The following is a 461,373-nucleotide window of genomic DNA, read 5'->3' as shown; positions in this document are numbered from 1 at the left end:
GGATGTTGGCTTTAATGACACCTGTAATGACATCGACAGAAGGTCTTTGTGTGGCAATAATTAAATGAATCCCGGCTGCTCGAGCCATTTGCGAAAGTCTTGTAATAGAATCTTCCACATCTGAGGAAGCGACCATCATTAAATCTGCAAGCTCGTCTACAATGACGACAATATAAGGAAGTTCTGGCTGTTTCGCCTCTTCTGATTGATTCATTCGTTTAATGTAATCATTGTACCCTTCAATATTTCTTGTCCCTGTATGAGAAAATAATTCATAGCGGCGTTCCATTTCACTGACGACTTTTTTCAGTGCCTGTGAGGCTTTCTTAGGGTCCGTTACAACGGGAGCGAGCAGATGCGGAATGCCATTATACACATTTAGTTCAACCATTTTCGGATCAATCATCATCATTTTCACTTCATGAGGTTTCGCTCTCATGAGAATACTTGTGATAATGCCATTGATACACACACTTTTTCCGCTTCCTGTCGATCCTGCTACAAGTAAATGCGGCATTTTGTTCATTTCAGCGAGCACGGCTTCACCCGAAATATTGCGGCCTAGTCCAATCAGCAGCTTGGCATTTGGACGGTCATTTTGCTTCGATTCTAATACCTCTTTTAAAGAAACCATCGCAATTTCTGCATTCGGAACCTCAATACCGATGGCTGATTTCCCAGGAATCGGCGCCTCAATCCGAATATCTTTTGCGGCGAGAGCAAGAGCTAAGTCATCACTTAGATTGACGATCTTACTTACCTTCACGCCAACATCTGGATAGACCTCATATTTGGTAACAGCCGGTCCTAAGTGAACCTGTGTAACTTTCGCTTTGACGCCGAAGCTTTGAAACGTTTTTTCAAGCTTTCTTGCATTTTCATATATATTCTTCTTGTCTGTTTGCTGTCCTGAGTGCTGCGGCTCTGCCAAAATATCCAGTGACGGCAATTCGTAATCTTTGTTTTCAAGTTCAGTAAACGTCATCGGCGGCGCCTCTTTTGGTTCATCAGCTGAATCTGATCGAGCCGGCGTACTTTGCACAGATTCTTGAAGAGGCGAAGTCTCTTTTGCCGCCTGCTCTTTTTGAACGAGCGGGGTGAGAATGTCATCTCTGTCAGCAAAGCTTGAGATAATCGGCTGACTATTGTCAGGCACTGGCGATTCCTCTTCAACTAAGATCTGATCATCTTCGTCCTCTTCCTGAATACGAGACCGTTTTTTCTTTTGGGCCGTATTCTGAGAGGGCGCGCTCTTTTTCGCCTGCCTGATTCCTTTCATATCTTCAACAAATGCTTTCCACTGCTTCACCATAAATTGCGAGACAGGCAGCGTCACTTTTTTCACCATTTCTTGAAGAGATCGATTTGTAATCAGCACAATTCCAATCAGCATCAGAACGATTGCCATGATTTGAGAGCCTGCTTGTGCAAATAAGAAATAAGAAGCAGCAAATAATACGGCACCGATCATGCCGCCTCCTAAATCAGGCGACCCCGTCTCACCTTTCATGTCCATCAAGAAAAGCTCAAATGTATTTCTGATCACACTTTGAGAGCCTATCGCACCCGCAGATGAGAGGTGCTGAAAAAGCTTCACATGAGACAAAAGCAAGATACTCGCAATGATGCAGTATAGCCCTGCCTTTCTCCTTGTCAACATATCTGGGATTTGTTTTTTCCAGAAGATGGTCACGCCAAAAAGAAATAATCCGATAAGGCAGAGAATGAACCACTCACCTGCAAAAAATCGAAATAAATGTACGAAGGTTTGTCCAACGACGCCTAGCTGTAAAATGGCGATGATCGCTATGGCAATACAGACTAACCCATTTAATTCATATTTCAGTTTTAGCTGTTTATTTTGTTTTTTTCTCGTTTTCCGTTTTCTCTTTTTAGCCATACTCATCACCTTACTACGAAAGAAAATATAACCTACCGAAAGATCAGAAAGAAAGCAGCCTGGTTTTGGCTGCATCTTGTTGTAAGTTTTCCCTTTATTATAGCATAGAATCATTCATATGAGTCGGTTTGATTGGAGCCTAATTGTAACTTCAATCGCTTGCCTGGTGCAAGCTCTTGATTCAAAAAGTCCATTGGATTGGTGCTCATGACCTGAACGATTTCTGCTTCATCCTCTTTCATTTCAACCATAACTGGCACGCCTTGGATGTTTACCTGCTGAAGTTTGCGGTCTCCTTGTTCCTCTGCGTAAATGGCTTCATATGGCATAGGTGTGTATAAAATCATTGGATCAGCCCCTCGTTTTGAGATGCCCTTTCTCCAATCAGCTCGTTCAACTTTTTAATCGCTTGTCCTACACCGCCTACTTCATTCATGAGTCCGTATTCTGCCGCTTCATGACCAACAACATTTGTTCCAATGTCTCTTGTCAAATTGCCTTTTGAGAACATGAGCTCTTTGAACTTCTCTTCTGTAATATTGGAGTGGCTTGTCACAAAGTTAATGACTCTTTCCTGCATTTTATCTAAGTATTCAAAGGTTTGCGGGACACCGATCACAAGACCAGTTAAACGCACAGGATGAATGGTCATCGTGGCTGTTTCCGCAATATAGGAATAGTCACACGATACAGCAATCGGGACACCAATGGAGTGGCCGCCGCCAAGTACAATCGATACAGTCGGTTTTGATAAAGACGCAAGCATTTCTGCAATCGCTAGTCCCGCTTCAACATCGCCGCCTACTGTATTTAAGATGATCAAAAGCCCTTCAATCTTTGGGTTTTGCTCTACTGCTACGATTTGCGGTATGACATGCTCGTATTTGGTTGTTTTATTTTGTGGTGGAAGCTGCATGTGCCCTTCAATTTGTCCAATAATGGTGAGGCAATGGATATTTGTATCTTGCGGCAGCTGTGGTATGGCTGTTTCACCAAGCTGCTGTATTTTGCTCATAATGCTGTCTTTTTCTTCTGGCTTTCGCTCAGGCTGCTGTTCATTTTTTTCGTCCATTTGTCTCCATCCTTTCCTCAAACTCTCCTCCTATTATGAACAAGAAGGCCGTATTCAATCCGCATTCCTCGCACCACATCAAAAAAGCCCAAAGAGCTTATGCTCCTTGGGCTTTCTCATTATACTTCCATAATAATTGGAATGATCATCGGCTTACGTTTTGTTTTTTCATATAGGAATTGATTGAGTACGTCACGCATGGATTGTTTCAATGTTGACCATTCAACAATTGAGTTTTCCGTTTGCTCTTTGACAATCCCTTTGACCATTTCTGTCGCTTTCACAATCAGCTCTTCAGATTCTCTGACATACACAAATCCTCTTGTGATGATTTCAGGTCCAGAAATTAATTGTTTCTTTTGTTTATCGAGCGTAATGACGACAATTAAGATACCATCTTGAGACAATAGGCGTCTATCGCGTAACACAATGTTCCCGATATCACCAACGCCAAGACCATCGATCAAAATATTGCCTTGGTGAACTTTTTCACCAATCTTGACGTTCTGTCCTCTAAACTCCACAACATCCCCTTTATCAATCAAGAAAATGTCACTTCGTTTCATTCCCACTTCTTCAGCAACACGAGAATGTGCTTTTTGCATACGATATTCGCCATTCACCGGAATTAAATACTTCGGCTTTAGTAAGTTCAGCATGAGCTTTAACTCTTCTTGGCAGCCATGTCCAGAAACATGCACACGTTTTTGTGCAAAAATGACTTGTGCGCCGCTTCTTGTAAGGAAATCCACTGTTTTTGAATAGGTGAGTTCTTGTCCAGGAAGAGGTGTAGATGCAATCACAACCGTGTCATCTTTTTCAATATGAAGCTGTTTGTGATTTTGTTTCGCCATTTTTGTTAACGCAGCTAAAGGCTCTCCGTGGCTTCCAGCTGTCAGGACGACCACATCGTTTTTCGCCATTTTCTTCACTTCTTGAACTGGTACAAATAATTCTTCGTCTGCTGTGACATAACCAAGTTTGATCGCCAGCTGAAGAGTCGTCATCATATTCTTTCCTGCTACGGCAAGCTTACGGCCATTTTGATTTGTTGCATTAATGATCTGCTGCACTCGGTTAATGTTAGATGAAGATACAGCCACAATGACACGATTTTCAGCATTGTACATCGCATTTGAGATTTCGTCTTGGACGAGCGCCTCAGAAGGTGTATAGCCTGGTTTTTCAGCATTGGCACTGTCTGAAAGAAGTGCTAAAACGCCATTGTTTCCAATTTTCGCAATCTCTCCGATGTCACAGGCTTGGTTAAGCGCTGGGGTTTGATCAAATTTAAAATCACCTGTGCATACGATTGAACCAAGAGAGGTTTTGAAGCTGATCCCAACTGAATCAGGGATGCTGTGATTCGTTCTAAAGAATGATACCTTTGTTGTTTCAAACGTAATGACTGATTTTGCATGTACCTCACGCAAATCAGCTTTTTGATTGAAGCCATACTGTTTTAATTTTTCTCGAAGTAACGCAAGGGTCAGCTTCGTTCCGTAAACTGGTACAGACAATTTGCTTAAGCAATGGAATACGCCTCCGATTGCTTCATCATGTCCGTGGGTAAGAAAAATTGCTTTCACCCGATCAGCACGTTCTGTTAAATAAGAGATATCAGGAATGACAACGTCAATGCCTAGCATTTCGTTTTCTGGATGCATCAAGCCTGCATCTACCACATATATGTCCGAATCAATTTCAATGACATATAAGTTTTTCCCGATTTCTCCAACGCCTCCAAGTGCAATAATTCTTACGTTCTCTGTATTTTTCTTTTTCAAAATTCTTATCCTCCTAGTCTCAAGCCCGTCCATCATCGCTTAATGCTATTATAACTGAATCTAATTTTAGAAAACAAGATGAAGTCACATTTTAAGAAAGTGTTTATGTATAAAAAACGGTCATACTCAGGGACATCTGAGAATGACCGCTTACGAAATCTTTTGTTTTGATCAGCTGTTTAAGACGCTGCTTAAATCCAGTCTCTCTTCTTCTGACAAAGGTAGAAGCGGAAGACGAACCGATCCGACATCTAGTCCTTTCAGCTGAAGAGCTGTTTTGACAGGCGTTGGATTTGGCGCTGAGAATAGCTGTTTCATGATTGGGAGCAGCTTTTGATGGATCAATGCGGCATTGGCCGTTTGACCTGAAGCATAGCTTTTCAGCATTTGCTGCATATCAAGCCCTACGATATGAGACGCCACAGAGACTACTCCTTTTGCACCAACAGATACAGCTGGAAGTGTTAAGCTGTCGTCACCTGAATAGACATCGAAATCCTCTGGTGTCTCTGCAATGATTTTTGTCATGGCATCAAGATCACCACTTGCTTCTTTGATTGCGACAATGTTAGGTATTTGCGCAAGCTTAATGGTTGTTTCTGGGGCTAATGACGCAGCCGTTCTCCCTGGTACATTGTAAAGCATGACAGGAAGAGATGTAGACTCGGCAATGGCTTTAAAGTGTGCATACATGCCTTCCTGTGATGGCTTGTTGTAGTAAGGTACGACAAGCATCACTGCATCAACGCCCGCTTCTTCTGCTTTTTTCGTTAGTTTGATAGACGCATTTGTATTATTACTGCCTGTTCCTGCAATGATTTTACAACGACCATTTGCTAATTTTACCGATTGCTGAAAAAGAGCGACTTTTTCCTCAGTCGATAAAGTTGGCGATTCGCCTGTTGTCCCTGCAACGACTAATGAGTCACTGCCGTTTTTTAACAAGTAATCAATGAGAATTGATAGCTTTTGGAAATCAATGTTGCCCTTTTTATCAAAAGGTGTAATCATAGCTGTTGCGATATTTCCGAAATTCATTTTTTTCACCTCATCATGATTCAATCACATTTATCTTGAAAGTTCAAACACTTCGTGCAGGGCATTGACAGCCGCTCTCATGTTTTCTTCGTTCACTAGCACCCAAATGGTCGTATGGCTGTCAGCCGATTGTAAAATCGGAATGTTTTGCTCGGATAGAGCCGATACAATTTTTGATGTGACACCTGGTACACCCATGATGCCTGCGCCAACAGCTGATACTTTCGCACAATTTGTTGTGACAATTGGCGTATAACCAAGATCTTTTAGGATCGAGGTTGCCTTTTCAGTCATTGCACCTGTCACGGTATACACAATCTCACTCGGTGTAATATTGAAGAAATCGACACTGATTTGTGCATTAGCCATTGCTTTAAAGACCTCTGTTTGGACGCTGTATTGCCCTTCTTTTGCCGGGACTTTGATTTGCGTCACATCATTGACATGTGCAATACCCGTAATGAGGCGGTCGTACACATCATGGCTCATTTTATCTGAGTAGTGTGACGTGACGAGTGTGCCCTCTTCATCAGAGTATGTTGAACGGACCCTCATTGGTACTTTTGCTTGCATCGCAATTTCGACAGCTCTCGGGTGAATGACTTTTGCTCCTTGATATGCAAGGTTGCAAATTTCTGTATATGTCACGACTCTGAGCGGCTTTGCATTTTCAACAATGCGGGGATCTGCCGTCATGACGCCTTCTACATCTGTAAAAATATCAATAAAATCTGCCTGTAATGCGGCACCTAAAGCAGCTGCGGACGTATCACTGCCGCCTCGTCCAATTGTGGTCACGTCTCCATTTTTCGCGGCTCCTTGGAACCCAGCAACAACGACAACATCATGTTCAGATAGTGCCGCCTCGAGACGTTCGCACTTCATATCAATAATTTTCGCACTCGTATGTTCCTTATCTGTCACAAAGCCAGCCTGTGCACCTGTCATCGCTACAGCTTTTAGCCCGTTTTCATTCAGCATGCTTGAAAACACAACAGCTGAAATATTCTCTCCGCAGGAAACGAGCAAGTCTTTTTCTCGATTTGTCATATGCTGCGCGCTGCCGTAAAGCAGACCAAGCAGCGTATCTGTCGCATAAGGATCGCCTTTTCGTCCCATTGCGGATACGACGACAACAGATTTATAGCCTTTCTCTTTTGCCGATAAGATATGTGCAAGTGCCCTTTGTCTACCTTGATCATCTTTGACAGATGTACCGCCAAATTTTTGGACAATTATTTTCACTGTTTTCACTCCAAGTTCATTCTGACGTAACAGAAGAGAGCAGGCGAAAGATGCCTAACTCTCTTCTGTTCGTCCTCATCATCCATTGAATGTTAAACTAATTTTAATGCTTTTAAGCTTTCTGCAATTTGAACGGAGTTCCATGCAGCGCCTTTTAGCAGGTTATCAGATACAATCCACATATGGAACCCGTTTGGACGGTCCAAATCTTTCCGAATGCGGCCGACAAATACGTCGTTTTTCCCAACAGCATCTGCAGGCATTGGATAAATTTGCTGAGACGGATCATCTTGCAGTGTAATGCCTGGAGCATCTTTTAGAATGGACTTGACGTCTTCAACTGTTGCGTCGTTTGATTCTAGTTCGACGTAAACAGATTCTGAATGTCCTGTTTCAATTGGAAGTCTCACACATGTTGCCGCTACTTCCAGCTCTGGCATATGCATGATTTTTTTCGTTTCGTTGATCATTTTCATTTCTTCAAATGTATAGCCATTGTCTTGGAATTTATCAATTTGCGGAATCGCATTAAATGCAATTTGATAAGGCATGACTTCCGGCTTCACATCTTCTTTATTTAAAATGGCTTGTGATTGGCTATATAGCTCGTCAATGGCTTCATGTCCTGCACCTGATACGGCTTGGTAAGTGGACACGATGACTTTTTTCATGCCATACGCCTGACGAAGCGGTTCTAATGCCGCTACCATTTGAATCGTTGAACAGTTAGGGTTTGCAATGATTCCTTTATGGTCATGCAAGTCTTTTTCGTTTACCTCTGGTACGACAAGAGGGATGTTTTCGTCCATACGGAAAGCACTTGTGTTGTCTACAACAATCGCACCTCGTTTGACTGCTTCAGGAGCTAGCGCCTTGGAAACATTTCCTCCAGCACTGAATAATGCAATACTTACTCCTTCAAAGCTTTCAGGTGTTGCTTCCTGTACAGTATACTCTTGACCTCTGAATGTCACTTTTGTTCCAGCAGAACGTTTTGAGGATAGTAGAGTCAGTGTATCCATTTCAAAATCTCTGTCAGCTAGTGTTTTTAACATTTGTTGACCGACAGCTCCAGTCGCTCCAACTACAGCTACATGCAATCCTCTTCCCATCAGTAAAACTCCTTCCGACCCATCCATGATTCTTTTCTTTCGGATGGCCATCCTATGACTTTTTACATTTTATTTTACCATAGAAAAGCAAGGCTTGAAGCATCTTTTTTGAATCTTTCATGATTTTCTAGTGAATCTATTATTCGCTTGGTCCAATTAAAATTGGCTGAATTTGTCTATGCTGAAGTGCCTCTTCTACTGTTTGAGAAAGCAAATCCATGTTCGCGACCATGGAGGTCGGTTTTTTAAATGGATCATCCTGGCCAAATGGAATAAAGAAAATATTTTTTGTCGACATCAGCCTCATCAGATTTGTACCATTTAAGCCTAGCGCATCATTTGTTGAAATTCCTAAAACGACAGGACGATGATTTCGAATGGTTGCTTTTGCAGCCATTAAAACAGGGCTGTCTGTCATGGCATTTGCGAATTTCGCCATCGAGTTCCCTGTTAATGGAGCAATGACCATACAATCAAGTGGTAGCTTAGGCCCGAGCGGCTCTGCTTTCACGATTGAGTCAATCGCCTTAAAGCCAGTCAGCTTCTCGATCCGCTCAATCCAGTCCGCCCCATCTCCGAATCTTGTATTCGTGTTCTGGACCGTATATGACACCACTGGACGCACTTCTGCTCCTTCTTTTACAAGTGCTTCGATCTGCGGATAAACAGCTTCGTACGTACAGTGGGAACCAGTTAAGCCAAAGCCGATTCTTTTCCCTTTTAATGTTGTCATGATTCCATCCCCCTTTTTTCCTCTGCAAGTTCACATAAGAGCCCAGAAAGCACTTTTGCAATGATTTGTCCTGCTGTCTTTGGTGCGACAATCCCCGGGAGTCCAGGTGCAAGAAGCGCCTTCACTCCGTGTTTTTGTGCAAAATCAAAGTCTGTTCCTCCTGGGCGGGAGGCGATATCCAAAATGAGTGTCTTTGGTGTCATGCTGACGATGACAGATGAATCTAATACAAGGCTTGGAATGGTATTGATGATGATATCTACATCTGTTACTTCTTCTTTTAACCGGTCCATTGAAAATGGATCGAGTCCCATTTCAAATGCCCGCGCTAAATGCGCTGTATCTGCTGCCCCTACTTTTACATCCGCACCGAGTGCCCGAAATGTGCGGGCAATGGTGAGTCCTGTTCTTCCGAGTCCAAGAACAGCGACACGTGATCCATGAATCGTATAATCCGTTTGCTGAATAGCCATCATGATAATCCCTTCAACTGTTGGAATAGAGTTATATATGGCAATATCATCTCGCTCAAACAGCTTCACAAGTTTTCGGTTCACCTGCTTTGCCAGATTGTCTAAGTACGTATTAGAAATACCTGAGTACAAGGTACAATGGGCAGGGGTTCTTTCTAAATATGTTGCTTCTAGTAACACCTGTTCATTTGAGAAAACTGTCGCGACAACACCTTCATCCGTTGCCCCTGATACTGGCAGGATCATACTGTCTACCTGTTCGAATGGAAGTTCTGACATTTTTAGCTTTTCAGCCCCAATAAATCCGTGATCCAGCTGATCAAATCCAACCAAAAACACTTTGGCATGCTGCTGTGACAGCTTGCGAATAATTTCAAGCTGCCTTGCATCTCCCCCGATCACCGCAACCGTTAAACCGCTCAACATACTGACCGTTCACCTTCTTTATTTAAAAAAGTCTGTAATATTTTCTGAATCTCCCTTTTAGCATATGAGGAGAGGATTCAGCCTGTGAACAAATCGAAGAGAGAAAAGAAAAAGAGCACCCATTTATGATGGATGCTCTTTTTCCCCGGGCGGCTGAAGTGCTTTAGGCACATCGAGAATGATCATATCTGATCCTATTTTTTGAATGTGATTCCACGGGACGCGGATGTCATTTCCTTGCTTTCGAAAGCCAAACCACTTCACAGAAGGTATGATGAGTGCTGTGATTTGACCGTCCTGTTCATTGATTTCAAGGTCGGTTTGTCCAAGCACGCCAAGCCGCTCCGCTCTTTTGATATCAACGATCTCTTTTCCTGACAGCTCGCTTAGCCTCAAAATCGCATCACTTCCCTTCCGTATCATATATGCAGCCACAAGAAGAAATAGACCGTCCCGCTTTTGCAAGTTATGCATGATGCCAATTTGAATACCAAGCTGGTTTCAGTTGATGAAAGTGATCATGGTCTGCCAGCATTCTCTCCACTCGGTTCACCATATCTTGTACATGTTCAGTGTCATAAGAAAGCGTCCAGACAATAGAAGAAAAGCAGCTCATTGCTGTATAGATAGAAAAAAGAAGCCAAAAATCGTCTGTGACCTGCGTATTTACATAGTGATCCAGTTGCCCTGCTGAAAACGGAATACTATTTTCTCGGCTAAATAAGGACAATTTATAAAAATCATGAACCGGGTCACCCCAGTCAGATTGATCAAAATCAATGACGCCGGCATACTCACCTTCTTGTATGATGATATTCCCCAAATGAAAATCATCATGCTGGAATTGATTAGGTCTCGCCTTTACCGCATCAGCATGTGATTTGATAAAATCTAATACGAATTGCTCTTTCGTAAAGGTCACTCCACTTGATTGATAGGCATGTACATACCGTTCATGTTTCGCCATGACTCTCTCATCCCATGGCGCGACATGAGAAGGTGCGGGACATGTATGCATGAAATTCAGCTCTCTGCCTGCCCGTCTTCCGATTTCATACTGCTCTTCATTTGTAAGCAGATGGATGGATGCTCTAGCGTTCTCTCCTTCAATAAAAGAGAAAATACGATAGGTACAGTTAAGTTCAGGATTCATTCCAACCTCCATGACTTCAGAACATAGAAGCCCTCGATTTTTAAACTTTTGCTGAACTGAAGCTTTTCTTTTAAAATTAGTATACGTTTTGAGATTTGATAGCTTGAGCACCAGCTTTTCACTTGAGGATGTTGTGACGAGGTAAGTACGGTTTCCAGAAAAGCCAGATGTCATCGGCTGAAAGGAGATGGCTTGTGTCAGAAGCGGAGAGAGGAGTTTCAGTTTTTCACGTTCCATGTAAGTAGTGCCCCTTTCTACTTGATATACAATAAACGGCAGACCTCTTAAGAAGCCTGCCGTGTTGTTTACATTATGATGGCTGATCACCCGTAGGACTAATAAGCGAGAGTGCATAATCCTCTGTAAAGATTCGTTTTGATAAGTTATTCACACCGTCTAATGTGACTTTGTTGATTTCTTCAATAATTTCATCAAGTGTACGATGTTTGCCAAGGAGCAGTTCATTTTTACCGTTTCGGCTCATCTTGCTGTTTGTGCTTTCAAGGCTGAGCATCAGGTTCCCTTTCATTTGCTCCTTAGAGTTTTCAAGCTCTTTTTGCGTAATTCCCTCACGCTTTAAGACGTCCAGCGTTTGTAAGATGGTTTCAGAGAGCAGGTTTAACTGCTTCGCTCCAGTCCCGCCATAAATCGTCAGCATGCCGTTATCTGCAAATGAACTGTGATAGCTGAAAACAGAATAGGCGAGGCCTTTGTCTTCTCTTACATCCTGGAACAAGCGGCTGCTCATGCTTCCTCCAAGAACATTATTTAAGACGATTAAGTCATAGATGCCTTTGTCTCCAGCTGGGAGGCCATTAAAGCCCATGCATAGATGCGCTTGCTCTGTTTCCTTTTTGCGTGTGAGCTTGTCATAGTGAAATTGCGGCGCTTCTACAGACTGTTTTTTTCCTTTCGTTTCATACGAACCGAACAACTTTTCAACTTCACTAATGAATGTGTCATCCACATTCCCTGCAACAGAGATAACGACGCGGTCCGGCGTGTAGAATTCATCCATATAAGCTCTAAGAGAGTCCCCGTTAAAGGTAGAAAGTGTTTCTTCGGTTCCTAAAATCGGGAACCCTAAAGAATGATCACCATAAATCGCTTTGCTCAACAGATCGTGAACGATATCATCAGGTGTATCCTCATACATTTTGATTTCTTCATATACTACATTTTTTTCTTTTTTCAGCTCTTCTTCATCAAAAGCAGAGTGGAAGAACATGTCGCTTAATACATCGAGGGCGTAGCCGGCATGTGAATCAAGCACCTTTGCATAGTAGCAAGTGTATTCTTTTGACGTAAAGGCATTTACTTGACCACCGATGCGGTCAAAGGATTCTGCGATATCACGTGCAGATCTCGTCTTTGTCCCTTTAAAGAACATATGCTCTAAAAAGTGTGAGATTCCGTTAATTTCTGGTGTCTCATGTCTAGAACCCGTTCCAATCCAGACGCCAATTGCGACAGATCTTACAGTGGGATTGTTTTCAAGTACAATTCTTACTCCGTTTTGGCATGTATACGTTTTGACCAAGTTTTGCTCCTCCTATTCAACAAACAGATCGGATCACGGATGTCTTTTTTCACTTAGGAGGTCAGAAACCGTTCCTAATTCATATCCTCTTTCCTTGATTTGAATGATAAGTGCGTCAAGACTTTTCGCCGTCGAATCTGTTGGATGCATTAATATCATCGCCCCATTGTGAATTTTCCCAAGCACCCGTTTTTGTAGTATGTTTGGTGACGGTTTTTGCCAGTCAATGGTGTCTACCGTCCACATAATGGTTTCCATTCCTTCTTCTGCGGCAAGCTTCACTGTTTCTTCTTTAAAGCTACCGCTTGGAGGGGCGAACCACTTCGGTTTTTTTCCAAGGGATTCTTCAATTTGACGATTTGTTTTGGTAATCTGCTCTAATGCTCGTTCTCTTGTCAGTGTGCGCATATCTGGGTGATTGTATGAATGGTTTCCAATTTCATGACCATCTGCCACGATCTTTTTAGCAAGATCCGTGCTTTTTTTCACCCATTTGCCCTCTAAGAAAAAGGTCGCCTTGACCTGATGCTTTTCCAGTGTCTTTAACATCTTGATTAAATGCTCGTCGCCCCAAGCCACGTTGATGAGGAAAGCATTCATTTTTTTATCTGGATGTCCCTTGTAAATGGGTTCAGCACCAAGTTCATGTAAATGAATAGAAGGTTTTGTTTCATTGAAAACAAGCAGCTTTTCATCAAATGACCCTTGTTTTTTCATTTTTTCATAAGAGGCATCGATATTGACCGTCTGTCCATTTAGACCAGGCATCTTTTTCCACACTTTATCAATCTTAGCATTTTGCGCCTTCACTTCATAGTCAGAAGACTTCGATTCAATCTCTTGATATAAAATATCTTTTGAAACAGATGCAACCTCAGCATGCTCTTTCATTGATTCAATATATGTAACAGCAGCCGGCTGCTTCATCGTTTGATATGACACGAGCAGTAAAAATACAAACACAATGAATGGTAACGTTTTTTTCAATGGTTGTCCCTCCCCTTTACCACAAATTATGATGGGGAGAAACAAGCTAGAACTATTGTTAGCGCAAGAAAAGAAAGAAGCCTGGTACGGATACCTGGCTTCTAACATATTTCATTAAGTCTGTTTTTCTTCTTTTTCCTTTTCTTCACGTAAAACAGCTTTGCGAGAAAGGTTCACACGGCCTTGTTTATCGATTTCAGTGACTTTGACAAGTAATTCATCGCCAATCTTCACGACATCTTCTACTTTGCCTACACGATCAAGCGCAAGCTCAGAAATATGAACAAGTCCATCTTTGCCGCTGAAGATTTCAAGGAAAGCACCGAATTTTTCAATGCGTTTTACTTTACCTAAGTAAAGTTGTCCTACTTCAACTTCTCTCACAAGATCTTCAATGATTTTCTTCGCTTTTTGGTTCATGTCTTCTTCTGTAGAAGAGATAAAGATTGTACCATCTTGTTCAATATCGATTTTCACACCGGTATCTTCGATGATTTTATTGATTTGTTTACCGCTTGGTCCAATGACATCGCGAATTTTATCAGGATTGATTTTCATCGTTAAGATTTTTGGTGCATAACGAGACAACTCTCCTCTAGAAGCAGGAATCGTTGACAGCATGCTATCTAAGATTTCCATTCTTCCTTTTTTCGCTTGTTGGAGCGCTTCTTCCAAAATGTCTTTTGATAGACCATCGATTTTGATATCCATTTGAAGTGCTGTTACACCTTTTGATGTACCTGCAACTTTAAAGTCCATATCACCAAGTGCATCTTCCATTCCTTGAATGTCTGTCAGCACTGTGTAGTATTCACCGGATTTCACAAGTCCCATTGCAATCCCTGCAACTGGTGCTTTAATTGGAACACCCGCATCCATCATCGCAAGTGTGCTTGCGCAAATACTTGCTTGTGAAGTAGATCCGTTTGATTCTAGTACCTCAGACACAAGGCGAACCGTATAAGGGAAATCTTTTTCAGATGGGATCACTGGTTCTAATGCCCGTTCACCTAGCGCTCCATGTCCAATTTCACGGCGGCCTGGGCCACGCATTGGACCTGTCTCACCAACACTGAATTGAGGGAAGTTGTAATGGTGCATGAAGCGTTTTGATTCTTCAACGCCTAGACCATCAAGAATTTGCACATCGCCAAGTGCACCTAATGTACAAATACTGAGCGCCTGTGTTTGTCCTCTTGTAAATAGACCTGAACCGTGCGTTCTTGGTAGAAGTCCTACTTCTGAAGAAAGTGGACGGATTTGATCTACACCACGTCCATCTGGACGTACTTTCTCTTCAGTGATCAGACGACGAACTTCATTTTTGACAAGCTTGTTTAATACGTCTTTCGCTTGTTTAATTGTCGCTTCGTCGCGATCTTCTTCTTCAAATTTCTCAACCACAGCTTTTTTCACTGCACTGATTGCATCTTCACGTGCATGCTTCTCATGTACTTGAATCGCTTTCAGCAGGTCTGTTTCAGCAAGTGCTTTTACTTCGTCTGCTAACGTTTGATCTACTTCATATAGAGGAATATCGATTTTTGCTTTACCGACTGCTTTGACAATTTCCTCTTGGAATCCGATTAAACGTTTGATCTCTTGGTGACCATACATGATAGCTTCAAGCATTGTTTCTTCTGGTACTTCATCAGCACCAGCTTCGACCATGTTGATCGCATCTTTTGTTCCAGCGACTACAAGGTTGATGTCACTTTGTTCAAGCTGTTCTACATTGGGATTGATGATAAACTTTCCATCAACTCGTCCTACTGTAACGCCAGCGATTGGTCCCTCAAATGGAATGTCAGACACACATAATGCTAAAGATGAGCCAAACATTGCAGCCATTTCAGATGAACAATCTTGATCCACACTCATGACGATACTAATAACTTGTACTTCGTTTCTAAATCCATCAGCAAATAATGGACGGATTGGTCTATCAATTAAGCGGCTCGCAAGGATCGCTTTTTCACTTGGACGGCCTTCTCTTTTAATGAAGCCACCAGGAATTTTACCTACTGCGTATAATCTTTCTTCATAGTTCACAGTGAGCGGGAAGAAATCAAGTGGTTTTGGTTCTTTAGAAGCTGTTGCTGAGCTAAGCACAGCTGTATCTCCGTAGCGTACGAGGACCGCTCCGTTTGCTTGCTTTGCAAGCTGGCCAGTTTCAACTGTCAGTTGACGTCCAGCCCAGTCTATGGTGAAGACATGTTTCTCTTGTCCCATTCTGAGAAAAACTCCTCTCTTATCTTGAAATTTTAGTTAATTCTTATTATGAACAAAATGATTTTCACATATCAATGTGAAAGGTGTATGTAGAAGGGTTTTTGCCATTCTTTCAACATTTTAACCATAAAATATTAGTGATTATACGATAAAAAAGCGGGAATCCTCCCGCTTTTTACGATTATCGACGTAAGCCTAGTTTGTTAATTAACTCACGGTAACGAGTTACGTCTTTATTACGTAGATACGTAAGAAGATTACGACGTCTACCTACCATTTTCAAAAGACCGCGACGTGAGTGGTGATCTTTCTTATGAGTACGTAAATGCTCGTTCAAGTTGTTAATTGATTCTGTTAGGACAGCGATCTGAACTTCTGGAGATCCAGTATCAGATTCGTGTGTTTTGAACTCACTAATTAATTGAGTTTTACGCTCTTGAGTAATAGCCATCCTGTTTCACCTCCAAATCATGTTAGCCCCATCTACCTCGCAACCGTCGGTGAAGTCGGCCTGCCAAGTAAGTGGTTTTAAAGCTACAGGAATAATCATACTAAAAATATGCTGAATTTGCAAATGGTAGAGCTGTTTTTCTATGAATTTTTTGTTTGCTTTCGCTGATGTTGAAAAAACTGAATCGCTTCTTCTTTATCTTGACTGATTTGAGCCGTTAACTCCTGGATTCCGTTAAATTTTTGCTCACTGCGAATGCGCTTGAACCACTGTAATTTAATCGGTTCACCATATATTTCTTCGTTAAAACCAAAGAGGTTTACTTCAATGGCAGGTTGATCAGGACGTTTTTCATAAAAGGTTGGTTTATAGCCAACATTACAAACACCTTCATACACTTTGCCTTTCACTTCTGCTCTTACTGCATAAACCCCTGTTGGCGGAATGATATACTCAGCAGATAAACCAACATTCGCAGTCGGAAAGCCGATCGTCCGTCCTCGTTTATCACCATGAATGACAATACCGCGCAGCTGATACGGTTTTCCTAAAAGCTCACTCACATATTCAACATCCCCATTTTTCAATGCAGAGCGTATGAGTGTTGAGCTGACTTTTCGGTCTTGATTGGACAACTTAGGAACGATGGTGGCCGTGATACGCCCTTTTCCGTACTCATCGAAGGTTTCCATTGTACCTGCACCAAAACGGCCAAACGTAAAATCAAAACCAGCTACTGCGTGCTTCACATTCAGCTCATCTAAATATTGATCGACAAACTCTTGAGGAGATAGCGCTGCAAAGCTTTCGCTGAACTGCACAATGTATAAATAGTCAGCGCCCAGTTGTTCGATGAAATCAATTTTATCCTCAAGCGGTGTAATTAAGTCCTTGGGTTCACGTGCTTTTTGCAAAACATGTGATGGGTGCGGATGAAAGGTCATGACCGCTAAAGCCAATCCTTCTTTTCTCGCAATGCTTTTTGCTGCGTCAATCACTTTTTGATGTCCGAGGTGAACACCGTCAAAATACCCTAAAGCCATAACAGACGGGTCTTGATCCTTTTGATTCAATGTATGTGGGTGTGAAATATGTATAGTCTTCACGAGATGGTCACCTTTTCTTTAAGATTGCTTGTCCTGAGATAAGATCTTCGCCGGCTTCATCAGATTCTGTTTGGTCGGGTGCTTCATATATATCGCCATACACCGGCCTGAAGGAGCAAAGACAGCGACACGATCTTCCTCTGCGAAATGAGCGAATTCATCAGGCATGGGCAGGACTGCACCGTTTTCCACTTTACTTGCTAATGTATCATTTATCTCCCATTTCGGCAAATGATTGAGCGCACGCTCGATCGGGACAAGGTGCTTATCTACTGTGCCTTCTTCGCTTATATCTCGCAGCTCATCAAGGGTGATGCACTCATCTAGTGTAAAATCACCTGATCCTGTGCGAATGAGATGTGACATATGAGCTGGAAATCCTAGTTTCTTTCCAATATCAACTGCTAAGGTTCTGACATACGTTCCTTTTGAACATAAAACGGTGAATCTGAATGATACTTTTCCATTTTCAAATAAAGCAGGTGTTGTCCGCTCGATACGGTGAATCGTAATCTTGCGGCTCGGCCGCTCAATTTCAATGCCTTCTCTTGCATATTCGTAGAGTTTTTTTCCGCCAATTTTCACAGCCGAAAACATAGGAGGAATTTGTTTAATGGTTCCTTGAAACTGTTTCAGCACAGCATCAATGTCTTCTTCTGAGATGGGGTTTTGCACCTTTTTTTCTTCTACGATCTCACCTGTTTGGTCTTCTGTTGTTGTAGAAAATCCAATCGTGATTTCTGCATCATACGTTTTCGATTTATCTGTTAAGTATTCGACAATCTTCGTTGCTCTTCCAATACAAATGGGCAGAACACCTGATACCTCGGGGTCGAGGGTGCCTGTATGTCCGACTTTTTTTGTATGTAAGATCTTTCTCACTTTGAACACACAGTCGTGAGAGGTCATCCCTCTTTCTTTATGTAATAAAAGAACACCATTTACCATCTGCGCTCTCTCCTTTCGTAAACGATGAAAAAGGACAGACGATCATCGCCTATCCTTATTTCAACGTCTTATTCGTGATCTTTTGTGTTTAGTTCAGCAATTAGGCTTTCAATTCGGTTTCCGTAATCCACGGATTCATCGAATTCAAAGTGCAGTTCTGGTGTTTTGCGAAGTCTAATTCGATTGCCAATTTCAGAGCGGATATACCCTTTAGCCTTAGCAAGGCCTTTTAAGGTTTCCTCTCTTTTCTTCTCGTCACCGAGAACAGAAATGTAAACTTTCGCAATTTGCAAATCACCGGTTACTTCGACATCGGTTACAGTCAAAAAGCCGATTCTTGGATCTTTTAGCTTTCTGCCTAGGATGTCGCCTAATTCTTTTTTCATCTGCTCACCCACGCGGGTTGCTCTCATACTCATGATCATATCACCTCTAATTAAAACCACTCAGTTTTCGTGATCGTTCGTTCAATTTCAGGAAAAGAATCAATAAAGCTTAAAACACGCTGCAATTCCTTTTCCACTTGAACCCGAGATGAGGAAATCACGGCGATTCCAATTGATGTACGCTGCCATGTGTCCTGGTAATCCATTTCAGCCATGGTTACATTGAATTTATGGCGCGTTCTTGTCAATATACGCTGAAGAACCGCACGTTTTTCCTTCAGTGAGGAGGCATCATAAATGATGCACTCACATTCGGTATAACCGATCATTTTCTTTCGATTTCTTGCATAACAAATGATTCCAGAACATCGCCTTCACGGATATCATTGTATTTCTTAATGGTAATACCACATTCATAACCTTGTGAAACTTCTTTCACGTCATCTTTGAATCGTTTTAATACGTCGACTTCGCCTTCAAAAATAACGACGCCGTCACGAATTAAGCGGATACCACTATCTCTTGTGATGGTTCCTTCAGTGACATAACCACCAGCAATTGTACCGATTTTAGATACTTTGAACGTTTGACGAACTTCAACTTGACCGATGACTTTTTCTTCATATTCAGGGTCAAGCATTCCTTTCATCGCCGCTTCAATTTCATCGATGACTTTATAAATAATGCGGTGTAAGCGGATATCTACGTTTTCTGTTTCAGCTGTGCTCTTCGCGTTTCCATCAGGACGTACGTTAAATCCGATCACGATCGCATTAGAAGCACTTGCTAAAATAATATCAGATTCTGTAATCGCTCCTACACCCGTATGGATGATTTTCACTTTTACGCCTTCTACTTCAATTTTTTGAAGAGCGGCCGTCAGTGCTTCAGCAGAACCTTGTACGTCTGCTTTCACGATCAAGTTGATATCTTTCACTTCACCTTGTTTGATTTGCTCAAATAGGTCATCTAGAGATAATTTCGCTTTGTCTGAACGCTGTTCATCAAGCTGTTTCGAAGCACGCGCCTCACCTACTTGACGAGCTGTTTTTTCATCTTTGAATACGAGGAACTGATCCCCTGCATTTGGTACATCGTTTAAACCAGTGATTTCAACAGGTGTAGATGGTCCTGCTGTTTTCACGCGGCGCCCGATGTCATTGACCATTGCACGAACGCGCCCAAATGTATTTCCGACAACGATTGGGTCACCTACTTGAAGCGTACCAGTTTGAACAAGAAGGGTTGCAACTGACCCTCTTCCTTTATCAAGCTCAGCCTCGATAACAGTCCCTTTTGCCGCACGATTTGGGTTGGCTTTCAGTTCTCCAACTTCGCTGACAAGAAGGATCATTTCGATCAATTCGTCAATGCCTTCACCTGTTTTTGCAGATAGAGGAACGAAGATCGTTTCGCCGCCCCAAGCTTCTGGTACTAGACCATGCTCCGTTAATTCCTGCATCACACGGTCAGGGTTCGCTGTTGGTTTGTCAATTTTGTTGACAGCAACAATGATTGGCACTTCTGCTGCTTTCGCATGGTTAATAGCTTCTACCGTTTGCGGCATCACACCATCATCTGCTGCCACGACTAGAATGGTTGTATCCGTTACCTCGGCACCACGTGCACGCATCATTGTAAAGGCTGCGTGTCCAGGTGTATCAAGGAACGTGATTTTCTTGCCGTTTTCTTCAATTTGGTATGCACCGATATGCTGCGTGATTCCACCAGCTTCGCCTTCAACGACTTTCGTCTTACGAATGCTGTCAAGAAGCGTTGTTTTCCCGTGGTCAACGTGTCCCATGATCGTCACAACTGGAGGGCGTACTTGCATATCTTCTTCTTTATCTTCCACTTCATACTTTTCAAGTTCAGTTTCTTCTAAAATAATGACTTCCTCTACTGGAACGCCATATTCAGAAGCGATTAGTTCAACTGTATCTTTATCCAGCTCTTGGTTAATGGTTGCCATTACACCAAGCATCATCAGCTTTTTGATAATTTCAGCTGTTTCTTTTCCAAGCTCTTCAGCCAGCTGGCCGACTGTCATTGAATTTGTAAATTCAATTTTTTCAGGAAGCTCTTTCTTAGGCTTCACAGGTCTAGCTTGTTGATGCTGCGATTTGTTATTCCCACCGCGTTTATTTTTGTTTTTGTTTTGGTTGTTGTTTTTTTTGTTTTTATTAAATTGATTATTCTGCACGTCATTCTTCTTTCTATCATTGTTTTTGTTAGATGATTGTTTTTTTTGTTCTGCGGGTTTCTCGTTAGTTGTCTCTTTTGCTTTGGCTTTTTTATAGATAGCGTCTAGCTTTTTCACAGTGTCGTCTTCAAGCGTCGCCATGTGGTTGTTCACTTCCACATTCATATCCTTAAGCGCTGCTATAATATCTTTACTTGAAACATCTATGGCTTTTGCGTATTCATATACTCTCACTTTAGCCATTCGTTCACCCCCAAATAAATTAATCGAGCAAGCTTATAAGCTTCTTAGCGAAGCCTTGGTCAGTGACAGCGACAACTACGCGAGCTTCTTTCCCAATAGAACGTCCGAGAACGGAACGGTCTTCAATTTTTCTAACCGGAACATTATAAAATTTGCATTTGTCAGATACCTTTTTCTCTGTGTTCGGTGAGGCATCTGCTGCAAGAAGAACCAGCTTAGCACGCGCATGTCTAACTTCTTTGATCACAAGATCTTCTCCTGACACGACTTTACGAGCTCGATTTGCTAGACCAAGCAAAGGATACCACTTAGAATCAGTCATTTGGTTTTTTCACCTTTTCAGCTAGTTCTAGTAATTCTTCAAATATGTGTTCGTCAATCTGTGTCTGAAATTGCTGCTGTAAACTGCGTTTGTTCTTTGCCGCAAGAATGGTTTCTTTATCGAGAGAAAGGTAAGCTCCGCGTCCGTTCTTTTTTCCAGTTGCGTCAACAGACACTTCACCTTCTTTAGAACGAACAACACGGATCAGTTCTTTCTTTGGTTTCATTTCTCCCGTCACGACACATTTTCTAAGCGGGATTTTTTTTCGGCTATTCACCTTTTACATCACCTCTTATTCGTCAGATTCCTCAGCTACTGGTTCAGCCTCTAAGAAAAGAGATTCAGAGTCTTCAGTTCTTGGGAAAATACCGAGTTCCCTTGCATCTGTTTCGCTTTTAATGTCAATTTTCCAGCTAGTCAGCTTTGCTGCAAGACGAGCATTTTGACCTCTTTTACCAATGGCTAACGACAGCTGATAATCAGGGACAATGACTGTTGTCGCCTTATCTTCTTCATTCACAATAACATCAAGTACTTTTGATGGACTTAATGCATTGGCAACAAATTCAACTGGGTCATTAGACCAATGGACAATGTCAATTTTTTCGCCTTTTAGCTCGTTGACAATTGCTTGTACACGCTGGCCTTTTGGTCCAACACAAGAACCAACTGGGTCAACATCAGGATCATCCGTACGAACAGAGATTTTAGAACGGTCCCCAGCTTCTCTAGCAACCGATTTAAGCTCTACAGTACCATCATAAATTTCTGGCACTTCAATTTCAAATAAACGCTTTAAAAGACCTGGATGTGTTCTAGACACATAAATTTGTGGTCCTTTTGTTGTTTTTTCGACTTTTGTAATAAACACCTTAATGCGGTCATGTGGTTTGTAGTCCTCATTTGGCATTTGTTCGTTGACCGGAAGAAGGGCTTCGATTTTGCCAAGTGACACGTAAATGAATTTACTGTCAATTCGCTGAACGATTCCCGTCATAATGTCTTCCTCGCGATCGATAAACTCAGTGTAGATCACACCTCGCTCTGCTTCTCTCACTCGCTGCGTCACCACTTGTTTCGCAGTCTGAGCTGCAATGCGTCCGAAATCTTTTGGCGTGACTTCAATTTCAACGACGTCACCTACCATGTAATTCGGGTTCATATTGGCTGCATCATCTACAGAGATTTCAAGGCGAGAATCATACACTTCATCTACAACATCTTTTCTTGCAAATACGCGAATTGTTCCCGTTTCGCGGTTTAAATCAACACGAACATTTTGCGCTTGATTAAAGTTACGCTTATATGCAGAAATGAGTGCAGCTTCTATCGCTTCAATAATAATTTCTTTACTAATACCCTTCTCTTTCTCGAGAACAGTCAGGGCATCTAACAACTCACTACTCATTTTTATGGTTCCCCCTTATATCAATGAAAAGGTTAATTGAACGAAACTGCTAATCTTGCGTTAGCTATTTTTTCGTATGGAATATTGATCTCTTTCTTTCTTGTCTTGATCTTCACTGTCACTGTTGCAATCTCACCATCAAAGCTTGTAAGCTCACCTTCAAATGCTTTTTCACCATCAATTGGTTCATATGTTTTCATGAAAACATTTTTTCCAAGTGCTTTTTCAAAATCAGCTTTTTTCTTTAATGGGCGCTCCGCTCCAGGAGAGGACACTTCAAGAAAGTAGTTTTGGCTAATCGGATCTGCCTCATCAAGCTTTTCGCTCAAGGCTTCGCTCACTTTGGCACATTCTTCGATATCGACGCCTTTATCAGAGTCAATAAACACGCGAAGGAACCAGTTTTGACCCTCTTTGACAAATTCAACATCAACGAGTTCAAGCTGTAAGCCATCTAAAATTGGCTGTACCATTTCGCTTACGACATCCACTACTTTTTTGCTCATTCTCTTCCTCCTTGTGCTTTCGATAAACGCTCTTATCAATCATTCTGCATAAAAACCCTGCTTTATGTGAGCAGGGGGAGCAGAAAACGGATGAATAATGTCGAGACAAAAATTGCCTGTTCAATACAAAAGAGCGGGTTTCCCCACTCTTGTCTCGGTAATCGTTAGCATTTCCATAAAAACTATACCATATCCAATTTTTTTATGCAAATGAAGTTCTTCCTTATAACAGGTACTCGTAAATCGTTTACTTTAAACCAATCATACCTCTCTCTTCCTTTACTATATATGCCAATATGAACAGAACGGGCTGATGATAATCGCAGCTGTATACTATGGGCGAAGAACAGAACTCCCTATGAAAGATGATCTCCATCTGCACTAAATCATTTTTATGTCGAAAAAGCATTTTGTATTAAACAGAATGGTTGATATTTAATATAGAAGAAAAGAGTGTAAATGTTAAAGAAATAAGCAGGCTTCCATTTTAATCGCTTTGCCTTTGCTCCCTCATTTCAAAGAAAACCCTTCCAACTTGTTTCTAGCGAATAAAATTGAGAAAAAATTCACATCGAACTCCATGGAGAGTAGGCGGAATACTGTACTGATAACCTTAACATTACACATAAAGAAAGGACCATGTTTAGATGGAGTTATTTAGCCAGAATTTTTAATAAGCCACGCATGTAAAAGTACAGGTACTTTCTGCGTTGAACTGCTATATTTATCTGGAGCCTGTCTTAACGTTTGTTGTAAATTTCCATTTCCTATTAACGATAAAAATTCCATACTAAATGGGCTAAATCCTCCAATTATAGAAGTACCAATCTTATACATCATATCTTCTCTCGGTTTGGTAATATAGGTGAGTAACTGTTCAAACTCAGATAATGTCAACGAGGCATGATATTGATCATATATATACAGTTCTTCTTCTTTGCTCTGAACTGAACTCAATCCACTTTCTATACTATCTCGATTTAAATCAACAATATAAATCATAGATTCATTTGATAAATAAGGAAGTAACTGTTCTAATAATTCGATCGGATTTTCAAATAGCCCAAAACACAGATGTATTAAAATCACATCATAAATTTTAGCATGTGATGAAAAATTTTTTATATCTGTACAAATAAAATTGGCTTTTATATTTAATTTATTTGCACAATGTATGGCTTCTTCAGATGAATCAATCCCAGTCAAATCAGCTAGAGGTAATTGCTTAGATATATACTCAAGCATCTGACCTTGTCCACACCCTATATCTAAAATAGAAACAGGTGTTTTTTTGAATGTTAGTTGATAATAAGAAATGAAAGTTTCAGCTGATAGAAATCGAGTAAATGGTGTTTCTCTATTATCATAATTTGAACTTATTTTTCTTTTATCTGGATCCAAAAACCATGACTGAGCCAGAGCTCTTTTTACTTCAAGCTCTTTGATTTTTTCTTGTATCATCACAGGGTTTACCACCTTTATAAAAGCCTCACCAGTCAGTTTCAGATAATACGGGAGGTTTCGTTTTGAATTCCTTTACTTTGAGAGGGTGAAAAAAATGAATGAACAAATTATGAGAAATATGAAATGCTATCGCTGCTAAAATCCCAAATGCAAAATATGAAATAACTGTAATTAATGTAAAAAGAGACATATAAGCAGTTGACTTAGCACCGCCTAATGGTATATGCAGCAATATAAATCCTATCGAACTTACACAGATTGATATTGCAATAGATTCCCATAAATTCATTAATAAAGCCGGAAGAATAAAGCGCCAAATTACTTCTTCTGATAGAGCAGTCAATGGAAGAAAAACGATTGAATCAACATTGACAGCATATCTACCTTTAAATACAATCACTTTGTTTTTTATTTTCCATAGCACTGATGGTAAAAGTACTCCTAACAAAAAGAAAAATAAAATGCCAAATACATTTTTACTATTGGAGACTTCAACAAAGAGTTCTTGAGAAAGCGCCCCACAGCATATAGAAGCTCCGATAATGGTGAGTCCATCATAGCTCCTCTGAGGTGTGATATATGTTGTTAGCCTTCGATTGGCTGTTGATTTATCTCTCATGATTTTGACAACCATTTTAGAACTTAAGGGACCCAAAAAGTGAATGAGGATCCCTAAAGCTGCTATCATTGAAATCATTTATTTAAGTACCCGCAATCAATGTATAAATTGGGGCATCATCTACCCCATTAAATCCACCGATCAATTCCATCAACTCATCATCGATAAACCCTCCGAACGGTCGACTATTAATCTTCTGTGCAGTAGATAGCATGATCATATTTTGCATGACATGTCCTGCCTCCATAAAAACAAAGCGATAAGAACGATGTCCATACTTAAATCGAGAACGCCAAAAATTAGCTGAAATGACTATAGCAAATGCAAAATCTTGAACTGATTCTTCTTGTAACATTATTTTCTCAAATTCTTTTTCGGAGTAATCACCCATTTTAGTCAATCCTCTTCTATACGGATCGAAATGATAAACACCTTTGTCTAAAGTATCCACTTTATTGGCTACAATATATAGATCTAGAGGATAGAGCGCACCACCAGATGGTATAGGACGTCTAGGTCCTTCTTTACGCTCTACCAATCCATAACTCTTCTGTAAAACTGTTGAGAGTTGTTCTAATGAAACACTCCCCCCGCTAAAATAATCTGCACTTCTTCGTCCCTTAATGACATCGTCTAAAGATATATTAGTATTTAATGGTTTAGGTAGTGAAATTAATGGTAGGTCATCAAATCTTTTACTTGCATGTGTAGCAATCTTTTGCAAAGTTTGAGATCGAAGCAGTCCTGCAACACCAGGTGCGTCCCATGCCATTGAACCTCTATAGATTTTTGTTGCTTCAAACCAATTTTCAGAAGGATCATCAAACCGTAATGCTTCGTTTCCATACACAACATCAGCCAAATTAGTAGCATGTCTTTCAATACTATTCATATATTTAATCACCTTTCTACGATATTAAGGAAATGGATGCGGAATTGGATTCAGTTCTTCTAATTTAAAAGGTTTATCTACTAAACCTAATTGATAAGAATGTTTTAAAATTCGTTCTCCACCCAACATTCTACCTCTATATAGAACGTCAATCGGTTTATATCCAGGAATAATTGATTTTACGACATATGCACCAGCATCTTTTATATCAGGACTGGTTAAATCAAAAGTTGCTACATGATATCCTTGTTTTGATAAATGACTGACGAGACTAGTCCATAAGATGTCTGGAGAACCATCATCAAACGGTGTATAATCATTAACGTCCACTAATTTCTTACTCGCAGTTAAAAAATCAGCTTCTTTCACAATAGCTGTTCCAGCATAGAGTTTAATATGATCTTCAAAACTATTTATATCACGATGATAATCTACATCTACTAGCGCATTCCCTAATCGTTGTTCTGTTTTTACCCAAGTTCTTGTATACATTCCCTCTATTGCAGCTTTCTCACATGCTCTTTCAATTGAATGAGCAGAGGCAGCGCCAATAGCAAATGGAGCTAAATCTGTATGAGGATTTCTTATCACTGCCAAAATAGTAGGTACACCAGAAAAAACGGTCATGTCTACTAAATGCAAATCAAGAGATGTAGGTTTAATATATCGTTCATAGAAATGTTTTAATCTAGGTGAAGTATTAATATCGATCTGCGGTAAACTTAACTTATTGTACCAAGTAAGCATAAATGCATCTCTTTCAATTGTTTCAAATAAACCTGAGATTGCCGCTTCTTGATATGTAATACCACATGCTAGTCCATTACTAGTTGCATGACCAATATTTGGGTCTCCTGGCCACTCAGTATAGTTTGCAATATGAATTAATTGAGCAGGCGTCCAAACCTCTTCATTATTTTCAGTAATATGACCTTTTCTCCACCATAATTTTGTATCTTCATTCCATACATTATGAGGAAAATTCGGATCTTCATATTGGGTGACAGCATACATTTCCCACTTATCAAAGCCAATTACTGATTTGTTTTCATTGATTAAGTCCTTTTGTGTTCCAAAACAAACTACATCAGAGTTTAAAGGTAAATAAGCTGCACTATATCTTTCTACCGTTTCACCTATAGCTGCTAATCTGGCTGCTGCTGGATTAGCAGACCCTCCCCCATTATAAGAATTAGATGGTACTCCAAATAAAATATTGCTGTCTGTACCATGCGCTCCATATGAATGACCCCATATATCATCAACGTCTCTGAGTTTTCTATACTCTCTACGGACTATCCCAACATAAGGATCCGCCAATTGGTCAAGTATCTCCCATGACTCTTCTAATGTTGTCCATTTATTAACCATAATTAATTTTTCACCTCACCATGAAACCAAACTTGAGGAAAACCGGTATCTGCAGCTGGAGAACACTTAGGGCATCTTGGTACTCTATAAACACGATGATTATGAACAGATACTCCCTTATCATCTAAATTAATTGTTGTAAATCCACCTGGTGTTGCACTTGGTGCGTAATCTTTTAAAGTGAGCCATTCTAGAATTAAATTACTTGCAATCCCGATTTGAACTAAATTAATCGGCATATGATAAACCGGCTTCTTTTCAGGATTTACAGGTTTGATTTTCATTAAGTCTGAACGCAGTACTTCGTCAGAAAAGTTCGCTGATTTTCGAAGGTTATAACAATGTAAACAAGCTGATTGATGTGGTATGAAAAATGGACCTACCCAAGATGTCTGTCCATCATATGGCACAATGCTTAACCAAGGTATATGGTCTTCTAATGCTAGGTCATTTATTTCTTCCAAAATCGGATCTAAATGAGATTTACCAATAGCAACCCTGATATTTGGTTGCTTAGTTATTTCTCCCTTAAGCGCTACATGTAGCCCTGCCTCTTGCAAATGACGAATGAATTCTACAGCAACTGGATTGTGATCCTGCGCAATCACTTCAACTATCCCTGTTTTTAAACGATCTAGTATATCTTCAACCAATACTTGGCCACCGGCTCTTTCATAAGACAAAAGCGCAGTCAAATCAAAGTTCATATCAGTCTTAACACATATTCCATTCGCAACTAAAAATTCGAGGACATGTTTTAATTGATCACTCTCAATTTCAAAATTCTCCTCTAGCTCTTTAATTGAAACCCCATTATCTTTCGTGAGATGATTAGAAATTTCTTGAATAAATTCAATAATTCCTTCACCTTCAATTTTGGTGACAGTTTGCGCTTTTAAACCAATCAAACTGTCTTCTAATTTACCCAGCGTAACGTGTGGTGCTAATTTATATCTCGTGCTTTCTTGTTCTTTAACAAACATACATTATTCCTCCTTTAAGAATAACTAATTTGTATTTTTAAATAATTGTGCACTTGTTGGGGGATGACCAATTATTTGTTCTAGCGTTTTCGTAAATGGCTGTAATTGTTTTGAAGAAGAATATTCCTGAAATCCGCCTAACCATTCTAATACGTCTAAAGGCATATTATTTTGGGATAAAATTGTTATAACCTCTTCTTTACTTTTACAATATAATTCAATTTTCATGTCTAAATCCTTTTCAAAGATATCCTTAAGCCTACTCATATTTACTAACTCTGGCCCTGTTAAATCATATGCTTTTCCAGCGCGACTTCTAACATCTTTTTTAGGGATCAAACATGCCTTTATAACATCTATTGTATTAATCCAATTAACTCCCTCGGGAGAAAATGCAGTTATTAATTTTCCAGTAGCACCTGCCCATCCTCTATAAAGTTCTATATTGATATCAAGCGGTGAAGTCCTATAAAGTATACTATTCTGATAAATTTTCAATAATTCACTTTCAAGAGAACCTAGTTCATCCTCGACATTATGCCTTCTATTAGATAAAAGAATTGTTTCCGTTTGAAAATCAGTATTATTTATAAAAAATTCTTTGTCATAATTGACCGCTCCGCCCAAATCAATAACTTGAACAGGGTAGTCGTCATAATCAACTTTCATCTTCTCTAAATAGACTTTTATTGGTTCTCTAATACCGACATAATGAATACTCATAAACAGCACTTCCCTCTTTTCTCTTTCTTATCTCTCAGTTAGATAAAATGATTAAACTTTTAACAGAAATAGTAATCTTCTTTTTGAGTTCTTCATAACATAGTTAACCTCGACTTTTTTCATACATTTACTTAACTTAATATCTAAATACCCAAAATAATTGATCCAAATTAACATCATCCCTCAATTAAAAAATAACATCTAGACCATATAATGACTTTAAATACATAAAATTTTAATTATAGTATTATTTTCCATGGTCATATTAAACCACACTTTTTTGGTGTTATCAATGTACTTTTCAGAAAATATAAAACTTTCACACTTAATTATTGACAAATAAAGACTTATGAACCATCATATGTAATATATCAACTACATAATCTATGTTGATAAATTTTATTTAAGGAGGTTTAAAGATGACTAAAATTACAATTCCAACTGCTTTGTCTGCTAAGGTACATGGGGAAGGTCAACATTTATTTGAACCAATGGCTGCGCGCTGCACTTGCACAACAATCATCTCAAGTTCTTCAACTTTCTAATCAACTTTAGGTTTTTTCGTAATATATATGATTGAAAAAACCTCCCACACACTTAGCGAAGCAGATTAGTTAGGTGTGTGGTCATCTTTTATTTGGAAAAATAGAAATTTTCCACACTCCTTAACGAAAACCTTGCATTTAACTCGCTTTTGTAAAGCTCCCTCTTATAATTAAACTAATTCTTGTACTTCAATTTAAATTCTCAACACAACTATTTCTCTTACATATATTTGAATTTCAACCCAAAGACACGGTGATCATGATACTAATGGGGTAATCTAGAGATAGAGGATAAAACAAAAAAGGCTATTGAGATTTTTCTCAACAGCCTACTACATTAACTATCGATTACTTTCACACCGCTTAAATCAGCCCCTTCTCCTTCTAAGATATGATAGGTCATTTTATCCATTGTCGCTCCAATAAAATTTAATTTTTTAAACGTACATGATTTGAAATTAACATTTATTAATTTAGAATTCTCAAAAGAGATGTTTTTAAAATAACAATTTTCAAATGAAACATTTATTAAAGTTGATTCATCAATACGAACATTGGGTAAATGACAGCCATATAAAGATGAATTCGTTATCTCACAATGTTCAAAATGAGATTGAGTCAAATCACTCTTTTCAAAAGTTGATGTGGAAATTTTAGAATTGCTAACATTCATTTTTCTCAGATAACACCCATTAAATTCTGAATGGTTCATCACTTTTTGTACGATCAATAGCCCTTTAAAATCGCACAACTTATACTTAACATTTATAAAAGTCAACCAATCTAAATCAGCATTAACAAATATTTTTTTCACATGCTCTACTCGGTTATGATCATCAATATCTAATGTATTGACATCAATGCTTATTTCACCTGATTTCAGCTTTTCAATAAGCATATCCTGAACTTCTTCATCTTTTGTTCCAGCATTTTTCAGTTTTAATTTAACTTTTTCAAGCATCTCTAATAATTCTTTTTTCTTTTCTTCATATGTTTTGTCTTTTTTATATGGCCGAAAACAGCTTTCAACATATAATTCTAACTTTTCACTTAACATTGCCCCACTCCTTTTATATAAAAAGACGGCTTACAAGTATTGATTTTTCGGTCAACGTTCTAGAAATAGACTAATTGAAGTTTAGATAAATCATTGAAATTTAAGTTAGTTTATGTGCATAACATTCAGCTGAAATTTTATAGCCTAGCCTCTGGCTCTCTTTATATATTTTTTATAACCAACCAACGAAAGAATAAATCCTAACAGTGTATAACCTATAAGGACTACTGTTACTAAGATCAAATTCTCCCCCCCGGGTAGTGTTGATACTGATTGCACTAAGCCTTGATGTGCCCAATACTGTGGGAAGAGCATTCCAATTATTTTTAAATAACTAGGTAATTGATCAAATGGAGTCCATAAACCACAAGCAACCGCTGTCCCTAAAGCAATCATGTTCGTCATCACTAAACCTGTATTCTCAGTTTTAGCAAATGCGGCGATGGCTACTCCCCATGAAGTGACTTGCATTGATAATAGGACAACTACTAAGAAATACGAGCTGTATTGTGTGATTTCAATACCATATAAGTAAACACCCAAAATGGTTAACAACAAAACTTGAAATAAAATGATGACAAAGAACGGAACACACTTTCCAAGAAAAAAATTATACGGCTGTAAGGGAGTACTTGCCAGCCTTGCCACAATTCCTTTCTCTCGATCTTTTACAAAGCTAATTACAATTGAAATAATAACAAATGTGGAAAAAAACACACTCATTCCTGTAACCGATTGAGAAGCAACTAATGTTTTTTGTGCTTGTGAACTACCTGATGTAAATAATTCTATTAAAAGAATAATTGAAGCAACTGGCAACAAAATGGTCCAGAACAACAAAGATCGATCTTTCACTTGTTTTATGGATTCGATGCGGACTAATGGCCACATAAAAATCACTCCCGTTATATTAATTTAATTCGCTTTCTTATATCACTTTTAAAATAATCACATTTTTTAATTATTTTACCATTTATAGATGTATTTAATTATAATTAGTCAAATAATCTTAACTAACCTACTTATTATTTTAAATTGAAGGTTCACACAAGGTAATTCTGTTCGTTTGATGTATGCCTCTTAACTATGTCAATCACTCTTATAAGTTATATGAATTAAAATACGAGAGTGGTTTTCATTCATAAAGACATTTTTATTGGAATTGATCACGTAAATCTGTTCCTGTTAATTGAAAAAATACATCTTCGAGTCTAGGTCTGTACAAAGATAATTGTTGGGGAACCAATGATTCTTTTTTACTCAGTTTAGCCAAATCTTCTAAAGTTTCTAAGGGTTTTGTTGTTTTAACTAACACACCGCCTTGATAAGTTACAAAATCATACCCGAGACTAGTTAATGTTTTATTAGGAATCATAGAATCAAAAAAGACAGATGTTTCTGCATAACGATTCAAAAGTTCACCTATTTTTCCTTCTTCAACAATTTTTCCTTTATCAATGAAAGCCACATAATCACATAAACTCTCTATTTCCTCCATATAATGACTAACATAGATAATAGTTCTTCCCTCTTCCTTCAATTTGTTGATTATGTCAAAAATATAGCGTCTTGATTGAGGATCTACCCCCACTGTCGGTTCATCTAAAAGAATTAACTCAGGGGCGTGCATGAGAGCGCAGCCAATATTCAAACGGCGTTTCATTCCTCCTGAAAAATGTTCAACTATATCATTTGCTCTTTCCCACAACCCTACATCTTTTAGTGTTTTTTCTACTCTTTCATCTAATTTCTTCCCTTTTAAACCATAAATCTGTCCAAAAAACTCCATATTTACTTTAGCTGTTAATTTTTCCTCCAAGCTGATGTCTTGGGGGATGTAGCCTAGCGCACTTTTAGACTCACCAACATGCTCAACTTTGCCTTCATAAGATTTAATTATATGAGATATAATTTTCATTAAGGTTGATTTACCAGAGCCATTTGGACCTATTAATCCATAACAAACTCCTTCTGGAATCGTTAATGTAATACTTCTTAACGCTTGGGAAGCTCCGTATTTTTTACTGACGTTCTCTATTTTCAACATTCGGCACCCTTTCCTTTCATCTCATTTATTTTTTAAAATGGCTTCAATAACACTCAAATATTCTTTGTAAGCGTGCTCTCCTAAATCTGTTATACTAACTATTGTTTTTGGTTTTTTATCCACAAAGGTCTTTGTAATTAGCACATAGCCAGCTTCTTCTAATTTTTTTAAATGCGAGCCCAAATTCCCGTCTGTTACAGATAAAGAACCTTTTAAGAAGGTAAAATCACATGTTTCATAAATCATTAATAAACTCATAATCCCTAACCGGACTTTTGGATGGATTAAATCATTTAAACTATTGACATTACTCATTTCCTTGTCCTTTTCTTTTTAAAATCACACCAGTTAATAACAAACTTCCTCCACCAATAAAAGCAAAAATAATGTTCATTAAACTAGGAAATAATAAAAATGTAGTTACACCTAAAACACTTAACCAGAACCCCATAATAAAAATCTCTTTAGCTAGAACAATACCTAAAAGTAAATACATTATGGATACCAATAAAACAATATAAAAGGGTAAATTATCTACTGTATATGGTAATAAACCAACACATATTAAAAAAATAAAGATACCTAAAATGATTCCAAGGCCAAGCCATGTGTATTGCAATTGAGTTCTTAAAAACAAGGGCATTGGTATAATTTTCCTTTGTTTAAAATATGTAGTTAAAGTGATAACCCAGCCCACAATACCTAAAACAAGCCAAAAGACACCTATAGTTATTGGATTAGCAAAAAGTAAAGGTATTGAATACCCCATTATCCAAATAAGGCCCCAAATGATAAAATAAATACTTGTTTGTTTACAATACTCTGTTTTATAGTTTGTAATCGTCTTGATATGAGATAAATTCTCTAATATTTCTGAATTATTCGATTTTTCATTCGGCATAAATAAACTCCTCTTCCACAAAGAACTCTGTACTACAGAGTATAGAATTAAATTTCCATTTAGTCAAGTTATTGGAAATGTTTTTTACAAATTAAGATAAAAAATAAAAATAACCACCTCCTTTTTTATGGGGAACGAAATCTCATAAATACCTTCTGTCGCTTGATCCTTTCTGAAAACTTGGTTTAAGCAATATAAACTGCAAATGAAGTTCCTTATTCAGCAGGCATTCGCCATCAGTTCTTTTCGTTCATTCTTTTCGCATGTTCACTGATAAGGGCTGCCTCCCTGCTCCCTTTTATGATGCGGAAACCGTCATAATCGGGATAGAGCGAATCATCGTCTTGAATGCTTGTTAAAATCCAAAATTGACTACCAGCCCCTCCGAGCCGCTCAACCGCTGACAGCCAGCTTTGGTATACGTCAGGACGTGCTGATTGATTTTGATAGCCAAACTCTTCTAACACAACTGGTTTTCCGATTGACTTCCCGCGGATGATATGGTCTTCGATCCATTTCACTCCCCAAGCAGCAGACTTGTTCCAATGATCTGGGTACAGATGGTAGGTTCCATAATCGATATTAGAGAGAGCTGTCAAACGGTCCCAATCGACGCCTTCTCCGCCTCTGTAAAACCAATCTTCATGGCCTGGTATGCGAAAAAACCCTTCATCTCCTACTGCAACAAGATGGTGACGATCCAGCGATTTGATCCATGTACTCATTTCATCTGCCCATTTGACTAGTATATTACCCGTTGAATCTGACTGCACACGCGGCTCATTGGCTAGTTCCCAAGTCATAATAGCTGGATCGTCCTTATATTGAACACCTGTGTACGTATTCGTTCTTTCTAAAACATAACGCACATAATTTTTGTAAGCATGTTGAATACGAGGATCTGTATAAAAGGCATCATGTGATCCTGCATTGAACCACTTTACGTATTGATTCATCCCGCCAAAGTCATCCCAATTGTTCACTAGTAGGATGACAAGTTTTATTCCTTCCTGCCCCGCTTTATAAATCGCATAATCTAGTTTTTGAAAACCCGATTCTTCATAGACCCCTGGACTAGATTGTAAAACGGAGTTTTCTTGAGGGGCTCCGTCGTGAAATCCCCAAATACGTAAGACCTTTAAATTCATTGCTTTCATATCATCGAACACTGCATCTACCATCTTTTTAGATTTGTAATGGAAATAGTAATTATTTGTACCAGCAAAGTAAAATGGTTGATTGTTCAGCGTAAATTGTGTGCCAGACGTCTGTACATAAGCGGCGGCTTTAATCGTCAGTGAAAACCATCCGGCCCATATAGCGACCACAAGTATGAAGAAGGACACTCTTTGAGTCCACTTTTTCATTTACATTCTCCTCACAATCTATCCTTCTTCAGGTATGATCACATCTAGCCGAAGTGGTGTTTGTTCATTTGAATCAAGTTCAATTGTCTGCTGTTTCAACAGTTTACTTTCTTTACCGATTCGAATCTCATATGTCCCGTGAAATGCTCGACATGTCACATTGCCATTAGCATCTGTTATTTCAACTCTTTGTGTCGTCCACTCATTTAGAAGCTTTTCGTAACGTCTACCTGCTTCATTTAAAGACCAATCGTAATTCACGATGGCCGCATGCTCACCTCTCCAATGGGCACCTGCCCAAAATCCCCACATTAGCACTCCTTTTACGGCTGGATGACTAAATGCGACACGGTATAAAGCCTCTAGGTTATCCGCTCTTCTATTAGCGTCAGGGTGAACAGAGTCGTACTCTGTAACCCATATAGGAAGTCCAAGCTCAGCAAGCACATCGAGCCTCTCTTTTACAACGGCTGGATCGACCCGTTCTTCAAAATGTCCTTGTACACCAATCGCCTCAATAGGTGCGCCTAACTGACGAAGTTCATTGATATGTGCTTTATAAGCATGGTGCTCACCATATGAGATCACATTATAATCATTCACAAACAATCGTGCTTGAGGGTCAATTTTTTTCGTTTCTTCATACATCCATTTCCAAATATTTTTCCCGAAGCGGTCTTTAAAAAATGAACCATGCATCATTTCATTGTTTACATCCCAGTGACGGAATCTTCCTTTAAAGTGATTGCCCGCATGCTCAAGCCGGTTTTTCATGGCTTCATACACTTCGTGATTCGGTAGTGACCTCAGCCAGCTTGGATTGGCATCCTCTACCTCCCAAAATAAAGCGTGCCCCCTTACTGGAAGTTGATGTTTATCTGCAAAATTCAGCATCGCATCTGCTTTTTCGTAGGTGATTCTCCCTCTTTCCGGCTCATTTGCATACCATTTTGCCTCATTTTCAAAAACAGCCCAATTAAAATGCTTCACAAAAAAATCGGCATATTGTTGATTAAATAACACTTGGTCATTCATCGCTGAACCAAATGCGAATTCATGCCTGATTTGCTTAATCTCAACCTCTATACCTGCTATTGGCTTTTTATCGTGATTTGTGACGTTTATTTCAAGATCTCTTTGTCTATGCTCTGAGATTCGATCATTCGCCTCTTTTTTCCACATCAGATTGATCTGCTCATTTTCGCCCTTGTTTATTGATTGATGAAGAAAACTTCTTTCTTTGACCATGTAAAAACACCCTTATCTTCACTGTATTTATATTTCTTAAACAAACTGCCGGCTCAAGAAACCGGCAGCTTAAATTTCACCTGCTAGTTGATTAGACGATGATATTCTGCGTAGGCAGTGGCCATATCCACTTGTGACCAAAAACGGTGATAGGTGAAAACCGGTGCCCCATTCTCCCATTTGCCTGTTGCTTCATTAAATGAAGACTGATATTTACTCTCGAGTGAAGACCATGCTGGATCTTGTTTAATGTTTGGACGAAGATCAGCAAAACTCGTATAGACCCCATTACCTCCTCGCTGCGGATCAGAAGGAATAGTGCTTGATCCAGGAATCTGATTCCCTTGACCAAAGGTCCCGCTCCAACCATTTGGGAAATACACTTCTTTTTTAAAGAAGCGGTCATAGTCCTCTCTGTCTTCCTCTGTCACAATGCCCACGCCATCATTGTAATTCCACGCCACCTCAAGGAGCTGTGCGGCTGCATCTTTCGCTTTTACGCCAAGCGCTGTATAATCCCCTGTTTCTAGCTTAGTAGCAGCAGCAAAGAATGTTAAAGCCTTGACGAGACTCCCTAGTACGCCCGTATCCTGAGTTGGATCTTTTGTGACAGCTGTTAGGTTTGGATTTCCTGTTGCAGACTGGAATCCATTCCACGTGTCAGGCTGTCCGCTCCAAGCAATATTTCCAGGAAGCCAAAACTCGCCAGGTGCACTCGTTGTAGCAACAGCAGCATTTGTTCCTCCTAGAATTCTTTGTCCTTGGTCATCTAAGAAATACCCCTCTTCATCCGACACAGGACGGCTGCCGATAAAAATGTAATCTAATGCATAGTCGACCCATTTTGTGATACAAGATTTCGCCATTTGGACATTTTCAGAAGTTTTGTCTCCATCTTTCACAAAAATATAATAAAGCTCTGCTACGCGCTCCATCGGCCATGCCTGCATCCCAAACCAGTTATTAGAAGGTGGATCATGGTAAACAGGTGCATCCTCGTATGCCATATCGTAAAAAGTACTTCTTCCCGCCGGATATGCACTATAGTCTCCATTCCAGCTATTGGTTGCGCCTCCTGCTATCGCTCCCTCTTTTGATTGCAGCCATACATAAAATTCAAGCTGCCTTTTTAATGTTTTTTCCCAATCGCTTGCACCGGTAGCGGAAGATGGCTTTAAACCACCTTTGTCTGAGGACAAAGCATAAGCGGCGACAGGGTTTTGATACCCTTGGTGGCAGTGGCTCGCTCCGATACGCCATGACCAGTTTGCATAGTCGCCAAGTCCTCCGCCCCAAGAGGTATACCACGCCATTAAGTAATGACAGGCACCCTTTCCGTTTCCAGGGTACGGATTCCCTTGCTTGCCGCTTCCAATCGTTTGAAAATACTTATCGTACATACCGTAACGGAGAAAATCACCCATTTTTTTTGCTTTATCAAGATAGGTTGAATTATTGTAGCCGAGTTCCTTTGCCCAATACATCGCTTGTATTGCACGCGCATCAGCATCCGTCGCATTGGTATAGCGCCACTGAGCAGCTGGTGCTTGGTTTTCTTTTGTGAACAAGCTCATAAAGCCTTCATTTGGCTTCCCAAAAGATTGATCATCTTGTGATGGATGTGGGATCGCCTCCCATACAGATTCCTGCGGCCCACGTTGGAACGTGTTCACATATGCGGCTGTATGTGATGGATTGAGTAAGTTCCCATATTTATACCAGTTATCGACATCAAGCAGCCAGTGCATTAAATACGTTTCATTCGTTCCATAGGTTGATTTCAATTCACCATCAATCGGATCTTGACCAGCAGGACGAGCTCCGCTCAGCTGACTAGGATATTGATCTGGATATGGTTTTTCCGCTGCGTATGTGGCTGGGCTAGAAGGATTGTAGGCGCTCATATGCGGCTGCTCATCATTTCCATCTTCATTTACTGGGATGATGTACTTCTCCATATTGTCCCAGGCTGCCTCTAATTTGCTCCAATCCCCTGTGTAATGTCCGTACAACACCTCTAGCCACAGCCAATAGCTATACGCTTCTGACGTTGTCATATGCCCATAATCAGGCGCTTCGCAAATAAGCGTCTCAATTGAATGATACGGAATTCCTTCTGATGAAAAATATCCATTCCCATCACTTTTAATTTGATGATAAAGCGTTAAAAACCGTTCTTTGTTTGACAAATCCTTCACCCTTTCAAAAAATCTTGATTTTTATTTGTCTGGAAGTGTACCAAATACTAAAGCACCATCATCAAAAACAGGAATTCTCGGTGTTTTTTGCATATTGGATGTTAAGCCTTGAAAGGAATAATCATTTGAGGCATCCCATATATTCGACCCATTTGGTGCAGATAATCGAAATTGTATTTCCTTCTTATGCTCTGATTCTCCTCCAGGAAAAATCGCTACGCCCGTAAAATCAATTTCTGCATAATACACGTGAGCTGATGCGTCATATACCTTGAGCGGAGATAAGGAAGCGCCTTCATTGTAGGCGGCTGTCACTTGAATATCTTTTTCAGTGAATCCCTTTGCAAAGACCTCACTCAGATTGACGTAATATCTAAAGGAGAGCGTTTGACTACGTCTAGCCGGCCATCCGGACCGGTTGTATAGAACCGCCTTTACTTGAGTAGATGTTGCATCGTTATTCATCACTGCTGCCTCTACAAAAAACTCATCCTCTGGTTGTTCTTGAGGCGGGAAATTGGGCAGCTTTGATTGCCCTTTTCCAAACAGCTGCACCATTTTGGCTATATTTCCTGTAAAAGCGGCATTATAGTCCGTCGCCACCTCGTTTGATACATAATCAGAGATGTCATCGTCATATTGATCCTGTGCATTTGGTCCGCCAACGAGCGCCCCATAAAGAGTGTGACGATGATTCGAAGGATTTGTCAGCTGATTAGACCATGAACCGTGTGCAGTTCGGTGGTGTGGATGCTTCGGCGGGTTCTGGCCAAACCCAACGACATAGCTTCTATTAAGCGGATTATCACCAAGCATATAGTGAGTTTGGTTGATCGCAAACGTTTGGTATCGATTCTTTTTTTCTTCATCTGACACCCAATCAGCGTAAACAAAGGCTAAAAATGCTGCATTTGCTGTATAACGAAGCGAGCCCCATTGATCAAGCCATGCCAAACCGCCAGGCGTATAAGTGATTCTTTCGACTTTTCCATTTTGAACAAAACCTGTGGTCCAGTAATCAAGATTACGCTCTGTCGATTCTATAAATCGATTCTCTTTCGTGATTCTGGCGAGTAAGATTTGCGAAGCAAAAAAAGTATTGTCCCAGGACATGGTAAACGTATAATCCCAATCCTTCGGCCATTCCTCTACTGCTTTTAATGCTTGATTTAAATAGGTTTCTTCATTTGTTGCCAAGTACAGCCAGATTCCGCCCCAAATGAGTTCATCAATATAGCCGCTCCATGAGTTGTAAAACGGCTGAGCGTTTGTGACACAATCTGTATACTCGCCGCGATACCTGTCCGCAAATGCATACAGCTGTTTCGCGTGCGTCAGAAGCTTTGCTGCATAAGGGGCATCTGTCTCTTTAAAAATGATAGAGCCCGCTGCTAAAGCTGCCGCAGTTTGTGCGGCCACTTCTGTTCCTGGACAATTTTCATCAATTTTAAAAGCTGGCCGGCTCATCGGCATCACTTCTGCCGGTCCCCACCAAGCATGATCAGCGTTCCCATCACCTACCTGCGCCCAAAACTCGTTCGGACCTGTATGAGCTTTCAAAAAATAATCTGTTGCCCACCTGATTTGATCGAGGATGTCATCAAGCAGTTCTGCCTCTTCATAGGCTTCTCGGTATTCATATACTGTCCATGCAAGCACAGCTGCTGAGTACGCCATTGGAAGTCCAAATTTCACATGATCACCTGCGTCATACCAGCCGCCAGTTAAGTCATGCCCTACATCCTTCCCGTCCTCTAGTCCAGAATCTCCCCGCCAGTTGAGACGGCTGCTTTTAGGCAGTTTTCCAGACCGCTGCGCTTCATAAAACAACAAGGATTTTTGAAGAACCTCTACATAGTTATACGATGCCATTTCTGTATGACTCACCCCTTCTATTTAGTCAAACATGAATAGACAAGCCACCTCCTTTGATTCAGAACGTGATTTGAACAGCTTTGAAAAGAATCAAATATGTTTCAAAAATAAGCATAGTAAACAGCAATCAGCTTTGCGCTCATCGAAGTTTTTTTCTCTTGATTCTTTCTGTGACTGTACCCAGAATGATCATATGTCGATTGAGAACATTTCAGACGGCGAAATTCTCTTTTTTGCTCTATTTGGGTAGAAAGAATGACATACAATCTCTTCTTTTAAAACATCACGCTAAATCAAGGTATATGAATGAATTAGAAAATGATTCCATTTGGTGGAAATTCTTTATTAGTTAACATAATAATATTATTGTATATATAAAAAAGAAACGCCCCTTTAAGGGCGCTCTTCATTGATCGCATTAAAACAAAGAAAGCTGGTTTTGATCAGGAAGTGCTTCTAAGCAGCCTTGACGATCTAAATATTCTAGAATCGTTTTCGACACTTTTCCGCGTTTTTGTAAATCCTCTTTTGAAAGGAATTCCCCATCTTGACGTGCGCGAACAATATTTAACGCAACGTTCGTTCCGAGTCCAGGGATTGAGTTGAATGGCGGAATTAATCCATCTCCATCAATGATAAACTCTGTTGCACTTGATCGATAGAGATCCACTTTTTTGAAATGGTAGCCTCTTTCACACATTTCAAGGGCAAGCTCTAGTACAGTTAATAGGTTCTTTTCTTTCGGTGAAGCATCTAAACCTTTTGAGTTAATATCGTCCATGACCGCTCGAATCGCATTCGATCCTTTTGTCATTGTTTCAATATCAAAGTCATCTGCACGAACGGTAAAATAAGCCGCATAGTATAAAAGTGCATGATGCACCTTAAAGTAGGCAATCCGTACAGCCATTAATACGTAAGCAGCTGCGTGGGCCTTAGGGAACATGTATTTGATCTTTTTACAAGAATCAATATACCAGTTCGGTACATTATTATTCTTCATTTCTTCTTCCCATTCAGGGGGAAGTCCTTTTCCTTTACGAACAGACTCCATGATTTTAAAGGCAAGTGACGGCTCTAAGCCCTGATAGATGAGATAGACCATAATATCGTCACGGCACCCAATCACTTCACTTAGTTCACACGTTTTATTGTGAATGAGCTCTTGCGCGTTCCCTAGCCATACATCCGTCCCGTGTGATAATCCAGAGATCTGAACAAGCTCTGAGAAGGTTGTTGGTTTTGTATCCTCAAGCATTTGCCGAACAAACCTTGTCCCAAACTCTGGAATACCGAGTGTACCTGTTTTACAGCCAATTTGCTCCTCTGTTACACCAAGAGGCTCTGTTCCTTGGAAAATTTTCATCACTTCTGGATCATCTGTTGGAATCGTCTTTGGATCAATTCCGCTTAAATCTTGAAGCATACGAATAACCGTAGGATCATCGTGCCCTAATATATCAAGTTTGAGCAAGTTGTCATGGATTGAGTGGAAATCAAAATGCGTCGTTTTCCAATCAGAACCTGTCGCATCTGCTGGAAATTGAATAGGTGAGAAATCGTAAATGTCCATATAATCCGGCACTACAATAATACCGCCTGGATGCTGGCCCGTTGTCCGTTTTACCCCTGTACAGCCTTGTACAAGCCGGTCGATTTCTGCGCCCCTCATATGAAGATTATGATCTCCAGCGTAGCCTTTCACGTAACCATATGCTGTTTTTTCTGCAACAGTACCAATCGTACCTGCTCGGTATACATACTCTTCACCGAACAGCTCTTTCGTATAGTTATGGGCAATCGGCTGATATTCACCTGAGAAGTTCAAGTCGATATCAGGGACTTTGTCTCCTTTAAAACCTAAGAACGTTTCAAACGGAATATCATGCCCGTCTTTTTTGTACGGCGTGCCACATTCCGGGCAGTCCTTGTCAGGAAGGTCAAAGCCTGAACCAACAGATCCGTCGTTAAAGAACTCGGAATGCTTACAGCTTGGACATACATAATGCGGCGCAAGCGGGTTCACTTCGGTAATCTCTGTTAAAGTTGCAACAAGAGATGAGCCGACAGATCCCCTTGAACCAACAAGATATCCGTCATCAAGTGATTTCTTTACAAGCTTATGAGAGATTAAGTAAATAACGGCGAATCCATGCCCGATAATACTTTTTAATTCTTTCTCAATACGGTCTTCTACGATTTTCGGCAAATCATCTCCATAGATGCTGCGCGCCATTTGATAGCTCATTTCCCGTACTTCTTCATCTGCACCTTCAATTTTTGGTGTGTATAGGTCATCTTTGATTGGTTTAATGCTTTCGACCATCTCAGAGACTTTTTTCGTATTCGTCACGACGATCTCTTTCGCTTTTTCCTCTCCTAGAAAGGAGAATGCTTCAAGCATTTCATCTGTCGTTCTAAAATGAACTTTTGGCAGTTCATGACGATTCAGCGGATTTGCTCCACCTTGTGATGAAATTAAGATTTTACGATAAATTTTGTCTTCTGGATGCAGATAATGCACATTTCCGGTTGCTACGACTGGTTTATTCAGCTTTTCGCCAAGCTTCACAATGTTTGTGATGATTTCTTTTAACGCACGTTCATCTCGAACAAGCTCCAGCTGCAGCAGATGCTGATACACTTCTGGCGGATGAACTTCTAAATAGTCATAAAATGCTGCAATGTCTTCCACCTCATCAGGTGATTTTTGCATCATCCCTTCAAACACTTCACCCTTATCACAGGCAGACCCAATAATTAAACCTTCTCGATATTTCTCAAGCTGTGAGCGCGGAATGCGCGGCACTCGGTAGAAATAATGAATATGAGAAAGAGAAACAAGCTTGAATAAATTTTTCAGCCCTGTCTCATTTTGTGCGATCAGAATGGCATGGTAAGGACGTGAGCGCTGGTAAGCATTAGACTGACCCATGTTTTCATTCAATTGATCGTGATAGGCAATATCCTTTTCAGCCGCATCTTTTAGCATTTTCAGCATGAGGTAGCCTGTCGCCTCTGCATCGTAAATGGCCCGGTGATGCTGCGTCAGTTCTATATCGAACTTTTTACAAAGTGTGTTCAGCCGGTGATTCTTAAATTCAGGGTAAAGGAATCGGCCAAGTTCCAGTGTATCAATCACAGGGTTTGACGCTTTATCTGTTTTTAACAGGCGTTTGTACGCTGTATTTAAAAAGCCCATATCAAAGCTTGCATTGTGCGCAACAAGGATATCTTGTCCAATCCATTCTTTGAAATCCCGTACGACATCGACGACATCTGGAGCATCTCTGACCATATCATCCGTGATACCTGTTAATTCGATCGTTGTCGCTGATAGTGGGTGATGAGGATTTGCAAATGCCTCAAAACGGTCAATGATTTCTCCGCCCTTTATTTTCACTGCTGCCAGCTCAATAATCGTGTCATACACAGCTGAAAGTCCAGTTGTCTCTACGTCAAATACAACATATGTTGCATCCTCTAACAAACGGTGCTCTGGATTATAGGCAATAGGTACTCCGTCGTCAACCAAGTTGATTTCCACACCATACATCATTTTGATGTCATGCTTTTTACTTGCTGCATACGCATCTGGGAAGGATTGTACAACCGCATGATCCGTCAGAGCAATCGCTTCATGTCCCCATTTTTTTGCTTGTTCCACCAACTTGCCGATGCCAGTAACAGCATCCATTTGACTCATTGGGGAATGCAAATGAAGCTCGACACGCTTTTCACCCTCAGGTGCCGTATCCTCTTTCAGCTGAGGTTTCATTTCATTGACGTCATTGGCAATCATGACAAGGTCTCTAACAAACGTATCGTTTTGAATGCTTCCTCTTGCTTTGACCCACATGCCTTTTTTCAATGATTTCATCAGCTGGGCATCTTCTTTTTCTCTTGCAAACATTTTAATTAAAATACTGTTTGTATAATCTGTAATTTTAAAGATACAAAGCGTTCTGCCGCTTTTCAGCTCACGCGTTTCTGCATCGAATACATAGCCCTGAACGGTGATTCTTCTTTCCTCATCCATAATACTATCAAGCGTACGAATTTCTTCATTGTCTTTAATTTGATAGCCAATCATGAGTGGGCCAGACGGACCTTCTTCCTGCTCCTCACTTTCCTTCTTCTCCATCTCAGTGAGGGCTTGCATCGCTCTTTCTTGATCTTCAGCAAGCTTTTGTTCTCTGAACTTCTGAATCTCTTGATCTGATACAAAAATTTCTGTATCAAATTGCAATTCTGGAAAGCCTACTTGTTTAAAAGCAGCCTGGAGCATTGGACTGTACTTCTTCTTGATGGCCAAAGCCTCTGTTTCGCTTTTCGTTTTGATGATGATTTTATGTCCAGACAGCGATGGTTTTTGCTGCTGAAGCAAGCTGATAATTGGAGGAGAAATTCCTTGAAGCTCTTCCACACAATGTGACCAATACGATTGAACGAGCTCTTCAGAGATGCTCGAATCATTGACTTCAATCGTGCAAGTGACTTGTGCAATATGAGAAAATGCATTTGTCAGCCTGCTGAGAAACATGGCATATACCTTGTAAGGCAAAAGCGCCTTAAATTTAAAAAGGAAATGCCACGTTTTCGCCGCCTTATGCACCGTCAATTTGACGATTTCTCCTTCTTCAAAGTAACGACTGAGGTCATCATCTGTCATTTGAATCTGATTGAGTAATATATGAAATTGCCGCCGTGTGATCGGTAATTGTTCATCCAAGACAGGACCCTCCTTTTGTCAATCAGAAAGGTACCTCTTTTCTACAGGAGGTACCTTCATTTTTTTGTTCGTTTTTTATGCTTGGCGTATAAATGAAATCAGCTCATCAACAGATACTTCGTGTGATTCCCCTGATTTTCTAAACTTCACTTCAACAATGCCTTCTTCTGAACGTTTTCCGCAGCTAATGCGAATTGGCAGTCCAATTAAATCACTGTCTGCAAATTTCACGCCTGCTCGCTCCTGACGGTCATCGAAAAGTACGTCAAAGCCCTCATCTTCTAAGCGCTCGTATAACGTTTCAGCTAGCTCTTTTTGAGCATCGTTTTTCATATTTAATGCAAGGAGATGAAGGTCATATGGCGCAACAGCTTCCGGCCAAATGATTCCTTTCTCATCGTGATGCTGTTCAACAATCGCTGAAAGCGTTCTAGAGATACCGATACCATAGCAGCCCATAATCATTGGCTGCGCTCGACCATTCTCATCAAGGTACGTCGCATCCATTGACTCAGAATAACGAGTGCCTAGTTTAAAGACTTGTCCTACTTCAATCCCTTTAGCAAACTGGATTGTGCCTTCTCCATCTGGAGAAACGTCGCCTTCTTGAATCAAACGGAGATCTGTGAATTCTTTCACTGACACATCACGCGCAGGATTGACATTGATATAGTGATAATCCGCTTCGTTTGCACCTGCAACAGCATTTGTCATGCCTTTAACCGCAAGGTCTGCATAAATATCGACTTCTGCTTCCAGCTTCACTGGACCAACAAATCCAGGCTCTGTTCCAATGACTTCTAGTACTTCTTCGCGAGTAGCAAGCTCTACAAGCTGTGCTCCTACCAAGTTTTTCACTTTCACATCATTTACTTCATGGTCGCCTCTCGTCAGGATGAGAACATACGCATCATCTGCTTTAAACAAAACAGACTTGATACAAAGAGAAGGATCAACTTCTAAAAATCCAGCGATGTCTTGAATCGTTTTTGCTTGCGGTGTATGGACTTTTTCAAGTTCTTTGAAGTCCGCAGGATTTGCTTCTTCTCCTTGATATACAGCTTCAGCCATTTCAATGTTCGCAGCATAGGAAGATGTATCAGAGTATGCGATTGTATCTTCTCCTACTTCTGACAGTGCCATAAACTCATGTGTATCTTTTCCTCCCATTGCACCAGAATCTGCAATAACTGGTCTAAAATTAAGACCTACTTTTGAGAATACATTGGAGTATGCTGTAAACATCTTGTTGTAAGTGTCATCAAGGCTTTCTGGTGAAGAATGGAATGAGTACGCATCCTTCATAATAAATTCACGTCCCCGCAGTAGCCCAAAACGCGGTCTCTGTTCGTCGCGGAATTTTGATTGAATTTGATAAAGAGTTAAAGGAAGCTTCTTATACGATTTCACTTCGCTGCGTACGAGTGATGTAATCACTTCTTCGTGCGTTGGGCCAAGTGCAAACTCACGGCCATGACGATCTTTCATACGCATCAATTCTGGACCGTATGTATACCATCTTCCTGACTCTTGCCACATTTCTGCCTGCTGCAGCACTGGCATTAACAGCTCAGCTGCTCCCGCCTTTTCCATCTCCTTGCGAACGATGGATTGAATATGCTGGATGACTTTATGAGCAAGCGGCAGATAATGATAGATTCCGCTTGTGTTTTGTCTAATGAACCCAGCTCTTACTAAGAGCTGGTGACTTTTTGCCTCAGCATCTGCTGGCACCTCTCGAAGAGTTGGTATGAAAGTCAGGGATTGTCTCATGTCGTTACACCTCATTTATGAAATAGGACTTCTCACAAAAACTCTTGTTTCCCGTAATGAGAAACAAGAGACATTGGTTTTATAAAAATAATCGCTGGATGTCATTCCACGTAACCACTAGCATTAACAGCATGAGGAATGCAACACCGATAAAGACAACAAGTGCTTCTTTCTCACGATTAATTGGTTTACCGCGAATGGCTTCAACAAACAAGAATAGTAAACGTCCTCCGTCTAGTGCAGGAATCGGCAATAAATTCACGATACCTAAGTTAATACTAAGGAACGCCGCAAACTGCATTAATGTTAACACACCTTGCTTAGCTACTTCTCCTGTCATGTCATAGATCCCAACAGGACCTGCTAACATATCTAGTGAAAATTGCCCTGTGACAATCTTTTGTAAGTTCGTTAAAATCAGACCTGCAGTTGAAATCACAGTCGTTCCTGAGGAAGAAATAACCTTCAGAAATCCATTTTCCGTTGGCGGATAAGATCCGAAACGGCCAATGTTTTTTCCGTCTGCTTTCACAGCTTCTGGTACAACCTGCACAGTGCTTTCTTTGCCGTCTCGGTCAATGACGACATTCATTTTTTTCTCAGGGTTCTTTTGAACGGTTTGAACGACGTCTGTCCAAGAATTCATTTTATCCCCGTTAATGGACACGATGTGGTCTCCCTGCATGAGTCCAGCTTCTGCCGCTCGGCCATCTTTCGTCAGCTTGCCGAGTACAGGATCATCAACGGTGACCCCTTGAATAAACCCTAAAGCAACTAATATCACATACGCCAAGATAAAGTTCATAATCGGTCCAGCTGCGATCGCTTTAATACGCTGCCATACCGTTTTTGATCCAAATTGACGATTGTACGGTGCGATTTGAATCTCTTCACCATCTGCAATATAAAAGCTTGTTTGACTTACATTGTAGCCAGTCAAAATATCTTCATTTCCAGCTTCATATCCTGAGATTCTCATGGCATGATCTAAATCAATCTGCTCAACTTCGATGACAAGTGCATCAGGATATTTTTCTTTATCATTTAAAATGATTTTTTCTACTTCATTTTGCTCATTGAATAAGAGCCCCACTGTATGACCTGGTTTAATTTCAATGACTTCAGGGTCCTCTCCTGCCATTTTAACAAATCCGCCAATAGGGAGAAGTCTAATGGTATAAACGGTTTCTTTTCGTTTAAAGGAGAAAATCTTCGGCCCAAAACCAATTGCGAACTCACGGCATAAAATCCCCGCTCGCTGCGCCATAATTAAATGGCCAAGCTCGTGGAAAAAAACGAGCGTTCCAAAAATAATAATAAACGCAATCACTGTATTCACGAACATACCACCTTATGTGAGGATTGATTGAACAAAGTCTCGTGTATCTTTGTCCACTTCATGGATATCTTGCAAACTAGGCGTTGAAATCACATGATGTCTGTTTAGTGCCTTTTCAATCAATTCTTCAATTTGCAGGAATGTTACTTTGCCTTTCAGAAAAGCATCGACTGCCATTTCATTTGCTGCATTGAGCACAGCAGGCATTGTCCCTCCTATTTTACCTGATTCATAAGCAAAATGTAAGCAGCGATACCTGTCAAAATCCGCTTTTTGGAAATTCAATTGTCCAATCTCCCAAAGGTTCAATGATTTTGCTTCTGGTAATGGCGCCCTGTCAGGGTATGTGAGTGCATATTGAATGGGCACTCTCATGTCAGGTGTCCCTAACTGAGCCATGACGCTTTTGTCGTGAAATTCCACCATCGAATGGATAATGCTCTCTTTATGTAACAGCACATCAATTTGTTCATACGGTATATCAAACAACCAATGTGCCTCAATCACCTCGAGCCCTTTATTCATCATCGTCGCTGAATCAATGGTAATTTTCGCTCCCATCGACCAGTTTGGGTGGTTCAGCGCTTCTTCAACCGTAACACCTTCAAGTTCAGTTCGTTTTTTATCTCGGAAACTACCACCTGAGGCTGTCACGATTAAGCGTTCAATGTTTTTAGCTTGTTCACCTTGCAGGCATTGAAAAATAGCGGAATGCTCACTATCGACAGGAAGTAAAGGTACATCATATCTTTTCGCGTACTCTTTTACTATATGACCAGCTGTCACAAGTGTTTCCTTATTTGCGAGTGCAATCGTCTTTTTTTGTTCAATGGCCTTTAATGTTGGAACAAGCCCGACACTTCCGACAAGGGCATTGACCACAACGTCCACTGCATCATAGGTCGCTGCTTCGATGTTGGTTTCATCACCAGCAGCCATTTTGACATCGTATTCAAATGAATGACCTTTTAGCGTGTGATAGGCCTCTTCACTTAAGCAACCGACAAATTCAGGCTGAAACTGTTCAATGATTGGTATGGCCTTGTCTACATTTCGGCCAAACGTCATGGCTTTTAGCTTAAATTTGTCTGGGTGCTGCCTCATCACATCTAATGTTTGTTCTCCAATTGATCCTGTTGCGCCTAATAGCGAAATATATCTCAAATTGCCACTCCTTCTCTCGTTCAATAAGTTTCTATGAGGTTAGCTGGCAAACGTTGCAAGCAATAAATATAAAAACGGCAGAACGAATAAAAAGCTGTCAAACCTGTCCAAAATCCCGCCATGTCCAGGGAGAATTGTCCCTGAATCCTTCACGTGATAATGACGCTTTAAAGCAGATTCCACAAGGTCGCCAAGCTGTCCAAAGATACTGAGCAAAAGCGTAATAAACATAACGAGCAGATATGATGGCAAAAATCCTGTAACCGCCTGAAACACAAATGACAACACGACCGCTGTGACGATTCCGCCGATAAATCCTTCTACTGTTTTGTTTGGGCTGATCTCTGGCCAGAGCTTTCGTTTCCCCATCGATTTCCCAATAAAATAGGCACCTGAGTCAGTGGACCAAATAATCACTGCTGCGAAGAAGATCGCACTCATGCCATATAAGCCTCTAATTTGAATAAAATAATAGAAACTGACGCCAATATATAATGTCGCTAATATTACAAAAGCAACCTCATCGAATGTGAAAGAGTTTTTACTCAACACTGTATAAGTTAAAAGAATTAAGACTGCAAATAAAGCAATCTGCATTTTTGATGCGTCTACGTTCGGGAAGAAGCTGTTCTCTCCGCCCATTAAAAGCCAAAGTAATATTAAGCTGACAATACCAGGAAAGCTAAAAATCGATATCTTTTTCATTCTTAGAAGCTCAAAGAGAGCGACACTTCCCATTAAGTAAATCAGCAGGGTAAATGGCATCTGTCCATATATAACTGCAAGTAAAAAGACTGCAGCTGCCAAAACACCCGTCAAAATTCTTTGTTTCATCTGCACCACCCTCTAAATTCCACCGAACCTCCGGCCGCGGCGCTGGTATTCTCCGATAGCGCCTATAAGATGCTCATCAGAAAAGTCAGGCCAAAGCACATCCGTAAAGACAAATTCGCTGTACGCAATTTGCCAAAGCATAAAGTTGCTTAATCTAATTTCTCCACTTGTGCGAATAAGCAAATCCGGATCTTGAAGAGATTCTGTCATTAAATAAGCTGAAAACATCTCTTCTGTGATGTCTTCTGCTTGAAGCTTACCTTCTTTGACTTTTTCAGAAATTTGTCTGCATGCGGAGACGATTTCTGTGCGCCCTCCATAGTTGAGCGCAAAATTCAAAATGAGCCCGTCGTTATTCGTCGTACTCTTTACTGCGTTCTCCACCGCTCTTTTCGTATGCTGCGGGAGGCCGTCTGGATCACCTGTTAAGCGAACACGGACATTTTCCTCGATGAGCTCGGGCAGGTAGATGTTTAAAAATTCTTCAGGAAGTTTCATTAAAAAGTCTACTTCTAGTTTTGGACGCTTCCAATTTTCTGTAGAGAAAGCATACAAAGTCAGCACTTTGACATTCAGCTCATTTGCAAGCTTTGTCATGCGCTTGACGACTTTCATTCCTTCATGATGTCCTGCTACCCGCGGAAGAGCACGTTTTTTTGCCCATCTTCCGTTCCCATCCATGATAATGGCGATATGTTCAGGAATTTCTCCATTTAATATGTCTTCTTTTGTCAGACTTTCTAAGTTGGAAGCTGCAGTTTGCTGATTCTTCCAATTTTTGAGTATATTGAGCATGAGATTCCTCCATCACCCAAAAAGGTTGCGTTTCCGCTAATAATATAGTCACCAACAGTATTAACAAAAAAACCCCCTGTAAACATGAAGAGGGTCTTTTCACTATTATCTATTGTACATAGTTTTTTCTTAAACTTCCATGATTTCTTTTTCTTTATCTTTCGTCACGTCATCAATTTTAGCGACATATTCATCTGTCAATTTTTGAACATCCTCTGTTGATGATCTTAATTCATCTTCAGTGATCTCACCATTTTTCTCGAGCTTTTTCAACTCATCGTTTGCATCACGACGAACATTACGAACAGCTACTTTTGCTTCTTCTGAATATTTTCTTACCACTTTCACAAGCTCTTTACGTCTTTCTTCTGTTAGTGCAGGAATCGCAATACGGATCACATTTCCGTCACTTGTTGGCGTGATGCCAAGATCAGACTTTTGGATCGATTTTTCGATATCACCGATAGCTGTTTTATCATAAGGTGTGATAATCAGCATACGTGCTTCTGGCACTGTGATTGACGCGATTTGGTTAAGTGGTGTTTGTGCACCGTAATAATCAACCGTCACTTTATCAAGCAATGAAGCATTTGCTCTGCCCGCACGAACAGTTGCAAGTTCACGTCCGTATGCTTGAACGGCTTTTTCCATTTTTTCTTTCGTTTGGTTCAATACTTCTTTTGACACGTTATTTCCCCCTCACAATCGTTCCAATTGATTCGCCATTTACAGCACGTTTAATATTTCCTTCTTCCATAATAGAGAATACGATTAATGGAATGTCATTGTCCATACATAATGAGGACGCAGTAGAATCCATTACTGCAAGCCCTTCTTTTAGCACATCAAGATATGAAAGCTTGTCATATTTTACTGCATCCGCATCTGTACGAGGATCAGCACTGTAGACACCGTCTACATTATTTTTCGCCATTAAAATGACATCTGCTTCAATTTCTGCTGCACGAAGTGCTGCCGTTGTATCTGTAGAGAAATAAGGGTTACCAGTACCTGCAGCAAAAATTACGACACGTTTCTTCTCAAGATGACGGATCGCTTTTCTTCTTATGTATGGTTCTGCAACCTGTCTCATTTCGATAGAGGTTTGTACCCTAGACTGAATGCCAAGCGTTTCTAGGCTGTCTTGTAGCGCGAGTGAATTCATCACTGTTGCCAGCATGCCCATGTAGTCTGCTGTTGCACGGTCCATTCCTAAGTCACTACCTGTCTTACCGCGCCAAAGGTTTCCTCCGCCTACAACAACTGCAACCTCAACATCTAGCTCTGCAATTTCTTTTACTTGCTTTGCAATTGAATGAATGACAGTTGGGTTAATTCCATTTCCAGCATCACCTGCTAGTGCTTCGCCACTTAGCTTCAGTACAATGCGATTATATTTCGGTTTGCTCATGATAACCTCCAAGTGTAAACTATACCGTCTCTTATTATGCGTAAGAAACTGCCTTTTGTAAATCAATATCCTCTAAAAAATAGGGAACACAGTGCTTGTGCTCCCTAAAAAAGCCCCAGAGAGCTTTTCAAACATTATTTTTTCACTTGGCTCATAACTTCTTCAGCAAAGTTGTCTTGACGCTTCTCGATGCCTTCGCCCACTTCATAGCGAACATAAGTTTGAACACTTGCGTTTTTCGCAGCTACTACTTGTTTCACTTTTTCATCTGGGTTTTTAACGAAAGCTTGGTCAAGTAAGCAAATTTCTTCGAAGAATTTGTTTAGACGGCCTTCTACCATTTTAGCTACGATGTTTTCAGGTTTTCCTTCTTGAAGCGCTTGCTGCGTTAATACTTCGCGCTCACGGTTTGCTTCTTCTTCTGACACTTGGTCACGAGAAATGTATTTAGGGTTTACAGCAGCAACGTGCATTGCGATGTCTCTTGCAAGCTCTTCGTCAGTTGTTCCGTTAAGAACAGCTAACACACCGATGCGTCCGCCCATGTGTAAGTAAGAACCGAATGCTGCGTTATCTTCTTTCGTGATAACAGAGAAACGACGTAGAGTGATTTTCTCTCCGATTTTCGCAATCGCAGATGTGATATGCTCTTCAACTGTTGAACCGTTTTCCATTTTAGAAGCATGAGCTTCTTCAATTGTTGCAGGTTTAGCAGCAAGCAAATGATCAGCAAGTTCGTTAAGAAGTGATTGGAACCCTTCGTTTTTCGAAACGAAATCAGTCTCAGAGTTCACTTCTAGGATCACGCCTGTGTTGCCGTCAGTTTTGATAAGAGTTAATCCTTCTGCAGCAATACGGTCTGCTTTTTTCGCAGCTTTTGCAATTCCTTTTTCTCTTAGAAGATCGATTGCTTTGTCGATGTCACCATCAGTTTCTGTTAACGCTTTTTTACAGTCCATCATACCTGCACCAGTTTTTTGACGCAGTTCTTTAACTAATTGAGCAGTAATAGCCATTTTACATTTCCTCCTTCTATGTTAAAACACGGATTACTAGGTGAAAAAAAGGTGATAAAAGGCATTTCCCTCTTATCACCTTTTGAATAGGTTACGCAGTTGTTGTTTCAGTTTCTGTCGTTTCTTCTACAACAGCTTCTTCTTCGCCTTGTTTAGACTCAAGAATCGCATCTGCCATTTTAGCAGTTAGAAGTTTTACAGCACGGATTGCATCATCGTTTGCAGGGATCACAACATCAATTTCGTCTGGATCACAGTTTGTGTCAACGATACCGATGATTGGGATATTCAATTTACGAGCTTCTGCAACTGCAATACGCTCTTTACGAGGGTCGATAATGAAAAGTGCATCCGGAAGACCTTTCATGTCTTTGATTCCGCCTAGGAATTTTTCAAGACGTTCTAATTCTTTTTTCAGTTGAACGACTTCTTTCTTAGGAAGAACATCGAATGTACCGTTTTCTTGCATTTTTTCAATATCTTTTAAACGTTTGATACGTTTTTGGATTGTTTCAAAGTTTGTTAAAGTTCCACCAAGCCAGCGTTGGTTCACATAGAACATACCAGAACGGATTGCTTCTTCTTTCACTGAATCTTGTGCTTGCTTTTTCGTACCAACGAAAAGGATTTTTCCTCCGTCAGCAGCAAGGTTTTTCGTGAAGTTGTAAGCTTCCTCTACTTTTTTCACCGTTTTTTGAAGATCGATGATGTAGATACCGTTACGTTCTGTAAAGATGTAACGCTTCATTTTTGGGTTCCAGCGGCGCGTTTGGTGACCGAAGTGAACACCAGCTTCTAGCAATTGTTTCATAGAAATAACTGACATGTTGTTGCCTCCTAATATAATGGTTTTTTTTCCTCCGCTCAAGTCATGTTCACATAAAACTGCGCCACGGCAGCACCTTCATATGAATCATTAAGCGTGTGTATTTAACACCAAGAAATAATATAACACATGATGGACTGACAATCAAGAATCCTTTACAGCTTTCCGCTAAATTTTAATAAAAGCTCGATTTCTGTCTTGCCCGTTTTCAGTTCTTTCGCTATTTCTTCTAGCGAATGCCCTTGGTCATATAAGGTCTTCACTTGGTCCTCGAATGTTTCTTCTACTTCACTTTCAGAAGACGCAGAAGCGTCTGATTCAAGATGTGGAACGGGTTCGTTTACCTTCTCTTCCTGCACTTCGACTTCGCTAAGGAGAGCCGACAAGTGCTCTGGTACTGGATCTTCACTTTCTACCGATTGCTGGGATTCAATTGGTGTTTGTGGCTGCTTTGGTGTCTGAAAATCTGTTTTCAGCTCTTCAGCAGAAAAATCAGGGGAAGCGGCTGCCACTTTTGATAGTTTGTCATTCTCTTCTTTGACTTCCATCAAAAATGCAGCCAGGGTATTTTCCGTTTCTTCTAGAAGTTCTCGATGCTTTTGTTCAGTTGCCTTCAGCGAATTCATTCTCGTATATAAAATGATCACAAAATAAATAAGTGCAGCATGAAGCATGAAGCTAATCAGCCATAACATATTTTTTCACTCACTAACTCTTTAAGATTGAATGGCTTTATCAAGCAGATGCTTAAGCTTGAACAATGCCTTTGAATGAATTTGCGAAATGCGTGAGGTCGATAAATTGAGCACGTGACCGATTTCCGTTAACGTCAGTTCCTCTTTATAGAAAAGACTGATCACGAGCTTTTCTTTTTCAGATAGCTCGGTCATTTTTTCAGCAAGCTGTTCTATTAATTCATCTTTCAGCATCTTCTCTTCAGGTGTCACAGTTTTCTCGTCGCGAATCATGACTTGGACGTTTTCACCGTCTTCTTGATCATGCAGCTTCTCGTCGATTGAAAGCAGATTTGCAAAGAAACCTTCATTCATTGTTGTGACAACATCCTGTTCACTCATGCCAAGTTCCTCTGCCACTTCTGTCGGCGTCACATTTCGTAAATAGCGTTGTTCAAGCTTTTCAATAGCCGCTTCTACTTTTTTTGTTTTTTCTCTTGATGTACGAGGCAGCCAGTCCTCTTTACGAAGACCGTCGATGATGGCCCCGCGGATTCTGAAGGATGCATATGTATCAAACTTCAGATCTCTTCCAGGGTCGAATTTTTCAAGGGCATCATATAAACCGAGCATCCCTAGACTGATCAAGTCTTCTTTATGCACTGACTTCGGGAGACCGATGGAAATTCTTCCAACATGATATGTGACGAGCGGCATATAGCGGCGCATAAGATCATCTCCAGCAGCTGGGTCCTTCCACTCTTTCCATCTAGCCCATAGCGCCTGATCTTCGTAATTTAAGGATTGCATCTTTCTCCCCCTATACTTCCTTAGTTATATCTTCATAATGCCTTGCTTCACAGTGCGGATCTCAAGCTCTGTCGTAAGCGGATCAAATTCAATCGTACGGCCATTGTTCCCGCCCGTATCCTCACTAATGATCGGGATGCGATAAAGAGACAGATGTTCTTTAACAGCTGATACGTTTCTAGGTCCAATTCTCATCAGATCATTGGTTGACTTAAACTTAAACATTTCTGCGCCACCAGCAAGTTTTGCCTTTAGCGCATGTTTGCGCGCTCCTTCTTTAAGGAGCAGATCAATTGTATGCTTGACACCTGTATCTGCATATTTAGCCAAGTTCTCCACTGCCCCTTTTGCAAGGGATGAGTCTGGAAGCATGACATGGACAAGACCTGCCAGTTTTTTTTCTTGATCAAACAGAACAAGCCCTACACAAGAACCAAGTCCGGATGTCCGAATGCGGTCCGGTGTTTTCACAAGCTGAACATCCGCTATACCAACCTTTACAACTGCCGGAATCTGAACGTTCATTAAAGGTTACCTAATGCTTTGAATAGTTTTTCAAACGATTCAAAGTCTGGTAATAGAAACATATTTCCTTTCAGCTCTTGCTTATTTTGATCATCAAAAATTGATGTATCAATCACAATTGCCTGATCACCTAGAGGACTGAATTGCATTAACCCTTCGCTAATGACAGCCCCGAACATATCGAGCGTAACATCTGGAACACTTGGGTGAAGCTGCAATTTTGTTAAATCGGCAAGGGCTGATAAATAAGAGCCTGCTAAAATATTTCCCAGCTCGTGTAGTGCTGACGTCCCCATCACATGCTCGTGAATGGTATCAATATCAAATGCTGGATCTCGTACAAGCTCTCTTACAAATTGCTCAGCTTGCTCAAAGGGCATAATGAAAAAGATAGAGCCAGATAAATCTCCTTCCATTCGCAGGAAAATGCTTGCAACTGGGAGGTCTGCACCGCCAAAGAAATCCATTAATTCTTCAAACGAGAGAACCTTGACAAACGGAACAGCCATATCTATTTTGCGATCCAAAAGGCTGGCAAGAGCAGACGCGGCGTGGCCTGCTCCAATATTCCCTACCTCTCTTAATACATCCAGCTGTTCATCTTTTATTTCATTGAAAATGCTCATTTCACATCCTCCTTAATGAACAGGTGCATCTTGAACGCTCTTGTCGAGGACAGCACCAGGGTGAATGATATTAAATAGACGCTGATCATGCTTAATGATACCTGTTACCCATGATTGTCCTTCTTTTTCAGCTGACTCAGGAGAAGATTCTACTTCTTCTTGATGGACTGTAATGACATCATTCGCTTCATCAACAATCCAGCCGACTTCAATGTCACCAACTTGTACAATAATCATTCTTGTTTCATCTGTAATTTCGTTGTCACTTGATCCAAGTCTCACTCTAAGATCGATGACAGGCGTCACGACACCGCGCAGATTAATAACACCGCATATATAAGGTGCAACGCCAGGGACTCTTGTCGGCTGCTGCCATTTTTCAATGGACTTTACTTCTGATACTGAAATGGCGTATTCTTTTTTGTTTACGATAAACACAATCATCTTTTCGCCAGTTTTGATATCTGTACTCATTTCAGACCGCTCCTCTATTGTTTTTTACTTGATCAGTGCATTACAGTCAACGATGAGTGCAACTTGACCGTCGCCTAGGATTGTTGCGCCTGAGATCGCAAACACGTTTGGCAGGTAATCTCCTAGTGATTTCAATACAACCTCTTGCTGACCAATAAATGAATCGACCACAAATGCTGTCAGCTTATCTCCTTTACGAACAACGATGATGTGCAGTTCTTCCTCTAATTCATTCGCATTTGGTACGTGGAATTGTTTCTTCAAGTACACGACCGGTACGATAAATCCGCGGAAATCAATTACTTCGCGATCATGTGTTTGAAGGATGTCGCTTTTCTTAATGACAGCCGTTTCAATAATAGAAGAAATCGGAATCGCAAATGTTTCCTCTTCCAGTTTTACAAGAAGTACAGAAATAATCGATAATGTAAGCGGAAGCTGGATCGAGAATAGTGAGCCCTGTCCTTCTGTTGAGTTGATGCTTACAGATCCGCCTAGTGATTCCAGCTTGTTTTTCACGACGTCAAGACCTACACCGCGGCCTGAGATGTCAGATATCTCATCAGCTGTAGAGAATCCTGCTGCAAAGATCAATGAATCAATTTGATGATCTTCAATGGTTTCCGCTTCTCTATCTGTAATAACCCCGCGCTCTAATGCTTTTTCAAGCACTTTCTTACGGTTAATTCCGCCGCCATCATCTTCTACTTCAATGAAGACGTGGTTTCCGCTATGATACGCCTTTAATAGAACGGTTCCTTTTTCTGGCTTGCCTTTTTTCACACGTTCTTCTGGCGATTCAATTCCGTGATCTAGACTGTTTCTAAGTAAGTGTAGGAGCGGATCTCCAATCTCGTCGATGACTGTTCGATCAAGCTCAGTATCAGCACCTTCAATGATCAGTTCAATTTTTTTATTGAGCTCTTTCGTCAATTGACGGATCATACGTGGGAACCTGTTAAACACCGTTTCTACAGGAACCATTCTCATGTTCAGGATGATCGATTGCAGATCGCCTGAAATACGTGTCATTCTTTCGACCGTATCAGTGAGTTCGTTATTTTCAAGCTCTTTGGCAATCTGTTCTAAACGGCCTCTGTCAATCACCAGTTCTTCAAATAGATTCATAAGAGAGTCTAGACGATCGATGTTGACACGAATCGTTTTTGTTCCTCCTGCGGCTGAACCGTTATTGCCATTTGCTTTTGGTGCATCGTTTGCTGGTGCTTTCGCAGCAGGCACGGAGACTTCTTCTTTTTTCTGTTCAGGTTTTGCTTCTTGTTTTTCAGCTGGAGTCACTTCTTCAAATGCAGAAACTTCCGAGATCTCAACTTGTTCAACTTCTGAGATCGTCATCACGATTTTTTTCACTTCGTCCATCGGTTGTTTAGATAAATAAGAAATACTGAATTCAGATTCGAAATCTTCTGATTCTAAAAGTTCTGCATTTGGAACTGTTTTGACGACCTCGCCTGCTTCGTTCAGTCTTTCAAAGATCATATAGACACGAACGGCTTTTAATAGGCATGCGTCACTTAATGTTACATTGAGTTCATAGCATTTAAAGCCTTGTTCCCTCGCTTCATCAAGCACTGTTCGTTCAAATTCGTTATAGTCTAAGTCATTAGCAGCAGCCGCTGATACAGCCGCTGTTTCAACACTAGGAGCTGCCTCAGCATGGCTTCCTGTCACATCTAGCTTTTTACTAATCTCTGTGACATCGCGTTTCCCATCTCCACCTTCTGCAATTGATTGAACCATTGCTTCAAGGTGATCAAGTGCTTCAAACATTGTGTCCATTGACTCAGGTGTGACAATCATTTGTTCATTTCGAATGGCATCAAACATGTTTTCTAAATGATGTGTTAGCTGAGCCATATCAGCGTAGCCCATCGTTGCACTCATGCCTTTCAATGTGTGAGCCGCTCTGAATATATCATTCACTAGCTGCAAGTCGGTTGGGTTCTTTTCTAAATCAAGAAGTTTTTCATTACAAGTTTGTAAGTGTTCTCTGCTTTCATCTAAAAAGATATCTAAGTATTGGTTTACATCCAACGTGTTCACGCCCTCTCTTTTTTCATGGAGCTTATAATTGCATGTGCGATGTCATCCACATGCCTTGTTTCATGTGCAAGGCCTGCTTTAATGACTGATTTAGGCATTCCGAAAACAACACATGATTCTTCTTTTTCTGCAATGACTTTTGTATGACCGCTTGCGACCATTTTTTTGACACCTTCTGTGCCGTCACTACCCATGCCTGTCATAATGACAGCAATTTTCTCGTAACCCTTTATATGACTGATGGATTCAAATAAATAGTTAACAGAAGGTTTGTGCCGGCTTTCCGTGTCCTCTGGAGATAGCCTGATGACTAAGGATGCCCCTTGTTCATGAAGTGACATATTCATTCCACCAGGCGCTATGTAAGCCACTCCATTTTTAGCGATGTCTCCATCTTGTGCTTCTTTAATCGAAATTTGAGATAAATGGTCTAACCTAGTAGCAAGTGATGCTGTAAATCCTGCCGGCATATGCTGCACAATCAAAATAGGTGCTTCTATGTCCTTAGGCAGCTTCGTGACAACTCGTTGAAGTGCCCTTGGCCCTCCCGTTGATGTTCCGATTGAAATAATCTTTCGGAGTGAACCACTTTTTACGGCTTGCGGGCGAGGTGTAGCCACTGGAATTGGCGGCTTCATCACCGGCTTTGGAGAAACCTGTACTTCAGTGCGTTTCCTTGACAGCCCTGCCGCAAGCACCCGCTCTACAATTTGGCCTCTTACTTTGTGTAAATCGAGCGAAATACTTCCTGAAGGCTTTGTCACAAAGTCAAAAGCACCAAGTTCTAAGCAATGGATGGTTAAATCTTTCCCTTGCTTTGTCTGGCTTGACACCATAATCACGGCAAGGTCGTGTTCAGCCAGAATTTGTTTTAATGCTTCTGTTCCATTTAAAACAGGCATTTCCACATCTAATGTGACGACATCTGGATTCAGTTCCTTGATCCGTTTTAAGGCATCTTCCCCATTTCGCGCCGTTCCGACGACTTCTATTTCTTGCTCGGCACTTAGGAAATCACTAATGAGCTTTCGCATAAAGGCCGAGTCATCTACTACAAGCACTCTAATCATGAGTCCACCTTCCTCCTTTTAAAAAAAGAGGACAACTTATCTATAAACGTATGCTGCTCTCTCTGTGCCTCTCTTATCTGCTGTTGATAAAGTGTTTCTGCCAGCATCTTGATCGTTTTACTCAGCCGTGAATGAGGCTGCTTCATATAAAATGGAATTTGTTCAGCCACCGCTTTTGGAACCGCAGGATCATCCGGCACAGCACCAGCAAATACTAGTTTTCTGTGTAAAAATGATGTGACCACTCCTGCTAACTTCCGGTAGGTTTCTGACCCTTCTGACGGGGTTTTACACCGGTTGACAATGATTTGCACAGATTGTTCGAACTGATGAATCGCTAAGTGTTTAATTGCGCTGTAGGCATCCATGATTGATGTTGGTTCTGGCGTTGTCACAACCACAACTTCTCCTGCTGATAAAACAAAAGGCAGTTGATCTTTAGACAAGCCAGCCCCCATATCAAAGAAGATACAATCAAAGTCGTGCATCATTCTTTCCATTTCCTCTAGAAAGAACGACCATTGATCTTTATCTAAAGAAAACAGCTGTTCAAGTCCGCTTCCACCAGAAATGTAATAAAGGTTGTTCGTTCCTTGGGTCATAGCTGCTTGGAAGGATTTCTTCCTGACAAGAACATCTAATATAGAGCTAGTCGAAGTTTTCCCTAGTAAAATATCAATATTGCCCATACCAAAATCAAGGTCGATGACTAACACTCGCTTCCCTGCATTTGCGATAGACAGTGCCATATTCAGCGTCAAATTCGATTTTCCAACCCCACCTTTACCGCTCATGACAGCAATGGTTTTTGCCTGTCCGCTTATACCAAGAGGAGCTGGTGCGATCGTTTGATTCTGCTGAACGAGCTTTCTTAAACCTTCTGCTTGGTCGGGCTTCATCATTGTAAGACCATCCTTGTTAATTCAAGAGGAGAGCCCTCAAGAATATCCTCAGGAACATTTTGACCATTTGTTAAAAAGCCAAGTCCAATTTGAGAGTCTGCAATGATTTGAAAGATGGTTCCCATCGTGTCTGTTTCATCTACCTTTGTAAAAATGAATTGATCGATTGGAACGTGTTCAAAGCGTTTAACCATGGCTTTCATGTCCTGATACTTCGAGGTCGCACTCATCACTAGGAAACTTTGAATGCTTTCATTAAATGGAATGATGTCTGTCAGCTCTTTGATATACGCTTCTTCTTTAAAGTTACGACCCGCTGTGTCTACGAAAATATGATCATACTCTTTAAACGTCTCTTGAGCTTTTACAAAATCCTCTCTCGAATAACAAACCTCAAGCGGTGCATTGAGCAGTTCCGCATATGTTTTCAGTTGTTCGATCGCTGCAATTCGGTACGTATCTGTTGTAATAAAAGCGATTTTCTTTTGCTTCTGAATGGCCGTTTTGGCAGCGAGCTTTGCAATCGTTGTTGTTTTACCAGCTCCAGTTGAACCAAACAGCACAATGTATTTTGAACGAATCATCGGCTCATCAGAGGTGTGAGCCGGCAGCATATCTGTCAGCTGTTGTTCAAGTTCTTTTTGAATTTGATCTTCCTTGACAGCACCCTTCGTTAAAAGACCTTTGAGGCATTCGTCTCGAATGACATCATCAAGACCTTGATCCTTCAGTTTTTGATCGATTGCCATGAGAGGATCAGGCAGAATACCAGCATGCCGCTCATTCCTCGCATATTCTAAAGGCTGAGCTTGAGAAGGTACTGGTTTCACTGCCTCAGGAGCAAGAGACGGCTCTTCAGGCCGGTGTTGAATCTGCTCCTTTTTCGGAAATACTGGAAGAGGAGGCGCAGGGTGTCCACCTTTACCCGCTCTTTCTTCAAAATCTTGATCCAGCACTGCAATCACTTCAACCATTTGCTGTTTCTTTAAACCGAACAGCTTTCGTTTCACAACGGTTTTGGAATTTAAAATGACGGCATCCTTTCCAAGCTGCTGCCTAATTTGAATCGTTGCCTCCTGCATTGAATTCGCTGTGATTTTTTTCATTTTCATTAGATATCCACCACTCCGATGCTCTGTACTTCCACATTTGCTTCTAGTTCGTTATAAGATAGTACCGGTAAATCCGGGAAATATCTTTCTAACAGCTGCTTGACGTACATTCTTATAGGAGGTGAGCACAATAGAACCGGCGTTTCCTGACGAAGCGAAAGCTGTTCAATTTCTCTCGCCACTGATTGAATCACACTTTCAGAGGATTCTGGATCTAACGATAAGTAGTTGCCATGCTCTGTCTGCTGTACGCTGTCAGCAATCACCTTTTCCACTCGGCCTGAGCATGTCACGACTTTGAGCGATTCATTTTCTCTCGCATATTGTGCAGTAATCTGTCTTCCCAGCGCCTGTCTGACATACTCTGTTAACAAATCTGTATCCGTCGTTAATTTTCCGTAGTCTGCAAGCGTCTCAAAAATGGTGACAAGATTTCGAATAGAAACCTTTTCTTTCAGCAGTTTTGCCAACACTTTTTGAATATCACCAACTGCTAGTGGGTTTGGCGTCACCTCATCCACTAAGACAGGATAACTTTCTTTTAGATGATCGATTAATTGCTTCGTTTCTTGGCGCCCGAGCAGTTCGTGTGTGTTTTGTCTAATTTTCTCTGTGATGTGAGTAGACACAACCGATGCAGGATCTACAACCGTATAGCCAAGCATCTCAGCCTGATCTTTTTCTGCTTCTGAGATCCATTTAGCCGGAAGACCAAAGGATGGCTCAATTGTTTCAATTCCTTCAATCGGATCATCATCAGGCGTTGGAGACATCGCTAAGTAATGATCAAGCAGCAGCTCCCCTTTTGCCACTTCGTTCCCTTTTATTTTAAGTCGATACTCATTTGGGTTCAGTGCAATATTGTCCCGGATCCGTACGACTGGAATGACAAGACCAAGTTCGAGGGCAAGCTGCCTTCGGATCATCACAATTCGGTCTAACAGGTCCCCGCCTTGATTTGCATCAGCGAGCGGGATGAGGCCGTAGCCAAATTCAAATTCAATGGCATCCATTTGCAGGAGATGAATAACGCTTTCTGGACTTTTCATCTCTTCTACCTCTGCCTGTTCCTCCAGTACCTCTTCAATTTCTTCTTGGTCTTGTTTGTTTTTCGACATCATGTATGCGCCAAGTGCAATTAAACCTGCGATCGGTCCTGTCAAAAGTATGCCGATTGGTGTAAACAGCCCAAGAAGGAAGATCGTGCCTGCTGTGACATAAAGCATGGCTGGGAATGCAAAGAGCTGACCTGTAATGTCTGATCCAAGGTTTCCGTTAGAAGCTGCTCTCGTAACAACAATCCCTGTCGCCGTTGAAATGAGGAGTGCCGGAATTTGAGAAACAATTCCGTCCCCTACTGTTAACAGGGTAAAGTGGGAAGCTGATTCTTGAATCGACATGCCTTGCTGAAGCATCCCAATAATAATTCCAAATATAATATTGATGATAACGATGATAATACCAGCGATGGCGTCCCCTTTAACGAACTTACTGGCACCGTCCATCGCTCCATAAAAGTCTGCTTCCCTCGCTACTTTTTCACGGCGGTTTCTTGCTTCACTTTCTGTCAGCATCCCTGCATTTAAATCAGCGTCAATACTCATTTGTTTACCTGGCATCGCATCAAGTGTAAATCTTGCCGCAACCTCTGATACACGCTCAGCCCCTTTAGTAATAACAATAAACTGAATGATGATCAGAATAAGGAAAACAACGAGACCAACGATGATATTTCCTCCAACAACAAATGAACCAAACGTTTCTACAACCTTTCCAGCATCTCCTGTTGAAAGAATAGAACGTGTTGTAGAGATGTTAAGCCCTAAACGAAACAGTGTTAAGAGCAAAAGCAATGATGGAAAAATTGAAAATTCCAGTGGTTCTTGCATGTTCATAGTGGTGAGAAGCACGATAAGCGCAAGAGAAATATTAATAATGATTAAAATACTTAATAGCATTGGCGGAAACGGTATGACCAGCATCGCCACAATTAAAATAACACTGAATATAACAGATAAATCTCTTGCTGACATGCCTGTTCTCTCCTTTTAAAACCAAAAATTCATAAAATCTTTTGTTTCGTTTTATAGACGTAAGCTAAAATTTCTGCGATCGCCTTAAAGTATTCCTCTGGGACCGCTTGGTCGATGTCGACCTGATCATATAGTGCCCGAGCGAGCGGCCGGTTTTCTACGGTCATGATATCGTGCTCTTTCGCAATCGTTCTAATTTTCAAGGCTAAAATATCTGTTCCCTTTGCCACAACAAAGGGCGCGTCCATCTTTTCTTCGTCATATTTCAAAGCAATTGCATAGTGGGTTGGGTTTGTAATGATGACGTCCGCTTTTGGGACTTCCTGCATCATCCGTCTCATGGCCATTTCCCGCTGGCGCTGTTTAATCTTAGATTTTATGAGCGGGTCACCCTCTGATTTTTTATACTCATCTTTGATGTCTTGTTTGGACATCCGTAAGTTTTTTTCATAATCAAATTTCTGATACATATAATCAAGCCCTGCTAAGATCATGAGAGCACCTGCTGCATATAGCCCCATAATCAAGGTCATATTTGCGACGAAATGAAGGGTTTCCTCTGCTGTTAATAAAGGAAGCCTCAGGATTTCGTCAAAGTGCATCCAAAGTGCAATAAATGTCGCAAAACCAATTAAACCAATTTTCAAAATGGATTTTAATAGCTCTACGAGGGCTCGAATACTGTATATCCGTTTAAACCCTTTGATTGGATCGAGTTTTTCTAATTTTGGTTTGATTACTTCTGTCGAAAAGAGAAAACCAACTTGCAAATAGTTACTGATGATCCCTGCCAGCATACCAACACCAAGGATTGGCATGAGGAGGATTCCTGTTTCCTGAAGCAATTGCACAAATAGTTGATGAATATTAGATGTGCTAACCTTCATTAGCATCGTTGTTGAATAAAAACGTTCAATGAGCGCAATAATACGCTCTTTCATAAAAGGCCCAATAAAAAAGAATGATAAAAAGATTAATAGAAATGAGATGGCTGTATTGACGTCGGTACTTTTGGCAACCTGACCTTTTTTACGTGAATCTTGTCTCTTTTTCGGCGTTGCTTTTTCTGTTTTTTCACCTGCGAAAAATTGCAAGTCTAGTCTAAGTCTTGTCATCATGACGAACCACCGACCAATGCTAAGAAATTCCTCATGGTGAGTACAATCGTATCAAATGTATTTTGGACAACCCCGAAGATGACGCCCATACAGATGATGATCATAATAAAACTCACACCCATTTTAATAGGAAGTCCGACAACAAAAACGTTCATCTGCGGAACTGTTCGTGCCACAATGCCCAGTGCCAAATCGACCAAAAACAAGCTGGCAACGACCGGTGCTGAGATTTGAAAGGCAATGATGAACATTTGGTTGAAGCTCTTTGCAATAAAATAAGCAAAGGATTCACTGCCGAAATTCAGTGCGTACTGATCAACTGCAATATATTGAAAGCTGTAATAGATTCCATCAAGCAGCAGGTGGTGTGCATTGGTTGCCAGCATCAATAGCAATGTGACCGTATAAAAAAACTGCCCCATCAGCGGCGTTTGCGCCCCTGTTTGTGGATCAATCACATTGGCGATCGCAAAGCCCATTTGAAAATCAATAAATGAGCCGGCAATTTGAACAGCGGACACCATGATATATGCAATCAAACCAAGCAGAAGTCCGACCATTGCTTCTTTCACCGCAAGCATCATATAAAGACCGTCTATGTCGAGTGCTGGCGGTTCCTTAATCGTGCTAAAACTAATCACGGCTAAAAACAGAGAGAATCCAACTCTGTGTACAGCTGGGATCGTTCTATGCGCTAAAAGCGGTACTGTCACAAAAAAAGCGGTGATCCGAATAAAAACTAATAGAAAAGCAGGGAATAATTCTATGATTGACATCGCTCGTTAACCTGCAAATCGATCTAAATTCGAGAACAGCTCTGTCGTAAAGGACACAATGGTTGACAGCATCCATGGACCAAACACAACAAGCCCGATAAGAACTGCAACAATTTTAGGAATGAACGCAAGCGTCTGTTCTTGAATTTGGGTTGTCGCCTGAAACACACTGACAATCAGTCCCACAATAAGAGCGAGCGCTAGAAGCGGCCCACTGACAAGCAATACCACATACACTGATCTTTCAGCCATCGTAATGACAAATTCTGAACTCATGTTTTAAGCACCTACTCTAAAAGCTTTGCAGCAAAGATTTAACAATCAAATACCATCCATCGACTAAAACAAATAACAATATTTTAAAAGGGAGCGATATCATAACCGGCGGAAGCATCATCATCCCCATTGACATCAGAACACTTGCGACCACCATGTCAATAATTAAAAAGGGAATAAAGATCATGAAACCAATTTGAAATGCCGTCTTTAATTCTGAAATCGCAAAAGCGGGTACCATCGCCGTTAACGGAATATCTTTTATCGATTCAGGTGTATCGATTTTTGCGTAACTAAGAAATAAAGCCAAATCCTTCTGTCTCGTATGTTTACTCATAAATTCTTTAATGGGCACTTCGGCTTTTTCATATGCCTGATTGAGCGTAATGTCATCATTTAAAAGCGGCGTGAGTGCCTCTTTATTAATCTCTGAGAACGTGGGTGCCATGATAAAAAATGTGAGAAACAATGCAAGCCCTACAAGCACTTGGTTTGGCGGCATTGAGTTGGTTGCAAGTGACGTTCTAACGAATGAAAGTACAATCACAATTCGTGTAAAACACGTCATTAAAATGAGAATGCCTGGTGCAACCGAAAATACGGTTAAAAGTAAAAGAAGACGGACAGACGTGCTAATATTCCCTGCACCGCTGGAATTAAATAAATCGATAAACTCATTCATTTTGTTTCGGGCCTTTCTTTCTGACTTCTGATTGGGTCTTTTTCAATTCGGCTAGCTGCGCCTTCAAATTGGCTGAAAAAGAAGAAGTGGTTGGCTGATCCTGTTTCTTTATCTGAGATGTGAATTTTTGAACGATTTTTGGTAAATCTGTTTTGCTTTCCATCGCTTCTTCATATTGTTTCACGATCGCTTCACATTCTTGTTCATCATCAATTTCTTTTAGCAGCTGGATTGAGTCCGCTACTCCGACAACTAATACTCGTTTGCCCACTTTGATAAGCTGGACTGAACGGTTTTGGCCAACCGTCGTTCCGCCAATATTTTCAACATAGCGAAATGGTTTAAGTAAGCGGTTTTGCTTACCAACAAATCTCACCAATCCATATATGAGCAGGATGACAAAAAGTAAGGCACCAATCATTTTGACAAAATCCATAATGGAGACAGAAGAAGAGGGAACTTCTTCTGCCGGATTCGTTTGATTGTCAGTGGTTGTCTTTTCTGTATCCTTTTTGCTGCCTTTCTCTTCTTTGAGCCAGTCATTCACTGTGCCATTTTCAGGATCTTTCGTTTCAGCAAACAGTGAGGCAGGCTGTATCGTTAAGAAAAGCATAAAACTGATCATTGCTATACATATCAAACGTTTTTTCAACAAGTCTTACACCCTTTTTTAGCCTAACGTTTTATTAATTGCTTCAAGTACACGGTCTGCCTGGAACGGCTTCACGATAAAGTCTTTTGCACCTGCTTGGATCGCGTCAATAACCATTGACTGCTGGCCCATTGCTGAACACATGATGATTTTTGCAGAAGCGTCGATTTGTTTAATTTCTTTTAATGCTGTGATCCCGTCCATTTCTGGCATTGTGATATCCATTGTGACAAGATCAGGAGATGTTTCTTTAAATTTTTCAACTGCTTGAGCGCCGTTTTCTGCTTCTCCTACTACATCAAATCCGTTTTTTACAAGAATATCCTTTATCATCATTCTCATGAATGCTGCATCATCTACGATTAATACCTTAGTAGCCATTTACTTATTCTCTCCCTGTATGTTTGTTTATTTTAAATTAGAAAGTCTTTCTGACTGACTTAAAATATCAGTCACACGAACACCAAAGTTCTCATCAATGACAACGACTTCCCCTTTGGCGACGATTCGTTTGTTCACTAGAATGTCTACTGGCTCTCCAGCAAGTTTGTCCAGTTCAATGATACTTCCTGCTGAAAGCTCAAGGACTTCTTTGACACTTCGCTGAGTTCTTCCAAGTTCCACCGTAATGGAAAGCGGAATGTCCATCAGCATATCAAGATTTCCAAGCTGGCTTGTTGTATGCTGAGGCTCACTGAACGCTTCAAATTCAACTGGTGCCACATTTACAGGTGCTGCCGGCTTTGGCTTCGCCTGTCTTTTCGGCGGAGCAGCTTGCTGCGCTGGTGCAGACTGCGTTTGAGGTGCTGCCTGCTGAGGTTCGGGTGTGCTCACTTGCGTGTCTTGAACCGGCTCTTCCTCCTGCGCTGGGTCTGTTAATTCTGCGATTAAATCTTTCGCAAATGTAATAGGATAAAGCTGCATAATATTTGAATCAATGAGCTCTCCTATTTTTAATCTGAAGGACACTTTGACAAGCATTTCTTCAGCTGGGATCCGGTCTGTTCCTTCTCCTTCTTTCACATCAAGTAATTCGACGCGAGGCGGAGAAATATCAATCTTTTTATTAAAGACCGTCGACATGGATGTCGCAGCAGAACCCATCATTTGGTTCATCGCTTCTTGCACTGCACTTAAGTGAATCTCGCTTAAAGAAGGGTCAGCATTTGTCCCGTCTCCGCCCATCATTAAGTCCGCAATGACTGCTGCATCTGTTTGCTGGACGACAAGCAGGTTACTTGCGCTGAAGCCTTCCGTATAATTCACTTCAATCGCGACATACGGATGAGGAAATTCCTCATTCAGCATACTTTTTTGAATCACTGTAACAGTTGGAGTGGTAATCTCCACTTTTTGATTTAATAGGGTTGAAAGTGCTGTAGCAGAACTGCCGAATGAAATATTTCCGATTTCTCCAATGGCATCTTGCTCCATTGCAGAAAGGATTGTTTCAGGCTCTATATCGTCATTGCTGCCTCCTTTAAGGAGCGCATCGATTTCGTCTTGTGATAATTTACTTCCGTTATTCTCCATCTTCTTCACCTCTTATGTCGTGATCTAGAATTTGAATCGCCTGTTTCCGATTCACGCGGCCGGCCTGTCCCAAGAATTTCGGTTTATTTCCGACCATAACAGTAAGAGGCGCATTTACTGGTTTGTCCAAGGCAATACAATCACCAATTTCCAAATTCAAAAACTCTTCCACCGTCATTTCCGATTCCCCTAGCTCTGCGACTACCGGTATCTTTGCCGTCATAATCCGTTTTTCAATAGCCTTTGTTTCTTGTTGTTTTGGTTCATTTCGTTCAGACTGCATCCAGTAGTGTACAGACAGCTTTGGAATAATAGGCTCTAATACAACATGAGGAATACATAGGTTAATAACCCCGCTTACCTCACCAATTTGTGTATTAAGAGAAATGACGACAACTGTTTCGTTTGGTGACACCATTTGAACAAACTGGGGATTTACCTCGAAATCTGCCATTTCAGGCTCGATGTCGGTTATGGACTGCCACGCTTCTCTGTAATTTTCCAAAGCTCCCTCAAACATGTTTGAGATAATCTTTGTTTCGATTTCTGTAAGTGATTCTGTCTTATTATGACTAATGCCTATCCCGCCCATCAGCCTGTCCATCATGGCATAGCCGATTGTTGGGTTCACTTCAAGCATAATTCTTCCTTCAAGCGGGCTGACATAAAATAAGTTTAATAATGTCATATTAGGAATCGAACGAATAAATTCTTCGTATGGTACTTGGTCAACCGAGCTGACAGTAATTTGAATATATGATCTTAGCTGAGCTGAAAAGTGTGTGGTGAGCAGTCTAGCGAAGTTATCGTGAATCCTTGTTAAACTTCGAATCTGGTCTTTCGAAAAGCGAAGTGCACGTTTAAAATCATACACCTTTACTTTTTTCGTCGTTTCTTCTTTTTTCAGCTCTTCTGCATCCATTTCGCCTGTAGATATGGCGGATAATAATGCATCGATCTCATTCTGGGAAAGCACTTCTCCTGACATTTCTTCACCTCCATCGTGTCAATTAATCGCCTCTATTGCAGATTAAAGGAGGTTATATATACTTCTTTCACCTTGCCATCTTGCAAATAGTTATTCACTTTGTTTTTAACTAGTGCTTTAAAATGTTCTCTGCCTTTTTTGCCATCAAGTTCATCTGCATTTGTGTCTGATAAAATGTCAATTACGGCGTCTTTCACTTGAAAACTTCTTTTCTCGAGCTCTTCTTTTGCTTTTTCAGAGTCTGTTTCAATATTCAATACAAGTTTGACCGCATTTCCTTCAGACTTTAAATTGGTGATAATCTCAGGAATTTCAACAGAAGCTTTTACGACTTCATCTGCTGTTGGCTCTTTTTCAGCTTTTGCTTCTTCTGAACCATTCAACAGAAAAATGATGCCTGCTCCTATTCCGCCGATGGCAATAATCATGATTAGCATTACTACGACTAATTTCTTCTTCATTCAAATTCCTCTATTCCTTGATTCAATGAAATGACTTGGATTTTTCTGTAGAAAGAAATGATTTTCTCTTGAAGCTGCTCTTCATTTTCTTTCACAACGAATTTCTTTCCATTGGCTAATGTAATGGTCGTGTCTGGAAAGCTTTCGATTTGCTCGATATGGAGAGCGTTCAGCATAAATCCTTTGCCATTCAATCTTGTCACTTCGATCATATTAAGCAGAGAAGCGATCATCCGCTCCCCCTACCTCCTATCGTTTCAGATTCACAAGCTCTTGCAGGATTTCATCAGATGTTGTGATCGTCTTTGCATTCGATTGGAATCCACGCTGCGCGATAATCATTTCGGTAAACTCGTCTGTTAAATCAACGTTTGACATTTCAAGTCGACCTGTTTGAATGATGCCCGTTCCTTGTTCACCAGGAACGATAGGATTACTTGGTGCACCTGAGCTTAACGTTTGGCGGTATAGGTTCTCACCAACTTTGTCTAATCCTGCTGCGTTACTGAAAGATACGAGTGAAACCTGTCCAACATTTCTAGATACGTTGTTTTCAACAACAGATATTGTTCCATCTGGACCAACACTTACACTTGAAATGCCATCTGGAATCGTTATCTTTTGTCCATTCATTCCAAGCACGTAATTTCCGTCAGAAGTGGTTAAACTTCCCTCTGAATCCCGAGTAAAGTTCCCTGCTCTGGTATAAAGAACTTCTCCTTGTTTTTCAATACGGAAAAATCCATCTCCATTGATGTAGAAATCATAATCTCTATCCGTATTTTGAGAAGCTCCTGCTGACATGATTTTATCAATAGAAGATAAAGATGATCCTAAACCAACTTGTTTTGAGTTGATTGAACCAGAGTTGTTCGTCGGTCCACCAGAACTTGAAATGGTTTGGCTGACCATATCTTTAAAAGTGATACGGCTTTTTTTGTATCCGTGTGTATTGACGTTGGCTACGTTATTGGCTACAACATCTAATTTTGTTTGGAAGTTTTTCATTCCACTAATTCCTGAGTAAAGTGAGCGTAACATTTATTTTCCTCCTCGAATTACTTCGTTTTTTCTCCAACTGCTGTAACATCCCAAGGGCTGATTTTCGTTCCATCTTCTAAATATAGGAAGTATTCATTGTTTATGTTTTTAACAGATTTCACAGTGCCTGATATCTCTTTATCATCCAATTTGCCCGATACTTCTTTACCGATCCACCCTACATACGTCGTAAACGGATCTTGGTGTGCAACAAATGTAGACATGAGCTGATTCAGCTTGGTGATAGAATCGTTCATATTGGTTTGCTGTTCTAAAGATGAAAATGTTGCAAGCTGTGTGACAAACTCACGGTCATCTAGTGGGTTTGTCGGATCTTGGTTTTGAAGCTGCGTGAGCAAAATTTTCAAGAATTGATCTTTGCCAAGCGTATCTGTTTTCTTTTCTGCTTTTGAAGAAGTGTCTGTTTGTGCGGCTATTCTATTTGTAGCATCAACTGTTGCCATTAGATCTCCTCCTCTTCTTCATCTGACCCAACAAGAGCATCCAGTACATCTTGGAATTCTGCTTCCTGTTCATCAGGCTTTTGGAAATTCTGCCCTTTTGACTGTTGCTGCTTGTTTTCTTCGTTAAATTGTCCAAATAACGGCTGCTCATTTGATTGAAGCGGTATATGGAAACGGTCCACTTGAACCGACATATTCGGAAGCGCCTGCTTGAGCTGCGGAAGGTGATGCTCTAGCAGTTCTTTTGCTGCCTGTGTCGAAGCTGTAATTTTACTCGCATACATACCATTTTGCTTCGTCAGCTGAATCGTGATAAATCCGAGATTTTCTGGATTTAACCGAACTGTAAAGCGCCCACTTGAGTTGCCAAATGGCGTGAATTTCATTTGCTTCCACGTATTTAGAATTTGCTGATCAACCGTTCCCGGCTTTTCATCAGTTGTTTGTGTCTGCTGAACAGGAGCTGCTGATTGCAGTTGAAAAAACTGCTTATGACCTGGCAACAGCGTATGAGTGATTGTTTTTTCAGAAGCAGGTGCAGCAGCGCTTTGTCCTTTGACAACTTCCTTTTTGATGAGCCATTCAAGAGAGTTAGCCCCTTTTGCAGGAGTAGCAAGAGTAGATTCTTGTCTTGGAGAGACCAATTCTTTTAACTCTCCTAAAGCAATCTTCAACTCTTTGTCTGACCCTTTTGCATTTGCCATCATATGGTCGATTAACTGATTAAAGTGTTTCAGCTCACTTTGAGACATCGAATTCAGCTTTGGTGCTGAACCCTGCGAGAAAAACTGCTCTTTTACTTGCTGAATCAGTTTCTCATCTACTCCATTTTTTGAAAGAAAGTGAATGAAGTCTTGACCCTTTGCTTCAATATCTTGCACTAGCTTTGCATCAAAGCTGAGCGGCTGTTGATTGAGTAGTTGATATATGAAAAAGTGGACTTGTATGAGCTGCTCACTATGTTCAGAAGCTGACTTATCCGTTTGATCACCGTAAATGGATGATTCCATTTTTTGAAATAGCTCTTCTAGTGACTTGAGATCAGACGAATCAAGCGTTTGACCTTGAAGTGTTTGAAGCGCGCTAAGAAGGTCTCCGTTGATGCCTTCTTCAGGCGATTGCATCCATTTTTCAATGATTTGCATCGCATCATTGATGGAAAGAGTGGCACCCGCTGTCTCAGCATTCACAAGGCCGCTTTGTGCGCCTGCCCCGCTAAGTAATTGTTTAAACAACCCGCTTGCAGATGCCGCGCCGCTCCCCTTTGGTCCCGAGAGACCTTGAGACGATTGCTGTAAGGCTCCAATATCCAATAGCTTCACTTATTGTCCACCCCCATTTTCACTTTCTTTTTTAGAAAGCTCTTTCGTAAACGTAGCTGCCTTCTGAGGTGTTAGTTTTGCTAATATGTCTGTTAGTTTATTTTTGCTTAGCTCTTCGAGGATCTTCAATGCCTCTTTATCACTTAATTCTGATAAAATTTTGGCGGATTTCCCTGCGTCCATGCTTTCATAGATACTGGCAATCTTCCCTTTCGGTTTCTGGTTAGAGGCTGCTGCCCCATCAGAAGTTGTCCCTGATGCATTATTACCTGATGTATCGCTTGATGAGCTGCTATTTGATGAACTGTCATCCGCTGACTTATCATTCGCATCATTTTCAGATGTTTTTTCAAGTGAACTGATTTTTTGATTCAGTCTTTTAATCTCTTCATCACTTGTTTTTAAGTCTTTTTGTGCAATTTCAAGTTCATTCTTTTGCTCTTTAATGGTCTTTTTCAGTTCCTTCAATTCTGCATCGCTTTGATTATTATGTGAAGATGACGTTTTTGAGGTGTCATCTGAACCAACCAAACTACTGACGCCCGGAATGTTTTGGAGCGGTTTCTTTAGATCAAAACCTGCCATATAAAGGATTGTGCCAGTCACTAACACAAGCACAATCAATGGGATGATGACAATAAACAAGATCCATTGAAATTTACCGCCGCTTGATTCTTTCGTTTTTTCCTTCTTAGGCATTCATCTCGACTCCTAATGTCCTTGAAACATGAATTGGCTGATAGAGATATCATCCATTTCTTTCATTTCAATGGCCTTATGTTCAAGGGAAAACTTTTCGTACTGCTTTTCTTTCATTTTTTCAAACTTTTTAAACTCGATGTTTTTTTCAGTTAAATCAGATTGTTTTTCATTCATTTGATGGCGTTTCATGATCACAAGCTGCTGATAATGCTGAATGGTGTTATCTAAATTGGTCACAAATTGCTGATAATGACGCATTTCTTGAACACTCATACCACTTCTCAGCTTTTCTTCTTTGCTTTTTTCCATTAATTCTTTTTTACTCATATTTTCATAGAGCTTTTCAGCGACTTGCTCAAATGCCGAAACGGATTGTTGGTACGCTGCGAGTGACTTGTCTTTTTCACTTTCTTTCAGTTCTAAGAGCTTTTGAAATTTGTATTGATATCTCACTGTTTTTGTCAATCCTCTCTATTCATCAAACCGAGCAATACATTCACACTGTCGTCAATAGATACAGCCTCTTCTACATCCTGCTTCAAAAATGAAATCAGATGAGGATAAGCCTGCATGGCATCATCAATGTCTTTCGAGGAGCCTTTTTTATATGCTCCAATGTTAATGAGGTCTTCAGCGTTTTGATAAGTGGATAAAAGCTGGCGGAACCGGTTGGCCGCCTCCTTGTGATCATGACTTGCGATATTGCTCATAACACGGCTGATACTTTTCAGAATATTGACAGCAGGAAATTGTCCTTTGTTGGCTAAAGCACGATCAAGTACAATGTGGCCATCTAAGATTCCCCTGACTGTATCAGCGATTGGCTCATTCATATCGTCACCATCAACAAGCACTGTGTAAAACGCTGTGATGGAACCAAGCTGATTCGTTCCAGTTCGTTCAAGTAATTTTGGCAGTATAGCGAACACCGAAGGCGTATATCCTTTTGTCGTTGGCGGTTCACCAGTTGCAAGACCGATTTCCCTTTGTGCCATAGCGACCCGTGTAACAGAGTCCATCATGAACATGACGTTTTTGCCTCTGTCTCTAAAATATTCTGCAATAGCTGTTGCTGTATAAGCAGCCTTCATTCTCGTCAGTGCAGGCTGGTCAGAAGTTGCGACGACAACAATCGATCGCTTTAGTCCCTCGGTACCTAAATCCTTTTCAATAAACTCACGAACTTCCCGGCCACGCTCTCCAACAAGGGCAATGACATTGAGGTCTGCTTCTGTCTGCTTAGCAATCATCCCCATTAAGGTACTTTTTCCAACACCACTTCCGGCAAAAATACCGATCCTCTGACCAGTGCCGACTGTAAGCAGACTGTCGATCACTCTGACACCAACGCCCATTTTTTCACGAATAGGTGGCCTGTCCATCGGGTTTGGAGGTGACTGATCTGTCGAAACAGGTGCAAGTCCCTTTGGAAGCATACTGCCGTCCAGCGGTTCACCGAAGGCATCAACAACTTCGCCAACTAACCCAGTCCCAACTTTGACCTTCAGCGACTCACCTGTCGCTTCAACTAGACTTCCTGGTGAAATATTGGATGCTTCTACATAAGGCATGAGCAGAATATTTTCATCTCTAAACCCTACGACCTCTGCTTTTATTGGATCGTGCTTACGCCCCTTTTTATGAATGAGACACACGTCTCCGATAGAACTTTCCGGCCCCTTAGATTCAATCATCAGTCCAACAACTCGATTGACTTTACCAAATCGTTTATAAGGATCTGCGGTTTCAATCGTTTCTTTTAACACATCGATGTTCATTTGTGATCACCTGAATCAATGACTTCTAGTAGCTTTTCTTTCAACTGATTCATTTGTGTATCAACACTCGCTTCCACTTTTCCAAAGCTTGTTTCTACGTAACAAGTCCCTTTTGGCGCTTTTTCATCCGAGTAAATGGCAAGGTGTGTATCCTTTTGAAGGATTCTGATTAATTCGTCTTTATACTCCATCACATGATCGTAATGTTCAGGGTCAACATAGATGGAAATATCGTCATATTCTTTCACTTCAGAAATGACCTGTTTCACGAGAGCCAAAAATTGATCTTTCGTGTCCTCAGCCGAGTACCAAACACGTTTGGCGAGTTCAAAAGCCAGTTCCACAATTTTTTCTGCGGAGCTTTCAATTTTTTCTTCGTAATCCTGCTTGGCAAGACTGACAATGTCATTTGCTTGATCAAGAATTGATCGGTACTGACTCATCGCATCTGCTTCACCCTTTTGGAAGCCATCTTGGTAACCTGCTTGTTTCGCTTCTTCAATAAGCTGCATTCTTTCTTCTTCAAAATCAGCGCGGCGCTGATTGATTTCAGCCATTGTTTTTTCAAGCTCACTATTTGCTTGTTCTACTATACGGCTTGCTTGATCTTCAGCATCACTTAGTACAAGCTGCGACACTTCTGTTTCATTGACAAGCTCTTCTTCATGATGTTCTTTTTTGAACTCCACTTGCTGCAAAGGAATCGTTTGCCGGCCTTGCTCAGGAATAACAGATGTTTCATGTTTGATAATCCTAGACAATGATATCGTCTCCTCCGCCTCGAGCTATGACGATTTCTCCAGCTTCCTCGAGTCGTCTTACGATGCTGACAATACGGGTTTGTGCTTCCTCGACATCTCTAAGCCGGACAGGTCCCATAAACTCCATTTCTTCTTTGAACGTTTCGACCATTCTCTGTGACATGTTGCGGAAGACAATTTCTTTGACCTCTTCGCTTGCCACTTTGAGTGCAAGCAATAAGTCATCATTTTCAACATCTCTGATCACGCGCTGAATCGCTCTGCTGTCAAGAGTGACAATATCCTCAAAGACAAACATACGTTTCTTAATTTCATCAGCAAGCTCAGGATCTTGAATTTCAAGAGTGTCTAAAATGGTCTTCTCGGTCGCACGGTCTACACCATTTAGTACTTCTACAACCGCTTCGACTCCGCCCGTTTGCGTATAGTCTTGCGTAAAGGTTGAAGAAAGTTTTTGTTCAAGAATGCGTTCCACTTCATTGATGATCTCTGGAGATGTGCGATCCATTAAAGCAATACGTCTCGCAACCTCTGTTTGTACTTCCTCACCTAATTCAGATAAAATCTGCCCTGCTTGAACTGGATCTAAGTAGGAAAGGATGAGCGCAATGGTTTGTGGATGCTCATGCTGGATAAAGTTTAAGATTTGTTCTGGGTCAGCCTTTCGAGCAAAATCAAACGGTTTCACTTGAAGTGAGGATGTTAATCGGTTTAAGATACTATCCGCTTTGTCCTCACCAAGCGCTTTTTCAAGCACTTGTCTTGCGTACATAAGACCGCCTTGTGATATGTAGTCCTGCGCGATGGCGATGCTGTGAAATTCTTCAATGATTTCATCTTTTTTAGCAGTATCTACACTTCGCACATTGGAAATTTCCAATGTTAATTTTTCTATTTCGTCTTCAGACAGATGTTTGTATACAGATGCTGACACCTCTAGCCCTAAGGAAATCATTAGGATTGCTGCTTTTTGTCTGCCTGTTAGTCGATTTGAATCTTTTCTCGACATGTGTATTCCTCCTAATCCTCGGACAGCCAGCTGCGTAGCAATTTAGCAAAGTCTTCTGGTTTATCTTTTGCCATTTTTTCAAGCTGATTTTTCCTCACCATTTCTTCTGTTTCTGGTTCAGTGTCGATATCAGGAACATGAATTGGTGTATGTTCATCAAACTCAAACTCTTCTTCCTCTTCTTTTCTGCGTTTACGCACAAGAAGAATAATGAGAGCGATAATTGCAAGTAGTAGCACACCGCCTACAATATAAACCCAAATTGGAATATTGTTTGATGGGTTTTCTGCTGCAGTTTGCTGTTTACCGTCTAATTTTGATACAGATAAAACAATTTTGTTATCTAAGTCCGCTTGAGTGAGCGCTTGACCATTTGTGTATTCTTTATCAATTGACGTGCTAATGATCGTTGAAAGAATCTTTTTAATATCATCTTGTCTTTCAGCTGTTAAAGAGTTCACATCGTTTGCAGTTGGTGGTTCGACCAGTGCTTGAATGCCAACATCTCTAATTTTATAAGGGCTCTCTTTGATATCTTTATGAATGCGGTTGACTTCATAGTTGATACGATCTTCGCTCTTTTCGTAATCTCCGCTACCGTTCGCTCCATCGGCGCCTTGATAGTTTGTGACATCATCGTCGCCTGTTCCAGCGGTTCCACCAGCTGCTGCACCATTTCCTGAATAAGTTTCAGCAATCTTTTCAGCGCTGACAGCGATGCCTTGCATGTTTTCTTTATCAACTGGTTCTACAAGGTCTTCTTTTCTTTTCTCTTCAGTAAAATCAATGTCTGTTGTGACCGATACAGCGACTTTTTCTTGACCCATCATTGTTCCGAGCAGCTGTTGAATTTTTCTTTGAAGGTTCTTTTCGATTTCTTCTTTTTTCTGCTGCTGTGCATCCATTCCACTTGCATAGGAATCGGAACTGCTGTTTAAGTCGTAGTAGTTGGAATCTTGGTCCATAATGACAATGTTTTCTGTCTTTAAATTCGGTACACTTTTTGAAATAAGATGATAAAGGCCTTTTACTTGCTGCGGCGCGAGCGTGTAGCCACGTTCAACTTGCAGCACAATGGATGCTGATGCATTACTTTGCTCTTCTCCAACAAAAACGGAATCTTTTGGCAGGTTAATCATAACTTTTGAATCTTTGATCCCATCAATCGTGTTGATTAGATTGGATAGTTCTGTCTGTGTTGCGTCTACTTTCAGAACATCAAATTCATTATCTGTTAAACCGAAGCCGGAATTATTCGCAAAGAAGGAGTAATCAATATTCCCTGTCTTAGGGAGACCCTCAGATGCGAGTGTTACTTTTAAAGAGTCGGCCTGCTTTTCTGGAACGAGAATCGTTGTTCCATTATTCGCAAGTTCCGATTTAACGTTTTTGCCATCTAGTTCCTGTTTGATTTGCCCAGCTTCTGCCTCAGACAAATCTCTAAACAATGGAACCATTTTTTCAGAAGAAGCAAAGATGCTAACAACCGTAATAATGATTGCTAGGGCAGCAACGCCGCCAATCATAAGTATTTTTTGTAATTTTGATCGATTTCGCCAAAACTCAACTGTTTTTGTTCTTAATTGCATTAAAGTACGATTCATCTTAACCCCCGGTCATTCCATTCAGTCTTTTTTTGTCCGTCAGCACCTCCTACATCTGCATTCTCATAATCTCTTGGTACGCTTCGACCGCTTTATTTCGAAACTCCGTTGCAGCTGTGAGTGTCACACTCGCTTTTTGCGAGGCAATCATGACTTCATCGAGATTGACATCTTTTCCTTGTGCAAGTGCATTTGTATACTGGTCTGATTTAAGCTGTGATTGATTTAATGCCTCAATGGAATTCTTCAGCACATCAGAGAAATTCGTTTGACTTTTAGGTGCAGCCGCATGAACGGACGATGCATTTGTCAATTCACTTGCTTGCTGAGCAGCTTGAAGCTGGAAAGGAGATATTGCGTTAACCAATTCTTTTCACCTTACTTTCCTATTTCTAAAGCTTTCATCAACATGCTTTTATTCGCATTTAGCGCGGTCACGTTTGCTTCATATGACCTTGAGCTGCTGATGAGGTCAACCATTTCCTTTAATGGATCAACATTAGGTGTTTGAACATATCCATTTTCATTGGCATCGGGATTTGTAGGATCATATTGAAGGTTGAATGGAGTTTCGTCTTCTGTAATCTTCGTTGCTTTCACGCCGTTTCCTAATTTACCGCTCGAATTCATGCTTGAGTTTAATATAGATGAAAACGATTCACCTGACGGCTGTAATGTGACGAGCTTACGTCTATAAGGCTCCCAGTTGCCATCAACCTGTTTCGCTCTTGTTGTATCCATATTTGCAAGGTTAGAGGATACAACGTCCATTCTGAGCCTCTGTGCTGTTAATGCAGAGGCCGAAGCGTTAACGCCTGAAAAAATTGACATCACTTACCTCCTGTCAAAACTGTTTTAAGAGAATTGAATTTTCCACTCATTCTTTCAACCAACGCATTATACTGAATTTGGTTTTTAGCGAGTTCACTCATCTCTTGATCAATATCGACATTATTTCCGTTTTCTTGATATGAAGTACGGTTGCTCGAAACAACTGAATAATTAGACCCTGTTTTAGAAAAATCAATGTGACCTTGGTATGTTTTTTTAGCATCTAACTTGATCGACGCATCGTTTAGCATATCATGAAATGCGACGTTTTTCGACTTGTAGTTCGGTGTGTCTATATTCGCGATATTATTGCTTATGACTTTTTGCTTAACATTCGCTCTGCCCAAGGCATTCTCAAGGTTGCTTATCGTTCCAGAAAATATATCCAAAACCATATACCTCCAATCATATGTATTTCATTCCATTTAATCATGTCGAGATTTGTAAAACCATATGTTCATTGTAAGAAATAATAGGATTAAAGTCTATGATGTATATGTAAAAAAAACTCGTAATATATATCTATTTTACGAATAGGTATAAAGACCTAGATTCAAAGAACTAAGAATTGTAAGGGTTTTCTTGGAAAAAAGAGTGTCATTTTTCGGACAAATCCTCTTTTTTTATAAAAAAAAACCCTTTTCAGCTTGTATTTCTGCTGAAAAGGGTTTTTGATTAATGAGATTTTAAATTTTCAAGTTCAATTAAAAATTTGTTGTTTAACACTTTGATATACGTTCCCTTCATTCCAAGAGAACGAGATTCGATGACGCCTGCACTTTCTAACTTACGTAAGGCGTTCACGATCACTGAACGAGTGATTCCTACACGGTCAGCAATTTTACTTGCCACTAGAAGCCCTTCGTTGCCATCAAGTTCTTCAAAGATGTGCTCAATGGCTTCAAGCTCACTATATGAAAGAGAACTAATCGCCATTTGGACAACAGCTTTACTTCTTGCTTCTTCTTCGATTTCCTCTGATTTCTCACGAAGGATCTCCATTCCAACAACTGTTGCACCGTATTCAGCAAGAATTAAATCATCATCTTTGAATGTATCTTGCAAACGAGACAGGATTAACGTCCCTAAACGATCTCCTCCTCCGATAATTGGAACAATGGTTGTCAAACCTGATTCAAATAAATCACGGTTCTCAATCGGGAAAGCTGTATACTCACTGTTAATGTCAAGATTTGAAGATGTTTCAGGGATGTTAAATAGACTCTTTGTATATTCTTCAGGGAACTGACGGTCTTCAAGCATTTTCTTCATACGCGGATTTTCAATCTGCTGGTTGATCGAGTAGCCTAGAAGCTTCCCTCTTCTGCTTAATACGAAAATGTTTGAATCAATGACATCTCTCAACGTTTCTGCCATTTCCTTAAAATTAACTGGTTTCCCCGCTGCATCTTGCAGCATTGAGTTAATAATCCTTGTTTTTTGTAGTAACGCCATATTAATGATCCTCCTAGATTACTTTATTCATTTGTTAAAGTATAAATTGACTTAAGTCTTTGTTATTCGCAATCTTTCCTAGCTTCTCTTCTACATACTGAGGGGTAATGGTCACTGTCCCTAGTGTAATATCAGGCGCCTCAAATGAAAGCTCTTCAAGCAGCTTTTCAAGTATGGTATGAAGCCTTCTTGCACCGATGTTATCTGTCTCCTGATTGACATGATAAGCCACTTCGGCAATCTTATGAATAGCATCGTCAGAAAATTCAAGAGATATACCTTCTGTTTCAAGTAAAGCTTTATATTGCTTTAATAATGCATTATCTGGTTCCGTTAAGATTTTCACAAAGTCTTCGATACTTAATTTATCTAATTCTACACGAATTGGGAAGCGCCCTTGAAGCTCTGGAATCAAATCTGATGGTTTTGCCATATGAAATGCACCTGCTGCTACAAAAAGCACATGGTCTGTTTTCACTGCCCCATATTTCGTCATCACAGTTGAACCTTCTACAATCGGTAAAATATCACGTTGAACCCCTTCACGAGAAACATCTGCAGATGATGCACCACCGCTTTTAGCGATTTTATCGATTTCGTCGATAAAAATAATTCCTTGCTGCTCTGCTTTATAGACAGCTTCTTGACTGACTTCATCCATGTCAATCAGTTTTGAAGCTTCCTCAGCTGTTAACGCCTTTCTTGCTTCTCTGACGGTCAGCTTTCTGCGTTTTTTCTTTTTAGGCATGAGATTGCCGAGCGCATCCTGCATGTTCATGCCCATTTGCTCCATACCCGAGCCCTGAAGCATATCAAACATGGATGGCTGCTGCTCTTCGACTTCGATCGTGACGTAATGATCTTCAAGTTCGCCCATAGCCAGTTGATGAGCGATTCGCTTTCTTGTCGATTCAAGTTCAACTTCTTCACTTGATTGATCTCGATCACGGTCATCTTCATCAGAACCACCAAACAGCATCTCAAAAGGATTTTTCACAGACTGGCTTTTTTTCTTGCCAGGAACAAGTAAATGAACAAGACGTTTATTTGCTTGTTTTTCTGCTTCTTCTTGAACGTCTTTCATCTTTTCTTCTTTGACAATTCGGATCGCTGTCTCAACTAGATCTCTGACCATCGATTCTACATCACGGCCGACGTAACCAACTTCAGTAAACTTCGTCGCTTCCACTTTAATAAAAGGCGCACCAGAAATTTTTGCAATTCTGCGGGCAATCTCTGTTTTCCCCACACCTGTTGGGCCGATCATTAAAATGTTTTTCGGAACGACTTCATCCTTTAGCTTATCATGTAAAAGGCTTCTTCTGTAACGGTTTCTTAAAGCCACCGCCACTGCTTTTTTCGCATCAAGCTGACCAATAATGTATTGATCAAGCTTTTCAACTATCTCTCTTGGGGTGAACGGCTTTTTCTCCATACGTCTCATGTCCTTTCTATTCAAGCTCTTCTAAAGTGATTTGATCGTTCGTGTAGACACAGATTTCTCCAGCGGTTTCAAGAGCTGCCTTTGCAATATCTCTTGCTGTGAGATGATCACCTGCATGTGTTTTGAGTGCTCTCCCGGCGCTAAGCGCATAATTGCCGCCTGAGCCGATGGCCAAAATACCGTCATCTGGTTCGATGACCTCTCCTGTCCCAGAGACAAGCAGGATGCTGTCTTTGTTCATAACGATCAGCATGGCCTCAAGCTGTCTAAGCATCTTGTCACTACGCCATTCTTTTGCTAGTTCTACGGCTGCCCGCTTTAAGTTACCACCATATTCTTCAAGCTTCGTTTCAAACTTTTCAAAGAGTGTAAATGCATCTGCTACTGAACCTGCAAAACCTGCAAGCACCTTGCCTCCGAAAAGACGGCGCACTTTTTTTGCTGTGTGTTTCATCACGACAGCCTGCCCGAAAGTGACTTGACCGTCTCCAGCCATCGCACTTTTTCCTTTGTGTTGAACGGCAAAGATGGTTGTTGCATGAAATGATGACATGAAAAAACCTCCTTTTAGGATCGTTTAAAAGCCCTTGGGTGATGAGACATGTACGTTTTCCTTAAAGAATCTTTTGATACATGCGTGTACACCTGAGTTGATGATAAATTCGAATGACCAAGAAGTTCTTGAACACTTCTCAAATCTGCCCCCTCATTTAAGAGGTGTGTGGCAAAGGTGTGCCTTAACATGTGAGGATGGATATGTAATGTGCCTGATGCCTTTTTCATTAGTTCAGTGAGAATGAATCGAACGCCTCTGTCTGTAAGAGGCGCCCCGCGCTGATTCAAAAACACATATGCATCAGCACGATCATTCCCCTTCGCTTTCAGCTTTAGCCTTCCATCCTCTAAATAAGTGATGAGCGCTTCATGAGCATATGAACCAAAAGGAACATACCGCTGCTTGCTGCCTTTTCCATGAACAAGCACTGTATCCATCGATAAATCAAGATCAGATTCTTTTAATGAACATAACTCACTGACCCTCATACCTGTTGCATAAAGAAGTTCTAAAATCGCTTGGTTTCTTTGCCCAAGCGGTGTGCTGACATCAGAAACTGTAAAAAGCTCTTTTAGTTCCTCTTCATACAAAAATGAAGGAATTCGCTTATCCTGCTTTGGTAAGCTAACGAGTAAAAAAGGATTTTCTTTCACAAGCTGTTCTCTTAATAGAAATTTATAAAAGCTGCGAAGCGCAGAGACTTTCTTACTAATCGTTCTTCTTGTCAGGCCTTTTTCATAAGCTTCTGTTAAATAAATTCTCGTATCTTGATAGGATACCTCTTCAAAACCGTCTATTCCTTGAACGTTCATAAATCTGACAAACTCTTCAATCGCTTCTGTATATCCTGAGATGGTTAAAGCAGAATAGTTTTTTTCAATTTGCAGATATTCAATGAATAAGTGGACAAGACGCTGTTTATTCGTCATTTTTACACCTCTTTAAGGCTTTTAAATGGTATCACATATCTTGCTTTCCGTGCAATGATTTACTACAGAGATTTCGAAATAGTTTGAATAGTTTCGATTGCGCGCTTAGCGTACTCCGCATAACGCTCTTGTTTGTTTTTAATGCGAACACCAAGATCTTTCAACAAACCAAAATTCGCATTCATTGGCTGGAAGCTTTTCTTGTTTGTCGATGTGATGTAATAAGCCATGCTGCCGATCGCTGTTTCCTCCGGAAGTGTCACAAGCTCTTCTCCTTTGACAAAACGAGCGGCGTTAATTCCAGCCACTAGTCCGGAAGCTGCGGACTCGACATAGCCTTCAACGCCTGTCATTTGTCCGGCAAAGAATAGATCTTCTCTATTTTTAAACTGATACGTTGGTTTTAAAAGACTTGGTGAGTTAATGAATGTATTGCGGTGCATCACGCCATAACGAACAATCTCTGCTTCTTCAAGACCTGGAATCAAGCGGAATACTTCTTTTTGGTCGCCCCACTTCAGATGTGTCTGGAAGCCGACGATGTTATATAAAGTGCCTGCTGCATCATCTTGTCTTAATTGAACAACAGCATAAGGTCTTTTTCCTGTTTTCGGATCTTCAAGTCCTACTGGCTTCATCGGACCAAACAACATCGTTTTCTTTCCTCTTTTCGCCATGACTTCAATTGGCATACAGCCTTCAAAGAAGATTTCTTTTTCGAACTCTTTTAATGGCACAGTTTCAGCAGAAATAAGCGCGTCGTAAAAACGATCGAATTCTTCTTCTGTCATTGGACAGTTTAAATAAGCAGCTTCTCCTTTGTCATAACGTGATTTCAAGTACACCTTATCCATATCAATGCTATCTTTCTCTAGGATAGGAGCCGCTGCATCGTAGAAGTACAGATATTCTTCACCAGTTAACGATTTTAATTCTTTTGAAAGTGCTTCAGATGTAAGTGGGCCTGTCGCAATAATTGTTGGACCTTCTGGAATGCTTTGCACTTCTTCTTGAAAAACTGTCACATTCGGGTGATTTTTTACGCGATCAGTAACGTTTGCTGCAAATTCATGACGATCTACTGCAAGCGCTCCGCCAGCAGGAACTGAGCTTTCATCTGCAGCTGCGATAATCGCTGAATCTAAATGACGCATTTCTTCCTTTAATACACCGACCGCATTTGTCAAAGCGTTGGCACGCAGTGAATTGCTGCATACAAGCTCTGCAAATTTATCTGTGTGGTGAGCTGGCGTTTGTTTGACAGGTCTCATTTCATACAAGTTGACTTTAATTCCGCGTTTAGCAATTTGCCATGCCGCTTCACTTCCAGCTAAACCTGCTCCGATCACATTTACAAATTGACTCATTGTACAACTCTCCTATTTCGTAAGTTCTGTTTGATGACATAAAAAAGCAGGTGAACAAGGCTGCTCACCGCTATTTTTGTTGTTCCTCTTTATAATCACAGTTCACACATTGAACTTGCATGCCTTTTTTCAGCTTTTTCTCTACAAGCATATTTTCGCATTTTGGACACTTTCTTTCAATCGGTTTGTCCCAAGAGACGAATTCACACTCTGGAAAACGATCACAGCCATAAAAAATGCGGCGCTTCTTAGATTTTCGTTCAACAATGTTTCCTTCATGACATGTCGGGCATTTCACACCAATATCTTTCACAATTGGTTTTGTGTTACGGCAGTCAGGAAAGTTAGAGCAAGCCATGAACTTACCGTATCGACCCATTTTGTACACCATCGGATGTCCACACTCTTCACAGTCAACTCCGGCGTATTCAGGCTCAATCTCAACTTCTTGCATTTCTGCTTCCGCTTTTTCGACCCGTTTTGCAAAGTCTTGATAGAAGCTGTCGATAATACGAACCCATTCGATCGTACCTTCTTCAACGCTATCAAGTTCTTTTTCCATTTTCGCTGTGAATTCCACGTTAATGATTTCAGGGAAGAATTCAATGATTAAGTTGAGAACAATTTCCCCAAGCTCTGTTGGGATAAACCGTTTATTATCAAGTGCGACATAGCCGCGCTTTTGAATCGTATCTAATGTTGGTGCATACGTAGACGGACGGCCTATACCTAGCTCTTCAAGCGTTTTGACAAGTCTTGCCTCAGTGTAGCGCGGAGGCGGCTGCGTGAAGTGCTGTTCAGGTTCGATATCTTTTGAAAGAACCGTATCACCTTCTTTAAGATCAGGCAGCATTTTGTCCTTTTCTTCTAGCTGGTCGTCTTTCCCTTCTACATATACCTTCATGAATCCAGGGAATTTCACTTTGCTTCCGTTAGCACGGAATGTAAGCCCGTTATTATCAAGGTCCACACTCATTGTATCAAGAACAGCCGGCGCCATTTGGCTTGCGACGAATCGTTCCCAAATCAATTTATACAGACGAAGTTGATCTCGGCTTAAAACATGTTTGACATCTGCTGGTTTTCTTAGCGTAGATGTCGGTCTGATGGCTTCGTGAGCATCTTGTGCATTTTCATTCTTTTTAGCGGTTCGTTTTGTTGTATTTAAGAAATTCTTACCGTACGTCTGATCAATGAAAGCAGATACTTCTTCAATCGCCGTATTGGAAATACGTGTTGAGTCCGTTCTCATGTATGTAATGAGTCCGACTGTACCTTCTTTACCAAGATCAATTCCTTCATATAATTGCTGTGCAATCATCATCGTCTTTTTCGCACGGAAGTTTAATTTTCTCGCAGCTTCCTGCTGTAAAGTAGATGTTGTAAACGGAACAGCTGGGTTGCGTTTACGCTCTTTTTTCGTCACTTTCTCTACAGAGAATTTGCTCCCTTTTAGTTTCGAAAGGATTTCTTTTACATCTTCTTTTGTTTTCAGTGGATGCTTTTTGCCATTGACGCCAAAGAAGCTCGCTTCGAAGCTTTCTTTTCCTTTTAGGAATGTACCGTCAATTGTCCAGTATTCTTCTGGTTTAAATTCATTAATTTCATTCTCGCGATCAATAATCAGGCGGAGTGCAACTGATTGAACACGACCAGCACTTAAGCCCTTTTTCACTTTCTTCCATAAAATCGGACTAATTTTATACCCAACGAGACGATCTAAGATCCGTCTTGCCTGCTGTGCATCAACTAAATCCATATTGATCATACGTGGATGCTTAAAGGAATCTTTAATAGCATCTTTTGTAATCTCGTTAAAGACAACGCGGCAGTCAGAAGAGAGGTCAAGGTCAAGGCTATGCGCTAAATGCCAAGCAATCGCTTCTCCCTCTCTATCGGGGTCAGCTGCGAGATAGACTTTCTTTACTTTTTTCGCAGCTGTTTTTAATTCTTTTAATACGGGGCCTTTCCCGCGAATTGTAATATACCTCGGTTCGAAGTCATGCTCAGTGTCAACACCAAGCTGACTTTTCGGTAAATCTCTTATGTGCCCCATTGAAGCCTTTACTTTATACTTTTTACCTAAATAACGCTCAATCGTTTTCGCCTTGGCTGGCGACTCAACGATGACTAAATAATCAGCCATACTCAAAATCCCCCTTAAGAGGTGTTCTCTCTTTATACATTTCACAATTCATATTTATGTTAATTGCACCTATCTAACAGGCAATCATGAAAAATTCTTTATGATGAACATCATTATAAACACGAAAAACAAAGTGTAAACTTAAATCCTCACTATTATTAAATATTCCTATGTCTTTTGTCAAACGATATTTTTATGAGAGTTCAGTATATTGAACGCTGCGGAAGGAGAATTCCTCTAAAATATCCTTCGTTGAATGAACAAGCTTTGCTCCCTGCTGTATAAGTCTGGCTGGACCTGTGGAATTAGGATCAAAGATTGATCCTGCAACCGCAAATACCTCTTTGCCTTGCTCAAGTGCTTGATAGGCGGTAATGAGTGAACCGCTCTTTTCTTTGCACTGAATCACGATGGTTCCACTTGTGAGCGCACTAATTAAACGATTCCTCAAAGGGAAATGCCACTTTTCTGGTTTGACGTAAGGCGGATGCTCAGATAAAAGCAAATGATGCTCGCCCATGTATTCAGCCATTTGCACATGTTCCTTTGGGTATAAGTGCTGAAATCCGCCTGCTATAATACCGATCGTTTTCCCTTTATTCCTAATGCACTCTTTATGTGCAAGTCCATCAATGCCTTTTGCTAAGCCACTGACAATCGTCCACTCTTCCTTTACAAGCTCACCAACAATTTTCTTCACACATGCTTCTCCATAAGACGATGGAACTCGTGTGCCTACTACACCTAAACTTTTTTCTTCATTTAAATACGATATGTTTCCTTTTAGGAATAACACAGGGGGAGGATCATAAATATGTTTTAGTGTGCTGGGATATAAGGGTGATGTGATGGGAATCATGTGAATGTTTTGCTTTAAATAGGCTTGAACGATGTGTTGAAAAATGGGGAATTCTTTTTCTTCGGCTTGTTTTAAGCGGGTAAAGTCGATTGTTTGTAATGATCGATCCTGTTTGAAATGATGTGTTTCTTCATTTATATATAGCTCAGGATCGACTTTCCACCATTTTGTTAACAATGAGGGTGAGATGAGGCCTTTTAAGCGGTGAAAAATCATTCTTTCGGACACGTTGTACATACCATTCCTCCTGTTTAAGATAGAAAGAAGAAGACTTGTCAAAGAACAAGTCTTCTTGTGTCATTAATGCGTTTTACAAGCTTCAAAGAGATTCTTCTCTTTTAGTACTTTAATCAAAGTTTCTCCCATGACAGATGGTGTCTCTGCCACTTCAATTCCACATTCACGCATTGTTTTTACTTTTTCATCAGCTGTTCCTTTACCACCAGAAATAATGGCACCAGCATGTCCCATGCGTTTTCCTGGAGGCGCCGTTTTACCGCCAATAAAGCCAACAACTGGCTTTGTCATATTTGCTTTTACCCATTCAGCTGCTTCTTCTTCAGCCGTACCGCCAATTTCACCGATCATAATGACAGCATGTGTATCAGGGTCTTCATTGAATGCTTTTAATACATCAATAAAGTTTGTCCCATTGACAGGGTCTCCGCCGATTCCTACAGCTGTCGATTGACCAACGCCAGCTTCTGAAAGCTGATGTACCGCTTCATATGTAAGCGTTCCAGAACGAGAAACAACCCCCACATGACCTTTTTTATGAATGTAGCCTGGCATGATCCCAATCTTACATTCTTCAGGTGTAATGACACCTGGGCAGTTAGGGCCAACAAGTCTTGTCTTTTTCCCTTCCATATACCGTTTTACTTTGACCATGTCAAGTACTGGAATATGTTCTGTAATACAAATGACTAGATCGACTTCTGCATCAACAGCCTCTAAAATGGCATCTGCTGCAAATGGTGCTGGTACATAGATAACAGAAGCATTTGCTCCAGTTGTTTGAACAGCTTCAGATACTGTATTAAATACAGGAACTCCTTCTACTTCAGTTCCACCTTTTCCAGGTGTGACACCGCCAACAATATTTGTTCCGTACTCAATCATTTGTTTTGTATGGAACAATGCGGTTGAACCGGTAATCCCCTGAACAATTACTCTCGTATTTTTATTAATAAATACACTCATTTAGGTTCCCTGCCTTTCTGCTCTACTTGACTAAAGATACAATCTTTTCTGCCCCGTCAGCCATAGACTCAGCAGAAGTGATATTTAAGCCTGAATCGCTCAGAATTTTCTTCCCTAATTCAACGTTTGTTCCTTCAAGACGTACAACGAGTGGTAATGTTAAGCCGACTTGTTTCGTCGCTTCAACGACACCTTCTGCAATGACATCACATTTCATGATGCCGCCAAAAATGTTCACGAAAATCCCTTTTACATTTTGATCAGATAAGATGATTTTAAATGCTTCCGTTACTTTTTCAGCTGTTGCACCGCCGCCAACATCCAGGAAGTTTGCAGGGTCCCCGCCGTAATGCTTGATGATATCCATTGTAGACATCGCAAGACCTGCACCATTGACCATACAGCCAATATTTCCATCTAGAGAAATGTAGCTTAGATCATATTTAGATGCTTCAATTTCTTTTGGATCCTCTTCATCAAGGTCACGGTATTCTAATATATCTTTTTGTCTATATAAGGCATTGCTATCAAAGTTTAATTTCGCATCAAGTGCCATGACTTTTCCATCGCCTGTTACAACAAGTGGATTAATCTCAGCAATTGAACAATCTTTTTCAACGAACGCATTGTAAAGACTTGTCATAAACTTAACAGCTTGGCCAACTAATTTTGTTGGAATATTAATTTTAAACGCTACTTCTCTCGCCTGATAGCCTTGCAATCCAATCGCTGGGTCGATGACCACTTTGACGATTTTTTCTGGCGTTTTTTCTGCTACTTCTTCAATTTCAGTACCACCTTCTTCAGAAGCCATCAATACAATTCTTGATGTCGCTCTGTCCAAAACAAGTCCAACGTAGTACTCCTTTTGAATATCGCAGCCTTCTTCAATAAGTAAGCGTTTTATTTCGCGCCCCTCAGGCCCAGTTTGATGTGTGACAAGTGTTTTGCCGAGCAATTCCTCTGCAAACCCTTTCACTTCATCTTTTGTTTTTGCAATTTTTACCCCGCCTGCTTTACCACGGCCGCCTGCATGAATCTGTGCTTTTACGACATATACAGAGCTTTCTAGCTCTTCTGATGCTTTCACTGCTTCATCAGGTGTAAATGCTACTTTACCATTTGGAACTGAAACCCCATATTTTCTTAGGATTTCTTTTCCTTGGTACTCATGGATATTCATTTCCCATCCTCCCAACATATGTAGAAACAAAAATTATAAAATAGACTGCGCTTTCATTTTAAAGAATAAAAAAGAGAATGTCTAGGGTTCTATGTAAAATCGTAAAATCCTTCTAAACATTCAAACTTTTATTTTATTAAAAATATAAATTTTTCATTCAAAACACTTATTTTACCTTATTTTTTCATTTTTTGATCTAACCTATAGATAAACGAAAATATTTCTGCTACAGTATCGTATAACGCTTCAGGGATCTCCTCATCCAGCGTTAAGTGGCGCATGAGTTCAACTAAATTACGGTCTTCTTGGATAGGAACTCCCGACTTTTTTGCTTCTTCAATGATATGGTCTGCTACATAGCCGCTCCCTGTTGCAACGACTTTTGGCGCCTTTTGTTTTTCTTCATCATAATGTAGAGCGACCACCCTTCTAAGCGGTTTTGAATCCTTCATACTCGTAAGTCCAGCCCTTTCTCGCTGATTTTATGAAAGTGTTCATCTAGAAAGTGAGACGGATCTACTGGCTCTTGTCTCTTCTTTGCTGTAATTCCCGTAAGGCTGTATCCTAAGGCATTTAAATTCTCCCGAACTGCTGGAATCATTGGATTAATGGCTCCTTGAAGTTCATGACCGGTTTCAACTGTAATTGACATGACCTTTTGCTGAATCGTACAGTCGATTAATGTTTCTTCGAGGTTTTCCATGTTTAAGTAAAACATAAGGCGACACTGAGAAATGTCAATAGAGCCATCTTTTTTCTTATGTCCTTTTAGAATAAAGGTTAAATCTTGAACACTATGTTTTGAAAAGAGCGGATAAGAGACCATCATTTGGCTGATGGTTTGGTTCTCCTGCTGCACAAATAACTGCCCGTTCAATCTATGAAACAATTGATCGACTTCTTTTTTTACGGGCTCTGGTAAATCAGACTGTCTCACATCATTTAAGACGAGCTTTAATTGGTGAAGCTCCTGATTTTTTACATCCTGGTTGCCTTTTTCGAGTAGTTTCAGCATACCGATTTCGTCACGTACACCTATTGCCTTTTTCATCGTCATGAGTAAATCGAGCACATCGGTTTTATTGCTTAATGCGGGTTCCGTCTGCTGCACCACCTGAGCCAATGCTTTTGCCTCTATTTTTGACAGGAATGGAAATTCTTTTTGAAGCACAGATGCTTTTGCGTCAGGCTGAGATCCAGCCTGCTGGAGCCCTTGCAGCAATGACGTGAGCTGTTTTAAGCTAGGCTCTTGCTGCCCATCTGCGCCTTGTTTTATTAAACTTGTAAGTATCCGCTCAATTTGCTGAGGCGGGATGTGCAGCTCTTTTGGACTTGTTGACTGCTGCACGTTAGATTGAAGAACTTGGGTCGTCTGACGCTCTTGAGCGATTGGAGTTTGGCTATTTTCTTTTGGTTGAGTCAGATTGGGCTGAGGCGTTACAGGTAGACTTCCTCCTTGCTTCGTCGCCCCTTCTCTCGCTGCTAGAAGGACCGATAAGAGCTTTTCTGCATGGACAGACGTCTCAGCATCTATGACTGATCGAACGGCTTGTGTAAGCGCCTGTGTGGCGTCTGAGTGCTTCGGGAGCTGTGTTAAGCGTTCTAGCAGCGCTGTCATATCCTGATGAAGAGCAGAGGATGATTTCACAGCTAAAATGGATTGAAGCACTCCTTCCTGGATCGGCAAGTCTTTCTTTAAAGCAAATAGAAGTGCCTGGAGACCTTTTTTCACATCAGCTCCTTGAAGCTGTTCGATCCACTTCACTGCCGTTTTTAACTCTGTTTCGTTGATAACCGATTTTTCTTTTAAAAAAGCTGTGGCTGTTAGAATGTTTTCAAGTCCGCTTTTCAGAGAGAGACCTTCTAATAGTTTGGCAGCGGCATCCTTTAATGTCTTAGGATCTTGATCAAATTGCTGGACTGGCCTTAGTTTATTGAGGCTGTCTCCACCCTCTTGTTCAAATTGAAACCAATAAAATGCGTCTGCTTTGAGCTGAGCCGCTAGCTGTGCTTTTATTTTTGTTGAGCCTATTTGAACAAGGGCTGTATCATCTCCAAGCATTTTCAGTACTTTACCGAGAATCAGCCGATGCACATTTTCCTTTCCTTCGGTGTTTAATGGCACAGATTCTGCCGCACTTAACCGGCTATTCAGTGCTGTATGTATGTCCTCAACTCTTGTCATCACAGGCAGCCTCCTTAGGTCAAAAATTTATGAGATAACGGATTTCACTGGTGCAAACGATAATCGATGGATTGGGGCAGCTCCATGTGTTTGAATGGCAGCCAAATGCTCTTTTGTTCCGTACCCTTTATGTTTTTCAAATTGATACTCAGGGTACTTACGCCCGTATTCTTCCATCATCTGATCTCTTGTCACCTTTGCAATACATGCACCTGCTGCGATGGATGCACTTTTTGCATCTCCTTTGATGATATTCTCCTGGTGAATAGGAAGTGGGAGCGTCATGGCATCTATGAGTAGATAATCAGGTGTATGAGTTAACTGCTCCACCGCTCTCACCATCGCCAGTCTTGATGCCTCGTAAATATTGATTTCATCAATCGTAGCCGCATCAACAATGCCGATACCGATATCAAGTGCTTCTTTTTGGATCAGGTCATAATATGCCAATCTTTTTTTCTCAGATAATTGCTTTGAGTCGTTTAAACCGAGCAGGACTGTATCTTCCTTTAATATGACAGCTGCTGCTACAACGGGGCCTGCCAGCGGTCCTCTTCCTGCTTCATCTATTCCAGCAATACATGTGTATCCCTGCGCCTTAGCATTGTTTTCAAATTGCAGCATCTCATTCCATGCTACATGAAGTTGCTGCTGCTTTTCTCTCTCTTTGTGCCACTTCTCTATCAGTTTTTGGACACTTTTTCTCTTATCATCTTTTACAAGCTCATGAATGTATGACTCGTCTTGCGAATGCTTTTCTATCAGTTCTTTTATTTGTTTCACTGTGTACATAGGCTTTTCGTCAGCCTCCTTCTTTATATCGGCAGTTTTCCGCAAAAAATAAAGACCCGCATGAGCTGCGTGTCTTTTAGCTTTCAGGCTTCTCAAAAGTGAGGGGACCAAATTTTTCTGTTCGAATATCCCGAATAATGATTTCGGTGGTTTTGTCGTAATTAATCAATCCACCGCTCATGAGACAGCCGCGCTTTGTACCTATTGCATCAAACAGCTCAGCCGTATCTTCAGGGATCTCCGTTAGGTCATAGCGTTTTTTTAATCTCTCTGGATAGTTTTCTTCTAGAAAGCGAAGTCCATATACAGCGACATCCTGTAAGTTGATGATAGAATCTTTGATCGCTCCAGTTACCGCTAGCCTAAGTCCTACTTTCTCATCTTCAAACTTCGGCCAGAGGATTCCAGGTGTATCGAGCAGTTCCAATTCTTTCCCTACCTTCACCCATTGCTGTGAGGTGGTAATACCAGGACGGTCTCCTGTTTTGGCAATGTTCTTTTTCGCTAAACGATTGATTAAGGTCGATTTCCCGACGTTGGGAATCCCGATAATCAGCGCCCGGATTGCACGTGGTTTAACACCTTTTGCTTTCATGCGGTCGAATTTTTCTTTTAAGATTTCTTTTGAAGTTGTGATGATCTGATTTAACCCTTGTCCATCGACAGAGTTAATTGCAAGTGACCGAACGCCTTGCTGCTCAAAGTGCGCCTGCCACTCCTTTGTCACACGAGGATCCGCTTTATCTGCTTTGTTTAATAGCATGATTTTGGGTTTATTCTGAAGGATTTCTTCGATCATTGGGTTTCTAGAGGACATCGGAATTCTAGCATCAGTTAATTCAAATACGATGTCGATGAGCTTTAATTTTTCTGTGACTTCACGTCTTGCTTTTGCCATATGGCCTGGAAACCATTGAATCGTCATATGTGCACCTTCTCTTCTATCGATTATCTCTATACATCGTACAAAAAAAGAGCCTGTTACAGGTAACAAGCTCTTTCCTTTGATATCATTATCGTCTGATTTCTTTGATACGAGCCGCTTTACCGCGAAGTTCACGTAGGTAGTAAAGTTTCGCACGACGTACCTTACCGTGACGTACAACTTCGATGTTAGCGATTTTTGGTGTGTGTACAGGGAATGTACGCTCAACGCCTACACCGTAAGAAATCTTACGAACTGTGAAAGTTTCGCTGATTCCACCACCACGACGCTTAATTACAACACCTTCAAATATCTGGATACGCTCACGAGTACCCTCGACAACTTTAACGTGTACACGTAAAGTGTCACCAGGACGGAACGCAGGAAGATCAGTGCGTAATTGTTCTTTTGTGATTTCTTCAATCAAATGTTGCATCGTTTTCAACTCCTTCCAACAGATGCTCATGTCCTCTTTCTTCATTGCAGCGGAACATCGTTTTCAAACTTGAATCGGCAAGCCGTCCAAGTCACAAGTAGTATCATACCATACCTCTATGCAGTGTGCAATACAATCTAGTCATTATGAAGCTGCCAAAGCCATCTTTTTTCTTCATCTGTTAACGTTTTGCATGAATCGATCAAATCTGGCCTTCTTGTATAAGTTCGCTTCAAGGATTCTTTGCGCCGCCACTCTTCAATTTTGGCATGATTTCCAGAGAGGAGCACTTCCGGCACTTTTAGTCCTTTATAATCGGCTGGCCTTGTATAGTGAGGATGCTCTAGCAAACCTGTACTAAATGAATCTTCAATGTGAGACGCTTCTTTTCCAAGCACATGAGGCAAAAGCCTGACCACACTGTCTGCAATCATCATCGCTGGCAGCTCTCCGCCTGTGAGAACGAAATCTCCGATTGAGATTTCATCTGTGACAAGATGCTCCCTGATGCGCTCATCGTAGCCTTCATAATGGCCGCAAATGAACATAAGGTGTTCTTCTTTTGCAAGTTCCTCTGCCTTCTTTTGTGTATATCTTTCTCCTTGAGGACAGACAAGAATAATTCGGGGCTTCTTGCTTGCTTTCTTCGTTAAATCTTCTACCGCATCGAATACGGGCTGTGCTTTCAGTACCATACCAGCACCGCCGCCATATGGGTAATCATCTACTGTTTTGTGCTTATGATCCGAATACTCTCTAAAATTGACAACATTGAATGAGACAGCTTCTTTCTCCTGTGCCTTTTTTAAGATCGATGAGTGGAGCACACCTTCGAACATTTCAGGAAAAAGTGTTAAGAAGTCGATTTTCATTCGTCAATGAGTCCTTCCATCACTTCAATGTGTATGGTTTTGGATGAGATATCGATCTTTTTGACGACAGATGGGATATAAGGAATCAAGGCATCTTTTTTGCCTTTTCTTCCGACCACCCAGACATCATTTGCCCCTGGTGTTAAAATCTCCTTGATTTGGCCGACAAGCTGATCCTCTTCATCGTATACTTCACAACCAATGATTTGGTGGAAATAAAATTCTCCTTCATCTAAAGAGCCGAGATGTTCTTTTTCTACTTTTAAGATTGCTTCTTTCAATAGCTCTGCTTCATTTAATGAGCTAATTTCTTCAAATGTAAGCAAATCAAACTGTTTATGCTGCCTATGTGATGCGACAGTGACTTTCAGCGGCTCCCCTTGACCTTGCTTAAAAATATAGAGGACGCTTCCTTTTTTGTAACGCTCTTCTGGGAAATCTGTCTTTGATACGACGCGTACTTCTCCGCGCACTCCGTGTGTATTGACAATCTTTCCAACATTCAACCATTCTTGTTCCATGTTCTCAATCACCCCTGACGTATTTCCACAATGGTGCCGTCTTTCACGACGATGACATTGTCTTGCATCTTGTCATCCCATTTATCACCTATTTTCACTTCAACCAGCGCATCCACTTCTGTCTCTTTCATTTCACTTCCAAGCGGCAAAACATGCAGCTGCTCTACTTGAAAGTCAATTTGCTGGATCTTTTCCTGCCGTTTATCGATGGCTTTTTGAAATTGAGGGATGGCTTCTTGCTGATGTGGTTCTTTTTCATGTTTTTTCAGTTGAAAATATAGTTGGTTGCATTCACGTTCTAGTCTTTCTTTTTTCTCCAAAAAAGTCGTTAACAGTTTGTCCTTACTGCTTTCAGTTAATACTTGCATGACGGTGACATGTTGAATGATCTGCATCTTCCTTTTTGTCCCCCTATCCGAAGGCATTTGTCCTCTACAGTATAACGAAAAATAGATTTAAACGTGTAAAAAAAGGGGAGGTCCTAAGCCCTCTCCCTTTTTAGTCAGCAATCTCAAGTTGAACTTTCTTAGAAGACTCTGCACTTGCTGCAAACATGACTGTTCGTATCGCTTTCGCTGTACGTCCCTGCTTTCCGATCACCTTTCCGGTATCTTCAGCATTGACAGACAGTGTGTAAATCACTTGCTCATCTTTTTCTAATGAAGATACGTGAATATCTTCAGGGAAATCAACAAGTGGCTCGACGATGGACACAATCAATTCTTCCAAGGACAGCTCATTCATTATTTGCTGTTTTTCGCATTATGAAATTTTTCAAGAATTCCTTGGCTTGAGAAAAGGTTGCGAACTGTATCAGATGGTTTCGCACCATTTTGAAGCCATTTAAGAGCTAATTCTTCGTTGATTTTCACCTCAGCTGGTGATAACACTGGATTGTATGTTCCAACTGTTTCGATGAAACGACCATCACGTGGTGAACGAGAATCTGCTACTACAATACGATAGAAAGGAGATCTTTTTGATCCCATACGTTTTAAACGAATTTTTACTGCCATTTTACTAGCACCTCCGAAAATATTTCAACAAGATAGTATATTAACAATGATAAAAGGGTTTGTAAAGTGTTTTTTCTTAACAACGGTTTTATCATGTATAACCAATTACATAAATGGTAATTTAAAGCCTTTTTTCTTTCCTTTGGACATGTTGGTCATTTGCTTCATCATCTTTTTCATTTCGTCAAATTGCTTTAAAAGGCGATTGACTTCCTGTACAGATGTTCCGCTTCCTTTTGCAATCCGTTTTCTTCGGCTTGCATTGATGACCTCTGGCTGTTCTTTTTCCTCGGTCGTCATTGATTTAATGATCGCTTCGATGTGATTGAGCTGCTTTTCGTCTACTTGGACGTTTTTGAGCCCTTTCATTTTACCGGCTCCCGGCATCATTTGGATCAATTCATCAAGTGGACCCATGTTACGAACTTGGCCAAGCTGCTCGAGGAAATCATCGAGTGTAAAGCTCATGGTCCGCATTTTTTGTTCAAGCTCTTTCGCTTTATCTTGGTCCACGTTTGCCTGTGCTTTTTCAATCAGTGTAAGCACATCTCCCATGCCAAGAATTCTTGATGCCATCCGTTCTGGGTGGAATGGTTCAATCGCGTCAAGCTTTTCACCTAGCGCGGCGAATTTAATCGGCGTATTGGTGACAGCTCGAATGGAAAGTGCTGCACCGCCTCGTGTATCCCCGTCTAGTTTCGTTAAAACGACACCTGTTAAACCTAGCTGTTCATTAAAGCTTTTCGCTACATTGACAGCATCTTGACCTGTCATAGAGTCAACAACAAGGAAAATTTCTTCTGGACTCGCTACTTCTTTTACTTTCTGAAGTTCATCCATCAATTCTTCATCAATATGAAGGCGTCCTGCTGTATCTAAAATGACATAATCATGGTGTTCTTCTTTCGCTTTTTCGATTGCCTGTTTGGCAATCTCGACAGGACTGACTTGATCACCTAATGAAAACACAGGCATATCAAGCTGTTTCCCTAGCGTTTCAAGCTGCTGGATCGCTGCTGGTCTGTAAATATCTGCAGCCACCATCATCGGCTTGCGATTATGTTTTTTGCGAAGTAAATTGGCAAGCTTCCCAGTTGTGGTGGTTTTACCTGCCCCTTGAAGACCAACCATCATAATGACCGTCGGAGATTTTTTCGCTACAGCGATTTTACTCTCTTCTCCGCCCATTAATTCAGTGAGTTCTTCTTTTACAACTTTAATGACCTGTTGCCCAGGGGTAAGGCTTTTCATGACCTCTTGTCCAACTGCCCGCTCACTTACTTTTTTCACAAAGTCTTTGACTACTTTAAAATTGACGTCAGCTTCAAGAAGGGCAAGGCGTACCTCGCGCATCATTTCTTTTACATCTTGTTCTGACACTTTTCCTTTGCCGCGGATTTTTGAAATCGTCTGCTGCAGTCGGTCGGCTAATCCTTCAAATGCCATACTGTGCCGCCTCCTAATCTAATTTCTCAAGCGATTCAATTAAAGCTTCTGCTTCTTCCATCTGAGCGGAATCTGCTACGAGCTCACTCATTTTTTTGAGAAGTTCTTTACGCTCTTTAAATTTCTTAAACAAGAGCAGCTTTTCTTCATATTGTTCAAGCATCGCTTCAGTCCGTTTAATATTATCATAAACAGCCTGTCTTGATACTTCATATTCATCCGCAATTTCACCGAGGGAAAAATCGTCTAGGTAGTAAAGCGACATGTAGCTCTTTTGCTTTGCGGTTAACAACGATTGATAGAAGTCAAACAAGTAGTTCATTCTCGTTGTTTTTTCAAGCGTCATGGGCTCTCTCCCCTTTGTTAAGTTCATTCCCTTTACATCAACTAAGTTTACACGGTTCTCTACTGTGTGTCAAGTTTTTATCTTGTCACTGCATGAAGCGGCGTATAAATAAAAATGCCAGCAATCTTTGCCGGCATTTTTGTTAGTCCTCTTGATCAATCACGTCTGAGAATAATCCATACACATACGATTCTGCATCGAATTCTTGCAGATCGTCTACCTTTTCACCTAAACCGACGAGCTTCACGGGGATGTTTAACTCATTTCGAATTGCAAGGACAATCCCGCCTTTTGCAGTGCCGTCAAGCTTTGTTAAAGCAATTCCTGTCACATTCGTCGCTTTAGAAAATTCTTTCGCTTGTGCCATCGCATTTTGACCCGTTGTTGCATCAAGAGCGAGCAGCACTTCATGCGGTGCATCTGGAACCTCGCGTTCAATGACTCTCTTGACCTTCTCTAGCTCTTTCATCAAGTTGACTTTGTTTTGTAGTCTTCCTGCTGTATCACAGATAAGGACATCCGCATTTTTCGCTTTTGCTGATTGAACGGCATCATAGATCACCGCTGCTGGATCAGAGCCAGCCGTCTGTTTGACAACAGGGACACCTGAACGCTCTCCCCATACTTCAAGCTGCTCTATCGCACCGGCACGAAATGTATCACCTGCTGCCAAAATGACGGATTTCCCATCATTTTTCAGCTTATTTGCAAGTTTGCCGATCGTCGTTGTTTTCCCAACGCCATTGACACCAACAAATAAAATGATATTTAATCGCCCGTCTTCAATATTCAGCGCAGAGATTTGTTCCTCTCCGCTATTGTAGATTTCAACCAGTTTTTCAGAGATGACCGATTGTACTTCACTTGGGTCTTGAATGTTTCTTAGTTTCACTTCTTTTTTCAGCTCATCAATCAGTTCCATCACCGTTGTGAAACCGACATCCGCGCCGATCAGAACTTCTTCTAATTCTTCAAAAAAGTCTTCATCAACTTTACGGTAGCGTGAAATGAGTTCATTTACTCTTCCTTGAAAGGAGTTTCTCGTTTTTTCAAGTCCATCCTTAAACTTTTCTGATACTGAATCGGTTTGCTGCGTAAATTTTTCTTTTAATTTCTTAAAAAAGCTCATTTGGTTCAAAAACCTCCTTTAATTACTGGACAAGCTCTTTCGTTTCTTCTAGTTTGACAGATACAAGCTTAGAAACACCTGACTCCTGCATCGTAACACCGTAGAGCACATCTGCTTCTTCCATTGTTCCTTTGCGGTGCGTAATGACTATGAATTGTGTTTCTTCGCTGTATTTTTTTAAATATTGTGCAAAGCGGAAAACATTGGCTTCATCAAGCGCCGCTTCTACCTCATCTAACACGCAGAATGGAACAGGTCTGACTTTTAAAATAGAGAATAGTAAAGCGATCGCTGTCAATGCTCTCTCACCGCCTGAAAGAAGGCTTAAGTTTTGCAGCTTTTTCCCTGGCGGCTGCGCGACAATATCAACGCCAGAGTTTAGTAAATCGTTTGGATCTGTCAGCTTAAGATCTGCTTTCCCGCCGCCAAATAATGCTTGGAAAACTGATTCAAAATGCCCGCGAATTTGCGAGAATGTTTCAGAGAAGCGCTTTGTCATCTCTTGATCCATTTCTTCGATCACTTGGAATAATGTATTTTTCGCTTCTGTCAGATCATTTCGCTGTTCTGTTAAGAAAAGGTAGCGTTCATTTACTCGTTCATACTCATCAATGCTGCCTAAGTTCACTGTTCCTAGCTCTTCAATGGCTAATTTGATCAGCTTCACTCGTTTTCTTGCTTCATCTGGCGATAACGTTAGATGATACATCTCTTTTGCCCCTTCAAACGAAAGAGCATACTCTTCGTTCAAATAAGCGATGAGGTTGTCGAGCTCAACTTCCATACGGCCAAGCTTAATTTCTTCATCTTTTAAGCTTGTGGTGAGCTGCTTGTAAAGGCGTTTTTGTTCTTTCAGTTCACGTTCAGCAAATTCTAACGTTTCAGAAAGAGCAAGACGCTGTTTGCGCCGCTCTGAAATGAGCGCGGTTGTTTTGTTTTTATTTTCCAGCTTCTCTTTCGCCGCTTCTTCCAGCTGTTCTGCTCCGCTTGAGCTAGATGTCATTTCACTTGTTAAGAGTGACAGATCTTCTTTTGTTTCCGTCAGCGTTTGTTCAGCCTCTTCTAATTCGGCCATTAAGCTCGAAAGCTTTTCTTGTTCATTCGCTAAGGACTGCTCTTTTTTGGCAAGCGAGATTTTCAGCTCTGTTAATTCGGCAGAAATGGTTTCTTTCGTTGAGCTTTGGGTCTGCTTACGCTTTGTTAATGTATTGATCTCTTGATCAAGGGTGGTCAATTTCTCCCCTATAGAAACTTCAAGAGCTGCCTGCTTTTTGTCCTTATCTGTAAGTTCAGTAGAACGCAGCTGCAATTCTTCTTTTTCTTGGTCATAGAGTTCAAGGTGGGCATTAATATTTTTTTCTGCTACTTGCAGTTCGTATAGCTTCCCTTTGAGCTCTTGCTGCTGTTCTCGAAGCGTTTCTCCCCGCTGACGCAGTTCGTTTAATTGACTTTCGTTTGCTGCAATCAATTGCTTCGTTTCTTTTGTTTCCTTTTCAAGGATCGTCGTTTTTTCTTCCATTTCAACAAGCTGCTTTGTTAATGTTTCGATCTCTCGGTTTCTTGAAAGAAGGGAGTTGTTCTTTTTCTTTACACCGCCACCAGTCATTGAACCGCCGGGGTTCACAACATCTCCATCAAGGGTCACGATGCGATAACGATGACCAAGCATTTTTGCCAGTTCATTGGCGCCTTTTAAGTCTCTAACGATCAGAACCGTTCCAAGCAAGTTCTGTATGACCTTTTGATACTTTTCTTCAAAGGAAACAAGGTGACTTGCTACACCGATAAATGCAGCGTGCTGCTCGGCTGTTTGGACGTCTCTATGCTGAATGGTTCTTTCTTTGATCACATTCATTGGCAGGAAGGTTGCTCGTCCAAAGGAGTGCTGCTTTAAGTATGCAATTGCTTGTCGCGCTGCGGCTTCGTTTTCTGTGACGACGTGCTGCGTTGCTGCGCCTAGCGCGATTTCAATCGCTGTCTCATGCTGCTGATCTGTTTGAATCAGCTCTGCAATGGCACCGTGAATACCGCCTAACCGTTCTTTTGCCTTTAAGACCTCTTTTACTCCTTGGAAAAAGCCTGAGAAGTCTTCCTGCATGGATTCTAGCATCTCTTTTTTTGACTTTGCCTGCTGCACATATTGATAGGCTTGGTAAAGAGCCGTTTCTTTTTTCTCGTATTGACGTTTCATTTGCTCAAGCTTTTGTTCCGCTTCTCTAAAACGCTTGACCTGAGCCAGAATGTCTTCTTCTATGGCTGAAAGCTGCTGCTCAGCCTCTGTTTTCTTCTCTTTGACAGACACACGTTCTTCAATGTGTTTTTGGTTGTTTTGCGTGAGCCGATCTAGCTGCATGGCCGCTTGGCGCTGCTGTTCTTCTAATAATTTGCGTTCATTGCGGATGGTAGCTTGTTCATTGAGCAGATCAAAATAATCGCTTTTTAGCTGTTCAATTTGACCTTCCACATCTTCAGTATGAAGCGACAGTTGATGCTGCTTTGTTTTCACTTCATCTTTTAGCTGCTGCACTTCTTTTTGAAGGCTGTCCCGCGCGATTTTCTGCTGCTGAATCTTTTCGATTAGCTGCGCCTGCTTTTCAGTTAAGCGAATGAGCGTTTCTTCTAGCTGCCCTTGGTTTGCGGCTGCATTTTTCTTCCGTTCTTTTAGTACTTCTTTTTTACCTTCAAGCTTTTCTAATTCCTCACTTGTGAAAAGAAGAACTTCTTGCAGGTCATTAATTGATTCGTCAAGTGCTTGAATGCGGTCTCTTGACTCTTCAATTTTAGCTTCTTTTGCTTGAATATCTGTGGATTGCTTCATTTCATCTTGTTTGAACCGCTCGACAGCTTCACCAAGTGTTGTCCATTTTTCATGAAGTGCTTCGATGTCATGGACAGTTAAGGCGATTTCGACATTTTCAAGCTCTTCTTTTTTTTGCAAATAGTCCTTTGCAATAGATGCCTGCATTCTTAATGGTTCTACTTGATCTTCTAGTTCATGCAGAATATCTTCTACTCGGTTTAAGTTGTCCTGCGTTTCAAACAGTTTATTCTCGGCTTTTTTCTTTCTTGTTTTATATTTCAAAACACCAGCCGCTTCTTCAAAGATGCTTCTTCTCTCTTCTGCCTTACTAGATAGAATTTCCTCTACCTTTCCTTGGCTGATGATCGAAAAAGCTTCCTTTCCAAGACCTGAATCCATGAAAAGTTCAATAATATCTTTTAAGCGGACAGATTGATTGTTTATGAGAAATTCACTTTCTCCTGAACGATAGACTCTTCTTGTCACACTGACTTCGTGAAAATCGATCGGTAAAAAGTGATCTTCGTTATCTAACGTTAAAGTCACTTCTGCTAGATTGACTCTTTTTCTTGAGTCGCTTCCTGCAAAAATGATGTCTTCCATTTTTCCTCCGCGGAGGCTTTTCGCTGATTGTTCTCCAAGTACCCAGCGGATGGCATCGGTAATATTACTTTTGCCGCTTCCGTTTGGTCCAACAACAGCGGTGACCCCTTTGACAAAGTCCACGGTCACTCGCTGTGCAAAAGATTTGAATCCTATCACGTCTAAACGTTTGAGGAACATGAGAGTGATCCTCCTTATGTATTTAAAGTACTATTATCTTACCATATGAAGTGAAAAAAGATGATGGAAAACAGAGTGAAATCCCCCTGAATGACGAGGGGGATTTTATTGGTTCATATGATGTTTCTGCAATTTAGCAAGTGCTTCCTGTGCAGCATGCTGTTCTGCTTCTTTTTTACTGCGGCCATTTCCAATTCCAAGCACTTCTCCGCGAAGGGAGACATTTGCTTCAAATTCCCGGTTGTGTGCTGGTCCTTTTTCATGCAGAATGTGGTATTCAAGTACACCTTTTCCATCGCGCTGAACGAATTCTTGCAGCTGGCTTTTAAAGTCCATGACATGCGAGAACGCTCCATCATTAATTTTCGGATAAACATAGGCTTCTAGGAATCGCTCCACCGGCTCAAGCCCTTGATCTAAATAAAGTGCCCCGATAAACGCCTCGAATACGTCCGCTAAAAGTGCTGGGCGTTTTCTCCCGCCTGTCATTTCTTCGCCTTTTCCTAAAAGAACAAGGTCTCCAAAGGACAGCTCATGTGCCAGAGACACAAGTGACGGTTCACATACGATCGCTGCTCTTAGTTTGGTTAAATCTCCCTCGCTCATCGCAGGGTATTTCGCAAATAAGAATTGAGAGATGGTCAATTCTAAAACAGCATCTCCTAGAAATTCAAGTCTTTCATTATCCTCGTATGGCTTTTTCCGGTGTTCATTCACATAAGAGGAATGCGTAAAGGCTTGATATAGAAGTTTTTCATTTTGAAAGTGTACAGAAATACGCTGCTGGAATTCTCTAAATTGCTCTAGTTTTTTGCTCTGTTTCTGTTTGTCTTTATATTGTTTTGGCATAGCAACCTCCAGGTAGGCTTAATCGCCTTTAAGGATACTGATTATATGGAGTCTCTCTTTCTACATGCAAGGAAACATTGCTCCTTAGCATCTGAAAAAGGCTGACAATTGATCAGCTGAATATGTTGAAACTAACATAAATTTTGAAAGTCCCGTCATGAAAACAGACGGGACTTTGTTACGCTTATTGCTGGCTATTTATGTAGTTCACAGCGTCACCGACTGTTGCAATTTTTTCAGCATCTTCGTCAGAAATTTCCATATCGAACTCATCTTCAAGTTCCATAACTAGCTCAACTACATCAAGGGAATCAGCGCCTAAATCTTCTTTAAATGAAGCTTCCATTTTCACGTCAGCCTCATCAACGCCAAGGCGGTCTACAATAATTTTTGATACACGCTCTAATACGTCTGCCATTGCCTTTCACCTCCCCTCAAAGTATTATAGTTGATTCGTTTTTAAAAAACTAGAGAAAACCTAATGAAATTTTGATATTTCTTAGGACATGACCATTCCGCCATCTACTTGGATGGTTTGGCCTGTAATATAACCTGCTCCTTCTGAAGCTAAAAAGACAACAACGTTGCTAATATCTTCAGGTGCACCAAAGCGTGCAAGCGGGATCTGCTTAAGCATTTCAGTTTGTACATTCTCATCAAGCTTGTCTGTCATATCTGTAGAAATAAAGCCTGGTGCTACTGCATTGACTGTAATATGACGAGTTGCCAGCTCTTTTGCTGTTGTTTTCGTTAATCCGATGACACCAGCTTTTGCTGCAACATAGTTTGCTTGTCCAGGATTTCCACATACGCCAACCACTGAAGCCAAGTTGATGATTCTTCCGCTGCGCTGTTTCATCATTTGACGTGTCACGGCTTTTGTACAGTTAAAGACACCTTTTAAGTTTATGTTAATGACGTCATCCCATTCATTTTCTTTCATTCTCATGAGCAGATTATCCTTTGTGATCCCTGCATTATTGACAAGAATGTCAATTGAACCAAATGTGTCAATCGCTTGTTTCATGAGCGATTGTACTTCTTCAGCATTTGAAACATCAGCTTTAACGGCAAATGCCTGCTGGCCAAGTGCTTTGATTTCGTCTACGACTTCATTTGCTTTTGCTTCGTTTCCAGAATAGTTGACGACAACATTTGCACCATTCTTTGCTAAATCGATCGCAATAGAACGGCCAATCCCGCGTGATGCACCTGTTACAACGGCTGTTTTATTTGTAAGCATCAAGAATCCTCCTTCAATGTTTCAATGGCTGCTTCAATTGTTTCCTGATCTGAAACTGAAATAGTTGTCAGGCGGCGATTGATCTTTTTCACAAGACCTGAAAGCACTTTGCCCGGGCCAATTTCAATAAACGTTGTCACGCCTAAATCAATCAGACGTTCTACACTTTCTTCAAATCGAACAGGAGAATACAATTGTTCAATGAGCTTTGTTTCAATAGCATCACGAGATGTAACGATGTCTGCTGTGACATTTGAGATCACTGGTGTTTTGGCATCTGTAATGTTTAGCTTTGACAGAACATCTGTGAATTTTTCAGCGGCTGGTTTCATTAAGGCAGAATGGAAAGGTCCACTCACTTCAAGGGCAATCGCACGTTTTGCGCCTTTTTCTTTCGCTTTCTCTGAAGCGAGTTCGACCCCTTTTGCTGTACCAGAGATCACGATTTGACCAGGACAGTTTAAGTTAGCGAGTTCTACAAGATGACCACTCTCTGTCACTTCTTTTGTCACTTCTAAAAGCGCAGCTTGATCTAAGCCAAGGATCGCTGCCATAGCGCCTTCTCCTGCCGGAACAGCTTCGTTCATTAATTCGCCGCGTTTTCTCACTGCATAGACAGCATCTTGAAACGAAAGTGCGCCTGCCGCAACGAGGGCAGTATATTCACCAAGGCTATGTCCTGCTGCGTAATCTGCTTTGATTCCGCTCTCTTCAAATTTCTTTAAGATGGCGATACTTGTCGTTAAAAGAGCTGGCTGCGCGTTATAAGTGAGCGTCAGCTCTTCTGCATCTCCTTCAAAAATCATTGAAGATAAGTCAAAACCGAGGGTCTTGTCTGCTTCTTCAAATACAGCTTTAGATACTGCTTCTTGGTCAAATAAATCTTTTCCCATGCCAATTTTTTGAGAGCCTTGGCCAGGGAATAAAAATGCAATTTTAGTCATGCTGCTATACCTCCATTAAGACTCGTTCGTGGTTTCTTTTTGGACTTCTTGATGAATGATGGCTGAAACGTCTTTTTCTACGATATCACGTGCCTGACGAATGGCATGAAAAATGGCGTTTTCATCAGAGGAACCGTGCGCTTTAATGACAGGTGCCTTTAAACCAAATAAAGCGGCACCGCCATATTCGGAGTAATCCATTTTAGACTTCATCTGCATCAATTTCGGCTTCATCATGCCAGCCGCTATTTTTGCTGTGAAGCTGGATGTTAATGTTTCTTTCAGCATTTTAAAGACAGAAAGAGCTGTGCCTTCAATCGTTTTCAGGGCGATATTTCCTGTGAAACCATCTGTGACAACGACATCAGCTACACCTTCTAGTAAATCACGAGACTCCACATTTCCTACGAAATTCAAATTTGATGCTTTCAATAATTCAAAGGTTTTTTTTGTGAGATCGTTGCCTTTTTTATCTTCTGTTCCTACATTTAACAATCCTACACGCGGATTGCTCTTTGGAAAAACACGCTCTGCGTAGATTGAACCCATCATCGCATATTGCACAAGGTGTTCTGGTTTGGCATCAACGTTTGCGCCGACATCTAGTAATAAAAACCCACTGCCATCAAGTGTTGGCAGTGTTGGAGCAAGTGCCGGTCTATCGATGCCATCAATTCTTCCTACGATAAACAGTCCTGCTGTCATGAGTGCGCCAGTGTTTCCTGCTGAAATACAAGCATCTGCTCGTCCTTCGGATACTTCTTGCGCCATTTTCACCATAGATGAATCCTTTTTACGTCTAACTGCACGCACTGGTTCATCTGTCGGTTCAATGACTTCTTTTGCATCTAAAATCGTGATGCGCTCGTTATTTGTTATGTATGGTTTGATTTTATTTTCATCGCCGACAAGTGTAATCTCGATATCTGAAAATGCCGTTAAGCTTTTTTGCACACCGTCAATAATGGCTTTAGGGGCATGGTCTCCCCCCATTGCATCGACTGCAATTCTCATATTACGTGCCACCTTTTACTTTTGTTTTGAGCGATACATGACGAAGTCACCTGAGAAGACAACTTCCTCACCGACATAGCTGTTTACTTCAACTACAGTTCTGCCTTTTTCTTTATCATGCGAGGCTACTTTGGCTTTTGAGACAACTCGTTCGCCTTGTTTAACCTGCCTTGTAAATTTAATATTCGCTTTTGCTGTTAAAGCCAGTTCATCGTCAATGACCGCTACTGCAAGCGAATTTGCCTGGGCGAAGAGATGATGTCCCCTGGCAATTTGGTTTCGGCTAAATACATGCTCTTTTCTCACTTCTAAAATGGAAATGGCTTGGTCATCAAGCTCTACATCAATCATTTCTCCAATCACTTCATCCAGCGGAAGTGACTTCACTTCATCCTCTAATGTCTTTTCGGCCACATGCTTAATTCTTTCGCGTAATTCAGGAATTGACAGTTCCAAACGATCAAGACGAACCGTTTGAATGCTTACACCGAATTTACTTGCCAATTCTTCATCAGTAATGAACGGAGTCGAGCTGATCGTTTGCTGGAGAAGCTTTTGACGTTCTTTTTTATTTAGTTTCATATGCAGACACCATCCGTACATTTATGACTAGGTACTAATAGTAGTATATAATCTCATAGATGATAAATCAATCCTTGTTTCAAAAAGACAAGAAAATTCCTCCAGCGCTTGATCAGCTTAATTTATCTCCGCCCAGCACCCCGCTGTCTACAAGTGTTTGCCGAAGTTCTTTGTATTCGGGATCTGTCCAAAATGCATCTGATTGCACAAGTTCTGCCGCATCTTTTCTAGCAGTTTCCAGTGCTCTGTAGTCATGAACCATATCTGCTACTTTAAATTCAGGCATTCCGCTTTGTTTTTTACCGAAGAAATCGCCAGGTCCTCTTAGCTCTAAGTCCTTTTCAGACAGCTCAAAGCCGTCGGTTGTTTCGGACATGATCCTCATCCGCTCTTTCCCGGTTTCCGATTTTGGATCCGCCATTAAAACACAAAATGATTGATGCTCTCCGCGTCCAACCCGGCCTCTGAGCTGATGAAGCTGAGACAGTCCGAAGCGGTCTGCATCGTAAATGACCATGATGGTCGCATTCGGCACGTTGACACCCACTTCAACGACTGTGGTTGAAACGAGAATTTGTACTTCATTTGCTGTAAAGTCTCTCATCACCTGATCTTTTTCATCACTCGCCAGTTTCCCGTGCATTAAGCCGATCGACCACTTACCGCGGTATGCCTCTGTCAGCATGCTGTGGACATCAATCGCATTTTGGACATCCAGCTTGTCCGATTCTTCTATGAGTGGACAAATAATATATGCCTGTCTTCCTTTTTTTAGCTCTTTATCTACAAATGCAAGAATCCTCTCAAGCATGTCATGCTTGACCCAATACGTTTCGATCTGTTTTCTGCCGGCTGGTAATTCATCAATGACGGAAACGTCCATTTCTCCAAAAACAGTGATCGCAAGTGTGCGCGGAATAGGTGTGGCAGTCATGAATAAGACATCTGGGTCCTGCCCTTTACTTCTTAGTTTTTTCCTTTGCTCGACGCCAAACCGGTGCTGCTCATCTGTGATCACAAGACCGAGCTGCTGAAATTCGACTTCGTCTTGGATGAGCGCATGCGTTCCGACTAATATATCAATCTCGCCCTCTTTTAGACGTTCTAGCAATTCTCTGCGGCGCTTTCCTTTCACAGAGCTTGTTAGTAGAGCGATATTTAGTCCCCATTTTTCAAACAGCTGATAAAGGGAATCTGCATGCTGCTCTGCCAAAATCTCTGTTGGAACCATTAATGCACCTTGATAGCCGGATAAATGAGCGGCATATAGTGCAATAGCTGCAACAGCAGTTTTCCCTGAACCTACATCCCCTTGCAGCAGACGGTTCATCCGGTACGGGGACGCCATATCAGTCATAATTTCATCAAGCACTCTTGATTGTGCCTTTGTCAGCGGAAATGGCAGACTGTGAACAAACTCAAAAACAGCGTCTTTAGAAAACGGATGCTGGATGCCCGATGTTTTTTCTCGTTCTTTCTTTCTGATGGCCTGCATCTTCAGCTGGAAAATAAGAAATTCCTCGTACACAAAGCGGCGTCTTGCTTGCTTGAGCGAGTCTCTTGTTTCTGGCAGGTGAATGGTTTTTAATGCTTCCTGATAGGACATGAGTTTATAGGTAGAGACAAGCTGCTTTGGCAGTGGATCTTCAGCTTTATCTACATAAAGTGACAAGGCTTGTTTGACAAAACGCCTCATCATTTTCACGGTTACATTTTCTTTTACTGAATAAACAGGCTCTATACTGCCATCTTGCTCGTGCGTCCCTTTTTTAAATTCCTGCACCATGATCGATTGACGGTTTTTATCCCATTTGCCAGTGACGGATACCGTATCACCTAACACAAGGCTTCGTTTTAAATAAGGACGATTGAAGCAAATTGCTGTGATGAGAAAACGCCCGACAAGCAGCCTGAATGTCAGCCTGCTTCGTTTTTTTCCATAATAGGTGAGGACGGGCTCACTGTGCACTTTTCCTTCAACTGTGACACGTTCGTCATGCTTTACTTCTTCTAAGTTACGAAGCTCATAGTCGTCATATCGATAAGGAAAGTAGCCAAGTAAATCGGCTACTGTGTGAATTCCAAGTTCATTGAGTGTTTTTTCGGTTTCTTCTCCAATCCCCTTAAGGACTGAGACATTATCTTGCAGTTTCTGTATCACGAGATGGGGTCACACCTCCGAAAATCTTCTTTTCAAGCTCTCTTGCTGTCGGTGTCGCAGCAAGTCCGCCTTGTGCTGTTTCGCGAAGTGCCGTTGGCATGGTTTGACCGATTTTATACATCGCATCAATGACTTCATCACATGGGATACGGCTTGTGATGCCGGCAAGTGCCATATCTGCTGCGATCATCGCATTTGATGCACCCATGGCGTTTCGTTTTACGCACGGTACCTCAACAAGTCCAGCTACTGGGTCACAAACAAGTCCAAGCATATTTTTCAGTGTAATCGCCATTGCTTCAGCAGATTGCTGAGGTGTACCGCCTGCCATTTCGACAATGGCTGCTGCCGCCATCCCTGATGCTGAGCCTACCTCAGCCTGACAGCCGCCTGCTGCACCAGAGATGCTCGCATTATTGGCCACAACAAAACCAAATGCGCCAGAAGTGAATAGGAATCTGACCATTTGTTCCTTTGTTGGCTTTAATGTTTGTTTTACTGCAAATAACGTACCTGGCACAACACCTGCTGAGCCTGCTGTAGGCGTTGCACAGATCGTCCCCATTGCGGCATTGACTTCATTTGTTGCCACTGCCTTACTAACAGCATCTAATATCGTATGACCAGACAATGTTTTGCCTGATGCGATATACGCTTGAAGTTTGACCGCATCTCCGCCTGTTAAACCGGATAATGATTTCACACCTTTTAGCCCGTTTTCTACGGCTTGTTCCATCACTTCTAGGTTGCGGTACATCTGGGAGAAAATATCTTCACGTGATTTCCCTGTTACTTCCATTTCTTGCGTAATCATGATTTCTGAAATGGAGGTATTCCGTTCTTCTGTTAGCTGCACGAGTTCTTTGACGTTTTTAAACATCATTCATAACCTCCTTGTTGTTACTCTGCAATTTGTGTGACTTGAATAATGTTTGGCAGTGTTTCAAGTTCTGATAAGGCAGCTGGGTCAATATTTTGATCCACTTCGATGGTCATCAGAGCCTCTTGCCCGACATCTTTACGCGCCACTTCCATATGACCGATGTTGATGGCGAATTTCGCTAACACGTTGGCGACTGCCGCAATCGTGCCGTAGCGATCGTTATGAACCACAAGAATGGCAGGATGATTTCCTGAAAGTCTGAGCTCAAAGCCATTCAGTTCAGTAATTTCGATTTTACCACCGCCGATGGAAATCCCGATTAATTCAAGGCTTCCGTTCGCATCTGATATCTCTACTTTTGCTGTATTCGGATGCGCTGGTACCGCATCTTCTTCTTTAAATTCAATGTCGATCCCTTTGCTTTTTGCAATATCGATCGCTGTTTTGATGCGTTCATCAAATGTATCAAAGTCAAGAACGCCGCCGATCATGGCGACATCTGTACCATGTCCTTTATACGTATCTTTAAAAGAGCCATAAAATGAAACGACAATTCGCTTCGGTTCTCTTCCAAATAAGCTGCGAGCCACTCTTCCTATTCGAGCCGCACCCGCTGTGTGCGAACTTGATGGACCAATCATGACGGGTCCAATAATATCAAACACACTTCTAAATTTCATAGGTCTTCCCCTCTCATAACCACTCACATATTGGTTTGGTTCTTTCTTTAGACTAATGGATTCAATCGTTTCCCGCAACTCATTTCACCGTTGAATCGTTAGTAAAAAATTGCAAAAGAAGAAGAAGGGCTTTATTTGCCCTTCTTTCGTTATTCGACAGCCAAAATATATGAATAAAGCGGCTGTTTTCCATCGTGGACTTCAACTTCTATATCTTCAAATGTTTCTTCAATAAAGGCTTCTAACTCATCCATCTCTTCAGATGATGCATCTTCCCCTTTAATGATCGTAACAATCTCATCATCTTCTGTCACCATTTTGGTCAAAAGTTCTTTTGCTGCATCTAATTGATTTTTCGCAGTTAAGGTGATTTTTCCGTTAAAGAGACCCATATAATCTCCTTTGGCAATGTCGATTCCATCAATTTGGGTATCTCTCACCGCAAAGGTAATTTGGCCGCTTTTCACGTGGTCAATCGCTTCTAGCATCGCCGCTTCGTTGTCTTCATTTGAAGCTGCTTCATTGAGAGAAAGAAGTGCCGACATTCCTTGAGGAACGGTCTTCGTTGGAATGACAACAACCTCACGACTCGAGACAGTTGCCGCCTGTTTCGCTGCCATGACAATATTAGAATTATTAGGTAAGATAAAGACGGTTTCGGCATGTACGCTTTCAATTGCTGTGACAATGTCTTCTGTACTTGGGTTCATCGTCTGTCCGCCTTCAATGACGACGGAAGCTCCGATACTTTTAAACAAGTCAGCAATTCCTTCTCCCATTGCGACACTGACGACTCCAAAGCGCTGTTTTTCAGCAGCAGGTGCCTTTGGTGCAGCGGGCGCATGTTCTTTTTCTTCGTTCACAATCGAGCTATGCTGCTCTCTCATGTTTTCAATTTTCATATTGATCAGGCTGCCGTAGCGCTGTGCATAGGATAAGACATCTCCAGGCTGCTCTGCATGAATATGAACTTTCGCCAGCGTTTCATCAGATACCACAAGAAGTGAATCTCCGAATTCGCTTAAGTCTTCTCTGAAGGCATTCTCATCAAAGGACTGTTTCTCTTCTTCAAATTTCACCATAAATTCAGTACAATAACCAAATTCAATATCTTCAGTGTTCATATGGCTTTGTGCACTTTTATGATGCTCTGCACTGACAAGTTCTTTTAACGTTGGCAAAGAGGCCGCTTTCAGATGGAGGTCCTCTCCTCTTAATGAAGCAAGGAAACCTTCATATACGCAGAGAAGTCCCTTACCTCCACTATCGACAACGCCTACTTCTTTTAAAACAGGAAGTAGATCTGGCGTTCGATCAAGTGATGCTCTCGCTTCCTCAATCGTTAACTCAAGAACGCGGTCAATGTCATTTTCGGTTGCTGAAACAGCAACCGCTTTCTTTGCTGCATCCTTTGCGACCGTTAAGATGGTCCCTTCAATCGGCTTCATCACGGCTTTATAGGCTGTATCAACACCGGCCTGCAAGGCAAGGGCAAATTCTTTGGCGTCAATCGTCTCTTTTTGTTCTATATTTTTACTGAAACCTCTAAAGAGCTGTGATAGGATGACGCCTGAGTTTCCTCTTGCGCCCATCAATAGCCCTTTTGACAAGGCCACGCCGACCTTCCCAATATGATCGGTATTTGTTTCTTCAACTGCTTTTGCCCCTGAAGTCATTGACAAATTCATATTTGTCCCCGTGTCTCCGTCTGGCACTGGAAAAACATTTAACGCATCCACAATTTGTGCGTTTTGAGAAAGATGGTGAGCACCTGCAAGAATCATTTTTGCAAATGAGCGGCCATCAAGATTTCTAATAGACAATATATTTCCTCCTTACTACGGGTTCGTAACTCTTACTCCTTGTACATAAATGTTGACCGAATCAACAGAAAGTCCAACTGTGTGAGAAATCGTATATTTGACTTTCGTTTGAACATTATGTGCGACTTCTGATATCTTTGTACCGTAGCTGACGATGATGTACATATCAATATGAATGCGGTCTTCTTTTTGACGCACAAGAACACCCCGGCTGAAGTTCTCTTTACGGAGAATATCCGTCAAGCCGTCCTTGATTTGATTTTTGGACGCCATCCCAACAATACCATAGCAATCGATCGCAGCGCCTCCTGCCACCATTGCAATGACTTCATTTGATATATCAATTTGTCCGTATTTCGTTCTAAGTTCAATGGACACATTGGTTCCCCCTTTTTGAGAAATTGCCCTGAGTTATCACTATTTTACTATAAGACCCTTCTTTTTAAAAGAAATCATTCAATCCGACCCAATCCTACTTATACTATAGCCTTGATTTTTTATCAAGATGTCAAGGTATTTTTCTTGAAAGAGGAGTAAACAATCCTTGCAAACCCCTTGAAGCTGTGGTAAATTATTAAAGTATCTTGAGGCATCTCTAAGTACGTATATGAAGAATATGATGATGTTTTCGCAGTTAGGAGGGAAACAAATGGCACGTAAATGCGTTATTACAGGCAGAAAAACAAAAGCTGGGAACAATCGTTCTCACGCAATGAACTCTACAAAACGTACATGGGGCGCGAACCTTCAAAAAGTTCGTATTCTAGTGGACGGTAAGCCTAAAAGAGTATATGTATCAGCTCGAGCTTTGAAATCTGGTAAAGTTGAGCGTGTATAAGCAAGAGTAAACGCCTGCTACAATAACTTGTAGCAGGCGTTTTTATGTGGAAATAAAGGAGATTACTCATTAATCTTTCTTAAATGAACCAAGCATCGCACGGACAATGCCGCCAAGAAATCTAGGCAGTTTGATTGTATAAAATTTCATTTTGTCCCCCTCCTAAAAGTACCGCTTGCAGCACAATTGAGCTTAATCAGCCATCCACATTGATAGGTTGGTCAATCTTTGCTTCTTACCATTATTAATATGCCTTCATGAAAAGAAAAAGTACCATTTGAGTGGATGAGTTCGTTACTAATACATAGTGTGGAACCAGGCTCAATATGACAATTTTTCAGAGGATATTTGAAACCTTTTAACGTCAGCTTTTCAACCGGTGTTCCAAAGGGTAAAAACGATACATATTTTTTATCCTGATCTTCTTTTATTTCGTATGTACCAGGTTCAAACATTTGAATGATATTTTGTTTGTCTACAAGGGTGATATTCTGCTTGTGCTGAATCCCTTTGTAAAGAAGATGGATATTTCCTAGAAAATGATCCGCCCTTCCTCCTGTAATACCATAGATGTAAATATGTGCTGGGTGCTGACTTAGTGCCCAGTTCAGTGCAAGCTCTAAATCAGTTTCATCCTTTTCAGCTTGAAATACATTCAGAGCAGGCAATTTCTCTTTCAGCTCCCGAAGCTCTTTTTCTGTCACACTGTCAAAATCACCAAAGGCTTTGGCAGGAGTAATACCGTGCTCTAGTAAGAAGAGGGTTCCACGGTCTACGCCAATCCAGAGAACATCCTCCTGTGATGCTTCACGTTCAAGTGGCGGGATGTATTCAAAAGGACCGCCGGCTACGATATGTATGTGCATGATACACGCTCCTCTCCATGTAAAAAGAACCAAAGATCACAATGACTTTGGTTCCTTCCTTTACGCTTCTCGAATTGCCTGGATCGCTGCTGCGCGGTTTTCTTTACCATATACCGCAGAGCCCGCTACTAGTAAATTAGCGCCTGCTTCTTTGCAACTCTTTGCAGTCTCTACATTGACACCGCCGTCTATTTCTATTAGTAAATCGGTTAAGCCCTTTTGTTCACTCAGTGCTTTTACTTCTTTTACCTTCGTGAGGACAGATGGAATAAATGCCTGTCCCCCAAAACCAGGGTTCACTGTCATGAATAACACAAGGTCCACATCTTCTAATACATGCTCAATGTGAGAAACAGGTGTGTGCGGATTCAAGACGACCCCTGCTTTTACACCTTGTTCTTTCATATGTTGTATTGTTCGGTGTAAGTGCGGACAAGCTTCCACATGAACAGAGATAATATCAGCGCCTGCTTTTGCGAATGCAGGAATATACCGATCTGGCTGCTCAATCATTAAGTGAACATCAAGCGGCAGACGCGTATGCGGTCTGATCGCTTCAACGACATTTGGCCCAAATGTCATATTCGGAACAAAATGACCGTCCATGACATCGATGTGAATGTAATCTGCACCGCCTTGTTCCACATCACGGATATCTTTCTCCAAATTGGCAAAATCGGCCGATAAAATGGAAGGGGCAATATAAACCATGATTTAGTACCTCGGCTTTCTGTCTTTGATTTCAGTTAAAAACTCTAAATAATGCTGATAGCGATATTCTTTGATTTGATCATGCTCGACCGCATCTTTTATCGCACAGCCAGGCTCTTTCACATGCAGGCAGCCTCGAAATTTGCAATCTGCACTCCGGTCTCTAATATCTAAAAAGTATAGACCTAGATCTTCTGCTTCGATGCCAGTAAATTCGAGCGAGCTAAAGCCCGGAGTATCTGCAATGAGCCCGTCTGCTGTTCGAATGAGTTCGACATGTCTTGTCGTATGCTTTCCTCGTCCGAGATGGGATGAGATATCATCTGTTTTCAGCGCCAATTCAGGACTCATCGCATTTAAAAGGGAGGACTTGCCTACACCAGACTGACCGGCAAATACCGTGATTTTATTGTGAAAATGCGGGGTCAGCTTCTCAATGCCATCTCCTTCAATCGTAGAGGTTAAATGAACCTCATAACCAATTTGCCGATAGTCGTCTGCATATGCCTTGATGGTTTCACGCTCTTCGTCTGTTTTCAATAAGTCAATTTTAGTGATACAGATAATCGGCTCAATATGATTGGCTTCTACAAGCACTAAAAATCTGTCTAAAAGTGAGGTGCTAAAGGCTGGTTCTGCCGCTGAGAAAACAAGTACCCCTTGATCAACGTTACTAATAGGCGGACGAACAAGTTCGTTTGTCCGTTCTTTTACTTCTAATAAGTAGCCTTCTTTATCATTGTCTGCTTGATACACGACGTAATCGCCAACAAGAGGTGTAATTTTGTTTTTTCGAAAGATGCCTCTCGCTCTGCACTGAACTACTTTTCCACTCTCTTGCGACTCATCCAGCACATAGTAGAATCCGCTTAATGCTTTAATAATTTTGCCCTCAGGCATAAAGTCCCTCCTTTATTCATCATCAGGGTATTCGATCGTTTTCGAGCTGACGACTTTATCATCAACCGTCACTTGATAATATCCTTTTTGACCTGGTTCAATCTTAAATTTAATGGTCCGTTCAGTCGGCGCAGTGATTTTAAAGCTTTCGTATGAATCAGAGATGCTATGCTCCGCATCATCAATGGAAATTTGGACATTCATCTCCTGCCCTTCCGCTTCTGGTTCATAAGGGATCTCAATCTTTTCAGTTACCGTTTTAGCTGGTTTTTCCTTCGGTCCAAGAGAGAATGTAATCTTGACCGTATCACCTGGTTTAACAGCCGTTCCTGCTCCTGGTTCCTGCTTCATGACCTCGCCTTTTGGCACATCGTCAGAATGCGCTTCTTTTTCATCGAGCTTTAAGCCGTTATCCTCTAAATAATTCGATGCCGCTTGCTTACTATACGTCGTTAAATCACGTAATGTAATATCGGCAGGACCTATGCTGACAGTCAACGTGACTTCTTCATCTGCTGCTACAAGCTCAGTATTCGCGGAAGGACTCTGTTCCATGACAATCCCAGACTCGGTGTCATTATCATTCACTTCCTCCACAACGACCTGTTTAAATCCTTTTTTCTCTAATATTTCTTTTGCTTTATCGACCTTTTCGCCTGTAACATCAGGTAATTCGGTCTTTTCCTTGCCAGTACTTTCGTAAAGCTGAATCTCTGTTCCTTCTTTGACCTTTGTGCCGATTTTCGGGTCTGTTTTGACGACGAGACCTTTTTCAATTTTCTCATCAGCGATCTCTATTGACTCCGAAGCGACGGTAAACCCATCTTTCTTTAAGGTATCTTCTGCTTTTTCAACCGTCATGCCAGATACATCTGTGACTTCCACATCTTTTGGAAAAAGCAGCCCTGGAAACACAGTGATGGCTAAAATTGACGCAGCAGTCAATATAAATAAGATGGATGCCACAATCCATGGCCATTTTTTTCGTTTCTTTTTCGGCTTTTGTTTCTCTTTTTTCTTCGGTTTTTGAGCCGGATGGACGGCTGTTTTTTCATTGTCTTGATCGATTTGATGATCTTGAATGATTGGGATCGCTTTCGTTGCTTCATGGTCTTCTTCAATAACAAAGCGTTTTTCTTTTAATCTGGCTGGATCGAAAGCGGTTTTTAAGTCTTTTTGCATTTCAGATGCATCTTCATATCGATAAAATGGATCTTTGGCCATCGCCTTTAAAATGATGTTTTCCACGCTTTGTGGAACAGAAGGATTCCATCTTCTCACAGATGGTGGCTCTGATTGCAAATGCTTCAGTGCAACACTGACAGCCGATTCTCCTTCAAATGGCATGCGTCCTGAGATGAGTTCATAGAGCACAATCCCAAGTGAATAGATGTCTGATTTTTTCGTTGCAAGACCCCCGCGTGCTTGTTCTGGAGACAAGTAGTGCACGGAGCCTAGGACAGAATTTGTATGGGTAATGGTCGCTGAGCTGAGTGCCATGGCAATCCCAAAATCAGTGACTTTGATGTTCCCCATATTGTCTATTAATATATTGTGAGGCTTAATGTCTCGGTGGACGAGCTGTTTCGCATGGGCTTCTTCCATCGCCGCAACGACTTGCTCCATGATGCGAACGGCTTCTTTCGGATGAAGCGGACCATTGGCGTGTATGTATTCTTTCAGCGTCATCCCTTCGACATATTCCATGACAATATAATAAATGTCATCTTCTTCCCCAACATCGTAGATGCTGACAATATTCGAATGATCTAAGCTTGCAGCTGACTGCGCTTCCCGCCGGAAACGTCTAATAAAATCATCATCGCTCGCAAAGTCAAACCGCAAAATTTTAATCGCTACTTCGCGATCTAAAATCATATCCTCCGCCAAATAGACGTTGGCCATTCCGCCTCCGCCTATGACGCGAAGAATCTGATAACGGCCGCTGATCCTTTTTCCGATCAACACTTGCTGTCACCCTCCTCTGGCTGGGAGGAGATTTCTAACAGTACTGCTGTAATGTTATCTTCACCGCCGTTGTCATTCGCTGTTTGTATTAACTCTGTTACTTTTTCCTCTGGCGCGGTCGTTTGCGTTAATATATGAGTCAAATTCTCTTCTTCTACTTTATTCGATAGACCATCTGAGCAAAGCAGGATTTGATCTCCTGGGTCCACTTCAAAAGTGCGTGCATCAATTTGAACCTGTTTATCTGTTCCTAATGCTTTCGTGAGCACATTTTTTCTTGGATGATATTCTGCATCCGCTTTTGAAATTTCACCTGTTTTCACAAGCTCATTTACGAGTGAATGATCATCTGTTAATTGGGTCAGCGCTCCTTCTCTTAGCAGGTAGCAGCGGCTGTCTCCAATATGCGCAATTGTGACCGTTTGCAAATGAACGAGCGCGCATACAATAGTCGTCCCCATTCCTTGGCACTCCTCATTGTTTTGCGCATGTTCATAAACTTGGTCATTAATGTCACTGATTTTTGAGATTAACCAGCTTTCTTGATCGGCTGGCTTTTCTGGAATTGAAGATGTTTCTTCCCAGTATTCTTTTAAAGAAGAGACTGCCATCTTGCTGGCGACATCACCAGCAAGATGACCTCCCATGCCGTCTGCTACAACAGCGAGAAGTGAATCTTCTTTTGCTTCAAAAATACCTGCATCATCTTCATTATGCTGACGGACTTTTCCTGTATCGGTAAGAAAGGCTGCCCTTATCAACATTCGTCACCTCGTCTCTTCCTGACGCTCCTTCGCTCTTAGCTGACCGCAAGCAGCATCAATGTCATGGCCTTGCTCTCGTCTAATCGTTACGTTTACGCCTCGTTCTTTTAGCGTTTTTTCAAATAGGAAGATTTGTTCTCTAGGTGTTCTCACATAATCTCTCTCTGGTACATAGTTCACCGGAATGAGGTTCACGTGGCACTTGATTCCTTTTAATAGGTCTGCAAGTTCTTCTGCATGGTGAACTTGATCATTTACTCCGCCAAACAGGCCGTATTCAAAGCTGACACGTCTACCCGTCTTTTGAATGTAGTATTCGATGGCTTCCATTAATTTTGGCAGCTTATATGCCTTATTAATCGGCATTAGGCGGCTTCTGATCTCTGTGTTCGGTGCGTGCAATGACACAGCAAAGTTGATTTGCATTTGCTCATCAGCGAATTGATAGATCCTTGGAATGATTCCGCTTGTCGAAACCGTAATATGGCGTGCACCAATATTTAAGCCATGATCATGGTTGATGATTTTAAGGAAAGCAAGCATTTCTTCAAAGTTATCAAACGGTTCGCCAATTCCCATGATGACAACAGAGCTGACTCTCTCGTCTGTTTCGTCAAGTGCCTGCTGTACTTTTAATACTTGTGCAACGATTTCTCCGGCTTCAAGGTTTCGTTTTAAACCGCCGAGTGTAGATGCACAGAATGTACAGCCAATTCTACAGCCAACCTGTGTTGTCACACAGACAGAGTTTCCATATTCATGACGCATAAGCACTGTTTCAATTGTATAACCATCATGCAGTTCAAATAAAAACTTGATCGTTCCGTCTTGAGACGTTTGTTTGATCACGGTTTTTAATGTTGTGATTGTAAATTGATCTTTTAATTTTTCTCTTAAATCTTTGGAGAGGTTAGACATTTCATCAAAGGATGTCACACGTTTCTCATAAAGCCACTCAAAAATTTGAGCTGCGCGGAAAGGCTTTTCGTCTTGTTCTTTTAACCATTCTTTCATTTCGTGAAGCTCAAAAGAATAGATCGACGGCATATCTGTTTTCAGTTCTTTTCTTACTTTTTGTTCTGTCATTTTTTATCCCTTCTTTCTCATGCTGCAAATAAAGAAACCATCTGTTCCGAAATAATGAGGAAGAATTTGCACACTTCCGTTTTGAACAAACGGAGCAACCTGCTCAGGCAGCCGTTCATTAAGAGATAGATCGGGTTCGAAGTCTTGGTGTTCTTGTAAAAACGCATGAATCACTTGTTGATTTTCTGTTGGGTCCATTGTACATGTACTATATACAAGGGTTCCGCCAGGCTTTAAAAGCGGAGCTGTTTCTTTTAAGATTGCCTGCTGAATTGCAGCTAGCCTTGCTGAGTCTTCTGGAGACTTTGTATATTTCATATCTGGTTTTCGTCTAATGACACCAAAACCAGAACACGGCGCATCAATCAGAATCCTGTCAAATGAAGCTTCGCTGTAATCGTCTTTTGCTTTCCTTGCATCAAGCGCTTTTGCTTCGATCTGAGTAAGGTTCAGACGTTTTGCTGCTTGTTTGATGAGTTTCACTTTATGTTCGTGCAAATCAAGTGAAACAATTTGTCCTTCGTCGTTCATACGCTCTGCGATATGTGTTGATTTTCCGCCTGGAGCCGCACAGGCGTCAAGTATAGTTTCTCCCGGCTGAGGGTCTAGTGCTCTTGCGACAAGCATTGAGCTTTCATCTTGAATGGTCACATAGCCTTCTTGAAAAGAAGGGGTTGAAACGATGGACCCTTTCATCAGCTTAAGTGCATCTTCTGATAAGTCGCCAAGCTCCGTTTCAATTCCGGCATCCAGCAGTTCTTGCTGCAGTGCTGCGCGGTCCGTTTTCATTCGATTGACACGAAGGGTTTGCTTTGGCGGTACTAAATGAATGCGGCACATGCTTTCTGCCGCTTCAAATCCGTACGACTGAACCCATTCCTGCACGAGCCATAATGGGTGGCTTGTCTCAATCGAAAGCCGCTTGACTGGATCTTTGATGTCATCAAAAGCCGGAACGCCTTCTCTTTGCACGGATCGAAGAACGCCGTTCACAAGTGAAGAAATGCCCTTGTGCCCTCTCTTTTTCGTTAGCTCAACCGCTTCATGGATGGCTGCACGATCTGGAATCTTTTCAAGGTAGACCATTTGATAAAGGGACATCCGCAAAAGCTGCATGACCCACGGAGCCACCTTTTGCGGTTTTTTCACAAATGGTGCCAGCATATAATCTAATGCCAGCTTGTTTTGCAGTGTACCGTACACAAGCTCTGTTAAGAGCGGTTTGTCCTGATCTGCCAAGTCTTTGTCTTTCATAACTGACTGCAAAAGCAAATTACTGTAAGCTTGGTTTTGTTCGAGTTTGATTAAAGCGTCCAGCGCTACTTCTCTTACATTACTTTTCTTCATTCATTAACCCTAATTTCTGTCCCATTTCGATATTTGCGCCTCTTAGGAAGTCTTCGCCGCTCATTTTTTTCTTACCAGCTGGCTGCACACCTGTTAATAAAAGGCCTTGTTTATTCCCAGTTCCAATGACTGGTCCTTCTTTTTGAAGCTCAATCACTTTCCCAGGTTCTTCTTGCGCTTCGAGTGGAACTTTTTTCGCTTCCCATACTTTTAGATGAGCCCCGTTCCATTCAGTATAGGCAACTGGCCACGGATTTAAGCCGCGAACTTGGTTGTAAAGCTCTTCTCCGGTCTTTGTCCAGTCTAACCTTTCCTGCTCTCGCTTTATATTAGGTGCATACGTTGCCGCTTCTTCATTTTGCGGAATTGGAGAAATAGATCCGCTCAGAACATTCGGCACAGTATCTTTCAATAGTGCGGCGCCTGCTACACTTAATTTATCATGTAATGTACCGACATTGTCTAATTCGTCAATTTCCACTTCTACTTTACTGATCATGTCCCCTGCATCGAGCCGTTCCACCATGTACATGATCGTGACGCCTGTTTTCTTTTTGCCTTGAAGGATCGCATAATGGATCGGCGCGCCCCCTCTTAGTTCTGGCAGCAGCGAGGCATGTACATTGATACAGCCGAACTGAGGTTCATCTAGTAATCGTTTTGGTAGAATTTGTCCAAATGCCGCCGTGACAATTAAATCTGGCTTTAAGGCAAGCACTTTATCAATTTCTTCATCAAGGCGTACCTTTTCAGGCTGCAAGACCGGAATGCCGTGCTTTAAGGCTTCCACTTTCACAGGAGGCGGCGTGAGTACTCGTTTTCTGCCTTTCGGGCGATCTGGCTGCGTGACGACCCCGACAACTTCGTATCCTTCTGTTATAAGTGTCTGCAGCACAGGTACTGAGAAATCAGGGGTTCCCATAAATACAATACGTGCCATTTTCTTCACCCTTCCATTTCCGCAAGTTCTTTTTCTGTATAGGTTTGAATGATTTTCGACGTAAATAATATGCCGTCTAAATGATCAATTTCGTGCAATAAGGCTCTTGCTAAAAATCCTTCTGCTTCTATTGTAAATGGTTTGCCTTTCTTATCAAAGGCTTTTACCTTCACATAGCTCGGTCTTTCTACTGTGCCGTATAAAGATGGAAAGCTCAGGCAGCCTTCAATATCTGTTTGACTTCCTTTCACTTCAAGAACCTCGGGATTCACTAAATCAATTCTGCCCGTTTCTTCTCCGATATCGACAACAGCAATTCTTTGTGAAATGCCGATTTGTGGTGCTGCTAGTCCGACTCCATCTAGCTCAAGCATTGTATCATACATATCATCAAGCAGTTTTTTGAGCTTTTTATCGAACGTATCGACAGGCTCTGCCTTTTGTTCGAGTACTTCTGCCGGATGCATGACTATTGGTTTGACTGCCACTTAAAGCCCTCCGTTTTACATCATCATATATGGATTCATATCTATTGAAATCATCAATTGTTTTTGTTCCATTTCCTTTTGATAATGATCTTGTATTTTCCGTAGTAAACTTGCCAGTTCATTTTCCCTTTTGTATTTTATCACGCATTGATATCGATATCTATCTTTGATCTTAGCGATTGGTGATGCAGCCGGACCAAGAATTCTTGTATTCGGTGCACAGTTCATTTTTAGGAACTGAACAATTTGATCCGTGACATGCGCTGCCTTCGTCACTTCCTCATGTGATACTGTCACCATCGCCAAAAAGTAATACGGCGGATAGGACTGGTGGCGGCGATGCAGCATCTCCTGTTCATAAAAGGCTTCGTAGTCATGCTGCTGCGTTAATTCAATACTATAGTGAGAAGGCGTATACGATTGAATGATCACAGAGCCCGCTTTTTCATGTCGTCCTGCCCTGCCGCTGACCTGCGTGAGAAGCTGAAATGTTTTTTCACTTGAACGGAAATCAGGGATATGAAGAGACGTATCCGCACTTAGAACACCAACAAGTGTGACATCTGGGAAATCTAGCCCTTTTGCAATCATCTGCGTCCCGAGCAAAATATCTGCTTCTTTATTGCCAAAAGATGTGAGGAGCTTTTCATGAGCACCTTTACGAGACGTTGTATCTACATCCATTCGGATGACTCTTGCCTCTGGCAGTACTTTTGTCAGCTCTTCTTCTACACGCTGTGTACCCGTACCAAAATAGCGAATATGCTCACTATGGCATTCTGGACATTCAGCTGGCACCGGTGCCTCGTGACCGCAATAATGGCATTTCAGCCGTTTTTGATAGCGGTGATAGGTGAGAGAAATTTCGCAATGAGGACATTGCTCCACATATCCGCAATCACGGCACATCACAAAGGATGAATAGCCCCTTTTATTCAGAAATAAGACGGCTTGTTCTTTTCTTTCAAGCACTTCCTTTAATCTGAGCATTAATTCTTCTGAAAACATGGACCTGTTGCCATTTCTCAATTCTTCTCTCATATCAATTAACGAAACGTGCGGCAGCTGCTGCTGGTTGACTCGGTTTTTGAGCGTCAGCAATGTAAACACGCCTTTTTTGGCACGCGCGTAGGTTTCAAGTGAAGGAGTTGCACTACCTAAAACAACTGGGCATCGATGCCTTTTGGCTCGTTCAATGGCGACGTCCTTGGCATGATAACGAGGCATTTCCTCTTGTTTATAAGAAGATTCATGCTCTTCATCTATGATAATCATGCCTAGATTTTCAAATGGTGCGAAAACAGCCGATCTCGCGCCCACGACAAGTTTGACTTCCTTGCGGTGGATTTTCCGCCATTCATCATATTTTTCCCCTGTCGATAATCCGCTATGAAGTACAGCCACATTTGAACCGAATCGTTCTTTAAACCGCTGAACCATTTGAGGGGTTAACGAGATTTCTGGAACGAGGACAATCGCTTCTTTTCCTTTTTGTAGGGCATGATCAATCGTCTGCAAGTATATTTCCGTTTTACCGCTTCCTGTCACCCCGTGCAGCAGAAAGGTTTCATGCCGGTCATCGCTGACTGCTTGATGTATATGTTTTGCCGCTTCTGCTTGTTCTGGCATAAGGTCAAGTGAAGCAGAAGGTGTAAATGCCCGGTCACGATAAGGATCCCGGTAGACCTCTTCATAGCTTTCTGTTAGCAGCCCTTCTTGAATAAAGGTTTTAAGCGATTGAGAACTCGCGCCTGTTTGCTGCTGCAAGTCTTTCGCTAAAAAGGTCGTCTCACTCGCTTGAAGCAAAAAGGAGAGCAGAGCCTTTTGTTTCACCGCATTTTTTTTCAGCTGCTGCTGTTTTTCTTCAAGCTTATCTTTTGATGCAGCTAGTTGGAGCGTGCGCACTTTTTTCTTTCCAGATTTTTGGGAGACGTGATACCTTACCTCTAGATGACCTTTTTGGACATGCTTTTGAATCTGTTTTAGTTGTTCGGCTGGGATGTCAGCGTAAAGAATGCTATCTCGCTGACCGAAAAGCTCTTTCAATGACTGCGGAAGTTCTTCATCTGACAGCACTTGAATTTCTTTTTCATACTTCGCCTTCATGGCTGCAGGCAGCATCGATTGAAGTGCCGTAATGTGATAGGACAATGTTTTTTCCGTCAGCCAGTGGGAAAGCTCCAATAGCTCATCTGTCAGAACAGGTGATAAGTCAAATAAATCGACAATGTCCTTTATGCTTCCTGTTTTTACGTCTGTTTCTTCTTTGACTTTTGTCACAAACCCTTGAATCTTCCTCGGGCCAAAGGGAACGACCACCCTCATTCCCGCTTTGACGAGATCTTTGAATCGATCTGGTACACGGTAATCGAATGGCCGGTCAATGGCTTTCGTTGTGACATCTACGATAACTTCAGCAATCATGCGCGATCACGCTCTTTTGGCAACAGCTGTTTTGCCTCCTTTAAGATTTCAAAAGCGAGGTCTTTTTTACTCATCATCGGCAGTTCTGTTGTTGTACCATCTGCTTTGATGATTGCTGCTACATTTGTGTCTGTGCCAAACCCTGCACCTTCTTTTGTGACATTATTGGCCACAATCATATCTAAATGCTTGGATTCGATTTTCTTTTTCGCATAATATTCTACATCCTGCGTTTCAGCTGCAAAACCGACAAGCACTTGATGCTCTTTTCTTTTCCCCAGCTCTTTTAAAATATCTTTTGTCCGGGTGAATTCAATTTCTAAGCCGCCGTCCTGTTTTTTCATTTTATGAGGATATGAGGTCACAGGGGTATAGTCGGCGACTGCTGCTGATTTAATGACAAGGTCCGCTTCCTCGTACACAGCTAATGCGGCTTGATACATGTCCTCTGCCGATTCAACGTGCACCACATGTACATGATTAGGTGCCGTTAAAGAAACAGGTCCTGAAATAAGCGTGACATCTGCCCCCATTTGCTGCGCAGCCTCTGCAATTGCATAGCCCATTTTTCCAGACGATCGATTTGTAAAGAAACGCACAGGATCGATGACTTCTCGTGTAGGACCTGCTGTCACCACGACTTTTTTACCTGAAAGCGGTAAGTTTTTTGGCTCTTCAAAAAATGCACGGATGTGCTCAACTATTTTTTCAGGCTCCTCTAATCGCCCTTTTCCAATATAGCCACAGGCTAAATAACCTTCACTCGGTTCAATAAACCGGTAGCCGTCCTCATATAATGTGCGAATGTTCCGCTTTACAGCCGGGTGATCATACATATGCACATTCATAGCTGGTGCGATCCATACAGGAGCAGTTGAAGCAAGTAAGGTCGTCGTGAGCATATCATCTGCAAGCCCTGCCGACATTTTACCAATCGTATGTGCTGTTGCAGGGGCAACTAGAATGAGATCCGCCCAGTCAGCTACGTCAATATGCGCAATGACTTTTGGATTGTTTTCTTTAAATGTATCCACATACACCTCGTGTCGAGACAGAGCTTGGAAGGTAAGCGGAGACACAAACTCACGAGCAGATTCCGTCATAATCACTCTTACATTTGCGCCCGCCTGTACGAGTTTACTAGTAAGTGCAGCTGCTTTATATACGGCGATTCCTCCGCTGACGCCGAGCAAAATATTTTTTGACTGTAACATTTGTTTGTCCCCCTTAACGGCCTTTTTCACAAATTCGTCTACAATTCAAAAAAGTCAAAACCAATCATAGTTTTGACTTTTTTGAACGTATCGTATCTGCATAGCAGAAGCGATGTGTTATTCTTGATCCTCTTTTTCAAATGTCAAAAGACCGGCATCGATTTCTTCAAGTGCTTTACCTACAAATTTGTAAGATTTCGTATTTTCGATTTGCTGATCTTGGTGGATCTGCATTTCACGTGCACGGCGTGCAGATACTGTCACAAGTGTGTATTTTGAATCTAGTTTGTTCATCAATGAGTCAATTGAAGGATCTAACATAGTTTATTCTACCCCCAGCATTTTTTTATATCTTGGTGCGACTCTGTCTCTGCGCAGGTGTTCTGCAAGGACGATCGCTTTGATTCTTTCACAAGCAAGCTCGACATCATCGTTTTCCACGACATAGTCGTAAGCATCCATCATTTCAATCTCTTCTTTTGCAGCAGCCATTCGATTTCGAATGAGCTCCTCAGACTCTGTACCACGTGTAATGATGCGGTTCTGAAGTTCTGAAAGACTAGGCGGTGCAAGGAAAATAAAAAGACCTTCTGGGAATGCTTCTCTTACTTGAAGTGCACCTTGCACTTCGATTTCAAGGAAAACATCTTTTCCTTCGCTTAATGTCTGTTCTACATAGTCAACAGGTGTGCCGTAGTAATTCCCGACATACTCTGCCCATTCTAACAGCTTTTTGTTTTCAATCATATGTTCAAATTCTTCCCTGGATTTAAAGAAATAATCGACACCATTTCTTTCTCCTTCACGCGGTTTACGTGTTGTCACAGAAATTGAGTATTCAAATTTCGTATCTTCCTGGGAGAAAATGGCTTGTCTGACCGTTCCTTTTCCAACTCCCGAAGGTCCAGAGAGAACGATTAAAAGTCCTCTTTCTTTCATAATGGCGTATTACCCCTGCCCTTCATCTATGATTTCTTCTTTTACAGAAAGTCTTTGCGCGACAGTCTCAGGCTGAACGGCAGATAAGATGACATGGTCACTGTCCATAATGACAACAGCACGGGTTCTTCTTCCGTATGTAGCATCTATGAGCATGCCTCGATCTCTTGCGTCTTGTATCATTCGTTTAATCGGTGCTGATTCCGGACTGACGATCGAAATCATCCGATTCGCTGAAATGATGTTTCCAAATCCGATATTGATCAACTTTATGGTCATCTTCTAACGTCCCCCTGTATTATAAACGTCTCTAGTCTCGCCGAAAGAGACGTACTGTAAACAGCATACACAATGACTATTCTATATTCTGCACTTGTTCTTTTATTTTTTCAATAGCACTTTTCATTTCAACCACCAGCTTAGTTAAATGATGATGGTTCGCTTTTGAGCCAATGGTGTTCACTTCACGGTTGAGCTCCTGTACAAGAAAATCAAGTTTTCTGCCAGCAGCACCGCCTTGCATCAAGATTTGCTGGAATTGCTGAAAGTGACTTTTCAATCTCGTAATCTCTTCTGTAATGTCACAGCGGTCAGCAAAGATCGCAGCCTCTGTTGTCAATCTGCTTTCGTCAAGCGCCTCTCCGATCCATTCTTGCAATCGCTGATTGAGCCTGTCTTTATACTGACTCACAACCTCGGGTGCAAAGACTTTGATTTCTTCTGTATAGGCCTCTAATTCAGAAAGCCTCAGCTCACAGTCTTTTTGAAGTGATGTTCCCTCCTGCTCTCTCATGAAGCAAAGCTCCTTGACAGCCGTTTCACAAGCTTCCATCAGCAATTGCTCTAATTGCTCATTTCGGCTAGCGGATTCTTCTACTTGAACGGCATGCTCCAGCCCCAGTAAGTCATGTGCATGCTGAATGCCTGAAATGTGATAGCGTTTCTCGAGATCTTTTGCGGCTTTCATGTATTCATCAAGCAGCGGCCAGTCGATCTGCAAGGACCGGCTTGCTAGTTTACCGCCTTCAATCGTAACAAACAGCTCAATTCTACCGCGCTGCACGTGACGAAGAATGATTTTTTTTAATGTGTCTTCGAAATATAAAAGCGGCCTCGGCAAACGGGCATGAACCTCTTTAAAACGGTGATTGACCGATTTTAGCTCAACTGACACTGTCAGTTCTCCATCCGTTTTACTCGCTTGGCCGAATCCCGTCATACTGCGTATCATGTCAAAACACCCAATTCTTTCATATTAATAAAATGAAAAAGGTAATAGCAGACACTATTACCTCAAAATTATACCATAACGAATTATTTTTTTCTTGTCAAAAGTGATCCTGCCAGTAAAAAAGTTGGCAGTGCAGACATACCGATGATCAGCAGCCAATCAATTGGTGCAATCGCCACCGTTTTGAAAATCGGCTGAAGCGGCGGATAATAAATGACCACAAACATCAGTAAAAGTGATGACAATACCGCACCGATTAAGTAGAGATTCCCGAATGGATTGCGTTCAAAGATGGATCGTTCACTGCGGCAGTCAAATACATGAATGAGCTGCGCCAACACAAGCGTACTAAATGCAACAGTCTGTGCATATGGCAGGTTGTTTGGATCACGGTGATACACAAACATAAATGCTAAAAGGGTCGCAAGTCCAATGAGGAACCCTCTAGATACAACCTTCCAGCCGAGCCCTCTAGCAAAAATCCCCTCTTTCATATTCCTCGGCTTCCTTTTCATGACATCGCCTTCTGGCTTATCCATACCAAGCGCCATCGCCGGGAGACCATCTGTGACGAGGTTGACCCATAAAATTTGAATAGGAACGAGAGGAAGCGGAAGCGCTAGAAGCATCGCAAACAGCATAACCAAAATTTCTCCCACATTTGATGCGAGCAAATAGCGAACAAACTTACGAATGTTTTCATAAATATTTCGGCCTTCTTTAATGGCCGATTTAATGGTCGCAAAGTTGTCATCAAGTAAAATAAGAGAGGACGCTTCCTTGGCTACGTCTGTTCCAGTGATGCCCATGGAGATACCGATATCTGCTTGCTTAATTGCAGGCGCATCATTGACCCCGTCACCTGTCATCGCTACAATATGTCCATTTTTTTGATAGGCCTTCACAATTCTCAGCTTATGCTCCGGTGATACCCGTGCAAAGACGTATACATTTTCAGCCGTTTGCTCAAGCTCTTTGTCACTCAGCTGATCCAGCGCTTTTCCGTCGAGCACCTTTCCTTGCTTTGGTAAAAGGCTCAAGTCTTTTGCGATCGCTTTGGCTGTTTCCACGTGATCCCCTGTAATCATGACTGTTTTTATGCCCGCATCCCTGCACTCTTTAATCGCTCGTCTCACTTCAGGACGAGGCGGGTCGATCATGCCCTCTAGTCCGATAAAAGTTAAATCAGTTTCAGCCTGCTGGACAGTGGTGATTGTTTCGGTCAGACCAACTTTTTTATACGCAATGGCAATCGTTCTCAGCGCCTGTCTTGCTAAACCTTGAATCGCAGCCTCTGTTTCTTGCCTGTGAGTGGTTGAAAATGAAGCTGTGCGTCCGCCGTGCATGATATGGCTTGAACGGTTCATCAGGACATCCGGCGCACCTTTTGCAATGACGTACCGCTCTTTTTGATTCGTTTCGACGACGACTGACATCATCTTTCTTTCTGAATCAAAAGGAAACTCTTCTACCACGTGAAATCCTGCTTCGATGAATTGCTCTGTAAAACCCGCTTTACGTGCTGCGGTGAGAAGTGCACCCTCTGTCGGATCACCATCAAGCCTCATTTCGCCATCTTTTTCAACGATGGTCGATGTATTACAAAGCGCCCCATATAATAACACCTTTTGCAGGCTTGGATGTTTGTCTACATGGACAAGTTCTCCGTTCAAGGTGAAATTACCAGATGGCTCATAGCCCGTACCAGAAATATTCCACGTTTTGCCCTCTGCCCATACATGGGTCACAGTCATTTTATTTTGCGTCATGGTTCCTGTTTTATCTGAGCAAATGATCGACGCGCAGCCAAGAGTCTCCACCGCCGGGAGCTTTCTGACAATCGATTTTTGTTTGATCATCCGCTGCACTCCTAAGGAAAGTGCGACGGTGACAATCGCCGGCAGGCCTTCAGGAATGGCAGCAACCGCAAGTGATACTCCCGCCAGGAACATATGATACAAATCATGTCCTTGCACAACGCCAAGAACCACAACGAGCACCGTTAAAAATAAAGCAGCCACAATGAGGATTTTCCCCAGCTGTTCGAGACGTCTTTGCAGCGGTGTTTCCATATTCCCTGCGGCATCCAGCATGCCGGCAATTTGCCCCATCGCTGTATTCATTCCTGTACCAATGACAACGCCCACGCCGCTTCCTCTAGTGACAAGCGTCCCCATAAAGGCCATGTTCGTCAAATCTCCAAGCGAGACATGATTGCTAGAAAGCGGACTTGCGTGTTTAACTGCTGGGATGGATTCGCCAGTGAGAGCAGACTCCTCGATTTCCAGACTCTTTGTTTCTAGTAATCTAATATCTGCCCCAATCCGGTCTCCGCTTGAAAATTTCACAATATCCCCTGGCACGAGATGTTTAGACGGGATCTTGATCCATTCATGATTTCTCCTTGCATACACATGTGGGGTTGATAATTCCTTTAGTGCTTGAAGGGATTTTTCCGCCCGGCGTTCTTGATAAAAGCCGAGCACTCCATTAATCAGAACAATCGCTACAATGGCTACTGCATCAATGTATTCGCCTAGAAAAGCAGAAATGATCGTTGCTGCAAGTAAGATTAACACCATAAAGTCTTTAAATTGCGCTAAAAAAATGATCAGAGCTGACGCCTTTTTCCCTTCCTGCAATTCATTTGGCCCGTGTTTTTCAAGCCGTTTTTGTACATCTTTTTCTGACAGTCCGTCACCTATCGATGTATTCATTGTTTTTAATAAATCGGTTTGGTTCAGTTCATGCCAATTCATTTGACCTCGTCCACTCCTCTTTTGTTCTCTCTCATATGCAGTGTTCTATAAGCCAGTTTATTCAGACTCGTCCTAAATCATGCTATAATAATAAGACTGCCTAAAGAACGAGAAATGGAAGGTTCTTTCAGTAGATTTGTGTGAAAGAAGAGGGTGTATCCAACATGTCATTTGACGGCATTTTTACATATGGTATGACAAATGAATTGCAAGAGACATTAACTGGTGGAAGAATTTCAAAAATTCATCAGCCATATAAGCACGAGCTGATTTTTCATATCCGGGCAAACGGAAAGAATCATAAGCTCCTTTTATCCGCTCATCCGAGCTACGCTAGAGTGCAGCTCACAGAGCAGCAATATGACAATCCAAGCGAACCTCCAATGTTTTGTATGCTCCTTAGAAAGCATCTTGAGGGCGGATTCATTGAGCGTTTCGAACAAATTGGATTTGACCGTGTGATCGTACTTCATGTACGAAGCCGCAATGAAATTGGCGACGAACAGACGCGAAAGCTCTACATTGAAATCATGGGAAGGCATAGTAATTTGATTCTTGTCGAAGATGACACGCAGCAGATCATCGATGGCTTGAAGCATCTTTCTCCATCTGTGAACAGCTATCGAACAGTGCTTCCTGGGCACGAATACCTTCTGCCGCCTGCGCAGCAAAAATTAAATCCGTTTGCAGTAACGAAGGACGATATTTTAAAGCATTTACGCTTTCAAGAAGGAATGATCACAAAGCAAATTGTCGATACATTCTCTGGGGTTTCTCCGCTGTTTGCAAAGGAAGCTGTTCACAGGGCCGGTCTTGCCAATCAGGAAACAATTCCAAATACACTACTCGACATGTTCCAGCTGATTCGCATGCATTCCTTTACCCCGCAGCTGACAAGAAAAGATGGGAAGGAGTATTTCTATTTATTAGAACTGCAGCATGTCCAAGGCGAAATGAAGACATTCGACTCTCTCAGCCAGCTGCTTGACCGCTTTTATTTCGGCAAAGCTGAAAGAGACAGAGTGAAACAACAAGCTTCTGACCTTGAACGGTTTGTCATAAATGAAAAAAAGAAAAATGAAAACAAGCTCAAAAAACTGAACATAACCCTTGAAGAATCTCAAAATGCCCATAAATACCAGCTCTATGGCGAATTGCTAACAGCCAATTTATATGCCATCAAAAAAGGGGATAAAGAAGCGACTGTCATCAATTATTACGATGAAGATGGTGGAGAGATCACGATACCGCTCAAAACAAACAAAACCCCTTCTGAAAATGCGCAAGCATATTTCACAAAATATCAAAAGGCAAAAAATGCAGTGGAAGCGGTCAATGAACAAATTGAGCGGACGCATGAAGAGATTGCTTATTTTGATGAGTTGATTCAGCAGCTGTCCTCTGCCTCACCGAAGGATTTAGAGGAAATGAGAGAAGAGCTTGTTGAAGGGAAATATTTACGCGCCAAACAAAAGCGCAACGCCAAAAAGAAAAAAACGGCGGCCATTCAGCTTGAAACGTATGAATCGTCTCAAGGGATTCCGATATTAGTCGGAAAAAACAACAAACAAAACGAGTATTTAACCACAAAGGCGGCTGCCCGTGACGATATTTGGCTGCACACGAAAGATATTCCTGGATCACATGTCGTCATCCGTCATCAAACGCCTGACGAACAGACGCTACTTGAAGCGGCTCAAATCGCTGCCTACTTCTCGAAGGCAAAGGAGTCGAGCTCCGTTCCTGTCGATTACACGAAAATCCGGCATGTGAAAAAACCAAATGGAGCCAAGCCCGGATTTGTGACGTATGATCAACAGCAAACATTATTTGTCACGCCTGACGAAGATGTGGTTCTAAAGCTGCGAAAATAATAAAAGCCGATAAAATCCTTTCAAGAGATTTTATCGGCTTTTTCTTTGTTGTTTTTTTCTTTCGATATAGAGAGCATCAAGTGCATCTACATCCTCTTGTTCAAGCAATGTCTCAATTTCCGCAGCCAGCTGTTTTGTCCGGGCTGGGCTTGCACCGCTTGTAGAGACTGAAATCGTCACTTTCCCTGCTTTGACCACCTTTGGCACGATCACATTGCCAAGCTCTGATTGGCTCACACAATTCACAAGCTGGTGAGGCCGTGCTGTTTGTGCAATCCATTCATTTACCACCGGATCATTTGTAGCAGCGACAATGAAAAATGCATCCTCTACATCTTGAGCTTCCACTTTCTTTTCTTTCCAATTCAGGTTGTATGTATCAATGAGACGCGCCATCTCTTTAGAAATATCAGGACTCACGATGGTGATATGGCAAGGCTCTATGCATAGCACCTCTGCCCTTCTTGCGGCTATTTTTCCACCGCCGGCGATGAGCACTTGTTGATTGGTTAAATCAAGATGGACTGGAAGCATGGCTTTCTCCTTGGAAATGAAACACATCGTCTTTGTTTAAAATGGTTTCTTGCACGCGTTCAATATAAGCTGCTTTTACATGCGGATGAAAGCCAATATACCGGCATACCCGGACGTCTTTCAGCCTCTCTCTCGCCTGAGCCGCTTCGCTTTCAATCTCTTTCATTAAAATACCCGTAAACAACAAGTAAGGAACGAGATAAACAGGCGCATCATCATCTGCTGTTAATTGCGCAAGAACATCTCGGTAATTTGGCTCACATGCCGTAATAAAACATGGCAAGACCTCAGCAAGAGGAAGCAGGCGCCGGACATCGTCCGCAATGCCAAACACATCTCGCTTCACATCTGGATCAGAGCTTCCGCGGCCAATTAAAAGAATCCGTGCTTTCCCGCCTTGATATCCTGCTTCTTCAATTCTTGCAGCAACTGCTTTTGTCACTTCTTGATTGACCCCAATTGGTTTCCCGTATGTGACCTTCACTTGCGGGTATCGTTTTTGAACTTTCTCAATCTCAACTGGAATATCCGATTTAGCATGCATAGCAGTTAAAAGGAGGAGCGGGACGATCGCAATGTGTGTAGCTCCTTTTTTCACACAGGCTTCAAAGCCTTCCTCTATAGAAGGGGCTGTTAGTTCTAAAAAACAAATTTCTTGTATTTCGGCTTCTACTAACGGCATACAGCTTTTCATAAAAGAAATGGCTTTATCTTGTGCTTCTTTTACCCTGCTTCCATGCCCAACATAAAGTACAGCTTGTTTCATGCGGCTCCTCCCTCTCACTTGTATTATTCAGACGAAAAGACACGATCAATGTACGTGTCTTGTCTTTATCAATCTCATTTCTCAATAAGGGCAGGTTCAAACCAGTTCAGCTTTTGGTGAAAATGAACGACATCTCCAACAACTATTAAGCTTGGATGCTCGATGCCTTCTTTTTCAACGGTTTCAGACAGTGTCGCCACAGTGCAGCAAGTCGTCTTTTGCCTTGTCGTGGTTCCCCAGTGTATAAACGCTGCTGGCGTTTCTGGATCACGTCCATTTTTTATAAGAAGCTGCTGCACTCTTTCTACGTTTTTGACGCCCATGTAAATCACAAGGGTATCAATCCCTGTAGCCAGTGCCTCCCACTTTTCTTCAAAATGCTCATCCTTTTGATAGTGACCCGTGACAAACGCAACATTCGAGCTGAATTCACGGTGCGTCACAGGAATGCCTGCATAAGCAGCTGCTGCAATACCAGAGGTAATCCCCGGGACAACTTCATATGGAATTCCGTGCTCAGCTAAGCATTCGATTTCTTCACCGCCGCGGCCAAATACAAAGGGGTCGCCGCCTTTCAGACGGACGACAACATTCCCTTCCTTTGCATGGGTGACAAGGGCTTCATTGATGGCTTCCTGTCTCATCGTATGATGATTCGGGAGCTTGCCGCAATAGATTAATTCCGCCTCGGGTTTGGCGTGGGCGAGTATTTCTTGATTGACAAGACGATCATATAAAATGACATCTGCCTGCTGTATTGCCTTATGGGCTTTTAATGTAATTAAGTCTGGATCCCCAGGTCCAGCCCCCACAATGTATACTTTCCCCATCGTGCTTTTCTCCCCCTACCATCAGGCGATTATTTCGTTTTTCCCTTTACATAATCAACAAGACGCTGTTTGGACTCTTCACGCGATAATTCACCTGTATCTAGAACGAGCTCAGGTGCTGCTGGCTCTTCATATGGTGAATCAATTCCGGTGAAAAATGGAATTTCGCCATTTCTAGCTTTTTTATATAAACCTTTTGGGTCACGCTCTTCGCATACGTTCAGATCACATTTCACAAACACTTCGTGAAATTCTCCCGCTTCAACTAACTGTCTAACAATGCGGCGGTCTTCTTGAAATGGTGAAATAAAAGCCGTGATGACAATTGTTCCTTGCTCAACAAATAATTTCGCCACTTCTCCGATACGTCGGATGTTCTCTTTTCTGTCATCATCTGAAAACCCTAAATCTTTATTCAATCCATGCCGCACATTATCGCCATCAAGAACAGTGACTTGATAACCATGTTCAAACAGCTCTCTAGCCGCTCCATTTGCAATTGTAGATTTACCTGATCCACTTAGACCTGTGAGCCAAATAATGCCGCTTTTATGATTGTTTTTCTGTTGATATTCTTTTTTTGTAATAGATGAATCATGCCACACGATATGTTCGTTGCTCATGTCATACCCTCCCATTAAGATACCGTCGTTTTTAATCCTTCGATTAATGTTTCAATGACTTCTTTTCGGCTGAACGTGCTTGGCGGTAATTCTCCGTTTCTCAGCATCGTTCGAACCTTTGTACCTGAAAGAATGACATGCTCGCTTTTATCGTGAGGACATGTTTTTGGTGTTGCCATTGCTTCACATGTATTACAGTAGAAGCTATGTTCAAATTTTAACGGGGTAATGCCAATTTCTTCGCTTGTAAATTGTTCAAATAACTCCTGCGCCTCGTATGTGCCGTAATAATCACCAACACCTGCATGATCTCTTCCCACAATAAAGTGAGTACAGCCGTAATTTTTACGAACAAGCGCGTGAAAGATTGCTTCCTTTGGTCCAGCATAACGCATTGCCGCAGGAAAAACACCTAAAAAGACGCGATCCTTTGGGTAATAACCGTTCAATAACACTTGATAGCTTTTCATTCTCACGTCTGCCGGAATATCGTCTGATTTTGTTTCACCGACAAGTGGATTTAAAAACAAACCATCGACGGTTTCAAGTGCTGTCTTTTGAATATATTCATGGGCACGGTGAACAGGGTTTCTCGTTTGGAAACCAACAATCGTTTTCCAGCCGTTCTCTTTAAAATGACGTCTTGTTTCTTCCGGCTCATACGTAAATTGAGGGAATGGTTTTTCGCTTCGTTTCGTCAGTGTAATTTTACCACCAATGTACGTATCACCGCGTTCAAATAATTTTTTCACGCCTGGATGATTGCGGTCATCAGTTTTATACACATTCACCGCTTCTTTTTCCTTATCTGGTGTGTATTGATCCTCTACTTCAATCACGCCATATACAGTTCCATTATACGATAGACGCACAATCTCGCCTCGATGGATTTCCGCTGCCTTTTCCTTTGTCACTGGCAGTGTAATAGGAAGAGACCAAACGACACCACTTGCTAGCCGCATACTGCTCACAACCGCTTCATAATCAGCTTTTGTTAAAAACCCTTCAATTGGACTATACCCGCCAATTGCTATGAGTTCAAGGTCTGCAAAAGAGATAGCATCTAGTTCAATTTCCTTTGCAGCCGTGCTGAGGTCATACTCTTCATTTACTCGATTAATTAATACGCCACCATGTGGTGTTAAACTCATTTGTTCATCTTCCTCTCAATGTTCATATTTATTAGATGTAAATAGTCGGATTTGTCGTTAAATCCCGCCGCCCTGTTCATGAATCGAGCTGCTTTCATTTTTGACTGCCTTCATCAGACTTAGCGCACCAAGTGAGGCAAGCAGTACACTCACCATGATAAAGATAGAGTAATAGTCCCCTTTTAAGAAAAGACTCACTAGCAAATACGATAGACTAAGTGATAAAAAGGGTGATACTACCCACACTTTCAGCATTTTTTTCACCACATGTTTATGAAAAATATTAGGTCCGCCTTTTGCCATGCCAAGCCCAATGATAGACGAGGAGGTGATTTGGGTAAGTGGAACTGGCAGCCCAAAAATAGAGCTGACGATGACAAGTCCAGCACCGGTACCGGAAAGCAATATCCCTTCGCCCGTTTGATAGCGGGTAATTTTCTTTCCGTTTGTTTCCAGTACTCTTCTACCAAGCAAGAGGGCTCCAATGGCGACGAAGATTCCGCCGTAAAGTGTTCCTTGCCCAACTGACAAAACGCCCGCGGCAACAAGTGGACCGACTGCATTTGCCACATTGTTCATACCTGCTGAAAATGCTTCTAAAAACCCACTAAGGATTAAAACAATGGATAAAATAAATGTTCCTTTTTTAGACAGCTTACGTTTAGGGAACATTCTGATGATTTTGACTACAACAAAGGTAAAAAGAAAGGCGACAAGCGGAATGATAACCCAAAATGCCACAATGACTAAAATGGATTTCACATACAATACTTTATATGCGACCGCGACACCAACTACAGCTCCTACTGTCACCTCACTCGTTGATAAAGGGATGGCCATCAGATTCGCTATAAAGAGTGATAATGCAGCAGAACCAATAATAATACAAACAATTTCAAGTGTAATGACGGATTCAGGCATAATTCCAGAGCTAATCGTTTTGACAACCTCACCACCGCCAATAACTGAACCTGCTAAAATCCCAACTGCACATACACTGAGTGCATAGATCGGCTTTCGAATCGCACCTGATCCGTACGCGATACCCATCGAAGCTGCTGCACCACTCGCGCCAATGTTTAGAGCGAAAAATAAACTAAATAAAATTGCGGCAATTTCCATACACTATGCTCCCTTACTCATGTAATCCGCACTCAGTCTTAGCTGTGCCTGACCATCTGCCAGACCGCAGATCCTCGGCAGTAAATGCTGGCTGTGTACACGGGGCACACCCGATACTTGGATATCCCTGATCATGTAGCGGATTATAAGTAAGTTCCTCTCTAGATGCATATCTCCATATGTCCTTCCACGTCCAGTGGATAAGCGGACATACTTTCACTGATTTGAATTTTTCATCCTTATTTAAAAAGTTCGTCCCTGCTCGCTTAGGAGACTGCTCTCTCCTTAAGCCAGAAAGCCATGCCGGATAGCCAGATAGCGCTTCTTGCAAAGGAATGACCTTACGCATATGACAGCAGCTTTGAGGATCTGTTTTCCATAGTTGATCACCATGCTGCTCATTTTGCTCCTCAACCGTCAGCTCAGGGGTTTTCAGCACAATATCTAAACCCGGGTATCTTTCCTTTACCGCATCAATTGTGTCGTACGTTTCCTTAAAATGCAGACCTGTATCTAAAAAGACAATTCTTGCATCCTTTTTTACTTTCGCAATCAAATCAATGAGGACGATGCCTTCAATACCAAAACTGCATGCATAAACGAGCTGATCACCATAATGACCGTATGCCCATTTCAGCACAGATAAGGCCCCTTTATACAAATCATCTTCTTGAAATGTAATGGACGGCTCTTGCCAATTTTCATAAGTTAACATTGTTTCTCCCCTTCCGGAGTATCACTACTCTCCGCACTACGTCAACTGAATTTTTTCTGTCTTCTTCCACTTGGATCACTTGACCGTCCTGAACAATCAGTGTAACTAAACTGAATTCATATCCCCAATCAGTTTCTGCATAGGCTTCAATTAAGTCTTCATCCTGCTTTTGCTTCACTTCCCCCTCACCGTTAAAATAAAAAAACTTCCTTTCAGTCCGAAAGAAAGATGAGGAAGCTCACGATTTCCTTATCTTTCAAAATAGAATCATTTTGCAGGAAGTAGCACCTTGCAAATCGCAGGTTGCCGGGCTTCATCGGGCCAGTCCCTCCACCTCTCTGGATAAGTGTTTTAATTTGTCTTAAATATTAACACAATTCAAACAAAAGTCAACCCGACTTTATTGATAGGATTAGTTTTTATTTAAATTTGAGTCTATTTTACTATTTTTAACCAAATAAAAAAGCTGTGCGGGGAGGCGCAGCTTTTTAGACGGTTTCTTCCATCCAAGATTCAGAGGAAGGATCTTGTCTCCAGCGTTTCAATTTATTCATAGCAGAAGGCTCAATCGCTTTCAGCTCAAGTGCCACGTCTGTCAGGGTGTCATAGTCTGTTAGGGTGATATATGGAATGTTTTTCTCTTGGAATGCTGCCGCAGCTTTTGGCAGACCGTATGTGAAGATCGCAGCAACGCCTAGTACGTCACAGCCCGCTTCTTGAAGAGCAGCGACCACTTCAAGCACACTGCCTCCTGTTGAAATCAGATCTTCTACGACGACCACCTTTTGGCCCTTTGATACGGCACCTTCAATTTGATTTCCTTTTCCATGTGCTTTTGGCTTACTTCTGACATAACACATCGGGACGTTTAGACGATCTGCTGCTAATGCCGCATGCGGGATGCCTGCTGTTGCAGTACCAGCAATCACCTCCGCTCCCTCAAAATGAGTGAGAATCAACTCTTTAAGACCTTCAGCAATGTCGTGTCTAACTTCTGGATAGGACAAGGTGAGACGGTTGTCACAATAGATCGGTGATTTGATACCGCTTGCCCATGTAAACGGTTCGTCTGGTTTCAATGAGACCGCTTTGATTTGTAATAGGTGTTTAGCAATTTTTGTTTTCATCTGGCAGTCACTCCCACTCTTTCAAAATTTGATGATAGGCTTCCAATGGTTTTTCAGCTTTTGTGATTGACCTTCCGACAACAATCTGTGAAACACCCTGCTCTTTTGCATAAGCAGGGGTCGCCACACGCTTTTGATCATCGGTTTGATCATTTAGTAAACGAATCCCTGGCGTAACAGTGAGGAAGTCAGGTGAGATGTGCTCATGAAGAGCTTTGGATTCATGAACAGAGCAAACAACACCGTCTAGTCCACTTTCATGTGCCAATTGACCGTACCGGATGACAGTCTCTTGCAGCGGACGGTCTATGAGTAATTCGCTTCTCATCATGTCTTCAGATGTACTCGTCAGCTGAGTCACTGCTATAATGCCCGGACGTTTTTGCCCAGCAGGCGTTCCGTTTTCAAGCCCTTCTAACGCAGCTTGCATCATCTGTTTCCCGCCAGCAGCATGTACATTGACTAGATCAACGCCAAGTGCGGCAAGCCGGTTCATTGCTTTTTGCACCGTTGTTGGAATGTCATGTAATTTGAGGTCGAGGAAAATGTGGCAATTTTTTTCTTTAAGTGCGTCAAGGATGGCAGGTCCTTCTTGGTAAAACAGCTCCATGCCGACCTTCACAAATAATGGTGTCCCTTCAAAGGGTTCTAAAAAGGCAAGCGCCTCCTGCCCTGATGGAAAATCAAGCGCGATGATGGGCAAGTGCTTCATATTTCCAGCTCCTTCCGATACATTCCTCTACAGATGAATACCCATAGGCTGCTAATACATTTGGCAGTTCTTCTATGATTTCTGGGCAAATAAATGGGTTTACAAAATTGGCTGTGCCAACAGCTACTGCACTCGCACCTGCTAGTAAAAATTCAAGTACATCTTCAGCATTTTGCACTCCGCCCATTCCGATAATCGGGATAGAAACCGCTTGACTGACCTCATGTACCATGCGCACAGCGACAGGTTTGACCGCAGGGCCTGATAATCCGCCTGTTTTATTGGCAAGAATCGGTTTCCCTGTTTTTAAATCTAAACGCATACCGATTAACGTGTTAATCATCGTGAGTCCATCCGCTCCAGCACATTCAATCGCTTGAGCAATCTCCACAATATTAGCTACGTTAGGAGACAGTTTGACATAGACAGGAACGGAGGACACGTCCTTCACCGCTTTTGTCAATGCTGCTGCCATTTGAGGATCTGTACCAAAGGCAATTCCGCCTGTTTTGACATTCGGACACGAGATATTCAGTTCAAGGGCATGGACATTTTTTGCTTGGCTGATCTGCTTCGCTACTTCAACATAATCATCGACCTGTGAGCCAGCGACATTTGCAATAATAGGCGTATCAAACTGCTCAAGCCAAGGCAATTCATTTTCCAGCACGCCTTTTAGGCCAGGATTTTGAAGACCGATGGCATTGAGCATCCCGGCACCTGTCTCTGCTACCCTTGGTGTCGGGTTGCCAAATCTCGGTTCTAAGGTTGTGGCTTTGATCATGATACCGCCAAGCACGGATAAATCGTATAATGAAGCAAATTCTCTCCCGAATCCAAAGCAGCCTGATGCAGGGATAATCGGATTCTTTAAAGATAAGCCGGGTAACTCAACGTTTAGCATAACAACGCCACCTCCTCTGCTTTAAATACAGGTCCGTCCAGACAGACTTTGACGTAAGCTTTTTCGTGCTGATCGGTATGACAGACACATGCAAAGCAAGCACCAATTCCGCAGCCCATTCGTTCTTCCATTGAAATGTAGACAGGCTTATCGGGGTAAGAGTCTTTTAGTGCTTTTAACATAGGGGTCGGCCCGCAGGAAAGCATGACATCAAAGCTCAAATCATTCTCTTCAATGACACTTGTCACGAAGCCCTTTGCGCCATATGTCCCATCAACTGTTGCGATAAATGTATCTCCGAGTGCTTGGAATTTCTCCTCGTAAAATACATCCTTTTTCGATTGAAAGCCAAGGACATGCTTGACGATGACGCCTTTTTTCGTTAAACGTTTGGACAGCTCATATAAAGGCGGTACTCCAATTCCACCACCGACTAGTAACGCTGTCTGACCTGGCTGAACAACTGAAGGATCGTACCCGTTGCCAAGCGGCCCTAAGACATCGATGGATTCCCCATCCCGCCTTTGGGAAAGAAGCTTTGTGCCCTCTCCCTCTGCGCGATAGATGATGGTTGCTTCTTGCTTCTCGGCATGAATATTGGCAATACTGATCGGTCTTCTCAGCAGCGGTGTCATGGACTCGCTGACCTTGATATGAAGAAATTGTCCAGCCGTTTGAAAGGAGTCCACAAGGTCACCTTTTAATGTCATTTCGTAAATATGATCAGCGATCTCTCGATTTGAGACGACAGTCAAGTATGCTTTTTTCATATCGTTACTGTCACCTCAGCATTCGTTTTCACTTCTGGCATTTCGTCCGCTCTAAATGTCATGCTTTCTAGTACTCTTAAAATCGCTTCTGCTGTATCTAGCGACGTTAAGCAAGCTACGCCATTTTCAACAGCTTCACGTCTGATTCTAAAGCCGTCTCTTGCCGGCTGTTTTCCTTTTGTCAGAGTGTTGATGACAAATTGGGCTTCCCCGTTTCGTATGACATCGAGAAGGTTTTTGCCTTCTTCTCCTATTTTGCCGACAACACTTGATGGGATGGAGGCTTGTTTTAAGTAATTCGCTGTTCCTTCTGTCGCTAAAATATGGTAGCCGATTGAATGGAATCTTCTCGCAATCTCCAGTCCTTCTTCTTTATCCTTGTCAGCAACTGTCAGAAGAACTGTCCCATCTTTAGGAATTTGAATGCCTGATGCAATTAATCCTTTGTAAAGAGCTTTTTCGATTGTGACATCTTTCCCCATGACTTCACCTGTCGATTTCATTTCAGGTCCGAGTGTAATATCGACTCTTCTTAGTTTTGCAAAAGAGAAGACTGGAACTTTGACGTACACCCCTTCTTGCTCTGTGTGAAGTCCTTCTTCGTAGCCATAGTTTTTGAGTTTTTCTCCTAAAATGACTTTTGTCGCTAGGTTTGCCATCGGGATGCCCGTGATTTTACTTAAGAAAGGAACTGTCCGGCTTGAACGCGGGTTCACTTCAAGTACGAACACTTCACCTTTTGAGAGAACAAATTGAATGTTTAGCAGCCCAATAATGTTGAGCCCTTTTGCAAGCTTGATCGTGTATTCTGCGATCTTCGCTTTGATCTCTTCAGACAATGTTTGCGGCGGGTAAACCGCAATCGAGTCACCAGAGTGAACTCCGGCTCTTTCAATATGTTCCATAATGCCCGGGATCACGACAGTTTCGCCATCAGACACGGCATCTACTTCGATTTCTTTTCCTGTCAAATACTTGTCAATTAAGACTGGGTGCTGCGGATTGACTTTCACTGCATTCTCCATGTAGTGAAGAAGCTCAGCTTCTTGATAAACAATTTCCATCGCACGACCGCCTAATACATAGGAAGGACGGACAAGGACTGGGTAGCCGATCTGATTGGCAATCGCTACAGCTTGAGGCACAGAAGTAGCTGTTTTTCCTTTAGGCTGCGGCACGCCGAGTGCTTCTAATGTTTGTTCAAACTTGTCCCTGTTTTCGGCTCGGTCTAGGTCTTCAAGAGATGTGCCGAGAATCTTCACCCCTCTATTTGATAATTCATCTGCTAGGTTGATTGCTGTTTGTCCGCCGAACTGGACAACGACTCCTTCAGGTTGCTCAAGATCGATGATGTGCATCACATCTTCTACAGTGAGTGGTTCAAAGTAGAGCTTGTCTGAAATACTAAAGTCTGTTGAGACCGTTTCAGGGTTGTTGTTAATAATGATTGCTTCATACCCTGCTTGTTTAATTGCCCACACAGAATGAACGGTCGCATAATCAAATTCTACTCCTTGACCGATTCTAATAGGACCTGAGCCTAATACGATGACGCTTTTCTTGTCTGTACGTTCTGATTCATTTTCATCTTCATACGTGCTGTAGAAATATGGCGTCTCGGATTCAAATTCAGCCGCACAAGTATCTACCATTTTGTAAACAGGTACGATGCCTGCTTCTTGTCTTAGCGTATAGACATCCGCTTCATTCATATTCCACTCGCGGCTAATATAGATGTCTGAGAAGCCTTTTTCTTTCGCTTCTTTTAATACGTCTGTATTGCCTTTGTTTTCTTTTAATGTCTTTTCAAAAGCGATGATGCCTTCCAGTTTATGAAGGAAGAAGTAATCAATTTTTGAGAACTCATGTATTTGTTCAACCGTATAGCCTCTTCTAAGTGCCTCGGCGATATAGAATAATCGTTCGTCTCCCGCCTTGATAATCCGCTTTTCAAGCACTTCGTTTGTGATATCTGCTTCATCTTTTAATTCAATGTGGTGCACATCCGCTTCAAGTGAACGAACAGCCTTTAGAAGAGACTCTTCTAATGTACGACCGATCGCCATTACTTCACCCGTTGCTTTCATTTGCGTACCAAGACGTCTGTTGGCCGATTCGAATTTATCAAACGGCCAGCGCGGAATTTTAGACACAATATAGTCGAGTGCCGGTTCGAAGGCGGCATAGGTTTTACCTGTGACTGGGTTCATCATTTCATCAAGCGTTAAGCCGACAGCAATTTTCGCTGCAAGTTTGGCAATTGGATAACCAGTTGCTTTCGACGCAAGTGCAGAAGAGCGACTCACGCGCGGATTTACTTCGATGATATAGTATTGAAAGCTGTCTGGATCAATTGCCAGCTGTACGTTACATCCGCCTTCAATCCCAAGTGCCCGGATCAGCTTGAGCGACACATTGCGAAGCAGCTGATATTCACGGTCACTTAACGTTTGGCTTGGCGCCACAACGATACTGTCTCCTGTGTGGATACCGACTGGATCAAAGTTTTCCATGTTACAAACAACGATCGCATGATCACCGCTATCACGCATGACTTCATATTCAATTTCTTTAAAGCCTGCAATACTTTTTTCAAGTAAGCATTGTGTGACTGGGCTTAGCTTCAAACCGTTTTCGACGATTTCCTTCAGCTCTTGCTCGTTTGTACAAATTCCGCCGCCTGTTCCGCCTAATGTATAAGCTGGTCTCACAATGACAGGGAAACCAATTTGATTCGTAAACGCCATCGCTTCTTCTAGGTTATGGATGATTTCACTTTCTGGTACAGGCTCATTTAGTTCATTCATCAAATTACGGAATAGATCTCTGTCCTCTGCTTTTTGAATAGCTGAAAGTTTTGTTCCTAATACTTCAACACCACATTCAGCTAATACGCCAAGGTCTGATAATTCAACAGCAAGGTTAAGTCCAGTTTGTCCGCCAAGTGTTGGCAAGATCGCATCAGGACGTTCTTTTCGAATGATTCGTGTTAAGAATTCTGGTGTCAGTGGTTCGATGTATACCTTATCGGCCATTTCTGTATCTGTCATGATGGTCGCTGGATTGGAATTCACAAGAACGACTTCATAGCCTTCTTCTTTCAGTGCTAAGCAAGCCTGTGTGCCTGCATAGTCAAACTCCGCTGCCTGACCAATGATGATTGGACCTGAACCGATAACTAAAATCTTTTTGATGTCTACGCGTTTTGGCATACTTCTTCCCCTTCTTTCTCAGTTGTATGAATCATGTCCATGAACTGGTCGAATAAGTAGTTCGCATCTTCTGGACCTGGTGATGCTTCTGGGTGGTACTGGACAGTGAATGCTGGTGCTTCTTTATGTTTTAAGCCTTCAATTGTATTGTCGTTTAGTGCGATGTGTGTGACTTCGAGCACGTCCTCGTTAATGGCACTAACTGTGTAGCCGTGGTTTTGAGCTGTCAGGGTGACCTTGCCGGTTGCTAGTTCTTTCACTGGGTGATTCGATCCTCTGTGACCGAATTTCATTTTTTCAGTACTTGCGCCGCATGCAAGCGCGAATAATTGATGTCCAAGGCAAATGCCAAAGAGTGGAACTTTTCCAATCAATTGCTGAATCATCTCGACTGCTTCCGGTACATCAACAGGATCCCCAGGGCCGTTTGAAAGCATGATTCCATCAGGCTTTAACTGTAGCACTTCATCTGCCTTGATATTGTACGGCACCACGATGACATCACAGTCCCGTTTATTGAGCTCGCGCAAAATGCCGTGCTTCATGCCGAAATCGACAAGGACAATTCTTTTTCCTCTTCCTGGGCTTGGATACGCATTTTTCACAGATACTTGACTCACTTGATCAGTCGGCAGCTGCATTGTTTGTAGGCGGCGCACCACGTCTTCCACTTGTTCATCCGGTCCTGCAAATGCCCCTCTTAAAGTCCCTGCACTTCGAATCATTCTCGTCAGCTTTCGTGTATCGATTCCGCTAAGCCCTGGAATGTTTTTCATTTTTAAATACTCATCGAGCGAGTATGCAGAGCGCCAGTTTGAGGGCTTTTCACAAAGTTCCTTCACAATCAGCCCTTTGACAAATGGTGTGATCGATTCAAAATCATCACGATTAATGCCGTAGTTGCCGATAAGCGGGTAAGTAAGTGTGACAATTTGTCCGCAGTATGATGGATCAGACAAAATTTCTTGATAGCCTGTCATCCCTGTATTAAAGACGACTTCTCCGACTGATGATTCTAAGCTGCCAAAGCCTGTTCCTTCGAATACTGTTCCGTTTTCTAGCACTAAGCGTCTCTTCATTTTACTAGTCTCCCCTCTTCATACACGACTTTCCCAGATGCAAGTGTCATGACCGGCCATCCTGATACAGTCAATTTGTCAAACGGTGTATTTTGTCCTTTTGATAAGAAGCTCTTTTTATCGATTGCCATTTCTTTGTTTAGATCAATGAGTGTAATATCAGCTGTTTGTCCTTCTTCCAGCTTTCCATAAGGAAGGGAGAAGGCTTCTGCTGGCTTGATCGTCATATAATCAACGAGTTTTTTTAATGTCCATTCGCCTGTTTTGACAAATCGCGTGTAAAGAAGCGGGAACGCTGTTTCAAGCCCGACTATTCCAAAAGGTGCGCGCTGCATCGTTTCGTTCTTTTCTTCTTCTGTATGCGGTGCATGGTCTGTTGCGATGAAATCAATCGTTCCATCTAACAGTCCCTCGATTAGTGCCTCGCGATCCTCTTTTCCTCTAAGAGGCGGGTTCATTTTATAGTTCGTATCAAGCCCTGGGATGTCTGCATCACATAGGAGCAGGTGATGCGGTGACACCTCTGCCGTCACACGGATGCCTGCTTTTTTTGCATCGCGAACGACTCGCACAGATTCTTTCGTACTGATATGACATACATGATAATGACAGTTCGCTGCTTCTGCTAAAAGAACATCTCTTGCAATATGCACCGATTCACAAATGGACGGTATTCCGTTTAATTCATTCGCTTTTGAAAATTCTCCTTCATGAACGCATCCTCCGTAAATCAGCGAGTTATCCTCACAGTGCGCGACAATGGCTTGATCAAGACTTGCTGCCTTTTTCATCGCTTCGTACATCATTCCTGCTGTTTGGATGCCGACTCCGTCATCTGTGAAAGCGAAGGCGCCTGCTTCTTTTAGTGCTGCAAAGTCTGTCATCTCTTCCCCAATTTGTCTAGTTGTGATGGAGGCGTATGGCAGTACTCTGACAGAAGAGGTCTCTTCGATTCGATTCATGAGCCATTCCATTTGCTCTTTTGTATCTGGAACTGGGCGTGTATTCGGCATCGCTGCAATCGTCGTATAGCCGCCTCTTGCTGCTGCTTTAGAGCCTGTTTCAATCGTTTCCTTTTTCTCTCCGCCTGGCTCTCTTAAATGTACATGCAGATCAATTAAGCCTGGTGAAACAAATAGCCCTTTAGCATCAATGACCTCTTCTCCGTCTTCTCTTTCTAAGTGACCAATCGCTTGAATCACTTTTCCTTCTACCCTAATATCCTGCTGCACTTTTTCACCTGTGCTTGTTAAGATAAAACCGTTTTTAATGAGATACGACATAGACAGAATCTCTCCCTTTTTGATGTAGTCTGCTATTTTGAAAAGCTCTTTTTAATACCGCCATTCGGACATAAACGCCATTTTCCATTTGCTTGAAAATTCGTGACTGCTTTGATTCCACTAAAGAATCATCTATCTCCACACCTCTGTTTACTGGTGCTGGATGCATGATAATGGCTCGTTCTTTCATGTTGTTTGCCCTGTTTACTGTTAATCCATAAGTCGATAAGTAATCTTCATTACCCATTTTTTTAGCGTGCCGTTCATGCTGGATTCTAAGCAGCATCACCACATCAGATTGTCTAATGGCTTCGTCTACTTGGACATACGTTCCGTGAGGATTTTGCTCATCTTGGAAGGAAGCAGGTCCTGAGAAAAGGACTGTCGCTCCGAGCCTTGAGAGTACTTCCGCATTCGACCTTGCCACCCTGCTGTGCTTGATGTCTCCATGAATCGAAATCGTTAAGCCCTCAAAGCCGCCAAACTCTTCATAGATGGTCATCAGGTCAAGCAGTGATTGGGTCGGATGCTGTCCGCAGCCATCACCAGCATTAATGATCGGAATCCCAACCTTCCCGATCAGCTCATTGTAATATTCATCGGTGCTGTCTCTGATCACACATGCTTTCACACCGATGGATTCGAGCGTTTTTACCGTATCGTAAAGGGTTTCGCCCTTTTGAACGGAGGTGCTTGCTGCATCTAAGCTTAGTACATTCATCCCCAGTTTCTTTTCGGCGACTTCGAAGCTAAATCGTGTTCTTGTGCTTGGTTCAAAGAAGAGGTTTGCTACAAATTCTCCCGCTAAGCCAAGTTCTTGCTTCCCCTTTTTGAGAGCTGTTGCTTCTTCAATCAGCTGTAAAATCTCTTCTTTAGACAAGCTGCTCATTGTCGATAGATCATTCATTTTTTCTTCCCCCTCTAGTTTTTCATCACTTTCAGGTTCAAAAAAACCCTAAGCCTCGGCAGCTTAGGGTTCTCCAAAAGAAGCAGCGGCATGTTCGTGCATTCTGCTCATTTTAGAACCCTTGTCAGCCTCACTGGACTTCTTTTAAAAGGTTTTCTGTATTCGATTCATTTGACTCGTCATCCTCCGCTTTTTGCTGCGGCAGGATCAGGTTCAACAGGACACCCGTGATGGCAGCAAGTGCCATTCCAGATAGTGTGAGGTTGATTTGTTTCACCTCAATGAATGCCCCGCCAATTCCGATGACTAAGATGACTGATGCGATAATGAGATTACGCTTTTCTTCAAAATTCACTTTATGATCAATCAGGATTCTCAGGCCGCTTGAGGCAATGATCCCAAAGAGCAAGAATGAAACGCCTCCCATGACCGCGGACGGCACTGTACTGATTAATGCTGAGATTTTTCCGACAAAGCCGAAGCAGATTGCAAATACTGCTGCTCCGCCGATGACGAAGATACTGAACACTCTTGTGATGGCAAGGACGCCGATGTTCTCTCCATACGTTGTTGTCGGCGGTCCGCCAATGAGTGAAGCGAAAATTGTCGCCGCACTGTCTCCTAAAATGGAGCGGTGAAGACCAGGTTTTTTAATGAAATCTTGCCCTACAACTTTACTTAACACCACTTGGTGGCCGATGTGCTCAGACATTGTCACAAAGGCAACCGGCACCATTACGGTGAGAATGCTTAAAGTCACAGCTGGTGTGTAGTCCACAAATGGTACAACGAAGTCTGGTACAGCAAACCATTTTGCATCAATGACCGGCTGGAAGTTCACAATGCCTTGTGATAAGGCAAAGAGATAGCCGCTGATAATGCCGATTAATACTGGGATCAAGCTAAGGAATCCTCTTAGGAAAATCATGCTGATAATCGTGACAGCCAGTGTGAAGCCGGCGACCATTAGGTGCTTCAGGCTGTAAACAAGCTCGGTTGCATTCGGATCAGCATACATCGCCATGTTGACAGCTGTTCCAGCGAGTCCGAGTCCGATGACCATAATGACCGGCCCTACGACGACCGGCGGTAGAAGTTTCATCAGCCAGCCTGTGCCGAGCCATTTAATAAATAGTGCAATGAGTGCATAAGCGACACCCGCCATGAAGGCACCCACCATGGCGGCTCCAGGGCCGCCTGTGGCTTTCACATTCAGTATGGGGGCGATAAAGGCAAAGGACGATCCAAGATACGCTGGAATTTGGCCTCTTGTGATGATTAAGTAAACTATGGTTCCAACACCACTTGAGATGAGCGCGACCGCTGGACTCATATCGATGATTTTTGGTACTAGAATGGTTGCACCAAACATGGCAAACAAATGCTGAAGGCTAAGTGACAGCCATGTGAACGGTTTTGGGATATCTCGAATGCCTAAATTGGCTTTTTGCTGACTCATGATTTTCCTCCTAGATGTGTCCTTTTTCATTAAAAAAGCCTCTTTGCGAGTATGCGCAAAGAGGCCTAGAAAAACCGTACACGTCATGTTTGCCGTGCTTGGTATCTCTGTTATTGCCCTCTTTGCAAACTCTCTGGAATGCATTTAAAAAGGTTATTTTTCATATATAGCGACAAGGTCGTTTTGATCTACTTCATTCAGTTGAACCATAACTGTCTCTGCTTTTGATGTCGGAATGTTCTTCCCGATATAATCCGCTCGAATCGGTAGCTCCCGGTGTCCCCGGTCGACGAGAACAGCAAGCTGAATGGAAGATGGTCTTCCTACATCCACAAGGGCATCCATGGCTGCTCTGACGGTTCTGCCTGTAAACAGGACATCGTCAACGACAATCAGTGTTTTGTCATTAATGTCAGCTGGAATGTCTGCACCCTTCACAAGCGGGTCTTGGTTCTCTGTCTTTTTTGTCAGGTCATCACGGTATAGCGTAATATCAAGTTCACCCACTATGACTGGATTTCCTTCAATTTGCTCGATGCGCTCTGCAAGGCGCTTTGCAAGATGAATACCTCTAGTCTTGATCCCCGCAAGGATGACATCTTTCATCCCTTTGTTGCGCTCAATCATTTCATGTGCAATTCGGGTAAGCGCTCGTCTGATCGCTTGTTCATCAAGAATGACTGCTTTTTGTTCCATCTTTTACACCTCTTTTTGACAAATAAAAAGCCCCTTCTGCAAAGGGCAGAGAGGGGCGTTCATTTGTGCATACACGTGCACAAATTGATCCGTTATCCTTCTCAGCCTCTCTGGACTGTTTTAAAGAATCTTCATTTCTTCGTTCATTATTTCAAAAAAAGAACGGCCTGTCAATCGTTATTTCTTAATGAATCGATAAAAGCTTGCATATCAGCAGGAACTGGTGCTGTGAACTCGATATATTCGCCTGTTCTTGGATGATCAAATCCTAAAACACCTGCATGAAGCAGCTGACCATTGAAATCGACTGTCTTTCTCGGTCCATATTTCGGATCTCCTGCAAGCGGATAGCCGATATATTTCATATGAACACGAATTTGGTGTGTTCTTCCTGTTTCAAGTCGGCACTCCACCACAGTGAAATCCTGAAAGCGTTCAATCACATCAAAGTGAGTGACTGCTTGTTTTGCACTTTCTTTTGTGACCGTCATGCTTTGGCGGTCTTTTTTGTCTCTGCCAATTGGGGCATCAATTGTGCCTGTATCATGCTGAATGATGCCATGGACAACGGCCGTATATTTTCTTGTGACAGTTTTAGCCACAAGCTGATTGACGAGTGATTCATGCGCCATATCGTTTTTTGCGACCATTAACAGCCCAGATGTGTCTTTATCAATACGATGGACAATTCCAGGACGCATCACACCATTAATCCCTGATAAGTCCGTGCAATGTGCCATCAGGCCATTTACAAGCGTTCCTGACACGTGACCTGGTGCTGGATGAACGACCATTCCTCGTGGTTTATTCACCACTAGCACATCTGCATCCTCATAATAAATATCAAGATTCATTGGTTCTGCTTCTACATCTAGTACTTCTGGTTCTGGAATCTCGACTTTAATCTGATCTCCAGCTTGTACTTTGTAATTGGCTTTCACTTGTTTCCCGTTTACTTCGATCAGCCCATCCTTTACCCACTGCTGGACCTGGGTTCTTGACCATTCTGGTTCTGTCGTGCTTAGAAATTTATCAAGCCGTTCACTCGTTTGTTCTTCTGAAACGGCAATATTTACTTGATTCATGTAGTTGACTCCTTCGTTTTCTTTCCATCTAACAGCATTTGAATGAAGAGCAGAATAACTCCTACACATAGAGAAGAATCTGCAATATTAAAGATTGGGTAGTGATAATTCCCAAAGACGAAATGAGCAAAATCTACCACTTCCTGACGGAAAACGCGGTCGATAAAATTCCCAATCGCTCCGCCAAGCATTAAGGCCAGTGCAACTCCAAGCAGCTTGTCCTTTTGCCCATGCTTTTGCAAATAATAAACAATTCCCGCAATAACAACGAGTGTGATCACATAGAAAAACCACATTTGTCCTTGGAGAATTCCCCATGCGGCGCCTGAATTTCGGTGAGACGTGATATAAAAGAAACCATCAATCACCGGATAAGAATCTCCGAGCATCATATTTTTGACAATGAGCCATTTTGTTAATTGATCTAAACAAATCATCACGAATGCGATTATGTAATAGAACACACACGTTCCTCCATCTTCATACTTTGATCTTTATGCATTTTATCAAGAAAACAGGAAGGAGTAAAGAAACTTTAGTTGACAGACAAAAACCTCCCTACATGTGGAAGGCTTCAAAATGAGAATCATCTGATTCATGAGGATAAGGAGTGAATGCTTTTTTCTCGTATTGCTTATGATATAAAAAGTCGTCAGCCGTGCGGGCGGTAGGAAGAATACTCATTTGTTCAAGCGGAATGACATCACCTGTTGCCTCACATATACCAAAGGTTCCTTGCTCAATTTTTGCAATAGCGAGAGACACATCTTGCAGCTCTTCTTTGATGTGATAAAGAAGCGTGGCCGTTTGGACCTCGTTCATTGAGACATGCTCAGCGGGTGAACGAAATGATGCGTATTCAAACAGTTTAGCTTGCAGCTCTTCTTTCATTTGAAGGAGTTCCGTGTAAATCGTCTCTAGATCGCCATTCATGTCGCTATTTCAACTCCTGCCCTGTCGTGATAATCATATTGTTGCCCCGGCTGTCCACTTTAAAGCCATAAGATTTTTCCTTTCGTTCTAAACGCTGTCATTTCCGCAAAAAAGAAAACACCCCGCATATGGCGGGGCGCTAATTGGTCATATCACACTGTTAATTCTGGTAATATTTTTCCACGATTTCAGCATTTTTCAGTGACAATGTTGGGTATTTCGGATTTGCACCAACATCTTTTGAAATAATACGAGAACGTTCGCATAGTTCTCCTTCTGCTTTTTGAACCAAAATTCTTCCTGAAGTGTATTCAGGTGCTGATGTGTCAGCATTTTGCTCATCTTCTACCGTTAATTCAGAGATGATAAAGAGCTGCTTCACATCTTCTTTAATGGATGCAAGAAGGTTTTTCACTTCTTCTGTCGCATAAAGGGTCACACTTGCTTCAAGAGAACGTCCGATGACTTTCTCGTTACGCGCAATTTCGAGCGCTTTTAGCACATCGTCACGCACTTCCATAAAGCGGTCAAACTTCGCTTCTGTCGCTTCCGCTTGAGAAACAGCCACACCTTCTGGCATATCTGTTAACTGAACACTTGGCTCTTCAACAAAGCTTAAGTGGCTCCATAATTCATCTGCTGTATGCGGAAGAATTGGTGCAGTCAGCTTCACTAATGCCATTAATGTTTCGTAGAAGACCGTCTGCATGCTACGGCGGTCTGGATGATCCGCATGCTCAATGTACACGACATCCTTTGCAAAGTCGAGATAGAAAGAGCTTAGCTCAATTGTACAGAAATTGTGAATCGCATGATACACGACCGCAAATTCGTAATCATCATAAGCCTTTTTCACTTTATCAATCAATTTGTTTAATTTGATCAAGATATATTGATCCACTTCGCGAAGCTCTTCTACAGGTACTGCATGGACTGCTGGATCAAAGTCAAATAGGTTACCATGCAGGAAGCGGAACGTGTTACGAATTTTACGGTAGACCTCTGCTACTTGTTTTAAGATATCATCAGACACCGGGTGATCGGCTTGATAGTTGACAGAAGATACCCAAAGTCTTAGAATCTCCGCCCCAAGCTGCTTCGCTACCTTTGTTGGGTCAATTGTATTGCCTAATGATTTACTCATCTTGCGTCCTTCTTTATCAAGCGTAAAGCCGTGGCTGAGAACACCTTTATACGGTGCTTTTCCAGTGACCGCAACTGCTGTTGATAAGGAAGAGTTAAACCAGCCGCGATATTGGTCAGAGCCTTCAAGGTAAAGGTCTGCCGGACGAACAAGATCATCTCTTTCTTCTAAAACAGCTTGGTGAGAAGAACCAGAATCAAACCATACATCCATGATGTCCTGCTCTTTTGTGAATTCACCGTTTGGACTGCCTGGATGTGTAAAGCCTTCTGGCAATAGTTCTTTCGCTTCTTTTTCAAACCAAATATTAGAGCCATGTTCTCTAAATAATTGAGAGACGTGCTGAATGGTTTCATCTGTGATGATCGGCTCCCCATTTTCTGCATAAAAGACCGGAATTGGGACGCCCCATACACGCTGTCTTGAAATGCACCAGTCGCCTCTGTCACGCACCATATTGAATAGGCGCGTTTCGCCCCATGCTGGAACCCATTTTGTTTCTTTAATATTGTCTAATAGCGCTTCTCTGAAGTCTTTAATCGAAGCAAACCACTGAGCGGTTGCACGATAAATCGTTGGCTTTTTCGTTCTCCAGTCATGCGGGTAGGAGTGCGTGATAAAGTCGAGCTTTTTCAGCGCGCCTTTTGCTTCAAGCTGTTCTGTGATGGCTTTATTGGCATCCTCGTAAAATAGACCTTCAAAACCAGGCGCTTCTTCTGTCATGACACCTTTTTCGTCTACTGGACATAGTACGTCAAGACCGTACTTCATGCTGACAATAAAGTCATCTTCCCCGTGACCTGGTGCTGTATGAACACAGCCTGTTCCTGCATCCGTTGTCACGTGGTCACCAAGCATCACAAGTGAATCTCTGCCATAGATCGGATGCTCTGCAACGACGTTATCTAATTCTTTTCCTTTTAATGTTTTCACGACTGCATACTCTTCAAAGCCAAGCGTTTTTGCCACTTGTTCAACAAGCTCAGATGCGACAACATATCGCTCAGCACCCACTTGAAGAACACTGTACTCTAGGTTTGGATGAACACAAATCCCAAGGTTTGCAGGAAGTGTCCAAGGTGTTGTTGTCCAGATGATGAATTGTTCGCCGTTTTCAAGTACGCCTTTTCCATCTTTCACTTTAAATGAAACGTAAATGGATGGTGAACGTTTGTCTTTATACTCAATTTCCGCTTCAGCAAGAGCTGACTCACTTGAAGGAGACCAGTTAACAGGCTTTAGTCCTTTGTAAATGTAGCCTCTCTTCGCCATTTCTCCGAAGACAAGAATTTGCTGCGCTTCGTACTCAGGCTTTAACGTGACATATGGATTGTCCCAGTCTGCTCTGACGCCTAATCGCTTAAATTGATTGCGCTGACCCTCGATTTGCTTCCATGCATACTCCTCGCATAGTTTGCGGAATTCAGCTGTCGACATTTCTTTACGTTTGACTTTTTTATTTTTAGTGAGTGCTGTTTCAATTGGTAAGCCGTGTGTATCCCAGCCCGGTACGTACGGTGCGTGGAACCCATTCATTGATTTAAAACGGACAATAAAATCTTTTAGGATTTTATTGAGTGCGTGCCCCATATGAATGTCACCATTCGCATATGGAGGTCCATCATGCAAAATAAAGGTCGGGCGTCCTTTTGTCCGCTCTAAAACCATTTGATAGATGTCTTGTTCTGCCCACTCCTCTTGGATTTCAGGCTCTTTGTTCGGCAAGTTCCCTCTCATTGGGAATTCTGTTTTCGGCATTAATAAGGTGTCTTTGTAGTTCATACCCATTCCTCCATATGCAAATTCTGATTAAAAAACAATAAAAAAAGCCCTCTCATCCCATAAGGGACGAGAAGGCTTGTCTCGCGGTACCACCCTTTTAGACAAGCGCTATTTAAACAGCCGCTTATCCACTCTAAAATCGTAACGTGATCAGACGCCTTTTCTTACTGGTCATTTCAGAAAAGGAACTAAAGGGGTGATCTCATTGCAGCATCTCGTAATGTCAGGCTTCCACCATCCCTGATTCGCTTTATTACGCATATGACAACTGCGAGTGTCCCTTTCAAACGTTTATCTCTTGTTAATTTATGATGGTATTATATGCAACTTGTACACGTCATGTCAAGATGATGCGCTTATTCTTTTTCGTCAAAGACAGCGTCAACTTCATATTCCAGTAAATGATCCCAATCGTCATTTTTTAGAAGATCAAGCTGAGCTTCGATGAGCATTTGGAAGCGAGTTCTAAAGACCTTCGACTGCTTCTTCAGCTCTTCGATTTCCATCGCAATCTTTCTTGATTTAGATAGCGCTTCGTTAATAATACGATCGGCATTTTTCTCCGCTTCACGAATGATCAATTTCGCTTCTTTATCAGAATGACGTTTGACGTCTTCTGCTGCTTCCTGCGCCACAAGAATTGATTTGTTTAATGTCTCTTCAATTGTTGCAAAATGACCTAATCTTTCGTCAAGCTCGTTTACTTTTTCTTCGAGTTCATTCTTTTTGCGAAGCACGATTTCGTAATCTTTACGTACTTGGCTTAAAAACTCGTTTACTTCATCTTCGTCATAGCCGCGAAAGCTTTTTGTGAACGTTTTATTATGAATATCATTAGGTGTTAATGGCAACCTCGCCACCTCCAGATTCAAGTTCGTTATGTCAGAAGCTCAAATGTTACTTTAAATTTATCTTTTTTGGTCTTCCCATCAATCGTTTTGAGGCTAAAGCGGCCGAATCCCCTAACAGAGAGCTGATCGCCTTCGCCGATTGTAAAGGAAGGGTCCTCAGTGACTTTCCAGTTAACTTTGACAAGCCCATTTTTGACCAAAAGCTGTGCTTTTTGCCGAGACTGACGGCTGATTGCAGCACATACCGCATCAAGCCGCAGTGAAGAAATCGTATCTTCTTTGATGTCAGTCTTGCTCTTAACCGGCTTTAAATCTGCCTGCGTGATTTCCTCTAATGAAACGGAGGCTCTGCCGACATGCGTCAGCTGCGCCCGAACAAAATCGGCGACATCACTCGTACAAATAAACTGCACATCTTCCTCTGAAAATAACAAATCTCCAAATTTTTGACGCTTCAAGCCTGTCCCAATCAGTGAACCAAGGAGCTTCGGGTGTTCTAACGAAATAAACTTTTTCGCATAGTTCACCTGAAAATAAGAGAGCTCAGCATCCTGAGTAGCCGGTTGTAAATATTCAGGATAAATGAGCGCTCTTTTGCGCTCCGCTCCCTCATAACCGCCAAAAAACATGATCCCAAGCTCATCAGCATGCTGGATGACGGACTCGGTAATAAACTGCTCACGCGGATCAAGAAAGTCTGTTAATTTCATTCGATACTGGTCGAGTGCGATTTTTTTCCAGCCTAACACTTGGTCGACAAATGGCTGTTCATCTTTTCTAAAATGTTGATAAATATCGCTCATTTTGTTCCCCTCTTATGTAAAAGAGCCTGGCAGCGCCAAGCCCGGCAGCCTGTCTACATGAAGCGTGCAATCATATTGTAAAGACCAGTTAGTCCATATGTTGATGCAAAACGAATCACAAGCAATGCCACAATTGGCGAGATGTCAATCATGCCAATTGCCGGAATAATTTTACGAAATGGTTCTAAATATGGTTCGCAAATATTTGTCAGAAAACGCCCAATTGCTGTTTCTCTTGCTGATGGCACCCATGACATAAAGATGTAAATAATAATCGCGAATGAGTAAATCGTTAATACAGTCTGTAAAAGCTGGAAAATGTAATTTAGAATCACTATGATTTACCACCTCTGAGGTTCTTCCTCTGTCAAAAGTTCTGATATTGTGCCAGATACATCTACATTATCAGGTGTACAGAGGAATATATTCGAGCCAATACGCTGGATATCTCCACCGATTGCATATACAGTGCCGCTTAAGAAGTCGATGATTCGCTTTGCTTGATCGTGCTGAATGCGCTGCAAATTGACGACGACTGCACGTCTGTTTTTAATATGGTCTGCAATCTCCTGCGCTTCTGCATAAACACGCGGCTCACTTAACACCACTTTAGAGGATTTCTGCACGCTTTGCAAGCTGACGACATTTTGTTTTCCTGTCTGCGGACGCTCTTGAAATGCCGCTTTGTCCTTTGTTCCTTTTTCTTCTTGGACTGGTTCTCTTTCTTCATCAATATATTCGTACTCATACTCTTCATCGTCGAGAGTGAAAAAGCTTTTAAACTTATTTTTTATGCTCATGTCACGCACCTCCTGTTTCATTTCCAACAAGTGAAGAGCCAATCCGAACGAATGTCGCACCTTCTTCAATTGCGATTTCAAAATCATTTGACATGCCCATCGATAAATGCTGACAAGGTGCATTTACTTGGTTAAGATGTTTTACTTCTTCTTGAAGGTTTTTTAATGTTTTAAAGCAGTTTCGTATCACAGTGTGATCATCTGTAAATGGAGCCATCGTCATCAGTCCAGCAATTTCAATGTGTTTGAAATCAGCGAGCTGCTTGACAAATGGGATCACGTCTTCACTTTGTAAGCCATGTTTTGACTCCTCCAGCGATGTGTTCACCTGTACAAAACAGCGAACCGTGTGATCTGCTCTTTTTTCAATTTCATTCGCAAGAGAGATCCTGTCGAGCGAATGTAAGTAGTCAATGCTCTGAATGACAGATTTTACTTTTCGTGTTTGTAAACTGCCGATGAAGTGCCAGCTAATGCTTTCATCGGTTATAGCCGCTTGTTTTTCAAGTAACCCTTGGTCACGATTTTCACCAAAATGCAAAATTCCTGCTTCCTTGGCTTCTTGTGCTCGTTCAATTGAGACATATTTTGTGACAGCGACGACTGATATATCGTCTGGGTTCCGGCCGGCTCTTTTACATGCTTCGTTTATTTGTTCATTTATTTGTCTGAGATTCTCTCGTACATTCAATTGCTCTTATGCCTCCTTAAACCCGACAAAAGACATCATACGTCCTGTTTTTCCTTGATCACGCCGGTGTGAGAAGAATAGCTGATCATTGCAGCTTGTGCACATCGAACTGACATGTATGTTTTCTTCCTTCATCCCTGCATGTAGCAATACGTTTTTGTTTAATGTTTTTAAGTCTAATTTATATTGTCCTTGTGATATCTCGGAATACACATCCTCTGTAGAAAAGGGAAGCTGTTTCACTTGATTCAAGACCACATCATCAACTATGTAGCAACAGCTGCCAATGGATGGTCCAATGACGACTTGTATTTGATCGGTCTTAACACCTTCTTGGTTGACCCATAGATCTACCATTTTTGCACCAATTTGTTTGACGGTTCCTTTCCATCCGGCATGGGCTGTTCCGATGAGGCCATGTTGCGGAGCTAGAAAATAAAGCGGAACACAATCGGCGAAACAAAGAGCGAGCATGATGTTCGGTTCAGACGTATATAAGCCGTCTGTTCCAGGCAGTGCCTCATGATAATGAAGACTTCCTCTTCCTCTTTGCTCCTTGGTGACTTTCTTGATGCGGTCCTCGTGTGTTTGGTCTGCAAACACCCAATCAGAGAGCGGCACAGCAGTAGCATCTGCTATGACTTGACGATTCATTTGGACACTAGAAGCATCATCTCCTACATGGAGTCCAGTGTTCAATGATTGATATGGAGAAAGGCTGAAGCCGCCATTTTTTGTCGTAAATCCGGCTAATACCTCTTTACCAGAACATGTCATGTTCGTCCAATCATGAATCATCATTGCATAAGGTGATTTCTGCTGAAAGGGGTCATAATTGTGTGTCAAAGCTGCCTCCCACCTTTCATTCATCTCTCTTTATATCGCTCCTATTTTACCACAAGACATGCGTAGACAGTTAGTGGGATTCATTAAATATTACACTCAAATGTGCCCTTTCTACAGGTTTTTTTGCAAATTGATATGAAAACGTAATCTTTTTACCCGAAAAAGACATTGTTTGCTGAGAATGGAGAGCTTATGTTAAGGATCATTAAATGATTCATTGAGGAGTTATACGAATTTTAAGAAGACAATCGGACAAGTATCACATCTTCGCCAATTTTTACTATATTTCGCCACGGGACAATCATTTCCTCTTTTTTTCCGAAAAATCCCATCATTTTACCTGTACCGCCGATAATGATTGCTTGTATTTTACCACTCGTAACATTGATATCAATGTCCCCAATGGTGCCTAGTTTTTTTCCGCTGGACACATCGACAACATCCTTGATTTGGAATTCAGAAATACTGATCATCTGTCCTTCCCCGCCTTTCGTTTTCTACTATAATATGTATGATGGAAAAGCAGGGACGCAGACCAATAGTTTCTTTTATCTACAATTTACTTAAATGAGGACGGCCATTTCTCCACATCACATCTACCGGACATTCAAAGAAGGAAGAAAGCAAGTCGCTTGTCATCATCTCTTTTGTTTTCCCTTGATCAAAAACAGTCCCATCTTTTAATAATAAGGTGTGCTGAAAAACAGGCAAAATCTCTTCTGCATGATGGGTCGTGTAAAGCAAAGTAGGCGCATCAGGCTTTGAAGCAATGAATGAGATGGTCTCCAGCACCTGTTCTCTTGCTAAAAAATCAAGACCTGTCACAGGCTCATCTAAAATCAGGAGCTTGGGATCATTCATTAAAGCCCTCGCAATCAGGACTTTCTGCTTTTCTCCTTGCGAGAGTGTTTCATATGTCCGGTTTGCATATTTGAACGAACCAAATGCTTTTAATAGATCAATGGCTTTCTCCCTTATCTCATCTGTCGGGGTTTCATAAAGCCCGATAGAGGCAAATGCCCCGCTGAGAACAATTTCAAATGCATTGTCGTCTCTGTGCAGTTTCTTTTCAAGTCCCGCAGAAATGAGGCCAATTTTCTTCCTGAGCTTTTCGCCAAGAGCCTCCTTGCCAAAGATATGTCCCAGCACGGTCATCTCACCTGATGTAGGGAAATAATATGAGCAGAGCATATTTAATAAAGCGGTTTTCCCCGCACCATTTAAACCGTAAAGCACCCAGTGCTCCTCTTTGTTCACATGCCAGTCAACAGACTGAAGCAGCCATTTTCCATTTCGTTTTAATGAAACATTCTTCAATTCAAGTGACACCATCATTTCCCCCTGAGTAAAAATTCTGAATAAACAAATAATGAATGTTTACAGCATATCGCAATTGCTCTTTCTGGTAAACCTCACATAAAAAAGCTGCTCCTTCTACGGAACAGCTTTTCTTCATAGCTACGAAATTTCAATACGTACGCCTTCTTTTATATCAGGAAACGTGTGCGGGGATGCAAAGACAGCTCCCGGTAATACATCATCAAACGGCTCTTGGAAGTAGATCGAAATATGGCCGAGTTCTTTAAAGTTGTCATTTGCTTTATTGCCGAGGGCTGTGATCGTGTACGTTTGATCGCCCACTTGAATGGTACCGCCCAGTTTCAACGGCTCTTCTTCTAAATGTTCGAACTCATGAATGACGGACATATCTCTTAATTCCTGCGGCGCTGCGGGTCCAAATAAAACAATCAGCTTATCTTCTTTAAATTGCGGGACTAAGATCCCGATTTCTTTTACGACAGATTGTGTGACCATGTATATCGATTCCTCCTTTAATACGTTTAATACATACCGAAGCTGGCAGCGTATGCGATCACAACAGATAGAACCCCTGTAATGAGACGGCTATACAAAACAGCTGGTACTCCATATTGTACCGTTTCCGGCTTCGCTTCACCAAGTGACAGACCCACTGGAATGAAATCACACCCTACTTGACCGTTGATGGCAAATAGTGCAGGAAGTGCAAATTGAGGCGGGATATTTCCTAGTGCAATTTGACTACCAATGAGAACACCGATTACTTGTGCAATGACTGCACCAGGTCCTAAGACAGGTGATAGGAATGGCAATGTACAGACCACAACGAGCAGTAAGAGTCCCCATATAGATCCTGCCAATGGTGATAGAAAATGGGCAATCAAGTCACCAATTTTTGTATAATTGATAATTCCAATTAACATACTGACAAATGCCATGAATGGAATAATGTTTTTCAAAAGCATATCAACGGAATCACGACCAGCCTGGTAGAACGTACCGGTAACTTTCCCAATTCCTCTTGAGAACCTCATCAGGAAATTACCTTTTTCCTGACGCTCGAGATTTTCCTCTTTCAGTTTTGAATAGGTTTCTTTGAAATTCTCCTTGTCAATCGGCTCACTGTTTTCCTGACCTTCTACTTTTTCCTCACCACTTGATGCATCCGCAAAGGAAATATCTTTTTCTGTGACGCCAGATACGAAGATATCCTCTGTAATATGTTTTGCAAGCGGTCCAGAAGGAGAGGATGCCAAAACGTCTACAGTTGGAATGCGCTTCATTGGATAAAGTCCGATTCGTGCGGTTCCTCCGCAGTCAATGACAACACACATCATTTCATCTTCTGGTATCGAGTTTTTAAAGCCGTCACATGCTTCTGTCCCTGTCATTTCTGCAATTTTACGTGCAACTGGGTGAATGCCTCCCCCTGTAATGGAAACAACCTTTCTTTTTTTACCGGTTGGTTCAAGCTCCAAGCCTTCTCCCCATCCGCCAGCACCTTTTGCAACAAATACTTTGTGGTTTGTCATGTCTAACCCTCCCCTATTGTGAATTCGCTTTCATTTTTCCTGCTAAGTACTTTGTAATCCATTCAGTAATAATACCGCGAAGTAAAATGACGACGATCCCGACTAAGAAGTACCGAACAGCAAGCTCTGACATTGAGTATCCTGCTTCTTTAATACCGTTCGCAATCCCTAAGTAGACAAACAGTTCTCCTGCGTTGGCATACGGAAACAGTGATGTCACCGGATGAACAAATGAAACAGCTGAATCATAGAATGCTGGTTTTTGTTTTTCGGGTAAGAAGCGGCCAAACGTATAAGCCATCGGGTTTGTCAAAATAAGAACGGATAAGATCGGCATTAACGTGTAGCGCAAAATGGTATATTTCGCAGCAAACTGAATCGCTCTATTCACTCGCTCTTCTCCAATAAACTTCATGACAGCATAAGTGAAAGTAAGTAACACAACAAGCGTTGGAACGATACCTGTAACAAGACCCATGAATTGCTTTCCGCCGGCTTCAAACATTCCGATAAAGTGCTCTCCAAACCATTGAATCCATTCCATGTTTCATCTCCCCTTTCTTTAGTTCACATTTGTTATATTTTTTTTCGAAATCGAGACAAGTGCCTGTTCAGCCGCCATGGAAAGTGCGTGCATGACAGCTGGCCCCTTTTTGCGTTTTTTCAACGTCTGCTTCATCATATGGTGCTCGTCTAACACAGCCCCTACATGCTTTCCTTCATATGAAGGGACTTCTTTAAATTTAGATAAGATCGACACACCGCCAAGCACATGGCATTTTTGAATGATATACGATTCATCTACAATGATGAGCGCAATGGCTCCAGGGCCAACTTTGCGCCGCTCCATTCCTGAAAATAAGTGATAGCCCTGCTTCCCTCTGTAATCATCAATAAGTGAATCCATGCTCTTGCGGTAGTACTTGATTTGAATAAAAGATAACCCGTACTGCACAATGAGAATGATACAAAGTACGATCGCTAATTTTTCCACAGCTTCACGTCCTTATGATTGAAATAAATGATCTTGTAATGATCGCAGCTTCCAGACCGTTGTGTTTGAATCAAGCTCTACATCATCATGAGTCAGGAATTGTCCTAATTTGATGTCTTTTTTCGCTACGACTTTTCCGCTAATTAAACCAATTGGAATGTGGCCGTTCGTTTTCATGTCTTGATGTGTTTCAAGAACACCTCTTACAGAGTATCCGCCAATCCCGTCAAGTGATTCTCCAGCTTTAATATCTCTTTTTGCCACAGCGACTGTTTCTGATACTGGTACACCAATTGGGTGAATGGATGAATCATGCTGTAAGACCGCTTTTGCGATGGTAACAGGTGTTTCAAGACTCGCTAAGTGGAAAGGACGGTAAAGTGTGTAGTGTGGGCCTTTTCCAACTTTTAAGTAGCGCAGCTCTTCATCTACTGGCTCAAGATCACTCTTCACGATGACAAATACACCTGGTGCAAGTCCATTTACATATTCAACGACTCCGAAGTTGTCGAGCACGCCGCCTTGCTGTTTTTGATTCAATTTATCTGCTACATTTTCTAAATTGGCTTCGACTCCGTGCATACCGACTTTATCTGGCAGAAGCCCAGTCGCGTTACTTAACAAGTTCATTTCCGCCATTGTTTTTGTTCCGTCCTGGAATGCAGCCAGCATATGTGAACTCATATGTTTACTATCTGCTTCTGCTTGACACGTATCTGGATTTGCTTCTGGGAAGAATGGGTTGTTCTTTCCTTTCCCAGCAACGAGTACCTCAAGACCCATTGTTTTCGCAAATTCATATAATTCTAGTGTTGCTGCTGGTTCGTCTCCAGCTGATCCTGAGTAAACAAGTCCTGCATTTGTGAATAACTTATGCATGACCAACCCGATGGTAATATCAACTTCTACATTTAAAAGAACGAGATGTTTTTTTGAATTAAGCGCTTCCAAAGAAATGTTTGCTCCGACCTCTGGGACACCTGTTGCATCTACGACAACTTCTACGGAATCTGATTGAATCACTTCTCTGTAATCATTTGTGACAACCATTTGATGCGGCTTTGCATGCTGCTTGTAAAAATTCGCTGCCTTCTCTGCTGCACTAAGGTGAATATCACAAACACCAGCAACAATCATGCCTGGAATTTTAGAAATTTGTGAAATGAGTCCAAAGCCCATTTGGCCTGCTCCAATAATCCCTACTTTGATTGGATCTCCACTGCGTTCTCGAGCTAACAATTGTTGATAGATTGACATCTAAATCATCCTTTCAGGTTTTCTTGCTTCTCAATAGATTGCTAGAAATATAATCTGAAACTTTTAACAAATGTTATAAAAATTAACAAAAATCTGTTTCTTGTAACATTTGTTATTTTGTTTATCATTTGTTATGAACTTAGTTTATATGATGTGTCAACTTTGTGTCAAGATAAAATCGATAAAATTTTCAATCTTTTTGAGTCTAAAGACTCAAAAAAACTACCTAATGATATTAGGTAGTTACTTTAATAAGGCATCTCCAGTTCGTTCATCAGTAATTAATACATGAATTAATCCACCTGCTAATGCCGCTCGAATTGCTTCAATTTTTTCTTCGCCACCAGCGACACCTATGACAAGTGGAATTTCTTTTAGCTTTTGGGGGCTTATGCCCATCACCCGGTCGTTCCATGGGTGGGGATATACTTCCCCTTGATGATCAATAAAGTTATAGCAAATGTCACCTGCTACATCCTTTGCTTGAAGGATGTCTTCTTCACCGCTTGTCATATAAGATTTCACCATCGTTGAATGCTGCGGAACACCACCAATTCCGACAACCGCGATATTTGATGATTCTCCTAGTTCAATCACTTTTTTGATTGACGGCTGCCGGATCAGTACATCTTTCGCTTCTTTCGTATCAAGCATGACAGGTACATGTAAAAACTCACATTTAGATTTGAGCGCCTCTGTGCATCTCGCAATAATATAGTTGGCGTGGATATCGACATCTTCATTTCCCACACCTCCGACAAGCGGAACAAATGTCACGGATGGATAGTGCTGAACAGACGTAACCGCTTTCGCCATCTCATGCAGCGTTGTCCCAGAGGAAAACCCAATAACTTGTCCATCCTTCATCACTTTTAATAAAAAGCTTGCCGCCGCGGCACCGATTCGGCTTTTGGTTGTGTCTTTGCTGAGTGTTTCCACACAGACGACTTCTCGGAGCCCATATTTACGTTCTATTTTTCTTTCTAACGATCCATACTGTTGGTTGACTTCATCATGAATAATGATTTCCACGATTCCTGCTTCTCGTGCTTTTGCCAAATATTTCGATATGAGCGAACGGCTAACCCCAACCGCTTCTGCAATGTTAGATTGAGTGGCGCCTTCTTCATAATACATATGCGCAACCTTAATGAGCAGCCTTCTTTCATCATGGAATGTCATAATAACCCTTCTTTCCGCTTAAGTGTTCCCTAACAAATGCTATCTAAAATAACATTTGTTAAAAACAGATTAAATGAAAAAAATAACAGAGTCAATACTAGAGGAGTGTTCTCTCATAAGAATGAAAAAAGCCGCACATGAAGCGGCGGCTTTAAAAGATGTTTTTATTCATTTGTTTGATGGCTGCTTTTTCAAGCCTAGAGACTTGTGCTTGAGAAATCCCGATCTCTTCGGCAACTTCCATTTGCGTTTTGCCCTGGAAGAAGCGTTTGCGAAGAATCATTTTTTCCCTGTCGTTCAACCTACGCATGCCCTCTTTTAAGGCCAATTCTTCCACCCATTGTGTGTCTTTGTTCCGTTCATCACTAATTTGATCCATCACATAAATCGGATCTCCTCCGTCATTATAGATCGGTTCAAACAAAGATACAGGATCTTGAATTGCATCTAGGGCAAAGACAATTTCCTCATGAGGCACTTCCAGCACTTTGGCAATGTCTTCTGCTGTTGGCTCCTTGCTTGTCTCACTAATCAGCCTCTCACGGACCTGAAGTGCCTTATAGGCAATATCTCTTAGCGAGCGAGACACCCGAATCGGGTTGTTATCACGCAAGTATCGACGGATTTCTCCTATGATCATAGGAACCGCATAAGTTGAAAATCTGACATTGTGGCTTAAATCAAAATTATCAATTGATTTCATTAATCCGATACAGCCTACTTGGAAGAGATCGTCGACATATTCGCCTCTGTTGTTAAAACGCTGAATCACACTTAAAACCAACCGTAAATTGCCATTGACTAGCTTTTCTCTTGCTGTATCGTCACCCTCATCTTGCAGCTGTCTGAACAATTTTCTCATCTCGTCGTTTTTCAGAACAGGCAACTTGGAGGTGTCGACTCCGCAGATTTCCACTTTATTTCTGGACACTTTTTTCCCTCCCTACAGGAGCTGTTGTACAAAGTTCAGTATCTCCTTGGGATGGAAAAATATGCACGAGCGATGACGAGAATCATGAAAAAAAAGATTGTTTCCTTTGACAGTGCAGGGACAGAGCTTTTTTAAAATAATTTTTAGACCATTTTATTAAATTCTTTTTGTAATCGTTTAATAATTCTTTTTTCAAGCCTCGAAATATAAGACTGTGAAATCCCAAGCATGTCAGCGACATCTTTTTGGGTTTTTTCCTCACCACCAATTAAGCCAAATCTTAGTTCCATGATCTGCTTTTCGCGGTCATTTAATTGCTCGAGCGCTTTTTTCAGCAATTTTTTATCCACATTTGCTTCAATATCGCGTGTGATAATATCATCATCTGTTCCAAGTACGTCTGATAAAAGCAGTTCATTTCCGTCCCAATCAATGTTGAGCGGCTCATCAAACGAAACTTCTGACCGGATTTTATTATTTCGACGTAAGTACATCAAAATCTCATTTTCAATACATCTCGAAGCATATGTTGCAAGCTTGATCTTTTTTTCTGGGTTAAATGTATTGACTGCTTTGATCAGACCAATGGTTCCGATACTGATTAAATCCTCAATATTAATACCTGTGTTTTCAAATTTTCTTGCGATGTAAACGACTAAACGCAAATTTCTTTCAATCAGAATCGCTCTTGCGGTTTGATCACCCTTTGGTAATTTGACAAGCAGCTCCTGCTCTTCATCCTTTGATAATGGAGGCGGGAGCGCTTCACTTCCACCAATATAATAAATTTCATCACTCTTTAGACCTAGCTTCATGAGGAGTTTATACCAGTAGTAAGTGAGTTTAAATTTTAATTTTTTCATCTTCTTCTCCCTTCTAAATGTCAAGTTGACCTCGTAAGATAAAAGACATCACCAAAAACTACGACACCCCCTGGATGATTTTCCCGTCTAACATATCTGGATGAATGATGGATTGAAATTCCTGATCTGCCGATAAACCGCTGAGACTCAACCCAACAAAACACTTAGCTGGCTGAATCATATGCGTCTTTGAATAAATGAAGACTGTATCTGGTTTTAGGCATAGTAGAAAGCCGTGATCATGACCGACCGCTCGATATGGAACAAGTCTTAATCGATCAAGAAGAGGAAATTGATCATCGATCTTTTGCATGACTTCAACAGGATGAGACTGTTTCATGAGCTCTATAAATGGCTCTCCGCAAATGGCCGTTAGCTGGTCGGCCTGGACGATCATGACAGGTGTTTTTGTCATAGGATCATACAGCTGGTTGCCAGAATCGACGAGTCCCTTTAAACGGATGGTCTCTCCATGAATGTGTATTTCCACAAGCACTTGTTCATCAACCTGTCTTTTTTTCGTACCCACCTCGCCTAATCTTTTCTTTGAAAACAGCCAAATCGCAGGAAACCCAGTTAAAACAAAAAGCCAGCTAATCGGATCACCAAAGCCATCATTTTGTGAAATCAGCAGGCCATCTTGAATCACTGTATTGGTTTGCAAAAATGAATGAACCCCAATCATGCCTCCTCCCATCAAAAATGTTACAAAGTAAAAAGCAAACAGATTTTGAAAAAAGGAACGAAATCTTTGAAAACCAAAGGTTGCAAGAACAATGAAGACAGAAAAAAGTAGTTTGCCTAAAGGGTGTGACACAACCATTGCAAATGGTGTAAAGAGCAAGAGAACAATGCTCGATCCAATGAGAGCTCCTAACATATATCGCCTTTTTTTTACTTGTCGTTTGAGAATAAATGCAGTGAGTAAGAGAAGCAATAGATCAAAACAAAAGTTTAACAGCCAAATCACATCTAAATAAATGACCACCTTCTGCTCCTTTCATCTGAAACAAAGAATCAAAAGCAGTACTTGCACTTGTTTGTACCAGTATAAAACAGTCATGAGATGGAAGTCTGTCAATTCTTGTTGGGGATGATAGAGAACTTTTGGTGGATTGTTATTGTTTTTGTCGAGGAATGAGAGAGAATATTCTTCTGGACAAGCCTTCAAACAATTGTTGAAAGAAAAAAGACACGCTCCAAGAAGTCGTGTCTTTTGTTTAAGTTACTTTTCATTGATGTTTAATGTGCCTGAAGCTTTTTGTCTTGTGACATTTCCATAATCATCTCGCACAATTACTTCAATGACCGCACCTTTTGCTTTAGCGGTAGAAGTAGCAGTCCAGTAACCTTCATACGTTCCGCTCGATACTTCGCGAAGCGGCAGCTCTGTGGTATTTTGAAGCTTTGATCTCGCGTTTGTCAGCGGCATGTGAATGACAAACGTTGTGTCTAGCTTTTCTCTACTGTGAAATGAAATTTTAACAGACTCCCCTGATGCCAGATGGACATTCTCTGCTGGAGTCAGCTTAGAAATTTCAGGTGCCTCGTATTGAACATCGATCTTGATTTTTTTAGTCGTTTTGTTTCCTGCTGCATCTTTCGCTGTGACCTTGATCGTATTTTCTCCGTTCTCAAGCAGTATTCTTACGGAATACTTCCCTTCTTTTATGGTTGCCTTTTTTCCATTTACGGTGACTTGATCAAGATGATCATCTGTGACCTTTCCTTCTACAGTGAGCGATTCTTTATTCGTCTTTTCCCCTTTTTTCGGTGTATCGATAGTGAGCGCTGGTGCTGTTTGATCAATGATTACCTTTACTGGTGTAGATCGTTTTGTTGCACCTTTATCCGTAACAGTTGCAGCCGTGAATACATGCTCTCCACTTGAAACTGTGACCTTTTCTTTGAAGGCGCCTGACTGATCTGCTTTCACTTTGGCAATCTCTTCGTCGTTTTGATAGATCGCTACATCAAGCCCAGGAGAGGCTTTGCCTTCAATCTCCAGTTCATCTTTGTTCGTAATGACGCCTGCCTTTGGAGATGTAATCTCTGGCACATCTGCTTCATAGTCAACAAGCGCACGAATCATATAATTTCCCTCTTCTTTTGGAGAAGGAGAAAATGCACCGCTTGTCAGCTGCCAGCTTCTTTCAGCATTTGGTCCATCTTCATCAGTTGCAAGCCCTGGAGATTCCGTATTCTTTTTCGTTTGAATATAGACAAGATAGAAATCCCCATCCACCGTAATGGCTTGATCTTCTAAATCTACTTTTGTCCATTCCCCATTACGCAGCGCTTTTGCTTTTAGAGGTCCTGCCATTTTCTCCCCTGGAGCTCCGTTCTTCCCAGAAGCGTCATACACTTCAACTGCAAATTCATTCCCTCCAGGAGCTGGCCACTCTGATGACCAGAAACGGAAAAGCCCTCCTGTGAGTTGCGCTTGTTTCTTCCCCTTTTCTAGTGAAAACTTCACAGCCCAGCCATTGCCAGGATCATAGAAGGCTCTCGCATTTTCAGCTGTTCCATCATCGTAGCCAATTTCCCCAGCAAAGCCGATGAATGGCTCTAGCTGAATGTTTTTTCCAACTGGCTTTTCTGTCACATCTGCTGTAAAAGAATATCCTTTAAATCCTTTGGCAAATACTTTGACGGTATAGACACCGCTCAATGCCTCTAGAGAAAATTCGCCAGATTCATTTGTTTTCACCGGCTTAATTTTCGCATCCTCTACAAGATAAACCGTGGCATCCTTTATCTTTTCACCCGTTGTTTCGTTGGCAATTGTGCCAGATATCGTTCGTTTCTTTAGTGGCTGTAAGGCGAAATTCGCCTCTGCCGTTTTATTTGAAGAAATATGGACGGTTTGTGTGCGTGATTCAAATCCGTAAGCTTCCGCTTTCACTGTGAATTTTCCTGCACTGTGAGGAAGCTGATATCTCCCTGTCGCTTCATCTGTGTACGTTGACTTGCCGCTTTCAAGAACACTAATTTCCGCTTTCATTGGAAGAGCTTTGATGGACGGACCAGCTAGATTTTTTTCCTTTTTCAATTCTTTTATGTTCGCAGGCTTCTTATGTGGGTGTACCGCCTTATCTTTTTGAGTCAAGGCTTGATCTGTTATTTTCATATCATCTAAATGAACATCTTCGTTTGTCACCTGTCCTTCGATCATGCCGATTCCATCTGTTAATGCCGTAATCGCCTCTCTTGCATCAACTAAACCTGCCCCATAGCCATTGTTTGGGGATTCCGGGAATTGCTGATCAGTTAACGGCTTCGCTGTATCAATCAGAATTTGTTCAATCTCTTCAACAGAAAGATCTGACTGTACTTGGCGAAGAAGAGCCACAACAGCTGAAACATGCGGACCAGCCATCGACGTCCCATTCCAGCCATCCTCATACCCTTTCCCAGGAATGGATGAACGAATGTTTACCCCTGGGGCGGCAATGTCTGGTTTCATGCCACCATATGGAGACGGACCTTGCAGCGAGAAAGACCCCAATTTATTATCTTGATCCGTTGCACCCGTTGCAAAGACCTCCTGATAGTTCGCAGGATTTGCAATTGATCCCTCACCACCAGGGTTAAATAAATCGGTATTGCCCGCTGAAAACTCTGGGAAGATGTCCGCCGCTCTCCAGGCATTGACCACATCTTTATACCAATCATCAAGACCCGGCCCACCGCCCCAAGAATTATTGACGACATCTGGTGCCTTTTCTGGATGAGGGTTTCCGTCCTCATCTTTTGGTGCTAAAATCCACTCACCTGCGTCAAGCAGATCAGCATCTGAACCACCATCTTCTGAGAAAGCTTTCACCGCAATCCATTTTGCGCCGGGTGCGACTCCGATTTGATTCTTTCCATCTGGTTCAGAGCCAACCATCGTTCCCGTTACATGTGTACCATGCTCTAAATCATCATATGGCGCTTCAGATCCTGTCGTAGCATCGTACCAATTGAATTCATGAGTTGGTTCATTCGGATGTGCTGGATCAAATCCGCGGTATTTTTCCTTTAAAGCAGGATGATCCCATTCCACTCCTGTATCAATACTTGCCACAACTGTACCAGTACCGTCATAACCTAAAGCCCACGCTTCTGGAGCATGAACTTGAGAAATGTTCCACTCGACTCCATCTACTGCTTTCATTTGTTTTTTCTGCTTCGTCTTCAAATCAACTGGCCGGTGAATTTGACGGGTTTCATTTGGCAGCACTTGATCTACTTCTGGAAAGGCAGCCACCTTTTCCATGACTTCTTTCGTTCCCGTCACCGCTAAACCATTCACAATATAGTACGAATGAATCTCCTTCACTTGCTTTTTCTTTTGTTCCTTTTGTAAATACGTAAGGAGCGCTTCCTGCGTCTTTTCAGACGTTGCTCTTAATTCGGATACGACAGCTGATCTTTTTGTGTATTGCGTTTTAGCCGCTGTTAATTTCTGTTTTTTGGCTTTGATCACCGCTTCCTTCGCCACATTTTGCGTATTTGTTTGCTCTTTCATTTTGATTAAAAAAGTCACCTGATCATCCTGCTGAAACTGCTTCATTAATCTAGATGAGATCTTTGCTTTTGTAGTCTTAGAGGAGACAGCTTCCTCCTGATATGAGGTAGAAGTCGATGTTGCTTGAACCGTCCCAAAGCTTGTCATCGTTAAAGTACCAATCACCAAAAGACTCATCAAACGATAGCCGGCGGTCTTGCGAAACTTCAATTTCAATCAAATCCCTCCTCCTCAAATGTCCAAACAGAGTATAGGTCCCACTCCTTTCCTTCTGTTGTTCATGACAAGATTCATGGTGTTCTATTTAATGTAGTCAAATAAAGTTCATCATTTTGTCGTTTTTTGTAAGAGGGGGTAAAAATGATTCTTTTTTCTTAAACACCATAAGTCAAATTACATATGGAAATTGAAGTAGCTTTCACGTATTTATGACTTTTTGATTAGAAACCCTTATAAGTTGAGACATAAAAAAACCCCTTCCAATGGAAGGGGTTAAGCTATACTCGATTAGCGTTTATTGCGGTTGCGTAAGAACGTTGGAATGTCTAGCGTATCATCACTTGATTGTGTATTTTGTCTTGGCTGAGATGATGGCTGTTGATGTTCTTCACGTTTTACTTCACGTTTTTGAGGAATGGATTGATTTTGCTTTAATCCTTGTCCTAATGGGTTTCTTTGTGATTTTGTCACTTCTGGTTCTTGCTCAATAAATCCAGTAGCGATCACAGTCACCACAATTTCATCCTTCAAGTTATCATTGATGACAGACCCGAAAATCATGTTTACATCTTCGTCAGATGCAGAAGCCACAATATCCGCCGCTTCTTGCACTTCATAAAGACTTAGGTTCGTTCCACCCGTAATGTTCATGATGACACCTTGAGCACCATCGATTGCTGTTTCTAGAAGTGGTGAGGAAATGGCTTTCTTCGCGGCTTCCGCAGCACGGTTTTCACCTGTTGCGACACCAATACCCATAAGAGCTGAACCTTTATTGGACATGATGGTTTTCACGTCAGCAAAGTCAAGGTTAATCAGACCTGGTGTTGCAATTAAATCTGAAATCCCTTGAACACCTTGTCTAAGCACGTTATCTGCCGCGCGGAATGCTTCCAGCATTGGCGTGTTTTTATCAACAATTTCAAGCAAGCGATCGTTTGGAATCACGATTAATGTGTCAACGGCTTCTTTCATAGAAGCAATTCCTTCAACTGCTTGAAGCTGACGCTTTCTTCCTTCAAATGTGAAAGGACGAGTCACAACTCCAACTGTCAATGCACCAGAATCTTTTGCGATTTTTGCAATGACAGGTGCAGCACCCGTACCAGTTCCACCGCCCATACCAGCTGTAACGAAGACCATGTCTGCGCCTTTTAATACTTCTTCAATCTGCTCTTTGCTTTCCTCAGCAGCTTTTTTACCGACTTCAGGATTCGCACCTGCTCCAAGCCCTCTTGTCAGCTTAGCACCGATTTGCATTTTAGTTTCTGCTTTTGATAGATTTAACGCCTGTGCATCAGTATTGACTGCAATAAAATCGACACCTTGTACGTCATTTTCAATCATTCGGTTGACAGCGTTATTCCCGCCGCCACCTACTCCGATTACTTTAATTGATGCTAGGCCGTCTATATTTGTTTCAAACTCCAACATGCTGAATCCTCCTAATCCGTCGAAAATCTAATTCTATTCCCAGAACATATTAAATAGTTTTTTCATTTTGCCCGGTTTTTTATTTGTCTCTTGTTGTGCTTGTTGTGCTTTTTGTTTTACTTTCGGTCTTGGCTGCGCTTCTTTCACTTGTGGTGCAGAAGAAACCGGCTCCATGGATGCGCCTACTTCATGAAACGCCTCATCTGGCATTTGGAATCCAACTTGTCTGCCCTGAATCTTTGCATTGCGATAAGCAAAGTGGATCAGACCCACTCCTGTCATATATTGAGGCTCTCTCACCCCGATATAATTCGGACTTGCAATCCTGACATTGTTTTGCAAGACTGTTTGTGCAAGAGAAAGGATACCTGGAATGGCTGCCTGTCCACCTGTTAGAACGAATCCACCAGGCAAATCATGGACACCCATATTTCTTAATTCCTCTGCCACAAAGAGCAGGATTTCTTCCAGCCGCGCTTCAATAATGTTAGCCGCATCAATTTGTGTATACGTTTGTTTTTGATCGGTACCGATCACAGAAACTTCAAATGTCTCCTCAGTCGATGCCTCATCATAAAACGCATGCCCAAATTGTTTTTTGATTCGTTCAGCTTCTTCAGTGGAAGTTCTAAGTCCTATAGACAAATCTTTTGTTATGTTCTCTCCGCCCAAAGGGATACTGTGAGTAGAATAGAGATGCCCGTTTTCAAATACGGAAATCGTTGTAGATCCGCCGCCAATATCGACAAGAGCTACCCCAAGATTTTTTTCATCTTTCGATAATGCTGCCGAGCCCGATGCGAGTGGCTGCAAGCATATATCCAGTATTTCAATTCCAGCTCTTTCTACACATCGGAGCCAGTTATGTAGAATCGTTTTAGAACCTGTAATTAACGATCCTTCCACCTCTAGCCGAACACCAAGCATTTTTTTCGGATCTGTGATCTCATCTCTTCCGTCGACGATAAATTGTCTCGGAATCACGTCTACGACGAGATGTTCTTGAGGAATAGATACTACTTGTGCAGCATCTAAGACACGTCTCACATCTTCAGCATGTATTTCTTTGTTTTCACTAGATACTGCGACTACGCCGCTCGTATTCTGAATATGAATGTGGTTTCCGTTAATTCCGACAATCGCCTTTTGTAAAGGAAAACCTACCATTCTCTCAGCCTGTTCAAATGCTTGTCTAATAGAATGAACTGTCTCATCTATATCAACAATCGATCCTTTTTTTAACCCCTCTGAAGGGACATTTCCAACACCTATAATGTTAAGCGAATCATCCGCCATTTCTCCGACGATGACTTTTATATTGGATGTACCGATGTCAAGGCTGACGTAAATTTCATTGTTGTTCATTCTATGGCACCTCCTCACATATCAATACTTTCTATTCTATTATTTGCTGAACAACAATACAATGAATGTGTTTTTACAAGTGTGTAACAAAACTTAAAAAATCAACATTTTTTATTAGGATTACTGAAAATATTCGTTACATCATATGTATATCCTTTTTTATGACTCACTTTTTTTCTTTTTTTCTCTAGAAATTGTCCATTTTGTTAGGAGAATTCTTCTAATAACTGCTATATTTTGAAACAATCTAACGCCGAATGCAAACATTCCGACTAAGTATAAGTCTACACCAAGATGGACGCCCAGAAAAGCTAAACTTATTGCCAGTATAATATTAAAGAAGAAGCCTGATACAAACACTAGTTCATCGTATGCCCCTTGCAGATGTGCCCGGATTCCACCAATCAATGTGTCAAGCGCAGCAAGTACAGCGAGGGAAAGATAATTAGAATACTCATTCGGTATCGTAAAATTAGTTAAGAAACCGATCGCAACTCCTATGATTAAGCCAAGAACAGGAAGCCACATTAAGATTTTCCCTCCTTTACATCATCAAGAGGCTTCAATTCGTTTACTTGAATTGCACCATCATATGCTTTTAAGTGGATTTTTTTCTTCGGCTGGCTCATACTCAAGCTGAAGTTTTCCTGAGCAAACAAATCACCAATATCTGATACAATTAAACGGCTGTATAATTTGTCGGCCTGCTCACTAATCATTTTAATGGTGACTTCATCACTATCTAAGCTGTAGCCATCCATTTTTGTCGTGCCATTAATATCTCGAATCACACTTGTGTTAATGACACGGCGATCATTGATGGAAATATGTTTTGCCCCAAACATATTGGCTTCATTCATTAACTTTTTCAGAAGATCAGGTGGGATATTTTTCACTTCTTCTCCGGTAAGGTCCTTGGAAAAAAGCTGAGATATTTCAATTTCAATCCCCTCCCCTTCCACTTCTGTAAAACCAGCCTTTTCTTTTAAATCCTTTAATGTTTTTGTTAATTGTGCTTCTTTTGATCGGTCTCCTTGAAGACCATATTTTTTTAGCATCTCGTCGTATTTATCAATTTCTTTGAGCAAATCCAATTCCTTACTTTTAGATGCAGATAAATCCTCTCTCAGTTCCCACACATCACGAGTATCACGAACTTTGGGCTTTTGTAAGGAATTAAATTGGATGGAGACCATGATGCCAAATATGATCATTAAAGCTGTTAAACTAAGTAAAGGCTTCTTTTTCCTCAACACCACTCACCTTTTCACTTTTAATCTTTGTTTCTTAAAAGAGGGTTCATACGAATATCCGTTTTCTCGATCGTCATTGAAATGTGATCACTTGTCAGCTGATCGACCACTCCCCCTGCAATATTTAAAGCAGGTATTAACACAGCTGGATCACCAATAGCAGATATAACAAATGGTGCTGGATGCTGAACACCATCTACTGTGACAACTGGACCGTTACAATGTATGTATGATTGGTGTGTGATTCTTTGCCCATTAATAGATACAGCAGAAGCCCCTGATATAAATAGTTCGTTTATCACATGAAAAATGTGGCTCTCATGCACAATGTAATTATTAACATTTTGTCCACTCGGGATATAAGATGCATCTTCAAGAGACACTTTTACCCCTTTTCCTTTTACACCGATCTCTCCTGTAAACATTCTATATTTCTCAACATCTTCCAGCACATTAAAATATTGCTCTTTTTCATTTTTCAAATTGGACTCAGTTGCTTGTACCTTTGATTGAAGACTATATAATTCTTTTTCGAGTTTCTGATTCGCCTTTTCTTGCGTTGTGAGCTGACTTTTCAGAGAGTATTCTTTTTTCCATTGCTCTGTTCGAATGACATCTGCCTGATGCTGCTTTGTATATTGGTATGAAAAAGAAATCAGAAAACCAAGAACAAGCATGACAATCGAGAATATAACTGTTTTGCCTCTCAACGCTCATCTTCCTTTTTCTTAGATTTAAACGCTTCGAAATACGTAGCGACTTCCATATGGATTGTGCCTTTTTCAGATGATGAAAGTTCTTTTACAATGGCTGGATAGGTTTTCATTTTATCACCGAATGTTTTAATTGATGCAATCACAGTGTTTCCGTCATTCATATAAAATTTAACTAGCCACTTGTTTGAATTGGTCGGCACATAATATATTTCTGAGATGAGCTCCTGAATAGAGGCTGGTAGTTGATTTAAAGATTTAACAGTTTGCTTCAGCTTCTCCTTATTGTCCCAATCGACAAAAATAGGTCCTGCATGACTCGGTGTCACTTCTTCTGGTAAAGCGGTCCCATTTTCAAGAAGCTCATAATATAGATTTCCCTTTTGAAGATACGCAATATTTGCATATTCTTTGACAGCAATACTCACTTTATTTGGGAAATGCTTTTTGATACTGACACTTTTAATCAATTTATTTTGTTTCAAATGATCTGCTGTTAAATCTTTATTTAAATTCCAAAACTCTGTTTCGCCTTCTTTAATTTGTGAAAGTTTAACAAGCTGTTTTGTTGAGACATGCTCGTTACCTGTGATGGTTAAAGAAGAAATTTTGCTGATAGGTGTCTGCAAATAAATAATAATTAAAACCATGATAAAAAACAGTAGTATAAAAGAGATCAGTCTCCGATTCGCTTTTTGCTTCCTTTGTTCTTTAATTTTAGGAATTCGCTCTTCTATATTGACGATCTTTTCATTTTCATGATCAGGCCGCATATATACTCTTCACCTCATTCAAAGCTGCTTGTCCACACCTTTGGGTCATCATTTTGATGAGAAAACAAACGGCATTCTTTCATGCCGTTTGTTTTCCTCAGATGCCATCATTCATAAAAACTAGCTGTTAATTTTCTTCACCGATAATTTCTACTTCTGTATGCATCTCTACGTTGTAGTCTTCTTTAATTTTCTTTTGGATGAACTGAATTAAGTCCAGCACGTCTTGAGCAGTTGCTCCACCAGCGTTGACAATAAAGTTGCCGTGCATATCAGAAATTCTAGCTCCGCCGATTTGGTATCCTTTTAAATTCGCTTTTTCTACAAGCTGTCCTGCATATTCAGGCAGCGGATTTCGAAAAATACTGCCAGCACATGGCCGGTTATAAGGCTGAGTTTCTTTACGATAATCTTTATTTTGCTGCATCTTCTTTGTGATTTTTTCGCGGTCATCCTGCTTGAGCTTAAACACAGCTTCTAGAACAATGCCAGGTCGTTCCTTTTGTAGGACTGACGTTCGATAGCTAAAATTCATTTGTTCATTTGTGAGCCACTCGATGCTTCCATCTTCAAATAAGATTCTGGCTTTCACAAGAATCTTACTGATATCAGATCCATGTGCACCTGCGTTCATATAAACAGCGCCTCCAATAGATCCCGGAATACCAGCTGCGAATTCCAGTCCTGAAAGCCCCTGTTTACTAAGTGATGTCGCGAGCCTTACGACAGAGTAGCCGCCGCCTACTGTAATTTCTTCATCATTTACAGTTAGGTGATCCAGTCCAGCACCTAACTTTAGGACAACTCCTCGAATTCCCTTATCCAGGACAAGTAAATTAGATCCTCTTCCAATGACCGTCCAATTCGTATGGTGTTTTTTCACATGATCCATGATCGTTTTCACTGCATCGATATCTTTTGGGATGATCAAAAGATCTGCTGGTCCGCCTATTTTCATTGTTGTATGATTTGCAAGCGGCTCATTTTCAAGTACTTTACCAACTTGCGCTTCTAATAATTCATTCTTCAAGTTCTCCATATTACCCTCCGCCTTACCTAATATCATTCCATCATGTAGTTGTAATTTCTTTTAACACATTATATAAACGTGTAGCCGCATCTGGTACTCCGAGTTCTTTCGTTAAACGGCTCATTTGGTTGAGTTTTTCTTCATTACCAGCAATTTCATCAATGGCATGCAGCAAACGATCTCCTGAAAGCTCTGATTCTCTTAAAACAATCGCAGCATCATGTTTTTCAAGTGATCTTGCATTGATTTCCTGATGATTTGCCGTCACGTATGGGCTCGGAATAAAAATGGTTGGGATTCCAAGAGCCGTTACTTCAGCAATTGTTGTAGCTCCTGCTCTTGCAACAATCACATCGATCGATTTCAGGTACTCTGGCATTTGATGCAAGAAAGGTTTGGTGATCATATTAGGTGCTGCACCTTTTTCCTTTAGTTCATTCAACACTTTTTCATAATGAACCTCACCTGTGATATATAAAAGCTGGTAGTTTTTAGCCTTTAAATCATCTTGCATTTCGATCACTGCTCTATTGATAGGAGCAGCACCTCGACTCCCGCCGAAAATAAGAACCGTTTTTTTCTTTTCATCGAGCCCAAATTCTTTAAGAGATTTCCCCTCTTTTATAGAGACGACTTCAGAGGCTCTAGGGTTTCCCGTAAATACAACCTTTTCAGAAGGAAAATGTGCCTTTGCCTCATCAAAGCATATGGCTACCCTATTAACATATCTCGCTAGGAACTTATTTGTAATACCAGGCAGGCTGTTTTGTTCGTGTATAATGGTCGGGATCTTCAGCTTAGAAGCCGCATAAACAACAGGCCCACACACATAACCGCCTGTTCCAATAACCGCATCAGGCTTGAATTCTTTTAAGTAAGATTTGCTTTTTTGAACGCCTTTTAAAAATCTCATCACCGTTTTGACGTTATCAAAGGAAAGCTTTCGTTTAAAACCTGAAATTTCTATTGCCTTGAAAGGGATATTTTCTCTTTCTACAATTTTCTTTTCAAGTCCATTTTCAGTACCGATATATAAAAATTCCACATCAGGATGCAGTCTTTTCACTTCTTTAATAAAGGCTAAGGCCGGATAAATATGTCCGCCTGTTCCGCCTCCACTGATTACTATACGCATTATACCATTTCCCCTCAATTTTTTTCTGCTCTGAACAAAGTATAAACCCTGTTTTAAACAACAGGGCTTCATTAAAACCTGTAAAGAAGAGTCAAAATAAACGTTTTCGAAACAAAAACTGTCATTTTCACTCTTCAAATCATTTTTTTATACTTTTGCAAAATAAACGTCAACATGGTTTCATTAGCTTCAGCACGCTAATATCTTGCGTACCTGCTGACATTAAGAAGTACGCCAATCGCCATCAGCATTAATGTCAATGATGAGCCGCCATAACTAAGGAATGGGAGCGTGATACCTGTCACAGGAATAAGTCCAGTGACAACTGCGATGTTAATCATTACTTGAATGGCAACCATTGAAATAATACCAACTGCTAGGAAACTCCCATATAAGTCTGGGGCTCCAAGTGCTATTCGTATGCCTCTCCATAATAGAACACTAAAGAGGAGTAAAATGAGTGATCCCCCTATAAAGCCAAGCTCTTCAGACAATATCGCAAAGATGAAGTCCGTTTGGGGCTCAGGTAAATAGAAGAATTTTTGTCTACTTTGACCAAGTCCCATTCCGAACAGACCACCTGGACCAACAGCGTATAAGGACTGAATAATTTGAAACCCACTGCCTAGTGGATCTTCCCAAGGATTTAAATAAGATGTAATTCGTTTTATTCGGTAGGGTGCTGATAAGACAAGTGCAGCGAACCCGCTGAGCCCTATAAGACCGAGAAATATAAAGTGAGCAATTCTCGCACCTGAAACAAATATCATAATAATACAGGTTCCAACCATCACCGTTCCTGTTCCCAGATCCGGTTGAAGCATGATGATGGCAAATGCAGAAAATACAATGCCTAAAGCTGGGGCAAAACCTTTTCGAAAGGATGTGATATTTTTTTGCTTTTCAGATAAGAATTTTGCAAGAAACGCAATCATCGCAAGCTTCATAAATTCAGAGGGCTGAATACTAAACGCACCGACACCGATCCAGCTTCTTGATCCATTTCTCTCCATACCGATACCAGGAATAAGTACAAGCAGCAAAAGGAGAAAACAAACAGCAATCAATATCTTTGACCAAGTCCGCCACGTCCAATAATCGACTCGCATAATGAAAAACATTGCGATAACTCCGATTCCGGCAAACAAAAGCTGTCTTTTTGCAAAATAAAACGAATCATCAAATTTATACGATGCCCACACTGCACTAGCGCTGTACACCATAATTAAACCAATCGTCAATAAAAGTAACGTAATGACAACAAGCAAAAAATCCGGAGAAGTTTTCTTATTCGTCAAGAGACCGACACCCCAAGCATAATTTCATTTGGGCTGTCAGTCATATGAGAGACAAGCCCTTATTTAAGCATATGCACGGCGTTTACAAACATGTCTCCACGTTCTTCAAATGTTTTATGTTGATCCCAGCTTGCACAAGCCGGAGATAATAAAATCACGTCTTCTTCTTCAGATATGTTAAACGCCGCAGGTACTGCTTGTTCAACATTATCGACATGTTTTACGTGATGTATTCCAAGCTCTTCACCAAGCTTCACAAACTTAGGTGCAGTCTCACCAAATGTGATAATTCCTTTGACATGTTTCATAAAAGGTTTCAACTCATCAAATTCATTGCCTCGATCAAGTCCACCTGCTAATAAAATAGTCGGTTGTTCGAAGGCTGACAATGCTTTAGTTGTTGCCAGTATATTGGTCGCCTTGCTATCGTTATAAAATTTCCGACTCTGAATTGTATCTACAAATTGCAGACGATGCTTCACCCCACCAAATGTGGTGAGTACGCGTGTGATCGCTTCATTTGAGCAGCCTGCATTTTTTACAACACAAATAGCTGCCAGAATGTTTTCTTGATTATGCTCACCAGGAAGGACAACATCCTTTACATCAATGATATGTTCATTCATGTAGTAAATTGCACCATGTTGAATAAACGCACCATGTTCTACTGGCTCTTTCACTGAGAAAAACACTTTTTTTGCTTTTGAACCTTCTGCTAGTTTTACAACGGAAGGATCATCTAGGTTAATTACAGCGATGTCATCTTCTTGTTGATGTGCGAATACTTTCTGCTTTGCTTTTTCATATTCATCACGAGTGTGGTGATAATCTAAATGTGCATCAAAAATATTTAATATTAAGCTGATTTTAGGTCTAAATTCAACTGTTCCCATTAACTGAAAAGAAGAGAGTTCTGTTACGATCCACTCATCGCCAGCTGCATTTGCAGCGACTTCACTGGCAACTGTTCCAATATTACCCGCCACTAATGTTTTTTTGCTGTCTTGTTTCAGCATTTCATAAATCAATGTCGTGGTAGTGGTTTTTCCATTCGATCCAGTAATCCCAATAAAAGGAGATGAGGTTAAATGATACGCTAATTCTATTTCCGTCCAAACTGGAATTTGGCGGCGAAGCGCTTCTTGAACCATCACATTTTCATATGGAATGCCTGGATTTTTAATTAAAATTGTAATGTCTTTATCTTCGAATATACGAAGAGGATGACTGCCACAAATGACATCAATCCCCTTTTCAGAAAGTAGCTGAGCAGGTTCATTTTCTTCAAACGGTTTTTGATCATTTACCGTCACATTTACTCCATGTTCATGAAGAATTGAAGCTGCCGCATATCCGCTTTTAGCAAGACCTAATACTAGTACATGTTCGTTTTTTAACATTTGCATCTTATTCAATTATAACCACACCTCGATGTAAATTCCTAAAACAGCAAGTAATAAACCAGCTGTCCAGAAGGTGACAACTACTCTCCACTCTGACCAGCCAACTAACTCATAGTGGTGATGAAGCGGACTCATCTTAAAGATTCTTTTGCCGGTTGTTTTAAAGGAGATGACTTGAAGAATAACGGATAACGTCTCAACAACAAATACTCCACCAATAATGACAAGTAAAATTTCAAGCTTCGTTAAAATCGCAATTGCTACAATGGCTCCGCCTAATGCTAGAGAACCTGTATCACCCATAAATACTTTTGCAGGATGTGCGTTAAACACAAGGAAGCCAAGAACGGCTCCTGCAACAGCTACTGAAAAGATCGCCACATCATACTGGGATTGATTCCAAGCCAGTATAGCAAATGCTCCGAAAGCAATAGCAGCGGTTCCAGATAAGAGGCCATCCAGTCCATCTGTTAAGTTTACGGCATTAGAACCTCCGACAAGCATGAAAACAACAAGGATAAAGTAAGCCCATCCTAAATCAAAGCTGACGTCTGTTCCTGGAATGCGAATCGTCGTTGCAAACTGATAATAATGGAAAACTGCATAAAAGATCACAGCGATCACAATTTGACCGATTAATTTCTGTTTCGATGTTAATCCAAGATTTCGTTTCATCGCTACTTTAATATAATCATCTAAAAATCCTAATAGGCCGTAACCAAGTGTGACAAATAACAGTAAAAACATTTCTGGACTAATCTCAGAAAATTTGTTGATCATCACAATTGTTGTAATAGTGATAGAAAAGATAATCATGATGCCGCCCATTGTCGGCGTACCAGATTTCTTTTGGTGGGACTGCGGGCCCTCTTCTCTAATACTTTGACCAAATTTTAGTCTTCTTAAAAACGGTATAAAAATCGGGGATAAAAGAACACTGATTAAAAATCCCATTATGATTGTAAACAATATCACCTGTTCAAGCATCGTTCTTTACTCCTTCCGAATTTCCAAAGCCGTTTTCCATCAGAAAATTGCATTCATTATTATGGTATTCATTCGCGTTCTTCGTATGTTGTTTTTGTACAAAATGCTTCATTTCATTACACTCTTTTCATTATTTTAAGATTTGTTTAGATCTAAAATAGCGTCAATAGCAACCTTTGCATCATCAAAGTCATAGACTTGATCGTCAATAATTTGATAGGTCTCATGGCCTTTACCGGCTATTAAGACTGTATCGCCTTTTTTCGCATTGGCAATGGCAAAGAAGATCGCTTGTTTTCGATTCACAAAGCTATGATAATATGCGTCTGGTACCCCGTTTTCCATATCTTTTAAAATGGCTGAAGGATCTTCGCTTCTTGGGTTGTCTGATGTAAATACAGGTTCATCTGCATATTTCACAGCGATTTGAGCCATTTGAGGACGCTTTGTTTTATCACGGTCGCCGCCGCAGCCAATCACGCAGAAAATTTTGCCCTCTGTTAATTCTTTACATGTTGTGAGGACATTTTCTAAACTATCAGGTGTATGTGCGTAATCGACGATGACAGGGAAGTCTTGATCGCAGTTTACAAGCTCAAATCTGCCCTTGACTCCTTCCAGCTCTTCAATCGCACTCACGATCGTCTCAAATGTTAAGCCAGATACGATCCCAACTGATACCGCTGCGAGGATATTATACACATTGAACTTTCCGACGAGGGCAACCGTCACTTTCTTGGTGCCGATTGGAGTGACCAAATCAAATTGAGTTCCCTTCGGCATGATTTGAATATTTTTTGCCATGACATCTGCTTTTCGCTCTAGGGCATACGTCATGATTTCAGCAGCTGTGACTTTTTCAAAATAACTCGAAGCCTCATCATCTGCATTTAAAATCGCATGCTTCGGTTTATTGTGATGAAAGGCACTTCCGAGCTGAGAAAACAGCAAGCTTTTCGCATGTTTATATTCTTCCATTGTGTTGTGGTAGTCAAGATGGTCCTGCGTAAGATTTGTGAAAACAGCAATATCATAGTCACATCCATGCACCCTGCCAAGATGGAGGGCATGTGATGATACTTCCATGATGGCTGTGTCTACATCTTGATCAAGCATCTGTTTAAACGTTTTTTGAAGTGTGACACTTTCAGGTGTGGTGTTTTTCACGTCGAGAATGTCATCATTCACCTTCATATACATCGTACCGATTAAACCTGTTTTCTTCTCGGCTTTTCTCATCATTTGTTCGATCATGTGTGTTGTTGAGGTTTTTCCGTTTGTGCCTGTGATCCCGATGAGATTCAGCTTATGAGTGGGCTGTTCATAAAACGCATCAGCTATTCTTGCAAGTGCTCTTTGAGAGTGTTTCACAATAATGACTGGTACCTCTGTTATGTTAAGAGGGTGTTCTGCTACAATGGCAGCAGCCCCGCTTTTCACCGCTTTTTCAGCATAATCGTGTCCATCTACTGTATAACCTTTTATACAGACAAAAAGGCTTCCCTTTTTCACCTCTCTTGAATCCATTTCAATGGAAGTGATATCAGGATTTTCGTTTATCAATTCGTTGTTTTCACTTTTAAAGTATGTAAGCAGTTCTTGTAATTTCATTTTCATATCAAACCTCTCAAATTCGTTCACGTGCATGTCTTGTGAAAAAAACACACAGTCTATATTTTATCGTAAAAAAAAGGATACATCCAGCGTATTCCTTAAGTTTCTGTTGGAAAAAACACACTTTGGACTCTTTTTTTCAAACTGGCCTTCTCTTTCAACAAAAAGAGGCAGCCAAATGAGTGCGGCTACCCTCTGTTCATTCTTTATTATTCATCGTTTAAGTATAATCTGATCGTGGAGCCTTCTTTGACCTTTGTCCCAGCAGCAGGTGATTGCTTCACTACTTTACTGCCAGTTCCTGAGGCATCGATCTTTAGGTTGATCAAGAGGGATTCAAGATCTGAAACAGATCCTCCTACAAGATTCGGTACTTCAATGGTTTTTGTGTCCAGCCACTGATACTTCTTTTCAATTTGGCCTTTTCTTTTTTTTACACCCATCTCAGGCAGGCTATCTCGCATAATATGACCAACAATTGGTGCGGCAACGGTACCACCAAATTGAATGGTGCCTTTTGGATTATCCACAGCTACATAGACTACGATACTTGGGTCATCTGCAGGCGCAAATCCGATAAACGACACAATGTGATTATTCTCCATATACTTTCCGTCCTTTACCTTCTGTGCTGTTCCTGTTTTTCCGCCAACCCGATACCCTTCAACAAATGCATTTCGGCCAGTTCCTTGAGCGACTACACTTTCAAGTGCATACCTGATTTCTTTAGATGTCTCTGCTGAAATCACTTTCTTTTTGGCAATCGGTGATTGCTTTTTCACAACCTCTTTTGTGATTGGATCTATCCATTCTTTTGCAATATAAGGCGTGTAAAGTGTTCCGCCATTTACTGCAGCTGCTACTGCAGCTACTTGCTGAATTGGCGTAACAGATACGCCTTGACCAAAGGCGGTGGTCGCCTGCTCTACAGGACCTACACGATCAAGCGGGAACAAAATTCCCCGTCCTTCTCCTTGAAGGTCAATTCCGGTTTTTTGGCCAAATCCGAAATTTTTGATATAAGAAAATAATTTTTCTTTACCAAGACGGTCTCCTAGCTCTACAAAGCCGGGGTTACAGGAATTTTGAACTACTTCCAAGAATGACTGTGATCCGTGCCCGCCTTTTTTCCAGCACCTGAGTCTTGCACCATCAACTGTCACAGATCCGCTGTCAAAAAATGAATCGCGTTTTAAATTCACTTTCTTCTCTTCTAATGCTGCTGCAAGTGTAATAATTTTAAATGTCGAACCCGGCTCATATGTGCTCCACACCGGAAGATTTCGGTTAAACACTTTTGAGTCAACTGATTGATAGTCAGCTGGATCAAAATCTGGTCTGCTTGACATTCCTAGCACTTCACCATTTTTCGGATTCATCGCAATCGCAATCATACCATCTGGATTATACTTTGCCTGCGCGTTGTCTAATTCCCGTTCTATGATGGTTTGTACTTTTGCATCGACTGTTAATTTCATATCAAGACCATCTTTAGGCGGTGTATAATCGTCTGCTTCATCTGGCATTTTCTGCCCTTTTGCATCAGAATAAAACTTCACAGACCCTTTTTCTCCTTTTAGGTCATCGTCATAGTAGGCTTCAAGTCCAAGTAAGCCTTGATTATCGATTCCAGCAAAGCCGAGTACATGTGAAAGAAAGCTGCCAAACGGATAATGTCTGATGCTGTCTTCTGCTACATACACGCCTTCTAAATCAAGCTCTCTTACTTCTTTTGCTTTTTCATGTGATACCTTTCTGCCCTCAGGAGAAATTCGTTCAATTGATGTTTTTTTCGTGACGTGCTTGTACGCTTTTTCTTCAGACATATTCAGCACAGCTGCCAATTTCTTGCTTGTTTCTGCGGGATCTTTAATTTGCCGAGGGACGACCAAAATAGATGGAGCACTTTTGTTCGTCGCAAGCTCTACCCCATTCCGGTCCAAAATATCTCCTCGTTCTGGTTCGAATGGGAGGTTTCGGCTCCATGAATCTTTTGCTAAGCTTGTCAGCTTCTCACCCATAATAAACTGCACATATCCTAATCTAGTATCTATGATGAAAAAAATGATCACCCCAAACAGCAGCACGAAAAGCAATCGTTTTCTCACTGTTACACTCGACACTCGCACGCCCGGTTCACTCCTTACATATGGCTTGTTTTCATCATATGCAGGCCCGTCCTTTTGTAGAACGCACCGTGATATTCTGCTGGAGCAAAAGAAAAAACCTAGCAAGTGATTTGCTAGGTTTACAGTTAATTTGGGCTTTTAAATGTCACAGTGACGACTTTGTCTGAAATCTCCGCTCCACTTTTGACACTTTGTTTCACAGCATAGCCTTGTCCATTTGTTTCTATATGCACACCGGCAATCGAAGCATATTGAAGGACTTCTCTTCTGGACCAGCCTGTCATATCAGGCATCTTAATGGTTTTCCCTGCTGTTTTCAAGAAGACTTTCTGGCTTTCAGAGAATTCAGAGCCCGCACTCGGCCACTGGCGTTTAATGGACAGACCGTCGCCGATGACAACAGATGTTAAGTGTTTATTTTTGACTTCTTTTTCAGCCTGCTTCACTTCTAAATCCAGGAATGAAGGCATCGTTTCTTGTTTCACTTTTTGTTCGCCTGATTTCTTATCGTCTGTTTTTGTTGGTGCAATATTTAAATATAGCAAACTATTTTTCATGACAGGGTTAAAGATTTGAGAAACCGGAGCTGACCCCGTTTCTGTTTCAGACAGCTGCGGCTGCTGGACAGCCACATAAACAAGTAGCTTCGGATCATCTTTTGGCGCCATTCCCATAAATGAAAAGACGTAATCGTTTCTTCCTTGGAGGTAACCGCCGGCACCGCCAATTTGTCCCGTTCCTGTTTTTCCAGCAACGTCGAAGCCTTTGATTTGATAAGGCTGACCTGTTCCAATTTTCGAGGAAACAACCTCACCTAAAATGTCACGAACTTGCTTCGCTGTATCAGATGAAATCGGTTTTCCTGCCGCTGTTGGTTCGTGCTGCAAAATCGTTTTGTTTGTGTTCGGGTCTGTAATATGGTCAATGACATATGGCTTCATCATTGTTCCGCCGTTTGCTATCGCAGTGGCTGCTTCGATTTGTTGAATCGGTGTGATGGCTGATGCTTGACCATAAGCTGTCGATGCTTTGTCATATTCATATCTATAATTGATTTTACTAGACGCTTCGTTCGGCAAGTCAATCCCCGTTTTGTCATAGAAATGGAACTTCTGCAAATATTGTTCGTAGCGTGTGAAGCCTAGTTTTTCTTTTGCAAGCTTTGCAAAGGCCACATTTGACGAGCGAAGAACTCCTTGATGAAAGTCAATTTTCCCCCAGCCATTTCCGTTGTTGTGGTCTCGCACAAGGCCGCCGCCTACTTTATAAGTACCAGATTGATATTTGTCATTGCCTTGGTAGACCCCTTCTTGGATCGCCGCAGCGAGGGTAAAGATCTTCATCGTTGAACCTGGTTCAAACGCATATGAAATCACATCATTGTTATAATTCGTAATGTCTAGTTCATTTAAATTAAAGCTTGGCCGCTGCCCCATCGCGAGAACCTTCCCAGTTTTCGGATCAACGACTGTGGCAATGATTTTCTTCGGCTTATACTTTTTGGCAACCTGCGTCATACTTTCTTCAAGAAACGCTTGAATTTTCTGATCGATGGTCAGCGTGACATTTTTCCCGTCTTTCGGGGCGACAATGTCTTCTTTACTATTCGGTAAGGCCCATCCGCTTCTGTCACTGTTATATGTCACATAGCCGTCTTTTTCTTTTAAAAATTTGTTCAGTGCCTTCTCAAGTCCCATTGCACCTGACATGTCCTTTGTCGCCTCATTTAATCTGGCATAACCGATTAGGTTAGAAGCAAACATGCCGTTAGGATAATATCGCTTCGTGTCTTTTTCAAAAGCAACACCTGGAAGCTTTAGCTTTTCAATTTTTTCCTTCGTTGAAAAACTAATATCCTTCCCCGCTTTACCAAACTCCACTTGGAATGCATCTTTTGTATTGAGACGCTTTAAAATTTCGCTTTCACTCATATCGATGACTTTCGAGAGCTCTTTTGCCGTCTTTTCTTTATCGACGACATGCATTGGATGCTTAGGGTCAACTGTCATTTTCTTGCTCATGACTGCAATGAGCTTATACACAGATGTATCCTCAGCGATCACATTTCCATTCCGGTCTAAAATAGATCCTCTTTTTGCTTCAAGTGTTTTCTTCGATTGATATTGTTCATTTGCCTTGGCAGCTAATACTTGTCCATCAACCGTTCCTGTAATTTGAATGTAGATAAAACGTGCTAGGATGATAAAGAAAAACAGGGCGAAGCAAATACTCGCAATTGCCGCGCCTCTGTTCATCATTTTATTCTTTTTAGGCATCGCCATGTTAATCGACCTTCTTAACATCTTTCGAAATAGTTAAGCCTGCTTTTTTTGCGGCATCAATGATTCTTTCTGGTTCACTCAGCAAGTCTTTTTCCTTTTGTAGCTCAGTGATCTTCTTCGATTCTAAAGATACTTGCTGTTCTAGCTTCTGCACTTCGATATTGGCGTGATAGACAGCAAAAGCTTTAGAAATGATGAGAATCGAGCTGCACATAAGAGCCATGACAAACATGACAAGTAAGATTTTTTCACCAAGTGTGATAGAACCTCTTCTTTTAATGACAACCGATTGGCCTTGCTGCTCTGTTTGATGGTGCTTCACTTCTCTTTGGTAAGCCAAATTACTCATAAGAAACCTCCTTTTTATCATCATCTATGGTGTCGTTTTACTTTTTTTCTGCAATTCGGAGCTTCGCTGAACGGGCACGGTTGTTATGTTCCAGCTCTTGTTCTGATGCAACGATCGGTTTTCTCGTGATCAGCTTCAGCTTTGGTTCAAGTCCTTCTGGAATCACTGGTAGTCCGTGCGGAAGTTCTGGAAGAGAAGACATTTCTCTAAATGTACTTTTACAAATCCGGTCTTCAAGTGAATGGAATGTAATGACAGAAATTCTCCCCTTCGGATTGAGTAACTCTATTGCTTGTTCTAGTGCTTCTTCAAATACTTTCAATTCATCATTTACGGCAATTCGGATCGCTTGAAACACTCTTTTCGCTGGATGTCCGCCAGTTCGTCTTGCAGGTGCCGGAATTCCTTCTTTGATAATGTCGACAAGCTCACCCGTTGTTTCAATTGGCGCTTTTTTTCTTGCTTCTTCAATTTTGCGTGCGATTTGCTTGCTGAACTTTTCTTCCCCATATTTGTAGAAAATCCGAACTAGATCTTCAAATGGCCATTCATTCACCACTTTTTTTGCCGACAATGCGGCTGATTGATCCATTCGCATGTCAAGAGGTGCATCATGGTGATAACTAAAGCCTCTCTCTGGTGTGTCGAGCTGAGGAGATGATACCCCAAGGTCAAAAATCACACCGTCTACGCTTGTAATACCTTGTTCATTCAGACGTTCTTTTAAATATCGGAAGTTGCTTTTTATGAAAAGAATGTTCGCTTTAGAATCCGCGAGCTTCTCTCGTGCATGATCCAGTGCAGCATCGTCTTGGTCAAATCCAATCAATGTTCCTTTTTCTGATAATTGAGATAGTAAATATGAGCTATGACCTGCTCCGCCTAGCGTGCAGTCCACATATGTACCGTCTTCTTTTACGTTTAAACCGTCAACTGTTTCTTTTAATAATACTGTCTCATGTTGAAACATGATGTTATGGTCCCACCTTTTTCAAATAGAAATGAATGTGTAGAAAGCTTGCTGCACAAGGGATTATTATATATCAAATCCAATCATGTTTTCAGCAATTTCAGCAAAAGAATCTTCTTGCTCTTCTGTATATTGTTCCCAGATCGACTTACTCCACAACTCAATTCGATTTGAAACGCCGATGACCACACATTCTTTTTCGAGTTTTGCATATTGGAGTAGGTTTGATGCGATGTTAATACGCCCCTGCTTGTCCAGATCGCATTCGACTGCGCCAGAGAAGAAGAACCGGGTAAACGCACGTGCATCTTTTTTCGTTAGCGGTAGTGCTTTGAGTTTCTCTTCGATTAGTTTCCACTCACTCATAGGGTAGCCAAATAAACATTGATCAAGCCCTCTCGTCAGCACAAACTGTTCTCCGAGACCGTCTCTAAATTTAGCAGGGATGATCATGCGCCCTTTTGTATCAATCGTATGTTGGTATTCACCCATGAACATGATAATCAGAGCCCCACTTTCTCACCCATACTCTCCACTATCCACCACTTCTCTCCACAAAACTTATTCTACACTGTTTCTACATAAAAAAAAACCCTGAACTAGTCAGGGTTCATTAAAACTTTATTTCAAAGTTTGACAATTTGTTGCTTGTTTTGAAATGAAAATGGCATATTTTTGAATGTTTTGAAGAATTCTGGACCATATTTGTTTAAAAAGTACATGATATTCCAAATTCTTTCTTGCGGAGCATCTAGTGGTTTTAAACTATTTTCAATCCGTTCAAAGTCCCGAAGGATATATCCTTCCTTCTCTTCCACACGCTGCGCAACCTTTTGATAAACAAATTGAAGCTGGTCTTCAATAAATTTGGCATTTTTATCTAGCAGCTGCTCGAAGTTTGGTTCAATCTCCAGTGCTTCTTGTCTCATCACGTCATGAGCATTTGCTAATTCACGTTTGGCGTGTTGAACCGCTTGAACAAAGCTGTCTGGAAGACTTTGCTGAAAGTGCGCTTCTTTCTTTTCTTTCACTCCATTTGTCAGCACTTCTTCTACCGACAGTTCTCTAACTGGCAGTTTCTTGTCGATGTGCCTTTCAAGAAGGGTTACATGCAGTCTTGGAAGAACAGGCGCCATCTTTAATTTAAAATGCTCAAAGATTCCTTTCAGCTCTCCCCAATAGTTAACCTCACCGTGTCCTGCCATAAAGGCAAGTGTCGGGAGAAGGGTTTCCTGCATCAAGGGACGCGTCACCACATTGTTGCTAAACCGTTCTGGGTGCTCCTCCACTTCCTGCAAAAGCTCTTCCTTCGTCCACGTAAGCCCCACTTCTGATATAGAAAACCGGCAGTTCTCTTTTTCAATCAGGAAACGTTCCTCATCATATTCGTAAAACAGATTCGCCTGATTGTCACCAGCTTCAATAATTGGCTGATATCCTGCTCGTTTCATAGCAGCCTGTGATTCATTTAAGCGAGCAGTAACTGCATCATTTGTCTCGACAATGTGCTTGAATAACGGACGCTCGAGTGGTTTGACACCTAAGTCACCTGAATTAAATAAAAGCAGTCCATCCTCTTCAAAGAGGTCACATACAATCCATTCAAAGAAATCAGTAAACGTTTGTGATTTGCGTAAACATCGAAGAAGCTGATCAAACAAGTCATTGGTGTATGCAGATTCTTCATACGTTGAAAACACATCACGGAGCCATGTCTCGGTTTTTTCTTGATCAAGCGGGATTCTTTTCGCAGCCGCTTTTTTGACGTTATGTAATGACAGCTTTTGTTTCACTGGCCCTTTTTCGCCAGATGTGTACACAAAATTAATTTCATCTACGTCATGATCCTCACCGGCTACCCAAAAGACCGGAATCACCGGGACGCCAAGCTCTGTTTCTTTTTCTTTTGCAAACTGAATGATGGATATGATTTTATGTATGGTATAAAGCGGTCCTGTTAATAGACCAGCCTGCTGTCCTCCGACCACCATGACACTCCGTTCATCACGGATCTTTTCAATGTTCTGGCGCATCGCTTTCGATTCAAACTTTGCGTGGTACGCGCTCATATAATCCGCTAAAGCCTCGCGCGGGAAGCTCATTTCCATGAGATCGTCGTATCTCTTTTTCCATGTGTGCTCAGAATGTATATCATAATCAAAAAAAGTCGTCATCTCTTTTTTTTCTTCTATATAATCACGTATGAATAAATTCTGACTTCGGATGGAAAGTTCAGTCAATTGCATGTTTAGAACTTCCTTTCTTCAATAAATAGTTAGTTTCCCGAAAAAAGTATAGCATGTAAATGAGCTCACTCAAAAGATTTTGTTTGCTTTTTTTCCAATACTTCCAAGCTTCGATCAAAGAAAGTGAGATGTGGCGCCGCAACGCTGTGAGCTTGAGCCTTTTTTAAAAGATAGCCAAGGATGGCTTTTCTTTCGGTTTGGCGGCCTTTCACTATATCTTGAAGCATAGACGACTGATTCTCAGCCGTTTTCTCACAAACAGAGACTACATAAGACCAGAGCTGCTCTTTTTCAGGTAAGCTCAAGATGGAAACTGCTTCTTCAAATGCACATTTCATCATGTATTCATATGAAGGGTTTGCGATCAATTCCCCGTTTCTCACATGCAGCAAAGCCGTGAGTGGATTAATACAGACATTGACAAGCAGTTTTTCCTCCAGCACCTTTTTCCATTCATCCGTATAGATCATCTGAAAATGAGATGATGTCTCATTCAATGCTTTTTTTATATCAGCTGCTTCCTCATGCTGAAATGCCCCCCACTTGATGACACCGATACCTGTATGGTTCACTGCATGATCTGACATCTTCATAGCTCCGTGCTCTACCACACCTATGTATAATGAATGTCCCGTTTTCCAATTCTCCAAATCTAATAAGTGAGCCATTCCGTTCTGTAAGAATAAGATACGATGAGGAGGTAATGTCGATAGTTCACCAAGTACATCTTGCAAATGATGATATTTCACTGTCACGATGAGCAAATCAAATTCTCCTGTTATTCCTGTCTGTGCACGAACAGCCACCTGGCATGTTTCTCCTTTTACTGTTCGCTCAATGCCTACTGCTCGAATCTCTTCTGCCTGTTCGTTTCTTCTTGTAAAGACTGTGACGTCATGATGCTGCGTTAAATAACTAGCACAAAGCAGACCAATCGCACCGCCGCCAATGATTCCAATATTCAACTGCCGCACATCCCTTTTTCGTTTACTTCATGATATCAACTATTTTAACAGGTTCATGTCGTGATGCAAAAAGCAGATGGCGCGCTATGATTGAATTTTTTTAATTTAAAAACTATAATAATAAGTGTAAAAACTTTTTGAGGCGGGTGGGATGAAAACGCCTTCAATGACATCACTGTCGACATTATGTGTGTAAGGGGGAAGATCATATGGCACAAGTAAAACGACTTCTAATTAATTACAAAACGTTAGAGGAATTTAAACAATTTAAGGAATACGGCATACAAGAGCTATCCATGCTCGAAGACCTTGAAAGCAATATGATTGAAAATGACAGCAACTCTCCATTTTATGGGATTTATTTTGGAGATAAGCTAGTGGCACGTATGAGCCTTTATCAAGTGGACGGCTCAACGACAACGTATTTTAACCACAACCATGATTATTTAGAGCTGTGGAAGCTGGAAGTGCTTCCTGGGTATCAGCGCAAAGGGTACGGCGAAGCACTTGTTGAATTCGCTAAATCGTTTGGATTGCCAATTCGGACCAATCCGCGCGTCAAATCTGCCGGTTTTTGGGATAAAATGGGCTTTGAAGCAGTCAAATATGATATGGAGCGCGATAAGGGTGAAAATCCCCTCATCTGGGAGCCCGCACATATTCAAAAAAATACAGGTGAATCCGCTTAAAGGCTGATCACAAAACGCCCCTCCTTTCTCTGTGAGGGGCGTCTCTTTATTTAGCATATTCTTTTAAGCTGATATTCTGTTTGACTCTTTCAACAATACCTATGAGTGCCCGGTAATCTTCTTCTGTCATTTTTAATTGCCGCTTTAAGTGTTCATTTTCTTCTGTAAGTGACTTCAATTGATGCTGTGCATCTGCCAGTTCTTCGCGTAAATGAGTAGGTCCATCAGGTTCTTTTTCAAGCTGCTCTAAAAACTGAATCACTTCTCGAAGGGTCAATTCAGCCTGATTTGAAGTAGTCTTCTCTTCTATGGTTAACGCATGCTGTGGTAAACCAGAGGAATGAATACCTATTTTTTTGCGCAATTCTTTCCGCTGTTTTTTTGCCAGCTCTATGCCTGCCTGATATTGTTTTCTAACGTATGAGTTCCACCTGAAACCACATGCTGCCGCTGTTCTTGACAATGCTTTCCCGACTTCCTCAAATGCGGAAAGCTGCGTTCCTCCGTCTCGAATGTGCCTTAAGACAACTTCTGCTAAAAGTAAATCTTCATCCTGTGTCCATGCGTCCTGCCTTGTAATCGTCAATTGATCATCCCCCCTGAATCTGAATACCACATCATATGCGCCTACTAGAGTAGATAGACTATTTGCAGGGGAGAAACCTAAAAAATAGACAAATAAAAAAACGCAAGGGAAGAATTCCCACACGTTTTTTTATCAAGCATTAGTTGCTTTTTACGTCTTTGCCTTTGTATGTTCCGCAAGATTTGCAGACACGATGAGAAATTTTCATTTCACCGCATTCTGGGCAAGCTACCATACCAGGTACTTGTAGTTTGAAATGCGTACGACGCAATCTTTTTTTCATTTTAGAAGTTCTTCTAAAAGGTACAGCCATTATTCCCACCTCCTTAAAGAGTTAAGTTAAGATTCATTATTTTCTTCTAAGAGCTTCTTCAAGCCTTCCAGACGCGGATCAATTCGGTTTTGATGTGCATCTTCCGAAATGACCGCCCAGTCATTCCCTTCTTGTGGTGCAGCACCTTTTACGTCCGTTTGGTCGCAAAAGATTTGCATCGGCACTTCAAGAAGAATTTCTTCCTTGACTAAAGGCGTTAAGTCGATGATGTCGTCTTCTACAATAGAAACGTCTTCATCTTCTATGTCGTCTGTCTTATGAAGTACAAATAGTTCTTTCGTTGAAATCGCAAATGGATAATTTACATCAACAAGCGTTCTTGAACAAGGCAATGTCATTTCACCTGTGATGGTTAAATCAAATGCGACTTGCTTTGATTCGATCACTCCAGTCCCTTTCACCTCTACCGGTGAAATGCGACGTATATCTGAATGAAGGCTAGTAAGTTCATTTAAGTCAACCGTCTCATGAAAATCGAAGCTGTTTTTAGCTTTTTGATGTAACTGATAAACTGTCCATTTCAATTGTATCACCTCTAAGAGCAACAAACATGATTATAGCTTTCCTCATGTTATTTGTCAATATTTTTTCTTTACAGTCCTTTGTGATGTCAGAGCGTTGTTTGACATCAGTTCTCGGAATGCCTACACTGAAAAAAATGGGCTTCATTTTTCCCTTATGCTACTGTAGCATAGACCATTTAACCATAGCAAGAAAGGCGGAACATCTATTGAAAGCAACAGGAGTCGTTGTCGAGTATAATCCATTTCATTATGGACATGCCTATCATGTTCGTCAGGCGAAAACACATACCTCCTCAGATGTTGCCATTGCCGTCATGAGCGGTTCCTTCCTCCAGCGCGGTGAGCCTGCCATCGTCTCAAAATGGGCGCGGACAAAAATGGCACTGCAAAACGGTGTAGACATTGTGTGTGAGCTTCCATACATATACGCAGTGCAAAAGGCAGAAACCTTTGCAAACGGTGCTGTGGCGATTCTAGATGCTTTAAAATGCCGCTCCCTTTTTTTCGGCAGCGAGGATGGTGACATCAAAGCATTCGAGCGAACAGCTCGTGCTTGGCATGAGAAAAAAGAAGAAATTGACCTTTTCACAAAAGGAAAAGTAAAAGAGGGCCTTAGTTATCCAGCTGCTGCTGCTGCGTTTCAAGAGGTGATTGATCCTAAGCACTTACTGGATCTGTCTCTGCCCAATAACATTTTAGGTTTCCATTATGTCAAAGCCATCTTGGAGAGATCCCCTCACATGCAGCCCTTTACCTCTCAAAGGATTTCATCTGGTTATCATGATGAAGAACTACCTGAAAATCAGAAAATCGCAAGCGCAACAAGTATACGAAAAGCGTTAAAAGATCATGGTACATTTGAAACAGTCGCCCCTTATCTCCCAGAAGCTACGCTCAAGCAATTACATGACTATCATTCTTCATATGGTCTTCTACATACACAAGAAGCCTACTTTAGCTTCTTAAAACACGTTTTTCACACAATGGATACGGCAGAACTAGAAGGCATCTATGAAATCGAAGAAGGCATCGAACACCGCATGCAAAAGGCGATCACACATGCGTCCTCCTACGAGGAATATCTATCACTTGTGAAAACAAAACGCTATACGTGGACGAGGCTGCAACGGATGAACACACATCTCTTAATGAGGGTGAAAAAGAGTGCCATGCATGAGCTGCTGAAAGAGAAAAAAGCGCCTTATATTCGTTTACTTGGTATGTCAAAGAAAGGGCAGCAATACTTATCTCTTGTGAAAAAAGAATTGGACGTGCCGCTCGTCAGTAAGCTGTCTGCCTTTTCACATCCCGCACTTAATCTTGATATTCGCGCATCCCGCGTCTTCAGCCTGCCCGTTAGTGAGCCGATGCAAACGAACTTAACGGAAGCGGAATTTAAAACCTCACCGATCCGATATGATGAAGAGACTGGTCTCTTCCAGTCTTAGCAAAAAAAGCAGCCTTGCGGAAGGCTGCTCCAGATTGTTGACACAGGGCTAAAATGATCTTTATTTTAGCCTTTGTCTTCTTTTCAGCATGATAGAAAACCTTTGAAGTCCTGACAAAGAATGCAAGGGTTTGTCTACATGCTGAGAGCAGCCTTTATGAAGGCTGCTCTTTTTTGATTAAGATGCTTTCTCTTTTAATTTGTTTAAATAGTTCAGGGCATCTTGCATTGTATCTACAGGCACAATTTTCATATCACTTTTAATATCTTTCGCTGTTTTGACAGCATTTCTATAGTCTGAATTTGGATCACCTTTATCATTCGGTGCAAAGAATATATCTTTTCCTGCTTTATCTGCCGCCACGACCTTTTGATCGATTCCGCCAATTGGACCGACCGTTCCATCGGCGTCAATCGTTCCCGTTCCTGCAATCGCATAGCCATGTGTTTCGTCTTCTTTTGTCAGCTGGTTATAAATTTCAAGTGACATCATAAGACCTGCTGATGGGCCGCCGATATTTTCGATATCCACCTTAATAGAAGGTGAGACTTTCACATTTCGGTCTGTAAATAATGATACGCCAATTCCAACTCGATTCGGCTCTTCTTTAAATGGTTTTAACGTCACTTTCTCCGTCATGTCTTTGCCATTTCGTTCAAGGACAAAACGGACAGATGTACCTGCTTTTTTGCTGCTGATATACGAAACCATTTTATCAGCAGAATCATAGGTCTTGCCATCAACGCTTTTAATTCGGTCGCCCACTTCAATTTTGCCGTAAGCAGGCATTCCTTTCATCACGTAGCTTGCATATACGCCGTTAAACGTATAATCTACTTTTTTACCTGCTTTTGTATATGCTGCAATCATGGCATTTTCTTGCGAGCTTTTCATCAGCTGCAGCTGCCGTTTCATATAATCTTGATCCGACTCCCCGTCCGCTTTAATATTTTCTTCTGGGACGATTTCATCATATTTATTCATTTTCGCAAGCAAATACGTATACGGATTGGCTGGACCTACTTTAATTGTCATAAGAGAGAAGCTGCCCTTCTCGCCATATCCGCCGTCTACTTGAATGTGGGGAGCAATCTCGGTTGCATCACCCGGCTTTGTCACGTAATATGGCAGTTTGACAAAGGTTAAGCCACATAATACAAGGATAACGACAAAAAAGCTGAGCCAGCGAATATTTAATTTTTTCATTCGATTAACACTCCCATTTATCAATGACATCTTTCAGTGTACCTGTTAGTTGATCTGCGGCAAGCTCACCTGCTTCAATCATCTCCTGCACCTGCACGAACGCACTCGAGCTAAATGTTTCAAGCCTCGGCCGGATCATGACATCAGCGTGAATGGTTTGATGACGGACCAATTCATTTTGAAGGATGTCCAAACTTTGCATAATCACATCCGATAATCTCGTCGCCTTTTCTGTTTTTTTCACCCTTGATACATCAGAGGCGATAATGAGGTCTGCGCCCATATCTTTTAAAACAGACACAGGAATGCGGTCCACAACCGCTCCATCCACTAGCTGTCTGCCGCCCATTTCATGAGGAACAAACACGCCCGGAATGCTGATGCTTGCTCTGACTGCTTGTGAGACAGACCCTTTTTTAAACACGACCTTCTCCCCTGTCTCGAGGTCACAGGCAACCACTGCAAGGGGCATTTTTAATTCTTCGAATTTTTTCCCATATGTAAACGTGTGAATCAGCTGCAAAATTCGATTTCCTTTTAAAAGACCGATTTTTGGCAGTGTATAGTCAGCATAATACTTTTTTCTGAAGACAAGTGCAAGTTTTTTCATTTTTTCTACGTCCTGTCCTGCCGCATAAAAGCTCCCAACAAGTGCGCCAATACTGCTGCCAGCAATCATATCTACCTGAATACCTTGTTTCTCAAGACTAGATAAAACTCCGATATGTGCCATTCCCCTCGCACCCCCAGAGCCTAACGCAAGCCCGATGACTGGTCGCCTCATGAAAATCCACCCTCCTCTTTTCTATGCATATATACGAATCTATTGGTCTAAACATGCCCCTTCTGCTCGTATAGTAATAGAAGACAGGCTCGGCTAGTTTCTTTCTTTTTTGATCACGAGCTCGCCAATAGATCATAACGGCAAGGGGCGAAATCTCCATGAAAAAATGGAACACTCTGTTCATCGCTGCTTTTTTTATCTTTTTAACAGCCACTGTGATTACACATCCACAAGCCTCTTTGCAAGCGTCTAAAAATGGACTTGCAATGTGGTGGGAGGTTGTATTTCCATCATTGCTTCCTTTTTTTATTTTGTCCGAGCTATTAATTAGTTTCGGGATTGTCAGATTTGTCGGGGTATTATTAGAGCCATTTATGCGCCCCATCTTTCGAGTGCCTGGTGTAGGCGGATTTGTCCTAGCGATGGGAATGGCATCAGGCTTTCCTTCTGGTGCGAAATTAACCACAAGACTCAGGCAAGAAGGACAACTGACACAAATCGAAGCAGAGCGCCTCGTTTCTTTTACAAATTCATCGAACCCATTGTTTATTTTCGGTGCGGTGGCTGTTGGTTTTTTTCATCATCCAGCTTTAGGAATTGTTTTGGCCTGCGCACATTATTTAGGGAATCTCGCTGTTGGGGTGACGATGCGAGGATATAAAGCACGGCATGATGCACATCTGAGAAGCCGTAAGCAAATTTTATTCCCACCGTTTCAAGAGGCATTCAGCGCTCTTCATACAGCAAGACTCGCAGAGAAAAGACCGCTCGGCCAAATTTTAAGTGATGCGGTCATGTCATCAGTCCAAACACTCTTTATGATTGGCGGCTTTATTATCTTATTTTCTGTGTTTAGCAAAATGCTGTCAGTTGTTCATGTGACGGATCTCTTATCCATAGGGATCGGATATATGCTGCAAACGATGCACCTTCCGCCAGAATTAGATCTTGCGATGATTGCCGGTTTATTTGAAATCACATTAGGAAGTCAGCTGACAGGGTCACAGGAAGTCACCCTTCTTGCTAAAACGATTGTCGTCAGCTTTATATTAGGATTCAGCGGGTTTTCTGTTCAAGCTCAGGTCGCTGGCATTCTGGCGGCAACAGATATACGCTTTAAACCGTTTTTCTTCGCTCGTTTGCTTCACGGGATTTATGCAGCTGTTTTTGCCTTCTTATTGTTCAAGCCTCTTTATGTCTCTCGATCTGACATGACTCTCCCAGCAGGTGCCTTTGAAGCAAGCCAGCAGGTCGTCATGTACAGCAGTGTGCTTTGGAATCAGCTTGTGACAGCTGGCCCTTTGATCACGCTATGCAGCTTGATCTTGTATACGGCGCTATACTATCAGAAATTAAAAAAAGGATGAGTGCACAGTGCACTCATCCTTTAAATTTTTCTATCAGCGCTTCTTCTACCTCTTTTGGCACAAGGTCTTTGACTGAACCATCATATTTCGCTACTTCTTTGACAATGCTTGAGCTTAAGAAGGAATACTGATTGTTGGTCATCATGAAAAACGTTTCAATGTCATCGTTTAACACTTTATTCATTGATGTGCCCTGCATTTCATATTCAAAGTCTGTCACAGCTCTTAATCCGCGTAAAATGACTTTGGCTTCTTTTTGTTTCGCATAATCAACAAGCAGACCGTGAAAGGATTCGACTTTGATATTTGGCAGATCCTTCGTCGCTTGGCGAATGAGCTCACACCGTTCTTCAACGGTAAATAACGGTTTCTTGGATGAGTTATTTAGTACACATACATACACTTCATCAAAGATCTTTGCACCTCTTTTGATGATATCCAAATGGCCCAATGTGACTGGATCGAAGCTACCCGGACAAACGGCTATGTTCCCCATGCTTTAATTTCCCCGCTTTCTATAGATCGTAATACCAGTCAACCCGTACAGTTCCTGTCTTGATATGTAAAGCTGTCCAGCTTCCTCTGGCAGTATAACGCCCTTATCATGCTCACACACGATCACGCCGTCATCTGTTAATAAGGCATGCTCGTCAATCATGTCAAGAAGTGCTTTCAGCTGTTGATCTTTGTAAGGCGGATCAAGAAAGATCGCTTGAAAGGATTCCTCTCGTTTCACAACGGCTGCGAGTGCACGCTTTGCCTCGTTTCGAAACACTTCACTTTGATCAATCAGCTCCAATTGATTGAGGTTTCCTTTGATCGTTTGAATCGCCTTCATATCTCGATCAACGAATATGCAATGATCGAATCCTCTAGAAAGCGCTTCAATCCCTAAACCACCGCTTCCCGCAAATAAATCAAGGGCCCATCCGCCATCAAAATACGGGCCGATCATATTAAATATCGATTCTTTTACCTTATCTGTCGTCGGTCTTGTTGATTGACCTGGTACCGCTTTAAGTGTGCGGCCTTTTCTCGTTCCAGAGATGACTCTCATTTTTCCACCACTTTTTCTGCTTGCTTCTATTGGTTATTGTGTATGACAAAAAATCCAACATTATCTTACCACAACACTCCGCAGGGGACAATGCGCGGACTTTCATTCATTTACTATGTATAGATCAAGGAAAGCGGGGTCATACTACTTATAACAGCATCTGATGTGGTGCTGTTGCCAACCGCGGAGAAGACTTACGTTTCCCCATAAGTTCTTCCTCCGGTTTCTCCTCTCCCTTTGCCTTCTCCTTAATGAATTATTAAGAATAGAAGGACCCCGCGGGTGATGCCGCGGGGGTTTTTTTGTGTCTTTAAAAGCCCACTTTATAATCATACTCTTTTGCTTTGTCCAATTTGGATTCGTACTCTAATTTAATAAAGGGTTTATATGAAGGCTCAACACGCTTCACAAATGGCAATGAGCTGAGCTTAGCCATATGGCGCTCGAGATCATTCATATCACAATAGATCACTGCATATTTCATTTTCCGTGAAATATAGTGAACATTTCCAAATTTTCTTAGCGCCTTTGACTGCTTTAACGAATGCAGCCAAACGACCATCCCTTGACGTTTGGTTTCCATCTTTTCACCTGCCGCTTTTTCAATTCTTTTCAGTCATTATGTAAAAGACGAGACATTCAAGTCTCGTCAAGATACTTTACAGCCACAGCTGCCACCAGATCCACAGCCGCCGCCGCATGATGATAGACCATCAAAATATGGGTTCCCTGTTGGAACTTTGATATATGCTGATACAGCTTGACCGATTTCAATACTAATCTCATCTAAGATGGATTGAATCGCTGTTTCTGCTTTTTTGAAATCAACCACTGTATCGTGAAGATCTAACTTTCTTTTGACCTCACGCATTTCCTTTGAGATCGTTCTATAGTCCGGATGGTATTTGCCGAACCGCTGCACATCCTCATATTGCTCTTTTACTTTTGTAAAATGGGCAATAATTTGTTGGGCTTCTTCGTCTTGCTGGAGACGCTTAAAGCAGTTGCGGTAATGTTCAGCCTCCTCCGACTGAAGAATCATGGCAGCCAATTGATTCGCTTCCTCTTGGAGCTCCACAGATTCGATTGTCGCATACATAAATGATGCACCTCCAATTCATAGTTTACCACGAAACCTATGGATCAGAAAATGCTTTTACGTCACAAATACATCCCATGTCTCTCTTTTCTGCCTATATTCTGGATGACGAGAATTGAGCACAACGGTCATTTTATGCTTTCCTTTTGAGAGATGCTTGACCACAAATGCAGCAGTATATTCATTGCCTGCACGTTTTCCGTCTACATACACTGTAAAATATCCCGCCTTCTCATCCTTTTTTAGTCGCGTAGGCTCAAGATGAAAATCTTGCAGTGTACTTTCTATATAAACAGAAGACCCCTGCACTTTGTATTTTAAAAAGCCTTGCTGCTTCATTTCGCTTTGGGCTTGCTGCATCACATGTACAGCTGGATCTTGCTTTATGACTTGCTTCTCTTCATGTTGACTTTGACACCCGGTGACAAGAAAAAGCAATGCGCATATTGACAGCATCCATTTCATCATCTGATTCTCCTTTCATCTACTTTTATAGGATGCTCAGGAAATAGACATCTTAATCAACTCAAAAAAGCCTCATCCGGCTCCATTTTGATTGCGCATTGCTTGGAACATTTGAATCATCATTTCAGCCATTTGGACACTGTTACTCAACTGACTCACACGATGAGGAATGGTTTTTTCGTAAAAATTCATTTTATCTAATTCAAAGGACGATAGCTTATCAGGATGTCGAGTCAGCTGTCTGTACCAGAGAGGACGCTGTCTGATGAATTTGATTCGATCCTCTTCGGCCATGACAAACTCCAGTACTTCTTTCCGCACCAAAAGCATCCCCTTTCACTTAATCTTTCCTGAAGGAGAATGGGTGCTGACTGCCTCCAGATGAACCTTTCTTTGAGCCATTTGATGAAAATTGTCCGAGTAAGCTTTGTAAAGAGGAAATAGACTGGCTCATTTTGTTGATTTGTTCATTCATTTGATCAGCGTCCATTTTTTTCACAGCAGAAACCATTTTAGACATAAAATCGGCTTTTCCCGCTTCACTTGGCTTAGAGTCTTTTTCTTCTTTCACGTCTCCAGATTGCGTTTGCCGGTAAGGAGACCACATCTCATCTTCCTCACCAAACATGACCCAATTTTCGTATACACTTTGCCAGCTTTTTTCTTGCGTTTGCACTTCTTGAATTAACTTCGGATGGCGTCTGACGAATTGTTTAAATTCATCAATGGATGTTTGTTTTTGCTTGTTTGTCATATCCTCACCCCCCATACAAATGCCTACTATACTATATACATCAGCAGTTATTTTGGTGAGCCTCTTTTTCAATCAAAAAAACAGCTGCGATGGTGCAGCTGCTTTCGTTTAAGATGTTTTCTTAATGAAGTTTTGGGTGTAGTATTTTTCTTTCACACCGACGCCAAGGTGTGTGTAATCTTTATTTAATAACGCCTTCCTATGACCTTCACTATTGAGCCAGCCTTCTACCGCTGCAGGTCCATCTACATAATTATAGGCAATGTTTTCACCTGCGAGCTGAAATGCCACCTCGCCTCTTTCTAATCGGTCTTTCAGCGTACCGTATTTTTTAGATTCATGGGAGAAATAATGATTCTCTTTCATGTCCTCACTATGCATGAATGCCACTTCAGAGGTTTCATCATCCCACTTTAAGATCGGCAGTTTGTACTTATGACGAATAATATTGGTCATATCAAAAATTTGTTTTTGACTGGAAGCTTCGATCTCTTTCCATTTTTCACCCGATATTGCCTCTGGTTCTATCAATTGACCACGATAGACGACTTCGTATGGCTTTTGTTTCACAAATGTATCTGCGTTAAACGCCCTAATACTTGAAAGGGTGCTTTCAAACTTATCCATGTAAAGCTGAACATATACATCATCGTCCACTTTCACGGTGGGTCTTGTATTCATATCATCTTCTGAGAATTCAAAGCGGTATGAATTTTGTTCATCCTCTACATGAATGTAAGGTGCAATTTGTGTTTTTTTAAATACCTCACTTGTGGCTTGACCGATTTTAAACGGTTCAACATTGAGCCCGTCTCCTGTTGCAAACAATGTCACCACTTTACTATCCTTTACCCCTACTTGAATATAGTGCTTCTTCGATTGATTGTATATCCACCAGTCATAATCATATGCGGAAGGATCAATGCGATCTGGTTCTCCCAGCTGTTTAAGCACTTCGTTTGAAGATTTCCCCATAAAGGACATGAGCCCCTTTTTCGGGATGTTGATCGGCTTATCGCTAGATGTTTCTTCATTAGACACCTTCGGTTCATTGCTGTTTTCTTTTTCTGGTGAAGATCCATATTGAATAAACAGAACGTACGTTCCAGATATAATCAGGAGGATGAGGAGTGTTTTGAGCACAGTTTTCAAATAAACACCTCCGTTAAATTGGCAAGGTACAAAAAGTACCTTCTACTGTCATTTAAACAAAACTCGCTCTATTTATCAACGACAATACAGCCTATTTAACACGAATTTAAAATATGCCCCTCTTAATGAAGAAATCCTTGCCCATGATCTTGATCCTGCTGAGAGATTTCTGTCAGTGCATCTCCTGCGCGATCATTCGATAAATCTTCGACGGATAAATCTCCAAGAGCGACAATCCCTGTTAATGCACCGTTCTTCACAACAGGAATGCGGCGAAGCTGGTGCTCTGACATCAGCCGGACAATTTCTTCAAGCGTTGCATCTTCTTCTGCTGTCAGTACTTCCTTCGTCATCAGCGAGCCTACTTCCTGTGAGTTTGGCTTTTTTTCTGCAATGCCTCTGAGTACAAGGTCACGGTCTGTCACGATACCAACGAGCTGATCTCCGTTAACCACGGGAATGGCACCAATGTCTGCGTCTCTCATTTTGACTGCGGCTTCATACGTATTGTCATCTTGCTGACATATCACTACTTTTTTTGTCATAATATCTTTAATTTTTTTCGTTTTCACGTTGATTCCTCCATCTGTTATTTTCTTTATTACTGTAACCAGGTTATAAAAGAACATACCTTTCACAGTTGAAAGTTTAACGCTTTCATACTATGATTGTCAGTAAAGGGAATTTTTATAAGGAGGGGTTTTGGGTGAAGTTTGAAGGTACGGGGATTGAAAAGGTAGCAGCTGACTTAAATAAATTAGATTTCATCATGGAAAGTGAAGGATTTGTACGAGCCGATCAATGGGATTATGAGCGTGTGACGTACGACAGAAAGTTTAACATGGTAGAGGGAACCTTTTATTTACGCATTTCCGGCTACGCCACCGAAGGAGATGTAGGTTCAAAAAGAGCACACATACAGCTTCTTACACCTTTACTTGGAAAACATTATTATCCGCACGGTGTTGAATACGGCGAAGGCGAAGATTTCCCTAAGTCTCTCATCCAATCAAGCAAAAAAACGCTTGAACAGCTGAAAGAAAAACTAGAAGCAATGACTGCAGAAGCATAAACGAAAGCACAGCCATCCGGCTGTGCTTTTTTCATTCATATTTCGGAATCAGGGCATCTGGTACGGCATCTTTCGCTCTTTCTTTTCTTGCCCAGTCAAAGAAGACAACAGCAAGGATCGAGCCGTACACAATCTCCTGAATAATTTTCATCAAAATCGCGCCTAGCTGCTGGTCTTCTAGCAGCGGCAAGGTATGGAACATTTCAGGACCTGTGAGCGCAAGACCTGCCAGCGTATCACTTGGTACGCATAGATGCAGCGCCTGTATCCAAGCACCAGCATCAGAATAGGTTGCATAGATCGGTGCCTCACTAAACATGATGAGTGCACACGCAGGAGTCATTAATATCCCGTCTGCCATGATATAACCAAGCTTTAAAATGCCTGTAATCTGAGGCTGACTTTGGACTTTATGAACGAGCGGCCACCACATGAAAAAGGCAGCGATAAAAATGACCACTGTCATCAGCGCATGATAAAACGGATCTGTTTTCACAAAGTCAAACACAAGCGGAATATGGTACATCGAAAACAAGCCGTTAAACCCAAGCAATGCAATTAAAGGCTTGGAAAACAAACGAAACATCTGCTGAATGCCTGGTGTTTGTATGATCCGCTCCCAAATGGCCGCAGGTAATCCTGTAATAAGGAGAGGCGGAATGACTAAATAGAGCACCGCCATTTGCGCCATATGTGCACTAAACATAATATGCCCCATTAAATCAATTGGGCTTCCTTTTACGGCGTATAACAGAACAAGCCCCGTCAGAAACAACGTTTTCTCTTTTACCGTCGCACGATGCTTCCCCTTTGTCACAAGAAGCAGATAAAGAGCAGCTGCTATGACAATACTAGTCAAATAGTAAGGGCTCCATAATGCCCGAAATCCGAATATTTCTAAGTTCTCCATTGCTGCGCCTCCTTCAAGGGCAAAGCGGGCTTACCACCAAATAATGGTCAAAAAGGCTAATACGGTAATAAACGCGACAAACACACCTGAGTAAAGAAACAATGCGGGTGTTTCATGCCCTTTTTGGTTCATGTGCATAAAATAATAAAGCTGAAAAGCCACCTGAATAACGGCAAGCAGTAAAATAAATGGTACTGCGAACCAGTTTCCTACGTCTTCAGAAGCGATTGTTAAAAAGGCAACAAAGGTTAATCCAATCATCAAGCCGAAAGAAATGAGCTGATGCTTCATTTCTTCGGCATTTTTCTTTTTACGGTATACAAGATCGACTTTAGACTGATTTGTGTTTTTATTTCCCATTCTTATCCCACCATTCCCATTAAATATACAACGGTAAAGATGAAGACCCACACAACATCAATGAAGTGCCAATACAGACTTGCCACATAATATTTCGGCGCATTGTATAAATCGAGTCCGCGTCTCATATTTCGAATCATAAGAGCGGTAATCCAGCAAAGTCCAAAGGCGACGTGAGCCCCGTGAGTTCCTACAAGTGTATAGAAGGAGGAACCAAGAGCTGAGCTGGTAATGGTAAAATCATACGCATGCACATAATGATAGAACTCATAAATCTCAACCCCTAAAAATGAAGCACCTAATAGCACAGTCACACCAAGCCAAAGCTGCATCTTTTTAAAGGCAAAGTTTTTCATATGATACATTGCATACACACTCGTTAAACTGCTCGTTAGTAGTAGCATCGTGGCAATAAAGACAAGCGTGAGATCAAACATATCAGTTGTTTTTGCTCCGCCTGCATTAGAGTTTTTCAGCGCCAAATACGTGGCAAAGAGCGATGCAAACAGAACGGTTTCTCCCCCAAGAAACAACCAGAACCCGACGAACTTATTCTTTCCTTCTAACGTGGCTTTCTCAGGAGAAGCCGGAAAAGTTTCTGCTGTCATTTTTTGTGGTTCCATTATGCTTTCACCCCTTTATCATCGTCATCGGTCAAATCTTCTTTGTGAATATGGTACCCATGATCGTCTTTAAGAGAGCGAACCAGCATGGTCGCAAATGTAATGCCAAGACCAATGAGAATCACTGGAAGCCCCCAGCTATGCTCTTGACGATACATGAAGCCAAACGCTGACACAAATAGACCGAATGAGATAATGACAGGTAAGATGGAATTATTCGGCATGTGAATATCATCGAGCGGTTCAGATGCTGTCATTCCTTTTTTACCATCCATTTTTTCAATCCATAATGGATCTAGTCCTCTGACAAGCGGAAGCTGTTTAAAGTTATATTCTGGCGGAGGTGAAGACACTGCCCATTCAAGCGTTCTTCCATCTCCCCAAGGATCGCCCGATACACGCTCCCCTTTTGCTGTCGTCCAGATGATATTAATCAGCATGATGACAACAGCTACAAACATGAACAGTGCCCCAATCGTACTGACCAAGTTCCCAAGGTCTAGCCCCTGACCCGGCAAGAATGTAAAGACTCGGCGCGGCATGCCCCAAAGACCGAGAAAATGCTGGATAAAGAAGGTTAAATGGAAACCGACGAAAAACAGCACAAAGCCAATTTTCCCAAGCTTCTCATTCAGTATTTTTCCAAACATCTTCGGCCACCAGTAATGCACACCAGCTAAAATACCGAATACGACCCCGCCGATAATGACGTAGTGGAAATGCGCCACAACAAAGTACGTATCATGGAACTGATAATCTGCTGCAGCTGCTGCAAGCATGACTCCGGTTACCCCGCCAAGTAAAAACGACGGTATAAAGGCAACGGAATACAGCATTGGCGTTGTAAACTTCACATTACCGCCCCATATGGTGAGCAGCCAGTTAAATACTTTAATTCCTGTCGGCACCGCAATCGCCATTGTGGCTACAGCAAAGATCGCATTGGCAATCGGACCAAGTCCAGTTGTGAACATGTGATGCGCCCACACCATGAATCCAAGGAAACCAATCAATACAGTCGCAAACACCATGGACGAATAGCCAAACAGCCTTTTTCTTGCAAACACTGGAATGATTTCAGAAAATATTCCGAATGCTGGCAGGATTAAGATATAAACTTCTGGGTGTCCGAAAATCCAGAACAAATGCTCCCAGATGATAGTATTTCCGCCGAGCTCTGGATTGAAAAAGCTCGTATCAAACATTCTATCAAGCATCAGCATCGCAAGCCCTGCAGTAAGCGGCGGGAATGCGAATAAAATCAGTGCTGAGGCGACAAATGTCGTCCAAGTAAAGAGCGGCATTCTCATATACGTCATACCAGGCGTTCTCATATTAATAATCGTTGCAAGAAAGTTGATTCCGGCAATTAGCGTACCAATACCCGCTATCTGCAACCCTAAAATATAGAAATCCATGCCGTGTCCTTCCGAATTCAGCGTGAGCGAAGCGTATGCAGTCCAGCCTGCATCAGGTGCCCCGCCCATAAACCATCCAAGATTTAAGAAAATTCCTCCGAAAAAGAACAGCCAAAAACCAAGTGAATTCACAAATGGAAACGCTACGTCACGTGCACCAATTTGAATAGGTACAACCGCATTCATTAATGCAAATAAAAGCGGCATTGCTGCAAGGAAAATCATCGTTGTTCCATGCATCGTCATGACTTCATTGTAAAACCCTGCACTTACAAAATCATTTTCAGGGATGGCTAGCTGAATACGGATTATCATCGCTTCCAGGCCGCCAATTAAAAAGAAAAATCCCCCTGCCACTAAATATAGTATGGCAATTTTTTTGTGGTCAACCGTCGTCAAGTAATCCCATAAGACAGCGCCAAACCCCCGCTTTTTAGCTATAGTACTCACCATGAAATCCCCCTCTTATCTCCCATTTGCCCCTTTTCATATAGATGTTTTAACTTTACACAGACTGTGTCTGACAGATGGCTACTTCTTGGTTGTAGAGACATATTCGGGAGCTCTTAACAAAAACTTCACATCGATTACATACCCTCTTACACATTCCTATTAGAAATTACTCGATTTTAAGTCCTTTTAAATACTCATAAAGTGCATCTGCTTCTGAGTCATTTAATTTAGGGTACGTCCCTGTCATTTTATTTCCTGGTTTAAAGCTCTCTGGATCTTTCAGCCATGCTTTCACGTTTTCTTTGTTCATGTCTTTAATTCCAGCTACTTTCGTTCGCTCTCCGAAGGTTGCAAGGTTTGGTGCTGTCCTTGCCGCTTCCGGCCGTTCGTCCCCAGGCTCTACTGCGTGACAGCTCAAGCAGTTTTTCTCTTTAAATAATTTTTCACCTTCAAGGGCAAGATCTTTTGTGGATGTAGGCTTCTTGTAATCAGCCATTTTTTTCGTCCATCCTAAAAACTCATCTTGAGAAAGCGTTTTAACTTTAAAGTCCATTAAAGCATGCGAGGGACCGCAAAGCTCCGCACATTTCCCGTAGAAATATTCTCCTGCATCTTTCGTTCGTTTTGAATCAAAGGTTAAATAAAACTTGTTTTCATTGTCTGTGTTTGTATCAATTTTACCGCCAGCCGATGGAACCCAGAAAGAGTGTTTCACATCAGATGCTTTCAGCTTGAAGTAGACCTTTTGATCTGTCGGTACAATCAATTCCTGACTCGTGACAATCCCATAATCAGGGTATTCGAATTCCCACCAATATAAACTGGCTCTTACATTGACAACAAGTGTCTTTTCAGGATCTCGTTTTTTCTTATCCATAGCGCTTGTATCCCCAAGCTCAAGCGTGTATGCCACAACAGGCACAACGAGAATAATGAGGAGAAGAATCGGAATCGCTGTCCACGTAATTTCTAGGTTACGGTTCCCTTCCACCTGCTTTGGAATCGTATCTTCTCCAACTTTAGAACGTTTGAATTTAATGATGACGTAAAAGAAAATGATCGATACAACAATGACGACAAGAACCATAATGAGTGTACTCAGTACCGTTAGGAAAAATTGTTTATCTGCTACTTCCCCAACTGGTTTGAGTGTTGATAAGTATGGTTCACCACAGCCCGCCAAAACGAGCGTCAATAAGAGAAACAGTGAATAAACACGCCATTTTCTTATCATAATTTGTCCCAACCCCTTTTGCTTGATCTCCTTTGCCTTTCGCTTTTTACCTCTTATTTATAAAATCACTTTTCACCCATCCATAACCCCCGCCTCTTATAAAAGCACTTACATTTCCTGTTTTCATAAAAAAATGATGTTTTTACTCAAAATACCATCTATGTATAAACAGAAAGCCGCCTAAATAGAACTGAATATCAGGCGGCTTTCATAGTTGTTAGAAAATGTTGTGTTATAAGATATAGCCTTGTTTTGATGTGATCAAAGTGTATTTTACTCTAGAATAGTGTAATAATAATCATCGCGACGAAAAAGATGGTTAAGTAGTTTAATGAATAAACGAACATGAGCGTTGACCACTTCATGACGTCTTTCATTTTAAAGCCCATAAGGCCAATGACGAGCCATCCAATATTCAGCAATGTGCCAAGTGCGACAATCGGCCATCCTAATCCACCTAAGAAAAATGGAAGCGGGAGAAGACATGCTGTCCAAATGATGATTTGGCGTTTCGTGACTTCAAAGCCATAAACGACTGGTAGCATTGGAATACCTGCCTTACGGTAATCTTCCGTTTTCTTAATCGCAAGTGACAGGAAGTGCGGGATTTGCCAAATGAACATAATCATAAACAAAACCCAAGCCGTTGTGTCGATTGTACCTGTGACAGCTGTCCAGCCGATTAATGGCGGCACCGCACCAGATACACTTCCAATAACGGTATTAATGGTGTAATGGCGTTTAGACCACATGGTGTAAAGAACCGCATAAGTAAAGACTCCGATAAATCCAATCACTGCTGATGTGATAGTTGTCATCAGAAGCATGATGAGTCCAAGTACAACAAGCAAAATACCAAATGCATACGCTTGCCCCGGCTGAATCTTACCTGTAACCGTCGGTCTTGTTTTTGTTCTTTCCATTAATATATCAATATCACGGTCAAACGCATTATTAATTGCGCATGAACCGGCAATAATAAGAGAAGAACCAATCATTGTTAACAGCACAATATCAAGATTCCCAAGGAAACTCATCCCTGTAAAATAAAAAGCAAGCCACATTCCAGTAAATGTTGTAATGAAGTTGGAATTGACGATGCCCATTTTAATCAGAGCAAGAAAATCTTTCCAAGCTGTTGTTTCTTCTATTTGTCCATGAATAGCTGCTTCCGCGGCTGTTTTGGAATTTGCCAATGTGTATAACCTCCCTTGCCCAAACCTTCAAACAAACAATGAAACGTAAATTCGTTACAACTCTATCATACAAGATAAACAGCTGTAAAAAAACATCCTATTAAATAATAAACGACAATCTCGAAGTTATTTGTGAACTTTTAGTGAATTTATTAGGATTTATCTGTGTTTCAGAAGGCGGTGCAAAATGAAATATTCTCTCCTCTATTTCTATCAGACTGTGAAAGAAAGATCAAGCACTCTAAATCTGTAAACTTTGTGAACTAACATATCATTTTTTTGTGAACTTTGGTCATTATGAATTGCAACAGAACACGCATTTGGCTTAAACTTGAGAGCATGTGAGGTTTTTCAATTAGATCAGAAGTTTTTTAGAGAAGGTGAAATAATTTGATGAAATTTGCTTTAAGGTTATTGAGCGTGATCACAACGTTTGTGATGCTGATCGTTTTGATTGGCGGTGCGCTTGTGACGAAAACCGGCTCGGGTCTTGGCTGCGGCAGGCAGTGGCCCCTTTGTCACGGTCGTTTCTTCCCTGAAATGAACCCTGCTTCCATCATCGAATGGAGTCACCGCATGTCAACAGGGGTTTCAACCATTCTTGTCTTGGCACTGGCGGTCTTATGCTGGAAAAAGATTAGTCCAGTATTCCGTGAAACCAAATTTTTGGTCATCATGTCGATTATATTCTTACTGCTACAAGCGCTGTTAGGGGCTCTTGCCGTCGTGTTTGGTTCCAACGCACTTGTCATGGCACTGCACTTCGGTATTTCACTCATTTCTTTTGCTTCAGTGTTATTGCTTGCGCTTCTTGTATTTGAGGCAACCCGATCTGAAACAAAGCTTGTGAAGCCGCTTCATATCGGCAAAAAAATGCAGTTTCATATTTATGGTTTGATCACCTATACGTATATCGTGGTGTACACGGGTGCTTATGTGAGGCATACAAAGTCAAGCCTTGCTTGCTCTGTTTTCCCGTTTTGTTCAAAAGACGGTGCACTTCCAGCATACTTTAATCAGTGGGTGCAAATGTCTCACCGAGCAGCAGCACTTCTTTTATTCGTCTGGATATTTGTTGCGATGTTCCATGCCATGAAACATTATAAAGAACAGAAGCAGCTGTATTATGGATGGATCATTTCAGCCATTCTCATTACACTTCAAGCGATTTCAGGTGTGATGTCTGTGTATTCTCAGCTCGCACTAGGTTATGCGCTGGCTCATTCATTCTTTATTTCCTGTTTGTTTGGAGTACTCTGTTACTTCTGTCTACTCATTGCACGGTTTAAATATGAAAGCAAAGAACCATTCAAATAAGAATTTGTATCCCCCTTCCATATGGAATGGGGGATTTGTTTTATTGTTGTTTTGCTTCTTCAAATAGCGAAATGGCTTTTTTGCGTCTTTCCTGGTGGTCAACTGCCGGCAGCGGATATGTATCACCTAGCACACAGCCCGATTTCAATTGCTCATCAATCGGCATTTTACTTGGTTCATGAATCCATTTTTCATCGACACGCTCTAGCTCTGGTACATATTTTCTAATCAATTCCCCGCTCGGATCAAATCGCTTTGACTGAGTGGTCGGGTTGAAAATACGGAAGTACGGCACCGCATCTGTTCCGACGGAGGCTGCCCACTGAAATCCTCCGATATTTGACGCCTCATCATAATCCACAAGTTTTTTTGCAAAATACGATTCGCCCTTTCTCCAATCAATCAAATAATCCTTTGTTAAAAATGAAGCTGTAACCATCCGCAAACGGTTATGCATCCAGCCCTCCTCATTTAACTGTCTCATCCCTGCATCAACGAGCGGAAAGCCTGTTTCTCCTTTACACCAAGCTTCAAACAGCGTCTCATCTTCATTCCATTCCATTCCTTGAAACGCCGAATTGATTTCTTTTTCTTTCATCTCAGGATAATGCGCATAAATCATATGATAAAAATCACGCCATGCCAGCTCTTTGATAAAAATCTCTCTGCCCTCGTCTTCATAAAGTGCTTCTTCATATATCGCATGAAAGATTGTTCGAATCGAAATAGTGCCTGTTTTTAAGAACCGCGACAGCTTGCTCGTTCCAAAAACAGACGGAATATCTCGTTTCTCATGGTAACGCGTTAATCTTTTTTGGATAAATTGATGAAGCGTGTTCATCGCTTTGTCTGAGCCGATTTGATCAAACTTCCTTGAGCAGCCCTTTATCAATTCTCGCAGTTTATCATTTCCTTTTTGCGAAAGTGGCTCATCACAAATCGTATGCTCGCTGCTAAAAAATGATTTGTCAACTTTTATCACAGGCTGCTTTTCTTGCTTACGCCATGATTGATAGTATGGGGTAAACACTTGATAATGTGACCCATCTGCTTTTAAAATATCTCGCGCCCCGTGAAGGTGTGTATCTTGCCATGTTGACACATGAATGCCCTTCTTTTCTAAAAAATCGGTTACTTGCTTGTCACGCCTTTGACCGATACCCACCTCATCTTCGTTAAAAAAGACGGCTTTGATGTCATACACTTCCATGACCTGCTGAAAGGCGCGCAGGACATCATCATGGAGAAGGTGAACATACACTTGAGATTCTCTCGCTTCCTTAACGAAATGCGCCAAGTTTTGAAAGAAATGTTCGTTATTTATATCCATTTCCATTTCAGTAAAGAATGGATCTAGATGATAAAGAGCCAATAATTTGTACTCGTGTTTTTTTGCATAAGTGATCGCTTTTGACAAGGCGATATGATCATCTACTCGCATATCTCGGCGAAACCAAATCACGACAATTTCCAACTTTCTTCACCTCACTCTATAGTGTAATCACTCTCGCAGGCTGCTGCACATTTTAATGCGCTCAAAAAAAGACACATCACAATGGATGTGTCTCAGATTGTAGACAAAGGGCTAAAATGATTTTTATTTTAGCCCTTTGTCTTCTTTTCAGCGTGATAGAAAACCTTTGCAGTCTAGGAAGGGCGAGCACCGGAGCGGAGCGAATTTGACATTCGTGAGCACCGAAGCGCAGACCTGACAAAGAATGCGAGGGTTTGTCTACACGCTGAAACACATCACGATGGATGTGTCTCACTTATTATTCAGGCTTTAAAACAATCAGCAGATCTCCGGTTTGAATCGGTTCTCCATTTGTCACATGTATTTCATCTACGACCGCAGTGAATGGGGCTTGTACAGTCGTCTCCATTTTCATGGCTTCATTGATCATCAAATGCTCACCTTGCGAGATTTTCTGTCCTTTTTCCACGAGCACTTTGATGACAGTGCCTGGCATTGATGCGGCAATGTGATTTGGATTTGAACGGTCCGCCTTCATTTTTTCTTGAACGGATGATTTGATGCTTTCATCCTTAATCACGACTTCACGCGGCTGTCCATTTAGCTCAAAGTAAAGAACTCTTGTGGCATCTGGATTCGGTTCTCCAATTGACACGAGTTTAACAATGAGGGTTTTTCCTTTTTCGATTTCTACCTCAATCTCTTCACCAAGCCTCATCCCGTAGAAGAACGTTGGTGTGTCAAGAACAGAGATGTCTCCGTAGCTTTCTGCTGTTTGGACAAATTCAGAAAAGACTTTTGGATATAAGGCATACGCAATCGCGTCTTGCTCTGTCAGCGTCAGGTCATGAGATTCTTTGAACTGCTGCTGAATAGCTTCAAAGTCAACTGGCTTCAGCTTTTCACCAGGTCTGACAGTGAGCGGTTCTTCTCCTTTTAAAATCAGCTTTTGTAATTTTTCAGGGAACCCGCCATGCGGCTGGCCTAAATAGCCTTTAAATAGCTCCACAACAGAATCAGGGAAGTCTAAAGTTGCTCCTTTTTCATAGACATCTTCCTCTGTTAAATCATTTTGCACCATATAAAGTGCCATGTCTCCGACTACTTTAGAGGAAGGTGTCACCTTCACAATATCACCAAACATGTCATTCACACGTCTGTACATTTCTTTTACTTCGTTCCAGCGGTCACCAAGTCCGACACCTTTCGCCTGTTGCTGCAAGTTACTATACTGTCCGCCAGGCATTTCATGCTCATAAATTTCTGTATGAGGTGAATTCATGCCGCTTTCGAATTCACGGTAGTATTTTCTAACAGAATCCCAATATTGAGAAAGGTGTTCGACCGATTGGACGTTCATGTCTGGCTTTCTTTCATGCCCATCTAAAGCATAGTACAGTGAGCTTGCGCTTGGCTGCGATGTGAGTCCTGCCATAGAGCTGACGGCCACATCGACAATATCAACACCTGCATCAATTGCCCTTGCATAGGTGAACAGTCCATTTCCACTCGTGTCATGTGTATGAAGATGGATAGGGATTGTGAGTTCATCTTTTAAAGCAGAGACTAACTCATAAGCTGCCTGCGGCTTTAATAATCCCGCCATATCTTTAATACCTAAAATATGTGCACCGGCAGATTCAAGCTCTTTCGCAAGAGATACATAGTACTTAAGATCATATTTCGGACGAGATGGATCGAGAATGTCCCCCGTATAACAAATGGCTGCCTCTGCCACTTTGCCTGATTCACGAACAGAATCAATGGCAAGTGTCATGCCTTTGACCCAGTTTAAGCTATCGAAAATACGGAACACGTCAATGCCTGCCTCGGCAGATTCCTTTACAAATGCTTTAATCACATTATCCGCATAGTTTGTATATCCGACAGCGTTTGATGATCTTAAAAGCATTTGGAACAACGTGTTTGGCACTTCTTGGCGAAGCTCTTTTAATCGCTGCCAAGGATCTTCTTTTAAGAAACGGTACGCAACATCAAATGTAGCACCGCCCCACATTTCCATACTAAACAGCTCTGGCCATAAACCTGCTGTTGGCTGGGCTACTTTCTTTAAATCATGAGTTCTGAAGCGGGTCGCAAGCAGAGACTGATGCGCGTCCCTAAAGGTTGTATCTGTTAAAAGGACGCTCTTTTGTTCTTTCACCCAATTGGCAAGGCCCTCAGGTCCATGCGCATCTAACAATTGTTTAGTCCCAGATGGCACCTCTTGCTTGAGAGGAAGCTTCGGTACAACAGGCTTGTCAAAATGAGGCTTCTTTTTCTCCGCAATACCAGGGAATCCATTAATGGTCACGTTACCAATATAAGTCAGCATCTTCGTTCCACGGTCTTTTTGCTTAGGGAAATTAAATAGCTCTGGCGTTGAATCGATAAACGACGTATCGTATTCCCCTTTTAGAAACTTCTCATGCTTTGCCACGTTTTCAAGAAACGGAATGTTTGTTTTAATTCCGCGAATCCTGAATTCCTGTAAGTTTCGAACCATTTTAGCAGCCGCTTGGTCAAATGTGAGCGCCCATGTGGACAGCTTGACCAATAGTGAATCGTAATAAGGTGTAATGACTGCACCTTGAAAGCTGTTCCCTGTATCAAGTCGTACACCAAATCCCCCGCCTGAACGGTAGGCCATAATTTTCCCTGTGTCTGGCATAAAATCATTTAAAGGATCTTCTGTTGTAACCCTTGATTGAATGGCAAAACCATGTGTGAAAATATCTTCTTGCTTTGGTATACCGACTTCCTTGCTGTGAAGGTCATAGCCCTTTGCGACAAGAATTTGGGTTTGGACGATATCGACACCAGTGATCATTTCAGTGATCGTGTGTTCTACCTGTACCCTTGGATTGACTTCAATAAAGTAAAACTCTCCATTTGCAACAAGGAATTCTACAGTTCCTGCATTGATATATGATACATTCCGAGCCAGCTGAACAGCCGCTTCGCAAATGTCTTCACGCAGTTGATCTGTAAGAGACACACTTGGCGCCACTTCAATAACTTTTTGATGCCGCCTTTGAACAGAGCAGTCACGCTCATATAAATGAATGATATTGCCGTGATTGTCACCAATCACCTGCACCTCAATGTGTTTCGGATTTTCAATCAGTTTTTCAACGTATACTTCGTCATTTCCAAAAGCCGCTTTTGCCTCTGACTTCGCACGGTCATAGGCTTCCTTCAGCTCCTCTTTCGTTCTGACAATCCGCATACCCCGGCCGCCGCCGCCTAGTGAAGCTTTAATAATAAATGGGTAACCGTATTCTTCACCGAATTTTTCGACTTCTTCGGCCGAATCAACTGGTCCATCACTTCCTGGAATGACTGGAATTCCAGCTTTTTTCGCTTCTTCTCTTGCCTTTACTTTATCTCCAAACATATCTAAATGTTGAGAAGTTGGACCGATAAATTGAATGCCTTCCTCTTCGCATCGTCTTGCAAAATGAATGTTTTCAGATAAAAATCCGTATCCTGGATGAATCGCATCCACGTCATTTCGTTTTGCAATTTCGATGATCCCCTCGATATCAAGGTAGGCATCAATCGGCTTTTTCCCTTCTCCAACTAGATATGCTTCATCGGCTTTATAGCGATGATAAGAGCCCGAGTCTTCTTTGGAATAAATGGCTACTGTACGTAAATTGAGCTCCGTACAGGCCCTGAAGACTCTGATAGCAATTTCCCCTCTGTTTGCAACTAGAACCTTTTGAATTGTTCTCTGTGACATTTCTCACTCCTCCATATCCCTTAAAATTTTATATGTACTCTATAATAAAGGAAGAAATGAAAACTGTACACTTTTGTTTTCTAAAGATTCAAAGTTTTCTGCAATCCATTTTTTTGAACTGATGGCTTGATCATTGATTTTTTCTTTTTGTAACGCTCTTTATATTCAGTAAACATGCTGATATTCAGCAATATTCCCATACAACCGCTCAGTAAAATGATGGACGATCCCCCGTAGCTAATAAACGGAAGAGTGACCCCAGTAATCGGAATCAGACCTGAAACACCGCCTAAATTAATGCATGTTTGGATCGCAATCATGGAGGAAATTCCTATTGCAAGCAAACTTCCAAATGGGTCTTCACACTTTCTTGCAATATAAAAACCTTTCACGACGATGAAGCCAAGGAGAGCGAGTACAAAAAATACGCCGAAAAAGCCAAGCTCTTCTGAAATGATTGCCATGATAAAATCTGTGTGCGGCTCTGGAAGATACCCGTACTTTTGAACGCTTTCTCCTAGACCCAGTCCAAAAAAGCCGCCTGATCCAATGGCGTAATAGGAATTAATCAATTGATGTCCAGTATCCCCTGCATCTTTAAAGGGATCTTGGAAACTCTCAAAACGCCCGAGGCGATTTTGCGTGAATATTTTATCCCAGAACAGAATAATAAATGGGGTTACGATGACCATCACGGCACTAAATAACGCCAGCAGCTTCGCAAGTGTTTTCCCGCTAAACCCTGAGCATAAAATCATCGCAAGAGCAATCATGCCAATGATAAAGGCTGTCCCATAGTCTGGCTGCAAAATGATAAATCCGCATAAGATCGAAACAATCACGATTGGAGGTGTGACTCCTCGTAAAATATGATCAATATAATGCTGCTTTTTTGCATACACAGCAGCAAGATAAATAATAACGACAATCTTCACAAATTCCGCTGGCTGAAGACTGAATGGGCCTACTTTAATCCAGCTTCTTGCGTTCCCTGCAATATGACCGCCAAAGTACACATAGATGAGGGAAAAAACGGATAGCAGCAGCATACCGATTTGAAATTTCTTATTTGAAAACAGCTGATATGGAACTAATGCTGTAAAGAGCAAGATGACGGCTCCAACGATCATAAATAAAAGCTGTTTCTTAAAAAAATTATCTGGCGCGGCATCGTATCTAATCACAGATGTAATCATACTTGAGCTATACACCATGACCAAACCGAATGCGCTAATTAAAATAATGGCGAACAATAATGAGTAGTCATACGATTTTAGCATTCTCTTTAACATATAATCCTCTTCCTAACGTCTGTTTCTACTGCTTGATATCCTCTTAGCTGTTTTTATTCTACTACATTTTCTCCGTTTGATCTCGTTTTACCTCTTTTATATTGTTCGTCATTCATGAAAGAATCAAGTCCGTTTGACATGAAACAATGAAAAGAAAATAGAGGACAAAAAAACTCAAACTTATGTTAAGGAAGTTTGAGTTTTCAATCATTATTTTTTTGTGAACGCATCATGAAGTGCGGAAAGCTCTCTCTCAAGTTTATCGAGTAGTTTCTTACCTTCATGTTGATCAACTAATCCAAGCCGGACAGCAAAATCAATTTCTCTCGATAATCCGAACATTTGAGTATCTAAAACCTCTTCATAAAGAGGACATTGCGGCATCGTTAAGTTGTCCATTTGCACTTGGATCAATTTTAAAATTTTATCTGCATCCAATTTTAATAAAGCCAGTGCTTTTTGCCGATGATCGACTAAAATTTCTGACGCCAAAAGTATCCCTCCGTTCCCCAGGCGAGTACCTAATTCTTCTATTTATCATAAAGCGAAACGCCCAAAATTGCAAGCAGATTTGTACAGTTCGCTTTGTAAAAATAAAAAGAAGCCTTCCTTCATTAAAAGATACTCATCTCGTATTTTTCACTCATCAGCTCAAGCAGCTTAATCCCAGCAATACTATTCCCTTTTTCATCCAAAGCCGGACCGAAGATACCAATTCCAAAATCATATGGTGCAGCTCCCATAATCCCGCCTGAGACACCGCTTTTTGCAGGAATTCCGATGTTAATGGCAAATTCTCCGCTCGCATTGTACATGCCGCACGTCACCATAAAGGTTTTACAAATTCTAGCGACATCTTTTGAAAGAATTCGCTTCCCCGTTTCTGGATGTCTGCCGTCTAATGAAAAAACACAAGCAATTTTCGCCAAATCCAAGCTGTTCATCATGATGGCACATTGTTTCGTATAGACGTCCATGACTTCCTCTACGTTCCCTCTAATAATATGATATTGCTTCATATAATAGCACATTGCCCGGTTAATCATCGATGTCTCAAATTCGGAGGCAGCTGTTTCCTTGCAGTATGTAATGCTTTTGTCATTTGCAAGCTCTCTAATGAAGCTGAGCAACCGGCCCAGCTGATCTTGCGGAGTCGCTCCTCTGATTAAACTCGTGACTGCGAGCGCCCCTGCATTAATCATTGGATTCAGCGGTTTATTCGGACTCGCTGTTTCCAGTTTGATCATTGAATTAAACGGGTCACCTGTTGGTTCTTGTCCAACAAATTGAAAGACTTTTTTTGGCCCTTCTTCTGAGAGCACAAGCGCCAGTGCTAATACTTTTGAAATGCTTTGAAGGGTAAATCGTTTATCTACATCTCCAGCTGAGTGGCACGTATTACTCACATGATACACTGCCACAGATAAATCCGTCTGATCCGCTTTGCCGAGAGCGGGAATATAGGATGCTACTTGACCATCTTTGGCCACTTTTTTTGCTTCTTCTACAAATCGCTGAAGCTCTTCATTGTCGCGACATGCCATGCTCATACACTCCCTATCTTTCATGTATGATTAGTGTGTACAAGGTGCAGCATGTTTATGAAAGTGACAAAGCGGGAGAAAACTTCTATAATTTATGTTGGAAAGGGGTTGTCTTGAACATGAGCATCATTCAAATCAAGGGGAACGTACAGTACAAGATCACCATTGATCCAAGTGTATGGATTTTTGATGACCGCAAATTTTTAATGGATTCATTCTTTGAAAAAAATGCAGCAAGTGAAGAGAAACAGCTAGATCAGGAGCTTGACCAAGAGCGGGTCATAAGAGAAGGTCAAACTCTTCCACCTACGTTAAAAACAGAGAAGAAGTACGAAAAGGAAAGACTCGTCACAGGCAGCTTCGGGATGAAGCTTGGCGATATGCTAAAAAATGCTGAGCCGCTTGAACATGCGGATACATGCGAATTTGTCACAGAGACAGGTACAATTGCTGTGCCGCTTTCTCAGGCAATGGAAAGCATTGCTCATTTCAGCCAACATGGTAAGCCAATCACAGAAGAAGGACCCATCCACGTCTATTTCGCGGATCAGTCCAACCTCACTCAGCCGATAAAAGGTGTCAAAGAGCTGATCATTACATAAGAACAGAGGGTCTGGACTATAGCAAATCAGCGGCAAGCTGTGCAAGTCCAGACCTTTCTCCTTTGACAAGCTTGACATGTCCAGATATTTGCTGCCCTTTGAACCGCTCGATCACATACGTAAGCCCATTATTTAAGCTGTCTAAATAAGGGTGATCAATCTGCTCTGGATCTCCCATGAGCACAATTTTACTTCCCTCTCCGACTCGCGTTAATAATGTTTTCACCTCGTGCTTTGTTAAATTCTGCGCCTCATCAATGATAATAAATTGATCAGGTATACTTCTTCCCCGAATATACGTCAATGCTTCGACTTGAATAGATCCAATTCCCGCCAAAATCGCATCAAGCTCGCCCGGCTTTTTTGTATTAAATAAAAACTCTAGGTTGTCATAGATCGGCTGCATCCATGGTCTGAGCTTTTCTTCCTTTTCTCCAGGCAAATATCCTATATCTTTCCCGACAGGCACGATGGAGCGCGCCACGATCAACTTTTTAAACATACCGAGGTCCTCTGTCTGCATTAATCCGGCAGCAAGTGCAAGCAATGTTTTACCAGTCCCCGCTTTTCCAATCAGTGTCACGAGCGGAATGTCACGGCGCAAAAGCAGCTCGAGTGCCATCGTCTGCTGGACATTCTTTGGACGGATTCCCCAAATATGCTCTTGATCATAAACGAGACGTTTTACATGCTCTGCCTTTTGATCAAGCATTCCTAAAGCAGAACCACCTTCATTTCCCTTCATGATGACAAATTGATGAGGGTTGAATGGTGCGCTTGTGACCTCTTTTATTGGTAATTGATTTTGCTTATAAAATGTATTCAATTGCTCAGTCGGAATGTAGAGCTCATGATAGCCATTATCGATGTCCTCATTTTGCAAAACACGGTCACTTAAGAAGTCTTCTGCTTGAAGCCCTATAGCATCCGCCTTTACCCGCACTAACACATCCTTGCTGACCAAAATAACAGGCCTGCCATGAGGCTTTGTTTCTTCCTCTAAGCTTAAATTTTTCGCGACTGCCAAAATTCGATTATCGTTCGTTTTTTCAATAAAAATTTCTTGAAGCTCATGAAAAGAGCGGTGATTCAGTTCAATGCGTAGCGTCCCTTTTGACTCTAGTGTAATTTTTTCATGCAGTTTCCCTTTCGATCTTAAACCGTCGATTAGGCGTGAGACGCGCCGGGCATTTTGTCCAACCTCGTCCATATATCTCTTTTTTGAGTCTACTTCTTCTAACACAACGGCTGGTATGACGACCTCGTTGTCTTCAAATGAAAAGATTGAATTCGGATCCTGTAATAACACATTTGTGTCTAATACATAAATTTTACTCAGGTCCTTCGCCTCCTGATCGGGGTTTCATTCATCCTTGTCTTTCCCAAAACGATTGTTAAAATATATGTTTTCATGAATAAAGTTAGAAGGTTAATTCAACAATAAAATAAATCATGCAGTTTGTGAAGGAGGGAATACAGATGCGACTATTTTTGACATTATTCATGATTCAAGCCATCATTCTGTTGGGCGCTTGTCAGCAGCAGGAAAAGCCAGAGGCACTAGACAAGCAAGATGGACGCCAGCACGTAGTACGGGTGTCAGACTCAACGAAGAAAAAGACCAATCAAGCCCGGTCATCTACAGATGTTGCGCAGCATCTTGTCAAAGTGACAGAGCACGTAGCAGATGTCAATGATGCAACGGCGATTGTCATCGGCCGCTATGCTGTTGTTGGTATTGATGTAAAAGATGATTTAGATAGAAGCAAAGTAGAAAACATTAAATATTCAGTTGCAAAAGCACTGAAAAATGATCCAGAAGGTGCGAATGCTGTTGTGGTCGCTGATCCGGATACAGTCAGCCGGTTAAAAGAAATGGGCAAAGAAATACAAGCAGGCCGTCCTGTCAGTGGGATTATGGATGAACTAGCCGCCATTGTCGGCCGCGTGATGCCAGAGATGCCGAGAAATGAAATTGATCGCCACGAAACAGATCCGACAAATGAGCCGAATGATCAGCTCAAACAAAATGATCAAAAGCAGTTAGACGAACATCAAAACGATCAATCAAACCATCATATGAATCAGAAGAAATAAAGAGAACGGCTTATATCTCCTGTGATATAAGCCGTTTTCTACGCTGATTTTAAGTAGCTGGAAAACATGCTATAATAAATGCAATAAGTGAGGTGAAAAGGATGAGAGTGAAGTGCTCAATATGCGAGAAGCTTGAAACCATTGATGATGATACACTCGTTGCTAAGCGGTTAAGAAATCGACCGATTCATACATATATGTGCGATGACTGTCAGGAACGTATTAAAGTAAAGACAGAAGCACGCATCAAGACTGGCAGATTCTCTCTTTATCAAGATCCTGCGACGAAAGAGAAAAAGAAGAAAAAAGGAAAAAAAGAACAAAAGACATAAAAAAAGACCTGACACATGTTCAGGTCTTTTTTTACGTATTCACTGTTCCTTCTTTTTTCGCACGATGCAGCCGTATTTTATAAATAATCAAAATGGCAGCTGCCACAACTAGGCCTTCCGCTACTGGCAGGAAGATTCCTAGAAATGTGAGAAACGTGCAACCAAAAATCAAAAACAAGTAAATCACGAGCGCTTTTAAAATCGGTAAACGTCTAGCAAAGCCGAGCTTAAAAACAATAATCGCTAAAACAAGGATGGTGCCATATAGGAGCCACATCCCTGTTTGCGGATTTTCATCGACACGAAACAGCATCGCGAAAAAGGATAGATTTTCACTTACTTCCTGATCATTCAAAAAGATTCCCTCCCCTTATCTTTCAGGGTTCTATCTCTTTAATTCTTCATGGAATTAAGATAATCCTGCTAGCTTTTTCTTCTTCGCTGATTTCTCACGTTCGTTTTTATCTAAAATTTTCTTTCTTAAACGAATTGATTCAGGTGTAACCTCACAGTATTCGTCCTCATTCAAGTACTCAAGAGATTCCTCAAGTGACATAATACGTGGTTTTTTCATGCTAACCGTTTGATCTTTCGTCGCTGAACGCACGTTTGTTTGTTGTTTCATACGGCTTACGTTGACAACAAGATCGTTCTCACGGTTATGCTCACCAACAATCATTCCTTGGTATACTTCAACACCCGGCTCAACGAAGATCACACCGCGCTCTTCAACGCCTTGGATTCCGTAAGCAGTCGCTTTACCTGTTTCCATTGAAACAAGAACTCCTTGACGGCGTCCGCCGACTTGACCAGACTGCATTGGCTGGTAGCTGTCAAACGTATGGTTCAAAATACCAAAACCACGAGTTAATGAAAGAAATTCAGTTGTATATCCGATTAAACCACGTGAAGGCACTGTAAAGATCAGGCGAACTTGACCATTACCATTATTGATCATGTCAATCATTTCACCTTTTCGTGCGCCCATTGATTCCATGATAGAGCCAGTGTGCTCTTCTGGTACATCAATTTGAACGCGTTCAACAGGCTCACATCGAACACCGTCAACTTCTTTTACAATAACTTCTGGCTTCGATACTTGTAATTCAAATCCTTCACGTCTCATATTCTCAATAAGAATGGATAAGTGAAGCTCTCCGCGTCCAGATACAACCCACGCATCAGGTGAAGCAGTTGGATCTACACGAAGACTGACGTCTGTTTGAAGCTGCTGCTCTAAGCGCTCTTCAATTTTACGTGATGTTACGTATTTCCCTTCACGGCCTGCAAATGGGCTGTTGTTAACAACAAACGTCATTTGAAGTGTCGGCTCATCAATACGAAGGATTGGCAAAGCCTCTTGGTGTTCAACCGGACAAACCGTTTCACCTACGTTGATGTCTTCCATTCCAGAAACAGCAACAAGATCTCCTGCTTTCGCTTCGTTGATTTCCACTCGTTTTAACCCTTGGAAACCAAAAATCTTCGTCACACGGAATTGTTTCACACTGCCGTCAACTTTCATTAAGGCTACTTGCTGTCCTACTTGCATTGTTCCTCTGAATACACGGCCGATCCCAATTCTTCCAACATAATCATTGTAATCAAGTAGTGCCACTTGGAATTGAAGCGGCTCTTCATGGTTATCAACTGGGCAAGGGATATGGTTAACAATGGCTTCAAACAAAGATTCCATGTTTTCATCTTGCTTGCTCGCATCGTTACTTGCTGTACCATTGATTGCTGATGCATAGACAACTGGGAATTCAAGCTGTTCTTCTGTTGCATCCAATTCAATGAACAAGTCGATTACTTCATCGACTACTTCAGCCGGACGAGCAAAGTCGCGGTCAATTTTGTTGACAACAACGATTGGTGTTAAGTTTTGCTCAAGTGCTTTTTTCAGCACAAAGCGTGTTTGAGGCATACAGCCTTCATAAGCATCCACAACGAGAAGTACACCATCTACCATTTTCATGATACGCTCAACCTCACCACCGAAATCGGCGTGTCCTGGTGTATCTAAAATATTAATGCGTGTATCTTTATAATGGATCGCAGTATTTTTAGCTAAAATCGTAATACCGCGCTCTCGCTCTAAATCATTTGAATCCATGGCTCTCTCAGCGATATTTTCATTCGCACGGAAAGTACCAGCTTGATGGAGCAATTGGTCAACAAGCGTCGTTTTACCATGGTCAACGTGGGCAATAATTGCGATGTTGCGAAGATCTTTTCGAAGTTTCACATTTTCATCTCCTAAAATAATTAGATAACTTTCATATTATATCACAATCCCCTTTAAATGCCGATCGTTTTTCTGTAAACTTATATTAACTCTAAAAAAAAGGGATGGGGACAAATGAAACAAATCAAATGGCTTCTATTATTATGTGCATTACTTGCGGTTGTCAGTATGGCGTTTATTGGGGTAACTCTTGCAGAAAAAAACGTGCTGGGTATTTGTTTAAGTATTGTGTTTGCCATGATTTTCATGGGTACAGGATTTACATTAAAAAGAAAATTAAACGTGCAATCATAAAATTTCTCAAAAGCCTTTTACATTCTATATGTAGAAGGCTTTTATTTTGGGTAAAAACAAGACCAACCACCTATGAAAGGTCGTGTATAAAGACAGAACATATCATTTAGGCTTGGCAAAAGTAAGCCATCTGAACCTCTCCATCTTTCGACAATAACGTTTATAGTTCTCCAAAATCAAACAGAAAGTTACAATTTTCCTATTCTTCCACAAAGTTTCTCGTGATATGCTGTTCTTGCAACAAAATTTAACAGAAAAGGGAGAGAAAAGAAGCATGAAGAAGATTTTGAGCAAATCGCTCAGCTCTGTTGTATTTTTCGCTTTAGCTATTATTCTTACTTTCACAACAGTAGCTCCTGGGCAAGCAAGCGCTGCAACTTTCAAAGGGATTCCTTTCGAGCAGCAGCAAGTCATTAAAGAATTATTGGAGAAAAACGAGCGTGTCATCAACATTCTCATCAACTCATTTGTTGAGGAAGACAACAACTACACATTTGATGTGAAAAAAGCTGTTGAGCTCGGACTAACTGAAGAAGAAGCGGCGACTGCTGAGAAATTCTTAGATCGCGCAGCTGTTCTGACAATCGTTTTCAGTGAAAGCATCACTAAAAACGAAAAAGGAAAATTGGTTTTTGATGCAGCGAAAGCTGTTGAACTTGGTCTTACAAAAGAAGAAGCAGCTAAATTTGAAAAACTGTTGAAATCAGTGATCAGAATTGCTGACCTTGCTGGTGATGCACTTGTTCTAGACAAAAAAGGTAATGTTGTCATTGATTCAAAAATCGCAAAAGGTATTGGATTCAGCTCTACTGAATTACTTGTTTTTAACCAAATGCTGAAGAAAATTCCTCAAGAGCAATTAAAATCGGTCTATGATGCCATTCAAATTGCTAAAGAAAAATTAAGCTAAGCTCGAAAACCCCCACCTGGATCGCCCAGATGGGGGTTTTTTATTTCAGCCAATAAAGAATGATCATCATGACATACCCTAAACCAAACACGATGCTTGCTCGGTATATTAACTTGCCATAATAGCGCTTCTCGAACTTTCTTTTTTCTTCCTTTTCATCTATATATGGCATGAGATCAGGTGTCTGGATAAGAATGATTGGTTCTCTCATCTCTTGATAAAGTTGCCGGCAGCTCTCACAGGTTTGTAGATGCTCGGCTATTATTTTATTGGTACCCGCACTTGTGTCTCCCTCTATATAAAGGGGTAACAATTCTTCGATCAAATAACAGCTCATGTATTGAACTCCTCACAATGTAGCATTCGCTTCAGCTCTAATCTCGCTCGATGAAGGGTTGTTTTGACTTTAGATAAAGTCCAATTCAAAATTTCAGCTACTTCTTCATATGACAATTCCTGAATATCTCTTAAAATAAGGACCTCTCGGTATGAATCCTTCAGCTGATTGATATGATGCCACAGCCTTTGAATGTCAGCTTGTGTTTCGATGTGGTCCTCTGGTGTCAAAAAGGACTGCTGCTCTAAGTAATCAACCTCTTCTACATTCGTAAATGTCCATTTGATTTTTCGGCGATAGTCATTCACAAATGTATGATAAGCAATGGTATAAAGCCATGTTTTCACACTAGAATGTCCTTTAAAAGATGATAAACCATGTAGAGCCTTCATAAATACATCTTGCGCAAGATCCTTGGCCGTTTCCATATTCCCTGTCCGCCGATATAGATATTTGGTGATTTCCTGAAAATATTCTTCATAGATTTTTTCAATTTGATCAGCTGTTCTGGACATTAGAAATAAAACCACACAGTCATCCAAATCGATAAGACAATGAAAAAGAAGTATAACGAGTAAATAAACCCCTTCATGCGTTTTAACTCATTATAGTCATTCTGATCTTCAATCAGTGCTGAACCTTGTTTATTCCCTATGACAACATGCTGAAATTGCTGCTCATGTGACTTCATCCAGCTGTATGCTTCGTCACCCAGCTCCCCTTCTTGATACAGTTCATATAAGTCTTGAAAGATGGCTTGTTTTTCTTTATCTGTCAAAACGGTGCACCTCTTTTGTTCGTCCATTTACTTCATAAATTTTACGCTCATTTGATCCAAAGGTTTGAATAATGACTAGCCATGAATTGTCCATGTCCCCTTCTTTGTTGATCATTCTAACTGGTTTTATTTGTTTTTTATAAATCATAGATGGTTTCTCATTTTTTAATACTTGTTGATAGACTTCATCACGATCTTTATACGATACAACATCCGGTATAGAGGACACTGGTTCCAGCCTCAGTTCAATTCCATCATGATCTCTAAACACACGCAGTAGATGAGAGGATCGATTAAATGTATACTGTTTGGTTTCATTAGTACCTGTCTTTTTCTTCACGTCTTCTGGCTTTTTCTCTATGAGCTTTAACAAATCTTCATCGCTGACGTTCTCTTTTTTCTGTTGAAGAAGCGTTTTTGACAACTTGAAGCTGATGATATCTTTTGTTGAGCCATTAAACAGAAACTCCGATTGATCTTTTGTTGTGACCCTCACTTCATGCTGCCAATCAAAATAGAATTCATCAATGCCTGTGATTTGATAAGCTGGCGACTTTAGGTTTAAATGTTTATAAATACTGTTGATCCTATTTTTTATCTCCATTTCTGTTAAATGGATTCCGTCTATATCCTTTAATTGAAAGATGGCGTTTACGTATTGCGCTTGTCGAAGCGTCCCTTTTTTCCAGGTGGCAAACGCTAAACTGTCCTCTTCATTCTGAGACATTTTTGGCAGAAGAAGAACGTCCGTCTCTCCGTCCTCTTTTTTTACAGCTAATTGAATGCGCTGTAGATCGATTGACCGCCCGCTTCTTTCAAAAAATTCAATGGTTTTTTTTCTATATTCTTTATCGGTTAGTTCCTTTCCCTCTAAACGACCTCGATAAGAATAACCGCTTAATTCGCCTGTAAACGCAGAAATATTCACTTCATACTGATCATCTGCAAACACGTAATGATAAGGGATAGGCTGAAGACTAGCATTTAAATACAGCGATTGATCCTCTGGGACAAATTTTGAAGCGAATGCTTTTGCACTTACTGCTGATAAAGGGCGATATTCTTCTGAAAATGTATCTACCAGTTCCGTTTTGGTGAATTGGAACATGGTATGAGGAATATTGACAATCGGATTGAGTAATAGCAGAAAAAAGACAGCTATACAACCAGCGCCCCACTTCCTTAATCTCACCTTGTCCCGTAGTAAAGCAGATAACAAATAAATCGTCATAAAGCTTCCTGCTGCTGCTACTAAAATGACAATCGATTTAAATGTAGATTGAAGCTCATACTTCGAAATAGAAGGATAAAATATATAAAGCAAGGCTGCAAAAATCAAACCATAGAATAAAAGCAATTCCTTCCACTTCCAGTGCCAAAACAAGCGAAAGAAAAGGTGCAGCAGCAAAGCGGCAAAGCAAGCCATAGCCAAAATGGTGATCATATCTCTCCATACTAGCCCCGTATCACCGCTAAGAAAGAACTTTTTGCTTTCAGCAAACACAATAAACACTGTTTGACATAAAGGCAGAAGTAATACAGATAAATCAAAAGCAAAAAACATACCTTTATTTTTTAAATAAGGAAGAGTAATAACATAGTACAGTGATGCAAGCAAGACATACCCATAGATGAGAAATTGCATGAAATCCGTCAGCACTTCAAATGTTTCAATCGTATACTGTCTAGCTAGGACTTGGTGGCTCATTTCAAGTGTCATTCCGCCTAGCAGGACTACTCTTAATACAAGCCCAGCATAAAATACATAACCACTTTTCTTTTCTTTCCATATAGGAAGTGTAATAAAAAGAACAAATAGTCCAAGTACACACCATTGAATGATGCGGATACTGTACTCGTTTAAAATAAAATACCTTTCAAAATGGAGCGATAAATCACTAAACAAATCAAACATTAATAAACAATCCTTTACATCAAATTAAGGCCTCGTTCGTATAGACATTTCTCTTTCCAAAAAGTTTCATCAAATACAAAAAATCACTTCATTCTCATGAAGTGATTTGGTTTATTTTTTATTTCCACTGCCTTTTATGTAATCGTGCAAGATTTTTTCACAAACGGATCGATTTCCGGCGACGATACTGTTTTTGTCTAGAAACGTTAGGTGTTCTCCGTGTATATTTGAGTAGACTGCCCCTACTTCATCCAAAAGCACACAGCCTGCTGCATAATCCCACGGCGCAAGCCTTAACGTGACGTATGCGTCACTTCTGCCGCTTGCGATATAAGCGAGCTCAAGTGCAGCTGATCCAATCGTTCTCGTCCCTCTCACATCACGCACAAGACGGGCAAACGGTTTAGCATCAAAATAAGGGCTTTCGATCGCCCAGGTCGGGTTAATGCCGACAATGGCTTTTTCAATCGCTACATCTTTTAATGGCGGAAGCAGGGTATCATTCATATAAGCCCCTTCTCCTTTGACCGCATGGTAAAGCTCGTCATGAATGACGTCATAAATGAGACCGATTTTCCCAATGCCATTTTCAAATATCCCGATTGAAATGGCAAAGTTGCGTTTTTGATGGACAAAGTTCATTGTGCCATCGATTGGATCAATGATCCACACGACTCCATCCAGTGAGGTCACTTCTTCCCCTTGTCCCTCTTCACCTAAAATATGATGATCTGAAAATGTCGATTGTATCTTTTCAATGAAAAAACGTTCTGTTTCTTTATCGATATTTGTGACAAGATCATTTGGATTTGATTTTGTTTCAATTGATAGACCTTCCTGCATGGACGCTTTAATACGGCTTCCTGCTTCTTTTACCCAAAGCTTTGCAAGACGGTCAATTTCCACCCAGTTTGTCATCAGACTGTAAACCTCTTTTCTATGTAATACCTATTTGTAATAGCATACTGATATTATGTGCGTAAAAGCAAGAAAAAAGCAGCTTCATACAAAAACGAACCGATGAATTGGTTCGTTTTTACCTCACCTTGTTTTACCCTTTAAGCTGCTCCCATTCTTTTCTTAGGCGCTCAAGCTTTCGTTTGCTGCGTTCGATTTGGATGTCATCTTTTTGCTCGATGGCTTCATGAAGCGTAGAAAGCTCATAGTCCACCTCTAATCTCCACACAGCGATGCGATTCTTCTTCTCCTGTCTATACCCCTGCTTCACGATTTGCTTCATTTGGTCAACGCCCCTTCCAGAGAATGATTCATTCCTTGTCAGTTTTCATTGATAAAAAATTCAATCGATAAGAGAATTGGTTCTTGCTTATATCGTATGAAGCGATCGCATAACCGCAACGACATTCTGAAAATTGTGTTTTTACCTATTTGTTATGTACCACAAAATCGTTGTTTTTAAACGCTGCCCTACTTCCTCTACAATCTTTGACATGACGGTGCATCTTTTTTTGAGCTTAACCCAAGCTATGATAAAATATGATCAGCGAAAGAATACAGGAGGCATACTATGAGTGAAATGCGTTTTAGAGATGAAGATTTTGAGACATTTACAGTTGACGGTTTAGATGAACGAATGACCGTATTAAAAGAAAGAGTCCGTCCAAAGCTTGAGGCACTTGGAGAACACTTTGCACCACTTCTTTCTTCTATTACAGGAGACGAAATGTTTGTACACGTCGCAAAGCATGCTAGAAGATCAGTCAATCCGCCAAATGATACGTGGGTTGCTTTTGCAAACAGCAAGCGTGGGTATAAAAAACTCCCTCATTTTCAAATTGGGCTTTGGAAAACACATGTCTTTGTATGGTTTGCTCTCATTTATGAATCTCCTGTGAAAGGCGAATATGGTCAGTTATTCGAAAAAGAACTAGATACCATTCAGAAGAAAATACCGCAAGATTTTGTTTGGTCTAAAGATCATATGAAACCAGATGTCATGCGTCACAGCGAACTCGATGCAGAACAGCTAAAAACGCTGTTTGAACGTGTCCAAACGGTGAAAAAAGCCGAGCTCCTTTGCGGTATTCAGCTGCCTAGAGAAGAAGTCGTTCAAATGAATAATGAAGAATTTTTATCAAAAATCGAAGATGCCTTCCGCACGTTGACTTATCTATACCGCTTTACACAAAAACAATCTGTATAAAAAAACGAGCCCACCAAGGCTCGTTTTTTCTTACATACGTATAATGGCGGACTCTTCTGCTTCTCTTGCCGTTTTCACTGTACGATAAGGAGAATACCCGCTTTCCTTTTCAAACGCTGCACAATGCGTCTTTTCTTCTGCTTTTGATGGCACAATCTCTTTAAAGCGTTTATAAGTATCTAATAACTCCTGCTTCGCTATTCCTTTTTCATAGGCTTTTTCAACAGCTTGAAAAAACGAAATAACCGCAATCTTTTCCTCTGTCGTCCAGTCGACGTCCATTGGATATTGATATTCCATTTACTTGTCCCTCACTTTAACACTCATTTCTTATTTGAACTTTTATTATAGCATCTGTTCGATCAGAAACCGATTGATTTTATGCTTTACATTCCGATCAGTTCATAATATAATTCTTTTGTTTTATGCAATGAAATCTGTCGTTATTGGCACAATAATAGCAGGTATTTCGACGAAGGTGGGAAAGCAATTGTCACAACATGATACACCCTTATACACTGGACTAAAAAAACACGCAGCAACCAATCCAGTTCAATTTCACATTCCTGGCCATAAAAAAGGAGCCGGAATGGACCCTGAATTTAGAGCATTCATTGGCGACAATGCATTAAGCATTGATCTCATTAATATAGAACCTCTTGATGATTTACACTCACCTCGAGGAATGATAAAAGAAGCACAAGATCTAGCTGCTGAAGCCTTCGGTGCTGACCATACGTTTTTCTGTATCCAAGGAACAAGCGGCGCCATCATGACAATGGTGATGACCGTATGCGGACCTGGAGATAAAATCATCGTTCCGCGTAACGTCCATAAATCGATTATGTCCGCGATTGTATTTTCTGGCGCAGTTCCTGTTTTTATTCACCCAGAAATAGACAAAGAGCTTGGCATCTCTCACGGCATTACACCAGAATCAGCGAAAAAGGCACTCACGGAGCACCCAGATGCAAAAGGTCTGCTTGTGATTAATCCGACGTATTTTGGCGTTTCAGCAGACTTAAAATCGATTGTAGACATTGCCCATTCATTTCATGTGCCTGTCCTTGTCGATGAAGCACACGGCGTGCATATTCATTTTCACGATAAGCTCCCGCTATCTGCCATGCAGGCAGGTGCCGACATGGCAGCAACAAGTGTCCACAAACTCGGCGGTTCCCTGACCCAAAGCTCTATTTTAAATATGAAGGAAGGGCTTATCTCAAAAGATCGCGTGCAATCGATTTTAAGCATGCTGACAACAACGTCTACTTCTTATTTGCTCTTGGCGTCACTTGATGTCGCTCGAAAGCGATTAGCCACTGAAGGAAAGGCACTAGCAGATGAAGCCATCCGTTTAGCTGAATCAGCGAGAAACCGTTTGAATCAAATTGATGGCATTACGTGTATTGGCAAGGAAATACTCAGTTCAGCTTCTACGTATGATTATGATCCAACGAAATTAATTATTTCAATTAAAGACCTTGGTCTCAATGGCCATGATGTCGAAAAATGGTTGAGAGAAAGCTACCGGATTGAAGTGGAGCTTTCTGACCTTTACAACATTTTATGTATTGTGACCCCTGGTGATTCTGATGAAACAATCGATACGCTTATAATGGCTATGAAAGACATTGCCGCAACCTCTACAAGTGAGAGCGGCACACAAGCGGTAACTGAAGTCCTGCTTCCTGAGATTCCATCGCTTGCCATGACGCCGCGTGATGCCTTTTACGCCACAACAGAAGTGGTTCCGTTTAAAGAAGCAACAGGCCGCATCATCGCAGAGTTTGTTATGGTGTACCCGCCAGGCATACCTATTTTTATACCAGGAGAGATTATCACAGAAGAAAATATCTCCTATATCTTTAAAAACATTGAAATTGGTCTCCCTGTCCAAGGACCAGAAGATTCAACGCTAGAGATGATCCGCGTGATTAAAGAACAGAAACCAATTTTATAAAAAAGAAACATGCAGCCCCAAATGGAGCTGCATGCTTTTTTATTTATTCAGAGGCTTCATCACAGCAATGACAGTGACCACACGTTCCGTATAGTGTTGTCACTTTTTCATTTTCAAATTGATCAATGGTCTCATTGCAATCTTGACAAATAATTGTACCCACGTACATTCCCCTTTTCTTCATTCAATATTTGAAAGCGTTTAATCTATTTCATACTTCTATAATATGATGTCACATTTAAGTTGTCAACGGTTAATTGTATGACACATTTAATTATTTTTTATGAATATGTGCTATTTTCTCATCATATTGAGGGAACGTTTCAATTGTATTTTGCTTCATATCAATTCTGTAACAATTGAGTAACAATCGAAAATTGTCAAAAAGGACATGATACACTAGAGTGACTAACAGGTAACCAGCTCCTAAAAATGTTGGGACAACCCCAAAGGATTTTGAGGTGAATAGATTGAATTTTATGAGGACACTTCTCATTATATTCCCCATGCTCTTTGTACTTAGTTCATGCTCATTTGCGTATATCATACCGAATCAGACAGACCAAGTCAGTCATATTCAAAAACCAAGAATTCTCTTTTTTACAGATGCAGAAAATCTTGATAAAGAAAGTCCTTATTATGATGCAGTCCTCGATTTAAAGAATGAATACCCGAAGGAAATGTCAAAGATGATTGTGAAAGAAGATCGTAAAGGCTGGAAAAATGAAGTAGACGAATTGCCGGCTATTTTACTTGTAAATAATGAAAAAGTCATTGTGAAGGTTGAAGGAAATGTCAGCAGCAAAGAGGATATTTTATCGCCTTTATGCCACGCTTTAGACCGCGTGAATACAAATTAATGGCTTCACCTTGCACTTATATATCCATATGAAATAGCCCCTCATGAAATGAGGGGTTTTTCTCATGCAGCACTCAAAAAACCCTCTCCTTGTTGGAGAGGGTTTTTATAGGTTCATTATTTTACGATATGGATTGGGCTTCCAATTGCTACTTCAGCCGTTTCCATTGTAATTTCACCTAAAGTTGGGTGAGCGTGAATTGTCATTGCGATATCTTCAGCAGTCACTCCAGCTTCGATTGCAAGGCTAAGCTCTGAAATCATATCAGAAGCGCCAACACCTGCGATTTGTGCACCAATCACAAGACCATCCTCTTTACGAGTGATCATTTTCATGAAGCCATCAGTTGCGTCAAGAGAAAGTGCACGTCCGTTTGCTGCGAATGGGAATTTCGCTGCAACGATGTCGATTCCTTCTTCTTTTGCTTCTGCTTCAGTGTATCCAACAGTTGCAAGTTCTGGCTCTGAGAATACAACAGCAGGAATACCAAGGTAATCAATTTCAGCTGGCTCTCCAGCGATTGCTTCAGCTGCAATTTTACCTTCGTAAGAAGCTTTGTGTGCAAGTGGTGGTCCATCAACGATGTCACCAATTGCATAGATGTTAGATACGCTTGTACGGCATTGTTTGTCTGTTTTGACAACTCCGCGGTCAGTCAATTCAACACCAACTTGCTCAAGACCAAGCTCATCTGTGTTTGGACGACGACCAACAGTAACAAGTACGTAATCAGCATCAACTGTTTTTTCTTCACCTTTTACTTCGAAAGTAACAGTGACACCATCAGATTTTTCTTCAACGCCTTTTGCAAGAGCGTTTGTATGGATTTCAACGTTTCCTTTTTTCTTCAGGTTACGTTTAACCAATGAGCTCATTTGCTTTTCGAAACCTGGAAGGATTTCGTCTCCACCTTCAAGGATGACAACTTCTGTTCCAAAGTTTGCATAAGCAGTACCAAGCTCAGTACCGATATATCCACCACCGATAACAACTAACTTCTTAGGTACTTCTTTAAGCGCTAAAGCACCGGTTGAGTTGATCACGCGGTCTGTGTATTTAAAAGTAGGCAATTCAATTGGACGAGATCCAGTAGCAAGAATTGCATTTTTGAAAGTGTACGTCTGTGCTGAATTTTCATCCATTACACGTACAGAGTTACTGTCTACGAAATAAGCTTCACCTTTAACGATGTCTACTTTATTTCCTTTAAGAAGACCTTGAACTCCACCTGTTAATTTGTTTACAACAGAAGCTTTCCACTCTTGAACTTTTGTGAAATCAACTGTTACGTTTTCAGCTTTGATACCCATGTCTTCAGAATGCTTAGCATTTTCGAAACGATGGCCAGCATTGATTAATGCTTTTGAAGGAATACAACCAACGTTTAGACATACACCGCCAAGTGTTCCTTTTTCAACGATTGTTACTTTTTGTCCAAGCTGTGCAGCACGAATAGCAGCTACATATCCGCCAGGACCTGCACCGATGACAAGAGTATCTGTTTCGATTGGGAAATCTCCTACTACCATGACATTACGCCTCCATTAAAATTAATTGTGGATCATTCAATAAACGCTTGATGTGGTTAAGGGCATTTTGCGCAGTAGCTCCGTCGATCATACGGTGGTCAAAGCTTAGGGAAAGAGCTAAGACTGGAGCTGCAACGATTTCGCCATCACGAACAACCGCTTTTTCAGCGATACGGCCAATACCAAGGATCGCTACTTCTGGGTGGTTGATGACTGGAGTAAACCATTGTCCACCAGCAGAACCGATGTTTGTGATTGTGCAAGATGCACCTTTCATTTCAGCTGGAGCCAATTTACCATCACGTGCTTTTGTTGCAAGCTCGTTGATTTCGTTAGACACTTCAAAAATAGCTTTGCGATCTGCATTTTTCACAACTGGAACGAGCAGGCCTTTTTCAGTATCAGCTGCAATTCCGATGTTGTAGTAATGCTTTTGAACAACTTCATCTGTTTTATCATCGATAGAAGTGTTAAGTACTGGGTACTTTTTCAAAGCAGAAGTAAGAGCTTTTACAACGTAAGGCAAGTAAGTTAACTTGATTCCTTGATCAGCTGCAACTTGTTTGAATTGTTTACGATGTGCAACAAGGTTCGTTACATCAACTTCATCCATTAATGTTACGTGAGGAGCTGTATGCTTAGAGTTTACCATTGCTTTCGCGATCGCTTTGCGGATTCCGCTCATTTTCTCGCGAGTTTCTGGGAATTCCCCTTCAAGAACTGGAGCTGCTGCCGCTTTAGGAGCTGCTTCTTCTTTCGCACTTTCAGCTGCTTGAGGTGCTGCTTCTTGAGCTGCAGAACCACCATTAACGAAGCTGTCGATATCTTCTTTTAACACACGTCCGTTTTTACCAGAACCTGCAACTTTGTAAATTTCAATGCCTTTTTCGCGAGCATATTTACGTACAGATGGCATAGCGATAACGCGTTTGTTTGGATCAGCATCTACTTGCTCTTGTGCGCCTGCACCAGTTGCTGCTGCCGCTTCTTCTTGTGCCACTTCTTTCTTCTCTGGCTCGTTACCAGCTTCAGCAGTACCTTGTACTTGAGCTTCAGTTTTTGCTTCGCCTTCTTCTTCGCTGCCTTTAAATTGAAGATTTTCGTAACCAGGTGCATCAAACGTAATGATTGTTTGTCCTACAGTTGCAACTGTTCCCTCTTCAACTTTTAATTCTAATACTTTTCCTTTAACAGGTGAAGGAATTTCTACAACTGCTTTATCGTTTTGTACCTCTGCTAAAACGTCATCTTCATTAATTTCGTCGTTTGGTTTTACAAACCACTTAACGATCTCACCTTCGTGGATACCTTCTCCGATGTCCGGAAGTTTAAATTCAAATGCCACTGTTTTTCGCCTCCTAGATTTTGTTGAATCCTTGTTGTGTATGTTTACACGGTCTTGTAATTGATAAAGGGGAAGAGAAATAAATTCTTTTCCCCTCAGTCATTTAATTAAAATTCAAGAACTTTCTTAGCTGTTTCAAGCACGTCTTTATGGTTTGGAAGCCATACGGTCTCAGCTTGAGAGAAAGCAAATACAGTATCAGGTGCAGCTACACGAAGTACTGGTGCTTCTAGGCTAAGGATTGCTCTGTCATTGATTTCAGCTACTACGTTTGCAGCAATACCAGCTTGTTTTTGTGCTTCTTGAACAACGATCGCACGACCTGTTTTTTCAACAGAAGCGATGATTGTTTCAATATCAAGCGGGCTTACTGTACGAAGGTCGATCACTTCAGCAGAAACGCCTTCTTTTTCAAGTTCTTCAGCAGCTTTAAGTGATTCGTGAACCATTGCACCGTAAGTGATGATTGAAAGGTCAGAACCTTCACGTTTCACGTCAGCTTTACCGATTTCAATTGTGTACTCTTCTTCAGGAACTTCCTGACGGAAAGAGCGATAAAGTTTCATATGCTCAAGGAATACAACCGGATCATTGTCGCGGATTGCAGAAATTAATAGTCCTTTTGCATCGTAAGGTGTTGAAGGAATGACCACCTTGATACCAGGCTGTTGTGCGATAAGACCTTCTAAGCTATCAGCGTGAAGCTCAGGTGTGTGAACTCCCCCGCCGAATGGAGAACGGATTGTCACTGGAGAATGCCAGCGTCCGCCAGAACGGTAACGCATACGAGCCATTTGTCCAGAAACAGAATCTAATACTTCGTAAACGAATCCGAAGAATTGAATTTCCATTACTGGGCGGAATTCTTGTAGTCCAAGGCCAATTGCAAGACCGCCAATACCAGATTCAGCAAGTGGTGTATCGAATACACGATCCTCACCAAACTCTTTTTGCAATCCTTCAGTCGCACGGAATACGCCGCCGTTTTTACCAACGTCTTCTCCGAAAACGAGAACGTTTTCGTCATTTTTCAGTTCTGTGCGTAACGCATCAGTGATCGCTTGAATCATTGTCATTTGCGCCATGGCTTACTTCGACTCCTTCTGTTTGTAAATTTCAAGCTGTTCAACTAAGTTGAATGGTTTCACATCGTACATATTTTCAATCAAGTCAGTGACTTTTTGCTTAGGCTGTTCGTCAGCTTCTTTGATCGCTTGTTTGATTTGTTCTTTTGCATCTTCGATGACTTTATTCTCTTCTTCTTCAGACCATAGGCCTTTGTTTTCCAAGAATTTGCGGTAGCGTACCAATGGATCTTTTTGCTCCCACTCGTTTTCATCTTCTTTTGTACGATATCTTGTTGGATCGTCACCAGCCATTGTATGTGGGCCGTAACGGAATGTAAGAGTTTCGATTAATGTTGGACCTTCGCCATTTACAGCACGCTCACGAGCTTCAGCAGTTGCTGCATATACAGCTAATGCATCCATACCGTCAACTTGTACGCCTACGATACCAGCTGCAGCTGCTTTTTGTGCAATTGTTTGCGCAGCAGATTGCTTCTCAACAGGAGTAGAGATCGCATATCTGTTGTTTTGGACAACAAAAATCGCTGGCGCTTTGTAAGCCCCTGCAAAGTTAATACCTTCGTAGAAATCACCTTGTGAAGCTCCGCCATCACCAGTGTAAGTGATTGCAACAGCATTTTTACCACGCTTTTTCAAACCAAGAGCTACACCAGCAGCTTGAATGATTTGTGCACCGATAATGATTTGTGGTGAAAGTGCATTCAAATCTTCAGGCATTTGGTTACCAACAAAGTGTCCACGAGAGAACAAGAACGCTTTTGTTAATGGTAGGCCATGCCAGATTAATTGTGGTACATCACGATATCCTGGAAGAATGAAATCTTCTTTCTCAAGTGCAAAGTGAGTTGCAAGCTGAGAAGCCTCTTGTCCAGCTGTTGGCGCATAGAAGCCAAGACGTCCTTGACGGTTCAATGAAATTGAACGTTGATCTAATACTCGTGTAAACACCATACGGCGCATTAATTCTTTTAATTGGTCATCTGAGAGATCTGGCATTGCCGCTTCGTTTACGACTTCGCCTTTTTCGTTTAAAATTTGAAACGTTTCAAACTGCTTTTTGATGGCATCAAATTGCTTTTTGCTATCAACAATTGCTTTTTTTGTTTTTGCAGCCATTCTAAAGTCACCTCTTCCTTTCTTTTAACAGTCAATTTGTCGTGAATCCATTTATACATACAGATATAGGATAACCCAAAATACACATATGACTCCTGTATTTAATAGCCACTAGGATCGTTGTCGAAACTTAAGATGATCGCTCGTTTTTGAGTTCTTCTAACTGTATTAACGATAGTTCACAAATAACTAATACAACTTCTGTTAACAAGGACTAGTTTACAACAAGAAAAATAGTCCGTCAATTGATTTAACGGCTTTATTTAAATAAATGTATTCGCTTTACTTTTTATGGTGAGCTGTATCAATCTGTTTAACAAACACATCGAACTGTACTAGTATAGTGTGTACTACTGTACTACAATAGAAAATGTTTGTTTTTGTCGAAAAATAAAAAAAGAGCTGTTTTTTCAGCTCTTTTTGGACTCTTGATCTGCCACTTTAGACAAAGCCTGTTTATGCTCATTCAATTGCTTTGTATATTGATTGAACTTTTTACCTTCTTTTCTGACTTTGCTATAAGAACGGTTCACCGTCTTCAGCTTGGATTTTAGCTCTTTATATCCTAAGTCCTTTTTCTTTAAAGATTGATATAAATGCTGATCTTGTTTCAACGCCTTTTGATATTCCTTGTAAAGCTGGTCATACGACGCATATCTTTTCTCAAGCGATTTGACCGTTTCATCTGCTTTTTCTTTTAAATTCGTATCTTGTATACGTCCCGCAGATTCCTTGACCGTTTTCAATTCTTTTTTCGATTCATCCATGCTGTCTTTTTCTGTTTTCAAATGTTCTTCTCGTTTCGCAGCAGATGCTAACGCCTGATCAGAAAGGCTTTTCACTGTTTTAGTGTGATCCTTTGTGGTTTGAATCATTTTTTTATAGAGCTGCTGCTCTTTTTTCTCATAGCTTTGCAGTGCGCCTTGCTCTTTTTCAAAGGATGCCTCTTTTTCGCTCATTTTCGTCATCGCATCTTGCATATCATGAAATGGACTTTGACCTCCGCACCCCGCCAGCAAAAGGGTACATATCCCCGCTAAAGCAGCACCTGCTTTCATGCTTCTTCTTATCTGTCTCATCACAAGGTTCCCCCTTTATATCTCCACATACAACTATAATTTTTATAGGCGTTTGTGACAAGGAAAGAGGTCATTCTGAGGAGCCGAAGAAGATTTTTTTCAAGTGATAGGCGCATGACTATACAAATAGTGCATTCATACATAGTTTATATTACACGCTTCGCCTTCACTTATGAGAGGCCGAGTGTATTTCCAAAGGAGGTCAAAAGTATGTCTAATTATAGTCATGGAAGTATGTATGGTGGATACGGCGGTTACGGGTATGGATACGGTGGTGGATATGGCGGTGGCTGTTGTTACCCAAGTTATGGCGGTGGCTACGGATACGGCGGTGGACGGACATTCGCTTTAATCGTTGTCCTTTTCATCCTATTAATCATCGTTGGCGCAGCATTCTTAGGCGGCGGTGGCGGCTGCTGCTAATGGCTGTTTAAGCCTCTGACCGGTCTCATAGGACCGGTCTTCTTTATTTCATTGCATATGTTGTGTATCATTTTATATACTTTACATACAAAGGAAATAGGAGTGAAGATTTGTGATTACCATGGAAGATATCGTACGGGACGGACATCCCGTCTTAAGACAAACAGCTGAAGCGGTCGAGCTCCCGCCGACAGAAGAGGACAAACAGCATTTAGCTGACATGATTGAATTCGTTAAAAATAGTCAGGATGCTGACATGGCTGAAAAGTATGGACTCAGACCCGGCGTTGGACTCGCGGCTCCGCAAATTAATGTCAGTAAACGAATGATCGCTGTTCACTGTGAGGATGAAGATGGAGTGGAATACAGCTATGCCCTTTTCAACCCGCGCATTGTCAGTCATTCCGTCAAAAGAGCTTATTTAACGACTGGTGAAGGCTGCTTATCTGTTGATGAAGCCATTCCTGGATTTGTCCCTCGATATCAAAAGATCAGGGTGAAGGGTACAACGCTTGAAGGAGAAGACATTGATATTCGCCTAAAAGGGTTTCCGGCCATTGTGTTTCAGCATGAAATCGACCATTTAAACGGCATTATGTTTTATGATCATATTCAAAAGGATCAGCCATTCGCTGAGCCTGACAACTCTGTTGCGATCGGCAGATCATAAAATAAAAAGAAGACCCAATAACCTAAGGGTCTTCTTTTTTTATTCTTCAATCAGGCCTAAATGAGTCACTGCATGGAATATGCCGTCTTCATCTACTGGCTTTGTCACAAAATCAGCCAAATCTTTTAGTTCATTCACAGCATTTCCCATGGCGACGCCTGTACCAGCAAACGAAATCATCTCTCGATCGTTCAGACCGTCTCCAAAGGCAACGGTATCCTTTTGCTCGTAAGGCAGTCTTTCGATAACTCGTTTAATGCCTTCAGCCTTTGATCCGCCTTTTGGCAAGACATCTGTTGACAGCTCGTGCCATCTGACAAGATCAATTTCTTCGCGGAACGCCTCGTATTGGACTTCCTCTTTTGCCTTACAGAATAACAGCATTTGAAAAATCTCGTTTTCTTTAAAGTAAGACAAATCATGTTCAGGATGCTCTGTTTTTAAAGTCCCAATCCCCTCATGGATAAACGGGTGATTTGGCACAGAAGCCTTCATCGCTTTTTCCCCCATGAAAACAAGCGGATGATCATGATGATCCGCTGTTTCATAAATTTGCTCCATTAGCTCCAGTTTAAGCGGATTGCCGTAAATGACTTCTCCCTCATACATGACATACTGACCGTTATAAGCTATAAAGGAGTCAAGCCCCAATTCCTCTAAAATAGGCTTAATTAAAAAAGGCGAACGCCCAGATGCAATGAAGAGATGATGGCCTTTTTCTTTTAATAAACGAACCGATCGCTTCGTTGATTCAGGTATTTTTTTATCATGATCATATAAAGTACCGTCGATATCAAAGAAGATGACTTTTTTATTCATATCCCGTCTCCTGTCTCTTGTTATGTATATCTACTCCCTTTCATCATACAGAAAGATTTCTGCTTTCGAAACCACTTCCTATGAAAACGCCTATTTCCCACATATAACCATGTAACATTCAATGGAAACGTCATATAATACAAGTATAAAGAGAGAACGGAATACAAGGTCTAATCTAACTTCAATTCGAAAGGAGGCGACCTGCGATGCTTCGTCGTCTGCGCAAGAAAATTAGAAGACAATGGAAGGACATGCTTCGTAAAAAATCGATCGCTTAAAAGGATCTTCCGCACATTTGCTGAAGGTCCTTTTTTCTCAGAGACTTTTCTTATGCGCGTTTTTTTAATATAATAGAAATAGCGAGTGTAACATACGGTATTTAAGGAGAGATTTGGATGATATATAAGGTATTTTTTCAGGCAAGTACTACTGAGGTACCTGTAAGAGAACACACAGATTCACTATACGTTGAAGCAGTTTCTGAAAGAGACGTACGTGATAAGTTGAAAAAACATAGCTACAACATTGAATTCATTCAGCCTGTAGACGGTGCTTTTTTAGACTATGAACGAGAAAGTGAAAATTTTAAAGTATTGGAGCTATGAGAGGAATGAAATTTGTAAAAAACGATCAGGCGGCAGTTTTTGCGCTCGGCGGTTTAGGCGAGATCGGTAAAAACACGTATGGCGTTCAATTTCAAGATGAAATCATTTTAATTGATGCTGGTATTAAGTTCCCTGAAGATGAGCTTCTTGGAATTGACTACGTCATCCCTGACTATACGTACTTAGTTAAAAACGAAGATAAAATCAAAGGTCTTTTCATCACTCACGGACATGAAGACCACATCGGCGGTATCCCTTACCTTCTCAAGCAAGTGAATATTCCAGTTTACGGCGGCAAACTCGCAATCGGCCTACTTCGTAATAAATTGGAAGAGCACGGTCTCTTGAGACAAACAAAACTTCACATTTATGAAGAAGAAGATACCATTAAATTCAGAAAAACAGCTGTGTCTTTCTTTAGAACTACACACAGTATTCCAGATTCTTATGGAATTGTCGTGAAGACACCTCCTGGTAACATCGTACATACAGGTGATTTCAAGTTTGACTTTACGCCTGTTGGCGAACCTGCCAACTTAACAAAAATGGCTGAAATCGGGAAAGAAGGCGTTCTATGTCTTTTATCCGATAGTACAAACAGTGAAATTCCAGAATTTACGATGTCTGAAAGACGCGTAGGCGAAAGCATTGATGACATCTTTAGAAAAGTCGACGGACGTATTATCTTTGCTACGTTTGCTTCAAACATTCACAGACTTCAGCAAGTGATCGAGTCCGCTGTTGCCAACGGCCGAAAAGTTGCGGTGTTTGGACGAAGTATGGAGTCTGCCATTGATATTGGACAAGATCTTGGCTACATTAAATGTCCAAAAAACACGTTCATTGAACATAATGAAATCAACCGTCTACCAGCAAACAAAGTGACTATTCTTTGTACTGGGAGCCAAGGTGAGCCGATGGCTGCTCTTTCTCGTATTGCAAACGGCACTCACCGCCAGATTTCGATTAATCCTGGAGACACTGTTGTCTTCTCTTCTTCACCGATTCCAGGTAACAATATTAGCGTAAGCCGCACCATTAACCAGCTGTACCGTGCTGGCGCTGAGGTTATTCATGGCTCACTTAATAATATTCATACATCTGGTCATGGCGGACAAGAAGAACAAAAGCTGATGCTCCGTTTAATTAAACCAAAATTCTTTATGCCGATTCACGGTGAATACCGCATGCAAAAAACGCATATTAAACTTGCGAATGATTGCGGAATTCCTGAGGAAAACTGCTTTATCATGGATAACGGTGAAGTACTTGCACTAAAAGGTGACGAAGCAAGTGTCGCTGGCAAAATTCCATCAGGTAACGTGTATATCGACGGAAGCGGAATTGGCGATATCGGGAATATCGTCTTAAGAGACCGCCGCATTCTTTCTGAAGAAGGTCTTGTCATTGTGGTCGTCAGCATGGACATGAAAGAATTCAAAATCTCTGCTGGTCCTGATCTCATCTCAAGAGGCTTTGTCTACATGAGAGAATCTGGAGACCTCATCAACGACGCACAAGATCTCATTTCAAAGCATCTTGAAAAAGTAATGGAACGTAAGACAACTCAGTGGTCGGAAATTAAGAACGAAATTACGGACACACTTGCTCCTTTCCTTTACGAAAAAACAAGACGCCGCCCAATGATCTTACCGATTATTATGGAAGTGTAATCACAAAAAGAGACACGAGCCGACTGGCTGTGTCTCTTTTTTTCATCAGTATTGAAAAAAGCCGCATATATAACATGCGGTTTCTCACTTTTTATGATTGAATTGGGAGGTGCTGAAAGTTTCTGACATCAAACAAGCCCTTTGTCGTCATTTTCACATCAGGAATGACTGGAAGTGCCAAGAAGGACAGCGTCAAAAACGGATTAAAGTCTAAGGTAAAACCTGTTTCTTTAAGCGCTTCATGAAGTGTATGAAGGCTTTCATTGACGAGATGTGCCGGCTGATCTGACAATAAACCAGAGATCGGTAATGGCAGCGTATGAAGAGAACGCCCTTCTTTAACAACAGTCAAACCGCCGCCTGCTTCTTTTAACGCCTCAATCGCTTTGATGATATCAGCATCATTTGTGCCAACTGCAATTAAGTTATGGGAATCATGTGCAACCGTTGTTGCAATCGCGCCCTGTTTGATGCCGAAGCCGCTGACAATCCCTACGCCCATTTCAGATAAACCTTGATGACGTTCAACAAGCACCATTTTCAATACATCTCTGCCTGTATCACTTGTAAATTGTCCGTTCATTTCTGAAGGAGAGACTTGTTCTAACTTTGTTTCAAGCTGATTCGGAATAATACGGATCACATTCATATGTTGATCGCCCGTGATAGGTAGTGCAATGTCTTCCTCTTGAACATCTACTGCATGAACAGATTGTAATAATGCTGGGCTTGGTGCGATCTTTTCGACACTCGGCTTGTACTCTCCGTTCTGTGCAACCAATTCACCTGCGATAAATACGCTTGTAATGTCTACATGATGAAAGTCCGAGACAAGCATAAAATCAGCATCATAGCCTGGTGCAATGGCTCCCTTTGTTTTAAGACCAAAACACTCTGCGGCATTTAAGCTTCCCATTTGATAGGCTAAAAATGGATCTAAGCCTTCTTTTATGGACATCCGTACTTGCTCATCAATACTTCCCTGTGCCATTAAATCATCCAAATGTTTATCATCTGTGCAAAAGAAAAAGCGTCTCGCATTCTTTTCATTGACAGCGGGTAAAACATTTTTCACGTTTTTGGCAACAGATCCTTCTCTCAGCATCACATACATGCCCCTTTTCACACGCTCAAGGGCTTCCTGTGCAGTTGTCACCTCATGGTCTGTTTGGATATTGGCCGTCCGGTAGACGTTGATTAAACGATCTGTTAAGCCTGCTAAATGGCCATCAATCAGTTTATTCTCGTTTTGGGCATCAAGCAGCTTTTGAAGCATATCTTCTTCTGCCTGCTCCACACCGACATAGTCCATCACCTCAGCAAGACCAAGCACTTCCTTTTCTTGATAAAGAGGCTTTAAATCTTTCGCTATTAATGTAGCACCTGATCGTTCAAAACTGACTGCCGGTACACAGGATGGCAGCATGAAATAAATATGTAAGGCAGCTTTTCTCGCTTCTTCCAGCATAAATTGGATGCCTGTTATACCTGACACATTGGCGATTTCATGCGGATCTGTTACGACAGTTGTCACACCGCGCGGAACGACAGCTTTGGAGAATTCAGCAGGGGTAACCATAGAAGACTCGATATGAACGTGGCCATCAATAAAACCAGGCACAAGCATTTGACCTGCTGCATCAAGCTCCTGTTCCCCCTCGTACTCCCCTATCCCGACTATTTGTCCATTTTCAACAGCGACATCTGCGTCTATCCATTCCTGGTTAAACACATCCATGACTTTCGCATGTTTAATCACGAGGGCTGCTTTTTTTCTCTTTGCTGCTACCTCAATTTGATGTCTGAAAAGCTCCTTATCCAACGACACTGCCTCCTCCAAGTAAACAATATAATGTTTCTTATCGTAAACGAATCTGTTTGTCCAGTCAATGACATTTAGAGAAAATCAACCATATCAAAACACTGATTTTTATTTCTGAATAGTGATAATTGCACGAAAAATAAGATGATTCATTTTTGCGGTTATACATGAACAAAGCAACCCTTTTCAGTGTCAATTTCCGTCTCAATGTCCACCTGTCATGAACACATTCATGTAAAAAAAACACCCCGTCATCGGAGTGCTTAATAATCGTTTTGCATTTCTCGTTTTTCAAAGCGTCCTATATCGGCTACTGCCCCAATGACAATGAGGATATCTTCTTTTTGAATCATTTCATCTGCCAGCGGGGAAACAATGACTTCTTTTCCGCGCTTAATGGCCACAATGTTGATGCCGTATTTTGCCCGTATATCAAGATCTAAAAGAGAATGTCCCGCCAGCCTGCTGTTTGCCACAATCTCAATCAGGCTGTACTCATCTGACAGCTCGAGGTAATCAAGCACGTTATTTGAAATGATTTTATGTGCAATCCGTCTGCCCATATCTCGCTCTGGATGAACGATGCGATCCGCTCCAATTTTGTTGAGCACCTTTTCATGGTAGTCATTTTGCGCTTTCACGGTGACCATTTTGACGCCAAGCTCTTTCAGCATAATCGTTGTTAAAATACTTGCCTGAATGTTTTCACCGATTGCAACGATGACATGATCAAAATTGCGAATACCAAGATTTTTTAAAACGTTTTCGTCCGTCGAATCACCAATGACCGCATGTGAGGCAATTTTCGCGTACTCGTTTACTCGATCTTCATTCATATCCATCGCCATGACTTCAAGTCCTTCTTCGCTCAGCGCCTTGCAAATACTTCCGCCAAAGCGTCCAAGACCAATGACTGCATATTCCTTTTTCATGTTCAGACTCCTTTTATCTCACTTACCATGCATTTTACTACGGTTTGATTAATGAATCCATATGGGAACGAATTTTTTTGCGGAACGCTTCACTTAAGTAAAGGTCTGCTCCTTTTTCGATTTCACTGCGATAATGAGCTGGCGGAGCGATTTCTTCGCTCTTTTGAAGCACAAGAAAGGTTAAACAGTCCTCATAAATTTGATCACCTATTTTGACATCGACAAAAGCTGGACGATATGTGCCTTCATATACTCCCTCTCGTTTATACAAATAACGAATGGCATCAAAAGGAACTTCATATAATACACCCTCTGTTTCGCCGCCGTCTTCTACCATATCAGCTCTTGATCCATCTGGCCTCACCAATGTAAATCTCGTAGTAAAACCGTTTAGTACACCACCGCCGATGATTTGTCTGAAGTGATGATCGACTTCTGCGAGCTTAAATCTAGCATCATCCATACAGGAGCCATAGGCAAAATAATAGAAGGATGATGGCTTCTCATGCCACAGTTTATAAGCTTTCCAGCACCCTCTCTTTATTTCTTTCAGTGCTGATGCCTTCTGCTCTGGCAAAGTGTATGTCATGGCTGCTACCTGACCTTGATCCGTCATGACATTGATTTCCTGCTTGTCATACCCTTCCTCTAGTGCGTCTATCTTATTCAACGTGTCAGCAGTCACCTCGTACAATTCCCCGTATACAGTGCCTTTTTCTGCGGAAACACACGCTGGATATCCTTGACCTGTATCGTAGATTCTTCCATTCATCCAAGCAGATTTAGCTATTAGTCTGCTTTCCTTCATGTACGCTTCGTGGTGCTCTTCATGCTGCAATAGCGTCCCATATACAAATAAAGCTTTCATCGTCATGACTTCACGTCCTCTCAACTTGCTGCTGTCTGCTTTTTTGACACACAGGCAAATAAATATGAAAAGCTGTGCCTTTTCCAAGCTCACTAGACACGTCCATTCTTCCGTGATGATCTTTTAAAATTGTCGCACAGATGGTCAGACCAAGCCCTGTCCCTTCTTTTTTCGTGGAAAAGAAAGGGTCATATATTTTTTGAATATCTTCTTCAGACATCCCTTTTCCTTCATCTTGAATGGTAATCTTCCATTCATTCAATACTTTTTCTGTAGATATGTATATGCTGCCACCTTCAGGCATTGCCTCAATCGCATTTTTGATTAAATTAATGAACAGCTGCTTCATTTGGTTAGCGTCTGCTAGGATTGCACCGGCATCCTGCCTTTTAAATGGCTGCTTGAGATCAATATTTGAAAGAACGGCATTTGTTTTTAATAAAGTAATCACTTGTTCTAGAAGCTCATGAAGCTGGACTTCTTGAAAATGGACCGCTTGAGGCTTAGCCAATACAAGCAGCTCACTTAAAACAAAATCAATCCGTTTAATTTCAGAGAAGATAATGTCAAAATAATCGGTTCTTTCAGGATATTGTGTCTTCATCAGCTGTAAAAAACCATTTACTGATGTCAGTGGATTTCTGACTTCATGGGCGATTCCAGCGGCTATTTGTCCAGCGACGGCCAGCTTTTGCGCCTGCATTTGCAATTGCTGATTGGATCTTTCAAGCTCAAGCTTTGCCTGCTTTTGTTTCGTAATATCAGCTACTGTTCCAATTCCTCCGGTAAACTGGTGATGCTCATCAAAATAGAGCTTGTAATGAACGTCTCCCCATACCTTCTTTCCCTCTTTATGGAGAAGCTGCAGTTCTACCCGCCCCGCATCTTTATGCTCCTTGATCACAGATAACAAATGCTGCACCACGCGTTCCTCTTGATCAAAGTACTGATTGTACATGGTGCCTAGACATTCATCAATGTCATAGCCTGTCATTTGTGTCCATGCTTGATTTAAAAAAATAATTTCACCTTTTTCGTTTGTTTCAAAGACGATTTCTTGCAAGTTATCTGTAATTCGATTCAGCCGCTCTGTCAGTTCCTGTGCTTCTTTCTCTCTCGTATTTAAGTCTGACACAAATAGATTTAAGCGGTCTACATAGCCTGAGACAACCCAGATCCCTGTTAGAACAAGGACTGTAAAGGCTAGATCGAGCGGCCAATTAATTTGATAGCCGCCTAGATAATAAAAGAAATCCCAGCTTAATATTAAAATAAATGCAAGAACAGATAACACGATCCGCACTTGATATGTTTTGTTCAAATGATTCCACCTGCCGCCCTGAGATTCTTTGTCAATTGTACCATTTTCCACTTATTTTTTGAGGGAGATGGGGCATTTTTAAGGAACTTTTTCAGAAAAAAAGCCTGTTCTCCGCACAAAGGAAGAGAGCAGGCTTTTTTCATTACTGCTGAAGAGCTTCTTGCAGCTCTTTTAAGAGTAGTTCTGCGCCTTCAGCGCTTAATGTAATTTGACCATTTCCATAATCATGGTTCTCTGATGTAATCTCACCAGTCATGAGGCAAACACCCTCTGGCTTGTATTTTTTCAAGACGATTTTCTCCCCATCTATAAAAAATTCCATACTGTCTTTAATGGCAATATCAAGTGCTCTTCTTAATTCGATTGGCATCACAATACGCCCTAGTTCGTCTACTTTTCTTACGACTCCGATAGATTTCAATTTCGTTCCCTCTTTCTTTCATTAGCTCAAGATCAATCTGTTTTTCACCAATTGATATATCGTAGACGTAAGAGATTCTCAAAAGGTTTCTCCTCTATAAAAATTTTTTTCATAAAAGAAAAAACAAAGGGAAAATTTATTGTGATTGTCAAAATGATACTTGAATTTTACAAGTTCATTTCAAGGTCATCACAAACCCCCACAAATGACCTCAACCCTCTGAACTTTTAAATGTAAAATTGTTTAAAACAGCAAAAATAGAGATTGGGTGAAAACATGTTTCAAAATGCCGAAATTGGAATTGATTTAGGAACAGCTAACATATTGGTTTATAGTAAAAATAAGGGAATTATTTTAAATGAACCGTCCGTCGTGGCAGTCGATACAGAAACAAAAACTGTACTTGCCGTCGGAACAGAAGCAAAAGAAATGATTGGGAAAACACCTGGGAAAATTGTGGCGATCCGTCCGATGAAAGACGGTGTCATCGCTGATTATGATATGACAACAGATTTACTCAAACAAATCATGAAAAAAGCAGGAAAAAATATCGGGTTTACCTTCAGAAAACCAACGGTCGTCGTATGTACACCTTCTGGTTCAACAGCTGTTGAGCGTCGTGCCATCAGTGATGCTGTGAAAAACTGCGGAGCAAAGCACGTGCATTTAATAGAAGAACCTGTTGCAGCCGCAATCGGCGCTGATCTCCCAGTAGATGAGCCTGTTGCAAACGTCGTAGTTGATATTGGCGGAGGAACAACGGAAGTTGCCATCATTTCGTTTGGCGGCGTTGTCTCTTGTCATTCCATTCGAATTGGCGGAGATCAGCTGGATGAAGATATCATTACGTTTGTCCGAAAGAAATATAACCTATTAATCGGCGAGCGGACAGCTGAGCAAGTTAAAATGGAAATTGGTTATTGTCTCATTGAGCATGAGCCTGAATCATTAGAAGTACGTGGACGTGATCTGGTGACAGGTCTTCCAAAAACGATCACACTTGAATCTCATGAAATTCAAGGTGCCATGCGAGAGTCACTTCTTCATATTTTAGAGGCGATTCGTGCCACATTAGAGGACAGCCCTCCAGAGCTTAGTGGTGACATCGTAGACCGCGGCGTGATCTTAACCGGCGGTGGCGCTTTGTTAAACGGGATTCAAGAATGGCTCTCACAGGAGATTGTCGTTCCAGTTCATATTGCAGCAAATCCACTTGAATCTGTCGCAATCGGAACAGGTCGTTCACTAGAAGTCATTCATAAATTGCAAAAAACATTAAAATAATCTTCTTGTTCTACTTCTTTTTTTATCATTTCGATCATATCGTGAGGAATGGATAAACGTGAAGGAGGAAGAACATGTTGCTTGATTTAGGTAAACGGGTCGTTGTCACAGTCATTTTAACGGGTATTATATTAGGAGGAATGAGCCTGTCGTTTTCACATATGCCCCCTTCTAATGCACAGCCTGTGAAACAACTGAACCGCTAAAAAAGCCGCATGAAAGCGGCTTTTTTATTTTGGCCTTTCGCGTGCTCCCCATTTTCCTTTTCGGTCTTAAATCTGATATGATGAACATGACTAAAGGAGGGTTTTTATGAGTACATTTGAAAAACAATTAGATCAATATGCGAAGACCATCGTTGAAGTCGGTGTGAATGTTCAAAAAGAACAAGAAGTCGTCGTATCTGCATCTACTGAATCTGCAGACCTTGTTCGTCTTGTCGCGAAACATGCATATGAGCACGGGGCGAAAAACGTACATATCCGCTGGAGTGATGGTGTTCTTGCTCGTTTAAAGTATGAACATGCACCACAGGATGTGTTTGAGCAATTCCCAGAATGGGAAGCACAGATGATGGAAACCATCGCAAAACGCGGCGGCGCTTTTATCACGATCTTGTCAGAAAGCCCTGACCTTCTGCGAGGCATTGATTCGAAAAAAATCGCTGCACAGCAAAAAGCCGCTGGATCCGCCCTTCATACATATCGCCAATACGTTCAATCAGACAAAGTGGCTTGGACGGTCGTAGGCGCTGCATCAAAAGATTGGGCGAAAAAGATTTTCCCTGACGAGACAGATGAAGAAGCTGTCGCTTTATTATGGGATCAAATCTTTAAAGTCGCTCGCGCTGATCAAGCAGATCCTGTGGAGGCTTGGAAAAAGCACGATGAGTTGCTAAATGAAAAGGTCAAAATCCTAAATGAGCGCCACTACCACAAGCTTCATTATGATGCTCCTGGCACTGATTTAACGATTGAGCTCCCTGAGCAGCACATTTGGGTAGGTGCCGGCAGCGTGAGTGAGCGCGGCGTCTCTTTCATGGCCAACATGCCAACAGAAGAAGTCTTTACCGTACCTAAAAAAGATGGTGTAAATGGGACTGTCTCAAGCACAAAACCGCTCAGCTATGCAGGAAATATCATTGATGAGTTTACTTTAACATTTGAAAATGGCCGAATTGTCGATGTGAAAGCGAAGGAAGGCGAAGACATTTTAACTTCGCTCGTTGAAACAGATGAAGGCTCTCATTATCTAGGTGAGGTTGCTCTCGTACCAGATGATTCACCAATCTCAAACTCGAACATTCTCTATTACAATACCCTTTATGATGAGAACGCATCAAACCACCTTGCCATCGGCAGCGGATATGCGTTCAATATCGAAGGCGGAAAAGAGATGAATCGTGAAGAATTGGATGCAGCTGGTGTAAACAACAGTATCACACACGTCGATTTCATGATTGGTTCAAAGAAAATGAATATTGACGGTATTACAAAAGACGGAAAACGTGAACCGATCTTCCGTAATGGAAACTGGGCGATTTAACCAAAAAAGACATCCACTTGTGGATGTCTTTTCTTATTTACGCATAAAGCTCAACGAGTCTCTTTTGAATCTCTTGATCTGATAAGAACTCATCATATGTTGTTTGTTTATCGACGATGCCATTTGGCGTCACTTCGATAATACGGTTTGCCACTGTTTCAACAAACTGATGGTCATGAGATGAGAAGAGCATAGCTCCTTTAAAGCTCATTAAACCGTTATTCAGCGCCGTAATGGATTCTAGGTCTAAGTGGTTCGTTGGCTCATCTAGAAGCAGTACATTCGCTCCTGACAGCATCATTTTCGATAACATACAACGAACCTTTTCTCCTCCTGATAAGACGCTTGCTTTTTTCTTTACTTCTTCCCCAGAGAAAAGCATACGTCCTAAGAATCCGCGTAAGAAGCTTTCGCTTTGATCATTAGGAGAATATTGGCGAAGCCAATCCACTAGATCGACATCGTTTCCTTCAAAGTATTCACTATTGTCTTTCGGGAAAAAGGCTTGAGATGTTGTGACGCCCCATTTATATGTCCCGCTGTCTGGCTCCATCTCACCAGCAAGGATCTTAAATAAAGTAGACACAGCAAGCTCATTACGGCTTAGGAACGCAATTTTATCCTCGCGATTCATAATAAAGCTGACGTTATCAAGTACTTTCACACCGTCGATTGTTTTTGATAGACCTTCTACTTGAAGGACATCATTTCCGATTTCGCGCTCTGGCGCAAAATGGACATACGGATATTTACGTGAAGATGGCTTAATATCGTCTAAAGAGATTTTATCAAGCAATTTCTTTCTTGACGTCGCTTGCTTCGATTTAGAAGCATTCGCACTGAACCGGGCAACGAACTCTTGAAGCTGCTTAATTTGCTCTTCTTTTTTCTTATTTGCATCTTGGCTGAGTTTCAGCGCTAGCTGGCTGGACTCATACCAGAAATCATAGTTTCCGACATATACTTGAATTTTTCCGAAGTCTAGGTCCGCAATATGTGTACATACTTTGTTTAAGAAGTGACGGTCATGCGAAACGACGATGACGGTATTTTCAAAATGAATAAGGAACTCTTCCAGCCACTGGATGGCTTGTAAGTCCAAGTGGTTTGTTGGCTCATCCAGAAGAAGGACGTCAGGCTTACCAAATAAAGCTTGGGCTAGTAATACTTTAACCTTTTCAGAACCACCAAGCTCAGACATTTTCTTCGATTGAAGGCTCTCTGGAATGCCAAGACCTTTTAATAAGATCGCTGCTTCACTTTCTGCTTCCCAGCCGTTTAACTCAGCGAACTCACCTTCAAGCTCTGCTGCACGAATCCCGTCTTCATCTGAGAAATCAGGTTTCATATAGATCGCATCTTTCTCCTGCATCACATCATATAGACGTTTGTGACCCATCATGACGACTTTTAATACTTCAAATTCTTCGTATTCAAAGTGGTTCTGTTTTAAAATCGCTAAACGCTCACCAGGGCTCATATGAACATCGCCCGTCTGAGCTTCAATTTCACCTGAAAGAATCTTTAGAAACGTTGATTTACCAGCTCCATTGGCACCAATTAAACCGTAGCAGTTGCCAGGAGTGAATTTAATATTTACTTCTTCAAATAGTTTACGATCAGCAAAACGCAAACTAACATTATTTACTGCAATCATTTATTAATCCTCCATCACTCATTCATCATTATGAAGTATAACATGAATAACGTTTGATAGAAACGTCTCTCACTAAGAACGAAGGCAAATTGTCCAATATGGTATAATAAGTGGGAATGATTTATTGAAGGAGTTCGTGCGATTTGAGATTACTTACACTGATGGAATACTGTTTATTGATTTTCTTTATGGGTATTTATTTATCTGCAACAGGCTTTAATGCGAGGGATTTTGGCCTTTATATTGGGCTTGTGCTTATTTACACACTGGTACACATCTTTTCGAAACGCTTTTTACAAAAGCGAGGGAAAGAAAATCATAAGATCGGATTGTTTCGGTCCGTTTTAGCCATTACTGGGTCTGTCTTCGCTTCTGTGTTGGCCATTGTGCTCATTGTTACAGTGCTCACGCCAAATTAAAAACGACCCTTCTTTTAAGGGTCGCCCGTTCAAGCACTTTTCTCACGCACCTGAGAAGGGTGCTTTTATTTTGTTTGCCGAATGTCGCCAAATGGGAAGAAAACAAATTCTGATGTCCCGACAACCCGATCCTTTTCAATGAGCCCAAGTCCATTTCTACTGTCCATGGAGTTGAGTCTGTTGTCCCCCATCACAAAGTAATCGTTTTTCGGTACTTTCACCGGACCAAAATCCCCTGTCAAATGCACTTCATACTCTTTCGCATGTGCCTTGTTCTCTTTTAAATAAGGCTCATTTACTTTTTTACCATTAATGTAAAGCGTATCATCCTTCATTTCAATCGTGTCTCCCGGAAGACCGATCAATCGTTTTACATAATGAATTTTCTGGCCATCTTTTCCATTAATAATCACGATGTCACCTCGTTTGACACCACCTAGATAGTTAATGGTTTTGTTGACAAACAGCTTTTCTCCATCATGAAGGGTCGGCTCCATCGACTCTCCTTCCACCACATACGGCTCAAATATAAACGTACGGATGAGCAAGACGAGCGCAAGTGCAATTAAAATGGCTTTGATCCATTCAAACAGTGAACTTTTCTTCTCTGTTTTGGCTTGCTTTGCATCAGATTGAATATCATTTTCGTTTTGTTTGTTTTCTTCGTTCAAAATACTGCTTCCTCCTAAGACTTTCTGCTAAAAGACTTGAAACGTGAATTGAATAACTTTACTTTATCACATGTCATTTAAAAATTCACAAGACAACCATTCAATTAGATATTTTTTCCTAATTTGTTCATAATTAAACAAAAGAAGCACCGCTGTTCACGATGCTTCTCTTCTACTTTACGCTTCTAGTTTCACTGGTTTTTTCAAAATACCAAGTAAAATCGCTGTTACAACGGCACCGATTAAGATGCTGATGATATAAAGTATCGGATGATTTGTTACCCAGAAAACGAATAGTCCGCCGTGCGGTGCAGGAAGCGTGACTCTAAAGAATTCCGTTAATCCGCCAGCCACAGCTGCTCCAATGACAGCTGAAGGAATCACGCGTAGAGGATCAGCCGCTGCAAACGGGATCGCCCCTTCAGTGATGAAGGCCGCTCCCATGAAGTAGCATGTAATCCCTGCTTCTCGGTCACGTTTTGAGAATTTATTTCTAAAAATTGTTGTAGCAAGTGCAATACCTAGTGGTGGTACCATTCCGCCTGCCATAATGGCAGCATGCGGTGCATAGTTTCCAGCAGCAATCATCGCAAGACCAAATGTGTAAGCCGCTTTGTTAATTGGCCCACCCATATCAATCGCCATCATACCTGCCAAAATAATGCCCATTAAGACAAGGTTTCCAGTACCTAAAGTTTCAAGCCAATGAGTTAATCCGTCCATCACCATTTTTACTGGCGTGTTAACAACGTAATGCATAATGATACCTGTGAAGAAAATACCGAACAATGGATAGAGCAGAACCGGTTTAATTCCGTCGAGTGACTGCGGTACGAATGTGAATACTTTTTTAAGTAACACAACGACATAACCAGCAAGGAAACCGGCAATGAGTCCGCCTAAGAATCCAGCACCTGCTGCCGATGCCATAAATCCACCGACCATACCTGGCGCAAAACCTGGACGATCTGCAATACTCATCGCAATAAATCCGGCTAATACAGCCACGATTAAGGCAAGTGCATTATCTCCACCAATTCCTTTTAAAACAGCTGCAAATGAATTAAATGAAGGGTCATTAGGGTCAGCCGATTTAATACCCCAGAAGAATGAAATTGCAACAAGGATACCGCCTCCGACAACAAATGGAAGCATGTTGCTTACACCGCTCATTAAGTGCTTGTAGAAACCACTTCTCCCTTTGCCAGATGACTCATGTTCGTCTTTTGAAGAACTGCCGCCAGAGCCTTTATAGATCGGCGCATCTTGATTGACTGCTTTTTCAATCAATTCCTGCGGACGACGGATTCCTGCTGTCACAGGTACTTCAATGACATGTTTGCCTTTAAAGCGTTCCATTTCAACTTGCTTGTCGGCTGCCACAATGATGGCTGGTGCTTCTTCGATTTCTTTTGCGGTAAGAGCGTGTTTAATACCACCAGAGCCGTTTGTTTCGACTTTAATGTCAACGCCCATTTCTTTCGCTTTTTCTTTCAAAGCATCTGCTGCCATAAATGTATGTGCAATACCTGTTGGGCAAGCTGTTACTGCTAAAATCTTAGCTGGTTTACCTGATGCAGCCGGCTCCTCTTGAACTTCCTCTTCTTCTTCATCGTCGTCCTTATCATGCGTATTGATGATATCGATGATTTCATCTTCAGTAGCCGCTTCAAGAAGCTGCTTTCTGATTTCTTCACGCATCAGAAGTGTTGATAAACGAGAAAGTGCTTCTAAGTGCGTGTTGTTTGCGCCTTCAGTTGCTGCAATCATAAAGACAAGATGACTCGGCTGCGCGTCCAGTGATTCATAATCTACACCAGCTACCGAGCGGCCAAATGCAATGGCAGGCTCTTTGACACTTGCTGTTTTAGCGTGAGGGATAGCAATTCCTTCACCAATACCAGTAGAGCTCTGTTTTTCACGGTTAATCACTGCTTCTTTGTAGCCCTCTTTATCATTTAACTTGCCTGCTGTATCTAAAACAGTGACTAATTCTTCAATGACTGCTTCTTTCTGCTGGCTGTCTAATTGAAGCTTAATGGTCTGCTTTGTGAGTAGTTCTGTTATTTTCATGGTGACTCCTCCTTTAAATGCGTGTGACTTTTACTTGTGGTAATAGTGTGTCAACAAGCTCTTTTGTCCCAAGCTCTTCAGAAAATGCTGTAGCACTGCCTGATGTGACGCCAAGCTTAAATGATTCTTCAATCGAAAGGCCTTTCGAAACGCCGGCTAAAAATCCTGCAACGACTGAATCCCCTGCACCAACCGAATTAACAAGCGTACCCTTTGGAACATTTGACTGATAAATCCCTTCCTTACTGAATAAGAGAGCGCCATTACCAGCCATGGATACGATAACATGTTCAGCACCTTGCTCTAACAGCTTCTTCCCATAAGGAATAGCTTCTTCCGCAGTAGAGATGCTTGTCTCAAACATTTCACCTAGTTCATGATGGTTTGGCTTCATTAAGAACGGTTTCAAGCCTGCTGCTTTTTTTAGGGCTTCCCCGGAAATATCAAGGACCACTCTAACGCCTTGCTTTTCGCATACCTCAGCAATACGTTCATACGTGTTATGAGGCAATGAAGAAGGAATACTGCCAGCTAACACAACGACATCTCCTTCAATCAATGAAGTAAATTGAGACAGAAACGACTCAAATTGTACTTCAGTAATGGATGGGCCGAGTCCGTTGATTTCGGTTTCTTCACCTGTTTTTAGTTTCACATTAATTCGTGTATCTTCTGACACCTCGTGAAAGGCTGTTTGTAATTGTTCGTTTTGTAAAAAGTCTTGAATATATTTGCCTGTAAATCCACCAATGAATCCAAGTGCTTTTGATTCAACACCGTGACGTTTTAAAAGCCTTGAGACATTGATCCCTTTTCCGCCCGGATATTTTTTGTCATAGGTTGAACGATTCAAACCGCCGACTGCGAAATCCTCCACGTGTACGATGTAATCAACTGATGGGTTTAAAGTAACTGTATAAATCATGTTTTCACTACCTTTATAACCGTTTTTTCATGGTAATTATCGAATGAATCCTCTTTTGCGTCGTTTGTGATAATGGTGGCTTCCTGTAAACTAGCAAAGGTTGAAAACGATATTTCGCCAAATTTAGAGGCATCTGTTAAGATATAGGTTTTTTTCGCCTGCTTCATGGCCCTTTTTTTCATGAGCGCTTCCTCTGGATCAGGTGTTGTAAACCCCGCCTCGGGATGAATGCCGTTCGTCCCAACAAAGCTTTTGTCAAAACGGTAATTTTCCATCGCCGTTAAGGCTGCGGCTCCGACCATGGCTCCTGTTCGATGTTTCACTGATCCGCCTATCAGGTAAAAAGAAATGCCTTTTCTCATGAGTGCTTCAATGTGCATAACACCATTTGTCACCACAACAATATCTTGATCTGGATCGATATATTCAATCATTTGCTGTGTGGTCGTACCAGCGTCTAAATAAATACAATCGCCTTGTTTTAAAAGTGAAGCAGCTGCCTCTGCAACCAATGACTTTTCTTGAAGGTTTTTGGCAGATTTCTCAAATACATCTGGTTCAAGACGGATACTTGATATCTTGGCTGCTCCCCCATGAACTCTTTTAAGAAATCCTTTTTCTTCAAGGGCTGATAAATCTCTTCTAATAGTAGATTCAGACGCATCCGTCATAATCGTTAAGTCCTGTATTTTGATGACATCATTTTCTTCTAAACAGTCGATAATGAGTTGATGTCTTTCCGGTGTTAACATGAAAACACCCCCTTTTGAAAACGTATTCATTTTGCGTGCACCTTTATTGTAATCGCTTTTTTCAACATTATCAATACAAAACAATCAAATACATTCAATAACTATCAAAATCTTTCACCATGGTCATCTTACCTTTATATGTACCATTTGTAAACTGAAAAATATGTGACATTAAGATGAAAGTCATGATCTTAGCATTTCTATCATTTTTCATTTCATTCAATAGAACTAAAAAAAGCTTTTATGCGATGTGCATAAAAGCTTTTGATGTTTGATTACAGCGGAATTCACACTGTTTGTATGTCTTTGTTCTTCTCAGAATTATTCATATCTAAGAGAATCAATCGGATCTAGTCTTGCTGCTTTATTCGCAGGAATTAACCCAAAAACAATCCCAATAAGCATACTAAACAGCACACCTACACAAATGATTTGCCAAGATACTAAGGACGGCCAGCCGGCAATGAGTGATACTAACGAGGCACCGCCTATACCTAGTGCAATCCCCATCAACCCGCCGATCAAGGTTAAGACGACAGACTCAATTAAAAATTGAACGAGTATTTGAGCCCTCGTTGCTCCAATCGCTTTTCGAATACCGATTTCCCTTGTCCTCTCTGTCACAGAAACAAGCATGATATTCATCACACCGATACCGCCGACAAGTAAAGAAATTCCCGCTATTGACCCAATGATTGTTGTCATAACAGACGTGATTTGACCGATGCCCTCTGCAATTTCTTCCATGTTGATCATTTCATAAGCATCTTCTGTATGATGATTCTCATTTAATAATGCAGCCGCATTCTTTCCTACTTCCTTCATTTGATCAGCATGTGCGACTTGAATTGACAACTTATCGTATTCATTGATCCCAAATGTGGAGGTGAGCATGGCGAATGGGACATATATTTCATTCATATCGAATGAGAGCATTCCTTTTTGTTTGGCTAAAACACCGATGACTTCAACCGGCTGTCCGTTCATCCAAATCATTTCGCCCAATGCCTTCTGTCCATTAAATAATTCTTTTTGTAAGCCTTCAGAGATGAGGGCGGCTCTTCTGCCGCTTCTAAAGTCAATATCTCTTAAATTCTGCCCTTCTGCTATTTGTAATGAATGTACATTCGTATACCCTTCATTTATACCGTTAACTGTCGCATCCACTGTCGTATCTTGAAATCTCAGCTGCATTCCTTGCGCAGTCGTAGAGGCAACCTGATTCACCCCATTGATTGTCTTAATGCTTTTTATGTCTTCCTCAGTAAATGTGGCGTTGAATAAAGCGTTGGGATTTGCATTTAACTCTTCGTCAGAAGGCGTATATGTCATATCAACGGTATTGTTTGGACCTGAAATCGACCCTTTTAACATTTGCTCGCCGCCTTGACCGATAGCCACGACCGCAATGACTGATCCGACACCAATAATAATCCCAAGCATCGTTAAAATAGAACGTAATTTATGAGCTAAAACAGAATTCATCGCTATTTTGATATTTTCAAAGAGTTTCATTCATAGCGTCCCCTTGTGTCAATCTATCTTCAACGAGTCGTCCATCTCTTACAACGACCGTCCGATTTGTATACGCAGCTATTTCTTCTTCATGGGTGACAAGTACAATCGTTGTCCCTTCCTCATTCAGCTTAGTAAACTGTTCCATGATTGAGAAGCTTGTTTTTGAGTCAAGAGCGCCTGTCGGTTCATCTGCTAAGATAAGCTGCGGCTTATTGACAATTGCACGGGCTATTGCCACTCTTTGCTTTTGCCCTCCCGACAACTCACTTGGCATATGTTTCATTCGGTCTGCCAAACCAACCTTTTCAAGTGCCATCTCTGCACGTTCTTTTCTTTCCTTTTGACTGATACCAGCGTAAATCATCGGAAGCTCAACATTACGCCTCGCATTTAACCTCGGCAGCAGATGAAATTGCTGAAAGACAAATCCAATGAATTGATTTCGAATCACTGCGAGGTCTTGATCCTTTGCTGCTGACAGCTCTCTTCCTTGAAAATGATATTGTCCTGTAGTTGGCCGGTCTAAACAGCCAATGATATTCATTAACGTCGATTTTCCAGAGCCGGACGGGCCCATAATGGACATATACTCGCCTTTTTCGATGACAAGATCGACCTCACTTAATACATCAAATGATTCCTCGGCAACCTCATAGCTTTTTGTCACGTTTGAAAGCTGAATCATTCAGCATTCACTTCCATTCCGTCATACATGTCATCTGATGGATGAGAAATGATTTGATCCTCTGCTATGACACCTTTTGTCACTTCAAGATCATGACCTGACGTTTCCCCTAGCTCTACTTTTACTTTTTTAAGTACATTCTTTTTGACAACATAAACGTATTGTCCATCATCCTCTTTTTTTACAGCTGATTCAGGAATCGTTAGGGCTTGACGCTTATCTGTTTCAATTTCCATGATCATTTTAAAACCAGGTTTTGCTTCAGGTTTTTTTCCTTTTATTTCGATTTCAACTGGATATTGCACCGTTTGATCACCTGCAGTTGTTTCGGATGCTGCCTGAGCAGGTACAACCCCCACTTTTTTCACGACCCCTTGCCAGCTCTTTCCGCGAATGACATCAGACGTTATCTTTACTTTTTGTTTCTTTTTCACTTTTATGGCGTCATACTCAGAAATCAATCCTCGCACAATCATTTTTTTCTCATTGCCAATATGAATGATCGCCTGTCTCTCTTCTGGCTTTCCTGCCCCTTCTTCTTGCTCAATGGAAATGACTGTACCGGCAATTTTACTATGTACGATTAAATCTTCTATTTGTGCTTTTACTTTTTCTTGGCTGATCTCTGCTTGTTTTTGTTCTAATTCAGCCGCTTTCAGCTCTAGTTCAAGCTGGTCTCGCTCGGTTTTAGGATTGGCAGCGGAGTCGCCTCCTTGTTTTTTATCTAATTCGCTCAATCTATTTTGTAATTGTTCGCGTTTTAACGTACTGGATTCAGCCGCAAGAGCTTGCTGCTCTTCTTCAAGTTCCAGCTCTCTATTTTCATATGTAAGAAGCGGCGTTCCAGGCTTTACCTTTTCTCCTTCTTTCACAGAAATCCCCTTCAAATGTCCCTTTTCCTCTTCTGCATAAATGAACTGCTCTTCAGAGAATGAAAGTGTCCCTGGCGTCATTACCGTAGTGGTGATTTCTTTTTGCGTAGGTTTTACTGTTTTAATAGCTGCTGTCGAAGCAGGCTTTGATTGATTTTTCGCAATGTTAAAGCCAATAAATAGACCGATAACAATAATAAAAATGGATCCGATGATGATTTTCTTTCTCATAAAGACATTCTACCCCCAGCTTACTGATATGGTGATTGCAGTTCCTACATATTGAAAAATGATAGATAAGAGATAAAAGACTCCTATAATGGTCCAAGCGATTCTTGGCGATATATGGCCTACTTTCATCAATAAAAAGCCTGTTAAAACAAGGTTCCAGATCACAAATAGATCAATATTGGCAAGCACAGCATGCCATGGACCAGACGTTTGAATGAGTGCATTTAATGAGGTGATTGTGATGTTTTTTGGCACATGGAACAGAATGATGGACAGATGAGAAATAATCGTACCAACGATCGTAACTGGTGTAATAAACAGGACCGCTGAAAACAGCTGCTGAAACGATGCATCACCCTTTGCTAAAAAAACGATGAACTTATATATTGCAGCATTAACCACAAGCCCGAGAAGTAGACCAATTAGCGTCACCACATAAACGACCGATACCGGCAAGCTTAAATCTGCCCACATTCCTTCATTCACCAGCTCTGACAAATAAGTCACAATCACTGTTAAAAAAAGTACGCAGGATAAAGGCCACCAAACCACCGGATTTTCCCATACTCTTTTCAGGTGCTCCGAAGGCCTTGTGCTCACTCCAATGATCGTAGGCTTTTGCATATTTTCTTTCATCAAATGTCATCCTCTCTATGTCATGCAAGTATGCAAACGCACATGCTCTCTCTTATTCTTTCTATTTTATCAAAAGATTGCCAATAAGTGATGGGTGATTTGATTTTCTTATTTTCATTGAGGGAAAAATTATCTATTATCATGAATGAAATTCTCCAAATGACACCATGACTAGACCATATTCATATCAAGAAATAAAGGTTTTTCTGACCTAAAAACATTTTATCAAAAAAAACCATGTCTTTCGGAATAAATATCCTTTTCCTTTGAATTCGGTTGGTCTTCGTGAGACACAACAATTTTTTGTTAAAATAATCCTAGTAATTTCAACAAATCCCGGCTTTATAGGACTACGATTGGTTTCTTTTATAGAACAAATGAGCCTTTAGTAACAATACTTTCATATTAAAAAATTAAAAATATCATGATTTTACTTGATCAAAAGTTATTTTTTCATATAATGTAAAATAGAGGTAGGTTAAATGATAGTGGAAATGGAGTCAAGTGAATGTTAAGAGAAAAATTGAAAACGCAATTGATTTTACTTTATGAAAAGGAACAAGAAGCATGGCAATACTTTCGAAAGGAAAGAGAACTGATTTATCATGAGCTCAAATTACTTGATATGAAAGAAAGCAGACCCTCTAATGACAAAATATACTACGCTGCTAGATGTGTAGATATTATTAAAGAGAAAAAGGGTAGCATTGTGAGCACAAAAGAATTAAAAGAACAGCTTCAAGCCCAGACAGATTTCAACGTGAGACGAATTAGTGAATTGTATGATCTGATTCAGCAGCTCGATCCTCACATTTCTAAAGCACGAAGGGGATGTTTTATTTACGAAGATCACACCCAAATACCTCTACAATCTTTTCACACATAAAAAATTGGTTACAGCCGCTGGCCATAACCAAATCCTCTAATATCTATTATCCACCGCTTACAGGAGGAATGAATGCAACAGTGTCCCCGCTACACACTTCAGCGTTTCCCCTCGTATATCGTTCGTTGACTGCAACCATCACATTTTGTGCAGCATCAACACCATATACCTCCTGTAATTCTAATTTAATCTCATCAACCGTTGTTTGATCTTTTTGAATGATGATTTGTTGTTTACCGGCCTTCTCAGCAAGGCCGGCGAACAATAATACACTAATCAACCTGATCACCTTCTTTCTTTGCAAGTTGAAGATCACTAGGTTTCCCCTCTGGATATGAAACTGTTTCAAGCTGATCACCTATCCAGGCTTCCCCGTCTTCCCAATATTCTTTTTTCCAAATCGGAACGATTTCCTTAATTCGCTCAATGGCATATTCGTTCGCTTCGTATGCAGCCTTCCTATGAGGAGATGAAACGGCTATCGCAACAGCAATATCCGTTATATCAAGTGTCCCGACCCTGTGCACAATGGCAGCTTCAGTATCAGGCCACCGATTTTTGATTTCTTGTCCAATTTGACTTAGCATACTTTCAGCCATTGGTATGTAAGCTTCGTAAGTTAAGCGCAGCGTTTTCTTACCGTTTGTCCACTCTCTGACCGTCCCGATAAACGTCGTAATGGCCCCTGCCTTCCGCCTTGTCACATGCTGAATCAATTCATTCACATCAATCGGCACTTTTGTTATTTTAAAAAGTTCACTCAAATAGAGCCACCTCCCTTCAATAAGTTATAACAAAATGTATTCGCATCCTTTTCAAAGGCTGAAAACACTGGAAAAGAGTAATTTTTGGCTAACTGAAACTCTTGAGAAAAATAAATAGCTGCTTGTATATTGGAAAGTGTTGAAAGATCAATGAGCTCCTCTTCATTCTTCACACAAACGATTTTGCGGTATGGTGCCTGTTTATACCCTTCTATCAAGACCGCGTCTAATGGAAGATACTTACACATGTTGAGCAATTGCTTTAACGTGATGTGCTGCATTGAAAAGTGAAATTCACCCTCTCCTTCTACGCCAGCGGCAAATGCACCTGCCCCGACATATCGATCGGTGTCTTTTTCTTTCAAAAGACGATCTGGTTTACCGCCATGTCCATGGTGTTTAAAACAGCCTAGCTTCAGCTCATCAAGTACAGCCAGCTGACAGAGCTTTTCAATCAACGACGTCTTTCCGCTGTTTTGATAACCGACCACCTGTAATATACTTAATGTGTCATCCAGCATGGGGAACCCTCGCCTTCGTGCTGAAACAGCAGAACATGCACCTGATCACCAGCCTTAAAACCTCTTGTTCCACCTGGCAGCACGATGAAACAGTTCGCCTCTGCTATTGAGGTCACGGCACTTGATTTATCGAGACCTGTTGGGGTCACACTGAGCTGACTGCCCGTGAACTCAAGTGCCGCTCTGACAAATCGAGTAAACGGATTGGCTTTTGGGAAATCGTGTGTCAGCTTCGCCTCAGCAAAATCGGGTAACGGCTGTTTCTTGAAAGACCATTTATAGACCATCGGTTTCACAAATAATTCAAAGCCAACAAAACAGGCAGCAGGATTTCCTGACAGGCCAAACAGCAGTTGACCATTTGGCATTGCAGCAACCGTCGTTACACTGCCGGGTCTCATGGCCACTTTATTAAATAGCACCTGAGCTCCCAGCTTTTCATAAATTGCGGGGAGAAAGTCAAAATCACCTACTGAAACTCCGCCTGTTGTAATTAAGAAGTCTACCTTGCTTAAGGCTGCTTTGACTGCATGATAGCTTTTGTCAAAATCATCGGACACACCGCCTAAATCAAGCGGCTCTCCCCCAGCCTTAAGGATCTGGGCATAAACCATGCTAAGGTTACTGTTTCTAATCTTCCCGTCCACCATCGCATCACTCACTTGAAGAAGCTCTGTACCTGTTGAGATGATGCCGATCACTGGCTTTTTGACAACTGGAACTACCGCATATCCGAATGTCGCCAATAAGGCCGTAACGCCCGGAGTTACTTTGGTTCCTTTTTTGAGCATCACATTCCCTTCAAGTACCTCTTCTCCTTGACGAGAAATATTGTCCCCTTTTTTCAGCGGTCTTTTAAGTGACATGTATGATTTCCCATCTTTTTCAAAGGTTTTAGTCAGCTCAAGCATGATGACGACATTTGCTCCATTCGGGATTTTTGCTCCTGTCATGATACGAATGGCTTGAAAGGGACCGATGGTTTTTGCTGAGACCACTCCTGCCCCAATATGATCAATGACATCAAATTCAACCGGATGCTCGCTTGACGCTTCTTTTGTATCTTCTGCCCGAAGTGCAAAACCATCATACGGGGACCGATCAAATGCAGGCACATCATGATCTGCCAAAATATCTTCTGCAATGAACCTTTCAAGGCTATTTCTTAAAGGCACCCATTCTGCTTCTCCATGCTTTTCATATTGATGGACTTTTTGAATGGCTTCTTGTACTGGAATTGGCTGACGTCTTTCCATCACACTTCACTCCTATATCCCTAGCAGTTTTGCTAGTAATGAATTGGCTGCTTTTTCATCATTTGTCCCATGGATTAATGCACGTCCACCTTTGAAAAAGACGATACGATAAGATTCATAGCGGACATGGATTAAGAAGTCATTCACTTCTACCTCACAAATGGATGACAGCCGCTCTTTTACATGCTGAAATGATAGATTAGCTAGATCCTTAGATACAACTTGGACTGTATCCCGCCCGCAAAGAATCGTCGTTTTTTTACGCTGATCGTGTAAATAAGGATAGGTTCTATCTTTGCCGCAAGATGGACAGTTCTTCTGCTTAGTAAGAGACAAATCCATTTTAAACGATGTCGCCTGCCAAAGATCAAATGTGACAAATTTCCGTTCGATTTGATCTTCATGTCCTGTTAAATACTTTAGCGCCTCTGTTTGCTGATAAGCAGAAACCATCTGAACTGCTGGAGAAATAATCCCCGCTGTATCACACGTCAAACCGCCAACAGGCAGTTCTGTAAAGACACACGATAAACACGGCGTTTTATCTGGCAAAATGGTCATATACATCCCCTGGCTGCTCACACAAGCACCATATATCCACGGCGTCTTCGTTTCCTGCGATAAATCATTCATGACCATTCTCGTCTCAAAATTATCCGTCGCATCAATGACAATATTTGCGCTGTGAAATAACGGTCTTAACAGCTCAACCCCTGCATCTTCAATCAGGGCGTGTATGGTCACTTCATGATTGATCTCTAGGAGACGTTTTTTTGCCGCAGCTGCTTTTGGCACATGTGCCTTTGCGTCATGTTCTGTATACAGCTGCTGCCGCTGTAAATTTGAAAATTCTACATAATCACGATCAACAATCGTCAACGTGCCGATCCCAGACCGGACAAGCCCTTCCGCAGAGGCCGTTCCAAGTGCACCCGCTCCAACAATTAGAACATGACTGTCAGCAAGCGCACGCTGACCCTTTTCCCCAACCGGAGGGAACAAGATTTGTCTTGAATATCGATCATTCAAAGCTGTTCTCTCCTCACCATTTTTTATGTATCATATCATACCGTTTTCAGGTAAATCGCTTCTTTTATTGATATTTCGGAATTCATTTGGTGTTACGTTCAGTTCCTCTTCTGAGACGATACGCACCTTAAGCCTTTGAAGTAACTCTTTGATGGCTAATTGATTCTCTTTTAAACACGCATCAATGGACGGCAGACAGCGGCGGTGATAAAGTGCAAATAAAGGCTGTAATCTGCCCTGAACAAGCGGGATAATAGCATCTACGTGCTCGCTACAATAGGACGATAATACTTCAGCCGTCTCCCTCCGCACGAAAGGCATGTCACATGCCGTCACTAAATACCATGCTGCTTCTTGCTTTTGCATCGCTGTATACATGCCGGCAAGCGGCCCGCATCCGAGCACCTGTTCATCATCCAACCACACATCTCGTTCACCTCTTTCTTTAAAAAAGGTCAGAAGTGATGGATGGCTGATGATGACCTTCTGTCCTTTCAAAAGCTGCTTTTTCACATGCTCATATAGTGGTTTTCCTTGATACATATAACTTGCCTTTGGCTCTCCAAAACGTCTGGATGCTCCTCCAGCTAAAATGACATTGACTATGTCCATCCACTCACCCTCCTTTGATATGGTTGTTCTAATCACTCTCATCTCGCATACTTTATTGGTAACATGAATAAGGAGGGTCTATCGATGAACAGGCGCCATGCTTCTCCCCTATTCCATGACCTATCTCAAGAGAATTTATACTTAAAAGCGGAAACAGCCAAATATCAACAAATGATCTCTGATTTACAGTCCTCATATACGTATTCTAAAAACAAGAAGTTAACTCAAGAATATCACGAGATGAAAAAGGATTACACGCAATTAAAGCAACAATTGGATGAAATGACCATTGATCAAGATCATGCAGCCTCAAAAATACAGGATCTTTCCTACAGCAAATCTGAATTATTACATAAAATAGTCCTTCTTCATGAAATGCTCCAAAAAGAAACCTTTCATAGAAGGAAAGAAACGGAAGAAAAACACCGGCTGCATTTAAAAGTCATCAAATATAAAGAAATCTCTCAACAATTAAATGAACGGGTGCAAGATCAAGATAAACGGCTTGCAAAAGAGGAGAAAAAAGGAAATACTTTATCCGCTGTGATTGAGAAACTGCAGCAAACATTAGGTGATAAAAACGCAGAGCTCAATCTATTACAGGAAGGCGTTAAACACCTGCAGGAGCGTTTTTATGAAACACAAGAGAAATTACTGCAAATTGAAAAAGCAAAGGAAGCGATTTTTTATGAAACGCTCACAAGCTATCAAAAACAGTTAGCCGAAAGTGAGGAATGGATCGCATCTCATTTTGCTGATATTGACCAGTCAGCTCAAACAAATTCACAGCCATTCTCTCGAGACAGCCTCCTGCAAACAACGGAAGAAATCGAACCCATCTTGAAAAAGTTGAATGAACAAGTTCAAACGCTACAAGCACAAGTCGATGCGGTGCAGCAAAATGGAGATGTCATGACAGTGAAGATTGAAGGCTTCAAAAAGCAGCGTGATCACCTGTCAAAGGAACGAAAAATTGTCTATACTGTTGATCAAAAAAAGTAATTCTCGCAATAAAAAAACTGCTGGCTTTTTTCGTCAGCAGTTTCTTTTTTATTTATTCGTCTTCTGTTTGAATATCGCCTTCTAAAATATACTGTCCGCGATATGGCTTTTTCACTTCAGGATACATTTTAATTAAGCTTTGCATAAACGTTGTCATATTTGGAATTTCAAGACCGCTCTCTTTTTCAATTTCTTTTTGAAGTTCAGAGCTTTTAATCGCTGCATTATGACGCTTTAACGTTTTAATCGCAGCTTCACGAAGCTTAGCTGCCTTTGAACCAGGGCGAGCTGTGCCTCTTCTGCGTCTTGTAGATCCTTCAGGAATACCTACAGGTGCACCGTTTAGCTGTCCTGTTCCTAAAGTTGATACAGCATTTGATTGTGATTGTGCAGGCGGCTGGTAGCTTCTCATTTCTTGTGCAGCCAGTTCAGCTAATACAGGCAGTGAATCCGTTTTTCTTTCTGTACGCACTTCTTTTTTTGTATCTGACACTAGACCTGTTCCATGACGGTCTAATTCTCTTAATTTTGCATAAATCGTATCTCGCTCAATTTGATATTCACGGATGACCTTTACTTCTGCTTCGTTTAATTGTTCCAATCGTAATCGTAACGCTTCCCTCTCATTAAACAATGGATTTCCCCCTCATCATATAAAAAATATTCTATAGTAAATATTAGATTAGAAAACTAATTTTATCAACTATTTTTTTATCATTTTACAGTTTGTTATCAGATAGGTATTTTCAACTAAAATTTTGCCAAAGAGGAACAATCGGCATCCATTTCATTGCCACTAAAGGCTTTTGACAAACCTTAAAATATTGTAAAAAATTTGAATAAACACTTATACTACTTGATTTACATCGTTATTTACCAAACTGAAATTTCTTTTGTGCAAAAACGTTCTGAATAGTAAAAAGTTAAAATCTTTACATTTTCATTTCAAAACAAAAATGTAAATAGGTCTTTAGATCTTTTTGTTTCAGGAATATTTTTTAATAAACTCCCCCAATTTCTCTTTTCTTAGGAAGGCGAAGTCCATTCCGTGCAATAGGTCGCCTATTTTTGTCCATGAAAAAACCCCCATTTATGGGGGAAAGCCTATTCTGCAGCCTTTTCAGACTCAGAAAGCACTCGATTGACACGTTTCTCAAGCATTTTCATTCCGCTTCCGCCAGCTTGGAAGTGGCGCAGAGCACCTGTTTTATCAAATACATAATATGCTGGTACATATTCATTTTCAAAGGCTTCTGTTAACTTATGATCACTATCCACAAAAATTGGCTGCGTGATTTCATGCTCTTTCGCAACTTCCTTGATCTTATCCAGATCTAGGTCATCCTCTGATCGCGGCATATGAACGGCTATCACGTTTAGTTGATCCTTGTATTCATCACGGAATTGATTGACTTGAGGCATTGCCTCTTTACAAAGATGACAGCTGACTGACCAGAAATGAATCAATGTTGGTTTGTCACCAATTAGATCTTCTTTTGTTACTTCTCCATTTAACCATTCTTTTGCACCAGTTAGTTCTGGCATTGGTTGACGTAATTTCATTATGAAGCGCCTCCATCCATTGTATGTGTCGAAACAAAAAGGTCTAACATTAGTTAGACCCTCCTGTTTCTTCAGCTATCAATTAAAGTGTTTTTTGACCAGGCTTCCAGTTCGCTGGGCAAAGTCCACCAGTTTGTAATGCTTGAAGAACACGTAATGTCTCATCTACATCACGACCGATATTGTTGTGGAATACTGTTTGATATTGAAGTTCGCCTTCTGGGTTGATAATGAATAGACCGCGAAGTGCAATTCCTTCTTCTTCAATTAAAACGCCGTATTCTCTAGATACTGTGTGGTTTGTGTCAGCAGCTAGCGGATATTTCAATTCGCCTAGACCATTGTCTTTACGGTCTGTGTTGATCCAAGCAAGATGCGTATGGATTGTATCAGTAGATACACCAATGATTTCAGCATCTAAATCTTCGAACTCATCATAACGATCGCTCATTGCTGTAATTTCAGTTGGGCAAACAAATGTGAAATCCATCGGATAGAAGAAAAGTACTGTCCATTTGTCATTCTTCATGTTTTCTTCTAAACTTACTTTACCAAATTCCTTGTTAGCAAGTACTGCTTCCATTTCAAAACGTGGAGCTTGTTTTCCTACAAAACGCTCTGCCATATGTAAATCCCTCCAAAAATAATATCTTTATACAGACTTCTAAGCTGTATATAAAATGAGAATCAAAAGTTGAAATTCTCATTTAGTTAATAACTTCACAATTACAATTATAATACTTAAGCGGTTTTTAGTCAATATTAATTAATAATAAATTTAATTAACGATTTGTCACAATCTCTTGCTTCACTTAACAAAAGTTTAACATGTCTTGCAGAAGGGAACAAATGATTAGCTTCTCTATTAGAGCATACATAGAAAGGTTTTGAAGATCATGAAAGCATTTGAACAAGTAGATTGGGTTTCCATTATCCTCAATAGCAGTATGATTTTGCTAAAACTAATCGCTATTTTTGTGATTTATTTTATCATCAGAGCCATCGGAAATAAGATGATTAAGCGTGCCTATTCCACTTTCTCTGAAAGGCATGACGTCTCTTTATCAAGAGCTCAGACGCTGCAAAGTCTCACGCTAAATATTTTCGCCTACATATTGATTTTTATTTTAGTTGTCATGATCCTCGACTTATTTCATTATAACCCGACCGCTTTGCTAGCTGGCGCAGGCGTTGTGGGGCTTGCAATCGGTTTTGGCGCTCAAGGACTAGTGAGTGATATTGTGACAGGATTCTTTATATTATTAGAGAAACAATTCGATGTGGGAGAATACATAACAGTTGCTGGCTTTGAAGGGATCGTAGAACAAATTGGACTTAGAACCACGCAGCTTCGAAGCTTTGACGGCACCCTTCATTTTATTCCAAATCGAAGCATATTGAACGTGAGCAATCATTCAAGAGGGACTATGCAGGCACTCGTTGATATCGAGCTATCTCCAGAAGAGAATGTGGATCAAATGATCACAGCCCTTCAAGCTGCGTGTGATGAGGTACGAAAAGACATTCCTCAAATTATCGAAGGCCCTCAAGTTGTCGGCGTGGAGGCGTTCGGATCCTCTTCCCTTGTACTGCGCATCATTGCAAAAACCGAAACAATGGAGCAATGGCGGGTAGAACGAATCTTGCGCAAAAAAATGAAAGAAGTACTCGATATAGAAAAAGAGCAAAAAGAACCGGGATGATCATCTACCGGTTCTTTTTCTTGTTTGTTTTATTGAACACGCTGTTCTACTTCTTGACAAATTTCATCAGCCGTCATACCAGACGCGGTAATCACAGATGCCTTTGTCGTTGTGTCTGAAATGCCAAGAACATTTGAATCTAGCCCTGTGACTACATAGCAGTCACACTGATCCATTTGCTGTTCATTTTGAATACGTACGACGTCATACCCTTTTTGCTTCAGTAGTTCTTCTACATCGGATAAAGATGGTTCTACACCAATTCTTGTCATAATCAAGAACACCTCCTGTTCATAAGGTGTACAGGAGGTAGCTTGATTATTCATTCACCTGCTTGCTTTTTGAAATAAGCCGTCATAACGTTTACTGCGGTTTCTATCGCTTTTTCATCAGGCATAAGTTTTGCATGATGCAGGCCATATTCTGAATCGACCCCTAACCAAAACATAAATCCAGGGTATTTTTTCAGCATGTAGCCAAAATCTTCTCCTGTCATGGCTTCTCTGCATTCAATCACATTCGCAAGCCCTTCTCCGGCGACATATGACATAAATTCCTCTGTCAGTTCCTTTGAATTATCCACTTCGTAATAAGATGAAGGGTATCGCACGGTTGCCTTGCATTCGTAGCCAATTTCAATCCCTTTTGCTAGTGCTTCAATTCGCTTTCTCACTTTTTCCATAGATTCTGGTGAAAGTGTACGAATGGTGCCATCAAGCTTTGCATGCTGCGCAATGATATTTTGAGCCGTTCCCCCGGTAATCGTGCCAATCGTGATGACCGCACTATCAAGAGGATCGACATTACGAGAAATAACCGATTGCAACTGACCTACAAGTGCGCTCGCTGCCACAACCATATCATTCGCTAAATGAGGGTAAGCAGCGTGTCCGCCTTTTCCTTCAAGATCTATCACAAGCTCACTCGTATTGGCAAAAAGCAGCCCTGGCTTTGTGGCTATCGTTCCGACAGGATATTCAGGTGCAATATGCAGTGCTGTAATAAAATCTGGCGTCCACTTTTTCAGCACATCACTTGTAAGCATCGGTTCAGCTCCGCCTGGACCTTCTTCTGCCGGTTGGAACATAAATAATAGATCTTCTTTGATTGGCTCATGAACGAAATGATCAATGATCCCAAGTGCGATGGTCATATGAAGGTCATGTCCACACGCATGCATCTTCCCTTCATGTACTGATTGAAATGGATACCCTGTGTCCTCAGGAATTGACAGACCGTCCATATCTGCACGATACGCAAATACGCGCTCAGGATTTGTTCCCTTTACTTTGACAAAAAGTCCAGTTCGCCATGTTTCTATCTCAACTCGATCTTTTGAATAAGCACTAAGATGATTGATGAGGTACGCTTGTGTTTTGAATTCCTTAAAACCAAGCTCAGGGATTTGATGTAAATCTCTTCGAATGGATATCAATTGCTCACGATTTAACAAGTGAACTCGCTTCCTTTCCTCTATACGAATAAGACGTGGATATATCATCCACGTCTATGTCTTCAGCTGCGAATTGTATGAATTAAAGCTGACGCAGTTCTTGTTTAATTTCTGTTTTACCTTTTGTTTTTTCATCAATGTCTTTGATTTTCTTTGCAGGTGTACCTGCTACAACTGTGTAAGGCTCTACATCGTTCACAACGATCGCACCAGCAGCTACGACTGCACCTTTACCAATTGTTACACCTTCTAGAACTACAGCGTTCGCACCGATGACAACATCATCTTCTACGACAACTGGTTTAGCAGATGGTGGCTCAATGACACCTGCAAGAACAGATCCAGCACCGATATGACAGTTCTTACCTACTGTCGCACGGCCGCCAAGCACCACGTTCATATCAATCATCGTACCTTCGCCGATCACAGAGCCGATATTAATAGAAGCCCCCATCATGATGATTGCATTATCACCGATTTCAACTTGGTCACGAATGATCGCACCTGGCTCAATACGCGCTTTAATGTTCTTTAAATCTAACATCGGGATTGCAGAGTTGCGGCGGTCATTTTCCACGACAACATCTTCAATTTTGTCTTTGTTCGTTTCTAGCGCTTCTTGAATGTCGCTCCACTCACCGAAAACAACTCCGGTGTTTCCTGTGATGAACGTTTTTGCATGTTCACCAAACTCAATACCTTCTAAATCACCTTTGATGTAGACTTTGACAGGTGTTGATTTTGTACTATTTTGAATAAATGAAATAATTTCATTAGCGTCCATTTGTTTCATGTATGTATGTCCTCCTCTTAATTTATACTTCATTACTGTACCAAAGGAGAGTTTTAATGACAAGTGAAAGAGTTGACTCTTCAATGGAAAATAAAACAAGCGGGACTGATTACCCCGCTTCCTGCTGGTGAAGATGAACAAATTGTTTGCCAAAAGAAATCAATTTCTCTTCTTCTTCTCCTTCTGGATTTAGCTCGATCTTGACGGATGGCAGGACAATGTCACCGCCAAGTTCCTTCACTTTTTCTTCGATTAGGTCAACAGCTCCGCAAAAATGCTCATAAGATGTATCCCCGGAACCGAATACAGCAAATGCTTTTCCCGTTAAATCAAGCTCTTCCATTTCTTCATATAAATCAATAAAATCATCAGGAAGGTCACCATCTCCCCATGTGTACGCACCTAACAAAATGTGCGTGTAATCATTGAGAAGCTCTGCATCAATATCCATCGCTTCATGACGGTCCACGCCGGCTCCTGCTTCTGTGATTCCTTTTTCAATTAGATCTGCCATCGCTTCTGTATTCCCAGACATCGTGGCATACACGAGTAAAACCTTTTCTGTCACTTTTTCTTCCTCCTTATCAATGAATCAATGCCGGCTCCTCATATGGTCTTACAAACTTGCTCTCATATAAACCAGCACAGAAAAAGTTTTCATTTTGATTGGCTACACGAAAACCGTGTCCTTTGATCGTATCAAACCATTTGAGCTCTTTTTGCTCAATATCAAGCTGATACACTTTAGAAAACCCGTGTTCGTCTTGTGAAGTCGTCACATACACAATGCCATTATCCTCTGACACATCCAAAAATGATTCCTCTCTAGCAAAGGCTTGTGATTGAATATCATGTAGCATATTGGTATGTAAATCTAAAATTTGAACAGATCCCTTTTTGCCTTTTTTTGATCCCAATGCGCAAACAAGCAGATGCTCCTGACAGAGCAGCATAGAAGCTGTCATCCGGTGCTCCTCTCTGTTTAGGAGGAAAACCTGTTCACTCTCCAAGTCATACACCCATATTCCTCCGTGAACATCATGAATCTGTGTTCCAATATAAAGGTGATCACCTGCAGCACATAAGGAACGAATGACAGGCGGGTGGTTCACATGAGCAAATGGCTTCATAATTTCCCAGGAAATCCCGAAATCATTTGACACATAAATACTATGTTTTCCATGTGCACACACAAACCCATCTTTGCGTCCTGTAATAGACCAAACGACTGCATTTGTTGGAAATGATGATAGCGCCCATGTATGGCCTTCATCTCCTGATCTAATCACTGTGCCATTTTCACCAACACCGAATAAATAAGGTCCAATATAGCTGATGGCATGAATTTTATGCTTGAGCTTAAACAGTTGCTGCCACCCGCTCTCCACACTGTAGTGAAAAATACCTTCACGTTTTACAGCGACAAAGTATCCACCGTTTTTAGATGCAGCAACAGCTGTCGCTCCTTTATGAAACATGGTTTTCAACTCGTTTCTCAGATAGCGCCGCCCACGTTAAAAAGCTTGTCGCAAATTCCTGACAGCACGCCACATCCTCATCGGTATCAGGCGCAAGCTCCATTTTCAATGTTTCAGGAAACACAGATGCACCGGTTGATTTGAGCATGTCATGAAATGTATGGACAGCCTCACAAAACTTCGGGTAGCTGTAATCTCCAGATCCGAACACAGCTGCTTTGATGTCACTTAGTTCAAGCGTGGAGACCTCTTCATAAAAGTCCTCAGCTTCATAAGGTAAATCACCATCACCCCATGTATAAGAACCGATGAACACATAATCGTATGAAGAAAGATCCTCTGCGCTTGTATCATCAAATTCCAACATCTCTGTATCGATCCCTATTCCTTCTAGTGTTTGCTTTATGATCGCTGCCATATCTTCTGTATTACCAGACATACTCGCAAATGTAATTAGTGCTTTCATCTATCGGTCACCCCATCTAAATGATAATCATTTTCAATTATTATATGTACACTTTAAATGATAATGATTTTCATTGTCAAATGATTTCATAAAAAAGCTTTGACCAATCAATACGATAACCCAATGAAAAACCCGCTCATTCCAATTGGAAGGCGGTTTTTTCATATCGAAGAGATCATCGGTTTCTCATTCGTTCGTTTCATCTATTTGAATAAAATATGGACCATAAGCCGTTTCATGCGTCATCACAAATGTCCATTTTTCATTCCAATCCATCACATACATATCGTTATAATCCATATGATTAGATTGATATGGTAAATCATTGATTAAAAGAGAGCTGGCATTTTCGAAAAGATACGCCTCGTCAACAAATTGATAAAAAACAGTACACTTATCCTTTGATTGTTGAAGAAATGCGTCTATCGCTTCAGCATTTTCAAGGCATGTAACCATTCCAAAACTGCATAAATGCCATAAAAAATCATCTATTGATATCTCGTTTTGTTCTTTCATTGAAAGATGACTAGCAAAACGTTCACGCCACCTCACGCGCAAATGATCTCCCCATTCTGGTTTGTTCATTTTGATTAATTGATTGTTTTTCATAAGATCGAAGTCTCCTCTATGATTCGCTCCATCTATCTGTTGCTTTGATATGCGTGCAATAAGTAAATGATCATTCACCTAAAAAAGCACCTTCCTCTTCCAAGAAGGTACTTACACCGCATCACTTTCAAGCATTTCTTTGACCACACCAACAAATGCTTGCACTTGTTTTAATTGAAAAGAAGCTTCATAGCCTAGCAGCCATGTGTCACGTCCGATTTGCTCTCCATTCACGTCAACAAGCGGTGTTTTATGAACACTTTTTTCGTGGTCGTATAAGGTGACCGAAGGCAAAATGGCGTAGCCGATGCCGTGGTAGGCCATTTGTTTACACGTCTCAATCTGGTCCACTAGAATCGTCTGCTTTGGAGACACTTTGAATTTTTGATGCCACCAGTGCTGGATTTCCTGATAATACGTGCTGTCGCTTTTAAATTGAATAAACGGGCGTTCTGTCTCGATTAACTCGTCCACGTCTTTGATAACGGAATCGACTAAATATAAATGATCTGTCATCAAATATTCCTTTGTTCCCTTCCAATCAGGGTTTCCGCGAATGATCCCAATGTGCACGTGGTCCTCGTATAAGCTTTTGAGCATTTCACTACTCCAGCCGGTCACAAGTGATACCTTCGCATTTGGGTACTTTTCGACATATCGCTTTAACACTTTCGGCAGCCAGTGCTGTCCAATAATGGATGCAACCGCAAGCTTTAGTGTACCGTGAATTTCCCCTTCAAGTTCATCGATTCTCTCTCTCACTCGATCTTGCTCAACCGTCACCTCTTTTGCAAATTGAATGATCTGTTCACCTGCCGAAGTCACGGTGAGCCCTTTCTGAGAACGAAAAAAGATTTTGGTTCCCCACTCTTTTTCAATCGTCTGCAATCTTTGGGATAAAGCAGGCTGAGAGACAAAGAGCCGCTCCGAAGCCTTTCTCATATTCAATTCTTCACTTAGCACAACAAGCATATGTAACTCCTGAAGCTGCATGGGCGTCCCCTTTCTCTCTATAAGTTTTTCTTATTCCATATGGTCATTATATAAATTATAGCTTATGAAGGCAAAAAAAATAAGCTGGGTTTCAGCTCATTTTTTCGCGGCATGAATCACTTCATTTAAGCGCTTTAATACAACACGTCGTGTAAATATTCCTTCAAAGACTTGCTCCTCATTTACGACACAAACAAATCCATTATTCGTTACAGCGTGAACGCCTTTTAGCACAGGATCCGTCGTTTTAAGCCTTGGGATATCAGTAAGCATAACCTCTTCTACCTTCAGTTGGTCCAGCTTTTCGAATTCAATTCGTTCTAAACCAAAGATCTTATCCATGATCATATTCGTTCCAATTAACCCATGCAGGTGATAAGAAGGATCTAGTACCGGGATGGCTGTATATCCTGTTTTTGTAAGGACCAATAGAGCATGCTCAAGGTTATTTCCAATTTGAACATGTGCCACTTTATCTGCATCAATCATATGCTCGGCTACTGTTGACTCAAGCAATTGAGTTGGTTCTATCTCTATCATGTTTCTTCGACCCCTTTTCTCTCAATCATCAATCATACATTCCCCATTACCATTAAGCATAAACTAAAACGAAATTTGTCGAAAGATTTTTTCTGCATAAAAAAGATACTCAGCTCCCGAGTATCTAATAGAATGTTCAATCAATATTAATTCTCAAACCTTACTCTGTCATACAATGTGATCAACTGCTTATACGTATTGTCATCGACATTTTTTGTTCCACATTCTATATCATTGATCTCACTGCTTAGTAATTCGACAGCATATTCCTGATTCAGCAATACGTTTAATAATAGCTTTTTCTCTTCTTCATTAAAACGATTTTCGATGACGCTCATCCAACATCAGGCCCCCTGTTTCATATATGCTTTTATATTGATTAGCAGGCTTTTGAATGTCTGCTTCCTCTCTATACAGCTAGAATAAGGAACTAGAATCGAATCGTCAACCGCACGTTTCGACAAGGTTTGGAGAAAAATGACGGAATTTATTTTGTGTATCGATTGGCATAGCAAAATGCTGCGTATGAGTCGGGTTTTATTTTAGCTTCAATTCCCATAGCTGTGATCATTCCGGTCATTTCCTGGATCAGATCTTTTGTACTTCCTTTTTTGCCAATATCCAGATGGGCTTCAAAACGGAGGTCTGCCCCTTCCTCAGCAAACGGAAGAAGCAAATCCATCAGTTCTGTTAAAGGCCCCTCAAGGATGTCTGCACATACCTTTTGGCTAAACGCTGTCTCTAATGAAATTTTTTCTCTAAGGCTTTGCACAGGTCTGCTGATCACTTGTTGCGTGAGGCAGCCCCAAGCCCCTTTGCCAATCCGGTGGAGATGAATTGCAGTCATAAATCTTGTGACATTTTGATTGACCTGAGAGTCCGTACCAATTGATAACACATAGGCGGATCTAGGGTCTTTTCGAATAAAGTCTTTCATTCTCATGACGACATCAGAAAACGCTAAATGATCTTCAGAAAGATTGTAGTAAAAAGAATCACTCACAGAAAGGAACTCCTTTTTAATGGTCTCTTATCCGAAATATGCGCTGAATGATCATCTTCCATTTGTACACTGCGCCAATCATGACACATGTATATTGCCGCAAATAAACGAAGGAATCCTTAGAAAAAACATTTCATACGATTCAGCTTAGGATTGTAAAAGCTCAAAAATCTCAATCGAAATCATATCAATGTTGTCAAATGGGAAAGTATTTGGCTTATCCCCTTGTTGAAAAACAGTCAATTCAAACGTTTGATTCTTTTCGAAATACTTAACACTACAGATTTTCTCACCGTTCACTTCGAAATAACGCTGTGCCGGTTCGTTTGCAGCTTCTGCTGTCTCTTGAAGACTTTGCAGCCTTGTAATGATACCCATTAATTGTGACATTCTAAAAAAAGACTCCTTTCAAAAAAACAACTCAAGATGAACCCGTATTGATTATACACAAGTCCTACAAAGCATCATACCATAAAGTGTTCTCAGATGATATTTTTCCTCTTGAATTCAAAAAAAGAAAAAGAATCTGTTTTTTTAGTTTGAGTCTTTTTTCTAATCTCATGCACCATGTTTTTATAAACCCGCAGACCTCATTAGACGTTTGGCAATTTCGTCAAAATCCTCTTTGGAAATGCCTGGGGCAAACTCTTCCGGTAATTCTCTATAATCTGGCACAGGTGCTCCTTGCGGGGTGCCCTCAATCACTGTGAGCGGTTTTCCATCAATCGGATGACTGCCTTTCCAAATCTTATTAATGTCCTTGTAATCCGTATCACTAAATGTATACAGCTTTGTATGAACATTTTGATCTTCAAATTTCCTCGCTGAATCAAAGTATTTGTTGTCGAGGTTTGGGATTGGCAGCATCTTTCCTACATCTACACCTGTGGCTACCTCAAGCGCCTTTGCATATGCCACAACATGCACTCCGCCCCTGACGAGTAAATAACCGATCATCTCTCTTGCTGTAGGATGATCTGTCATTTCATATACGCGCATTTTGTGCGTACGTGCTCCGCATTCTAGGAAGAAATTATGAAGGAGGTCAAGAATCAGGTTTCCGCTTGAGAACACATTCTCCCCGGTCCAAGGTTTTGCCATGGAATCAAACGGATAGCCTGTTTGAGCCGTTTGAATAAAATGCTGTGTATTTCGTTTATCGACAGCCGCTTTCATCGGTGTCGTATCTGGATCTCCGCCATGGGTGGTCCCTGTAATCATGAGATTCACAGCTGTGGTCACAAGTTCTACATGACCGAATTCTTCAGCCGTAATGCTGGATACGAGGTCATAAAACGGTTTGAGTTTTCGTTTTCCTCGAAAGTTAAAGGATTGAAACATGTAATTATTTAATGTGGACATTTCGCCGAATTTTCCGCCGAGTAATTCTTGCACAGCAGCAGCACCATTTGCATCTGGGTGATCTGGTCTTGGCAAATCAATCAGCAGCCGCTTGTCACGTTTGATCATGACATTCCCTCCTACCGTCTAACTGTCATCACTTAAGATGTATGGAAGGATTGGGCTGTCCTATGCATAAGGCGAAGATGAAAAGCACAAAAAAAACTTGGCGGGGGTAGCGCCAAGTTTTTTGGATCTTGATCTGATAGAGGGGTTGGGGAACAGAGAGTAGCTTCTCTCTATAACTAAATGATAATGATTATCAGTTTCATTGTCAACCATTTTTTATTTCTTTTTTTCAATCAAAAAAAGCAGCCCAAAAGGCTACTCAGATTGTTAATAAATGGCTAATATAATCTTCACTCTGTGCTTTTAAATTAATCCATCTTGCTCATATAAATAGGCATACGGAAGATCTATAAATAAATACATATCTCCCTCTAACGGGTAAGAAAACGTACGTATCCTCTCACCAGTTTCTAAATCGCTGTAAATATCACTGAAAAATCCTTTCCCGCTCATTCTCATTTGGAGAATATTTGCTAGGAAATAAGGACGCCAGCTCCAGTTTTTCTCGATATATTCAGGCTGGAACAACCATTCTTTTTCTTTTTTAAACACATTTCCAGTGATTTGAAAGCCTTCTTCATTACACATATAAATCCGAAAGCTGCAATCCGATAATTCTAATGCCAGCTTTTGGATGAGTTCATCATTTGTAGTGCATGATTTTTTTAAGGTCGTGACAGCTTGGTGAATTCGTTTATAAAATGTTTCAGAATGTTCGTAGACAGTTTGTAGTTTCTTTTTCTCATGCGCAATAAATTGCTGGAATTCTTCCCTCAGCTGATCTTTTCGTTTATTGCGGTCGATTAATTCCGCCGCCGGCTCGTGAAGATAGAACCCTTGAAAGTATCTGCCACCATTTCTCCAAGCATATTGCAGCTGAAAATTTGCTTCAATGTCTTCATAAATTAAAGCCGCCCCTATTTTTCTCGCAAGCAATGAAATGCTGTACAAGACATATTCATAGGAAGGAGAAGGAGCCGATGCCCTTAATGCGTGTAAATCTATTTTTAATAGATCGGGTGAGAGCAAGGCAATCCGGTCAAGATTGCTGCTTTCTTTTCCGATATTCGAAATGGCGATTTTAATACCATATGTACGAAAATACGTTAACGTATGGTAAAGCTGTTCAATATCGCCGCTAAACGTATGCTCTGTAAATTCGATAACAAACCGATTAAGCTGAATGCCCCTTGCTTCATATTGCTTCAAGAGTTCTAAAAAGCTTTCACCATGATCAAGCATCAGGATATTGGCATCATGATTAATAAAAATGAGCAAATCATCATCTGCTGTTGTGAAAAGATCGAGTGCTTGCGTCAGTACTTTATGATCTACTTCCACTTTATATTCGTCAGGAATAGATGAATCCGTAAAGAAGGAGCCTAGGCTAACTGTTTCAGACTCGAGCTTCATTCTTCCTAAAACCTCATAGCCTATCACTTTTTGCTCTTCCGCACTGAATATCGCTTGATAGTGCGGGAAAACATCTTCAATATTCGTTAAAATATCCAATGGATCGACCATTTTCATCACCTGCTTCTCTCTTTGTGTGATTATAACACATCAAAAGCAGGTCTTACATCGTCATTCAAAATGGGGATTGGTTGAGCCATTGCCCCCCATCCATTGTGATACAATCTCCATTTATATAAGACGCTTGTTCAGATAATAAAAAGCATGCAAGCTTTGCAATTTCCTCTGGTGTACCAAGTCTGCCAAGTGGAACACTATCTACTGTTCTTTGCGCTGCCTCTTCCGATTCCCATAGTTTATCCGCACCACCTGTTCTCTCGATTGGACCTGGCGCGATGGCATTAACGCGAATTCGATATTGCTTACCCCATTCCACTGCAAGCGTTCGAGTGAGAGATAAAACACCGGCCTTTGCTGCCGCTGAATGCGCCACACCTACACCAGCACCCCATGCATAGGTTGCCACCATATTGACCATACTTCCCCTTTTCTTTTGACGAATCCAGTAATTGCCCACTGCATGACTGCAAAAAAATGTTCCATTTAATACAATATCAATGACAGCCTTCCAGCCGTTAGGAGATAGTTTTTCTGCTGGAACTAAAAAGTTTCCTGCAGCATTGTTAATCAGAGCGTCCACATCTCCAAATGTATCTACCGCAAACTTGACCATTTGATCGGCATCCTCTGGGTTTCGTACATCCATTTGGAAGTAAGCGATCGAGCCGCCATTTTGTTTTATTTCATTTGCTACCTTTTCTAACGTTTCTTCTGTTCTTCCAGTAATCACGACATTCCAGCCTTCATGTGCCAAATGGACAGCCATCGCCTTCCCCATTCCGCTTGATCCCCCTGTGACAATCACTGTTTGTTTCGTCATTTGTTCTCCCCCTCTGTGGTTTTGAATGACTATTCATTCATTATTTCTATCATATCATGATTGACCCTAGATGCACCATATGGGAGATTCTTTAAATATGATGCTATACTTAATTTTATTTATAAAGGAGTCTTATATGAAGCAACTTTCTCGGAGACAGTTTTTAAAAGGAGCAGCTGGCGCGAGCATTCTCGGTTTTTTAGCTACAACATGTGGATACGGATATGCCAGATACATTGAACCACGCATGATCGATACCGTGTCAATGACCATTCGGGATGCTCAGCTTCCAGCTTCATTTGACCAGTTTAAAATTGCTCAATTTAGTGATGTTCATTTAAGTGATACATTTCCTGCGAAGGAATTAGAATCCGTCGTCCAGCAAATCAACGCTGAGTCTCCAGACCTCATTGTGTTCACAGGTGATCTCGTTGATTTTCAAGCATCGATTGAAGAGCATGAAAAAGCGAAAGCCTATTTGACTGAGCTCCATGCCCCGTTTGGTAAGCTCGCGATATGCGGTAATCATGACTACGGACCATTTGGCATTGATCTTTATGAGAATACGATGAAAGATTGCGGCTTTACAATATGTAAAAATGATGTGTTTCCATTAGAAAAAGAAGGGGCGCATATTCAGATTGCTACAATGGATGACCTGATGATGAGTGTGCCGGATTATGACCTGATTAAGCGAGAAGTATCATCTGATTTATTTACCTTGCTGCTCGTACATGAGCCTGATGCAGCATTGGAGCTGAATACAACCCCTATTAACTTGCAGCTTTCTGGACATACCCATGGCGGACAGGTGCAGCTTCCTTTCTACGGACCCATTCTCACAGCACCTTTTGGCCATACATATGTGGAAGGTTTATACGGAAGTTATCAGCACCGAATCTATGTCAACCGCGGACTTGGGACAACAAGACTGCCGCTTCGATTTTTAGCCAAACCTGAATTAACCTTTTTCACCCTCTCTTCTCGCATTTAGACAGAAGCCAAACCGCTTCTTTTTGCATATAGATAATCAAAGATCTTTCTCATGACAAATGTTAGGAGAAACCTTCCTTAGCCTGATTCCGTCCATATATAGATTGAGTGACAGGCATCATGGCTTCTTTTATTTGAGCAAAAGGAGTGTCCTTTGGTGCTGCGATATACGGTAAAACGCGGAGAAACGCTTGCTTCTATAGCGCTTGATTTTCGAACAACAACAGAAGCTTTAAAGGCTGCAAACCCTTCACTGCAAGGCCGAGAGCCGTTACAAAATGAGGTCATTATCATTCCTGGTCTGCCCGATCCTAATACGATCCCTTACCGCATCTCTGTTTCGATCTCAAGCAAACGTCTCGTCTTGTTTTCTGGATCAGAGCTGATTCGGTCTTATCCGATTGCAACAGGAAGAATTTTAAATATGACACCGACAGGTTCTTATTATATTGTGAACAGACAGCCAAACCCAGGAGGTCCCTTTGGCGCCTATTGGCTAAGCCTCTCGAAAGTTCATTACGGCATCCACGGTACGAATAACCCGTCTTCAATTGGTAAAGCTGTGTCTAGGGGATGCATTCGTATGTATAATCAGAATGTCATCGAACTTGCTTCAATCGTTCCAAATGGAACACCTGTGACCATTAGCCAGTAGGAGAAATCAATTGTATGAATGCTTAAAATTTTATATGATATAAAGTGGGATCTTCAGGTTAAGGAGCGTATTTATGGATATTTTTAAAAACAGAAATTTTGTTCGTCTCTTTTTTGCAGCACTTGCTTCGCAAATGGGGACAACAGTAGGCAATATGGCGTTTGCCTTTTATTTGCTCGATCATTTTAGTCATCAGCCCGCCTACGCCACATTAGCAGAGCTCATGTATTCACTTCCAACGATCTTTGTCTTTTTTATGGTCGGTGTCGTAGCAGATCGTTTTGATCGTAAAAAAGTCGCAGAGAATTGCGATTGGATACGAGCTGGGCTGACGATTGTTTTATTCATTGTTATTTATTTCAATTCACTACCTCTTATTTTCTTGATCTTGTTTATACGAAGTGCCATTACGAAGTTCTTCTATCCAGCTGAAGCCTCTCTCGTTCAGGCGATTTTAAATAAAGATCAATATGCAAAAGCCGCTGGCTTAAATCAAATGCTGTTTAGTTTATTCATGGTATTTGGTGTTGGAATCGGTGCGATTATGTATAAGACAATTGGACTTCACGGTGCCATTACCATTGATTTGATCAGTTTTATTGTGTCAGGCATCCTGATTCGTACATGTAACATTCCAATTGAAGCACGTCAGCCAAATGGACAAGCAGGCTGGAGAGGCATGACCATTAAAACGTCTCTAAAAGATTTTAAAGAAGGCATTCTTTACATTATAAAAAATAAATTATTGGCTTCTTTAATTTTTGGCTTTTTTGTTTTTGGTCTAGTCAATGGCGCATTTGCTGTACTTCCGATGTTTACAATGAAATATGGCCTTTCACCGGACCATTTTGAACTGCATACATCATTCTTTACAATCGCGATCGGTGCCGGTCTACTTGTTGGCAGCTTAATGGGCTCTGTTCTCGCTAAAAAAGTAAAGATGCAATATCTCATGTCACTTCCAATTTTGGTTGCAGGCATTCTGATTTTTGTACTTGGTTCCACCCACACACTATGGTTGTTTTATGTCACATCGTTTGTCATTGGTACATGTATTGGCCCAGTCAACATTGTCATTGGCGGCTGGCTGCCGAGAATCGTCCACCCTCGTCTGATGGGACGTGTGTCAGGCTGGGTTGATCCACTTACCATGTTTGCTCAATCCATGACATTAGGTTTGATTGCGGTACTATTTCCAAAACTCATTACAAACGTTTCTTATATTTATTACGGAATGGGCGTTATTATTTTACTCGTTTTCCTTTTTTACTTCTTTACACTGCCAAAGTTCAGCAGAGAAGCTGACGACTTAGACGTGCAGCGTGAACTAAAAGGTCAGGGAGCGCAATAAATGAAGCAAAAAGGACTTTCTTCTATAGAAAGTCCTTTTTGCATGGCTGAAACACAAACGGCACTTATTTTTTCTGCTCATCGAAATGATTGGAAGCAAAGGATGAATCGAACGATCATCTATCACGTACACAATGCCTCCAACGACAAGTGCGACCAATAAAGGAGTTAACATATCTTCAATCTAAACAGTCCTGTCTGTTCTCATTAACTTTGATCTTATAACATATTTTTCTTTTTATGAAATAAAAGGAATGTGTATAAAATTGCAATATTTTTAATAAAAAATCTTTACATCTTTGGAAGTTTTATAGTAGTATAGTCAGGTTGGAGGTGAGGGGTATGCTAAAAAGTTATTATTTTATTCATACAAAAGATGATCAAGGTCAATATGTTGTACATACAGAAGATTGTGCATTTTTAGGTGATGCTTCAAGCCGTAAATTGATTGGTCTGCACATGAGTGGCGAGAGCGCCATTGATGAAGCTAAACAAATGACGAATGAAACTGATTTTAATGGTTGCTTCTACTGCGCTTATTCAAGTCATAAGAAATAGACCATGTGATTAAACCATATGTTCGGGCATGTTGTCTGGCATATGGTAAATTTTCAGGCGCAACATGAATACAAATTGAGAAACTACCCATTTATTTAAATAGGTAGTTATCACGAACTAATAGTTCACTTCATATATATTTCATCCAGTCAATTCTTCTTGCAATGAAAATCTCTCTTTGAACACCCTTCCTTCTCATTTTTTTGGCTGATATAATGCCATGAATAAAATCATGTATACAATACAAGCTGTCCCAGCCCATTGAAAAAAACCAAATGGCTCCTTTAACCAAAAAACAGTCGTGACAACTGCCGCAAGGGGCTCGACACTTCCAATTAAGCTTGACTCTTTCGGTAATAAATATTGCAAGCTTTCTATGTAAAACCAAAAAGCGATCATTGTACCAAATATGATAACAAACAATAAATAAACATACGCTTCAACAGGTAAATGCGACAGATTTATCTTCCATGGCGGATGGACTAAGCTAAGGGTAGCTCCCCCAATCAGCATCGCCCAGCCAACAACGACTAAAGAATCAAATTCTTTTAACAGATTGATTGGATATAGCGTATAAAACGAAAGCGCTACAGCAGACAGTATTCCCCAAACCACTGCGACAAATGGAACGGTTAATGTTGAAACAGAACCATTCGTCAATAAGAGAAACATGCCCATGAACGCCAATGACACCGTCAGCATATCTCTTTTGGTAAAAGTAGATTGGCGGCGAAGTACTAAATACATGATAATCATAACAGGGGCCGTATACTGCAGAAGCGTCGCCACAGCTGCATTCCCAAGTTGAATAGATGCCATATAAGTATATTGAACAGCTAGCATGCCCATTACTCCAAATATAAGGACTTGCATAGCCGTCCTCTTCTTTTTCCACACACCAATTAGTTGCGCTCGTTCTTTTGTCATGAAATGAACAAATAAAAGCAGTCCACCTGAAATAAGCAGCCTGACAGTCACAAGCCAATTGACATAAATCCCATATTGCTGAAACAATTTTTGTGAAACAGTTCCTCCTACTCCCCAACAGATGGCACCAATCAGAACAAGCAAAATTCCCTTATTTCTATCCATTTCGTTCTCCTCAACTCTCAAACAAGCATGATAATATAGTTGATAGTAGTTCACTTTGTTACATATTGATATATCAATTGAACATAAAAATAAAAGAATATTGAGGAGAACCATGAACAACCATCATTTTCTTGTTGACTACAATTTGAAAGAATTAACGGAGCATTCTACTACGACCTGGTCTATCGCTCTTTATCATACGAAAATTTGTGATCATAGAAGCGGCCGCATCCCTCTTCACTGGCATGACGAATTTCAATTTGTTTTTATTTTAGAGGGGGAAGCTGAATTTCACATCAATGAAGAGACGATATGTTTGAAGGAAGGAGATGGCGTATTCATCAATAGTGGCTGCCTGCATATGGCAAAAGATGCGAATGGGACAACTTGTACATATCTTTGTCTAAACGTTTCCCCACATTTCATCACAGCCAATGAATTATTTACCACTTTCGTTCATCCTTATATGCATGCGAGTGAGACACCTTATATTTTATTGAACCGAAAAGACCACTGGCCAAATCATATCTATCAATGTATTCAAACCATTCAGCGATTAATTGATGAAACTCCAGCATATTATGAGCTTGAACTCAATATTCAACTCATCACCATGTGGAAATGTTTATTACAAAATGGCTTTCAAATAAAATATGATGCACGGCAGCATGATAAAAATGAACGGATGAAACCTATGCTGAATTGGATTCACCAGCATTATCACGAAAAGGTGCTTCTTCAAGATATCGCTCGAGCAGGTCAGCTAAGCCGATCTGAATGCTGCAGATACTTCAAAGATATTCTAAAGAAGACACCTCTTCATTATGTGAATGAATATAGAGTTCAACAAAGTCTCATCCTGCTTCAAGAAACAGATTTCAATATAACCGAAATTGCTTACAAAGTCGGCTTCAACAGCACAAGTTATTTTATTAGTATGTTTAAAAGAATAAAAAATACGACACCTTTAGCATATAGAAAATTAAAAGCGCCGCATTCTTTGTAACTGAAACAGATTGAAGAAAAATCATGATGGATAGATACTAGTGTCTTTGCACACCATTCTGTCATTTTTATATACAAACACGTTTTAGAACCGTCATGAATGGCTATTGTAAATAAGAACAATGGAAATCCTATCGCTTTTTAAAATAAGTCTATTTGCAATTTACTAATAAAAACGTATAATTTATACTAAGCACAGGAAGACGAAAGACAAAGGAGAGAAAAAATGGACGATTATGCTCATACTAAAGACATAGAACCTACAGCAGAAAACATCGCAAAAGCCATTTATACTGTTAACCGCCATGCTAAAACCGCACCAAATCCCAAGTTTCTTTATCTTTTGAAAAAACGTGCGCTGCAAAAACTATTGCAAGAAGGTAAAGGAAGAAAAGTGGGCCTACATTTCTCTAACAATCCCAAATATAGTCAACAACAGTCCGACGTGCTGATTGAAATTGGAGATTATTATTTTCACCTGCCACCAACCAAAGAAGACTTCGAATTTTTGCCACACTTAGGAAATTTAAATCAATCATATCGCAATCCGAAAGCGAATATGTCATTAAACCGAGCAAAGCAACTGCTTCAAACGTATGTCGGTTTAAAAGAAAAACCTACCGCCACAAAACAAAAATCACATTATACAAAGCCCGTCTTCAAACGACTCGGGGAAAGTTATTTTTAAACAAAAAACCACTCATGACGAGTGGTTTTTCCTTTAGATAATAAAGTGATCGACTTTTTCAATCAGCTGATGAATTTCTGGTTTACTAATTTGATCATCTGCACCAATTGTTTCCCCTTTATGGCGCAAATCTTCAGTGATTAACGAAGAGAAGATAAGAATCGGTATGGAACTTGTTAAAGGATTTTCCTTCAACAGTTTCGTTAATCGGTGACCATCCATTTTTGGCATTTCAATATCTGTAATAATCATATCAATTTCTTCTGTCACAGTAATTCCTTTGCTAACAAGGTCCATGACGTGGTCATATGCCTGTTTCCCGTCTTCAAAGGTCACAATGTTTTTATAGCCTGCTTCGGTTAATTCATTTGTTAATAAACGCATGAGAAGCGGAGAGTCTTCAACGACATAAAGCTTCTTCCCTGTTCTTCTCTCGTCTTTCTCACCGTCAAACATATGATACGTTTCTACTCCAGAAGCGGATTCAATATCATAAATGATTTTCTCATAATCTGGAAGGAAAACCATTTTCTCATCAAGCTTAATGATACCGGTTAAATGACGTTCCATCCCTTGATTGAGTGCAGTTGGCTTTTCAATCTCTTCCCAGCTGACGCGGTGAATTTGTGATACCGTTCCTGTATGGAACACAAATTTCCGTTGGTTGAATTCAGTCACAATATATTTCTCTTGTTCTGACTGATCTGACTCGACATTAAAAAAGGAAAATAGATTGATGACTGGTAAAATCTCGCCTCGTAAACTAATCATCCCTTCTACATCTTGATGAGAGTGCGGTACTGCCGTCACCTCAACCGGCTGGATGATTTCTCTTACTTTCATGACGTTAATGCCGAATTGATTTGAACCAATTTCAAACTTCACAATTTCCAATTCATTGGTACCAGAGTCAAGTAAAATTTCTTGTTTGTTTAAAGCCACGGAAATCCCTCTATTCTTCAATATAAGATTGTACTTTTTATATCGGCAGCATAGGTAAAAAGTTGACGTTTCTTTACGCTTTCTCTCGTACGAATTGATGAATCACAAGTCCTATCGCTGCAAGAATAAGTAAAGACCCTAGCGCCAGGCGACTTGCGAGGTTTCCATGCTCTGCAAACAGCAAAGTGACTGACCCATAAATGATGGGTCCAATAATGGAAGACACCTTCCCTGAGAATGCGAAGAGACCAAAAAACTGTCCTCTCTTTTCCTTCGGTGTCAGCTCAATAATCAATATTCGTGATGCCCCCCAGCTTGCGCCGAGTGAAATACCGAATAAACTGCCAGCCACCCAGAAGATCCATTCCGTTGTGGCTGTGACAGCCAGAATCAGGGCAACGATCAAAATCACATACACGACTGTAATCGAGCGCTTTGCCCCAATCGCTTTTGTGATATATCCAAATAAAAAGGAGCCAATGATACTTGAAATGGTCGACACAAGATAAAGCAGAATAAATTGTCCAGCGGTAAAGCCAATGATGATTTTGGCGTACACCGCCATCATCGCAATCGCTGTCTGCAGGGCATCATTCATAAAAAAGAAAGCAATCATAAAGATAAAAGCCGGCTTGTAATGTTTCATCTCTTTAAACGTGCGAATAATTTCTTTATACCCGCTGAAAAATGACGCCTTTTTCTCTGGCTGCGGCAGTGGATGAGGGTCTTTTACAAAAAAGAGAAATGGCAGGAAAAAGAGAAAGAATAATAGTGCTGTCGGAATAAATGCTTCATGAAATTGGTCATTGCCAACAAGTAAATAAACTGTGAGACCGACAAGCGTCCCTAAATAACCAACGGCAATGCCAAATCCAGAAATAAGCGGTATTTCATCCTTTGTCCCAAGATCGGGCAGGATGGTGTCATAAAACACTAGGCTCGAGTGATAGAAAAATTTTGCGATCACAAACAAGGTGACCACTACTAATAAGGAGACAGGCAGCCCAAACCATTCGCTTGAGAAATCAATTCCAGCAAAGATCCCCATCAAAAACGTACAAGTTATACATATTAAAGTAAACACTGTGATGTAGCGCTTCTTTTTTCCTGTACGATCGATCAGAACCCCGTATAATGGTGTAAAAATGACGAGAAAAATGCTGGCTAGTGCGTTTGAATAAGAAATAAACGTACTGGCGATCTGATCCATTCTCGCACTTTCTCCAATCGTTTCCTGCAAGTAGAACGGGAAGAAAATGGTGATCATATTGGATGAAAATATCGTATTTGCAAAGTCATACAATGCCCAGGCCAAAACGGGTGCTGTCAAAAACAACCCGAAGCCTGCCCCTTTTTTCTGCATGGTCTTTTTTCCTGTTCTCAATCGTTTGTCTCCCTTCCCTGCCTGATTTTTCACTATCATTCTATTTTATGTTATGCTTCACTCTTCCATACAAGCAATCTATACAAAAAGCACCCCTTACTATTGAGCAGAGGTGCTTTTTTTCTTTATTTCTTCACAACAATGGTACTTGCAATTAAATCGTGAAGTGCTTGTTTTTTCTCTGTGAAAAAGGCAATGATGTAGCCAATATATAAGATTGGAGACAAAAAGCCTTTTGCAAAGAAGCGACCTGTTGCACGGCCGAATGTCACTTTTTCGCCCGTTACTCTTGTCACTTTAATCCCAAGAGCCATCTTACCAAGCGTTCCTTGCAGTTTTGATGATTCCATGATGGCGTAATAAAGCCATGTCACCACAATACCGACCAAGATCGCTCCTATATAGAAAAAGATAAGTCCCATAATCACTGCCCATTCCTCATCTGTCATAACAGTTGTTGAATAGTAATAGCTGTCGTCATCCATCATCAATGCTGCCTCTGGACTTGAGACAAAAAAGAGTGTTGCCAAAATAAACATGATAAAAGAATATGGTACGCCGATGATGATACCATCCAAAAGGTGTGCAAGAAAACGATAGCCTACGCCTGCTAGCTCAGGATGTTTCTTTTCTTGAATGTGTGGTTCTGTTATGTTTGTTTCCATCCTATTTCTCCTTTATTATGTATGTTTTCTATAAATTTCTTATAATCATTCGTTATTATATCTTATGAATATCGCAAGATCAATGTAACTTTACACTTTTACATATATTTTAGATCAGTTCGTCCTCAATGATTTATGTGAATAAATACTGAAAATTTGTGAAAATCATGGTAATTCTAGTTCTTTTACCTCCTGATTTTTTAACATTTTGTGATATTTTCGTCTTGTTTCCATTCTGCTGTTGACAATGGTTCTTCACATGGTACAATAGTCAAGGATTTTTTAAAGAAAGGTGTTCATGATGGGAACTGTCGTACTATTAAATAACAATGAAATGACTGTGATTGAAGATATTTGCGAAGCTGATTTTTTAGACATGAAGCATGATTTGTCAAATGATGACGCAGCTTATATCTCTTGGTATGAAGATTACGATACTGCTTATGGATATTGATTTCATTTCATAGATGAAGCGTAAAAAAAGGCGATACAACCTAAGTTGGTTGATCGCCTTTTTACGTTTGCGTGCTTCTTTCACTTTCAGGTTCTACATGAATAAAGATTTGTGCATGCGGAAAATCTTGCTGAATCTTCTCTTCAATTCGATCACATAATTGATGAACATCTTCTATCGTTGTCTTGCCATCTACAATCAAATGAAAATCAATATATTCCTCTGCACCGGATCGTCTTGTTCGAAAGTCATGATATTCGATGAATTCTTGACTGAATCCTTGAATGATTGCTTCGATCGATTGTTCTTCCTCGGGCGTTAGCCGGGCGTCTACGAGCGGCGGGAAGGCTTCTTTCATGAGTTTAAATGCTTCACGCATAATAAAGAGAGCAAGTATCATTCCAATGATCGGATCTAAGAAATACCAGTCGGTTAATGCGACAAGCAATAAACTGAATGCGACCCCTAATGACGTATACACATCAGTTAACAGGTGCAATGCATTCGATTTCATGGCGACAGAATGTACTCGCTCTGCCTCTTTGTTCACAACCTTCGATACGATAAAATTGATGAGCGCGCCTATCAGCATCACCACAATGCCAAGTACAGGCAGCTTGACTGGCTCTGGATGCATTAATTTGTGAACACATTCGTAGATGATCCAAATGCCCGCAACGAAAATCAGTAAGGTCTCAATCGTTCCAGAAATATTTTCGACTTTTCCATGTCCATAAGGATGTTTAGAATCTGCTGGCTTTCTTGAAATACGAACAGAGATAAATGCAATAAAAGATGCCATTAAATCGAGAAAAGAATGAATGGCTTCTGATAAAACCGCAACAGATCCAGTGAGCAGACCTACAATGATTTTTAAGATGACAACAAATGTGTTACTCATCACGGATAGAAACGCTATTTTTGATGTCTTCGCTGATTGTTCCATTTATCGTCCTCCTTTAGGAGATCGTATGTCTATGAAAGCAATTCCCATGACCCTGATTCTCACGTTCTTTCAGTTTACACCGTTTTGCCGTTTTCTAATCATGTTATCGCAGCCTGTATTTTCTCGTGAGGTTACGCTATAATAAATGTTGCTCTTTCTTCAATATATCACTCATGCTGTGATGAATAGGAGAATAGACTACAGATAATGATATCCAGTGCCTTTCGCAGGTGACATTTATGCAGTGAATGGTAAAATAGGATAAAAACATAAATTTTTAAGGTGATGAGAAATGGAGCATTTGCTGAATCCAAGAGTAAAGGATATTGAAATTTCAGGCATTCGAACATTTTCAAATCTCGTATCGTCATATGAGGATGTCGTTTCTTTGACGATAGGCCAGCCCGATTTTTATACGCCGCATCATGTCAAAACAGCTGCAAAAGCAGCCATTGACGAGAATTTTACTTCGTACACTCATAATGCTGGTTTCCTAGAGCTAAGACAAGCAATCCAGCACTACATCAAGAAGAAAGTCAACCTTGATTATGATGCAGAGTCAGAGATCATTGTGACGACAGGTGCAAGTCAAGCGATTGATGCTGCGTTTCGAACCATTTTGTCAGAGGGTGATGAAGTGATTCTACCTGGACCTGTCTACCCTGGCTATGAACCGATCATTCGAATGTGCGGGGGGAAGCCCGTACATATCGACACAACGAATGCTGGCTTTAAATTAAATGCCAAGCTGATTGAGGATGCATTAACGGAAAAGACAAAGTGTGTTGTGCTTCCTTATCCTTCAAACCCAACTGGTGTCACGCTTTCAGAAGAAGAATTGAACGAGATTGCCCAGCTCCTTGAAGGAAAAAACATCTTTATTTTATCCGATGAAATCTATAGCGAGCTGACATTTGACCGGCCGCATCATTCAATCGCTTCTTTCTTAAAGGAACAGACCATTGTGATTAACGGACTGTCTAAGTCTCATAGCATGACTGGTTGGAGAATTGGCTTTTTATTTGCTTCAGCTCCAATTGCTAAACATGTATTAAAAGTACATCAATATAACGTGTCTTGTGCCTCGGCTGTCTCACAAAAGGCGGCACTTGAAGCTGTGACAAATGGTGTGGATGATGCACTCATCATGAGAGAGCAATATAAGAAAAGGCTCGATTATGTATATGATCGGCTCATTTCTATGGGGCTTCCGGTCATTAAGCCTTCTGGCGCTTTTTATATTTTTCCATCCATTGAATCGTTTGGGATGAGTTCCTTTGATTTTTGTATGGAGCTGTTAGAAAGTACAAGACTTGCTGTCGTACCAGGGTCTGCTTTCTCTCCACTCGGCGAGGGGTATGTGCGTCTATCCTATGCTTATTCACTTGAAACACTGAAAGAAGGACTTGACCGCCTAGAACAATTCGTTCTTGAAAAGCGTTCTATTCATTTAACAGACTGAAACAACGGCTCTCCTGCCGTTGTTTTTATTTTGCAGGAAACATGATGTGAAATACGGTGCCCTTTTCGGGATGACTATCCACACGGATCGTCCCGTTGTGATTTTCTAAAATATTAAATGTCACCATAAGGCCAAGTCCAGTCCCTTTTTCCTTTGTCGTTAAAAAGGGCTCTCCTATTCGCTTCATGACCGATTCAGGAATGCCAACCCCTTCATCACGAATGGTGACGTGAATTCCATCTCTTTCTGCTTTGGCCGTAATGTCAACCTTCCCTCCGTCCGGCATGGATTCTACGGCATTTTTGATTAAATTGATAAACACCTGCTTGAGCTGATTTTGATCCCCGTTCATCAGGAGATCCTCTTCTATTTCACTCGTATTCATTAAAATGCCATTTAAGTTCGCTTGTGTTTCTAATAAAGCCGTGACTTCGCTGATGATTTTTTTCAAATCAAGTGTCTGCATCGATGCCGTTTGCTGCGGTTTTGCCAGCATGAGCAGCTCGCTTAAGATAATTTCTATCCGGCTCAGTTCAGAGAAAACAATCTCGAAATATTGATCCCGATCTTTTGTTTTCGGTTTAATGAGCTGCAAAAAGCCTTTGATGGCAGTCAATGGGTTCCTGATCTCATGTGCAATGCCCGCAGCCAATTGGCCTGCGATCGATAATTTTTCAGATCGGAGCATGAGCTCTTCTGTCTGCTTACGTTCGGATATATCTCTTAAAATAATTTGAACGGCTGTTTCTCCAAAAAATGTAGTTGGGATACACACCATTTCTGTATAAATCAGTTTGTGTTTAAACGTATGACAGCTCATCGTGACAATCTCAGAATCTGATGCTCTTTCAATAATACGTGATATGCTTTTTTTCACTTTTGGCTGGTCACAGGAATGGATTTGATGAAAAATATCTTTTCCTATTAATTTATCGTAATGCTCGGCTTCAAATAATTTAATGCCTGATTCATTCATAAACACCCATTTGTGATCGTGAATGACCGCAATCGTATCAATGGAGTTTTGGATGAGCAGCTGATACCGCTCCCGGCTTTTTTGCAGAACGGTTTGGAATTTCTTACGGGATGAGATGTCTACTAACAGCAAAAGCTCTGCCCGCTGATTTTGATAGATCGTTGGTGATGACTTCACTTCGATATGAATGCTGCTCCCATCTTTCCGCTTCCAAATCTGTTCAATCATTCCGACTGGAAGACCTTGTTGCAGCCTTGTAATTCGGCTTCTCACAATGTCATGGTACTCCTCAGCAATAAAGTCAAATGCAGTTTTGCCGATCATGTCATCTCTTGTACATACCCCCATTAATTGAAGCATCGCATCATTCGCATAAACAATTTCCCCTAAAATCGTAATACATAACGGATTTGGCAGCATGGCAATCAATTGTTCAGCTTCACTGACATGTTGGAAAGCCGGCAGACTGCCTAACGACTGTTCTGACACTTCTGATGTTGTTTGAAATGCTGCTTTTTGCGGTTCAGCGTCCAGCACCCTCATTTTTAGGATCATTTCTCTACTTAATTCACTGTCTAACTCATCACAAGCAACAAAATCAATACTAGCTTCAATCCATACAGCTGTTAGGTCACTTCTAAGCAGCCTAAAGTGGGAAATCTCTAGCATGTGCTGATTGTAGAAATAACTCTCGACGAGAAATTGATCTTCGGTATGAACAAAGTCTTTCAAAAAACACCCTAGTAAATCCTTTTGTTCATAGAGCAAAAGCTGCTTACAGTTAGAAGAAATGTAGAGAAAGCGGCCATTAGAAGAAAGAACGGCATGTAAATCGATATTCGAATAAAGCTGATTCGAATCTTTCATTTTTTGTTCCATCGTCGTCCGACCCTCCTTTTCATTTTTTAGGGTTGTCCTTAGATTGATGTATAAAAAAGATTCGCTAGAAAACCCGTATTTTCCTTCCGTCATCGAGGGAAACGTCCATATTTTCAGCAAAAAAGAGCACATTCTCTTGATGTGCTCTCTGCTGTTTACTGCTTTTCGTATTTCTTTTGTAATTCAACGTACTTATCAATAATTTTACTTGGGATGGTTTTAATGACGGAATCTTTGTCTGAGACATAAGGTGTCACGACACTAAAAGCTACTTTTGGATTGGACGATGGATAATATCCTCCAAAGGTTAAATTGTAAGTGGGGTTTCCCCACCAGCTGCGGTTAGCACCATAGTAAAAGGTTTGGGCCGTCCCTGTTTTTCCTGAGACATCATGCTGACCAAAGCGGCCAGCGGCAGTACCGCCGGTCGATGTGACCATTTTCAGTCCCATTTTGACGCGGTCAATATCTGCTTTCGAATTGTTAATCGTGTTCAATACCTTCGGCTCATATTTTTTCACGACTGGGCCTACTTCATCCTTCTTCGTTGGAAGGTGAACGCTTTTCACCACTCTTGGTTGAACGCGATTTCCTCCATTGGCGATCGTTGACATGTACTGGGCAACTTGAAGCGGTGTATACGTGTCATACTGCCCAATTGCTTCATCGAGCAAAAGTCCGCCGACCGTCTTCGGATGTGTCTGCATCCCGCTTGATTCCTGCGGCAAATCGATCCCTGTTTTCACGCCGAGGCCGAATTGCGCATAGTAGTTTCTCATTTTTTGCAGGTGCTCAGGTCTTGCCGGTAACGGACCATCCTTTTGATAAATGATGCCCGCCATTCTCATCGCTACTTGGAACATGTAGACGTTGGAACTTTTTTGGAGAGCCTGTAGATCATTGACCCATCCAAGAACTTTGTATGACCGTTTCGGCTTTCCACCACTCCCTGCAAAGTAGAGCGGTGTATCCATATAGGATTGGTTGTGCGACATTCCGTCCTGATAACCGCCAAGTACTGTGGCTCCTTTGATTACAGAGCCCATTTCGTACTGGGTCGTAAATGTTCCGATGGCATAATCAGTGACGTCTCTGCCGTCCATTTTCTTGCCAGACATCGCGAGAACATCCCCAGTGTTAGGGTCCATCATCACGACAAATGCGCGGTCCATCATATAGTTTCTCGCACTAGCGGATCTAAGCTCTGATTCGACGATCTTGTCGACTTCCTTTTGCAGCTCCATATCAAATGTCAGTGCAAGATCAAGTCCTCTTCGTCCCTCTGTCCGCTTGATTTCATCGAGCAGCTTCCCGCCAACCTGAGTATATTGAACGGTCGCTTTCTCCGGGTTCAGAAAATCCTCGTATTGATACTCTAAATAACTCTTCCCTACTCGGTCATTACGTGAGTAGCCTCTTGCCATATAGTAATCTTCACGCTCTTTTATAATCCCTTGCTCTGGTGTGGTCACACCGCCAAGTACATTATAAAGGGTCTTCTCATACGGATATTTTCTTGTCCAATCATTGATGACATTCACACCAGGCAGTTCATCAAGATGCTCTGATACAAGTGAAATCTCTTCATAGGTCAAACTCACAGATGATGCCTGCTTTGACTCTTTTGTTTCATCGAGTAAAGCAACTTTTTCGTCCCCTTTTTTCTCTTCATTTGGGTCCATTGCTTTCACGATTTGAGGCTCAAAGGCATATCCGCCTGTAAATCGACGATAGATCGCTGCAACTGCTTTTTCCTCTGCATTTTTTTCGATCGCCTTGACCTCTTCCTTAGGCACGCGCTCTACTTGAAGCGGATAGACATCTTTTGCTTTAAGATTCTTTTGCTCTGCTTTTGAAATGAGCTTATCCGCTTCTTTCGGATGGCTTGCCAGCCAAAAATCTCGAATGTCACGCTCTCTCAAAAAATCAGTATCCATTTTTATATAAGTCGCAAGTTTTCTTGCTACCTTAATCTTATCCTTCGCTTTTACACCGCTTTCTGATGTATAAACGATGGCAGGTACACTTTCATTATCAACGACGATTCTTCCTCTCGCGTCATACATTTTTCCTCTTGGTGACGGGTATGATGCTGTTTTGACCTCTGTTCGGTTAGCCTGCTTTTTATAATCCTCACCATTGACGATTTGCAGTACACCAAGCTTGATCACAAGCACAGCAAACAAACTAAAGACAGCGAAGAAAAAGAGATTAATCCTCCAGGCGTTCCGGCGCTTGAATTTTTTCTGCTCGGCACCACCTTGATGCTGTTTCTCTCCCACTTATGTAGCTCCTCTCATCCTTTCAATCTTTTACAATTACCACTCATTATTGTAACACTTTTGTAATAGTTGTTACAGCGAAACAAGCGAAAAAAAGCTGTCAATCCCTATTATGCAAAAAAATATACTAACACTTTAAAATATTGGTATGTTTATGTCGTTTTCATTAAATGGCAGAATTCCCTATCCTTTGATATGAGGCGGTTTTTTTTGTGACTTTAACAAAAATGACAAACAGGCATTGTCAATGGAGGATGCTGGTACGTTTATAACAAAAAGTCCATGTTATGATTTTCTGTGAGAAAACAAAACAAAGATTTTAGGAGGAGTTACAATATGAAGAAGAAATCATTCTTTTTTTCAGCGCTAACGGCTGCTGCACTCATCACGTTCACTGGGGGACATTCAGCTGATGCGAAGGAGCTTAACCTGAAACAAGTAATACATGTACAGCATCAAGCCATTGATCTTCATACATTAGCTACAAAATTACATATCTCTTCAGATGTAAACAAGCTAAGCAAGTCGAATCAAAAAGAGATCGAAGCTCTTTTAAACAAGCTGATCAAAAGCGGGCAACCTGTTACTGGCACAAAAGTGGTAAAAGAAGTAAACAAAGCAAAAAATGAACAAAAACAAGAATCAGTGAAAAAACCTACTGCTTCTAAACCAAGTGCGCCAGCAAAACAAAATACAAACAACAATACAAAAGCTGATCAAAAAGACACAACGACAGCAAAAGCAGACAGCAGCTTGAATGCATTTGAAAAAGAAGTCGTTGAGCTTACAAACAAAGAGCGTGCAAAGCAAGGATTAAAAGCACTTTCTGTTGATTCAAAGCTAAGCAAATCTGCTCGTGCAAAATCTCAAGATATGAAAGATAAAAACTATTTCTCTCATACAAGCCCAACTTACGGATCCCCATTTGATCAAATGAAGAAATTCGGGATCACTTACAAAACAGCAGGTGAAAACATTGCCCAAGGTCAAAGATCTCCACAAGAAGTGGTGACTGCTTGGATGAACAGTGAAGGTCATAGAGCCAATATCTTAAACAAAAATTATACACATATCGGTGTTGGTTATGTGAAATCTGGAAACTACTGGACGCAGCAATTCATCGGAAAATAAGTTATCTAAAAAGCCTGTCCCAAAGTAGGACAGGCTTTTTTATTTCACCCATAATTTATATATACTTTGTGTGCCGCTATTTTCTTCGCCCTGTTCGCGCAGCTTCTCATAAAGTGACTTCGCAAGTGAGAGCCCAGGCATCTCTTCTCCCATCAGCTCTGCTTCTTCAAGTGCAATGCCCATATCTTTAATAAAATGCTTCACGTAGAACCCTGGCTCGAAATCACCTTTCAACATTCTTGGTGCAAGGTTTGACAAGGACCAGCTTCCTGCCGCACCCGTTGTGATGCTTTTGAGCACGTGCTCTGGATCAAGTCCTGATTTTTCGGCATAGGCCATAGCCTCTGCGACACCTACCATGCCTGCTGCAATCGCAATTTGGTTACACATTTTGGTATGCTGGCCGCTTCCTGCAGGTCCTTGATATTGAATGTTTTCGCCCATTTTCTCAAATAAGGGCAAACACGCTTCATAGGCTGATTTTTCTCCGCCAATCATGATCGCAAGCGTTGCATTTTTTGCGCCTACGTCTCCGCCAGAAACTGGTGCATCTAATGCAAACAGCCCTTTTTCTTTCGCTTTCACTTCAATTTCTTTTGCCAGCTGAGGCTTCGATGTCGTCATATCTATCAGATAAGTACCAGGCGCAGCATGTGCCACAAGCCCCTCTTCACCTAAATAGATTTCTTCTACATCTGATGGATATCCTACCATTGTGATGACAGCATCTGCATGTTGTGCAATTTCCTTCACTTCCGGCTTCCATGATGCGCCTTTTTGAATGAGTGCATCTGCTTTCGCTTTTGTTCTTGTATAAACGAGAACTTCATATCCAGCATCCATTAAATGTTCTGCCATACTGCGTCCCATTACACCAATTCCAATAAAACCAACTGTTTTGATTTGTGTCATCACTTGTTCCTCCTTAAAGAGACTTTGTCAATCCACCATCAATGATAAGTGTTTGACCTGTCATATATGTATTGGCTTCAGATAAAAGAAAGGCTGCATATGCTGCAAATTCCTCTGGCTGTCCATAACGGCCAAGCGGAATCGTACGTTCAGCCTGTGCTTTGATTTCTTCAACCGTTTGATGCTCTGCCTGCGCACGGTGCTTGTCGAGCTGTTTGACGCGGTCTGTTTCAATTTTCCCTGGGGCTAACGTATTAATCAAAATCCCATCCTTAGCAAGCTCCTGAGCGGCTGTTTTTGTCCAGCCGGCAATAGCCGGTCTAAAAGTATTTGACAGCATCAAGCCTGGGATCGGTTCTTTTACTGACATAGACGCAATGTTTAACACGCGTGCACCGCGTTTTTTCAAATAAGGCAAGGCCTCTTTTAATAATCGAATATAGCTGAGTAAATGAAGCTGAAATGATTCCATCCAGTCTTCATCTGTTAAGGTTTCAAGCGTCCCTGTTTTAGGCCCGCCTGTATTGTTCACAAGAATGTCTACACACTTCTCATCACCAGCTGCCGCTTGAACTAGCGCCTTGATTTGCTGCGCGTCAGACACATCACATACTTGATAAGTCAGCTTTCCTTTTACAAGCGGAGATAATTCTTTCACCGTTTCTGTCAGCGTGTGCTCATGTCTTCCTGAAAGCATCACATCTGCTCCCTCTTTTGCTAGAGCAAAGGCAATCGCTTTTCCGATACCTTGACTACTTGCAGTGACCAATGCTTTTTTTCCAGATAAATTGACATTCATGTCAACACCTCCTTTGCTTTATTTTATCATACAAAAAGAACCTTGCTCACGTCGCAAGGTTCCTTTCCGCTTCTTTACAGCTTAAACCGATCTACTGCCTGACGTAATGCATTGCTTGATTCGTTCAGCATTTCAGTCGAGGTTTTCGTTCTTTCTAAAACTTGGACTTGTTCATCTGTAGACGCATGCACTTCCTCAGCTGAAGCCGCCGATTCTTCTGAAATTGCAGCAATGCTTTGAATGGAGTCACTCATCTTCTGCTGTTCTTCTGTCATTTCATTGATCTGTGTATGAATGCTGTCGATTGTACCGACAAGTGCCTGCATTTCCATTGTGATGCTGCTCAGTGCCTCACCTGTTGCATTAATGGCGTCACCTTGTTCCTCATTCATCTTACTTGCTGCTGTCATCGCTTCAGCCGCCTTCTTCGATTCATTTTGAATGAGTTTGACGGTTTCACTAATGTGTTTTGTTGATTGCGCAGATTGTTCAGCAAGCTTTCTGACTTCTTCTGCAACAACAGCAAATCCTCGTCCGCTTTCTCCAGCTCTCGCTGCTTCAATGCTTGCATTCAGTGCAAGTAAATTCGTTTGATCCGAGATTTGAGAAATGGCTGTCACCACGTTTTCGATATTTTTCGTTTTATGCTCAAGGTCTAGCAGCATTTGCTCTACCTTTTTCGATTCTTCGTTCGCTTGTGTTGATTTTTGAACGAGTACACCAAGTGCATCAAGCCCTTTATAGCTTGCATCCTCAGATGATTTTGAGTTGGTTTGCATTTGTGAGGCAAGCTCACCCATATGGCGCACTTTCTCATACAATTGCTCTGATTTCTCATTAATTGTTTCTGCATCTGATGCCTGCTTAGATGCCCCTGTTGCCACCTCTTGAATGGCGGTTGCAATCTGTTCGCTCGACAGCAAGGTTTCATTTGAAATTTGTGTGACTTCATCCGTTGATGTCACTACTTGGTCTGAAGCCCCTTTCACTTTTTCAATTAACTCTCTAATGTCCTCTATCATTTGATTAAAGCTTTTCGTGAGGAGACCAATTTCATCTTTAGACTTCACTTCAAGCGTACTTGTTAAATCGCCTTCTGACACTTTACGCACATGCCCTGTTAGACGCTTGATTGGCGTTGTAATGCTTCTTGCCAATAAGAAGCTGAGGATCATCGCAAGAATAATGGCAATGACGGATATAATGATACTTGTCTGATTCATTTGTTCTGTAATCCAAAGCAGTTTCTTTTTCTCAAAGCTAACACCAACCGTCCAATCGGCTTCTTTGATTTTAGATATAACCGTCAGTTCTTTGCTGTCATCAATACCTGAATTGTCGATTGCTTTTTTCACAGAAGCAACTTTTGATATGTTTTTTCCTTGCTCTTTTGGATGCGCCAAAATGGTGCCTGTGTTATCAACTAAGAAAGCGGTCCCTTTATAAGGAATCTCTTGTTCATTTATATAAGATTGAATGGAGGAGAGCTTCAAATCAAGTCCAGCGACTCCAATGACCTTTCCATTTTTGACAATCGCCTTCGTGGCTGAGACAATCACTTTTTTCGTTGCTTCATCAATATATGGATCTGTCCAAACAACCTGATCAGGCTTTTCGACTGCTTGTTTAAACCAGCCTTGTTTAGATGGATCATACCCTTGGCCAAGATCGAACTCCGGGAAGCCGAGCATTTTGCCATCAGTTGTTCCAATATAAGCAAACGAAATGAGTTTATCCTGTTCCTGCAAGTTTTTTATTGCACTTTTTTCAAAATCCAGTGTTTGCTTTGTTTGTTTTTGCGCAAATTCTTCAGTTATTTTACCTGTTGCCAATTTGTTAATTGTATTGCCGTAATTATCAAGCTTTTCTGTAATAATGTCTTTCAGGCTTTCTGCCGTTGCTGTGGCGGTCGTTTTTGCATCTCGTTCAATCAGTGGTGTTAATACCATGTTGGAACCCACTTGAACTGCCACAACGGTTAAAATTAAAATAACTGAGATGAAAACAGCTATTCTCACTTGAAGTTTCTTAAACATCTCCTCACACCCCTATATCCTACTTTCATACCTCGTTGTATATATCGGCATAATTGATACCGCATTCAATAGTTGTGAGAAAATTTAAATAGAAAAAACAAGCCCAAAAAGGCTTGCTTCAAGTAAAATATTCAATTTTTGCAGATGGAAAGTACTGATCAATATATGATTCTAACGTCTGTCTTAGTTCTTGTTCCTCATCTTTTTGGTAGATATATTTCCCGATTCCATATCTACCCCACTTGTATCTTCTTTTTTCTTCATCTAATTCTAATTTTGATTTCGGATAGTTTTTTTGGATGACACGCTTCGCTGGTTTTGTAAAACGATGCTGGATCATTTCAAAGGTGATATCGTGCCTCACATCTTCAGGAAGGGCTGCATCTAGCTTTTCAAAAAGAACTTTATACCCTTCCTGCCAGCCTTCATGAATGTAAATTGGGGCAATAATAAAGCCAAGAGGATAGCCTGCTTTCGCAACCTTGACAGCCGCTTCAATCCGCTGATCAAGCGGTGATGTTCCAGGTTCGAAATATTTAATGACATAATCCGCATTGATGCTAAAACGGAATCTTGTCCGGCCATTATGCTTTGCATCAAGTAAATGATCGACATGATGAAATTTGGTCACAAAGCGAAGCTTACCAAGATCAGTCTGGCCGAAGTATTCAATCGCTGTCTTTAGTGTATGTGTCAGATGGTCAATTCCTACAATATCTGACGTACAAGAAGCTTCAAACCTTGTGATATCTGGCGCACGCTCATTCATGTACTGCTCCGCCTGATCTAATATTTCTTCAACATTCACATATGTTCGAATGTATGGCTTACTTCCCATCGTCGTTTGCAGGTAGCAATAATGGCAATGCCCCATACAGCCTGTTGCAAATGGAATCGCATACTCCGCAGATGGTTTAGACGTATCAAACTTCAACGTTTTCCTCACACCAATGACAAGCGTTGATTTCGCATTACGATACTTTTGCAAGTCATTTTTACCCGGAATATTTCTTACTTGGTTATGTGAAGTCGTTTCTCTTATTTCAATACCCATCCCCTCGAATTTTTCCTTCAGCTCTCGTCCTAACGGGTACTCTAACGCCCGTGGTTCAATGTACACAAGCTGGGGCACAAAAGGTTTGATCATATTTAGCACATCCTTACCTTATAGGTTTTCATACCGTTACTTTAACCGTGCAAGATGGCTTTTATCCTTTCTAAAATCTCCCTTATTCAAACAAATCTTGATAAAGAGCTTCTGCTTCTTCATATGTTGGAAAGACCGCATCATCTGGAGCCAAGGGATGGTACGTTTCAAGTAAAAATAGGGCAAGCTCCTCTTCGTTGTATGGATGTGAAACAATTTCTGCTTCTTTGATTTGTGCTACGTTTGCTGCATGTGGATTTCGATAAATCACATATACTTGATCACCCGGTTTATAGTCTGAGAAAGGCAATCTGGTCACCTCCATTTTTCTTATAGAATGCCCTTCTCTCTGACGGATATGACCCAATATGATAAAATTCGACAAAAAAACCAGACAGGGTTACTGTCTGGTTTGAATTCACTTAGTTATGTTGAAACGTTTTCTTCACGAAATCAACCACTTCTTCTGTCGTGCTAAGTGATAAAATATGCTCTTTAAATGATGCAGCTTCTTCCTTAGAAAGCTTGCTTAGCTGAGTTCTTGCTGGAAGAATAGATGTCGCACTCATTGAGAATTCATCTAATCCTAATCCAAGAAGAAGAGGAATTGCGATTTCATCTCCTGCCATCTCTCCGCACATGCCAACCCATTTACCTTCTTTATGCGCTGCTTCAATAACAAGCGTAATCAGACGTAAAATCGCTGGATTGTAAGGCTGGTAAAGATAAGACACTCGTTCGTTCATTCGATCAGCAGCCATTGTGTATTGAATCAAGTCATTCGTTCCAATACTGAAGAAATCCACTTCTTTTGCAAATTGGTCTGCAATGACAGCTGTTGATGGAATTTCTACCATTATACCGATTTCAATGGAATCGGATACGTCTGTACCAGCGGCAACCAATGCTTCTTTTTCTTCAAGTAAAATGGCTTTTGCTTCTCTAAATTCTGATAACGTCGCGATCATAGGGAACATGATTTTCAAGTTTCCATATGTACTTGCACGAAGTAAGGCGCGTAGCTGTGTTCTGAAAATCTCCTGTTCTTCGAGGCAAAGGCGGATCGCTCTAAAGCCAAGAAACGGGTTCATTTCTTTTGGAAGCTGCAAGTAAGGGAGTTCTTTATCGCCACCAATATCTAGTGTGCGGACAACCACTGCTTTGCCTTCCATTTTCTCTAAAACAGTTTTATACGCATCGAACTGCTCTTCTTCTGTAGGAAGCTGATCTCTGCCCATGTATAAAAATTCTGTACGGTACAATCCGACTGCTTCGCCGCCATTTTCAAGCACACCTTTTACATCTTCAGGTGTTCCGATATTTGCAGCTAGCTCTACGTGAACGCCGTCTTTTGTGACCGTTGGCTGGTCAACCAGTTTCGCCCATTCCGCTTTTTTAGCTAAATAGTCTTCATGCTTTTTTTGATACGCTTTCACTTCATCTTCAGAAGGCTGAATGATGACGTCTCCGCTAATACCATCAACAATGATCAGATCACCATTTTTCACCGTTTTTGTTGCTTCTTTTGTTCCAACAACAGCTGGAATCTCCATTGATCTTGCCATAATCGCTGAGTGAGAAGTACGACCGCCGATATCTGTCGCAAACCCTTTGACGAATTGTCTGTTTAGCTGAGCAGTATCAGAAGGAGTTAAATCTTCAGCAATGATGACCACTTCTTCAGAAATCATGCTTGGATTCGGAATGTCAACGCCTAGCAAATGTCCAATTACACGCTTTGTTACGTCGCGAATATCCGCTGCACGTTCCTTCATGTATTCATTGTCCATTGCTTCGAACATCGTAACAAACATTGTCGCTGTTTCTTTTAAAGCAAATTCAGCATTTACTTTATCAGAGTTGATTTTATCCTTTACTGGGTTTAGCAGCTCTGGATCACTTAACACAAGAAGGTGTGCAGAAAAGATATCTGCTTTGTCTTGGCCAAGCTCTTTTAGCGCATGTTCTTTAATTGCTTCAAGTTCTTGTTTAGAAACATGAATTGCTTCTTCAAAACGCTTCACTTCTGTCTCTGGATCGTTGATGTCTTTTTGGTGAACTGTTAAATCTGGTTCTTCCAGACGATATGCTTTTGCAATCGCAACGCCTGCTGAAGCACCGATTCCTTTCAGTTGTTGCATTACTCGCCTAGGCCTTCACTTTTCATTGTGTCTTTAAGCGCAGCAAGTGCATCATTTTCATCAGAACCAGAAGCAGAGATTGTGATTGTAGCACCTTTCGCAATTCCTAGAGACATTACACCCATAATAGATTTCAGGTTTACTGTTTTACCATTATATTCTAAGTTGATATCAGCATCATATTTACTAGCAGTTTGTACAAGTACTGTTGCAGGACGTGCGTGAATTCCAGAATCTGCAGTTACTTTGAATGTTTGTTGAGCCATTTTTATCAATCTCCTTTTTATACAATTAATACATCCACAATATTATATCATACTGCCGGGCTTGTCATCTAACAAGAACGGCAGTTATGAAAATTATTTTGAAATTTTCATGATGTTTTCTTGACCAGCTTTGATTTCACCGGCTTCTTGAAGGTCAATAAATTGTCCTTCACTTAAGTTGGTAAATACAATTGGTGTCATTAAAGATGGTACTTCAGACTTAATTTTATCAATATCAACCTCTAAGAGTTTTTGGCCGATTTCTACTTGATCTCCCTCTTGTACAAATGCTTCAAATCCTTCTCCTTTGAGGTTGACCGTATCAATACCGAAGTGGATCAAAATTTCAAGTCCACCGTCAGACTGTAGGCCAATTGCGTGTTTCGTTGGGAATACATTTAAGATCTTCCCTTTCACCGGTGAAACCACCGTTCCATCTGTTGGCAAGATGGCGAAACCGTCACCCATCATTTTCCCTGAGAATACTTGATCTGGTACATCTGTAATCGGATGAAGCTCCCCTGTAATTGGTGATGCAAAGATTTCTTCGCCTAGTTCGTTTTGAAGCGGTTTTGCAATGACTTCTTCGACCTGCTGGCTGACTTCTTCTTTTGCAGAAGGATCTTTCGCTGGACGAGGCGTGCGGCCTGCAATGATGTCCTGCATTTGTGTTTTTAAATTATCAGAGCGAGGACCGAAGATGGCTTGGATGTTGTTCCCAACTTCGAGAACTCCTGAAGCACCAAGCTTTTTCAAGCGGTCCTTGTCCACTTTCTTCTGATCATTAACAGTGACACGTAAACGCGTAATACAAGCATCAAGGTGTTTAATGTTTTCTTGGTCACCCATTGCTTCAAGAATTTCATAAGGTAAGTCATTACCCTTTTCAGACTTAGGACTATCTGCACCGTCAGCTGCTTCATCCTCGCGGCCTGGCGTTTTCAGATTAAATTTGCGAATGGCGAATCTAAATCCGAAGTAATAAATAGCAGCAAGTGCGAGACCAACTGGAATCACAAGCCACCAAGCGGTTCTGTTTGGCAAGATACCGAATAAGAAGAAATCGATTAATCCTCCTGAGAAGGTCATACCGATTTTCACGTTTAGAATATCCATTATCATAAAGGATAATCCAGCAAATACACAGTGGATTGCAAATAACACTGGTGCAACAAACAAGAATGAGAATTCAAGCGGTTCAGTAATCCCTGTTAGGAAAGAAGTCAGGGCTGCTGATCCCATAATTCCTGCGACAAGCTTTTTATTCTTTGGTTTTGCTTCATGGTAAATCGCAAGTGCTGCTGCTGGGAGACCAAACATCATGAACGGATATTTCCCCGTCATGAATGTACCAGCTGTCAGCTGAACACCATCTTTGATTTGAGCCATGAAGATACGCTGATCACCACGGATAATATCTCCTGATAAGCTCTTATAGCTAAAGAACTCATACCAGAATGGCGCGTAGAATATGTGGTGCAGACCAAACGGAATTAATGAGCGTTCAATGACACCGAATACAAAGGCAGCAAGCGGCTCATTCGCTGCAAGCAGTCCTGTTGAAAATGAGTTCAGTGCACCTTGGATTGGCGGCCAAATGACTAGCATCAAAAGCCCTAAAATAAGTGCTGAAATAGATGTAACAATTGGAACAAAACGCTTACCGGCAAAGAAGCCAAGATATTGCGGAAGCTCAATTTTGTAAAATTTATTAAACATATAAGCTGCTAATACCCCGACAATAATCCCGCCAAAAACTCCGGTAGACAAGGTCGGTATGCCGAGCATATTAACATATGCTGGGTGGCTTTCCTTAAAGAACTTAGCCAATTTGATTGAATCGGATGGAATGGATCCGTTGGCCATTAATACGGCACTCATCGTTACGTTCATGACAAGATAACCGATAATTGCGGCAATCCCTGCCACACCGTCTCCATTAGCAAGACCGATGGCAACCCCTACAGCAAATAAGAGCGGAAGATTCGAGAAGACAATGTTCCCCGCATTTTCCATGACGCTTGCAACAAGCTGAATTGTATCATTGCTTAAAAATTGAGCCACATCGATCAGCTGCGGATTTTGCATCGCATTCCCAAGTGCTAGTAAAATACCAGCAGCAGGAAGGATCGCAACTGGAAGCATAAGTGCTCGTCCAATTTTTTGCAACACACCAAAAAGTGATTTAAACACTAGTTGAACCTCCTTTTATTTTCGCTTACAACATACAAGCGGGACGCTCCCTGACATACATTTCATAGTTAACCGTTTACATTTCACTTTCAAACACAAAAAAAGGCATGGTGATATAAGGTTGCGCAAATAACAGGATCTTATCCTGTATTTACCTTAAGTCACTCATGCCTGATCGAATCAGTTACACGTTTCAAGGAAACTATGAAATTTTATTTGTCAATCTGTACAGATGAAGGGTTAGGTAGACAGCCTCTGCATCTTGTACAGGCTTTTTCAATGCATGTTGTAATATTTTGATCATTTTCCAAGCAGTATTGTAGCATAAAGGATATTCATTTTTCAATAGATGAAGCAATTTTTCTGGCTCCTCTAAAGATTCTTCCCGTTTAATACGCTCAATCGAAAACGTAATATGGCGCAATAAGCGTAAATAATGAATACTTTCTCTGTCTACTTTCATATGAAATGAATCTTCTATGACTTGGACCATTTGTGTGATGAGCTGCGAATGACGGTTCACCTCAGATAATGGCCGATTCGTTAAAGCTGAGTGAATATGGAGCGCAATAAAGCCAATCTCTCCTTCTGGCAGCTTTGTTTCGACATCAGGACGCTCGTTAATGAGCTCAACGACTTCCTTTGCGACCTCGTATTCTTTCGGATACAACGACTTCGTCTCAAGCATAAAGGGATTGGTGATATCATATCCTTGCTGCACCCGCTTAAAACTAAAGGCAATATGGTCAGTCAGGGCAATATGAATATGCTCATTCAAACGGTGTCCCATTTTTTCTCGTATATGATAAATGACGTCATTGGCAAGCTCGATCATGTTCTCATCAATGTGGTGAAGCAGTTGTTTATATTCTGTTTGTTCCTTTGTATTTTTAAGGACAAACATTTTTTCAAATGTATCTTGATCGAGAACATCACCCGATTTTTTCCCGAAGCCGATTCCTTTCCCAATCAGAACTACTTCGCCCAAAGAAGGGTGTCTTGCAATGATGACATTATTATTTAACGCTTTATCAACGGTGAAGGATTCCATGAACATCCCCACCTCCTTCTTATTCAATCCCTCTTATCGTACAAAACAGATGAAACGTGCGTCAACGATTGTTTTTGAAAACGGTGGTTGATCGCTCGATCAGGTGAAATGGCAGCATTCTTTTCTCTGGCACCTCTCCCTTTATGGCTCGATCGAACAAGTCAAACGCTTCCTGACCCATTCGTTTCAGCGGAATATCAATGCTGGAAATCCCCAAAGCCTCACTTAATTGGTTAAATTGAAAGCTCAGTATGGCTGGAGTTTCTTCTGCTTTTATATGATGACGCTGCGCCTCTAATAAAAAGCCTGCTGATACGTCATCATTTGTGATGAATAATGCTGTGGGGCGATTCTTCACCTCCTGCCACTCTGTAAATAATTGTTTTCCATCAAAAAGTGTTAGTTTCCCTTCGATGATCCATTCTTCATCAATCTCCTGCCCGAGCGATTTCATCATTTCTTGATAAGCCTGAAGGCGCGACTCGCTATTCGCTCCTTCTGTTCTGGCGAGAACAATCGCAATTCGTTGATGGCCGCATGCTGCCAAATGATGCAGGCCTTCCTTAAATGCTTGATCATGTGCAATTGACACTGTTGAGCATGTATCATGCGGCGTGGGATGACAAAATATAATCGGCCCAGATTCCTGCCACTTTAAAATATGCCCATCACTTAACGCATTTGAACAAAATATTAAACCATCCACACGGCGTTCTTTTAAACTCATTAACGCTTCTTTTTCTTTTAATGGATCATACCCCGTTTGAAATAAAGCAAAATGCATACCGTGCGCCTGTGCTTTTTCTGCAATACCTGTGACAAGGCCGCTGAAATAAGAGTGTTCAATCGTCGGAAGAACGATGCCAAGCATATTTGAATAGCCCTTTGCTAAATGGACAGCCTGAATGTTTCTCGTATATTTGAGCTCTTTCATCGCATGTAGAACACGTTCTCGTTTTTCCTCTTTGACATAAGGATGATCATTCAACACACGTGATACAGTTGTCACAGATACGCCCGCTCTTTTCGCAATCTCCCTTATGTTTGCCATTTTTTCTCCTACTTTCTCTTGCTATGGTAAGCGTTTCATACTTTAAGATGTATGTGAGCTGAACAAATCACTGGATGGAAAGGGGAATTCAAGATGGGTTTCATCATATGGATTATATTATGTATGACTGTTTTGTTTTCTGCTCGTTTTGCACTACATCCTTTAGGAAAAGAACATAAAATCAAACCGTTTGAATCAATTGATGATTTTTTTGTTGATAAGGATCGAAAAGAGTGACAAAAAATCACGATGACACTTCCAAGACATGGACGTTCATCGTGATTTTTTTATTACTTGATGATCGTCAGCTCTTTCGGATAATTGGTTAAAGTGACTGGACCGTCTGCTGTGATCAATACATCATCTTCAATTCTGACGCCGCCGACTCCTGGGACGTAGACCCCAGGTTCGATCGTATACACCATGCCTTCTTGGAGAAGATCATCATTTGCCTGGCTCATCGAAGGAAACTCATGAACAGACACCCCTAGACCATGCCCAAGGCGGTGAGGGAAATAGTCCCCATATCCAGCTTCTGTGATCAGTCCGCGTGCTTTTAAGTCCAGGTCCCCAATTCTCACACCCGGCTTACTCATTTCTAGTGCTGCCATTTCTGCGTTCAGGACGGTTTGATAGATGTCCTTTTGCTGATCAGAAGCTTCCTGATAGATGAATGTTCTTGTAATGTCTGAGCAGTACCCATCAACAATGACTCCAAGGTCAAATAACACAAAGTCGCCTTTTTTTAAGGCTGCCTGTCCTGGATTTCCGTGAGGCTCTCCTGATTTTTCGCCAAAGAGAACCATCGTCGAAAAGGACATGCCTTGAATGCCTTTTTTCTTTAGCTCATATTCAATGACAGCGAGCACTTCTGTTTCGGTGACTCCTTCTTTTAAGGCGTTCACCCCAATTTTTACCCCTTCATCTGCCAATTGAGCTGCTTTTTTCAGTGTAGCAATTTCAGATTCATCTTTAATCAGCCTTAGCTGATTGAGCTCTTCTTCTGCCCGGACAAAAGTTTCTGCCCCAGTGGCAGCTTGAAGCTGTTCTGCTCTTTGAAGCGGAATCGACTCTTTTTCAATTGCAAGTCGAGTTGCTCTTACACCGCGTTTTTCTACTGCTGACTGAATGAAATCAAATGGATTCTCATGGTCTTCATAACCAATGATATCGCCTGACCACCCAGCATTTTTCGCCTGCTCGACTTCCATTTTAGGCAAAATAAAAAATGGATCTGCCTCTTGAAACACAAACAGCCCCATTACTCTTTCATGCGGCTCTGTGAAGTATCCAGATAGATAAAACACATTTTCCTTTGTATGTATAAATGCACCTTGAATGTCTTTTTCCTTTAGCCAAGAAGACAAGCTCTTCATTCGGTTCATCGTGATCCTCCTCACACGTTTTACTACTGATCTATTGTATCAGTTTTTGCTTTATTTCGCACAAAAGCGCACTGGCAGAAGCCAAGTGCGCTATGATGATTTGCTTAAGATGCACGAAGCAGACGCAGTCCATTTAAAATGACCAAAATCGTACTTCCTTCATGCCCGATGACGCCAAAAGGCAAATCAAGCACTTGTAAGAAATTCGCACAAATTAACAAACAAATCACCGTTAATGAGAAAATAATATTTTGCTTAATAATTCGGTTCATCTTTCTTGAAAGACGGATCATCTTCGTTAAGTTATTTAAATTATTCTTCATTAAGATCAGATCTGCTGTTTCTAAAGCCACGTCTGTGCCTCCGCCCATCGCAACCCCCACATCTGCTGTGGCGAGTGCCGGTGCATCATTGATTCCGTCTCCTACCATGATGATGGAATTACCGTGTTTTTTAAGTTGATTGACCTCATGTACCTTTTCATCTGGAAGGCACCCAGCAACAACCGTTTGGATGCCGGCTTCCTGCGCAATGGCTTCAGCCGTTTTTTGCTGATCTCCTGTCAGCATGACGGTTTGGATGCCTAAATCATTCAGCTCTTGAATCATTTTTTTCGCTTCAGGTCTAATTTGATCTTTAAGGCCAAGGCACCCAACGACTTCTTGATCCTTTTGAACATACACCACTGTGTATCCTTTTTCAGAAAGTTGCTCTCCTGTTTCTTCAATCTCGCGGTCCATTGAAGCCTTGCCAGCAAAGTCTTTCTTCCCAATCCGCCACGTTTCTCCATTCAATTGTGCCTTTACACCAAAACCAGAGGTTTCTTCAATGGTGACATGAGCTGATCTTTCTATTTGTTGCTCTTGTGCCATATCAGAGATCGCTTTCGCTAATGGATGGTTTGATTGACTTTCAATTTGATAAAGCGCCTGATAAAAGGCCGCTTCCTCTTGTCCTTTAGCGATCACCACCTGCTCCACAGCTGGCTTTCCGCTTGTAATCGTCCCCGTTTTGTCAAAAGCAATCATGCTGCTAGTGCCTAGCTTTTCTAAAAAGACGCTCCCTTTAACAAGCATTCCGTTTCTTGCGCCGTTTGAAATCAGTGACAAAGCAGCTGGCATAATGGATGCAACAAGCGCACAAGGTGATGCTACGACCATAAACACCATGGCCCGGTAGAAGGTTTCACTCATACTCCAGCCTAGTACAAAATGAGGCAGAACCATTAAAATCGCGACGGTGATCAGTACACCTTTTACATACGCACCTTCGAATTTTTCAATAAATGCCTGGCTTGGTGACACACTTTCTTGAGCCGATTCGACAAGTTTAATAATTTTATGGAAAAGCGTTTCTTCATTATGTTTGGTCACTTCTACTGTTAAGGAACCATTTAAGTTCACTGTTCCCGCAAACACATCTTCGCCTTGCCCTTTTTCCTGGGGCACAGACTCGCCCGTAAGCGCAGATTCATCCACACTTGTTCTTCCGCTTAAAATCACACCATCTGCTGCAATACGTTCCCCAGCTTTGATCATGATACGGTCACCTGGTGTTAATGATGAAGCAGAGACTTGAATGGTCGTACCATTTTCTTCAATGAAAGTCGCTTCATCTGGTGCGATGCTCATTAAAGCTGTTAAATCCTTCTTGCTTTTATTTGATGTATACGTTTCAAGCGCACCACTAAGTGAGAAAATAAAAATTAAGATCGCGCCCTCTGCCCAATATCCAATGATTGCTGAGCCTATAGCTGCAAAAATCATTAAAAGTTCAACATTCAAGCTTTTAGACGAAATGGTTTCTTCAATTCCTTCCTTCGCTTTTGCAAAACCTCCAATTATAAACGCAAGGATAAATAAAGGAATACTCCACATGCTCTCATCCTTTAACATCCATCCAACCAAAATGAGAATCCCTGAGATACCCGCTGCTATTAATTCTCCGTGCTGTGTCCATTGATGAAGGGACCATTTCGATTCCTTTTGATTTGTTGTTTGATAAAGTGCTGTATTCTCATTCATGATTGTTTTCTCCTCTCTAATTGATAATGGTTTTCACATCATCAATTGTTGCCCGTTTCCTTTTTTCATCTATATTTTCTGCTATTTCAAGCTTTTTATAGGTCTGTTATTCATTATAACAGGTTCTGACCGATTTTCAATTAATAATTATTATAATTTCTTTTTGATAATAATTATCATTATTGATGTAGACCCTTTCATCTCTTCTGAGCACAGTTTATTCAGATAAAAAGCAATTGAACACAAAAAAAGAACCAAAGGAATGATCCTTGGTTCTTGAAATAATGTTTCGTTCTAAAAATCCGTCCACTCCTTGATTTGTTTTTTCGTCAGTGGACCTACATGATTTTTCACAATTTCCCCTTTTTCATTTATCAAAAAGCTGGTTGGAATGGTGATGATTTGGTATTTCTTCATCATTTCCCCTCGCTCATCTAGTATGACCGGGAATGTAAACTTTCTGTCTTTCACAAATTGGGCAACCGCATGTTTACTTTGTTCTGCCCCTAGTAAATTCACCGTTAAGATATCAACATCACTCTGATTTTCTTTCACGAGCTGGTCAAATACAGGCAGCTCCATTTTGCAGGACGGGCACCATGTTGTCCAAAAATGCAAAATGGTCTTTTTTCCTTTCGCCGGAATCATCTGCGTTTCACCAGTTAATGCAGGAGCCTCTATCTTTGGCGCCATAACGGGCTCTTTCGCTTCAGCCTCGCTGCCTAAGAGTAATAGAAGCAAGGTCATAATAAGAAGACAGGCGGGTAGATATTTACGATTCATCAGGATCTTCCTTCCCAGTTTTCTTATAGCTTGCCCGCTCGACGAAGAGGACATTCATGCTTTTTTCACTCTAAGAAACATGGAAACGCCGAGCTCCTTACAAATCGTCGCATAATGCAGTGCAGTCAACAGAAGCATGCCCGTATTCATCCCTAATATAACCCCCATCATATTTAAGCTTTCAATTGATCCGAGAAAATACACCATTGAAAACGAGACGACATGCACCCATATATTATGTAGGAACACATCTTTAATGAGCCCCATACCGATTAAGCACGCTTGAAATGGCATCACAAACAGGTGGCATAAAAAGTACGGCCAAAGCAGCTGTAAGTAGACAGCAGCTTGCGGTGAATCAAAAAAGAGCTGTGTGAGCGGATAAGCAAAATAATACATCACCATCACTGCCGGTACCCCGTACCCAAACGTAATGATTATTGCCTGCCTGACACGTTTTTTCACAAGGGCATACTGACCTAAAGCATAGGCTTCAGATACACTCGGAATCATCACAATCATGATGGAATGAGCGATAAATGCAGGGAAAAAACCGATCGACATCGCGACACCAGCCAGCATGCCGTAATGATCAACAGCAAGTGTGCCAGAGATGCCTGCAGCAATAAGGGCACCTTTGATTAAAAACGGTTCTATCGCATTTGCGATCGCATGAAAAATCCGCATGCCCGTTGTTGGAATGGAGACAGCTAATAGGCGCTTTCTCACGTCAATTCCTCTTAATTCAACAGACCTGACATTGACAGCATTTTTCGCCATGACGTATTGGGAGTATAAATAAATAAAGACGACAAGATCACTCGCGACAATGACACCGATGGCAATGAGTACCGCTGTTTCAATATCAAACGAATACCAATGGAAGAACAAAAACAGGCAGATAAGCTGGATCGTTTTCTTCAGCATATTGGCAAGAGCGATCCTGCCCATTTGCTGCTTTCCCATAAAATAGCCGCGTGCAATCGAGGTAAACGCAATAATTGGAATAAGAGACAGCACAAGCCCTTTCATGAGCGGATGATACGACTGAAACACTGGAATGAACGGCAGGACAATCGCAGCGATCCCCGTTGTTGTACATGTCACCACAAGCGTCATTTTAAACGCATGGCGGAGCATACTTTTATGGAGCCGCTCATGCGATTCTGCAATGAATTTAGAAATGGAGACTGGCAGCTCTAAGCTGGCAATCACGAGGACCAGCATGATGATTGGAAGGATACTCATATATAGACCCATTCCATGTTCTCCAAGCTCTCTCGCTAAAATCATATTGACTAAAAACTCTATACACTCCGCAATGAAAGCTGCGACAGATAGCAGAATGACCCCTTTTACAAATCGATTCATGTAGCCTCCCCTTTATCTAAAGCAAATTCTTTTCACATTCTATGAGACAAGTCCTGAAAATATTTTGATAAATGAAGACAAAAAAAAGAGCGATCTGATTGATCGCTTCATTTCTTTATACAGCAAATACATGACGACCGATACGTTCTACAATTTTGCGAGAACGAATCCAGTTATCTGTTGCCGTTTTGGGATTATAAAAATAAATGGCCTTTGTTGTTCTGTCATGTTCTTTCACTACTTGCTTCACAGCTTTAACAGAATCTTGATCTGCTTTATCATGAATACTTCCATTCGATACTGGCTGGAAAGCATTTCGCTGATAAATAACACCTTTGACACTGTCAGGAAAAGAGCGATGCTCCACCCTGTTTAAGACGACGCTTGCCACAGCTTTTTTACCTGCGTAAGATTCACCTTTCGCTTCAGCATGTACCAATCGTGAGAGCAGTTCCATTTCCTCATTAGAATAGCGTTTGGCGCTTTCCTCGTTCGTCGTTTCTGATTTTACTCTTTTCTTTTGCTTCGGTTTTGAAGACATTTTTTCTGAAGACGTACTTAGCATTTTGACTTTCGGCTGACGCTTCTCCTCTGAAAATGCTGGGATGACTTGATCGTGTTCATCTTGATCTATATATGAAAGCTCATGCTTAACAGGTGCTTGTGAAAGTTCGTGACTTAATGTGCCTTGCTGCTCTTGTATGTTGTCCATCTTCATGGCTGCGATTAGCATAAGGATGACAAAAAGAGCGGTATGAATTTTCATCATTCGCCTCATTCCTCCTTTAATTAAAGTAGGCGGTAAGATACTTGTCCACTCTAACAAGAGCTCCTTCTATTTTCACGCACAAAGATTTGCATGCCTAACCAAATTCCGTCATTAAATGGCATGTCCTAGTTGAATTGCGTATCAACTGGAATTGTTAGCGCTTAAAAAGACCCCTTTTCCGCCTATAATCATCCTTATGCTCCTGATTATGGGTTATTACATTTTCTTTTCAGATGTATCAAGCTCGTTTGAAGTGTGACAAAAGAACTAAAATAAAAAAGCTTTCTCTCATTCATGAGAAAAAGCTTTAGCTTCTTGCTTCTGTAAGATATTCAAAAATAACATCTCCACCATGTTTCGCAATCCCGCGAAAATACTTAAAATCATCTTGATTCACCAAGATCGAACGAAACGTTAAAAAATCATCTTTCTGAATGGTCACTTGCTTTTCTGTCCCATTTCGTAACGATTCAAGTATTGTGAGGATTTGTTCTTCCGTCAAATAAACCGCTCCTTTACAGCCATCATCAAATATTAAATATATCATCCGTTAGGAAAGCATACAACGAAAACGAAACAAAAACGTCTTTATCCTTTACATTGGTATGAAAATATTGCAAAATACTTTTTAATAGGGAATGAAATCTGTTTTTAAAGGAGAGGGATCGGTTGAAGATTGCAAAAATTGGAAATGTGATCGAATTTAGAAATGGTTTAACAGGTGTAGTTGAAAAAGTGAATGAAAACTCTGTCATTGTGGATGTCACCATTATGGACAACTATAGAGATTTAGAACTGGATTCACTAACAGTCGTTAATCATAAAAACTATAAAATCATCAAAGACTCCGTACATTAATTTGCAATCCTCAATTCAGACTATCGATACATACGTAAATACGAAGCAAAGCTGTTCATTTATTTGTTGAAAAGGTGAATAGTATTTCAGACAACTTTCTATTTTTATAAAGTGATGAGATGCAGTATTAGCTCTAGACAGGAGAAACTAAAATGCAAAATTCAAATGATATCATTGTGCGTTTTGGGAATATGGAAGACGCTGAAACTACTTTAGACATACAGTCATCAGTGATTGCTGAATCAGATTATTTACTTACAACGCCTGAAGAAAACAAAAAAACCCTTTTAGAACACAAGGCTTGGATACAAAAAAGAATAGAGAACGAAAACGAAACGTACATAGTTGCTCAAAAAGACGGAAAAGTCATTGGGTTTATAGCATTTGAAAATGGATCAAATAGAAAAAGAACTGCCCACGCAGGTTCATTTGGTTTGATGGTTCATAAGAGCTTTAGAGGTTTAGGCGTAGGGGAAATGTTGCTAACAGCGTTATTAAATTGGGCAGAAATGAATCCTTCGATCGAAAAGGTTAGTTTAGCCGTATTCTCTACAAATCAAAAGGCCATTTCTTTGTACAAAAAGATGGGATTCAGAGAAGAAGGCCGTAAAATAAAAGAATTTAAAATAAGTGAACATGAATACTGGGACGATGTTTTAATGTATAAACTTGTTTAATACCATAAAAATAGATGCAGAAATAAGGACATAACATAAATTGATTCATCAATTTGTTATGTCCTTTTCTTATTATTTCACCTGTACTAGTGTCAGTCTTTTTGCGTATGAAAGGTTTGCATTTCCGCTTTCGTTTTGTACATGTCAACTTCCTCTGGGGTGATAACGCCTTTATCGATTAAAAGTGCAATCACTCCAAGCAATGTGGAGGCACTCCATTTATATCGTTCTTTGTTTTGATGTTCAAGCATTTGAAGCTCTTCTTTTAGTTCCATCAGCAGCTTCTCTGTCTTTTCTTCTTTGTTTGCCAACTCAAACGCCTCCGTTATTCGTTCATTGCCTCTATTTTATCTCAAAGCAAATAAGATAAGCAAAAAACACAATTCATCTTTACAAACATACGTTCTGTCATGTATAATAAATTTACGAGCTGGTAGCCCCCAGCCGTCCTAGCAAGTTCTATTCCCATTTTTATGAGGAGAGCGACATGACTCTTCTCTTTTTTTATCACTTCAATCTAATTCATCCCATTCAAACCCATAAAAAAAGACATGTCATTAGGCATGTCTTTTCCTTTATTAGCGATTATCAATCGTTTCAGGATACATATCATGATTCATCATGCGATATGAAGCCATTTCTTCATATTTGGTACCAGGTTTTCCGTAGTTCGTGTACGGGTCAATTGAAATACCGCCTCTTGGTGTAAATTTGCCCCATACTTCAATGTATCTTGGGTCCATCAATTCAATGAGATCGTTCATAATAATATTCATACAATCCTCATGAAAATCACCATGGTTACGGAAGCTGAACAAATACAATTTTAATGATTTACTTTCAACCATGATTTCATTTGGGATATAGCTGATATAAACTGTCGCAAAATCCGGCTGACCTGTTTGCGGACAAAGTGATGTAAATTCTGGGCAGTTGAATTTCACAAAATAATCTCTATTTGTATGTTTATTCGGAAATGTTTCAAGCACTTGTGGTGCATAATCAAACAAATAATTGGTTCCTTGATTTCCTAGTAAAGTGACACCTTCTAATTCTTCTGGTTTTCTTGTCGTCATGTCGTCTCTTCCTTTCTATACGCCTCGTTTATTGCCCCATAATAATGTGTGCAGCTGCGGCAGCACTCTTACGCGATTTAAGTCTGGGTCTTGCGCTACTTGATCGACAAGCGCTTCATACTTCTTTAATAAGTGCGTCAATAAGTACGCATCATCACCTGTTGTCGTGTCATCATTTCCTACCTGCAAATAAAAAGGAAGCTCTGGATATTTCGCATGAACATCCTTTGCATAGGCTAGATCATGATCGTCAAAAATCACGACCTTTAGGCTTGCATGTTGCAATCTATTTCCGTTTTTCAGCTCATCTATGATACGTGTGAGTTTCGCGAAATCTGTTTTCATATTTGAGCTTGGTGGCTTCGGAGAAATGGTTAAATCATCAATTTTCAAAAACCAGTCCTGATACATTGTCCCTTGTGTTTCAAGCGCTGTATCAATTCCTTCTTCGTGTAGCAAATCAATAAGTGATTCCATTTGTTTTAAAAGCGCAGGGTTTCCCCCTGAAATGGTGACATGAGAAAAAGCCTGTCCGCCTATTCTTTTTAATTCCTTGACAATGTCCTCTGCGTGAAGCCACTGAATGTCATGCTTTGCTGATCCATCCCAAGTAAAGGCGGAATCACACCAGCTGCAAGAGTAGTCACAGCCAGCCGTTCTGACAAACATGGTTTTTTGTCCAATGACCATCCCTTCTCCTTGAATGGTCGGACCAAAGATTTCTAATACAGGAATTGCTTTAGCCATTGTGTTCAACTCGTTTCGGCCGGTAAATGCAGTAGCTTGTTGGTGTCTCCCTAACAAAGACCTGAACACATACTGGTTTATTTGCTAAAGTCGATAAATATGCTGCGACTTTGTCATGGACTGTCTTTGCCACAACCTCTGTAGTAGGCATCGCGTATGGATCGGATGATGAGAATTCCTCATGATCATTGAGTAGCGTGTGATCATACTGTCCATGAATAAGTTTTTTCAGTGTACTAAAATTGACAAGGAAACCCGATTCATCTAGGTCATCTCCAGCAATGGTTATATTGATGGTGTACGTGTGACCATGTACACGGCTGCAAGCACCTGCATCCTCTCTTGGGATGAAATGGGCAGCTGATATATGCATATCCTTATTCAATTCAAATGAGTATGGATGATTCGTTTGTGGATAGATTTGAGAAAGCATTTATTTTGCCTCCTTCATTTCCATATAAGTGTCATAGCCCTTTTTCCGAAGCTTACACGCAGGACATTCCCCGCAGCCATCAGACATGATGCCATTATAGCAAGTGAGCGTTTCATTTTTCACAAAATCTAACGCATTCAGCTCGTCTGCCAGCTTCCATGTTTCTGCTTTATTGAGCCACATGAGTGGTGTATGGATGACAAATGGTTTTTCCATCGCCAAATTCACTGTGACATTACAAGACTTTACAAACTCGTCACGGCAATCTGGATAGCCGCTAAAGTCTGTTTCACATACACCTGTGATAATATGTCTTGCACCGATCTGATACGCAAGAATAGAAGCGAAAGATAAGAATACTAAGTTTCGTCCTGGTACAAATGTGGAAGGCAGCTCTCCTTCTTTTTCCTCAATGTCAATGTCATCTCTTGTTAAAGCATTTGGTGCCAGCTGATTCAAAAGAGACATATCTAATAGATGGTTCTTCACACCTAACTTGTCAGCAATTCTTTTGGCGACATCAATTTCTTCTTGATGACGCTGATTATAATGAAAGGTCACGGTTTCTACCTCTTCGAATTGTTGAAGTGCCCATAATAAACATGTCGTACTGTCTTGTCCCCCGCTAAAGACAACGACTGCTTTTTCATTTTTCATCTTCTGTTCTCCTCCTTTTGCAGATCTATACTATCGTACAAAGCTGCATCTGAAAGGCTCATGAAAACCCCTATTTTTCTCAAAAGAAAAGACACCTTTACATGTGTATGAGGTGTCCCAGCCATAAAAAATAAAAAATGCCACATCCAAGGATACGGCAAGTCCTTAGTTTTTTATAGAGGGTTTTGCTAGAACCTCTCCCGTTTACACGGATTTTTGTTCAATTTTCACAGAGGATAGTGTACCACATATTTTCCATGCAGGCTATCCTTTCTTTACTTATCATGTGATGCAGGCACTTTTTTTAGAAAAAGAAAGAGGATAAAAAAGATGCTCACATAGCCAAAAATAGGATAAACTGTTGATATCAATGTACCGTAACCAATTTTACTAATCACATAGCAGCATAAGAGAATAAGGGATATTGTCAAGACACTGTTCATTCGTATATACGCCCTCACTTGTCTCTCAAGTCCATATAAATTGCCTATGACGGATGTAAAGACTTCGCCGAAGATCACAAATAAATAAATGAGGTGAATGGAATTTGCTACTTGATACACGACCTGAGCCATTGGAATATCAAACGCCTCCAGCATATCTAATGAAGAAAGAGATAAAAAGCATACAAATAAAATAATTGTCAGCATGACGCCCCCAAGCACAGCTCCCTTTTTAATCACCGCTTCAGAGGTCATTTCATTTGCGACGGGCACTAACACTGCTTGAGAAAGTGCCAAATTAAAAGCACCATATGAGATAGCTGATAAAATCCACTCTCCCTCACCCATTTGCAGCGCAAGAACATAACTTTCACTACTGCTAAAAACGAATGAATCAAGAAACACAATCATTGAAAAGAAAATAAGCATTGGGACGACGAGAACATTGACACCAAATAATCCTTTTGATCCTTTCAAAAGCACAATCACGCTCAGAATGATCGTCAAAAAGATCCCATATTCCTTCGATATGCCAAGCTGCTCTTCAAATATAGCACCTGCGCCAGAAATCATCACTGAAGTGACGCCTAATAAAATAAAAAACATGACGACATTAATATACCTGCTTGCAGCTGCGCCAAATAGAAACCGGTTCATATCTTGATAAGACTCTGCTTCAATTCGTTTAGAAATGAGCATCATTTTTGCCCCAAGTCCAGTAAAAATAGCGCCGCTAATCAAGATTCCGAATAATCCAATCCAGCCAAAACGAACAAAAAATTCTACGATTTCTTTTCCGGTCGCAAACCCAGCTCCAACCACTGTTCCTACATATACAAAGGCAAGCTGAAAAGCGGATTCATTTGAACGTTTCATGTGACCCCTCCGCACCCATCACTTTCGATTGTCTTTTTTTATCCTATGAGACAAGTTCCTTGAAAAGAAGGACAAACCATGATTAAATGCAAAAAAGGATTTTCACCCGCCTTTGAGCAAAACAGTTGAAAGTCAAAATAGGTCAGAGTATACTATAGTCAAAGATGGTCAAACAACAGACCATTTTCTTTAACATTCATTGGTCAAATAAAGTCAAACTTTTATCATAAGGAGGTCATGGCAAATGCGTTGTCAACATTGTCAAGTAAATGAAGCAACAATTCGCCTGAATATGCAAGTGAATTCATCCCGGAGCCAAATGGTTTTATGTGAAGATTGCTACACCTCTTTGATGGAGCAATCAAAAATGAAAATGGGACCTCAATTGTTCGGAGGAAGCTCATTCTTCTCTGGGCAAGAGCAAGCAGGACATACGCAAAACGTAGAGCAGCCAAAGCAAAAAGGCTTACTTGATGAACTTGGCCGCAATTTAACAGATGGCGCAAATGCTGGTTTAATTGATCCAGTCATCGGCCGTGATGAAGAAGTCGCAAGAGTCATTGAGATTTTAAATAGAAGAAATAAAAACAATCCTGTCCTCATTGGTGAACCAGGTGTTGGGAAAACAGCGATCGCTGAAGGACTTGCATTGAAAATTGCAAGTGGCGATGTACCAAATAAATTAAAGAACAAACAAATCTATTTATTAGATGTCTCCTCCCTTGTAGCGAATACAGGGATACGTGGTCAATTTGAGGAAAGAATGAAGCAATTAATTAAAGAACTGCAAAGCCGTAAAAATATTATCTTATTTGTAGATGAAATCCATCTTCTTGTAGGCGCAGGATCTGCCGAGGGGTCAATGGATGCTGGAAACATCTTAAAACCAGCTCTTGCACGAGGCGAGCTCCAGCTAGTAGGTGCGACGACATTAAAAGAATATCGTCAAATTGAAAAAGATGCCGCACTTGAACGACGCTTCCAGCCCGTCATTGTAGATGAGCCAACACAAGCTGAAGCGATCGAAATTTTAAAAGGCATTCAAGATAAGTACGAAAGCTACCATGGCGTCACCTATTCAGACGAAGCCATTCAAGCGTGTGTTCAATTATCTTCCCGGTATATTCAAGACCGTCATCTGCCGGATAAAGCCATTGATTTAATGGATGAAGCAGGTTCAAAAGCGAACCTCTCCATTGATGCAGCAAGCGAAGATGAACTAACAAATCGTCTGAGAGAAATTGCTGCTGAAAAACAAGTCGCTTTAAAAGAAGAACAATACGAAAAAGCAGCGAAGCTTCGAGATGAAGAAGAGGCCATTGAAGCTAGACTTCAAAACAAAACAAATGACAAAGAACATGTCGTCACAGCAGAAGACATTCAAGCCATTGTGGAACAAAAAACAGGCATCCCTGTCGGCAAACTGCAAGCAGACGAACAAACCAAAATGAAAGAAATTGACGTCCGCTTAAAAGCACGAGTGATCGGTCAGGAACATGCGGTTGAAAAGGTAGCGAAAGCTGTGAAGAGAAGCAGAGCCGGCTTAAAATCGAAACATAGACCAACTGGCTCCTTCCTATTCGTTGGACCAACAGGTGTCGGGAAAACCGAATTGTCAAAAACACTAGCTGAAGAATTATTTGGTTCAAGAGATGCGATCATCCGTTTAGATATGAGTGAGTACATGGAGAAACACTCAGTATCTAAGCTCATCGGTTCTCCTCCTGGTTATGTTGGACATGATGAAGCGGGTCAACTGACGGAAAAAGTACGCAGAAAACCATACAGCATCATTTTGCTGGATGAAATCGAAAAAGCACACCCTGATGTGCAGCACATGTTCCTTCAAATCATGGAAGATGGCCGATTAACAGATAGCCAAGGTAGAACCGTCAGCTTTAAAGATACGGTCACTATTATGACAAGTAACGCAGGCAGCACAGATAAAACGGTCAAAGTCGGCTTCCAGTCTGATCAGGAAGAAGCAATTGAGGAGCAATCACTCATTGATTCACTCAGCGCCTATTTCAAGCCAGAATTCTTGAACCGTTTTGACAGCATCATTCAGTTTGATTCATTAGATCGAGATGATTTAGTGAAGATTGTGGATCTTTTGCTCAATGAGCTATCAGAACAATTAAAAGAGCAAAATTTAACAGTCCATGTGACAAAAGAAGCGAAAGAAAAAATTGCAGAACTTGGATACCATCCTGCATTTGGTGCTCGTCCACTGCGAAGAACCATTCAAGAGCATGTTGAAGATCAAATGACGGAAATATTGCTTGAAGAAGAACAGCTTTCAGGATTTACTGTAGAAGTTGAAGATAACGAAATTGTCGTAAAAAAAGGATAAGTACATCTTAAGAAGGATCTATAGCTCCATCATGTTGCGGTGTCTAAGTTCCATCCGCACGCCGACGCTCCCCCGCCTCTATTCCTTTAAGATAAAAGAAAAAGAGGTGGATCACATGATGAATTGGAGCTATGATCTTGTCAAAATCATGTATGAGGAAAAATTAAAAGAGCTGCTTTTAATTGAAACCGCTCAAAGAAATTAAAAAGAAACTCCCTTTATATCAGAGGGAGTTTCTTTTTTAAGGTAATAGAAAGCGCTTTCGTCAAAAATTCTTCACAGAAACTGCCTTAATTTGATATTCAGACTAAAACCCTTCTAGAAGACACCGATATTAACTATAGAAAAAGATAGTTAAAGGATTTGGTGAGATAATGGACAAAACATCGTTAATAGGTATTATTTTAGCATTTATTGCACTGAGTGTCGGTATGGTTCTGAAAGGTGTAAGTCTAACCGCTCTTATCAACCCAGCGGCTATATTGATCATTGTGGTTGGGACGATTGCAGCTGTTGTCATCGCATTCCCATCTAGTGAAATTAAGAAAACACCAAAATTGTTCGGCAAAATTTTTAAAGACAACAAGCTTCCAACGATTCAAGAAATGATCCCTCTTTTTTCAAACTGGGCACAAATTGCGCGTCGTGAAGGTCTTTTAGCATTAGAAGCTAGCATTGAGGAAGTAGATGACGATTTCCTTAAGAACGGCTTAAGCATGGCGGTTGACGGTCAAAGTGCAGAATTTATTCGCGACGTCTTAACAGAGGAAGTTGACGCCATGTCTGAAAGACATCAGTCAGGCGCATTAATCTTTACACAAGCCGGTACATACGCTCCGACGCTTGGTGTACTTGGCGCCGTTGTCGGACTTATTGCTGCACTTGCTAACATGGGAGATATTGAAGCACTTGGACATGCAATCAGTGCAGCCTTCGTTGCCACACTGCTTGGGATTTTTACAGGGTATGTGTTATGGCATCCATTTGCCAACAAGCTAAAGCGTAAATCAAAGGAAGAAGTAAAACTTCGTCTAATTATGATCGAAGGGATCCTTTCTGTTCTTGAAGGTCAATCTCCAAAAGTGATTGAACAAAAACTTCTCATGTACTTACCAGCGAAAGAACGTGCAAATCTTGTCATTGAAGAAGGAGAAAAACAAAATGGCTAGGAAACGTAAAAAACATGATCACGATGACCATGTAGATGAATCTTGGCTGATCCCTTATGCCGATCTTCTGACGCTTCTACTCGCTCTCTTCATTGTGCTTTTTGCATCAAGTTCGATTGATGCGGCAAAGTATGAACAGATGGCCAAGTCTTTTAATGTCGTCTTTACGGGCGGTACAGGTGTCATGGATCAAACCAGCATGCAAAGCACTGAAGAAACTGAAAATAGCAACCAGACCAAAAAAGCAGCTGAAGAGGATGAAGAAGCTCAAGCGAAAGCTCGAGATCATGCCGTTCTCACAAAGGTCAAAAAGCAAGTGGATTCCTTCATTGCCAATAAGAAACTTGGAGCTAAGCTCGAAACAAAGCTCACAGACGAAGGTTTGCTCATTACAATAGAAGACAGTATCTTCTTTGATTCTGGCCGGGCGATTATTCGCCCTCAAGATGTCCCGTTAGCAAAGGAAATCTCAAAACTACTCGTCATTAACCCCGCTCGTGACATCGTCATTAGCGGACATACTGATAATGTTCCGATCAGAAATTCAGAATTTGAATCCAACTGGTATTTAAGTGCCATACGTGCTGTAAACTTTTTGAGTATTCTTCTTGAGAACAGCAATTTAAACCAAGAAAACTTTAGTACAAAAGGTTTCGGTGAATTCAAGCCAATCGCTTCAAATGACACAGCAGAAGGCAGAAGTAAAAACCGACGCGTAGAAGTACTTATTTTACCGATTGAGAAAAAAGCAAAATAAAAAAGGGAGCCCTCGGCTTCCTTTTTTATTTATTCTTTATGATCATATAAATGTTTTGCACGCAGTCCCACATGTTTAAGCATGTCAATGCAGGCATCCTTCTCTTCTTCGCTCAGGACACTGATCATCTCATGAATTTCTTTCGCATGATCTGGGAAGATATCATCAAGCAAAGCTCGTCCCTGCTCGGTAATATGCGCAAATGTGACCCTGCGGTCTTCTGCACAAGCCTTACGACTAAGGAGTTCTTTCTTCTCCAATTTATCGACCACATACGTGATGCTGCCGCTTGCAAGTAAAATCTTATCACCGATTTGCTGAAGCGGCTGATCCCCTTTATGATACAGCAATTCTAATACTGCAAATTCAGTCGGATTCAGCCCGTGCTTCACAATATGTTTGTTCATGTGATGATTAATTGAGCGATAGGCACGTGATAATACAATAAATAATTTCAAAGATTTTTCAACATTATGATTTTCCATTTTTTATCATCCTTTATGAAATACACCCCACTAATGTGACATTAATAAACAATAAGTAAAATGTCAACATTTTGATCTATCTTTAGCATGAAAATGAGACCAGAACGAATCACCTAATTTTTTAAAAATCACACAAGTCATCGTAATAAACATATGTTCAATGCTATAATAAGTCTATTAGGTAATACGTTGGAGCGATGAATGATGAGTATACTGAAAGGGTTTTGGAAGAAGATCAGGCTGTACCTTATTTTGGTCATGATTCCAACCCTAATCATTAGTTATTTTATCTATGAAAAAGAAACGGAAAAAATCGACTTAAAAAACAAACAAACTGCTACACTTATGTTAAATATTCACAAAAACCAAATGAATTATTTAATTAGTGAAACAGAAGCGAGATTAACTTCACTTGCCATGGGATTTGACCAGCCTCTTGAGACGAAAAAAGTAAAAAACATCCTAGAGAAAATCTATAAACAAGAACCTCGTTTTTCAGGCCTGTATCTCCTAGACAAAAAAGGAAATGTAACAGTAAGCACCACACCATTAAAGGAAAAAATCAACCTATCATTCAGAGATTACTTTAAGCGCATTCAAGTGACCAAGCAGACGGTGATCACAGATAACTATGTGAGCCGAATTACAAAACAGCGGATTCTTTCCATTTGCGTGCCTGTGCTGGATGAAAACGAAGAAGTCACCAATGTGCTAGTCGCCGCCATTCAAATTGATTATTTAAGAAATATTATGAATGTATTGAACCCTGATCTTCATTTTAAGATGCTGAATCAAAATGGACATGTCGTGTTTACAAGTGGTCCACAGCCAGCATCAGAAAATGGCAGCACCGTGTCTACATATTTAGATGAAAACAGCTGGAAGCTAGAGGTCTATCCGCAGCGCGCTTCTACAGGTGAAGTGCTGTCTGTTATGCTGATCCCTTTATCCAGTGCTTTTATTTTATTAAATATTTTATTCACACTTGTTCAATATGTCATTTTAAGGCGTCAAACCCAGCAGGAGCGTCACCAAAATGAAGCGCAAAAGCTTGAATTAATCGGAACCCTCGCAGCAAGTACGGCACACGAAATTCGCAACCCATTAACAGGGATTAGTGGATTTATACAGCTTTTGCAAAAGAAGTATCACTCTGAAGAAGATCAGCTCTATTTTTCTGTCATTGAAGAAGAAATTAAACGAATCAATCAAATCGTCAGTGAGTTTCTTGTATTAGGGAAACCAACGGCAGAAAAATGGCAGAATAACTCTGTCAAAGAAATTGTCAGTGAGATCATGCCGATCGTTTTCTCTGAGGCGAACCTTTATAATGTTGAGGTTGATTTGCAAATTAATACGATTCAAGATGTTGGGGTATATTGCACAAAGGATCACATTAAACAAGTCGTATTAAATGTAGCGAAGAACTCGTTAGAAGCGATGCCAAATGGCGGTCATTTGAAGATTTTGATTGAGGCTGAAAAAGAACAAGTCATTATTAAAGTGAAGGATACGGGTGAAGGCATACAAGAAGAAATGTTAAAACATATCTTCCTCCCTTTTATTACGTCGAAGGAAAAAGGGACAGGTCTTGGGCTTGTTGTGTGTAAACGAATCATTTCGATGTATGGCGGAACAATTGATATCGAGAGCGAAGTGAATAAAGGAACAACCGTCATGATCATGCTTCCTTCTGCTCACTCAGCATAGCTGAAACATTCAGCCGGTTTTGCTTAGGCAAGACCGGTTTTTTCATGTCAATAAGAGGGACGGTTCACAGATAGAAGACTCATTTGAGATACAAGATCATGAAAGGAGGGGGCAGATTGTTTCTCATGAAAAAGGAGATGCTGATACTCATTCATCAGGTTGTCCAGTTCTTGACTATATTTAATTGTCGTCTCACCAGTGTAGCCTTCTGCTTGAGCAGCTTCTACCATCTGTTTTCTCTTCTCATCAATGGACATTAGCAATTGTTCTTTCCTTACATAAATATTCATGATCTCAGCTCCCGCAATGAATTCGACTGTCTATGCTCAAAATGATCCGACACCAAAATTATACTTTATTTGTAAATTAAATTAAATATGCTAATTTTATTTAATTTTTTACAGCCTAAAGACCTCTTACCCAATCATATTTGGGGGTAAACTTCAAATTTGGACAGGACTGACACATGGATTAAACAGAATTTTATCCTATGTAGAAGATCAAAATCAACTATTTTCTTTCTCATTTTATGTCTATTTCCCTAAAAAAAAGCTGATCTTCCGCCTCATGCGGAATGATCAGCTTTTGTCATTAAACCTTTTCTTCCTCGTAAATTGGCACCCAGCCCTCAGTTGTGACAAATATGCGAACGGCAACCACTTTTCGATCCTCTTGAAGTGTAAAATAGTGACGAATATGTGGCGGAACAGAAATTAAATCGCCTGGATTCAGTCTCACGTCAAAAAAGACGCCATCCTTACCTTGAATGGCAAAGATTCCATGTCCGCTTACAATAAAGCGTACTTCGTCATCTGTATGGTGATGCTCACGCTGAAAATTTTGGAGCAGGTCATCTAGGTTTGGTGTGGCGTCAGATAATGAAATCACATCCTGCGCTTTGTATCCTCGTTTTTCAGATATACTCTCGATTTCCTTTTGGAAAACAGTCAAAATCTCTTCCTTTTCCTCATCTGTTAAATCATACTTTTCTGATAATCGGTTTGGAAGCTTTGCAATATCCCAATGCTCATAAATGACCCCTTGGTTTTCTAAATAGGCTGCCACCTCTTGCTCGCTTTCAAGTAATGTGTTCTCTTCGTTATGAATCAAAATCGTCGCCATGTGCTTTTCCTCCTTTTTATGTGACAAGCTGCTTTTGATAAAGCGTTAATTTCAAGTGGTAGCTAAACAAAAATTCATACGCCTCTAATACTCGTTTTGCTTCTGAGGCTGTTTTTCCCCAGACTGTGATGCCGTGATTTCGAATGAGCACAGCACCTGATTCCGACTCTTCAGTGAGATGCTTTGCAAATTGTGCTGCAAGATGCGGGATATGGGCTGGATTTTCAATAATCGGTAACGACACTTCTGCATCCTCTTCCCAGTAACCAAGCGCTTTGATGATTTCGTTTCCTTTGAAACGAACCTCGCCCCTATCCCCATACAGCTCAGACATCACATTATTATCGATTGTATGAACATGGAGACAGCAGCCTGCATTCGTCTGCTCATACACGTAGTTGTGAAGCAATGTTTCAGCTGATGGTCTAAGCGGTTCGTTCGGATCAACAGGCTTACCTGCTGCATTTACTAAAACAAAGTCTTCATCTGTTTCTTTTCGTTTATCTTTACCGCTTGCCGTCACCAAAAACGTGATTGGATCATCCGACACCTTGATCGATAAATTGCCGCTTGTTCCGTAAAACCAGTCTCTTTGTGCCAGTTCACGTTTGACGTCTGCTAGCTCCTGCCAGCGCTTGCTCTTTGCGTCTGCCATTCCTTCACTTCCTTTATTTGATCAAATTGTGCTTTAAGATCAATAAATGTTTCATACTCTAGATGGACAAGCCCGAGCTCTTTACATTCGTTTAGCAAGTAGTCACGCGCAAATGTGAGATCCGCATGCTTTGCCGCCTCCACATCGGTGACTGAATCTCCAATCATGATAATGAAGTCATTCTCACAGGTCAGCTCTCGAATGATTGACGGCTTGCAGCATCCGCAGCCATTTTGACATTGCGAATCGCAGGCATGCGGCCATTCAATCTGAATATGCTCTTCCCCAAATGACGCATGATTGCAATAAATATCGTCTCGATCCACAATGCCCTCGAGTATGGGATAAACAAAAAAGTCCATCCCGCCGCTTAGCACATAGAAGGGAATATCAGCCTTTTTCACATGATCAACAAATTGCTTGAATCCTTCTCGAATCTCTGTATCTTCTAAAATAAACGATTGAATGGCTTCTTTTTGATCACTCGTCAGTAATTGAAACATCTGCCCGACGCCTTCTTGAATGGTGATCTCCTTTGTGAGAACATCGTCCTTCAGCTTCGTCCATTCACTTGGTGCAAAGTGTTTCATGATGCGAATGATATTATCATTTTTCGTAATGGTTCCATCAAAATCACAACATACAATTGGTTTTTTCATTTATTCTGCTACCCTTCCCCATAGTTCAAGTGCTGCTTTTAAGTCTTGGCAAGAAGCTGCCTTCTCTTGGATCGACTCTCCATGTATCACCGCATCAATGATCGATCGAAATGCTTTCCCTCCGCCGATGGCTCCACGCGGATGTCCGTGAATTCCTCCACCAGCATTTATCACATGATCGAGTCCAAAATCTTTCATCAAAACTGGAACCATTCCAGGATGAATGCCTGCTGACGGAACAGGGAACGTTTTTTGAACCGAATCCTCTTTTACACAAGCTTCATAGATTCCAAAGGCATCTTTTTTCGGAAGTGCGACCGACCCATACGGTGAGGGAAAAAGACTCAAATCAGCGCCTGCATATCGATTTAATTTACCTAAAAGAAGAGAATGGGAGAATCCATATTCGTGCGATGATGTCAAAGCGCCGCTTACTGCGGGATGGGCCATAATAGGCAATCGAATATCTGGATCCTCAGCTAAGCTTTGCATGACATCTAACCCGTAGGCAAAAACATTGAATAAGAGTGCATCTGCTCCAAGCTCAGCTGCCTTTCTTGCTCGATCCTTTAGTTCAAAGGTTCTGCCTGTTAAATTAACGGCATATAGCGTTCGGTGCCCTGTCTCTTCATATGTTTCTTTTAATATCTTTTTTCCTTCTTTGATTCGTTCTTCAAAAGGGGCTAGTGGGCTCTCAAATAAAATTTCATCGTCTTTGATAAAGTCAACGCCGCCTAATGCTTGTAAACGGAGCTGTTCTTTTAAATCTGCCATATCACGGCCAATGACACCTTTAAAAATACTCATCAACAAAGGTCGATCAAACACGCCTACTTTTTTTCGTATGCCATCAATTCCAAATACCGGTCCTGGCAGACTTCTTTTCAATCGATCCGAGAATTGAATGTCGATTAGCTTCACTTTTCCATCTAGTGAAAGCTTTCCAAAGATCGTCGTCAAAACGGCCGGAATATCCGCTGAAAAGTTAGCCTCAGGATAAGCAATGGTCACCTCAGATTGATATAGGCCATTTTCGGCTGGAGCAAACTTTTCTGATACCTTTTCCACCCGGCCTTTATGCTTTTGAAGCTGCTCTTTTTTGAGCTGCGGCAAATCCGTCCATGATCCAACTGTTAAACCAAGCGCGATCTGCTCCGCTTTTCGGTTTACTTGTTCATCCTCTCGATGTGTTAATACGTATGTTGCCAGTAATTCACTCACTAGGAATCCCCTTTCGATTGCGTCATGCATATGGTCAATAAAAAAACCTCTCCAAGTGCTTTATCAGCGCCTTAAAGAGGTTGTTTCGTGTCATTCATCCGAATCTTATCTCTCAGCGCTTGCTGCAAGAATTAGCACCGTGCTTCATGGAAGTCGGTTGCCGGGCTTCATTGGGCTAGTCCCTCTGCCTACTCTTGATAAGAATATTCAATTTTCTTAAATATTGTCTGAATTATCGCACCGTTTATTCATGTTGTCAATGGCTTATTTTCAAACAGATTCAAGGAATCGATTCGCCGAGCGGCTTCTTTTAACCGCTCCTCATTTGTTAAAAGTCCTACTCTCACGTATCCTTCACCGTGAGTACCAAACCCATTCCCCGGCGCCACTACCACATGTGCTTTCTCTAATAATACGCCAGCAAAAGATTCAGATGAATATCCTTCTGGCACCTTTAGCCAAGCAAAAAACGACCCCTTTGGTGCAGTGACCTCCCAGCCAATCTCCTTGCAGGCAGCAATCCACACATTTCGCCGATTCTCATATCGATCATTTTGCACCTGTACGCACGTTTGGTCGCTTAACAAAGCTTCCGCTGCCGCATCTTGAGTGGCTTTGAACAGTGAAACAAACAGGTGATCCTGATAAAGCTCAATCGCTTCAATAACAGACGGATTTCCTGCTGCAAAACCTACTCTCCAGCCGGCCATATTATACGTTTTAGACAATGTGTATATTTCAATTCCTGTCTCTTTCGCTCCATCTGTTTGCAAAAAGCTGATTGGCTTTTCCCCATCAAACCCAATGCCGCCATAGGCAAAATCATGGACAACACAGAGCTTGTGATCTTTTGCGAATGTAACGGTTTCTTCAAAAAATGAACGGCTTGCCGTGGCACCTGTCGGATTGTTGGGATAATTTAAATACATCAACTTTGCTTTTTCCTTAACATCCTCAGGCAACCTGTCATAGTCAGGTAAAAAATCATTTTGTTCAAGAAGCGGCATCGTCACCATCTGAGCTCCAGCAAGCACAGCACCTGACCAATAATCAGGATAACCTGGGTCTGGAACAAGGAGCGTATCACCCGGATTCAGCAGACATTGCGGCAGCTCAACAAGCCCTGCTTTCCCGCCAAATAAAATCGCAATTTCCGTCATCGGATCAAGCGTGACACCATATTCTCTTTCATAAAAGGCAGCGGCAGCCTTTTTTAATTTCGCTGTTCCGCGGAATGACGAGTATTGATGATTTTCAGGTTTTAATACCGCTTCCTGCATGGCTTTTACAATGTGCGCGGGAGTTGGCTGGTCAGGATTTCCCTGCCCTAAATTAATAATATCTGCGCCTTCCTGCACCTTTTTCTGGACCTTTTGGACAAGGGATGCAAAAAATTGTGTCGGTAATTGTTTCAATACATCTGATTGCTGGAATTCCATTTTTCTTCACCTTCTATTCAAGTTACGTAGCAATACAAATACTGTAATGGATTGTTTTACGAATTGTAAAGCAATTTTGAAAAAGGATTGACATGTGAAGCGCAGCTCTGATAATATCTTGAATTAAGAAATGCAAACAGACACGAGACAATGACATATTGATTTCTCTTATCGAGAGTTGGGCGAGGGATTTGGCCTTTTGACCCCAACAGCAACCGACCGTTAATACCACTGTGAAGTGGGGCGCAGCAAGTAAGCGCCAAGACAATTGTCTTATAGGGCACGGTGCTAATTCCATCAGACGTATGTGCTGAGAGATAAGAGAGGCTTTGAGCATACACGCCATCAAGCCTCTTTCTCTCAGGAGAAAGAGGCTTTTTTATATGATTTGGAGGGGAAGCAATTGGTTACACTTACGGCATCATATGAAGAATTAACAGAAAGCTCGGCAGTTGCACTCGCAATTAGACTTGGCTTGATCCAAGAAAGTAGTCATTTGACATGTACGGAAATCGGGGACGGGAATTTAAATTACGTCTTTCATATTTTTGATCATAAACAAGAAAAAGGTTTGATCATCAAGCAGGCACTGCCCTACGCCAAGGTGGTCGGAGAGAGCTGGCCGCTTACATTAGACCGTGCGAGAATCGAAAGTACTGCCCTGATCAAGCAGTCAGAGTATACACCGCACCTCGTACCAGCAGTCTATTATTCAGATACAGCTCTTGCTGTGACGGCAATGGAGGATCTATCACACCTCGAAATCGTCAGAAAAGGGCTAATTGCCGGAAAACAATATCCGCATTTATCCGATCATGTCGGAGAATTTTTAGGAAAAACACTTTTTTACACTTCTGACTTTGCCACAAATCCTAAAATTAAAAAACAATTTGTGAAGCAATTTACGAATCCGGACCTTTGTGACATTACCGAAAAGCTCGTCTTCACAGATCCTTTCTTTGATAGCGGCACAAATGATTTCGAAGAAGAATTAAGAGAAGCTGCCGAAGCGCTTTGGGCAGATCTTGAAGTGCAGGCAAAAGCAGCTGAATTGAAGCGTATTTTCCTGACATCTGCCGAAACACTTGTTCATGGAGATCTTCATACAGGCAGTATTTTTGCAAGTGAGACGGAAACAAAAATCATTGATCCAGAATTCGCTTTTTATGGTCCCTTCGGATTCGATATTGGTCATTTTATCGCTAACCTGTTCCTAAATGCTTTGTCCCGTGAGAATGAACACGATCAGCAGCACCTTTTTGACCATGTCGTCAATGTATGGGCAACCTTCAAAGAAGTGTTCGCAAAAGCTTGGAAAGAAGACAGCATTGAAGCGTTTAGTGTATCAGACAGTTTTTTAGAAACAACCTTTAACCGTATTTTAAAAGAAGCGACAGGCTTTGCAGGCTGTGAACTTGTCCGCCGAACGATTGGCCTTGCTCATGCCGCTGATCTCGATGCGATCCCATCACCATCTAAACGGATTCAGCAGAAAAAAGCAGCACTTACGCTCGGAAAAACATTCATCAAACAATATCATGCAGTGGAAACAGCGTCTGACCTCGTCGCATTATTCCAGCAATCTGTAAAGGAGTGACGGGTTTTGTCTAAAGAATTTGAAGTCCCCCGTTCTGTCGAATGGGAAGAAAACCATATTAACATTTTGAATCAGCAAAAATTACCGGCTGAAACTGAGTTTGAGCATCTATATACAAAAGAAGACGTGTATGATGCCATTGTCACGTTAAAAGTGCGGGGAGCACCTGCCATTGGCATTACAGCAGCTTTTGGACTGGCGCTCAGTGCCCAAGACATTGAGACAGAAGAAATTGATGTGTTTAGACAAGAAGTCATTCAGATAAAAGAATATTTAAACAGTGCTCGTCCAACCGCTGTGAATCTAGCCTGGGCATTAGAGCGATTGTTGCAGCGCATTGATCGTGCAGCTTCGGTCAATGCAGCCAAAACAGACCTTGTCCATGAGGCCATTCAAATTCAAATTGAAGATGAAGAAACATGCAGACAAATCGGTCAAAATGCACTCCAGCTCTTTAAATCGGGTGATCGGATTATGACCATTTGCAATGCAGGCTCCATCGCCACGAGCCGGTACGGAACAGCCCTTGCTCCATTTTATTTAGCCAAAAAGAAAAATCTCGATCTTCACATTTATGCCTGTGAAACACGCCCTGTTCTCCAAGGGGCTAGGCTGACAACATGGGAACTCATGCAAGGCGGCGTAGATGTGACGCTCATTACAGATAACATGGCAGCCCATACGATGAAAGAAAAGCAAATTTCTGCAGTCATTGTTGGAGCTGATCGCATTGCCCGTAATGGAGATGCGGCGAACAAGATTGGCACGTTAAGTCTCGCCATTTTAGCCAAGCATTTTCAAATTCCGTTTTTTATAGCTGCACCGCTTTCTACCTTTGATATCTCAACCAAAAACGGGGCAGATATTCCAATAGAAGAGCGTGACCCGCTGGAAGTAAAGGAATTAAACGGCGTCCAAATTGCACCACCTGATGTTCAGGTATTCAATCCCGCCTTTGATGTCACTCCTCACCATCTCATTTCAGGGATCATTACAGAGAAAGGGATTATCACGTCGAACTATACAGAAGAGATTGATGCTCTGTTCACTGAAGGCATCTCACTCTGATCATAAAAAAAGCGCCGTGTACTTCTTATTTAAGAGCACCGCGCTTTTTTATTTCATTCGTTTTTGCTAAAATTTCTTTTTTCTGTTCTTCTGTCAAAACCTTCATTTTGACACATAGTGATGTGACGGCATACATTTTATTCTTTTTGTCCCAAAACATTCCCTAGCGCCCTCCTTTTTCCCTCAACCAACTTTTTTAGCTTAATAAAAGGATATGTCGCTTGGAAAACATTTGGAACAGGTCAATCGATTTATTTTTGAACAAATGGGATACCTTCTAATTCAAGCAGAACCGCTTTCATATCTGTCTTCGTTCCTGCATAGCCCGTCAGAGAACGGTCTTTTCCAATCACTCTGTGACAGGGAATAAAAATAGGTAATGCATTGCGTCTGTTGGCTTGTCCAATGGCTCTCACAGCCTTTGGGTTACCAATCGCTTTTGCAATGTCTGCATAACTTTTTGATTCACCATACGGAATAGTCGAAAGTGCTTCCCACACTTGCTCTTGAAACGAAGTTCCTTTTTGCTTGAGCGGGAGATCGAATTCTTGGCGCTCACCCTTGAAATATTCATCTAGCTGCTTTTTTGCTTCTTGTAATACAGACGTTTCTTCTTCTTTTAGATTGGCTTCCTGTTTTTTTGCTAAAAACGGCTCATCATCAAACATCACCTCGATGATGGCATCGTCTTTTTCTAGTATGTATAGTGCCCCAATTGGTGCGTGATAGACGGTATAATACACATTAATGCTCTCCTTCTTGTTTCTTCTGCCTCAGTGGCAGCGTGAGATGGAAGACGGTTCCCACCCCTTCCTCACTTTCTACCTCAATGGTTCCTTGATGCTCTTCAATAATTTTATAACTAACCATTAAGCCAAGTCCAGTTCCTCTTTCTTTTGTCGTATAAAATGGTTCCCCTAGACGCCTCAGCTTGTCCTCTGCCATTCCGCACCCTTCATCCCGCAGTGAAATGACAATATGCTCTTCGCCCTTCCGCTGAATGCTCACATAGACATTTCCTTTTCTCGGCATGACTTCAATTGCATTTTTTAAAATGTTAATAAAGACTTGTTTTAATTGGTTTTGTTCACAATAAATGAGGGGAATCTCATCAATCACATTGAGATGCATTTGAACGTTGCCAAGATTCGCCTGTGCGTGCAGCAGATCCATCGTGTCTTTCACAATTTGCACCACATTTTTTTCTTCAAATACGATGGCTTGCGGCTTTGCTAAAATCAAAAATTCGGTGATGATCGATTCAATTCTTTTCAGCTCTGAAGTGATGACATTGAAATAGAGCGAATACTCCCCTTCTATATTTCCTTTTAGCAGCTGAATGAAGCCTTTTAATGCTGTCATCGGGTTTCTAATTTCATGCGCAATTCCAGCGGCAAGCTCTCCGACCACATGAAGGGTATCTGATTTTCTCACCCGTTCTTCTAATTCCTTCCGCTCTGTCACATCTCTAAAGATCGCCAAATTCATATTATGAATGATGTTGCGTTTAAAAGAGAATTCCAATATCCGCTGATCTGGGTGGTTCAGCACAAATGGCACTTCATTGTCCATTTCATCTAATGACATCGCCTGGGCAGGCTGTGCCAAATGTTCAATTTGATAAGGCGCAAGGATATGGAAAAGGTTCATTTCCGTTAAATGATCACTTTTCAATCCTAGTAGCTCGCTTGCGGATGGATTGACTTCGATAATGCGGTATTGGTTATCAAACAGAACAATGCCGTCCATTGATCCATTAAATACTTTACGAAATTTGAGCTCACTTTCGCGCAGCTCCTCCTCCATCCTTTTTCGATCACTCACATTACGTAAAATGGTTAAGTGCTGTCCTTCTAATACCGCATGCTTTGATGTAAACTCGAGCTCTTTAAACTGACCATTTGCCATTCTGAACAAAAGCTCTTCCCTTATTTCGTGATTCCGAATATATCGTCTTCTAGTCGGTCTATATCTCTGATCAGATTTCACGAGAAAGTCTGTGAGTTTTTTGCCAATCAGTGAATGCATAGGCAATTCAAAAATGCGGCAGGCTGATTCATTGGCTCTCACAATCTCTCCATCATCCGCCCATATGATGATCGCATCCATTGCATTTTCAAAAATTTCTCTAAAGCGTTCCTCACTTTTTAACAGCTTTTCTTCCATTAACCTTTTTTCTGTAATATCCCGCATGATCGACATATAAAAACCACTCATCACATTTGATGTAATGGTGAGCTCGAATAATTTGTACTGGCCAGATTGAAGGGTAACGGGAAGTTCTCCCTTGGCTTTCCCTGTTTCTTTAAGTGACGTTAAAAGGTGCTGTAAGGATGGAAGATTTTCTTCGTCGACAAATTCATGTAAATAGCGATCGGTTAAATCAGTCTTTTGCAGCTCAAAGCTCTGACAAAAAGAATGATTCGCATCAATCATGCAGCCATCCTGATCAAAAATGACCATCCCGTCAATGGCTCGGTCAAACAAATCTTTGAACAGCTGCTCATTCATGGAGCGTTCTCGTTCTAATATTTTCTTTGAGGAAATATCTCGCATGACGACAATATATTGCTGATTCATGGTGTCGTGCTCTGCGACAAATTCAATGTATTTTGTTTCACCATTTTCCAGCTGAATGGAGATTTCTCTTTTTAACGTACCTTTTCGAAAAAATAGATCGAGTGAGCATTCAATTTTATCTTTCGGGATGCCGTAAAGGAAATCTAGAACGGATTTATTGAGGAGGTCTTCTTTCGGTGTCTGTACAAGCCTGCATGTTGCTTCATTGGCTTGGATGATGTTGAGGTGCTGATCAAATATAAAAATGGCATCTAACGTCTTATTTAACAGCATTTTTTGCTGCATCAACTCTGTTCGCAAATATTCGTTCTCTTTTTCTAATTTTCTGATATCTTCTGCGCCATCGAGCGTTTCAGTCATTCTCTTACACTCCTTTTCCAGCCTCATTCCTCTACAATATTTCTACAATATTTTCATTGTTCCTTCATTCGACTCATAAAAAAAGATAACTTTTTACACGAAGACTGTCTCATTTATTTCATTTGGATGACAGGATCGAACCTCGATTCTCTTTTCTTACGCTTCTTTTACAGCCGTTCTACAATTTCACATCAAATAGCGAAATGAGCCAAAATGTATTTTAAAATGGGGCAAATACGGGAACAGTGCACTTAGAACATTTATGTTTAAAATCGAGCAGGAAAGGTGATGTTATGGTATCTTCACGAGATAGTTATTTTGATAATGCGAAATTTCTTCTGATTTTTCTAGTTGTTTTTGGTCATTTGTTACGATCATTCATTCATGATAATGATTGGATGCTTTATTTATACAAGTTTATTTATATTTTTCATATGCCTGCCTTTATTTTGGTTTCCGGCTTCTTTGCAAAAGGGTTTAGAAAGCCAGGTTTTATGAAAAAAGTTGCTATTAAGCTGATCATCCCATATTTCATTTTTCAGGTGATCTATTCCGTTTACTATTATCTCTTGCAGGATCAAAGCATGGCCAATTTAAATCCAATTGATCCGCAATGGTCTTTATGGTTTTTAATTAGTTTATTCTTTTGGAATTTGCTGCTCATTCCTTTTTCTAAACTGCCATTTCACTGGGCGATGATCGTCAGTTTGTCGATTGCGTTACTTGTCGGTTACGTGGACAGTATTAGCAATACGCTGAGCTTATCGCGTACGTTTGTCTTTTTGCCGATGTTTTTAGCTGGCTTCTATTTAAAAAAGCAGCATTTTGAATTCATCCGTACAAGTAAAGGAAAGCTGTCAGCACTTCTTGTATTAATGGCTGTATTCTTGTTTTGCTATTTCTATGAATTTGATTATTCCTTCTTATTTGGATCACAGTCATATGCTTCTCTAGGTGATGAGGGAGTGATTGCGGCAATGAAACGAATGGCATGGTATCTGCTTGCATTCGGCGCTACATTCAGCTTCTTTGCTTTAGTGCCAACACGCCGTTTCTTCTTTACAAAATGGGGCACAAGAACGTTATATGTGTATTTATTACATGGCTTTGTAATTAAGCTGCTTAGAACGACTTGGTTTGATGACTGGGCCCTGAATGCAGCAAGTGTGCTCATGTTATTGCTGCTGACCATTCTGTTAACCTTTAGCCTGTCTAGCACCTTTGTTAAAACCGTTGCACAGCCAGTGATTGAGCTCAAAATGACCAATCTCATGCGTACAATCACCGGCAGGCAGGGCAGTTATAGCAAATAAAAAACGATCCCGCGCGGATCGTTTTTTCTATTTTTCATTCATGTGTCCATTGTGACATTCAGCATCTTTCTTAGGCTTTACAAGCGTATCAATCCATTTGCTGCTGTTGATATCTCCAAGCTCACTACCAAATTCCTCTTCTAAGATATCTGGGTCCATTGGCTTTTTATGGTCTTTCATGTCCTTGCTTTTTACATGCTTCTTAGTCACGAGATCCTCCCCCTTGTTTCCCTTTATGAGAATTTCGGTTTGCTTGACGATCTCTTGAATGTTCATCAAATTGCGTTTTTCCTTGATCATGTGCCATGCTTTCTGTCGGTGTCATATTATTTGTCAGTGCTTCATTTTTCGCTGCTTTTCTTTTCATCTGAAATCAGTCCTTTTTTGACATATTTAGTTCTTCTCTTAATTGGTCTAGAAGTTCCTTCATTTGTTTGACCGTCACCGGCTTTTCCTCTGGCTTTAACTCATAGCCGATTTGTCCATTGGCTTCTAGGGTGGCTTTTTTGAGACTGCTGATGTCTGTAATGCCTTGCTGCTTTAAGCGCATTTTGAATTCATCCCTTGTGAGCCGCGTTTTCTTAAGTTTGTGATCAAGCATTTCTCCATCCTGCAAAATGACCACAGATTTCCCTGAAACCAATTTTTCAAAGAAATCAGATTGGATAGACAATTTTTCCATGATGACGAGTGCAATGATAAATGTAGCGGCGGCATAAATCGTTTCAAGTAAATTGTGCTCAATAAAGGGTTGGATAATAATCGATCCGATTGAAATCATGATCACTGTTTGTTGAACAGTTAATTGACTAATGGATTTAGGCCCTGCTATTCTCAGCAGCAAGGTACCAACTAGCAGCATGACAATTGCTTTCCATATTACATCCAGCACGTCTCGTTCACCTCTTACCTATAGATTGCGAACATCCCATGTGATTTAGCCAGTTAGATAATGGAAATAAAAAAACAGCATTCGCTCGGAATGCTGTTTAGCCGATGATGACGCGCTCTTTCGGATAATGATAATTCGCTTCGCTTTCTCTTCGGCCAATTAAATATAAGAAGCTTGGAATGCCGATCCGTCCAATAAACATGACGACCATAATGATACATTTACCGAACACCGTAAGGTCCGAGGTGATTCCTAGCGATAGCCCTGTTGTTCCGAATGCAGAGCAAACTTCAAATAAATTTTCTAGAAGTGTATTATGCTCGGATAATGATAACAGGAACGTAGCGCCAAACACCAAAATAAAGGCCATCATCGTCACCATCAAGGATTTGTTAATATCCGCTTGATGAAGCTCTCTTTTGAAAATTTTAATGGACTTATTTCCCCTAGCAAAATGAAACAGTGCGAGTAAATTAAGGGCAAACGTAGTTGTTCGAATTCCGCCTCCCACAGAGCTTGGGGAAGCCCCGATAAACATAAGCATACATAGAAATAAAAGGGTCGGTTCTGTCAGCTGGGTAATATCTAATGTTGTCAAACCCCCACTTCTTGTTGCGGTCGATTGGAAAAAAGAATAAAACAAGATTTCGTGCCAGCTTTTCCCTAGGAAGCTGAACCCGGCTTCAAGTGCATATATGCCAATCGCTCCAACAACGACAAGACCGCCAAACGTAATCGTTGTGATTTTTGTAAACAATGAAAACGATGCGTGCTTTCGGTCCTGATTAAATAAATAATCCTTTACTTCGACGAGCACAGGAAAGCCAATCGCTCCAAAGATGATCAGCAGCATCGTAATAAATTGGACAAAATAATCATCCTTGTAAGGGATGAGCGAGTTCCCTGTAATATCGAACCCCCCATTGGTGGTCGCACTAATACTTGAGAAGAAGCCATGCAAGAATGCTCCTTGCACATCGTAATATTTGAGAAAATACATGCTTAAAATCAGACCGCCTAAAAACTCAATGAGCAAAATTAAATATAAGACCTGCTTCATTAATTTCACAATACCTGATAAATTGCTCTGGTTTTGATCTGCCATGATGAGCTTTCTTTCTTTAATCCCAATCCTTTTTCGCATGACAATCCACACAAAGGTACCGAGCGTCATAATGCCGATACCTCCGATTTGCAGGACAAACGCAAGGATCCACATACCTGCCACACTAAATGTTTGCGAGGTATCAACGACAGTGAGTCCTGTGACACTTACCGCACTCACCGCCGTAAATAAAGCATCAATAAATGTCCATTTCACTCCCTCTTGATGAGCCACTGGGAGGCTGAGAAGAATAAGTGATACGGTTACAGCAAGAAAATAATAGAGGGCAATCAGCTGAAATGCTGACAGCCGGTCAATTAGCTTTTTGATAGGATTCATTGTCATTCCTTCTTTTATCTATCTTTTCGAATACTTTATCATTTTAATGAAAAGAGACATGATTTTAAAGATATTTTATGCTTTATTTTCTTTTTCATCAAAAAGAAAAAGACATCCTGTTGCAGAATGTCTTTTCGTCTTTCTTATTTTGCTTCTAGTCTTCTGATTCTTTCGTTTAAATCAGGGTGTGTTGAGAAAAGAGAAGCTTTTCGTTTACCACTGATTTTAAGCGTAGCAACTGCTGTTTGATCATCATCTTTGATTCTTGACGTATACGCCTCAAGTGAGCGAAGCGCATGAACCATTTTATCTTTACCGGCAAGGTCAGCTCCGCCGCGGTCTGCATGGAATTCACGGTGTCTAGAATATGCAAACACGACAAGGCTTCCTAGGACAGAGAAAATGATTTGGAAAACAATCACTGCAATAAAATGAACAATCGGAACAAGCTCTTCACGCGAAACAAAGCGGCTTGCGATCCATGCCGCAATTCTTGAAAGGAAGACAACGAACGTGTTGACGATCCCTTGAAGCAGCGTCATTGTCACCATATCACCGTTCGCAACGTGAGCAACTTCATGAGCGATTACACCTTCAACTGCTGCATCATCCATTTCATGAAGCAATCCAGTTGAAACGGCAACAAGTGATCTTCTCTTAGAAGGACCTGTCGCAAAAGCATTTACTTCAGATGATTGATAAATACCAACCTCAGGCATTTTAGAAAGGCCTGCTGCTCTTGATAATCTGTGCACGCGATCAACAAGCTGCTGCTCATCATATGTTAATGAATCCTTTTCAGGGTTTAACACACGCACACCCATCATCATTTTTGCCATCCAGCGAGACATCGCAAGTGACATGAACGAGCCAACAAAACCAACAACTGCACTGAATACTAGCAGTGCCACCAAATTAATTCCACCGTCTGCTCCTATATAAGAACCAACACCAGTTGCTGCACTAATAACCGACAGTACAATACCAATCGTAGTGATAACAAGAATGTTCGTTAATATAAACAGAAATATTCTTTTACCCATACATAACCTCCGCTGTCATATTAAGTTCATTTGAACTTATTAATAAAATTATAAAAATAAACGTCTCAAATTGCAAGGAAAAAGGAATCATTCCTTCTGTTTATCATAACGGCTTAAGCCCCGTCACTTCAATATTTACGACTTTGCCACAGCTGAAAAGTGAACAAATTGTGACGCCGCGTTCTGTATTTTAGTTTATTTTGCATTTTCATCAAAAAGAGATTATGATGTTGAATTAGATCAATAATCACGTTTTTGACGTACAAATGAGGTGGAACATGGTGACTTTTAAATTAACGAGAATTGACATGACGAGACTTCTATATTCTCTAAAAGGAGAGGGAGATCTGACTCCGCTTCAGCTTTTGAATCTATCTGTAAAGGGCGATAAGGATCATGAATATGATGATTTAAAGATCCCTTCGTTTTTTGAGAAGCTCGAACGGCGGAAGCAAAAATCAGAGCACGGTCTTTCTACAAATGAAATTGTTGAGCTTGGCAACTTGTGTGAGCTAACGTCTCTTAAATCGACGGCGATTCAAAATTGGATCAAGCGTGATATTAAAGATATGATTGGTCATCCAGAGCTTGGCAAGAAGTACTCCATTGATCAGGTCGTTATTTTATTAATTGTCAGGGATTTAAAATCAGTTTTTGACTTTGATGCCATTCGCATGATCTTATCTGCCTTATTTAACACGATCACAGATCGAACAGATGATGTTATTAGTCCAATCCGTTTTTATGAAGCATATGCGCACGTCCTAGATTTTATTTATCACCATACACATTTTCCGTTAAAGGAAACAAATTTACGAGAAATGACTGAGGAGCAGACCGACATGCTCCATGAAGAGTTTACAGAATTAACGAAGAATCAATGGAATTTGATTAAAGGCATTATCAGTTCTACCGTCTTCTCTGTGTTCACTTCCCACTTGCAAAGTACAGCGCAAGAAATGATGTTTAATACGCTACAGGCAGCTAAATAAGGATAAAAGAAAACCGAGGTGATGAGGTCACCACGGTTTTTTTGTGCAGCAATTGCCAGCATAATTGTACGCCGTTTTCTTCAAAATAAGAAGGCGCAACAAACATGAGGTGAAAGGAGGAATATGGACATGGCAAATCGAAATCAGCTTCTTGTTCCTGGAGTAGAACAAGCATTAGATCAATTTAAATACGAGATCGCTCAAGAATTTGGCGTGACTCTCGGTTCAGATACAGTCGCACGTGCAAATGGTTCTGTTGGCGGTGAAATTACAAAACGACTCGTTCAACAGGCTCAATCACAAATGGGCAATCAATCTAAATAAAAACATGGTGAAATACGCCGGAGCTATTCTGGCGTTTTTTTATTGTTCATATGTGTGCTCAAACCGGTTTTTACGATACGGGGACGGTGCACCTTTTCCCTGCTTCTTCATATGGTCTTTTTTTCGTTCAGCGGACGGCTGTTTCTGATCCCTGTCGTTTTTTTTTGCGTGCTTTTCAGCACCACCACGTGATGTGCCGTTTGGATTCCTTTTATCATCAGGTTCCGTTGAGTGATTTTTTTTTTGTTCTTTATCGATAGAACGTTCCTTTTCTTCCTTTATTTGATTGTCTTTGCTTTTATCATCAGGTTTTGTTTGGTGTGGCTTTTGAATAGATCCTTGCTCTTCCCTCTCTTGATCCTTCTGCTCTTTGTCTTCAGCTTCAGGAGCCTCTTGATCTGGCTTCATCTCTTCGCTATCGTCTGTCTTGACGTCTTCTTGTTTGTCTTTGTCTGCTTGATCTTCATCATCTTTTTTAGGCTCTTCTTCTTTGACAGCATCACTCTCTGCTGCGTCTTCATCCTTTTGAATGCCTTCTTGTTCTTTGTCTTGGATTTCTTGATTTCTGATATATGTGCCTGTTGAAATGCCTGCCTTTTGAGCTTTTTCTCTTGTTTCCAGGTCACTTTCTACAGTTTCTAGCTTGTAATCGCGCTTTTGATATTCACCAGAGATGGTGTTAATTTTACTTTTGACGTTGGTTTTATATGTATGGTCCTGCTTGTTTTCATAAACCGTAGAAATATAAATACTCTTAGAGTGGTTCACATAACCTTTTTTATCACAGTCATCTATGATTTCCTGCACAACTTTGGTCATGTCGTTTTTTTCTAAATCCTTCATACTGGCCAGTACTTGTTTCGCATCTTTATTCAGTGGTGTGACACCGATCACTTGATAATTGTGATCAAGCTTCAGTTCAAAGCTTGGATTAATGTCAATCGTCATATATGCATATGCTTTTTGACTTGAGAAAGATGGCATCATAGTAAAAATCACGACAATAATCGCTGCGATTGATAGGATTCCTGCATTTAATGGCCGTAAACGAAGCAAGTCAAAAAAACCGGCTTTTTTTCTTTCGAGACGTGATTCATTCGGAAATGTCACTTCTTGACCGATTTCATAATCTTGCTGTTCATATTTTGTCCGCAGAAATTGTCCATCAGGGGTCAGCAGCGTGACATATTTTTTGTTTTTCTCTACTATAATGCCTCTTCTCATGAATTAAGCACCCCTTTAAGGTAATCTTTCAAATACACATAATCACCCGTCATAATGATCGCCATCGCAATGATATATTTTCTATTTCTCTCAATCGTTTTGCGGCTGACTTCCACTAGCTTTTCAAGCTGTTTGACTGGCAATTGTTTTTTCTGAAATAAAATGGTTCTGAGCTCATCGTGTTCAACGAGTGTGTGAGCTACTTTAATGGCATTTTGCCTTGCATCTGCATGCTTGGGTGAATGTTCAAGCAGCTCTTGAAACGTGAGACCGTATACTTTCAATCGTTCTTTAAAATGTTCAATTTCTTCTCTTCTGTGTTCTTGTTCAATTAAACGTCTATATTCGTTTGTAGACAGCTCTGCTTCAATCATGCTTTGAGAGTACTCGCCATTTTCACTTTCTTGCAGGTCCATTTGAACCGTTGGCGCATTTCTCGCTTCTTTTCGAATATAGTCGATCACTTTTCTTTTAATAATTAATTCCGCGAAAGCAAGGAGTGAGTTTCCTTTTTCGGCAGAGTATTTTTCTATCGCTTCATTAAAGGCAATTAAGCCTATGCTGAATTCATCATCTTTTTCATCTATATATCGTTTACAAACGGATGAAACCGTCTTAGCGACAAATGGTTTGTATTGCTCTATTAATGCATTTTGCAGCTCGATATCACCTTGTTGAATACTGATAGCCGACTGCTCTAATGTTTGCTTTTTCTTTCCTTTTTTAAACAAAAGGCTAAGCAATGGTTTCACCTCAGTTCTCCCTATATTACTCATTTATGATAGCTAATTTATGAGGGAAGCGCAAAGGAAGAAATGAGGAATTCATTTCCTGTTACCCAATTATGACATGTATATCATCATCTACTTTACAATGTTTCGTCTAAAAGCAAAGAAATAAGGGGGTATCTCCCCCTTATTTGTAATATACGTGTTATGAAAATGAAATGATATTTCTTTCAAAAAACCTACTCTTCTAGGCGTACCTCTTGTTTTTCCTTGTTTTGTTGCCCGCCTTTTCTTGATGGACTTGATAAAAACCAGCCAAATGCTGCAATTGCGAGAAGCACTGTCCAGAAAATCACTTTCCATAATGTTGAATGAATAAAATGAGAGGACACGATACCAATGGCTGGATGTGACAGTGTATAAAGCGTGAGCTTCACACCAACCCACCCGACAATGACAAAGGCTGCTGTTTCTAGGCTCGGTCTTGTTTTGAGCAGTTTCACAAAGACAGTCGCTGCAAATCTCATGATGATCAGACCGATGATACCACCTAAAAGAATGACAATAAATTGACCGCCATCAAGTCCACCGATTTGCGGAAGACTTGTTTTCGGCAAAGTTACGGCTAATGCGACCGCCGCTAAGATGGAATCGACAGCAAAAGCGATATCAGCAAGCTCGACTTTTACGACTGTTGCCCAGAAGCCGCTTTGCTTCATGTTTGTGTCTGATTCCTTTTTCTTAAATACGTGCGATTTTAAAATATGGTGAATGGAAATATAAAGAAGATAAATTGCACCAATGGCTTGAACTTGCCACACATCCACTAAAAACGAAATAAGAAACAGGGAACCAAATCGCATGACAAACGCACCCGCAAGTCCGTAAAACAACGCCTTTTTTCTTTGCTTTTCAGGAAGGTGTTTCACCATCACCGCCATGACCAGCGCATTGTCAGCGGCTAAAATCCCTTCTAATCCAATCAGTACGAGAAGAACCCATCCGTACTCTAAAATAATTGCTGCATCCATCATCATTCCTCCTTGTTTTTATCTATTGTCCCACAACAGACAAAGGCTTATGAATGCAAAAAAGACCTTTGCCTGTAATGGCAAAGGTCTTGCTAGACATGTGATATGTAGAATCATGCCAACAAAGCCGATGGAACTTAAGTCCATGTAATGACGACTTTGTTTCCGGTAAAAACCGGACGCTACTCCCCTTTGGTGGGATTTAAAAATATTTAGATTACTTATAGTTTAATCAATAGACACTGTATTGTCAACAGGGGACTTTCACCTCGGGTCCAGTGATTAGGCAGTTGGTGTTTCTGCTTTACTTTTTCTACGTTTCAGCCATATATACATCGCGAAAAGCAGCACAATCCCGATCCCAATCGGCAGAAGATATGGATCTAACATTGCGCCAACCTCTTTCCAGTTCTCCCCGAGCACAAATCCAAGATACACATATACAAATGTAATAGGCGTAATCGCTAAAAACGTGTACAGGCAAAAGACCCACACATTCATCTTGGCAATACCGCACGGGATGGAAATAAGCGTTCTGACTCCTGGAATAAACCGGCCGCTAAATGCGACGAATCCACCATGCTTTTCAAAGAAGGCATCCGATTTATCAAGCGACTCCGGTTTAACAAAAAAGTACTTCCCATATTTATTTAAAAAAGGTCTACCGCCATAACGTCCTAACCAGTACAAGGTCAAAGGGCCAGCCACGCCGCCAATAGAGCCGGCTGCCACAACACCAATGAAGGCCATGTCCCCTTCTGAGACCCAGTAACCCGCAAGAGGCAGAACCACTTCAGCAGGAACAAATTCAATACATAATGCAAGGAAGATGCCAAAGTACGACAAGTTCTTAAAGGCATCAGCTAAAGAAATAATAAAATCTTCGATGTTTATCAATCCCTTTCACACATAATCGTTTAACTGATTCTATCTCTTTTAGAATCGCACATATATTAAACGAAAAAAACCGAAGAAACGATTCACTTTTCGTCGTTTTTTTACATTAAATTTGATTTTACTATAAAAGACAGGTGAAAAAAAAGTTGATTGTGGTATTTAAGTGAAGGAAAAGTGAACACAGAAGCCATTCGATCCGATATATTAGGTATACGTCTGTTTTAAGATACTGGAGGTTTTCTTACATGACCCATTTAACAGGAAGTTACAATGGATGGCTTGTCTTTCTGTCAATCGCAGTCGCCACTGTCGCCTCCTACTCAGCTCTTCATTTAGCCAGCCGAGTGGCACAGTCAAGCGGTGCAAAGAAAAAGGTATGGCTGATCGTTGGTGCCTTGATCATGGGAATGGGGATATGGTCGATGCATTTTATCAGCATGATGGCATTTCACGTGCGTGCTGGCATCACCTATGAAACACCCTTGCTCATTTTATCGATTTTGGCATCTTTTGTCGGGTCCTTGATCGCATTCACAATATGCATTCAAGAGCAACTCTCCACAAGGCGGCTGCTTATTAGTTCAATCACCATGGGCTCAGCTATTTGCAGCATGCATTATCTTGGAATGGAATCAATGGCCAATGTCTCAATCAGCTATGATCCAGTCCTCTTTTTTCTTTCGTTTTTCATTGCTGTGATAGCGTCTTTCTTTTCGCTTCATCTCTTTTTTCGGCTCCATCGATCCGGGAAAAAGCAGGAGGATCATCTGTTAAAAATAGCTGGTGCACTCGTGATGGGCGGGGCTGTTTCTGGGATGCATTATACCGGTATGGCTGCTTCTACTATGTTTTTTCATTCAGACGGACAGTCCTATAGGGGTGGTTCTCTTGAACTATCACCATTCAGTCTGTCGATTTTCATCGGCTTAATGACACTGATTGTCCAAACACTGATGATTTTTGGTGCCTATATAGATCACCGAATCATGAAGCAGGCAGATAAACTAAAGGAAAATGAACAGCGGTTCCAATCGCTCATCAAACATAATATCGATGGCATTATCGTGTTATCTGTCAATCGAAAGGTGCTTTCTGCGAACGACTCAGGTAAACAAATTCTAAAAATGTGCAATTCTTGGATTGGTGATGATGTCAGCCAATACGTCATGCCGACTGACATGTGGGAAGAATTTATTTACGAGTCAAAAAAAGCCATCACACGTGAAGCAGAACTAAAAGCAGCAGATCGCTTTTATTATTATCATGTCACTTACATACCTGTTCATGTCAACAATACGCTTGACAGTATTTATCTTGTCTTAAAAGATTTAACGCAGCAGCGGATTGCAGAAAAAGAAATTCATGTCATGGCACATTATGATGCGTTAACCGAGCTTCCTAATCGGCGCCACGCCATCAACCATCTAAGTGATGTTCTCTCCGCTCAAAAAGAGACAGGAACATCGACGGCTGTTCTGTTTCTTGATTTGAATCGTTTTAAAATTATCAATGATGCACTTGGTCATAACATAGGGGACTTACTTCTTAAAGCAGCTGCAAACAGACTGACGCAATGTTTACCAGACAACGGCTTTATAGCCAGACTAGGCGGGGATGAATTTTTAATGATCTTCCCTGACATGGGGCATGACACACAGAAAATTGAACAGCTTTCTCAAAATATCATTCGGCAATTTGAGCGTCCTTTTTTCATCCAGAATCATCAGCTCATTACTTCTATCAGCATTGGAATCGCTATCTCACCTCAAAATGGCAAAGATGGGATGGAGTTAATGAGGAAAGCCGATATGGCGATGTATTTATCCAAAAAACATAAGCAAAGCCGTTATGAGTTTTTCACCGAATCAATGGAAAGATCAAGTGAAGATAGGTTGAACCGAGAGCTTGAGTTACGGGATGCCATTCAAAGAGAACAGTTTGTGCTTCATTACCAGCCGCAAGTGAGTGCGAAAACAAGACAGATGACTGGTGTAGAAGCTCTTCTAAGAATGAAAGCACCAGATGGTTCGTTAAAATCACCCGAGGTTTTTATTGAGCTGGCAGAGGAATCAGGACTGATCATTGATATTGGCAGATGGGTGATTGATACCGCATGCAGGCAGGCTAAAACGTGGTATGACAACGGGCTGAAAATTCCCGTGGCTGTCAATTTATCTGCAAAACAATTCAATTCTGAAGACTTAATTGATTTGATTAAGCTGACACTGAAAAAATACGATATGACACCGTCACTGCTCGAGCTTGAAGTCACAGAAAGTATGACAATGGACAATATCAAGCAATCAAAGCAGGTACTGACCTCACTGAAACATCTGGGCGTTCGCATTAGTATTGATGACTTTGGTACAGGGCATAGCTCCTTAAGCTATTTAAAGGATTTGCCCATTCATCGCCTAAAAATCGACAAATCCTTCATCGAAGATATTTTAAATGATTCAAAATCTGAACAGATTACAGGTGCCATTATCGCGATGGGACATCAACTATCTCTCGAGGTCATAGCAGAAGGTGTTGAAACCTTTGCGCAGGCGCAGCTTTTATCTGCGCAAGGATGTGACGACTTGCAAGGCTTTTATTATGCGAAGCCCCTTCCAGCAAACGATATCGAAAAATTCATTGCCTATCCAGCGCATCAGCTGGACACATAAAAAAGGTGCCAATCATGGCACCTTTTCGTTCTATCTAAATAATAAATGTTGACTGTGAATACCTGCTTTTTTCAATAGACTAATCAATTGTTCTTGTTCTTCTCGCGAGAGGCCTGAGAAGGCACGCGCAATCCGGAGAGAATGAATCGGGTAAATTTTATCAAGATAACTGCGCCCTTTATCTGTTAAATGGGCATAAACCGACCTTTTATCCTTTGGGTCCTGCTCTCTTTCAATGAAACCATTTCGTTCTAATTTGTCAATTACGTACGTCACATTCCCGCTGACAAGCAGGAGTCTTGAGCCGATTTGCTGAAGTTTTTGAGCACCTCTTGTATACAGCAATTCAAGAACCGCAAATTCAGTTGGATTAAATCCATGCTCTTTGCTGTCTCTAATGCTGTGTTCTGAAACGCTTTTAAATGCTCTTGCAAATACCTTGTAAAGTGTCATTGAACGTTCTACTTCTTCTTCATTAAACGATAGTCTCATCACATATCTACCTCTTATAATATTTTTTTAACTTCAAGGCTTTCTTGCGGTGCAGTTGGAGCCTTTCGTAAAAAATAGAAGTACGTTTTTGAAAACCCTTTCAACCACATAAGTGACTCCATTCGTGTTATGTATAAGATTTCGATATAAACTTTTAAAATCCTTCTTATTTTTCACAACCATCTCGAAAAAAAGGTTTTTTAGCAAACCATCAAGATCCGACACAGTTTAACATAATCTGTAAAGACTCTATGTTTCTTTACACTGTATTCGTCAAATTTCTACAAAATTCAATATTGCTATAACATTAAACAAAAAAAGAACCCTTTATGTGACATGCGCACATTTCAAGGGATTTTCACAAATCACGCTTTGTTTTGTTGAAAAAGAAGTGATACTCTTTTTTTAAGTCACTAATTGTCATTTTCTTGGCCGCACTAGGACTGTACACTCCTAATGAACAGAGCTGCTTCGTATAATAATGTCTTTCCTTCGCTAAAGCTTCTGTTAGGATACGCCGCACCGATTATTCCCTCCTATCAATTGATCTGGAGCAGGTGCTTATGAAGACCTTTTATACAAATCATTTTGTACAGCTCTTAGAAGAGCATGCGCATTCTGACCTGCAGCCTGCATGAATCGCTCCAGTAATTCATCCCTCTTCATATCTAATGCGATGATTTCTTTTGCCATACAGATGATCCGTGTTTGCTCCATCATATGCTCCTCCTCTATTTCAACTCATCATCATTATATGCAAGCGTAGCAATCACTTCACATATGTTGTCAACTTTCCTTCCATCGTTTTTTCATTTTTATGTTTTTATGTTATATTTTCTAACAAACGATAGGTTTTTTTCGTTGTCATTCTGTATAATATGAAGAAAAGACTTGCAGGGGTGAGTATATGACGCAGGAAGATGTATCTTATAAAGATAAAAAAGTCATTTCAATCGGGATTGTCAGTGAATTAACAGGGCTATCCGTCAGGCAAATCCGATATTATGAGGAACGCAGACTCATCTACCCCCAGCGCTCAACAAGAGGCACGCGTAAATATTCTTTTTCTGATGTAGAACGATTAATGGACATCGCCAACAAACGAGAAGACGGTGTGCAAACAGCGGAGATTTTGAAAGACATGAAGAAAAAGGAACAGGCATTAAAAAGCGGACAATATAAGAAAAAAATGCTGGAAGGTCAAATTAACGCACACTTCCGGTACAAAAATCGATAAACAAATAAAGTTTAGCTGACTCTTTTAGGCTTTGTTCGTACTTGATTTTTGGTCATGGCTTATGAAAAAGAGACAGCTTTTTTTGCTGTCTCCGTTATCAAACCAAAGCCCTTGGCAATGCCAGATCATACTCAGTGAAATAAGCTATATAGGCAAGGACATCCATTTAAATTTACTTTTTTTAGGCGGTGTTCCACAACATTTCATTCTAAGAAACAACACTATATCAAATAGCGTTTTAGGTATATTGTTAAGTGCAGGCGATCTAGCGTTTATCCATTCGTTCAGGAATCGAAACAGTTCGTTCATTGATCACATTCCCCGTGTTCAGCGTCGTTTTTGGTTCAATTAAGAGCAAATGAACTTCTTCTTCAGCAATTGGCTGATGTTCAATTCCTTTTGGAATCACAAGAAACTCCCCTTCATTAAGCGCTATTTCTCTATCTCTAAAACGGATGACTAGATTTCCTTTCCATACAAAGAACATTTCATCCTCGTCATCATGGTGATGCCAAATGAATTCACCCTTAATTATTACCATTTTCATGTATGAGTCGTTCAACTCTCCACTTATTCTAGGATTCCAATAATCATTTATTTGCGAAAATTTCTCTTGGATATTAACCTTTGAAATCAATAGATTCCCTCCTCATTTACTTGGAAACGTCTTTTTTATCTTTCTTAAGCTAGAACTCCCTACCTTGCAAATTCTCCTCCTCATGATAAACATCAAGGGACACAATGAGCATCAACCTCTTATATTATTAAGTTTACTTATTCTGTTGAATCACGTAAAATCAAAAAACAGTGTATAACTCATCACAATTTGTGATGCAAAAAGGAGCATTATTTTGGATATTACATCTTTGGAGATATTTAAAGCAGTAGCTATTGAACAAAGCGTTACAAAAGCTGCTGAGAAATTAAATTATGTGCAGTCCAATGTCACTGCACGAATCCAGCGTCTTGAACAAGAATTAGGTGTTCCTCTTTTCTATCGATATCACAAAAAGATATCCTTAACGCCTGCAGGGCGAGAACTGTTGCCATATGCAAACAAATTACTCTACGATTTTGAAGAAGCGATAGAGGCCGTAAAGCTTTCCTCTACTCCGCGAGGTACTTTGCACATTGGATCTATAGAGTCTACCGCTTCGACAAGATTGCCCAGCATTTTCGCAGCATATCACAAGACATTTTCACAAGTAGAATTAAGCATGTATATGGCACCTACTGTAGATCAGGTTCATGCTATTCTCAATTACAAGGTAGACGGTGCATTGGTTGATGGGCCCATTCTTCATCCCGACATTATTGAATATCCGGTATTGGAAGAATCTCTTGTTCTCATTACAAGCTACTCCCAGGAGGAATTCCAGGTAGAATCAATTTTGCATGAACCATTGCTTTCGTCATTTGCGCATTGCATCTATTTGGGGCGTTGGCAACGATGGTTAGAGAGCAATGGTTTTGCTCCGATGAAGGTAATGGAATATGGCACTTTAGAGGGCGTGCTTAAATGCGTTGAAAACGGGCTAGGGGTTACCGTATTACCAAAATCTATGGTTGAATCTCGGGTGCAAGGCAGATTTACCTGTCATCCTTTACCGGAACCACACAGAATCGTGCCAACTGTGTTTATAAGGCGCCGCGATTCGTACATGACCAGTGCCCTCTCACGGTTTATGGAATTATTGGGCATAACTCATATGTGATCGGGTCATTTGTGGTAAAAAAGAGGATAGATAGAGCGACATTCTTTCAGCTCTTCTATCCTTTTTACATAAAATTATTTTAGCTTTCATTGAGAGGAAGTGTCAGTTCCTTCAACGAGTCCTACAAAGTCAATCCGTACACCGCCTTTTTCAGGATCTTCTATGACCCGCATGGCCAGTGCCTTTTTCTCCCCTGTTTTTTCATCTTCGTAATTCGCATGAAAGACGTGAATGCTGGCTTCTTCCAATTGAAAATCATCATAAGAAAGCGTCTCTATGCCCCATTCTTTTTTCAGCTTTAGAATGTCATTTGGGCTTGGGACAGCACCTTCAACATAGATGTTTTCTATTTTTTGTTTATTTCCTTCGGTAATCGCTTCAATCATATGCTCTGCAGCCACTAGTCTTCTGTCTTTCCCCTCGTCTTCCCTTGAACATGCACCTAGCAATACAATGCACATTAAAATGAATAAAAACTTCTTCATTTTTCTCTCCCACCTTCTCCTTAAAATGTAAAGGATGGAAGCGCTATATGCAATCTTTATTCAAAAAAGACTGTAAAACGTCACGTTTTACAGTCTTCATGCTACATCAATGTATGAAGGAATGCGGTTGCAATTCCAAAATAGATCAGTAAGGATAAAATATCATTCAATGTTGTGATTAGCGGCCCAGATGCAATGGCTGGGTCCACGTTTAATCTGTGTAAAATAATCGGTACAACCGTACCTGCCATTGTCCCAATAATCAGTGTTGCAAGCAGTGAGGAACCGACAACAAAACCTAAAATCATATTGCCCTGCCACACGATTGCGACGACTGTAATAATAACGGAACAGACAATCCCAATGTAAATACTCGTTCTCAGCTCTCTAAAAATAAGGCGCATGATGGTTTTTTTCGTTAATTCTTCTTTTGAAAGCCCTCTAATGACGACGGCAAGAGACTGTGTCCCTGTATTCCCTGTCATCCCGGCAATCATCGGCATGAAGAACGCTAAAGCAACGACTTGCTGAAGGGTACCTTCAAAATAATTTAAAATACTGCCTGAAATCAGCCCAATGAACAAGAGTAAAATGAGCCACGGAAGACGGCGGTATGCCGCCACAAATGCCGGCGTGTCGAACGTGATATCTTTACCAGAGGCAGCAAACTTTTCATAGTCTTCGCCCGCCTCTTGAATCACAACATCAATGATATCATCGACTGTAACAATTCCGACTAGGACATTGTTCTCTTCCACAACAGGAATCGCAAGGAAATCATATCGTTCAATCAGCTTTGCGATTTCCTCCTGATCCTGAAAGGCTCCAACGGCAATGACTCTTGTAAACATGAGATCCTGTACCTTTTCATCCGGTTCACCTAAAATGAGATCCCGGTATGAGAGAACGCCTACAAGCTGTTTTTGATCATTAATCACATATAAATAGTTGATTGATTCCGCAATTTCAGCAAAGCTTTTCAGCTTCACAACGGCATCCTGCACTGTAAAATGCTGAGGAATCCAAACATAACGGTTCGTCATGATCCGTCCCGCTGTCTCAGCAGGATAATTCATAAGAAGCTGGACGGCTTTTGATTCCTCTGCTTCCATGTTAGATAAAAGCTGATCCTTTAGCTCATCCTCCATCTCATCAAACAAGTTGGCTAGATCATCGTTATCCATTTTGTTTGTGACGAAGGTCGCTTTGTCTTTACCTACTTTTTCAAGAACAATTTCTTGATATTCCCGCTCCAGCTCACCCATCATTTCTGTCACGTCATCGACTGGTAAAAAGCTGAGGAAGCGGCCGCGGTGTTTCTCTGGAAGCTCTTTAAATAAATAGGCCATATCATATGGCTGAAGTTCTTCCATGATGTTTTTAAATTCTTTTCGTTTTCCATCTCTCAGTAAAATAATGATGCGTAAAATGAGTTCATCATACGTAATATTTTGTATCATCGCTGTTACCTCCCCAAAGTCAGGAGATACCCGAATCCCTTAGAATGTGCGGGGGTCAGGATCTCCTCTATCTGATGTCTCAATCTGATCTTTTGACATATCTTCTATGTGTCTCGAATCGGGATGATCCATCCCCACACCTCCTTTTCTCATAAAAAAGCACCTTCAACCGAATGAAGGCGCTTTGTAAGCATGACAAATAAACACTTGCTCCTTCAATCGTAGAGCTTTAGCACTGTATGGCATAGGAAGAATCCAGCTGCATTAAAAATCACCTTATGTCGATGATTTCTGTTGACCCATTGGCGTCTTTGGACATTTTTGGGCAGCAGCGTATCTCCATACAGGAGCCTCACCTAACGAAGTCTCATATTGTTGACACACTGAGATTACAGAAAAAGCGCAGTGATGTCAATAAGCAAGATGCCAATTTCCCTTATGTATTCGCTTACTTTTGAAAAAAAGAGCGATAGACAAAGTAGACCATCGCCCTTTCATGTCTTTTATTCCTCTTCTGGCTGATTCATATCCTCTTGGGAGAGGAGATGAAAGGAATCATGCAAAAACAAAGCATATCCTTCTCCATCAGGATGCGGAACATATTCCGCATGGTCCATTGTCTGCTCTTCTTCTTTTTTCTTCATATTCTCTCGCCTCCTTTCCCGTAGTTTGTCCCAATGAAAAAACCTTACACATGAAAGTGTAAGGAGTGATTAGTACAAAACAGCTGAACTCATAAAGGTGCGGCGAATGTCACCATTGGCAATGCGCTGATAACCCTCGCTTTAGCTAAAAATGAATGATTGTTTACAGAAAAAAGCTCTCTCTGATTAGGGTACAGCCATTGATTGATAACACAATGTATAATACTAAGTATAAGAAATGAATATTGGGGGATATGATGATGAGCGAATCTACACTGAACATGCACTTTTCAAATGATTTATTAAAAAAAGTAAGAGAACAATTTTTATATATTGATGAGGATCCTATCCTAAAAAAGGAACGACTCTTTTTTGACAATGCAGGTGGCTCTCTTCGTTTAAAACAGGCAAATCATATATTTTCAATCATTGATGGCATCCCAGATTGTTCTGAAAGAAATCATAAAGCTGCAAAACACTTGATTGATATCCAAAAAAAGGGGATTGTTGATCTTCAAACCCTTTTTAACGTGAAACAAGGAAGCTTCGCCACATATCTGACAGCATCACAGGCTATCTTTCAAACTACGGGTATCATTGCAGAACATATTCAAGGAACAAATATTGTCACAACATCCTTAGAACATCCAGCAGCCTATGACGCAGCTAGTTTTTATGCAAATAAATTAAACAAAGAGCTGAGAGTGGCCAAGTCTAATCCTTTAACAGGTGGAGTGAACGTAGAAGACATCTTGGCATTAATCGATCAAGATACTGTTCTTCTAAGCGTCATCTATGCTTCGAATATCTCTGGTGCTATTTTAGATATTGAACAAATTGTACAAGAGGCAAGAAAAAAGAAACCAAACTTATTTATCATGGTTGATGCCGTTCAACATGCACCTCATGGTTTAATTGATATTGAAAAAACACCTGTGGATGTGATAAATTTTGCCCCATATAAATTTTTTGGTGTTAGAGGCTGCGGGATTGCTTATTTATCAGAAAGAGCTGCTATTCTCCCTCACCATAAGTTAAAAGGAAAGAAAAAAACTGAATGGGGTCTAGGAACTCCAGCACCTGCTCATTATGCGGCTATTAGCGCAATTGTTGATTATGTGTGCTGGCTTGGAGGTCATTTTACAACAGTGAATGCCAGACGACAGTTATTCGCAGCAGGTATGGAAGCTATCGGAAAACAAGAAAGGTCTTTATTAAAAATAATGCTAGACGGGACACCCAACGTAAAAGGGCTAAGAGAAATCAAAGGAGTTACCGTGCATCTTGATGACCATGATTTATCAAAAAGAGATTTCATCGTAGCCATATCGATAGAAGGAACAAACCATGAGGATGCAGTAAGACAATATGAACAGCACGGTGTGATCGTATATGAAAGGTTGAATACAAGCATTTATTCTAAAAGGATGCTGGATTCCTTTGGAATGAAAGGGGCTATTAGAATATCACCTCTCCATTGTCATACTATTCAAGAGATTGAGACGTTTTTAAGAACAACTGAAATGATAAGCAATCAACATAAAAAGCATTAACACGCTTGGTGGACAGATACATGGAAGTACGCTATTTAGTTTAAAAGATGATATTCATTTGTACTTGAATATCATCTTTTAAACTAAAATAACGGTCTGAACCATCGGTTCAGACCGCATACAAATTTATCTTAGGATTGCTGCCGTATTAATCATCCCATTCTTGCTTCATAATTTTGCCTGTTTTAGCGGAAATCTCAAAATCAACTTCCTCGCCGTTTGGTGTGGTGATTTCGACTTCATACAAGTACACACCATTTTCTTTATCTAAATCAGAATCTGTGACTGTTCCTTTTACTTTTGCAAGGGCAATTTGTTCAGCCTGCTTTTTAGTGATCTTCACATTCTTTTTCTTTTCTTTGACTGGATCATTCAGCGCTTTCCCTGTTTTGGCATCGACATATACTTTATATTCAAAGCCGCCTTTTTTAATCTCGACCTCATACACCCATTTTCCTTTTTTACGCTCAAGATCCACATCGTCCACATAGCCTTTCACAACTTTTAACGCTGCTTTTTCAGCTTGTTTCTTTGAGACAAACGATGATTTCTTTTGCACCACCTGCTCGGCGTTTGCTGTTTGATTTGTATTTTGCGCTTGAAGTGTGAAACCACCTGCGACAAGAGTTCCTGTTAATGCTGTAGCTACTAGTACTTTTTTCATCATGTTCATGTCCTCCTCTATTTGATTTCTCCTTTATCTTAAAGAAACAAGATGATAAAGGAAGGAAAGAAACATGAGAAAATCATGAGAAAAGGATTAGTTTTCGTACGTAATACCTTCAATGTCTCCTGTATATGCGTTCACAAGCACCTCTGCCTCTCGCCCATCAGGCAAATCCAGCTCCACCTCAAAGACGAGCATACCGCTAAATGTTTCAAGATCAGCATCATCCACTGTCCCTCCGACTTCTTTTACTGCAATTCGGATGGCTTCTTCGACCGTGATTTTTGTCATTTTCTTTTCTTTAGAGGTTGGGTTTTTCTTTTCTGCTTCAAGCACCTTAAACGTTTGCTTGTCGACATCGACTTGATATAATTCTTTTTTTGATTGGATCGTAAAAATAAAACGATCGGACTTTTCTTTCTTTTGAATGACCGTACCGCTTACTTTTTTAACAGCCGCTTCTTCTGCCAGAAGCTCAGCATTTTTTTCATTTGGTTTTTGATAGCTTTTTAACTGCTTGATTTCTTTCATTTGACCGCTTGCGGAAGATGCAATGATTTGATAGATCCCATTTGAATTTTCCAGGGTCAGGGTATAGTCCTGTTTATGATTGATTAAATCAATATTTGTAATGTTTCCATTGTAGTCTTTTGCGATGATTTTTTTGATTTCTGCTTCACTTAATATTTTTTGATCAATGGTTTGAATCATGAGCATTGCAAAGGCTGCAAGAACGACGAGACATCCTGCGAGCGCAAGCACCATTTTCGTTTTTCTAGACATGCAGCGCCTCCTTCCTATTTCCTATTTTATAAGGAGGAAATGAGAAATTGATGAGAAAAGACCTATTTTATTTCTGAAAAAGAATGGTCATGGTTGTCCCTTCGCCGATACGACTGTCCACCTTCAGTTCGGCCCCGTGCTCTTCCGCAATTTGCTTCGCAATTGAAAGACCAAGTCCGGTTCCGCCCGTCTCACTGTTTCTCGCTTCATCCACACGGAAAAAGCGGTCAAAGATTTTCGGCAGATCCTCTTCTTTTATGCCAATCCCATGGTCAACGACTGAAATAAACGGCTTCTCTCCCGCCCATCCGCAGGTCACATCAACGGGCTCTGTACTATATTTAACTGCATTATCAATCAAGATGGTCAAAAGCTGTTTGATTTTCTCTTCATCCCCCTCAGCGACGAGCGGCTGATCTGTTTGCACATCAGGATCAATGGTTCGATTCGTTGCAACTTCAAGTGTATGACATACCTGCTTGCATAAATGACCAAGATTAACTGGCTTCATATCCAAGTAAAGCGGCTGACCATTTTTCGCAAGTGTTAATAATTGATCTGTCAGCCTTTTCATTTTTTTCGCTTCATCATGAATCGCTTGAGAGGATTCTTCTATAACCTCTGGACGTGTCTGTCCCCAGCGCTTTAGTAAATTGCTGTAGCTCATAATGACGGTAATCGGTGTCTTCAATTCATGAGAGGCATCATGCAAGAATTGCTGCTCTTTCTCATAATGCTTCTCGAGGATTTCTGACATTTCATTAAAGGTTTGTCCCATTTGGTACAATTCATCCTTTGAATCGCCTGCTAGTTTGATTCGCTTAAACGCCTTCTCCTTCATACTTGCCTTCATGGTGCTCGTCATTCTACTAATAGGGCGTACGATTTGTTTTGTTAAAATGTGGCCAGCAAAATAGGAAAGCACTATAATTAAAACGCCAGCAGCGATTAAAATCATTCTTAATAACGCCAAATTCTCTTCCGTATTTTCGATTTCTTCATATACTTGGAGCGACACAATCTCGCCATTTGTCCAAATAACCGGAATCGCAGCGAACGCAACCATATGCTTGTTGTATTCTTTGACTTCTGCTGTCTGACCAGTTTCATATGTAAAAGGCAGTGAGCTAAACGTTGATTCCTTTGTGACAGTCAGCTTTGACTCACCCTTTTCTGTCACGACACGGATCATGCCATTTTGAGGCAGGTACGCCTTCAGCAGCTCCGAGGATGGAAGACCCTCTTCTTCTGATTTTTTTAAAGCAATGGCAATATTTTCAGCGACCTCAGACAGCCTGGACATATCTTTTTGCGTCAAGGTCATCGAAAAAATAAAATAAATGGCTGTATGAAACAGCAGCACCATTAAAAACAAGGACAACGATGTATAAAGCTGAATTTTATTTTTTAATCTCATTCTTTATCCTTTCATCACATAACCCACACCTCTCACTGTGTGAATCAGCTGTTTTTCGAATGGGTAATCGACTTTTTTCCTTAAATAACGAATATAGACATCCACTACGTTTGTGTCACCGAAGTAATCAAAGCCCCAAACGGCTGTTAAAAGCTGATCTCTTGTAAGCACTTGCTGCTGATGCTTCAGCAAGTGGACAAGCAGGTCATATTCTCTCGGTGTGAGCTCAAGCATTTGCCCGGCCCTTTGTATGTCTCTTGTTTTCTCGTTGACGGTCAAATCTGCTATGCTAAGCTCTGTTTCCTTTTCTTCTTGCGCCTTTATATTCAACCTTAGCTGCGCACGAATTCGCGCTAGTAATTCTTCTATGTCAAAAGGCTTTGTAATATAATCATTCGCCCCAAGATCGAGGCCGCTTACTTTATCAGGCACACTCCCTCTTGCTGTTATCAAAATAATAGGTGTCGCTGTATTTGTCTTTCGAACCCTTCTCAGCACTTCAAGACCACTTAATTCTGGAAGCATGACGTCAAGCAGCACCAAATCGAAGCTTTCCTCTTCAAGAGCCTGGAGTCCATCCATTCCTGTCTCTTTGACTGTCACCTCATATCCTTCATACTCAAGCTCTAGTGACAGCACCCTTGCAATTTTCTTTTCATCTTCGACTACGAGTATCTTCCCTTTGTTCATCTCTATCTCTCCTATCTAAAAGGCAAGCTTGTCTTTCCATTATTATATGTTGCCTTTTGCATTTGGAACAGTCACAAACTTCACATGTTATTTTTCATATGAACATTGATAAAAAAGAACATTTGTTCTATAATAAGGTTATCATCATAACAGTTATTGATATTGTAAGCATCTGAACGTAATCCTATTTCATTCGTTTTTATAAACATACCTATAGAATATGCAAATCGCACTCATTTATAAAAGATACAAGGAGGAACACCATTCTATGAAAAGCAAAAACAATGTGAAATTAACGCACTTTTCAGATGTATATATAGAAGGCTTATCGTCTTTTGTTCTAGAGGAAGAACAAGCAAAATTTACTGCTTTACCAAGCGCATATTTTGAGTTTACCGAAAGGCAATACAGAATTGTCATACTCAATGAAGATGAACCGGTTGGATTCTTTGTATTACATGCAACAGATCGTGTTAAGGATTATTCAGATAACCCAAACGGTATATTGTTAACTTCATTATCTATTCATCAGACGCAGCAAGGAAAAGGATTTGCTAAACAAGCAATGTTCTTATTAAATCAATTTGTCACCTCAGAATTCCCTAACTGTAACGAGATCGTACTGGCTGTAAATCATCAAAATATTCCTGCTCAGACTCTGTACTCACAAGTAGGCTATAAGGATACAGGTAAAAGAAAAATCGGTCCAATTGGTGAACAGTTGATTATGAGCTTATGGTTATCCTAACTGTTCACCAAACGGGTACTAGAGTGAAAAATATTTTAGAACAAAAATATTTCCGCTCAACCTTCCTTCTTCTCACTTCTCAACTATCACTTATTTTCGTTGTTTAATCAGAAAGCCTTTTTTAGTTCTTTCCACCCATTTTCATCTATACAGGTGCAAGCTCACTATGCAGCATTTCCTTCTTTTTCATATGATATCAAGAGTTTTCCTCAAAAGCTGAGTTCTTTCGTCAAGATGTGAGGAGAACTGCACTTTTGATAATAGATTGATTATTTGAAAAATTATTACAATTGACCCTTTCCGATCAAAAGTTTCTTTTATACAATAACATTACGCAGCCTGAATCTACTTTGAAAACAAAATAAGGAGGGCTTTCTTATGAAAGGTGAAATTCGCTTAATTCCGTATGAAGTAAAAGCCAATGTGATGGAAGCGAAAGAGACGCCGGAAAGTATTCAGGAGATTAAAGCACCCGAACTTTGGTCAAGTGGCTTCAAAGGAAAAGGCATAACCATTGCTGTCCTTGATACAGGCTGTGACACAGAGCATCCCGACTTAAAAGATCAGATTATCGGAGGCAAGAACTTTACCGATGATGACAATGGAGATGCTGAAAATGTAAAAGACTACAACGGGCATGGTACCCATGTAGCAGGAACGATTGCAGCAACAGATCAAAATGGCGGAATTCTAGGGGTTGCCCCTGAAGCCAAGCTGCTGATCGTGAAAGTTCTTGGCGGTGAAAATGGCAGCGGGAAATACGAATGGATCATTAATGGCATCAACTATGCCGCTGAGCAGAAGGTGGATATTATCTCTATGTCTCTCGGTGGTCCAAGCAATGAGCCCGCCTTGCAGGAAGCCATTCAAAATGCGGTGAAAAGCGGTGTACTTGTTGTGTGCGCAGCAGGAAATGAAGGGGACGGGGACGAGCGAACGGAAGAGTTCTCCTACCCAGCAGCATACAATGAAGTCATTGCCGTCGGCTCTGTCTCCCTTGCAAGAGAATCCTCTGAATTCTCCAACGCCAATAAAGAAATCGACCTCGTCGCTCCAGGAGAAGACATTTTATCCACTCTTCCTAACCATAAATATGGCAGACTCACAGGCACCTCAATGGCTGCCCCTCACGTGAGCGGTGCACTAGCCATTATTAAAAATGCCGAAGAAGAAGCGTTCCAGCGTAAGCTGACAGAGCCTGAGGTCTATGCTCAGCTTGTCAGAAGAACCCTTCCACTGAAGCAATCTAAAGCCCTCGTCGGAAATGGATTTTTATATTTAACTGCGCCTGATGTCCTTTTAGAAAAAACATTGGAAGCAGATCTTTTATCTCTATAGCATGAATAGAGGTCCTGAGAATAGATAGAATTTTCTCAGGATTTTTTTAATTAAAATTATTCAAAATTTACTTTGACGAAATGAAATGGACGTTATATAATCGAACACAATAAATTCATAGTTTGAGAGTCGGTAATTCGATCATACGTCGAATTTTAATTGGGAAGACCGGTGAAAATCCGGCGCGGTCCCGCCACTGTGAGTGAGGAGAGCTTTTCTTATGAATCCACTGTCATAAGGACGGGAAGGATGAAAAGCTTGCAGATTCACCAGCCAGGATACCAGCCGCTCTATCACATCAAACCCCCTACGGTTGATAGGAGATGTCGGAAAGAAGCGTCAGTTCTGCTCACGCCTTATTTCGCACACACATTTTGTCTTTTTAAACCAGACATTTGCCCTCATCAATCTTCACCATGAGTGTAAATGTCTTTTTATATTTAGAGGAGGAATTGGAATTGACAATTGTTAAAACAAGTAATCTAGGTTTTCCGAGAATTGGTTTAAACAGAGAATGGAAAAAAGCACTTGAGTCTTATTGGAAAGGTCAAACTGACCGTGAAACCCTCTTAAGCACACTGGATGAACAATTTTTAACTGCCATTAAAACGCAAATTGATCGACAAATTGATGTTGTTCCTTCTGGAGATTTTACCTTCTACGATCACGTGCTCGATACTGCTGTCATGTTCAATTGGATTCCAGAGCGCTTCCGCAGCTTAAAAGACCCGCTAGATACATACTTCGCGATGGCAAGAGGAACAAAAGATGCTGTCTCAAGTGAAATGACAAAATGGTTTAATACAAACTATCACTACATCGTTCCAGAATACGAAAAAACCACCGAATTCAAACTCACACATAACAAACCGCTTGAAGCTTACGAAAAGGCGAAAAAGGCGTTTGGTGTTGAAACAAAACCTGTCGTACTTGGTCTTTATACATTTGTCTCACTTTCTAAAGGCTATGAACCAAATGAAGTAAAAGAGATTCAGCAGCGTCTCGTCCCGCTTTATACTCAAGTTTTAAAAGAACTTGAAGAAGCTGGCGTCAAATGGGTACAAATTGATGAGCCAGCACTTGTCACAGCTTCATATGAAGACGTGAAAGCCGTCAAAGAAATCTATCAAACGATCAAAGAAGCCGTACCTGCCTTAAATATTCTTCTTCAAACCTACTTTGATTCAGTAGATGCGTATGAAGAGCTTGTCACATATCCTGTTGAAGCCATCGGTCTTGATTTTGTCCATGATCAAGGACGCAATCTTGATCAAGTGAAAAAGCACGGCTTCCCGAAAGATAAAATTTTAGCAGCAGGCGTCATTGATGGAAGAAATATTTGGAGATCAGATCTTGATGAAAGATTGTCATTCGTTTCTGAGGTCATTGCTGACGCTCAGCCGAAGGAAGTATGGCTGCAGCCATCAAGCAGTTTGCTGCATGTACCAGTTGCAAAACACCCAAGCGAACAGCTTGAAGAAAAACTATTAAACGGACTTTCTTATGCTACTGAAAAGCTGGCTGAATTAACAACATTAAAAGAGGGCTTAACAAAAGGAGCTGCGGCGATTGAAGCCGCCATCAATGAAGCCAAGCAAGCACTTCTTACTTTAAAAGAATTTGCAAAAGGAACCAATGCGGATTTCACAGCAGAACGCAACAATCTTTCATCGAAAGACTTTAAGCGTCCAGTTGCCTTTGAAGAGCGCCTTCGTATCCAAAACGAATCTCTTGAACTGCCACTCTTGCCAACAACAACCATTGGCAGCTTCCCGCAGTCTGCTGAAGTGCGAAGCGCTCGTCAAAAATGGCGTAAAAATGAATGGACAGATGCAGAATATGATGAATTTATTAAGAAAGAAACAAAAAGATGGATTGATATTCAGGAGGAAATCGGTCTGGACGTTCTCGTACATGGAGAATTCGAACGTACAGACATGGTTGAATACTTTGGTGAAAAGCTAGCCGGATTTGCCTTTACGAAATTTGCTTGGGTGCAATCCTACGGCTCACGCTGCGTGAAGCCGCCAATCATTTATGGAGATGTCGAGTTTACAGCGCCAATGACCGTGAAAGAAACGGTTTATGCACAAAGCTTAACGGAGAAAAAGGTCAAAGGAATGCTGACAGGTCCTGTCACCATCTTAAACTGGTCTTTCCCAAGAACAGATATCACCCGAAAAGACATTGCCTTCCAGATTGCTTTCGCATTACGTAAAGAGGTAGAAGCGTTAGAGGAAGCAGGGATTCAAGTTATTCAAGTGGATGAACCTGCGCTAAGAGAAGGTCTTCCGCTCAAAGAAAGTGATTGGGCAGACTATTTAAACTGGGCAGCAGAGTCGTTCCGTCTATCAACATCATCTGTTCAAAATGAAACGCAAATTCATACACATATGTGCTACAGTAACTTCGAGGATATTGTCGATACGATCGAAGACCTTGATGCCGACGTGATCACAATTGAACATTCACGCAGTCATGGCGGATTCCTCGATTACCTAGAGAAGCATCCGTATTTGAAAGGCCTCGGACTTGGTGTATATGACATCCATAGCCCGCGCGTTCCATCTGTCGAAGAAATGAGTCAAATCATTGATGATGCGCTGAACGTATGCCCGACAGATCGCTTCTGGGTGAATCCTGACTGTGGACTAAAAACGAGACAAGAGCCTGAAACCATTGCTGCTTTGAAAAACATGGTGACGGCGGCTGAAGTCGCTCGTAAAAAGCTGTCGCAGCATGCATAATTGATTTCCTCTCCCCTGCTATCATGGCGGGGGATTTTTATGTGCAAATTGTCCTGCTTGACCATCTACTAGGAGGTTTCCTTTTCTAGCATGATTCGTTTATACTAGAGAAGTCAGTCGAACAAAGGGAGGAAGACAATGAATCACGAAGATTTTTTACAACGCGCAATTGATCTTGCAGTAGAAGGAGTCAATAGTGGTACTGGCGGCCCTTTTGGAGCAGTCATTGTCAAGGATGGACAGATTATTGCCGAGGGAAGCAACAATGTGACAACAACAAATGATCCAACCGCACATGCTGAAGTCACAGCCATTCGAAAGGCGTGCCAAACGCTGAATACATACCAATTAGAAGATTGTATTTTATATACAAGCTGTGAGCCTTGTCCGATGTGTCTTGGTGCTATTTACTGGGCTAGACCAAAAGCGGTCTATTTTGCTGCTGGACATCAGGATGCAGCAGTTTCCGGTTTTGATGACTCGTTTATTTATGAAGAAATCAATAAAGATTACGAATCAAGAAATATTCCATTTTATCAGCTGACACTTCAAAAAACCCTTGCACCATTTGAAGCATGGGAAACATACGAACAAAAGAAAGAATATTAAAAAAAGACACCTGCGCTCATCAGCAGGTGTTTCTTTTTTTCAGCGTGATAGAGGACCTTTTTTATTCAGCCACTTCAAGCTCTACTTCGATGTTCCCTCTTGTTGCTTTTGAATATGGACAGAATTCATGCGCAGCCTCAACAAGCTCTTTCACCTTGTCATGGTCAAGGCCTTTTGCAGATACAATCAGCTTGACACCAAGCTTAAATCCGCCATCACTTTCATCTTTTAAAAGACTGACATGTCCCTCGACTTCTGATTCAATGTTGACCCCTTGCTTTTTCGCTACTTGTTCAAGTGCCCCTCCGAAACAAGCTGCATAGCCCGCTGCAAATAATTGCTCTGGATTCGTACCAGTTTCTCCGTCTTTCTTTGCATTAGGCATGACAATGTTATGATCGAGCACACCATCTTCTGAACGAACATGTCCAGCTCTTCCATGTTGTGCCTTTACTTTTGCTGTGAATAATGGTTTCATCTTCATCTCCTCCTTTATCTATTTATTCCTTTCACGTTCTATCCATTTCTCAAACATTTATCGCACATTAAAGAATTTTTTCGTTTTTGGGCTGTATTTATTTTAAAAAAGAAGAAAATCTTATACAATGATAAGTATGACAAAAAATAGTTGGTGACTGACATGACAAATGAATTCGAGCATATGAAGCTGGAAAATCAGCTTTGTTTCTTGTTATATGCAAGTTCAAGAGAGATGACGAAGCAGTATAAACCGTTATTAGAAGAGTTAGACATTACGTATCCGCAATATTTGGCACTGCTTTTATTGTGGGAGCATGGGACATTAAATGTGAAAACGATGGGAGAGCTTTTATATTTAGACTCCGGTACACTCACACCTATGCTGAAACGGATGGAGCAAAACGGACTCATCATCCGCGAGCGCTCGAAAGAGGATGAACGTTCTGTGCAAATTCGTTTAACGGAATATGGCGAGCAACTAAAAGAGAAGGCTACTGCAATTCCATTTCAGATGCTGTCTGGGACAGGCAGATCGGAAGAAGAGTTAAAAACGCTGCGCGCCTCTTTGCATGAGCTTTTGCAAAAATTAACACAATCAAAAGGCTGAGGGAACATTCCCTCAGCCTTTTATGATATCAATTATTGTGCGACAGCTACTAATTCTACTTCGATATTTCCTTGAGTCGCTTTTGAATATGGGCATACGCCGTGTGCTTTATGAACAAGCTCATCTAATGCTGATTGCTCAATTCCAGTTCCTTTTACTTCTAGCTTAACGCCTAGTTTGAAGCCGCCATCTGAACTGTCTTTTACTAAGCTCACATGTGCTGTTACTTCACTTTCAAAACGGATACGCTCTTGTCTTGCGACCATTTGAAGGGCTGAATCAAAACATGCAGAGTAGCCTGCTGCAAATAATTGCTCTGGATTTGTTGCTTTTTCAATTTTTTTCGCTCTTGGTGTTCCAGGCATTGCTACATCATGCTCAAGCACACCATCAGTTGAAACAACCTTTCCTTCTCTTCCTCCTACAGCTGATACCGTTGCAGTAAATAAAACTTCTGACATGTATATAACCCTCTTTCTCTCCAATAATATTTTCTACAATTGAATTGTACACAATTAAAATTCAAGAGTCAACGAATACACACTCTTTTTTTAAGATTTCCTTTCTCCTCTATTTTATGTAAACAGTAAAAAAAGCCCTTAATAAGGGCTTTTAGATGATGTCATGCTGCGCATTTGGTTGTTGTAGCGTATGGTTTCTGTTATCCGGGTCGGCATTTGCTGCTGCCAGCCATAACGCCAGGATGGTGATGCTTGTACAGACGACTGCCCATTTTTTAAAATTCATATAAACAATCCCCTCTCTGAATATAGATTCGAGCATGTTCCGCTTCTCCGTAGAACATGGAAGATTTTTCATAATCTTCCATTTCATTATAATACTTTGCGGTGTCTAATGCCAACTCCTCTATATCTGGATATGCATAGGCAGACTCTAAAAAATGAAAAATTTGTTTAATATGCTCCGCATCTTGCTTTAAATACAATGCTTCTAAAAATATCGTCTTTTGAATATGAATGTCATCTTGAAGTGCTTCTGCTCGCTTCATACATTCTTTTCTGTAGTGTAAGGCTTCTTCGTGTTTACCTTGTTTGTATAATATCTGAGCGGCTGTATAAAGAGGGTCTATGGATCGACGAAGGTGATCGGATTGATTTTGGTCAAATAACGAGATGGATTCTTTCATTAGTTCGAGTGCGCGGTCAAGATCGCCCATTCGGTAATAACTGTTGCCCATATTAAACAAAGAGGAAGCAATAAAACGCACATTTTGAAAGTCTCTTGATCTCGCAAGCGCTCTCTCGAGATGTGGTAATGCCTTTTCATGTCTTCTCATATCATCATAATTACCTGCCACAATAAATTCGCATTGGATCATGCGAAGCGCATATAGCTCATGCTGAATATAGACATCTCGCGCCAGTTTGGCATGATGCATCGAGATATGTGTTTGTTTCATGTGATAATATATTTCTGACATTTTAAAATGAAATTCCGCACGTTCAATATCATCTGACACAAAAGAAAGCTTGTGCTCTGCCTTTTGATAAGACGAGATGGCAGCAATATACTGCCTACGGCCAAATTCATACATGCCTCTGAAAAAATGATAGTAGTATTCAAGCATGCCTGTGACATGTGTTTGATGCTCATCTATTTCTTTCGAAAGCTCGGAAAAGTTGGCGCGAAGCTTTCCTTCCTTTAATGGCTTTAAATAATCGAGCATGACCTCATGTCTGAATTCCATTAAAGAAAAATAGAGAAGCAAATTCTGATCTTCTTCCATTGAATCAAGAGAGGTGCGAATTTCCTGCTTTAGTTGTTCTGCTTGTTCTGAATCAAATCTGCGGATTAATTCATACCACTTGTTGATTTTCACTCCAATATCCGAAGAGGGAATGATTTTCGCCATACGTTGCCTTCTCCAATCTTCTCAAAATATAAAACATTACCATATTTTATCATACTTGACCGAAGAAATACAAAAATGAAAGGAAAAAGAGAGTCCTTTTGTCACAAGACTCTCTTTTGAATTCGTTATTCTCTTATTTGTCCTTGACCGCGAATGACAAACTTTTCAGAGGTTAAGGCAGGCAGACCCATAGGTCCTCTTGCATGCAGTTTTTGTGTGCTAATCCCTATTTCTGCTCCGTAGCCAAATTCAAAGCCATCTGTGAACCGAGTAGAGGCATTATGATAGACAGCGGCAGCGTCGACAGCTGTTAAGAACAGTGACGCATTTTGATCATTTTCCGTAATGATCGCTTCAGAGTGCTTGGAGCTATACGTTTGTATATGCTGAATCGCTTCTTCTATATTGGCTACGATTTTAATACTGACAATCGGCGCTAAAAACTCTGTTTCATAGTCCTCTGTGGTCGCTAATGAAGCACTTGGCGCAAGAGCACATACAGCTTCATCGCCCCGTATCTCTACCCCATTTGCATGAAGGGCTTCACATAACGAAGCGCCATATGTTTTTGCCCATGTTTCATGAATGACAATGCTCTCGATCGCGTTGCAAACAGACGGCCTTTGGGTTTTTGCATTCAGCACAATCTGCTCAGCCATTTCGTTTTTCGCTGTTTCATCAATGTAGATATGACAGTTCCCTGCACCTGTCTCAAGCACTGGCACGGTAGACTCTCTCACAACAAGATCAATTAAATTTTTCCCGCCGCGCGGAATAAGGACATCCAGATATTCATTTAAAGTGAACAGCGTTTTCGCCGTTTCACGGCCTGTATCTTCAATCAATTGCACACTGTCTACTGGAATATCCGTTGTGTGAAGCGCTTCATGGATCACCTTCACAATCGCTTTATTACTATGGATGGCAGAGGAGCTCCCGCGAAGAATAACAGCATTCCCAGTTTTCAAACAAAGGGTGGCAGCATCTACAGTCACGTTTGGTCTTGCTTCATAAATCATTCCAACCGTTCCAAGAGGCACACGCACCTTTTCGATGTACAGACCGTTTTCTTTTTGAATGGTTTCTAATGTTTCACCAATTGGGTCTTTTAGGTGAATGAGTTGAAGGGTCGCGTCTGCGATGGCTTCAATTCTCTCTTCCGTGAGTCTAATGCGGTCAATAACAGAAGGCGTGAACTGCTTTTCCTCTGCAGCCTGCACATCCTTTTTATTCTCATCGAGTAAATAAGCGGAAGATGCTTTAAGTGCCGTTGCGATGGCATGTAAAGCTGCATTTTTTTGCTCCGTCGTTTTTAGGAGCAGCTGATCTTTGGCTACACTTGCTTTTTTTGCTTTTTCAAGAACTTCATTCATCGTATTCCCTCCTCAGTTTTGTACATGCTGTACCCAGTGATCTCTGTGTATGACTTCAGGCTTCTCATTTGAAAGCTCATCACTTCGCATTCCTTTAATACTGAGAAGCTCATCGGATGCGTACAAGGTTTGTCCTTTACCTACTAGCCCATTCGGACCGACGACTTCAACGACCTCTCCTTTAGAAAAGTCACCAGCGACATCAATGACGCCAGCTGGAAGAAGACTTCTGCCATGATGCAAAATCGCCGCTTCCGCTCCTGCATCTATCATAATTTTCCCAGAAACGGGTGAATGGAATTGAATCCATTGACGGCGGTTGTTAACAGCTGATAAGTCCTGTTCTCCGATATACGTTCCGTCTCCTTGACCCGCTAGAATATGAAGCAGCTTATCCTCACCAGTACCTGTACCAATGAAGACTTTCACGCCTAGTGAAAGTGCCGTTTGTGCAGCAGACAGCTTTGATTTCATCCCGCCTGTTCCCACTTTTGAGCCTGTGCTCTTCGCATATGAAAACAATTCTTCTGAAATGTGTGTTAGTACATCAAAACGCTTCGCCTCAGGATGCTCATTTGGATTTGCATTATAAATACCGTTAATGTCTGTTAAGATGATCAATTGGTCTGCATGAATTAATCCACTGACAAGAGCTGACAGCATGTCATTATCACCAAAGGTAAGCTCCTCAATGGAGACAGAATCATTTTCATTAATGATCGGTAAAATTTTTCTTTCTAGCAGCTCCATCATCGTTGCATAAGCATTTCGATATCTTGTTCGATCTGAAAAGTCATTACGGGTTAAAAGCATTTGTGCAGGTGTCATGTGAAACTGTGAAAATAGTTCTGTATATTTCTGCATTAATAAGCCCTGACCAACGGCTGCTGCTGCCTGTTTTCCCTTTAAGGTCACAGGTCTTGATGGATACCCTAAGCTGCCAAACCCTGCTGCCACGGCTCCTGATGAAATTAAAATAATTTCATGCCCAGCCTCTTTCAGCTTTGCTATCGCTTTCACATGATCCTGCATTTTTTGTTCATCAATGGCTCCTTTTTGCTCTGTTAATGAACTGCTGCCAATTTTGATGACGATCCTTTGCTTTTTCATTATTGATTCCCTCCGCTATACCTTTAGGCACAAAAAAATCCCTTTTTCTCCTTATGTAAAGGACGAAAAGGGATTTTCCGTGGTACCACCTTCATTGAATAAGCATACATCTAGCTTATTCCACTCAACTCCTGTAACGCCAGGCACGCGCTTAGATTTTTCCTCTAAGGCTCAAAGGGCAGGTTCAGCAGCTGTCTGCGGCAAATGTTTCAGCATGTCATTTGCTCTCTTTACGCATCAGTTCCTGCTTACTATTCCTTTTCAACGCTCGTTAATTTTTTTATATTATCACCAATTGCAAAGGAAAAGTCAAGCGGTCAATTAAATACAATCGTTTTATTCTCATGCACAATAATTCGATCTTCTAGATGCCATTTGACGGCACGTGCAAGCACACTCCGCTCAATTGTTCGACCAATATTTTTTAGAGCTTCCGCATCATCCCGGTGATCTACACGCTCTATATCCTGTTCAATGATCGGTCCTTCGTCTAAATCATTGGTCACATAATGAGAAGTTGCGCCAATTAATTTGACACCTCGCTCATATGCCCGCTTATATGGATTCGCACCGATAAACGCTGGCAGGAAGGAATGATGAATATTAATGATTTTGTTCGGGTGCTGTTCTATAAAAGCAGGTGTTAAAATTTGCATGTATCTAGCTAGCACAATGGCATCAATATCATACTCTTCTAATAATGCGAGCTGCTGTTTTTCCGCTTCTTTGCGAATGTCTTTGTTCGCCTTCACAAAATGGAACGGGATTCCAAGCGCTTCTACTGTATCTTTTGCCGTTTCATGATTGCTGATCACGACCGCAATTTCAGCCATCAAATTGCCGCTTTGCCATTCCCATAGCAGCTCATGTAAACAATGAAGCTCTTTTGACACAAAGATTGCCAGCTTTTTAAGCTCACTTGCACGCGACATGCTCCACGTCATTTGAAAAGATGCTGCAATTGGCTCAAACTGCAGCTTCAGCTGATCCATATTTGCCGAGATGTCTTTCCAATCAAATTCAATTCTTAAAAAGAACCGGCCGCTTTCATGGTCTGTTGTGTATTGGCTGGATTCAATGATATTTGCTCCGTTCTCAAATAAAAAGGAAGAAACAGCTGATACAATTCCAGGCTGATCCGGGCAGCTGACAAGCAATCTTCCTTTTTGCTCATGCTTTTGTCTGTGTAATTCAAGTTTCTCTGTTATCAAAGTTCTCATGTATCATGACCTCATTTACGTTTTCATTCTAATGAAATATTATACTGGACTGGAAAGAGAAAAAGCAATGTAGAGCCCTATTTTTCATTGAATATTCATTCAATTCTGCACCTATCGTGATATAATGTGAATAGACCTTTTATCATAAAAGGAGTGATGGAGATGAAAAGTATGACTTTGTTTGGAAAAGTGAGCTTTTGGCTCGGCATCATTTGTCTGATCACAGGTATTTCCCTTTTTATAGCCGGTGAAAGACTCATTCCTTTTCTCACATTTGGTGTGTGTTTTCTGCTTGTGAGCCAGCTTTACCGCAAAAATGAAAACGATTCCAATCATCATTCGATGTAACAAAAGGCTGGCATCTATCTGCCAGCCTTTTCTTATTCAATGATTTTCAATCCTACTGCCGCAGATAAAATCAGTGCGATGAAGAAAATACGTTTTGCGTCTTTCGATTCTCCGTAAAACAGCATACCGACGATGGCGCCTCCAGCAGCTCCGATTCCAGTCCAAATGGCGTACGCCGTTCCCATCGGAATCGTGTTCATCGCAAGAGACAGCATCAGAAAGGACATCGAAAAGCCAGCCGCAATGAATAAAATCCATTTGACATGCTTGTCTTTTTGGAATTGGTTCATCATGGTCACACAAAACATTTCTAAGATGCCTGCTCCAATAAGTAAAAGCCAGCTCATGATTCAGCCTCTCCCTTCTTTTCACCTGTTGTCAGCTTCAGTCCTAATACACCGCACAAAAGCATGACAATCAAAAGCAGTTTGACAAGCTGAACCGGCTCACCAAGCACCATGCCTATGACGACGGTTCCTGCTGTCCCAAGCCCGGTAAAAACGGCATAAAGTGTGCCAACTGGGAGTACACTTGTTGCTTTCAGGAGTAAATAAAAGCTCACGATAATACAAACGATGGTTGCGCCCCATTCTATGAGCGAGTGGGCATATTTCAGCCCCATCACCCAGCCGACTTCAAAGATGGCCGCAATAAAGACATTTCCCCATTTCATCTGATCTTCTCCTTTCTGAACGATTCCAACCAACAAAAAAAGCCTGGAAATCGATCGTTTGATCAAATCTCCCGGGCTTTTATCCCTCCGTGTCCATATGGCCTCTTCTAAGACCCTATGTGTTTTCTCTCGGTCCAGACTGCGCCAGCGCACGGAACCCTAGAAAACCAATTCATGATAAACAGACCTGACTTAGAGCAGATTCTGTATTAAAAATCTTATCACACCCCAATATGCCGGTCTACCAGTTTGCTCTCCCTCTTCAAATATACTTGTTCATTTTTCGAAAGAAATGATTTCGGACCGGCGTATACTAAGTGTTAGAAACAGATCAACTGATAAAGAAGATCTGCGGGATATTTGCGTGCTGCTAACCGAAGGGAAATGAACGTATATGACAATCCACTTATTTTTTATTACATTGACGATCAAGCGTAAATACAAGGACATGGAGACCGTTCTTTACGAACAAGAAGTTGAAACATTTTATGAAGAAATGAAACAGAAACAACTAAAGTATATGAACTAAAACAGAAAAAATATGGAAGAAGGACCAAGTTAGACACGCTCAGACGTTAAAGGAACAATCATATCGCTGGTATAATGAACTCAGATTGATGTGATGAACGTTCAACTTTAGGATGCTGCATTTACAGATCATCCGTTGTATCGGCCCAAATAATGAAACCAAGAGGTGGATCGCATGATGATAACCGACGAACAGAAACATGAATTTTATCAAGCACTGGTTGACAAGAATCCGCAATATGACGGCACATTCTTCGCCGGCATTAAGACGACCGGTATCTTCTGCCATGCCACATGTACCGCTAGAAAACCAAAATATGAGAACTGTGAGTTTTTCTTTACAGCAGAGGAAGCACTGCTAGCAGGATATCGTCCGTGCAAGCGCTGCACTCCATTAACCTATCCAAACAGCATTCCAGAAGAAGTCAAAACACTCGTTTCAGCAGTTGAAACACATCCTGAAAAACGCTGGAAAGAAGAGGACTTTCGCGAGTTAGGGATTCACTCTGCAACGGCCCGGCGGAAATTCAAAGAAATCTACGGCATGACCTTTGTTCAATATGCGAGATCACGCCGAATGGGGCTTGCCTTTAAAGAAATTATGAATGGAAAAAAAGTGATTGATCAGCAGGTCGCCTTGGGCTATGATTCTTCGAGTGCCTTCAATGATGCCTTTACGAAAATCATGGGAAATCCCCCTAAAAAGACGCAAACCAAGATTCTCCACGCTAATTTTATTTCCACACCGATTGGACGCATGATCAGCGTGACAGATGCCGCGCATGTGTATTTACTGGAATTTATGGACAGGCGGGGACTAGAAAAGGAAATTGAGAACTTGAGAAAAAAGCATCATGCTCGTATTTTAGTTGGGGAAACAAACATCCACCAACAATTGGTAAAGGAATTGACCTTATATTTCGAGAAAAAACTGACGCAGTTTACCGTACCACTTTCCATGCATGGTACCCCTTTTCAAATGAAGGTGTGGGACCTGCTCACACGCATTCCATCAGGCGAAACAAGTTCATACCGAGATCTTGCTGTGATGCTGGGCGATCCGCATTTGGTCCGGGCGGTAGGGAATGCAAATGGTGCCAATCAATTGGCGATCATCATTCCATGCCACCGCGTCATTCAAACAAGTGGTGAGCTTGGCGGCTACGGCGGCGGGGTTGAACGTAAGAAATATTTACTTCAGCTAGAACAGCGGATATAAAATAAAAACGGCTCTGCTTATTTTGTAAGCGAGCCGTTTTCTTCGTTGCGGGTGATGCTGTATACATCAATGATTTGGTCCCATTTTGAAATGGTTTTTTCTTTTTTCATGCCTATTTTTAAAGCGACCTTTACCGATGCTTCATTGTCTGGGCGGATTAAGCTCACCATTCGTCTGACCTTCATTTCTTCAAAACCATAGGTGAGACAGCCTTTTGCGGCTTCAGCAGCATAGCCATTTCCCCACGCTGCTTTTTTTAGCATGTAGCCGATTTCAAGTTCTGTTTGTCCTTCAATGTTTTGCAGAACAATCCCGCTTTGTCCAAGTGGTTCATTCGTTTCTTTGTCTTCAATGATCCAGAGAGAAGTATGATACATACGGTCATTCTTTTGATTCCATGCAATCCACTCTTTCGTCTGCTGCTCATCCTTCAAAGAAGGATAATACTTCATTACTTCTTCATCTTGGAACAACATGTCATATAAAAATGATGCATCATGTTCATTCATCGTTCTCAGTCTAAGGCGCTCTGTTTCAAGCACTGTGCGTGTTTGAAGTTTCATTTATGATCCCCCCTCACTTACTGATTAAAAATATCACCGAACAATCCATTTGAATCTGGGGCAAAGTAATGGATTCCCGCACCGGTTAAACTAGCTGCCAGCGCCGTCCACATCATTAAACTGACTGTCATCCACACCGCAACTTGCTTTCTCTTCGTCCCGAAGCTCATGCACATAAATGCCGCTAGATGACTGCCGATGATAAAAGGACCAATAAGCGCTAATCCCGGGAGACCATATCGTTCCCAAATTTTTCTGGCTCGCAGTTGCTTTTTTTCTCCTTTTTCATCACTTTTGTCCTCTTTTCTTCTCAACCGCCATGCTTTGAAGCGGTCTACGAAAACAATGAGGAGCAAGACTGTGAGAAAGTTGCCGATGAATCCGATTACAGCCGTTGTCACAGGATGCAGTCCACCTAAGATGGCCAGTGGAACAACACCAACCACTTCAAAAAAAGGCAAAGCAGCCAATACAAAAACAAGTACATATCCCCATAAAATATCCAAGCATAGAACCCCTTTTCATTTTTGTCCTCTTCCCATTGTAATGAAAAATACGCTACCATTTCTACATTTTTTTAGAAAAAGAAAAGCACACCGGATGGATGTGCTCTATTTTTTACATCGTGTTTTCATTTTTCTTGTTCGCCCGGCGTAAGGCCATGAGCATAAGCCCTATTACGATCACAACCGATAGTAGACTTTGCATGAGAAGCACGCTTGGTGATGTCCAGCCAAGCCATTCGAATATGAGCTGCGGTCCGAAGAAGATAACCGGTATCAATGAAACGACATTCGCCTTTAAGATTGCATTAAAGACAATGATACATAACAGCATGAGCAGGATGACGCCCCATCTTTGACCTGAGGTCAGCACAAGTAATGGTGTGCCGAGCTTTTGATCCAATAGTTTGATTGTGACCATTGAAGTCAGTTGAAAGATTCCTAAGATCCAAAAATAAAGAAATGCCCGGCCGCCTGTCTGAAAGGCAGACGCTCTAAACATCACAATAATCATGATGACATTGGCTACTAAAACGAGCGGATAGCCAATTAACGCATACCAAGAATAGGATAAGCTTTGACTGATCGCATCTGATAAAATCATATAAAAGAGTGAACCAATTAAGAAGGCACTGACGAAAGGAACCCAGTCTTTATGGTTTCCTGACAGCTCTTTTGCGAGTTCATCAGCATAGCCCCTCGGATCTCTGCCAAACACAGCCTCCCCTGTTTTGCCATCTTTTTCAGCCTCAACCGCATGTGTCGTTAGCTCATCCATCAGCTCATCAATTTCGTCCTCATTTTTTCCCATTGATATGAGATAAAATTTCAGCTCTAGTAAGATGTGTCTTGTTTCTTTTGATACCATAATCTCACTTCCCTTTTTGTAGTAAACAGTTCACATTTTTTGAAAGCTCACTCCAGCGGGTAATAAACTCTGTGAGCGCTTGTTCTCCAGCTTGTGTGAGCGTATAGTATTTCCTTTTCGGCCCGCTTGCTGATGCTTTTGTGACAGTGGTCACAAGCTGTTCCTTTTGCATACGCAGCAGAATCGGGTAGATACTGCCTTCACTAATTTGATCAAATCCATAATGAGCGAGCTTCTTCGTCATTTCATATCCATAAATCTCACCCTCTGAAATAATCGACAGCAGGCAGCCTTCTAAAATTCCTTTTAGCATTTGTGTGGATGTTGTCATCTTTGTTCCTCCGATTCCAGTACCTTGCATCACAAGATAGCATCATCTTACCACACACTATCTTGCCATGCAAGATACCGTTCTAGAAAAAAATCACCGCTTAAAGGGTGATTTTTACGCCCATGGTTTATCTGTCCCAAGTGCGTCAGCCAGTGCCTTGCTATGCTTTCGGCGGCTTTTTCTTTCTTCAGCCCGCTGTTTTGCGGTTTGATGCAGCATGATTTCTTCCTCTGTTTCCGGCATGACTTGTGGGACTTTCTTAGGCTTCCCATTGTCATCTAACGACACAAAGGTAAGAAATGAAGTCGCTGCGAGTCTGCGCTCTCCAGACATCAAGTTTTCTTTGATGACCTTGACGAACACTTCCATAGAAGACGTACCCACCCATGTGACATAGGACTCTAAACATACCGACTCCTTTTGTCCAATCGGCTCTAAAAAATCAACTGAATCCATTGATGCCGTGACCGTTTCACATCGGCTGTGCCTTGCTGCCGAGATGGAGGCAATGTCATCTATATAACTCATTAATTTTCCGCCAAATAAGGTTTGGTGATTATTCGTATCTAGAGGGAATACCCTGCTTGTTTTGACAACTTTCGATTCCTTACAGTATTTGAAATTTTCTTCACTCATCATCATAGCTCCTTCTTGCTGTTTTCGTGAATGCGGAACGACTTTTATTAAACACTATTCTTTTAGGTTTGTCTAAACATTTTGCTTTAGTCTCCTGTGAGAGATTTTCTTTCGGAAATGTTTCAACTATGACTAGAACGAGGAATAATAGAACTATGAACAAACAAGGAGGCCATTTGATGGATTCTATGAGAGCAGAACAAATACACAAAATGCCGCAATGCATGAGTGAATATGACGATTTACAAGAAGTCCTTTTATGCAGTCCCATCTATATGGAAATCAAACAGATCATCAACGAAACCCAAAAACATTTTGCAAGAGAAAATATTTCTCAAATGAAAGCCATTACTCAGCATAAGCAATTGATCCAAACCCTAAAAGACCATCAAGTACGCCCCATTATGCTTCCTGCAAATGACCGCTTTCCTGAACAAGTGTTTACCCGGGATATTGGGTTTACGATTGGACATACACTCTTTGTTTCAAGCATGGCCGCTCCAGTTAGGCAAGGAGAAGAACAATTGTTAAAAGAGTGGGCACAGGGAAATGGGTTGAAGACTGTTACCCTGACAAATGGAACGATTGAAGGCGGCGATGTGCTTGTGGATCAAAGACGCGTATTTGTCGGAACGAGCAAAAGAACAAATCCAGCCGCTATTCATGAGCTTAAAAAAGAACTGCCGGATCATGACATCATTCCCATTCATCTTCCTGCTCACATTTTGCATCTCGATTGTGTGATGAATATTCTCTCTCATGATGAGATATTGATTTATCCAGAAGCGTTCAAAAAAGAGGATCTTCACCTGCTCAACATGCATTATCATCTAATTGAAATAAGCGAACAAGAGCAATTCACACTCGGCCCAAACGTTTTATCCATTGGACAGAAAAAAGTGATCAGTTTGCCCATCAATCAAGAAACAAATGCTGCATTAACCGCTCACGGCTACACTGTCATTGAAGTGGATTTTTCAGAAATCATTAAATCTGGCGGCTCTTTTAGATGCTGCACATTGCCGATTAGGCGTTCGTTCACTAAAAAAGCCAGCGTGTAGAACAGTTTGTCTACTTGCTGGCTTTTTTTCTGCCTATTTTTATGTCCGATCGTATAAATGACAGGCGACATCATGCCCTTCTTCTACTGCTTGTAATGTTGGCTTTTTTTCAGCACACACATCCATCGCTGCAGGACACCTTGTTCGAAATACACAGCCGCTTGGCGGGTTCACTGGACTTGGAATTTCTCCCTTTAAAATGAACCTTTTGCGCTTGTCCTCCACGTCAGGATCTGGAATGGGGATCGCTGACAGCAATGCTTGTGTATAGGGGTGCAGCGGTGTTTGATATAACGTATCACTGCTAGTCAATTCGACGAGATGACCTAAATACATGACACCGATTCGGTCGCTAATATATTTGACCATCGACAAGTCATGCGCAATAAAGAGAAATGTCAGCCCTTCCTCCTTTTGCAGTTTCTTCAGCAAATTCACGACCTGCGCTTGAACGGAGACATCTAGTGCAGAAATTGGTTCATCTGCCACAATAAATTTCGGCGCTAAGGCGAGTGCTCTTGCAATACCGATTCTCTGCCTCTGCCCTCCGCTGAATTCATGAGGATAGCGCGTGGCAAAGTCATAGCTAAGTCCAACAGCTTCCAGTAGTTCTTTCACCCGGGCAACCCTTTTCTTTTGACTCCCATAAAGGTTATGAATCTCCATTGGCTCCAGCATAATATCTTTTACAGATAGCCGCGGATTTAAGGAGGAATACGGATCTTGAAACACCATTTGAATTTGCCGATTAAAATCAAAGGATTCTTTTTGTGAAAGGTGATGAAGGCTTTTCCCTTCATACAAAGCTTCTCCATCTGTCGGTTCATAAAGGCGCATAAGCACTTTTCCAAGTGTGGATTTCCCGCAGCCGGACTCGCCAACAAGGCCAAATGTTTCGCCTTGTTTCAGCTGAAAGGAGACACCGTCTAGCGCTTTTAGCGTTCTTCCTTTCGATAGATGAAAATGTTTTTTGAGATTGTTTACTTGTAAAAGTGGTTCAACTGCCATGACCTTTCCTCCTCTCGCTTGGCAAATACCGTCTTGCACCTGCCCATTCTTTTTCATATGAAGTGCCAGCAAGGGAAAGAAGTTCAATTTCTCTGCCGGTTTTAGGTGAATGAAGCATCATACCATCACCTGCGTAGATCCCAACATGGCGGACTGCTCCCTTTCCGTTGTCATTGGCGAAAAACAATAAGTCGCCTTGTTCTAAATGGCTTGATGCGACCGGTGTTCCTTGCACTGCTTGGTCACTTGCATCCCTCGGCAAAAGATATCCGCACGCTTTATACATGCTGTAAGCAAAGCCCGAACAGTCATAGCCAAAGCTGCTCATGCCGCCCCATAAATACGAAAGACCAATAAATTGTTTTCCCTTGTCTACAACATCTTTGCCGGCCATAGAAAAAATGGATGAAACTGGATGCACATCTGCTTTATTGATTTCTCTCGTCCCTGCTGGTGTGACAACACGAAAGCAATCACTCGTTTCTTCTACAGCTACGAGCTCTGTTAAAAAACTAATTTCCATGTCCGCTTGCCCGTTTCGATAGAGCATGGCTTTTTTCTGACAAACGATATGAGATGCAGTAGGTGCACTTCCTTCTGTCACTTGCTTTAGTTGGTTCGCAGGTATATAGCCAGGATAGCCTTGTGGATGTTTCCGGCTGGCCTGCTGCGGAATAACGACTTTCATCCAGCCGTCTGTTTCTTCTAATCCAATGACTCGTTCGCCGAGCAGTACTTGCGACTGGATCAGATTTTCTTCACATAAAGCCAGTTTTTCTTCATATGTTTGCTTGTCAATCCACTCTTTGATTTTGAAGGAGCCATGAAGAACCTTTTGATCGATTTCTCTCGGTGACTGCGGCGCTGTCCATACGTTCGCAACTGCAACCTTTGATTCAAATATCATCATGAGACTCCTTTCACCCCTTGAATGCCTAACCCATGATGCGGCGGGAAAAAGATATCTTTTCCTTTGTACACGATTCCTCCGTCTACCATGTCCTCTTTTAGCATGAGCGGGGCATCAAAATCATAGCGGGTGATATTTGGCTGGCTGGCGGCGAGATGAGCGGCTGCTGTAATGCCAAGTTTTGACTCAATCATACTGCCAACCATGCACTTTACGCCGTATGCTTCTGCCAAAGCATTGATTTTTAAGGCTTCTTTTATGCCGCCTGATTTCATTAATTTTAAATTGATTAAATCACAGCTTCTCGTTTCAAGCACCTTGATCGCATCATGAAAACTGAAAATGCTTTCGTCTGCCATAATCAGTGTATTTGTTGCCTGCGTCACACGGCGCAGGCCTTCGATATCTTCTTTTGGCACTGGTTGCTCGACTAGTTCGATATTCAGTGGCTCCATTTTCCGAATGGCTACGACCGCTTCCTTCCACGTCCAGCCCTGGTTCGCATCGAGCCTAATCTGAATATCCGGCCCGATCTTTTCTCGAATTCGCTTGATACGCTGAATATCCGTGTCTATATCATCTTTTCCTACCTTGATCTTTAATGTCTGAAAGCCTTCTGCTGCGTATTGCTTCGCATCTTCCGCCATCTCAAGCGGACGGTTTACACTGACCGTATAATCGGTTTCAAGCTGACTGCGATATCCGCCAAGGTATTGATAAAGCGGAAGCCCTGCCTGCTTCGCTAAACCATCATAAATGGCCATGTCAACCGCTGCCTTTGCGCTCGTGTTGCAAGCGAGCACACGGTTCATATGAGAAAAAATTTGTTCATATTCTGACAAGGAAGCTCCAAGCAAAATCGGTCTGATCACTTCGCATATGGCATAGTCGATGCTTTCCAGCGTTTCACCTGTAATCACCGTTGTCGGGACTGCCTCTCCGTAGCTGACGTCACCTTGATCATATGTGATGATAACAATCAGAGATGCTGCGTCATACACCGTTCGTAAAGCGGTTTTGAAAGGCTTTTTTAGCGGTACACTCATTCTGCATGTACGAACATCGACGATTTTCATTTGATCGCCTCTTTCGCTGCAACGCCTGGAGAAATGTGCAGTTTTTTTCCTGTCGCATCTAATGCAGCGTGCGTGCCCATTGGAATGGCAAAGTTCGGCGAAGAATGACCGATTCGGAAGCCTCCAAGTGCAGGTTTCTTTTGCGGGACAATATAGGTGTCCCATACTTGATTCAACGTGAGGGACTGATCTTTCTTTTTTGGCTCACATTGATGAAAATCTCCAATGATGAATCCAGCCGCATCATCCAATTTTCCAGCAGATGTGAGGTGCTGCATCATTCGATCGATCTTATAGGGCTCTTCGTCAATATCTTCAATGAACAAAAGCTTTCCCTTCGTATCGATTTCAAAAGGCGTACCAAGTGTTGTCACGATGAGGGCAAGATTTCCTCCTACAATCTCACCTGAAGCGGTGCCCGAATAGAAAGTATGAAGGGGTGACAAGTAGTGCGCATACGTAAAGGCTTTCGGTGCGAACAGCTGTAAAAAGGTATCTTTCGTATAAGGATGGACCTCCTCAAGTCCCACATCAGAGGAAAGCATTGGCCCATGAAACGTCACAAGACCCGTCTGCTGCTGGATGGCCGTATGTAAAAACGTAATATCACTATAGCCCCAAAAGATTTTTGGATTCCGGCGAATCAGGTCATAGTCAATGGCTTCCGCAAGTCTGCCAGTCCCGTATCCTCCGCAAGCACAAATAATCGCCTTCACTTCTGGATCTTGAAACATACGATGAAGATCCTCCACTCTTTCATGATCATGACCTGCTAAATATCCATACCGGCGGCCCAAATACTTCCCTTTTTTCACCTTTAGCCCGAGGCTTTCTAAAAAGGCAATCCCTTTTGCTAATTTCAGCTCATCAGGCGGGCTTGCTGGTGCAATAACCCCCACCGTATCCCCTGTTTGAAGTGCCACTGGAAGCTGGCTCATGCCATATCCCCTCTTTCTCTTTGTTTCTTTCAATCTATGGGTTTCTGCTTCATAACATGAACGAATAAAGGAACAGACGCTTTTATCTAAAAGCGTCTTTTGATCCTAATATTACTCTCCATCTACTTGTGCCCATTTCAAATCGATATACCCAACAGGGTGACGGACAATCCCCTTCACGCCTTCTTTTTGTAAATGAACTTGGTTATAAAAATGAATCGGAATGATCGGTGCTTCTTCAATGAGAAGTGCCTCTGCATCATGAAGAATGTTGTTTCTCTTTTGCTCGTCTGCTTCCTGGCTCGCCTTTTTGATCAGCTGATCATAGGTATCGTTTGACCATCCTGTCCGGTTCATGGCATTCCCTGTTTGAAAGCTCTCTAGGAAATTGATCGGATCTGCATAGTCTGCTAAAAATGAACTTTGTGAGAATTGGAATTTGAGCGCCTTTTGATCTTCTGCAAACACATTGGCTTCCATGTTTGCAAGCTTCACATCTACACCTAGCGCTTCTTTCAGCTGCTGCTGGATGGCTTCAGCTTTTTTCTTGTTCTCAGGCTTTGTACTGTATGTCAATGTGACGGCTGGCAGTTTTGAATAGTTCTCTTCTTTCAGCCCTTTTTCTAATAACTTCGCAGCTTCACTCTTATCATTCTTCACAAGATCACCGCCAGCTTTTCTGAAATCCTCACCCTTTGAATCAAGAATGCCTGGCGAGACGAAGGCACGTGCTGGCTTCTCTTCATTTTTCGTTACATAATCCACGATATCTTGCGGGTTGATCGCCATTTGAAAAGCTTTGCGGATGTTCTTATTTTGAAAAGGCTCCATGTTCACATTCAGACGATAAAAGAACAATCCAGCCTGGTCTTCAATTTGTACATCTTTATTTTTCAGCAGATTTTCACTTTGCTCTGCTGGGACAAAGGCAGTATCTAAATCTCCTGATTGATACATTTGATAGTCTGTGTTTCGATCACTGATCATCAGCCACTTCACTTGATCCAGCTTGACTGTTTTTTTGTCCCAATACGTCTCACTTTTTTCCATTGTGAAGCTCTCATCATGCTTCCACTCTGTCAGCTTGAACGGTCCATTTCCGACAAAGGTTTTGGCGTCTTTTGCCCAGTTTGGGTCCTTCTTAGCTACCTGTTCATTGACAGGAAAAAAAGCAGGGTTTGCGGTCATATTTAAGAACGATTTCTGCGGATATGCCAGTGTGACCTTAAGCGTTTTGTCATTTACAGCGCTGACTTTCACGTCTTCTTTGTTTCCTTTTCCGCTGTTAAATGCCTCTCCGCCTTCAATCATGTAGGCTAGGAACGATGCAGATGAGCCTGTTTTCGGATCAAGCAGCCGCTTCCACGCATATTCAAAGTCACTCGCTTTCACTGGATCACCATTTGACCACTTGATGCCATCTCTTAAATGGAACGTGTACGTTTTTCCATCCTCTGATATCTCCCATTTTTCCGCCATTGCAGGAGATGGTTCGTGCTTTTCATTCAGTCTCGTTAATCCCTCCATTAAGTTATTGAGCCCTTGCCACGATACATTATTAAAACCAATCGGCGGATCAAACGACGTCGGTTCATTTTCGTTATTTAAGGTTAATATTTTCTTTTCACCCTGATTGCTTGATGATCCTTTCCCTGCTTGCTCATTGGCTGTACATCCTGCGAGCAGCATGATCGTGAACAAACATATACTGATGATCCATCCCTTTTTTCTCATCAAAAACTCCCCCTTTGTGTTGAAGATAAAACGGTTTGATTCGCTCGCTCATCTTGGAGCCAGCAATGCACTGTGTGGGTAGGTGACCGCTGCGTTTCGTGCGGCATGATATGATCACACACCTTCATGGCGGACGGGCAGCGATCTGTATACGGACAGCCCTTTGGCGGAGCAAATAAATCAGGCGGGCTTCCTTCAATTGGAATGAGTTCATCTTTCATATCAAGTCTTGGAACGGATTGCAGAAGTCCTTTTGTATAGGGATGCTGCGGACTGTAAAAAATATCTCGCCTCGTTCCGACCTCCACCATTTTCCCTCCGTACATGACGGCTACCCGGTCTGCGACTTGGGCGACGACCCCTAAATCATGTGTGATTAAAATAATGGTGACCCCTGTTTTTCTCTGAATCTCTTTAAACAGCTCTAATATTTGTGCCTGTATGGTCACATCCAGTGCAGTCGTCGGTTCATCAGCAATCAGCACTTTGGGCTCGCAAATTAGTGCCATGGCAATCATGAGCCGCTGCCTCATTCCCCCGCTGAACTGGTGAGGGTATTGCTTTAGCCTTTCCTTCGGCTGCGGAATGCCGACCAAATCAAGCATCCGAATGGCGGCTTCTGTCACTTCTTTTTTCGTCAGCTTTTGATGCTCCTTTGCCGCCTCCATGAGCTGATCGCCGATTGTCAAGGTTGGGTTCAGTGCGGTCATTGGATCTTGGAAGATCATCGAAATATCGACACCTCGTATGGCGCGCATTTCTTTTTCAGATAATGACAGCAAATTTCGGTCTTCAAACCAGATTTCTCCCCGATCAACATGAGCGCTGTAAGCTGGCAGCAGCCTCATAATGCTTTGTGAAGTCACACTTTTCCCGCAGCCTGACTCTCCTACAATGGCAAGGGTTTCTTTTTCATATACATCCACATTCACCCCGCGTACCGCTCGAACTGAGCCGCCATATGTCCGAAAGCTGACGTGCAGATCGATGATTTGTAGAACTTTTTTCAAAGCGCCATCACCTCTTCATCTTCGGATCAAGCGCATCTTGCAAGCCATCACCTAAATTGTTAAAGCAAAACATCGTGAGCGAAATAAAAAACGCAGGGAAAAATAAACGCCACCAATGCCCGTTATCTGACAGCACTGTCGGCAGCGCATCATTTGCCATCACGCCCCAGCTTGCAAACGGTGCTTGAATGCCTAAACCAAGAAAGCTTAGGAACGCTTCTGCAAATATCGCGGTTGGTACAGTTAAGGTCATCTGAACGATAATCGGCCCCATCGTATTCGGCAGCAGGTTGCGGCGAATGATACGAAGGCTCTTTGCACCAAAGGTTTTTGAGGCAAGGACATATTCCTGGCTTTTCAGCTGAAGAACTTGACCTCTCACGATTCTTGCCATTCCAATCCATCCGGTGACAGTGAGCGCTACAATAATGGTGACGAGCCCTGGCCCCATCAGAACCATCAATAAAATGACAACAAGTAAATAAGGAAGACCGTAGAGCACCTCGACGATTCGCATCATGACATGGTCATATCTCCCGCCCTTATAACCGGCAATGCCTCCATAGATCACGCCGATGGCAAAATCAATCAGGGCTGCCATGACGCCTACAAATAAAGAAATACGCGCCCCGTACCATGTACGCGTGAACACATCTCGTCCAAGCTCATCCGTTCCGAACCAGTGAGCAGCGGATGGCGGCAGATTTTGCATCGAAAGACGCTGCTCTGTCACGCTATTAGGTGCAAGCAATGGGCCTAATAGTGCCATGATAAAAAGAAAAATCAATACCGATAGACTAAACATCGCAAGCTTATTTTGCTTCAGTCGCCTCCATGTGTCTGCCCAATACGAAAGAGAGGGTCTTTTAATGGCATGGGCCTCCGTTTTCTTTTGCTCTCTCGGAGAAAACCATTCGTCCGGCACTTCATGATGCGGATTCGGTTGATCCTGCTGCAAATGTATACTCATGCCTTTCCTCCTTTCTGATGCAGCTGAATCCTTGGATCAAGCAGGCGATACGCCACATCGACAATGAAAAGAAGTGTGATTAAAATGATGCTGTAAAAAACAGTGGTTCCCATGATGACAGGATAATCACGGTTGTTAATACTCTCGACAAAGTATTTTCCCATGCCAGGAATCGCAAATATTTTTTCAATGACAAAACTTCCTGTTAAAATGCTTGCGACAAGTGTGCCAAGAATGGTCACAACAGGCAAAAGCGCATTTCGAAGTGCATGTTTAAACACAATTTTAAAGGGAGAAAGTCCTTTTGCTTTAGCAGTGCGAATATAGTCCTGAGACAGCACTTCAATCATGCTCGATCTTGTTAACCGGGCAATAATGGCCATCGGACTAACGGCAAGAGCAATGGTTGGCAGCACCATATGCATCGGACTTGTCCACATCGCTGTAGGAAAGAGCTTCAAATTCACAGCAAGCTGCTGAATTAATAAGGTAGCAAAGATAAAGTTTGGAATGGATATACCGAAAACAGCAATGGTCATGGCGATATAATCAATCAAGCCATTGTGCCGGAGGGCAGCCATGACCCCTAGCAGGATGCCGGAGATGACAGCAATCAATATTGAGATAAGACCAAGTTCTAATGAGACTGGGAAGCCTCTCGCCAATAGATCATTGACACTTTCAGAAGGCTTTTTAATGGAAGGACCAAAATCAAAGGTAACGATGGATTTTAAATAGATGACATATTGAACATACAGTGGTTCGTCTAAGTGATAGTAGCTTTCGAGGTTTCGCTGGACGGTTTCGTTTGTATTTCGTTCTTCATTGAAGGGCGATCCTGGGATGACCTTCATTAAAATAAACGTTAACGTCGTAATCGTTAAAATCGTGGCAATCATCGCAATAAAACGCTTGAGCAAAAAGCTGGTCATCTGCCGTCTCCCCCTCGCTTAACAAAATGTTGTACGTGCGGCAAGCTCTGTCATGACAAGCATCGCTTGGTAGGCTTCTAATATATTCTCTGCTTGATACGTCACCGTTGTTGTCCCTTCAATAATGGCAGTACCAGGCATTAAATTCGCCCATTCAGCTTGTCCATAATTGGCAAACTCAATCTTCAGCAGCGGCTGATCAGGAGGCGTCAGCGGCTTGATGTGATGAATCTGTTTCATTGCGGCTTCCACTTGCTGTGAGATTTGTTGGTTGACTTTGGCAGGAGTGAGACATTTCACAGCAGATCTTGATATGGTCTCTTTCACTGCCACTGTTTTCACACCAGGCATCAGCTTCTCTGCTTCAAGAGCTGCTTGATCGTCTCCGCAAACAAGAATCACCGGCACACCATAGTAGCCTGCAACATACGCATTAAAGCCCATTTCACCAATTGGATGATCATTTATGTAAAAATGTCTAACACCAAAAATCATACTGTGGGACATCACACCTTTCATAGACGCCCTCGCATGATAGCCTAAAAAAACAGCAGCATCATAGGTTTGATCTAACCCTTGAACCATTGAATAAGGCTTGACGTCACCAGATATAAGAGATGCTTCTTCATGCAATTCTTCAATCAACAAATTATTCATTTTAGAATGACTGTCATTGACCAAAATATTGGTTGCGCCATGCTGAAGAAGTGCCTCCACACAGGCATTCACTTCACCCGTCATGATCTTTCTGCCCCGTTCATAATTGTGCTGACGGGCATCGACAAATGTATGATCAGCTAGACCAGTAATCCCCTCCATATCGACAGATACATAGAGCTTCATTCCCATCCCCCTTAAATTAAACTTAAAATTTGTGTATATTTTTCTAAATTTTCTAAAAAATTATATGATTACTTGATCGATTTTTCAATACAATGTCTGAAAATAAGGAAATTAGACTCAGATATTATAGATCAAAAGACTGTACTACAAAGGATTTTTTTAACAAATAAAACACCACTAACTATGTCTTTAGTGGTGTTTGTCTGCTTCGTTAATCTGTGATTTCAGCTGTTCATATTTCTTCATCGTTTGTGTAAATAGATCATTAAACATCTGAGGTGCCTGCTTTTGAATAACCTCGGCGCCTTCTCCTGTAATGCCCCCTTTTGTCGCCACTCTATCGACGGTTTCAGCAAAGGTGAGGCCCCGTTCTACAAGGACTTGACCTGTGCCTAAAAGGGCATACGTTAAAAATTCATACGCTTCCTCTAAGGAAAGCTCACTATTTCTCACAGCAGCTCTCGCCATTTCTTCAAAAAGAGCAGCGATAAAACCAGGAGATGAGCTCGTCAAGTTACTCGCCGCATCGAACTTGTCTTCTTCAACTTCACGTACGATGCTAAAAGCTGAAAGCAGGCGGTGCAAACGCGCCTTTTCTTCCTCTCCAGCAGTTTCACCATGCGCAACGAGGGAAACGCCCGTTCCAACAGCTGACGTGAGCGTTGGGATGTATCTGGATATTGGTTGAGTCGTATGCTTTGATAACTTGTCTAACGTTACAGCCGCGGCTACTGACACAATATGCACCGATTTGGCTGCTGAAGACAGTTGATCGAGTACATCAAGTACAGCAAGCGGCGGCACGCAGATAAAAAGTACATCACATGACGCAGAAAGTTCCTCTAATGAGCAGATGTTTATTTCTTGATGCTTGTCTTTAAGTTGAAGCAGGCGGTCCGTTTCACTTCTTGTGTGGATCATGATTTGATGGGCATCGAGCACTTCTTTTTCCAGCCATTTTTGCACCATCATATCAGCCATGCTTCCATATCCAATGATTCCAATTGTCTTCACAGTTTAATCTCCTCTATTTTGCTTAGATTCACTACTTATTTTAACAATTTCCCACAATGTTTTCATTTTTATCCCACACTTTTTTCTTACGATCAAGTCAGTATCCACAACAAAAGGTAAAACCCCTTAAACCCATACATGAAAAAATGATGAAAGAGAGTGATTTAAATGACACATCACAAAAATGAACAACAACCTTCTCAAGAACTTCAAACAACGGAGCAGCCACAAAAACGAAAGAAGAAGCCAAACGGCTGGTTTAAGCCATTTGTCAGCGGTGTTGTAGGCGGTACGCTGGCGTTAGGTGTGTACGTCCTTTCGCCATATGCCCAGCACGCATCAGACAACACAGCACATAATTCAGCAGTGGTATCGACAAATGATACAAGTGCCAATTCGTCAAAAACAACCGCCGTCCAAACATCACATTCATCGAGCAGCATCTCCAGCATGGTGGAAAATGTATCACCAGCCATTGTCGGCATTACAAACTACCAAGCGCAAAGTCAAACAGACACGAGCTTCGGCGATTTCAATACGCCTTTTGATGAATCACAGCAAAATAAAAGCAGTCAAGAGAAAAAAACAGGTACAGGCTCAGGAGTGATTTTCAAAAAATCCGGCAGTAAAGCCTATGTCTTAACAAATAACCACGTCATTGAAGGGGCAAATAAACTCACAGTATCCTTACACGATGGCAAAACCGCCAAAGGTAAACTGGTTGGAGCTGACCCGCTGACTGACCTAGCTGTTGTAGAAATTAGCAGCAGTCACGTAACGAAGGTTGCGGCATTAGGCGATTCCTCCTCGCTGCGTGCTGGGGAAACCGTCATCGCGATCGGAAACCCGCTTGGTGAAGATCTATCAAGAACCGTGACACAAGGAATTGTCAGCGGTGTCGACCGAACAGTCTCGATGAACACATCCTCAGGTGAAAGCAGCATTAATGTCATTCAAACAGATGCAGCTATTAACCCAGGAAACAGCGGCGGCCCGCTTCTTACGACAGATGGAAAGGTTGTGGGGATCACGAGTATGAAAATTTCTGAAACAGGTGTTGAAGGCATTGGATTCGCGCTTCCAATCAATGATGTCAAACCAATCGCCGATCAGCTTCTCGCAAAAGGAAAGATTGAGCGTCCATATATCGGCATCAGCATGCTGGATCTCGAACAAGTCCCGGACGTGTATCAGAAAGAAACACTCGGTCTCAAAAATAGTCGGCTTGATCAAGGCGTATACGTCAAAGAAATCGCCGCAGGCTCACCTGCCGCCAAAGCCGGCTTAAAGTCAGAGGATGTCATTACCGCCATCAATGGGAAACAAATCAAAACCGGAAGTGAATTACGTCATGAACTATACACGAATACGAAAGTTGGAGACACCGTGAGCATCACACTCATTCGAAACGGAAAAGAAGAAACGAAGAAGGTGACATTAACACAAACTGAATCTAAGCAGGTAAGTTCCTAATGCAAAAGAAAAAGGGCTAAAATCAAGATGATTTTAGCCCTTTTTTCTTTTCAGCGTGATAGAAAACCTTTGCAGATCTGACAAAGAATGCGAGGGTTTGTCTATACGCTGAGCAGCTCATCATGAGCTGCTTTTTTATGATGACTGAATTGGCGTTAATCTTTGTTCTATTTCTGCTCGTTTGTGCTCTAGAAATGGCGGAAGGGCTAATTGATCGCCAAGCTCATCTACTCCTTCGTCGACTGTAAATCCAGGGCCGTCTGTTGAAATTTCAAATAAGATACCATTCGGTTCTCTAAAGTAAAGGGCTTTAAAGTAGAAACGTTCCACAACACCAGAGTTCGTGAAGCCTGCTTTTGATATTTTGTCATACCATTTTTCCAGTTCCTCTGCATCTTCCACGCGAAAGGCTACGTGATGCACACTTCCTCTGCCGGAACGCTCAGAAGGCCCTTCAGTTTTTTCGATCACATGAATTTCTGTTCCAGCACCGCCATTTCCTGACTCAAAAATGGTCACGATCTCACCATCATTTGATTGTTCACGCGCTCTTTCGGTGAAGCCAAGGATGTCTGTTAAAACACGGATCGTTTTGTCCGCTTCTGCAACAGTTAATTCCACTGGACCCAAACCTCTAATGGCAAACTCTGCCGGAATATCATCATGCACTGGCGGTGAGCCTGCTTCTTGTGCGTTCGGTTCTACTGTTAAAGATAGCTGCTGCCCTTCTGGGTCTTGAAAGCGCAAGGCAGGTCTGCCCCCTCTCAAGGAAGCCGTTTCTTGCTGTACGTCTGTCTCTTCAAAGCGCTTTTCCCAAAATGAAAGTGCTTCTTCAGAAGAAACGAGAAGGCCTGTGCTTGTGATCGCGTTTGTTCCTTTCAAACGACGAGCGAGCATTGGAATTTCAAAGAATGTGAGCTCCGTTCCCGGTGAAGCGACCTCATCTCCATAAAATAAGTGATACATAGATGGGTCATCCTGATTGACCGTTTTCTTTACAAGTTTTAAGCCAAGAATCTGGCGGTAGAAATCAACATTTTTTTGAGCATTGGCTGTTAATGCAGATACGTGGTGAATTCCATTGATTTTCATTACGTTCACTCCTATTTCTAAATATCTCGAATTCAAGATAATATCCTTATGAATAAAATAGGTCATTTTTCAAGAAAAGTCAACCATTTGGCTAGATGTTCGGTTTCTAACGATAAAATTAACATTAAATCAAAAATAATCTTTTATTGTTCGTTTTTAACGAAACATTCACCCTGATATCTCCAATAAACGAACACTTTTAAATACAAATACGAAAATCAGAAAATTTTTTTAATTCTTGTTTTCCTAAAATCGTATTACAATGAACGAAATACATGTCACAGTAACGTACGAAAGTGATGCAGGAGGTCGCGAGTAATGAACAAAGAACAACCAGCGTTAAAACAGGACATCGGCTTATTTTTTGCCCTATCTCTTGTCATCGGGACGATTATCGGGTCCGGCGTCTTTATGAAGCCAGGCAACGTCCTTTCCTATTCAGGAAGCTCAGATATCGCATTATTCGCTTGGCTGCTAGGCGGCATTTTAACCCTTGCAGGCGGACTCACTGTTGCTGAAATTGGTACACAAATCCCTCGGACTGGCGGATTGTATGCCTACCTTGAAGAAGTGTATGGTGAGTTTTGGGGCTATTTATGCGGCTGGGTGCAGATTATCATTTACGGACCTGCCATCATCGGTGCGCTCGGTCTTTATTTTGGTTCATTGTTAGCTAATTTATTTTCTCTATCTTCTTTATGGTCGACAACAATTGGCATTATCACTGTTTTATTTTTATGTTTAATTAACATCATGGGAACAAAATACGGCGGTTTTGTTCAAGGGCTGACCACCATCGGAAAGCTTGTCCCGATTGCCGCTATTATTGTGTTTGGCTTATGGAAAGGAAACGAAAATATTTTTATGGCTGTCAACGATAGCATCGCTCAAATGAACTTCGGTGCAGCGATCTTGGCTACGTTGTTTGCCTATGACGGCTGGATATTGCTTGCAGCACTTGGCGGTGAGATGAAAAACCCAGAGAAGCTGCTTCCTCGTGCAATGGCAGGCGGGATTTTAATCGTCACGGCTTGCTATCTCTTTATTAATGTCGCTCTTTTGCACGTGTTACCAGCAGATCAAATCGTACAGCTTGGAGAAAATGCGACAAGTACTGCTGCGACAATGCTCTTTGGACCAATCGGCGGTAAGGTCATTAGTATCGGCATCATCATTAGTATCTTTGGCTGTTTGAACGGAAAGGTTCTTTCATTCCCACGTGTGATTTTCGCGATGGCAGAGCGAAAGCAAATGCCTTTCGCAAACGCGATCTCACGTATTCACCCTACATTTAAAACACCGTGGATTGCTGTATTTGTACAAATTTTGATCGCCATTGTGTTTATGGTCGTCAGCAATCCAGAAAAGCTGTCAGAGGTTTCGATCTTCATGATCTACATCTTTTATGTCATGGCCTTTTTCGCAGTCTTTAAACTGAGAAAACAAAACAAAGGAATCGAGCGTGCTTATAGCGTACCACTTTATCCGCTCACACCAATCGTTGCGATTATCGGTTCTTTATTCGTCTTAATCAGCACCATGATCACCGACTGGAAAAGCTGTCTCATCTCTATGCTGATCGGGATTGCTGGACTGCCTATTTATTATTATATGAAAAAAACACACAAAAAAGCAGAGCGCTAATCAGCTCTGCTTTTTTTTATATTGCTTAATCACTTTGTATGATTCGTTTAAATATCTCATGAGCCGGTATGGCTTACTAAGCACGCGGATTGGGAGTCTTGAGATAAATCCATTCAAATTCGCCTTATATTCCTGCGTCATCCGCTTTGGCTTTGTCGCAATTTTTTCGTATACTTCTTTGTAAAATTCCTTCATGATGTCGACTTTCACACTGATCTTCTGATGACACTCTGTACACTCAACGCTTTTCATCTGATCATTCACATAAACGATGCTGTGGAGGGTCTCTTCTTGGCACCGAGTACAATGTAGGTTTGCTTCCATTTCGGTTTTCTTCAAGATACACAGCTCCTTTCTCGTTTGATGTTGCTCTTTTTATACAATTCGATGGCTACTCGCCGTTTATTGGACGGAAGCTTCCTTTAAAATGGCTGCGGCCGTTAGTTCGTCTGTCACCAGTACTTGAATAAAGCCGCCATTTAAAGCCCCTAAAATACTTTCAGCTTTATGGGTTCCTTCTACAACAGCGATGACCGTTTTGACGCTCTTTAACTGCTCCAGTGATAAACCAATGACCTTTTGGTTCAGTTCATCTTGGACAGGTTTACCTTGACCGTCAAAGAAACGAAAGCCAATATCACCAACAGCCCCTGATTGCCTTAAACCAGATAAATCTTCTTCTTTTAAGTAACCAACTGTTTTTAACGTTGAACCTTTATGCGGGTTGCCAATACCGATGAGGGCAATATCTACATTTTTACCTTCTTCAAGCACAGCTTCTATATCCTGCATTGCCATGAGCCGCTCTTTTAATTCTTCTGTTTCTAAAATTGCCGGGGCATATAAATAGGAACACGTGCCATTCATTTTCTTTGCCAGCTCATATGCCAGCTGATTGGCATGAATGTCGACTGCCTGCCTGCCCATTCCGCCCTCTAATGGAATGACCTTCACATCGTTTCTTCGCTCGAACGGGTATTCCTTTACAAGCTCAGACAGTGTAGTTCCCCATGAAATGCCGATTTTCTCCGCGTCTTTCATGTTTTTAGATAAATAATAGGCGCCTGCTTGACCGACTGCCCGCTTCACCATCTCAGACATTGTCCCGACGCTTGGGACAACGACAGCATCTGTTAATTGAAAAGTTGTTTCTAGCTGTTTTTCCAGTTCCACCGTATGAATACTTTCATCTTTAATGTACACCTCAACGATTCCCACATCTTTTGCTTTTTGTAAGAGCTTTGAAATGACTGGTCTTGAGACATTGAGCTTTTTTGCGATTTCCTGCTGCGTCCACCCGTCTGTATAATAAAGATGAGCAACTTTGACGAGCTGTCGTCTTTCTTCCCAATTCAGCATGTGACATCATCCTTTTAATATACTATGATTCCCAGTATACCAAACATTCGTTTCTAATTGGCACAATTGTTATGAAAATGACAAAAAGAGCGATTACCTCTCCGCTCTTTTTCCCTCCGTATATTTTGGCTGATACGTTCTCCCGCCGTCTAACAGGATAATTTGTCCGTGCAAGTAGCTTCCCTCTTCACTTGTAAGAAATAAAGTGAGTCCTGCGATATCCTCAGGTCTTCCTAATCTCCCGACAGGAATGAGCGATTGTAGCTGCCTTTTCTCCACCTCAGTAGGATAGAGCGTATCAAGCATTTGAGATTCAATCACGCGGGGTGCAATCACATTGATACGCACATGGTGTGCCCCTAATTCCTTTACAAGCGAACGCATCAGGCCAAAAGCACCTGCTTTTGAGGCGTAATACTGAATTCCACCGCCTGAGCCAGTGATAGCAGATCCTGATCCAATCACGACAATGCTTCCTTCTTGCCGCTCACATATATAAGGTGCTGACGCTTTGATGCAATAGTAAAGACCATACAAGTTCACAGCCAGTGTCTTTTTCCAAAGTGAAAAATCGACTTCTAAAAAAGGAAGTGATTTTGTCATCCCTGCTGAATACACAAGATGAGCAATGCCGCCTAGCTCCCTTTCAGCTGCTGAGACCATCTGCTGAACACTTTCCCACGATGAAACGTCAGCTTGAAATGTCAGCAGCTCAGAGTGCTGTTTTTTTAAAAGCGAAAGTCCTTGTTCATCTATATCAGACACAGCCACTCTGTGCCCTTCTTTTAAAAAACGCTCGGCAATTTCCTTTCCAATCCCTTGGGCACCACCAACGATGAGAACCGGTTTTTGATCATTAGCCAGCACTCTCACCCCCATCAAGCATAATCGCTGCACCATCAGTAAATGCGCCATATGATGTACTTAAAAAGACCGTCATATGGGCCACAGTCTCCTTGATTTGCTCTGCATTAGGAATCAAATGGAGAGGGGGCGGTAATAAGGCGAGCACCCGAATGCCTTTGTCTTTAAATTCTCGCGCCAGCCCTTTTGTCATGGCATTCAGCATAGAATTCGATGTCGCATGTGAAATCCCGCCATCACCAGTGATACTGCCTGATGACGATATATTAATAATGCAGCCTTTTTTCTGGTCAACCATGTGCCATACGGCAGCTTGACTGGAAAGAAAGACAGTATTCACAGCTGTTTCCACTTCGTCCATCCACTCATTAGGGTGAGCGGCATCAAGCTCCGCCTCAGCTCCTTGCGCTGCTTGATTGACCAAAATATCCAGTTTCCCGCACGTATCGATCACTTGCCTCAGCATACGCGTGGCATCACGCGGCGTTTCTAGCGGGTTCATGATGATACTCGCCTGACCGCCCATTTTTTGAATGTCTTCACAAATGGTTCTAGCCTTTGATTCATCATGAAATGTGTGTAAAAAAACATGTGCACCTGCCTGGGCTAAAGCCAGGCAGATGGCTTCTCCAAATCCATCTGTGCTACCTGTTACAAGTGCCGCTTTCTGATGAAGCTGGACGTGCACATGCATCTCCTCCCTATCCCTTGTTTGGCATTTATTTTCTCAGCTTACTCACGATATCAAGAGCTGCTTCATAAAAACCTTCTGAGATGGTCGGATGCGGATGAATCATTTTCGCCATCTCTTCTGCTGTTCCTTCTAAATACATAAAGGAAGAAGCTTCTGAAATCATTTCTGTGACATGCGGACCAACCATCGTTGCACCGATCACTTCACCGTATGCTGTATCGTACACCAATTTAATAAAGCCTGTTTGAACACCTGCCGCTAACGCTTTACCGCTTGCCGCTAAATCAAATCGTTCAGTTTGTACGCTGAGCCCTTTGGCTTTTGCCTCTTTCTCCGTAAGACCAACACTTGCCACCTCTGGTAATGTATAAATACATCTAGGCATAATATCAGCATTCATTTTTTCAGGCACGCCGCAAATATTGCTGACCGCAACAGCAGCCTCTGCCATCGCCGCATGAGCCAGCTGATAACCGCCGGCGACATCCCCAACTGCGTATACACCTTCAGCACTTGTCTGCATCTGATTATTCACCTTGATAAACGGGCCATCGAGCTGAAGATCAAGCTGGTTAACAGCTGATACATTCGGTTTTCTTCCAACGCAGACAAGTAGTCTTTCCGCTGTAAAGATGTGCGTCTCCCCTTTATCATCTGTTGCATGAACCGCTTTGACTCCTTCGCTTTCCGTCACCTCTGTCACAGTGGTCTTCTTCGCGATATGGATGCCCTTTTTCTTGAGTTCTCTTTCTAGCAGCTTAGATGCTTCTTCATCCTCTTGTGGAATTATGGACGGTGCCGCTTCAATAATGGTGACTTTTGATTGAAGACTTTGGAAGATACAAGCAAGCTCAAGACCAATGACGCCTCCGCCAATAATGACGACAGAAGCAGGAATATCTGGGATGTCAAAGATTGTATCACTTGTATCAAATGAAATATCTTTAAGCCCCGGTATTGGCGGAATAGCTGGTGTAGATCCAGTAGCAATGATTAATTCTTTCGTTTCAATCGATTCTGATCCATCTTGTTTTTCTATTTCAATCCGATGCTTTGTCACTGCTGTGCCTCTGCCGTTATATACATCAATCTTTCCTTGCTTTAATAAAAAGGCGATTCCACCTCTGAGCTTTTCAATGACGTCATCTTTGCGCTTTCTCATTTTATCGAAGGAAAGAATCATGTCACCTGTTTCGATTCCCCAGCTTTTCGCCTTCTCGATTGATTCAATGACTTCTGCATGTTTCAGCAGGGTTTTTGAAGGGATACAGCCTCGATTTAAACAAGTACCGCCTAGAAAATCCTCCTCAATCAAAGCAACCTTCCGTCCGCGCTCAGCCGCTTGAAGGGCGGCAGTATACCCGCCAGGCCCTCCGCCAATGACTGTCAGATCATACGTTTTCGTCATCCGATTCATCTCCTACATTAGCAATTCAAATGGTTGTTCAAGCACTTTTTTAAGGTCTGTTAAAAAGGCAGCCGCTGGTGCGCCATCTACTACTCGGTGATCAAACGATAAACTGACACCCATCATTGGCCGCACCTGAATTTCTCCATCTACTGCAACAGGTTTATCTTGAATCCGTCCTACACCTAAAATCGCCACTTCTGGCTGATTAATGATCGGGGTAAAGGTATCAATGGCATACATGCCTAGGTTACTAATCGTAAAAGTGGATCCTTTCAGCTGGTCAGGAAGTAGTTTTTGATCACGTGCGTTTCGGCCAATTTCTTTCGCTTCTTTTGTCAGTTGTTTTAATCCTTTTTGATTCGCATGAGAAATGACTGGTACCATCAAGCCGTCTTTCACTGCAACAGCGAGACCAATGTGTACATCTTCATGGAAATGGAGCTCATTTTGTTCAAATGTCATATTGATCTGCGGGTGGCGCGTGAGTACATGGCTGACCGCATGAATGATGATTTCTGTGAACGACAGCCGGTAGCCTGTCTCTTTTTCAATCGCCGGAAGTAACTGCTGACGCACTTCTTTCGCTTTCGTTATATCAATTTCACTTGTTAATGTGACGTGCGGTGCTGTAAAGGCACTTTGTGACATGCGATCAGCAATCACTTTTCTCATGCCAGCTAATTTTTGTGTTTTCACAGGCGAAGCCTCTTTTGTTTGCGTTGCTGCTTGTACGTCACTCTTCATGATCTTACCGTGAGCGCCAGATCCAGAAACTGCTGCTAAATCAATTCCTTCACGAGCAGCGACTTTTTCTGCAAGTGGTGAGACGCGCTGGTCTTTCTCGCTAGAATGAACGACTGCCTCGACGTCCCGCTTTTGGACTCTGCCTTTTGGCCCTGTGCCAGATACCTCTTGAATTGCCACATGATGATCCTTTGCCGTTTTTCTCGCTGCGGGCGTGGCACGTACTTTTTCATCAGATGTTTTTGGGGCTTCAGTAGAACTGGATGATGCCGTGTCTGGTGAAGACGATTCGCCGCTTTCTGAGGAATCTTCATCAGCCTGTGCTGGTGGCTCGCTTGGCACCTGTTCATTTGCCTCTCCGATATATCCAATAACAGCATTGACTGGAATTTGATCATCAGCTTCGTAGTATTTCTTTAGAAAAATGCCGTCATCATAGGCTTCCACCTCGATGTTGATCTTGTCTGTCATAATTTCAAAAAGAGGCTCACCGATTTCAACCGAATCTCCTTCTTCTTTAAACCATTGAAGCAAGGTTCCGATCTCCATCGTACTGCTTAGCTTCGGCATAAATATCTCTTTTGGCATGATCTTCTCCCCTTTATTTAAGAGCGTACAAGCTCTTTTGCTGCTTCAATAATATCTGGCACTTGTGGAATGACCGCTTTTTCCAGTGTCGGGTTGTATGGTATTGGGACTGCAAGGCCGCCAAGTCGTTTAATCGGCGCATCTAAATAGTCAAACGCTTCACTTTCCGCTATCATACTTGCAATCTCTCCGCCGTAGCCGCCTCGTTTGACCGCCTCATGAACCACGATACATTTACCTGTTTTCTTCACAGATTCGATAATGGTTTCTTCATCTAATGGGACAAGTGTTCTTGGGTCAATGATTTCAACATCGATTCCCTCTGCTTCTAGTTCCTTCGCCGCTTCTAATGCTTTGTGTACCATAATCGCTGTTGCTACAATTGTGACGTCTTTCCCGCTTCTTTTCACATCAGCTTTCCCTAAAGGAATCGAATAAGGCTCTTCAGGCACTTCGCCGATTGTTTTATATAAAAGCTTGTGCTCGTAGAAAATGACAGGGTTGTCATCATCCATTGCTGCTTTTAAAAGTCCTTTGGCATCATAAGCTGTTGAAGGCTGAACTACCTTTAATCCCGGAATATGAGCCATCCACGCTTCTAAGCTTTGTGAATGCTGCGCTGCGGCACCCGTTCCTGATCCTGCTGGTGTTCTCACAACGAGTGGTACTTTTCCTTTTCCGCCAAACATGTATCGTGTTTTGGCTGCTTGGTTTACAAGCTGATCCATTGCGATTGTAATAAAGTCAGAGAATTGAAGCTCTAAAATCGGACGCATACCTGTCAAAGCCGCTCCGACTGCACCTCCTGCGATGGCAGCCTCAGAGATTGGTGTATTGCGTACGCGCTCCGGACCGAACTCTTCAATCATGCCGCGCGTGACCCCAAAAGCACCGCCATATACGCCGATATCCTCACCTAAAATGAATACATCTTGGTTCTCTCTCATTTCCAGACTCATAGCCTCTCGAACGGCTTCTAAATATGAAATCTCTCTCACTGTTGTTTTTGTCACGTGATTCCCCTCCTAATTAGGCGTATACATCCTCTAATAGTGTATCGATTGACGGTTCTTTACTGTTTTTAGCGAATTCTACAGACGCTTCAATTTCCTGCTTCGCTTCTTCCTGCAAGACCGCTGCCTGCTCTTCTGTCAAAACATTCAGTTCAATCAAGAGAGACTTAAAGCGCTTGATTCCGTCTTTTTGTCTCCACTCTGTTTCTTCTTCACGTGTACGGTATTTTTTCGCATCACTCTTAGAGTGACCTTTCCAGCGATACGTTTTCATTTCAATAAGTGATGGACCTTCTCCAGCTCTTGCGCGGCTGACTGCTTCATCTACTGAGTTCATAATCTCGACCATGTCATTTCCATCAATCGATTTCCCAGGTATTCCATAGCTTTCTGCTCTTGTTGAAATGTCTTCAATGTTGATCATTTCTTTTACAGGGCCAGACATGCCGTACTGATTGTTTTCACAAATGAATACAACAGGCAGATCCCAAATGGATGCAAGATTTAGCGCTTCGTGAAAGCTGCCTTCATTTGTCGCTCCATCTCCGAAGAAACAAAGAACAACATAGCCTTCCTGTTTCATTTTAGATGTGAGCGCTGCACCTGTTGCCAGCGGGATACCGCCGCCAACGATTCCATTTGCGCCAAGGTTCCCTTTTTCTAAATCAGCGATATGCATCGAGCCGCCTTTTCCTTTGCAATAGCCAGTCTCACGTCCGAATAGTTCTGCCATCATCTTATTGACCTCTGCACCTTTTGCAATACAGTGACCATGTCCACGGTGCGTGCTGACGATCTTATCTTCGTCCTTTAATACGGCAATTGATCCAACAGCTGACGCTTCCTGTCCGACACATAAATGAGTGGTTCCATGGATAAGTCCTTTGGCAAAGAATTGATCGACCTTTTCATCAAAATATCTCACTAACCACATTTGTTTATATAAATCTGCTAATCTCTCATGACTAATCTGTTCAGGCAAAGTGATTTGTTTTTGCATTTCTTCTCTCCCCTTTACATTTGTTCTTATATGTTACATTTGTAATTATCATACGTTTAAGTATCTTTGAAGTCAAGCATTTCTCTTTCATTTTTAAGCGTTTTCATCTTTTATCAGAAAAAAAGAGAAAGGCAAAGCCCTTTTCTAAAGAACTTCTCTTTCTCTTCCAATCTCCTAGGTTCTCATTCATCTGGGTACATCATGATTTTGACACTCTCACCTTCAGGGTGCCTTGCGCATTCTATCGCCTGAAGGAGCTGACTTAACGGATAACGATGCGTCACCATCTTTTCTGTGTTGACCACTTTTGCTCTTAAAAGTTCAAGGGCTTCGAGGTAGTGATAAGGATGTGAGGAATAGGCTCCTACTACTTTCACTTCATCATGGAAAAATCGATCAGCCGGAATGGAGACGTCTCCCTTTGGAAAATGAGCAAACACTAAAATCGTTCCGCCTCTCGCTACCGATTGAAATGCTTCTTTTAAAAGCGCACTACTCCCAACAGAAATAATGACGAGGTCTGCTCCCTTTCCATTTGTTTCTCTCATGACCCGGTCTTCCACCGGCTCAGAGGCTGGATGAAAAGCGACGTCTGCACCTAAATTTCTCGCTTGCAGCAGCCGGTTCTCATTCACATCCGTTATCATCACTTTCCCAGCTAAGTAATGTTTGGCAAGCTGTAGTTGAATGCAGCCAATTTGCCCCGCTCCAAGGATCAGTACAGAATCTCCTGGATGAACAGGTGCTCGTTCAAACCCATGCAGGCAGCAGGCGACTGGCTCCACCATCGCCCCTTGCTCATATGAGACGTCATTCGGGAGCTTGCCCATTGTGTGCTTGACATGTAATGCAGGTACGCGGATATACTCTGAAAACCCGCCTGGCTCTACATTAGTGGCTGCAAACTGCGGACACATTGTATAAAATCCCTTTTGACAAAAGTCACAGGTGAAGCAAGGTACATGATGCGCAACATAAACCCTGTCTCCCGTTTTTATATTTGTCACATTTTTTCCGGTTTCAACAACATCTCCAGCGATTTCGTGCCCTAGTACCGTTCCAGGAGGTACCGTCTCATGTGTTGCTTTGTAAATATCTGTGCCGCATAAGCCGCAGGCACGCATTCTTAATAGCACTTCATCATCACCAATCGCAGGCCGGTTCCGCTCCTCATACCGAATGTCCTCTGAAGAATAAAAGACAGCTGATTTCATGTAGCTGCATCCTCCTTTTCATCACCTTTCGCAAAATCCTGCAACGTTTGCACAAGCTGCTTGTACTCACTCATCTCACTGGATATCCAGTAACGTCCTCCGAATATGCGAGATGGGCCCACCCTGACATAGACTTTTCCGATATGAGGGTATGGCTTGATAAAAAGCTTTCCTTTAATATCAGAGACCGCATATGTGTGCCATCTGCCAAACGCTCCGATTTTGAGTTTATCTTCACTAATGATGACGTTTGTCGGCTGGTTCAGCCCAGTGATGCTAGAAAGCATGAGGATAGGCAGCGTATAAACGCCTAACACAGCTAACGGTTCAGGCCCTGCTGACATTAACGTATAAAGAGACCAAAGAAAAAACAGACAGATGAGTATGGCTGGAAGAAAAATAGACAACACTGCAGACGTTCGGCTATAAGCATGATGCTGCATGAGACGTCCTCCTTTCAGATACATAGAAGGAGCCGGGAAAGCAAAGCTCCTCCATAGAATGATTGTTTACTTAATATGATCGATGATTTTTTCAATATCATCTTCAATGCCAAATCCAGTTAAAAAGGATAATGTTTGAATCACAGGCGTTCCTTTCGTATCACTCACTGGTGTTGTCGTTACGATTAAATCGGCGCCTTCCGCTTTTTGCGGGACTTCAGATGCCTTGCACTGTTCCACCACGACATCATATCCTTTTTCCTTTAACGTCTCTTCGACCTTTTTGGCAACAACCGTTGATGTTGCAACCGCTGTTCCGCATGAAACCAATATTTTCTTTGCCATAAGAATCCCTCCAGCTCTTTTATTGATCTTTCTGATCTAAGCCCATTTCTTTCGCATACTGCTTTCTAATATCATTTCGCACCCAGTACCATAGGAGCGCATAAGCCAGAGCACAGATGATGGCTGCAATAAAGTACGGGTTGCTCGGATCAAGAAGTCTCACCATGATCCAAGGAATGACGTGGGAACCAAGGTCAATACCTGAAATCATATTGGCTCCTTCTGGGAAGTCAAACCCGACTGCTTTCCCCATTGTTGTCGCAAGCGGTGCGAGATTCGTTGCGATAAAGAAGACAATCATTAATGTAAAAATACTGTTAATAAGACCGCGAATAATGTTTCCACGAGCGGCTGCTACTGCCCATACAACTGTAAATGGTAGAACTGATAAGTCAGCAAACGGCAGCATGCCATTGTAAGGGAGAACGACTGCAAGTAGAATCGTAATCGGCACCATAAGAAGGGCTACCGCCATATTCGCCGGATGACCAATCACAATCGCTGTATCTAAACCAATATAGACATTTTTCCCAGGGAAGCGCTTTTGAATATAAGAACGAGCGCCTTCAGAGATTGGAATAAGACCTTCCATTAATAACGCAACCATTCTTGGCATTAGCACAAGAACTGCTGCCATTTGAATACCAAGCGTCATGACGCCTTTCGCATCATAGCCGCCTAAAAGACCAATAATGATACCAAGTATGAGACCCATCACAAGCGGTTCGCCAAAAATACCAAAACGTTTCTTCAATGTTTCTGGATCAGCATGAATTTTGTTTAAGCCAGGGATCTTGTCAATGATACGGTTGGACGCATACATAAGCGGTGCGAAGTTGACCGTTTCAGCATGAGCCATCGATACGCCTTTCAATCCAAAATGGTGTTCGATTGTCGGTGCCGTCCAATCAGCTAATTTAAGCGTGATAGCAGAGACGATCAAACCAACAGCAAGTGCCAAGAACATATTATGATAAGCGTAGTAAGTCACAGAGGCTGCGAAAATCAAATGCCAGAAGTTCCAAATATCCACATTCAGCGTTTTCGTAAAGTTAACGGACAATAAGATGACATTTAACAAAAGCACAAGAGGAATCATCAAAGGGGCAACAGGTGTACCGAAGGATATAGCCGCTCCAATCGGCCATCCAACATCCAAAATATCGAGCTTTAGGCCAAGGGAATTAACCATGGCTTTTGCTGCTGGCCCAAGGCCGCTCACAAGCAAATTAATGACAAGGTTGACACCGACAAACCCAATTCCGATCGTAATACCGGCTCGGAAGGATTTCTTAAAGCCTTGCCTTAAAATCATACCGAAAAGCGTCATAATAATCGGGAGCATAATAGTTGGTCCAAGGTCTAATATAAAATCGACAGCTTGCTTGATCATACATCCACCTCCTGGATTTTTCAGATAAAGCGCTTACATTATTTTGTGAAAGGCTATTGGTTTAATTCTTTCTGAAGCACAGCAACCGCTTCTTCATACGACGTCATATCAGACAGCTTCGTCATCACCTCTTCTTTTCTAAAAAGTGTCATGAGCTTCTCTAACATCACAAGCTGCTTACTAGGTTCAGAGATTGCTAGGACGAACACAATTTTAGCTAGCACAGTTTCATCCGGGCTCCCCATCTTGTGAAAGATGACAGGTTCCTTTAAAGTGGCTACACTAATCGCCGGTTTGTTCACATGCTCAGGATCTGTATGTGGAATTGCTACCCCAAAGGTCGCAAGTGGAAGGCCCGTAGGATATGTTTTTTCTCTTTCAAGCACAGCTGGTAAAAAGCTTGACTTAATATATCCTCCCGCCTCTAATCGCTCTGCTAAATATGTGGTCACCTCCTCTCTTGAAGATGCATCGTACTGCAGCTTGATCAGTTGTTCATCTAACTCAAACAAGTTGTTCAAACAACCACTCCTTTCATTTGGTATAAATATGAACACATGTAACAAAAAGAAAGAACATTTTGGAATAGAACCTTTTATAAAGCGCTTACAAATATGCATCCTGAAAAATGTTCAATGTTGTTACCTTTGTAAAGATATTATAATATTCTAAATTATAAGTCAATGTTCCTAGGGAAAATTTTATAAAAAAAGAGCAGTCTTCTGCATCTTTCATCAACTCTGCTCTACTTCTTATTAAATGTGACTTCCTCTCTCTAATCACTCAGTACTTGCTCTTTGATGTCAGCAACAACATTATCATTCATACGGAAAAAAGGCCCTTAGCCATCGAAATACATACAGTCCTGTACTTCATAAATAGCGAAGCGTCTTCCGCTCTCTGATCAGCTATGTTTCATTTATTTAAATAAAAAAAGAAACGCCATCCTCAAGAGGCGCTTCTTTTCCCGGGAAATGTTCTTATTGGGCAGAGAGCTTTAAATTGACGCCAACGGCAGTTCCGTTTCTCGAGGAGTCAGCCACTCCAGTAAAGGTTCCTGCTTTTCGATCAATGAGTAGCGCTTGGACATTTCCTATATCAATAGGCGAATTGCCGAAACGATGTCCCATGTCATTAAGCTTTGTTCTCACATCGAGAGGGACACCTACTTCATAACGATAAGAAGTTGGGCTGTTTGTGTAAATTCTTGGTTCTTCAACTGCATCCTGAAGCTCCATCTCATATTCAAGCAAATTCAAAATGGTTTGTGAAACAGAAGCAATAATGGTCGTTCCTCCCGGTGAACCTACTGTCATGACAGGCTCATTATCTTTAAAAATGATGGTCGGTGTCATACTAGACAATGGTCGTTTATTCGGCTGAACTTCATTTGCTCCGCCTGGTCTTGCATCAAAATCTGTTAGTTCATTGTTTAAGAAGAAACCATATTCCGGGACGAGAATCCCTGTACCAAATAACTGTTCAATGGTTGTCGTGAATGACACAACATTTCCCCACTGATCGGCAACAGTAAAATGTGTGGTCTCACCAATGGTTTTATCTTCAGGCTGTGGAACAATAGAAGATGGATTTTTTTCATCCTCATACGCCCACGGATCTCCTTCTTTCGGGTTACGATTCTTTTGATCTAATTGAATAAGAGAGGCTCTTTCTGAAATGTAATCATCGTCTAATAGTCCTTTTAGTGGAACATCTACGAACTCGGGGTCGCCGGCATATGCAGCACGGTCAGCATAGGAGAGATGCATTGTTTCAGCAAGTAGCTGATATTTTTCAAATGATTTGGGGTCATATTGAGATAGGTTAAAGTGGTCAAGTATTTTGAGAATTTGCAGCATAAACACCCCGCCTGAGCTTGGTGGAGGCATACTTGCAAGCTGGTATCCTTTATAGTCTCCCCAGATAGGCTTGTCAGTCTCGACCTCATAACGACCAATGTCATCAGTTGTCATCGTCCCGCCAAAATCCTGGACTGTATTTGCAAGTGCCTTTGCTACTTTTCCTTCATAAAATGCTTTGCTTCCTTTTTTCGCAATGAGCTTAAATGTTTTTGCAAGACCTGGCTGAACTAGGAGGTCTCCTTCTTTGAGCGGCTGATCATCTGGAAGAAAGATTGGCGCTGCGGCCGTTTTTTTCAATTTTCCTTGATGATCATCAATGGCTTTTGCCAGAACAGAATCGATTTCAAATCCATCCTCTGCAAGCTCAATGGAAGGCTTAATCAATTCCTTCATCGAGCGGGTTCCCCACTTTTCTAATGCCGCCTCAAGACCTTTCACAGTCCCTGGAACACCAACAGCATTACCGTGTGTGGATCGCTCAGCAAACGGGATGACTTTCCCCTCATCTGTTAAAAACATGTCTGGTGTTGCGCCTTGTGGTGCTCTTTCTCGACTATTGATGATGGATGTTTCTTTTGTCTTCCCATCATAAACCATCATAAATCCTCCGCCACCAATTCCAGACATCATTGGCTCTGTCACATTCAGTGCGTACTGGATGGCAACAGCAGCGTCAACAGCGTTTCCACCTTTCTTTAATACATCTGCACCCACTTCTGATGCGAGTGGATGGGCAGTAGCCACCATGCCATCCTTCCCAACAGCTACTTTATTCCCATGAGTTTCGTTTGCAGTGACCTGACTGACAGGCAGAAAAAACGAGAAAACCAACAGACATATGGACAAAATAGTTAGAGAAATGCGTTTCATACACAACACCCCTTCCATATTCTTACTTTGACCATACCGACTTCTTGACCAGAATACAATAGATTATTCTAAAATTTCTAAATTTTTCATTATATCTTCCTATATTCACCAAATATAAAGCGGATTTTCAAAACATATGACACATGTACTAAGTAGGTATAAAGACACTATCCTTTCATGTCTTTGATTTCGCGGTATAATAAACGCATCACAAAGGGGGAAGAATGATGAATCAGCAGAGCACCTTATTTTGGGAAACTTATTGGAAAGAAAAATCAGAAAGCGCACCAATTGACGCATCTGTTTCCGCTTGGGCATTTGGAGCAGACCCAGATCATTTACTTGACCTTGTTCTGCAAGGGAAAAAAACAGCGACATGTTCTGGGCATCTTTTTTACGAAAAGGAACAGGAGCCGCTTCCAAAGGCAGGACAATATGCGGTCATTTTAGACAGCCATGACGAACCAAAAGCCATCATAGAGATCACACATGTAGATGTCATGCCAATGAATGAGGTTCCAGAATCATTTGCCCAAGCAGAAGGCGAAGGCGATCTTTCTTATAACTATTGGTACAAAGCCCATCAAGCATTTTTCACAGAAGCACTCAAACCGTACGGATTAGAATTTAAAGAAGACATGCTCCTAGTTTGCGAGCGATTTAAACTAATATATTCAGCTTCTTAAGCTTTAAGCGGCGCCAAGAATGGACCGCTTTTTTCATTTCTTTTCTCCTTTCTGAAAAAGGTGTGTTGAGAACACATCTTTAGGTCAGAATAAGATCAAATAGAAAAAGTGAAGAAATTTTCGACTACACCTGTTTTTTTTCGACAAAAGAATATATAATTATTTGATGTGTGCATTGTCTCATTTATACAATGGAGGGTTTTTACATGTTAAAAAGGAAAAAAGACAAGTTTTCCGTCTTGTTAACGGAAATTGCTAAAAATTTAGATGAAACTGCTGAGTATTTTGTTAGCTATAAAGTAACAAATCAAACCACTCTGAAAGAATTTTCTGACACATTGAAGGAATATGAGACAAAAGGTGATAATCATGTTCATACGATGATTAAAGAGCTGAACAAAGCCTTTATTACGCCGATTGAACGTGAAGACATTCTTCAATTGACGAATAGCCTCGACGATGTTTTAGATGGAATTGAGCATTTTTCAGCGACAATGGAAATTTATTCAATGACAAGCTCTGACGAACATATCGACAAATTCAGCCACTACATCAGAGAATGTGCAAAGGAAATTTTAATTACAATCGATTTACTGGCTGAAAATCGCTTAAAAGATATTCAACCACACGCAATCAAAATCAAAGAGATCGAGCATAATTGTGACAATCTTTATCGTAAATCACTAAAGAACTTGTTCGGAAAAGAAACTGATCCAATCAAGGTCATTCAATACAAAGAAATTTACGAAACACTTGAAGAAATTGCTGATTCCTGTCAAAGTGTTGCCAACAATCTAGAAACAATCATTATGAAGAATGCGTAACGGGGTTAGTTAAACATGGACACATTACTCATCCTTACCATATTTATTGTCATTTGTGCACTTGCTTTTGATTTCATCAACGGATTCCACGATACAGCAAATGCCATTGCCACTTCGGTTTCAACAAAGGCGTTAAAGCCTAGACATGCTATTATTATGGCAGCGTTCATGAACTTCTTAGGAGCAATGACATTTACAGGTGTGGCAAAGTCCATTACAAAAGACATCGCAGATCCTTTCACACTTCAAAACGGTTCTGTCGTCATTTTGGCTGCTTTAATTGCGGCCATTACTTGGAACTTGCTTACTTGGTATTACGGAATTCCGAGTAGTTCTTCGCACGCACTGATCGGATCAATTGCAGGAGCTGTTATTGCCTCTGCTGGTTTTGGCGCTTTAAACTATTCGGGGTTCATTAAAATCATTCAAGCACTGTTGCTTTCACCTATCCTAGCTTTCGTATTGGGATATATCGTGTATACCATTATCAAAATTATATTCAGAAACAACAATCTCGCAAAAACAAATAAACAATTCCGACGTGTTCAAATTTTAACTGCTGCACTGCAATCGTATACCCACGGAACAAACGATGCGCAAAAAGCGATGGGAATTATTACGATGGCTTTAATTGCAGGTAATTTGCATACAACTGACGACATTCCTTTCTGGGTACAATTCTCTTGTGCGCTTGCAATGGGACTAGGTACTTCTATTGGCGGCTGGAAGATTATTAAAACAGTCGGCGGTAAAATTATGAAAATTCGTCCAGTAAACGGAGTATCAGCTGACTTAACGGGTGCAGCTATTATCTTCGGAGCGACATTTATTCACTTACCTGTTAGTACCACTCACGTGATCTCATCTTCTATTCTAGGTGTAGGTTCTGCACACAGAGTAAAAGGAGTAAACTGGGGTACGGCAAAACGCATGCTCGTCACTTGGGTGATCACATTACCGATTTCGGGAACTCTAGGGGCTCTTATATACTTTGTGTTAAATGCGATTATCTAATATCAAAGACCTGTCAGACAGGTCTTTTTTTATTTGTCTGCACCCTTTTCCTGCAAGCCATTTTTTCATGAAGCAGGGTTTCCAATCATATCCATAGAAATGAATAAGTATCCATCTGTCTATGGGAGAGAAGAACATGCTATTATTTTTTCAATTGACCGTGTGGTTATTGCTAGGTGCTCTTGCTGTATATGTATTTGCCGTATGGCGCTTTGAACAAAAAGTAAAAGAAAAGATGTTTGCCATTCGTAAAACGTGGTATTGGATTTATGTAGCTGGTGCTGTTGTGTACTGGACAAATGACCCTTCTTCAATCTTCACCGATTGGATGCACTACTTGATTATTGCCGTTTTTTTTGCATTAACCGATGCATTCATCTTTCTCAGCTCCTATATTAAAAAACTCGGAAATCACGAACTGGAAACCGACACCCATCAACTCCTAGAACAAAATAACGATCTACTTCATTCTTACCTCAATAAGCTAAAAACGTACCAATACCTATTGAAAAATGAACCGATTCATGTATATTATGGAAGTGTAGAGGCATATATAGAGGGAATTGAACGGCTCATTTATTCTTTTGCCGACAAAATGAATATTCAAGCGGTTCTTTGTCCATACGATACGCAGGAACAAAAAGATGACCTGCTGCGGACACTTGACCAGCGCTCTCTTATTCAGGCGAAGCTTGACAGGCAGGAAGTCTATTACGATGATTTCGGCAAATTGGTGCTCATCCCGTTTTCTGTAGCAGATGATCACTTCGTCATTAAGCTCACCTCTGATGACATTGTCACTGAGTTCGACTATTTATTAATGACGTCACTTACAACAATTTATGACCTAATCTTGCCTGACGAAGAGGAAGGTGATGAAGATGGACCACGCACTTCAAGGGGATAACAACAATCGCAAGAAAAACCCTTTTAAGATTTTAAAGAAAAAGCAACATATTAGTATGGCGGATTACAAGGTAAGCCCCCATACTGAGCGTATTTTTAAAAAGAACGAACAGCTCTTGGATGAGTATAAAAATAAAAGGGCTTGATTACACTAAAGGACGCGGAACAAAATCCGCGTCCTGCTTCCATTTTCACATAGACTTGCATACAATAATCTATACGCTGCAACGATTGAGGTGCCAATAAATGAAAAAGAAAATCAAACAATTGAGATATGTTCAGTTTGCTGAATATAAGTCGTCGCCTTATATGCGTCGATTAAATGAGCAAAGTGAAGCAATCATCCAATCATACAAACAGAAACACTCACTTACTTAACAGCTTCAAAAGCTTTTCCTTCGTTTTAGGTCCGTATACCCCATCACTTGTCAGACCATTTACCAGCTGAAAACGCGCTACGGCGTTCGCCGTTTTTTCTCCGTAAACTCCGTCTATTCCTTTATTTGCAGCTGCTTTATCAGGATAAAAATAAACAGCAGCAAGTGCTTGTTGGACGAGGCGTACGTGCTCTCCCTTTGTCAATGGAGAAGTCACCTTTAAAACCCCATCTGGCAGCTCATACAAACTCTTTGCATCGTTACGATAAATTTTGAGAACTTGTCCAATTTGAATCTTGTTCGGATCGCTAATGTCATTCCACTTCTGTAAATCCTGAACTGTGACCCCGTGAGCTTTCGCAATACTCGTTAACGTATCACCGCTTTTCACGACATACGTGATGACCGTCTCCGGATCTTCTGCCGTTCCAATCCCTTTTTTAAATTCATCCCAAGTAGATAGAAGCTGGCGTGGACATGCTTTTCCAGACCAGTACTGATGTGTGACCACGTTTGCTAGCGGAATGTGATGTTCTTTTAACAGCTTTTGAATGAGCCATTGTGCATGTTTGACCGCTTGCTGAAAATTCCCATCTACATTCTCACAAATTTCAATTCCGATCGACTTCCGGTTACCATTCCCATGACCATCCCCTGCATGCCAGCCATTTTCATTTAACGGCAGATGCTGAAAGATTTCATGATCATCCACTGTAAAGTGCCAGCTCACCTCTGTCGTTGGGCTTTTTACATAGGCCGCATGACTTTTCGCATCCGCTCCCTTTGACGTGTTTGCTGTGTTGTGCACCGTTACATACTCCGGTGTCATCGCATATCCTGGGCGGTTTCCGTTTCCAACTGGAATAAAATCTTGATAAATTTGTACCATCTACTGCACTCCCTTTTGCTAGATTGAATTGATCTTTCTCATCAATCGGTGGCATTCGTAAGACAATACTTGTTTGTTTTCATGAGAAGACTATGGTAAAATTTGAATTCAATTCACTCTTTTTAGTCGTGAAACGTGCAAAAATACAGAAAAAAACAGGAATTAATTCCATTTTTCCTTGATTTTATGTTAAAATTGTTAAAAATAAGCCGATAATAAAAGTAAGTAATAGCTCATTTAGCTATTTAGTCCTATATGGACTTTTCTTTTACGCCAAAAATAGAACATACGTTTGTATGGAGGTTTTCAAATGACTGGTTTTTTAACCCATTTAGAAGAAGATATTAAGCGTTTATATGCTCAATTACAAATAAGCGGTCCTGCTTATAGAGAGATGCAAAGGATCGCTTCTGAATTTCGCGTGTGGGTCCATTACGAGGAGACTGGCAGCATGATGATCCAGCATCAAGGACTTTACAGTATTATCTTAAACAGATCCCTATCACCTGAAGAACAGTGGCAGGATTTCGCCCACGAGCTTTGTCATGTGCTAAAGCATACAGGCAACCATTTCAAAATGAACAAACTCTTTCGAGAACTGCAGGAGTTTCAGGCAAAACAATTCATGTATCACTTTTGTGTTCCAACCTTTATACTGATGAAAATGAAGCTTCCACCCCTTCGGCAGCAAGCCATTTTGCATATTACTCAAACGTTTCACGTCACTTGGGCTTTTGCTGAAAAACGGCTTGCCTTATTCGAACAGCGAAAAGCAGGTATTCGCTTTCAACAGGAGTTTACGTCTTATTTAATGAAAGCAGAAAGAGTCGCTGAAAAAGAAGCAGTTTATCAAACGTAAATCATCGCATAAAAGTTTATTCATAAAGGGCTAATACTTGTTTGAGTACATTTGTGTACCGATAAAATTGTTCAGTTTGTGTATCTCGCCGGTATTGACGCCTAAAGTCTTGAAAGAATGCTCTTCTTTGCGCCTGACTAATTTCAAGTTGTACACTTTTTCCTGTCAGACATTTGTTATTGATATTATCAGGATGCGTTCCAGAAAAACGATCAGATTCGGCTAGCAGCAATGCTTGAAAGCCATTTTGCGTTAAACGCTTCACAGTTTCTGCCGCTCTTTCTCTGTCTGTACCTCCCACTAACGTTTGAAGCACCTCTGTTTCTCCGTAGCCATGAAGTGCAAACGTATAATGATGGGTATGCACTTCTGAAAGGCAAAGCGGCTCATCAAAGCGTGTACTTGTAATATGAAGAACATGATTGCCTTTTACTTTAAGGCCTTCAAATAAATACATAGAATAGTCACTAGAAATTTCATGAACAAGCTCACTCACGCCTGATTCAATTCCTCCAGCATGAGGAGACAAAACTAGCAGCTGGTCACCTTTCCGCTTGTGAAGAATTTGATAATCAATCCCTTTTCTTTCATGAGCGGAGAGCTCTTCATAATTTTCATACGTATCGATAATTTGCCTCATGTCATCTGCTCCATTTCTTTATATGAGCATAAGTCTACTGATCCCTCATTCTTTTGTAAAGAGGTTTCGAATCAAATATACCACTTGAATTCTTCCTTAAATTTTCCTTACATTTACGGCATTCTGTTGAATTTTGAGAAAAAATGACCGATAATTGAAACGAATAGAACTTTTGGACTATATGAATCTTTTTGTATTCTCTCTCATAAATTAGAAATATTGTGATCTACATCTGGAGGAATTCATGTTAAAAAAGAAAACGACCCTCACTCTTATCATCTTACTCCTTAGCTTCGCTGGCATTATTTATTGGAAATGCTTCTCTCTTCAAGGCGTGTCTCACGGAACATTCATCCGCTCGATGTCATCACCTGACGGAATGTATATCATCAACACCTATCAGCATAGCGGAGGAAAGCTAAAGGAAAACGCAGTCAGAGCAGAAATTGAAAACAAACTGACCCATCGCAAGAAAACGATTTACTGGAAATACCCTGATAAGGACCCTCTCATCCAATGGAAAAACGGACAGCTTGTTCAAATTGGACATGAGTTTTTAAATGTGGTGAAAGGCGACACGTACGATTATCGCTTTGATCAGAACAAGAGAAAATAATGCATCAAAAAAACGAATCCCTCTTGGATTCGTTTTTTACGTTGACATGACGGTTTGCATGAATTTCTTCATATTCTTACTAACCGTCGTCAATCGATCGACAATTTCACTAAACTCTGTCACAAGTAAAGCCTGTTCTGATGAAGAACCTTTCATATGGTCCATACTTTCAAGTAATGTATGTATATTGGAGGAGATTCCTTGCAGTGAGCTTTCGATGTTTTCTGTTGCACGTGAAGTTTCACTTGAAAGCTTTTGAACCTCACTTGCTACAACACTAAAACCTGCTCCCTCTTTTCCTGCCCTGGCAGCTTCAATTGACGCATTCAATCCTAGCAAACTCGTTTGTTTCGAGATGCCTTTAATCATTTTTGTAATATCGGCTGTTTGTTTCGAGCTTTCAAGAGTTTGCTGCGTTTGTAAGGTCATCTCCTCACTTGTAGCAGAGAGCTCCTCTGAATGTGCCGCCACCACGTGCACTTTTTCTTGAATACTTTGAATAATGTCATTCAATGAATCCATATACGCTTCAAGCTCTATTTGATTTTTGAGTGGAAATCCTAAAGCGAGGGCACCAATCACTTGCCCGTTTTCATCAAAAATGGGCAATCCCATCGCATTTAATGGTACTCCATATACTGATTCAGGCACAAACATACTCGATGTCTCACCTCTCAGCGCTTTTTTCATATTCAGATCATCTGGTTTAATACGTTCACCAGCTCGAATTTGAAAATCAACATCTTTCGATGGCAAATACAGCAAAAATTTCTCTCGGTCAATGACACCCATCGTCACTTCATTTTTTAAAATCTGCATCATATAAGGTGCTGCTGTCACTATACTCTGTAGTATATCCATTTTCTCTACCCTCTTGTATTATTTATCGGTCGTTCTTCTTAAAATAATAGTTATTTTTTAAAAATAATGATGATGATGAAAGTTATTTCTCATATGTACGAGTAAAAAGAAGGAAATTCCCTCTTTATATTCAACAAAACGTAAATTTGCTATAATTCAAGTATCAACATATGATGAAATGGTCATGTAATCATTTTATATATTCATTGGAGGCGCATGTTGTGAGACAACCTATGACATATGAGCGGGCGATCGTCATTGGCGGCGGCATGACGGGAATACTCGCTGCAAAAGTTTTATCAACGTTGTATCATCAAGTTTTCATTATCGAAAAGGACGAAATGCCAGACTCTCCTAAGAATCGTCTCGGCACTCCTCAAGCTTTTCATCCACATAGAATGCTGCCACTAGGCAAGCAAATAGTGGAACGTCTATTTCCTGGTTATACAAAAGAGTTACTGACAATGGGCGGATTTAATACGTGGCATCAAACCTCTCGTTTTATTACAAAAGATGGTGAGTTAACGCTTACTGATACCGAAGAAACAGCCGTCACAAGACGTGCCATGCTAGAGTGGGTGCTGATGCAAAGAATGTTAAATGAGGGACGGGTGCAATGTTTAGAAAAACATGAACCCCTCTCACTTCAGTTGAAAGAGGGAACAAACCAAGTCATTGGACTGGTCGTGAAAGATCGGCATGAAAAACCAGGAAGCATTCGTGAAATGAAAGCAGACTTAGTGGTCGATGCGTCTGGAAGAATGTCTAAATTGCCAAAATGGCTGAAGGATGCTGGACTGACCTTACCACGGGCAGATGAATTAACGGTGTCACTCGGTTACAGCACAAGATACTACAAGATACAACCAGAAGCGCCATACCAGCAATCAATGGTCGTCGTGGGTCAGCCGGAAAGGCAAATCCCAACAGGACTATTTGAACGGGTAGATCATGATTTAGTAGCTGTTCTTCTCTCTGCAGCTGGCGGATCACATTATCCAACAACAGACGCTGATCAATTTGATTTAGAAACAGCTGCACTCGCGCATCCCGCAATAGCAGATGCCATCACTCATTTAACGCCCTATACAAAGCCAAAAGGATTTAGAGTCCCTTCTTGCGTGAGATATCACTATGAACAAATGCACGACTGGCCAAGTGGATTATTGGTGATGGGCGATGCCTTGTGTACATTAGATCCCATTCATGGTCAAGGAATGACAAAGGCCGCACTCGAAGCACAAACTCTTGAGCGCATGCTCAAACAAGCACAAGAAAATGAGCGGCTATCTTTTGAAAAGGACACGTTACAACAAATGCAGCACGCGAGTGAACTTGGCTGGTGGCTTTGTGCAATTGCTGATATGGCGTGGGAAGGCGTCGAGTTAAAAGGAGAAAAAACCATTCCTCATTTAACGTTTGTACAGGAATTTTTAAATCGCTACGTACAATACGCCATTGTCACAAAACAGCCTAAATGTCTTGAAGCGTATCACCGGATGCATTCTTTCTTAATAGAACCGAGAGACATCATCAACTTAGAACAGTTGCATGTCATGATTCAAGCCGACGCCTCTGGAGAAACTGCCGAATGGTGGAGCCAGTGGGATAAAGAGGATGATGAAGGCAATCGAGCTTTTTTCCATGAAGCGGTTCCTGACTTTCGTTTGCATCACTTGCTTTCATTAGATTGAAACAAAAAAAGCCCCTTAGTGGGGCTTTTTCATTAACGTAATAATTGAAGTACGTTTTGCGGCTGTTGGTTTGCTTGAGCTAACATTGCTTGAGATGCTTGAGAAAGAATGTTGTTCTTTGTGAACTCACTCATTTCTTTCGCCATGTCAACGTCACGAATACGTGACTCAGCAGCTGTTAAGTTTTCAGCAGAAGCACCAAGGTTGTTGATTGTGTGCTCTAGGCGGTTTTGGACTGCTCCAAGTGCTGAACGCTGTTTAGATACTGCGCCGATGGCTTCATCAATTTTTGCTACTTCAACGTCAAAGTCAAAACCATCTTCATTTACTTTAATATCTTTGACAGTCAAGGTTTCAGCGTCCATTTTGCCGATCTGAACGTTGATATTTTGCTCAATGTTAGCGCCAATTTGAAATTGGAATCCATCTTCAACGCTACCATCCAACAGATTTTTTCCGTTAAATGCTGTACGCTGAGAAATTCCATCAATTTCATCTACCAAAGCCGTGAGCTCTTCTTGAATAGCTGTTAAATCTTCTGTTTGTTGAGTCCCAACGTTACCCGCTTGAACTGTTAATTCACGCATACGTTGAAGGATCGCATGTGTTTCAGTTAATGCACCTTCAGCTGTTTGAATAAGAGAGATACCGTCTTGTGCGTTTTTAGATGCCATTTCTAAGCCGCGGATTTGTCCACGCATTTTTTCAGAGATGGCTAGCCCTGCTGCGTCATCTCCTGCACGGTTGATACGAAGACCAGAAGAAAGCTTCTCCATGTTCTTTTGCCCTGCTCCATTGTTTGCAGACAAACGGTTCAGTGTGTTAAGTGCTGCGATATTGTGGTTAATTCTCATGTTTCATGACCTCCATGTGTTTGAACCAATTGAACATCCTTGTCCAAAAGTTCTAAATTAGAATTTTTTTGTAAGCCTTACAATCCATTTATCGAACTTTAATGGAATTTGTTTAACAAAAAAGGAATAAATAAGGAATAAGTCTCATTCGTTATGATCGTTTCGCTAGAGTATGCCAAATTTAAAGGTCATTTTTCATAATTTATCAGAGGGATTTAAGAATCATAAGACTGGAGAAAATACGAAGAAAAAAACAGCATAAAAAAAAGCCCCATAAAGGGGCCTGTCATTAACGTAGTAATTGAAGTACGTTTTGTGGCTGTTGGTTCGCTTGTGCAAGCATTGCTTGAGACGCTTGAGAAAGAATGTTGTTCTTCGTGAACTCACTCATTTCTTTCGCCATGTCAACGTCACGGATACGAGACTCAGCAGCTGTTAAGTTTTCACCAGAAGCACCAAGGTTGTTGATTGTGTGCTCTAGACGGTTTTGAACCGCACCAAGTTTACCACGCTCAGAAGATACTTTATTGATTGCAGCATCTACTTTGTCTAATAAAGCATCTGTATTAGCAGCTGTAGCAGTTGTTACAACGTAATCTGCTTTCAACATATCAAGACCAGTAGCAGCAGTACCCATGTTACCAATATTAACAGTTAATTGTTGAGTTTTGTTAGCACCGATTTGGAAAGTAAATCCATCTGTAGCCGTACCATCAAGTAATTTTTTACCGTTGAATGCAGTACGATTAGAGATACCATCTACTTCATCTAAAAGGTTGTCGATCTCATCTTGGATTGCTTTAAGATCTGTAGTAGCATCTTGTGTACCAGTATTACCCGCTTGAACAGTTAGTTCACGAACACGTTGAAGGATTGAGTGAGTTTCAGTCAATGCACCTTCAGCTGTTTGGATAAGAGAGATACCGTCTTGTGCGTTTTTAGATGCCATTTCTAATCCGCGGATTTGTCCACGCATTTTTTCAGAGATGGCAAGACCTGCTGCGTCATCTCCTGCACGGTTGATTTTAAGACCAGAAGAAAGTTTCTCCATGTTCTTTTGGCTTGAAGCGGTGTTTGCAGACAAACGGTTTAATGTGTTAAGTGCTGCGATATTGTGGTTAATTCTCATTTCCTATTACCTCCATGTATGTGGGACCTGACAGACGTCCTTGTCTGAAAAAAGTCCGTTATTCTAGGGCTTATCAACCCTGACAATTCTATTATCGGACGTGTTTATAGGATGTTTAGCAGATTTTTAAAAAAATATCACTTTTTTTCATGACGTTGATCCTAACTTTAACAATTCTATAAAAAATGCTGCTGATTTTAAATCAGCAGCTTTACCATTTTAAAAATATCAGTATTGTTTGATATCAAACATTAAGATATTTTGGTACACCACATAATCCTTCTTACTTGTGAAGGGGCCTTTATTGTGTTCATCATTGATTTCATAGAAGTTCATCCCAATTCCAAAACTTCTTTCTTTATACCAGTTAAGAAAATCGTTAATTTCTTTCGTTGATAGCAAATAATCCTTTTGCAGTCCGTTTATCATGGTAATTGAAAGTATACCTTTTGTTACTTCTTCTCCAGGTTTTGTTCCGTCCTGATCTTTCGGTTCTTCGGTTGTGCCATCACCAGGCTTAGTTTCGTCCTGATCTTTCGGTTCTTCGGTTGTGCCATCACCAGGCTTAGTTCCGTCCTGATCTTTCGGTTCTTCGGTTGTGCCATCACCAGGCTTAGTTCCGTCCTGATCTTTCGGCTCTTCTGTTGACCCATCATCAGGCTTTGTCCCGTCCTGATCTTTTGGTTCTTCGGTTGTGCCATCATCTGGCTTTAATTCACCTTCAGCAATTTGCAATTCTTTTAATGAAATAGAAATCACTGATTTGTAATCACTTTTAATCGATTTTGAATGATAATATTCTTTGAAATTCCTTCCACCTATGATATATATCGTACCATCAAGTGTTACAGCACTTGATCCCACTCTAGCTTCAGGCAATTTGCTTATACTTTTTTTCACAGAATTAGACATAACATCATAATATTGTGTATAAGGTGAGATTAGGCTGGATCTGTCATCGTCATACTGACCGCCAGCCATAAACAATTTCCCCTGATATGTTGTAAATGCAGCCCCTAGTTGATAAAACTTCAACTGTGACTTTGTTTGTACCCATTGATTTGTTTCAATGCTATATTCATATACTTGGGCATTTTTATGATTACTAACTGTTCTTTCCCCACCTGTGGCATAGATTTTATTGTTAATGACTTCTGACATAGACATACCAGTAAATTGCTGAGGAAACATTTTTAATTGTTGCCATTTATCCGTTTTTGTATCATAACTATAAAAATTATGTTCTTGATTAGGACTTTTATTCGTTGCAAGAATATAAATTTTATCATTTACAACACTTGCACTTATATCGCCTTTTGTCACAGCTAGGTATGGTATATTAATTGGTGCTTCTGCCCATGTATCTAATTCTGCATCATAAATATCAATCGTATTTGTGCTATCTTGATATGCTCCTCCAATGATATATACTTTTTCACCTATCGCCACTGCAGCACTATCTGTTCTTTCTCTTGGCATGTCAGCTTTTGAACTCCACTCATTTTTGTGAGGATCATACATGTAGGTATTTTTATTACTATATGATTTTTCACTGCTTCCCCCAAAAACAAAAATCTTCCCATCTACTACTGCGGAACTAGAATGAAGTCTCTCTTCCGGTAAGTCCGCTCGCTTCTTCCAGCCATTTGTCTCTGCTGCATAAGCTTTTAACGGATGAATTGTAACCATCATAAAAATGGTCAAAAGCACTAAAAATAAACCTTTTTTCATCGTTTCTTTCCTCCATATCTTAAATATCCCTCCTTTTATCGACATATTTGTAATTAAATTTAATTTTTATCATTGTATGTTAGAATGACCATCTCCAGTTATTTCCCCTCACACATACATCACCGGCGTCGATATTTTAATAATCTTCCCGCCTCGACGATAAAATCTTGGGACGCGGCGGCTTAAGGTGGCGATGACTTCGTAGTTGATTGTATTGAGCATTTCGGCGATTTCATCGACAGAAATTTCTCCGCCCTTTTGACGACCGTATATGACGACTTCCTCACCTTGCTTTGCTTTCATTTCTCCTAAACTGATCATCGTCATATCCATTGTGACTCGGCCAGCAATCGGCATTCGTTTTCCGCGGAAAAGCATAAATCCCCGATTTGATAAAGCACGTGAGTACCCATCTGCGTAACCGATCGGTATGGTCGCAATAACCTCATCAGGTTTTGCTACATATGTTGCCCCATAACTGACGGTCCTTGGCTCTGTCACCATTTCCTTTACGAACGCAATCCTTGCTTTTAAACTGAGAGCGGGCTCTAGCTGAACAGCGTCTAAGCTTTCAATGTATTGCGAGGGATACAGACCATATAGCCCGATGCCCAGCCGAATCATATCGGCGCTAAATTCAGGAAACGCGATAGCAGCCGCTGTATTGTTCATATGTACGGTTGGCAGCTTAATTCCTTGTTTTTTCAAAAAGCGAAGAAATTCAATAAAAATGCTGTGCTGCAGCAGCGTGAAGTCAGGGTCAGGCTCATCTGCAGTGGAGAAATGCGTAAAAATCCCGTCCCATCTAAGGTTTTCACTCTTTTCAAGAGCTTCCACCACTCCTAACAGCTCTTCCTTCGTTCGTACACCTAATCGTCCCATCCCTGTGTCGACATTGACATGAATCCCAAGCCGGCGCTGACTTTCTTCTTCCGCTAAGATCTCATTTGCTTCAACAATCCAGTCTTCACGAAGGCCAGATAGATCAATTCTCCAGGCCGCAGCCCTTTTCACACAGTCGAGCGGGGTAAATCCAAGAACCAAAATCGGTGCTTCAATTTTTGCTCTTCGCAGCACAATGCCTTCCTCCAAGCTAGCAACTGCGAGCTCCGTCGCACCGCTTTCCAGTGCCTGCCGGGCTACCTCCACTGAGCCATGTCCATAAGCATTCGCCTTCACGACAGCCATGATCTTACTTTTCCTTGGAATATGCGCTTGAATGGCTTCGATATTTCTTTTAATCGCATCGAGATTGACTTCGATCCAGACTTCCCTGCATAGCTTTTTCATTTATATTTCCTCCTCATCACATGAGCGTTCTTTCTATCTCCATGTTCGCTTTTGCGTCTAGTCTATCTTTATTCATTTTTGAGAAAAACATTCAACTACAATGACTGGACCTGCTTTGTCTTGTTGCACACAAAAAAAGAAACCACATCAACTGTGATTTCTTCTCTATGTGCGATGATATTCAATTTCATCCGCAGATTTCATCATTGCATCAATATCATGATAAATCTCCTGCAAATTTTCCCGTTCAGTTAAGTAATAAACGTTGCTTTTACGAACAGGTCCAACAAATTGCAAGAAGTTGATTGTCATCGCGTGTAATTCTTGGTCATTCGTTGTTAACCTTAATTCAAGCGTCGAGACCACTTCTTTATCATTACTCTCCGCTAAATCAATCGGCACACCATCTTCTAACATCTCAACTTGTTTCAAATCTTTCATGGATAGCTCAGTGACTGCAAATCTATTTTTTCTAGTTGACCCGCCAGGCTGATATTCAATAAAGCGCATTTTCTTTAACTCATCATCAATCGCAAATCCCTTATCAACTTGCTCCGAAAAGATATAGGTAGATGCCTGAAACCCATCTTCGTGAAAAAGCATCATCATTTTGTCCAATAATATGTTGGGATCATTCTGTTCTTTTCGTCTTTGACATCTACCGGCTATGATTAAAATGACCAGTCCTCCGATGATGCTAAGAGCCGTTCCCCATCCATTCCCTACATCTACGAAAACAGTAAAACCTAAAATAGCAATCATAAAAGCAATGATAATGCCTATGATGAATATCACTCAATGCTCCTCCTATCATGACCCTTCATGAATGGTTTAGCCATAGTATAGCATTTGAAGTAAGGTGATTTAAGAATATTTATATGAAGAAAACAGACCATAAAGATCTGCTTTCCCATTGAACTTCATTCAAGTGTTTAAAAGATAGGCAGTAAGAACTCACACATGCCTTCTTCTTCTCTATATCTCTCCATAATAGATGCCTGACGCATGTTCAATTGATTGTTTTGGATCATTTGAGGCAATTGGCTCCAAAACAAATTCACTTTTTCGGTTGTATGTGTCACTGTAAACACAGCATACTTTCCCCCTTCAAAATGTCCAGTCTGAACCATTCGATCTTTTGAGAAATCTCTATTTGTCATCAACATGAGGTCGTATCTGCATTTTTCTGGTGAAATTTTTCCAGGATCATCTTGAGGAACACCATATATACCAAATTCCTTTAATTCATCATTTAATTGATGTTGATTGATCCATTTTTTAAATCTTTTCATCATCTCTACATTTTCTTTGCTACCATATGGTCCTATATTTCTCATAAACACCATTTTCATATTCGTTAACATTTCAATTTTGCAATTCATGATTTCCCTCCAACTCTTATTGGAAGATTGGCCAATCATTCCTTACATCCAACGGTAACATCCTTTAAAATATAATACAGTAGGATATTAAAAATAATTGAATTATGTTGGAAAAACATTCACAGGAATTGCGATTTAGATCATAAATTAAGTCATCTCATTTTCTCTTTAAATAGCATATCCAATTTTTTAAAATAAAAAAGAACGGTCTTTAGCCGCTCACTTGTTTATTGATTTTCCTTTGAAGATTTAGCAAAGAGGAGGGTGACAATCAAATAGATAATTGTTCCGAAAAACAGACCACTTAACAAGCTGATAAACAATATTTCACAAACCAGGCCAACATAATAAGACACTGGCGTCCCTGGAAACACAGCCATATTGAACAGACTTATCATAAAGGTTAAAGCAAAAAATATAATGAAAATCTTTCGAAATACTGTTGATTTTAACATTGTCATTTCACTTCCTCCTCAGTATGTTTTCTATGAAAAAAATATTCTTTGTTCATAGCGTATATTCCGTTTTATAGTAAAAAGCCCATAAAGGGCTTTTTACTTAAGCAGTATAACCAATACTTGCAGTATGACCTCTCCTAGCTTCATCATGACTTGCTGTCACTTCAGACGTAAAATAACCAACAACACTTATGACACTAATCATCACGAATACTACTGATAACGTTTTAAATTTCATACTGACAGTCCCCCCGCTTTACTTGAGTTTGGAAATAAAGAATCTTTTCATAGAAATGCATCGCATTGTCTTTATCTCCCATTTCATTATAATATTTTGCAGCATCTTTTGCTAAATCTTCGAGGTCAGGATACATTGACTTTACTTCTAACAATTCCATTATTTTTTCCAACTGCTCAAAATTGTTGTCAATGTATAGGGATCTTAAAAACTTGAATATCAATAATAGAACATGGTCTTTCAGCTTTTCAGATAGTTCTATGCCGTTATTTAATGCATATGTACCTAAGTCCTGTTCTTTCTTTTTGAAGTAGGCTTTTGACAACATAATGAGCGGATCTAAGATTCTATTTAAATGCTCGTATCCCTGCTCTTTAAATGCTCGAATTGAATCATTAAAGTGAATAATCGCTTGTGCTAATTCTTTGTTATGAAAATAACTCAACCCTAAATTATAAAGTGCTGATCCTTTTAATCGTTTTGTTGAGTTGTCGGCGGCTTTTTCTAGTGCGTGTTGAAAATGGGGTATCGCTTTTTCGGGGCAGCCCATATCGATATAGTTTAATCCAATCACAAAAGAACATTGAATCTCTCTAACAGTGTATGTATCTTTTTCTCGGTAACATTCTATCGCCTGTGCGATATGGTGCATCGACATGTGGGTTTGTTTCATGTGGTAATAGATTTCTGCCATCTTGTAATTGAACTCGGCACGTTCAATATCGTCGCTGACAAGAGACAGCTTTTTTTCTGCCCGCTTATAGAAGGTAATCGCATTTAGGTATTCATAGTTTTCAAATTCGTACATGCCGTAGAAAAAATTAAAGTAATACTCGAGCAATCCTGTTAATTTTTCTTGATCCCTTTTGATCTTCATTGCGAGTTCCCTAAAGTTCGCCCGCTCTTTCCCATTTTCTAAAGGATTTAAGTAATCAAGCATTAATTTATGTCTGAACTCCATGAGTGAGAAATACAATAATAAATCTTGATTTTCTTCCATATGATCAAGCATTGATTTGATTTCCTCTTTATATGCTTCGGCGTCCGGTACGTTAAATCGTTGAATATGATAATACCATTCATTGATTTTCAAACCGACGTGAGAAGAAAGTACTTTCTCCATCAGCCCTTACCCCTTCCTCTATTTCCCCTATAATGACATATATTATCATTTCATGAGCCATCCGGCACCGAAAAGAAACCGCAAAAGAACAAAAAAGCTTCTTCTAAAGAAGCCAAGTGATTGATCGTCATTTTGATAAGGAGGAATAACTGAGCTCGCGCCCCTGTACTCTCTGAAATAAGATGGTACAATCAGGTCTAACGAAATATTTACATCCAGTATACCCTTCACGTCATACTTGATTTAATCGTTTCCATTTACGAATTTGAGTACGGAAATTTTTAAAAGGGGCAACGGTATTCACACGAATAAATTTATAAACTGGCCAAACTGCCTTTGCTGTAGCGCCATCCGCCCATTTTCGTTGATGAGGTTCAAACACTTCTGCTTCACTCATACGATCCAACATATCACAAATAGTTAACACATTCTGTTTGAGCTGAGCTCTTAATGCGACTAGTGATTGACAGGCATACTTCTCATTAAAAAGAGAATATAATGCGCCAAGCTGATTCCATTTGTATCCTTCTGCTGGCGTATGGACAACTTTTCCTTCAGTTTCGTTTTGCTCCCATTGAAGCAGCAGGGTTGTCCAACCAACTTGATAGGCCAAGTTTTCTGCAGGAGTTCGGCTTACATCCTCTATTCGATCATCTTTCATTTCTTCTGGAATCATATCGAATTCTTCATCGTATTGATTGTACGATTTCATGATTGCTTGTTTTAAAATGTCTTTCGACTCATAGGTTGTCATCATATTCACCTCTAGTTCTTTTCGTGAAAATTTTCCTCAGAACACATCTTGCAAAAGTAAAAAAAATAACTAGAGCTCATGATACTGAATTATTCTAATGTTTTCTGCTTTATTGTCTCTATTATAATCAAACTCTTAATCGAGCAAAAAAGCAATAGCATTTCTGGTTAAATGAAAGCATCTACGTAAGTTTAATAAAGAATATCTATAAAACCGGCTGCGAAAAATAAAGACACTCTTTACGTTCTATCATAAACAAGCACCCAGTATTTCGCCCCAGGTTCCCCTTCTTCTACAACAGCCTTCCAGCCTCTTTTTTGATAAAAAGACAAAGCTTTGTGATTGTCAGAGACACATTTGAGGGTGACCGGTGTTCCGAGCACTTTTATAGCATATTTGAGAAGCAAGTCGCCAGCTCCTTGACCAGCAGCTTCGGGATGTACAAACAAGAGGTGAATAAAACGATCTGGTACATATAGAGAAATGAATCCGAGGATTTTATTGTTTTCCTCTGCTAAGAAAATTTGCTCTTCCAGCGTATCTTGATCAAAATCTTGCAGATTGATTTCTTCTGTATTGAGCCAGTGAAAGCTCTGACGGCGGGATTCTAAATAGATTTGTCTTAATTTTGGATAATCTTCTATGCTTGCTTCTCTAATCAACATCACAACATCCCCCCTGTTTTTATTTGAATGTTAATTCACCTCTAGAATGTGTTTTGCCTGTATTCTACCTGCCAATAACAATTGATCGCTGAACTGCGAATCATTGACAGCACGTGCAAGAGCGATTGTACCGACCATGCTGCTTACTAGTGCGTAACTCGTAGAGAGACCGATGTTTCCCGTATCGGCTATAAACGCCATAAACCGTTTCAATTCATCCGTATAGGCTTTCCGTACCTCTTGCGATAATTGAGAAATCTCCCCTGCAAGTGCAGGCAGTATACAGCCGACCTCCGTCTGATCACGGTGAACAGAACTTAAATAGAATTCAATGATCGTCTGAATTCGAGACTGGTCTGCTTTCTTGTCTGCAACACTTTGCAGCAGCTTTATCGTATCAGTAATAGCAAAATGAAAAGCCTCTATCACCAACTGATCCTTGTTCTTAAAATGAGCGTAAAACCCTCCATGAGTTAGACCTGCCCCTTTCATAATGAATGGCAAACTGATATTACGAACGCCATTTGTTCGAAATGCTCGTGCAGCACTTGCAATGATTTGCTCTCTCACTTTTGACTTATGACCTTTCGGATAAGGCATCTTCTTACTCCCCTCCTTCACTTTAACTCTTTTTAAGTGTGTTTATCAAAATATTATAATCATCATATTTTCTTGTGTCAATTGACTGAAATCCATCTTTCCACACTTAGATGGGATTGACTTCATCAAAATATGATGACTATAATATATTATGATCATCATATTTTAAGACGGAGGTGCAAGAAATGACTCATTTAGAAACAGTAGATACTTTAGTGATCGGATCAGGTCCGGGAGGCTACGTGGCGGCATTACGTTCAGCTCATCTCGGCATGAAAACAGCGATTGTAGAGCGTGATCAATTAGGTGGAGTATGTACCCATGTAGGCTGTATCCCTTCTAAAGCGCTAATAGCAGAAGCAGAGCGGTTCGAACTCCGCACACAATTGGGGGTTTTTCAAGAAAGCGGCTCTTTCAAGGATGCTCAAGCGTTCAAAAAAGCAGTTGTGAAAAAACAAGCTGGAGGCGTCCAATTTTTGCTAAAGTCAGCAGGAGTTACCATTCTGGAAGGAGAGGCAAGCTTGATCGATCATCATACAACGGTGATTCAACATGCCGAAAAAGGTGAAAAGCGAATCAATTTCAAACACCTAATACTAGCAACTGGTTCCCGTCCGATTGAAATTAGATCACTCCCTTTCGGAGGTCGTATATTGTCTTCAACTGAAGCACTATCCCTTCCTAAAATTCCAAAAAGCCTTGTTGTAGTTGGAGGTGGTTATATTGGGGTTGAACTAGGACAGATGTTTGCAAGGTTTGGAGCAAACGTCACCATTTTGGAAGGCGGCAATCAAGTATTGCCTGGCTTTGAAAGTGAACTTGTCTCGCCTGTCGTTCGACAATTGAAAGAAGATAACATCACCCTGATTACAGGAGCACACGTCACAGATGCCAAGCAGCATATAAACGGAATTGATCTTCATTATGAGAAACAGAAAGAAAGCTACACGGTGAAAGCGGAATATGCACTGATTACTGTCGGAAGAAAACCGAATACAGATGGTTCATTAGGCCTTGATTCTATCGGGTTGTCCATTACCCCTCACGGACTGATTGAAGTTGATGAACAATGCAGAACATCCATTCCGCACATATATGCTATTGGTGATATCACCGAGGGTCCCGCTCTGGCTCATAAAGCTTCCTATGAAGCGAAGGTTGCAGCAGAGGCAATCGCTGGTAAACCTTCTATTGTAGATTATAAAGCGATCCCACTCGTTGTGTTTTCCAGCCCAGAATTGACGAGTGTTGGACTGAACGAAACAGATTGCAAGCAACAATCCATTCCGACTGTCATTGGAAAAACAATGTTCTCCATTAATGGTCGAGCACTGGCATTAAAAGAACCAGAAGGATTTGTGAAGATTGTAGCCCATGCCGAATCTGGTCTTATTTTAGGAGCACAAATCGTAGGTGCAGAAGCATCTACTCTTATATCAGAACTTTCTCTCTCTATTGAAATTGGTGCTACAGTAGAAGATTTAGCAATGACGATTCATCCTCACCCAACATTAGGTGAAATGATCATGGAAGCTTCAGAAATGGCCACCCGTAAAGTTGAAAAATATCTTGCACGATAATTGGTTCAGGTGTAGCTTCTAAAATTGAGCAAAAATAATCGCCATAGCTTATTTATTTAAGAATAATAGGCTATGGCGATTTCAATTGAGCACTCATATTAAAACGTCGGTCAATTTATCGTTAATTGGATCCTACTTCACGCTTTTTACCGAGATTCATGGATAACTGAACGCCAATCATCAGCATGACGATGACAAGCATTGCCACAATAGAAGCATAAAAATGTCCGCTTAGATCGAAAACCAAGCCAATGAAAAACGGACCGAATCCTCCCATGATATACCCGCCCATCTGCGACATGGCGGACCAAGTTCCGGCTTCCTCTGGAGTACGCGTCTCTATAATCGGTAGCATGAGCGCTAAAGGAAATAATCCACCTGCACCCATACCTAGGAAAATGACAGCTGGCAAGATCGGCATTGGCAGAAGAAGAAAGATGAGGCCAATCAGCTCAGACAGACTGCATAAGATGAGAAATAATTTCGGTTTTCCTAATCGAGTAACGACCGCTGGAACGAGTAGTGCCACCGGAATCTGAATGAGTGTAAATATGGTCAGCAGCATGGCAGCATATTGCGGACTGTTTCCGAAACTAAGAGCAATCGGTGAAATCCATGCCGTCAAAGAATAAAACATGCTGGACATAAAGCCAAAAAACAAGGTAAATTGAATCGCCTTTTTGTTTCGCAGCGGCAATTTTAACGGCAAGGTTACATGATCACTCTGCTCATTTTTGCGAGCTATACCTACCCATAGAATAAGCGCGATTACCCCTAGAATAGCCCAGCAAGACAATGCAAACGGAAGATGGTGACTGCGTAGGTAAATCGGAATGGTGAAGCCGGAAGCAAGTGCTGCACCTATTGTCATCGAAATGGAATAAACACTGACAATACCAGGATTTCTCGGGAAATACTTTTTAATAAAACTAGACAATAAAGGACCCGCGAAGCTAATCCCTACCCCTCCTGCAAATGCAGTCATGAGCAGAATAGCGACCGATTGGCTTGTACCCCGCAGCGCTGTGGCGATCGTGATGAGAAGAATCGAGAAAAAAAGCGTTCTCTCTAAACCAAAACGCCGGCTGAGTGTCGTCGCAACGGGAGCAAACACCCCCATACAAAGGACAGGCAAAGTGGTCAAAAGACTGGCTGTCAGTGCGTTCACACCAAGCTCTGATTGGATCATACTCATCATAGAAGCCACGGACGTAATGATTGGGCGCAAGTTTAATGCAGCTAAAAATAAAGCGGCTAAATAAAATATTTTTTTCATCAATGCACTTCTTCCTCTCTCTACTTGTTGAAGTTACTTTGAGTATAAATCCGCCGCATTCATTGATCAATACAATAATTCGTATTATGATGATAGTAAAAAACTATTATTAATGAAAGGATGACAAATGGATACTCGGCATATTACATATTTCATGGCTGTATTCGATCATTTACATTTCACAAAAGCTGCTGAGCAATTAGGGATATCACAGCCTACATTAAGCCAGCAGATTCGGCTGCTTGAAGCAGAAGTTGGGATGCCGCTCTTTGATCGAATCGGCAAAAAAGTCGTCGCTACCGAAGCGGGTTCTCTGCTATATCAATATGGGATGAAAATGCTTCAAGCTGAAAGAGATGCAAAAAATGCGATGAAAGAACTATTATCTGAAAAACGGGGAAACGTTCGACTTGCCGTTCTCCCTTCCGATCTTGACTTTCAGCTTGTTCCGCTATTTGTAGAATTTAAAACACTTTATCCTGAAACCAATCTGAAAGCATATTCAACGATCTTCGTTCGTGAAGAGGTTCTGTCGCATAAGGTGGATCTCGGCATCGGGCTGAGAGGGCCTGCGGATAAGCGTCTCATTCAAATTCCACTTGGAAGTGAGCCCTACGAATTATTTGCTCATTCAGAAAGTGAACTAGCCCAACAGAGTGAAGTGACATTGGAAGAGCTGACGCAGCATGCTTTGGTCATGTATCCGAAGGGATATCTAGGAAGAGATTTAGTAGAAGACGTATGTAAAGAACAGGGTGTGGAACTAGACACTGTCATGGAGGTTGGGTCCGCATCTTCATTATTGCAGCTGGTTGAAGCCGGCATCGGTGCAACCATTCAGCCGCGAGGATTGCTGCAACAACATGCGACATGGCCAAATATTGTTTCGATTCCTATTGCTGATCCGGCACCTGTTCGTCACTTGGAATTAACTTATTATGCAGATCGATTTGTCAGCAAAGCACAGCAGCAGCTATCTGAATGGCTAATAGACTTTTTCAAATCAAGAACAAACTAAAAATGAGGGTAAAACATTAAGAATGCAAACAGCGTATTTACAAGGACAAACCGGGTAGCGATTCGTCAATTTGATCTGCAAGATATTGAAGCATTTTATCAGTATCGAGCAAACCCCTCTATTGCAACCTATTTAAAGGAAAGGGCTATATTCACGAAGCCTTGAGTTCAATGATCGAATATATTTTCACTACACTGAACAAGCATAAAATCATTGCCTTTACTGATGTGCGAAATGAAAAATCTATTCGCGTGCTGGAACGTTTAGAAATGAGACGCGATGGACATTTGCTTCAAAATGATATGTCAAAAGGACATTGGGTTGATGAATATCAATATGCGATTCTTCAATCGGAGTGGGCCGCTAAGCGCCATTAAAAGACGCTTTTGATAAACCTTCTATATACATATAGAACTTTTCTATAACGCTCACCATGCTTTCTTTTTTTATAATAGAAAAAAAAGAAATGTGGTGGCGTATATGTCTACAACGATCGGAATTATGGGCGGGATGGGTCCTTTAGCAACGATTGATCTGATGAAAAAAATCATTTCTCATACTCCAGCGATAAAAGATCAGGATCATCTCCATGTGATTGCTGATAATTATCCGCAAATCCCTGACAGAACCAATGCCATATTTGGGAAAGGCAAAGATCCTACAGATGATATGATTGCATCAGCTAAGAGACTAGAACGTGCAGGAGCGGACTTTATTCTCATTGCATGCAATACCGCTCACTTCTTTTTAGAAAACGTACGACATTCCACTCATATCCCTATCATGAATATGCCATTAGAAACCGCAAGTTACCTAAACAAACATCACTATACATCTGTGGGCTTACTATGTACTGATGGAACATTAAAAACCGAGCTCTATCAAAGGGCTTGTGCTCATCACAAGATTGACGTCATGACTCCTAGTGAAAATCTTCAGAAGAGCGTTATGAATGGGATATATGCGGTGAAAGCAGGAAAATTAAGTAAAGGCGAAAGTGAATTAGCGGTAGCTGCAGAAATTTTAATCAATCAAGGGGCAGAAGCCATCATTGCCGGCTGTACAGAAATCCCCTTAGTCTTAAGGTCAACTAAAGATGTGAAAGTGATTGACCCTACTGTCATTTTGGCGAAAGAAGCTGTAAAATTAGTGTATGAGCTTGAAAAGCTAAACATTTAAAGAACGTAGTATAAGGGGATAAAATGAATATTGAGAATATAGAAGCGTTTATTTACGTATGCCAGCTAGGCAGTATCAATAAAGCTGCGGAAGCACTGTATTTAACCCAGCCTTCTGTTTCGGCACGTATTCAATCGTTAGAAAAAGAATTAGACCTAAAATTATTTGATAGACAGAGAAATAAACTATCTCTGACGGAAAAAGGTGAACAGTTTTACCCGCATGCCAAAAAGATCCTCCATTCTTATCAAGAAGCAAAGCATAGTCTCAAACAAACGATGATTCCTTATGAATTGACGATTGGATGCGCATCCTCTATTTCCAATAATCTATTGCCTAACATATTGCCCGCCCTAAAAGAAAAATACGAAAACCTGAAAGTGAAAATCGTAACAGGACACTCAAAGGATGTTGTCCAAAAAGTGATTAACAACCAAGTAGACTTTGGCATTGTCAGGACTGAAACACATCCTCAAATTGAATCAATCCCGATTTTCAGTGATCCAATCGGGCTGTTCGTCCCAACTCATCACCCGCTCGCTAGCCTTGACAACATTAATATGAAAGAACTAGAAGAACAGCCTTTTATTTTCTTTGACTATGGGTCATTTGATTGGTTGATGCTTCACCGATTATTTCAAAAAAACAGCATCACACCGAACATTTCCATTGAGGTTGATCATATGGAAACCGCAAAAAATTTAGTACTTCAAGGAATGGGACTATCGTTTCTACCTCATCATTGCGTTAGAAATGAGGTAGAACAAGGAACATTAAAACAAATTTCAATCGATCCATCCATCAATTTCAACATCAATATCGAGTTCATTTATAAAAAAGGAAAATCCAAATCAGTTTTCATTGATCAACTCAAACAGTTTTTTCATGAATTAGATTAAAAAAGCCATTTTTAGGGGCTTTTCTTCTTTCACTATCGTTTTTCCACTGGATGAATGTCTTCTCCCAAAAAGGCGATATTAGGCTCTCCACTCTTTTCTAGAAATTCAGCAATTTCTTGCAGCTCTTGATCGATACGGTCATTCCTTGGCATATCCGGGTTTAACAGAAGGATGGAGTGAATCGTTGTCGCTGTTTCATACAAGACATGTTGATCTTTTATCTGTTGGATGCATTGTTTCATACGATCGAAAAACCATTCGATCTCTTCCGTTTCTTCCATCGGATAATGTGCCATTTTGAAGAGATTCTGCTGACGAAGGTCTTGCCTCTCAAACATGTGTTCAAGCTCTTCTTTACTGACATATAAATCCGAAGCTTCCTCCTCAATCTCTACTACTTCGATCATCGCATCTTCAGCTGTATATAACTGTCCAATGAATTCATCGAAAGTATCTGCCAGCTTAAAATCTACTTCCAGCTCTAAATCGAAATAGTGAATAGGAGGATGTTCCTTCGTTTCTCGATAATCCATGGCCATCCATGTATCTTCTTCTCCGCTGATGATCACAAGTCCCTCCGGCAGATCCAATTCATTACTTAACTCGGGACTATTCATGATGCCATCATCTTTGGCGATTCCTCTTAGATGGTCAAATTGAACATGATCCTCAGCCCATGAGTTCGGCTGTTCAGTTGGAAAAGCATTACGAACTGTAAAACCACCATTCCATTCTAAAATGAGCTTTTTGTATGTATCAGGTAAAGTGACTCCAAAAGCTCCCTCTGCTTCACGAATTTGTTCCTCATCTATCTTTTTTAACGTAAAAGGGCTCTCTTCTTCTTTTTCCCAGAATGATTTCAAAGTGGGTGCCTCCCAATCTGTATTAAGGTCAGTATAACATTGGTTCATTATGAATTCTCTACTCAAACTTATCTATTAATAAACTGGTGATGAGGAGAAGATCATAAACCTTTCATCCTCTCTGAGACCTTAAAGGCTATAAGCTTTACGACAAAATAAAAAAGCCCCTTGGAGGAGGCTTTTTTACGTTTGTTTTCTTGAAGCAACCTCGATGTTGCTGTTATCACTTTTAGAAAGTGATGGAATACCAGCAGTAGATGCGAGTACAATGACTGCCAATGCACAAAAAACAACTTTTTTAATACTCATAAAGACAGTCCCCTTTCAAAATTTTTGTTTGCGCGTCCAACATTTTCATTAAAAATTCATTTGCTGTTTCGTGATCATTTTTAGATTTGAACACACCTGCCACATCATAAGACAGCTCTTCTAAATAAGCATAAATTTTGTTCTCATCTAAAAAATGAAAGACCTGTTTAATTTGGTCAATATTTACTTTATCAACATATAGGGCTTTGATAAAGTGGAACAGTCGTTTGTATAAATCGTCATCATATTGAACAGAGATCGAAAAGCCATAATCAAGGACATCTTTTCCCTTTTTATAATCGCCTTTTTTCATCAATAACGATGACAGAAAATAAAGCGAATGTGGTAAGTTGTCATATCGTTCATTTTTGTTGATACGAACAGCCTTTTCACAATAAGCAATAGCTTGATCTGTATCACCTAAACATTCATAGCAATCAGCCAGATTATAATATGCTGATGAGATCAATCTATTGTTTTGAATTTCTTCAGCCATCCTTAAAGATTTTTCTAAATGAGGAAGAGCTTTATCGCTGCGTTTCATATCATCGTAGTTTCCTGCAATTACAAATGAGCATTGAATCTTTCTTACTTTATACAGGTCATATTGTTCGTAAATCTCCATTGCTTTCAGAATATGGTGCATAGATACATGTGTCTGTTTCATCATGTAATAAGCTTCTGCAACTTTAAAATGGAATTCAGCTCTTTCAATTTCGTCAGAAACAATCTCCAGCTTTATTTCTGCTTTTCTATAATATTTTATCGCTTCTACATATTCTTTATTACTGAATTCATACATGCCTCTGAAAAATAAATTGTAATACTCTAACATGCCGGTGAGCGTTTCTTGAGAGGTTTCTATCAGATCTAAGAGGGATGAAATGGTTGGTCTATTTTTATTAAAGTCTACAGGTTTAATGTAATCTAACATGATTTGATGTCGAAAGCACATCAATTGATAATAAATGAGTAAATCTTGATCCTCTTCCATTCGTTCAATTTCTTGTTCTACCTCAGCTTTCAAAATCTCTGCGTCGGGTACACTGAATTGCCGAATCATTTTATACCATTCATTTATTTTCACACCTACATGTGAAGAAAGAACTTTCTCCATCCCTTATTCCCCTTCCACTAAATTCCCTTATATTGCATTTGTTACCACATACAGTAATTCACAAAGCACCGAAAACCAACTAAAAAAATAAAAAGAGCTCCTTCAAAGGAGCAATGTAAAAAATAGATTATACATAGGTTGTCAGATAACCTTTTCTTTAGCTGATACTTAATTTGTTATTCTCTTTGAGCTGTAATAAGAATATAGCTCTATGCTCGTTACTATGAACTGATGAACTATTTTGGTGGCTGATTTTCTTCTAATAATTTTATAATTTTTTCATTAGATTGTTTTATATTCTTTAAAATCGACACAATGTTTCCTGTAAATCCAATCAATATGATTAACAATATAATGATAATCCACATAAAATTGCCCCCTAAGGTTGAATTAACGTTCTAATTGAAGAATAGCCTCTAAAATTAACTTCCTCAAATTTAGCACTATTATCAAAAGGTGCAGGAAAAGCAATAATTTGAAAATTATTTTCCTTTTTAACTTTTGGCAATTTTATTTTATAAACATTTGTTTTTTCATTCTCTACAGATACATACATCACATGTTTCCCACTAAATTTTTGTTGATCGTTTTCCGAGAAAGCCACTAAAGCATAATTCATTTTTTCTTTACCGTCATTATACAATTGGAGATAGACAGGCATTTGACTTTTGAAAGTATATAGAACCTTATTTGACATTTTTCCTGAAGCCATGAAAATTTCTTCTCCAGTTAATTCATCCGTTTTATATGTGGGGTGAAGTTCACTTCCAAACTTAATAGATGAAGCTTTTTTTGTAATGTAGCGCATAATATAGTTTTCTTGTAAGCCAGTGGCTATTTCTATATCATTGTCTTTTAAATGATACTTTGCCTCAGGAACGATAATAAACGCGATTTCTCCAACATCTTTTGGTAATGTGGCTTTAATTGGTAATGTGATCACCTGATCTTTAGTCATCTCAAATGTGTATGATTTAGATGGCTTATGATTATCTGCAGAGAATTCTATTTGTTTAAAATTTGCTAGTAAGAGTAACGTGTACTTTCTATCTGCATCTATGTAATGTGAGAAGGAAAGAACTTTGTTAATTTGGTTATTTTTAATGAAACCGATATCTAGTGTATCAAGCAATTTCCCTTCAGGTTCATACATACCATATGAAACGGTATCTGTTCCTGGACCAGTAACATCCATCATTTCATCATTATACTCTTTATCACTAGAGACTTTTTCTTGTCTGAGAAATAAAATAAGTGTCACTAGTAACACTATGAAAATTGTTATGAATAAAATTGTTCTATGTCTCATCACTAATATTATATTTTAAAAGTCTTTTGGCGACTAACAGTTTTATAACCACTATCTTTATATAATGAGTTTCCTATCGCTTTACCTTTACATCCCCAACCCCCACTTACACCACCGGCAGCATTTGCTCCAGCATAATTAGATTTCTTTGCAGAATCGGTTTTGCTTTTAGAAAGTCCTCCATCTCCTCCATATAGTCGAGATTTCGCTTCAATATAATCAATTTTCCCCTTTGACTTCGCTGTAGTTAACATGCTGTATTTACATTGAAATATCTCACCAATCGCTCCACCAGTTTTTCTTAGTTTCCAATTAGTAACATAGTCAGATTTAGCCGATTTTTTGTTAATTGAATGCGATACAGAATCCCTTGCAGAATCCTCTGCAATCGTTATCCATTCATTTTTATTTTTATCAACATTTGTTGCTGAAACAGTTGCTGGGAATATCGTTCCAGCTAAAAGTATTGAAGAAAGTAATAATGTATTGCTTTTTTTCATAATTTAAACCACCTTTAGTCAATTTTTAGTAAAATATATACTGATAGTACAATATAACGGTATGAAGTTTCAGCGAGTATTAAGTTTTGTATATTTGACAAATAACTGTTATTCTTTATTTAGAGTCTACCCCACCCTTCTTACTGAAAGGAAAGATTATTCTTAATTCCGTAGTTCATCACCTATAATATTTGATAAAAAACATATATAACAAACACTCAGAATCGTAACAATCAAGTTTACAGGCATACTCTTTAAGACAGTTTAAACTAGAATTCCCCACACCTCCTACTCACTTCCATTAAATTACCTTATATTACATTTATTATCACATAAAGGGATTTATAAAGCACCGCAAAAAAACCGCAATAAAGAACTTCCGAGAAACATAACTTGATTGCTATTTTGCACACCAATAACCTTTAGCACAAGTACTTGTACATTCATCACAAAACAAAAAGGCAGACTCATTTCAGTCTGCCTTCATCTTCTAGATTCCCATGAGCATACCTTTTGTCTTCAGGTAATTTGCATTGAATCATTTAACCACTCGTCACAATGTTCAATAAGCCACCTCAAATATTCCACATATTGACCGACGTGATAGCCATCACAAACAGCATGATGTACTTGTATGGCGACGGGCAGGATGATTTTTTCTTCTTTCGTCTTAAATTGACCTAACGTAAATATTGGCAGTAAATAAGTTTCGTCTGTAGATACATTAAGGTTAAAAGAAGTAAAATCAATCCACGGTAGACTTGAAATATTGAACATGTTTTCTGGCATAGGAGATTTCGGAAACAGCTTGCTGCTTTTGCTAAATGTTTCAATGTCGGCTACACAGCTTTTATAAAACTGAGCAAAGTTTTCGTCATAAGGCGTCCAAATACTTGAAAATGTCTTTGTTTCTTTATTTAGAATCGTATAACTAGGATGGAGAATCTTCCAGTAACCAAGTTCATCGTTTACTTGATCCATCCGAAACTCAGGAATTTTTTGCACAGCTCTTGCTAACAAATAAATTTGCACAGGATATACTTTTAGCTTTTTTTCTTTTAATATTGCATGCAATTTCGTGATGTCTAGATTGATCACCAAGCTATATGAGCATCGGGTTAACGTCATATAATGGTGAAAGTGCTCTTTTCGCGGATAATTTTCGTCTATTTGTTTAAACATTTTTATCTCCTCCTGAATGTGATTTACTGTATTCAGGAGGAGACTTTATCTGTTTTCACCACCACAATCATCCTTTCAAGAGATATGTCATGTTTCTGTCCATTCAAAGTCTACCATGAGCTTTGCCTACGTTAAAGCCTGCAGCAACTCTTCGTAAGTTATCTTGCCCAACGTGAATTTTTCTAGTGCTATATATGTATTCTCCGTTGAGGTATTCATTCACTAACTCATGTTCATTTGGCAATGGTTCATGTATATGTTCTTTTTTTCGAAATGCTTCATAATATCTTATACCAAATATTCTCTGAGACATCGCATTGATGTGAATTCCGTCTGGGTTAGATGCAAGGCCTTTCGCAGTAACATAATAACAATTTTCATGATGATGTGCATATTTTTGTAGTTCCTCATTCATCAGTTGATATTCCACACATCCTGCGCCAAATGCTCTCTTTCCCAAGAAATCGCCCAAACCTACTATCACAAGCGGAATGTTAGGTACAGATAATTCAGTTCTTAGTCCATTAAATAATCTTAGTATTTTTTCATAGTATTCATTGTATTTCCCATCTTGGCTGTCACTTTCTCCTTGATGCCATAATATCCCTACCAATTCGCTACTTTCCTTCGCAAATTTAGCTTCACTTATTGCATGACGAAATAATGATCCATCCAGCGACCACTCATCAATAGAACTACAACCCTCTGCACATGGAATAAGGTCAATCTTCTCTCCTTCATGATCCTTACACCAAGCCTCCGCAAAGGAAGCAGCTAGTCCTACGCCAGCTACCGGCCTATCATAATGAATGGGTTCAGTCATCATTTGCCATCTACCATTTCGCAGCATCATGATTCTTTCATGATAAATCGGAGGCACTTCATGTTTGAAGCCGCGCCCCGCCATATTTGATTGTCCAATTAGTAAAAGTGACTTCATATCTTTCTCCTCTCGACTAAATATTTTATCCAATGTGTATTCACTTGAACGTTATCATTTTATCCTTCCTCTTTTTTCTCAAATTTCAACAGCCTCTTGCAATTTCCTTTTCATTTTAATATTTGTCTATTTTTGTCGAAAGGATAGTAAAAAGGAATTACTTATTGTAAGATCCTTATGCTTCTATAAATCAGGAGGATCTACTATGAAGAAATATTTCGTCTTATTTTTTACTTGTTTATTATTGTTAACAGCTTGTAGCAGTGCAGCATCTACTAAAAAACAGCTCACCACAGACAACATCATTGAAGCTTTCAAAAGTGCTGGGCTTGAAGCAGAAAAACCAACTGATCTTAAATAAAAAGAGTTTGGAAATATAAGAGAAGAAGGAAAAAGGATTCTCATTCCTTCTTTAGGCGAAAATGCTGGTGGGAGGATTTTTAAATTTGGAAATGAAACTGATTTAGATCAGGCTAAGTCTTATTACAATGAGTTGGGTAATGCTGGATCTATGTTCTTCTCTCACACCTATTCAAAAGGGAACTTCCTGTTACAAATGAACGGAGAAATGAAGGATTCTGAGTTTGAAAAATATAAGAAAGTGATGGATGAGGAAATAAAATAATTTCTTATTTCTTTTTTAAAAGGGGGTAAACCAATGTCATCATACTGGCTGCTGACAGCTTCTGAATAGGAGTTGCTCTTTTGAAAATTATGGATCAAAGATTCGTCAGTGTATATTCTCAGGTGATGATTGTATATCTGACTATTAAAGAAACTAATGTAGGGATTTTACTATTGCTGTTTTTCTATTTTAGTTTTTTGAAAATCACAAATTGATATACTCCAAATAATACGGTTAGAATGATGATTGCAGTAAATATTTGATCGACTGGAAGCAAGAAATATACGACAATAAAAGATAAAAGCAAAACAAAATAACCTATATTGAATGCTTTTTTAAATGTCATCATATTACCTCCTTTTTACAATCATATCACGTTTTACCTATCTCCATAACCAACTTTTTCCTATCAAAACACAAAAAAACCTCATCCTACAAATGCCAGGGGTTTTACTTCATTTATTTTTTCAATACTTTTGCTTATGAAGTCACTTTCATGTTGCAATGAAAATGTTTCTGCGTTAATATGTATTATCACTTTTGAAAGGATGTGAGGAGATGAATGATTTTGTGACTTTCCTTCTTCTTACCTTATTTGTCGTTGCTTCTCCTGGGGTTGATTTTGCGTTAATTACTAAAAGAACCATCGGAACAGGAAAATCTGATGGAATGAAGATGGCATTAGGTCTTACATCTGGAGCTCTCATTCATACACTTGCGGCAGCATTTGGACTTTCTTTAATTTTAATGAAATCTGCCTTAGCGTTTGAAATTATCAAGTATTTAGGGGCCATTTATCTTATATATCTAGGGGTGTCTTCTTTCATCCATAAGAAAAAGAAAGACGATACACTCTTTCATGAAGTTGAAGTACCAAAACAATCTGCTTTTAAACAAGGTTTAATTTCAAATACTCTAAACCCAAAGGTTGCTATATTCTTTTTAACGTTTTTACCACAATTTGTTACACCAAAGTTCAATACTAGTCTTCAATTTGTCATTATGGGCTCTATTTATGCTCTATTATCTATATTGTGGTTTACGACGATCGTATTTCTGCTTGGCTACATCAGAAAATTCCTATTATCAACAAAAGTGCAAATGACCATTGACAAATTAACAGGTCTAGTTTTAGTAGGTTTTGGTGTAAAACTATTATTTACAAATCCAAAGCATTAAATTTTGACTACTAGTAGAGTTACACCATTTAAAACATAAAAAACAAAAAACCCTTGCTAGGCAAGGGTTTCAACGATGATTCCGACTGGGCTCGAACCAGCGACCTCTCCCCTGTCAAGGTGAATGATCTCATCCAAAACAAACAGATGTTCTCTGAAAAAGACTGATTTAACAAGGCTCTATGATGGGCCTTTCTGATAGAAAATGTGTGTTCCTGAACAAAACTGAAAGGGTTGGTCCCCAATCCGTCCCCATAAAAAACCAGACCATGGAGGGTCTGTTTTAATTTTGCCTATACGTTTTGAGAAGTTGTGTTTCGATCAGCTGCAATCACCGTAAGAACAATCATCGTAAACCCTTCTTAAGAGTCATACAAACAATCCCCTCTCTGAATTTTGAGTTGTGTTTCTAATACCTTTTGATAAGCAGCCGTAGCTTCTTCAAATCGACCTCGTTTCCCATACTCATCTGCAAATACTATATAGCATGCTTCAGCATAAGCGAATAGCTGTTTCTGCGCTAAATACTGAAACACCTCGGCAAGCTACTCCTCATTTATATTATTAACCTAAATCGCTTCTAAGATTTTAATAAAGCTTGTTAGGGGCTTCCTCACATGCCCATCAACTTAAGAATTTAGATTTTCGTTTTTGGGGTAGTTTTATTTTCTTAGCTTGATTGCGATGAGCGTTACCCCATAAAGGCCCCTGATACATAATTGATGTTCTGCCATTTGTAGAAAACAACCCACTTAAACCATTTTAACAAGAAGAAATATCTCGTCCATGTTGTCATATTGGCTTATGTTAAGCTTGTGAAATAATCATATTGATGTATAATACAATTGATGTATGATGCACGAATTGTAGGAGGGTGACCTTTTTGAAAAGAGATGATGCCTTAAAACTAAGAACAGATATTAAGAAAATGATTATTATAACTGGAGTTTTTGAATCTCAAAATTTGCCAAATGGACCATTTGAAAAACCTCTACCAACTTCTCAAATGATGGCGTTAGAGGAACTAGAGGTGGAAAGATTAACTGTTTGGCAACTATCCAATAAACTTAGATTAGATACTTCAACTGTAAGTAGATTGGTAGATAAGTTAGTAAAAACGGGGCTTGTTTATCGTGAAGTAAATGAAAAAAATAGAAGAGAACTTTTTCTGCACCTCACAGAAAAAGGTCACATTACTGTTAATCGCTTAAGAGAACAATCCCTTACATTTTATCAACGTATCCTCAATAATTTATCAGAATCAGAACAAAAAATAGTTGTGGATGGTTTTGAATTATTTATTGATTCTATTTCTAAGTCTTTTGATTAGAGTGAGGTAAATCATAACCTTTGGAGGATAAAATGAGTTTGGATTTTGAACGTCCTATCATTGAACTAAAAGAGAAATTTGATGAATTAAAGAAAATGATGAAAGAAAATAATGTAGATTTATCGTCAGAAATTCATTTATTAGAAAAACGTTTAAATAAAATGCAAGATGAAATTTATTCTAATCTTACACCTTTTCAACGAGTTCAAATTGCAAGGCTACGTAACCGGCCCACGACATTGGATTATATACCTTTATTGTTTACAAACTTTTTCGAACTTCATGGTGATCGATTATATGGTGATGATAAAGCAATGATAGGTGGTATTGCAAAATTTAAAGAGATGCCCGTTACGGTTATTGGTCATCAAAGAGGTAGAAGTACAAAGGAAAATATAGAAAGAAATTTTGGAATGTCACATCCAGAAGGATATAGAAAAGCGTTAAGACTTATGAAACAAGCTGATAAATTTAATCGCCCTATTATTACATTTATTGATACAATAGGCGCCTATCCAGGGAAAGGATCTGAAGAACGTGGAATTTCTGAAGCGATAGCTCGAAATCTTTTGGAAATGGCTACGCTTAAGGTCCCAATTGTTTGTATTGTAATTGGAGAGGCATCAAGTGGTGGAGCTCTTGGCATTAGTGTCGGTAACCATATCCATATGTTAGAGTATTCATGGTACTCGGTAATTTCGCCAGAAGGAGCAGCATCTATCCTATGGAAGGATGCTAAGTATGCTCCAGAAGCTGCTGAACATATGAAAATTTCAGCAAAAGATTTAAAACATTTAGGAATTATTGATGAAATCATTGCTGAAATTAAAGGTGGAGCACAAAATGATATAAAATCACAGGCAAAAATGATTGAATCTGTGATCGAATCATCTCTAAAAAAATTGAGACCATTATCCTCGGAAGAGCTTATACAACAGCGATATGAAAAGTATAGACAAATAGAGAATTATAAATGAAAATATTTAAAGTCCGTATTACATTTAGGAGGATTCTCGCAAAAAATTCTAAATATTTTGTAAGTAACTTAAGCTGGATTTGCTGATACTATTAAAAGATGTGTGATCGGTACAAAAAGGGATTTTTTTCATCTATACTTTTTCTGAAGGTCTTCAAATCGTCCTCATAAAAAAACAGACCATGCAGGGTCTGTTTTCATTTTGCCTATATGTTTTGAGATTCTCCATCTCTCAGTCGCCGAGCCATATCTAAGGCAAAATAAGTCAAGATGCCATCGCATCCGGCGCGTTTGAACGACATTAATGATTCTTCAATTACAACATTTGCATCAAGCCAACCATTCTGAATAGCTGCCATCAACATTGAATATTCTCCACTGAAGAAAGAATTTTGTCCATCCCTTACCTAATTTCCATAAAACACCTATATCTTATATTTATTATCACATCCAGCGATGTACAAAGCACCGAAAAAAAAAGCTCCTGTAAAAGAGCCTTGTGATAGTTATGAAACTTATTTATAAAAATACATCATTGAAAATTATTTATAATTGTACTTAATGCTTTCTTTAGTACAACCTTATCATCATTTGACAAGTTTTGAAGCGCTGTCTTGTTCAGCTCAATTGTTGCTGCTTCAACTTGATCTCTAATGACTAAAGATTTTTGAGTAGCCTCTACTAAAATATTTCTTCGATTGTTTGGATCTATTGTGCGTTCAATTAAGTCAGCTTTTTGCATTTTATCTAAAATTCCAGAAATTGTTGAGGCTTCTAAATACACAAGTTCTCCAATTTGTTTAGGAGATAGCTGGCCCTCTCTCCACAAACAGTTCAACACACCATATTGAGCGGGTGTCAAATCACATTCCTCTAAAAGCTTACTAAAGTACTTAAACACTTTATTTTGACTAACACTTAGTAAAAAATTTATGCACTCTGATAATTCCATTTTATCTCCCCCACATTGACTTTACCTATAATATCATGGTAGTTTTTTAATTGAAATACTTTTGCACCAGAAATGTTTTGTCGTAATATATTTTCAGAGAGGAAGATAAACAATGGATTCATTTAAAGCGATTCTAGTTACAGAAAAAAATGATCAAGTTAGTTATGATCTTCAAAATGTAAGTGTTAATGATTTATCTGAAGGAGAAGTATTGATTAAACTAGCATATTCTTCAATCAATTATAAAGATATGCTGGCTGTTCAAAAAAATGGAGGTGTTATTCGTCACTATCCAATGATTCCTGGAATCGATTTAAGTGGAACGATCGTTCATACAACAGACAATCGTTTCGTAGAGGGTCAGCAAGTTATTGTAACAGGTTTCGCTATGGGTATGAGCCATACTGGAGGTTTTTCTGAATATGCTAGAGTACCTGCAGATTGGATTGTTCCTTTGCCAAATAACTTAACTTTAAAAGAAGCAATGATTTTTGGAACAGCAGGCTTTACCGCAGCTCTTTCTATTATGGCTTTACAGGAAAATGGTATGAGTACGAAAAATCAACCTAATATACTCGTTACGGGGTCAACTGGTGGAGTTGGTAGCATTGCTATACAATTATTATCTAAAATTCGGTACAAACATATTTTTGCTTTAGTGCGTAAAGATAATCAAGTTGATATAGCAAAATCTTTAGGAGCAACTGATGTCATTTTTGCAAACGAGTTAGGAGAGCTAAAAAAACCATTAAACAAGCAAAAATTTGACTTCGTCTTAGATACTGTAGGAGGAGATGTGGCTTCTGTGATCATTCCTCAAATTTCTTATGGTGGAAGCATGAGCATGTGCGGGAATGCAGGCGGAATTAAATTAACAACAACTGTGTTACCTTTTATTTTAAGAGGGATCAACCTTCTAGGAATCGATTCTGTAAATGTACCAATCAATAAACGCAAAGTCATTTGGAACGAGATAGCAAACGAATGGAATATCTCCCAAACGACCCTAGTCAATGAGATTACTCTCGATACATTACCTGAAAAAATTGAAGCCATTAAAAATGGTCAACATTTAGGAAGAACCATTATTAAATATTAAGATAAACGAACTTTATTTATTTAAATTACACCAGACAAATATTGAATGTATTGATGCAGATACCCCATCCCAAACAGGTGGGGGTACATATGTATGTGTATTCACCATAAAAGTTCCTATTTAATGCTTTTCGAAAGCGATTTTCCGACCCGTAAATGCTATCTACAACTAGCCCATGTATCAACTGAAATCGTTTGATCGCATTTACAATTTTTTGTCCATTGTAGCTCAATGGTCTAAAAAACAAACATTAAAAAACATTCTATTCCATGATTTAAACCATACAAAAATGGTCACGCTCCTTATATCGACTCGTGATGAGAGCATGAATACTATTCAAAAAAGAGCGGGACATGCTAGTGCTAAAACAACCTCAAATATTTATAGTCATGTTACAAACAAATTAGAATTTAACACTGCAGAACACTTTAATCGTTTTGATCCTAAAAATACTGAGGAACAATCTGGCGGATAAAGTTCGTCCCCAATCAAAAGAAATAGAACAAATATTCGTTATCCTAAAAACAAAAAACCCTTGTTACGCAAGGGTTTCAACGATGATTCTACGGATAAAGAATCTCTGATCTTCATGTTCATACTCTCCTTGCCGAATAAGCACCACCTTACGCTATTCGCTTAAATAGATTTTGCAATGATGATTACTCTCCGAGAGGATGCCAAGTACAGTTCATCATCATAAAATGAAAAACTGTCCTTGATACGTCTGCCGCAGACCAACTGCTATCCAGCTCAGAATGTCCCTCTCTTATGGCCAAATTCCTCATCACCTTTGTTCCGTATCCAGATACGCCATTGATAAGGGAAAAGCGCGTCTCCCAATAAAAAAAGCGAACACCAATCAAGGCACTTAAAATGCTCAATGATCAGCGCCGGCAGGTTCTTCCTTCTGGACAAAATATTCACGTTCGTTTTGCTTGTCTCTATCATACGATGATCCACTTAGGAAAAAAGGTCCCCTTTTTATCCCCCATTTTATCGTTTTTCCCTTGTATAAATTTAAATTTTTTTCATTTCCGCAACGGCCCTTACATAATTCTCCTCATTTAATATGATGTGTTGATTACATTTTTTTTAGGAGTGAGTTCAAATGAGCAATAGGCGATGTTGTCGTTGTGGAGAATGGTTAGATGTTTGTTGTTGTATAAAGACAGTTGGTGTTCCTGGAAGGCGTGGACCAGCAGGAAAACCAGGTAGACGAGGTGCTACTGGTCCTACTGGCCCCCCTGGTGCTACTGGCGCCACAGGTCCTACTGGCCCTTCTGGTGCTACTGGCGCCACAGGTCCTACTGGCCCTTCTGGTGCTACTGGCGCCACAGGTCCTACTGGCCCTTCTGGTGCTACTGGCGCTACCGGTCCTACTGGCCCTTCTGGTGCTACTGGCGCCACAGGTCCTACCGGTCCTTCAGGTGCTACTGGCGCCACCGGTCCTTCTGGTGCTACTGGAGCTACTGGTCCTACCGGCGCTACGGGGGCTACTGGAGCTACTGGTCCTACCGGCGCTACGGGGGCTACTGGAGCTACTGGTCCTACCGGAGAAGCCTGCTGTCCATGTACAAATCTTTTAACTAACCCTGGGTTTGATTTATCAGATACTGGGGAACCACCAGCATCATGGACATCTGCTACTGCTACTGTAGTTGATTTCCCAGATGCTCATAGTGGTCGTTTTGTCGGAAGTCCCACAACACCGACCATACAATCGGTTAGTATTCTAGGTTTAGACCCTAACCCACCAGTTGGGACAGTAGCAACTCCTGGCTTTATCAACCAAATTGTTCCTGTTTCAGAAGGCTGCTGCTTTACTCTTACGTTTGCAGGTGATGTGCGAGCACAAGGTGTATTAGTTGCATCGGTTTCCTTCCCACCACAAACATGCCCACCATTAATCACTAATACGGGTACTGCTGAAGGAACAGTGACAACTAACCCAATATTTACAGAGGGTATTCCGCATATTATAGCGGTATCTAACCAACCTCAAAGTGTCTTTCAAAATTATTCATTAACAGTTTGTGCACCACCAGGAGCGACTACCGCATGTATTACTTTTCAAAATATTGGTGATCCGTCTGAAGGTAGTCAGGCCCTAGTCGACAATGTTGTCTTTAAAAATGCAGGTGGCCCATGCGATACGTGTGTTCAAAACTTCTAATATTAAAGAGTTGGCAAAGGCATGTGAGTAAATATGGCTAGGAACTGCGGATGCGGAAGAAGAGTTTATAAAGAAGGAGATTTCATTGTTAAAACAAGCTGCCCTGAAATCACTTTAGAAATTATCCAAAAGGAAGATTTGTGTTTTCAAGTTAAAGGAAAAGTATCATGCAATACACTTCCTTTACAACATGTTAATGTAAATTTATCAAGTTCATCTGAAAGTATTTTAGAACCTCAAATATCTACTACTGATAAAGATGGAGGTTTTTCATCAGAATTAAATTTATTAAAGAAATCAACAAAAGAAGTTAAAATCACAGCAACTGTAATTTCTAATAAATCACCTGTAACTAAGTCCATCACCATCAACCCTTAAAGAGACTCATAAAAAGAACGCTAAATTCTTACAAAAAGAGGGGTTAATTTTACATTGACCCCTACTTTCTTAGATCCTTTATTCTTCAAGTAACTAAATGATTCCAAGGGCTGTGGAAAGATTAAATGTAGCTTGCTTTTTTAATTTATAGTATCAATCCTTCTTTAACCCCAATTCTTGGCATACCTCTAAATCTTTAACCAGGCATGACGTGAGATACTTTTTCTCGATTATATTGTAATCAAGTTCATCAAGACTGTTCTTCAATGCTCGTTCAATCTGACGTAATTTAAAGCCCATTTATTGCTTCTTGAGGCTGGTGAGAGCATTAATGCTATTCAGAAAAGAGCGGGATATGCTAGTGCTAAAACAACATGAGATATTTATGGTCATGCTACATATAAATTAGAATTTAACAACGCAGAACACTTAAATCGTTCTGATCCTAAAAATACTGAGAAACAATCTGGTGGATAAAGTTCGGCCCTCATTCGTCCCCAATCAAAAGAAACAGAACGAATATTCGTTGTCAAAAAAAACAAAAAAACCCTTGCTACGCAAGAGTTTCAACGATGATTCCGACTGGGCTCGAACCAGCGACCTCTACCCTGTCAAGGTAGCGCTCTCCCAGCTGAGCTACGGAATCGGGTTATGTATCAGTTCTGGGCTTTCTGTTACTGACAGTCTCTATTATATAACCATAATTTTAAGTCGTCAATGGTTTTGTTCAAAAAAGGTCAAAAAGCCGGCGGCCATGCCGGCTTTTTTCTTTCCTTATGATTGGTTGACAAGGACAGGCTTTAGTTGATCGAGTGCTTGTTTGAAGTCGCGTTTGAGGTCTTCTCCGTTTTCGACTCCCACACTTAATCGAAGCAGCCCATCTGTAATCCCTCTTTTTTCTCTTTCTTCTTTTGGCATAGCGGCATGTGACATTTTGGCTGGGTATGACAGAATGGATTCGACGGCACCGAGGCTGACGGCGAATACAGGTAATGTGACGGCATCCACCAATTCTTTGACTGCCGCTTGGTTTTCTAGTTCAAATGAGAGAACTGCTCCAGCTCCGCTCGCTTGCTTTCGCTGAATGTCTGCCCCAGGGTGGTCATCTAAGCCTGGATAGTATACTTTTTTCACCGCTGGATGTTCTTTCAGGAATGAAGCGAGTTCAAATGCCGTTTGGCTTGCTTTTTCTAATCTGACCTGAAGGGTTTTTAACCCTCTTAATACGAGCCAGCAATCCTGCACGCCAAGGACCGCACCGAAGGAGTTTTGCAGCGAATAAAGCTCCTCACCCAGTTTCTCGTCTTTCACTACAGCTAACCCTGACAGTACATCACTATGACCGCTCAAAAATTTCGTTGCGCTGTGCAGGACAACGTCAACACCAAGATCGAGCGGACGCTGAAGAGCGGGTGTTAAAAATGTATTATCTAAAAATGTCAGACAGTCATGTTCTTTGGCAAGCTGGACGACTCCCCCAATATCCGTAATCCCTAGAGTCGGGTTTGACGGCGTTTCCATGTAAATGACTTTTGTATTCGATTGAATGCCTCTTTTGATTTCAGTCAAATCCGTCATGTCCACAAAGGTATGCTCAATGCCAAATCGCGAAAGAACTTGGGTGATCATCCGAAATGTACCACCGTACACATCTCTTGTGACAAGGACGTGATCTCCTTTTGATAATAGAAGAAAAGCGGTTGAGATGGCTGCCATGCCTGATGCAAAAGCAAGCCCTCGAGTTCCTCCTTCTAGCGCCGCAATCGTATCCTCTAATGCTTGACGTGTAGGAGTCCCCGACCTTGAGTAATCATATTGACCGAAATCATCAAAGCTGCTTTGATGAAAGGTGGACGCATGCTGAATCGGCACACTGACTGCACCTGTTGAACGGTCTGTTTTGAATGCATTATGAACGAGTTGGGTTTCGAATGTCCAATCATGTGTGGTCATTTGGCATGTACCTCCTCTTTTACTTGTGATAGTGCCTGCTTTAGGTCTGCCTTCAGGTCATCTACGTGCTCAATACCAACGGAGAAACGGAGCAGTTTGTTACACACACCGTTTGCAATGCGAATTTCCTCAGGAATATCCATGTGCGTTTGCGTCGCAGGATACGTAATGAAGCTTTCGATTCCGCCAAGACTTTCAGCAAAACATATCGTTTTCAGCTGCTTTAAAAATGGATTGACCCAGTCCTCTTCGGCTACACGGAATGACAGCATTCCTCCCTTGCCTGGGTAAAGGACATCTTGAATTTCTGGCTGTTTC

479 protein-coding genes, 1 tRNA gene, 3 pseudogenes, 8 riboswitches and 2 other annotated features (2 of these 493 only partly in view) are annotated in these 461,373 nt (G+C 41.1%); of the genes and pseudogenes, 84 read left to right on the top strand and 399 right to left on the bottom strand.

All coding sequences use genetic code 11. The features are described 5' to 3' along the window. The 30 genes from MHB79_RS08320 to MHB79_RS08175 all read right to left on the bottom strand — a co-directional run. Positions 1-1,900, bottom strand: partial view of an FtsK/SpoIIIE family DNA translocase gene (locus MHB79_RS08320; protein ID WP_340989467.1) — the 5' portion only. The gene continues 473 nt to the left of window position 1, outside the view; 1,900 of the gene's 2,373 nt are visible here — the first part of the coding sequence; the start codon lies at positions 1,898-1,900; the stop codon falls past the left edge of the window. Positions 1,901-2,010: 110 nt separating this feature from the next. Further along, positions 2,011-2,247 carry a YlzJ-like family protein gene (locus MHB79_RS08315; protein ID WP_003211099.1) on the bottom strand — a complete coding sequence of 79 codons (237 nt, stop codon included), beginning with the start codon at positions 2,245-2,247 and terminating at the stop codon, positions 2,011-2,013. After that, positions 2,244-2,972 (bottom strand): ClpP family protease, encoded by a 729-nt coding sequence (locus MHB79_RS08310; RefSeq protein ID WP_003212436.1) that lies wholly within the window; start codon positions 2,970-2,972, stop codon positions 2,244-2,246. Before MHB79_RS08310 ends, MHB79_RS08315 begins: the two co-directional genes overlap by 4 nt. A 119-nt stretch (positions 2,973-3,091) precedes the next feature. Next, positions 3,092-4,759: a ribonuclease J2 gene (gene rnjB / locus MHB79_RS08305; protein WP_003212233.1), complete on the bottom strand. Its 1,668-nt coding sequence runs from the start codon at positions 4,757-4,759 to the stop codon at positions 3,092-3,094. A 171-nt stretch (positions 4,760-4,930) separates the two neighbouring features. Further along, entirely contained in the window at positions 4,931-5,797 is an 867-nt protein-coding gene (dapA, locus tag MHB79_RS08300; RefSeq protein WP_003211660.1) for a 4-hydroxy-tetrahydrodipicolinate synthase, read from the bottom strand. 30 nt (positions 5,798-5,827) lie between these two features. Further along, positions 5,828-7,042, bottom strand: a complete 1,215-nt coding sequence (dapG, locus tag MHB79_RS08295; RefSeq protein ID WP_050944998.1) for an aspartate kinase — start codon at positions 7,040-7,042, stop codon at positions 5,828-5,830. 92 nt (positions 7,043-7,134) lie between these two features. Continuing rightward, positions 7,135-8,154, bottom strand: coding sequence for an aspartate-semialdehyde dehydrogenase (gene asd, locus MHB79_RS08290; RefSeq protein WP_003211715.1), 1,020 nt, complete (start codon positions 8,152-8,154; stop codon positions 7,135-7,137). Between the two features lie 139 nt (positions 8,155-8,293). After that, positions 8,294-8,887, bottom strand: a complete 594-nt coding sequence (gene dpaB / locus MHB79_RS08285) for a dipicolinate synthase subunit B (protein WP_050945000.1) — start codon at positions 8,885-8,887, stop codon at positions 8,294-8,296. Further along, positions 8,884-9,786 (bottom strand): dipicolinic acid synthetase subunit A, encoded by a 903-nt coding sequence (gene dpaA, locus MHB79_RS08280; RefSeq protein ID WP_003212195.1) that lies wholly within the window; start codon positions 9,784-9,786, stop codon positions 8,884-8,886. Before dpaA ends, dpaB begins: the two co-directional genes overlap by 4 nt. A 123-nt stretch (positions 9,787-9,909) precedes the next feature. Beyond that, entirely contained in the window at positions 9,910-10,182 is a 273-nt protein-coding gene (locus MHB79_RS08275; RefSeq protein ID WP_340990586.1) for a YlmC/YmxH family sporulation protein, read from the bottom strand. Between the two features lie 70 nt (positions 10,183-10,252). Continuing rightward, positions 10,253-11,176, bottom strand: a complete 924-nt coding sequence (locus MHB79_RS08270) for an aminoglycoside phosphotransferase family protein (protein WP_226805197.1) — start codon at positions 11,174-11,176, stop codon at positions 10,253-10,255. A 73-nt stretch (positions 11,177-11,249) separates the two neighbouring features. Beyond that, positions 11,250-12,479: a M16 family metallopeptidase gene (locus tag MHB79_RS08265; RefSeq protein WP_340989465.1), complete on the bottom strand. Its 1,230-nt coding sequence runs from the start codon at positions 12,477-12,479 to the stop codon at positions 11,250-11,252. A gap of 33 nt (positions 12,480-12,512) precedes the next feature. After that, positions 12,513-13,466, bottom strand: coding sequence for a polysaccharide deacetylase family protein (locus MHB79_RS08260; RefSeq protein ID WP_374726256.1), 954 nt, complete (start codon positions 13,464-13,466; stop codon positions 12,513-12,515). 114 nt (positions 13,467-13,580) lie between these two features. Continuing rightward, positions 13,581-15,698 carry a polyribonucleotide nucleotidyltransferase gene (gene pnp / locus MHB79_RS08255; protein ID WP_340989463.1) on the bottom strand — a complete coding sequence of 706 codons (2,118 nt, stop codon included), beginning with the start codon at positions 15,696-15,698 and terminating at the stop codon, positions 13,581-13,583. A 181-nt stretch (positions 15,699-15,879) separates the two neighbouring features. Beyond that, positions 15,880-16,149 carry a 30S ribosomal protein S15 gene (gene rpsO / locus MHB79_RS08250; RefSeq protein ID WP_012009997.1) on the bottom strand — a complete coding sequence of 90 codons (270 nt, stop codon included), beginning with the start codon at positions 16,147-16,149 and terminating at the stop codon, positions 15,880-15,882. Between the two features lie 140 nt (positions 16,150-16,289). Next, positions 16,290-17,255 (bottom strand): bifunctional riboflavin kinase/FAD synthetase, encoded by a 966-nt coding sequence (gene ribF, locus MHB79_RS08245; RefSeq protein ID WP_309216713.1) that lies wholly within the window; start codon positions 17,253-17,255, stop codon positions 16,290-16,292. Positions 17,256-17,273: 18 nt separating this feature from the next. After that, positions 17,274-18,203, bottom strand: coding sequence for a tRNA pseudouridine(55) synthase TruB (truB, locus tag MHB79_RS08240; protein ID WP_340989460.1), 930 nt, complete (start codon positions 18,201-18,203; stop codon positions 17,274-17,276). 68 nt (positions 18,204-18,271) lie between these two features. Beyond that, positions 18,272-18,622, bottom strand: coding sequence for a 30S ribosome-binding factor RbfA (gene rbfA, locus MHB79_RS08235; protein ID WP_003210803.1), 351 nt, complete (start codon positions 18,620-18,622; stop codon positions 18,272-18,274). Positions 18,623-18,639: 17 nt separating this feature from the next. Next, on the bottom strand, positions 18,640-18,918 hold the full coding sequence (locus tag MHB79_RS08230) for a DUF503 domain-containing protein (RefSeq protein WP_012009994.1): 279 nt from the start codon (positions 18,916-18,918) through the stop codon (positions 18,640-18,642). After that, positions 18,915-21,035: a translation initiation factor IF-2 gene (infB, locus tag MHB79_RS08225; protein ID WP_003212253.1), complete on the bottom strand. Its 2,121-nt coding sequence runs from the start codon at positions 21,033-21,035 to the stop codon at positions 18,915-18,917. The genes MHB79_RS08230 and infB overlap by 4 nt, the downstream gene beginning before the upstream one ends. Before the next feature lie 19 nt (positions 21,036-21,054). Continuing rightward, positions 21,055-21,357, bottom strand: coding sequence for a YlxQ family RNA-binding protein (locus MHB79_RS08220; protein ID WP_034619894.1), 303 nt, complete (start codon positions 21,355-21,357; stop codon positions 21,055-21,057). Then, positions 21,350-21,634 carry an RNase P modulator RnpM gene (gene rnpM, locus MHB79_RS08215; protein ID WP_003210758.1) on the bottom strand — a complete coding sequence of 95 codons (285 nt, stop codon included), beginning with the start codon at positions 21,632-21,634 and terminating at the stop codon, positions 21,350-21,352. Before rnpM ends, MHB79_RS08220 begins: the two co-directional genes overlap by 8 nt. A gap of 15 nt (positions 21,635-21,649) precedes the next feature. Further along, the gene (nusA, locus tag MHB79_RS08210) at positions 21,650-22,765 is read right to left on the bottom strand and encodes a transcription termination factor NusA (RefSeq protein ID WP_003211013.1); all 1,116 of its coding nucleotides are present in this window, start codon (positions 22,763-22,765) and stop codon (positions 21,650-21,652) included. A gap of 32 nt (positions 22,766-22,797) precedes the next feature. Beyond that, on the bottom strand, positions 22,798-23,271 hold the full coding sequence (gene rimP / locus MHB79_RS08205; protein ID WP_003211398.1) for a ribosome maturation factor RimP: 474 nt from the start codon (positions 23,269-23,271) through the stop codon (positions 22,798-22,800). A gap of 657 nt (positions 23,272-23,928) precedes the next feature. Next, the gene (locus MHB79_RS08200) at positions 23,929-24,732 is read right to left on the bottom strand and encodes a class I SAM-dependent methyltransferase (RefSeq protein ID WP_340990583.1); all 804 of its coding nucleotides are present in this window, start codon (positions 24,730-24,732) and stop codon (positions 23,929-23,931) included. Between the two features lie 28 nt (positions 24,733-24,760). Next, positions 24,761-25,354, bottom strand: a complete 594-nt coding sequence (locus MHB79_RS08195) for a CPBP family intramembrane glutamic endopeptidase (protein WP_157733344.1) — start codon at positions 25,352-25,354, stop codon at positions 24,761-24,763. 82 nt (positions 25,355-25,436) lie between these two features. After that, positions 25,437-26,246 (bottom strand): SagB/ThcOx family dehydrogenase, encoded by an 810-nt coding sequence (locus MHB79_RS08190; protein WP_050945016.1) that lies wholly within the window; start codon positions 26,244-26,246, stop codon positions 25,437-25,439. A 24-nt stretch (positions 26,247-26,270) separates the two neighbouring features. Beyond that, positions 26,271-27,617, bottom strand: a complete 1,347-nt coding sequence (locus MHB79_RS08185; RefSeq protein WP_340989459.1) for a YcaO-like family protein — start codon at positions 27,615-27,617, stop codon at positions 26,271-26,273. Positions 27,618-27,619: 2 nt separating this feature from the next. Continuing rightward, complete coding sequence (locus MHB79_RS08180; protein ID WP_340989458.1) at positions 27,620-28,600, bottom strand: TOMM precursor leader peptide-binding protein; 981 nt, start codon at positions 28,598-28,600, stop codon at positions 27,620-27,622. Positions 28,601-28,624: 24 nt separating this feature from the next. Beyond that, positions 28,625-29,323 carry a hypothetical protein gene (locus tag MHB79_RS08175; protein WP_340989457.1) on the bottom strand — a complete coding sequence of 233 codons (699 nt, stop codon included), beginning with the start codon at positions 29,321-29,323 and terminating at the stop codon, positions 28,625-28,627. Positions 29,324-29,742: 419 nt separating this feature from the next. Here MHB79_RS08175 and MHB79_RS08170 point away from each other — a divergent pair, with 419 nt between their 5' ends. Then, the gene (locus MHB79_RS08170) at positions 29,743-29,868 is read left to right on the top strand and encodes a plantazolicin family TOMM peptide (protein ID WP_003212531.1); all 126 of its coding nucleotides are present in this window, start codon (positions 29,743-29,745) and stop codon (positions 29,866-29,868) included. 337 nt (positions 29,869-30,205) lie between these two features. Here the strand turns inward: MHB79_RS08170 and MHB79_RS08165 are convergent, their stop codons facing one another. From MHB79_RS08165 to MHB79_RS07745, 85 genes are all read right to left on the bottom strand, one after another. Further along, positions 30,206-30,925, bottom strand: coding sequence for a pentapeptide repeat-containing protein (locus MHB79_RS08165; protein WP_340989456.1), 720 nt, complete (start codon positions 30,923-30,925; stop codon positions 30,206-30,208). A 144-nt stretch (positions 30,926-31,069) separates the two neighbouring features. After that, positions 31,070-31,816 (bottom strand): ABC transporter permease, encoded by a 747-nt coding sequence (locus tag MHB79_RS08160; protein ID WP_340989455.1) that lies wholly within the window; start codon positions 31,814-31,816, stop codon positions 31,070-31,072. 262 nt (positions 31,817-32,078) lie between these two features. Further along, entirely contained in the window at positions 32,079-32,972 is an 894-nt protein-coding gene (locus MHB79_RS08155; protein ID WP_003211121.1) for an ABC transporter ATP-binding protein, read from the bottom strand. Between the two features lie 21 nt (positions 32,973-32,993). Then, entirely contained in the window at positions 32,994-33,287 is a 294-nt protein-coding gene (locus MHB79_RS08150) for a winged helix-turn-helix domain-containing protein (RefSeq protein WP_034619900.1), read from the bottom strand. Next, a complete protein-coding gene (locus tag MHB79_RS08145; protein WP_340989454.1) occupies positions 33,280-33,873 on the bottom strand; it encodes a hypothetical protein in 594 nt (197 codons plus the stop codon). The genes MHB79_RS08150 and MHB79_RS08145 overlap by 8 nt, the downstream gene beginning before the upstream one ends. Positions 33,874-34,109: 236 nt before the next feature. Next, the gene (locus MHB79_RS08140; RefSeq protein WP_340989453.1) at positions 34,110-35,240 is read right to left on the bottom strand and encodes a glycoside hydrolase 5 family protein; all 1,131 of its coding nucleotides are present in this window, start codon (positions 35,238-35,240) and stop codon (positions 34,110-34,112) included. Positions 35,241-35,258: 18 nt separating this feature from the next. Further along, a complete protein-coding gene (locus MHB79_RS08135) occupies positions 35,259-36,488 on the bottom strand; it encodes an endo-1,4-beta-xylanase (RefSeq protein ID WP_212045866.1) in 1,230 nt (409 codons plus the stop codon). Between the two features lie 83 nt (positions 36,489-36,571). Next, the gene (locus tag MHB79_RS08130; protein ID WP_003210908.1) at positions 36,572-38,677 is read right to left on the bottom strand and encodes a glycoside hydrolase family 48 protein; all 2,106 of its coding nucleotides are present in this window, start codon (positions 38,675-38,677) and stop codon (positions 36,572-36,574) included. A gap of 30 nt (positions 38,678-38,707) precedes the next feature. After that, entirely contained in the window at positions 38,708-40,558 is a 1,851-nt protein-coding gene (locus MHB79_RS08125) for a glycoside hydrolase family 9 protein (RefSeq protein WP_251191345.1), read from the bottom strand. Between the two features lie 421 nt (positions 40,559-40,979). After that, positions 40,980-45,233, bottom strand: coding sequence for a PolC-type DNA polymerase III (locus tag MHB79_RS08120; protein ID WP_233421743.1), 4,254 nt, complete (start codon positions 45,231-45,233; stop codon positions 40,980-40,982). Between the two features lie 135 nt (positions 45,234-45,368). Further along, complete coding sequence (locus tag MHB79_RS08115; RefSeq protein WP_050945032.1) at positions 45,369-47,066, bottom strand: proline--tRNA ligase; 1,698 nt, start codon at positions 47,064-47,066, stop codon at positions 45,369-45,371. Positions 47,067-47,145: 79 nt separating this feature from the next. Continuing rightward, the gene (gene rseP / locus MHB79_RS08110; RefSeq protein WP_106055909.1) at positions 47,146-48,411 is read right to left on the bottom strand and encodes an RIP metalloprotease RseP; all 1,266 of its coding nucleotides are present in this window, start codon (positions 48,409-48,411) and stop codon (positions 47,146-47,148) included. A 6-nt stretch (positions 48,412-48,417) separates the two neighbouring features. Next, a complete protein-coding gene (gene dxr / locus MHB79_RS08105; RefSeq protein WP_340989452.1) occupies positions 48,418-49,569 on the bottom strand; it encodes a 1-deoxy-D-xylulose-5-phosphate reductoisomerase in 1,152 nt (383 codons plus the stop codon). 39 nt (positions 49,570-49,608) lie between these two features. After that, the gene (locus MHB79_RS08100; RefSeq protein WP_044141895.1) at positions 49,609-50,403 is read right to left on the bottom strand and encodes a phosphatidate cytidylyltransferase; all 795 of its coding nucleotides are present in this window, start codon (positions 50,401-50,403) and stop codon (positions 49,609-49,611) included. A 12-nt stretch (positions 50,404-50,415) separates the two neighbouring features. After that, positions 50,416-51,198 carry an isoprenyl transferase gene (locus MHB79_RS08095; protein ID WP_003212321.1) on the bottom strand — a complete coding sequence of 261 codons (783 nt, stop codon included), beginning with the start codon at positions 51,196-51,198 and terminating at the stop codon, positions 50,416-50,418. Positions 51,199-51,327: 129 nt separating this feature from the next. Then, on the bottom strand, positions 51,328-51,885 hold the full coding sequence (gene frr / locus MHB79_RS08090; protein ID WP_003212469.1) for a ribosome recycling factor: 558 nt from the start codon (positions 51,883-51,885) through the stop codon (positions 51,328-51,330). A gap of 1 nt (position 51,886) precedes the next feature. Then, positions 51,887-52,609 (bottom strand): UMP kinase, encoded by a 723-nt coding sequence (gene pyrH / locus MHB79_RS08085; RefSeq protein ID WP_003210919.1) that lies wholly within the window; start codon positions 52,607-52,609, stop codon positions 51,887-51,889. Positions 52,610-52,743: 134 nt separating this feature from the next. Further along, complete coding sequence (tsf, locus tag MHB79_RS08080; RefSeq protein WP_003211584.1) at positions 52,744-53,625, bottom strand: translation elongation factor Ts; 882 nt, start codon at positions 53,623-53,625, stop codon at positions 52,744-52,746. A gap of 91 nt (positions 53,626-53,716) precedes the next feature. After that, positions 53,717-54,451, bottom strand: a complete 735-nt coding sequence (gene rpsB, locus MHB79_RS08075) for a 30S ribosomal protein S2 (protein WP_003212093.1) — start codon at positions 54,449-54,451, stop codon at positions 53,717-53,719. 155 nt (positions 54,452-54,606) lie between these two features. Continuing rightward, on the bottom strand, positions 54,607-55,146 hold the full coding sequence (locus tag MHB79_RS08070) for a Swarming motility protein SwrB (protein WP_340989451.1): 540 nt from the start codon (positions 55,144-55,146) through the stop codon (positions 54,607-54,609). A gap of 21 nt (positions 55,147-55,167) precedes the next feature. Continuing rightward, a complete protein-coding gene (locus tag MHB79_RS08065) occupies positions 55,168-55,935 on the bottom strand; it encodes a FliA/WhiG family RNA polymerase sigma factor (protein WP_012009976.1) in 768 nt (255 codons plus the stop codon). A gap of 24 nt (positions 55,936-55,959) precedes the next feature. Then, the gene (locus MHB79_RS08060) at positions 55,960-56,460 is read right to left on the bottom strand and encodes a chemotaxis protein CheD (protein ID WP_003212153.1); all 501 of its coding nucleotides are present in this window, start codon (positions 56,458-56,460) and stop codon (positions 55,960-55,962) included. Then, positions 56,460-57,086 carry a chemotaxis protein CheC gene (locus MHB79_RS08055; RefSeq protein WP_003211405.1) on the bottom strand — a complete coding sequence of 209 codons (627 nt, stop codon included), beginning with the start codon at positions 57,084-57,086 and terminating at the stop codon, positions 56,460-56,462. The genes MHB79_RS08060 and MHB79_RS08055 overlap by 1 nt, the downstream gene beginning before the upstream one ends. Positions 57,087-57,098: 12 nt before the next feature. Further along, positions 57,099-57,560: a chemotaxis protein CheW gene (locus MHB79_RS08050; protein ID WP_003211606.1), complete on the bottom strand. Its 462-nt coding sequence runs from the start codon at positions 57,558-57,560 to the stop codon at positions 57,099-57,101. Positions 57,561-57,584: 24 nt separating this feature from the next. Then, positions 57,585-59,615 carry a chemotaxis protein CheA gene (locus MHB79_RS08045; protein WP_340989450.1) on the bottom strand — a complete coding sequence of 677 codons (2,031 nt, stop codon included), beginning with the start codon at positions 59,613-59,615 and terminating at the stop codon, positions 57,585-57,587. Positions 59,616-59,620: 5 nt separating this feature from the next. Further along, the gene (locus tag MHB79_RS08040) at positions 59,621-60,694 is read right to left on the bottom strand and encodes a protein-glutamate methylesterase/protein-glutamine glutaminase (RefSeq protein WP_003210900.1); all 1,074 of its coding nucleotides are present in this window, start codon (positions 60,692-60,694) and stop codon (positions 59,621-59,623) included. Beyond that, complete coding sequence (locus tag MHB79_RS08035) at positions 60,691-61,596, bottom strand: MinD/ParA family protein (protein WP_106028951.1); 906 nt, start codon at positions 61,594-61,596, stop codon at positions 60,691-60,693. The genes MHB79_RS08040 and MHB79_RS08035 overlap by 4 nt, the downstream gene beginning before the upstream one ends. After that, a complete protein-coding gene (gene flhF, locus MHB79_RS08030; RefSeq protein ID WP_106032949.1) occupies positions 61,593-62,708 on the bottom strand; it encodes a flagellar biosynthesis protein FlhF in 1,116 nt (371 codons plus the stop codon). Before flhF ends, MHB79_RS08035 begins: the two co-directional genes overlap by 4 nt. Continuing rightward, positions 62,708-64,741: a flagellar biosynthesis protein FlhA gene (flhA, locus tag MHB79_RS08025; protein WP_340989449.1), complete on the bottom strand. Its 2,034-nt coding sequence runs from the start codon at positions 64,739-64,741 to the stop codon at positions 62,708-62,710. The genes flhF and flhA overlap by 1 nt, the downstream gene beginning before the upstream one ends. 29 nt (positions 64,742-64,770) lie before the next feature. Further along, complete coding sequence (gene flhB / locus MHB79_RS08020) at positions 64,771-65,859, bottom strand: flagellar biosynthesis protein FlhB (RefSeq protein ID WP_003211738.1); 1,089 nt, start codon at positions 65,857-65,859, stop codon at positions 64,771-64,773. Beyond that, positions 65,856-66,635, bottom strand: coding sequence for a flagellar biosynthetic protein FliR (gene fliR / locus MHB79_RS08015; RefSeq protein WP_012009967.1), 780 nt, complete (start codon positions 66,633-66,635; stop codon positions 65,856-65,858). Before fliR ends, flhB begins: the two co-directional genes overlap by 4 nt. 6 nt (positions 66,636-66,641) lie before the next feature. Then, entirely contained in the window at positions 66,642-66,911 is a 270-nt protein-coding gene (gene fliQ / locus MHB79_RS08010) for a flagellar biosynthesis protein FliQ (RefSeq protein ID WP_003211206.1), read from the bottom strand. Between the two features lie 16 nt (positions 66,912-66,927). Beyond that, positions 66,928-67,593 carry a flagellar type III secretion system pore protein FliP gene (fliP, locus tag MHB79_RS08005; RefSeq protein WP_003211147.1) on the bottom strand — a complete coding sequence of 222 codons (666 nt, stop codon included), beginning with the start codon at positions 67,591-67,593 and terminating at the stop codon, positions 66,928-66,930. Then, positions 67,586-68,245, bottom strand: a complete 660-nt coding sequence (gene fliZ / locus MHB79_RS08000) for a flagella biosynthesis regulatory protein FliZ (RefSeq protein WP_034619906.1) — start codon at positions 68,243-68,245, stop codon at positions 67,586-67,588. Before fliZ ends, fliP begins: the two co-directional genes overlap by 8 nt. A gap of 18 nt (positions 68,246-68,263) precedes the next feature. After that, the gene (locus tag MHB79_RS07995) at positions 68,264-68,626 is read right to left on the bottom strand and encodes a response regulator (protein WP_003212360.1); all 363 of its coding nucleotides are present in this window, start codon (positions 68,624-68,626) and stop codon (positions 68,264-68,266) included. Positions 68,627-68,653: 27 nt separating this feature from the next. Then, positions 68,654-69,778, bottom strand: coding sequence for a flagellar motor switch phosphatase FliY (fliY, locus tag MHB79_RS07990; RefSeq protein ID WP_050945045.1), 1,125 nt, complete (start codon positions 69,776-69,778; stop codon positions 68,654-68,656). Then, a complete protein-coding gene (fliM, locus tag MHB79_RS07985; protein WP_003212239.1) occupies positions 69,768-70,766 on the bottom strand; it encodes a flagellar motor switch protein FliM in 999 nt (332 codons plus the stop codon). Before fliM ends, fliY begins: the two co-directional genes overlap by 11 nt. 32 nt (positions 70,767-70,798) lie before the next feature. Further along, positions 70,799-71,227 (bottom strand): flagellar basal body-associated protein FliL, encoded by a 429-nt coding sequence (gene fliL / locus MHB79_RS07980; protein ID WP_050945046.1) that lies wholly within the window; start codon positions 71,225-71,227, stop codon positions 70,799-70,801. After that, on the bottom strand, positions 71,224-71,439 hold the full coding sequence (locus MHB79_RS07975; RefSeq protein ID WP_034620035.1) for a flagellar FlbD family protein: 216 nt from the start codon (positions 71,437-71,439) through the stop codon (positions 71,224-71,226). The genes fliL and MHB79_RS07975 overlap by 4 nt, the downstream gene beginning before the upstream one ends. A 37-nt stretch (positions 71,440-71,476) precedes the next feature. Further along, the gene (gene flgG, locus MHB79_RS07970; protein ID WP_003211619.1) at positions 71,477-72,268 is read right to left on the bottom strand and encodes a flagellar basal body rod protein FlgG; all 792 of its coding nucleotides are present in this window, start codon (positions 72,266-72,268) and stop codon (positions 71,477-71,479) included. Between the two features lie 17 nt (positions 72,269-72,285). Next, the gene (gene flgD, locus MHB79_RS07965; RefSeq protein ID WP_050945047.1) at positions 72,286-72,732 is read right to left on the bottom strand and encodes a flagellar hook assembly protein FlgD; all 447 of its coding nucleotides are present in this window, start codon (positions 72,730-72,732) and stop codon (positions 72,286-72,288) included. Next, complete coding sequence (gene fliK / locus MHB79_RS07960) at positions 72,732-74,054, bottom strand: flagellar hook-length control protein FliK (RefSeq protein ID WP_340989448.1); 1,323 nt, start codon at positions 74,052-74,054, stop codon at positions 72,732-72,734. Before fliK ends, flgD begins: the two co-directional genes overlap by 1 nt. Next, the gene (locus MHB79_RS07955) at positions 74,055-74,753 is read right to left on the bottom strand and encodes a MotE family protein (RefSeq protein WP_050945049.1); all 699 of its coding nucleotides are present in this window, start codon (positions 74,751-74,753) and stop codon (positions 74,055-74,057) included. It abuts the gene before it with no gap. 12 nt (positions 74,754-74,765) lie between these two features. Next, positions 74,766-75,209 carry a flagellar export protein FliJ gene (fliJ, locus tag MHB79_RS07950; protein WP_034620036.1) on the bottom strand — a complete coding sequence of 148 codons (444 nt, stop codon included), beginning with the start codon at positions 75,207-75,209 and terminating at the stop codon, positions 74,766-74,768. 8 nt (positions 75,210-75,217) lie between these two features. Beyond that, positions 75,218-76,534, bottom strand: coding sequence for a flagellar protein export ATPase FliI (gene fliI / locus MHB79_RS07945; protein WP_340989447.1), 1,317 nt, complete (start codon positions 76,532-76,534; stop codon positions 75,218-75,220). Beyond that, positions 76,531-77,295, bottom strand: a complete 765-nt coding sequence (gene fliH, locus MHB79_RS07940) for a flagellar assembly protein FliH (protein ID WP_003212485.1) — start codon at positions 77,293-77,295, stop codon at positions 76,531-76,533. The genes fliI and fliH overlap by 4 nt, the downstream gene beginning before the upstream one ends. Continuing rightward, positions 77,288-78,304 (bottom strand): flagellar motor switch protein FliG, encoded by a 1,017-nt coding sequence (gene fliG, locus MHB79_RS07935; RefSeq protein WP_003210883.1) that lies wholly within the window; start codon positions 78,302-78,304, stop codon positions 77,288-77,290. Before fliG ends, fliH begins: the two co-directional genes overlap by 8 nt. Before the next feature lie 11 nt (positions 78,305-78,315). Next, positions 78,316-79,908, bottom strand: a complete 1,593-nt coding sequence (gene fliF / locus MHB79_RS07930; protein ID WP_034619909.1) for a flagellar basal-body MS-ring/collar protein FliF — start codon at positions 79,906-79,908, stop codon at positions 78,316-78,318. A gap of 49 nt (positions 79,909-79,957) precedes the next feature. Then, positions 79,958-80,275 (bottom strand): flagellar hook-basal body complex protein FliE, encoded by a 318-nt coding sequence (gene fliE, locus MHB79_RS07925; RefSeq protein ID WP_003212183.1) that lies wholly within the window; start codon positions 80,273-80,275, stop codon positions 79,958-79,960. 11 nt (positions 80,276-80,286) lie between these two features. Beyond that, positions 80,287-80,739 (bottom strand): flagellar basal body rod protein FlgC, encoded by a 453-nt coding sequence (flgC, locus tag MHB79_RS07920; protein ID WP_012009953.1) that lies wholly within the window; start codon positions 80,737-80,739, stop codon positions 80,287-80,289. Then, complete coding sequence (gene flgB, locus MHB79_RS07915; protein WP_012009952.1) at positions 80,739-81,128, bottom strand: flagellar basal body rod protein FlgB; 390 nt, start codon at positions 81,126-81,128, stop codon at positions 80,739-80,741. The genes flgC and flgB overlap by 1 nt, the downstream gene beginning before the upstream one ends. A gap of 286 nt (positions 81,129-81,414) precedes the next feature. After that, a complete protein-coding gene (gene codY, locus MHB79_RS07910; protein ID WP_003210838.1) occupies positions 81,415-82,194 on the bottom strand; it encodes a GTP-sensing pleiotropic transcriptional regulator CodY in 780 nt (259 codons plus the stop codon). A 34-nt stretch (positions 82,195-82,228) separates the two neighbouring features. Then, complete coding sequence (gene hslU, locus MHB79_RS07905) at positions 82,229-83,629, bottom strand: HslU--HslV peptidase ATPase subunit (RefSeq protein WP_003211907.1); 1,401 nt, start codon at positions 83,627-83,629, stop codon at positions 82,229-82,231. A 16-nt stretch (positions 83,630-83,645) separates the two neighbouring features. Next, positions 83,646-84,191, bottom strand: a complete 546-nt coding sequence (gene hslV / locus MHB79_RS07900) for an ATP-dependent protease subunit HslV (protein ID WP_003211247.1) — start codon at positions 84,189-84,191, stop codon at positions 83,646-83,648. A 14-nt stretch (positions 84,192-84,205) separates the two neighbouring features. Next, on the bottom strand, positions 84,206-85,123 hold the full coding sequence (xerC, locus tag MHB79_RS07895; RefSeq protein ID WP_003211704.1) for a tyrosine recombinase XerC: 918 nt from the start codon (positions 85,121-85,123) through the stop codon (positions 84,206-84,208). Positions 85,124-85,185: 62 nt separating this feature from the next. Further along, positions 85,186-86,490, bottom strand: a complete 1,305-nt coding sequence (trmFO, locus tag MHB79_RS07890) for an FADH(2)-oxidizing methylenetetrahydrofolate--tRNA-(uracil(54)-C(5))-methyltransferase TrmFO (RefSeq protein ID WP_003212444.1) — start codon at positions 86,488-86,490, stop codon at positions 85,186-85,188. A 70-nt stretch (positions 86,491-86,560) separates the two neighbouring features. Next, positions 86,561-88,636, bottom strand: a complete 2,076-nt coding sequence (gene topA / locus MHB79_RS07885; protein WP_003212237.1) for a type I DNA topoisomerase — start codon at positions 88,634-88,636, stop codon at positions 86,561-86,563. 193 nt (positions 88,637-88,829) lie between these two features. Further along, the gene (gene dprA / locus MHB79_RS07880; protein ID WP_050945050.1) at positions 88,830-89,732 is read right to left on the bottom strand and encodes a DNA-processing protein DprA; all 903 of its coding nucleotides are present in this window, start codon (positions 89,730-89,732) and stop codon (positions 88,830-88,832) included. Positions 89,733-89,795: 63 nt separating this feature from the next. Further along, positions 89,796-90,698 (bottom strand): succinate--CoA ligase subunit alpha, encoded by a 903-nt coding sequence (gene sucD, locus MHB79_RS07875; RefSeq protein ID WP_003212080.1) that lies wholly within the window; start codon positions 90,696-90,698, stop codon positions 89,796-89,798. Between the two features lie 22 nt (positions 90,699-90,720). Next, a complete protein-coding gene (gene sucC, locus MHB79_RS07870) occupies positions 90,721-91,881 on the bottom strand; it encodes an ADP-forming succinate--CoA ligase subunit beta (protein ID WP_003211841.1) in 1,161 nt (386 codons plus the stop codon). Positions 91,882-92,057: 176 nt separating this feature from the next. Continuing rightward, a complete protein-coding gene (locus MHB79_RS07865; RefSeq protein ID WP_340989446.1) occupies positions 92,058-92,333 on the bottom strand; it encodes a FlhB-like flagellar biosynthesis protein in 276 nt (91 codons plus the stop codon). Beyond that, entirely contained in the window at positions 92,330-94,066 is a 1,737-nt protein-coding gene (locus MHB79_RS07860) for a glycosyltransferase (RefSeq protein WP_253622621.1), read from the bottom strand. Before MHB79_RS07860 ends, MHB79_RS07865 begins: the two co-directional genes overlap by 4 nt. A 27-nt stretch (positions 94,067-94,093) precedes the next feature. Then, positions 94,094-94,858 (bottom strand): ribonuclease HII, encoded by a 765-nt coding sequence (locus tag MHB79_RS07855; protein WP_003210902.1) that lies wholly within the window; start codon positions 94,856-94,858, stop codon positions 94,094-94,096. Between the two features lie 76 nt (positions 94,859-94,934). Continuing rightward, positions 94,935-95,783, bottom strand: coding sequence for a ribosome biogenesis GTPase YlqF (gene ylqF, locus MHB79_RS07850; protein WP_050945052.1), 849 nt, complete (start codon positions 95,781-95,783; stop codon positions 94,935-94,937). A gap of 88 nt (positions 95,784-95,871) precedes the next feature. Further along, positions 95,872-96,219, bottom strand: coding sequence for a 50S ribosomal protein L19 (rplS, locus tag MHB79_RS07845; RefSeq protein ID WP_003212364.1), 348 nt, complete (start codon positions 96,217-96,219; stop codon positions 95,872-95,874). 137 nt (positions 96,220-96,356) lie between these two features. Next, positions 96,357-97,091, bottom strand: a complete 735-nt coding sequence (trmD, locus tag MHB79_RS07840; RefSeq protein WP_003211682.1) for a tRNA (guanosine(37)-N1)-methyltransferase TrmD — start codon at positions 97,089-97,091, stop codon at positions 96,357-96,359. Then, a complete protein-coding gene (gene rimM, locus MHB79_RS07835) occupies positions 97,088-97,612 on the bottom strand; it encodes a ribosome maturation factor RimM (RefSeq protein WP_340989445.1) in 525 nt (174 codons plus the stop codon). Before rimM ends, trmD begins: the two co-directional genes overlap by 4 nt. An 8-nt stretch (positions 97,613-97,620) precedes the next feature. Next, entirely contained in the window at positions 97,621-98,007 is a 387-nt protein-coding gene (locus tag MHB79_RS07830) for a YlqD family protein (RefSeq protein WP_310023716.1), read from the bottom strand. Positions 98,008-98,110: 103 nt separating this feature from the next. Then, positions 98,111-98,356, bottom strand: coding sequence for a KH domain-containing protein (locus MHB79_RS07825; protein ID WP_012009937.1), 246 nt, complete (start codon positions 98,354-98,356; stop codon positions 98,111-98,113). After that, complete coding sequence (gene rpsP / locus MHB79_RS07820) at positions 98,356-98,628, bottom strand: 30S ribosomal protein S16 (RefSeq protein ID WP_003212139.1); 273 nt, start codon at positions 98,626-98,628, stop codon at positions 98,356-98,358. The genes MHB79_RS07825 and rpsP overlap by 1 nt, the downstream gene beginning before the upstream one ends. Positions 98,629-98,733: 105 nt before the next feature. Next, positions 98,734-100,074, bottom strand: coding sequence for a signal recognition particle protein (ffh, locus tag MHB79_RS07815; protein ID WP_050945055.1), 1,341 nt, complete (start codon positions 100,072-100,074; stop codon positions 98,734-98,736). A 13-nt stretch (positions 100,075-100,087) separates the two neighbouring features. Further along, positions 100,088-100,420 carry a putative DNA-binding protein gene (locus tag MHB79_RS07810; protein ID WP_003210763.1) on the bottom strand — a complete coding sequence of 111 codons (333 nt, stop codon included), beginning with the start codon at positions 100,418-100,420 and terminating at the stop codon, positions 100,088-100,090. A 142-nt stretch (positions 100,421-100,562) separates the two neighbouring features. Next, positions 100,563-101,549 carry a signal recognition particle-docking protein FtsY gene (gene ftsY, locus MHB79_RS07805; protein ID WP_003211188.1) on the bottom strand — a complete coding sequence of 329 codons (987 nt, stop codon included), beginning with the start codon at positions 101,547-101,549 and terminating at the stop codon, positions 100,563-100,565. A gap of 22 nt (positions 101,550-101,571) precedes the next feature. Next, a complete protein-coding gene (gene smc / locus MHB79_RS07800) occupies positions 101,572-105,132 on the bottom strand; it encodes a chromosome segregation protein SMC (RefSeq protein WP_340989444.1) in 3,561 nt (1,186 codons plus the stop codon). 105 nt (positions 105,133-105,237) lie between these two features. Further along, the gene (gene rnc / locus MHB79_RS07795; RefSeq protein WP_003211549.1) at positions 105,238-105,981 is read right to left on the bottom strand and encodes a ribonuclease III; all 744 of its coding nucleotides are present in this window, start codon (positions 105,979-105,981) and stop codon (positions 105,238-105,240) included. Between the two features lie 184 nt (positions 105,982-106,165). Continuing rightward, positions 106,166-106,399 (bottom strand): acyl carrier protein, encoded by a 234-nt coding sequence (acpP, locus tag MHB79_RS07790; protein ID WP_003212028.1) that lies wholly within the window; start codon positions 106,397-106,399, stop codon positions 106,166-106,168. Between the two features lie 81 nt (positions 106,400-106,480). Next, on the bottom strand, positions 106,481-107,224 hold the full coding sequence (fabG, locus tag MHB79_RS07785; RefSeq protein ID WP_050945057.1) for a 3-oxoacyl-[acyl-carrier-protein] reductase: 744 nt from the start codon (positions 107,222-107,224) through the stop codon (positions 106,481-106,483). After that, a complete protein-coding gene (gene fabD, locus MHB79_RS07780; protein WP_340989443.1) occupies positions 107,224-108,168 on the bottom strand; it encodes an ACP S-malonyltransferase in 945 nt (314 codons plus the stop codon). Before fabD ends, fabG begins: the two co-directional genes overlap by 1 nt. A gap of 15 nt (positions 108,169-108,183) precedes the next feature. Next, positions 108,184-109,182 carry a phosphate acyltransferase PlsX gene (plsX, locus tag MHB79_RS07775; protein ID WP_003211133.1) on the bottom strand — a complete coding sequence of 333 codons (999 nt, stop codon included), beginning with the start codon at positions 109,180-109,182 and terminating at the stop codon, positions 108,184-108,186. A gap of 15 nt (positions 109,183-109,197) precedes the next feature. After that, entirely contained in the window at positions 109,198-109,764 is a 567-nt protein-coding gene (fapR, locus tag MHB79_RS07770) for a transcription factor FapR (protein WP_003210820.1), read from the bottom strand. A gap of 112 nt (positions 109,765-109,876) precedes the next feature. Next, positions 109,877-111,925 carry an ATP-dependent DNA helicase RecG gene (recG, locus tag MHB79_RS07765; protein ID WP_137054639.1) on the bottom strand — a complete coding sequence of 683 codons (2,049 nt, stop codon included), beginning with the start codon at positions 111,923-111,925 and terminating at the stop codon, positions 109,877-109,879. Beyond that, positions 111,903-112,805, bottom strand: a complete 903-nt coding sequence (sdaAA, locus tag MHB79_RS07760) for an L-serine ammonia-lyase, iron-sulfur-dependent, subunit alpha (protein WP_034620038.1) — start codon at positions 112,803-112,805, stop codon at positions 111,903-111,905. The genes recG and sdaAA overlap by 23 nt, the downstream gene beginning before the upstream one ends. A 20-nt stretch (positions 112,806-112,825) precedes the next feature. Further along, positions 112,826-113,488, bottom strand: a complete 663-nt coding sequence (gene sdaAB / locus MHB79_RS07755; RefSeq protein ID WP_003212160.1) for an L-serine ammonia-lyase, iron-sulfur-dependent subunit beta — start codon at positions 113,486-113,488, stop codon at positions 112,826-112,828. Positions 113,489-113,637: 149 nt separating this feature from the next. Next, on the bottom strand, positions 113,638-115,311 hold the full coding sequence (locus tag MHB79_RS07750; RefSeq protein WP_137054640.1) for a DAK2 domain-containing protein: 1,674 nt from the start codon (positions 115,309-115,311) through the stop codon (positions 113,638-113,640). Positions 115,312-115,326: 15 nt separating this feature from the next. Continuing rightward, the gene (locus MHB79_RS07745; RefSeq protein WP_003211680.1) at positions 115,327-115,689 is read right to left on the bottom strand and encodes an Asp23/Gls24 family envelope stress response protein; all 363 of its coding nucleotides are present in this window, start codon (positions 115,687-115,689) and stop codon (positions 115,327-115,329) included. Positions 115,690-115,960: 271 nt separating this feature from the next. On the opposite strand from MHB79_RS07745, the gene rpmB reads away from it, so the two are divergent. Continuing rightward, on the top strand, positions 115,961-116,149 hold the full coding sequence (gene rpmB, locus MHB79_RS07740; protein WP_003212514.1) for a 50S ribosomal protein L28: 189 nt from the start codon (positions 115,961-115,963) through the stop codon (positions 116,147-116,149). 69 nt (positions 116,150-116,218) lie between these two features. Here rpmB and spoVM read toward each other — a convergent pair whose 3' ends face one another. The 17 genes from spoVM to MHB79_RS07655 all read right to left on the bottom strand — a co-directional run bounded on the left by spoVM (position 116,219) and on the right by MHB79_RS07655 (position 133,786). Next, positions 116,219-116,299, bottom strand: a complete 81-nt coding sequence (spoVM, locus tag MHB79_RS07735; protein ID WP_008354550.1) for a stage V sporulation protein SpoVM — start codon at positions 116,297-116,299, stop codon at positions 116,219-116,221. A 71-nt stretch (positions 116,300-116,370) separates the two neighbouring features. Beyond that, on the bottom strand, positions 116,371-117,015 hold the full coding sequence (locus tag MHB79_RS07730; protein WP_003210934.1) for a thiamine diphosphokinase: 645 nt from the start codon (positions 117,013-117,015) through the stop codon (positions 116,371-116,373). Between the two features lie 60 nt (positions 117,016-117,075). Further along, on the bottom strand, positions 117,076-117,726 hold the full coding sequence (gene rpe / locus MHB79_RS07725; RefSeq protein ID WP_050945061.1) for a ribulose-phosphate 3-epimerase: 651 nt from the start codon (positions 117,724-117,726) through the stop codon (positions 117,076-117,078). A 3-nt stretch (positions 117,727-117,729) separates the two neighbouring features. Beyond that, complete coding sequence (rsgA, locus tag MHB79_RS07720; RefSeq protein ID WP_340989442.1) at positions 117,730-118,626, bottom strand: ribosome small subunit-dependent GTPase A; 897 nt, start codon at positions 118,624-118,626, stop codon at positions 117,730-117,732. 12 nt (positions 118,627-118,638) lie between these two features. Further along, positions 118,639-120,594 (bottom strand): Stk1 family PASTA domain-containing Ser/Thr kinase, encoded by a 1,956-nt coding sequence (gene pknB / locus MHB79_RS07715; protein WP_137054641.1) that lies wholly within the window; start codon positions 120,592-120,594, stop codon positions 118,639-118,641. After that, positions 120,588-121,358 (bottom strand): Stp1/IreP family PP2C-type Ser/Thr phosphatase, encoded by a 771-nt coding sequence (locus MHB79_RS07710; protein WP_226805173.1) that lies wholly within the window; start codon positions 121,356-121,358, stop codon positions 120,588-120,590. The genes pknB and MHB79_RS07710 overlap by 7 nt, the downstream gene beginning before the upstream one ends. Positions 121,359-121,361: 3 nt before the next feature. Next, a complete protein-coding gene (gene rlmN / locus MHB79_RS07705) occupies positions 121,362-122,444 on the bottom strand; it encodes a 23S rRNA (adenine(2503)-C(2))-methyltransferase RlmN (RefSeq protein WP_340989441.1) in 1,083 nt (360 codons plus the stop codon). Between the two features lie 3 nt (positions 122,445-122,447). Continuing rightward, complete coding sequence (gene rsmB / locus MHB79_RS07700) at positions 122,448-123,791, bottom strand: 16S rRNA (cytosine(967)-C(5))-methyltransferase RsmB (RefSeq protein WP_340989440.1); 1,344 nt, start codon at positions 123,789-123,791, stop codon at positions 122,448-122,450. Next, entirely contained in the window at positions 123,778-124,731 is a 954-nt protein-coding gene (gene fmt, locus MHB79_RS07695; protein WP_050945065.1) for a methionyl-tRNA formyltransferase, read from the bottom strand. Before fmt ends, rsmB begins: the two co-directional genes overlap by 14 nt. 5 nt (positions 124,732-124,736) lie before the next feature. Then, a complete protein-coding gene (def, locus tag MHB79_RS07690; protein WP_050945066.1) occupies positions 124,737-125,219 on the bottom strand; it encodes a peptide deformylase in 483 nt (160 codons plus the stop codon). A gap of 15 nt (positions 125,220-125,234) precedes the next feature. Continuing rightward, positions 125,235-127,643 carry a primosomal protein N' gene (priA, locus tag MHB79_RS07685; RefSeq protein WP_340989439.1) on the bottom strand — a complete coding sequence of 803 codons (2,409 nt, stop codon included), beginning with the start codon at positions 127,641-127,643 and terminating at the stop codon, positions 125,235-125,237. Then, positions 127,640-128,857, bottom strand: a complete 1,218-nt coding sequence (gene coaBC / locus MHB79_RS07680) for a bifunctional phosphopantothenoylcysteine decarboxylase/phosphopantothenate--cysteine ligase CoaBC (RefSeq protein ID WP_335364985.1) — start codon at positions 128,855-128,857, stop codon at positions 127,640-127,642. The genes priA and coaBC overlap by 4 nt, the downstream gene beginning before the upstream one ends. A gap of 117 nt (positions 128,858-128,974) precedes the next feature. Continuing rightward, complete coding sequence (gene rpoZ / locus MHB79_RS07675; RefSeq protein WP_003211647.1) at positions 128,975-129,178, bottom strand: DNA-directed RNA polymerase subunit omega; 204 nt, start codon at positions 129,176-129,178, stop codon at positions 128,975-128,977. 3 nt (positions 129,179-129,181) lie between these two features. Continuing rightward, complete coding sequence (gene gmk, locus MHB79_RS07670) at positions 129,182-129,796, bottom strand: guanylate kinase (RefSeq protein WP_003212381.1); 615 nt, start codon at positions 129,794-129,796, stop codon at positions 129,182-129,184. Positions 129,797-129,805: 9 nt separating this feature from the next. Continuing rightward, positions 129,806-130,075 carry an extracellular matrix/biofilm regulator RemA gene (remA, locus tag MHB79_RS07665; RefSeq protein WP_008344898.1) on the bottom strand — a complete coding sequence of 90 codons (270 nt, stop codon included), beginning with the start codon at positions 130,073-130,075 and terminating at the stop codon, positions 129,806-129,808. Positions 130,076-130,151: 76 nt separating this feature from the next. Further along, positions 130,152-131,027 (bottom strand): YicC/YloC family endoribonuclease, encoded by an 876-nt coding sequence (locus MHB79_RS07660; RefSeq protein ID WP_003211878.1) that lies wholly within the window; start codon positions 131,025-131,027, stop codon positions 130,152-130,154. Positions 131,028-131,110: 83 nt separating this feature from the next. After that, entirely contained in the window at positions 131,111-133,786 is a 2,676-nt protein-coding gene (locus tag MHB79_RS07655; protein WP_340989437.1) for a calcium-translocating P-type ATPase, SERCA-type, read from the bottom strand. A gap of 164 nt (positions 133,787-133,950) precedes the next feature. On the opposite strand from MHB79_RS07655, the gene MHB79_RS07650 reads away from it, so the two are divergent. Beyond that, the gene (locus MHB79_RS07650; RefSeq protein WP_226805164.1) at positions 133,951-135,660 is read left to right on the top strand and encodes an Rqc2 family fibronectin-binding protein; all 1,710 of its coding nucleotides are present in this window, start codon (positions 133,951-133,953) and stop codon (positions 135,658-135,660) included. A 30-nt stretch (positions 135,661-135,690) separates the two neighbouring features. On the opposite strand, the gene MHB79_RS07645 is transcribed toward MHB79_RS07650, so the two are convergent. The 59 genes from MHB79_RS07645 to MHB79_RS07355 all read right to left on the bottom strand — a co-directional run bounded on the left by MHB79_RS07645 (position 135,691) and on the right by MHB79_RS07355 (position 197,242). After that, entirely contained in the window at positions 135,691-136,194 is a 504-nt protein-coding gene (locus MHB79_RS07645; protein ID WP_003211818.1) for a precorrin-2 dehydrogenase/sirohydrochlorin ferrochelatase family protein, read from the bottom strand. Next, positions 136,175-136,960, bottom strand: coding sequence for a sirohydrochlorin chelatase (locus MHB79_RS07640; protein WP_321998993.1), 786 nt, complete (start codon positions 136,958-136,960; stop codon positions 136,175-136,177). Before MHB79_RS07640 ends, MHB79_RS07645 begins: the two co-directional genes overlap by 20 nt. 74 nt (positions 136,961-137,034) lie before the next feature. Then, a complete protein-coding gene (cobA, locus tag MHB79_RS07635) occupies positions 137,035-137,790 on the bottom strand; it encodes a uroporphyrinogen-III C-methyltransferase (RefSeq protein WP_012009906.1) in 756 nt (251 codons plus the stop codon). Positions 137,791-137,819: 29 nt separating this feature from the next. Next, a complete protein-coding gene (gene cysC, locus MHB79_RS07630) occupies positions 137,820-138,413 on the bottom strand; it encodes an adenylyl-sulfate kinase (protein ID WP_340989433.1) in 594 nt (197 codons plus the stop codon). Positions 138,414-138,427: 14 nt separating this feature from the next. Beyond that, the gene (sat, locus tag MHB79_RS07625; RefSeq protein ID WP_050945075.1) at positions 138,428-139,564 is read right to left on the bottom strand and encodes a sulfate adenylyltransferase; all 1,137 of its coding nucleotides are present in this window, start codon (positions 139,562-139,564) and stop codon (positions 138,428-138,430) included. Between the two features lie 57 nt (positions 139,565-139,621). Next, complete coding sequence (locus MHB79_RS07620; protein ID WP_321998995.1) at positions 139,622-140,686, bottom strand: inorganic phosphate transporter; 1,065 nt, start codon at positions 140,684-140,686, stop codon at positions 139,622-139,624. 13 nt (positions 140,687-140,699) lie between these two features. Then, positions 140,700-141,401 carry a phosphoadenylyl-sulfate reductase gene (locus MHB79_RS07615; RefSeq protein ID WP_003211029.1) on the bottom strand — a complete coding sequence of 234 codons (702 nt, stop codon included), beginning with the start codon at positions 141,399-141,401 and terminating at the stop codon, positions 140,700-140,702. After that, positions 141,388-141,579 (bottom strand): DUF2292 domain-containing protein, encoded by a 192-nt coding sequence (locus tag MHB79_RS07610; RefSeq protein WP_003211143.1) that lies wholly within the window; start codon positions 141,577-141,579, stop codon positions 141,388-141,390. The genes MHB79_RS07615 and MHB79_RS07610 overlap by 14 nt, the downstream gene beginning before the upstream one ends. A gap of 68 nt (positions 141,580-141,647) precedes the next feature. Beyond that, positions 141,648-141,750: riboswitch (SAM riboswitch) on the bottom strand. A gap of 139 nt (positions 141,751-141,889) precedes the next feature. After that, positions 141,890-142,528: an orotate phosphoribosyltransferase gene (pyrE, locus tag MHB79_RS07605; protein ID WP_340989430.1), complete on the bottom strand. Its 639-nt coding sequence runs from the start codon at positions 142,526-142,528 to the stop codon at positions 141,890-141,892. Between the two features lie 7 nt (positions 142,529-142,535). Beyond that, positions 142,536-143,240, bottom strand: coding sequence for an orotidine-5'-phosphate decarboxylase (gene pyrF / locus MHB79_RS07600; protein WP_253622631.1), 705 nt, complete (start codon positions 143,238-143,240; stop codon positions 142,536-142,538). Further along, on the bottom strand, positions 143,212-144,144 hold the full coding sequence (locus MHB79_RS07595; protein ID WP_050945079.1) for a dihydroorotate dehydrogenase: 933 nt from the start codon (positions 144,142-144,144) through the stop codon (positions 143,212-143,214). Before MHB79_RS07595 ends, pyrF begins: the two co-directional genes overlap by 29 nt. Next, positions 144,138-144,914, bottom strand: coding sequence for a dihydroorotate dehydrogenase electron transfer subunit (locus MHB79_RS07590; protein ID WP_340989428.1), 777 nt, complete (start codon positions 144,912-144,914; stop codon positions 144,138-144,140). The genes MHB79_RS07595 and MHB79_RS07590 overlap by 7 nt, the downstream gene beginning before the upstream one ends. Then, on the bottom strand, positions 144,911-148,126 hold the full coding sequence (gene carB, locus MHB79_RS07585) for a carbamoyl-phosphate synthase (glutamine-hydrolyzing) large subunit (RefSeq protein ID WP_339162069.1): 3,216 nt from the start codon (positions 148,124-148,126) through the stop codon (positions 144,911-144,913). The genes MHB79_RS07590 and carB overlap by 4 nt, the downstream gene beginning before the upstream one ends. Continuing rightward, on the bottom strand, positions 148,111-149,205 hold the full coding sequence (locus MHB79_RS07580) for a carbamoyl phosphate synthase small subunit (RefSeq protein WP_340989426.1): 1,095 nt from the start codon (positions 149,203-149,205) through the stop codon (positions 148,111-148,113). The genes carB and MHB79_RS07580 overlap by 16 nt, the downstream gene beginning before the upstream one ends. Beyond that, positions 149,202-150,488 (bottom strand): dihydroorotase, encoded by a 1,287-nt coding sequence (locus MHB79_RS07575; protein WP_106033181.1) that lies wholly within the window; start codon positions 150,486-150,488, stop codon positions 149,202-149,204. The genes MHB79_RS07580 and MHB79_RS07575 overlap by 4 nt, the downstream gene beginning before the upstream one ends. After that, positions 150,472-151,395: an aspartate carbamoyltransferase catalytic subunit gene (locus tag MHB79_RS07570; RefSeq protein WP_050945083.1), complete on the bottom strand. Its 924-nt coding sequence runs from the start codon at positions 151,393-151,395 to the stop codon at positions 150,472-150,474. Before MHB79_RS07570 ends, MHB79_RS07575 begins: the two co-directional genes overlap by 17 nt. Before the next feature lie 130 nt (positions 151,396-151,525). Next, a complete protein-coding gene (locus tag MHB79_RS07565) occupies positions 151,526-152,854 on the bottom strand; it encodes a solute carrier family 23 protein (protein WP_050945084.1) in 1,329 nt (442 codons plus the stop codon). 153 nt (positions 152,855-153,007) lie between these two features. Next, positions 153,008-153,550 (bottom strand): bifunctional pyr operon transcriptional regulator/uracil phosphoribosyltransferase PyrR, encoded by a 543-nt coding sequence (pyrR, locus tag MHB79_RS07560; RefSeq protein WP_003211705.1) that lies wholly within the window; start codon positions 153,548-153,550, stop codon positions 153,008-153,010. Positions 153,551-153,720: 170 nt separating this feature from the next. Next, the gene (locus tag MHB79_RS07555) at positions 153,721-154,635 is read right to left on the bottom strand and encodes an RluA family pseudouridine synthase (RefSeq protein ID WP_253622633.1); all 915 of its coding nucleotides are present in this window, start codon (positions 154,633-154,635) and stop codon (positions 153,721-153,723) included. Then, entirely contained in the window at positions 154,632-155,099 is a 468-nt protein-coding gene (gene lspA, locus MHB79_RS07550) for a signal peptidase II (protein ID WP_012009890.1), read from the bottom strand. Before lspA ends, MHB79_RS07555 begins: the two co-directional genes overlap by 4 nt. A 94-nt stretch (positions 155,100-155,193) precedes the next feature. Further along, positions 155,194-155,568, bottom strand: a complete 375-nt coding sequence (locus MHB79_RS07545) for a TraR/DksA family transcriptional regulator (protein ID WP_050945086.1) — start codon at positions 155,566-155,568, stop codon at positions 155,194-155,196. Positions 155,569-155,728: 160 nt separating this feature from the next. Continuing rightward, a complete protein-coding gene (ileS, locus tag MHB79_RS07540) occupies positions 155,729-158,494 on the bottom strand; it encodes an isoleucine--tRNA ligase (RefSeq protein WP_268458705.1) in 2,766 nt (921 codons plus the stop codon). A 59-nt stretch (positions 158,495-158,553) separates the two neighbouring features. Continuing rightward, positions 158,554-158,791 (bottom strand) — a binding site (T-box leader). A 59-nt stretch (positions 158,792-158,850) separates the two neighbouring features. Then, positions 158,851-159,345, bottom strand: coding sequence for a DivIVA domain-containing protein (locus MHB79_RS07535; protein WP_003211323.1), 495 nt, complete (start codon positions 159,343-159,345; stop codon positions 158,851-158,853). Positions 159,346-159,371: 26 nt separating this feature from the next. Continuing rightward, positions 159,372-160,148, bottom strand: coding sequence for a YlmH family RNA-binding protein (locus tag MHB79_RS07530; protein WP_212045842.1), 777 nt, complete (start codon positions 160,146-160,148; stop codon positions 159,372-159,374). A gap of 53 nt (positions 160,149-160,201) precedes the next feature. Then, positions 160,202-160,483: a YggT family protein gene (locus MHB79_RS07525; protein WP_340989423.1), complete on the bottom strand. Its 282-nt coding sequence runs from the start codon at positions 160,481-160,483 to the stop codon at positions 160,202-160,204. Positions 160,484-160,489: 6 nt separating this feature from the next. Continuing rightward, entirely contained in the window at positions 160,490-160,948 is a 459-nt protein-coding gene (gene sepF, locus MHB79_RS07520) for a cell division protein SepF (RefSeq protein WP_003212271.1), read from the bottom strand. 1 nt (position 160,949) lies between these two features. After that, positions 160,950-161,639, bottom strand: a complete 690-nt coding sequence (locus MHB79_RS07515; protein WP_106028978.1) for a YggS family pyridoxal phosphate-dependent enzyme — start codon at positions 161,637-161,639, stop codon at positions 160,950-160,952. 6 nt (positions 161,640-161,645) lie between these two features. After that, positions 161,646-162,509 carry a peptidoglycan editing factor PgeF gene (pgeF, locus tag MHB79_RS07510; protein WP_212045841.1) on the bottom strand — a complete coding sequence of 288 codons (864 nt, stop codon included), beginning with the start codon at positions 162,507-162,509 and terminating at the stop codon, positions 161,646-161,648. A 212-nt stretch (positions 162,510-162,721) separates the two neighbouring features. Next, positions 162,722-162,958: a YlmC/YmxH family sporulation protein gene (locus MHB79_RS07505; RefSeq protein ID WP_340989421.1), complete on the bottom strand. Its 237-nt coding sequence runs from the start codon at positions 162,956-162,958 to the stop codon at positions 162,722-162,724. A 79-nt stretch (positions 162,959-163,037) separates the two neighbouring features. Continuing rightward, the gene (locus tag MHB79_RS07500) at positions 163,038-163,814 is read right to left on the bottom strand and encodes an ABC transporter ATP-binding protein (protein ID WP_034620040.1); all 777 of its coding nucleotides are present in this window, start codon (positions 163,812-163,814) and stop codon (positions 163,038-163,040) included. 129 nt (positions 163,815-163,943) lie between these two features. Continuing rightward, the gene (locus MHB79_RS07495) at positions 163,944-164,300 is read right to left on the bottom strand and encodes a PTS glucitol/sorbitol transporter subunit IIA (protein WP_007499733.1); all 357 of its coding nucleotides are present in this window, start codon (positions 164,298-164,300) and stop codon (positions 163,944-163,946) included. Between the two features lie 26 nt (positions 164,301-164,326). Beyond that, positions 164,327-165,337 carry a PTS glucitol/sorbitol transporter subunit IIB gene (gene srlE / locus MHB79_RS07490; protein WP_050945092.1) on the bottom strand — a complete coding sequence of 337 codons (1,011 nt, stop codon included), beginning with the start codon at positions 165,335-165,337 and terminating at the stop codon, positions 164,327-164,329. A gap of 13 nt (positions 165,338-165,350) precedes the next feature. After that, positions 165,351-165,881, bottom strand: a complete 531-nt coding sequence (gene srlA / locus MHB79_RS07485) for a PTS glucitol/sorbitol transporter subunit IIC (RefSeq protein WP_003210918.1) — start codon at positions 165,879-165,881, stop codon at positions 165,351-165,353. 18 nt (positions 165,882-165,899) lie between these two features. Next, positions 165,900-166,331 (bottom strand): transcriptional regulator GutM, encoded by a 432-nt coding sequence (locus MHB79_RS07480; protein WP_003212289.1) that lies wholly within the window; start codon positions 166,329-166,331, stop codon positions 165,900-165,902. Between the two features lie 12 nt (positions 166,332-166,343). Then, on the bottom strand, positions 166,344-167,588 hold the full coding sequence (locus MHB79_RS07475) for an NAD(P)H-dependent oxidoreductase (RefSeq protein WP_003212501.1): 1,245 nt from the start codon (positions 167,586-167,588) through the stop codon (positions 166,344-166,346). A 243-nt stretch (positions 167,589-167,831) separates the two neighbouring features. Then, positions 167,832-168,770 carry a sugar-binding transcriptional regulator gene (locus MHB79_RS07470; RefSeq protein WP_050945093.1) on the bottom strand — a complete coding sequence of 313 codons (939 nt, stop codon included), beginning with the start codon at positions 168,768-168,770 and terminating at the stop codon, positions 167,832-167,834. Positions 168,771-168,921: 151 nt separating this feature from the next. After that, positions 168,922-169,701 carry an RNA polymerase sporulation sigma factor SigG gene (sigG, locus tag MHB79_RS07465; RefSeq protein WP_003211879.1) on the bottom strand — a complete coding sequence of 260 codons (780 nt, stop codon included), beginning with the start codon at positions 169,699-169,701 and terminating at the stop codon, positions 168,922-168,924. Between the two features lie 143 nt (positions 169,702-169,844). Continuing rightward, a complete protein-coding gene (gene sigE / locus MHB79_RS07460; protein WP_003211142.1) occupies positions 169,845-170,564 on the bottom strand; it encodes an RNA polymerase sporulation sigma factor SigE in 720 nt (239 codons plus the stop codon). Positions 170,565-170,622: 58 nt separating this feature from the next. Next, positions 170,623-171,552 (bottom strand): sigma-E processing peptidase SpoIIGA, encoded by a 930-nt coding sequence (spoIIGA, locus tag MHB79_RS07455; protein WP_003211533.1) that lies wholly within the window; start codon positions 171,550-171,552, stop codon positions 170,623-170,625. Positions 171,553-171,789: 237 nt separating this feature from the next. Continuing rightward, positions 171,790-175,293 carry a S8 family serine peptidase gene (locus MHB79_RS07450; RefSeq protein WP_340989419.1) on the bottom strand — a complete coding sequence of 1,168 codons (3,504 nt, stop codon included), beginning with the start codon at positions 175,291-175,293 and terminating at the stop codon, positions 171,790-171,792. A 291-nt stretch (positions 175,294-175,584) separates the two neighbouring features. Next, the gene (ftsZ, locus tag MHB79_RS07445; RefSeq protein WP_003211613.1) at positions 175,585-176,730 is read right to left on the bottom strand and encodes a cell division protein FtsZ; all 1,146 of its coding nucleotides are present in this window, start codon (positions 176,728-176,730) and stop codon (positions 175,585-175,587) included. Positions 176,731-176,763: 33 nt separating this feature from the next. After that, the gene (gene ftsA / locus MHB79_RS07440) at positions 176,764-178,095 is read right to left on the bottom strand and encodes a cell division protein FtsA (protein ID WP_003210781.1); all 1,332 of its coding nucleotides are present in this window, start codon (positions 178,093-178,095) and stop codon (positions 176,764-176,766) included. Positions 178,096-178,254: 159 nt separating this feature from the next. Continuing rightward, positions 178,255-178,623 (bottom strand): small basic family protein, encoded by a 369-nt coding sequence (locus MHB79_RS07435; RefSeq protein WP_003210988.1) that lies wholly within the window; start codon positions 178,621-178,623, stop codon positions 178,255-178,257. Continuing rightward, the gene (locus MHB79_RS07430; RefSeq protein ID WP_050945097.1) at positions 178,623-179,348 is read right to left on the bottom strand and encodes a DUF881 domain-containing protein; all 726 of its coding nucleotides are present in this window, start codon (positions 179,346-179,348) and stop codon (positions 178,623-178,625) included. Before MHB79_RS07430 ends, MHB79_RS07435 begins: the two co-directional genes overlap by 1 nt. A 20-nt stretch (positions 179,349-179,368) precedes the next feature. Beyond that, the gene (locus tag MHB79_RS07425) at positions 179,369-180,058 is read right to left on the bottom strand and encodes a DUF881 domain-containing protein (RefSeq protein ID WP_003211621.1); all 690 of its coding nucleotides are present in this window, start codon (positions 180,056-180,058) and stop codon (positions 179,369-179,371) included. Continuing rightward, positions 180,055-180,834, bottom strand: coding sequence for a cell division protein FtsQ/DivIB (locus MHB79_RS07420; RefSeq protein ID WP_050945098.1), 780 nt, complete (start codon positions 180,832-180,834; stop codon positions 180,055-180,057). Before MHB79_RS07420 ends, MHB79_RS07425 begins: the two co-directional genes overlap by 4 nt. Before the next feature lie 127 nt (positions 180,835-180,961). Then, complete coding sequence (gene murB / locus MHB79_RS07415; RefSeq protein ID WP_003212095.1) at positions 180,962-181,873, bottom strand: UDP-N-acetylmuramate dehydrogenase; 912 nt, start codon at positions 181,871-181,873, stop codon at positions 180,962-180,964. A gap of 31 nt (positions 181,874-181,904) precedes the next feature. Continuing rightward, positions 181,905-182,999, bottom strand: a complete 1,095-nt coding sequence (gene murG, locus MHB79_RS07410; protein ID WP_003212323.1) for an undecaprenyldiphospho-muramoylpentapeptide beta-N-acetylglucosaminyltransferase — start codon at positions 182,997-182,999, stop codon at positions 181,905-181,907. A gap of 197 nt (positions 183,000-183,196) precedes the next feature. Then, positions 183,197-184,297 carry a stage V sporulation protein E gene (spoVE, locus tag MHB79_RS07405; RefSeq protein WP_003212197.1) on the bottom strand — a complete coding sequence of 367 codons (1,101 nt, stop codon included), beginning with the start codon at positions 184,295-184,297 and terminating at the stop codon, positions 183,197-183,199. A 59-nt stretch (positions 184,298-184,356) separates the two neighbouring features. Then, entirely contained in the window at positions 184,357-185,703 is a 1,347-nt protein-coding gene (murD, locus tag MHB79_RS07400; protein ID WP_412056549.1) for a UDP-N-acetylmuramoyl-L-alanine--D-glutamate ligase, read from the bottom strand. A 9-nt stretch (positions 185,704-185,712) separates the two neighbouring features. Next, complete coding sequence (mraY, locus tag MHB79_RS07395; RefSeq protein WP_003211854.1) at positions 185,713-186,687, bottom strand: phospho-N-acetylmuramoyl-pentapeptide-transferase; 975 nt, start codon at positions 186,685-186,687, stop codon at positions 185,713-185,715. Positions 186,688-186,822: 135 nt separating this feature from the next. Beyond that, the gene (locus MHB79_RS07390; protein WP_340990579.1) at positions 186,823-188,298 is read right to left on the bottom strand and encodes a UDP-N-acetylmuramoyl-L-alanyl-D-glutamate--2,6-diaminopimelate ligase; all 1,476 of its coding nucleotides are present in this window, start codon (positions 188,296-188,298) and stop codon (positions 186,823-186,825) included. A 212-nt stretch (positions 188,299-188,510) separates the two neighbouring features. After that, the gene (locus tag MHB79_RS07385; protein ID WP_012009866.1) at positions 188,511-190,430 is read right to left on the bottom strand and encodes a stage V sporulation protein D; all 1,920 of its coding nucleotides are present in this window, start codon (positions 190,428-190,430) and stop codon (positions 188,511-188,513) included. Positions 190,431-190,555: 125 nt separating this feature from the next. After that, positions 190,556-192,706, bottom strand: coding sequence for a penicillin-binding protein (locus MHB79_RS07380; protein ID WP_340990577.1), 2,151 nt, complete (start codon positions 192,704-192,706; stop codon positions 190,556-190,558). A gap of 7 nt (positions 192,707-192,713) precedes the next feature. Then, on the bottom strand, positions 192,714-193,061 hold the full coding sequence (gene ftsL, locus MHB79_RS07375) for a cell division protein FtsL (RefSeq protein ID WP_106029731.1): 348 nt from the start codon (positions 193,059-193,061) through the stop codon (positions 192,714-192,716). A 37-nt stretch (positions 193,062-193,098) separates the two neighbouring features. Continuing rightward, positions 193,099-194,031 (bottom strand): 16S rRNA (cytosine(1402)-N(4))-methyltransferase RsmH, encoded by a 933-nt coding sequence (gene rsmH, locus MHB79_RS07370; RefSeq protein WP_003210993.1) that lies wholly within the window; start codon positions 194,029-194,031, stop codon positions 193,099-193,101. A 66-nt stretch (positions 194,032-194,097) separates the two neighbouring features. Beyond that, positions 194,098-194,529, bottom strand: a complete 432-nt coding sequence (mraZ, locus tag MHB79_RS07365) for a division/cell wall cluster transcriptional repressor MraZ (protein ID WP_003211163.1) — start codon at positions 194,527-194,529, stop codon at positions 194,098-194,100. A gap of 128 nt (positions 194,530-194,657) precedes the next feature. Beyond that, positions 194,658-196,277: a bacillithiol biosynthesis cysteine-adding enzyme BshC gene (bshC, locus tag MHB79_RS07360; RefSeq protein ID WP_253622638.1), complete on the bottom strand. Its 1,620-nt coding sequence runs from the start codon at positions 196,275-196,277 to the stop codon at positions 194,658-194,660. A 65-nt stretch (positions 196,278-196,342) separates the two neighbouring features. Beyond that, positions 196,343-197,242, bottom strand: coding sequence for a 2-dehydropantoate 2-reductase (locus tag MHB79_RS07355; RefSeq protein WP_340989415.1), 900 nt, complete (start codon positions 197,240-197,242; stop codon positions 196,343-196,345). A gap of 209 nt (positions 197,243-197,451) precedes the next feature. Between MHB79_RS07355 and MHB79_RS07350 the strand changes: the two genes are divergently transcribed. Continuing rightward, the gene (locus tag MHB79_RS07350) at positions 197,452-197,931 is read left to right on the top strand and encodes an N-acetyltransferase (RefSeq protein WP_003211702.1); all 480 of its coding nucleotides are present in this window, start codon (positions 197,452-197,454) and stop codon (positions 197,929-197,931) included. A gap of 46 nt (positions 197,932-197,977) precedes the next feature. Here the strand turns inward: MHB79_RS07350 and gerR are convergent, their stop codons facing one another. The 3 genes from gerR to MHB79_RS07335 form a co-directional block, all read right to left on the bottom strand. After that, complete coding sequence (gene gerR / locus MHB79_RS07345; protein ID WP_050945104.1) at positions 197,978-198,517, bottom strand: sporulation-specific transcriptional regulator GerR; 540 nt, start codon at positions 198,515-198,517, stop codon at positions 197,978-197,980. A gap of 139 nt (positions 198,518-198,656) precedes the next feature. Further along, on the bottom strand, positions 198,657-198,830 hold the full coding sequence (gene rpmF, locus MHB79_RS07340) for a 50S ribosomal protein L32 (RefSeq protein WP_008354700.1): 174 nt from the start codon (positions 198,828-198,830) through the stop codon (positions 198,657-198,659). A gap of 26 nt (positions 198,831-198,856) precedes the next feature. Next, a complete protein-coding gene (locus MHB79_RS07335) occupies positions 198,857-199,375 on the bottom strand; it encodes a YceD family protein (protein WP_003210956.1) in 519 nt (172 codons plus the stop codon). A gap of 206 nt (positions 199,376-199,581) precedes the next feature. On the opposite strand from MHB79_RS07335, the gene MHB79_RS07330 reads away from it, so the two are divergent. After that, a complete protein-coding gene (locus MHB79_RS07330; protein ID WP_340989413.1) occupies positions 199,582-200,823 on the top strand; it encodes a nucleotidyltransferase in 1,242 nt (413 codons plus the stop codon). Positions 200,824-201,000: 177 nt separating this feature from the next. Here MHB79_RS07330 and MHB79_RS07325 read toward each other — a convergent pair whose 3' ends face one another. Further along, positions 201,001-202,029 (bottom strand): SepM family pheromone-processing serine protease, encoded by a 1,029-nt coding sequence (locus MHB79_RS07325; RefSeq protein WP_050945105.1) that lies wholly within the window; start codon positions 202,027-202,029, stop codon positions 201,001-201,003. A gap of 4 nt (positions 202,030-202,033) precedes the next feature. Continuing rightward, positions 202,034-202,813 (bottom strand): patatin-like phospholipase family protein, encoded by a 780-nt coding sequence (locus tag MHB79_RS07320; protein WP_050945106.1) that lies wholly within the window; start codon positions 202,811-202,813, stop codon positions 202,034-202,036. Between the two features lie 158 nt (positions 202,814-202,971). On the opposite strand from MHB79_RS07320, the gene ylbJ reads away from it, so the two are divergent. Continuing rightward, on the top strand, positions 202,972-204,180 hold the full coding sequence (gene ylbJ / locus MHB79_RS07315) for a sporulation integral membrane protein YlbJ (protein WP_327840625.1): 1,209 nt from the start codon (positions 202,972-202,974) through the stop codon (positions 204,178-204,180). A gap of 13 nt (positions 204,181-204,193) precedes the next feature. Here the strand turns inward: ylbJ and coaD are convergent, their stop codons facing one another. The 9 genes from coaD to MHB79_RS07270 all read right to left on the bottom strand — a co-directional run bounded on the left by coaD (position 204,194) and on the right by MHB79_RS07270 (position 209,252). After that, complete coding sequence (gene coaD, locus MHB79_RS07310) at positions 204,194-204,676, bottom strand: pantetheine-phosphate adenylyltransferase (RefSeq protein WP_044142001.1); 483 nt, start codon at positions 204,674-204,676, stop codon at positions 204,194-204,196. Positions 204,677-204,679: 3 nt separating this feature from the next. Then, complete coding sequence (gene rsmD, locus MHB79_RS07305) at positions 204,680-205,237, bottom strand: 16S rRNA (guanine(966)-N(2))-methyltransferase RsmD (protein ID WP_371474908.1); 558 nt, start codon at positions 205,235-205,237, stop codon at positions 204,680-204,682. A gap of 310 nt (positions 205,238-205,547) precedes the next feature. Next, a complete protein-coding gene (locus tag MHB79_RS07300; RefSeq protein ID WP_003212137.1) occupies positions 205,548-205,820 on the bottom strand; it encodes a YlbG family protein in 273 nt (90 codons plus the stop codon). Between the two features lie 66 nt (positions 205,821-205,886). After that, complete coding sequence (locus MHB79_RS07295) at positions 205,887-206,336, bottom strand: YlbF family regulator (RefSeq protein WP_007499807.1); 450 nt, start codon at positions 206,334-206,336, stop codon at positions 205,887-205,889. Positions 206,337-206,393: 57 nt separating this feature from the next. Further along, the gene (locus MHB79_RS07290; protein ID WP_050945107.1) at positions 206,394-206,801 is read right to left on the bottom strand and encodes a hypothetical protein; all 408 of its coding nucleotides are present in this window, start codon (positions 206,799-206,801) and stop codon (positions 206,394-206,396) included. Between the two features lie 72 nt (positions 206,802-206,873). Next, complete coding sequence (locus MHB79_RS07285) at positions 206,874-207,122, bottom strand: YlbE-like family protein (RefSeq protein WP_034619936.1); 249 nt, start codon at positions 207,120-207,122, stop codon at positions 206,874-206,876. A 19-nt stretch (positions 207,123-207,141) separates the two neighbouring features. Further along, entirely contained in the window at positions 207,142-207,555 is a 414-nt protein-coding gene (locus MHB79_RS07280) for a YlbD family protein (protein ID WP_003212038.1), read from the bottom strand. A 108-nt stretch (positions 207,556-207,663) separates the two neighbouring features. Next, positions 207,664-208,707 carry a CAP domain-containing protein gene (locus MHB79_RS07275; protein ID WP_003212349.1) on the bottom strand — a complete coding sequence of 348 codons (1,044 nt, stop codon included), beginning with the start codon at positions 208,705-208,707 and terminating at the stop codon, positions 207,664-207,666. Positions 208,708-208,829: 122 nt separating this feature from the next. After that, the gene (locus MHB79_RS07270) at positions 208,830-209,252 is read right to left on the bottom strand and encodes a CBS domain-containing protein (RefSeq protein ID WP_340990573.1); all 423 of its coding nucleotides are present in this window, start codon (positions 209,250-209,252) and stop codon (positions 208,830-208,832) included. Between the two features lie 161 nt (positions 209,253-209,413). On the opposite strand from MHB79_RS07270, the gene MHB79_RS07265 reads away from it, so the two are divergent. Beyond that, the gene (locus tag MHB79_RS07265; protein WP_050945108.1) at positions 209,414-209,779 is read left to right on the top strand and encodes a YugN family protein; all 366 of its coding nucleotides are present in this window, start codon (positions 209,414-209,416) and stop codon (positions 209,777-209,779) included. 31 nt (positions 209,780-209,810) lie between these two features. Here MHB79_RS07265 and ctaG read toward each other — a convergent pair whose 3' ends face one another. The 6 genes from ctaG to cyoE all read right to left on the bottom strand — a co-directional run bounded on the left by ctaG (position 209,811) and on the right by cyoE (position 215,973). Next, positions 209,811-210,689, bottom strand: a complete 879-nt coding sequence (gene ctaG / locus MHB79_RS07260; protein WP_012009845.1) for a cytochrome c oxidase assembly factor CtaG — start codon at positions 210,687-210,689, stop codon at positions 209,811-209,813. 30 nt (positions 210,690-210,719) lie between these two features. Further along, positions 210,720-211,049, bottom strand: a complete 330-nt coding sequence (gene ctaF / locus MHB79_RS07255; protein ID WP_003211520.1) for a cytochrome c oxidase subunit IVB — start codon at positions 211,047-211,049, stop codon at positions 210,720-210,722. Between the two features lie 2 nt (positions 211,050-211,051). Then, the gene (gene ctaE / locus MHB79_RS07250; RefSeq protein ID WP_003210862.1) at positions 211,052-211,672 is read right to left on the bottom strand and encodes a cytochrome c oxidase subunit III; all 621 of its coding nucleotides are present in this window, start codon (positions 211,670-211,672) and stop codon (positions 211,052-211,054) included. Then, positions 211,672-213,543 (bottom strand): cytochrome c oxidase subunit I, encoded by a 1,872-nt coding sequence (gene ctaD, locus MHB79_RS07245; protein ID WP_050945109.1) that lies wholly within the window; start codon positions 213,541-213,543, stop codon positions 211,672-211,674. The genes ctaE and ctaD overlap by 1 nt, the downstream gene beginning before the upstream one ends. 166 nt (positions 213,544-213,709) lie before the next feature. Further along, positions 213,710-214,777 (bottom strand): cytochrome c oxidase subunit II, encoded by a 1,068-nt coding sequence (coxB, locus tag MHB79_RS07240; protein WP_003212202.1) that lies wholly within the window; start codon positions 214,775-214,777, stop codon positions 213,710-213,712. Positions 214,778-215,055: 278 nt separating this feature from the next. Then, complete coding sequence (cyoE, locus tag MHB79_RS07235) at positions 215,056-215,973, bottom strand: heme o synthase (protein ID WP_003211774.1); 918 nt, start codon at positions 215,971-215,973, stop codon at positions 215,056-215,058. A gap of 393 nt (positions 215,974-216,366) precedes the next feature. Between cyoE and MHB79_RS07230 the strand changes: the two genes are divergently transcribed. After that, the gene (locus tag MHB79_RS07230; RefSeq protein ID WP_003210766.1) at positions 216,367-217,290 is read left to right on the top strand and encodes a COX15/CtaA family protein; all 924 of its coding nucleotides are present in this window, start codon (positions 216,367-216,369) and stop codon (positions 217,288-217,290) included. 40 nt (positions 217,291-217,330) lie between these two features. On the opposite strand, the gene MHB79_RS07225 is transcribed toward MHB79_RS07230, so the two are convergent. The 5 genes from MHB79_RS07225 to glsA form a co-directional block, all read right to left on the bottom strand. Beyond that, positions 217,331-218,764, bottom strand: coding sequence for a cryptochrome/photolyase family protein (locus MHB79_RS07225; RefSeq protein ID WP_340989411.1), 1,434 nt, complete (start codon positions 218,762-218,764; stop codon positions 217,331-217,333). Positions 218,765-219,062: 298 nt separating this feature from the next. Beyond that, positions 219,063-222,509 carry a pyruvate carboxylase gene (gene pyc / locus MHB79_RS07220; protein ID WP_340989409.1) on the bottom strand — a complete coding sequence of 1,149 codons (3,447 nt, stop codon included), beginning with the start codon at positions 222,507-222,509 and terminating at the stop codon, positions 219,063-219,065. A gap of 80 nt (positions 222,510-222,589) precedes the next feature. Further along, positions 222,590-223,801, bottom strand: coding sequence for a putative lipid II flippase FtsW (ftsW, locus tag MHB79_RS07215; RefSeq protein ID WP_137054677.1), 1,212 nt, complete (start codon positions 223,799-223,801; stop codon positions 222,590-222,592). A 210-nt stretch (positions 223,802-224,011) separates the two neighbouring features. Further along, positions 224,012-224,293 carry a YlaN family protein gene (locus MHB79_RS07210; protein ID WP_003212509.1) on the bottom strand — a complete coding sequence of 94 codons (282 nt, stop codon included), beginning with the start codon at positions 224,291-224,293 and terminating at the stop codon, positions 224,012-224,014. Between the two features lie 122 nt (positions 224,294-224,415). Next, on the bottom strand, positions 224,416-225,345 hold the full coding sequence (gene glsA, locus MHB79_RS07205) for a glutaminase A (protein ID WP_251191315.1): 930 nt from the start codon (positions 225,343-225,345) through the stop codon (positions 224,416-224,418). A 119-nt stretch (positions 225,346-225,464) separates the two neighbouring features. On the opposite strand from glsA, the gene MHB79_RS07200 reads away from it, so the two are divergent. Beyond that, positions 225,465-225,947, top strand: a complete 483-nt coding sequence (locus MHB79_RS07200) for a hypothetical protein (protein WP_050945113.1) — start codon at positions 225,465-225,467, stop codon at positions 225,945-225,947. Between the two features lie 16 nt (positions 225,948-225,963). Here the strand turns inward: MHB79_RS07200 and MHB79_RS07195 are convergent, their stop codons facing one another. Beyond that, complete coding sequence (locus MHB79_RS07195; RefSeq protein ID WP_034619937.1) at positions 225,964-227,286, bottom strand: PhoH family protein; 1,323 nt, start codon at positions 227,284-227,286, stop codon at positions 225,964-225,966. Positions 227,287-227,426: 140 nt separating this feature from the next. On the opposite strand from MHB79_RS07195, the gene MHB79_RS07190 reads away from it, so the two are divergent. Together MHB79_RS07190 and MHB79_RS07185 are read left to right on the top strand one after the other, a co-directional pair. Beyond that, positions 227,427-228,044, top strand: coding sequence for a YhcN/YlaJ family sporulation lipoprotein (locus MHB79_RS07190; RefSeq protein WP_050945115.1), 618 nt, complete (start codon positions 227,427-227,429; stop codon positions 228,042-228,044). A 101-nt stretch (positions 228,045-228,145) separates the two neighbouring features. Further along, positions 228,146-228,376 carry a YlaI family protein gene (locus MHB79_RS07185; RefSeq protein ID WP_003210787.1) on the top strand — a complete coding sequence of 77 codons (231 nt, stop codon included), beginning with the start codon at positions 228,146-228,148 and terminating at the stop codon, positions 228,374-228,376. 31 nt (positions 228,377-228,407) lie between these two features. Here the strand turns inward: MHB79_RS07185 and MHB79_RS07180 are convergent, their stop codons facing one another. After that, entirely contained in the window at positions 228,408-228,689 is a 282-nt protein-coding gene (locus MHB79_RS07180) for a YlaH-like family protein (RefSeq protein WP_044334035.1), read from the bottom strand. A 96-nt stretch (positions 228,690-228,785) separates the two neighbouring features. Next, complete coding sequence (typA, locus tag MHB79_RS07175) at positions 228,786-230,624, bottom strand: translational GTPase TypA (protein WP_003212439.1); 1,839 nt, start codon at positions 230,622-230,624, stop codon at positions 228,786-228,788. A gap of 114 nt (positions 230,625-230,738) precedes the next feature. Between typA and MHB79_RS07170 the strand changes: the two genes are divergently transcribed. Continuing rightward, the gene (locus tag MHB79_RS07170) at positions 230,739-230,918 is read left to right on the top strand and encodes a DUF5325 family protein (protein WP_003211596.1); all 180 of its coding nucleotides are present in this window, start codon (positions 230,739-230,741) and stop codon (positions 230,916-230,918) included. A gap of 274 nt (positions 230,919-231,192) precedes the next feature. Next, entirely contained in the window at positions 231,193-231,828 is a 636-nt protein-coding gene (locus MHB79_RS07165) for a hypothetical protein (RefSeq protein ID WP_044142020.1), read from the top strand. A gap of 40 nt (positions 231,829-231,868) precedes the next feature. Here MHB79_RS07165 and MHB79_RS07160 read toward each other — a convergent pair whose 3' ends face one another. The 6 genes from MHB79_RS07160 to MHB79_RS07135 form a co-directional block, all read right to left on the bottom strand. Beyond that, a complete protein-coding gene (locus tag MHB79_RS07160) occupies positions 231,869-232,165 on the bottom strand; it encodes an anti-sigma factor family protein (RefSeq protein ID WP_137054679.1) in 297 nt (98 codons plus the stop codon). Beyond that, positions 232,162-232,680 (bottom strand): sigma-70 family RNA polymerase sigma factor, encoded by a 519-nt coding sequence (locus MHB79_RS07155; protein ID WP_205688519.1) that lies wholly within the window; start codon positions 232,678-232,680, stop codon positions 232,162-232,164. Before MHB79_RS07155 ends, MHB79_RS07160 begins: the two co-directional genes overlap by 4 nt. Continuing rightward, complete coding sequence (locus MHB79_RS07150; RefSeq protein WP_126741232.1) at positions 232,680-232,943, bottom strand: hypothetical protein; 264 nt, start codon at positions 232,941-232,943, stop codon at positions 232,680-232,682. The genes MHB79_RS07155 and MHB79_RS07150 overlap by 1 nt, the downstream gene beginning before the upstream one ends. After that, complete coding sequence (locus tag MHB79_RS07145; RefSeq protein ID WP_340989407.1) at positions 232,933-234,858, bottom strand: hypothetical protein; 1,926 nt, start codon at positions 234,856-234,858, stop codon at positions 232,933-232,935. Before MHB79_RS07145 ends, MHB79_RS07150 begins: the two co-directional genes overlap by 11 nt. Positions 234,859-234,969: 111 nt before the next feature. Beyond that, a complete protein-coding gene (locus MHB79_RS07140) occupies positions 234,970-235,776 on the bottom strand; it encodes an inositol monophosphatase family protein (RefSeq protein ID WP_327840613.1) in 807 nt (268 codons plus the stop codon). Between the two features lie 133 nt (positions 235,777-235,909). Then, on the bottom strand, positions 235,910-236,098 hold the full coding sequence (locus tag MHB79_RS07135; RefSeq protein ID WP_003211901.1) for a hypothetical protein: 189 nt from the start codon (positions 236,096-236,098) through the stop codon (positions 235,910-235,912). A 288-nt stretch (positions 236,099-236,386) separates the two neighbouring features. Here MHB79_RS07135 and MHB79_RS07130 point away from each other — a divergent pair, with 288 nt between their 5' ends. Beyond that, on the top strand, positions 236,387-237,022 hold the full coding sequence (locus MHB79_RS07130) for a DUF1054 domain-containing protein (RefSeq protein WP_050945117.1): 636 nt from the start codon (positions 236,387-236,389) through the stop codon (positions 237,020-237,022). A gap of 30 nt (positions 237,023-237,052) precedes the next feature. On the opposite strand, the gene MHB79_RS07125 is transcribed toward MHB79_RS07130, so the two are convergent. Continuing rightward, entirely contained in the window at positions 237,053-237,322 is a 270-nt protein-coding gene (locus MHB79_RS07125; protein WP_050945118.1) for a UPF0223 family protein, read from the bottom strand. 190 nt (positions 237,323-237,512) lie between these two features. On the opposite strand from MHB79_RS07125, the gene MHB79_RS07120 reads away from it, so the two are divergent. After that, on the top strand, positions 237,513-238,985 hold the full coding sequence (locus MHB79_RS07120) for an aminotransferase class I/II-fold pyridoxal phosphate-dependent enzyme (RefSeq protein WP_106032469.1): 1,473 nt from the start codon (positions 237,513-237,515) through the stop codon (positions 238,983-238,985). Positions 238,986-239,028: 43 nt separating this feature from the next. On the opposite strand, the gene MHB79_RS07115 is transcribed toward MHB79_RS07120, so the two are convergent. Beyond that, positions 239,029-239,148 carry a GapA-binding peptide SR1P gene (locus tag MHB79_RS07115; RefSeq protein ID WP_003212464.1) on the bottom strand — a complete coding sequence of 40 codons (120 nt, stop codon included), beginning with the start codon at positions 239,146-239,148 and terminating at the stop codon, positions 239,029-239,031. Between the two features lie 316 nt (positions 239,149-239,464). Here MHB79_RS07115 and MHB79_RS07110 point away from each other — a divergent pair, with 316 nt between their 5' ends. Continuing rightward, positions 239,465-239,845 carry a hypothetical protein gene (locus tag MHB79_RS07110; protein ID WP_223250645.1) on the top strand — a complete coding sequence of 127 codons (381 nt, stop codon included), beginning with the start codon at positions 239,465-239,467 and terminating at the stop codon, positions 239,843-239,845. 116 nt (positions 239,846-239,961) lie between these two features. Here the strand turns inward: MHB79_RS07110 and lpdA (MHB79_RS07105) are convergent, their stop codons facing one another. From lpdA (MHB79_RS07105) to MHB79_RS07085, 5 genes are all read right to left on the bottom strand, one after another. Next, positions 239,962-241,374 (bottom strand): dihydrolipoyl dehydrogenase, encoded by a 1,413-nt coding sequence (gene lpdA, locus MHB79_RS07105; protein ID WP_003211097.1) that lies wholly within the window; start codon positions 241,372-241,374, stop codon positions 239,962-239,964. 4 nt (positions 241,375-241,378) lie between these two features. Next, entirely contained in the window at positions 241,379-242,719 is a 1,341-nt protein-coding gene (locus MHB79_RS07100) for a dihydrolipoamide acetyltransferase family protein (RefSeq protein WP_003211261.1), read from the bottom strand. 107 nt (positions 242,720-242,826) lie between these two features. After that, positions 242,827-243,804 carry a pyruvate dehydrogenase complex E1 component subunit beta gene (gene pdhB, locus MHB79_RS07095; RefSeq protein ID WP_003211433.1) on the bottom strand — a complete coding sequence of 326 codons (978 nt, stop codon included), beginning with the start codon at positions 243,802-243,804 and terminating at the stop codon, positions 242,827-242,829. Positions 243,805-243,807: 3 nt separating this feature from the next. Further along, positions 243,808-244,923 (bottom strand): pyruvate dehydrogenase (acetyl-transferring) E1 component subunit alpha, encoded by a 1,116-nt coding sequence (pdhA, locus tag MHB79_RS07090; RefSeq protein WP_003211678.1) that lies wholly within the window; start codon positions 244,921-244,923, stop codon positions 243,808-243,810. A gap of 410 nt (positions 244,924-245,333) precedes the next feature. Continuing rightward, a complete protein-coding gene (locus MHB79_RS07085; protein WP_251191320.1) occupies positions 245,334-246,002 on the bottom strand; it encodes a YkyA family protein in 669 nt (222 codons plus the stop codon). Positions 246,003-246,236: 234 nt separating this feature from the next. Between MHB79_RS07085 and MHB79_RS07080 the strand changes: the two genes are divergently transcribed. Continuing rightward, positions 246,237-246,425, top strand: coding sequence for a YjcZ family sporulation protein (locus MHB79_RS07080; RefSeq protein ID WP_041816227.1), 189 nt, complete (start codon positions 246,237-246,239; stop codon positions 246,423-246,425). A 112-nt stretch (positions 246,426-246,537) separates the two neighbouring features. Then, positions 246,538-247,095, top strand: coding sequence for a peptide deformylase (def, locus tag MHB79_RS07075; RefSeq protein ID WP_137054685.1), 558 nt, complete (start codon positions 246,538-246,540; stop codon positions 247,093-247,095). A gap of 39 nt (positions 247,096-247,134) precedes the next feature. On the opposite strand, the gene MHB79_RS07070 is transcribed toward def (MHB79_RS07075), so the two are convergent. Beyond that, a complete protein-coding gene (locus MHB79_RS07070; protein WP_340989403.1) occupies positions 247,135-247,914 on the bottom strand; it encodes a Cof-type HAD-IIB family hydrolase in 780 nt (259 codons plus the stop codon). A 395-nt stretch (positions 247,915-248,309) separates the two neighbouring features. Here MHB79_RS07070 and MHB79_RS07065 point away from each other — a divergent pair, with 395 nt between their 5' ends. Together MHB79_RS07065 and rnjA are read left to right on the top strand one after the other, a co-directional pair. After that, positions 248,310-248,519 carry a DNA-dependent RNA polymerase subunit epsilon gene (locus MHB79_RS07065; RefSeq protein WP_003211882.1) on the top strand — a complete coding sequence of 70 codons (210 nt, stop codon included), beginning with the start codon at positions 248,310-248,312 and terminating at the stop codon, positions 248,517-248,519. Between the two features lie 5 nt (positions 248,520-248,524). Further along, positions 248,525-250,192 (top strand): ribonuclease J1, encoded by a 1,668-nt coding sequence (gene rnjA, locus MHB79_RS07060; RefSeq protein ID WP_003212511.1) that lies wholly within the window; start codon positions 248,525-248,527, stop codon positions 250,190-250,192. Positions 250,193-250,283: 91 nt separating this feature from the next. On the opposite strand, the gene ade is transcribed toward rnjA, so the two are convergent. From ade to MHB79_RS07035, 5 genes are all read right to left on the bottom strand, one after another. Continuing rightward, entirely contained in the window at positions 250,284-252,014 is a 1,731-nt protein-coding gene (ade, locus tag MHB79_RS07055) for an adenine deaminase (protein WP_106029766.1), read from the bottom strand. A 263-nt stretch (positions 252,015-252,277) separates the two neighbouring features. Continuing rightward, positions 252,278-252,946 (bottom strand): potassium channel family protein, encoded by a 669-nt coding sequence (locus tag MHB79_RS07050; protein ID WP_003211815.1) that lies wholly within the window; start codon positions 252,944-252,946, stop codon positions 252,278-252,280. A gap of 37 nt (positions 252,947-252,983) precedes the next feature. Next, on the bottom strand, positions 252,984-253,820 hold the full coding sequence (locus tag MHB79_RS07045) for a gamma-glutamylcyclotransferase (protein ID WP_340989401.1): 837 nt from the start codon (positions 253,818-253,820) through the stop codon (positions 252,984-252,986). Positions 253,821-253,824: 4 nt separating this feature from the next. After that, entirely contained in the window at positions 253,825-255,135 is a 1,311-nt protein-coding gene (locus tag MHB79_RS07040) for an ATP-binding protein (RefSeq protein WP_003211426.1), read from the bottom strand. A gap of 142 nt (positions 255,136-255,277) precedes the next feature. Then, positions 255,278-255,556: an AbrB/MazE/SpoVT family DNA-binding domain-containing protein gene (locus tag MHB79_RS07035; protein ID WP_003211634.1), complete on the bottom strand. Its 279-nt coding sequence runs from the start codon at positions 255,554-255,556 to the stop codon at positions 255,278-255,280. 276 nt (positions 255,557-255,832) lie between these two features. Here MHB79_RS07035 and mreBH point away from each other — a divergent pair, with 276 nt between their 5' ends. The 3 genes from mreBH to MHB79_RS07020 all read left to right on the top strand — a co-directional run bounded on the left by mreBH (position 255,833) and on the right by MHB79_RS07020 (position 258,385). Then, positions 255,833-256,840: a rod-share determining protein MreBH gene (gene mreBH / locus MHB79_RS07030; RefSeq protein WP_003211642.1), complete on the top strand. Its 1,008-nt coding sequence runs from the start codon at positions 255,833-255,835 to the stop codon at positions 256,838-256,840. Positions 256,841-256,914: 74 nt separating this feature from the next. Continuing rightward, a complete protein-coding gene (locus MHB79_RS07025) occupies positions 256,915-257,046 on the top strand; it encodes a protein YkpC (protein ID WP_003210922.1) in 132 nt (43 codons plus the stop codon). A 106-nt stretch (positions 257,047-257,152) separates the two neighbouring features. Further along, on the top strand, positions 257,153-258,385 hold the full coding sequence (locus MHB79_RS07020) for an aminopeptidase (protein WP_340989400.1): 1,233 nt from the start codon (positions 257,153-257,155) through the stop codon (positions 258,383-258,385). Positions 258,386-258,422: 37 nt separating this feature from the next. On the opposite strand, the gene MHB79_RS07015 is transcribed toward MHB79_RS07020, so the two are convergent. Then, positions 258,423-260,042 (bottom strand): ABC-F family ATP-binding cassette domain-containing protein, encoded by a 1,620-nt coding sequence (locus tag MHB79_RS07015; RefSeq protein ID WP_003212114.1) that lies wholly within the window; start codon positions 260,040-260,042, stop codon positions 258,423-258,425. 143 nt (positions 260,043-260,185) lie between these two features. Between MHB79_RS07015 and MHB79_RS07010 the strand changes: the two genes are divergently transcribed. Next, entirely contained in the window at positions 260,186-260,461 is a 276-nt protein-coding gene (locus tag MHB79_RS07010) for a hypothetical protein (RefSeq protein WP_034619939.1), read from the top strand. Between the two features lie 65 nt (positions 260,462-260,526). On the opposite strand, the gene lepB is transcribed toward MHB79_RS07010, so the two are convergent. The 8 genes from lepB to MHB79_RS06970 form a co-directional block, all read right to left on the bottom strand. After that, positions 260,527-261,099: a signal peptidase I gene (gene lepB / locus MHB79_RS07005; protein ID WP_340990571.1), complete on the bottom strand. Its 573-nt coding sequence runs from the start codon at positions 261,097-261,099 to the stop codon at positions 260,527-260,529. Between the two features lie 210 nt (positions 261,100-261,309). Continuing rightward, positions 261,310-263,205 carry a PTS fructose transporter subunit IIABC gene (locus MHB79_RS07000; RefSeq protein WP_212045822.1) on the bottom strand — a complete coding sequence of 632 codons (1,896 nt, stop codon included), beginning with the start codon at positions 263,203-263,205 and terminating at the stop codon, positions 261,310-261,312. Positions 263,206-263,218: 13 nt separating this feature from the next. Further along, complete coding sequence (pfkB, locus tag MHB79_RS06995; RefSeq protein ID WP_212045821.1) at positions 263,219-264,130, bottom strand: 1-phosphofructokinase; 912 nt, start codon at positions 264,128-264,130, stop codon at positions 263,219-263,221. After that, on the bottom strand, positions 264,127-264,882 hold the full coding sequence (locus tag MHB79_RS06990) for a DeoR/GlpR family DNA-binding transcription regulator (RefSeq protein ID WP_050945129.1): 756 nt from the start codon (positions 264,880-264,882) through the stop codon (positions 264,127-264,129). Before MHB79_RS06990 ends, pfkB begins: the two co-directional genes overlap by 4 nt. A gap of 321 nt (positions 264,883-265,203) precedes the next feature. Next, on the bottom strand, positions 265,204-266,397 hold the full coding sequence (locus MHB79_RS06985) for an ABC transporter permease (protein ID WP_340989397.1): 1,194 nt from the start codon (positions 266,395-266,397) through the stop codon (positions 265,204-265,206). Then, entirely contained in the window at positions 266,384-267,085 is a 702-nt protein-coding gene (locus MHB79_RS06980) for an ABC transporter ATP-binding protein (RefSeq protein ID WP_003212013.1), read from the bottom strand. Before MHB79_RS06980 ends, MHB79_RS06985 begins: the two co-directional genes overlap by 14 nt. Next, the gene (locus MHB79_RS06975) at positions 267,082-268,188 is read right to left on the bottom strand and encodes an efflux RND transporter periplasmic adaptor subunit (RefSeq protein ID WP_050945132.1); all 1,107 of its coding nucleotides are present in this window, start codon (positions 268,186-268,188) and stop codon (positions 267,082-267,084) included. Before MHB79_RS06975 ends, MHB79_RS06980 begins: the two co-directional genes overlap by 4 nt. 9 nt (positions 268,189-268,197) lie before the next feature. Continuing rightward, on the bottom strand, positions 268,198-268,824 hold the full coding sequence (locus MHB79_RS06970) for a YIP1 family protein (protein WP_003211611.1): 627 nt from the start codon (positions 268,822-268,824) through the stop codon (positions 268,198-268,200). A gap of 508 nt (positions 268,825-269,332) precedes the next feature. Here MHB79_RS06970 and MHB79_RS06965 point away from each other — a divergent pair. Further along, the gene (locus MHB79_RS06965) at positions 269,333-269,710 is read left to right on the top strand and encodes a Rok-like winged helix domain-containing protein (protein ID WP_003211488.1); all 378 of its coding nucleotides are present in this window, start codon (positions 269,333-269,335) and stop codon (positions 269,708-269,710) included. Positions 269,711-269,756: 46 nt separating this feature from the next. Here the strand turns inward: MHB79_RS06965 and moaD are convergent, their stop codons facing one another. Genes moaD through MHB79_RS06935 form a run of 6 tightly spaced genes read right to left on the bottom strand, consistent with a single transcriptional unit; the run spans position 269,757 to position 273,892 of the window. Then, positions 269,757-269,990 carry a molybdopterin converting factor subunit 1 gene (moaD, locus tag MHB79_RS06960; RefSeq protein WP_003210852.1) on the bottom strand — a complete coding sequence of 78 codons (234 nt, stop codon included), beginning with the start codon at positions 269,988-269,990 and terminating at the stop codon, positions 269,757-269,759. Beyond that, a complete protein-coding gene (locus MHB79_RS06955) occupies positions 269,983-270,474 on the bottom strand; it encodes a molybdenum cofactor biosynthesis protein MoaE (protein ID WP_340989394.1) in 492 nt (163 codons plus the stop codon). The genes moaD and MHB79_RS06955 overlap by 8 nt, the downstream gene beginning before the upstream one ends. Then, positions 270,471-270,995 carry a molybdopterin-guanine dinucleotide biosynthesis protein B gene (mobB, locus tag MHB79_RS06950; RefSeq protein ID WP_284906327.1) on the bottom strand — a complete coding sequence of 175 codons (525 nt, stop codon included), beginning with the start codon at positions 270,993-270,995 and terminating at the stop codon, positions 270,471-270,473. Before mobB ends, MHB79_RS06955 begins: the two co-directional genes overlap by 4 nt. Next, on the bottom strand, positions 270,977-272,254 hold the full coding sequence (locus MHB79_RS06945) for a molybdopterin molybdotransferase MoeA (protein WP_340989392.1): 1,278 nt from the start codon (positions 272,252-272,254) through the stop codon (positions 270,977-270,979). The genes mobB and MHB79_RS06945 overlap by 19 nt, the downstream gene beginning before the upstream one ends. 9 nt (positions 272,255-272,263) lie before the next feature. Continuing rightward, positions 272,264-273,280 carry a thiazole biosynthesis adenylyltransferase ThiF gene (locus tag MHB79_RS06940; protein WP_106029779.1) on the bottom strand — a complete coding sequence of 339 codons (1,017 nt, stop codon included), beginning with the start codon at positions 273,278-273,280 and terminating at the stop codon, positions 272,264-272,266. A 30-nt stretch (positions 273,281-273,310) separates the two neighbouring features. Continuing rightward, positions 273,311-273,892 carry a molybdenum cofactor guanylyltransferase gene (locus MHB79_RS06935; RefSeq protein WP_340989389.1) on the bottom strand — a complete coding sequence of 194 codons (582 nt, stop codon included), beginning with the start codon at positions 273,890-273,892 and terminating at the stop codon, positions 273,311-273,313. A gap of 84 nt (positions 273,893-273,976) precedes the next feature. Here MHB79_RS06935 and MHB79_RS06930 point away from each other — a divergent pair, with 84 nt between their 5' ends. Then, positions 273,977-274,894 (top strand): hypothetical protein, encoded by a 918-nt coding sequence (locus tag MHB79_RS06930; protein WP_050945137.1) that lies wholly within the window; start codon positions 273,977-273,979, stop codon positions 274,892-274,894. A 52-nt stretch (positions 274,895-274,946) separates the two neighbouring features. On the opposite strand, the gene rok is transcribed toward MHB79_RS06930, so the two are convergent. The 3 genes from rok to ahpA form a co-directional block, all read right to left on the bottom strand. After that, entirely contained in the window at positions 274,947-275,528 is a 582-nt protein-coding gene (rok, locus tag MHB79_RS06925) for a transcriptional regulator Rok (protein WP_003210851.1), read from the bottom strand. A gap of 470 nt (positions 275,529-275,998) precedes the next feature. Continuing rightward, on the bottom strand, positions 275,999-276,457 hold the full coding sequence (locus MHB79_RS06920) for a TlpA family protein disulfide reductase (RefSeq protein WP_003211884.1): 459 nt from the start codon (positions 276,455-276,457) through the stop codon (positions 275,999-276,001). Positions 276,458-276,539: 82 nt separating this feature from the next. Then, positions 276,540-277,082 carry a biofilm-specific peroxidase AhpA gene (gene ahpA / locus MHB79_RS06915; RefSeq protein WP_003211758.1) on the bottom strand — a complete coding sequence of 181 codons (543 nt, stop codon included), beginning with the start codon at positions 277,080-277,082 and terminating at the stop codon, positions 276,540-276,542. Between the two features lie 271 nt (positions 277,083-277,353). Between ahpA and MHB79_RS06910 the strand changes: the two genes are divergently transcribed. Next, entirely contained in the window at positions 277,354-278,160 is an 807-nt protein-coding gene (locus MHB79_RS06910) for a mechanosensitive ion channel family protein (RefSeq protein WP_003211570.1), read from the top strand. 29 nt (positions 278,161-278,189) lie between these two features. Here the strand turns inward: MHB79_RS06910 and MHB79_RS06905 are convergent, their stop codons facing one another. The 15 genes from MHB79_RS06905 to fadH all read right to left on the bottom strand — a co-directional run bounded on the left by MHB79_RS06905 (position 278,190) and on the right by fadH (position 289,318). Next, positions 278,190-278,432 (bottom strand): YkuS family protein, encoded by a 243-nt coding sequence (locus MHB79_RS06905; protein WP_003211408.1) that lies wholly within the window; start codon positions 278,430-278,432, stop codon positions 278,190-278,192. Between the two features lie 50 nt (positions 278,433-278,482). Beyond that, complete coding sequence (locus MHB79_RS06900; protein WP_050782659.1) at positions 278,483-279,661, bottom strand: N-acetyldiaminopimelate deacetylase; 1,179 nt, start codon at positions 279,659-279,661, stop codon at positions 278,483-278,485. Positions 279,662-279,695: 34 nt separating this feature from the next. Then, positions 279,696-280,406, bottom strand: coding sequence for a 2,3,4,5-tetrahydropyridine-2,6-dicarboxylate N-acetyltransferase (gene dapD, locus MHB79_RS06895; protein WP_340989385.1), 711 nt, complete (start codon positions 280,404-280,406; stop codon positions 279,696-279,698). 109 nt (positions 280,407-280,515) lie between these two features. Further along, positions 280,516-280,974, bottom strand: a complete 459-nt coding sequence (locus MHB79_RS06890; RefSeq protein WP_371474880.1) for a flavodoxin — start codon at positions 280,972-280,974, stop codon at positions 280,516-280,518. Positions 280,975-280,990: 16 nt separating this feature from the next. Further along, positions 280,991-281,884 (bottom strand): WD40/YVTN/BNR-like repeat-containing protein, encoded by an 894-nt coding sequence (locus tag MHB79_RS06885; RefSeq protein WP_095117790.1) that lies wholly within the window; start codon positions 281,882-281,884, stop codon positions 280,991-280,993. Further along, entirely contained in the window at positions 281,874-282,350 is a 477-nt protein-coding gene (locus MHB79_RS06880) for a flavodoxin (RefSeq protein ID WP_003212484.1), read from the bottom strand. The genes MHB79_RS06885 and MHB79_RS06880 overlap by 11 nt, the downstream gene beginning before the upstream one ends. A gap of 186 nt (positions 282,351-282,536) precedes the next feature. Beyond that, a complete protein-coding gene (locus MHB79_RS06875; RefSeq protein WP_226805329.1) occupies positions 282,537-282,959 on the bottom strand; it encodes a DUF4275 family protein in 423 nt (140 codons plus the stop codon). A gap of 111 nt (positions 282,960-283,070) precedes the next feature. Then, a complete protein-coding gene (locus tag MHB79_RS06870; protein WP_003211236.1) occupies positions 283,071-283,952 on the bottom strand; it encodes a LysR family transcriptional regulator in 882 nt (293 codons plus the stop codon). Positions 283,953-284,048: 96 nt separating this feature from the next. Further along, entirely contained in the window at positions 284,049-284,492 is a 444-nt protein-coding gene (gene cbpB / locus MHB79_RS06865; RefSeq protein WP_003210874.1) for a cyclic-di-AMP-binding protein CbpB, read from the bottom strand. Between the two features lie 146 nt (positions 284,493-284,638). Continuing rightward, a complete protein-coding gene (gene abbA, locus MHB79_RS06860; RefSeq protein ID WP_003210802.1) occupies positions 284,639-284,830 on the bottom strand; it encodes an antirepressor AbbA in 192 nt (63 codons plus the stop codon). A gap of 149 nt (positions 284,831-284,979) precedes the next feature. Then, complete coding sequence (locus MHB79_RS06855; RefSeq protein ID WP_003212504.1) at positions 284,980-285,495, bottom strand: ribonuclease H-like YkuK family protein; 516 nt, start codon at positions 285,493-285,495, stop codon at positions 284,980-284,982. A 147-nt stretch (positions 285,496-285,642) separates the two neighbouring features. Then, positions 285,643-285,885, bottom strand: a complete 243-nt coding sequence (locus tag MHB79_RS06850; protein ID WP_003212254.1) for a YkuJ family protein — start codon at positions 285,883-285,885, stop codon at positions 285,643-285,645. Positions 285,886-286,068: 183 nt separating this feature from the next. Further along, positions 286,069-286,965 (bottom strand): manganese catalase family protein, encoded by an 897-nt coding sequence (locus MHB79_RS06845; RefSeq protein ID WP_003210823.1) that lies wholly within the window; start codon positions 286,963-286,965, stop codon positions 286,069-286,071. Positions 286,966-287,268: 303 nt separating this feature from the next. Then, positions 287,269-288,489 (bottom strand): EAL domain-containing protein, encoded by a 1,221-nt coding sequence (locus MHB79_RS06840; protein ID WP_321999033.1) that lies wholly within the window; start codon positions 288,487-288,489, stop codon positions 287,269-287,271. 64 nt (positions 288,490-288,553) lie between these two features. Then, complete coding sequence (gene fadH, locus MHB79_RS06835; RefSeq protein ID WP_340989383.1) at positions 288,554-289,318, bottom strand: 2,4-dienoyl-CoA reductase; 765 nt, start codon at positions 289,316-289,318, stop codon at positions 288,554-288,556. A 136-nt stretch (positions 289,319-289,454) separates the two neighbouring features. Between fadH and MHB79_RS06830 the strand changes: the two genes are divergently transcribed. The 5 genes from MHB79_RS06830 (at position 289,455) to MHB79_RS06810 (ending at position 292,874) form a co-directional block, all read left to right on the top strand. Beyond that, positions 289,455-290,312, top strand: a complete 858-nt coding sequence (locus tag MHB79_RS06830; protein WP_226805112.1) for a metallophosphoesterase — start codon at positions 289,455-289,457, stop codon at positions 290,310-290,312. 156 nt (positions 290,313-290,468) lie between these two features. Continuing rightward, positions 290,469-290,966: a L,D-transpeptidase family protein gene (locus MHB79_RS06825; protein WP_034619946.1), complete on the top strand. Its 498-nt coding sequence runs from the start codon at positions 290,469-290,471 to the stop codon at positions 290,964-290,966. A 73-nt stretch (positions 290,967-291,039) separates the two neighbouring features. Then, on the top strand, positions 291,040-292,317 hold the full coding sequence (locus tag MHB79_RS06820) for an MFS transporter (protein WP_003211422.1): 1,278 nt from the start codon (positions 291,040-291,042) through the stop codon (positions 292,315-292,317). Then, positions 292,318-292,479 carry a hypothetical protein gene (locus MHB79_RS06815; protein WP_170965988.1) on the top strand — a complete coding sequence of 54 codons (162 nt, stop codon included), beginning with the start codon at positions 292,318-292,320 and terminating at the stop codon, positions 292,477-292,479. A 179-nt stretch (positions 292,480-292,658) separates the two neighbouring features. Beyond that, positions 292,659-292,874 carry a hypothetical protein gene (locus MHB79_RS06810; protein ID WP_050945147.1) on the top strand — a complete coding sequence of 72 codons (216 nt, stop codon included), beginning with the start codon at positions 292,659-292,661 and terminating at the stop codon, positions 292,872-292,874. 195 nt (positions 292,875-293,069) lie between these two features. On the opposite strand, the gene MHB79_RS06805 is transcribed toward MHB79_RS06810, so the two are convergent. Next, the gene (locus MHB79_RS06805; RefSeq protein WP_340989380.1) at positions 293,070-293,966 is read right to left on the bottom strand and encodes a DMT family transporter; all 897 of its coding nucleotides are present in this window, start codon (positions 293,964-293,966) and stop codon (positions 293,070-293,072) included. Positions 293,967-294,078: 112 nt separating this feature from the next. On the opposite strand from MHB79_RS06805, the gene MHB79_RS06800 reads away from it, so the two are divergent. Together MHB79_RS06800 and MHB79_RS06795 are read left to right on the top strand one after the other, a co-directional pair. Then, positions 294,079-294,972 (top strand): AraC family transcriptional regulator, encoded by an 894-nt coding sequence (locus tag MHB79_RS06800; RefSeq protein WP_340989378.1) that lies wholly within the window; start codon positions 294,079-294,081, stop codon positions 294,970-294,972. A gap of 225 nt (positions 294,973-295,197) precedes the next feature. Then, positions 295,198-295,659, top strand: a complete 462-nt coding sequence (locus MHB79_RS06795; protein ID WP_012009774.1) for a YkyB family protein — start codon at positions 295,198-295,200, stop codon at positions 295,657-295,659. A gap of 33 nt (positions 295,660-295,692) precedes the next feature. Here the strand turns inward: MHB79_RS06795 and MHB79_RS06790 are convergent, their stop codons facing one another. The 3 genes from MHB79_RS06790 to MHB79_RS06780 form a co-directional block, all read right to left on the bottom strand. Continuing rightward, positions 295,693-296,601, bottom strand: coding sequence for a chemotaxis protein (locus MHB79_RS06790; protein WP_003212225.1), 909 nt, complete (start codon positions 296,599-296,601; stop codon positions 295,693-295,695). 73 nt (positions 296,602-296,674) lie between these two features. Continuing rightward, positions 296,675-297,985 (bottom strand): MFS transporter, encoded by a 1,311-nt coding sequence (locus MHB79_RS06785; RefSeq protein WP_340989376.1) that lies wholly within the window; start codon positions 297,983-297,985, stop codon positions 296,675-296,677. Between the two features lie 125 nt (positions 297,986-298,110). After that, entirely contained in the window at positions 298,111-298,650 is a 540-nt protein-coding gene (locus MHB79_RS06780) for an RDD family protein (protein ID WP_003211813.1), read from the bottom strand. Positions 298,651-298,951: 301 nt separating this feature from the next. Here MHB79_RS06780 and MHB79_RS06775 point away from each other — a divergent pair, with 301 nt between their 5' ends. Further along, positions 298,952-299,104, top strand: coding sequence for a hypothetical protein (locus MHB79_RS06775; RefSeq protein WP_170965990.1), 153 nt, complete (start codon positions 298,952-298,954; stop codon positions 299,102-299,104). 61 nt (positions 299,105-299,165) lie between these two features. Here MHB79_RS06775 and MHB79_RS06770 read toward each other — a convergent pair whose 3' ends face one another. Continuing rightward, entirely contained in the window at positions 299,166-300,050 is an 885-nt protein-coding gene (locus tag MHB79_RS06770) for a cation diffusion facilitator family transporter (protein ID WP_137054701.1), read from the bottom strand. A gap of 292 nt (positions 300,051-300,342) precedes the next feature. Between MHB79_RS06770 and MHB79_RS06765 the strand changes: the two genes are divergently transcribed. Further along, complete coding sequence (locus MHB79_RS06765) at positions 300,343-301,512, top strand: aminotransferase A (protein WP_137054702.1); 1,170 nt, start codon at positions 300,343-300,345, stop codon at positions 301,510-301,512. A gap of 25 nt (positions 301,513-301,537) precedes the next feature. On the opposite strand, the gene MHB79_RS06760 is transcribed toward MHB79_RS06765, so the two are convergent. Together MHB79_RS06760 and MHB79_RS06755 are read right to left on the bottom strand one after the other, a co-directional pair. Then, positions 301,538-303,367, bottom strand: a complete 1,830-nt coding sequence (locus tag MHB79_RS06760) for a PAS domain-containing sensor histidine kinase (RefSeq protein ID WP_050945151.1) — start codon at positions 303,365-303,367, stop codon at positions 301,538-301,540. Positions 303,368-303,522: 155 nt separating this feature from the next. Further along, positions 303,523-305,649 carry a peptidoglycan D,D-transpeptidase FtsI family protein gene (locus MHB79_RS06755; protein ID WP_050945152.1) on the bottom strand — a complete coding sequence of 709 codons (2,127 nt, stop codon included), beginning with the start codon at positions 305,647-305,649 and terminating at the stop codon, positions 303,523-303,525. Positions 305,650-305,985: 336 nt separating this feature from the next. Here MHB79_RS06755 and MHB79_RS06750 point away from each other — a divergent pair, with 336 nt between their 5' ends. Continuing rightward, entirely contained in the window at positions 305,986-306,780 is a 795-nt protein-coding gene (locus MHB79_RS06750; protein ID WP_050945153.1) for a CAP domain-containing protein, read from the top strand. 39 nt (positions 306,781-306,819) lie between these two features. Here MHB79_RS06750 and MHB79_RS06745 read toward each other — a convergent pair whose 3' ends face one another. The 10 genes from MHB79_RS06745 to MHB79_RS06700 form a co-directional block, all read right to left on the bottom strand. Then, positions 306,820-307,692 carry an NAD(P)-dependent oxidoreductase gene (locus tag MHB79_RS06745; protein ID WP_050945154.1) on the bottom strand — a complete coding sequence of 291 codons (873 nt, stop codon included), beginning with the start codon at positions 307,690-307,692 and terminating at the stop codon, positions 306,820-306,822. A gap of 13 nt (positions 307,693-307,705) precedes the next feature. After that, positions 307,706-308,491, bottom strand: coding sequence for an SDR family oxidoreductase (locus MHB79_RS06740; RefSeq protein ID WP_137054704.1), 786 nt, complete (start codon positions 308,489-308,491; stop codon positions 307,706-307,708). Between the two features lie 74 nt (positions 308,492-308,565). Continuing rightward, entirely contained in the window at positions 308,566-310,527 is a 1,962-nt protein-coding gene (locus tag MHB79_RS06735) for a methyl-accepting chemotaxis protein (RefSeq protein ID WP_050945156.1), read from the bottom strand. A gap of 118 nt (positions 310,528-310,645) precedes the next feature. Beyond that, positions 310,646-311,674, bottom strand: coding sequence for a spore photoproduct lyase (gene splB / locus MHB79_RS06730; protein WP_044139804.1), 1,029 nt, complete (start codon positions 311,672-311,674; stop codon positions 310,646-310,648). 82 nt (positions 311,675-311,756) lie between these two features. Next, positions 311,757-311,999, bottom strand: coding sequence for a transcriptional regulator SplA domain-containing protein (locus MHB79_RS06725; protein ID WP_044331928.1), 243 nt, complete (start codon positions 311,997-311,999; stop codon positions 311,757-311,759). Positions 312,000-312,096: 97 nt separating this feature from the next. Further along, positions 312,097-313,815, bottom strand: coding sequence for a phosphoenolpyruvate--protein phosphotransferase (ptsP, locus tag MHB79_RS06720; protein WP_106029802.1), 1,719 nt, complete (start codon positions 313,813-313,815; stop codon positions 312,097-312,099). After that, positions 313,815-314,081, bottom strand: coding sequence for a phosphocarrier protein HPr (locus MHB79_RS06715; RefSeq protein WP_003211078.1), 267 nt, complete (start codon positions 314,079-314,081; stop codon positions 313,815-313,817). The genes ptsP and MHB79_RS06715 overlap by 1 nt, the downstream gene beginning before the upstream one ends. A 93-nt stretch (positions 314,082-314,174) precedes the next feature. Further along, positions 314,175-316,274 (bottom strand): glucose-specific PTS transporter subunit IIBC, encoded by a 2,100-nt coding sequence (gene ptsG / locus MHB79_RS06710; protein WP_340989374.1) that lies wholly within the window; start codon positions 316,272-316,274, stop codon positions 314,175-314,177. Between the two features lie 202 nt (positions 316,275-316,476). Then, positions 316,477-317,331, bottom strand: a complete 855-nt coding sequence (glcT, locus tag MHB79_RS06705) for a glucose PTS transporter transcription antiterminator GlcT (RefSeq protein ID WP_003212366.1) — start codon at positions 317,329-317,331, stop codon at positions 316,477-316,479. A 55-nt stretch (positions 317,332-317,386) separates the two neighbouring features. Next, positions 317,387-318,376 carry a LacI family DNA-binding transcriptional regulator gene (locus MHB79_RS06700; protein ID WP_340989373.1) on the bottom strand — a complete coding sequence of 330 codons (990 nt, stop codon included), beginning with the start codon at positions 318,374-318,376 and terminating at the stop codon, positions 317,387-317,389. 93 nt (positions 318,377-318,469) lie between these two features. On the opposite strand from MHB79_RS06700, the gene MHB79_RS06695 reads away from it, so the two are divergent. Next, a complete protein-coding gene (locus MHB79_RS06695; RefSeq protein WP_003211556.1) occupies positions 318,470-318,613 on the top strand; it encodes a hypothetical protein in 144 nt (47 codons plus the stop codon). 53 nt (positions 318,614-318,666) lie between these two features. Here the strand turns inward: MHB79_RS06695 and MHB79_RS06690 are convergent, their stop codons facing one another. From MHB79_RS06690 to MHB79_RS06665, 6 genes are all read right to left on the bottom strand, one after another. Beyond that, complete coding sequence (locus MHB79_RS06690) at positions 318,667-319,761, bottom strand: M24 family metallopeptidase (protein WP_003211922.1); 1,095 nt, start codon at positions 319,759-319,761, stop codon at positions 318,667-318,669. Positions 319,762-319,865: 104 nt separating this feature from the next. Further along, positions 319,866-321,785, bottom strand: a complete 1,920-nt coding sequence (locus tag MHB79_RS06685; RefSeq protein WP_340989371.1) for a heavy metal translocating P-type ATPase — start codon at positions 321,783-321,785, stop codon at positions 319,866-319,868. Between the two features lie 294 nt (positions 321,786-322,079). Further along, on the bottom strand, positions 322,080-322,568 hold the full coding sequence (gene stoA / locus MHB79_RS06680) for an endospore biogenesis thiol-disulfide oxidoreductase StoA (protein WP_003212387.1): 489 nt from the start codon (positions 322,566-322,568) through the stop codon (positions 322,080-322,082). Between the two features lie 54 nt (positions 322,569-322,622). Further along, the gene (locus MHB79_RS06675; RefSeq protein ID WP_340989368.1) at positions 322,623-323,939 is read right to left on the bottom strand and encodes a polysaccharide biosynthesis protein; all 1,317 of its coding nucleotides are present in this window, start codon (positions 323,937-323,939) and stop codon (positions 322,623-322,625) included. A gap of 115 nt (positions 323,940-324,054) precedes the next feature. After that, the gene (locus MHB79_RS06670; RefSeq protein WP_003211234.1) at positions 324,055-324,708 is read right to left on the bottom strand and encodes a cell wall hydrolase; all 654 of its coding nucleotides are present in this window, start codon (positions 324,706-324,708) and stop codon (positions 324,055-324,057) included. Between the two features lie 307 nt (positions 324,709-325,015). Next, positions 325,016-325,210 carry a hypothetical protein gene (locus MHB79_RS06665; protein ID WP_044139794.1) on the bottom strand — a complete coding sequence of 65 codons (195 nt, stop codon included), beginning with the start codon at positions 325,208-325,210 and terminating at the stop codon, positions 325,016-325,018. Positions 325,211-325,377: 167 nt separating this feature from the next. Between MHB79_RS06665 and MHB79_RS06660 the strand changes: the two genes are divergently transcribed. Further along, positions 325,378-325,566, top strand: coding sequence for a YkvS family protein (locus tag MHB79_RS06660; protein ID WP_003211747.1), 189 nt, complete (start codon positions 325,378-325,380; stop codon positions 325,564-325,566). A 152-nt stretch (positions 325,567-325,718) separates the two neighbouring features. After that, on the top strand, positions 325,719-326,243 hold the full coding sequence (locus MHB79_RS06655; RefSeq protein ID WP_003211151.1) for a GNAT family N-acetyltransferase: 525 nt from the start codon (positions 325,719-325,721) through the stop codon (positions 326,241-326,243). 92 nt (positions 326,244-326,335) lie between these two features. Here MHB79_RS06655 and MHB79_RS06650 read toward each other — a convergent pair whose 3' ends face one another. The 6 genes from MHB79_RS06650 to MHB79_RS06625 form a co-directional block, all read right to left on the bottom strand. Next, positions 326,336-326,554, bottom strand: a complete 219-nt coding sequence (locus MHB79_RS06650) for a hypothetical protein (RefSeq protein ID WP_044139792.1) — start codon at positions 326,552-326,554, stop codon at positions 326,336-326,338. 267 nt (positions 326,555-326,821) lie between these two features. Then, on the bottom strand, positions 326,822-327,319 hold the full coding sequence (gene queF, locus MHB79_RS06645; RefSeq protein WP_003211403.1) for a preQ(1) synthase: 498 nt from the start codon (positions 327,317-327,319) through the stop codon (positions 326,822-326,824). Positions 327,320-327,334: 15 nt separating this feature from the next. Beyond that, positions 327,335-328,066, bottom strand: a complete 732-nt coding sequence (gene queE, locus MHB79_RS06640) for a 7-carboxy-7-deazaguanine synthase QueE (RefSeq protein WP_050945163.1) — start codon at positions 328,064-328,066, stop codon at positions 327,335-327,337. Beyond that, positions 328,059-328,499, bottom strand: a complete 441-nt coding sequence (queD, locus tag MHB79_RS06635; protein ID WP_050945164.1) for a 6-carboxytetrahydropterin synthase QueD — start codon at positions 328,497-328,499, stop codon at positions 328,059-328,061. The genes queE and queD overlap by 8 nt, the downstream gene beginning before the upstream one ends. After that, positions 328,500-329,156, bottom strand: coding sequence for a 7-cyano-7-deazaguanine synthase QueC (gene queC, locus MHB79_RS06630; protein ID WP_003211973.1), 657 nt, complete (start codon positions 329,154-329,156; stop codon positions 328,500-328,502). A 159-nt stretch (positions 329,157-329,315) separates the two neighbouring features. Further along, positions 329,316-329,360: riboswitch (PreQ1 riboswitch) on the bottom strand. A gap of 71 nt (positions 329,361-329,431) precedes the next feature. Then, positions 329,432-330,475 (bottom strand): YkvI family membrane protein, encoded by a 1,044-nt coding sequence (locus MHB79_RS06625; RefSeq protein WP_050945166.1) that lies wholly within the window; start codon positions 330,473-330,475, stop codon positions 329,432-329,434. 244 nt (positions 330,476-330,719) lie between these two features. Here MHB79_RS06625 and MHB79_RS06620 point away from each other — a divergent pair, with 244 nt between their 5' ends. From MHB79_RS06620 to motB, 3 genes are all read left to right on the top strand, one after another. Further along, entirely contained in the window at positions 330,720-332,828 is a 2,109-nt protein-coding gene (locus tag MHB79_RS06620; protein WP_340989366.1) for an ATP-dependent Clp protease ATP-binding subunit, read from the top strand. Between the two features lie 374 nt (positions 332,829-333,202). Continuing rightward, a complete protein-coding gene (gene motA, locus MHB79_RS06615; RefSeq protein ID WP_003212085.1) occupies positions 333,203-333,997 on the top strand; it encodes a flagellar motor stator protein MotA in 795 nt (264 codons plus the stop codon). Continuing rightward, positions 333,990-334,754, top strand: coding sequence for a flagellar motor protein MotB (motB, locus tag MHB79_RS06610; protein WP_003211671.1), 765 nt, complete (start codon positions 333,990-333,992; stop codon positions 334,752-334,754). Before motA ends, motB begins: the two co-directional genes overlap by 8 nt. Before the next feature lie 29 nt (positions 334,755-334,783). On the opposite strand, the gene MHB79_RS06605 is transcribed toward motB, so the two are convergent. Next, a complete protein-coding gene (locus MHB79_RS06605; protein ID WP_003211701.1) occupies positions 334,784-335,239 on the bottom strand; it encodes a MarR family winged helix-turn-helix transcriptional regulator in 456 nt (151 codons plus the stop codon). A gap of 204 nt (positions 335,240-335,443) precedes the next feature. Here MHB79_RS06605 and MHB79_RS06600 point away from each other — a divergent pair, with 204 nt between their 5' ends. Next, positions 335,444-336,949: an ATP-binding protein gene (locus tag MHB79_RS06600; RefSeq protein ID WP_340989363.1), complete on the top strand. Its 1,506-nt coding sequence runs from the start codon at positions 335,444-335,446 to the stop codon at positions 336,947-336,949. A gap of 47 nt (positions 336,950-336,996) precedes the next feature. Here the strand turns inward: MHB79_RS06600 and MHB79_RS06595 are convergent, their stop codons facing one another. The 6 genes from MHB79_RS06595 to MHB79_RS06570 form a co-directional block, all read right to left on the bottom strand. Further along, positions 336,997-337,239 carry an aspartyl-phosphate phosphatase Spo0E family protein gene (locus MHB79_RS06595; RefSeq protein WP_003211198.1) on the bottom strand — a complete coding sequence of 81 codons (243 nt, stop codon included), beginning with the start codon at positions 337,237-337,239 and terminating at the stop codon, positions 336,997-336,999. Between the two features lie 301 nt (positions 337,240-337,540). Then, positions 337,541-338,071 carry a 1,2-dihydroxy-3-keto-5-methylthiopentene dioxygenase gene (locus MHB79_RS06590; protein WP_003210925.1) on the bottom strand — a complete coding sequence of 177 codons (531 nt, stop codon included), beginning with the start codon at positions 338,069-338,071 and terminating at the stop codon, positions 337,541-337,543. A gap of 16 nt (positions 338,072-338,087) precedes the next feature. Continuing rightward, positions 338,088-338,726 (bottom strand): methylthioribulose 1-phosphate dehydratase, encoded by a 639-nt coding sequence (locus MHB79_RS06585; protein ID WP_003210888.1) that lies wholly within the window; start codon positions 338,724-338,726, stop codon positions 338,088-338,090. Then, positions 338,690-339,385 carry a 2-hydroxy-3-keto-5-methylthiopentenyl-1-phosphate phosphatase gene (locus MHB79_RS06580; RefSeq protein ID WP_050945170.1) on the bottom strand — a complete coding sequence of 232 codons (696 nt, stop codon included), beginning with the start codon at positions 339,383-339,385 and terminating at the stop codon, positions 338,690-338,692. Before MHB79_RS06580 ends, MHB79_RS06585 begins: the two co-directional genes overlap by 37 nt. After that, a complete protein-coding gene (mtnW, locus tag MHB79_RS06575; protein ID WP_412056546.1) occupies positions 339,386-340,606 on the bottom strand; it encodes a 2,3-diketo-5-methylthiopentyl-1-phosphate enolase in 1,221 nt (406 codons plus the stop codon). A 102-nt stretch (positions 340,607-340,708) separates the two neighbouring features. After that, a riboswitch (SAM riboswitch) is annotated at positions 340,709-340,810 on the bottom strand. 44 nt (positions 340,811-340,854) lie between these two features. After that, on the bottom strand, positions 340,855-342,045 hold the full coding sequence (locus MHB79_RS06570; RefSeq protein ID WP_003211162.1) for a pyridoxal phosphate-dependent aminotransferase: 1,191 nt from the start codon (positions 342,043-342,045) through the stop codon (positions 340,855-340,857). A 165-nt stretch (positions 342,046-342,210) separates the two neighbouring features. Continuing rightward, a riboswitch (SAM riboswitch) is annotated at positions 342,211-342,369 on the top strand. A 79-nt stretch (positions 342,370-342,448) separates the two neighbouring features. Here MHB79_RS06570 and mtnK point away from each other — a divergent pair. Together mtnK and mtnA are read left to right on the top strand one after the other, a co-directional pair. Continuing rightward, positions 342,449-343,642 carry an S-methyl-5-thioribose kinase gene (gene mtnK, locus MHB79_RS06565; RefSeq protein WP_339161928.1) on the top strand — a complete coding sequence of 398 codons (1,194 nt, stop codon included), beginning with the start codon at positions 342,449-342,451 and terminating at the stop codon, positions 343,640-343,642. Positions 343,643-343,648: 6 nt separating this feature from the next. Further along, complete coding sequence (mtnA, locus tag MHB79_RS06560) at positions 343,649-344,710, top strand: S-methyl-5-thioribose-1-phosphate isomerase (protein WP_050945174.1); 1,062 nt, start codon at positions 343,649-343,651, stop codon at positions 344,708-344,710. 25 nt (positions 344,711-344,735) lie between these two features. Here the strand turns inward: mtnA and MHB79_RS06555 are convergent, their stop codons facing one another. From MHB79_RS06555 to MHB79_RS06545, 3 genes are all read right to left on the bottom strand, one after another. Then, on the bottom strand, positions 344,736-344,870 hold the full coding sequence (locus MHB79_RS06555) for a hypothetical protein (RefSeq protein ID WP_003211599.1): 135 nt from the start codon (positions 344,868-344,870) through the stop codon (positions 344,736-344,738). A 91-nt stretch (positions 344,871-344,961) separates the two neighbouring features. Further along, positions 344,962-345,453: a methylated-DNA--[protein]-cysteine S-methyltransferase gene (locus MHB79_RS06550; protein WP_340989360.1), complete on the bottom strand. Its 492-nt coding sequence runs from the start codon at positions 345,451-345,453 to the stop codon at positions 344,962-344,964. A gap of 1 nt (position 345,454) precedes the next feature. Then, positions 345,455-347,650, bottom strand: a complete 2,196-nt coding sequence (locus MHB79_RS06545; RefSeq protein ID WP_050945176.1) for a PAS domain-containing sensor histidine kinase — start codon at positions 347,648-347,650, stop codon at positions 345,455-345,457. Between the two features lie 293 nt (positions 347,651-347,943). Between MHB79_RS06545 and MHB79_RS06540 the strand changes: the two genes are divergently transcribed. Beyond that, complete coding sequence (locus MHB79_RS06540; protein ID WP_340989358.1) at positions 347,944-348,963, top strand: acyltransferase family protein; 1,020 nt, start codon at positions 347,944-347,946, stop codon at positions 348,961-348,963. Positions 348,964-348,990: 27 nt separating this feature from the next. On the opposite strand, the gene MHB79_RS06535 is transcribed toward MHB79_RS06540, so the two are convergent. From MHB79_RS06535 to htpX, 5 genes are all read right to left on the bottom strand, one after another. After that, the gene (locus MHB79_RS06535) at positions 348,991-349,173 is read right to left on the bottom strand and encodes a hypothetical protein (RefSeq protein WP_003211111.1); all 183 of its coding nucleotides are present in this window, start codon (positions 349,171-349,173) and stop codon (positions 348,991-348,993) included. Continuing rightward, on the bottom strand, positions 349,166-349,330 hold the full coding sequence (locus MHB79_RS06530; protein ID WP_095117787.1) for a hypothetical protein: 165 nt from the start codon (positions 349,328-349,330) through the stop codon (positions 349,166-349,168). The genes MHB79_RS06535 and MHB79_RS06530 overlap by 8 nt, the downstream gene beginning before the upstream one ends. A 6-nt stretch (positions 349,331-349,336) precedes the next feature. Next, positions 349,337-349,855, bottom strand: a complete 519-nt coding sequence (locus tag MHB79_RS06525; protein ID WP_003211987.1) for a DUF421 domain-containing protein — start codon at positions 349,853-349,855, stop codon at positions 349,337-349,339. Between the two features lie 97 nt (positions 349,856-349,952). Beyond that, positions 349,953-351,299 carry a TrkH family potassium uptake protein gene (locus MHB79_RS06520; protein WP_003211513.1) on the bottom strand — a complete coding sequence of 449 codons (1,347 nt, stop codon included), beginning with the start codon at positions 351,297-351,299 and terminating at the stop codon, positions 349,953-349,955. A gap of 143 nt (positions 351,300-351,442) precedes the next feature. Beyond that, entirely contained in the window at positions 351,443-352,342 is a 900-nt protein-coding gene (gene htpX, locus MHB79_RS06515; protein WP_003212518.1) for a protease HtpX, read from the bottom strand. 278 nt (positions 352,343-352,620) lie between these two features. Here htpX and MHB79_RS06510 point away from each other — a divergent pair, with 278 nt between their 5' ends. Then, positions 352,621-353,334 (top strand): DUF1836 domain-containing protein, encoded by a 714-nt coding sequence (locus MHB79_RS06510; protein ID WP_335365036.1) that lies wholly within the window; start codon positions 352,621-352,623, stop codon positions 353,332-353,334. Between the two features lie 129 nt (positions 353,335-353,463). Then, a complete protein-coding gene (locus tag MHB79_RS06505) occupies positions 353,464-353,658 on the top strand; it encodes an alpha/beta-type small acid-soluble spore protein (protein ID WP_003211343.1) in 195 nt (64 codons plus the stop codon). 39 nt (positions 353,659-353,697) lie between these two features. Here the strand turns inward: MHB79_RS06505 and MHB79_RS06500 are convergent, their stop codons facing one another. The 4 genes from MHB79_RS06500 to MHB79_RS06485 all read right to left on the bottom strand — a co-directional run bounded on the left by MHB79_RS06500 (position 353,698) and on the right by MHB79_RS06485 (position 357,538). Further along, the gene (locus tag MHB79_RS06500; RefSeq protein ID WP_340989355.1) at positions 353,698-354,882 is read right to left on the bottom strand and encodes an anti-sigma factor domain-containing protein; all 1,185 of its coding nucleotides are present in this window, start codon (positions 354,880-354,882) and stop codon (positions 353,698-353,700) included. Continuing rightward, positions 354,879-355,634 carry an RNA polymerase sigma factor SigI gene (sigI, locus tag MHB79_RS06495; RefSeq protein ID WP_034662939.1) on the bottom strand — a complete coding sequence of 252 codons (756 nt, stop codon included), beginning with the start codon at positions 355,632-355,634 and terminating at the stop codon, positions 354,879-354,881. Before sigI ends, MHB79_RS06500 begins: the two co-directional genes overlap by 4 nt. 215 nt (positions 355,635-355,849) lie before the next feature. Continuing rightward, the gene (locus MHB79_RS06490; protein ID WP_050945179.1) at positions 355,850-356,641 is read right to left on the bottom strand and encodes a TerC family protein; all 792 of its coding nucleotides are present in this window, start codon (positions 356,639-356,641) and stop codon (positions 355,850-355,852) included. Between the two features lie 31 nt (positions 356,642-356,672). Then, a riboswitch (yybP-ykoY riboswitch) is annotated at positions 356,673-356,844 on the bottom strand. Positions 356,845-356,923: 79 nt separating this feature from the next. Further along, the gene (locus tag MHB79_RS06485) at positions 356,924-357,538 is read right to left on the bottom strand and encodes a DedA family protein (RefSeq protein WP_310426989.1); all 615 of its coding nucleotides are present in this window, start codon (positions 357,536-357,538) and stop codon (positions 356,924-356,926) included. 245 nt (positions 357,539-357,783) lie between these two features. Between MHB79_RS06485 and MHB79_RS06480 the strand changes: the two genes are divergently transcribed. Then, the gene (locus tag MHB79_RS06480) at positions 357,784-360,207 is read left to right on the top strand and encodes a bifunctional diguanylate cyclase/phosphodiesterase (protein ID WP_340865943.1); all 2,424 of its coding nucleotides are present in this window, start codon (positions 357,784-357,786) and stop codon (positions 360,205-360,207) included. Positions 360,208-360,237: 30 nt separating this feature from the next. Here the strand turns inward: MHB79_RS06480 and MHB79_RS06475 are convergent, their stop codons facing one another. The 3 genes from MHB79_RS06475 to MHB79_RS06465 all read right to left on the bottom strand — a co-directional run bounded on the left by MHB79_RS06475 (position 360,238) and on the right by MHB79_RS06465 (position 361,416). Further along, a complete protein-coding gene (locus tag MHB79_RS06475) occupies positions 360,238-360,702 on the bottom strand; it encodes a MarR family winged helix-turn-helix transcriptional regulator (RefSeq protein ID WP_088004396.1) in 465 nt (154 codons plus the stop codon). Between the two features lie 355 nt (positions 360,703-361,057). Next, on the bottom strand, positions 361,058-361,222 hold the full coding sequence (locus MHB79_RS06470; protein WP_050945182.1) for a hypothetical protein: 165 nt from the start codon (positions 361,220-361,222) through the stop codon (positions 361,058-361,060). Positions 361,223-361,260: 38 nt separating this feature from the next. Further along, complete coding sequence (locus MHB79_RS06465) at positions 361,261-361,416, bottom strand: hypothetical protein (RefSeq protein ID WP_095117785.1); 156 nt, start codon at positions 361,414-361,416, stop codon at positions 361,261-361,263. Positions 361,417-361,606: 190 nt separating this feature from the next. Here MHB79_RS06465 and MHB79_RS06460 point away from each other — a divergent pair, with 190 nt between their 5' ends. Then, on the top strand, positions 361,607-361,936 hold the full coding sequence (locus MHB79_RS06460; RefSeq protein ID WP_012009715.1) for a MerR family transcriptional regulator: 330 nt from the start codon (positions 361,607-361,609) through the stop codon (positions 361,934-361,936). 265 nt (positions 361,937-362,201) lie between these two features. Here the strand turns inward: MHB79_RS06460 and MHB79_RS06455 are convergent, their stop codons facing one another. Beyond that, the gene (locus MHB79_RS06455) at positions 362,202-362,573 is read right to left on the bottom strand and encodes a cupin domain-containing protein (RefSeq protein ID WP_340865941.1); all 372 of its coding nucleotides are present in this window, start codon (positions 362,571-362,573) and stop codon (positions 362,202-362,204) included. 214 nt (positions 362,574-362,787) lie between these two features. On the opposite strand from MHB79_RS06455, the gene MHB79_RS06450 reads away from it, so the two are divergent. Further along, the gene (locus tag MHB79_RS06450; protein WP_050945183.1) at positions 362,788-363,651 is read left to right on the top strand and encodes a LysR family transcriptional regulator; all 864 of its coding nucleotides are present in this window, start codon (positions 362,788-362,790) and stop codon (positions 363,649-363,651) included. Between the two features lie 86 nt (positions 363,652-363,737). On the opposite strand, the gene MHB79_RS06445 is transcribed toward MHB79_RS06450, so the two are convergent. The 3 genes from MHB79_RS06445 to MHB79_RS06435 form a co-directional block, all read right to left on the bottom strand. After that, positions 363,738-364,136: a hypothetical protein gene (locus MHB79_RS06445; protein ID WP_003211828.1), complete on the bottom strand. Its 399-nt coding sequence runs from the start codon at positions 364,134-364,136 to the stop codon at positions 363,738-363,740. Positions 364,137-364,237: 101 nt separating this feature from the next. Beyond that, positions 364,238-365,596 (bottom strand): magnesium transporter, encoded by a 1,359-nt coding sequence (mgtE, locus tag MHB79_RS06440; RefSeq protein WP_340989353.1) that lies wholly within the window; start codon positions 365,594-365,596, stop codon positions 364,238-364,240. Between the two features lie 207 nt (positions 365,597-365,803). After that, positions 365,804-365,967, bottom strand: a riboswitch (M-box (ykoK) riboswitch). A 132-nt stretch (positions 365,968-366,099) separates the two neighbouring features. Then, positions 366,100-366,240, bottom strand: a complete 141-nt coding sequence (locus MHB79_RS06435; RefSeq protein ID WP_003212346.1) for a hypothetical protein — start codon at positions 366,238-366,240, stop codon at positions 366,100-366,102. A 260-nt stretch (positions 366,241-366,500) separates the two neighbouring features. Here MHB79_RS06435 and MHB79_RS06430 point away from each other — a divergent pair, with 260 nt between their 5' ends. Further along, the gene (locus tag MHB79_RS06430; RefSeq protein ID WP_340989351.1) at positions 366,501-367,793 is read left to right on the top strand and encodes an aminotransferase class V-fold PLP-dependent enzyme; all 1,293 of its coding nucleotides are present in this window, start codon (positions 366,501-366,503) and stop codon (positions 367,791-367,793) included. Positions 367,794-367,941: 148 nt separating this feature from the next. Here MHB79_RS06430 and MHB79_RS06425 read toward each other — a convergent pair whose 3' ends face one another. The 4 genes from MHB79_RS06425 to MHB79_RS06410 form a co-directional block, all read right to left on the bottom strand. After that, the gene (locus MHB79_RS06425; protein WP_340989349.1) at positions 367,942-368,460 is read right to left on the bottom strand and encodes a PepSY domain-containing protein; all 519 of its coding nucleotides are present in this window, start codon (positions 368,458-368,460) and stop codon (positions 367,942-367,944) included. 93 nt (positions 368,461-368,553) lie between these two features. Further along, the gene (locus MHB79_RS06420) at positions 368,554-369,243 is read right to left on the bottom strand and encodes a PepSY domain-containing protein (protein ID WP_003211196.1); all 690 of its coding nucleotides are present in this window, start codon (positions 369,241-369,243) and stop codon (positions 368,554-368,556) included. 67 nt (positions 369,244-369,310) lie between these two features. After that, positions 369,311-370,660: a HAMP domain-containing sensor histidine kinase gene (locus tag MHB79_RS06415; RefSeq protein ID WP_340989347.1), complete on the bottom strand. Its 1,350-nt coding sequence runs from the start codon at positions 370,658-370,660 to the stop codon at positions 369,311-369,313. Between the two features lie 3 nt (positions 370,661-370,663). Next, complete coding sequence (locus MHB79_RS06410) at positions 370,664-371,350, bottom strand: response regulator transcription factor (protein WP_034662974.1); 687 nt, start codon at positions 371,348-371,350, stop codon at positions 370,664-370,666. A 268-nt stretch (positions 371,351-371,618) separates the two neighbouring features. Between MHB79_RS06410 and MHB79_RS06405 the strand changes: the two genes are divergently transcribed. The 4 genes from MHB79_RS06405 to MHB79_RS06390 all read left to right on the top strand — a co-directional run bounded on the left by MHB79_RS06405 (position 371,619) and on the right by MHB79_RS06390 (position 376,792). Further along, positions 371,619-372,098, top strand: coding sequence for a GNAT family N-acetyltransferase (locus tag MHB79_RS06405; RefSeq protein WP_340989345.1), 480 nt, complete (start codon positions 371,619-371,621; stop codon positions 372,096-372,098). Positions 372,099-372,476: 378 nt separating this feature from the next. Next, entirely contained in the window at positions 372,477-373,436 is a 960-nt protein-coding gene (locus MHB79_RS06400; protein ID WP_003210884.1) for a S8 family peptidase, read from the top strand. A 112-nt stretch (positions 373,437-373,548) separates the two neighbouring features. Next, positions 373,549-373,740: riboswitch (cobalamin riboswitch) on the top strand. A 154-nt stretch (positions 373,741-373,894) separates the two neighbouring features. Beyond that, positions 373,895-376,183 carry a 5-methyltetrahydropteroyltriglutamate--homocysteine S-methyltransferase gene (metE, locus tag MHB79_RS06395; RefSeq protein ID WP_251190939.1) on the top strand — a complete coding sequence of 763 codons (2,289 nt, stop codon included), beginning with the start codon at positions 373,895-373,897 and terminating at the stop codon, positions 376,181-376,183. 138 nt (positions 376,184-376,321) lie between these two features. Continuing rightward, a complete protein-coding gene (locus tag MHB79_RS06390; RefSeq protein ID WP_003212370.1) occupies positions 376,322-376,792 on the top strand; it encodes a nucleoside deaminase in 471 nt (156 codons plus the stop codon). A gap of 61 nt (positions 376,793-376,853) precedes the next feature. Here MHB79_RS06390 and MHB79_RS06385 read toward each other — a convergent pair whose 3' ends face one another. After that, entirely contained in the window at positions 376,854-377,270 is a 417-nt protein-coding gene (locus MHB79_RS06385) for an organic hydroperoxide resistance protein (RefSeq protein ID WP_003212261.1), read from the bottom strand. Positions 377,271-377,432: 162 nt separating this feature from the next. On the opposite strand from MHB79_RS06385, the gene MHB79_RS06380 reads away from it, so the two are divergent. Continuing rightward, positions 377,433-377,879 (top strand): MarR family winged helix-turn-helix transcriptional regulator, encoded by a 447-nt coding sequence (locus MHB79_RS06380; RefSeq protein ID WP_003212097.1) that lies wholly within the window; start codon positions 377,433-377,435, stop codon positions 377,877-377,879. Positions 377,880-377,911: 32 nt separating this feature from the next. On the opposite strand, the gene MHB79_RS06375 is transcribed toward MHB79_RS06380, so the two are convergent. The 6 genes from MHB79_RS06375 to purU form a co-directional block, all read right to left on the bottom strand. Then, the gene (locus MHB79_RS06375) at positions 377,912-378,340 is read right to left on the bottom strand and encodes an organic hydroperoxide resistance protein (protein WP_044138892.1); all 429 of its coding nucleotides are present in this window, start codon (positions 378,338-378,340) and stop codon (positions 377,912-377,914) included. 151 nt (positions 378,341-378,491) lie between these two features. Next, on the bottom strand, positions 378,492-378,626 hold the full coding sequence (locus MHB79_RS06370) for a hypothetical protein (RefSeq protein WP_003211284.1): 135 nt from the start codon (positions 378,624-378,626) through the stop codon (positions 378,492-378,494). After that, the gene (locus MHB79_RS06365) at positions 378,616-379,752 is read right to left on the bottom strand and encodes a Rap family tetratricopeptide repeat protein (protein ID WP_340989344.1); all 1,137 of its coding nucleotides are present in this window, start codon (positions 379,750-379,752) and stop codon (positions 378,616-378,618) included. The genes MHB79_RS06370 and MHB79_RS06365 overlap by 11 nt, the downstream gene beginning before the upstream one ends. A gap of 125 nt (positions 379,753-379,877) precedes the next feature. Next, positions 379,878-381,125: a glutamate-5-semialdehyde dehydrogenase gene (locus MHB79_RS06360; protein WP_268458788.1), complete on the bottom strand. Its 1,248-nt coding sequence runs from the start codon at positions 381,123-381,125 to the stop codon at positions 379,878-379,880. A 12-nt stretch (positions 381,126-381,137) separates the two neighbouring features. Beyond that, positions 381,138-382,235 carry a glutamate 5-kinase gene (proB, locus tag MHB79_RS06355; protein WP_003211523.1) on the bottom strand — a complete coding sequence of 366 codons (1,098 nt, stop codon included), beginning with the start codon at positions 382,233-382,235 and terminating at the stop codon, positions 381,138-381,140. A 55-nt stretch (positions 382,236-382,290) separates the two neighbouring features. Then, positions 382,291-382,509: a binding site (T-box leader), on the bottom strand. A gap of 43 nt (positions 382,510-382,552) precedes the next feature. Beyond that, positions 382,553-383,455, bottom strand: coding sequence for a formyltetrahydrofolate deformylase (purU, locus tag MHB79_RS06350; protein WP_340989340.1), 903 nt, complete (start codon positions 383,453-383,455; stop codon positions 382,553-382,555). A gap of 162 nt (positions 383,456-383,617) precedes the next feature. On the opposite strand from purU, the gene MHB79_RS06345 reads away from it, so the two are divergent. Next, complete coding sequence (locus tag MHB79_RS06345) at positions 383,618-383,803, top strand: hypothetical protein (protein WP_003211372.1); 186 nt, start codon at positions 383,618-383,620, stop codon at positions 383,801-383,803. Between the two features lie 32 nt (positions 383,804-383,835). Here the strand turns inward: MHB79_RS06345 and MHB79_RS06340 are convergent, their stop codons facing one another. Together MHB79_RS06340 and MHB79_RS06335 are read right to left on the bottom strand one after the other, a co-directional pair. Next, entirely contained in the window at positions 383,836-384,150 is a 315-nt protein-coding gene (locus tag MHB79_RS06340; protein WP_003212530.1) for a DMT family transporter, read from the bottom strand. Continuing rightward, the gene (locus tag MHB79_RS06335; protein WP_003211810.1) at positions 384,147-384,476 is read right to left on the bottom strand and encodes a DMT family transporter; all 330 of its coding nucleotides are present in this window, start codon (positions 384,474-384,476) and stop codon (positions 384,147-384,149) included. The genes MHB79_RS06340 and MHB79_RS06335 overlap by 4 nt, the downstream gene beginning before the upstream one ends. A 66-nt stretch (positions 384,477-384,542) precedes the next feature. After that, positions 384,543-384,650: riboswitch (guanidine-I (ykkC/yxkD leader) on the bottom strand. A gap of 220 nt (positions 384,651-384,870) precedes the next feature. Between MHB79_RS06335 and MHB79_RS06330 the strand changes: the two genes are divergently transcribed. Together MHB79_RS06330 and MHB79_RS06325 are read left to right on the top strand one after the other, a co-directional pair. Continuing rightward, a complete protein-coding gene (locus MHB79_RS06330; protein WP_003212325.1) occupies positions 384,871-385,005 on the top strand; it encodes a YrzI family small protein in 135 nt (44 codons plus the stop codon). 174 nt (positions 385,006-385,179) lie between these two features. Further along, a complete protein-coding gene (locus MHB79_RS06325; RefSeq protein WP_335353085.1) occupies positions 385,180-386,223 on the top strand; it encodes a bifunctional transcriptional activator/DNA repair enzyme AdaA in 1,044 nt (347 codons plus the stop codon). Positions 386,224-386,240: 17 nt separating this feature from the next. Here the strand turns inward: MHB79_RS06325 and MHB79_RS06320 are convergent, their stop codons facing one another. The 5 genes from MHB79_RS06320 to MHB79_RS06300 form a co-directional block, all read right to left on the bottom strand. Continuing rightward, positions 386,241-386,786 (bottom strand): GNAT family N-acetyltransferase, encoded by a 546-nt coding sequence (locus tag MHB79_RS06320; protein ID WP_335353084.1) that lies wholly within the window; start codon positions 386,784-386,786, stop codon positions 386,241-386,243. Positions 386,787-386,803: 17 nt separating this feature from the next. Further along, positions 386,804-387,292 carry a small multi-drug export protein gene (locus MHB79_RS06315; RefSeq protein WP_003211008.1) on the bottom strand — a complete coding sequence of 163 codons (489 nt, stop codon included), beginning with the start codon at positions 387,290-387,292 and terminating at the stop codon, positions 386,804-386,806. A gap of 112 nt (positions 387,293-387,404) precedes the next feature. Beyond that, on the bottom strand, positions 387,405-388,157 hold the full coding sequence (locus tag MHB79_RS06310) for an HAAS domain-containing protein (protein WP_335355925.1): 753 nt from the start codon (positions 388,155-388,157) through the stop codon (positions 387,405-387,407). Positions 388,158-388,161: 4 nt separating this feature from the next. Continuing rightward, positions 388,162-388,488, bottom strand: coding sequence for a PadR family transcriptional regulator (locus tag MHB79_RS06305; protein WP_012009682.1), 327 nt, complete (start codon positions 388,486-388,488; stop codon positions 388,162-388,164). A gap of 114 nt (positions 388,489-388,602) precedes the next feature. After that, on the bottom strand, positions 388,603-389,124 hold the full coding sequence (locus tag MHB79_RS06300) for an acyl-CoA thioesterase (RefSeq protein WP_034619972.1): 522 nt from the start codon (positions 389,122-389,124) through the stop codon (positions 388,603-388,605). A gap of 179 nt (positions 389,125-389,303) precedes the next feature. On the opposite strand from MHB79_RS06300, the gene MHB79_RS06295 reads away from it, so the two are divergent. After that, positions 389,304-390,185 (top strand): dimethylarginine dimethylaminohydrolase family protein, encoded by an 882-nt coding sequence (locus tag MHB79_RS06295; protein ID WP_003210878.1) that lies wholly within the window; start codon positions 389,304-389,306, stop codon positions 390,183-390,185. Positions 390,186-390,224: 39 nt separating this feature from the next. Here the strand turns inward: MHB79_RS06295 and MHB79_RS06290 are convergent, their stop codons facing one another. From MHB79_RS06290 to proG, 10 genes are all read right to left on the bottom strand, one after another. After that, positions 390,225-391,193 carry an ABC transporter ATP-binding protein gene (locus MHB79_RS06290; protein ID WP_003211497.1) on the bottom strand — a complete coding sequence of 323 codons (969 nt, stop codon included), beginning with the start codon at positions 391,191-391,193 and terminating at the stop codon, positions 390,225-390,227. After that, on the bottom strand, positions 391,183-392,100 hold the full coding sequence (locus MHB79_RS06285) for a C40 family peptidase (protein ID WP_340989336.1): 918 nt from the start codon (positions 392,098-392,100) through the stop codon (positions 391,183-391,185). Before MHB79_RS06285 ends, MHB79_RS06290 begins: the two co-directional genes overlap by 11 nt. Next, complete coding sequence (locus MHB79_RS06280) at positions 392,100-393,179, bottom strand: mandelate racemase/muconate lactonizing enzyme family protein (RefSeq protein WP_340989335.1); 1,080 nt, start codon at positions 393,177-393,179, stop codon at positions 392,100-392,102. The genes MHB79_RS06285 and MHB79_RS06280 overlap by 1 nt, the downstream gene beginning before the upstream one ends. After that, positions 393,176-394,117, bottom strand: a complete 942-nt coding sequence (locus MHB79_RS06275; RefSeq protein ID WP_340989334.1) for a S66 peptidase family protein — start codon at positions 394,115-394,117, stop codon at positions 393,176-393,178. The genes MHB79_RS06280 and MHB79_RS06275 overlap by 4 nt, the downstream gene beginning before the upstream one ends. A 111-nt stretch (positions 394,118-394,228) precedes the next feature. Continuing rightward, the gene (locus MHB79_RS06270; RefSeq protein ID WP_050945202.1) at positions 394,229-395,851 is read right to left on the bottom strand and encodes a peptide ABC transporter substrate-binding protein; all 1,623 of its coding nucleotides are present in this window, start codon (positions 395,849-395,851) and stop codon (positions 394,229-394,231) included. Next, a complete protein-coding gene (locus MHB79_RS06265; RefSeq protein WP_106032385.1) occupies positions 395,851-396,861 on the bottom strand; it encodes an ABC transporter ATP-binding protein in 1,011 nt (336 codons plus the stop codon). The genes MHB79_RS06270 and MHB79_RS06265 overlap by 1 nt, the downstream gene beginning before the upstream one ends. A gap of 7 nt (positions 396,862-396,868) precedes the next feature. Then, positions 396,869-397,831, bottom strand: coding sequence for an ABC transporter permease (locus MHB79_RS06260; RefSeq protein WP_044138912.1), 963 nt, complete (start codon positions 397,829-397,831; stop codon positions 396,869-396,871). Then, the gene (locus MHB79_RS06255; RefSeq protein WP_003211100.1) at positions 397,828-398,763 is read right to left on the bottom strand and encodes an ABC transporter permease; all 936 of its coding nucleotides are present in this window, start codon (positions 398,761-398,763) and stop codon (positions 397,828-397,830) included. Before MHB79_RS06255 ends, MHB79_RS06260 begins: the two co-directional genes overlap by 4 nt. Before the next feature lie 18 nt (positions 398,764-398,781). Then, positions 398,782-399,606, bottom strand: a complete 825-nt coding sequence (locus tag MHB79_RS06250) for a M55 family metallopeptidase (RefSeq protein ID WP_003211925.1) — start codon at positions 399,604-399,606, stop codon at positions 398,782-398,784. A gap of 189 nt (positions 399,607-399,795) precedes the next feature. Next, complete coding sequence (gene proG, locus MHB79_RS06245; RefSeq protein ID WP_340989333.1) at positions 399,796-400,620, bottom strand: pyrroline-5-carboxylate reductase ProG; 825 nt, start codon at positions 400,618-400,620, stop codon at positions 399,796-399,798. Positions 400,621-400,788: 168 nt separating this feature from the next. On the opposite strand from proG, the gene MHB79_RS06240 reads away from it, so the two are divergent. Continuing rightward, on the top strand, positions 400,789-402,093 hold the full coding sequence (locus MHB79_RS06240) for a trypsin-like peptidase domain-containing protein (protein WP_340989331.1): 1,305 nt from the start codon (positions 400,789-400,791) through the stop codon (positions 402,091-402,093). A gap of 135 nt (positions 402,094-402,228) precedes the next feature. Here MHB79_RS06240 and MHB79_RS06235 read toward each other — a convergent pair whose 3' ends face one another. Beyond that, positions 402,229-403,185 (bottom strand): ring-cleaving dioxygenase, encoded by a 957-nt coding sequence (locus MHB79_RS06235; RefSeq protein ID WP_340989329.1) that lies wholly within the window; start codon positions 403,183-403,185, stop codon positions 402,229-402,231. 318 nt (positions 403,186-403,503) lie between these two features. On the opposite strand from MHB79_RS06235, the gene MHB79_RS06230 reads away from it, so the two are divergent. After that, complete coding sequence (locus tag MHB79_RS06230) at positions 403,504-404,829, top strand: APC family permease (RefSeq protein ID WP_340989327.1); 1,326 nt, start codon at positions 403,504-403,506, stop codon at positions 404,827-404,829. On the opposite strand, the gene MHB79_RS06225 is transcribed toward MHB79_RS06230, so the two are convergent. From MHB79_RS06225 to ggt, 14 genes are all read right to left on the bottom strand, one after another. Beyond that, positions 404,830-405,168 carry a bh protein gene (locus MHB79_RS06225; RefSeq protein ID WP_034619978.1) on the bottom strand — a complete coding sequence of 113 codons (339 nt, stop codon included), beginning with the start codon at positions 405,166-405,168 and terminating at the stop codon, positions 404,830-404,832. It abuts the gene before it with no gap. A gap of 63 nt (positions 405,169-405,231) precedes the next feature. Further along, positions 405,232-406,188 (bottom strand): sugar-binding transcriptional regulator, encoded by a 957-nt coding sequence (locus MHB79_RS06220; RefSeq protein ID WP_050945210.1) that lies wholly within the window; start codon positions 406,186-406,188, stop codon positions 405,232-405,234. A 93-nt stretch (positions 406,189-406,281) separates the two neighbouring features. Next, positions 406,282-407,067 (bottom strand): SDR family NAD(P)-dependent oxidoreductase, encoded by a 786-nt coding sequence (locus tag MHB79_RS06215; protein ID WP_340990568.1) that lies wholly within the window; start codon positions 407,065-407,067, stop codon positions 406,282-406,284. Continuing rightward, positions 407,045-407,746 (bottom strand): SDR family NAD(P)-dependent oxidoreductase, encoded by a 702-nt coding sequence (locus MHB79_RS06210; RefSeq protein WP_233421732.1) that lies wholly within the window; start codon positions 407,744-407,746, stop codon positions 407,045-407,047. The genes MHB79_RS06215 and MHB79_RS06210 overlap by 23 nt, the downstream gene beginning before the upstream one ends. Before the next feature lie 25 nt (positions 407,747-407,771). Next, positions 407,772-409,154 (bottom strand): dihydrolipoyl dehydrogenase, encoded by a 1,383-nt coding sequence (gene lpdA, locus MHB79_RS06205; protein WP_268484321.1) that lies wholly within the window; start codon positions 409,152-409,154, stop codon positions 407,772-407,774. Positions 409,155-409,166: 12 nt separating this feature from the next. Beyond that, a complete protein-coding gene (locus MHB79_RS06200; protein ID WP_340989322.1) occupies positions 409,167-410,489 on the bottom strand; it encodes a dihydrolipoamide acetyltransferase family protein in 1,323 nt (440 codons plus the stop codon). A gap of 17 nt (positions 410,490-410,506) precedes the next feature. After that, a complete protein-coding gene (locus MHB79_RS06195; RefSeq protein WP_340990566.1) occupies positions 410,507-411,487 on the bottom strand; it encodes an alpha-ketoacid dehydrogenase subunit beta in 981 nt (326 codons plus the stop codon). 31 nt (positions 411,488-411,518) lie between these two features. Then, positions 411,519-412,502: a pyruvate dehydrogenase (acetyl-transferring) E1 component subunit alpha gene (gene pdhA, locus MHB79_RS06190; protein ID WP_340989321.1), complete on the bottom strand. Its 984-nt coding sequence runs from the start codon at positions 412,500-412,502 to the stop codon at positions 411,519-411,521. 182 nt (positions 412,503-412,684) lie between these two features. Beyond that, on the bottom strand, positions 412,685-413,716 hold the full coding sequence (locus tag MHB79_RS06185; protein ID WP_251190953.1) for an alcohol dehydrogenase catalytic domain-containing protein: 1,032 nt from the start codon (positions 413,714-413,716) through the stop codon (positions 412,685-412,687). After that, positions 413,713-414,159, bottom strand: coding sequence for a hypothetical protein (locus MHB79_RS06180; RefSeq protein ID WP_268458812.1), 447 nt, complete (start codon positions 414,157-414,159; stop codon positions 413,713-413,715). The genes MHB79_RS06185 and MHB79_RS06180 overlap by 4 nt, the downstream gene beginning before the upstream one ends. Positions 414,160-414,225: 66 nt before the next feature. Then, on the bottom strand, positions 414,226-414,504 hold the full coding sequence (locus tag MHB79_RS06175; RefSeq protein WP_003212259.1) for a PTS sugar transporter subunit IIB: 279 nt from the start codon (positions 414,502-414,504) through the stop codon (positions 414,226-414,228). A gap of 19 nt (positions 414,505-414,523) precedes the next feature. Beyond that, a complete protein-coding gene (locus MHB79_RS06170; RefSeq protein WP_003210771.1) occupies positions 414,524-415,897 on the bottom strand; it encodes a PTS galactitol transporter subunit IIC in 1,374 nt (457 codons plus the stop codon). Positions 415,898-415,950: 53 nt separating this feature from the next. Continuing rightward, positions 415,951-416,418 carry a PTS sugar transporter subunit IIA gene (locus MHB79_RS06165; protein ID WP_106029849.1) on the bottom strand — a complete coding sequence of 156 codons (468 nt, stop codon included), beginning with the start codon at positions 416,416-416,418 and terminating at the stop codon, positions 415,951-415,953. Between the two features lie 459 nt (positions 416,419-416,877). Then, positions 416,878-418,629, bottom strand: a complete 1,752-nt coding sequence (ggt, locus tag MHB79_RS06160; protein ID WP_340989318.1) for a gamma-glutamyltransferase — start codon at positions 418,627-418,629, stop codon at positions 416,878-416,880. A gap of 227 nt (positions 418,630-418,856) precedes the next feature. Here ggt and MHB79_RS06155 point away from each other — a divergent pair, with 227 nt between their 5' ends. The 5 genes from MHB79_RS06155 (at position 418,857) to MHB79_RS06135 (ending at position 422,205) form a co-directional block, all read left to right on the top strand. Beyond that, complete coding sequence (locus tag MHB79_RS06155) at positions 418,857-419,315, top strand: ASCH domain-containing protein (RefSeq protein WP_050945220.1); 459 nt, start codon at positions 418,857-418,859, stop codon at positions 419,313-419,315. 206 nt (positions 419,316-419,521) lie between these two features. After that, on the top strand, positions 419,522-420,139 hold the full coding sequence (locus tag MHB79_RS06150; protein WP_003212390.1) for a DUF47 domain-containing protein: 618 nt from the start codon (positions 419,522-419,524) through the stop codon (positions 420,137-420,139). Between the two features lie 15 nt (positions 420,140-420,154). After that, positions 420,155-421,153: an inorganic phosphate transporter gene (locus tag MHB79_RS06145; protein WP_003210927.1), complete on the top strand. Its 999-nt coding sequence runs from the start codon at positions 420,155-420,157 to the stop codon at positions 421,151-421,153. A gap of 136 nt (positions 421,154-421,289) precedes the next feature. After that, a complete protein-coding gene (locus MHB79_RS06140; RefSeq protein ID WP_050945221.1) occupies positions 421,290-422,060 on the top strand; it encodes a type II toxin-antitoxin system SpoIISA family toxin in 771 nt (256 codons plus the stop codon). After that, positions 422,029-422,205 (top strand): type II toxin-antitoxin system SpoIISB family antitoxin, encoded by a 177-nt coding sequence (locus MHB79_RS06135; protein WP_080984789.1) that lies wholly within the window; start codon positions 422,029-422,031, stop codon positions 422,203-422,205. Before MHB79_RS06140 ends, MHB79_RS06135 begins: the two co-directional genes overlap by 32 nt. A gap of 220 nt (positions 422,206-422,425) precedes the next feature. On the opposite strand, the gene MHB79_RS06130 is transcribed toward MHB79_RS06135, so the two are convergent. After that, positions 422,426-423,325, bottom strand: coding sequence for an N-acetylmuramoyl-L-alanine amidase (locus MHB79_RS06130; protein WP_050945222.1), 900 nt, complete (start codon positions 423,323-423,325; stop codon positions 422,426-422,428). A gap of 310 nt (positions 423,326-423,635) precedes the next feature. On the opposite strand from MHB79_RS06130, the gene MHB79_RS06125 reads away from it, so the two are divergent. Then, a complete protein-coding gene (locus tag MHB79_RS06125) occupies positions 423,636-424,184 on the top strand; it encodes an ImmA/IrrE family metallo-endopeptidase (RefSeq protein ID WP_340989316.1) in 549 nt (182 codons plus the stop codon). Positions 424,185-424,200: 16 nt separating this feature from the next. Here the strand turns inward: MHB79_RS06125 and MHB79_RS06120 are convergent, their stop codons facing one another. Further along, positions 424,201-424,824 (bottom strand): poly-gamma-glutamate hydrolase family protein, encoded by a 624-nt coding sequence (locus MHB79_RS06120; RefSeq protein WP_050945224.1) that lies wholly within the window; start codon positions 424,822-424,824, stop codon positions 424,201-424,203. Between the two features lie 244 nt (positions 424,825-425,068). Between MHB79_RS06120 and MHB79_RS06115 the strand changes: the two genes are divergently transcribed. Next, positions 425,069-425,440 (top strand): DUF5412 domain-containing protein, encoded by a 372-nt coding sequence (locus tag MHB79_RS06115; protein ID WP_044138938.1) that lies wholly within the window; start codon positions 425,069-425,071, stop codon positions 425,438-425,440. A 36-nt stretch (positions 425,441-425,476) separates the two neighbouring features. Here the strand turns inward: MHB79_RS06115 and MHB79_RS06110 are convergent, their stop codons facing one another. Then, complete coding sequence (locus tag MHB79_RS06110) at positions 425,477-426,301, bottom strand: methyl-accepting chemotaxis protein (RefSeq protein WP_050945225.1); 825 nt, start codon at positions 426,299-426,301, stop codon at positions 425,477-425,479. A 221-nt stretch (positions 426,302-426,522) separates the two neighbouring features. On the opposite strand from MHB79_RS06110, the gene MHB79_RS06105 reads away from it, so the two are divergent. Then, positions 426,523-427,995 carry an NAD(P)/FAD-dependent oxidoreductase gene (locus tag MHB79_RS06105; RefSeq protein ID WP_340989314.1) on the top strand — a complete coding sequence of 491 codons (1,473 nt, stop codon included), beginning with the start codon at positions 426,523-426,525 and terminating at the stop codon, positions 427,993-427,995. 32 nt (positions 427,996-428,027) lie between these two features. On the opposite strand, the gene hag (MHB79_RS06100) is transcribed toward MHB79_RS06105, so the two are convergent. From hag (MHB79_RS06100) to MHB79_RS06045, 12 genes are all read right to left on the bottom strand, one after another. Then, a complete protein-coding gene (gene hag / locus MHB79_RS06100) occupies positions 428,028-428,849 on the bottom strand; it encodes a flagellin Hag (protein ID WP_044141245.1) in 822 nt (273 codons plus the stop codon). 289 nt (positions 428,850-429,138) lie between these two features. After that, positions 429,139-429,978 (bottom strand): flagellin Hag, encoded by an 840-nt coding sequence (gene hag, locus MHB79_RS06095; protein WP_106029857.1) that lies wholly within the window; start codon positions 429,976-429,978, stop codon positions 429,139-429,141. Positions 429,979-430,206: 228 nt separating this feature from the next. After that, on the bottom strand, positions 430,207-431,709 hold the full coding sequence (locus tag MHB79_RS06090) for a Kelch repeat-containing protein (RefSeq protein ID WP_340989312.1): 1,503 nt from the start codon (positions 431,707-431,709) through the stop codon (positions 430,207-430,209). A gap of 108 nt (positions 431,710-431,817) precedes the next feature. Next, a complete protein-coding gene (alr, locus tag MHB79_RS06085; RefSeq protein WP_111912350.1) occupies positions 431,818-432,999 on the bottom strand; it encodes an alanine racemase in 1,182 nt (393 codons plus the stop codon). A gap of 165 nt (positions 433,000-433,164) precedes the next feature. Beyond that, positions 433,165-433,794: a hypothetical protein gene (locus MHB79_RS06080; protein ID WP_340989310.1), complete on the bottom strand. Its 630-nt coding sequence runs from the start codon at positions 433,792-433,794 to the stop codon at positions 433,165-433,167. A 137-nt stretch (positions 433,795-433,931) separates the two neighbouring features. Beyond that, a complete protein-coding gene (locus tag MHB79_RS06075) occupies positions 433,932-434,381 on the bottom strand; it encodes a GyrI-like domain-containing protein (RefSeq protein ID WP_340989309.1) in 450 nt (149 codons plus the stop codon). A gap of 227 nt (positions 434,382-434,608) precedes the next feature. Then, entirely contained in the window at positions 434,609-434,842 is a 234-nt protein-coding gene (locus MHB79_RS06070) for a hypothetical protein (RefSeq protein WP_106035849.1), read from the bottom strand. A 97-nt stretch (positions 434,843-434,939) separates the two neighbouring features. Next, a complete protein-coding gene (locus MHB79_RS06065; protein ID WP_012009633.1) occupies positions 434,940-435,077 on the bottom strand; it encodes a hypothetical protein in 138 nt (45 codons plus the stop codon). Beyond that, the gene (locus MHB79_RS06060) at positions 435,067-436,200 is read right to left on the bottom strand and encodes a Rap family tetratricopeptide repeat protein (protein ID WP_050945233.1); all 1,134 of its coding nucleotides are present in this window, start codon (positions 436,198-436,200) and stop codon (positions 435,067-435,069) included. The genes MHB79_RS06065 and MHB79_RS06060 overlap by 11 nt, the downstream gene beginning before the upstream one ends. Before the next feature lie 232 nt (positions 436,201-436,432). Beyond that, the gene (locus MHB79_RS06055) at positions 436,433-436,954 is read right to left on the bottom strand and encodes a ClbS/DfsB family four-helix bundle protein (RefSeq protein ID WP_340865906.1); all 522 of its coding nucleotides are present in this window, start codon (positions 436,952-436,954) and stop codon (positions 436,433-436,435) included. A gap of 239 nt (positions 436,955-437,193) precedes the next feature. Beyond that, on the bottom strand, positions 437,194-437,619 hold the full coding sequence (locus tag MHB79_RS06050; protein WP_340989306.1) for a GNAT family N-acetyltransferase: 426 nt from the start codon (positions 437,617-437,619) through the stop codon (positions 437,194-437,196). Positions 437,620-437,649: 30 nt separating this feature from the next. After that, positions 437,650-438,219 carry a TetR/AcrR family transcriptional regulator gene (locus MHB79_RS06045; protein ID WP_251190962.1) on the bottom strand — a complete coding sequence of 190 codons (570 nt, stop codon included), beginning with the start codon at positions 438,217-438,219 and terminating at the stop codon, positions 437,650-437,652. 185 nt (positions 438,220-438,404) lie between these two features. On the opposite strand from MHB79_RS06045, the gene lpdA (MHB79_RS06040) reads away from it, so the two are divergent. After that, a complete protein-coding gene (gene lpdA, locus MHB79_RS06040; protein WP_340989304.1) occupies positions 438,405-439,799 on the top strand; it encodes a dihydrolipoyl dehydrogenase in 1,395 nt (464 codons plus the stop codon). Positions 439,800-439,920: 121 nt separating this feature from the next. On the opposite strand, the gene MHB79_RS06035 is transcribed toward lpdA (MHB79_RS06040), so the two are convergent. Next, on the bottom strand, positions 439,921-441,075 hold the full coding sequence (locus MHB79_RS06035) for an MFS transporter (RefSeq protein WP_050945238.1): 1,155 nt from the start codon (positions 441,073-441,075) through the stop codon (positions 439,921-439,923). A gap of 127 nt (positions 441,076-441,202) precedes the next feature. Between MHB79_RS06035 and MHB79_RS06030 the strand changes: the two genes are divergently transcribed. The 4 genes from MHB79_RS06030 to MHB79_RS06015 all read left to right on the top strand — a co-directional run bounded on the left by MHB79_RS06030 (position 441,203) and on the right by MHB79_RS06015 (position 444,171). Next, the gene (locus MHB79_RS06030) at positions 441,203-442,093 is read left to right on the top strand and encodes a LysR family transcriptional regulator (protein ID WP_212046035.1); all 891 of its coding nucleotides are present in this window, start codon (positions 441,203-441,205) and stop codon (positions 442,091-442,093) included. Positions 442,094-442,263: 170 nt separating this feature from the next. After that, on the top strand, positions 442,264-442,470 hold the full coding sequence (locus MHB79_RS06025) for a GNAT family N-acetyltransferase (RefSeq protein WP_253622712.1): 207 nt from the start codon (positions 442,264-442,266) through the stop codon (positions 442,468-442,470). Positions 442,471-442,573: 103 nt separating this feature from the next. Beyond that, positions 442,574-443,272, top strand: coding sequence for an aspartate/glutamate racemase family protein (locus tag MHB79_RS06020; protein WP_251190965.1), 699 nt, complete (start codon positions 442,574-442,576; stop codon positions 443,270-443,272). 23 nt (positions 443,273-443,295) lie between these two features. Continuing rightward, positions 443,296-444,171: a LysR family transcriptional regulator gene (locus MHB79_RS06015; protein WP_003211978.1), complete on the top strand. Its 876-nt coding sequence runs from the start codon at positions 443,296-443,298 to the stop codon at positions 444,169-444,171. A 32-nt stretch (positions 444,172-444,203) separates the two neighbouring features. Here the strand turns inward: MHB79_RS06015 and MHB79_RS06010 are convergent, their stop codons facing one another. From MHB79_RS06010 to MHB79_RS05980, 7 genes and pseudogenes are all read right to left on the bottom strand, one after another. Beyond that, positions 444,204-445,034: an SMI1/KNR4 family protein gene (locus MHB79_RS06010; protein ID WP_253622714.1), complete on the bottom strand. Its 831-nt coding sequence runs from the start codon at positions 445,032-445,034 to the stop codon at positions 444,204-444,206. Positions 445,035-445,217: 183 nt separating this feature from the next. After that, positions 445,218-445,343 (bottom strand): hypothetical protein, encoded by a 126-nt coding sequence (locus tag MHB79_RS06005; protein WP_262982764.1) that lies wholly within the window; start codon positions 445,341-445,343, stop codon positions 445,218-445,220. Then, complete coding sequence (locus tag MHB79_RS06000; RefSeq protein WP_284906246.1) at positions 445,333-446,460, bottom strand: response regulator aspartate phosphatase; 1,128 nt, start codon at positions 446,458-446,460, stop codon at positions 445,333-445,335. Before MHB79_RS06000 ends, MHB79_RS06005 begins: the two co-directional genes overlap by 11 nt. Before the next feature lie 379 nt (positions 446,461-446,839). Further along, a complete protein-coding gene (locus MHB79_RS05995; protein WP_340989298.1) occupies positions 446,840-447,721 on the bottom strand; it encodes a hypothetical protein in 882 nt (293 codons plus the stop codon). A 56-nt stretch (positions 447,722-447,777) separates the two neighbouring features. After that, entirely contained in the window at positions 447,778-448,269 is a 492-nt protein-coding gene (locus MHB79_RS05990; RefSeq protein WP_340989296.1) for a hypothetical protein, read from the bottom strand. Positions 448,270-448,788: 519 nt separating this feature from the next. Continuing rightward, the gene (gene catA / locus MHB79_RS05985; RefSeq protein WP_111912340.1) at positions 448,789-449,451 is read right to left on the bottom strand and encodes a type A chloramphenicol O-acetyltransferase; all 663 of its coding nucleotides are present in this window, start codon (positions 449,449-449,451) and stop codon (positions 448,789-448,791) included. A 126-nt stretch (positions 449,452-449,577) separates the two neighbouring features. After that, positions 449,578-450,391 (bottom strand): annotated as a pseudogene (locus MHB79_RS05980) (sialate O-acetylesterase). A 205-nt stretch (positions 450,392-450,596) separates the two neighbouring features. Between MHB79_RS05980 and MHB79_RS05975 the strand changes: the two are divergent. Next, a pseudogene (locus tag MHB79_RS05975) lies at positions 450,597-451,016 on the top strand (stress protein). A gap of 184 nt (positions 451,017-451,200) precedes the next feature. On the opposite strand, the gene MHB79_RS05970 reads toward MHB79_RS05975, so the two are convergent. Then, positions 451,201-451,362: a hypothetical protein gene (locus MHB79_RS05970; RefSeq protein ID WP_165840223.1), complete on the bottom strand. Its 162-nt coding sequence runs from the start codon at positions 451,360-451,362 to the stop codon at positions 451,201-451,203. A 212-nt stretch (positions 451,363-451,574) separates the two neighbouring features. Between MHB79_RS05970 and MHB79_RS05965 the strand changes: the two genes are divergently transcribed. After that, positions 451,575-452,195: a LysE family translocator gene (locus tag MHB79_RS05965; RefSeq protein ID WP_106032362.1), complete on the top strand. Its 621-nt coding sequence runs from the start codon at positions 451,575-451,577 to the stop codon at positions 452,193-452,195. Between the two features lie 361 nt (positions 452,196-452,556). On the opposite strand, the gene MHB79_RS05960 is transcribed toward MHB79_RS05965, so the two are convergent. Continuing rightward, entirely contained in the window at positions 452,557-452,730 is a 174-nt protein-coding gene (locus MHB79_RS05960) for a hypothetical protein (RefSeq protein WP_165840222.1), read from the bottom strand. Positions 452,731-453,077: 347 nt separating this feature from the next. On the opposite strand from MHB79_RS05960, the gene MHB79_RS05955 reads away from it, so the two are divergent. Beyond that, positions 453,078-453,524, top strand: coding sequence for a MarR family winged helix-turn-helix transcriptional regulator (locus tag MHB79_RS05955; RefSeq protein ID WP_226805037.1), 447 nt, complete (start codon positions 453,078-453,080; stop codon positions 453,522-453,524). A 32-nt stretch (positions 453,525-453,556) separates the two neighbouring features. Next, complete coding sequence (locus MHB79_RS05950; protein ID WP_003211522.1) at positions 453,557-454,501, top strand: acetyl-CoA carboxylase carboxyltransferase subunit alpha; 945 nt, start codon at positions 453,557-453,559, stop codon at positions 454,499-454,501. A 205-nt stretch (positions 454,502-454,706) separates the two neighbouring features. Here MHB79_RS05950 and MHB79_RS05945 read toward each other — a convergent pair. Together MHB79_RS05945 and MHB79_RS05940 are read right to left on the bottom strand one after the other, a co-directional pair. Further along, positions 454,707-454,868: pseudogene (locus MHB79_RS05945) on the bottom strand (porphobilinogen synthase); the annotation flags it as partial. A 164-nt stretch (positions 454,869-455,032) separates the two neighbouring features. Further along, positions 455,033-455,452, bottom strand: a complete 420-nt coding sequence (locus MHB79_RS05940) for a MarR family winged helix-turn-helix transcriptional regulator (protein ID WP_003212015.1) — start codon at positions 455,450-455,452, stop codon at positions 455,033-455,035. Between the two features lie 112 nt (positions 455,453-455,564). Here MHB79_RS05940 and MHB79_RS05935 point away from each other — a divergent pair, with 112 nt between their 5' ends. From MHB79_RS05935 to MHB79_RS05925, 3 genes are all read left to right on the top strand, one after another. Then, positions 455,565-456,551, top strand: coding sequence for a YhdH/YhfP family quinone oxidoreductase (locus tag MHB79_RS05935; protein WP_340989291.1), 987 nt, complete (start codon positions 455,565-455,567; stop codon positions 456,549-456,551). A 1,108-nt stretch (positions 456,552-457,659) separates the two neighbouring features. Then, positions 457,660-458,724, top strand: coding sequence for a collagen-like protein (locus MHB79_RS05930; RefSeq protein ID WP_340989289.1), 1,065 nt, complete (start codon positions 457,660-457,662; stop codon positions 458,722-458,724). Positions 458,725-458,757: 33 nt separating this feature from the next. Further along, entirely contained in the window at positions 458,758-459,102 is a 345-nt protein-coding gene (locus MHB79_RS05925) for a hypothetical protein (RefSeq protein ID WP_155114457.1), read from the top strand. Between the two features lie 573 nt (positions 459,103-459,675). Here MHB79_RS05925 and MHB79_RS05920 read toward each other — a convergent pair. The 3 genes from MHB79_RS05920 to MHB79_RS05910 all read right to left on the bottom strand — a co-directional run. Continuing rightward, positions 459,676-459,748 (bottom strand) — tRNA-Val (locus MHB79_RS05920). Between the two features lie 128 nt (positions 459,749-459,876). Then, complete coding sequence (metC, locus tag MHB79_RS05915) at positions 459,877-461,055, bottom strand: cystathionine beta-lyase (protein WP_268493124.1); 1,179 nt, start codon at positions 461,053-461,055, stop codon at positions 459,877-459,879. Further along, positions 461,052-461,373, bottom strand: the end of a protein-coding gene (locus MHB79_RS05910) for a methionine biosynthesis PLP-dependent protein (protein ID WP_034619989.1). 797 nt of this gene lie beyond the right edge of the window; the window shows 322 of its 1,119 coding nt (coding positions 798-1,119); its start codon lies off the right edge, out of view — the gene reads right to left on this strand; its stop codon occupies positions 461,052-461,054. The genes metC and MHB79_RS05910 overlap by 4 nt, the downstream gene beginning before the upstream one ends.

The sequence above is a fragment of the Bacillus sp. FSL M7-0558 genome (genome assembly GCF_038003245.1).
Lineage (GTDB): Bacteria > Bacillota > Bacilli > Bacillales > Bacillaceae > Bacillus > Bacillus pumilus.
This window is presented reverse-complemented; position numbering and strand designations above follow the sequence as displayed.

Coding starts and splice junctions, on each gene's coding strand:
- MHB79_RS08315 (WP_003211099.1), bottom strand. CDS start 2,247: ATGATTTTATACACACCTATGCCATATGAAGCCATTTACGCAGAGGAA.
- MHB79_RS08310 (WP_003212436.1), bottom strand. CDS start 2,972: ATGGACGAAAAAAATGAACAGCAGCCTGAGCGAAAGCCAGAAGAAAAA.
- dapA (WP_003211660.1), bottom strand. CDS start 5,797: ATGAATTTCGGAAATATCGCAACAGCTATGATTACACCTTTTGATAAA.
- asd (WP_003211715.1), bottom strand. CDS start 8,154: ATGGGAAGAGGATTGCATGTAGCTGTAGTTGGAGCGACTGGAGCTGTC.
- dpaB (WP_050945000.1), bottom strand. CDS start 8,887: ATGACAACATTAAAAGGGAAAAGAATCGGCTTTGGCTTAACTGGTTCC.
- dpaA (WP_003212195.1), bottom strand. CDS start 9,786: ATGTTGAGCGGTTTAACGGTTGCGGTGATCGGGGGAGATGCAAGGCAG.
- MHB79_RS08270 (WP_226805197.1), bottom strand. CDS start 11,176: ATGGAACGTGAAAAACTGAAACTCCTCTCTCCGCTTCTGACACAAGCC.
- pnp (WP_340989463.1), bottom strand. CDS start 15,698: ATGGGACAAGAGAAACATGTCTTCACCATAGACTGGGCTGGACGTCAA.
- rpsO (WP_012009997.1), bottom strand. CDS start 16,149: ATGGCTATTACTCAAGAGCGTAAAACTCAATTAATTAGTGAGTTCAAA.
- truB (WP_340989460.1), bottom strand. CDS start 18,203: ATGGTAAATGGTGTTCTTTTATTACATAAAGAAAGAGGGATGACCTCT.
- rbfA (WP_003210803.1), bottom strand. CDS start 18,622: ATGAGTATGAGAGCAACCCGCGTGGGTGAGCAGATGAAAAAAGAATTA.
- MHB79_RS08230 (WP_012009994.1), bottom strand. CDS start 18,918: ATGATCGGTTATACCGAATGTGAGTGCATCATTTATGATGCCTCCTCA.
- infB (WP_003212253.1), bottom strand. CDS start 21,035: ATGGCTAAAGTGAGAGTATATGAATACGCAAAAGCCATAGATGTTTCA.
- MHB79_RS08220 (WP_034619894.1), bottom strand. CDS start 21,357: ATGACTGATTCTAAGTGGTATCCTTTGCTTGGTCTAGCAAATCGAGCT.
- nusA (WP_003211013.1), bottom strand. CDS start 22,765: ATGAGTAGTGAGTTGTTAGATGCCCTGACTGTTCTCGAGAAAGAGAAG.
- rimP (WP_003211398.1), bottom strand. CDS start 23,271: ATGAGCAAAAAAGTAGTGGATGTCGTAAGCGAAATGGTACAGCCAATT.
- MHB79_RS08200 (WP_340990583.1), bottom strand. CDS start 24,732: ATGATACAAGAAAAAATCAAAGAGCTTGAAGTAAAAAGAGCTCTGGCT.
- MHB79_RS08195 (WP_157733344.1), bottom strand. CDS start 25,354: ATGAGAGATAAATCAACAGCCAATCGAAGGCTAACAACATATATCACA.
- MHB79_RS08190 (WP_050945016.1), bottom strand. CDS start 26,246: ATGAATAGTATTGAAAGACATGCTACTAATTTGGCTGATGTTGTGTAT.
- MHB79_RS08185 (WP_340989459.1), bottom strand. CDS start 27,617: ATGGTTAATAAATGGACAACATTAGAAGAGTCATGGGAGATACTTGAC.
- MHB79_RS08180 (WP_340989458.1), bottom strand. CDS start 28,600: ATGTTTGTTAAAGAACAAGAAAGCACGAGATATAAATTAGCACCACAC.
- MHB79_RS08175 (WP_340989457.1), bottom strand. CDS start 29,323: ATGAGTATTCATTATGTCGGTATTAGAGAACCAATAAAAGTCTATTTA.
- MHB79_RS08170 (WP_003212531.1), top strand. CDS start 29,743: ATGACTAAAATTACAATTCCAACTGCTTTGTCTGCTAAGGTACATGGG.
- MHB79_RS08165 (WP_340989456.1), bottom strand. CDS start 30,925: ATGTTAAGTGAAAAGTTAGAATTATATGTTGAAAGCTGTTTTCGGCCA.
- MHB79_RS08160 (WP_340989455.1), bottom strand. CDS start 31,816: ATGTGGCCATTAGTCCGCATCGAATCCATAAAACAAGTGAAAGATCGA.
- MHB79_RS08155 (WP_003211121.1), bottom strand. CDS start 32,972: ATGTTGAAAATAGAGAACGTCAGTAAAAAATACGGAGCTTCCCAAGCG.
- MHB79_RS08150 (WP_034619900.1), bottom strand. CDS start 33,287: ATGAGTAATGTCAATAGTTTAAATGATTTAATCCATCCAAAAGTCCGG.
- MHB79_RS08145 (WP_340989454.1), bottom strand. CDS start 33,873: ATGCCGAATGAAAAATCGAATAATTCAGAAATATTAGAGAATTTATCT.
- MHB79_RS08140 (WP_340989453.1), bottom strand. CDS start 35,240: ATGAAAAAGTGGACTCAAAGAGTGTCCTTCTTCATACTTGTGGTCGCT.
- MHB79_RS08135 (WP_212045866.1), bottom strand. CDS start 36,488: ATGGTCAAAGAAAGAAGTTTTCTTCATCAATCAATAAACAAGGGCGAA.
- MHB79_RS08125 (WP_251191345.1), bottom strand. CDS start 40,558: ATGGCATCGTATAACTATGTAGAGGTTCTTCAAAAATCCTTGTTGTTT.
- MHB79_RS08120 (WP_233421743.1), bottom strand. CDS start 45,233: ATGACAGATGATGACCTCAGTCGTTACTTTGAAGAAGGAGAAATCGTC.
- MHB79_RS08115 (WP_050945032.1), bottom strand. CDS start 47,066: ATGAGACAATCCCTGACTTTCATACCAACTCTTCGAGAGGTGCCAGCA.
- rseP (WP_106055909.1), bottom strand. CDS start 48,411: ATGTTCGTGAATACAGTGATTGCGTTTATTATTATTTTTGGAACGCTC.
- MHB79_RS08100 (WP_044141895.1), bottom strand. CDS start 50,403: ATGAAACAAAGAATTTTGACGGGTGTTTTGGCAGCTGCAGTCTTTTTA.
- MHB79_RS08095 (WP_003212321.1), bottom strand. CDS start 51,198: ATGCTCAATATACTCAAAAATTGGAAGAATCAGCAAACTGCAGCTTCC.
- pyrH (WP_003210919.1), bottom strand. CDS start 52,609: ATGAGCAAACCGAAATATAATCGCATTGTACTGAAGCTAAGTGGCGAA.
- tsf (WP_003211584.1), bottom strand. CDS start 53,625: ATGGCTATTACTGCTCAATTAGTTAAAGAACTGCGTCAAAAAACTGGT.
- rpsB (WP_003212093.1), bottom strand. CDS start 54,451: ATGTCAGTTATTTCTATGAAACAATTGCTAGAAGCTGGTGTTCACTTC.
- MHB79_RS08070 (WP_340989451.1), bottom strand. CDS start 55,146: ATGTTATGGCTGATTAGCTTCATGCTTCATGCTGCACTTATTTATTTT.
- MHB79_RS08065 (WP_012009976.1), bottom strand. CDS start 55,935: ATGCAATCCTTAAATTACGAAGATCAGGCGCTATGGGCTAGATGGAAA.
- MHB79_RS08060 (WP_003212153.1), bottom strand. CDS start 56,460: ATGAACGTTCAGATTCCGGCAGTTGTAAAGGTTGGTATAGCGGATGTT.
- MHB79_RS08055 (WP_003211405.1), bottom strand. CDS start 57,086: ATGAGCATTTTCAATGAAATAAAAGATGAACAGCTGGATGTATTAAGA.
- MHB79_RS08050 (WP_003211606.1), bottom strand. CDS start 57,560: ATGAGTACAGATATCAAAACTGGCGAAAAGATGATTGTGTTTATCGTA.
- MHB79_RS08040 (WP_003210900.1), bottom strand. CDS start 60,694: ATGATTAGAGTGCTTGTAGTAGATGACTCGGCCTTTATGCGAAAGCTC.
- MHB79_RS08035 (WP_106028951.1), bottom strand. CDS start 61,596: ATGATGAAGCCCGACCAAGCAGAAGGTTTAAGAAAGCTCGTTCAGCAG.
- flhF (WP_106032949.1), bottom strand. CDS start 62,708: ATGAAAATGAAAAAAATCACAGCGAATTCAATGCAGGAGGCAACGATT.
- flhA (WP_340989449.1), bottom strand. CDS start 64,741: ATGTCAGCAAGAGATTTATCTGTTATATTCAGTGTTATTTTAATTGTG.
- flhB (WP_003211738.1), bottom strand. CDS start 65,859: ATGATGACAAGACTTAGACTAGACTTGCAATTTTTCGCAGGTGAAAAA.
- fliR (WP_012009967.1), bottom strand. CDS start 66,635: ATGTCAATCATAGAATTATTCCCTGCTTTTCTATTAGTTTTTATTCGG.
- fliQ (WP_003211206.1), bottom strand. CDS start 66,911: ATGAGTTCAGAATTTGTCATTACGATGGCTGAAAGATCAGTGTATGTG.
- fliP (WP_003211147.1), bottom strand. CDS start 67,593: ATGAATGAGTTTATCGATTTATTTAATTCCAGCGGTGCAGGGAATATT.
- MHB79_RS07995 (WP_003212360.1), bottom strand. CDS start 68,626: ATGGCTACTAAGGTATTAATCGTAGATGATGCAGCATTCATGAGAATG.
- fliY (WP_050945045.1), bottom strand. CDS start 69,778: ATGGAGAATAACGGAAGTAAATTATCACAAGACGAAATCGATGCGCTC.
- fliM (WP_003212239.1), bottom strand. CDS start 70,766: ATGTCAGGAGAAGTGCTTTCCCAGAATGAGATCGATGCATTATTATCC.
- fliL (WP_050945046.1), bottom strand. CDS start 71,227: ATGAAGAAGAAATTAGTCGTAGTAATGCTAATCATGATTATTGCCATC.
- MHB79_RS07975 (WP_034620035.1), bottom strand. CDS start 71,439: ATGATCGAAGTGACAAGATTGAATGGCAAAGGATTTATGCTGAACGCT.
- flgG (WP_003211619.1), bottom strand. CDS start 72,268: ATGTTACGCTCACTTTACTCAGGAATTAGTGGAATGAAAAACTTCCAA.
- flgD (WP_050945047.1), bottom strand. CDS start 72,732: ATGGCAACAGTTGATGCTACAAATAGAATAGCCGCACAAACAGACACT.
- MHB79_RS07955 (WP_050945049.1), bottom strand. CDS start 74,753: ATGCCTAAGAAGGAAAAAACGAAAGAATCAAGCGGCGGTAAATTTCAA.
- fliI (WP_340989447.1), bottom strand. CDS start 76,534: ATGAACATCGATGTGTTAAAAGAAACGATTGAAACCGCAGATCCTTAT.
- fliG (WP_003210883.1), bottom strand. CDS start 78,304: ATGTCGAGAAAAGATTCAAATCGACTAACAGGCAGACAAAAAGCAGCA.
- fliF (WP_034619909.1), bottom strand. CDS start 79,908: ATGAATCGTACTTTAATGCAATTAAGAACAAAAACAGTTGAGTTTTGG.
- flgC (WP_012009953.1), bottom strand. CDS start 80,739: ATGTCAATTTTTTCAGGCGTTAACGCTTCGGCCTCTGCATTAACAGCA.
- codY (WP_003210838.1), bottom strand. CDS start 82,194: ATGGCGTTACTACAAAAAACAAGGATTATTAACTCAATGCTGCAAGAT.
- hslU (WP_003211907.1), bottom strand. CDS start 83,629: ATGGAGAAAAAGCCGTTCACCCCAAGAGAGATAGTTGAAAAGCTTGAT.
- hslV (WP_003211247.1), bottom strand. CDS start 84,191: ATGTCATCATTTCATGCAACAACCATCTTTGCCGTTCAACACAAAGGA.
- xerC (WP_003211704.1), bottom strand. CDS start 85,123: ATGACGAATAAACAGCGTCTTGTCCACTTATTCATTGAATATCTGCAA.
- trmFO (WP_003212444.1), bottom strand. CDS start 86,490: ATGAGTCAATTTGTAAATGTGATCGGAGCAGGTTTAGCTGGAAGTGAA.
- topA (WP_003212237.1), bottom strand. CDS start 88,636: ATGGCTGATTATTTAGTCATCGTTGAGTCGCCAGCCAAGGCGAAAACG.
- dprA (WP_050945050.1), bottom strand. CDS start 89,732: ATGTACAACGTGTCCGAAAGAATGATTTTTCACCGCTTAAAAGGCCTC.
- sucD (WP_003212080.1), bottom strand. CDS start 90,698: ATGAGTGTATTTATTAATAAAAATACGAGAGTAATTGTTCAGGGGATT.
- sucC (WP_003211841.1), bottom strand. CDS start 91,881: ATGAATATCCATGAGTACCAAGGAAAAGAAATCCTAAGAAAATATGGG.
- MHB79_RS07865 (WP_340989446.1), bottom strand. CDS start 92,333: ATGAAGGATTCAAAACCGCTTAGAAGGGTGGTCGCTCTACATTATGAT.
- MHB79_RS07860 (WP_253622621.1), bottom strand. CDS start 94,066: ATGACAAGAGTTGAGGACATACATACAGCACTGAATAGCCGGTTAAGT.
- MHB79_RS07855 (WP_003210902.1), bottom strand. CDS start 94,858: ATGTACACAGTGAAACAAATAAAAGAACTGATAGAAAAGCATTCGCAA.
- ylqF (WP_050945052.1), bottom strand. CDS start 95,783: ATGACGATTCAATGGTTTCCAGGCCATATGGCAAAAGCAAGACGTGAA.
- rplS (WP_003212364.1), bottom strand. CDS start 96,219: ATGCAACATTTGATTGAAGAAATCACAAAAGAACAATTACGCACTGAT.
- trmD (WP_003211682.1), bottom strand. CDS start 97,091: ATGAAAATCGACTTCTTAACACTTTTTCCTGAAATGTTCGAAGGTGTG.
- rimM (WP_340989445.1), bottom strand. CDS start 97,612: ATGGAACAAGAATGGTTGAATGTTGGAAAGATTGTCAATACACACGGA.
- MHB79_RS07830 (WP_310023716.1), bottom strand. CDS start 98,007: ATGCAGATCATTCAACATGTCACCGTCATGCAAGTATTAACTGAAAGC.
- MHB79_RS07825 (WP_012009937.1), bottom strand. CDS start 98,356: ATGAATGAGCTGTCCTTGGAAGAATTGATTGTGTCCATCGTCGAGCCA.
- rpsP (WP_003212139.1), bottom strand. CDS start 98,628: ATGGCAGTAAAAATTCGTTTAAAACGTATGGGATCAAAAAGATCTCCT.
- ffh (WP_050945055.1), bottom strand. CDS start 100,074: ATGGCATTTGAAGGATTAGCCGACCGACTGCAGCAGACGATTTCAAAA.
- MHB79_RS07810 (WP_003210763.1), bottom strand. CDS start 100,420: ATGACGCTTGAAAAAACAACGAGAATGAACTACTTGTTTGACTTCTAT.
- ftsY (WP_003211188.1), bottom strand. CDS start 101,549: ATGAGCTTTTTTAAGAAATTAAAAGAAAAATTTACGCAGCAAACCGAT.
- smc (WP_340989444.1), bottom strand. CDS start 105,132: ATGTTCCTCAAACGTTTAGACGTGATAGGATTCAAATCTTTTGCACAG.
- rnc (WP_003211549.1), bottom strand. CDS start 105,981: ATGCCAAAACAATATAAAGACAAACAGAAACAGAGCAAAAAACTAGAG.
- acpP (WP_003212028.1), bottom strand. CDS start 106,399: ATGGCAGACGTATTAGAGCGTGTATCAAAAATTATTGTAGACCGCCTT.
- fabG (WP_050945057.1), bottom strand. CDS start 107,224: ATGCTTACAAATAAAACAGCCGTTGTAACAGGTGCATCACGCGGGATT.
- fabD (WP_340989443.1), bottom strand. CDS start 108,168: ATGACTAAAATTGCATTTTTATTCCCTGGCCAAGGCTCTCAAAAAATT.
- plsX (WP_003211133.1), bottom strand. CDS start 109,182: ATGAGAATTGCAGTCGATGCAATGGGGGGAGACCATGCCCCTAAAGCC.
- fapR (WP_003210820.1), bottom strand. CDS start 109,764: ATGAAACTAAATAAAAAAGAACGTCAAAAGCTTCTCCAGCAAACGATC.
- sdaAA (WP_034620038.1), bottom strand. CDS start 112,805: ATGTTTAAAAACGTCAAAGAACTCGTGCAGCTAACAGAAGAACGGAAT.
- sdaAB (WP_003212160.1), bottom strand. CDS start 113,488: ATGAAATTTAGAAGTGTGTTTGATATTATTGGACCCGTCATGATTGGT.
- rpmB (WP_003212514.1), top strand. CDS start 115,961: ATGGCACGTAAATGCGTTATTACAGGCAGAAAAACAAAAGCTGGGAAC.
- spoVM (WP_008354550.1), bottom strand. CDS start 116,299: ATGAAATTTTATACAATCAAACTGCCTAGATTTCTTGGCGGCATTGTC.
- MHB79_RS07730 (WP_003210934.1), bottom strand. CDS start 117,015: ATGCACATACATATCGTAGCCGGCGGTCCTTTTGAATACATCCCGCCA.
- rpe (WP_050945061.1), bottom strand. CDS start 117,726: ATGGTTTATATTGCCCCTTCCATTTTATCGGCCGATTTTGCCAATTTG.
- rsgA (WP_340989442.1), bottom strand. CDS start 118,626: ATGCCTGAGGGCAAAATTATTAAAGCATTAAGCGGATTCTACTATGTG.
- MHB79_RS07710 (WP_226805173.1), bottom strand. CDS start 121,358: ATGTTGATAAGGGCAGCCTTTCTTACCGATACAGGAAAAGTCCGTCAG.
- rlmN (WP_340989441.1), bottom strand. CDS start 122,444: ATGACAGAACAAAAAGTAAGAAAAGAACTGAAAACAGATATGCCGTCG.
- rsmB (WP_340989440.1), bottom strand. CDS start 123,791: ATGAAGAAAAGTAATGTAAGAGAAGTAGCGCTGGACGCTTTAATCAAA.
- fmt (WP_050945065.1), bottom strand. CDS start 124,731: ATGGCACGTATTGTATTTATGGGAACCCCTGATTTCTCAGTACCTGTG.
- priA (WP_340989439.1), bottom strand. CDS start 127,643: ATGATTGCTGAAGTTATCGTAGATGTCACAACGAAAGCCATTGACCGG.
- coaBC (WP_335364985.1), bottom strand. CDS start 128,857: ATGTTACAGTCAAAAAATATTTTGCTCGGCGTCAGCGGAGGAATCGCC.
- rpoZ (WP_003211647.1), bottom strand. CDS start 129,178: ATGTTAGATCCTTCAATTGACTCATTGATGAACAAACTAGATTCAAAA.
- gmk (WP_003212381.1), bottom strand. CDS start 129,796: ATGAAAGAAAGAGGACTTTTAATCGTTCTCTCTGGACCTTCGGGAGTT.
- remA (WP_008344898.1), bottom strand. CDS start 130,075: ATGACCATAAAGTTGATCAATATCGGATTTGGAAACATCATTTCAGCG.
- MHB79_RS07660 (WP_003211878.1), bottom strand. CDS start 131,027: ATGATACGCAGTATGACGGGATTCGGCCAAGCGAGTAAAACGGATGGA.
- MHB79_RS07655 (WP_340989437.1), bottom strand. CDS start 133,786: ATGAATTGGCATGAACTGAACCAAACCGATTTATTAAAAACAATGAAT.
- MHB79_RS07650 (WP_226805164.1), top strand. CDS start 133,951: ATGTCATTTGACGGCATTTTTACATATGGTATGACAAATGAATTGCAA.
- MHB79_RS07645 (WP_003211818.1), bottom strand. CDS start 136,194: ATGCTTCCAGTCCATCTTGATTTAACCAATCAACAAGTGCTCATCGCC.
- MHB79_RS07640 (WP_321998993.1), bottom strand. CDS start 136,960: ATGAAACAAGCTGTACTTTATGTTGGGCATGGAAGCAGGGTAAAAGAA.
- cobA (WP_012009906.1), bottom strand. CDS start 137,790: ATGGGGAAAGTATACATTGTGGGGGCTGGACCTGGGGATCCAGACTTA.
- cysC (WP_340989433.1), bottom strand. CDS start 138,413: ATGAGCAACGAACATATCGTGTGGCATGATTCATCTATTACAAAAAAA.
- sat (WP_050945075.1), bottom strand. CDS start 139,564: ATGAGTTTAACACCACATGGTGGCGTATTAATTAATCGAGTAAATGAA.
- MHB79_RS07620 (WP_321998995.1), bottom strand. CDS start 140,686: ATGGAAATTGCCGCAATTTTATTTAGTTTATTTTTCGCTCTAAACATT.
- MHB79_RS07615 (WP_003211029.1), bottom strand. CDS start 141,401: ATGTTAACTTATGAAAATTGGCAAGAGCCGTCCATTACATTTCAAGAA.
- pyrE (WP_340989430.1), bottom strand. CDS start 142,528: ATGAAAACAAAAATTGCTAAACACCTATTACAAATCAAAGCGGTCTCA.
- pyrF (WP_253622631.1), bottom strand. CDS start 143,240: ATGAAGCACTTGCCCATCATCGCGCTTGATTTTCCATCAGGGCAGGAG.
- MHB79_RS07595 (WP_050945079.1), bottom strand. CDS start 144,144: ATGCTAAACGTTGAGTTACCCGGCTTATCTTTAAAGAATCCGATTATC.
- MHB79_RS07590 (WP_340989428.1), bottom strand. CDS start 144,914: ATGAAAAAAGCATACTTGACTGTCGTCTCAAATCGAGAGATCGCTGAT.
- carB (WP_339162069.1), bottom strand. CDS start 148,126: ATGCCAAAACGCGTAGACATCAAAAAGATTTTAGTTATCGGTTCAGGT.
- MHB79_RS07580 (WP_340989426.1), bottom strand. CDS start 149,205: ATGAAGAGACGCTTAGTGCTAGAAAACGGAACAGTATTCGAAGGAACA.
- MHB79_RS07575 (WP_106033181.1), bottom strand. CDS start 150,488: ATGTCGTATCTCATTAAAAACGGTTTTATCTTAACAAGCACAGGTGAA.
- MHB79_RS07570 (WP_050945083.1), bottom strand. CDS start 151,395: ATGAATGATCTATCGACAATGAGCAGCTTGTCTAAAGAAGAGATTTTA.
- MHB79_RS07565 (WP_050945084.1), bottom strand. CDS start 152,854: ATGAGTCAGCAAAAAGCCAATTTAGGCATTCGAGATATCCCAAAACCG.
- pyrR (WP_003211705.1), bottom strand. CDS start 153,550: ATGGAACAAAAAGCAGTCATTCTTGATGAACAAGCGATCAGACGAGCG.
- MHB79_RS07555 (WP_253622633.1), bottom strand. CDS start 154,635: ATGAATCAAGTAAATATTGCCGTTTCAGAAGAACAAACGAGTGAACGG.
- MHB79_RS07545 (WP_050945086.1), bottom strand. CDS start 155,568: ATGAATGGCGATCTAGAGACGATTTACACGGAACTCCTTCAAATGAAA.
- ileS (WP_268458705.1), bottom strand. CDS start 158,494: ATGAACTACAAAGACACCTTATTAATGCCGAAAACAGAATTCCCAATG.
- MHB79_RS07530 (WP_212045842.1), bottom strand. CDS start 160,148: ATGAGCGATATTTATCAACATTTTAGAAAAGATGAACAGCCATTTGTC.
- sepF (WP_003212271.1), bottom strand. CDS start 160,948: ATGAGCATAAAAAATAAGTTTAAAAGCTTTTTCACTCTCGACGATGAA.
- pgeF (WP_212045841.1), bottom strand. CDS start 162,509: ATGAATGAAAGGTGGGAGGCAGCTTTGACACACAATTATGACCCCTTT.
- MHB79_RS07505 (WP_340989421.1), bottom strand. CDS start 162,958: ATGATCAGTATTTCTGAATTCCAAATCAAGGATGTTGTCGATGTGTCC.
- MHB79_RS07495 (WP_007499733.1), bottom strand. CDS start 164,300: ATGGTCACACAATCTGTCGTAAAAGAAATCGGGATCTTAGTCCCGCAA.
- srlE (WP_050945092.1), bottom strand. CDS start 165,337: ATGACAAACCACAAAGTATTTGTTGCAAAAGGTGCTGGCGGATGGGGA.
- srlA (WP_003210918.1), bottom strand. CDS start 165,881: ATGGAATGGATTCAATGGTTTGGAGAGCACTTTATCGGAATGTTTGAA.
- MHB79_RS07475 (WP_003212501.1), bottom strand. CDS start 167,588: ATGTCAATCTATCAACAATTGTTAGCTCGAGAACGCAGTGGAGATCCA.
- MHB79_RS07470 (WP_050945093.1), bottom strand. CDS start 168,770: ATGACATTCCATGATGAAAGAAGGCTGCTCATTAAGGTTGCGCATATG.
- sigE (WP_003211142.1), bottom strand. CDS start 170,564: ATGAAAAAATTAAAATTTAAACTCACTTACTACTGGTATAAACTCCTC.
- ftsZ (WP_003211613.1), bottom strand. CDS start 176,730: ATGTTGGAGTTTGAAACAAATATAGACGGCCTAGCATCAATTAAAGTA.
- ftsA (WP_003210781.1), bottom strand. CDS start 178,095: ATGAACAACAATGAAATTTACGTCAGCCTTGACATCGGTACATCCAAT.
- MHB79_RS07435 (WP_003210988.1), bottom strand. CDS start 178,623: ATGTGGCTTCCTGTTCTTGGCTTAATCATAGGAGTTGCGATCGGTTTC.
- MHB79_RS07420 (WP_050945098.1), bottom strand. CDS start 180,834: ATGCGGCCTGATCATGAAAATGAAAAGATCGTCAATATAGAAGAGCGA.
- murB (WP_003212095.1), bottom strand. CDS start 181,873: ATGGAGAACTTGAAGAATGAATTATTAGAAGCGCAAGTTGGTAAAGTA.
- murG (WP_003212323.1), bottom strand. CDS start 182,999: ATGCGTATAGTAATCAGTGGAGGCGGAACAGGCGGACATATTTATCCG.
- murD (WP_412056549.1), bottom strand. CDS start 185,703: ATGCAAATGTTAAAAAACGAACATGTACTAGTATTAGGTCTTGCTAAA.
- mraY (WP_003211854.1), bottom strand. CDS start 186,687: ATGCTTGAACAGGTGATATTGTTTACAATCATAATGGGATTTTTAATC.
- MHB79_RS07390 (WP_340990579.1), bottom strand. CDS start 188,298: ATGAAATTACAAGAACTGCTTACATACTTTAAAAGTGAAAACAACGAA.
- MHB79_RS07380 (WP_340990577.1), bottom strand. CDS start 192,706: ATGCCTAAAAAGAATAAAATGATGAACAGAGGCGCGGCAATTGCGAGT.
- ftsL (WP_106029731.1), bottom strand. CDS start 193,061: ATGAGTAATTTGGCTTACCAAAGAGAAGTGAAGCACCATCAAACAGAG.
- rsmH (WP_003210993.1), bottom strand. CDS start 194,031: ATGTTTCAACATGAGACAGTATTATTAAAAGAAACAGTTGACGGTTTA.
- mraZ (WP_003211163.1), bottom strand. CDS start 194,529: ATGTTCATGGGTGAATACCAACATACGATTGATACAAAAGGGCGCATG.
- bshC (WP_253622638.1), bottom strand. CDS start 196,277: ATGCAATTGACTGAACTTTCCATCCGAAGTCAGAATTTATTCATACGT.
- MHB79_RS07350 (WP_003211702.1), top strand. CDS start 197,452: ATGGCACAAGTAAAACGACTTCTAATTAATTACAAAACGTTAGAGGAA.
- rpmF (WP_008354700.1), bottom strand. CDS start 198,830: ATGGCTGTACCTTTTAGAAGAACTTCTAAAATGAAAAAAAGATTGCGT.
- MHB79_RS07325 (WP_050945105.1), bottom strand. CDS start 202,029: ATGAAAAAATTAAATATTCGCTGGCTCAGCTTTTTTGTCGTTATCCTT.
- MHB79_RS07320 (WP_050945106.1), bottom strand. CDS start 202,813: ATGAGGCGACCAGTCATCGGGCTTGCGTTAGGCTCTGGGGGTGCGAGG.
- ylbJ (WP_327840625.1), top strand. CDS start 202,972: ATGAAAAAATGGAACACTCTGTTCATCGCTGCTTTTTTTATCTTTTTA.
- coaD (WP_044142001.1), bottom strand. CDS start 204,676: ATGGGGAACATAGCCGTTTGTCCGGGTAGCTTCGATCCAGTCACATTG.
- rsmD (WP_371474908.1), bottom strand. CDS start 205,237: ATGAGAGTCATCTCTGGAACGAGAAAAGGCCGCACACTTAAAGCGGTA.
- MHB79_RS07300 (WP_003212137.1), bottom strand. CDS start 205,820: ATGGAAACCAAACGTCAAGGGATGGTCGTTTGGCTGCATTCGTTAAAG.
- MHB79_RS07295 (WP_007499807.1), bottom strand. CDS start 206,336: ATGTATGCGACAATCGAATCTGTGGAGCTCCAAGAGGAAGCGAATCAA.
- MHB79_RS07290 (WP_050945107.1), bottom strand. CDS start 206,801: ATGAAATGGATGCTGTCAATATGCGCATTGCTTTTTCTTGTCACCGGG.
- MHB79_RS07280 (WP_003212038.1), bottom strand. CDS start 207,555: ATGACAAACAAGCAAAAACAAACATCCATTGATGAATTTAAACAATTC.
- MHB79_RS07270 (WP_340990573.1), bottom strand. CDS start 209,252: ATGACAAAAAAAGTAGTGATATGTCAGCAAGATGACAATACGTATGAA.
- ctaG (WP_012009845.1), bottom strand. CDS start 210,689: ATGGAGAACTTAGAAATATTCGGATTTCGGGCATTATGGAGCCCTTAC.
- ctaF (WP_003211520.1), bottom strand. CDS start 211,049: ATGGGAAATAAAAACACAAATCAGTCTAAAGTCGATCTTGTATACCGT.
- ctaE (WP_003210862.1), bottom strand. CDS start 211,672: ATGGAACCACAAAAAATGACAGCAGAAACTTTTCCGGCTTCTCCTGAG.
- ctaD (WP_050945109.1), bottom strand. CDS start 213,543: ATGGTGAGTACTATAGCTAAAAAGCGGGGGTTTGGCGCTGTCTTATGG.
- coxB (WP_003212202.1), bottom strand. CDS start 214,777: ATGATAAGAAAATGGCGTGTTTATTCACTGTTTCTCTTATTGACGCTC.
- MHB79_RS07230 (WP_003210766.1), top strand. CDS start 216,367: ATGAAATTTGCTTTAAGGTTATTGAGCGTGATCACAACGTTTGTGATG.
- pyc (WP_340989409.1), bottom strand. CDS start 222,509: ATGTCACAGAGAACAATTCAAAAGGTTCTAGTTGCAAACAGAGGGGAA.
- ftsW (WP_137054677.1), bottom strand. CDS start 223,801: ATGTTAAAGAGAATGCTAAAATCGTATGACTACTCATTATTGTTCGCC.
- glsA (WP_251191315.1), bottom strand. CDS start 225,345: ATGGCATGTCGCGACAATGAAGAGCTTCAGCGATTTGTAGAAGAAGCA.
- MHB79_RS07200 (WP_050945113.1), top strand. CDS start 225,465: ATGAGCATCATTCAAATCAAGGGGAACGTACAGTACAAGATCACCATT.
- MHB79_RS07190 (WP_050945115.1), top strand. CDS start 227,427: ATGCGACTATTTTTGACATTATTCATGATTCAAGCCATCATTCTGTTG.
- MHB79_RS07185 (WP_003210787.1), top strand. CDS start 228,146: ATGAGAGTGAAGTGCTCAATATGCGAGAAGCTTGAAACCATTGATGAT.
- MHB79_RS07180 (WP_044334035.1), bottom strand. CDS start 228,689: ATGCTGTTTCGTGTCGATGAAAATCCGCAAACAGGGATGTGGCTCCTA.
- MHB79_RS07170 (WP_003211596.1), top strand. CDS start 230,739: ATGAAACAAATCAAATGGCTTCTATTATTATGTGCATTACTTGCGGTT.
- MHB79_RS07165 (WP_044142020.1), top strand. CDS start 231,193: ATGAAGAAGATTTTGAGCAAATCGCTCAGCTCTGTTGTATTTTTCGCT.
- MHB79_RS07160 (WP_137054679.1), bottom strand. CDS start 232,165: ATGAGCTGTTATTTGATCGAAGAATTGTTACCCCTTTATATAGAGGGA.
- MHB79_RS07155 (WP_205688519.1), bottom strand. CDS start 232,680: ATGTCCAGAACAGCTGATCAAATTGAAAAAATCTATGAAGAATATTTT.
- MHB79_RS07145 (WP_340989407.1), bottom strand. CDS start 234,858: ATGTTTGATTTGTTTAGTGATTTATCGCTCCATTTTGAAAGGTATTTT.
- MHB79_RS07140 (WP_327840613.1), bottom strand. CDS start 235,776: ATGACAAACTGGGTGGAAATTGACCGTCTTGCAAAGCTTTGGGTAAAA.
- MHB79_RS07135 (WP_003211901.1), bottom strand. CDS start 236,098: ATGAAGCAAATCGTGAAGCAGGGGTATAGACAGGAGAAGAAGAATCGC.
- MHB79_RS07130 (WP_050945117.1), top strand. CDS start 236,387: ATGAGTGAAATGCGTTTTAGAGATGAAGATTTTGAGACATTTACAGTT.
- MHB79_RS07125 (WP_050945118.1), bottom strand. CDS start 237,322: ATGGAATATCAATATCCAATGGACGTCGACTGGACGACAGAGGAAAAG.
- MHB79_RS07110 (WP_223250645.1), top strand. CDS start 239,465: ATGAGGACACTTCTCATTATATTCCCCATGCTCTTTGTACTTAGTTCA.
- lpdA (WP_003211097.1), bottom strand. CDS start 241,374: ATGGTAGTAGGAGATTTCCCAATCGAAACAGATACTCTTGTCATCGGT.
- pdhB (WP_003211433.1), bottom strand. CDS start 243,804: ATGGCGCAAATGACAATGATTCAAGCGATCACTGATGCGTTACGCACA.
- pdhA (WP_003211678.1), bottom strand. CDS start 244,923: ATGGCTGCAAAAACAAAAAAAGCAATTGTTGATAGCAAAAAGCAATTT.
- MHB79_RS07085 (WP_251191320.1), bottom strand. CDS start 246,002: ATGAGACAGATAAGAAGAAGCATGAAAGCAGGTGCTGCTTTAGCGGGG.
- MHB79_RS07080 (WP_041816227.1), top strand. CDS start 246,237: ATGTATGGTGGATACGGCGGTTACGGGTATGGATACGGTGGTGGATAT.
- MHB79_RS07070 (WP_340989403.1), bottom strand. CDS start 247,914: ATGAATAAAAAAGTCATCTTCTTTGATATCGACGGTACTTTATATGAT.
- MHB79_RS07065 (WP_003211882.1), top strand. CDS start 248,310: ATGATATATAAGGTATTTTTTCAGGCAAGTACTACTGAGGTACCTGTA.
- rnjA (WP_003212511.1), top strand. CDS start 248,525: ATGAAATTTGTAAAAAACGATCAGGCGGCAGTTTTTGCGCTCGGCGGT.
- MHB79_RS07050 (WP_003211815.1), bottom strand. CDS start 252,946: ATGAAAAAGGAATATGCAGTCATTGGTCTTGGACGCTTTGGCGGAAGT.
- MHB79_RS07045 (WP_340989401.1), bottom strand. CDS start 253,820: ATGACGATGAAAGCTTTATTTGTATATGGGACGCTATTGCAGCATGAA.
- mreBH (WP_003211642.1), top strand. CDS start 255,833: ATGTTTCAAAATGCCGAAATTGGAATTGATTTAGGAACAGCTAACATA.
- MHB79_RS07025 (WP_003210922.1), top strand. CDS start 256,915: ATGTTGCTTGATTTAGGTAAACGGGTCGTTGTCACAGTCATTTTAACG.
- MHB79_RS07020 (WP_340989400.1), top strand. CDS start 257,153: ATGAGTACATTTGAAAAACAATTAGATCAATATGCGAAGACCATCGTT.
- MHB79_RS07015 (WP_003212114.1), bottom strand. CDS start 260,042: ATGATTGCAGTAAATAATGTTAGTTTGCGTTTTGCTGATCGTAAACTA.
- MHB79_RS07000 (WP_212045822.1), bottom strand. CDS start 263,205: ATGAAAATAACAGAACTACTCACAAAGCAGACCATTAAGCTTCAATTA.
- pfkB (WP_212045821.1), bottom strand. CDS start 264,130: ATGATTTATACAGTTACTTTAAACCCATCAGTTGATTACATCGTACAC.
- MHB79_RS06990 (WP_050945129.1), bottom strand. CDS start 264,882: ATGTTAACACCGGAAAGACATCAACTCATTATCGACTGTTTAGAAGAA.
- MHB79_RS06985 (WP_340989397.1), bottom strand. CDS start 266,397: ATGAAACTCTTTGAAAATATCAAAATAGCGATGAATTCTGTTTTAGCT.
- MHB79_RS06980 (WP_003212013.1), bottom strand. CDS start 267,085: ATGATTCAGCTTTCAAACGTGACAAAAAGCTATGAGGTTGCCGAGGAA.
- MHB79_RS06975 (WP_050945132.1), bottom strand. CDS start 268,188: ATGAGAAAGAAAATCATCATCGGATCCATTTTTATTATTGTTATCGGT.
- MHB79_RS06970 (WP_003211611.1), bottom strand. CDS start 268,824: ATGAAAGAAAATATGCAAAAGCCTACGATCATTGGAGTGAGCACAAGG.
- MHB79_RS06965 (WP_003211488.1), top strand. CDS start 269,333: ATGTTAAGAGAAAAATTGAAAACGCAATTGATTTTACTTTATGAAAAG.
- mobB (WP_284906327.1), bottom strand. CDS start 270,995: ATGCTGGATGACACATTAAGTATATTACAGGTGGTCGGTTATCAAAAC.
- MHB79_RS06935 (WP_340989389.1), bottom strand. CDS start 273,892: ATGGACATAGTCAATGTCATTTTAGCTGGAGGAGCATCCAGACGTTTT.
- MHB79_RS06930 (WP_050945137.1), top strand. CDS start 273,977: ATGAACAGGCGCCATGCTTCTCCCCTATTCCATGACCTATCTCAAGAG.
- MHB79_RS06920 (WP_003211884.1), bottom strand. CDS start 276,457: ATGAAATTACGTCAACCAATGCCAGAACTAACTGGTGCAAAAGAATGG.
- ahpA (WP_003211758.1), bottom strand. CDS start 277,082: ATGGCAGAGCGTTTTGTAGGAAAACAAGCTCCACGTTTTGAAATGGAA.
- MHB79_RS06910 (WP_003211570.1), top strand. CDS start 277,354: ATGAAAGCATTTGAACAAGTAGATTGGGTTTCCATTATCCTCAATAGC.
- MHB79_RS06905 (WP_003211408.1), bottom strand. CDS start 278,432: ATGACAAGAATTGGTGTAGAACCATCTTTATCCGATGTAGAAGAACTA.
- MHB79_RS06900 (WP_050782659.1), bottom strand. CDS start 279,661: ATGATATATCCACGTCTTATTCGTATAGAGGAAAGGAAGCGAGTTCAC.
- dapD (WP_340989385.1), bottom strand. CDS start 280,406: ATGAAACAAATGGACGCTAATGAAATTATTTCATTTATTCAAAATAGT.
- MHB79_RS06885 (WP_095117790.1), bottom strand. CDS start 281,884: ATGTTTCATAAAGGAGCGACAGCTGTTGCTGCATCTAAAAACGGTGGA.
- MHB79_RS06880 (WP_003212484.1), bottom strand. CDS start 282,350: ATGAAAGCACTAATTACATTTGCGAGTATGTCTGGTAATACAGAAGAT.
- MHB79_RS06875 (WP_226805329.1), bottom strand. CDS start 282,959: ATGAAAAACAATCAATTAATCAAAATGAACAAACCAGAATGGGGAGAT.
- MHB79_RS06870 (WP_003211236.1), bottom strand. CDS start 283,952: ATGCAGCTTCAGGAGTTACATATGCTTGTTGTGCTAAGTGAAGAATTG.
- cbpB (WP_003210874.1), bottom strand. CDS start 284,492: ATGATAGAGATAGAACCAACTCAATTGCTTGAGTCAACAGTAGCCGAG.
- abbA (WP_003210802.1), bottom strand. CDS start 284,830: ATGAGCGTCATCGAAAATCGTTTTAATGAAGAAGAGAAAAAGCTATTA.
- MHB79_RS06850 (WP_003212254.1), bottom strand. CDS start 285,885: ATGTCACAATTAATGGGTATCATTACAAGGCTGCAAAGTCTTCAAGAG.
- MHB79_RS06845 (WP_003210823.1), bottom strand. CDS start 286,965: ATGATCAAACGTGACAAGCGGCTGCTGATTGATTTGCCAAGACCAGAT.
- MHB79_RS06840 (WP_321999033.1), bottom strand. CDS start 288,489: ATGGTCGATCCATTGGATATTTTAACGAATATTGAAGATGTTTTCCCG.
- fadH (WP_340989383.1), bottom strand. CDS start 289,318: ATGACGAAACAAACAGTGATTGTCACAGGGGGATCAAGCGGAATGGGG.
- MHB79_RS06830 (WP_226805112.1), top strand. CDS start 289,455: ATGAAGCAACTTTCTCGGAGACAGTTTTTAAAAGGAGCAGCTGGCGCG.
- MHB79_RS06820 (WP_003211422.1), top strand. CDS start 291,040: ATGGATATTTTTAAAAACAGAAATTTTGTTCGTCTCTTTTTTGCAGCA.
- MHB79_RS06815 (WP_170965988.1), top strand. CDS start 292,318: ATGAAGCAAAAAGGACTTTCTTCTATAGAAAGTCCTTTTTGCATGGCT.
- MHB79_RS06810 (WP_050945147.1), top strand. CDS start 292,659: ATGCTAAAAAGTTATTATTTTATTCATACAAAAGATGATCAAGGTCAA.
- MHB79_RS06805 (WP_340989380.1), bottom strand. CDS start 293,966: ATGGATAGAAATAAGGGAATTTTGCTTGTTCTGATTGGTGCCATCTGT.
- MHB79_RS06800 (WP_340989378.1), top strand. CDS start 294,079: ATGAACAACCATCATTTTCTTGTTGACTACAATTTGAAAGAATTAACG.
- MHB79_RS06795 (WP_012009774.1), top strand. CDS start 295,198: ATGGACGATTATGCTCATACTAAAGACATAGAACCTACAGCAGAAAAC.
- MHB79_RS06780 (WP_003211813.1), bottom strand. CDS start 298,650: ATGGAAACAAACATAACAGAACCACACATTCAAGAAAAGAAACATCCT.
- MHB79_RS06775 (WP_170965990.1), top strand. CDS start 298,952: ATGGGAACTGTCGTACTATTAAATAACAATGAAATGACTGTGATTGAA.
- MHB79_RS06770 (WP_137054701.1), bottom strand. CDS start 300,050: ATGGAACAATCAGCGAAGACATCAAAAATAGCGTTTCTATCCGTGATG.
- MHB79_RS06765 (WP_137054702.1), top strand. CDS start 300,343: ATGGAGCATTTGCTGAATCCAAGAGTAAAGGATATTGAAATTTCAGGC.
- MHB79_RS06760 (WP_050945151.1), bottom strand. CDS start 303,367: ATGGAACAAAAAATGAAAGATTCGAATCAGCTTTATTCGAATATCGAT.
- MHB79_RS06750 (WP_050945153.1), top strand. CDS start 305,986: ATGAAGAAGAAATCATTCTTTTTTTCAGCGCTAACGGCTGCTGCACTC.
- MHB79_RS06745 (WP_050945154.1), bottom strand. CDS start 307,692: ATGACACAAATCAAAACAGTTGGTTTTATTGGAATTGGTGTAATGGGA.
- MHB79_RS06740 (WP_137054704.1), bottom strand. CDS start 308,491: ATGAATGTCAATTTATCTGGAAAAAAAGCATTGGTCACTGCAAGTAGT.
- MHB79_RS06735 (WP_050945156.1), bottom strand. CDS start 310,527: ATGTTTAAGAAACTTCAAGTGAGAATAGCTGTTTTCATCTCAGTTATT.
- splB (WP_044139804.1), bottom strand. CDS start 311,674: ATGATCAAACCTTTTGTGCCCCAGCTTGTGTACATTGAACCACGGGCG.
- MHB79_RS06725 (WP_044331928.1), bottom strand. CDS start 311,999: ATGGAGGTGACCAGATTGCCTTTCTCAGACTATAAACCGGGTGATCAA.
- ptsP (WP_106029802.1), bottom strand. CDS start 313,815: ATGCAACAACTGAAAGGAATCGGTGCTTCAGCAGGCGTTGCGATTGCA.
- MHB79_RS06715 (WP_003211078.1), bottom strand. CDS start 314,081: ATGGCTCAACAAACATTCAAAGTAACTGCAGATTCTGGAATTCACGCA.
- glcT (WP_003212366.1), bottom strand. CDS start 317,331: ATGTTCATGGAATCCTTCACCGTTGATAAAGCGTTAAATAATAATGTC.
- MHB79_RS06700 (WP_340989373.1), bottom strand. CDS start 318,376: ATGGCAAACATAAGGGAGATTGCGAAAAGAGCGGGCGTATCTGTGACA.
- MHB79_RS06695 (WP_003211556.1), top strand. CDS start 318,470: ATGGGTTTCATCATATGGATTATATTATGTATGACTGTTTTGTTTTCT.
- MHB79_RS06690 (WP_003211922.1), bottom strand. CDS start 319,761: ATGAACCGAATGAAGAGCTTGTCTTCTTGGCTAAAGGAAAAAGACATT.
- MHB79_RS06685 (WP_340989371.1), bottom strand. CDS start 321,785: ATGAATGAGAATACAGCACTTTATCAAACAACAAATCAAAAGGAATCG.
- stoA (WP_003212387.1), bottom strand. CDS start 322,568: ATGAATCGTAAATATCTACCCGCCTGTCTTCTTATTATGACCTTGCTT.
- MHB79_RS06675 (WP_340989368.1), bottom strand. CDS start 323,939: ATGAATCGATTTGTAAAAGGGGTCATTCTGCTATCTGTCGCAGCTTTC.
- MHB79_RS06670 (WP_003211234.1), bottom strand. CDS start 324,708: ATGATGAAAATTCATACCGCTCTTTTTGTCATCCTTATGCTAATCGCA.
- MHB79_RS06655 (WP_003211151.1), top strand. CDS start 325,719: ATGCAAAATTCAAATGATATCATTGTGCGTTTTGGGAATATGGAAGAC.
- queF (WP_003211403.1), bottom strand. CDS start 327,319: ATGACGACAAGAAAACCAGAAGAATTAGAAGGTGTCACTTTACTAGGA.
- queE (WP_050945163.1), bottom strand. CDS start 328,066: ATGGCTAAAGCAATTCCTGTATTAGAAATCTTTGGTCCGACCATTCAA.
- queD (WP_050945164.1), bottom strand. CDS start 328,499: ATGCTTTCTCAAATCTATCCACAAACGAATCATCCATACTCATTTGAA.
- queC (WP_003211973.1), bottom strand. CDS start 329,156: ATGAAAAATGAAAAAGCAGTCGTTGTCTTTAGCGGGGGACAAGACAGT.
- MHB79_RS06625 (WP_050945166.1), bottom strand. CDS start 330,475: ATGAAACGTTCAAATGAATCCGCTTTTCAGCTTGCCTTTGTATATGTA.
- MHB79_RS06620 (WP_340989366.1), top strand. CDS start 330,720: ATGCGTTGTCAACATTGTCAAGTAAATGAAGCAACAATTCGCCTGAAT.
- motA (WP_003212085.1), top strand. CDS start 333,203: ATGGACAAAACATCGTTAATAGGTATTATTTTAGCATTTATTGCACTG.
- motB (WP_003211671.1), top strand. CDS start 333,990: ATGGCTAGGAAACGTAAAAAACATGATCACGATGACCATGTAGATGAA.
- MHB79_RS06605 (WP_003211701.1), bottom strand. CDS start 335,239: ATGGAAAATCATAATGTTGAAAAATCTTTGAAATTATTTATTGTATTA.
- MHB79_RS06600 (WP_340989363.1), top strand. CDS start 335,444: ATGAGTATACTGAAAGGGTTTTGGAAGAAGATCAGGCTGTACCTTATT.
- MHB79_RS06595 (WP_003211198.1), bottom strand. CDS start 337,239: ATGAATATTTATGTAAGGAAAGAACAATTGCTAATGTCCATTGATGAG.
- MHB79_RS06590 (WP_003210925.1), bottom strand. CDS start 338,071: ATGGCGACGATTTTGATTCATAACGAAGAGAACACATTACTTGAAAGC.
- MHB79_RS06585 (WP_003210888.1), bottom strand. CDS start 338,726: ATGGCAGACGCAAAGAGCAAGCGCTGGCAGGAGCTAGCAGACGTCAAA.
- MHB79_RS06580 (WP_050945170.1), bottom strand. CDS start 339,385: ATGAAAAAACCAATTGTATGTTGTGATTTTGATGGAACCATTACGAAA.
- MHB79_RS06570 (WP_003211162.1), bottom strand. CDS start 342,045: ATGGAATTCCAGCAATCAGATGTATTGAAACAATTACCGACACAATTT.
- MHB79_RS06555 (WP_003211599.1), bottom strand. CDS start 344,870: ATGTTTTGGGACAAAAAGAATAAAATGTATGCCGTCACATCACTATGT.
- MHB79_RS06545 (WP_050945176.1), bottom strand. CDS start 347,650: ATGACTGAAACGCTCGATGGCGCAGAAGATATCAGAAAATTAGAAAAA.
- MHB79_RS06540 (WP_340989358.1), top strand. CDS start 347,944: ATGGTATCTTCACGAGATAGTTATTTTGATAATGCGAAATTTCTTCTG.
- MHB79_RS06530 (WP_095117787.1), bottom strand. CDS start 349,330: ATGAAAAGAAAAGCAGCGAAAAATGAAGCACTGACAAATAATATGACA.
- MHB79_RS06520 (WP_003211513.1), bottom strand. CDS start 351,299: ATGAATCCTATCAAAAAGCTAATTGACCGGCTGTCAGCATTTCAGCTG.
- htpX (WP_003212518.1), bottom strand. CDS start 352,342: ATGGGTAAAAGAATATTTCTGTTTATATTAACGAACATTCTTGTTATC.
- MHB79_RS06510 (WP_335365036.1), top strand. CDS start 352,621: ATGGTGACTTTTAAATTAACGAGAATTGACATGACGAGACTTCTATAT.
- MHB79_RS06505 (WP_003211343.1), top strand. CDS start 353,464: ATGGCAAATCGAAATCAGCTTCTTGTTCCTGGAGTAGAACAAGCATTA.
- MHB79_RS06500 (WP_340989355.1), bottom strand. CDS start 354,882: ATGAGAAGAGGCATTATAGTAGAGAAAAACAAAAAATATGTCACGCTG.
- MHB79_RS06490 (WP_050945179.1), bottom strand. CDS start 356,641: ATGGATGCAGCAATTATTTTAGAGTACGGATGGGTTCTTCTCGTACTG.
- MHB79_RS06480 (WP_340865943.1), top strand. CDS start 357,784: ATGACCCATTTAACAGGAAGTTACAATGGATGGCTTGTCTTTCTGTCA.
- MHB79_RS06465 (WP_095117785.1), bottom strand. CDS start 361,416: ATGGAGCAAACACGGATCATCTGTATGGCAAAAGAAATCATCGCATTA.
- MHB79_RS06460 (WP_012009715.1), top strand. CDS start 361,607: ATGACGCAGGAAGATGTATCTTATAAAGATAAAAAAGTCATTTCAATC.
- MHB79_RS06445 (WP_003211828.1), bottom strand. CDS start 364,136: ATGAAGAAGTTTTTATTCATTTTAATGTGCATTGTATTGCTAGGTGCA.
- mgtE (WP_340989353.1), bottom strand. CDS start 365,596: ATGATACAAAATATTACGTATGATGAACTCATTTTACGCATCATTATT.
- MHB79_RS06435 (WP_003212346.1), bottom strand. CDS start 366,240: ATGAAGAAAAAAGAAGAAGAGCAGACAATGGACCATGCGGAATATGTT.
- MHB79_RS06430 (WP_340989351.1), top strand. CDS start 366,501: ATGAGCGAATCTACACTGAACATGCACTTTTCAAATGATTTATTAAAA.
- MHB79_RS06425 (WP_340989349.1), bottom strand. CDS start 368,460: ATGATGAAAAAAGTACTAGTAGCTACAGCATTAACAGGAACTCTTGTC.
- MHB79_RS06420 (WP_003211196.1), bottom strand. CDS start 369,243: ATGTCTAGAAAAACGAAAATGGTGCTTGCGCTCGCAGGATGTCTCGTC.
- MHB79_RS06415 (WP_340989347.1), bottom strand. CDS start 370,660: ATGAGATTAAAAAATAAAATTCAGCTTTATACATCGTTGTCCTTGTTT.
- MHB79_RS06410 (WP_034662974.1), bottom strand. CDS start 371,350: ATGAACAAAGGGAAGATACTCGTAGTCGAAGATGAAAAGAAAATTGCA.
- MHB79_RS06405 (WP_340989345.1), top strand. CDS start 371,619: ATGAAAAGCAAAAACAATGTGAAATTAACGCACTTTTCAGATGTATAT.
- MHB79_RS06400 (WP_003210884.1), top strand. CDS start 372,477: ATGAAAGGTGAAATTCGCTTAATTCCGTATGAAGTAAAAGCCAATGTG.
- MHB79_RS06390 (WP_003212370.1), top strand. CDS start 376,322: ATGAATCACGAAGATTTTTTACAACGCGCAATTGATCTTGCAGTAGAA.
- MHB79_RS06385 (WP_003212261.1), bottom strand. CDS start 377,270: ATGAAACCATTATTCACAGCAAAAGTAAAGGCACAACATGGAAGAGCT.
- MHB79_RS06380 (WP_003212097.1), top strand. CDS start 377,433: ATGACAAATGAATTCGAGCATATGAAGCTGGAAAATCAGCTTTGTTTC.
- MHB79_RS06375 (WP_044138892.1), bottom strand. CDS start 378,340: ATGTCAGAAGTTTTATTTACTGCAACGGTATCAGCTGTAGGAGGAAGA.
- MHB79_RS06370 (WP_003211284.1), bottom strand. CDS start 378,626: ATGAATTTTAAAAAATGGGCAGTCGTCTGTACAAGCATCACCATCCTG.
- MHB79_RS06365 (WP_340989344.1), bottom strand. CDS start 379,752: ATGGCGAAAATCATTCCCTCTTCGGATATTGGAGTGAAAATCAACAAG.
- MHB79_RS06360 (WP_268458788.1), bottom strand. CDS start 381,125: ATGAATGAAGTTCTTGAAAAAGCAAAAAAAGCAAGTGTAGCCAAAGAT.
- proB (WP_003211523.1), bottom strand. CDS start 382,235: ATGAAAAAGCAAAGGATCGTCATCAAAATTGGCAGCAGTTCATTAACA.
- purU (WP_340989340.1), bottom strand. CDS start 383,455: ATGAGAACTTTGATAACAGAGAAACTTGAATTACACAGACAAAAGCAT.
- MHB79_RS06345 (WP_003211372.1), top strand. CDS start 383,618: ATGAAAAGTATGACTTTGTTTGGAAAAGTGAGCTTTTGGCTCGGCATC.
- MHB79_RS06340 (WP_003212530.1), bottom strand. CDS start 384,150: ATGAGCTGGCTTTTACTTATTGGAGCAGGCATCTTAGAAATGTTTTGT.
- MHB79_RS06335 (WP_003211810.1), bottom strand. CDS start 384,476: ATGAAATGGGGAAATGTCTTTATTGCGGCCATCTTTGAAGTCGGCTGG.
- MHB79_RS06330 (WP_003212325.1), top strand. CDS start 384,871: ATGACAATCCACTTATTTTTTATTACATTGACGATCAAGCGTAAATAC.
- MHB79_RS06325 (WP_335353085.1), top strand. CDS start 385,180: ATGATGATAACCGACGAACAGAAACATGAATTTTATCAAGCACTGGTT.
- MHB79_RS06320 (WP_335353084.1), bottom strand. CDS start 386,786: ATGAAACTTCAAACACGCACAGTGCTTGAAACAGAGCGCCTTAGACTG.
- MHB79_RS06310 (WP_335355925.1), bottom strand. CDS start 388,157: ATGGTATCAAAAGAAACAAGACACATCTTACTAGAGCTGAAATTTTAT.
- MHB79_RS06305 (WP_012009682.1), bottom strand. CDS start 388,488: ATGACAACATCCACACAAATGCTAAAAGGAATTTTAGAAGGCTGCCTG.
- MHB79_RS06300 (WP_034619972.1), bottom strand. CDS start 389,124: ATGAGTGAAGAAAATTTCAAATACTGTAAGGAATCGAAAGTTGTCAAA.
- MHB79_RS06295 (WP_003210878.1), top strand. CDS start 389,304: ATGGATTCTATGAGAGCAGAACAAATACACAAAATGCCGCAATGCATG.
- MHB79_RS06290 (WP_003211497.1), bottom strand. CDS start 391,193: ATGGCAGTTGAACCACTTTTACAAGTAAACAATCTCAAAAAACATTTT.
- MHB79_RS06285 (WP_340989336.1), bottom strand. CDS start 392,100: ATGATATTTGAATCAAAGGTTGCAGTTGCGAACGTATGGACAGCGCCG.
- MHB79_RS06280 (WP_340989335.1), bottom strand. CDS start 393,179: ATGAAAATCGTCGATGTTCGTACATGCAGAATGAGTGTACCGCTAAAA.
- MHB79_RS06275 (WP_340989334.1), bottom strand. CDS start 394,117: ATGAGCCAGCTTCCAGTGGCACTTCAAACAGGGGATACGGTGGGGGTT.
- MHB79_RS06270 (WP_050945202.1), bottom strand. CDS start 395,851: ATGAGAAAAAAGGGATGGATCATCAGTATATGTTTGTTCACGATCATG.
- MHB79_RS06260 (WP_044138912.1), bottom strand. CDS start 397,831: ATGAGTATACATTTGCAGCAGGATCAACCGAATCCGCATCATGAAGTG.
- MHB79_RS06255 (WP_003211100.1), bottom strand. CDS start 398,763: ATGACCAGCTTTTTGCTCAAGCGTTTTATTGCGATGATTGCCACGATT.
- MHB79_RS06250 (WP_003211925.1), bottom strand. CDS start 399,606: ATGAAGCTCTATGTATCTGTCGATATGGAGGGGATTACTGGTCTAGCT.
- MHB79_RS06240 (WP_340989331.1), top strand. CDS start 400,789: ATGACACATCACAAAAATGAACAACAACCTTCTCAAGAACTTCAAACA.
- MHB79_RS06235 (WP_340989329.1), bottom strand. CDS start 403,185: ATGAAAATCAATGGAATTCACCACGTATCTGCATTAACAGCCAATGCT.
- MHB79_RS06230 (WP_340989327.1), top strand. CDS start 403,504: ATGAACAAAGAACAACCAGCGTTAAAACAGGACATCGGCTTATTTTTT.
- MHB79_RS06220 (WP_050945210.1), bottom strand. CDS start 406,188: ATGCTGAATTGGGAAGAAAGACGACAGCTCGTCAAAGTTGCTCATCTT.
- MHB79_RS06215 (WP_340990568.1), bottom strand. CDS start 407,067: ATGGGGGTGAGAGTGCTGGCTAATGATCAAAAACCGGTTCTCATCGTT.
- MHB79_RS06210 (WP_233421732.1), bottom strand. CDS start 407,746: ATGCATGTGCACGTCCAGCTTCATCAGAAAGCGGCACTTGTAACAGGT.
- lpdA (WP_268484321.1), bottom strand. CDS start 409,154: ATGACGAAAACGTATGATCTGACAGTCATTGGCGGAGGGCCTGGCGGG.
- MHB79_RS06200 (WP_340989322.1), bottom strand. CDS start 410,489: ATGCCAAAAGAGATATTTATGCCGAAGCTAAGCAGTACGATGGAGATC.
- pdhA (WP_340989321.1), bottom strand. CDS start 412,502: ATGCAAAAACAAATCACTTTGCCTGAACAGATTAGTCATGAGAGATTA.
- MHB79_RS06185 (WP_251190953.1), bottom strand. CDS start 413,716: ATGAAATCAGCTGTCTTTTATTCTTCAGAGGACATTCGGTATGAGGAG.
- MHB79_RS06180 (WP_268458812.1), bottom strand. CDS start 414,159: ATGCAGCATCATGCTTATAGCCGAACGTCTGCAGTGTTGTCTATTTTT.
- MHB79_RS06175 (WP_003212259.1), bottom strand. CDS start 414,504: ATGGCAAAGAAAATATTGGTTTCATGCGGAACAGCGGTTGCAACATCA.
- MHB79_RS06170 (WP_003210771.1), bottom strand. CDS start 415,897: ATGATCAAGCAAGCTGTCGATTTTATATTAGACCTTGGACCAACTATT.
- ggt (WP_340989318.1), bottom strand. CDS start 418,629: ATGAAACGCATTTCTCTAACTATTTTGTCCATATGTCTGTTGGTTTTC.
- MHB79_RS06155 (WP_050945220.1), top strand. CDS start 418,857: ATGAATCAGCAGAGCACCTTATTTTGGGAAACTTATTGGAAAGAAAAA.
- MHB79_RS06150 (WP_003212390.1), top strand. CDS start 419,522: ATGTTAAAAAGGAAAAAAGACAAGTTTTCCGTCTTGTTAACGGAAATT.
- MHB79_RS06145 (WP_003210927.1), top strand. CDS start 420,155: ATGGACACATTACTCATCCTTACCATATTTATTGTCATTTGTGCACTT.
- MHB79_RS06140 (WP_050945221.1), top strand. CDS start 421,290: ATGCTATTATTTTTTCAATTGACCGTGTGGTTATTGCTAGGTGCTCTT.
- MHB79_RS06135 (WP_080984789.1), top strand. CDS start 422,029: ATGAAGATGGACCACGCACTTCAAGGGGATAACAACAATCGCAAGAAA.
- MHB79_RS06130 (WP_050945222.1), bottom strand. CDS start 423,325: ATGGTACAAATTTATCAAGATTTTATTCCAGTTGGAAACGGAAACCGC.
- MHB79_RS06125 (WP_340989316.1), top strand. CDS start 423,636: ATGACTGGTTTTTTAACCCATTTAGAAGAAGATATTAAGCGTTTATAT.
- MHB79_RS06120 (WP_050945224.1), bottom strand. CDS start 424,824: ATGAGGCAAATTATCGATACGTATGAAAATTATGAAGAGCTCTCCGCT.
- MHB79_RS06115 (WP_044138938.1), top strand. CDS start 425,069: ATGTTAAAAAAGAAAACGACCCTCACTCTTATCATCTTACTCCTTAGC.
- MHB79_RS06110 (WP_050945225.1), bottom strand. CDS start 426,301: ATGGATATACTACAGAGTATAGTGACAGCAGCACCTTATATGATGCAG.
- hag (WP_044141245.1), bottom strand. CDS start 428,849: ATGAGAATTAACCACAATATCGCAGCACTTAACACACTGAACCGTTTG.
- hag (WP_106029857.1), bottom strand. CDS start 429,978: ATGAGAATTAACCACAATATCGCAGCACTTAACACATTAAACCGTTTG.
- MHB79_RS06090 (WP_340989312.1), bottom strand. CDS start 431,709: ATGAAAAAAGGTTTATTTTTAGTGCTTTTGACCATTTTTATGATGGTT.
- alr (WP_111912350.1), bottom strand. CDS start 432,999: ATGAAAAAGCTATGCAGGGAAGTCTGGATCGAAGTCAATCTCGATGCG.
- MHB79_RS06075 (WP_340989309.1), bottom strand. CDS start 434,381: ATGAATTGCAAAATTGAAATGTTAACGAATATGAAAATGGTGTTTATG.
- MHB79_RS06070 (WP_106035849.1), bottom strand. CDS start 434,842: ATGACAATGTTAAAATCAACAGTATTTCGAAAGATTTTCATTATATTT.
- MHB79_RS06065 (WP_012009633.1), bottom strand. CDS start 435,077: ATGAAATTTAAAACGTTATCAGTAGTATTCGTGATGATTAGTGTCATA.
- MHB79_RS06060 (WP_050945233.1), bottom strand. CDS start 436,200: ATGGAGAAAGTACTTTCTTCTCACGTCGGTTTGAAAATCAATGAATGG.
- MHB79_RS06055 (WP_340865906.1), bottom strand. CDS start 436,954: ATGACAACCTATGAGTCGAAAGACATTTTAAAACAAGCAATCATGAAA.
- MHB79_RS06050 (WP_340989306.1), bottom strand. CDS start 437,619: ATGTTGATTAGAGAAGCAAGCATAGAAGATTATCCAAAATTAAGACAA.
- MHB79_RS06045 (WP_251190962.1), bottom strand. CDS start 438,219: ATGCCTTATCCGAAAGGTCATAAGTCAAAAGTGAGAGAGCAAATCATT.
- lpdA (WP_340989304.1), top strand. CDS start 438,405: ATGACTCATTTAGAAACAGTAGATACTTTAGTGATCGGATCAGGTCCG.
- MHB79_RS06035 (WP_050945238.1), bottom strand. CDS start 441,075: ATGAAAAAAATATTTTATTTAGCCGCTTTATTTTTAGCTGCATTAAAC.
- MHB79_RS06030 (WP_212046035.1), top strand. CDS start 441,203: ATGGATACTCGGCATATTACATATTTCATGGCTGTATTCGATCATTTA.
- MHB79_RS06025 (WP_253622712.1), top strand. CDS start 442,264: ATGATCGAATATATTTTCACTACACTGAACAAGCATAAAATCATTGCC.
- MHB79_RS06020 (WP_251190965.1), top strand. CDS start 442,574: ATGTCTACAACGATCGGAATTATGGGCGGGATGGGTCCTTTAGCAACG.
- MHB79_RS06015 (WP_003211978.1), top strand. CDS start 443,296: ATGAATATTGAGAATATAGAAGCGTTTATTTACGTATGCCAGCTAGGC.
- MHB79_RS06005 (WP_262982764.1), bottom strand. CDS start 445,343: ATGAGTATTAAAAAAGTTGTTTTTTGTGCATTGGCAGTCATTGTACTC.
- MHB79_RS06000 (WP_284906246.1), bottom strand. CDS start 446,460: ATGGAGAAAGTTCTTTCTTCACATGTAGGTGTGAAAATAAATGAATGG.
- MHB79_RS05990 (WP_340989296.1), bottom strand. CDS start 448,269: ATGAAAAAAAGCAATACATTATTACTTTCTTCAATACTTTTAGCTGGA.
- catA (WP_111912340.1), bottom strand. CDS start 449,451: ATGTTTAAACAAATAGACGAAAATTATCCGCGAAAAGAGCACTTTCAC.
- MHB79_RS05970 (WP_165840223.1), bottom strand. CDS start 451,362: ATGACATTTAAAAAAGCATTCAATATAGGTTATTTTGTTTTGCTTTTA.
- MHB79_RS05965 (WP_106032362.1), top strand. CDS start 451,575: ATGAATGATTTTGTGACTTTCCTTCTTCTTACCTTATTTGTCGTTGCT.
- MHB79_RS05950 (WP_003211522.1), top strand. CDS start 453,557: ATGAGTTTGGATTTTGAACGTCCTATCATTGAACTAAAAGAGAAATTT.
- MHB79_RS05940 (WP_003212015.1), bottom strand. CDS start 455,452: ATGGAATTATCAGAGTGCATAAATTTTTTACTAAGTGTTAGTCAAAAT.
- MHB79_RS05935 (WP_340989291.1), top strand. CDS start 455,565: ATGGATTCATTTAAAGCGATTCTAGTTACAGAAAAAAATGATCAAGTT.
- MHB79_RS05930 (WP_340989289.1), top strand. CDS start 457,660: ATGAGCAATAGGCGATGTTGTCGTTGTGGAGAATGGTTAGATGTTTGT.
- MHB79_RS05925 (WP_155114457.1), top strand. CDS start 458,758: ATGGCTAGGAACTGCGGATGCGGAAGAAGAGTTTATAAAGAAGGAGAT.
- metC (WP_268493124.1), bottom strand. CDS start 461,055: ATGACCACACATGATTGGACATTCGAAACCCAACTCGTTCATAATGCA.